Source organism: Flavobacterium sp. H4147 (assembly GCF_029360735.1).
Taxonomy (GTDB): Bacteria; Bacteroidota; Bacteroidia; order Flavobacteriales; family Flavobacteriaceae; genus Flavobacterium; species Flavobacterium endoglycinae.
In genome coordinates this window covers 1,095,755-1,557,127 of sequence record NZ_JARKNB010000002.1, presented here as the reverse complement: position 1 = coordinate 1,557,127, position 461,373 = coordinate 1,095,755, and the positions used below count along the sequence as shown (strand labels likewise).

357 protein-coding genes, 2 tRNA genes and 1 pseudogene (2 of these 360 only partly in view) are annotated in these 461,373 nt (G+C 34.4%); 168 read left to right on the top strand and 192 right to left on the bottom strand.

The window, feature by feature from the left end:
• The 15 genes from P2W75_RS14410 to P2W75_RS14340 form a co-directional block, all read left to right on the top strand.
• Positions 1-210: the 3' end of a PepSY-like domain-containing protein gene (locus tag P2W75_RS14410; protein ID WP_207297458.1), read on the top strand. The gene continues 237 nt to the left of window position 1, outside the view; the window shows 210 of its 447 coding nt (coding positions 238-447); its start codon lies beyond the left edge, outside the window; the stop codon is at positions 208-210.
• 129 nt (positions 211-339) lie between these two features.
• On the top strand, positions 340-1,368 hold the full coding sequence (locus P2W75_RS14405) for a LacI family DNA-binding transcriptional regulator (RefSeq protein WP_207297457.1): 1,029 nt from the start codon (positions 340-342) through the stop codon (positions 1,366-1,368).
• Between the two features lie 60 nt (positions 1,369-1,428).
• Positions 1,429-2,265 carry an AraC family transcriptional regulator gene (locus P2W75_RS14400; RefSeq protein WP_276380992.1) on the top strand — a complete coding sequence of 279 codons (837 nt, stop codon included), beginning with the start codon at positions 1,429-1,431 and terminating at the stop codon, positions 2,263-2,265.
• A gap of 86 nt (positions 2,266-2,351) precedes the next feature.
• Positions 2,352-2,894, top strand: coding sequence for a YbhB/YbcL family Raf kinase inhibitor-like protein (locus P2W75_RS14395; protein ID WP_276380991.1), 543 nt, complete (start codon positions 2,352-2,354; stop codon positions 2,892-2,894).
• A gap of 492 nt (positions 2,895-3,386) precedes the next feature.
• Entirely contained in the window at positions 3,387-5,540 is a 2,154-nt protein-coding gene (locus tag P2W75_RS14390; RefSeq protein WP_276380990.1) for an alpha-glucuronidase family glycosyl hydrolase, read from the top strand.
• Between the two features lie 152 nt (positions 5,541-5,692).
• Complete coding sequence (locus P2W75_RS14385; RefSeq protein WP_276380989.1) at positions 5,693-6,430, top strand: SDR family NAD(P)-dependent oxidoreductase; 738 nt, start codon at positions 5,693-5,695, stop codon at positions 6,428-6,430.
• 164 nt (positions 6,431-6,594) lie between these two features.
• The gene (gene uxuA / locus P2W75_RS14380; RefSeq protein ID WP_276381008.1) at positions 6,595-7,758 is read left to right on the top strand and encodes a mannonate dehydratase; all 1,164 of its coding nucleotides are present in this window, start codon (positions 6,595-6,597) and stop codon (positions 7,756-7,758) included.
• 42 nt (positions 7,759-7,800) lie between these two features.
• Entirely contained in the window at positions 7,801-8,910 is a 1,110-nt protein-coding gene (locus P2W75_RS14375; RefSeq protein WP_276380988.1) for an endo-1,4-beta-xylanase, read from the top strand.
• 258 nt (positions 8,911-9,168) lie between these two features.
• Complete coding sequence (locus P2W75_RS14370; protein WP_276380987.1) at positions 9,169-10,602, top strand: MFS transporter; 1,434 nt, start codon at positions 9,169-9,171, stop codon at positions 10,600-10,602.
• 21 nt (positions 10,603-10,623) lie between these two features.
• Entirely contained in the window at positions 10,624-11,658 is a 1,035-nt protein-coding gene (locus P2W75_RS14365) for a glycoside hydrolase family 43 protein (protein WP_276380986.1), read from the top strand.
• A 695-nt stretch (positions 11,659-12,353) separates the two neighbouring features.
• Entirely contained in the window at positions 12,354-13,361 is a 1,008-nt protein-coding gene (locus P2W75_RS14360) for a GntR family transcriptional regulator (protein ID WP_276380985.1), read from the top strand.
• Between the two features lie 3 nt (positions 13,362-13,364).
• Positions 13,365-14,846, top strand: a complete 1,482-nt coding sequence (locus P2W75_RS14355; RefSeq protein ID WP_276380984.1) for a xylulokinase — start codon at positions 13,365-13,367, stop codon at positions 14,844-14,846.
• Positions 14,847-14,853: 7 nt separating this feature from the next.
• A complete protein-coding gene (xylA, locus tag P2W75_RS14350; RefSeq protein ID WP_276380983.1) occupies positions 14,854-16,179 on the top strand; it encodes a xylose isomerase in 1,326 nt (441 codons plus the stop codon).
• Positions 16,180-16,606: 427 nt separating this feature from the next.
• Positions 16,607-17,263: a fructose-6-phosphate aldolase gene (gene fsa, locus P2W75_RS14345; protein WP_207297446.1), complete on the top strand. Its 657-nt coding sequence runs from the start codon at positions 16,607-16,609 to the stop codon at positions 17,261-17,263.
• Positions 17,264-17,463: 200 nt separating this feature from the next.
• On the top strand, positions 17,464-17,814 hold the full coding sequence (locus P2W75_RS14340) for a gamma-glutamylcyclotransferase family protein (protein WP_276380982.1): 351 nt from the start codon (positions 17,464-17,466) through the stop codon (positions 17,812-17,814).
• Positions 17,815-17,898: 84 nt separating this feature from the next.
• On the opposite strand, the gene P2W75_RS14335 is transcribed toward P2W75_RS14340, so the two are convergent.
• Entirely contained in the window at positions 17,899-18,819 is a 921-nt protein-coding gene (locus P2W75_RS14335) for a helix-turn-helix domain-containing GNAT family N-acetyltransferase (protein ID WP_276380981.1), read from the bottom strand.
• Between the two features lie 147 nt (positions 18,820-18,966).
• Between P2W75_RS14335 and P2W75_RS14330 the strand changes: the two genes are divergently transcribed.
• Both P2W75_RS14330 and P2W75_RS14325 read left to right on the top strand, forming a co-directional pair.
• Entirely contained in the window at positions 18,967-19,581 is a 615-nt protein-coding gene (locus P2W75_RS14330) for a DapH/DapD/GlmU-related protein (protein ID WP_276380980.1), read from the top strand.
• An 18-nt stretch (positions 19,582-19,599) separates the two neighbouring features.
• Positions 19,600-20,178 carry a suppressor of fused domain protein gene (locus tag P2W75_RS14325; RefSeq protein WP_276380979.1) on the top strand — a complete coding sequence of 193 codons (579 nt, stop codon included), beginning with the start codon at positions 19,600-19,602 and terminating at the stop codon, positions 20,176-20,178.
• Positions 20,179-20,183: 5 nt separating this feature from the next.
• Here P2W75_RS14325 and P2W75_RS14320 read toward each other — a convergent pair whose 3' ends face one another.
• Both P2W75_RS14320 and P2W75_RS14315 read right to left on the bottom strand, forming a co-directional pair.
• Positions 20,184-21,788, bottom strand: coding sequence for a class I SAM-dependent methyltransferase (locus tag P2W75_RS14320; protein ID WP_276380978.1), 1,605 nt, complete (start codon positions 21,786-21,788; stop codon positions 20,184-20,186).
• Positions 21,789-22,025: 237 nt separating this feature from the next.
• Positions 22,026-25,973, bottom strand: coding sequence for a hybrid sensor histidine kinase/response regulator transcription factor (locus tag P2W75_RS14315; RefSeq protein ID WP_276380977.1), 3,948 nt, complete (start codon positions 25,971-25,973; stop codon positions 22,026-22,028).
• Positions 25,974-26,360: 387 nt separating this feature from the next.
• Here P2W75_RS14315 and P2W75_RS14310 point away from each other — a divergent pair, with 387 nt between their 5' ends.
• From P2W75_RS14310 to nagB, 11 genes are all read left to right on the top strand, one after another.
• Positions 26,361-29,366 carry a TonB-dependent receptor gene (locus P2W75_RS14310; RefSeq protein ID WP_276380976.1) on the top strand — a complete coding sequence of 1,002 codons (3,006 nt, stop codon included), beginning with the start codon at positions 26,361-26,363 and terminating at the stop codon, positions 29,364-29,366.
• Between the two features lie 17 nt (positions 29,367-29,383).
• Positions 29,384-30,907, top strand: a complete 1,524-nt coding sequence (locus P2W75_RS14305) for a RagB/SusD family nutrient uptake outer membrane protein (protein WP_276380975.1) — start codon at positions 29,384-29,386, stop codon at positions 30,905-30,907.
• An 83-nt stretch (positions 30,908-30,990) separates the two neighbouring features.
• A complete protein-coding gene (locus tag P2W75_RS14300) occupies positions 30,991-32,163 on the top strand; it encodes a cellulase family glycosylhydrolase (RefSeq protein ID WP_276380974.1) in 1,173 nt (390 codons plus the stop codon).
• 275 nt (positions 32,164-32,438) lie between these two features.
• A complete protein-coding gene (locus P2W75_RS14295) occupies positions 32,439-33,479 on the top strand; it encodes a glycoside hydrolase family 43 protein (RefSeq protein ID WP_207297436.1) in 1,041 nt (346 codons plus the stop codon).
• A 253-nt stretch (positions 33,480-33,732) separates the two neighbouring features.
• Positions 33,733-35,544 carry a glycoside hydrolase family 2 protein gene (locus P2W75_RS14290; RefSeq protein WP_276380973.1) on the top strand — a complete coding sequence of 604 codons (1,812 nt, stop codon included), beginning with the start codon at positions 33,733-33,735 and terminating at the stop codon, positions 35,542-35,544.
• A gap of 295 nt (positions 35,545-35,839) precedes the next feature.
• Entirely contained in the window at positions 35,840-36,862 is a 1,023-nt protein-coding gene (locus tag P2W75_RS14285; RefSeq protein ID WP_276380972.1) for a glycoside hydrolase family 43 protein, read from the top strand.
• Between the two features lie 24 nt (positions 36,863-36,886).
• Entirely contained in the window at positions 36,887-38,065 is a 1,179-nt protein-coding gene (locus P2W75_RS14280; RefSeq protein WP_276380971.1) for an aldose epimerase family protein, read from the top strand.
• 243 nt (positions 38,066-38,308) lie between these two features.
• Positions 38,309-39,286 carry a glycoside hydrolase family 43 protein gene (locus P2W75_RS14275; protein ID WP_276380970.1) on the top strand — a complete coding sequence of 326 codons (978 nt, stop codon included), beginning with the start codon at positions 38,309-38,311 and terminating at the stop codon, positions 39,284-39,286.
• Between the two features lie 157 nt (positions 39,287-39,443).
• Positions 39,444-40,475, top strand: a complete 1,032-nt coding sequence (locus P2W75_RS14270) for an RNA ligase family protein (protein ID WP_276380969.1) — start codon at positions 39,444-39,446, stop codon at positions 40,473-40,475.
• 171 nt (positions 40,476-40,646) lie between these two features.
• The gene (locus P2W75_RS14265; RefSeq protein WP_276380968.1) at positions 40,647-42,746 is read left to right on the top strand and encodes an alpha-L-fucosidase; all 2,100 of its coding nucleotides are present in this window, start codon (positions 40,647-40,649) and stop codon (positions 42,744-42,746) included.
• A gap of 140 nt (positions 42,747-42,886) precedes the next feature.
• The gene (gene nagB, locus P2W75_RS14260; protein WP_276380967.1) at positions 42,887-44,800 is read left to right on the top strand and encodes a glucosamine-6-phosphate deaminase; all 1,914 of its coding nucleotides are present in this window, start codon (positions 42,887-42,889) and stop codon (positions 44,798-44,800) included.
• A 290-nt stretch (positions 44,801-45,090) separates the two neighbouring features.
• Here the strand turns inward: nagB and P2W75_RS14255 are convergent, their stop codons facing one another.
• Entirely contained in the window at positions 45,091-45,804 is a 714-nt protein-coding gene (locus P2W75_RS14255) for a LytTR family DNA-binding domain-containing protein (RefSeq protein ID WP_207297428.1), read from the bottom strand.
• Between the two features lie 73 nt (positions 45,805-45,877).
• Positions 45,878-46,936 (bottom strand): sensor histidine kinase, encoded by a 1,059-nt coding sequence (locus tag P2W75_RS14250; protein WP_207297427.1) that lies wholly within the window; start codon positions 46,934-46,936, stop codon positions 45,878-45,880.
• A 121-nt stretch (positions 46,937-47,057) separates the two neighbouring features.
• On the opposite strand from P2W75_RS14250, the gene P2W75_RS14245 reads away from it, so the two are divergent.
• The 15 genes from P2W75_RS14245 (at position 47,058) to P2W75_RS14175 (ending at position 75,458) form a co-directional block, all read left to right on the top strand.
• Complete coding sequence (locus P2W75_RS14245; RefSeq protein WP_276380966.1) at positions 47,058-49,301, top strand: GH92 family glycosyl hydrolase; 2,244 nt, start codon at positions 47,058-47,060, stop codon at positions 49,299-49,301.
• Positions 49,302-49,341: 40 nt separating this feature from the next.
• Positions 49,342-51,219: a sodium:solute symporter family protein gene (locus tag P2W75_RS14240; RefSeq protein ID WP_276380965.1), complete on the top strand. Its 1,878-nt coding sequence runs from the start codon at positions 49,342-49,344 to the stop codon at positions 51,217-51,219.
• Positions 51,220-51,573: 354 nt separating this feature from the next.
• The gene (locus P2W75_RS14235; protein WP_207297424.1) at positions 51,574-52,539 is read left to right on the top strand and encodes a glycoside hydrolase family 130 protein; all 966 of its coding nucleotides are present in this window, start codon (positions 51,574-51,576) and stop codon (positions 52,537-52,539) included.
• A gap of 8 nt (positions 52,540-52,547) precedes the next feature.
• Entirely contained in the window at positions 52,548-53,615 is a 1,068-nt protein-coding gene (locus P2W75_RS14230; RefSeq protein ID WP_276380964.1) for a carbohydrate-binding family 9-like protein, read from the top strand.
• A gap of 7 nt (positions 53,616-53,622) precedes the next feature.
• On the top strand, positions 53,623-54,702 hold the full coding sequence (locus tag P2W75_RS14225) for a putative glycoside hydrolase (RefSeq protein ID WP_207297422.1): 1,080 nt from the start codon (positions 53,623-53,625) through the stop codon (positions 54,700-54,702).
• Between the two features lie 180 nt (positions 54,703-54,882).
• Complete coding sequence (locus P2W75_RS14220; RefSeq protein WP_207297421.1) at positions 54,883-55,905, top strand: isoaspartyl peptidase/L-asparaginase family protein; 1,023 nt, start codon at positions 54,883-54,885, stop codon at positions 55,903-55,905.
• A 215-nt stretch (positions 55,906-56,120) separates the two neighbouring features.
• Entirely contained in the window at positions 56,121-59,261 is a 3,141-nt protein-coding gene (locus P2W75_RS14215; RefSeq protein ID WP_276380963.1) for a glycoside hydrolase family 2 TIM barrel-domain containing protein, read from the top strand.
• Positions 59,262-59,267: 6 nt separating this feature from the next.
• Positions 59,268-61,586, top strand: coding sequence for a family 20 glycosylhydrolase (locus P2W75_RS14210; RefSeq protein ID WP_276380962.1), 2,319 nt, complete (start codon positions 59,268-59,270; stop codon positions 61,584-61,586).
• A gap of 260 nt (positions 61,587-61,846) precedes the next feature.
• Positions 61,847-63,331, top strand: a complete 1,485-nt coding sequence (locus P2W75_RS14205) for an alpha-L-fucosidase (protein WP_276380961.1) — start codon at positions 61,847-61,849, stop codon at positions 63,329-63,331.
• 11 nt (positions 63,332-63,342) lie between these two features.
• A complete protein-coding gene (locus P2W75_RS14200) occupies positions 63,343-65,586 on the top strand; it encodes a GH92 family glycosyl hydrolase (protein WP_276380960.1) in 2,244 nt (747 codons plus the stop codon).
• A 14-nt stretch (positions 65,587-65,600) separates the two neighbouring features.
• Positions 65,601-68,261 (top strand): glycoside hydrolase family 3 N-terminal domain-containing protein, encoded by a 2,661-nt coding sequence (locus P2W75_RS14195; protein WP_276380959.1) that lies wholly within the window; start codon positions 65,601-65,603, stop codon positions 68,259-68,261.
• A gap of 283 nt (positions 68,262-68,544) precedes the next feature.
• Positions 68,545-71,631, top strand: coding sequence for a SusC/RagA family TonB-linked outer membrane protein (locus tag P2W75_RS14190; RefSeq protein ID WP_276380958.1), 3,087 nt, complete (start codon positions 68,545-68,547; stop codon positions 71,629-71,631).
• 19 nt (positions 71,632-71,650) lie between these two features.
• Positions 71,651-73,249 carry a SusD/RagB family nutrient-binding outer membrane lipoprotein gene (locus P2W75_RS14185; RefSeq protein WP_207297414.1) on the top strand — a complete coding sequence of 533 codons (1,599 nt, stop codon included), beginning with the start codon at positions 71,651-71,653 and terminating at the stop codon, positions 73,247-73,249.
• Between the two features lie 84 nt (positions 73,250-73,333).
• Complete coding sequence (locus P2W75_RS14180; RefSeq protein ID WP_276380957.1) at positions 73,334-74,383, top strand: exo-alpha-sialidase; 1,050 nt, start codon at positions 73,334-73,336, stop codon at positions 74,381-74,383.
• Positions 74,384-74,486: 103 nt separating this feature from the next.
• Complete coding sequence (locus P2W75_RS14175) at positions 74,487-75,458, top strand: M28 family metallopeptidase (protein ID WP_276380956.1); 972 nt, start codon at positions 74,487-74,489, stop codon at positions 75,456-75,458.
• Positions 75,459-76,186: 728 nt separating this feature from the next.
• Here P2W75_RS14175 and P2W75_RS14170 read toward each other — a convergent pair.
• The 17 genes from P2W75_RS14170 to P2W75_RS14090 form a co-directional block, all read right to left on the bottom strand.
• Positions 76,187-78,532 carry a mechanosensitive ion channel family protein gene (locus P2W75_RS14170; RefSeq protein WP_276380955.1) on the bottom strand — a complete coding sequence of 782 codons (2,346 nt, stop codon included), beginning with the start codon at positions 78,530-78,532 and terminating at the stop codon, positions 76,187-76,189.
• 126 nt (positions 78,533-78,658) lie between these two features.
• Positions 78,659-79,126, bottom strand: a complete 468-nt coding sequence (locus P2W75_RS14165; protein WP_207297409.1) for a phage holin family protein — start codon at positions 79,124-79,126, stop codon at positions 78,659-78,661.
• Positions 79,127-79,208: 82 nt separating this feature from the next.
• Entirely contained in the window at positions 79,209-81,026 is a 1,818-nt protein-coding gene (locus P2W75_RS14160; RefSeq protein ID WP_276380954.1) for a fibronectin type III domain-containing protein, read from the bottom strand.
• A gap of 42 nt (positions 81,027-81,068) precedes the next feature.
• On the bottom strand, positions 81,069-81,728 hold the full coding sequence (locus P2W75_RS14155) for a hypothetical protein (RefSeq protein WP_276380953.1): 660 nt from the start codon (positions 81,726-81,728) through the stop codon (positions 81,069-81,071).
• Positions 81,729-81,743: 15 nt separating this feature from the next.
• The gene (locus P2W75_RS14150; protein ID WP_276380952.1) at positions 81,744-82,823 is read right to left on the bottom strand and encodes a hypothetical protein; all 1,080 of its coding nucleotides are present in this window, start codon (positions 82,821-82,823) and stop codon (positions 81,744-81,746) included.
• A 180-nt stretch (positions 82,824-83,003) separates the two neighbouring features.
• Complete coding sequence (locus P2W75_RS14145; RefSeq protein WP_207297405.1) at positions 83,004-83,306, bottom strand: hypothetical protein; 303 nt, start codon at positions 83,304-83,306, stop codon at positions 83,004-83,006.
• Entirely contained in the window at positions 83,293-83,580 is a 288-nt protein-coding gene (locus tag P2W75_RS14140) for a hypothetical protein (RefSeq protein WP_207297404.1), read from the bottom strand. Before P2W75_RS14140 ends, P2W75_RS14145 begins: the two co-directional genes overlap by 14 nt.
• A 161-nt stretch (positions 83,581-83,741) precedes the next feature.
• Positions 83,742-84,074 carry a hypothetical protein gene (locus tag P2W75_RS14135; RefSeq protein WP_276380951.1) on the bottom strand — a complete coding sequence of 111 codons (333 nt, stop codon included), beginning with the start codon at positions 84,072-84,074 and terminating at the stop codon, positions 83,742-83,744.
• Positions 84,075-84,076: 2 nt separating this feature from the next.
• Positions 84,077-84,541: a hypothetical protein gene (locus P2W75_RS14130; protein ID WP_276380950.1), complete on the bottom strand. Its 465-nt coding sequence runs from the start codon at positions 84,539-84,541 to the stop codon at positions 84,077-84,079.
• Between the two features lie 4 nt (positions 84,542-84,545).
• Positions 84,546-85,028 (bottom strand): M15 family metallopeptidase, encoded by a 483-nt coding sequence (locus P2W75_RS14125; protein WP_276380949.1) that lies wholly within the window; start codon positions 85,026-85,028, stop codon positions 84,546-84,548.
• Between the two features lie 592 nt (positions 85,029-85,620).
• Complete coding sequence (locus P2W75_RS14120) at positions 85,621-86,139, bottom strand: hypothetical protein (protein WP_276380948.1); 519 nt, start codon at positions 86,137-86,139, stop codon at positions 85,621-85,623.
• The gene (locus P2W75_RS14115) at positions 86,139-88,361 is read right to left on the bottom strand and encodes a nucleic acid/nucleotide deaminase domain-containing protein (protein ID WP_276380947.1); all 2,223 of its coding nucleotides are present in this window, start codon (positions 88,359-88,361) and stop codon (positions 86,139-86,141) included. Before P2W75_RS14115 ends, P2W75_RS14120 begins: the two co-directional genes overlap by 1 nt.
• Before the next feature lie 39 nt (positions 88,362-88,400).
• The gene (locus P2W75_RS14110; RefSeq protein ID WP_276380946.1) at positions 88,401-88,745 is read right to left on the bottom strand and encodes a hypothetical protein; all 345 of its coding nucleotides are present in this window, start codon (positions 88,743-88,745) and stop codon (positions 88,401-88,403) included.
• 240 nt (positions 88,746-88,985) lie between these two features.
• Positions 88,986-89,411 carry a hypothetical protein gene (locus P2W75_RS14105; RefSeq protein WP_008461938.1) on the bottom strand — a complete coding sequence of 142 codons (426 nt, stop codon included), beginning with the start codon at positions 89,409-89,411 and terminating at the stop codon, positions 88,986-88,988.
• Between the two features lie 99 nt (positions 89,412-89,510).
• Positions 89,511-90,836, bottom strand: a complete 1,326-nt coding sequence (locus P2W75_RS14100) for a DUF2586 domain-containing protein (protein ID WP_276380945.1) — start codon at positions 90,834-90,836, stop codon at positions 89,511-89,513.
• A gap of 292 nt (positions 90,837-91,128) precedes the next feature.
• Positions 91,129-91,308, bottom strand: coding sequence for a hypothetical protein (locus P2W75_RS14095; RefSeq protein WP_207297387.1), 180 nt, complete (start codon positions 91,306-91,308; stop codon positions 91,129-91,131).
• 72 nt (positions 91,309-91,380) lie between these two features.
• On the bottom strand, positions 91,381-91,956 hold the full coding sequence (locus P2W75_RS14090; protein WP_276380944.1) for a hypothetical protein: 576 nt from the start codon (positions 91,954-91,956) through the stop codon (positions 91,381-91,383).
• 281 nt (positions 91,957-92,237) lie between these two features.
• On the opposite strand from P2W75_RS14090, the gene P2W75_RS14085 reads away from it, so the two are divergent.
• Positions 92,238-93,041 carry a S24 family peptidase gene (locus P2W75_RS14085; protein ID WP_207297385.1) on the top strand — a complete coding sequence of 268 codons (804 nt, stop codon included), beginning with the start codon at positions 92,238-92,240 and terminating at the stop codon, positions 93,039-93,041.
• An 85-nt stretch (positions 93,042-93,126) separates the two neighbouring features.
• Here the strand turns inward: P2W75_RS14085 and P2W75_RS14080 are convergent, their stop codons facing one another.
• The 9 genes from P2W75_RS14080 to P2W75_RS14040 all read right to left on the bottom strand — a co-directional run bounded on the left by P2W75_RS14080 (position 93,127) and on the right by P2W75_RS14040 (position 104,727).
• Positions 93,127-93,375 carry a hypothetical protein gene (locus tag P2W75_RS14080; RefSeq protein ID WP_276380943.1) on the bottom strand — a complete coding sequence of 83 codons (249 nt, stop codon included), beginning with the start codon at positions 93,373-93,375 and terminating at the stop codon, positions 93,127-93,129.
• 3 nt (positions 93,376-93,378) lie between these two features.
• Positions 93,379-94,224: a hypothetical protein gene (locus P2W75_RS14075; RefSeq protein WP_276380942.1), complete on the bottom strand. Its 846-nt coding sequence runs from the start codon at positions 94,222-94,224 to the stop codon at positions 93,379-93,381.
• 9 nt (positions 94,225-94,233) lie between these two features.
• Positions 94,234-95,535: a hypothetical protein gene (locus tag P2W75_RS14070; RefSeq protein ID WP_276380941.1), complete on the bottom strand. Its 1,302-nt coding sequence runs from the start codon at positions 95,533-95,535 to the stop codon at positions 94,234-94,236.
• Positions 95,528-96,085: a DUF6046 domain-containing protein gene (locus P2W75_RS14065; RefSeq protein ID WP_276380940.1), complete on the bottom strand. Its 558-nt coding sequence runs from the start codon at positions 96,083-96,085 to the stop codon at positions 95,528-95,530. Before P2W75_RS14065 ends, P2W75_RS14070 begins: the two co-directional genes overlap by 8 nt.
• A gap of 20 nt (positions 96,086-96,105) precedes the next feature.
• Entirely contained in the window at positions 96,106-96,576 is a 471-nt protein-coding gene (locus P2W75_RS14060; RefSeq protein WP_276380939.1) for a hypothetical protein, read from the bottom strand.
• A gap of 17 nt (positions 96,577-96,593) precedes the next feature.
• Positions 96,594-96,788: a hypothetical protein gene (locus P2W75_RS14055; RefSeq protein WP_276380938.1), complete on the bottom strand. Its 195-nt coding sequence runs from the start codon at positions 96,786-96,788 to the stop codon at positions 96,594-96,596.
• Between the two features lie 440 nt (positions 96,789-97,228).
• Positions 97,229-100,420: a hypothetical protein gene (locus tag P2W75_RS14050; RefSeq protein ID WP_276380937.1), complete on the bottom strand. Its 3,192-nt coding sequence runs from the start codon at positions 100,418-100,420 to the stop codon at positions 97,229-97,231.
• Positions 100,421-100,925: 505 nt separating this feature from the next.
• Complete coding sequence (locus P2W75_RS14045; protein WP_207297377.1) at positions 100,926-102,677, bottom strand: hypothetical protein; 1,752 nt, start codon at positions 102,675-102,677, stop codon at positions 100,926-100,928.
• 217 nt (positions 102,678-102,894) lie between these two features.
• Complete coding sequence (locus P2W75_RS14040; RefSeq protein ID WP_276380936.1) at positions 102,895-104,727, bottom strand: hypothetical protein; 1,833 nt, start codon at positions 104,725-104,727, stop codon at positions 102,895-102,897.
• A 419-nt stretch (positions 104,728-105,146) separates the two neighbouring features.
• Here P2W75_RS14040 and P2W75_RS14035 point away from each other — a divergent pair, with 419 nt between their 5' ends.
• The 10 genes from P2W75_RS14035 (at position 105,147) to P2W75_RS13990 (ending at position 126,856) form a co-directional block, all read left to right on the top strand.
• Positions 105,147-109,118, top strand: coding sequence for a hypothetical protein (locus P2W75_RS14035; RefSeq protein WP_276380935.1), 3,972 nt, complete (start codon positions 105,147-105,149; stop codon positions 109,116-109,118).
• Between the two features lie 32 nt (positions 109,119-109,150).
• On the top strand, positions 109,151-110,176 hold the full coding sequence (locus tag P2W75_RS14030; protein ID WP_276380934.1) for a hypothetical protein: 1,026 nt from the start codon (positions 109,151-109,153) through the stop codon (positions 110,174-110,176).
• Between the two features lie 121 nt (positions 110,177-110,297).
• Positions 110,298-111,317: a hypothetical protein gene (locus tag P2W75_RS14025; protein WP_276380933.1), complete on the top strand. Its 1,020-nt coding sequence runs from the start codon at positions 110,298-110,300 to the stop codon at positions 111,315-111,317.
• 254 nt (positions 111,318-111,571) lie between these two features.
• A complete protein-coding gene (locus P2W75_RS14020) occupies positions 111,572-115,696 on the top strand; it encodes a two-component regulator propeller domain-containing protein (protein WP_276380932.1) in 4,125 nt (1,374 codons plus the stop codon).
• Between the two features lie 547 nt (positions 115,697-116,243).
• Entirely contained in the window at positions 116,244-119,270 is a 3,027-nt protein-coding gene (locus P2W75_RS14015; protein ID WP_276380931.1) for a TonB-dependent receptor, read from the top strand.
• Between the two features lie 43 nt (positions 119,271-119,313).
• Positions 119,314-120,906, top strand: a complete 1,593-nt coding sequence (locus P2W75_RS14010) for a RagB/SusD family nutrient uptake outer membrane protein (protein ID WP_276380930.1) — start codon at positions 119,314-119,316, stop codon at positions 120,904-120,906.
• A 235-nt stretch (positions 120,907-121,141) separates the two neighbouring features.
• Positions 121,142-122,233: an endo-1,4-beta-xylanase gene (locus P2W75_RS14005; RefSeq protein WP_276380929.1), complete on the top strand. Its 1,092-nt coding sequence runs from the start codon at positions 121,142-121,144 to the stop codon at positions 122,231-122,233.
• A gap of 112 nt (positions 122,234-122,345) precedes the next feature.
• Complete coding sequence (locus tag P2W75_RS14000; RefSeq protein ID WP_276380928.1) at positions 122,346-123,245, top strand: PKD domain-containing protein; 900 nt, start codon at positions 122,346-122,348, stop codon at positions 123,243-123,245.
• A gap of 193 nt (positions 123,246-123,438) precedes the next feature.
• Positions 123,439-124,851: a hypothetical protein gene (locus tag P2W75_RS13995; RefSeq protein WP_276380927.1), complete on the top strand. Its 1,413-nt coding sequence runs from the start codon at positions 123,439-123,441 to the stop codon at positions 124,849-124,851.
• 202 nt (positions 124,852-125,053) lie between these two features.
• Positions 125,054-126,856, top strand: a complete 1,803-nt coding sequence (locus tag P2W75_RS13990; protein ID WP_276380926.1) for a glycoside hydrolase family 2 protein — start codon at positions 125,054-125,056, stop codon at positions 126,854-126,856.
• 83 nt (positions 126,857-126,939) lie between these two features.
• Here the strand turns inward: P2W75_RS13990 and P2W75_RS13985 are convergent, their stop codons facing one another.
• Together P2W75_RS13985 and P2W75_RS13980 are read right to left on the bottom strand one after the other, a co-directional pair.
• A complete protein-coding gene (locus P2W75_RS13985; RefSeq protein WP_276380925.1) occupies positions 126,940-128,106 on the bottom strand; it encodes an MFS transporter in 1,167 nt (388 codons plus the stop codon).
• Positions 128,103-129,023 (bottom strand): alpha/beta hydrolase, encoded by a 921-nt coding sequence (locus P2W75_RS13980; RefSeq protein WP_276380924.1) that lies wholly within the window; start codon positions 129,021-129,023, stop codon positions 128,103-128,105. The genes P2W75_RS13985 and P2W75_RS13980 overlap by 4 nt, the downstream gene beginning before the upstream one ends.
• Positions 129,024-129,118: 95 nt before the next feature.
• Here P2W75_RS13980 and P2W75_RS13975 point away from each other — a divergent pair, with 95 nt between their 5' ends.
• Together P2W75_RS13975 and P2W75_RS13970 are read left to right on the top strand one after the other, a co-directional pair.
• Positions 129,119-129,493 carry a helix-turn-helix domain-containing protein gene (locus tag P2W75_RS13975; protein ID WP_207297363.1) on the top strand — a complete coding sequence of 125 codons (375 nt, stop codon included), beginning with the start codon at positions 129,119-129,121 and terminating at the stop codon, positions 129,491-129,493.
• Between the two features lie 98 nt (positions 129,494-129,591).
• Positions 129,592-130,221 carry an MgtC/SapB family protein gene (locus tag P2W75_RS13970; protein WP_276380923.1) on the top strand — a complete coding sequence of 210 codons (630 nt, stop codon included), beginning with the start codon at positions 129,592-129,594 and terminating at the stop codon, positions 130,219-130,221.
• Here P2W75_RS13970 and P2W75_RS13965 read toward each other — a convergent pair whose 3' ends face one another.
• Positions 130,222-130,578 (bottom strand): helix-turn-helix domain-containing protein, encoded by a 357-nt coding sequence (locus P2W75_RS13965; protein WP_239023244.1) that lies wholly within the window; start codon positions 130,576-130,578, stop codon positions 130,222-130,224. It lies immediately after the preceding gene.
• Between the two features lie 107 nt (positions 130,579-130,685).
• Between P2W75_RS13965 and P2W75_RS13960 the strand changes: the two genes are divergently transcribed.
• A complete protein-coding gene (locus tag P2W75_RS13960; RefSeq protein WP_276380922.1) occupies positions 130,686-131,441 on the top strand; it encodes an SDR family NAD(P)-dependent oxidoreductase in 756 nt (251 codons plus the stop codon).
• A gap of 99 nt (positions 131,442-131,540) precedes the next feature.
• On the opposite strand, the gene P2W75_RS13955 is transcribed toward P2W75_RS13960, so the two are convergent.
• Positions 131,541-134,165 (bottom strand): glycoside hydrolase family 3 C-terminal domain-containing protein, encoded by a 2,625-nt coding sequence (locus P2W75_RS13955; RefSeq protein ID WP_276380921.1) that lies wholly within the window; start codon positions 134,163-134,165, stop codon positions 131,541-131,543.
• Positions 134,166-134,436: 271 nt separating this feature from the next.
• Here P2W75_RS13955 and P2W75_RS13950 point away from each other — a divergent pair, with 271 nt between their 5' ends.
• From P2W75_RS13950 to P2W75_RS13825, 26 genes are all read left to right on the top strand, one after another.
• Positions 134,437-135,468, top strand: a complete 1,032-nt coding sequence (locus P2W75_RS13950; protein ID WP_276380920.1) for a LacI family DNA-binding transcriptional regulator — start codon at positions 134,437-134,439, stop codon at positions 135,466-135,468.
• Positions 135,469-135,812: 344 nt separating this feature from the next.
• The gene (locus P2W75_RS13945) at positions 135,813-136,517 is read left to right on the top strand and encodes an NUDIX hydrolase (protein WP_276380919.1); all 705 of its coding nucleotides are present in this window, start codon (positions 135,813-135,815) and stop codon (positions 136,515-136,517) included.
• 622 nt (positions 136,518-137,139) lie between these two features.
• Positions 137,140-140,229, top strand: coding sequence for a TonB-dependent receptor (locus tag P2W75_RS13940; RefSeq protein ID WP_207297357.1), 3,090 nt, complete (start codon positions 137,140-137,142; stop codon positions 140,227-140,229).
• A gap of 12 nt (positions 140,230-140,241) precedes the next feature.
• Entirely contained in the window at positions 140,242-142,182 is a 1,941-nt protein-coding gene (locus tag P2W75_RS13935) for a RagB/SusD family nutrient uptake outer membrane protein (RefSeq protein WP_276380918.1), read from the top strand.
• 141 nt (positions 142,183-142,323) lie between these two features.
• Positions 142,324-144,051 (top strand): glycoside hydrolase family 43 protein, encoded by a 1,728-nt coding sequence (locus P2W75_RS13930; protein ID WP_276380917.1) that lies wholly within the window; start codon positions 142,324-142,326, stop codon positions 144,049-144,051.
• A gap of 74 nt (positions 144,052-144,125) precedes the next feature.
• Positions 144,126-145,358 (top strand): SGNH/GDSL hydrolase family protein, encoded by a 1,233-nt coding sequence (locus tag P2W75_RS13925; RefSeq protein WP_276380916.1) that lies wholly within the window; start codon positions 144,126-144,128, stop codon positions 145,356-145,358.
• A gap of 237 nt (positions 145,359-145,595) precedes the next feature.
• The gene (locus tag P2W75_RS13920) at positions 145,596-148,313 is read left to right on the top strand and encodes an alpha/beta hydrolase-fold protein (protein WP_276380915.1); all 2,718 of its coding nucleotides are present in this window, start codon (positions 145,596-145,598) and stop codon (positions 148,311-148,313) included.
• A gap of 48 nt (positions 148,314-148,361) precedes the next feature.
• Positions 148,362-150,887 carry a glycosyl hydrolase 115 family protein gene (locus tag P2W75_RS13915; RefSeq protein ID WP_276380914.1) on the top strand — a complete coding sequence of 842 codons (2,526 nt, stop codon included), beginning with the start codon at positions 148,362-148,364 and terminating at the stop codon, positions 150,885-150,887.
• Between the two features lie 69 nt (positions 150,888-150,956).
• A complete protein-coding gene (locus P2W75_RS13910; protein WP_276380913.1) occupies positions 150,957-153,239 on the top strand; it encodes a glycoside hydrolase family 127 protein in 2,283 nt (760 codons plus the stop codon).
• A gap of 232 nt (positions 153,240-153,471) precedes the next feature.
• Positions 153,472-155,049 carry a glycoside hydrolase 43 family protein gene (locus tag P2W75_RS13905; RefSeq protein ID WP_276380912.1) on the top strand — a complete coding sequence of 526 codons (1,578 nt, stop codon included), beginning with the start codon at positions 153,472-153,474 and terminating at the stop codon, positions 155,047-155,049.
• A gap of 43 nt (positions 155,050-155,092) precedes the next feature.
• Positions 155,093-157,687, top strand: coding sequence for a xylan 1,4-beta-xylosidase (xyl3A, locus tag P2W75_RS13900; RefSeq protein WP_276380911.1), 2,595 nt, complete (start codon positions 155,093-155,095; stop codon positions 157,685-157,687).
• A 72-nt stretch (positions 157,688-157,759) separates the two neighbouring features.
• The gene (locus P2W75_RS13895; RefSeq protein WP_276380910.1) at positions 157,760-159,118 is read left to right on the top strand and encodes a glycoside hydrolase family 43 protein; all 1,359 of its coding nucleotides are present in this window, start codon (positions 157,760-157,762) and stop codon (positions 159,116-159,118) included.
• A 62-nt stretch (positions 159,119-159,180) separates the two neighbouring features.
• Entirely contained in the window at positions 159,181-161,124 is a 1,944-nt protein-coding gene (locus P2W75_RS13890) for a glycoside hydrolase family 97 protein (RefSeq protein WP_276380909.1), read from the top strand.
• Positions 161,125-161,814: 690 nt separating this feature from the next.
• Entirely contained in the window at positions 161,815-164,823 is a 3,009-nt protein-coding gene (locus tag P2W75_RS13885) for a TonB-dependent receptor (protein ID WP_207297346.1), read from the top strand.
• A 12-nt stretch (positions 164,824-164,835) separates the two neighbouring features.
• Positions 164,836-166,329, top strand: a complete 1,494-nt coding sequence (locus tag P2W75_RS13880; protein ID WP_276380908.1) for a RagB/SusD family nutrient uptake outer membrane protein — start codon at positions 164,836-164,838, stop codon at positions 166,327-166,329.
• 177 nt (positions 166,330-166,506) lie between these two features.
• Entirely contained in the window at positions 166,507-167,805 is a 1,299-nt protein-coding gene (locus P2W75_RS13875) for a glycosyl hydrolase family 8 (RefSeq protein ID WP_276380907.1), read from the top strand.
• A gap of 17 nt (positions 167,806-167,822) precedes the next feature.
• Complete coding sequence (locus P2W75_RS13870) at positions 167,823-168,935, top strand: alpha/beta hydrolase-fold protein (protein ID WP_276380906.1); 1,113 nt, start codon at positions 167,823-167,825, stop codon at positions 168,933-168,935.
• 41 nt (positions 168,936-168,976) lie between these two features.
• Positions 168,977-170,146 (top strand): alpha/beta hydrolase-fold protein, encoded by a 1,170-nt coding sequence (locus P2W75_RS13865; protein ID WP_276380905.1) that lies wholly within the window; start codon positions 168,977-168,979, stop codon positions 170,144-170,146.
• Between the two features lie 116 nt (positions 170,147-170,262).
• Positions 170,263-170,940: a Crp/Fnr family transcriptional regulator gene (locus tag P2W75_RS13860; RefSeq protein WP_276380904.1), complete on the top strand. Its 678-nt coding sequence runs from the start codon at positions 170,263-170,265 to the stop codon at positions 170,938-170,940.
• Positions 170,941-171,032: 92 nt separating this feature from the next.
• Positions 171,033-171,629 carry a peroxiredoxin-like family protein gene (locus P2W75_RS13855; RefSeq protein ID WP_276380903.1) on the top strand — a complete coding sequence of 199 codons (597 nt, stop codon included), beginning with the start codon at positions 171,033-171,035 and terminating at the stop codon, positions 171,627-171,629.
• A gap of 7 nt (positions 171,630-171,636) precedes the next feature.
• Positions 171,637-172,107, top strand: a complete 471-nt coding sequence (locus P2W75_RS13850; protein ID WP_276380902.1) for a YHS domain-containing (seleno)protein — start codon at positions 171,637-171,639, stop codon at positions 172,105-172,107.
• A complete protein-coding gene (locus tag P2W75_RS13845) occupies positions 172,104-172,484 on the top strand; it encodes a DoxX family protein (protein ID WP_207297338.1) in 381 nt (126 codons plus the stop codon). The genes P2W75_RS13850 and P2W75_RS13845 overlap by 4 nt, the downstream gene beginning before the upstream one ends.
• A gap of 5 nt (positions 172,485-172,489) precedes the next feature.
• Complete coding sequence (locus P2W75_RS13840; protein ID WP_276380901.1) at positions 172,490-172,978, top strand: DinB family protein; 489 nt, start codon at positions 172,490-172,492, stop codon at positions 172,976-172,978.
• A complete protein-coding gene (locus P2W75_RS13835) occupies positions 172,966-173,676 on the top strand; it encodes an NRDE family protein (RefSeq protein WP_276380900.1) in 711 nt (236 codons plus the stop codon). The genes P2W75_RS13840 and P2W75_RS13835 overlap by 13 nt, the downstream gene beginning before the upstream one ends.
• 10 nt (positions 173,677-173,686) lie before the next feature.
• Entirely contained in the window at positions 173,687-174,721 is a 1,035-nt protein-coding gene (locus tag P2W75_RS13830; RefSeq protein WP_276380899.1) for a D-alanine--D-alanine ligase, read from the top strand.
• 1 nt (position 174,722) lies between these two features.
• Positions 174,723-175,361 carry a hypothetical protein gene (locus tag P2W75_RS13825; protein ID WP_276380898.1) on the top strand — a complete coding sequence of 213 codons (639 nt, stop codon included), beginning with the start codon at positions 174,723-174,725 and terminating at the stop codon, positions 175,359-175,361.
• Between the two features lie 63 nt (positions 175,362-175,424).
• Here P2W75_RS13825 and P2W75_RS13820 read toward each other — a convergent pair whose 3' ends face one another.
• On the bottom strand, positions 175,425-176,078 hold the full coding sequence (locus tag P2W75_RS13820) for an RNA polymerase sigma factor (protein ID WP_276380897.1): 654 nt from the start codon (positions 176,076-176,078) through the stop codon (positions 175,425-175,427).
• A gap of 279 nt (positions 176,079-176,357) precedes the next feature.
• Between P2W75_RS13820 and P2W75_RS13815 the strand changes: the two genes are divergently transcribed.
• From P2W75_RS13815 to P2W75_RS13780, 8 genes are all read left to right on the top strand, one after another.
• Positions 176,358-177,509 (top strand): FecR family protein, encoded by a 1,152-nt coding sequence (locus P2W75_RS13815; protein WP_276380896.1) that lies wholly within the window; start codon positions 176,358-176,360, stop codon positions 177,507-177,509.
• Between the two features lie 257 nt (positions 177,510-177,766).
• The gene (locus tag P2W75_RS13810; RefSeq protein ID WP_276380895.1) at positions 177,767-181,354 is read left to right on the top strand and encodes a SusC/RagA family TonB-linked outer membrane protein; all 3,588 of its coding nucleotides are present in this window, start codon (positions 177,767-177,769) and stop codon (positions 181,352-181,354) included.
• A 17-nt stretch (positions 181,355-181,371) separates the two neighbouring features.
• Positions 181,372-182,778, top strand: coding sequence for a RagB/SusD family nutrient uptake outer membrane protein (locus tag P2W75_RS13805; RefSeq protein WP_276380894.1), 1,407 nt, complete (start codon positions 181,372-181,374; stop codon positions 182,776-182,778).
• A gap of 65 nt (positions 182,779-182,843) precedes the next feature.
• Positions 182,844-184,046, top strand: coding sequence for a TlpA disulfide reductase family protein (locus P2W75_RS13800; protein ID WP_276380893.1), 1,203 nt, complete (start codon positions 182,844-182,846; stop codon positions 184,044-184,046).
• A gap of 237 nt (positions 184,047-184,283) precedes the next feature.
• The gene (locus P2W75_RS13795) at positions 184,284-185,417 is read left to right on the top strand and encodes a TlpA disulfide reductase family protein (protein WP_276380892.1); all 1,134 of its coding nucleotides are present in this window, start codon (positions 184,284-184,286) and stop codon (positions 185,415-185,417) included.
• An 84-nt stretch (positions 185,418-185,501) separates the two neighbouring features.
• The gene (locus P2W75_RS13790) at positions 185,502-188,273 is read left to right on the top strand and encodes a pitrilysin family protein (protein ID WP_276380891.1); all 2,772 of its coding nucleotides are present in this window, start codon (positions 185,502-185,504) and stop codon (positions 188,271-188,273) included.
• A 388-nt stretch (positions 188,274-188,661) separates the two neighbouring features.
• Positions 188,662-190,665, top strand: a complete 2,004-nt coding sequence (locus P2W75_RS13785; protein ID WP_276380890.1) for a cytochrome c biogenesis protein CcdA — start codon at positions 188,662-188,664, stop codon at positions 190,663-190,665.
• A gap of 13 nt (positions 190,666-190,678) precedes the next feature.
• A complete protein-coding gene (locus P2W75_RS13780; protein WP_276380889.1) occupies positions 190,679-192,181 on the top strand; it encodes an aminotransferase class V-fold PLP-dependent enzyme in 1,503 nt (500 codons plus the stop codon).
• A gap of 269 nt (positions 192,182-192,450) precedes the next feature.
• Here the strand turns inward: P2W75_RS13780 and P2W75_RS13775 are convergent, their stop codons facing one another.
• Positions 192,451-192,774 carry a nuclear transport factor 2 family protein gene (locus P2W75_RS13775; RefSeq protein ID WP_276380888.1) on the bottom strand — a complete coding sequence of 108 codons (324 nt, stop codon included), beginning with the start codon at positions 192,772-192,774 and terminating at the stop codon, positions 192,451-192,453.
• 20 nt (positions 192,775-192,794) lie between these two features.
• Positions 192,795-193,577: an SDR family oxidoreductase gene (locus P2W75_RS13770; protein WP_276380887.1), complete on the bottom strand. Its 783-nt coding sequence runs from the start codon at positions 193,575-193,577 to the stop codon at positions 192,795-192,797.
• A 272-nt stretch (positions 193,578-193,849) separates the two neighbouring features.
• On the opposite strand from P2W75_RS13770, the gene P2W75_RS13765 reads away from it, so the two are divergent.
• The gene (locus P2W75_RS13765; protein ID WP_276381007.1) at positions 193,850-194,077 is read left to right on the top strand and encodes a winged helix-turn-helix transcriptional regulator; all 228 of its coding nucleotides are present in this window, start codon (positions 193,850-193,852) and stop codon (positions 194,075-194,077) included.
• Positions 194,078-194,120: 43 nt separating this feature from the next.
• Here the strand turns inward: P2W75_RS13765 and P2W75_RS13760 are convergent, their stop codons facing one another.
• From P2W75_RS13760 to P2W75_RS13745, 4 genes are all read right to left on the bottom strand, one after another.
• Positions 194,121-195,029, bottom strand: coding sequence for an AraC family transcriptional regulator (locus P2W75_RS13760; protein WP_276380886.1), 909 nt, complete (start codon positions 195,027-195,029; stop codon positions 194,121-194,123).
• Positions 195,030-195,042: 13 nt separating this feature from the next.
• Positions 195,043-195,396 carry a hypothetical protein gene (locus P2W75_RS13755; RefSeq protein WP_276380885.1) on the bottom strand — a complete coding sequence of 118 codons (354 nt, stop codon included), beginning with the start codon at positions 195,394-195,396 and terminating at the stop codon, positions 195,043-195,045.
• Between the two features lie 213 nt (positions 195,397-195,609).
• Positions 195,610-196,038: a DUF2147 domain-containing protein gene (locus P2W75_RS13750; protein ID WP_276380884.1), complete on the bottom strand. Its 429-nt coding sequence runs from the start codon at positions 196,036-196,038 to the stop codon at positions 195,610-195,612.
• Between the two features lies 1 nt (position 196,039).
• Entirely contained in the window at positions 196,040-196,831 is a 792-nt protein-coding gene (locus tag P2W75_RS13745; RefSeq protein ID WP_276380883.1) for an SDR family oxidoreductase, read from the bottom strand.
• A gap of 159 nt (positions 196,832-196,990) precedes the next feature.
• Here P2W75_RS13745 and P2W75_RS13740 point away from each other — a divergent pair, with 159 nt between their 5' ends.
• The 3 genes from P2W75_RS13740 (at position 196,991) to P2W75_RS13730 (ending at position 200,943) form a co-directional block, all read left to right on the top strand.
• The gene (locus tag P2W75_RS13740) at positions 196,991-197,962 is read left to right on the top strand and encodes a hypothetical protein (protein ID WP_276380882.1); all 972 of its coding nucleotides are present in this window, start codon (positions 196,991-196,993) and stop codon (positions 197,960-197,962) included.
• A 339-nt stretch (positions 197,963-198,301) separates the two neighbouring features.
• A complete protein-coding gene (locus P2W75_RS13735) occupies positions 198,302-199,078 on the top strand; it encodes an AraC family transcriptional regulator (protein ID WP_276380881.1) in 777 nt (258 codons plus the stop codon).
• A gap of 71 nt (positions 199,079-199,149) precedes the next feature.
• Complete coding sequence (locus P2W75_RS13730) at positions 199,150-200,943, top strand: S41 family peptidase (RefSeq protein ID WP_276380880.1); 1,794 nt, start codon at positions 199,150-199,152, stop codon at positions 200,941-200,943.
• A gap of 114 nt (positions 200,944-201,057) precedes the next feature.
• Here the strand turns inward: P2W75_RS13730 and P2W75_RS13725 are convergent, their stop codons facing one another.
• Complete coding sequence (locus tag P2W75_RS13725; RefSeq protein WP_276380879.1) at positions 201,058-202,590, bottom strand: AraC family transcriptional regulator; 1,533 nt, start codon at positions 202,588-202,590, stop codon at positions 201,058-201,060.
• Between the two features lie 489 nt (positions 202,591-203,079).
• Here P2W75_RS13725 and P2W75_RS13720 point away from each other — a divergent pair, with 489 nt between their 5' ends.
• The 4 genes from P2W75_RS13720 to P2W75_RS13705 all read left to right on the top strand — a co-directional run bounded on the left by P2W75_RS13720 (position 203,080) and on the right by P2W75_RS13705 (position 215,156).
• Entirely contained in the window at positions 203,080-203,772 is a 693-nt protein-coding gene (locus P2W75_RS13720) for a hypothetical protein (protein ID WP_276380878.1), read from the top strand.
• A 13-nt stretch (positions 203,773-203,785) separates the two neighbouring features.
• Positions 203,786-212,218 carry an Ig-like domain-containing protein gene (locus P2W75_RS13715; RefSeq protein ID WP_276380877.1) on the top strand — a complete coding sequence of 2,811 codons (8,433 nt, stop codon included), beginning with the start codon at positions 203,786-203,788 and terminating at the stop codon, positions 212,216-212,218.
• Between the two features lie 62 nt (positions 212,219-212,280).
• Positions 212,281-213,192, top strand: a complete 912-nt coding sequence (locus P2W75_RS13710; RefSeq protein ID WP_276380876.1) for a type IX secretion system membrane protein PorP/SprF — start codon at positions 212,281-212,283, stop codon at positions 213,190-213,192.
• Between the two features lie 2 nt (positions 213,193-213,194).
• Entirely contained in the window at positions 213,195-215,156 is a 1,962-nt protein-coding gene (locus P2W75_RS13705) for an OmpA family protein (protein WP_276380875.1), read from the top strand.
• Positions 215,157-215,358: 202 nt separating this feature from the next.
• Here P2W75_RS13705 and P2W75_RS13700 read toward each other — a convergent pair whose 3' ends face one another.
• Together P2W75_RS13700 and P2W75_RS13695 are read right to left on the bottom strand one after the other, a co-directional pair.
• Positions 215,359-215,649: a hypothetical protein gene (locus P2W75_RS13700; RefSeq protein WP_276380874.1), complete on the bottom strand. Its 291-nt coding sequence runs from the start codon at positions 215,647-215,649 to the stop codon at positions 215,359-215,361.
• A 221-nt stretch (positions 215,650-215,870) separates the two neighbouring features.
• A complete protein-coding gene (locus tag P2W75_RS13695) occupies positions 215,871-216,104 on the bottom strand; it encodes a hypothetical protein (protein ID WP_207297308.1) in 234 nt (77 codons plus the stop codon).
• A gap of 280 nt (positions 216,105-216,384) precedes the next feature.
• On the opposite strand from P2W75_RS13695, the gene egtD reads away from it, so the two are divergent.
• On the top strand, positions 216,385-217,383 hold the full coding sequence (egtD, locus tag P2W75_RS13690; RefSeq protein WP_276380873.1) for an L-histidine N(alpha)-methyltransferase: 999 nt from the start codon (positions 216,385-216,387) through the stop codon (positions 217,381-217,383).
• Positions 217,384-217,399: 16 nt separating this feature from the next.
• The gene (gene egtB, locus P2W75_RS13685; protein ID WP_276380872.1) at positions 217,400-218,593 is read left to right on the top strand and encodes an ergothioneine biosynthesis protein EgtB; all 1,194 of its coding nucleotides are present in this window, start codon (positions 217,400-217,402) and stop codon (positions 218,591-218,593) included.
• Between the two features lie 266 nt (positions 218,594-218,859).
• Here the strand turns inward: egtB and P2W75_RS13680 are convergent.
• A tRNA-Ser gene (locus P2W75_RS13680) sits at positions 218,860-218,944 on the bottom strand.
• 280 nt (positions 218,945-219,224) lie between these two features.
• Positions 219,225-220,085 carry an AraC family transcriptional regulator gene (locus P2W75_RS13675; protein WP_276380871.1) on the bottom strand — a complete coding sequence of 287 codons (861 nt, stop codon included), beginning with the start codon at positions 220,083-220,085 and terminating at the stop codon, positions 219,225-219,227.
• A gap of 137 nt (positions 220,086-220,222) precedes the next feature.
• Here P2W75_RS13675 and P2W75_RS13670 point away from each other — a divergent pair, with 137 nt between their 5' ends.
• On the top strand, positions 220,223-221,308 hold the full coding sequence (locus tag P2W75_RS13670; protein ID WP_276380870.1) for an L-dopachrome tautomerase-related protein: 1,086 nt from the start codon (positions 220,223-220,225) through the stop codon (positions 221,306-221,308).
• 130 nt (positions 221,309-221,438) lie between these two features.
• Here the strand turns inward: P2W75_RS13670 and P2W75_RS13665 are convergent, their stop codons facing one another.
• The 13 genes from P2W75_RS13665 to P2W75_RS13605 form a co-directional block, all read right to left on the bottom strand.
• A complete protein-coding gene (locus P2W75_RS13665) occupies positions 221,439-223,559 on the bottom strand; it encodes a cation:proton antiporter (protein ID WP_276380869.1) in 2,121 nt (706 codons plus the stop codon).
• Between the two features lie 3 nt (positions 223,560-223,562).
• The gene (locus P2W75_RS13660; RefSeq protein ID WP_276380868.1) at positions 223,563-224,147 is read right to left on the bottom strand and encodes a hypothetical protein; all 585 of its coding nucleotides are present in this window, start codon (positions 224,145-224,147) and stop codon (positions 223,563-223,565) included.
• A 337-nt stretch (positions 224,148-224,484) separates the two neighbouring features.
• Positions 224,485-225,702 carry a hypothetical protein gene (locus P2W75_RS13655; RefSeq protein ID WP_276380867.1) on the bottom strand — a complete coding sequence of 406 codons (1,218 nt, stop codon included), beginning with the start codon at positions 225,700-225,702 and terminating at the stop codon, positions 224,485-224,487.
• Positions 225,703-225,723: 21 nt separating this feature from the next.
• Positions 225,724-228,093, bottom strand: coding sequence for a TonB-dependent receptor (locus P2W75_RS13650; RefSeq protein ID WP_276380866.1), 2,370 nt, complete (start codon positions 228,091-228,093; stop codon positions 225,724-225,726).
• Positions 228,094-228,203: 110 nt separating this feature from the next.
• Positions 228,204-229,295, bottom strand: a complete 1,092-nt coding sequence (locus tag P2W75_RS13645; RefSeq protein WP_276380865.1) for a heparan-alpha-glucosaminide N-acetyltransferase domain-containing protein — start codon at positions 229,293-229,295, stop codon at positions 228,204-228,206.
• 266 nt (positions 229,296-229,561) lie between these two features.
• Positions 229,562-230,977, bottom strand: coding sequence for an AMP-binding protein (locus P2W75_RS13640; RefSeq protein ID WP_276380864.1), 1,416 nt, complete (start codon positions 230,975-230,977; stop codon positions 229,562-229,564).
• A gap of 15 nt (positions 230,978-230,992) precedes the next feature.
• Complete coding sequence (locus P2W75_RS13635; protein ID WP_012025162.1) at positions 230,993-231,235, bottom strand: acyl carrier protein; 243 nt, start codon at positions 231,233-231,235, stop codon at positions 230,993-230,995.
• Positions 231,236-231,446: 211 nt separating this feature from the next.
• The gene (locus P2W75_RS13630; RefSeq protein WP_276380863.1) at positions 231,447-232,853 is read right to left on the bottom strand and encodes an MATE family efflux transporter; all 1,407 of its coding nucleotides are present in this window, start codon (positions 232,851-232,853) and stop codon (positions 231,447-231,449) included.
• A complete protein-coding gene (locus P2W75_RS13625; RefSeq protein WP_276380862.1) occupies positions 232,850-234,697 on the bottom strand; it encodes an IucA/IucC family siderophore biosynthesis protein in 1,848 nt (615 codons plus the stop codon). The genes P2W75_RS13630 and P2W75_RS13625 overlap by 4 nt, the downstream gene beginning before the upstream one ends.
• Before the next feature lie 12 nt (positions 234,698-234,709).
• Positions 234,710-236,032 carry a lysine N(6)-hydroxylase/L-ornithine N(5)-oxygenase family protein gene (locus P2W75_RS13620; protein ID WP_276380861.1) on the bottom strand — a complete coding sequence of 441 codons (1,323 nt, stop codon included), beginning with the start codon at positions 236,030-236,032 and terminating at the stop codon, positions 234,710-234,712.
• A gap of 1 nt (position 236,033) precedes the next feature.
• Positions 236,034-238,490, bottom strand: a complete 2,457-nt coding sequence (locus tag P2W75_RS13615) for a GNAT family N-acetyltransferase (protein WP_276380860.1) — start codon at positions 238,488-238,490, stop codon at positions 236,034-236,036.
• On the bottom strand, positions 238,471-239,988 hold the full coding sequence (locus P2W75_RS13610; RefSeq protein ID WP_276380859.1) for an aspartate aminotransferase family protein: 1,518 nt from the start codon (positions 239,986-239,988) through the stop codon (positions 238,471-238,473). The genes P2W75_RS13615 and P2W75_RS13610 overlap by 20 nt, the downstream gene beginning before the upstream one ends.
• Positions 239,989-240,011: 23 nt before the next feature.
• Entirely contained in the window at positions 240,012-240,644 is a 633-nt protein-coding gene (locus P2W75_RS13605) for a nitroreductase (RefSeq protein WP_276380858.1), read from the bottom strand.
• A 273-nt stretch (positions 240,645-240,917) separates the two neighbouring features.
• Between P2W75_RS13605 and P2W75_RS13600 the strand changes: the two genes are divergently transcribed.
• The 3 genes from P2W75_RS13600 to P2W75_RS13590 all read left to right on the top strand — a co-directional run bounded on the left by P2W75_RS13600 (position 240,918) and on the right by P2W75_RS13590 (position 243,936).
• Positions 240,918-242,030, top strand: coding sequence for a taurine catabolism dioxygenase TauD (locus P2W75_RS13600; protein ID WP_276380857.1), 1,113 nt, complete (start codon positions 240,918-240,920; stop codon positions 242,028-242,030).
• A gap of 346 nt (positions 242,031-242,376) precedes the next feature.
• Positions 242,377-242,916, top strand: coding sequence for a helix-turn-helix domain-containing protein (locus P2W75_RS13595; protein ID WP_276380856.1), 540 nt, complete (start codon positions 242,377-242,379; stop codon positions 242,914-242,916).
• An 84-nt stretch (positions 242,917-243,000) separates the two neighbouring features.
• Positions 243,001-243,936: a hypothetical protein gene (locus P2W75_RS13590; RefSeq protein WP_276380855.1), complete on the top strand. Its 936-nt coding sequence runs from the start codon at positions 243,001-243,003 to the stop codon at positions 243,934-243,936.
• Between the two features lie 155 nt (positions 243,937-244,091).
• Here P2W75_RS13590 and P2W75_RS13585 read toward each other — a convergent pair whose 3' ends face one another.
• The 18 genes from P2W75_RS13585 to P2W75_RS13500 form a co-directional block, all read right to left on the bottom strand.
• The gene (locus P2W75_RS13585; RefSeq protein ID WP_276380854.1) at positions 244,092-244,514 is read right to left on the bottom strand and encodes a GNAT family N-acetyltransferase; all 423 of its coding nucleotides are present in this window, start codon (positions 244,512-244,514) and stop codon (positions 244,092-244,094) included.
• Between the two features lie 317 nt (positions 244,515-244,831).
• Positions 244,832-244,916: transfer RNA gene (locus P2W75_RS13580), tRNA-Ser, on the bottom strand.
• A 151-nt stretch (positions 244,917-245,067) separates the two neighbouring features.
• Positions 245,068-245,466, bottom strand: coding sequence for an acyl-CoA thioesterase (locus P2W75_RS13575; protein ID WP_207297286.1), 399 nt, complete (start codon positions 245,464-245,466; stop codon positions 245,068-245,070).
• A gap of 1 nt (position 245,467) precedes the next feature.
• A complete protein-coding gene (ribB, locus tag P2W75_RS13570; RefSeq protein WP_207297285.1) occupies positions 245,468-246,601 on the bottom strand; it encodes a 3,4-dihydroxy-2-butanone-4-phosphate synthase in 1,134 nt (377 codons plus the stop codon).
• Between the two features lie 2 nt (positions 246,602-246,603).
• The gene (locus P2W75_RS13565; protein WP_207297284.1) at positions 246,604-248,064 is read right to left on the bottom strand and encodes an LptF/LptG family permease; all 1,461 of its coding nucleotides are present in this window, start codon (positions 248,062-248,064) and stop codon (positions 246,604-246,606) included.
• Between the two features lie 8 nt (positions 248,065-248,072).
• The gene (locus tag P2W75_RS13560) at positions 248,073-248,765 is read right to left on the bottom strand and encodes an outer membrane lipoprotein carrier protein LolA (protein WP_276380853.1); all 693 of its coding nucleotides are present in this window, start codon (positions 248,763-248,765) and stop codon (positions 248,073-248,075) included.
• 7 nt (positions 248,766-248,772) lie between these two features.
• Entirely contained in the window at positions 248,773-251,232 is a 2,460-nt protein-coding gene (locus P2W75_RS13555) for a DNA translocase FtsK (RefSeq protein ID WP_207297283.1), read from the bottom strand.
• Between the two features lie 14 nt (positions 251,233-251,246).
• The gene (locus P2W75_RS13550) at positions 251,247-251,621 is read right to left on the bottom strand and encodes a diacylglycerol kinase (RefSeq protein ID WP_180859357.1); all 375 of its coding nucleotides are present in this window, start codon (positions 251,619-251,621) and stop codon (positions 251,247-251,249) included.
• A 13-nt stretch (positions 251,622-251,634) separates the two neighbouring features.
• The gene (gene tpx, locus P2W75_RS13545) at positions 251,635-252,132 is read right to left on the bottom strand and encodes a thiol peroxidase (protein ID WP_276380852.1); all 498 of its coding nucleotides are present in this window, start codon (positions 252,130-252,132) and stop codon (positions 251,635-251,637) included.
• A gap of 418 nt (positions 252,133-252,550) precedes the next feature.
• Positions 252,551-252,808, bottom strand: a complete 258-nt coding sequence (locus tag P2W75_RS13540; RefSeq protein ID WP_008462029.1) for a hypothetical protein — start codon at positions 252,806-252,808, stop codon at positions 252,551-252,553.
• 66 nt (positions 252,809-252,874) lie between these two features.
• Positions 252,875-253,183 carry a co-chaperone YbbN gene (locus P2W75_RS13535; protein WP_008462030.1) on the bottom strand — a complete coding sequence of 103 codons (309 nt, stop codon included), beginning with the start codon at positions 253,181-253,183 and terminating at the stop codon, positions 252,875-252,877.
• A gap of 235 nt (positions 253,184-253,418) precedes the next feature.
• The gene (locus P2W75_RS13530; protein ID WP_053471125.1) at positions 253,419-254,057 is read right to left on the bottom strand and encodes a peroxiredoxin; all 639 of its coding nucleotides are present in this window, start codon (positions 254,055-254,057) and stop codon (positions 253,419-253,421) included.
• Between the two features lie 123 nt (positions 254,058-254,180).
• On the bottom strand, positions 254,181-255,794 hold the full coding sequence (locus tag P2W75_RS13525) for a glycoside hydrolase family 3 protein (protein ID WP_276380851.1): 1,614 nt from the start codon (positions 255,792-255,794) through the stop codon (positions 254,181-254,183).
• 2 nt (positions 255,795-255,796) lie between these two features.
• The gene (locus tag P2W75_RS13520; protein ID WP_276380850.1) at positions 255,797-256,243 is read right to left on the bottom strand and encodes a GNAT family N-acetyltransferase; all 447 of its coding nucleotides are present in this window, start codon (positions 256,241-256,243) and stop codon (positions 255,797-255,799) included.
• A 185-nt stretch (positions 256,244-256,428) separates the two neighbouring features.
• Positions 256,429-256,770, bottom strand: a complete 342-nt coding sequence (locus P2W75_RS13515) for a hypothetical protein (protein ID WP_276380849.1) — start codon at positions 256,768-256,770, stop codon at positions 256,429-256,431.
• 22 nt (positions 256,771-256,792) lie between these two features.
• The gene (locus tag P2W75_RS13510; protein WP_276380848.1) at positions 256,793-258,334 is read right to left on the bottom strand and encodes an MFS transporter; all 1,542 of its coding nucleotides are present in this window, start codon (positions 258,332-258,334) and stop codon (positions 256,793-256,795) included.
• On the bottom strand, positions 258,321-259,889 hold the full coding sequence (locus P2W75_RS13505) for a glycoside hydrolase family 10 protein (RefSeq protein WP_276380847.1): 1,569 nt from the start codon (positions 259,887-259,889) through the stop codon (positions 258,321-258,323). Before P2W75_RS13505 ends, P2W75_RS13510 begins: the two co-directional genes overlap by 14 nt.
• A gap of 200 nt (positions 259,890-260,089) precedes the next feature.
• Positions 260,090-261,295, bottom strand: coding sequence for an anhydro-N-acetylmuramic acid kinase (locus P2W75_RS13500; protein ID WP_276380846.1), 1,206 nt, complete (start codon positions 261,293-261,295; stop codon positions 260,090-260,092).
• A 322-nt stretch (positions 261,296-261,617) separates the two neighbouring features.
• On the opposite strand from P2W75_RS13500, the gene P2W75_RS13495 reads away from it, so the two are divergent.
• From P2W75_RS13495 to P2W75_RS13485, 3 genes are read left to right on the top strand one after another with little or no spacing between them, the layout of a single operon-like run.
• Positions 261,618-262,298, top strand: coding sequence for a hypothetical protein (locus P2W75_RS13495; protein ID WP_276380845.1), 681 nt, complete (start codon positions 261,618-261,620; stop codon positions 262,296-262,298).
• 54 nt (positions 262,299-262,352) lie between these two features.
• The gene (locus tag P2W75_RS13490; protein ID WP_276380844.1) at positions 262,353-262,622 is read left to right on the top strand and encodes a hypothetical protein; all 270 of its coding nucleotides are present in this window, start codon (positions 262,353-262,355) and stop codon (positions 262,620-262,622) included.
• A 50-nt stretch (positions 262,623-262,672) separates the two neighbouring features.
• Positions 262,673-263,212, top strand: coding sequence for a hypothetical protein (locus P2W75_RS13485; protein ID WP_276380843.1), 540 nt, complete (start codon positions 262,673-262,675; stop codon positions 263,210-263,212).
• Positions 263,213-263,259: 47 nt separating this feature from the next.
• Here the strand turns inward: P2W75_RS13485 and P2W75_RS13480 are convergent, their stop codons facing one another.
• Both P2W75_RS13480 and P2W75_RS13475 read right to left on the bottom strand, forming a co-directional pair.
• Complete coding sequence (locus tag P2W75_RS13480) at positions 263,260-263,493, bottom strand: hypothetical protein (protein WP_276380842.1); 234 nt, start codon at positions 263,491-263,493, stop codon at positions 263,260-263,262.
• A 529-nt stretch (positions 263,494-264,022) separates the two neighbouring features.
• On the bottom strand, positions 264,023-264,835 hold the full coding sequence (locus tag P2W75_RS13475) for a mechanosensitive ion channel family protein (protein WP_276380841.1): 813 nt from the start codon (positions 264,833-264,835) through the stop codon (positions 264,023-264,025).
• 396 nt (positions 264,836-265,231) lie between these two features.
• On the opposite strand from P2W75_RS13475, the gene P2W75_RS13470 reads away from it, so the two are divergent.
• Positions 265,232-268,141, top strand: coding sequence for an FAD-binding and (Fe-S)-binding domain-containing protein (locus P2W75_RS13470; protein ID WP_276380840.1), 2,910 nt, complete (start codon positions 265,232-265,234; stop codon positions 268,139-268,141).
• A 162-nt stretch (positions 268,142-268,303) separates the two neighbouring features.
• Here P2W75_RS13470 and P2W75_RS13465 read toward each other — a convergent pair whose 3' ends face one another.
• Positions 268,304-269,464 carry a Gfo/Idh/MocA family protein gene (locus P2W75_RS13465; protein ID WP_276380839.1) on the bottom strand — a complete coding sequence of 387 codons (1,161 nt, stop codon included), beginning with the start codon at positions 269,462-269,464 and terminating at the stop codon, positions 268,304-268,306.
• Positions 269,465-269,879: 415 nt separating this feature from the next.
• Here P2W75_RS13465 and P2W75_RS13460 point away from each other — a divergent pair, with 415 nt between their 5' ends.
• On the top strand, positions 269,880-271,814 hold the full coding sequence (locus tag P2W75_RS13460; RefSeq protein ID WP_207297271.1) for an amino acid permease: 1,935 nt from the start codon (positions 269,880-269,882) through the stop codon (positions 271,812-271,814).
• Between the two features lie 304 nt (positions 271,815-272,118).
• Complete coding sequence (locus P2W75_RS13455) at positions 272,119-273,213, top strand: DUF695 domain-containing protein (RefSeq protein WP_276380838.1); 1,095 nt, start codon at positions 272,119-272,121, stop codon at positions 273,211-273,213.
• A gap of 235 nt (positions 273,214-273,448) precedes the next feature.
• Here P2W75_RS13455 and P2W75_RS13450 read toward each other — a convergent pair whose 3' ends face one another.
• Positions 273,449-274,678 carry an aminotransferase class I/II-fold pyridoxal phosphate-dependent enzyme gene (locus tag P2W75_RS13450; protein WP_276380837.1) on the bottom strand — a complete coding sequence of 410 codons (1,230 nt, stop codon included), beginning with the start codon at positions 274,676-274,678 and terminating at the stop codon, positions 273,449-273,451.
• Positions 274,679-275,026: 348 nt separating this feature from the next.
• Between P2W75_RS13450 and P2W75_RS13445 the strand changes: the two genes are divergently transcribed.
• The 3 genes from P2W75_RS13445 to P2W75_RS13435 all read left to right on the top strand — a co-directional run bounded on the left by P2W75_RS13445 (position 275,027) and on the right by P2W75_RS13435 (position 277,993).
• Positions 275,027-275,485, top strand: coding sequence for an Lrp/AsnC family transcriptional regulator (locus tag P2W75_RS13445; protein ID WP_053471104.1), 459 nt, complete (start codon positions 275,027-275,029; stop codon positions 275,483-275,485).
• Between the two features lie 413 nt (positions 275,486-275,898).
• Positions 275,899-277,302 carry a dihydrolipoyl dehydrogenase gene (lpdA, locus tag P2W75_RS13440; RefSeq protein WP_207297268.1) on the top strand — a complete coding sequence of 468 codons (1,404 nt, stop codon included), beginning with the start codon at positions 275,899-275,901 and terminating at the stop codon, positions 277,300-277,302.
• 148 nt (positions 277,303-277,450) lie between these two features.
• Positions 277,451-277,993: a lipocalin family protein gene (locus P2W75_RS13435; protein ID WP_207297267.1), complete on the top strand. Its 543-nt coding sequence runs from the start codon at positions 277,451-277,453 to the stop codon at positions 277,991-277,993.
• A gap of 51 nt (positions 277,994-278,044) precedes the next feature.
• Here P2W75_RS13435 and P2W75_RS13430 read toward each other — a convergent pair whose 3' ends face one another.
• Positions 278,045-278,419 carry a DoxX family membrane protein gene (locus tag P2W75_RS13430; RefSeq protein WP_207297266.1) on the bottom strand — a complete coding sequence of 125 codons (375 nt, stop codon included), beginning with the start codon at positions 278,417-278,419 and terminating at the stop codon, positions 278,045-278,047.
• A 209-nt stretch (positions 278,420-278,628) separates the two neighbouring features.
• The gene (locus P2W75_RS13425) at positions 278,629-279,516 is read right to left on the bottom strand and encodes a DUF4349 domain-containing protein (RefSeq protein WP_207297265.1); all 888 of its coding nucleotides are present in this window, start codon (positions 279,514-279,516) and stop codon (positions 278,629-278,631) included.
• A 177-nt stretch (positions 279,517-279,693) separates the two neighbouring features.
• On the opposite strand from P2W75_RS13425, the gene P2W75_RS13420 reads away from it, so the two are divergent.
• The 3 genes from P2W75_RS13420 (at position 279,694) to P2W75_RS13410 (ending at position 284,572) form a co-directional block, all read left to right on the top strand.
• On the top strand, positions 279,694-280,980 hold the full coding sequence (locus P2W75_RS13420; protein WP_207297264.1) for an anthranilate synthase component I family protein: 1,287 nt from the start codon (positions 279,694-279,696) through the stop codon (positions 280,978-280,980).
• Positions 280,981-281,186: 206 nt separating this feature from the next.
• Positions 281,187-282,497, top strand: coding sequence for a tRNA lysidine(34) synthetase TilS (gene tilS, locus P2W75_RS13415; protein ID WP_207297263.1), 1,311 nt, complete (start codon positions 281,187-281,189; stop codon positions 282,495-282,497).
• On the top strand, positions 282,497-284,572 hold the full coding sequence (locus P2W75_RS13410; RefSeq protein ID WP_207297262.1) for a cytochrome c biogenesis protein CcdA: 2,076 nt from the start codon (positions 282,497-282,499) through the stop codon (positions 284,570-284,572). Before tilS ends, P2W75_RS13410 begins: the two co-directional genes overlap by 1 nt.
• 205 nt (positions 284,573-284,777) lie before the next feature.
• On the opposite strand, the gene P2W75_RS13405 is transcribed toward P2W75_RS13410, so the two are convergent.
• Positions 284,778-286,094, bottom strand: coding sequence for an ammonium transporter (locus P2W75_RS13405; RefSeq protein WP_207297261.1), 1,317 nt, complete (start codon positions 286,092-286,094; stop codon positions 284,778-284,780).
• Between the two features lie 316 nt (positions 286,095-286,410).
• Between P2W75_RS13405 and P2W75_RS13400 the strand changes: the two genes are divergently transcribed.
• Positions 286,411-287,373 (top strand): Gfo/Idh/MocA family protein, encoded by a 963-nt coding sequence (locus P2W75_RS13400; RefSeq protein ID WP_276380836.1) that lies wholly within the window; start codon positions 286,411-286,413, stop codon positions 287,371-287,373.
• 2 nt (positions 287,374-287,375) lie between these two features.
• Here P2W75_RS13400 and P2W75_RS13395 read toward each other — a convergent pair whose 3' ends face one another.
• Positions 287,376-287,912: a hypothetical protein gene (locus P2W75_RS13395; protein WP_276380835.1), complete on the bottom strand. Its 537-nt coding sequence runs from the start codon at positions 287,910-287,912 to the stop codon at positions 287,376-287,378.
• 178 nt (positions 287,913-288,090) lie between these two features.
• Between P2W75_RS13395 and P2W75_RS13390 the strand changes: the two genes are divergently transcribed.
• Positions 288,091-289,626, top strand: coding sequence for a YifB family Mg chelatase-like AAA ATPase (locus tag P2W75_RS13390; protein WP_276380834.1), 1,536 nt, complete (start codon positions 288,091-288,093; stop codon positions 289,624-289,626).
• Between the two features lie 90 nt (positions 289,627-289,716).
• Here P2W75_RS13390 and abc-f read toward each other — a convergent pair whose 3' ends face one another.
• From abc-f to gltB, 17 genes and pseudogenes are all read right to left on the bottom strand, one after another.
• Entirely contained in the window at positions 289,717-291,303 is a 1,587-nt protein-coding gene (gene abc-f / locus P2W75_RS13385) for a ribosomal protection-like ABC-F family protein (RefSeq protein WP_276380833.1), read from the bottom strand.
• Between the two features lie 153 nt (positions 291,304-291,456).
• On the bottom strand, positions 291,457-291,825 hold the full coding sequence (locus tag P2W75_RS13380; RefSeq protein ID WP_276380832.1) for a nuclear transport factor 2 family protein: 369 nt from the start codon (positions 291,823-291,825) through the stop codon (positions 291,457-291,459).
• A gap of 107 nt (positions 291,826-291,932) precedes the next feature.
• Entirely contained in the window at positions 291,933-292,805 is an 873-nt protein-coding gene (locus P2W75_RS13375; protein ID WP_276380831.1) for an alpha/beta hydrolase, read from the bottom strand.
• 91 nt (positions 292,806-292,896) lie between these two features.
• The gene (locus P2W75_RS13370; RefSeq protein ID WP_276380830.1) at positions 292,897-293,400 is read right to left on the bottom strand and encodes an SRPBCC domain-containing protein; all 504 of its coding nucleotides are present in this window, start codon (positions 293,398-293,400) and stop codon (positions 292,897-292,899) included.
• A gap of 56 nt (positions 293,401-293,456) precedes the next feature.
• Positions 293,457-293,957, bottom strand: a complete 501-nt coding sequence (locus tag P2W75_RS13365; RefSeq protein ID WP_207297253.1) for an SRPBCC domain-containing protein — start codon at positions 293,955-293,957, stop codon at positions 293,457-293,459.
• Positions 293,947-294,273, bottom strand: a complete 327-nt coding sequence (locus P2W75_RS13360; RefSeq protein ID WP_207297252.1) for a helix-turn-helix transcriptional regulator — start codon at positions 294,271-294,273, stop codon at positions 293,947-293,949. The genes P2W75_RS13365 and P2W75_RS13360 overlap by 11 nt, the downstream gene beginning before the upstream one ends.
• Positions 294,274-294,423: 150 nt before the next feature.
• On the bottom strand, positions 294,424-295,611 hold the full coding sequence (locus P2W75_RS13355) for a hypothetical protein (RefSeq protein ID WP_276380829.1): 1,188 nt from the start codon (positions 295,609-295,611) through the stop codon (positions 294,424-294,426).
• A 236-nt stretch (positions 295,612-295,847) separates the two neighbouring features.
• Positions 295,848-296,213 carry a hypothetical protein gene (locus tag P2W75_RS13350; protein ID WP_276380828.1) on the bottom strand — a complete coding sequence of 122 codons (366 nt, stop codon included), beginning with the start codon at positions 296,211-296,213 and terminating at the stop codon, positions 295,848-295,850.
• A gap of 116 nt (positions 296,214-296,329) precedes the next feature.
• Positions 296,330-296,535, bottom strand: a pseudogene (locus P2W75_RS13345) (M949_RS01915 family surface polysaccharide biosynthesis protein); the annotation flags it as partial.
• A 76-nt stretch (positions 296,536-296,611) separates the two neighbouring features.
• Positions 296,612-297,169: a hypothetical protein gene (locus tag P2W75_RS13340; RefSeq protein ID WP_276380826.1), complete on the bottom strand. Its 558-nt coding sequence runs from the start codon at positions 297,167-297,169 to the stop codon at positions 296,612-296,614.
• Positions 297,170-297,314: 145 nt separating this feature from the next.
• The gene (locus P2W75_RS13335; protein WP_276380825.1) at positions 297,315-297,677 is read right to left on the bottom strand and encodes a hypothetical protein; all 363 of its coding nucleotides are present in this window, start codon (positions 297,675-297,677) and stop codon (positions 297,315-297,317) included.
• Positions 297,678-297,946: 269 nt separating this feature from the next.
• Entirely contained in the window at positions 297,947-298,399 is a 453-nt protein-coding gene (locus P2W75_RS13330) for a hypothetical protein (RefSeq protein ID WP_276380824.1), read from the bottom strand.
• A gap of 137 nt (positions 298,400-298,536) precedes the next feature.
• A complete protein-coding gene (locus P2W75_RS13325) occupies positions 298,537-299,349 on the bottom strand; it encodes a hypothetical protein (RefSeq protein WP_276380823.1) in 813 nt (270 codons plus the stop codon).
• A gap of 216 nt (positions 299,350-299,565) precedes the next feature.
• Positions 299,566-300,228, bottom strand: coding sequence for a pentapeptide repeat-containing protein (locus tag P2W75_RS13320; RefSeq protein WP_276380822.1), 663 nt, complete (start codon positions 300,226-300,228; stop codon positions 299,566-299,568).
• A gap of 261 nt (positions 300,229-300,489) precedes the next feature.
• Positions 300,490-301,713, bottom strand: a complete 1,224-nt coding sequence (gene lysA / locus P2W75_RS13315) for a diaminopimelate decarboxylase (protein ID WP_177210495.1) — start codon at positions 301,711-301,713, stop codon at positions 300,490-300,492.
• A gap of 482 nt (positions 301,714-302,195) precedes the next feature.
• Positions 302,196-303,650 carry a glutamate synthase subunit beta gene (locus tag P2W75_RS13310; RefSeq protein ID WP_276380821.1) on the bottom strand — a complete coding sequence of 485 codons (1,455 nt, stop codon included), beginning with the start codon at positions 303,648-303,650 and terminating at the stop codon, positions 302,196-302,198.
• Positions 303,651-303,781: 131 nt separating this feature from the next.
• Positions 303,782-308,299, bottom strand: coding sequence for a glutamate synthase large subunit (gene gltB / locus P2W75_RS13305; protein WP_276380820.1), 4,518 nt, complete (start codon positions 308,297-308,299; stop codon positions 303,782-303,784).
• A 415-nt stretch (positions 308,300-308,714) separates the two neighbouring features.
• On the opposite strand from gltB, the gene sucC reads away from it, so the two are divergent.
• A complete protein-coding gene (gene sucC, locus P2W75_RS13300; protein ID WP_066035083.1) occupies positions 308,715-309,908 on the top strand; it encodes an ADP-forming succinate--CoA ligase subunit beta in 1,194 nt (397 codons plus the stop codon).
• 208 nt (positions 309,909-310,116) lie between these two features.
• Here the strand turns inward: sucC and P2W75_RS13295 are convergent, their stop codons facing one another.
• Positions 310,117-310,914, bottom strand: a complete 798-nt coding sequence (locus P2W75_RS13295; RefSeq protein ID WP_276380819.1) for a DUF5694 domain-containing protein — start codon at positions 310,912-310,914, stop codon at positions 310,117-310,119.
• 219 nt (positions 310,915-311,133) lie between these two features.
• Here P2W75_RS13295 and P2W75_RS13290 point away from each other — a divergent pair, with 219 nt between their 5' ends.
• Together P2W75_RS13290 and P2W75_RS13285 are read left to right on the top strand one after the other, a co-directional pair.
• Complete coding sequence (locus tag P2W75_RS13290) at positions 311,134-312,174, top strand: sensor histidine kinase (RefSeq protein ID WP_276380818.1); 1,041 nt, start codon at positions 311,134-311,136, stop codon at positions 312,172-312,174.
• Complete coding sequence (locus P2W75_RS13285; RefSeq protein WP_276380817.1) at positions 312,171-312,878, top strand: LytTR family DNA-binding domain-containing protein; 708 nt, start codon at positions 312,171-312,173, stop codon at positions 312,876-312,878. Before P2W75_RS13290 ends, P2W75_RS13285 begins: the two co-directional genes overlap by 4 nt.
• A 148-nt stretch (positions 312,879-313,026) precedes the next feature.
• On the opposite strand, the gene P2W75_RS13280 is transcribed toward P2W75_RS13285, so the two are convergent.
• The 18 genes from P2W75_RS13280 to trmD all read right to left on the bottom strand — a co-directional run bounded on the left by P2W75_RS13280 (position 313,027) and on the right by trmD (position 330,481).
• Entirely contained in the window at positions 313,027-313,494 is a 468-nt protein-coding gene (locus tag P2W75_RS13280; protein WP_276380816.1) for a DUF1456 family protein, read from the bottom strand.
• Between the two features lie 42 nt (positions 313,495-313,536).
• Positions 313,537-314,547 (bottom strand): dipeptide epimerase, encoded by a 1,011-nt coding sequence (locus tag P2W75_RS13275; protein WP_276380815.1) that lies wholly within the window; start codon positions 314,545-314,547, stop codon positions 313,537-313,539.
• Between the two features lie 3 nt (positions 314,548-314,550).
• Positions 314,551-315,780 carry a hypothetical protein gene (locus tag P2W75_RS13270; protein WP_276380814.1) on the bottom strand — a complete coding sequence of 410 codons (1,230 nt, stop codon included), beginning with the start codon at positions 315,778-315,780 and terminating at the stop codon, positions 314,551-314,553.
• 121 nt (positions 315,781-315,901) lie between these two features.
• Positions 315,902-317,893 (bottom strand): excinuclease ABC subunit UvrB, encoded by a 1,992-nt coding sequence (gene uvrB, locus P2W75_RS13265; protein ID WP_207297233.1) that lies wholly within the window; start codon positions 317,891-317,893, stop codon positions 315,902-315,904.
• A gap of 17 nt (positions 317,894-317,910) precedes the next feature.
• Complete coding sequence (locus P2W75_RS13260; RefSeq protein ID WP_276380813.1) at positions 317,911-318,879, bottom strand: alpha/beta fold hydrolase; 969 nt, start codon at positions 318,877-318,879, stop codon at positions 317,911-317,913.
• 83 nt (positions 318,880-318,962) lie between these two features.
• Positions 318,963-319,202 carry a uroporphyrinogen decarboxylase gene (locus tag P2W75_RS13255; protein ID WP_207297231.1) on the bottom strand — a complete coding sequence of 80 codons (240 nt, stop codon included), beginning with the start codon at positions 319,200-319,202 and terminating at the stop codon, positions 318,963-318,965.
• 90 nt (positions 319,203-319,292) lie between these two features.
• A complete protein-coding gene (locus P2W75_RS13250; RefSeq protein ID WP_276380812.1) occupies positions 319,293-319,547 on the bottom strand; it encodes a hypothetical protein in 255 nt (84 codons plus the stop codon).
• A 57-nt stretch (positions 319,548-319,604) separates the two neighbouring features.
• Entirely contained in the window at positions 319,605-319,910 is a 306-nt protein-coding gene (locus P2W75_RS13245; RefSeq protein ID WP_276380811.1) for a hypothetical protein, read from the bottom strand.
• A 126-nt stretch (positions 319,911-320,036) separates the two neighbouring features.
• Positions 320,037-320,966, bottom strand: coding sequence for a 23S rRNA (adenine(1618)-N(6))-methyltransferase RlmF (gene rlmF / locus P2W75_RS13240; protein ID WP_276380810.1), 930 nt, complete (start codon positions 320,964-320,966; stop codon positions 320,037-320,039).
• A gap of 169 nt (positions 320,967-321,135) precedes the next feature.
• Positions 321,136-321,798, bottom strand: a complete 663-nt coding sequence (locus tag P2W75_RS13235; protein ID WP_276380809.1) for a thiamine diphosphokinase — start codon at positions 321,796-321,798, stop codon at positions 321,136-321,138.
• A gap of 66 nt (positions 321,799-321,864) precedes the next feature.
• Entirely contained in the window at positions 321,865-322,320 is a 456-nt protein-coding gene (locus P2W75_RS13230; protein WP_207297227.1) for a RidA family protein, read from the bottom strand.
• Positions 322,321-322,459: 139 nt separating this feature from the next.
• Positions 322,460-322,906, bottom strand: coding sequence for a DinB family protein (locus P2W75_RS13225; RefSeq protein ID WP_276380808.1), 447 nt, complete (start codon positions 322,904-322,906; stop codon positions 322,460-322,462).
• 2 nt (positions 322,907-322,908) lie between these two features.
• The gene (locus P2W75_RS13220; RefSeq protein WP_276380807.1) at positions 322,909-323,391 is read right to left on the bottom strand and encodes a GyrI-like domain-containing protein; all 483 of its coding nucleotides are present in this window, start codon (positions 323,389-323,391) and stop codon (positions 322,909-322,911) included.
• A gap of 3 nt (positions 323,392-323,394) precedes the next feature.
• A complete protein-coding gene (locus tag P2W75_RS13215) occupies positions 323,395-324,216 on the bottom strand; it encodes a DUF4249 domain-containing protein (protein ID WP_276380806.1) in 822 nt (273 codons plus the stop codon).
• 29 nt (positions 324,217-324,245) lie between these two features.
• On the bottom strand, positions 324,246-326,627 hold the full coding sequence (locus P2W75_RS13210; RefSeq protein WP_276380805.1) for a TonB-dependent receptor: 2,382 nt from the start codon (positions 326,625-326,627) through the stop codon (positions 324,246-324,248).
• A gap of 144 nt (positions 326,628-326,771) precedes the next feature.
• Positions 326,772-328,994, bottom strand: coding sequence for an NADP-dependent isocitrate dehydrogenase (locus tag P2W75_RS13205; RefSeq protein WP_276380804.1), 2,223 nt, complete (start codon positions 328,992-328,994; stop codon positions 326,772-326,774).
• Positions 328,995-329,278: 284 nt separating this feature from the next.
• Positions 329,279-329,629 carry a 50S ribosomal protein L19 gene (gene rplS, locus P2W75_RS13200; protein WP_207297221.1) on the bottom strand — a complete coding sequence of 117 codons (351 nt, stop codon included), beginning with the start codon at positions 329,627-329,629 and terminating at the stop codon, positions 329,279-329,281.
• Positions 329,630-329,806: 177 nt separating this feature from the next.
• Positions 329,807-330,481 carry a tRNA (guanosine(37)-N1)-methyltransferase TrmD gene (gene trmD, locus P2W75_RS13195; RefSeq protein WP_207297220.1) on the bottom strand — a complete coding sequence of 225 codons (675 nt, stop codon included), beginning with the start codon at positions 330,479-330,481 and terminating at the stop codon, positions 329,807-329,809.
• Positions 330,482-331,628: 1,147 nt separating this feature from the next.
• Here trmD and tnpA point away from each other — a divergent pair.
• The 8 genes from tnpA to P2W75_RS13155 all read left to right on the top strand — a co-directional run bounded on the left by tnpA (position 331,629) and on the right by P2W75_RS13155 (position 337,529).
• Positions 331,629-332,090 carry an IS200/IS605 family transposase gene (gene tnpA, locus P2W75_RS13190; RefSeq protein ID WP_276380803.1) on the top strand — a complete coding sequence of 154 codons (462 nt, stop codon included), beginning with the start codon at positions 331,629-331,631 and terminating at the stop codon, positions 332,088-332,090.
• Between the two features lie 18 nt (positions 332,091-332,108).
• Positions 332,109-332,645 carry an NADPH-dependent FMN reductase gene (locus tag P2W75_RS13185; protein WP_276380802.1) on the top strand — a complete coding sequence of 179 codons (537 nt, stop codon included), beginning with the start codon at positions 332,109-332,111 and terminating at the stop codon, positions 332,643-332,645.
• A gap of 32 nt (positions 332,646-332,677) precedes the next feature.
• Positions 332,678-333,550, top strand: coding sequence for a sugar phosphate isomerase/epimerase (locus tag P2W75_RS13180; RefSeq protein WP_276380801.1), 873 nt, complete (start codon positions 332,678-332,680; stop codon positions 333,548-333,550).
• Between the two features lie 12 nt (positions 333,551-333,562).
• Entirely contained in the window at positions 333,563-334,468 is a 906-nt protein-coding gene (locus P2W75_RS13175) for an archaemetzincin family Zn-dependent metalloprotease (protein WP_276380800.1), read from the top strand.
• Positions 334,469-334,810, top strand: coding sequence for a cupin domain-containing protein (locus P2W75_RS13170; RefSeq protein WP_276380799.1), 342 nt, complete (start codon positions 334,469-334,471; stop codon positions 334,808-334,810).
• A gap of 178 nt (positions 334,811-334,988) precedes the next feature.
• On the top strand, positions 334,989-336,143 hold the full coding sequence (locus P2W75_RS13165) for an MFS transporter (RefSeq protein WP_276380798.1): 1,155 nt from the start codon (positions 334,989-334,991) through the stop codon (positions 336,141-336,143).
• Between the two features lie 44 nt (positions 336,144-336,187).
• Positions 336,188-337,120 (top strand): peptidylprolyl isomerase, encoded by a 933-nt coding sequence (locus P2W75_RS13160; protein WP_207297213.1) that lies wholly within the window; start codon positions 336,188-336,190, stop codon positions 337,118-337,120.
• Positions 337,121-337,214: 94 nt separating this feature from the next.
• Positions 337,215-337,529, top strand: coding sequence for a cytochrome c (locus P2W75_RS13155; protein WP_276380797.1), 315 nt, complete (start codon positions 337,215-337,217; stop codon positions 337,527-337,529).
• A gap of 108 nt (positions 337,530-337,637) precedes the next feature.
• On the opposite strand, the gene P2W75_RS13150 is transcribed toward P2W75_RS13155, so the two are convergent.
• The 3 genes from P2W75_RS13150 to P2W75_RS13140 all read right to left on the bottom strand — a co-directional run bounded on the left by P2W75_RS13150 (position 337,638) and on the right by P2W75_RS13140 (position 339,983).
• On the bottom strand, positions 337,638-338,030 hold the full coding sequence (locus P2W75_RS13150) for a GreA/GreB family elongation factor (RefSeq protein ID WP_207297211.1): 393 nt from the start codon (positions 338,028-338,030) through the stop codon (positions 337,638-337,640).
• 395 nt (positions 338,031-338,425) lie between these two features.
• Complete coding sequence (locus P2W75_RS13145) at positions 338,426-338,980, bottom strand: thioredoxin family protein (protein WP_276380796.1); 555 nt, start codon at positions 338,978-338,980, stop codon at positions 338,426-338,428.
• Between the two features lie 109 nt (positions 338,981-339,089).
• The gene (locus tag P2W75_RS13140) at positions 339,090-339,983 is read right to left on the bottom strand and encodes an alpha/beta fold hydrolase (RefSeq protein ID WP_207297209.1); all 894 of its coding nucleotides are present in this window, start codon (positions 339,981-339,983) and stop codon (positions 339,090-339,092) included.
• 128 nt (positions 339,984-340,111) lie between these two features.
• On the opposite strand from P2W75_RS13140, the gene P2W75_RS13135 reads away from it, so the two are divergent.
• Positions 340,112-340,447, top strand: coding sequence for a tRNA-binding protein (locus tag P2W75_RS13135; RefSeq protein ID WP_276380795.1), 336 nt, complete (start codon positions 340,112-340,114; stop codon positions 340,445-340,447).
• 98 nt (positions 340,448-340,545) lie between these two features.
• Here the strand turns inward: P2W75_RS13135 and P2W75_RS13130 are convergent, their stop codons facing one another.
• From P2W75_RS13130 to P2W75_RS13115, 4 genes are all read right to left on the bottom strand, one after another.
• The gene (locus P2W75_RS13130; RefSeq protein WP_276380794.1) at positions 340,546-341,094 is read right to left on the bottom strand and encodes an alpha/beta hydrolase; all 549 of its coding nucleotides are present in this window, start codon (positions 341,092-341,094) and stop codon (positions 340,546-340,548) included.
• A 23-nt stretch (positions 341,095-341,117) separates the two neighbouring features.
• Positions 341,118-341,942, bottom strand: coding sequence for an alpha/beta hydrolase (locus P2W75_RS13125; RefSeq protein WP_276380793.1), 825 nt, complete (start codon positions 341,940-341,942; stop codon positions 341,118-341,120).
• A 129-nt stretch (positions 341,943-342,071) separates the two neighbouring features.
• On the bottom strand, positions 342,072-342,440 hold the full coding sequence (locus tag P2W75_RS13120; RefSeq protein WP_207298651.1) for a PUR family DNA/RNA-binding protein: 369 nt from the start codon (positions 342,438-342,440) through the stop codon (positions 342,072-342,074).
• Between the two features lie 68 nt (positions 342,441-342,508).
• A complete protein-coding gene (locus tag P2W75_RS13115) occupies positions 342,509-344,287 on the bottom strand; it encodes an ABC transporter ATP-binding protein (RefSeq protein ID WP_207297205.1) in 1,779 nt (592 codons plus the stop codon).
• A 204-nt stretch (positions 344,288-344,491) separates the two neighbouring features.
• Between P2W75_RS13115 and P2W75_RS13110 the strand changes: the two genes are divergently transcribed.
• The 3 genes from P2W75_RS13110 to yajC all read left to right on the top strand — a co-directional run bounded on the left by P2W75_RS13110 (position 344,492) and on the right by yajC (position 347,202).
• Positions 344,492-345,598: a Glu/Leu/Phe/Val dehydrogenase gene (locus tag P2W75_RS13110; protein ID WP_276380792.1), complete on the top strand. Its 1,107-nt coding sequence runs from the start codon at positions 344,492-344,494 to the stop codon at positions 345,596-345,598.
• A 340-nt stretch (positions 345,599-345,938) separates the two neighbouring features.
• On the top strand, positions 345,939-346,850 hold the full coding sequence (gene nusB / locus P2W75_RS13105) for a transcription antitermination factor NusB (RefSeq protein WP_207298649.1): 912 nt from the start codon (positions 345,939-345,941) through the stop codon (positions 346,848-346,850).
• 76 nt (positions 346,851-346,926) lie between these two features.
• Positions 346,927-347,202, top strand: coding sequence for a preprotein translocase subunit YajC (gene yajC, locus P2W75_RS13100; protein WP_207297204.1), 276 nt, complete (start codon positions 346,927-346,929; stop codon positions 347,200-347,202).
• A 286-nt stretch (positions 347,203-347,488) separates the two neighbouring features.
• Here the strand turns inward: yajC and P2W75_RS13095 are convergent, their stop codons facing one another.
• From P2W75_RS13095 to P2W75_RS13075, 5 genes are all read right to left on the bottom strand, one after another.
• On the bottom strand, positions 347,489-348,076 hold the full coding sequence (locus tag P2W75_RS13095) for a YdeI family protein (protein ID WP_276380791.1): 588 nt from the start codon (positions 348,074-348,076) through the stop codon (positions 347,489-347,491).
• A gap of 2 nt (positions 348,077-348,078) precedes the next feature.
• Entirely contained in the window at positions 348,079-349,356 is a 1,278-nt protein-coding gene (gene pepT, locus P2W75_RS13090) for a peptidase T (RefSeq protein ID WP_276380790.1), read from the bottom strand.
• Between the two features lie 117 nt (positions 349,357-349,473).
• Complete coding sequence (locus P2W75_RS13085; RefSeq protein WP_207297201.1) at positions 349,474-350,610, bottom strand: formylglycine-generating enzyme family protein; 1,137 nt, start codon at positions 350,608-350,610, stop codon at positions 349,474-349,476.
• 108 nt (positions 350,611-350,718) lie between these two features.
• Positions 350,719-351,687 (bottom strand): DUF6515 family protein, encoded by a 969-nt coding sequence (locus P2W75_RS13080; protein ID WP_276380789.1) that lies wholly within the window; start codon positions 351,685-351,687, stop codon positions 350,719-350,721.
• A gap of 87 nt (positions 351,688-351,774) precedes the next feature.
• Positions 351,775-352,995, bottom strand: a complete 1,221-nt coding sequence (locus P2W75_RS13075) for an OprO/OprP family phosphate-selective porin (RefSeq protein WP_276380788.1) — start codon at positions 352,993-352,995, stop codon at positions 351,775-351,777.
• A gap of 261 nt (positions 352,996-353,256) precedes the next feature.
• Here P2W75_RS13075 and P2W75_RS13070 point away from each other — a divergent pair, with 261 nt between their 5' ends.
• Positions 353,257-354,291 carry a quinone-dependent dihydroorotate dehydrogenase gene (locus P2W75_RS13070; RefSeq protein ID WP_207297198.1) on the top strand — a complete coding sequence of 345 codons (1,035 nt, stop codon included), beginning with the start codon at positions 353,257-353,259 and terminating at the stop codon, positions 354,289-354,291.
• On the opposite strand, the gene P2W75_RS13065 is transcribed toward P2W75_RS13070, so the two are convergent.
• The gene (locus tag P2W75_RS13065; RefSeq protein WP_276380787.1) at positions 354,277-354,993 is read right to left on the bottom strand and encodes a DUF3307 domain-containing protein; all 717 of its coding nucleotides are present in this window, start codon (positions 354,991-354,993) and stop codon (positions 354,277-354,279) included. The genes P2W75_RS13070 and P2W75_RS13065 overlap by 15 nt on opposite strands.
• On the bottom strand, positions 354,990-355,604 hold the full coding sequence (locus P2W75_RS13060; RefSeq protein WP_207297196.1) for a SatD family protein: 615 nt from the start codon (positions 355,602-355,604) through the stop codon (positions 354,990-354,992). Before P2W75_RS13060 ends, P2W75_RS13065 begins: the two co-directional genes overlap by 4 nt.
• A gap of 260 nt (positions 355,605-355,864) precedes the next feature.
• Here P2W75_RS13060 and P2W75_RS13055 point away from each other — a divergent pair, with 260 nt between their 5' ends.
• The 4 genes from P2W75_RS13055 (at position 355,865) to guaB (ending at position 360,516) form a co-directional block, all read left to right on the top strand.
• Entirely contained in the window at positions 355,865-356,731 is an 867-nt protein-coding gene (locus P2W75_RS13055) for a hydroxymethylglutaryl-CoA lyase (protein WP_207297195.1), read from the top strand.
• A 180-nt stretch (positions 356,732-356,911) separates the two neighbouring features.
• A complete protein-coding gene (locus P2W75_RS13050; protein WP_276380786.1) occupies positions 356,912-357,460 on the top strand; it encodes a hypothetical protein in 549 nt (182 codons plus the stop codon).
• Positions 357,457-358,854 carry a DUF5723 family protein gene (locus P2W75_RS13045; protein ID WP_276380785.1) on the top strand — a complete coding sequence of 466 codons (1,398 nt, stop codon included), beginning with the start codon at positions 357,457-357,459 and terminating at the stop codon, positions 358,852-358,854. The genes P2W75_RS13050 and P2W75_RS13045 overlap by 4 nt, the downstream gene beginning before the upstream one ends.
• Positions 358,855-359,043: 189 nt before the next feature.
• Positions 359,044-360,516 carry an IMP dehydrogenase gene (gene guaB / locus P2W75_RS13040; protein ID WP_207297192.1) on the top strand — a complete coding sequence of 491 codons (1,473 nt, stop codon included), beginning with the start codon at positions 359,044-359,046 and terminating at the stop codon, positions 360,514-360,516.
• A gap of 59 nt (positions 360,517-360,575) precedes the next feature.
• Here guaB and P2W75_RS13035 read toward each other — a convergent pair whose 3' ends face one another.
• The 16 genes from P2W75_RS13035 to P2W75_RS12960 all read right to left on the bottom strand — a co-directional run bounded on the left by P2W75_RS13035 (position 360,576) and on the right by P2W75_RS12960 (position 377,971).
• Entirely contained in the window at positions 360,576-361,079 is a 504-nt protein-coding gene (locus tag P2W75_RS13035; protein ID WP_276380784.1) for a hypothetical protein, read from the bottom strand.
• Between the two features lie 138 nt (positions 361,080-361,217).
• Entirely contained in the window at positions 361,218-362,117 is a 900-nt protein-coding gene (locus P2W75_RS13030) for a L,D-transpeptidase (protein ID WP_276380783.1), read from the bottom strand.
• Between the two features lie 86 nt (positions 362,118-362,203).
• Positions 362,204-362,752, bottom strand: a complete 549-nt coding sequence (locus P2W75_RS13025) for a hypothetical protein (RefSeq protein ID WP_276380782.1) — start codon at positions 362,750-362,752, stop codon at positions 362,204-362,206.
• 1 nt (position 362,753) lies between these two features.
• Complete coding sequence (locus P2W75_RS13020) at positions 362,754-364,247, bottom strand: S41 family peptidase (protein ID WP_276380781.1); 1,494 nt, start codon at positions 364,245-364,247, stop codon at positions 362,754-362,756.
• A gap of 39 nt (positions 364,248-364,286) precedes the next feature.
• Positions 364,287-364,871, bottom strand: a complete 585-nt coding sequence (locus P2W75_RS13015; RefSeq protein ID WP_276380780.1) for an NUDIX domain-containing protein — start codon at positions 364,869-364,871, stop codon at positions 364,287-364,289.
• A 49-nt stretch (positions 364,872-364,920) separates the two neighbouring features.
• Positions 364,921-366,192 carry an adenylosuccinate synthase gene (locus P2W75_RS13010; RefSeq protein WP_276380779.1) on the bottom strand — a complete coding sequence of 424 codons (1,272 nt, stop codon included), beginning with the start codon at positions 366,190-366,192 and terminating at the stop codon, positions 364,921-364,923.
• A gap of 96 nt (positions 366,193-366,288) precedes the next feature.
• Positions 366,289-366,753 (bottom strand): Fur family transcriptional regulator, encoded by a 465-nt coding sequence (locus P2W75_RS13005; RefSeq protein WP_207297185.1) that lies wholly within the window; start codon positions 366,751-366,753, stop codon positions 366,289-366,291.
• Positions 366,754-366,841: 88 nt separating this feature from the next.
• Entirely contained in the window at positions 366,842-369,064 is a 2,223-nt protein-coding gene (locus P2W75_RS13000) for a bifunctional (p)ppGpp synthetase/guanosine-3',5'-bis(diphosphate) 3'-pyrophosphohydrolase (RefSeq protein WP_276380778.1), read from the bottom strand.
• A gap of 265 nt (positions 369,065-369,329) precedes the next feature.
• The gene (locus P2W75_RS12995) at positions 369,330-370,118 is read right to left on the bottom strand and encodes an RNA methyltransferase (RefSeq protein ID WP_276380777.1); all 789 of its coding nucleotides are present in this window, start codon (positions 370,116-370,118) and stop codon (positions 369,330-369,332) included.
• 143 nt (positions 370,119-370,261) lie between these two features.
• On the bottom strand, positions 370,262-371,347 hold the full coding sequence (locus P2W75_RS12990; protein ID WP_276380776.1) for a phosphoglyceromutase: 1,086 nt from the start codon (positions 371,345-371,347) through the stop codon (positions 370,262-370,264).
• A gap of 126 nt (positions 371,348-371,473) precedes the next feature.
• Positions 371,474-372,382 (bottom strand): hypothetical protein, encoded by a 909-nt coding sequence (locus P2W75_RS12985; RefSeq protein ID WP_276380775.1) that lies wholly within the window; start codon positions 372,380-372,382, stop codon positions 371,474-371,476.
• 108 nt (positions 372,383-372,490) lie between these two features.
• Entirely contained in the window at positions 372,491-373,822 is a 1,332-nt protein-coding gene (locus P2W75_RS12980) for a DUF58 domain-containing protein (protein WP_276380774.1), read from the bottom strand.
• Between the two features lie 114 nt (positions 373,823-373,936).
• Complete coding sequence (locus P2W75_RS12975) at positions 373,937-374,962, bottom strand: MoxR family ATPase (protein ID WP_207297179.1); 1,026 nt, start codon at positions 374,960-374,962, stop codon at positions 373,937-373,939.
• 37 nt (positions 374,963-374,999) lie between these two features.
• On the bottom strand, positions 375,000-376,208 hold the full coding sequence (locus P2W75_RS12970) for a DUF4350 domain-containing protein (RefSeq protein WP_276380773.1): 1,209 nt from the start codon (positions 376,206-376,208) through the stop codon (positions 375,000-375,002).
• Positions 376,208-376,978, bottom strand: coding sequence for a DUF4129 domain-containing protein (locus tag P2W75_RS12965; protein WP_276380772.1), 771 nt, complete (start codon positions 376,976-376,978; stop codon positions 376,208-376,210). Before P2W75_RS12965 ends, P2W75_RS12970 begins: the two co-directional genes overlap by 1 nt.
• Before the next feature lie 12 nt (positions 376,979-376,990).
• Positions 376,991-377,971, bottom strand: a complete 981-nt coding sequence (locus tag P2W75_RS12960) for a stage II sporulation protein M (RefSeq protein ID WP_207297176.1) — start codon at positions 377,969-377,971, stop codon at positions 376,991-376,993.
• 20 nt (positions 377,972-377,991) lie between these two features.
• On the opposite strand from P2W75_RS12960, the gene P2W75_RS12955 reads away from it, so the two are divergent.
• The 5 genes from P2W75_RS12955 (at position 377,992) to P2W75_RS12935 (ending at position 382,775) form a co-directional block, all read left to right on the top strand.
• Positions 377,992-378,735, top strand: coding sequence for an RDD family protein (locus P2W75_RS12955; RefSeq protein ID WP_207297175.1), 744 nt, complete (start codon positions 377,992-377,994; stop codon positions 378,733-378,735).
• Between the two features lie 67 nt (positions 378,736-378,802).
• Positions 378,803-379,405, top strand: a complete 603-nt coding sequence (locus P2W75_RS12950) for a trimeric intracellular cation channel family protein (RefSeq protein ID WP_276380771.1) — start codon at positions 378,803-378,805, stop codon at positions 379,403-379,405.
• 12 nt (positions 379,406-379,417) lie between these two features.
• Positions 379,418-380,395, top strand: coding sequence for a GNAT family N-acetyltransferase (locus P2W75_RS12945; RefSeq protein ID WP_276380770.1), 978 nt, complete (start codon positions 379,418-379,420; stop codon positions 380,393-380,395).
• Positions 380,396-380,407: 12 nt separating this feature from the next.
• Positions 380,408-381,484, top strand: a complete 1,077-nt coding sequence (locus P2W75_RS12940; RefSeq protein ID WP_276380769.1) for a DegT/DnrJ/EryC1/StrS aminotransferase family protein — start codon at positions 380,408-380,410, stop codon at positions 381,482-381,484.
• 34 nt (positions 381,485-381,518) lie between these two features.
• Positions 381,519-382,775: an O-antigen translocase gene (locus P2W75_RS12935; protein ID WP_276380768.1), complete on the top strand. Its 1,257-nt coding sequence runs from the start codon at positions 381,519-381,521 to the stop codon at positions 382,773-382,775.
• On the opposite strand, the gene P2W75_RS12930 is transcribed toward P2W75_RS12935, so the two are convergent.
• Entirely contained in the window at positions 382,772-383,908 is a 1,137-nt protein-coding gene (locus P2W75_RS12930) for a glycosyltransferase (protein ID WP_276380767.1), read from the bottom strand. The genes P2W75_RS12935 and P2W75_RS12930 overlap by 4 nt on opposite strands.
• A 103-nt stretch (positions 383,909-384,011) precedes the next feature.
• Between P2W75_RS12930 and P2W75_RS12925 the strand changes: the two genes are divergently transcribed.
• Positions 384,012-384,419 carry an FdtA/QdtA family cupin domain-containing protein gene (locus P2W75_RS12925; RefSeq protein WP_276380766.1) on the top strand — a complete coding sequence of 136 codons (408 nt, stop codon included), beginning with the start codon at positions 384,012-384,014 and terminating at the stop codon, positions 384,417-384,419.
• Positions 384,416-385,501 carry a glycosyltransferase gene (locus P2W75_RS12920; protein WP_276380765.1) on the top strand — a complete coding sequence of 362 codons (1,086 nt, stop codon included), beginning with the start codon at positions 384,416-384,418 and terminating at the stop codon, positions 385,499-385,501. Before P2W75_RS12925 ends, P2W75_RS12920 begins: the two co-directional genes overlap by 4 nt.
• Here the strand turns inward: P2W75_RS12920 and P2W75_RS12915 are convergent.
• Together P2W75_RS12915 and P2W75_RS12910 are read right to left on the bottom strand one after the other, a co-directional pair.
• Positions 385,488-386,369 (bottom strand): glycosyltransferase, encoded by an 882-nt coding sequence (locus P2W75_RS12915; protein WP_276380764.1) that lies wholly within the window; start codon positions 386,367-386,369, stop codon positions 385,488-385,490. The two genes, P2W75_RS12920 and P2W75_RS12915, sit on opposite strands and share 14 nt — an antisense overlap.
• Positions 386,369-387,052: a cell division ATP-binding protein FtsE gene (locus P2W75_RS12910; RefSeq protein ID WP_207297166.1), complete on the bottom strand. Its 684-nt coding sequence runs from the start codon at positions 387,050-387,052 to the stop codon at positions 386,369-386,371. The genes P2W75_RS12915 and P2W75_RS12910 overlap by 1 nt, the downstream gene beginning before the upstream one ends.
• Before the next feature lie 241 nt (positions 387,053-387,293).
• Here P2W75_RS12910 and P2W75_RS12905 point away from each other — a divergent pair, with 241 nt between their 5' ends.
• From P2W75_RS12905 to P2W75_RS12850, 12 genes are all read left to right on the top strand, one after another.
• Positions 387,294-390,308 carry a tetratricopeptide repeat protein gene (locus P2W75_RS12905; RefSeq protein ID WP_276380763.1) on the top strand — a complete coding sequence of 1,005 codons (3,015 nt, stop codon included), beginning with the start codon at positions 387,294-387,296 and terminating at the stop codon, positions 390,306-390,308.
• 94 nt (positions 390,309-390,402) lie between these two features.
• Positions 390,403-391,269 carry a PhzF family phenazine biosynthesis protein gene (locus P2W75_RS12900; RefSeq protein WP_276380762.1) on the top strand — a complete coding sequence of 289 codons (867 nt, stop codon included), beginning with the start codon at positions 390,403-390,405 and terminating at the stop codon, positions 391,267-391,269.
• Positions 391,270-391,403: 134 nt separating this feature from the next.
• Positions 391,404-393,158 (top strand): TonB-dependent receptor, encoded by a 1,755-nt coding sequence (locus P2W75_RS12895; protein ID WP_276380761.1) that lies wholly within the window; start codon positions 391,404-391,406, stop codon positions 393,156-393,158.
• A 127-nt stretch (positions 393,159-393,285) separates the two neighbouring features.
• On the top strand, positions 393,286-393,816 hold the full coding sequence (locus P2W75_RS12890) for a GNAT family N-acetyltransferase (RefSeq protein ID WP_207297162.1): 531 nt from the start codon (positions 393,286-393,288) through the stop codon (positions 393,814-393,816).
• A 63-nt stretch (positions 393,817-393,879) separates the two neighbouring features.
• Positions 393,880-394,329, top strand: coding sequence for a hypothetical protein (locus P2W75_RS12885; RefSeq protein WP_276380760.1), 450 nt, complete (start codon positions 393,880-393,882; stop codon positions 394,327-394,329).
• Positions 394,330-394,929: 600 nt separating this feature from the next.
• Complete coding sequence (gene asnB / locus P2W75_RS12880; protein WP_207297160.1) at positions 394,930-396,606, top strand: asparagine synthase B; 1,677 nt, start codon at positions 394,930-394,932, stop codon at positions 396,604-396,606.
• A gap of 303 nt (positions 396,607-396,909) precedes the next feature.
• A complete protein-coding gene (gene asnB / locus P2W75_RS12875; protein WP_207297159.1) occupies positions 396,910-398,526 on the top strand; it encodes an asparagine synthase B in 1,617 nt (538 codons plus the stop codon).
• Positions 398,527-398,784: 258 nt separating this feature from the next.
• Positions 398,785-401,520, top strand: coding sequence for a pitrilysin family protein (locus P2W75_RS12870; RefSeq protein WP_276380759.1), 2,736 nt, complete (start codon positions 398,785-398,787; stop codon positions 401,518-401,520).
• A 327-nt stretch (positions 401,521-401,847) separates the two neighbouring features.
• Complete coding sequence (gene gyrB, locus P2W75_RS12865) at positions 401,848-403,788, top strand: DNA topoisomerase (ATP-hydrolyzing) subunit B (protein WP_207297157.1); 1,941 nt, start codon at positions 401,848-401,850, stop codon at positions 403,786-403,788.
• Positions 403,789-403,900: 112 nt separating this feature from the next.
• Positions 403,901-404,836 (top strand): malate dehydrogenase, encoded by a 936-nt coding sequence (gene mdh / locus P2W75_RS12860; RefSeq protein WP_276380758.1) that lies wholly within the window; start codon positions 403,901-403,903, stop codon positions 404,834-404,836.
• Between the two features lie 227 nt (positions 404,837-405,063).
• A complete protein-coding gene (gene secDF / locus P2W75_RS12855) occupies positions 405,064-408,054 on the top strand; it encodes a protein translocase subunit SecDF (protein ID WP_276380757.1) in 2,991 nt (996 codons plus the stop codon).
• Between the two features lie 83 nt (positions 408,055-408,137).
• On the top strand, positions 408,138-408,749 hold the full coding sequence (locus P2W75_RS12850) for an acyloxyacyl hydrolase (protein WP_276380756.1): 612 nt from the start codon (positions 408,138-408,140) through the stop codon (positions 408,747-408,749).
• Positions 408,750-408,804: 55 nt separating this feature from the next.
• Here the strand turns inward: P2W75_RS12850 and lgt are convergent, their stop codons facing one another.
• The 6 genes from lgt to P2W75_RS12820 form a co-directional block, all read right to left on the bottom strand.
• Positions 408,805-409,737, bottom strand: a complete 933-nt coding sequence (lgt, locus tag P2W75_RS12845; protein ID WP_207297153.1) for a prolipoprotein diacylglyceryl transferase — start codon at positions 409,735-409,737, stop codon at positions 408,805-408,807.
• Between the two features lie 65 nt (positions 409,738-409,802).
• Complete coding sequence (gene yidD / locus P2W75_RS12840) at positions 409,803-410,042, bottom strand: membrane protein insertion efficiency factor YidD (protein ID WP_207297152.1); 240 nt, start codon at positions 410,040-410,042, stop codon at positions 409,803-409,805.
• 27 nt (positions 410,043-410,069) lie between these two features.
• Positions 410,070-411,548 carry a cysteine--tRNA ligase gene (cysS, locus tag P2W75_RS12835; protein WP_207297151.1) on the bottom strand — a complete coding sequence of 493 codons (1,479 nt, stop codon included), beginning with the start codon at positions 411,546-411,548 and terminating at the stop codon, positions 410,070-410,072.
• A gap of 54 nt (positions 411,549-411,602) precedes the next feature.
• Positions 411,603-411,992 (bottom strand): four helix bundle protein, encoded by a 390-nt coding sequence (locus tag P2W75_RS12830; RefSeq protein ID WP_276380755.1) that lies wholly within the window; start codon positions 411,990-411,992, stop codon positions 411,603-411,605.
• 36 nt (positions 411,993-412,028) lie between these two features.
• Positions 412,029-412,700 (bottom strand): GTP cyclohydrolase I FolE, encoded by a 672-nt coding sequence (folE, locus tag P2W75_RS12825; RefSeq protein ID WP_207297149.1) that lies wholly within the window; start codon positions 412,698-412,700, stop codon positions 412,029-412,031.
• A gap of 204 nt (positions 412,701-412,904) precedes the next feature.
• Complete coding sequence (locus tag P2W75_RS12820) at positions 412,905-414,101, bottom strand: pyridoxal phosphate-dependent aminotransferase (protein ID WP_276380754.1); 1,197 nt, start codon at positions 414,099-414,101, stop codon at positions 412,905-412,907.
• Positions 414,102-414,223: 122 nt separating this feature from the next.
• On the opposite strand from P2W75_RS12820, the gene P2W75_RS12815 reads away from it, so the two are divergent.
• The 5 genes from P2W75_RS12815 (at position 414,224) to P2W75_RS12795 (ending at position 421,970) form a co-directional block, all read left to right on the top strand.
• On the top strand, positions 414,224-415,549 hold the full coding sequence (locus P2W75_RS12815) for a PDZ domain-containing protein (RefSeq protein ID WP_276380753.1): 1,326 nt from the start codon (positions 414,224-414,226) through the stop codon (positions 415,547-415,549).
• Positions 415,550-415,751: 202 nt separating this feature from the next.
• Positions 415,752-418,298, top strand: a complete 2,547-nt coding sequence (locus tag P2W75_RS12810) for a gliding motility-associated C-terminal domain-containing protein (RefSeq protein WP_276380752.1) — start codon at positions 415,752-415,754, stop codon at positions 418,296-418,298.
• A 29-nt stretch (positions 418,299-418,327) separates the two neighbouring features.
• Positions 418,328-419,254, top strand: coding sequence for a type IX secretion system membrane protein PorP/SprF (locus P2W75_RS12805; protein WP_207297145.1), 927 nt, complete (start codon positions 418,328-418,330; stop codon positions 419,252-419,254).
• A 10-nt stretch (positions 419,255-419,264) separates the two neighbouring features.
• Entirely contained in the window at positions 419,265-421,394 is a 2,130-nt protein-coding gene (locus P2W75_RS12800) for an OmpA family protein (RefSeq protein WP_276380751.1), read from the top strand.
• A 93-nt stretch (positions 421,395-421,487) separates the two neighbouring features.
• A complete protein-coding gene (locus P2W75_RS12795) occupies positions 421,488-421,970 on the top strand; it encodes a hypothetical protein (RefSeq protein ID WP_276380750.1) in 483 nt (160 codons plus the stop codon).
• 72 nt (positions 421,971-422,042) lie between these two features.
• Here P2W75_RS12795 and P2W75_RS12790 read toward each other — a convergent pair whose 3' ends face one another.
• The gene (locus tag P2W75_RS12790) at positions 422,043-422,423 is read right to left on the bottom strand and encodes a DUF1573 domain-containing protein (protein WP_207297142.1); all 381 of its coding nucleotides are present in this window, start codon (positions 422,421-422,423) and stop codon (positions 422,043-422,045) included.
• A gap of 264 nt (positions 422,424-422,687) precedes the next feature.
• On the opposite strand from P2W75_RS12790, the gene P2W75_RS12785 reads away from it, so the two are divergent.
• Positions 422,688-425,318 (top strand): valine--tRNA ligase, encoded by a 2,631-nt coding sequence (locus P2W75_RS12785; protein ID WP_276380749.1) that lies wholly within the window; start codon positions 422,688-422,690, stop codon positions 425,316-425,318.
• 133 nt (positions 425,319-425,451) lie between these two features.
• Here the strand turns inward: P2W75_RS12785 and P2W75_RS12780 are convergent, their stop codons facing one another.
• The 7 genes from P2W75_RS12780 to P2W75_RS12750 all read right to left on the bottom strand — a co-directional run bounded on the left by P2W75_RS12780 (position 425,452) and on the right by P2W75_RS12750 (position 439,777).
• Positions 425,452-428,367: a S8 family serine peptidase gene (locus P2W75_RS12780; protein ID WP_276380748.1), complete on the bottom strand. Its 2,916-nt coding sequence runs from the start codon at positions 428,365-428,367 to the stop codon at positions 425,452-425,454.
• Positions 428,368-428,762: 395 nt separating this feature from the next.
• The gene (locus P2W75_RS12775) at positions 428,763-430,082 is read right to left on the bottom strand and encodes an APC family permease (protein WP_276380747.1); all 1,320 of its coding nucleotides are present in this window, start codon (positions 430,080-430,082) and stop codon (positions 428,763-428,765) included.
• A gap of 194 nt (positions 430,083-430,276) precedes the next feature.
• On the bottom strand, positions 430,277-432,505 hold the full coding sequence (locus P2W75_RS12770) for a TonB-dependent siderophore receptor (RefSeq protein WP_276380746.1): 2,229 nt from the start codon (positions 432,503-432,505) through the stop codon (positions 430,277-430,279).
• Positions 432,506-432,750: 245 nt separating this feature from the next.
• On the bottom strand, positions 432,751-433,476 hold the full coding sequence (locus P2W75_RS12765) for a DUF4198 domain-containing protein (protein ID WP_276380745.1): 726 nt from the start codon (positions 433,474-433,476) through the stop codon (positions 432,751-432,753).
• A 144-nt stretch (positions 433,477-433,620) separates the two neighbouring features.
• Positions 433,621-436,050, bottom strand: a complete 2,430-nt coding sequence (locus tag P2W75_RS12760) for a TonB-dependent receptor (protein ID WP_276380744.1) — start codon at positions 436,048-436,050, stop codon at positions 433,621-433,623.
• Between the two features lie 153 nt (positions 436,051-436,203).
• On the bottom strand, positions 436,204-437,355 hold the full coding sequence (locus P2W75_RS12755; RefSeq protein WP_276380743.1) for a PepSY domain-containing protein: 1,152 nt from the start codon (positions 437,353-437,355) through the stop codon (positions 436,204-436,206).
• Positions 437,356-437,449: 94 nt separating this feature from the next.
• Positions 437,450-439,777 (bottom strand): TonB-dependent receptor, encoded by a 2,328-nt coding sequence (locus tag P2W75_RS12750; RefSeq protein ID WP_276380742.1) that lies wholly within the window; start codon positions 439,775-439,777, stop codon positions 437,450-437,452.
• A gap of 249 nt (positions 439,778-440,026) precedes the next feature.
• Here P2W75_RS12750 and P2W75_RS12745 point away from each other — a divergent pair, with 249 nt between their 5' ends.
• A complete protein-coding gene (locus P2W75_RS12745) occupies positions 440,027-441,187 on the top strand; it encodes an MFS transporter (RefSeq protein WP_276380741.1) in 1,161 nt (386 codons plus the stop codon).
• Positions 441,188-441,388: 201 nt separating this feature from the next.
• Here P2W75_RS12745 and P2W75_RS12740 read toward each other — a convergent pair whose 3' ends face one another.
• From P2W75_RS12740 to P2W75_RS12690, 11 genes are all read right to left on the bottom strand, one after another.
• Positions 441,389-441,931, bottom strand: a complete 543-nt coding sequence (locus tag P2W75_RS12740; RefSeq protein WP_276380740.1) for a hypothetical protein — start codon at positions 441,929-441,931, stop codon at positions 441,389-441,391.
• A gap of 2 nt (positions 441,932-441,933) precedes the next feature.
• Positions 441,934-442,431: a DUF6265 family protein gene (locus P2W75_RS12735; RefSeq protein WP_276380739.1), complete on the bottom strand. Its 498-nt coding sequence runs from the start codon at positions 442,429-442,431 to the stop codon at positions 441,934-441,936.
• Between the two features lie 37 nt (positions 442,432-442,468).
• Positions 442,469-442,945, bottom strand: a complete 477-nt coding sequence (locus tag P2W75_RS12730; RefSeq protein ID WP_207297130.1) for a DUF6265 family protein — start codon at positions 442,943-442,945, stop codon at positions 442,469-442,471.
• A 177-nt stretch (positions 442,946-443,122) separates the two neighbouring features.
• Positions 443,123-445,432 (bottom strand): type IA DNA topoisomerase, encoded by a 2,310-nt coding sequence (locus P2W75_RS12725; protein ID WP_276380738.1) that lies wholly within the window; start codon positions 445,430-445,432, stop codon positions 443,123-443,125.
• Positions 445,433-445,571: 139 nt separating this feature from the next.
• A complete protein-coding gene (locus tag P2W75_RS12720) occupies positions 445,572-446,558 on the bottom strand; it encodes a toxin-antitoxin system YwqK family antitoxin (RefSeq protein WP_276380737.1) in 987 nt (328 codons plus the stop codon).
• 82 nt (positions 446,559-446,640) lie between these two features.
• Positions 446,641-446,778: a hypothetical protein gene (locus P2W75_RS12715; protein ID WP_276380736.1), complete on the bottom strand. Its 138-nt coding sequence runs from the start codon at positions 446,776-446,778 to the stop codon at positions 446,641-446,643.
• Between the two features lie 33 nt (positions 446,779-446,811).
• Complete coding sequence (locus P2W75_RS12710) at positions 446,812-447,222, bottom strand: DUF6157 family protein (protein ID WP_276380735.1); 411 nt, start codon at positions 447,220-447,222, stop codon at positions 446,812-446,814.
• Positions 447,223-447,387: 165 nt separating this feature from the next.
• Positions 447,388-447,915: a hypothetical protein gene (locus tag P2W75_RS12705; protein ID WP_207297125.1), complete on the bottom strand. Its 528-nt coding sequence runs from the start codon at positions 447,913-447,915 to the stop codon at positions 447,388-447,390.
• Positions 447,916-448,254: 339 nt separating this feature from the next.
• Complete coding sequence (locus P2W75_RS12700) at positions 448,255-448,455, bottom strand: YqaE/Pmp3 family membrane protein (protein ID WP_207297124.1); 201 nt, start codon at positions 448,453-448,455, stop codon at positions 448,255-448,257.
• Between the two features lie 157 nt (positions 448,456-448,612).
• Positions 448,613-448,843 carry a hypothetical protein gene (locus tag P2W75_RS12695; RefSeq protein WP_276380734.1) on the bottom strand — a complete coding sequence of 77 codons (231 nt, stop codon included), beginning with the start codon at positions 448,841-448,843 and terminating at the stop codon, positions 448,613-448,615.
• A 10-nt stretch (positions 448,844-448,853) separates the two neighbouring features.
• Entirely contained in the window at positions 448,854-449,216 is a 363-nt protein-coding gene (locus P2W75_RS12690; protein WP_276380733.1) for a hypothetical protein, read from the bottom strand.
• Positions 449,217-449,375: 159 nt separating this feature from the next.
• Here P2W75_RS12690 and P2W75_RS12685 point away from each other — a divergent pair, with 159 nt between their 5' ends.
• On the top strand, positions 449,376-449,699 hold the full coding sequence (locus P2W75_RS12685; protein ID WP_276380732.1) for a hypothetical protein: 324 nt from the start codon (positions 449,376-449,378) through the stop codon (positions 449,697-449,699).
• A gap of 117 nt (positions 449,700-449,816) precedes the next feature.
• On the opposite strand, the gene P2W75_RS12680 is transcribed toward P2W75_RS12685, so the two are convergent.
• Complete coding sequence (locus P2W75_RS12680) at positions 449,817-450,740, bottom strand: YEATS-associated helix-containing protein (protein WP_306801527.1); 924 nt, start codon at positions 450,738-450,740, stop codon at positions 449,817-449,819.
• Between the two features lie 183 nt (positions 450,741-450,923).
• Positions 450,924-452,120, bottom strand: coding sequence for a DUF4062 domain-containing protein (locus P2W75_RS12675; protein ID WP_276380730.1), 1,197 nt, complete (start codon positions 452,118-452,120; stop codon positions 450,924-450,926).
• A 291-nt stretch (positions 452,121-452,411) separates the two neighbouring features.
• On the opposite strand from P2W75_RS12675, the gene prfA reads away from it, so the two are divergent.
• Positions 452,412-453,488: a peptide chain release factor 1 gene (gene prfA, locus P2W75_RS12670; protein ID WP_207297117.1), complete on the top strand. Its 1,077-nt coding sequence runs from the start codon at positions 452,412-452,414 to the stop codon at positions 453,486-453,488.
• A 377-nt stretch (positions 453,489-453,865) separates the two neighbouring features.
• Positions 453,866-455,197: a DUF5723 family protein gene (locus P2W75_RS12665; protein ID WP_276380729.1), complete on the top strand. Its 1,332-nt coding sequence runs from the start codon at positions 453,866-453,868 to the stop codon at positions 455,195-455,197.
• A gap of 385 nt (positions 455,198-455,582) precedes the next feature.
• On the opposite strand, the gene P2W75_RS12660 is transcribed toward P2W75_RS12665, so the two are convergent.
• The 10 genes from P2W75_RS12660 to P2W75_RS12615 form a co-directional block, all read right to left on the bottom strand.
• Positions 455,583-455,960: a hypothetical protein gene (locus P2W75_RS12660; RefSeq protein WP_207297115.1), complete on the bottom strand. Its 378-nt coding sequence runs from the start codon at positions 455,958-455,960 to the stop codon at positions 455,583-455,585.
• Positions 455,961-455,998: 38 nt separating this feature from the next.
• A complete protein-coding gene (locus P2W75_RS12655; RefSeq protein WP_207297114.1) occupies positions 455,999-456,352 on the bottom strand; it encodes a hypothetical protein in 354 nt (117 codons plus the stop codon).
• A 37-nt stretch (positions 456,353-456,389) separates the two neighbouring features.
• Positions 456,390-456,674 (bottom strand): YtxH domain-containing protein, encoded by a 285-nt coding sequence (locus P2W75_RS12650; RefSeq protein ID WP_207297113.1) that lies wholly within the window; start codon positions 456,672-456,674, stop codon positions 456,390-456,392.
• 50 nt (positions 456,675-456,724) lie between these two features.
• The gene (locus P2W75_RS12645) at positions 456,725-456,877 is read right to left on the bottom strand and encodes a lmo0937 family membrane protein (protein ID WP_143102046.1); all 153 of its coding nucleotides are present in this window, start codon (positions 456,875-456,877) and stop codon (positions 456,725-456,727) included.
• Between the two features lie 30 nt (positions 456,878-456,907).
• Complete coding sequence (locus tag P2W75_RS12640; RefSeq protein ID WP_207297112.1) at positions 456,908-457,555, bottom strand: porin family protein; 648 nt, start codon at positions 457,553-457,555, stop codon at positions 456,908-456,910.
• A gap of 34 nt (positions 457,556-457,589) precedes the next feature.
• Positions 457,590-458,165, bottom strand: a complete 576-nt coding sequence (locus P2W75_RS12635; RefSeq protein ID WP_276380728.1) for a DUF4142 domain-containing protein — start codon at positions 458,163-458,165, stop codon at positions 457,590-457,592.
• Positions 458,166-458,308: 143 nt separating this feature from the next.
• Complete coding sequence (locus P2W75_RS12630; RefSeq protein WP_207297110.1) at positions 458,309-460,090, bottom strand: CHASE3 domain-containing protein; 1,782 nt, start codon at positions 460,088-460,090, stop codon at positions 458,309-458,311.
• Positions 460,091-460,106: 16 nt separating this feature from the next.
• Positions 460,107-460,556, bottom strand: a complete 450-nt coding sequence (locus tag P2W75_RS12625; protein ID WP_207297109.1) for a response regulator — start codon at positions 460,554-460,556, stop codon at positions 460,107-460,109.
• A 21-nt stretch (positions 460,557-460,577) separates the two neighbouring features.
• Positions 460,578-461,129, bottom strand: a complete 552-nt coding sequence (locus tag P2W75_RS12620; RefSeq protein WP_207297108.1) for an AraC family transcriptional regulator — start codon at positions 461,127-461,129, stop codon at positions 460,578-460,580.
• A gap of 161 nt (positions 461,130-461,290) precedes the next feature.
• On the bottom strand, positions 461,291-461,373 hold the end of the coding sequence (locus P2W75_RS12615) for a CsbD family protein (RefSeq protein WP_008462351.1). 103 nt of this gene lie beyond the right edge of the window; only the last 83 of its 186 coding nucleotides appear in the window; its start codon lies off the right edge, out of view — the gene reads right to left on this strand; the stop codon is at positions 461,291-461,293.

Sequence of the window (461,373 nt, the reverse complement as noted above, 5' to 3'; positions counted from 1 at the left end):
GAAGTTGACGGTGGAGACAAACCAATTCCAACCGCGTTTATTCCGGAAAATATCAAAGCCTATGTAGCCAAAAATCATCCCAACGAAAAAATAACGCACATTGACTATGGACACAAAGACCTCGATGTAGATTTGACCAATAAAATTGATTTAGAATTTACCAAAGACGGTAAAATTCTAAAAGATAAAAAGAATGATATCAAGAAATAATGTGTCGGAAAACCATTTTTAAATGTCTCTTGTACTTTTGGTATTAGAGGCATTTTACTTTTATACCGTTGTCGAAAAGACCATCTTGAAAGAAAATAGTTTATATTTACATCTTCTATTAGTTGTTTTATGGAAGAGAATAAACATGTAACGATTTACGATATTGCCGAAAGACTTAATCTGGCAACATCAACCATTTCACGAGCTTTAAAAGATCATCATACCATTAGTGACAAAACGATAAAGAAAGTGAAAAAAACCGCTGAAGAAATGGGATTTGTCCCAAATACTTTAGCTGCAGGTTTGCGTGGCAACAAAACCAGAACCATTGGCGTTTTGATTCCTACCGTTACACAGCCCTTTCTATCGTCATTAATCAGCGGAATCGAAATAACGGCTCAAAAATCTGATTATACGGTAATTATCATGCAGTCACACGACTCGTACGAAGAAGAAGTAAACATGGCGAAATCTTTGTACAGCAACCGTGTAAGCGGTGTAATTTGTTCGCTGGCAATGGAAACTCGTGATACGGCTCATTTTCATCAATTCTCAAACAATAATATTCCATTAGTTTTTGTCGACAGGGTTCCGAAAAATTACAATACTTTTAGAGTAGTAATCGACAATTATTCAGCAGGTTATAAAGCAACCAAACACCTTATTGAACAGGGCTGTATTCGTATTGCGCACATTACGGCAGGATCAGAATTGGGAAATTTATACAGTGAGAGAAAAAGAGGTTATATCGAAGCCTTAAAAGATCATAATGTTGATATAGATGAGAATCTCATTATCAATTTAAATTCAGTTACTTACGAAGATGGTGTAAAAGCCAGCAACGCTTTATTTGATTTAAAACCAATGCCAGATGGATTATTTGCTCCAGGAGATATTCTGGCAGTAAGTGCGGTGCAGACCGCTAAAAAACGAGGTATAAAAGTACCTGAAGAATTTAAAGTGATTGGTTTTAATAATGACCCAATTTCGCAGATTATCGACCCTAATTTGTCGACTATAACGCATCCCGCAGAAAAAATGGGAAAAGCGGCAGCGGAAATTATTATAAAAAACTTGAAATCGGCTAAAAATGATGACGCCAAAGAAATTACCTTTTTAAACACAGAAGTGCTCGCAAGAGAATCTACCCAAAAATAAAATCAAGAACATTCTAAATAATAAGGCTTATCGATTCCTTTGGTAAGCCGATATTTTTTTATGAAAACAATTACACTTCCAGACGAAATGAATTTAGAAAAATCACAGCAGGTACATGTTGTGGGTTACAGCAGTTCTAAAGACGTTTCGAAACAACAGATTATTCTAAATCAAAATATTATCAGTTTTTTGATTGAAGGAACCAAAGAAGTCATTTTTGATAATGAAGAATTGTCTATAACGCCTTCTAAGTTTATTATAATGCGATCTGGAAATTGTTTAATGACAGAAAAAAGAGTTTCTGAGACTTCTCTTTATAAAAGTGTTCTTTTGTTTTTTTCTAATGAAATGCTTCACAATTTCATTAGAAAAATAGAATCTGAAAAATCAGAATCAATTGAGCCAAAATCAGTTTATGCATTCGATTATGACGATTTTTTAAAACGTTTTGTAGATAGTTTAGCAGATATTTCTAATCTTTCAAAAACAGTTCAGCCAAAAATACTAGAAGTTAAGTTTGAAGAAATTATGCTGTATCTCACGGATAAATACAGTACCGATTTTCTTTATGCCTTAATCACAAACAGCGATGATGCTGCCCAAAAATTCATTCGAACCATCGAAAACAGTCATTTGAGTAAATTGACTTTAAAGGAGTTAGCATTTTTATGCAATATGAGTGTTTCGACTTTTAAAAGAGAATTTGAAAAATATTACTCGGAATCACCTATGAAATGGTTTCAAAATAAACGACTCGAACATGCACATTACTTGCTCAGTTTGGAAAAAAGTCCTTCCGAAGTGTATTTTGAAGCAGGTTACGAAAACCTTTCAAGCTTTAGTCAAGCCTATAAAATCAAATATGGTGTAACCCCCAAACATCACAAAACGATTTGAGCTTTTAGCGATAGTTTTTGAGCCTTTGCCTAAAATTATTCAGATCTTTCAAATCTAACTTTGCTTAAAATTTTAAATCAGATAAAATGAAAAAGCTAAGTTTAATTTTGGCGATGTCGGCGATTTTTTCGACATCTATTTTTGCACAAAAAACATTTACCTTAACCAGTAAAGATTTAGGAGGCGAAGCAACTAAGGTTCAAGAATTCAATGGATTTGGATGTTCAGGTGAAAACCAATCTCCGCAATTATCTTGGAAAAATGCTCCAGAAGGAACCAAAAGTTTTGCCGTAACCATGTACGATCCCGATGCACCAACAGGAAGCGGATTTTGGCACTGGGTTGTAGTCGATATTCCAGCAAATGTAAATGAATTGGTAACCAATGCAGGAACCAAAAATCTGGTGCCAAAAGGAGCGATTCAAAGTGTTACCGATTATGGGATTAAAGGATTTGGAGGGCCTTGTCCGCCAGTTGGCCATGGATATCATCAATACATCATTACGGTTTACGCTTTAAAAACGGAAAAATTGGGAACAGACGAGAACACAAATCCAGCGGTAGTAGGATTTAATCTTTGGAACCAAACTTTGGCAAAAGCCAGTATTGTAGCATATTACAAAAGATAATATTAAAACCGGTTGTTTGAAATAGAACAAAGATTAGTTTTAACACATAGAAACATAGATTTCTATTGGCATTGTTTGAGATTATAGAAAAAGCAAGCTTTAGCACATAGCCATCTATGTGCATTGAAATTAGTGAAACGTCTTTTTAAAAGTTTACAAAAGCTATGTTTCTATGTGTTAAAAGTAATTTGACTCAATTGGCAAAAGGCATGCAGAAATTTACGGTTTAATACTCGAATTTTACCGCACTATAGGCAGGATAGTTTTTTAAATTATCCTGCCTTTCTTTGTTAAATAAATTATTTTTTTGAAAAAAGTAGAGCTAAAATTTTTTTCTTAAATAACAATCCTATATTTTTACGCAACCGATTGCAATTGTTGTTTTATTTAGGATAATGTATTTTTTAAATTAAAATTTTATCAAATATATTTTATTGAAGATAAAATGTTGATTCTTTCAGACTTGAGATTGTAAAAATAAATTAATACCAAATGAGTTCATTACGATTTGTTTTCTTTTTTCTTTTGATTTCCCTTTCGGCTTCGGCACAAAAGGATTATAAATTTTGGCTTCAATATAATGCCGTAAAAAATACTGCATTGGCTACCGAATACAAAAACAATCTTAAAGGTGTTGTGGTTTTAGGAAATTCAGAAACGATCAAAATTGCTGAAAAAGAACTTCAAACAGGTTTTCAGGATATGCTGGGCATTATTCCAGAAATCAAATCAGATGTAAAAGGAGAAAATAATCTAATCATTGGTTCGAAGTCTGCTTTAAACAGCGAAATTAAAAATGAACTAAAATCGGATTTTGATAAAATAAACGAAGAAGGTTTTATCATTAAATCAATTTCTCTTAAAAGCAAAAAACAAATAATTATTACCGCAAAAAATGATGTTGCGGTTTTATACGGAATTTTTAATTTCCTGAGAATTTTACAGACCAATAAATCCACCCAAAATTTAAATATTGCCGATTCACCAAAAACCAATATTAGAATTTTAAACCATTGGGATAATTTAGATCGAACAGTTGAAAGAGGCTACGCTGGATTTTCGCTTTGGAACTGGCAGAAACTTCCAGATTTTATAGATCAGCGTTATATTGATTACGCTAGAGCGAATGCTTCAATTGGAATTAACGGAACGGTTTTGACCAATGTAAATGCGAATGCGTTAATTCTGACGCCGCAATATTTAGAAAAAGTAGAAGCTTTAGCCAACGTTTTTAGACCTTACGGAATAAAAGTTTATTTAACGGCTAGATTTTCGGCACCCATCGAAATAGGAAAATTAAAAACGGCTGATCCAAAAGACGGAGAAGTTATCCAATGGTGGAAAAATAAAGCAGCAGAAATTTACAAACGAATCCCTGATTTTGGTGGATTTTTGGTAAAGGCCAATTCAGAAGGTCAGCCAGGTCCGCAAAATTACGGAAGAGATCATGTAGATGGAGCGAATATGCTTGCCGATGCCGTTGCGCCTTTTGGTGGTGTAATTATGTGGAGAGCGTTTGTGTATTCAGAACATGATGCCAATGACCGCGCGAAACAAGCGTATGCAGAGTTTCAGCCTTACGATGGAAAATTTAAAGAAAACGTAATTGTTCAGGTAAAAAACGGAGCGATCGATTTTCAGCCAAGAGAACCTTTCCATCCTTTATTTGGCGCAATGCCGAAAACGCCTTTAATGATAGAATTTCAAATTACGCAGGAATATTTAGGTTTTAGCACGCATTTGGTTTTTCTTCCTAAATTATTTCAGGAAGTTTTAGAATCAGATACGTATCAAAAAGGTAAAGGTTCCACTGTTGCCAAAGTTATTGACGGAACTTTGTATCCAAATAAACTAACGGGAATTGCAGGTGTTGCCAATATCGGAAACGATTTGAATTGGACAGGACATCCCTTTGCACAAGCCAATTGGTATGGTTTCGGAAGACTGGCTTGGAATCCTTATTTAGATTCGGAAACAATTGCTGATGAATGGTTAAGATGCACTTTCTCGAACGATGAAAACTTTATCCAACCTGTAAAAAATATCATGATCCAATCTCGTGAAGCGGTTGTAAATTATATGACACCGCTTGGATTGCATCATATTATGGATACGGGCCACCATTACGGGCCAGGACCTTGGGTTTCTAATTTATCACGACCAGAATGGAATCCCACGTATTATCATAAAGCGGATAAAAACGGAATTGGTTTCGACCGATCTAAAACAGGAACGAATGCAACTGCGCAATATGCGCCTGAAGTTGAGAAACTTTTTGATAATTTAGAAACCTGTCCAGAAAAAGATCTTTTATGGTTTCATCACGTTTCATGGGATTATAAACTGAAAAATGGTGAGACACTTTGGAACGGTATGGCGTTGAAATACCAAGAAGGTGTAAATCAGGTCGCGGCAATGCAGAATGTCTGGAAAAAAACAGAAAAATATATCGACAGTGAACGTTTTCACGAAGTTGAAATGTTATTAGAAATTCAGTACAAAGAAGCAAAATGGTGGCGTGACGCCTGTCTGTTATACTTTCAGCAGTTTTCTAGAAAAGAACTTCCGACGGGAGTAGAAAAGCCAACGCAAACCTTGGATTATTTTAAATCGTTAAAATTCCCATTTGCACCGGGAAATGGATAAATAAATTAAGTAAGAATAGAACAAGGATGAAACTGATTTGCTATTGTGAAGGCAGGGGAAAAGCGGATTTTTTTCTGATTAAAAATTAAGAATTAAAAATTAAAAAAATCCGCTTAAATCAGCGTCCAAAATAAATATATTGAAAAAAAATTATGAGCAAGAAAACAGCAATTGTAACTGGAGGAAATTCGGGATTAGGTTTTGCAACAGCAAAAAAACTTTGCGATAACGGAATCAAAACTTACATCATTGGGAGATCAAAAGAAAAAACAGAAGATGCCTGCAAGGAAATTGGAGAAAATGCCATTCCGGTAATCTTCGATTTAAATGATTTAAAAGGAATTCCTGCGATGATTGAAAACATCACAAAAGACAATCCGATTGATATTTTGGTAAACAACGCTGGAATCAATATGAAAAAAGAGTTTTTGGATGTGACAGATGAAGATTTCTTAACTATAATTCACACCAATCTTTTGAGTGTTTTTGCTGTAAGCAGAGAAGTAGTTAAGAATATGAAAGCGAATGGAAGCGGAAGCATCATCAATATCAGTTCGATGGCATCTCAGTATGGAATTCCGAAAGTAATAGCGTATTCGTCAAGTAAGGGAGCAATTGAAGCCATGACGCGTGCTATGGCGGTCGAATTGGCTCCAGCAGGAATTCGTGTAAATTGTATTGCTCCTGGATTTATAAAAACTAAAATGTCATCGACAGCACTTGATAATGATCCAGAAAGAAAAAATAAAGTATTAGGAAGAACACCAATGGGATTCTTAGGAGAACCTTCAGACATTGCAGATGCCGTATATTATTTCGCTTTAAACGAATCAAAATATACAACCGGTACAGTATTGCCTGTTGATGGCGGAAATAGTATTGGGTTTTAATTTAAAGTTCTTAAGGGGCAGAGGCTCAAAGGCTCAAAGGTTTTTAAAGCCACAGATTAAAGGATTAAAAAGATTAAAATCAGCTCAATCTGCAAAATCTGCGGGAAACAAAAACTTTGCGACTCTGCGTCTTTGCGAGATTAAAAAAAAGAAGTATGATAAAAATGCAGCAAACCATGCGTTGGTTTGGACCTCAAGACGGCGTAAAATTGATCGATATAAAACAGGCCGGAGCAACAGGAATTGTGACGGCTTTGCATCAAATTCCAGTTGGCGAAATCTGGTCTGTTGAGGCTATTCAGGAAAGGCAAAAAATGATTCAAAATGCGGGATTGGAATGGACGGTTGTCGAAAGTCTTCCGGTACATGAAGAAATCAAACGCGCCTCGGGCAACTATCTTCAATACATTGAAAATTATAAAATCAGTTTAAAGAATCTGGCAGCTTGCGGCATCAAAATTATAACTTACAATTTTATGCCGATTCTGGATTGGGTGAGAACCGATCATAATTTTATAAACGATGACGGAAGCAAAGCTTTGCTGTACAATCAGGATGCATTTACTTATTTTGATGTGTTTCTTTTGAAAAGGCCGAATTCAGAAAATGATTATTCAGATGCCGAAAAAGAAAAAGCTCTACAATTTGGAAATCAGTTGTCTGAAGATAAAAAAGCGTTATTGTTTAAAAATGTATTATTAGGATTGCCAGGAAGCAAAATCAATTTTACGGCAGAACAGATTTTATCGCTTTTGGATAATTATGCCAATATCAATAATGAAAAGTTAAGAGAAAACCTGATTTATTTTTTATCAGAAGTAACGCCAATTGCAGAGCAAAACGGACAAAAATTAGCGATTCATCCTGATGATCCACCGTTTTCGGTTTTGGGTCTTCCGAGAATCGTATCGACAGAAGCCGATTTGAAAGCGATTTTTAGCGCCGTTCCGTCAACAGCCAACGGATTGTGTTATTGTACGGGTTCGCTTAGTGCTGATCCGAAAAATAATCTGGAAAAAATAATTGACGATTACGAAAACCGAATTCATTTTTTACATCTAAGAAATACCATCCGCGAAAGCGAAACTGTTTTCAGAGAATCGGAGCATTTAAGCGGTGATGTTAAAATGGAAAGCATTGTAGAAAAATTATTGATTCTAATGAATAAAACCAAAATAAGTTTGCCAATGCGTCCAGATCATGGTTTTCTTCACGAAGTAGACCAAAAAACAGAAACGTATCCGGGTTATTCTTTAACAGGAAGATTAAAAGGTCTTGCGGAGCTAAGAGGTTTGGAAATGGGAATTGCTTATAAACTGAATTTGTAATTTATTTTACAACAAAACTATATAACTATTAAACCAAAACATATGAAGTTCATTAAACCATGCTTATTTGCCGTCACGACTCTGCTGACTATAGGCTGTACATCTCAGAAAGACCCACTTACTTTAAAAGATGCTTTTAAAAAAGATTTTTATATAGGTACTGCGTTAGATCTAAATCAGATTAATGAAAAAAATCAGAAAGAAGATTCGCTGATTCGAAAAGAGTTCAACGCCATTACGGCTGAGAATATTATGAAATCTATGTATGTTCATCCGCAGAAAGACAAATACGATTTTACATTATCGGATAAATTTGTGGCGTATGGAGAAAAGAATAAAATGTTTGTTCACGGACACACTTTAATTTGGCACAGTCAATTGGCGCCTTGGATGGAGAAAATTGCTGATAGTACAGAAATGAAAGCGTTTATGCAGGACCATATCACTACAGTTGTTTCCAAATATAAAGGGAGAATTGGTTCTTGGGATGTGGTAAACGAAGCTTTAAACGAAGATGGGACTTTGAGACAATCGGTTTTTTTGAAAACACTTGGAGAAAAGTATTTGGTTGATGCTTTTAAATTGGCTGCCAAAGCAGATCCTAAAGCAGCATTGTATTATAACGATTATAATATCGAAGAGCCCGCTAAAAGAGCAGGAGCAATTGCTTTAATCAAAAAAATAAAAGCGGAAGGCGGAAAAGTGGACGGAGTTGGGATTCAAGGACATTGGAGATTAGGAAGTCCGTCAATAGAAGAAATTGAAAAAAGTATTTTAGAATATTCGGCTTTAGGAATTAAAGTAGCGTTTACAGAATTAGATATTACCGTATTGCCTAATCCGTGGGACTTAAAAGGAGCAGACGTAAATCAGAAATTTGAAGGAAGCGAAAAAATGAATCCGTATCCAAAAGCATTACCAGACTCTATTCAAAACAAACTTGCAGAGCGTTATGCTTCAATTTTTAAATTATTTTTGAAACACAAAGATAAAATCAGCAGAGTTACTTTTTGGGGCGTTCACGACGGACAATCTTGGTTAAACGATTGGCCGATAAAAGGAAGAACCAATTATCCGCTGCCTTTTGATGCCCATTTAAAACATAAAAAGGCTTACGACAGCATTTTAAAACTGAAAGAAACTAAAGAATAAATACTAAAATAGTTTAAGTTTTGATGAATTTATTTACAATCGATTGTGAAATTAAAAATAAAGCAAATAAAGTAAACTAAATTTGGATAATATGTTTTTTTGTCTAATTTTACACAACCGATTGTTTTAATTTGAATTCATCTCTAAAGGGGTTAAAAAAACCTTTCGGATAAATTGAAGAATAGTTGAAACAAATAGGAAACCTGAAAGGTTTTTTAAAACTTTACAGGATAGAACTAACTAACCACAAAACCACGAATGACTAACATTTCACAAAAACTATCCATCAAAGAAAAAATTGGATACAGCTTAGGAGACTTGGCTGCTAATTTGGTTTTTCAGACTTTGATGACGTATCTGGCGTATTTTTATACCGATATTTACGGCTTATCGCCAACCGATTCTTCAATCATTATGCTGATCGTGGGTCTGATTGCTGCCTTTATTTTTAATCCTATTATTGGGGTTTTGGCAGACAGAACGAGTACTAAATGGGGAAAATTCAGGCCATGGATTTTAATAACTGCGATTCCGCTTGGAGTGGTGGCTTTATTGGCATTTTCTACTCCTGATTTCTCGTATAAAGGAAAAGTAATTTATGCCGTTGTAACCTATACTTTATTATTGCTTTTTTATGCCGGAAACAATCTGCCGTATTCTGCTTTAAGCGGCGTAATTACAGGCGATATGAAAGAACGAAACAGTATGTCATCATACCGCTTTGTGGCCGTTATGTTTGCCCAATTTTTTGTTCAGGTTTTCATGCTCGGAATTATTAAAAGTGCAGGTAATGGCGATAAAGCAGTCGGAATCGAAAAAGTAATGACCGCTTTGGCAATTATTGGAACGATCATGCTTTTGATTACTTTTTTAACCACAAAAGAAAGAATCATTCCGAAACCAGAACAAAAATCAAGCGTTAAAGAAGATTTAAGCGATTTAATCAAAAACAGACCTTGGATCATTATGCTTACGCTCACCACTTTGGTTTTTGTAACATTAGCAATGAAAGGCGGCTCGTATGTGTATTATTTCGAAAATTACGTCAATAAAGAACAGCTGACAACTTTTATTCAGCCTATTCTGGATTTTCTAACTACAATCGGGTTGAATCATTTTGGCAACGATCCTGTTTCTGCAGGTTTTGGTTTATTCAATGCAGGCGGCATTATCTTTATGATTGTCGGGATTACCTTATCTAAAAATTTAGCCGATAAATACGGGAAACGAAATGTTTTTGGACTATTTCTGTTTATTTCAACCCTGTTTATTATTGCTTTTTACTTTTTCCCATCCACATCTATCGGATTGATATTTTTCTCTCAAATTTTACATGGATTTTTCTACGGAATCACCATCCCAATTCTTTGGGCAATGATTGCTGATGTGGCTGATTATTCAGAGTGGCTGAATAACCGTCGTGCAACGGCAATAATTTTCTCTGCAATGATGGTTGGGCTAAAAACAGGATTAAGTATTGGAGGTGCTTTAACAACATTATTTTTAGGCTATTTCCATTATGTTCCAAATACTTCTCAGCAGTCAGAAACAGCTATAAACGGAATCAAATTATTAGTGAGTATTTTCCCTGCAATCCCTTTTTTAATCGGAGCTGGATTGCTGTTTTTCTATAAAATCAATAAAGAAATGGAAGTGCAGATTGAAACAGAACTAAAAGAAAGAAGAACTTAATTTTTTAAACAAAATATCACTATGCCTGAAGACAGCATTGAACACATTAATTTTGAGCAGATTAATGAACTGGCGATTTCAAAGCCTTTAGTATCACATATTTATACAGCCGATCCTTCGGCGCATGTATTCAATGGTAAAATTTATATTTATCCGTCGCACGACATCGATGCTGGGATTCCGTTTAATGACAATGGAGATCATTTCGGGATGGAAGATTATCACGTTTTTTCTATGGACGACATCTCATCAGAAGCAGTTGATAACGGAGTAGCCTTGCATGTAGACGATGTGGCCTGGGCCGAAAAACAAATGTGGGCACCAGATGCAGCCTGTAAAAATGGAAAATATTATTTGTATTTCCCTGCCAAACGCGCCGATGGAATATTCCAGATTGGAGTTGCCATTTCAGATTCGCCTGTCGGGCCTTTTATTCCCGAAAAAGAAGCGATAAAGGGTAGTTATAGTATTGATCCGGCTGTTTTTGAAGATGAAGATGGAAAGCATTACATCTATTTTGGCGGTATCTGGGGCGGACAGCTTCAGAAGTACAGAAATAATAAATACGATCAAAATAATGAAGAACCTTTGGCAGAAGAAAAAGCCTTGGGGCCAATTGTAGCTTTGCTTAGAGATGATATGCTGGAATTTGCAGAAGAGCCGAAAGAAATTAAAATTTTGGATGAAAATGGAAATGAAATCCTTGCGGGTGATAACGATCGCCGTTTTTTTGAAGCTTCATGGGTTCATAAGTATAATGGGAAATACTATTTCTCGTATTCTACAGGAGACACACATTTTATCTGTTACGCGATTGGCGACAATCCGTACGGACCGTTTACCTATCAAGGAAGAATTTTAAATCCGGTTGTGGGCTGGACATCACATCATTCGATCTGCGAAGTAGATGGAGAATGGTATTTATTTTACCACGATTCAAGTTTGTCAAAAGGCGTGACGCATTTGAGAAGCATGAAAGTAACCAAAATCGATTATTTAAAAGACGGTTCAATTATCACAATTGATCCTTACGGGATAAGAAGGTTAATTGATTAAGATTTTTTGTAAAAAAATTTTAAAAAAAATACAATCGGTTGTGTTGTTTGAAATTTTGTTCTTTACGTTGCGTTTGTTATCTCGATTGAAGGAGAGATTTTACGCGGGATTCTACAAAGATCATTGAAATTCTGTACGGAGTTTCTATTGTGTTTTACTTTGTGTGTTCACTATTGCTAGGGTTTCCATTCGATTGAAATGACAAACTAAGAGGTTCAAACATCTATTTGAACATAGCCCAAGGTTTCAACCTTGGGTACGCAATGTATTCCATTTGCTGTGTCTCCAAGATTGAAACCTTGGGCTATGTTTTAATATTGTTAAGAATCTTCGTGGAGTTACTTGCAAAGATTTCTACTTACGTCTAAATGACAAAAACTGTAGCGAAACTCTTTGCGTTCTTAAATAAGCTTTGCAAACTTTACGATTAAATTATATTGCTAAGTTTTTGAAAAAATAATGTTCCGTCATCTCTCATGAAACCGTTTTGCGTGAGGGATAGAAGTGAAAAGCCCACAGTCTCGTCTTTTGACGAGACGAGGACTTGTAACGGATAGCCCGACCCGCTTTTTTCGGCGGGGCACGCCCAAATTATAAAGATTAACACATTTAAAAAATAACAATTTTAAACTTAAAAATAATTTTTTGTAAAAGATTTTTAGTTACTTTAGCATAACAGAACGGAACAGAACGGTATGCTAAAAGAAGAAGAAAAATTTGAGTTTATAATCAATCACGAAAGTGATATCCCGAAGTATCAGCAATTGGTTGACGGGATTACCAATGCCATTGCGGAGAATATTTTACAAAAAGGAGATTTGCTTCCGTCTGTAAATGTGATCTGCAAAACATATCAGCTTTCGAGAGACACGGTTTTTAAGGCGTATTCGATTTTAAAAGATCAAAAAGTAATCGATTCTGTCCCAAACAAAGGCTATTACGTAGCTGGTGAAACTAGAAAAGTGCTTTTGGTTTTAGATACGTTTAAGGCTTACAAAGAGGTTTTGTATCATTCGGTTGTGAATAATCTGCCAGATAATGTGATTATTGATGTGCAGTTTCACCATTATAATATTGATGTTTTTAAAACAATCATTAATAACGGAATCGGGAAGTATTACAAATATGTGGTGATGAATTTTGACCATAAGGATATTACGCCAGCTTTGTCCGCAATTTCAAAGGATAAACTGCTTTTGATTGACTGGAATATCAGGGCTGACAAAGCCAATAATTATGTTTTTCAGGATTTCGGAAAAGCCTTTTATAACGCTTTAAAAGAAGCGGTTGATTTGTTTAAAAAGTATAAAAAAATAGATTTTGTATATCCGGATTTTACGAATCACCCTTGGGAAACGGTAGAATTTTTTAAGAAATTCTGTGCTGATTTTGGTTTTCAATACGACATTATCACAGATCCGAAAAAGTTCAATATTGAGAAAGGAATTGCCTATATCAGTGTAAGCGACAGGATTTTGGGACACTTTTTAGAGCAATGTAAAGAAAAGGATTTTGAACCCGGAAAAGATGTTGGTTTTCTTTCGTACAATGAAACGCCAATGAAGAAATTTATATACAAAGGGATTTCAGTTGTTTCGACTGATTTCAAAGAACTAGGAACCAAAGCAGCGGCATTTATTACGCATGACGAAGAAACGAAATGTTATGTGCCGACAAAATTAATAATAAGAGAATCATTGTAAGTTATGTATTATATCGGTTATGATATTGGAAGCTCTTCTGTCAAGGCAGCCTTGGTAGAAGCAGAAACAGGCAAAAAAATCATTGTTTTGAATGAGCCTCAAAACGAAATGGAAATCCTTTCCATTCACCCAGATTGGGCAGAACAGGATCCAGAAATTTGGTGGCAGCACATTTGTACGGCAACAAAAAGGGCAATTAAAGAATCGAATATCGATGCTTCTAAAATTCAGGGAATTGGTATTTCGTACCAAATGCACGGATTGGTAATTGTGGATCAACAAGGTACTCCGTTGCGAAATTCAATTATCTGGTGCGATAGCCGTGCGGTTGAAATAGGAAATAAGGCTTTTGCAGAAATTGGAGAAGAAAAATGCATGACGCATTTATTGAATTCGCCTGGAAATTTCACCGCTTCAAAACTAAAATGGGTGAAAGAAAACGAACCTCAGCTGTATAGCAAAATTGACAAATACATGCTTCCGGGAGATTATATCGCTTTGAAATTAACTGGCGAAGTAACGACAACCAAAAATGGTTTGTCTGAAGGAATGCTTTGGGATTATAAAGAAAATAAAGTAGCCGATTGGCTTTTGGACTATTATGGAATTGATAGCTCTTTGACGCCAAAAATTGTAGAAAATTTTACCAATCAAGGTGTTGTGACTGAAAAAGCTTCTCAAGAATCTGGTCTTCCTGTTGGAATTCCGATTGTGTATAGAGCAGGAGATCAGCCGAATAATGCTTTGTCTTTGAACGTATTGAATCCAGGAGAGGTTGCGGCGACAGGCGGGACTTCTGGTGTTTTTTATGCCGTTAGCGAAATGTCGTCTGGAAAAAGCACGAGAGTAAACAACTTTGTTCACGTAAACTACGAATTAGAAACGCCAAGAGTTGGTAAACTTTTAAATATTAACGGAGCGGGAATTCAGTACAGATGGCTTCGCAATAATATGGGCAACGAAAGCTACGAGGTAATGAATGAAAAGGCTTCGAATGTGGAGATTGGATCTGAAGGTGTTGTGGTTATTCCGTTTGGGAATGGGGCAGAACGTATGTTTAATAACAAAACGATTGGGACACATTTCTTAAATCTGAATTTGAACATTCATAACAGTGCGCATTTATTTAGAGCTTCTCTTGAAGGAATCGCTTTTTCTTTTGTGTACGGAATGGAATGCCTAAAAGATGATAATGCCACAATTAATGTCATTAGAGCAGGAAATGATAATCTTTTCCGTTCGGAGATTTTCTCCAATACTGTAGCAACTTTAATTGGCCACGAAATCGAAATTTATAATACAACGGGAGCTGTGGGTGCAGCTAGAGCAGTTGGTTTGAAAGACGGTGATTACAGTAAATTTGGAGCAAATGTAAGTGATAATGACCACGTAATGACGTTTTTGCCACTACACAATAAAGAGCCTTATGAAGCGGCTTATAAAAAATGGAAACAAGAATTAGAATTAATATTAACAACTAAATAAAAAACAAATGATAGTTTTAGGAGATAAAGAATACTACAAAGGTATCGGCCAAATTAAGTTTGAAGGAAAAGAATCTGATAATCCTTTGGCATTTAAATATTACAATCCAGACCAAATCGTAGCTGGAAAAACAATGCGTGAGCACTTTAAATTTGCAATTGCTTACTGGCATACATTCTGCGGACAAGGTAGCGATCCGTTCGGGCCTGGAACTCAAAATTTTGCTTGGGATGCATCATCAGATCCGTATCAAGCGGCAAAAGATAAAGCGGATGCTGCTTTTGAATTCATCAGCAAAATGGGATTCGATTATTTCTGTTTCCACGATTACGATTTGATTAATGAAGGGCCAACTTTCGCAGAATCAGAAAAACGTTTGGCTTTTATTACGGATTACTTGAAACAGAAAAAAGCTGAATCTGGAATTAAATTGCTTTGGGGAACTTCTAACTGTTTCTCAAATCCAAGATTTATGAACGGTGCTGCGACAAATCCTGATTTTAATGTTGTGGCAAGAGCCGGAGGACAAGTAAAACTAGCTTTGGATGCTACAATTGCTTTAGGCGGAGAAAACTACGTATTCTGGGGAGGTAGAGAAGGTTATATGTCTTTACTAAACACAGATATGGGAAGAGAATTAGATCACATGGCGCAATTCTTAACAATGTCTAGAGATTATGCAAGAGCGCAAGGTTTTAAAGGAATTTTCTTTATCGAGCCAAAACCAATGGAACCATCTAAGCACCAATACGATTTTGACTCTGCAACTGCAATTGGATTCTTAAAAGAATACGGTTTAGACAAAGACTTCAAAATCAACATTGAGGTAAATCACGCTACTTTGGCACAACATACTTTCCAACACGAATTAGAAGTGGCTGCAAAAGCTGGAATGTTAGGAAGTATAGATGCGAACAGAGGTGATTACCAAAATGGATGGGATACAGACCAGTTCCCAAATAACATCCAGGAAACTACTGAAGCAATGTTGGTTTTCTTAAAAGCTGGCGGATTGCAAGGCGGTGGAGTTAATTTTGATGCTAAAATCAGAAGAAATTCTACAGACTTAGAAGATGTTTTCTTAGCGCACATTGGCGGGGCTGATACGTTTGCAAGAGCATTATTGACTGCTGATAAAATTATTTCTTCTTCTCCATACGAGAAGTTAAGAAAAGAAAGATACAGCTCATTTGATTCTGGAAAAGGTAAAGATTTCGCCGATGGAAAATTAGGTTTAAAAGATCTTTACACCATCGCTCACGAAAATGGAGAATTAAATCTTCAAAGCGGTAAACAAGAATTGTTTGAAAACATCATCAACCAATATATTTAATTGGTTTAGATTTTTTGGATATCAATTGAACCTAAAAGATTTTAAAAAGTTAGGTTTATATAAAATATTAGTGAGATAAAACATCCGAAAAGCTCTAGGTTTTTTAAATAGGATTATAAATTATTAAAAAGCGCTTTTTAGATTAAATTGAGAAATGTGTATTGAGATAATGGCCTAGTTTTCAATTTTGAATGGAGAGAATTGATTTAAGGTTTAGTTGCTTTTTCTTTTATTCAACATAGTAAAATTGAGCCAGTTTGATAAAAAATAATAGTGAGTTAATTTTTTATTGAAGGTTTTTTGAAGAGCAGAATCAATCAAAATACACATTTTTCTCACTAGAACTCCTAAAGAACTTTGTCAAAGTTTTAAAACTTCGACAAAGTTTTTTTTACGCAAAATAGTATTTAACCAAAAACCAAAAAACATGAAATTTTTTATTGATACTGCTAATCTTCAGGATATTGAAGAAGCGCAGGCTTTGGGCGTTTTAGACGGCGTAACCACCAATCCGTCTTTAATGGCAAAAGAAGGAATTACCGGAAAACAAAACATCTTAAATCATTATCTGGCTATCTGCAATATTGTTGACGGTGATGTATCGGCTGAGGTAATCTCAACCGATTTTGAAGGAATGGTAAGAGAAGGAGAAGAATTGGCCGCTTTGCATCCTCAGATTGTGGTAAAATTGCCTATGATTGGCGATGGAGTAAAAGCATGCAAATATTTTTCTTCAAAAGGAATTCGCACCAATGTAACTTTAGTGTTTTCTGCAGGCCAGGCGTTGCTTGCCGCCAAAGCAGGAGCGACTTATGTTTCTCCGTTTTTAGGTCGTTTAGATGATGTTTCGACAGACGGAATGCATTTAATTTCAGAAATTAGAGAAATCTACGATAATTACAATTATCAAACCCAGATACTTTCTGCTTCGGTAAGACACACAATGCATATTATCAATTGCGCTAAAATAGGATCAGATGTTATGACAGGTCCGCTTTCTGCAATAAAAGGATTATTGAAACATCCGTTAACCGATATTGGTCTGAAACAATTTGTTGAAGATGCTAAAAAGATGAATCTTTAAGCTAAAATAAACGATACAATTACTCAAGCCCTTTACGATAAAAGGGCTTTTTGTATGATTAGTAAACCTGTTTATATCGCTTTCTTGTTGAATTTACTGTGATAAAATCCAATAATTCCGTAGCTTTAGTACATATTCAGCTCACGAAGTTTCATTTCTGAATGGATGGGATTAAAGGCTTAAAAAAACAAATAAGTTAGATGAACAATATAAAAACAATTCCAGCTTTAATCATTTATGGATCACTCGCTCCGGGTGAATCCAATCATTCGATTATGGATCCGATTAAAGGCGAATGGAAAAAAGCGACAATAAAAGGCAAATTACTGGAAGGGGGATGGGGCTCTTCTTTAGGGTATCATGGTTTTACTCCTGTAAATTCTGACGAAGCCGAAATTATAAACGCATATGTTTTATTTTCGAAAGATTTGACTGCACGTTGGGATTATCTCGATGAATTTGAAGGTGATGGGTATATTCGAATTCAAACCGAATATCAGCTAGAAAATGGCGAAAAAGGAATTGGTTATATTTATGCTTTAAAACAATAAACAATAAAAAAATTCTAGAGTAAATGAAATGATTCAAAAAAATACAAACCTCCAAATTCAAACTGATTTTGGAGGATTTATATTTTAATTTAATTTCAAATCGTAACGTTCTTCGTTAAACGTTTTTCCCCATTCTTGAACTTCTTCAGATTGAGTAAGTTCAAATCCCATTATTTTATACATTTGAAGTGCTTTGTCTTGTAAATTTGTGGTAAGCAAAAACACGTTTTTAAATTTCTTCTCTTTGCAAAAATCAATAGCATCAGAAAGCAGTTTTTTGCCAATTCCAAGTCCTCTAAAAGCAGGATCGAGAAGAAACCATCTCAATTGAGCTTCTTCATTTGACTGATGTACAATTGCAACACAACCCACAATTTTATTATTGTATTCTGCCATCCAGATACGGTCATTTTCAGGAGAATATTTTCCTAAGAAATCATAAAAAGTCTTGATGACATATTTTTCAAAATCGGTAGAGAAATTATATTCTTTGCGATAAATAGCGCCGTGCAGATAAATAATATAACCAATATCGCCGGGCGTAATTTCATGTCGGTAAGTAATCTCTTCTCGGGCTATTTTACTTTCCGTGAGCAGATTTCTTACGGTATACATCGAACTTACTAAAATCTCTTTTTCAGAGGGATTTAGTTTTTCGATTTTACCTTCGATTTTACTTTCAGATTTCTTATTTAAAATAGAAAGAAGCTCATTTCCTGTTTCAGTCAGTTTAATATTAAAAGCACGTTTATCTTCTGCCGAAGCGACTTTTACAATTAGATTTTCCTTTAAAAAACGTTTTAAAATTCGGCTTAAATATCCTTTATCCAGATTTAAAATTTCAGTGATTTTTTGTGCTGTTATAAGTTTGCTTTCGCTGATTTCATAAAGGATTCGTATCTCGGTTAGCGAATATTCACTATCTAAATAATGCTGGCTTAAAATGTCTAAATGTGCTGTATAGAATCGATTGAAACTTCTAATTTTTGAAGTCGTTGTACTCATGTTTTTTAAATATTGTATTATAAATGCAAATATATAAAATTAGTTGCTTTTGTCAACTAATTTATTTTGAGATAATACAAGATTTCCCATTTTTTAAAGTTTTATTTTTATAAGATAATTTATTAGATATTTTTTAAGCTTAAGACCATGATAAAAACAATAGATTTTATAGAGAATTTTGACTTTTACTTTCCAGATTATGTTTCGAATACAGAACCTTGGGATATTGTTAACGATCTCGATACTATTCTTTTACAGAAAATAAAACAACTCTCATCTGATTATACAATTGAAGGAAATATTGCCATTCATAAAAGCGCTATTATCGAGCAAGGCGTGACTTTGAAAGGAACAATTATTATTTCTGAAAACGTTTACATTGGCGCACATGCTTATTTACGCGGACCAATTCTGTTGGGAAAATCAGTAAAAATTGGTCCAGGTTCCGAAATTAAGCAGTCATTTATTTCAGATAATTCGGCAGTGGCACATTTTAATTATATAGGAAATAGCTTAATTGGACAAAATATTAATTTTGAAGCCGGTTCGATCTGCGCCAATCATTACAACGAACGAAAAATTAAAAACATATCCGTTATTTACAAAGACAAGATCATCAATACGCATTCTGATAAATTTGGTTCGTTATTGGGAGATAATTCGAGAGTAGGAGCGAACGCTGTTTTATCGCCGGGAACTATTTTAGAGAAAAACACTATTGTAAAACGATTACAGTTGATTGAGCAATTAGCTGGAGAATAAATTACTAAGAAATAATAAATGAAGAATCAAGAATCGACAATGTATGTTGAGCAGTTAAAAGATCATTATGAAAATTATTTTGGTATTTCAGGGCAACCATTAATTTTAGAAAAAGGACCAAGAGAAAAATTGCATCCTGACTTTTTTGTTTTGGAGTTTAAACCGAATGACCGTCACGATTTTTGGGTTTATTGCTCAGTTGGAATGTCACTAGAAAGAGAAGATGATAATTTAATAGAACTATTTGTATTTTCACCTCAACAGGATTCTTCTTTGGTTGAGTTAATCACTGTTTGTGCATCATATCACCGAAATTTAAGACCATTAAACATACACCACACCATGAATATTGGGAAACCATGGCTGGGTAATTCTAAGTGTGATCATTGTTTTATTTCACTGCCTTACCTTGATGGTGAGGAAATGGAATTATTGAGCTTCAACGGGCAAATATTTCACTGTTATTGGCTGATTCCTATTACTGAAAAAGAAAGAGATTATAAAATCGAAGAAGGTTGTGAAGCCTTAGAACAACTTTTTGAAGACAAACAACTCGATTATTTAAATCCAGAAAGAGAATGTTTACTAACAGAATAAAAAACTCATTTTCCTTTCAATAAATTTATACTCACTGTAGCCGTATCAGCATCTGGGAATCGCTTAAAAATTGATTGATCTGGAAACAAACCTGCTTCTGCTGCAATTGCATTAAAAACGTCGATTTCAACAATATATTGGTCAGAAAATCCGTGAGTAGCATCATAAGCTGTTGCGGGAGTTCGGCCTAAATTATTGGCAGTCAGTTTTGGATTTATGGTATGAAGTTCAATCAAAAGCAGACCAAATTTATGCACATATGGCGACCATTTTTGTAAATGTTCCAAAAGATTGTCCTCAACCAAATTGTTACTGATTCTCTTTCCTCTGTAAGCAAATGCACCTGTCGAAGTGCTGACTCTGTTTTCATGGATCTGTTTAGGTTCCTGCCAGATTCTGTTATGATCTAGAAAAGTTCTTACGTTCAAAAGGTCTTTTAAATCGATATTATAATTTTCCTTGAGATCATTTGCCAGTAAATCAGGACGGCCAATATCACCCCAGATTACTTTTGCCCAAATATCAGCTTTTATAAGATTGGCTCTCGTTACTTTTAAAGCCGTTTGATTATAATCGGCACCAACTAAAAATAACGGATATTCATCGAGCATTTTTCCTCTCAAAGTCTGCCTGTCGATGACTTCAAAAATATGCTGCAGGAAAGCGCCATTTCCGCAGCCCATATCGAGAATTCCTTTGGGCTGTTCTTCAATAGGAAGATTAAAAAGTTTGATCAGAATTTCGTCAACCACTTTAAAATACGTATCATGAGCACCGCCGCTTCCCCAAACATTCATTTCACGATCGACGTGGATTTCGTTTTCACCTTCAGCAGTTCTTAAAACATCTGGATTGCCAAAAATGAGTTCTTCGATTTTGGCGAATGTGGGCAGATAAGAAACTGTAACGCCGTATGCGCTGGCTCTTTTGGCGAAAAATAAACCTGCTTCTGTAAATTGATAATTACCGTTTTTTTCGAGAAACCAACCCAAATGCACAAAAAAGTCTAATATCTTTTTAAAATTTTCTGGTGATTTATGAAACTCTTCGGGTCTGAAAGACGTTTCCATAAAATATTTATGAAACATTCCGTTCATGGCCAGCCGTACGATTGTGGGACCAATTAAATAACCTTCGATATGTTTTAAAATCTGTTCCTGTATGCTGTTTGTTAAAGGATCGGCAGAAGGTTTAATTCCGTATTTTGTTTTATATTTTTCGAAAATAACATTGAGTTTTTCAAACGGTGTGTCTTCAAACAAACGCGGATGAAAATGAATTGACAATTGAAGCAGCGCCACAACATCTTCATATAAAGGAAAAAGTGAAAAAGCAATTTCCGTTTTTTCATTTACCGAAATCGTAATTTCCTGAGTTTTATTATCAACTTCATATTCCAGAAATCCCTGTGAAGCCAAAATTCTTAAACCAATATTTAGATAGCCTTCATTGGAATTAAAAATCGCTGTAAGTTCAGATAATTTTATCTGTTTCTGCTTTAAAATAAATTTTAAAACAGCTTTGTTTTGGAGTGCTATTGCCACTGGAGCAGTAACTAAACCATCTAGATGTTTGAAAATGGAACTTAAAAGTTGTGATTTATCGGTCATAGTACAAAAATGAAGGTTAGTTTAAAAATAGTGATTTTTTCTTACTTAATACATTTCATTTTGTATCTCAAGCGTAAGACGCACTGCTGTGCGTCTCTACAGATGATCTTGTGTATTATTGTTGTTTTGCCTCATTTTATTTCGTAGAGACGCACAGCAGTGCGTCTAAACAACGAATGTCCATAACAAATATTCCACAATTACACTGAACTCCAAACTGCGACTGCAAACTAAAAACTACCTATTCATAGCAATATAATCCGAAGGCGACATTGTAAAATGCTTCTGGAAATTACGTCCGAAACTGGTTTGCGATTTGTAACCTACCATTTCGGCGATTTCGTACATTTTGTAATTTTCGGTTAAAAGCAGTTCGGCAGCGCGTTTTAAACGCACAATATTGATCAGCTCATTCGGACTTAGATTCGAAATGTCTTTAATTTTTCGGTACAGAGTTGAACGGCTCATATTCATGATTTCGGCTAAAGATTCTACGCTCAAATCGGGATCGGTTATGTTTTTTAGGATTTCTTCATCGAGTTTTTTCAAAAACTTTTCGTCGGTTTTATTGTGCGCAATGCTTTTAATGTGCGAAAGCGGAGAACTTGCATAATAATTCATAATCTGTTTTCGGTTTTCGATCAAATTATGCGCTTGAACTTTTAAATAATCCATTGAGAAAGGTTTGGCGATATAGGCATCGGCACCCACTTCCAAACCATCAATTTGTGATTTCAGTGAGTTTTTCGCAGTAAGCAAAATCACGGGAATATGACTCGTTTCTAGATTCGTTTTGATTTCTTTACACAACGTGATTCCATCCATAACCGGCATCGAAACATCGCTGATAACGAGCTGAATGTTTTCGTTATGAATGATTTTCAATGCATTTTCGCCATTATCAGCTTTGAAAATAGTGTAATGCGAAGAAAGTTCGGTTGTAATAAAATGCAGTAAATCTTCATTGTCTTCTACGACCAGAATTTGCGTTTTTTCGTATTTGTTTTCAACCTCAACAACAGTTTCGGTTTCGATTTCTTCGGTTTCAGGTTCGTTATAAAACATAAATTCTTCTTCCTGACGAAGCGGTACTATGAGTTCAAAAATATTCAGTTGTACATCTGGAACCAATTGCAGGTTTCCGTTGTGCAGTTGTGCCAGAGAATGTGCCAGAGAAAGCCCAATTCCCGTTCCCGAAGAGGTATCTGAATTATCAACTCTGAAAAACGGTTCGAAAATTTTATCTTTTAATTGAAACGGAATCAAATTCCCATCATTTTTTACGGTTAAAGTCAGTTTCTTTTCATCTCTAAAAAGCGTGATCGAAACTTTATCTTTTGAATATTTAATGGCGTTGTTCATCAAATTGCTCAGAATTTTTTTGAACGCTTCTTTATCCACAAAAGCAAAAATATCTTTGTCGCCCAGTTCGAGTTCAAACTCAATGCCGCGCTCTTCAATTAATTGGCTGAAACGCAAATGTAAATTCCGAACCATCGACGAAATATTGGCTTCTACGAAAGTAAGTTTCAAGCCGCCGATTTCGGATTTACGGAAATCCAATAATTCGTTTACCAGTTTTAGCAATCGCGAAGTATTTTTCTTCATGATCGAAAGATTCTGCGGCACTTCAACGGATTGATGTTCCATTACTAGAAGTTTTTCCAAAGGACCTTTTATCAAAGTAAGCGGTGTTCTAATTTCGTGCGCTACATTGGTGAAAAAGTCAATTTTGGCCTGATAGATTTCTTTTTCTTTTTCGTCGTTTAGATGTTTGATTTTACGGTTGTTTTTAATTTCAGTCAGATTATTAGAATAACGAATAACGTAATATAATGAACCGCAAATGAGCAGAAAATAGAAAAAATACGCATAATTACTCGCCCAGAACGGAGGCAGAATTCTGATTTTAAGTTTCACTTCTTTACTCCAAACGCCAAAACTATTCAGCGATTTTACTTTAAAAACATAATCGCCAGGCGCTAATTCGGTAAAAAAGACTTTGTTGTTTCTTTCGAGATAAACCCAGTCGTTGTTTACATTTTCGAGTTGATACCAATATTCGGTTAGTTCTGGAGCAGTGTAATTTAAAGAAGCAAATTCAAGATTAAATGATGCTTGATTGTTATCGAGTTCCAATTCGTCAATATGCGAAATCGAATTTGTAAGCGGAGAATCGGTTTCATTAACATCAATATCTTTATTATTAATCTGAAGATTGGTAATAAAAATCGAAGGCGTGTATTTGTTTTTGGTGAAATTCTTCGGATTGAAACTGATCATTCCGTTCAGATTTCCAAAATACATATCGCCGTTTGTATCTTTAAAAGCCGATGCATAATTAAACTGATCGCTCAATAAACCATTTGCCGTTGTGTAGATTTTTACACCTTTATGATTCAGACTAAACTGTACAAGACCTTTTGAAGTCGTAAGCCATAAATTCTTATTGTTATCTTCTAAAATCGAATAGACCACATTGCTAGGAAGTCCGTTTTTGGTGGTGAATTTTTTAAACGTTCTTGTTTTTTTATCAAATAAATTCAGTCCGTTTTCGGTGGCAAACCAAAGATTTTTCGAACTGTCTTCAAAAATATAATTAATCGAATTGTTGCTGATTCCTTTTGCGTTTTTATAATCATAAATAAAAACTTCTCTTTTTCCTGATTTCGGATTGTAATAAAACAAACCATCGCGATAACTTCCTGCCCAGAGATTTCCGTCGCTGTCTTCTTTATAGGTTGTATAATGAGTGGTTTCTGGGAAAGTTTTCAAAATATCAAACGTATCTTTCTGTTCGTTGTAGCGATACAATCCCATTGTGGTTATGACAATTAATTCGTCTTTTTTAGTTTCATAAAAAGAAAAAATAAAATTGCTGTGCAGTCCGGTTGCTGGATTATTGGCGCTGTAATGTTTAATGACATTTCCTGAATTTCGGTCTAAAACATCCATGCCATGTTCAAAAGTTCCAATCCAGATTTTGTCTTTTCTGGGCATCAAAGCATGAATATTATAGTATGAAACGCTGTTTGGACTTCCGTTTGGGAGATACGAAGTAAAAGTCTGCGTTTTTGGGTTGAATCGGTTTAAACCGGCATCTTCGGTACCAATCCATAAATCGCCATAATCGTCTTTGTGAATTTCTCTTACGGCGCTTCCGCTGATGGAATTCTGGCCTTTCTGCGGAAAATATTTTTTAAACTGTGTATATTGTTTTTGATGGTAATTAATACCGCCAAAATAAGTTCCTACCCAGATTCCGTTTTCTTTATCAATAGTAATGCAATAAGCCGCATTATCTGAAATCGCATACGGATCGTTGTAATTTTTTCTAAGATTTACCGTCGTTTTGGTAATCAGGTTACAAACATAAATTCCAGATTCGCTGGCAATCCAAAGTTCGCAATTGTCTTTCTTTTTGAACTGACGCACATAAACTGGTTTTTTTGATGAAAATTCGAGATTCGAAGTGGTTTTCTTTTGAATGTTATAAATCAAAACGCCATCGTCTTGTGTTCCAATCACGATATTATTTTTGTCCAAAGCATAAATTGTGGTAATTCTAAAATTGGAAGAATTGGCTGGAGGTGTAATCGGAATATTTTCAAACGAAAGACTTTCTTCAGAATAACGGTATATTTTATTTAAAGAAGAAGCCCAGATTTCACCATTAGCATCGCGTGAAATCGAAGTGGCAATAAAATATTTGTTGGGGTTAAAAGTCTTGGTTTCCTTTTTAATGGTCGAATATTTATAAAGAATATTTCCTGATACAAACCAGATATTTCCGTGTCTATCATGATTAATGTCGTTAATACGATCATTTATGGCTTCATTTAAAACCGTAAACTGATCATTTTTTTTATTGTATTGATACAAACCTTTATCGGTTCCCACCCAAATGATGCCTTTATATTCGTGCAGTGACTGAATATAATTACTTCCTAAACTATGAATAGGATCGAGATTGCTTCGGTAGGTTTTAAAACGATAACCGTCGAATCGGTTTAAACCGTCTTTGGTTCCAAACCACATAAAACCATCTTCGTCTTGTAAAGAAGTCAAAACGGTGTTGTTAGAAAGACCTTCTTCCACCTGAAAATGTTTAAAATAATATTCCTGCGCATGAATAAAATTTTGCGAAAAAATGAATAAAACTAATAAAAGAAAGAATTTACGCATAGCTGTGTTTTTTAGGATAAAATCGAGACTTCTGCAAATCGTGTCAATTTTCAACAAAATGTTGCAAGCCGCTATTTATTTGACCTTTTTTGTACAATTTGAATCATTTGAAATAGAAATTGACACAAATGAAGCATTTTATTTTGAATTTAAATCATCTACTTTGACATTTCAAATAAATCATATTGATAATTTTTAAGCTCAAAAAATATTGCATCAATAAAATAAAGTTTGAAAAAGTATATCATTAACAATTTTGAATCAAAATGAACGAAATTATTATTAGCGGGCTTTTTAAAATTCTTATCGGCCCGAATTAGAGATGACTAAAATTTAAACCAATTTCCAACCAACCACAAAATGAAAACTATCTAAAATGAAAAATCAATGAAAACAAAGTTCACTCAAATTTTAAAGAAGAGATATTGCCTCTTGTTTTTCTTTAGTTTATTACTACAACAAACGTACGCACAGCAAATAACCATAACGGGAAAAGTGGCTTCTGCAACAGGAGAACCAATTCCGTTTGCCAATGTACTTGTTAAAGACACTAAAACAGGTGCCGTTACCGATTTTGACGGAAGATATAAAATTACAGCAGGAGCCAATCAAACGCTGGTTTTTAGCTCACAAGGATTTAAGACTACAGAAGTTGCGATTAACAATAAAACAACTGTAGATGCCGTATTGGCCGAAGACGCTATGAAACTAGACGAGATAGTGGTAGTAGGTTACGGTTCTCAACAGAAAAAAGACCTTACAGGTGCGGTTTCTTTAGTAAAAGCCGAAGAAATCCAAAAACGTCAGGTTACAACAGTGGCCGACGGACTTCAGGGTTTGGTTACCGGAGTTAAAGTTCGAGGTGGCGGACGCCCTGGACAAGAAGCGAGTGTTGAAATCCGCGGACTTAAAAATCTTCAAAACACAAATCCATTATATGTTATTGATGGTATTGTAACTAGTGGGAATAGAGATTTTAACCCAAATGATATCGAAAGCATTCAGGTTTTAAAAGATGCCTCTGCAGCGGCAATTTATGGTTCCAGAGCTGCAAATGGTGTCATCATCATTACGACTAAAAAAGGTAAAAAAGGACCGCTTAAGATAGAAGTTTCTGCAAAAAGCAGTTTTACAGTTATGCCTCGTTACGATTTAATGGGAACTGAAGAGTTTGCAAAATACAACAACATGGCGTATGATAATGCAGGACTTCCAAGACAAAATCTAAATATGGCTGTCGATACAGACTGGCAGGATGCGGTTTTTAAAACTGGAATGATGCAGGATTATAATGCGAGTTTTTCTGGAGGAAGTGAAAATTCATCCTTTTTCATGTCTGGAAATTATTTTGGAAATGAAGGAACCGTGGTAGGAACCGATTTCGACAGAATCTCATTTCGTGTAAATTCAAGCGGTACAAAAGGAATTTTCAGCATTGGAGAAAACTTAGCAATTAGTAATGCAAAAACAGATGAAATGTCTGGAGCGCCAATTATTGATGTGTACAGAATGACACCAACCATTCCGCTTTACGATCCGTCTAATCCAGGTGGATATGGTTACGGAAAACAAGGTGTTGCCGATACATTTGGTACCAATCCTCTGGCACTTGCTGATTTTTCAAATACAATCAATCAAAATTTCAGAATTAGAGGAAATATCTGGTCTGAATTAAAATTTGCTCCATGGTTAAAATACCGTTTCAACTTTGGATATGAAACTAGTTTTGATTCGTATAAATACATGAGAAAAGTGGGTAACTGGACATTAAACCAGCCTATAGATCCATCTATTACCAATCAAAACAAAGCAAGATCTGAAACAATGTTATTTGAAAATACATTGACTTTCAAAAAAGAATTTGGAAAACATGATGTTACGGTTTTAGTAGGTCAGACTTTCCAAAAAGATAAATATGACATTATTTACGGAGAAAAGAGAAATCTTCCAATCAATTCAGGAACAGGACAATATTATGAGGTTTTAAACCAAGGAAATTCGCCGGTTGTTGGAGGTTATATTAACGAAGCGGCACTTGCTTCTTATTTAGGAAGAATAGAATACAATTATGATAACCGTTATTTGTTTAATGCTGTTTTAAGACGCGATGGTTCATCAAGATTCAGTGATGCAAACAAATGGGGGAATTTCCCTTCTCTTTCTGCAGGATGGAGAGTAAGCAACGAATCTTTCTTTAAATCTCAGTTTATTAAAGATTTAAAATTAAGAGCTAGTTATGGTGAATTAGGTTCTGGTAATATTGGAAATTACGAATACAAAAGCTTCGTTAACAATTTCGGACAAATTGTGTTAGGTAAAGACCAAACATTATATCCTTCTGCAGCTCAGGTAAAATTATCAAATGAGCAATTGCGTTGGGAGAAATTGAAACAAACCAACTTTGGTTTAGATCTTGGTGTTTTAAATAATGATCTTCGTCTTACAGCCGATTATTTTATCGCTCGTACAGAAGATGTATTATTTGGTTTTCCAATTTTATTAACGACTGGAAACGATGGAGGAAATCCAATTTCGAATGCGGCAACGGTTGAAAATAAAGGTTTTGAAATTGAATTAGCCTACAGCAAAAAAATCAATGATTTCTCATTTAATGCTTCTGTAAACTTTACAAAAATTAACAACAAACTCGTTTCATTAGGTAACGGACAAAATGAAAATATTTCAGGAAATACCATTACTAGAGCAGGAATGCCAGTAGGAATGTGGTATGTGTTGCAAACTGATGGATTGTTCCAAAACCAGCAAGAAATCAACAACTACAAAAATGCAGATGGAAAAGTAATTATGCCAAATGCTGTACCGGGTGATATTCGTTTTAAAGATGTTAACGGTGACGGACAGATTACAAGTGCTGATAAAGATATCGTAGGAAGTCCTTGGCCTGAATTTGAAATGGGATTCAACGCAGGAGCAGAATACAAAGGTTTTGATTTTTCTATGAACTGGATTGCTTCTCATGGAGCTACTGTTTATAACGGATTTAGAAGTGTTGTGGATCGTTTTGATGACAACAGTAACTACAGAAGAGGTATTCAGCCTTGGACACCAGAAAATCCAAATACTGATTTTCCTAGAGTTACAAAAGGTTCTACTTTAAATTCAAGAGGAGACAGCGACCGTTTCTTAGAAAATGGAGATTTCATTAGACTTAAATACATTGGATTTGGATATAACTTACCAGAAACGGTGTTGAAAAACTCAGGTATTTCGAGAGTAAGATTAAGTCTTTCAGCACAAAATATTATTACGATCACGAAATATAAAGGTTTAGATCCTGAATTTACAAACAGTAATATTTTTGAAAGAGGCTTTGATAATGGTGCCTTCCCAAATCTTAAGACGTATTCTTTTGGTGTTGACTTTAGCTTTTAATTTTAAAAAACAGCATAATGAAAAAAATAATAATAATAACCGCAGCTTTTTTAGGTCTTGTTTTTACAGCTTGTGAAAATGAATTAGACCTAAACAGCCCAAATGATATCACAACAGACCAGTATTGGAAAACAGAAAGTGATGCACAATCTGGTGTTAATTCAATTTACGCCATGTTTTACAAAGATGGTTTGTGGGCAAGATGGATGTATTTTCGTTTAGACCTAACTTCTGATGAAGGATATAGCGTAAGTCCGTGGACAGAATTAGCAGACTGGACAAGATTCAATTACATCAATTATAATTTCTGGGAAGGAAACGCAGTAACGTGGAGAGATACTTACAAAGCGATTTTTAGATGTAATCAGGTTTTAGCAAATGTGCCAAATATCACTTTTCAAAATGAAGATGATAAAAAGAAAATCATTGCTCAAGCAAAGTTTTTCAGAGCCTTACATTACTATTATGCAGCAGTAATCTGGGAAGATATTCCACTGGTTTTAGATCCGTCTACTCCAGCAGATTTACCTCAGCAGAAAAAAGTAACTGAAATCTGGGCTCAAATCGAGAAAGACTTAAATGAATCGTATGAAGATTTACCAGGCAGCTGGTCAGCTGACCAATTAGGAAGACCTGATAAAGGTGCCGCAAAAGCTTTTCTGGCAAAAGTATATATGCAGCAGCACAAATGGACAGAAGCAAAAGGCGCTCTGGAGTATTTAATTACAGGAGCAGGAGCAAAATATAGTTTAGTGTCTAATTACAGAGACAATTTTACAGATGTAAATGAAAACAACAGCGAATCAGTTTTTGAAATCCAATTTGGAGATCAAAGAAAAGGAGGAACTGGAGAAGATCAAAATGCAGCAGTTTCCAGTAACCGTTGTCAGTTTTTTGCACCAAGAGGAATTGGATGGTCAGACGGACAAGCTCGTTTTTGGTTAGTAAATGCTTTCAAAGAAGAGAAAAACAAAGATGGTAACCTAGATACTCGTTTAAGATGGACTTTGTACTATCCTGATTTATTGGCTGATTTTGGCGATAAAACATACGATAGAAACTGGGAATGGAATAACAACGAAGCATGGTTTAGAAAAGGAAGCCGTGATTATTACAGAAATAATGAAGATTACTACAGCCAGGTAAACTACAGATTAGTTCGTTATGCTGATATTTTATTGCGTTACGCCGAAGTTTTAAACGAATTAGGAAAAACATCAGATGCTTACCAATATGTTGATATGGTAAGAGCTCGTGTGAATATGAACACATTAGCAACTGCTCATCCAGAAATTGGAACCGATCACGATAAATTCTTAGAACGTTTAAAAATGGAAAGAGTTTTAGAATTATGTGGCGAAAGTGTTCGTTGGGAAGATTTAAAACGTTGGGGAGATTTAAACTCTCAAGCTTCTGTTGATAAAATTGCACTTCGTGATCCTGACTTTAAAAACTTTACAGTAGGGAAAAATCACAGAATGCCAATTCCACAAGTTGACGTAGACAATAATCCAAATCTGGATCAAAACTCTGGATATTAAAATTAATTTTTTAGGGAATCAGACGATCAATCTGATTCCCTTATCATAAAGAACAATTGTTCGTAATATAAACAACATTTATAATGAGAAAGGTAAAATTGTGTCTGACATTTATGTTAGCAGGGCTGGTATTGCTTAGCTGCAACAACAAAAAAAGTAATCCCGAAGACAAGAAAAGTGAAACCGCTTCAGTAGAAAAAAGAGAAATCTGGACAAAAGATCAGGCCAATAAATGGTATGCAGCACAACCTTGGTTAGTAGGCGCGAATTATTCTCCTAGCACAGCTATAAATCAATTAGAGATGTGGCAGGAAGATACTTTTGACCCAAAAAGAATCGATCAGGAATTGGGCTGGGCAGAAGGTCTTGGGATGAATGTTATGCGTGTGTATTTGCACGATTTATTGCACCAGCAAGATGCAGAGGGACTTTACAAACGCATGGATACTTTTTTAGGAATTGCTGATAAACACCACATTAAAATACTTTTTGTTTTATTTGATTCTTGCTGGGATCCGTTTCCTGCTTTAGGAAAACAACGCGCTCCCAAACCGCATACACACAATTCAGGATGGGTTCAAAGCCCAGGGCAAAAAGTGCTTCAGGATAAAACACAATATCCTCGTTTAGAAAAATATGTAAAAGAAACCGTAGCAAAATTCAAAGACGATAACCGTATTTTAGGATGGGATGTTTGGAACGAACCAGACAACATGACGGGGCCATCTTACGAAAAAGTAGAAATTAAAAACAAAGTTGATTTGGTTTTACCTCTTTTAAAAGATGCTTTTGGATGGGCAAGAGAAAGCAATCCATCGCAGCCATTAACTTCTGGAGTTTGGGTTGGCGATTGGAGCGACGAAGCTAAAATGGCACCAATGCACAAAATGCAGATCGAACAATCAGATATTGTTTCCTTCCACAATTACAACACACCAGCTGATTTCGAAAAAGTAATCAAACAATTACAGCGTTACGGAAAACCATTGTTGTGTACAGAATACATGGCAAGACCAAACGGAAGTACTTTCGAAGGATTTTTACCAATTGCCAGAAAATACAATGTAGGTATGATCAATTGGGGATTTGTAGACGGAAAAACACAAACCAAATATGCTTGGGACAGCTGGACTAAAACCTATACAGCAGAACCAAAAGTATGGTTCCACGAAGTACTTCATACAGACGGAACGCCATACATCAAAGCTGAAACTGATTTCATTAAAAAAATGACAGCTGAGGCAAATAAAAGTTAATTAGAGAATGTGTCAATTTGATAATTAGAAAATTATTTTGCCACATTCGATAGCTATCGGGATTCATAGATTAAAATGATTTTTTTCAAACATAGCCCAAGGTTTCAACCTTGGGAAAACGGCGTGCGGAAATTCATTGCGTACCCAAGGTTAAAACCTTGGGCTATGTTTTATGTTGCAGCAGAAAAAAAAACTTTTTAATCCTTTAATCTGTGGCAAATAAAAAAGTAGTGAAAATTAGTGGAATTAGTGGCAACATTTTAATACCAAGCAACATGAAAAAAAACACCATAAAAAAACTCCTTTTAATAACAGCAATCGTGATCGGATTTTCTGCGAAAGCACAACAACCAGATCCGCCGGGACAAGTAAAAGGAAATGGAAAACCAAAAAATGAAGCCTATCTTTTTGCGCACATGACGCACAATGATTACGGCCGATTGTATTATTCGGTTAGTTTAGATGGTCTTCATTGGGAAAACCTCAACAGCGGAAAACGCGTTTTTGAAGAATACAAAGGACATCCGGATATCTGCAAAGGACCAGACGGAAAATATTACATCGCAGGAAATACAAGCGATGATGCAAAAAGTATCAATATCTGGGTTTCAGACGATTTAATTACTTGGAAAAAACATTCCGATTATACACCCGATTTAAAAAGTACACCCGATTATTCAAACGCTTTACAGCGAATTGGAGCACCAAAATTATATTATGATGAACCTTCTCAAAAGTTTATCATGACGTGGCATACACCACATTTAGAAGGAACAAAAGAAGACGGAGAACGTTATTGGGCAAGTCAGCGAACGTTATATGTTTTATCTAAAGATTTAAAAACATTTGAAGGACCACCAAACCGTTTATTCGATTGGGATATGGGAACGATTGATGTATTTATCCGTAAAGTCGGCGATTCTTACTACGCTGTAATTAAAGACGAAACGTATCCAACTTTGTATTGGACAACTGGAAAAACCATCCGAATTGCCAAATCAAAATCCCTTTTAGGACCTTATTCTTTGCCCCAGCAATCTATCAGTCCAAACTTTAGAGAAGCGCCAATGTTGATTCCTTCTCCAGATGATAAAATATGGTACATGTATTACGAACAATATCCAGGAGTTTCATACGGATTATCGATTGCAGATAATCTAAACGGACCTTGGTTTCAAGCCTCAGGCTACACCTTTTTCTCCGATTGGGACAAATACAGTTTTCCAGAAAAAGTACGCCACGGCTGTATGATTACAATTTCTAAAAAAGAATACGATAATCTGGTAAAGAAATTCGGTATTACAAAAAAGTTATAAAGTATGAGGTATGAGTTATGAGTTGAGGTCGTACGTTTTTTGAGTTAATAAAACAAAGATTATTTAATCGGAAATAAAATAATTAATAACCCAGCTCATAACTTCTAATTCATAACTCATAACTAAAAATATGGTTAGTTAATGTTAGTGTTTGAAAATTACCAGGCACTGTGGATATTGCCTGGTAATTTGTTTTATGAGTAACAAAAAGAAATGGCAGTGAGATTAAAATTACTGCACAAAAACAATAAAGATGATTAAAAAAACTACAGTTTTAGCGGCACTTTTTTTAAGCTGTATGGTTCATGCACAATGGAAACCGCAGGGAGATAAAATCAAAACAAAATGGGCAGAACAGGTCGATGCGAAGAAACCGTTACCTGAATATCCCCGTCCGATTATGGAGCGAAGCCAATGGAAAAACCTAAATGGATTGTGGAATTATGCCATTCAAGAGTTTGGAAAAACAGCACCTTCCAAATACGATGGGCAGATTCTGGTTCCGTTTGCAGCAGAAGCCAGTTTGTCTGGTGTTATGAAAGAAGTAGGTTCTAAAAACGAACTTTGGTACGAAACCAATTTCTCAATAGAATCTGGCTGGAACGGTAAAAATATCCTCTTACATTTTGGTGCAGTTGACTGGAAAACAGAAGTTTTTATTAACGATATAAAAGTTGGTTCACATACTGGCGGTTATACACCATTTTCATTTGATATTACACCTTTTATCAAAAAAGGAAGTAATCAGAAACTGGTTGTAAAAGTTTGGGATCCTTCAAACGACGGGCCTCAGCCAAGAGGAAAACAAGTTAAAAATCCAGAAGGAATCTGGTACACACCAGTTACCGGAATCTGGCAGACGGTTTGGATTGAACCGGTTAATGCTAAAAGTATTGCTTCATTATACACCACACCCAATATCGACCAAAATACGATCAGCATAAAAGCAGATGTGCCTGGAGCAGAAAAAGGAGATGTAGTAGAAATTTCAGTTTTTGATAATGGAAATGAAATTGCCAAAGAAAAAGCAGTTGTTGGCGAAAGCAATGATATTGTTTTAAATACACCAAAATTATGGAGCCCCGAAAATCCATTTTTGTACCAGACAAAAGTTCGATTAATCAGTAAAAATAAAATAGTTGATGAGGTGAAAAGTTATTTCGCCATGCGTAAAATCTCATCCAAAAGAGACGAAAACGGCATCATGAGAATGCAGTTGAATAACAAAGACTATTTCCAATTCGGGCCTTTAGATCAAGGCTGGTGGCCAGACGGATTATATACGGCACCAACTGACGAAGCTTTAAAATACGATATCATCAAAACAAAAGAATTAGGGTTTAATATGATTCGTAAACACGTAAAAGTAGAACCGGAACGCTGGTACACGCATTGCGACCAGTTAGGGATTTTGGTTTGGCAGGACATGCCAAGTGGAGACGATCAGCCGATCTGGCAGAACAAAAAATACTTCGATGGAACAGAATTACAACGTTCGCCAAAATCAGAAGAAATCTATAGAAAAGAATGGAGAGAAATCATGGATCATTTGTATTCCTATCCAAGTATTGTGGTTTGGGTTCCGTTTAATGAAGCTTGGGGACAATTCAAAACCGTAGAAATTACAGAATGGACCAAAAATCACGATCCAAGCAGACTAACGAATTCTTCAAGCGGAGGGAATCATTTCCAAACTGGAGATATTTTAGATTTACATAATTATCCAGGACCAGAAATGTATTTGTATGATGCCAGAAGAGTTACCGTTTTAGGCGAATACGGCGGAATCGGTCTTCCTTTAGAAGGGCATTTATGGAGAGCAAATGACAATTGGGGTTATGTCAAATTTAAAAATCAGGCAGAAGTTACTGCAGAATATACTAAATATGCTCAAATCCTTAAGAACTACGTCAAAACAGGTTTCTCAGCAGCAGTTTACACCCAAACAACCGATGTTGAAGGCGAAGTAAACGGTTTCATGACCTACGATAGAAAAGTAGACAAAATGGATTTCAAAGCTGTAAACAAAATTAATACTGAGGTTATTAATGCACTAAATAAATAATTTTTAAACACATAGAAACATAGGTTTTTTCTAAGTGATGAAAAAAGTTTTAAGAAGAACTAGTTTCCACACATAGCGGGATGTTAAAAAAAACGCATGCTAAGCTTTGTTAAAGTTTCAAAATTTGACAAAGCTTAGCAAAGATGTTTGTACACAAACAAAGCAAACATAGCCCAAAGTTTCAACTTTGGGTTCACAAAGATTTACACGAAGCTATGTGAGTTAAAACAAGTGAAACAGACAAAGAAAAACTATGCTTCTATGTGTTAAAAAAAATTAAGCCAAAAACAATAAAATGAAAAAATACCTAATCCTTTTGCTGCTTACCACAATAAGTTTTGCACAGCAGAAAACCTTCACCAATCCCATCCTGTCGTCAGGAGCAGATCCTTATAGTACCTATTATAAAGGCTATTACTATTACACCAATACACTGGGGAATAAATTGACTTTATGGAAAACAAAAGACCTTTCGGACATTAAAAATGCAGAAAGTAAAGTTATTTGGACACCGCCAAAAGGAACGGATTATTCAGCAGAAATCTGGGCGCCGGAATTTCATCTCATCAATGGAAAATGGTATTGCTATTTTGCAGCTGATAACGGCGATAACAACAATCACCGAATGTATGTTTTAGAAAATAAATCATCAGATCCGTTTAAGGGCAATTTTGAATTCAAAGGAAAAATCGCTGCCAAAACCGATAAATGGGCAATTGACGGAAATGTATTTGAACACAAAAAACAATTGTACATGATTTGGGCCGGCTGGGAAGGCGACACTAACGGACAGCAGAATATCTACATCGCCAAAATGAAAAATCCGCTGGAAATTGAAGGAGATCGTGTTATGATTTCTTCACCCACAAACGATTGGGAAACACACGGTGCCTTGCATGATGATGTAAATCCACCACAGGTAAATGTAAATGAAGGGCCTCAGTTTTTAGAAAAAAACGGAAAAGTTTTCATCGTGTTTTCGGCAAGCGGATGCTGGACAGATTTCTATTCTTTAGGATTGTTGACATTTAACGGCGGAGATAATTTATTAGAAGCTTCGGCTTGGAAAAAATCTTCAAAACCCATTTTTAAACAATCTGATAAAAATAAAGTCTATGCTCCAGGACACAATTCATTTTTTAAATCTCCTGATGGAAAAGAAGACTGGATCTTGTACCATGCCAATTCTAATCCGGGAGAAGGATGCGGTAACAAAAGATCACCAAGAATGCAGAAAATAGAATGGGATGCCAACGGATTTCCAGTTTTAGGTGAACCGGTAAGTGAAGGAATTAAATTGGCAATTCCGTCGAAATAATAGCAACTTTTAATATTCGTAAAAATGAAAAATATTCAAATCGCTGCGGTTGTAATGCTGGCTCTTTTTCAGTTCAATTGCAAAGACGCTAAAAAAGAAGATACCGTTTCAAAAGAAAGCACTGAAAAGGTTTCAGATTCGGTAAAAACAGTTTTAGAAACTAAAAATTTTGATACTATAATCGATGGTAAAAAAGTGAGTTTGTACTGGATTGAAAACAAAGACATAAAAGCCGCTTTTACCAATTACGGAGGAAGATTAATCGGACTTTGGGTTGCGGATAAAAACGGAAAACAAACCGATGTGGTAGTAGGAATGAACAGCGCAAAAGGCTTTAAAACTTCTACTGAACCGTATTTTGGAGCTACAATTGGAAGAGTTGGAAACCGAATTGGAAAAGGGGAATTTACTTTAGAAGGAAAACAATATCAGGTTCCGCTGAATAATGGAAAAAATGCTTTGCATGGCGGCATAAAAGGTTTTCAGGATGTAGTTTGGAATGCTGAAAAAACCGATGAAAAAACATTGGTATTCACGTATGTTTCACCAGACGGCGAACAAGGTTTTCCGGGGAATTTATCGGTAAAAGTAACGTATACGCTTACTGATGATAATTCGGTTAAAATGGAATACGAAGCGACTACTGATAAAACTACGATTGTCAATTTAACCAATCACGCCTTTTTTAACTTAAACGGAGAAGGAAGCGGGACAATCTTAAACCACGAATTACAAATTTATGCCAATGAATTTACGCCAGTTGACGAAGGTTTAATTCCGAGCGGTGAATTAAAACCGGTAAAAAATACCGTATTTGATTTTACTTCAAAACATACTATTGGTGAAAGAATTGAAACCAAAGACGAACAGTTAACATTCGGAAAAGGTTACGATCACAATTACGCCCTAAACGGAACCAAGAAAAATGGACTAAATCATGCGGCAACAATTTCAGGAGATAAATCGGGAATCACATTGGATATTTATACTCAAGAACCGGGATTACAGTTTTACAGCGGTAATTTCATGCAGTCTAAAAACACCTTTAAATCAGGAGCAAAAGACGATTTTAGAACAGCATTTGCTTTAGAAACACAGCATTTTCCAGATGCCATAAACCAGCCTAAATTCGCTCCGATTGTTTTAAAACCGGGAGAGAAATACCATACGGTTTCTTATTATCAGTTTTCTGTGAAAAAATAATTTAACCGCAAAGAACGCAAGTAATTACGCAAAGGTCGCTAAGTTTTTATTACTTTTTGTCATCCTGAGCGAAGTCGAAGAAACGCAAAGTTTAGCAAACTACGAGTTCCTCTAAATGACAAAAAAATGAAGAATAGCTTTGTGCCCTTCGACTTCGCTCAGGGAGACAAAAAGACTTTGCGCCCTTTGCGAAACCATTGCGCTCTTTGCGGTTAAAAAATGCACCATCAAAATCAATAAAAAATGAAAAAAGCACTATCTATAATAACGTTGCTTTGTGTTTTCGCAGCCTGTTCACAGGAAAAAAACACAGATAAACCCAAAGAATCAAAAGCCAATACAATTTTGTTAGCAGATCCAACCATCTTCTACAACAACGGAATATATTATTTATACGGAACGACAAGCGGCGATTTTCCAAACGGCGAAGGATTTCAAGTCTATACCTCATCAGATTTAAAAGATTGGAAAGGCCCTGTGGGAGCACAAAGCGGACTGGCTTTTAAAAAAGGAGATGCTTACGGCGACAAAGGTTTCTGGGCACCGCAGATTCTTCAGTATCAAAATAAATTTTACATGATTTATACCGCAAATGAAAACATTGCATTTGCCACCAGCAATAGTCCGTTAGGGCCATTTAAAAACGAATCCAAAGAACCGATTATCAAAACCGGAAACCAGATTGATCCTTTTATTTTTATTGACGAAGACGGAAAAAAATACCTGTATCATGTCCGCTTAACAAACGGAAACCGAATTTTTGTGGCTGAAATTAACGATGATTTTCAAAGTATAAAACCAGAAACGTTAAGCGAATGTATTTCTGGAGTTCTGCCTTGGGAAAACACACAAAATGTAAGCTGGCCAGTTACAGAAGGACCAACGGTTATAAAACACAATGGTTTGTATTACATGATTTATTCGGCTAATGATTTCAGGAATATAGATTATGCTGTTGGTTATGCCACCAGTAAAAGTCCGCTTGGACCTTGGGAAAAAGCAACCGACAGTCCAATCATCAGCAGAAAAAATACCAATCAAAACGGAATCGGACACGGTGATGTTTTTTGGGACAAAAACAGCAAAATGCATTATGTGCTGCATACCCATTACAGCGCAAGCGGTGTTTCTCCAAGAAAAGCAGGAATGATTTCAATAGAATTCAAAGACGGTAAAATTGTGGCAGATCCAGCCAGTTTTCAGTTTTTAAATGTGAAATAATCACTTTGTAAGTATAAACTTTCAGATAAAAAAAATAATGGCTAAGTTTGCCAAAGATTAATTTTAATCTGAATACTTATTTAGTTAAAATAAATGATCTCTAAATTCTGTATCGTAAGAGTTTAGAGATCATTCGTTTAAAATACATATAAAAGCAATGAATCATTTTTCTGAATATGAAAAAATGCCTGAAAACTTTAATCAGTATGGGCACAATGAAAAGCTGATTAAAGACATGAACAGGTTAAAATGGGTGGTGACAGAAAAAATACACGGAGCCAATTTTAGTTTCGTTTATCAAAATAGGAATTTACAATTTGCAAAAAGGAAAGATCTTTTAAAATGGAGTGATGATTTCTTTGGCTTCCAAACTGTTGTAAATGAAATAGAAACTCGCATTATATCTCTTTTTGAACAATTTAGTATTGATTTTAAAGCCGATAAATATATCATCTATGGAGAACTTTTCGGTGGACATTATCCGCATCCAGATGTAGTTCCTAATCCAAATGTGCAAGCTATTCAAACAGGAGTGTATTATTCGCCGGAAGTTCGGTTTTGTGCTTTTGATATGGCTTTTGAAAAAGACGGTAAAAAAGAATATCTCGATTATGAACTTGCCGTGTCATACTTCGAGAAATTTGCTGTTTTTCACGCTCAAATCCTCTTTGCAGGAAAATTGAATGAAGCTATGGAATTTAATAAAAGAATAAATTCAACAATTCCTGCTTTGCTCAATCTGCCTGCCGTAGAACAAAACCTAATTGAAGGAATTGTATTAAAACCCTTAAAACATAACGGGCTTATTCATGATGAAGAAAGGCCTATAATAAAACTAAAGAACACTGAGTTTAAAGAGCAAAAATTCCATCAGGCACAAAATTGGTCGTATATTCCTAAGGTTTCTTCGTACTCAGAAGAACTGGCTTTTTTAATTGACGATCTCAGAAATTATATAACAGAGAACAGATTAAACAGTGTATTGTCAAAAATTGGAGCCATTGATTTTAAAAACCCTGAAAGAATGCAAAACATTTATGATGAATTTATTGAAGATGTATTGTTAGATTTTAATCTCCAAAATGATAAGATTCTAGATGAAATTTCGGTTCAGCAGAAAGAATGGATTATTGACAGAATCCGTCCCGAAATTATAATTTTAGTTGAAAACCGTTCTTCGGTATCATAAAAAATGTTTCTTGTTGATACAGAAATTAACTTAAAAAGCTTCTTTTTACTCTAACGATTTACTAAAAACATTCTAAATCCGTTGTTGGTCGAAATAATGATTATTAAAATAGTAATTTACATTAATATTGTGTTGTTCCTATTTTAATAATGTGTTATTAATCACCGCACGATGAAAAATGTTTTTCTCTTTTTGTGTTTGTTCTGCATCACATCTTCAATTAATAGTCAAAAAATTGTAAAAGCTCCAGAGCCGTTTGGACCGCTTCCAACACAGAAACAACTGGATTGGCAGGAAATGGAATTTTATGCTTTTGTGCATTTTTCGTTAAACACTTTTACCAATAAAGAATGGGGTTACGGCGATGAATCTCCAGCCTTATTTAACCCGACGAATTTAGATGTTCGTCAGTGGGCACGTATTGTAAAAGCAGCCGGAATGAAAGGAATAATTCTCGTTGCCAAACATCATGACGGATTCTGTTTATGGCCGTCGGCTTATACAGAACGTTCGGTGAAAAATTCACCGTGGAAAAATGGAAAAGGCGATTTGGTAAAAGAACTCGCCGCGGCCTGTAAAGAATATGATTTAAAATTAGGATTGTACCTTTCTCCTTGGGACAGAAACCATGCTGAATACGGAAAACCTGAATATATCACCTATTTCAGAAACCAGCTGAAAGAATTATTAACGAATTACGGAGATGTTTTTGAAATGTGGTTTGACGGTGCGAATGGAGGAGATGGTTATTACGGAGGAGCAAACGAAACCAGAAAAATCAATACATTAGAATATTACAATTGGGACGAAACGTATAAACTAATTTACAGTATTGCCCCAAAAACGTTGGTTTGGGGAATTGGCCCATCAGAAGCCAGATGGATTGGAAATGAAGAAGGACGTGCCGGAAAAACAAATTGGTCACTTTTACGCCAGAAAGATGAATTAGCCGGAAAAGTACATTATACCGAATTTATGTCGGGACATGAAAATGGCGAGAAATGGGTTCCAGGCGAAGCCGATGTTTCAATACGACCAGGATGGTTTTATCATGCGACAGAAGACGATAAAGTACGTCCGCTGGATGAAATGGTCGATATTTATTACGAATCAATTGGAAGAAATGCGACTTTGTTATTGAATCTTCCGGTTGACAGAAGAGGTTTGGTTCATGAAAATGACGAAGCTCGATTAAAAGAATTAGTATCTACCATAAAAGCCGATTTTAAAACCGAACTATTAGTCGGAAGTAAAATTTCTGCCGATAATGTGAGAGTAAACAGTACAGAATTTGCAGCAAAAAATGTCGCAGATGGAAATAAAAAAACGTACTGGGCAACAGACGATACTATCAAAACAGCTTCTATTACTTTTGAATTTGATAAACCAACTGCCGTAGATCGTATTCTTTTGCAAGAAGACATTGCTCTTGGACAAAGAGTAAAATCGTTTAATGTTGAGGTTAAAGTAGATGGAAAATGGAAAACTGTGGCAACAGAAACTACTATTGGTTACAAAAGAATTTTAAGAATCGAAAGAGTGGAAGCATCAGCTATCAGAATCAATATTACGGATTCGAAAGCGAGTATCGTAATCTCGACTATTCAGGCTTATAATGCGCCTACTTTTGTGCGTATGCCTGAAATCAGCCGTGACCGAAACGGTGATGTTACCTTAAAATCAGAAGAAGGAAATCCTATTTATTATACGGTTGATGGAACCAATCCAACCGAAAAAAGTACCTTATATAAAGGTGTATTCCGATACAATAAAGCGGTTCAGATAAAAGCCATTTCTTTTAATGATACAGAAAAAATAAGAAGTGCTGTGAGAACCGTAAAATATGGTGCTTCAAAAGAAAACTGGAAAATCAGTAAAGTATCAAGCGGTGATTTAAAATCAGCAGACCGAATTATCGATGGAAATCCAAATACAGAATGGGCTTTTGGTAGTGAAGAAAACAAATTGCCGCAGGAAATTACAATCGATATGGGAACCGTTTTAACTATAAATGGTTTTACGTATTTGCCACAGCAGGTTGGCCACAATTTGAATTTGATTTCCAATTACGAATTTTACACCAGCACTGATAATGTAACATGGAAACTACAGTCGCAGGGAGAATTTTCGAATATCAAACACAATCCAATCGAGCAGGTTAAAACTTTTAAGAAAACCAAAGCAAGATATATTCGTTTCGTGGCGACATCAGGAGTGGCAAAGACATCAACGGTTTCTATCGCTGAAATAAATGTAATCGAAACGCCGTAATCCAGTTTTGGATTGGAATGATTTTGCTTAAAGTTATAAATTTTGTCCTATAGCGAAGCTTACAGGTTATTAGTCGAATTTTTGATTATTTACATTATGTAATATTTAATTTTATACTAAATAATTACAACAACAGGCAAATGATTAAAGAAAGTATAAATTTCAAAGAAGCAGGAAAGTTCGAAGAAACGCGTTTTGAAAAGATACATAATGTAATTTTCGAATCGTCTAAAGAAGCTTCGATTTTAGTAGCTCAAGAAATAGCCAATATCATTCAGAGAAAAGAAGAATTGAACGAGCCTTGCGTTTTAGGCTTGGCAACAGGATCTTCTCCTATAAAAGTATACGAAGAATTAGTTCGTCTTCATAAAGAAGAAGGATTGAGTTTTGCAAATGTAGTTACCTTCAACTTAGATGAGTATTATCCAATGGATAAAAATGATATTCAAAGTTACTGGTATTTCATGCATGAGCACCTTTTTAATCATGTTGACATTCAGCCTCAAAATATTAATATTCCTGACGGAAGCATCAGCAATGAAGACCTTCAGCAATATTGCATCGATTATGAAATGAAAATCAAAGCATACGGCGGATTGGATTTTCAGCTTCTTGGAATTGGAAGAACAGGACATATTGGGTTCAACGAACCGGGATCTCACGTTAATTCTGGAACCAGAAGCATTACATTGGATCATTTAACGCGTGTTGATGCGGCATCCTCTTTCTTAGGAATTGATAATGTGCCTAGAAAAGCGATTACAATGGGAATTGGTACAGTAAAAAATGCCAAAAGAATTGTACTTCTTGGATGGGGAATCAGCAAAGCATCTATTATAAAGAAAACAATCGAAGGTGAAATTTCATCTCGAGTTCCGGCTACGTATTTACAGCAGCACAACAACACAACTTTTGTATTAGACACGGAAGCTTCATCGGAACTAACGAGAGTAAAAACGCCTTGGTTGGTAAAATCAGTAATCTGGACAGACGAATTAAAGCTGAAAGCTGTGGTTTGGTTAAGCGAATTGACTAAAAAGCCTTTCCTTAAACTTACTGATAAAGATTACAACGATAACGGAATGTCAAGCGTACTGACTGAAGAAGGAACTGCATACGATTTGAATATTAAAATGTTCAACAAAATGCAGCAAACGATTACAGGATGGCCGGGCGGAAAACCAAATGCTGATGATACGTACAGACCGGAACGTGCAACTCCGGAGAAAAAGAGAATTATCATTTTTAGTCCACACCCTGATGATGATGTTATTTCGATGGGAGGAACTTTTGACAGATTGGTAGAGCAGGGGCACGATGTGCATATTGCGTACCAGACTTCGGGAAATATTGCGGTTTCAAATGAAGAAGCTTTAAAATTTGCTGAAATTACAAAAGCATTAAATCCTGAATCTGCAGAAGCGGATACGATTATCAACTTCCTAAAAAACAAAAAAAGCAACGATGTTGATTTGCTGGAAGTAAGAAAACTGAAAGGTTTAATTAGAAGAAGCGAATCTTTAGGAGCAACACGATATTTAAGTGTGCCAGATTCTAATGTAAATTTCCTTGACCTGCCATTTTACGAAACAGGAACGGTTAAGAAAAATAATCTTGGCGAAGCCGATATCCAGATTATGTGTGACATTATCGAAAGAATCAAACCGCACCAGATTTATGCTGCCGGAGATTTAGCAGATCCGCACGGAACACACAAAGTTTGTCTGGACAGTTTGTTTGAAGCTTTAAAGAGATTAAAACACAAATCGTTTATGGATGACTGCTGGGTTTGGTTGTACAGAGGTGCTTGGCACGAATGGGAATCATACCAAATTGAAATGGCAGTTCCTATGAGTCCGGATCAGGTTCTTAAAAAACGTCACGCCATTTTCTTCCACCAGTCACAAAAAGATGGTGTAATGTTCCAAGGTGATGACAGCCGAGAATTCTGGATTAGAGCAGAAGACAGAAACAGATTAACTGCAGAAAAATATCACGCTTTAGGTTTAGCTGACTATTCAGCAATCGAAGCTTTCAAGAGATATTTCTTCTAAGAAAATCTTTAAAATATAATAAACTATTTCATGTGGTTTATTTGGTTAGTTACCAAGTTTTGAATGCAGCCGTGGTTGGCTGCATTTTTTTTTGTGTTTTTATAAAAGTTAAATGTAAAAAAGTTAGATGTTAGAAGTTTGTTCTTTGTTTGTCACCCTGAGCGAAGTCGAAGGGCGCAAAGCTTTCCTCATTTAGCGGCATAAAAAAACCTTTGTCAAAATATCAAATTCTGACAAAGGTCTCATAAAATTAGACGTTTAACATCTAACTTCTTACTTATAACTTTTCCCTATATAGAAGAATTCAAAATTCTTTGTTTTACATGATCGATATACGATCTTCCAATTACGTAGCGAAGTCCTTCGATCTCAATGCTGTTTCCTTCAACAGCGTCGATTTTATCAATGGCAATTGTGTACGATCTATGGATTCTTAAAAAGTTTTTTTCGGGCAGTAAATCGGTAAAATCGGATAAAGTGCTGTGAATAATATATTTACCAGTTGTGGTGTTGATTTTTAAATAATCTTTTAAGCTTTCGATCACCAAAATTTCGTTGAAGAAAATCTTTTTCATTCTCTTTTTATCAATCTTCACGAAAATAAACGGACTGTCGCCACTGCTTTCCTGAACAGAATTTCCTTTGTTTTCAAGTCTTTTGCTGACTTTGTTCAGTGTTTTCATTAACCTTGGAAACTCAATTGGTTTTACCAGATAATCCAAAACATCCAATTCGTAAGTTTCAATAGCAAATTGGCTATAGGCACTTGTAATTACTAATAAAGGTGGATTGTCGAGACTTTTGATAAAATTAATTCCATCCAGAACAGGCATGTTAATATCCAGAAAAATTACATCAACCGTATTGTTTTTCAGGAAATTCAATCCCTCGATTGGGTTACTGAAAGTATTTATTACCTCAAAATTTTCAAGCGGTTCTAAGTAATTTTTAATAACGTTGATTGCCAATGGCTCATCATCTATAATCAAACATTTTATTTTCATTTCTTTAATCTTAGTTATTTTTGAGCGAAAAAATAATTTAGCAGATAAACTTATATACGAGGAAAAGCTGTTTTTAGGTTACTTTAATCACAAGTTTCACGACAAAAATATTCTTTTTATTTTTAAAAGAAAGCTTATAGTCATCTTTATTATAACCTAATTCAAGTCTTTTTTTAACATTTTCAATTCCTATACCACTTGACTTGTTAAAATTGTCTTTATGCTGCGTAATTTCTGGTGTCGGGTTCGAAATGGTAAAATGTAGAAAGTCACCTTTCACTTTAAAATCAATATCAATACGTACTTTTCCCGTGTTTTTGTTTACACCGTGCTTAAAAGCATTTTCGATAAATGTCAGCAGAATTACTGGAGAAATTTCCTTGTCGTGAATATCTCCCGATACTTCCATATTTACTTCGAGCCTTTCGTCATTTCTAATTCGCTCAAGATCAAGGTAATTTTGAATGCATAAAATCTCGTTTTCTAAACTCTGTTTTTTACCGCTTGTATCATAAAGCATATAACGCATTAACTCAGAAAGCTTCAGAACAATTTTTGGCGTTTTATTCGATTTTTCTACAGAAAGCGAATAAATATTATTTAAGGTATTAAAGAAAAAGTGCGGAGAAATCTGTGACTTCAAAAAAAGCAGTTCAGTTTCTAATTGTGATTTTTCAAGATCGGTTACACGTTTTTGTTCTTTCAAGAAATCCAATGTGATTTTAATTGCCGTAACAAAAGTCATTACATACAATTCTCCCATCATCATATCAATCGTATAATTTAAAGTCAGTTTGTCGATAGTCTGCGGTCCTTCCGGCCAGACATCATGTGTGATTAATAAATAGGTAAGATTGAATTTTAGAACGACCATTAAAAAAATAGCCGAAAAAACAGCAAGAACATACAATACATATTTCTTTCGGTACACCAAATACGGCATAAAGATTAGAATATTCAAATAACACAGCGTCATGTGAATTGGAAATCCCAGCAGATTCGTCTTAAAAGAATAGACATAATCATTAAAATAACTTCCCCACCTAAAAGTATTAAATAAGAAATAAGTCAGCCAAAAGATGATATGATAATGCAAAGGGATGCGATATAATTTGCTAGAATTGAAATTCATAATCTGAGGGTGTTTTGTGACTTTTTTTGATGTTTATCTAAGTTTATATGTTATCCGTCTAAATAAGTTTTAATAAAAAGCCAGTTTATATAAATTTAAAGTTAAATTAAGGTTGTTTTATATGAAGAATTTTATTCTGCCGCTTTTATTTGTAATTCTGGTTACAAGTTGTAAAATAAAAGTAAACAAAAATACGAATCACAAAAATAATTTTGTGAGCCATGTAGATCCTTTTATTGGGACAGGCGGACATGGGCATACTTATCCAGGAGCAACTGTTCCTTTTGGGATGCTTCAAGTGAGTCCAGATAACGGAATCTCAAGCTGGGATTGGTGTTCAGGATATCATTATTCAGATTCTATTGTATCTGGTTTCAGTCATTTACACTTAAGTGGAACTGGAATTGGAGATCTGGCCGATATTTTATTCATGCCAACCAATAAAAAAGTCGATTTAACAATCAAAACAACTTCACGCGATCAATTACCTTATAAATCATTATACCATCATGTTAACGAAAAAGCAACACCGGGTTCTTACCAGGTTTTTCTTGAGGATCCTAAGATCAATGTAGAATTAACTTCTTCACAAAGAACAGCTTATCACAAATACACATTTGCTAAAAATGACAAACAATCTGTTGTGGTCGATTTAGGATTTGCTATTAATTGGGATAAAGCCTTAAAAACAGGAATTACAATTGAAGACGAATACACCATTAGTGGTTACCGTTATAGTAAAGGCTGGGCGCAAAATCAAAAAGTATTTTTTGTAGCGAAATTTTCAAAACCTATTTTAGAATCAGTTTTAACTGCTGATAAACAAATTGTTACTGCTAAAAAAGCTGACGGAGAAAATACTTCGGCACAATTATTTTTTGATTCGAAAAACTCAAATGAATTGTTTGTAAAAGTCGCACTTTCATCAGTAAGTATAGCCAACGCAAAAGACAATTTAGACGATCCAAAAATCAATTTCGATGAAACAAAAACAAAAGCTTCTTCGATTTGGAATAACGCATTAAGTAAAATTAAAGTTGAAACACCAGTAGATTCGTTAAAAACGATTTTCTATACTGCGCTGTATCACGCACAAGTTGCCCCTGTAACCTATAGTGATAAAAACGGTCAATTTAGACAAGAGGATGATCAAATTGTTAGAGCAAAAGATTATACCGCTTATTCGACCTTATCACTATGGGATACTTTTAGAGCCGAAAATCCTTTATTGACTTTACTGGCTCCAGACAAAACTTCAGACATTGTAAACTCAATGCTGACGTATTACGACGTTAAAAAAATACTTCCGGTTTGGACATTATATGCCAATGAAACCAATACCATGACAGGTTATCACTCCATTCCTGTAATCGTCGATGCGTATTTAAAAGGTATCAAAGGTTTTGATGCCGAAAAAGCATATCAGGCCATGAAAACGACTATGATGCAGGACGAAAGAGGATTGAATTTCTACAAAAAATACGGTTATATTCCTTATAATGTATTAGATGAGTCAGTTACCATCACGTTAGAATATGCTTATGATGACTGGTGTGTGGCGCAGATGGCAAAAGCATTAGGAAAAACCGAAGATTACCAGTTTTTCTTAAAACGTTCTCAGGCGTATCAATATTTATTTGATTCAAAAACAGGATTCATGAGAGGAAAATCTGAAGATGGAAAATCTTGGAACGAACCTTTTGATCCTAAACATTCTAACCACAGAGAACACACCGATTATACCGAAGGAAATGCATGGCAGCACAGCTGGTTTGTACCTCATAATGTCGATAATTTAATTTCGATTCATGGTGGAAATGAAATCTTTACAAAACGTTTAGAACAACTATTTACAGAAAGTTCAGAAATTACAGGAAACAATGTTTCGGCAGATATTTCGGGATTAATCGGGCAGTATGCACACGGAAACGAACCAAGCCACCACATTGCATATATGTTCAATCACGCGGGCCAGCCTTGGAGAACACAATATTGGGTTCGTCACATTTTAGACACACAATACAATACAACACCAAACGGATTAAGCGGCAACGAAGACTGCGGACAAATGTCGGCATGGTACGTTTTCAGTTCAATGGGATTATACCCAATGAATCCGGCGTCTGGCGAATACGAAATTGGAAGTCCGATTTTCGAAAAAGCAACCCTTAATCTTGAAGACGGAAAAACATTTGTAATCGAAGCAGAAAATGTTTCAGACAAAAATTATTACATCCAGTCGGCAACATTAAACGGCCAGGCATTCAATCAAACAGCAATCACACATCAGCAGATTTTAGCGGGAGGAACATTACATTTTGTAATGGGGCCGCAGCCGAATAAAAACTGGGGAATTAAAAAATAAACAAAACAAAAACAAAACTAACCTAACAACAAAAAAATAAATGGATATTATTGACGTATCGATAATCGTAGCATACATTCTGCTCTCGGTAAGTATAGGAATCTGGATTTCAAGAAAAGCAAAAAAAGGACTTGATGACTATTTCCTAGGAGGAAAAACAATCAAATGGTACTTTTTAGGTCTTAGTAACGGATCTGGAATGTTCGATGTTTCGGGAACTTCCTGGATGATTGGCGTTTTATTTCTATACGGAGTAAAAAGTTTCATGTTTATGTGGCTGTGGCCGATATGGAACCAGATTTTCGTCATGATGTTTCTTGCTGTTTGGATTAGAAGATCAAAAGTAATGACCGGCTCTGAATGGATTTTAACACGTTTTGGAAGTGACAAAGCCGGAAAAGCATCTCATATTATTGTAGCGATTTTTGCGATTATCTCGACAATTGGTTTCATCGCGTATTTCTTTGAAGGAATCGGAAAATTTGTAACCATTATTCTTCCTTGGGATTTAACATTGCATTATGGCGATATGATTTTATTGACATCTGAGCGTTCTTATGCCTTGTTAATCATTTTTTTAACGACCATTTATACAGTAAAAGGCGGAATGTTCTCTGTAGTAGCAACAGAAGTGGTACAGTATTTAATTATGATTGTAGCCGGAGTTTTAATTGCAGGTTACGCTTTTATCAATTATACTGATATTCAGATTAATTCAATTATAACACCAGAATGGAAAAATGTTTTCTTTGGCTGGCAGTTTGAAACCCAGTGGAGTGATAAATTCCAAACTTTCAATACTTTAATTGACACAGAAGGTTACAAAATGTTTGGTGCTTTCATCGGAATGACGTTATTCAAAGGATTCTTCGCGAGTGTGGCAGGGCCAACACCAAGTTACGATTTACAAAGAGTTCTTTCTACAAAATCGGTAAAAGAAGCTGCTTACATGAGTGGTTTTACGAACCTGATTTTATTTATTCCAAGATATTTATTAATTACCGGAATCGTGGTAATTGCCTTAGTAAACCTAGCGCCTGAGTTAAATGCAAATGTTGGATTAACAGGAGCTGATTTAGAATTATTAATGCCAAAAGTGGTCAATTTATACATTCCGGTTGGAATTAAAGGAATTCTTTTAGCTGGTTTATTAGCCGCTTTTATGTCGGGATTCTCAGCATTTGTAAACGCTGGTCCAGCTTACATTGTAAATGATATTTATAAAAAATATTTCAAACCAGTAGCTTCAAACGCACATTATATTAAAGTAAGCCAGATTTCGTCTTTTCTTGTAGTAGGTTTAGGAGTTTTCATGGGATTCTTTGCAGATTCTATTAACTCTTTAACGTTGTGGATTACAAGTGCTTTGTACGGAGGTTACGTAGCGGCGAATTTCCTAAAATGGATTTGGTGGCGTTTTAACGGCTGGGGGTACTTCTGGGGAATGTTTGCTGGATTAATCATTGCTTCACTGCAGTTTATTTTAGGGATGAACAAAGCCAATTTAACCGAAGGTTCTTTCTTATACGATTTATCACAAGTTCAGGCCATTTACCTGTTCCCGTTAATATTCGGATTCTCAATTTTAGGTTGTCTTTTAGGAACATACTTGAGCCAGCCGACAGAAATGGAAGTTTTAAAATCGTTTTATTCCAACGTAAGACCTTGGGGATTCTGGAATCCGGTTTATAAACAATTAAAAGCTGAAGATCAGTCTTTCGAAAAAAATAATGATTTCTGGCTGGATATGATGAACTGTGCAATTGGAATTGTGTGGCAATCGAGTATGATTCTGCTTCCAATATTTTTTATCATCAGAGATTATCCAAAAGCAATAGCAGCCTTAATCGTGTTTTTAGTAACTACAGCGATATTAAAATTCACGTGGTTAGATAAAGTTAGGAAGATTCAAGAATAGAAAGAGTATAGATGCAAGAAGAGAGATTATAGAAGCAAGAAGCAAGAAGAAAGAGTATAGAAGAAAGAGTATAGAAGCAAGAGGAAAGATTGTAGAGCAGAAAATTGCTTTGTCAGTCTGAGCGAAGTCGAAGACCACACAGGTAATTCTATGCTTCTATATGTTAAGAATAATAAATTAAATAAAAATAAACACTTAGAAACATCAGTTTTTATGTTTAAAAAAGCAGTAACCAAAAGAAGTATTCCACACATAACTAAACTTTTACATACTGACGCCCCTTTTTTGAAATTTTAAAAACTATGTTTCCTATGTGTTTCAATAAAATAAAACAATAAACAAAAAATAAAAAAAATGAGCAGTATTCCTTGGCAAGACAGACCCGAAAACAGTAAAGATGTAATGTGGAGATATTCTGAAAATCCAATTATCAACAGATATGCGATTCCATCTTCAAATAGTATTTTTAACAGTGCAGTTGTGCCTTTCGGCGACGGATATGCAGGTGTTTTCAGATGTGATAATAAAGCGGTTCAAATGAATATTTTTGCCGGCTTTAGTAAAAACGGAATCGATTGGGAAATCAACCACGAACCAATCGTAATGCAGTCAGGTAATACCGATATGATCGAATCTGCTTATAAATATGATCCTCGTGTAGTCTGGATCGAAGACCGTTACTGGATTACGTGGTGCAACGGGTACAACGGGCCAACAATTGGAATTGGGTATACATTTGATTTTAAAGAGTTTTTCCAATGCGAAAATGCCTTTTTACCATTCAACAGAAACGGAGTTTTATTCCCTCAGAAAATAAACGGTAAATACGCCATGTTAAGCCGTCCAAGTGATAACGGACACACCCCTTTTGGAGATATCTGGATTAGCTACAGCCCAGACATGAAATACTGGGGCGAACACAGATTAGTAATGAAACCAAGTCCGTTTGAGCAAAGCGCATGGCAGTGTACAAAAGTAGGAGCAGGGCCAATTCCTATTTTAACAAACGAGGGCTGGTTAATGATTTACCACGGAGTTATCAATACCTGCAACGGTTTCCGTTACGCAATGGGATCAGCACTTTTAGATATAGATTCTCCAGATAAAGTAAAATACAGAACACAGCCTTATTTATTAGGACCTGCAGAGATTTATGAAATGGTGGGAGATGTTCCAAACGTAGTTTTCCCATGTGCTGCTTTGCATGATACAGAAGAAGATAAGCTGGCAGTTTATTATGGTGCGGCAGATACAGCAGTTGCGATTGCTTTCGGAAAATTAAGCGAAGTAATTCAGTTTACAAAAGATAACAGTTTATAAAAAAATCCATGTTTCTAAAATTTAAGTGGTTAACAATTGTTTTAGTTTTTTCTTCGGCACTCGTTTTTTCGCAGCCGAAGAAAAAAACAATTGTGCCTAAAACGTACACAGCCTCAAAAATCACAAGTCCCATTGTTATTGACGGAGACGAATCTGATCCATCATGGAGCAAAGCAGAATGGACAGATCTTTTTGAAGATATCGAAAATGATGTAAAACCAAAGTACGCTACAAAAGTTAAAATGCTCTGGGATGAAACCAATTTTTATATTTTAGCAAAGATTGATGAGCCGCATGTTTGGGCCAATTTAAAGCAGCGTGATACCATTATTTTTTACAACAACGATTTTGAAGTTTTTATAGATCCCGACAGCGACACTTTTAACTATTACGAATTAGAAATAAACGCCTTAAACACTGCTTGGGATCTATTTTTATCAAAACCATACCGCGAAGATCTTGTGGTTTTAAACGACTGGAATATTCCCGGTTTAAAATCGGCAGTTAAAATTCACGGAACCCTTAATAATCCTAATGATACAGATCAGGGCTGGGTGCTTGAAATGGCGCTTCCGTGGTCTGCTTACAAAACTTCCTATTACGATCAAAACGTTCCAGCCGATAAATTCTGGCGTGTAAACTTCTCAAGAGTAAACTGGGATCATTCTATTGTTGATGGTAAATACGAACGCAAGAAAGGTGCCGACGGAAAATTTCTGCCAGAGTACAACTGGGTTTGGTCGCCAATGGGCGTTATAAATATGCATGAACCTGAAAAATGGGGTTATGTTTATTTTTCTACAAAAGAAGGAAAAGATATCTTTACGATTCCGCAGGACGAAAAAGTACGATGGGAACTTTACAATTTGTACAGAGCCCAAAAAGAATACAGCCAAAAACACAAAGTCTGGGCGAAATCATTGACAGATCTAACAAAAGAAACGATCAAAGTCGATGGCAAAATTTTAAAACCAGTATTAGAAAATCATGCCTCTGGATATAATATTTCAGTAAAAAGTCCTTTTTCAAACGAAACATTCATTATAAGGCAGGACGGCAAAATAATTTCAAAATAAACTAACTATGAAACTACCAAAACTATTACTTTTTTTATTGGCATTCAGCATTTTTTCGTGTGCCAAAAAAGAAGAAACAACCACCTTTAAATTTGGAGTATGGACAACCGCTGATGCTAAAAAATCAGATGCTGATTATACTGCAGAATTCAAAAAATACAAAAGCGGCGGTATCGACGAAGTATTAATCAATACCACAACAGATCCAAAACTTTTAAAAAGATTAGTGCCTCTTGCCACAAAAGAAGGCCTTAAAGTGCACGCTTGGATTATGGCTATGAACAGACCGGGAGATTCTGTTGCTTTAAAACACCCAGAATGGTATCAGGTAAGCAAAGAAGGGAAATCATGTTTTGATAACCGCCCGTATGTAGATTACTACCAATGGTTATGCCCAACCAGAAAAGAATCAAGAGAACACGTTTTAGCTTTAGTGGAAGAACTGGCAAAAGTAGAAGGAATCGAAAGTGTGCATTTAGATTACATTCGTTTCCCAGACATCTTTTTACCAATCAGTCTTCTGCCTAAATACAATCTGGTTCAGGATGTAGAATTACCGCAGTTTGACTTTTGCTACTGCGATGAATGTGTAAAAGCATTTGAAAAAATCCACCATAAAAATCCAAAAGAAAGCCACAATACTTCTATCGATATGGAGTGGAAAAACTTCCGTTTAAATGCGATAAAAGCAGTGGTTAACGATGCATACGCAATTGCACACAAATACAACAAACAATTAACGGCAGCTGTATTCCCTTATCCTGAAATGGCAGACCACATGGTGCGCCAACGCTGGGATAAATGGAACATCGATGAAGTATATCCAATGATTTACCACAGTTTTTACAACGAAGAAATTGACTGGGTTGGCTATGCAACAAAGCAGGGAGTTGATGATTTAGAAGATAAAAAGACAAAAATCAATACAGGAATTTATATTCCAGGATTGAAAAATGATAAAGAATTAAAAGAAGCAATTTTACTGGCAAAACAAAACGGAGCTGTTGGTGTTTCTTTCTTCGACGGAAATGCTTTATCAGAAAGCAATTTAAAAACGATAAAAGAGACTAAAGAAAGTTTAAAATAGTATTTTTAAACACGTAGAAACATAGGTTTAAATTTGTGTCAAAAAGAATGCAAAAGAAACAAGTTTTCACACATTGCTATGTTTAGTAATGTGAGTGAAACGCCTTTAAGATTTCGAAATCTATGTCTCTGTGTGCTAAACAAAAAATATTTAACGGTTCCATTTTAAAAAGTAAACAGCATGTCAAATAGAAGAGATTTTATCAAAAAAACAGCTTTAGGCGCGGCAGCGTTAAGTTCAGTTGGCTTTAGCGGATTTGCAAAAGAGAAAGATGAAAAAGAAGAAGTTTTAGAATTTTCTTCAAAAAAAGTAAAAAAGCCAATTGTTATTTCGACATGGAATCACGGATTGCCGGCCAATCAGGAAACATGGAAACAGCTTAAAGCCGGAAAATCACCTTTAGAAGCGATTGAAGCTGGAATGAAAATTCCTGAAGCAGATCCGAATGTCCGCAGTGTTGGTTATGGAGGATATCCGGATCGCGAAGGAAAAGTAACCCTTGATGCCTGTATTATGGATCACAACAGCAACTGCGGTTCTGTTTGTTTTCTGCAGGGAATCAAGCACCCAATTTCGGTTGCCAAAAGAGTTCTGGAAAACACACCTCACGTTATGTTAGCTGGGCAGGGAGCTTTGCAATTTGCTTTATCAGAAGGATTTAAAGAAGAAAATCTTTTAACTCCTGAATCAGAAAAAGACTGGAAAAAATGGCTGGAAGATTCAAAATACAAACCGGTTATTAACATAGAAAACCACGATACCATAAGCATGCTAATGTTGGATCAAGACGGAAACCTTTCGGGAGGGTGTACCACCAGTGGTGCTGCCTGGAAGATGCACGGCCGCGTCGGTGACTCCCCAATAATCGGCGCGGGTCTTTTCCTGGACAACGAAGTAGGAGCCGCAGCAGCAACAGGTTTAGGCGAAGCCGTAATCAGAACTGCCGGAAGCGCTATGGTAGTCGAATTAATGCGTCAGGGAAAATCACCTTATGATGCCTGTAAAGAAATCACAGAACGTATTTACAACAAACATAAAAACCACAAAGACATGGAATATCTTCAGGTTGGTTTTATTGCTTTGAATAAAAACGGCGAACATGCCGGTTACAGTTTACGATCAGGTTTCAACTTTGCCGTTTCTGATGATGAAAAAGGACACAGAATGGAAGATGCCAAATTTAAAATGTCTTGGGATAAATAGATTACGCAATATTTGTCATTTCGACGTAAGGAGAAATCGCACACGTAATTCGACAAAGATTGACGAATTGCTTTGAGGAATTTCTAGTGCGATTTCTCCCTTTGGTCGAAATGACAAACAGGAATAAAAATTTTAAAACACATAGAAATATAGATTTTTCTCTCACAATCTATCCCGATGTTCATCGGGGCTATGTGTTCAAACAAAAACAAAGAATGAAAAAAATAGTATTCATAACAACCTTACTAATTTCCTCAGTTTTATCCGTTAATGCGCAGGAAAAAATTCCGTTCTGGCAGAATGAAAAAATCAATGAAGATAATAGAGAGCCCATGCACGTTGCTTATTATGTTTTTGAAAATGAAACAGCCGCTGCCAAAAACAACTGGAGAGAATCTAAAAATTATTTAGATATAAACGGCGCTTGGAAATTCAAATACGTTAACAAGCCAGCCGATCTTCCAAAGGAATTTGAAAAAAGCAGCTTTAACGATTCATCATGGGATAATTTTAAAATCCCGGCAAGCTGGGATGTAAACGGTTATGGATATCCGGTGTATGTAAACACCACTTACGATTTTGATTATTTAATGGCACCAAATCCACCGTTTGTGCCAACCAATTATAACCCGACAGGAGTTTACAGAAGAGAAGTTACTATCGATAAATCATGGGAAGGAAAAGACATTTTTCTTCACATTGGTACAGCAAAATCAAACTTAACAGTTTGGGTAAACGGAGTGTATGTAGGGTATGGTGAAGACGGAAAATTACCTTCTGAATTCAACCTCAACAAATACGTAAAAACAGGTAAAAACCTCATCGTTTTACAAGTAATGAAATGGAATGACGGTTCGTACTTAGAATGTCAGGACATGTGGAGAATGAGCGGAATTACTAGAGATTCGTATTTAGTTGCGAGAAATAAAGCGCATTTAAATGACTTTGAAATCATTCCGGATTTAGATGCAAATTACGTAAACGGAAGTTTGAAAATTTCAACTCAATTTTCAAATGTAAATGCAAAAGACAATTATAGTTTAGAAGTACAATTAAAAGACGGAGAAAAGGTTGTGACTTCAAAAGTTATTTCCGCTTTAAGCGAAAAACAAACTTTCGATTTTGTAGTAAATAATCCGAAGAAATGGAGTGCCGAAATTACGAATTTATACCGAGTTTCTTTCCTTTTAAAAGATAAAAAAGGAAACGTTGTGGAAGTAATTAATCAAAACGTTGGTTTCAGAAAAGTTGAAATTAAAGGCGGACAGCTTTTAGTAAACGGAAAAGCGATTTACATTAAAGGAGTAAACCGCCACGAAGTGGATCCAATTACAGGTCAGACGATTTCCAGAGAAAGAATGGAGCAGGATATTAAACTGATGAAAGAGTATAATATCAATGCGGTGAGAATGTCGCATTATCCAAACGACGAATATTTCTACGAATTATGCGATAAATACGGAATTTATGTAGTCGATGAAGCCAATATCGAATCTCACGGAATGGGTTACGATATTACCAAAACGCTTGGTAATAAACCAGACTGGGAATTGGCGCACCTTCAGCGTATGCAGCGTATGATCGAAAGAGATAAAAACCATAGTTCAATCATCATCTGGAGTATGGGGAACGAAGCTGGAAACGGTTACAACTTCTACAGAGGTTATTTATGGATTAAAAACCGTGATAAATCAAGACCAATTCAGTACGAAAGAGCAACAGCGGGCGCTTGGGACGGAAAAGATTTAAAATTCGAATGGGATTCGGATATTATTGATCCAATGTACAGTTCTCCAAACAAAATGGAAGAATATATTTTGGCAAATCCAAACCCAACAAGACCTTACATTCAGTGCGAATATGCGCATGCAATGGGGAATTCTATGGGGAATTTTAAAGATTATTGGGATGTGATTCGTAAATATCCAAACTTTCAGGGCGGATTTATTTGGGACATGATCGATCAATCGGTTTATAAAAAATTAGACAACGGAACTACGATTTTAGCGTACGGAGGAGATTTTGGTCCAAAAGACGTAAAAAGCGATAACAACTTTGTAAACAACGGCGTTTTTACAGTCGATAGAAAACCAAATCCACATGCTTTTGAAGTAAAAAATGTAATGCAGAACATTTTGACTTCTTGGGAAAATCAACAAACGGCAACTATAAAAGTGTACAATGAATTTTCGTTTAAAGACTTGAGCAATGTAGTTTTAAACTGGAAATTGGTTTTAGATGGAGTTGTTCAAAGTTCAGGTAAAATCGATTATTTAGCAATTGATCCAAATCAGTCAAAAACCTATGAATTACCAATTAAATTAGGAGATAAACAATTTCAAGAAGCTTTTATCAATATCTCTTATACTTTAAAACAAGAAGAGCCATTCCTGCCAAAAGGTTTTGAAATTGCCAGAGAACAATTGGCTTACAAAGGCGAATGGAAAAATGATATCACTTTAAAAGGAGAAGGAAAAATTACAGTTGAGAAAAAAGCAAATGCGACCGTTTTTAAAAGTGATAAAGCCGAAATTACTTTTGATAAAAAAACAGGATTTATTAACGGATATTCATTCAATAACCAGCTAATTATAAAAGAAGGATATCAATTACGCCCAAATTTCTGGAGAGCGCCAAACGACAATGATTTTGGAGCAAACTTCCAGAAAAACTTAGTCGCTTGGAAAGAAGCAACAGAAAATCCAACGCTGGTAAACTGGACTTTCGTTCCAACAAAAGACAATAAAATTGCAGTAAAAGCAACGTATAGTTTGCCTCAGGTAAATTCAACAGTTGAATTGAATTACGAATTGAACAGCAACGGAGAATTAGTGGTGAAAGAAGTTTTAAATATGGATAAAACGAAAGAACAGCCAATACTGCCAAGATTTGGAATGGAAGTCATTGTTCCGAAAGAATTCAGCAATTTAACCTATTACGGAAGAGGACCGCACGAGAATTATATCGACAGAAATTACAGTTCAGAAGTTGGACTTTATAACCAAACGGTTTCTGAGCAGTATTATCCGTATATCCGTCCGCAGGAAACCGGAAATAAAACCGATGTCCGCTTTTTAGAATTAGTAAGCGATAAATTGAAATTAACCGTAACATCAGATAATTTATTAGCGATTACTGCTTTACATTTCTTAAACGAAGATTTAGATGATGGTTTAGAAAAAGATCAGAGACACGCTGCCGAATTGAAAGAAAGAGATTTAACAAGTTTAAAAATCGACTACAAACAAATGGGAGTAGGAGGAATTGACAGCTGGCAGGCATGGCCAATGGAAAAATATTTGCTGAAAGACAAAACATATCAATACCAATTTAAAATAACACCTTCATTAAAATAACAGATTATGAGAATTATAAAATCTTATTTGATAATCGGTTTTCTTGCTCTTGTGACTTCTTCGTATGCGCAGAAAGTTTTCACAGAAAAAGACATTCGCATCATCCCGAAACCGACTCAGACTTTTATAAAAACAGGTGTTTTTGAATTTACAAAAGATACAAAGTTTGTTGTAAACAGCGATTTTCAAAAAGAAGCTGCAAATACTCTGGCTTCTAAATTTGCCATTGCAGCGGGATGGAAACCAGAATCTGTGGCAAAAGCGCCAACAAGCAATTTTGTTCAGTTTAAAGTTGATCCAAACTTAAAAAACGAAGCCTATATTTTAGATGTAAACCCAAACAGCATCGTTATTTCGGCGAAAGGAAATGCAGGTTTTATGTACGCTTTAGAAAGTATTAGACAATTACTTCCTGAAGCCATCGAAAGCCAATATGCGATTACATCTGCAAAATGGCAGATTCCAAGTGTAACGATTAATGATGAACCACGATTTAAATGGAGAGGTTTAATGCTCGATTTATCGCGTCATTTCTTCGATAAAAATTATATTCTGGCAACAATCGATCGTTTGGCAATGCACAAAATGAACGTTTTACATTTACATTTAGTTGACGATCAAGGCTGGAGAATTGAGATTAAAAAATACCCAAAACTAACAGAAGTTGGTGCGTGGAGAGTTGATCAGGAAAACTTATCATGGAACGCCAGACTTGCTGTAAGCCCAGATCAAAAAGGAACTTACGGAGGCTTTTTTACTCAGGAAGAATTAAAAGAAATTGTAAAATATGCGGCATCAAAAAATATCGAAGTAATTCCAGAAATCGAAATGCCGGCTCACGTAAGCAGTGCGATTGCATCGTATCCAGAATTGGCTTGTTTTGATCAGAAAATTGGAGTGCCATCAGGAGGATTATGGCCTATTACCGATATTTATTGTGCTGGAAAGGAAACTACTTTTGAATTTCTGCAGAATGTATTAGATGAAGTCATGGAAATTTTTCCTTCAAAATACATTCATATTGGCGGCGACGAAGCAACTAAAACAAATTGGGCAAAATGTCCGTACTGCCAGAAAAGAATCAAAGACAACAACCTTAAAAGTGTAGAAGAATTACAAAGTTATTTTGTAAAACGAATCGAAAAATACATCAACTCAAAAGGCAAAAGAGTAATTGGCTGGGATGAAATTTTAGAAGGTGGTTTAGCTCCTGAAGCAACGGTAATGAGCTGGAGAGGAATGAAAGGCGGAATCGAAGCTGCAGATCAAGGTCACGACGTGATTATGACACCGGAATCTCCTTGCTATTTCAACTTTTACCAAGGTCCGCAAAACGAAGAACCTTTAGCTTTTGACGCTTACAACCCATTAAGCGAAGTGTACAAATTTGATCCTGTAGTTTCGACCATGACACCTCAGGAAGCATCACACGTATTAGGCGGACAAGCTAATTTATGGGCAGAACATCTAGCATTGCCAAAAGATTCTGAATACATGATTTTCCCAAGATTAGCCGCTTTATCAGAAACATTATGGAGCCCGAAAGAAAAAAGAAACTGGGATGATTTTACAACAAGATTGTTTTCATTATTAAAACGTTACGATTATTTAGGAATCAATTATGCGAAAAGTGCTTATTTGGTTACCGCTTCTTCTACAGCCGATTTAGCAAATAAACAAATCAAAGTAGAACTGAAAAATGAATTTCCAAATCCAGACATTCGTTATGTTTTGGGTGATAAAAGTATCGAGCATCATGCTGTAAAATATACAACGCCAATTGAGATTACAGGAACGACAGTTTTAAAAGCTTCTTTATTTCAAAATGATAAGCCAGTAGGAAAAACATATACAGATACCATTATTTTTCATAAAGGATTTGCTCAGAAAGTAAAATACTTAACGCCTTACAATCAGAACTATAAAGGTGATGCCAATACCATGGTAAACACAATTAGAGGAAGCAAAAATTTCCATGACGGACAATGGCAGGCTTGGTTAGTAAATGATATGGAATTGGTAATTGATTTCCAAAAACAGGAAAGCGTAGAAGAGGTATCAGTAGGAACTTTAGAAAGTCAGGGAGCAGGAGTTAATTTTCCTGTTGAAGTAAAAGTATTGGTTTCTAACGACGGAATTAAATACAAACAGGTTGGGAAAATAACGCGTCCGTATGCTGTAAATCCGCTTCCGGAATTGAAAGATTTTAAAATCAGTTTTCAAAAACAAAATGCACGCTTTGTAAAAGTAATTGCAGGCAACTTAAAGAAAAGTCCAAAAGGAGAAAGCTCTTGGATATTTGTGGATGAGATTGTAGTGAATTAATTTTTTTAAACACATAGAAACATAGATTTTTTATGTGTAGAAAGAAAAAAGAAACTAGTTTCTAACCCATAGCATTGAACATAGCCCAAAGTTTCAACTTTGGGTTCACATAGCAATTAAGTCTAGTATGCCCTTCGCGAATGTGATTTTTCCTCTGTCGAAATGACAAAAATTAGGAGAATTGGGTTAAAAAATATCTCAATCGTTAAATGTGATTTTTACAATTAAAATAAAAAACAAAAACTATAAATAGAATAAAGATGAAAAAAGGAATATTCATAATCGCGATGTTATTTTCGGTTCAGATGTTTTCGCAGGCCATTTATGAAGATGAGCGCTATGTACCAGAAACAGACCCATTAGTATTGAAAAATTTAGAAGAATGGCAGGGGAAAAAATTTGGTTTACTAATGCACTGGGGAACTTACAGCCAATGGGGAATTGTAGAATCATGGTCGATCTGCCCAGAAGATTACGGATGGTGTGAACGTAAAAAAGGAAGCAATCCTGCAAATTACAATCAATACATTGCCGATTATGAAGGATTAAGAAAAACGTTTAATCCAGTAAAATTTGATCCTGCAAAATGGGCAAAAGCAGCTAAATATGCGGGAATGAAATACATGGTTTTCACTACAAAACACCATGACGGATTTAACATGTACGATACTAAATATTCTGATTATAAAATTACGAGCAAAGATGTTCCTTTTCATACCAATCCAAAAGCAGATGTTTTAAAAGAGATTTTCAACTCTTTTAGAGGAGAAGGTATTTCAACTGGAGCTTATTTTTCGAAACCAGACTGGCATAGTGAATATTACTGGGATCCATATTTTCCACCATTCGACAGAAACGTAAACTACGATCCGTCCTTATATCCAGACAAATGGCAGAAATACGTTGATTTCACTCACAATCAAATCTTAGAAATCTTAACGAACTACGGGAAAGTAGACATTTTATGGTTAGATGGAGGATGGGTTAGAAAAAGAGACCAAGTCAACATCAAAGAAAACTACGACGAGAAGTTTACAGAAAACGAATCTAAAAACGGTTTCATCAAACACAGAGTCGTAGATCAAGATCCTAAAATGGATGAATTGGTGATTAAAGCACGCCAAAAACAGCCAGGTTTAATCGTAGTTGACAGAGCGGTTCACGGTAAAAACCAAAACTACTTAACTCCAGAAGGACGTGTTCCTGCTAAAACATTGCCTTACCCATGGGAATCTTGTATTCCAGCTGGTGGCGGATGGTCTTATACTCCAGATGCGACCTATATGACAGGAAGACAAGGTATTCACATGTTAGTCGATATCGTGGCAAAAGGCGGAAACTTGTTATTAAACGTGGCTCCAAGCCCGGAAGGAGAATGGGATAAAGGCGCTTACGATTTGCTACAAGCATACGGAGACTGGATGAAAGTAAACAGCGTAGCGATTTACAACACAAAACCAATCGAACCTTATAAAGAAGAAAACATCTGTTTTACACAAAATAAAGCAGGAAATGTATTTGCATTTTATTTAGCTAAAGAAGGAGAAGATAAAATTCCCGCAGAAGTTACAGTGAAATCTATCAGCCCTAAAAAAGGAACAAAAATTACCATGTTAGGTTCTAAAACTTCTTTAAAATGGACAAAAGAAGGAAACGGATTTAAAGTAATTATTCCAGAAAGTTTAAGAAACAATCTTCCTGCAAAAGAAGCGTGGACTTTAAAAATCGAAGCGATCAACAGATAAGAATGAAACCTATGGTTTTACATACCACCAATAAATTTAAAACAGCATGTATTTTGTACATGCTGTTTTTTAGCATCACAATTTTTGCGCAGCAACCGGCTGATTATGTCAATCCGTTTATTGGAACATCAAATTACGGGGCGGCGTTTCCAGGACCAATTGCACCAAGGGGAATGGCTAGTATAAGTCCGTTTAATGTTGCTGGAGTAAAAAACACGCCAATGGAAAAAGACAGCCAGTGGCTTTCGAATCCGTATGTGAATGAAAACACGTTTTTAACCGGATTTACTCAGGTTAATATGAGCGGTGTAGGCTGCCCGGATCTAGGCGTTATTTTAGTAATGCCAACAACAGGAGAAGTTGAAATCGATCATTTAAAATACGGTTCAACTTATTCTGATGAAGTAGCAAAAGCTGGATATTACAGTGTAAACCTCAACAAATACAAAATTAAAAGCGAATTTACCGCTTCAAAACGAGTGGGAGTCAGCAGATTCACTTTCCCGAAAGGGCAATCTAATGTTTTATTAAATCTTGGTTTAGGATTAACCAATGAAGAAGGAGCAATGGTAAGAGTAGTTTCTTCGACAGAGATAGAAGGAATGCGTTCTGTTGGTTCATTTTGTTACAATAGTCCCGAAGATGCTTATCCGGTTTATTTTGTGGCTAAATTTTCGAAGCCTGCCGATAAATTCGGTGTTTGGAAAAAGCCTGCGAAATACAACGGCGTTGAAGCACAATGGATGGGGTATAACGGAAAAGCGAGAATGATGGATAATACGATCAAAACCGTAGTTGGAGATAGTATTGGAACGTATTTCACGTATAAATTCGACAAAGAAGAAACCGTTGAGGTTAAAATTGGGATTTCGTATGTAAGCATTGAAAATGCCCGCGAAAACTTAGCAAAAGAAGTAGGAAACAAATCGTTTGATGCTGTTTACAAAGAAACGTACAATGAATGGAACGAAGAGCTTTCTAAAATTTCAGTTGAAGGCGGTTCTCAAGACGATAATACGATTTTCTACACGGCATTGTATCATACTTTAATTCATCCAAATACTTTAAATGATTTTAACGGAGAATATCCAGAAATCAAAAGAAAGAAAATTGGTAAAACCAAAGATACTCGTTATACCGTATTTTCATTGTGGGATACGTACAGAAATGTCCATCAATTAATGTCATTGGTTTATCCAAAACAGCAATCTGATATGGTAAAAAGCATGCTTGACATGTTCGATGAAAACGGCTGGTTACCTAAATGGGAATTAAACTCAACCGAAACTTTTACTATGGTTGGCGATCCGGCAAGTATTGTAATTACAGATACTTACTTAAAAGGGATTCATGATTTTGATGTTCAGAAAGCGTATTACGCGATGTTGAAAGGTGCCGATCAGATTGAAAATAATCCGCTTCGTCCGGGATTGAAAGATTATATCAAAAAAGGATATTTAACAACAGATAACAAAGGTCCTGTATCGACCACTCAGGAATACAACATTTCAGATTATGCTATTTCGCTTATGGCTAACGAATTTGGAGACAAAGAAAATGTAAAACGTTTTAAAAACCGTTCGTTATCCTACAGAAAATTATTTGATAAGAATCTGAATTTACTTCGCCCAAGAACAGCAAACGGAGATTGGTATGAGCCTTTTGATCCAACTTCTGGAGCTAATTTTGAAGAAAATGTTGGTTTTATCGAAGGAAATGCCTGGCAGTATAATTTTATGGTTCCTCACGACATTAAGGGATTAATGAAATTAATGGGAGGTGAAAAACCTTTTTCAGCGCAATTGCAGAAAATTTTCGACAGCAAACAATTTGATATGGCAAATGAGCCAGACATTGCAAATCCGTATTTGTTTAATTACGTGAAAGGTGAAGAATATAAAGCACAAGAACACGTGAAACGATTGGTTAGAGAACATTTTAAAAATGAACCAAAAGGATTGCCAGGAAATGATGATACAGGAACAATGTCAGCTTGGTTAGTGTATTCGATGATGGGAATTTATCCAATTTCTCCGGGAGATCCAATTTACACGATTACAACGCCAATGTTTCATAGAGTGACGATCAAATTAGATCCAAGATATTATAAAAAAGAAAACATCGTAATTGAAAGACAAGAAAATAATGGAGGAAAAATCAATTCGATTGAGCTAAACGGAAAAAAACTTAACAGCTTTTTTATTTCGCATGATGATTTTGTGAATGGAACAAAGCTTAAAGTGATTCAAAATTAAACACACACACAACTATGTTACAATTAAGAATGAGGAAAACGGCCATTATTTTTGTAATGGCTGTTGGTTTTTTAAACCAGACCCACGCCCAGAAAAAGTATCTGTATCAAGATGCGAAAGCGCCTGTTGAAGACAGAGTAAAAGACTTGTTAAGCCATATGACACTTGAAGAAAAAGTACGTCAGATGGATATGTACAGAGGAGATTTCTTTAAAGAAAAAGAAGATTTTGCCAAAGGCAAATCGGCTGAAAAAATTGGGAAATTAGGAATTGGAGCGATTCATGATTTGTATCCGCGTTCAGCGAAAATGATCAACGATTTGCAAACCAATGTAATCAAAGGAAATCGCTGGGGGATTCCAGCGTTGATTATGTGTGAAATGCTCCACGGATATTTAGACGAAGGAAGTACCGCTTTTCCAATGAATATTGGTCTTGGCGCAACTTGGGACACTTCTGTTTTAGACAAAGTGGGAAAAGTAATTGGTATGGAAGCCAGAGCGCACGGAGTTCATTTTGGTTTTGGACCCAACTTAGATTTAGGGCGTGAGCCAAGATGGGGAAGAGTTGCTGAAACTTTTGGTGAAGATGCTTACTTAAACAGTGAAATTGGTTTGGCATTCATTAAAGGATTGCAGGGAGATGATTTAAAATCAGATCGTTCTATTATTGCAGAACCCAAACACTTTGCAGTTCACGGTATTCCGCAGGCGGGAGGAAATTCTTCGCCAATTTTAGTGGGAGAACGTTCTGCCCGTGAAGATCATTTGCCTTCATTCGAAAAAACCTTCAGAAAAGGCGGTGCTTTAGGAACCATGTGTGCGTATTCTGAGTTAGACGGAATTCCTTGTGCGGCAAACCATTGGTTATTAACAGATGTGTTACGAAACGAATGGGGTTTTAAAGGACTTGTGGTTTCAGATTTAGGAGCTATTAAATACATTCAAACAACACACAAAGTTTCTGATTCTCCAAAAGAAAGTATTAGAGAAGCGGTTTCTGCAGGAGTGGATATGCAGTTTTATGATTTTTCAAACGAATTCTGGCAAAGCACCCTCATTGAACTGGTAAACGAAAAGAAATTGACAATGGAAAACATCGATCGTGCAGCGGGAGACGTTTTGCGTTTGAAATTCTTATTAGGATTATTTGAAAATCCATATACCGATAAAAACTTAATTAAAGAACGTTTTCATACCAAAGAAAATCAAGCGGTTGCATTAGAAGCAGCTCAGAAATCAATGGTTTTGTTGAAGAACGACAACAATATTTTACCATTAAGTAAAAGCATTAAAAACATTGCGGTTATCGGACCAAATGCAAATGCTTCAAGAATGGGAGGTTATGCTCCTAAAAATAGTGTTGGAGTGACCGTTTTTGAAGGCGTTCAGCAATTAGTGGGAAAAACAGCGAATGTGGTTTATGAAGAAGGTGTGCCGCTGATTGTAAAAGGACAGGCTATTCCATCTAAATATTTATTTACTTCAGATGGATCTCAAAACGGATTAAAAGGAGAATATTTCAATAACAGAAATTTAGAAGGAACTCCGGCTTTAACGCGTATAGACAGCCAATTAGAATTTGACTGGCCTTGGGCGCCTGGTGACGGTGTTAATGTGGATGATTTCTCTATTCGCTGGACAGGCTATATCCAATCAGACAAATCATTTGACGGCTGGTTAGGTTTAAGTTCTGATGACGGAATCAGAATGTGGGTTGATGATCAATTGGTTATCGACAACTGGACAAAAGGAGCTACAAGTATTGTGACCACTCCAAAAAATATCGAAGCAGGAAAAAAATACAAAGTCCGCATTGAAATGTGGGAAGGGGGCTGGGGAGCCAGAGCTCACTTACGCTGGAACTTAGAAAAAGTAAACATGCAGCCAGCAATCGACGCCGCTAAAAAAGCCGATGTTGCGATTGTGGTTTTAGGAGAATCAAACGAATTGGTGGAAGAAAACCGAGATGTTGCCGATTTGAATTTACACGGAATGCAGCAGGAATTGATTGAAGCGATTCAAAAAACAGGAACTCCGGTAGTTTGTGTGTTATTAAATGGTCGTCCGCTTTCTACAAACTGGATTGCTGAAAACATTCCGGCAGTAGTGGAAGGCTGGTTCCCGGGAGAATTTGGAGGAAGAGCTGTAGCTGATGTTTTATTTGGAGATTACAACCCAGGAGGAAGACTTCCAATTACAGTTCCGAAATCAGTTGGACAGTTACCTATATATTATAATCAAAAACCATCTGCAATTCACAGATATGTAGCAGAGAGCGAGCATCCGTTATACACATTTGGTTACGGATTGAGTTATACGAAGTTTGAATATTCAAACCTTAAAATCAGCTCTTCGTCGATAAAATTAGACGGAGAACTAAAAGTTTCGGTTGATGTTAAAAACACAGGAGACCGAGACGGTGACGAAGTGGTACAATTATATATTAATGATGTATATAGTTCTGTAACGACACCTGAAAAAACATTAAAAGGATTCAAAAGACTTAACATCAAAAAAGGAGAAACTAAAACTGTTGAATTTACACTTACACCAGACGAATTATCTCTTTGGAACAGAGAAATGAAACGAGTTGTAGAACCTGGAGATTTTGAAGTGATGGTTGGAGGAAATTCTACAGATTTGTTAAAAAATACTTTTAAAGTAGTAAAGTAAAATTCAATTAATTTGAGTTAAATCGGCATAACGATCGATTATTTTAGGCGTTTCGAATCTTTAATAATGAATGCTTTTGAAAAAGCTATAAATCATTTAGATTAATTCGAAACGCCTTTGTTATTTAAGGAAGATTAAGATTACAAGATAAAACGTTTTCGTATCCAAAAAAGATAAATGTACTCCCAACACCTTTTCAAAATTGTCATTTGTCGAAATTATATTCTGTTAACAAAATGTATTCTTAAGTTTAACATGTTATTAACTCAAAAAACAACTAAATATGATCAAGGACGTACTAAAATTACTGTTTGTTGTGTGCTTATTTGGCTTTCAAAGTCTAGAAGCGCAAACTACAGTAAAAGGAACGATAACAGATGCTCAAAGCGGAATTCCGATCCCTGGAGCAAACGTTGTTGTTAAAGGAACAAAAACAAGTACATCATCAGATTTTGATGGTAAATACTCAATTACAGTTCCAAATCAATCAGCAGTTTTGGTTTTCTCTTATGTTGGTTCAGCTTCAAAAGAGGTTACAGTAGGAACTCAAACTACTATCAACGCTGCTTTAGGTGCTGCTACTCAACAATTAGGCGAGGTAGTGGTTACTGCTCTTGGTATTAAGAGAGAGAAAAAAGCAATTACTTACTCAGCTCAGAACGTTTCTGTAGACGAGTTATCAGAAGCAAGATCTTTAAACGTTGCCAACTCACTTTCAGGTAAAGTTGCAGGTCTTAACTTTTCTACTACTTCAAATGGTGTTGGTTCTGCGTCAAGAATTACATTAAGAGGTAACCGATCTCTTAACGGAAACAACCAGCCATTATATGTAGTAGATGGTGTGCCAATCAGTAACGGAACAACTACAACAAATCCTGACATCGATACAGGAGGTACAACTCAGCCAGATGGTATTTCGAATATCAACCCTGAGGATATTGCTTCGATGACAGTTTTGAAAGGACCTTCTGCTGCAGCTCTTTACGGATCAAGAGCGAGTAATGGTGTTATCGTAATTACAACAAAATCTGGTAAAGCAGGAAAAACATCAGTTTCGGTATCGTCTAACTTCATGGCTTCATCAGCGTACAACTTGATGAACCTTCAAAATGAATATGGTCAAGGTACAAATGGAAATTATGTTTCGAATTCAAGCTCAAGCTGGGGTGCACCTTTAGACGGTCGTCAGGTATCTGCATGGCAATTAGTTCGTAATCCAAATTATACCGGACCGGCTACACAAAGCTATTCTCCACAACCAAATAACGTTATTGATTTCTATAAAACAGGATATAACTTAGCAAACACTTTAACGGTTACTGCTGGTAACGAAAAAGCGCAAGGATATTTCTCTTATACGAATACACGTGCTGAAGGTATTGTTGGAGGTAACCAATTAGACAGACACAATCTTAACTTAAGATTGACAAGCAAAATTTCTGATAAATTATCTTTAGATGTTAAAACAAACTACATTGTTCAAGATATCGATAACTTATTAAGAACAGGAGAAGAATCAATCGGAACCTCAGCTTATTTATTGCCTCGTAGTATCGCGTATAACGATTACAAAAACTTTGAATATTTTGATGCTGCAGGACAAAGACAATTAAATTATTTTATTGACGAAACGGGATCTCCAGGAGGAAACCCATTCTGGTCTGCTTTAAGAGATGATGCTCGTTCAGATAAAAGAAACAGATTTATTGGTTTAGCATCTCTTAAATATGAGTTTAATAAACACTTAAGCTTACAAGGTAGAGCAGGTTTAGACCAAATGACCAACAAAAACGTAAGAAACAGATATGCAACTGCAGCTTTTAACAGCAACTTAGGTTCATACAGCGAATCTTATGAAACAGTAAGCGAATTAAACATTGATGCTTTACTTGCTTACAACCAAAAATTTGGTGATTTCTCTATCGGACTTAATGCTGGTGCGAGTTCATTACAGCAAAATAGTTCAGCTTTAAACTCAGGAGGTGTATTAAGTAAAAGAAACTTCTTCGCATTGGCTAACGTACAAACAGTTCAATCGACTTCTACAGCTTCAGAAAAAAGAATCAATTCTGTTTACGGATTTGGTCAAATTGGTTTCAGAAACTATTTATTCTTAGATCTTACCGCTAGAAATGACTGGTCTTCTACTTTACCAACCGATTATTTCTATCCTTCATTTGGTCTTTCTGCGGTTATTTCAGATATGGTAACATTACCTGAAGTAATCAGTTTTGCAAAACTAAGAGCTTCTTATGCACAAGTGGGTAACGATACAGATCCTTATCAAACACAACAAAGATTCTCATATATTGGAGGAAACGGCGGTATGTTATACGGACAAAGCACAAAAGCAAATCCAAACTTAAAACCAGAGATTTCTTCTTCTACAGAGTTTGGTGCTGATGTGAGATTCTTCAACAACCGTTTAGGTTTAGATTTCACGTATTTCAATACGTTAACTGACAATCAGATTTTCTACATCAACACTCCAGAATCTTCTTCTTATTCAAGAGCGATTGTAAACGGTGGTGATATTGAAAACAAAGGTATCGAGCTTACACTTACTGCAACTCCTATTCAAACTGAAAACTTCAGCTGGGATATTACAGCAAACTATGCATCTTATAAATCTAAAGTAAAATCTATTTATGATGGAAGAGATGAATTAGTACTTGGTGAAGGACGTTTAGTAAGAAGTAAAGTTGTTCAAGGTGGTGAATACGGAGACTTATATATTAAAGGTTTCCAAAGAGATCCAAACGGAAATATTATTGTAAACAGCGCGGGTATTCCATTAGCGACAAACGGTTTCGACGTTCGTGCAGGAAACTTCAACCCAGACTGGACAGGTGGTTTTAGAAACAGCTTCAAATACAAAGATTTCTCATTAAGTTTCTTAGTTGATTTCAGAATTGGTGGTGAAGTTATTTCATACACTCAAGCTAGACAAGCTGGTTTAGGGGTTAGTGATATTACATTAGCAGGAAGACAAGGCGGAATTGTAGTAGATGGTGTTGTTTCTAACGGAAACGGAACGTATTCTCCAAACACAACAAGCATTACAGCTGAACAATACTGGACAGCAATTGGACAAAGAACTCCTATCGCAGAACCTTTTATTTATGATGCTACAAACATCAGATTAAGAGAGCTTGTATTTGGTTATTCATTACCAAAACGATTATTAGGTAATTCAGGATTTACAAATATTGATTTCTCATTAGTAGGAAGAAATTTATTCTTCTTCGTGAACAAAGCTAAATATTTTGATCCAGAAGCAGGAGCAGGAACAGGAAACCTGCAAGGTATAGAATCTTTCAACATTCCTTCAACGAGAGATTATGGAGTTAATGTTAAATTTGGATTTTAATTAAATAAAGAGAGACATCATGAAATATAGTTTTAAAATAAAAACGTTAGGAGTTGCATTAATGGCAGTTTCTATTTTATCAAGCTGTACCGGCGATTTTGATGAAATAAACAAAGATCCTAATTCATTGACTGAAGATCAATTAGATGCTACTTTAGCAGGACCTTCATTCGCATCTGCACTTTATGCAGGTATTCACAATGGTTCTTATTCATCTCCTGGAGTTGATGATCAAGGAACATGGGGTATCGCGACAGGTATTTTGTCTTCAACCTTCATTCACTACTTAAATTGTGGATATGGTACTGAAAGAAATGCATTTGTAAATGGATATGAAGGACGTGGATGGACAAGATTCTACACAGTTGCTGTTCCAGCTTTAAACAATGCGATTAAAGCATCTGAAGGAAATGCTGAAGCTTTAGCAATCCTTAAAATCTGGAAAGTTTTCATGTACAACCAAATGGTTGATGCATACGGACCAATTCCTTACACTGAAGCAGGAAACGGAAAAGAAAAAGTTGCTTATGACAGCGTTGAATTTATTTATGAAGATTTCTTTAAATTATTAGATGAAGCAAATGCTACTTTAAAAAGTTCTTCACTTACAACTGTAGCAGCATTTCAGCCAAACGATCGTTTGTATTCTGGAAACGTAGCAAACTGGAGAGTGTTTGGAAACAGTATGAGACTTCGTTTAGCTTTAAGAATTTCTGATAAAGAACCAGCAAAAGCAAAAACTCAAGCAGAAGCTGCTGTAGCAGCTGGAGTTATGGAAACTAATGCTCAAAGTGCATTCTTCAAAGTAAGTAATATTACTCCAAACAATTTAAACATGATTGTGAACAGCTGGGGTTATACTATGACAGCTTCTATGGAAAGTATCTTGGTTGGATACAATGACCCTCGTTTAGAAAAATGGTTTGCACCTCTTGATGCAGCAGCTCAAACAAAAGTCTATAGAGGACAACCAGTTGGAGGTTTAGAAGATCAATTTGGAACAACTAAATTTTCTGCTTTCAATAACGACATTATGGGTAATGGTGCAGCAAATACACTTAGTGAAAGTAAAAATATCGAAGTTTTCATGGCTTCTGAAAATTACTTAAGCAGAGCAGAAGGAGCCTTAAACGGATGGAACATGGGTGGAAGCGCTCAGTCTCTTTATGAAACAGGTATTAGATTGTCTTTACAACAATGGGGAATTACTGATACGGCTGCAATCAATGCTTATATTTCAGGATCGACTTTACCAACTTTACCAAACGTGTTAACGGTTTATCCAAACTTAGATTTATTAGATATTCCAGTTAAATTACCTGTTGCATGGTCTGGAACAGAAGCTAATCAACGTACGCAGATCGCAGTTCAAAAATACTTAGCAATTTTCCCTGAATCTTGGGAAGCTTGGGCTGATTTAAGAAGAAGCGATGCAAAAGTGATTTATCCGCCATTAAATACAGATAATAACGATGCAGGAGTTGGAAAAAGTTTGATGAAAAGAATTATCTACACAACAAACGAATATTCTTCAAACAAAGACGCTGTTACAGATGGTATTTCAAAACTTGGAGGACCTGATTCAGGAGGAACAAGACTTTGGTGGGATACTAAATAATACAAGTAAAGAAAACGAGATTCGTTACTTATAATAAGCAAAAGGAGAGGTAACTCTCCTTTTCTTTTATATAAAAATCAGATTATGAATGTAAAAAAATATGTATCGGCTTTTATTTTGACTGCTGTTTTGTTTTCCTGTAAATCAGTAAAAAAAGAAGTGCAGGCCGTTAATATCACACAAAATTACATAGCCGAAAAACCCGTTACGGCAGCAAGCCACGCCTCAACATTAGTCGAATTGGAACCCAATAATATCATGGCAGCCTGGTTTGGCGGTAAATACGAAGGCGCAAAAGATGTTGGGATTTATGTTTCTTCGTATAAAGACAAAAAATGGTCGGCACCAAAAGAACTTATCAAACCTTTAGTAAAAGACGGCGATACACTGCCATGCTGGAATCCGGTTTTGTTTAAAAGTAAAGCACAAAATTTATATTTGTTTTATAAAGTTGGAAAAAATCCAAGAGAATGGTTTGGTGCGATGATCGTTTCTAAAGACAACGGAAACACTTGGAGCCAATCAAAATATCTGCCAAAAGGAATTTTAGGACCCATCCGAAACAAGCCAATCGAAACTTCTCCTGGAATTATTTTATGCGGAAGCAGTACCGAAAGTATCGACGATAACAAATGGAGAGTTTTTATTGAAACGTATAATGAAACCAGCGACAGCTGGACGACTACCGATATCAACGACAAGAAAAATTTCGACATTATCCAGCCCACCTTTTTAGTTCATTCTGATAAAGAAATCCAGATTTTATCCCGAAGCCGACATAACAAATTGATTTCGTCATGGTCTGAAGATAATGGAAAAACATGGCAGAAAACGGATAGCATTAATGTTGTAAATTCAAATTCAGGAGTCGATGCGGTAACTTTATCGAATAAATCATTTTTATTGGTAAATAATCCATTAAAAATGGGAAAAGATTGGTTTAACGGAAGAAATGTTCTCGATGTAGAATATTCTAACGACGGTGTAAACTGGAAAAAATTATTTGATCTTGAAAATCAAAAAGAAGGAGAGTTCAGTTATCCGGCAATTATTCAAACTTCCGATAAAAAAATACATGTTTTGTACACCTATGATCGAAAGTTTATCAAGCACACCACATTCGATTTAAAATAAAAATAGATTATGCAAAAACATTGTCTCACAAATTTTAAGTATTCGTTTTATTTGCAAAAAGCGAATTAGTTCGATCCGTGTCTAATCCTTTAGATAAAGAATTATGAAATTTTTAAAGAAGAGCAGTATTGTTTTATGTCTGTTTTTTTTGAGTACAGTTTTAAATGCTCAAAAAAATACACTAGCACAGACTTTTTACAAACACGATAAATACCTTTCGTCGGATAAGTTAGAAGGGCGCTTTGTAGGAACAAAAGGGAATAACAAGGCAGCAGCTTATATCAAAAAGCATTTTAAAAAATACCGTTTACAGCAATTTGGCGATAGCTATTATCAGCCTTTTAAAGTGTTTGTAAAAGAAGGAATTAACAAAATGAAATCCGATAGTGTTGCGACCCAAAATGTTTTCGGATTTATAGAAGGTTCTGATGAAAAACTCAAAAATGAATTCATTGTAATTGGCGCACATTATGACCATTGGGGCTGGGGCGGAATAGGATCGGGGAGCAAGAAAAAAGATACTGTGGCGATTCATAACGGAGCCGACGATAATGCTTCTGGTGTTTCGGCATTGTTGTGTATTCTTGAAGAAGTCTCTAAACTGAAAGTGAAGCCCAAACGCAGTATTATTTTTGTTTCTTTTAGTGGGGAAGAAGAAGGTTTATTAGGATCTAAATATTTTGTAAACCATCTTCCAGTAAAAAAAGAAAGCATAAAAGTAATGCTCAACATGGATATGGTGGGAAGATTAAATGCCGAAAAACAAATCTATATGGGCGGAGCTGGAACTTTCCCAAACGGAGTAGAACTCATGCAAAACCTAGGACAAAACAGCGGACTAAATCCAGTGGTATTCGCAGGTGATGTTGGCGGTTCAGATCATGTTACTTTTTATAAAGCAGGAATTTCTGCAATTGGTTTCCACACAGGCGGACATCCGCAATATCACACACCAGAAGATGATATTGATTTAATTAATTTTGAAGGCGGCGCTTTGGTTTCGAAATATATTTATAATGCTTTAGTGAGGATTGCGAATTATAATGAGGAATTGGTTTTTATAAAGCAGGATTAGAAAAAATTGGTTATTTGGAAAAACAGCTTAATGGGAAATAGTTTTCTAAGGCAGAACAAAAAAAGGAGACCTTTGGTCTCTTTTTTTTGAGATAAAAGATTTTTTACAAATCATGTACAAAATTTAATAGATCTGTATTTTCTTCTAATAATTGATTATTAATTAAAATATTAAATCTGCCAGCGCATAAGGCATCTACTGTTTTGTCTTTGTAATAAATGACAATTTTTCTTCTTACATCTACAGACTTATTTTTTTTAATTTTTTGGGTCTCTTTTAAGAGATTTTCAAACTCTGTTAAATAGCTTTGTCTTCTATTGATTTATCTTTAACATGATTGGCAAAAGTTAAATTGAAATCTTGACAACTAACATCAGAACCTTTATCAATATCTAGATTTACTGAATATATCATTATTTTATGAATGCTTGTTTCTTTTGTTTCTTTCGTTTTGTTACAGGCGAAAGCGCTGAAAGCTAATAGGACTAATGTAAATAACTTATTCATTTCTTTTCCTTAATTTTTTAAGTTATAGCTGGCGTGAGAGTTTCGTTCATATTTGAAAAGCTGTGAATAATTTGAATTTGTTTGTTGGAGAAGTTATTGGATAAAAAATAATTTTTAGAAAATAATAAAAAAGGTTTGAACCTAAGAATTTACATTCAAACCTTTTTTATTAGGTATATGTTAAACACAAATATTAAAAGAATAAAATGCAATAACAGATTTTAAGTCGAAAAAATAAATCCTTTAGCTTTAAAATTGCTGAACAAAACTTGTTTGGCTGTGCTGATTGTTTCTTCGGTTCTGTAAATACTGCACCAGAATTTGATTTGCAGTTTAAACTTATTGTCGGAAATTGAGTTGTAATAAATCTGTGGTGTTCTGGTATTATTTACCAAAGGCAGACTTTCAAGAGCGGTTAGTATGGTTGCGTTTATATCTTCTGGAGTTGCATCGCCGCTAATTTCTATAGAAATATCTACTAATTTGAAATTATCCGTATACGTCCAGTTGGTGATATTTTGAGATAATAAATTACCATTTGGTATAATGATTTCGGCTCCGTTTGGAGCGTTGATTTTTGTGGTACGTAATCCCATCGATTTTACTCGTCCAGATTCTGAACTTATATCGATAACGTCTCCAATTTGAATAGGTTTATCAAAAATTAAAATAATACCCGAAACGAAATTATTAACGACATTCTGAAGTCCAAGTCCAACACCGACACCTAAAGCTCCTAAAAGAATACTTAATTTGTCTAAAGGCATTCCAGAAGCGGCAACGGCTAAAAGATATCCAACGATTAAAACAATAAGTCTTGTTATGAGTAATTTAGAATGTTGTCTTTTGTTGATATTCTCTTCATTTTCGTCTTCGATTTCTCCAAAAAAGTAAGCGACATATTTTTGTAATAGATGCGCAATCCATACAATAATAAAAAACAGAACAATATTTCCTAAAGTAAAAGTGATGCTTCCAATTGTGTTTGGGCGACTTAATAAAGAAGCCAGCGAATCTCGTAATGATTCCCAAATATTTAAATTTGATGCAATTACAACCAGCCACATATAACTAATTACGATGATAAAAGGTCTTTTTAAGGTATCTGATAAACTCTCGTAATCGAATATTTTTTCAATTCCTCGTTTTATTCTCGTGGTGTAAATCTGTAAAAGGATTATTTCTAAAATGATTTTCAAAAGAACGCTTAACGCCACAATTTGTGTAAGAGAAATAAAAGCAGTTAGTGTCAGCATATTGGAAAGAGAAACTCTTCCGAAAAGATTGTACAAAATCGATAAACCATTTAATCCGATAAAAATGATGCTGGCCCATTTAAAGAACGCTTTGATATACAATTGATCTTTTAGACTTTTAATCTGAACTAATCCATATCGTATTCCAAGGATATTGATGATAATGAATGAACAACGCTGTAATAATCCAACACCAATAAATAAATCCAGGAAACAAAGGGCAAAAAATAAACCTGAAAGCAAAAGCCAGTTTCGCATTGAAACGCCTGACCAATCTTTTTTAAATAAAACTATCAAAACAGCTAATAAAGCCAATTGTAACAATTCTAAAAATAGGGCAGGAGCGTATAAATTGCTTACTGTAGCAATATTTAAACCTATTGTAACGACAGGTAAAATAACCCCTCGGTTTAAATATTTAAAATTAAAAAGAGAAAGATTTTCTGCGTAGCCGTTTGTTTTTAAGTATTTTAAGTTTCGAGAAATGTACCAAGCCAAAAGTCCCAAAAAGAAACAAAGCGTAATTAATGCTCCGGATTTGTAGCTTAAATAATAAGCGGCAACATTTTCCTCAATAATAATTTTTGATTTGATAGTTTGTGTTGCTTCTTTTTTTGCAGTAGAATCGGTGCTCCATAAAGAAGGATATTCCTTTTTAAGAATACTGATTCCTGATTTTTCGAGTTTGGTTTCTACGGTCGAAAGTGCATTTGAAACCGCAATTTTATGCTCGACAGTTAATCGTTTTTTATCATTTAGGATTCCCTGATTTTTGGTCATCAGACTGTCCGTTCTTAAATACGTTTTTTTAAGATTTGCTAATTCAGTTTTAAACTGTTTTTTGCGAATAGTATCTTTAATCAGCGTGAATAAAGTTTTGTCTTTTTGCAGGTCTATTATTCTGTTTTTGATTTTTTCAAGATTCTGATTTCGGGAATTGATGGCATCGTTTTGCTCATTTAATTCTTGTTCGATTTCCTTTAAAACAATGCGGTACATTTGCTGGTTACGCACGTTTGGATTGGCACCTTTTAAACTTGCCAGAATCAGATCAAGTTTGCTTTCGGTTCTTTTAATTTCTCCAAAAAGATGAAAAGTACTTCCTTCAAAATCGATATCATGTCCGGCTGATTCAAGAACTTCTCCGGCTTTTTCAATAGCGATCAGATAATCACTGTCGGTTGTAGTTTCTTCAAATAGTTTGCCTCGGTTTTCCGTTTTAGCAGTTGAAGTTTGTGAATATGAAATTGATACAAAAAATAGCATCAAAAATAGGGCGGGTAAGTAGAACGAATTTCTTTTTGAATTCATAATTAAATTGGTGATTTAAGGTCTCCAAATTTAATTGTTTTTTGGTTAGGATTGGTTTGAGAATGTTAATGTTTGTGTATTCATTTTAATTTTAAATTGAGTTTCAAAGTGATATAATTCTATGAATTATTTTTCTACATGAAATTTAGGATCAATTGTAATAAGGAGTTTTTTAAAAATTTGAATAAGACGATTTCGAATTGATTTAAGTATCAATGTCATGGCATCAAAGTTTTCAACTTCTTTTCTTGTTTTTATAGCAATAATGTTGCTTATTATTGAAATTCCGTCACTAACAATAAGTAAATCCATTACAACAGTTACAAACCAGTTGAAGTTGTAATTTAAACCTTTGCTCATAAGGGCTAAAGCAGTTGGAATTAGCAATACAGCTAATTTAGATACAAATCCTACAGCTAATTTTTTAAAAGTGAAATGATTGTTTAGGACAATGGTTTTGGTAACACCTAAAAAGGTATCCATTATCATTAAATAAAATAGTACTTTAACTATTCCTGTATCCATTTCTAAATACATAAAAATTACATACAGCAGTAATTTTAATTGGTCTGTATATTCTGAAATTTTTTGCATGATTTTTTGTTTTTGAAAATTTGTTTGAAGGGGGTAAATAATCCTTTGGGACTTTATGTCCCAAAAGATCATTAACTAGTTTTTATGAAGATGTACCTGTTACTGTGACAGTATTACTATATGGAGATATATATCCATTTGAATTAATTCTTATTTGGTATGAATATGTTACCCCATTTGATAAATTATCATAGTAAAAAGTATCTGTTGATGTTTTTAGAAGCATAGAACCTCCACCATTTATACTACGATATAATTCGTAAGTTATTGGACCTTCATCAATATAATTTGGCCATTGGAGTATCATGTTTTCTCCCCCATAATAAGCATGTTGTAATGTTGGCACCGTTAGATTGGCAGGAGATGCATTTGTGGTCGCATTTGTTGTTGCGGGAGTAGATAGATTTCCTCTAGCATCTTTTGCTTTTACTTGGAAGCTATAAGTTGTATTACTTGCTAAGCCAGTAACATTATACGTTAGAATATCTTTTCCCAATTCAATTAAGGGAATATTACTATTGTCTTTATAAACTAGATAATTAGTAACACCAACATTATCAGTTGCTGCTGTCCAATTTAAAGTTAACGAAGTTGTGCCAATGTTTGAAACAGTTAAATTATTTGGGCTTGTAGGCGGTGTTGTGTCAGTTTGATTTCCTGTATACTCTATAAAATGAACAACTCTGTAGGGATTTAGGATAGAGAAAGACTGACCTAAACCAGTACTTTCTGTATCTCGCTCAGCAATTCCTGTCTGATAACTCTCATTACCTCCAAAACGCATACCACTTGCATGCTCGTAGTTATCAGAGCTGAATTTATGGGAATGCGGAGGCATTTCGTTAACTGTCAATGTTTTATTTTTATCACCTCCATAATTTAATAACGTATTAAATACTGAATCGCCTGAATCTAAACCTACAGGCATTCTTCCTCGTAGCGGGATATATTCTTCCCAACCTTCAGGAAATGGTGCTGGTTTACCCCAAAGAGCAATCATTCCAATAGGAACCGTTGAGGCGGGTCTGTTTTCTAAATCGGTAATACGATTAATTAATGAATTGATTAAGGTATTGTTTTTATTAATCTGATTTTGATTGTCTAAAACTAGCAGAGTACCATTAGAAGAAGTTGTATTTAAATTATTTAAATATACTTTACCTCCAATGTAAGTATTGTCCCAATCGGCATTGTAATTTAGGCTAAGATTTGTTTCTGAAGAAGTACTGTTGTCAACTAAAGCTCTTCCAAGATAATCACCAGAATGACGTAATCCTCTTTTGTTTACAGATCCTAATTTAAATTCTGCAGATCGTACATTTGCAATACTATTCTCTTTTGTATCTAATTTAGATAACTGATAAATTCCCAAATTCAAATCTCCCTGCATAGCTTTTGATCCATTTAATGGAAGATAAGACTGATTGATTAAATCTATATTGGCTTCAATAGATTTAATATCTTTTATAGTTTTAAAGCTTTGTAAGTTGTAATAGTTAACCGTTAAAGCATCATTATTTTGAGAATTGGTTGGGCGATTTGAATAATCAGATGAGCTTATGTATTTCGCTTCATAATCAAAATAAGCAGTTTGAGATACACCTGTTCCATATACTAAATTGGTTCCTATTCTAGTGGTTTTTAAATAGCCTGTATTTAAACCTTCGGCAATTGGATATAAAATTCCTGGAAGCTGTAAATTATTTTCATCTCTATTAATAATTACCCATCCTTTTGTTCCAGCTGTGGCATGAGTTATAATATAATTTTTATCTAGTTCAATACTGAAATGAGCTTTTATGGCTTCGTACAATTCAGATCTGTAAGCGGTTTGAAGCCTTTCTAAAGTTTCCTGTTCGAGAGGAAAACCTCCTGAATGACTAAAATTTACTTGTTTCATTTTATGTTGATTTAAAGGTCTGTTGTTTTAATTTTTATGAGTTTATTCTTCTGTAGAATAGCAATAACTTTCATAGCTTTTTCCTGCTAATTTGTAGAAGTTAAGAAGGTTGTGATACTCAGTCGAAATAATGTTAACTGCTTCTGTTGGCTGTGTAGAAGAATTTCCATTTTTTTCAGCAGGTATAGTTTGGTCTAAGATTAAATTTTTAGGAATAAATACTCTGAAATTTGCATATGATACTTTAGTATAATCTTGACGATGAGCTAAATAAATAGGTTGGTTTCTCTTATTTTTATACTCGTTATTTTTGAAAATCTTAAATAATGGAATTCTTAAATCTCCCTGTTTTTTGGTTCCATCTGACAATATTTTATCCGGATCATAATATTCTTTATGAAGATATAAGTATTGTAATGAAGGTTTAATGGATTCATCAATATAGATTAAGCCTTCCTGACGTTTTTGTTCGAGACTAAAATTTGGATTATATTCCCTAGCGATGTTAAAAGCTTCATTTAGTACTTTTTCCAAATATATTACCTGTCCAGTATGCTGCATTTTGTAAAGAATGTCTTCATAAAGAGAATGAAGTGGGGTAAGCAAAACATCTAGCCAGTCAACATGAGTTTTTTTCCTGAGAATAGGGGGAATAAGCCATAACAAAAGCTTTTCCCATTTTAAAATGGTGTATTTGTTCATTGTAAATGTATTAGACTATTGTTTATCTCTGTAGAATGTATAAGGAATATAGTTTACTTCAATTTGAAGAACATCCATATCAAAATATCCGGCTTTAGGAATAAAATACTCTATTGATGTAACGTCAAACAATTCAGGGTTTTCATTGTCATTTGGATTTTTTGCCATTGAAGTTTGGACTTTATTCAATATTGGAATCTTAATACCTTCTGCCTTTTGAATAGCATCAATTAAATACGTTTTAACAAAGGCACCGTTGAACTCAATGTTTCTTAAATGATCTTTTATTGAATCCAGAACAGGAAATACGCTTCTATTTAAAATTAAAGCACCGTTTTCAGGATCTAGCGGATTAGTTTCCAAAGCAGATTGATATTGCTGTAATTTTTCCTGTTCATCTGGAGTTAATTGCCTGTTTAAACTCTTTAATTTGTAATATTCAATGTCTTTTGGATTGACATAAATACTTAAAGGATCTACATACACATTAAGATTTAATTTTAAAATATCACCATCATCTGAAGTGATATAAACTTGATTTCCAGCATCTTTTATTTTTGATATGTATTCCTTGAAAGCAAAAAGTTCATTTGGAACATCAATCCTAGAAATAACATCCCCTTTTTGGGTTGCTACTTTAATAAAAACAACGCCGACTTTATTGTGGAAATAATCAGAAAAAATTTCTTCCACATTCTTTTCTGGATTAAGAACTGTTTCAAGATCAATTTCACTTACGGCACAATGTTTTATAATTTTTGATTCTTCGATTTGTGTTTCAGAAAGGTTTGAAGTATCAAATTGATACGAACCATCTTTCCATACCAATGACATTCCGTTACTTGAGTCTGGAGTTAAAGGCGAACCATAATGAAAATTTAAAGCCTGTTCGCGATACCAGTTTAAGGTATGAGGTCTTGATATTAAGGCATTTTTTTCGACTATTTTTTCATGAACCCAGATAGCAGTAGCCACGATATTTACCCACAATCTCCATATGCTTGTTAGCGAGGTGTTTGTTAGGTTGTTGAGAGAACTCTGCCTCCCTTTTTCAGTCAGAATTTCGTTCTGAATTTCAGCAATTGTACGTGCCATATTTTATTTTTTGATATAGATTAGCCTGTAAGACATGTTTAATATGCTTATAGATAATTGTTTATGTTTTTTGGTAAATACTACAGAAACGTAGTTTTTTTAGAGATTTCTAAAAAGAGCAGATTTGAAAGTGGTGTAATTGTAAATGAATTTAAACTCGAAGTTTACATTTAAAGATTTTTAGTAAATGATAAAATCGTCCTCGATAATCATATAATCAATTCCTGAGAAATTATCCATTAAAAATTTCTCTTCTTCAGTAAGGGCTGTTGCAGGCTTTAAGTTTCTGGAATTATAATATTCAACAATATCTTTTTTAAAAGCTTCTCTTCCAGTTTTTAGTTCTTTATAGACAGAAAGATCTTCTGTAACGTCAAATTGGTCATTGTCTTCTAACAAGTCGAATACTTTTTCAATACTTCCGTATTCTTGCAGTGATAAATCAAAAATATTTTGATTTTCTTGTGGTTTAGTAGTTTCCATCGATTTTAATGTTTTGTAAATCGTTGACATCTAGTGTTTTTACATGAAATTTGTCATACGATAATTGTTTGTCTATTTCGTTTTCTAATCGTAGTCTGGAAGTTGCATCCGGACTGTTAATGTATTTTTTAATTCCTACTCCAAGAATTGGGAATTCTTTGTAGCTTCCTTTCTGACTCAGGAGTAGAAGTTCAATATTTTGTTGATCTGCATCTTTAATAGCGAAGTCATCGCCTTCAATTAAGAGATCTTCATCAATGATAAAATCTTTCATATATCGTTGCTGTTGTTAAATGATGTAATAAAAATGGGTGTGATTTTTCTTCGGATCTGCGCGCGATATCCTTAGATTTATACTGTAAAATTACGCTTCGATTTTACCTTTACCAAGATTTTAAGGCTTTTGAATCTGTAGTTTCAGTTTAATTTCAAGAACTAATTACGTTTGATAATCAGACTCAAAATGATTTCCAAAATTAATTTTACTATATTGTTTTTCAGTGTATTGAATTTAATTTTTGATATTCCTGCAGATTGTAAACTTTGAAGCGAAAGCAAATCCAGCTGACTTTTTAATAGCCATTCTAATTCCTGGTCACTGATGTTTTTATGAGTATAAAGAATTGCCCAGCGCTCAAGTTTTTCAGCAGAAGTTTCTAAAAAACTTTTTAACTCTTTTTCTAATTGAGGTTTTAAATCTTTATAACTTTCAGCAATTAGATTCTTTACTTTTTCTTTTATTTCTTGTGTTAGATTATCGTTATTCATTTTCAAGATTTAAGATTAATTAGTTCCAAAAGTTGCTGTTTCGATTCCTTGTCTTTATTGATTTCATACTGAATAAGTAAATCGAAAGCATTTAAAATCTGTTTTTTAGATTCATCAATAAAATAAGGAGACAAAACTTCTTTATTTTCCCAATGTTTAAAGAAACCAGCTAAAAGATTTTTTTCTTTATTATTAAGTACTTGCCACATGGCAAAGGTGATTTCGTTATCGGGTTTGTTTTTTTCATATTCCTGCAGTTTCTCAATTTCCAAAAGCAGTGTTTCAACTTCTTGTTTCTGATTTGAGTAAGGGGTAATTGCTTTATCCATAATTTTAGTTGCTTCTACTTTTATTTCTGTTGTTTTTTGATACGAATAAGGATCGAATAAAGTAGTTTTGGTTGAATCGCAAGAGGTTGTGATAAAAGAAAAAGCAATTAAAAAAATAATTATTTTAAAATATTTCATAGCATTATTTGTATAAGATTACATAGTTTTTCTTGTCACGTTTTAATCTGCTGAGCAATTTCCAATCGTCATATCCTTTTTTGTCAAAGTGCGGAAGATCTTTAAACGTTTTCCAGTCTCCGCCCCAGTTCCAGCCATGTTTTTTGAAAATGTCTACACATTCCTGCCAATCCGAAACTTGGTCGTCGTCCCAATCTTTTGCTGTATCCCAAGAAGCTGTTTTTCCGTCGATGATTAAACAGATATCTACTGCAAATCCGTAATTGTGAATAGATTGTCCTCCTTTGGCATTGGTTACTTTTTTTCCTGGTTTGGTTCTGCCAAAAGCGTAAAGATCTTCCTGTTCCTGAAAAGTTCTAAGTCCTTGTGTAATACGAACTTTAGCCCTTCCAGTCAATGCCAAATCGCATTCTTCGATAATTTTGGTAACTTCTTCCCTGACGGAAGGATGAAGCAAATCAATGTGTTTTTTTGTCGTTTGATCCATATTATATGTATTAATGATTTAAGAATAAAAAGCCTTTCCCAATTGTTTGAAAAACAATCACGGCAGTAAAACGATGATAAGATTTTGTGCGGTTTTGAGTTTTTATAAAGAAAAAACTCTTTTTTATGATCTCATTTTGAGATTAAAATGGGTTTTGTTTAGACTGTAAAAATACGCCTAAATGCAATGTTTTTAAAATATTATGGCTTTGTAAAACAGTAGTTTCAGTAGATGAAAAAATGACTTCGTTGAAAGTTTTTTTGTGATTTGAAATCGGGAAGTAATTATAAAAAAACGCCCATTTTTCAATTATAGAAAAACGGGCGTTGAATATAATGATCAATACATAAAGCTTCATTGGTCTATGTTTACGACAGTAATCTAAAGATTCAACAATTTCCAAAATACTACTCTTTTGTAAAAACATCAATCCAATAAACAGTAGCAAAACTTATAAAGTAGCTCCGGTTTTCTCTCCAAAATTGTATTTTCTGCTCATTTGTTTTTTTTTAGAAAATATAAGAATACTTAATGTTATCGAGCGGGACGCTCGCATTAGCGGGAAATAAATCTGCACAATCGGTTTGACTGCCTAACCTCCCATCTCCATTTCGTTAATTGAACTGTACCAGAAATCGGTATAAATATCATCTTTGTCTACAGTGATTAATCTATTTTTTAGCTCCTGTGCATATTTTTCAGCATTTTGATAATACTCTCCTAATATTTGAGGGAGTATGACTTCATCTCTAAAACGTATGTCTATGTAAATATACTCGAGATAGGTTTTTAAATCTTTATTGATGGTATATGTTCTTATTCCTTCAGTACGATAATGTGTCCTCCCAATTATTGCTTGAGTTTCAATGTCAATGCATAATCCGAATGGTTCATTAATGAAAGTATTTTTAGTGCCGATTTTTAAATATTTCTCATCTAATAGTTCTACATTTCCAAAAAACTCGTAGTCTCCACCAAATGTATTATGATTTGGTAATCCAATTTTATATAGAATATTTGCTGTTTCTTTTGATAGGTTATTGATTAAAACGTTATTTTCAAATTTTACCAAATTATTTGAAAAAAAATTTTGAATTTCTGTTAAGTCCATTAGTCTTTAATTAATTTATTTAAATCTTCTTTTCGTTTTGTTCTAGAATATAATCTGGAAGCAACTATTTCCGGAGTATCTTCTGCACCACCAGTGCCAGGGTATTTGTAGGTATATTCAACTTCTATAGTTGGAAAAGCTTCCTTGATAACTTTTTTACACTTCGATTGGCCTAAACTACAAGGTTCTAATTCTGAATATATTTTTTTTACATTTGCATATGGAATTTTATTGTCATTTAACCATTTCATCCCTAATATTTCTGCATGCGTACGAATGATAGGATCTGTAGAAATAGCTTTATATTGTTTTACTCCATCATTATCGATAAACTCAAAAACTGCAATATTTCCATCATGCTTTGGAACTGATAACGATTTACGATGTTCAATCGCTAATTTACTCATTTTTGATTCTCCTAAAGGAATTTCTGTAAATTTAGGTTCTAATATTCCTTTCTTAATTGAAATATTTTCAGGAGTATCAATAAATTCTGCGTACTGTTCGGGATCACCCTTTTGGTTCTCTTTTAAAAATTTTTCAAATTCTTGTTTAGTCATTTTAGAAACATCCTTCCCTGTTTCTGCTTTTACAATTTCATTTGCTTCGTCAGTAATCTTTTTTATTTCTTTTGCATCTTTTGTGGTTTCAGCAAATTCAGCAGCGGTGTTTCCTTCTTTTGCTATTTTAGATAAACTAGGTAAACCTAAAGAAGCAAGATCTACTGTTACGCTGAAAGCAATCCAAAGATTAGCCAGCCATCCATAACCGTTTTCATGCCATTTTTCTAAAGTTCCGTTACTTAATATTGCATAATGTGTTGCATCTTTTGCTAAAGCAAGTCCAGCCAAACCTCTAAAAGCTATTGGCGCTCCTTTTGCCAATACAACACGTAAAGCTCCAACCGCAGATATTAAACTCAATAAATCTGTAGCAATATTAAACAGATCCCAATTTGATTGTTTAGTTGCCATATCGTGCACTTTTAAAGCAATAACAAAAGTATTTTCATCTCCTGTTTGTTCGCCTAATTCGCCCAGTTTTGTTCCGAAATTTAGTTTTGCTAATGGGTTAAAAGGTTTCCAGTCAATGTAATGATCAAAAATAGGTACTTCGTAGACTCCGGGAGGGGTTATTCTATCAAGTTCTTTTGAGCTTATTGAGGGTCTTGCTTTTCCATTTTTTTCAGTCTTATCTGTCTTTCTGCAATTATCAATTAGAATGTTCTCTCCCGACCAGAATGTTTTTATATGAGTATCTCTAAATAAATAATAACTATTGTCAAAATATACAGTATCTGTTGGTTTTATATTGTCAAATTCTTCAACCAAACGCGTTAAGAAACGCAGTAAATCCTGTACTTCTTCGCCATGAAGCTCAGAATAGATTTCATATAATAAATTAGTATCTCGAAGTTTTATATATAAACGCTGTCTATTTTTTATTGCATACAGAATTTGTAAAATAGCTTTGTCTTCATTTGTATCAAAGTCTGTAGGTGTTATAATTCCTTCAATTAGAGAATTGCTTTTTAAAATAAGATTAAGATGATCGTATAACTCATCATCACTATCCATTTGTCCAAATAAAATCTTTGGCAGCGATTCATAAATTACATCTAATTTATTTGGATTATTTTCGGCTTCTTTTATCTTTTTACGATACAAATTAATAATGATTTGATCGCTACTTGTAATTTCAACTCCTAATGAGTTTAATAAGGTAAGGAAGAGGTCAAAATCGAAAACTGTAAATTTAAAAGCAATTTTTTCAAGATTATGATCAAAAATTGCTAAAGTAAATTCAGTATGATATTTTCCAATTTTTATGTTGGGTTTAAAAGTTTTTGCAATTAGATTTAGTCCTGTAAAATAATTCCATTCTAAATCTATTGCTCCTGTTTTTTTTGCTCCCTGACTGTCATTATAATTCATAATTCCAGTTTTTTCAGGAGTGCTGTTTGGAAGTCCTATAAAATCACTGAAAAGCATTTTTGTATAGACTTGTCCTATTTTCTTTTTAATGCAGTCAATAACATCTGTAATAAAAATAGAATATACAGTAGTATTAATTAGTGAACTTTTTAAAGCATCATGCATTTCTTTAGCATTCCTGTCATCCTCAATCTGCTGTCGCCAAATGTTGAGCATAATTTGTCTAAACCGTGCCATTTCAGAAGCGCTGGTGTCATTTAGTTCGATGTTATGGTTTTTAATAATCATGATTTTGGGTTTTACAGAAAGGGATAAAAGGATGCTTTTTTAAAGAATTTCTACTTTTACAGGTTTTGGCTGAATATGATCTGAAAATGCTGTAGTGATGTTAAGGCGTAAATCGTCTTCTTGTTCGATTTTACCGTCACCGCCTAGATAACAATTTTTGAAAAGAACTTCAAGTGCTTTAAATTCGTCCATTTTTGAAGCTTGCAATACAGCAGAACGAATGCTGATGTCTGGTTTTTTGAAATAGGCAAAAAGAGTAGTGTTATCGTCATCTTTGATAGTGAGTTTGACTACTTTTTTATGTTTGTATTTCCACTGGTTGAATTGTGCTTGGGTTATATTTCCGTCAAGAACTTCGGTTTTCTCTGATGTTATTTTTTTCATGTTGAAAAGGATTTTTATTAGAAAAAAGCTGCCTGAGCTGTATTTCAGGACGAAATGCTCAAGGCAGCCTTCTGAAGAAAGTAAATAGTTTTAAACGGACTGCCAGAAGAGCATGTAAAATAGTTGCTTGCAAAAATCATGTTGAGTTGAACTTCTTTTTTGCGTAACGCGATAAGATTGGTTTTCTCTTTGGAGTCGGTTTTAAACTGTTTTATGGTTTAAGGAAGTATTTTTAGTAGACTAGTTCCACTCAATGTGAGAACAGATTAAATCGAAAGAAACAGCAATTTTAGTATCTCCCTGGCTGATTCCTCTACTGTTTGAGTTGAATTCGCAATTTCTCACTGTATGCGTAATTACTTCATTACTATCATCTAAATAACTTACAATGATACTGAAAGGGTTGATGTCTTGTAATCTCTGTCCTTTTGGTAAAGCGGCTAAAATAGCTTCAACCTCATAATTGTATAAAGTGATCGAAGCTTTTGCCTCGTATTTTCCTCTACCTCTATGAACAGGCATGTCGCCGGCTCCGTAATGGTTTTCTTTAGAAACTGAATCACTGTAGTTTACGGCTGTAATACCAGTAACAATATTACCTGCAATACTTACTTCGATAGATGACCAGCTGTGTTGTTGTCCGTTAATTAATGGCAATTTATTCATAGTGTGCTTTTATTTGTTTTAATGTTTGATATAACGCTCAGCAGCTATCATATCATAATATTGTTTAATGTTAAAAAGTAGAAAATGTAATTTTTGAAATTACGCCTGATTAATTCCAAAAGGGTTTTTGAATCCTAAATCAACCATAATTTTACGAGCTGTTCCAACTGGAGTAATTTCAGCTTTTACTTTTAATTCAGAAGTTGCCAAAATATTTTGTTTAGGATCTACATAAACATCAAATGAAGACACTTCCTGATTAGCAACCATTCCCTCTAAAGCATTTCTGCATAAATCTTCGAAGCTTTTAGAAACAGATTGAGGTAATTTGCCATCAATATCAACCAGAACAGGAGAAGCTAATTTTGGTAATAAAGCAGTGCGTAATAAGCGGGTTGCTTTGTTTACAGTGCGGTTGTTTTCGATGTAAGCGAAGTCTGAAGTTCCTGCTGTACAAGTATGGCTGTCATTAAAATAAACTCCAGCTAAACCAGTGTGAGTTTGTGTAAAAATGTATCTTTTCTCGTTTAGAGTTCTTAAATCTCCAAGTGATTTAATTTCTTTTCCGCCCACAAAACCTGGCTTTGCAAAACCGTTACCAGTAAGGTTAAATTTTTCGATCCAAGCTATGTTTTCAGAAACTTTTGCTTTAGATAAAGCGCCTAGAGCTAATCCAACTGCCGCAGTGTTTTTGTATGAGTCTTTGAATACAAATTCAAGAACAATTGAGCCATTCTTTTTTAGACCGCCAGCATTTTTTACATTGTAAACACCTGTAGAACTTTGTGAAGTTACGAGTTCCTCGTCTGGTGCTAAAGTGTATGCTTTATTAGTGTCTTTTTGAATTAATTTTTGCTCAAACGCTTTTTCAGCATCTATAGCAACTACGACAGATACGTTTGAACTTGTCCCTACTAATGATGGCGAAGTAGCTTCTGTTGCGGTATCAAAACCTTTTCCTTCTAAAATGATTTCAAATGGCATGTAATCAACGTATGCAAGATCTGCTTGTTCTTGTGCAGCATTTACTGCCGCTTTTGTTTGAGCAAATGTGGTGGCTTTTGAGCAAATAATTGCCATTTGACGAATATTTCCATTCGCTTTTTCCTGCATATCCATTGCTTTTTGTACAGTTTCAGCGTAAGTTGCCGCGTCTACAAGCATAACATACAAATCTCCAGAAGGATTCATTCTAAAAAACTGCTGAATTTGGTAATAAGCAGATTGTCCGTTAATATCATAGTTTTCTGTAATGCCCAGAGTTTCGGCATCTTCTAATGAAGCTAAACGTTCGATTTTGTTAAATTTTAAGTCTGAAGTTTCTTCTCCAGTAAAAAGCAATCCTGAAACCATATCCTGTTCAGGATTTCTTCTTCCTAATCCGCCTGATAACTTGTTAATTACTACATCGTTTAATGTACTCATAATATAAATTGTTTTAAATGTTTAAAAAATATGTTTTGGTTTTGCTGAAAATGAGCAAAAAAGTGACTTGAACAAGTAGTAAAACGTGTTCGCGTATGTAGCTAAAAAATAAGATGTGATTCTTAATCCAAAACCCTGGATTGTTAGTTTTGAATCTTTTAGAATATGCGGTTCTTTAGTTCAATTTTACCTTCGGCCGAGCGGTAATTATATTTTGTTACGGGAACAAATTTAAGATTCGATGTTTCTTTTTCCAATTTTTTGAAGTGACAAAGCCAGTAGTTTCAATACTTTAGGCTTTAGCTTCTGTGTTGAGTCCTTCGTTTATTATTGTATAAATAGTGCGTTCTGTAAGGAACAAAGTGTCTGAAAGTTCTGCAACTACAACTTTCATTTGTTTGGCTTGATTACTGTTAATATAGTTCATAACGTAATCTCTCCTTTTGTCTAATAATGTTCTGCTTCTTTTCATGATTTCAAGTTTTGAATATATGCTTTTTTTTATTTTAATGGTGTTGTAAAGTTGTGCTGCAGTTCTTTCAGATCAGGGATTGGTGCTTAAATCAACATTTCCCTCAACTTGATTTGGATTTATTCCAATTATTCCTGAAGTCAAATTGTATCCAAGTTCTTCTAATTCTTCATTACTTAATCCGTTATTGAAAAGGATGTATTTCTTCTTTAAAGTGTTTTCAATCAAAGTTGTTTTGTAAGTAATCTCCCAAATGAAATAATCGTTTTTATTCCAATAATCATACTCATTATTATATTGTTTTTCTTTAACTTTAAAAGTAGAATTAGTGTCAATAAATGCATTGCTGCTGTTCGCTAATAAGATAGATTTGTCGATACGTTGAGCAATATCAAATACTTCTTCGTAATTTGATGAAAGCATAGTTCCAATTGGCATTACAACATAAATACAAAAAGAAACATCGGCTTTATAATTTTTTTCTGAAGAGGTTTCCCAAGATATGTTGTCATACTTAAACATAATTATCGGGTTTTCTATAATTGTTTTAAAAATACTATCACTGTATAAATGAACTGTTAATGCTTCAGAATTAAATTCTGTTTGAATAGTATTTTTCTTTTCGGTATAAAATTGTTTTAAAATCATATGTTGGATTATTTTTAAGCAAATTTAAAACATATGTTTTAATTTGGCAAACATATTACAGTTAAATGTGCAATAGTTTCAGTAATATGATTTAACATGCTGATTTGTAATATGTAGTAAAAAACACATTTTTCTAGTTAAAAAATCATTGATTATCAATTAATTGTAAAATTATTATGAAAAAGTGTGGTTATATCGCACATATTATGTAGTTTTGCAACATATACTTGAAGTTTAGCTTTAAGTAAAACATATTACACAATGTAAAAACGAGTTGCAAAATGGAAATACATGATAAAATAAGACGTATTATAGAGGAAATGAAGTTAAATAATAATTCATTTGCAAAGTTAATTGGAGTTACAAGCACAACCATAGATAGTATCACGATTGGAAGATTACAAGCCGATGGAGAAAGAAAGAGAACCAAACCAGGTTTTGATCTTCTTCAAAGTATTATTACACATTGTCATGTAAACCCAGAATATTTTTTTGGAAACAGTGAAGATATTTTTGCAAGTAATAAGTCTAGTAATGCTGTTAGCCTGCATATACCAAAAGTTATAACCGTAAATGAAGAAGGAGATGAAAACATTAATTTTGTGGGAGTAAAAGCCCGAGCAGGATATTTAGATGGCTACGCTGATCCAGAGTATATGGAAAGTCTTCCTTCGTTCAGTATGCCTATGCTTAAGAATGGTACTTACAGATGTTTTGAAATTAAAGGAAATTCGATGTCAACTACAATCCATGACGGCGATTATCTTTTCGGGAAATATGTTGATAATTTTGATGATATACTCGACGGAAGAATTTATGTAATTGTCAGCAAAAATGATGGAGTAGTGGTAAAGAGGGTTTTAAACAGAATCAGAGAAAGTGGAAAACTCATTCTAAAATCAGATAACCGAGACGGAAATTACCCAATGTACTCTATTTATGCCGAAGATATTCTGGAAGTTTGGTACGCTAGTATGTATGCTTCGAGACAAATGCCAGATCCAATAAATGTTTATGAAAAACTTCATGCTCTTGAAAGTAAATATTTTGAATTGGAAGAGGCCCTAAAAAAGAAGTTGAATTAATATTTCTAATTTATAAAAATTTTAAAATAAAAATACCTCTTGAAGTTCAATATCAAGAGGTATTTTTACGATTTTTAGAAACGAATTATGAAATGTTTCCTGTTCCTGTTCCTGTTTGAGCTGATGCACTTCCGGTTGTTGTTACAATAGTAGTTACAGTACCAGATTTTACAAATTCTTCAATAGCTTTTGCTAGTGCTTTTGCCGTGTCTTTTCTCGCTTTTTTTGATTTAGTTGAATTGTCTGAGCTGCTATCTGTATCAACTGTTATTTTTGAGCTCTCTTCAAATGCAGCTAAAATTGCATCTTCTAATAAAGGTGTTGCTAATGCCATTCTTTAAGTTTTTAATAAATTTTTTAAATTGGATTTGATTGTAATTAGATTTCCTACATTAGGTCCAACCCCCTGAACCACTACAATATTTGAAATTTCTGTTATAAGATTTTCTAATTCAGTTAATAAGTTTTTACCTCCAGCATTAATTTTAAATTTATCATCTATTTCAAAATTTAAATCGTCTTTTTTAAAGGAAATTTTAGCATCAGAAATAAAAGCTTCAAAACCATCTTTTATAGTAACTTTTGTTTCTTTATCTTTTAAACTGAAAATTGTGCTATCTTGATTAATACTAATTTTTTGTTCATTAATATTGAAAGTATTTTTTGAAATTTCTTTTCCGTTTTCATCATAGAAAGAAGCGCTAATATTTTGATTTTTTCCAGAGAATTCTATTTGAGCAAGGTTTTTATAAGAAGGTTTTTCAATTGTTGTTTCAGTTTCTACCCCCTCTTTTTCTTTAAATAACATTTGAAATCTATTAGAATCAATATCAATTTCGAAATATTGATTGTTATCGTTTTTGAAACGAACAAATGTGCGTTCAATTTCCGAAAACTGCGAAATAAACGCTCTTGTTTCAACTCCATCAATAATTGAAGCCAAAACCCAGCTGTCTTTTTTTGGAATGGTAATAATTCCTTGTTCCAAATCCTGAATAGAAGCTTTTAGACGCACATTTTTAATGATGGCGCCGTCAGCTCGCATAATGTTTACAGTGTAAGCATCTTGGGGATTATGAAGAGATTCTTCTTCTTTATTTATTTCGATGACTTTTGCCGCAAATGTTTCAATATTCTGATTGCTGCTGGCGACATTTTTTATTAAATCTTTTATATTTCCCATTTTCTTTTTCTAAACTGATTCGACTCTTCTTCCTAAATAAATTTTTTGTCTATAACCGTTTTCGCCATAACTGCGTTCTACTTTTTCGACTTGAAAAGTTCCGTTTTTTTCTTTGTCTTTTGCATTCTCAAGAATTACTTTATCTGTCGGACGCACAAAAGGTTCTCCAAAAGTCAAAATATATCCTTCAAATCCGTTTGGCTTTGATTGCATTGCCCTTAAGGCTCCATACTGATACAATTCTGAGGCGATTTCTGTTGTTGTTTTTTCAAATAATGCAGGATCTTTGGGTAAATTTTCAGTATCGTTGTGTAAAACGTGTGTTTTTAAAAGTTGCCCGTTAGGATCTCCTAATTCGATAAAAACGGGAGTATTTGAATTTTTAAAATATTTTTCAACTCTAACTCGGATATTTTTGCTTGATTCGTTGACCACTACTAATTTATCTTCTATAATGTTATGACGGAATCTGAAATTAACTTTTCCAGAAAAACCTCCAGAAATAGACTGAACAACTTTATTTAATTGTGAGCCAAGAAGATTAAGGGCTTCATTAATAAGTTTTTTGACCAATGTTCCAGCGAGTGGGCTTTTGATAAAATTGCGATCAATAAAACTTGATAATTCGTTAGGAGTGTGCTGTTGCGGATTATTGGTAATGGTAAGAACTGGGCCGGTTATTTCCATCTTAAAGTAAGTGTAAATTCCTTTATCTTTCAGCATTTCGAATACTTGAGCTAAACTATGATTTCTACTCACAACAATATTTCCTAAGTTTTCGTTGAGAGCATTTATTTTAAAAGGCAGTTTTAGTTCTTTGATTCTTTTTTCAAAGAAAGTTTTAGGATTAAAACTATCCACATTTGTTGCGGGATTAACAGCCACAATATTAAGATTATCCTTTTTATCCTGAACATTATTATCTTTTACAGCTTTTACTTTTTTAAAAGCATACATAGCATCTTCGCAAGTTATTACTGCATTAGTGTCTGATTGAACTCCTGTAATATAACCTCTAAAAGCGGGTTTGTAATCGCCATCATAGCCTAAAAAAATCTCGATATAATTTTCAAGTTTAAAGAAATCATGAATTGTTTTTTCTTCTCCGCTGGCATTCACAAACAGACTTTGATCAAATCCTTTTGTGTCTGTATATACTTTTTGCGGCATTATGATAGTGGCAGTATCGGTAAGTAATTTGTATGAACTGTTTATGTTTACATTTTTTACATAATTGAATTCATAAAATTTAGGAGTTGGTATAAGGCGTACAGTCTCATAAACTTTAATTTTGGCATTGAGTTTAAACATTGTTTCTGATAATTAGTTCGACGGTTTCATCTGATGTGGCACTGGCTGTAAATTTTTGAATATTTTTTGTTCCAGAAATAGACGGAATAGAATAAGAATCAATGACTAATTCGTAAATACCAAATCGGTTTAAAATAGCATGTGTTACTCTTAGAGAATAAGGGGCATTGAGAAATTGTTTCAATAAAAAAAGCTTTTCTTTTGGATATTCATCTCCGGTTTCATTAGCAATAAGTCCTTCGATAGAAATGCTAAAATCGCCATTTGTAATATGTTCTTTGATGGTTGAATCTCTTCCTTCAACACCTTCTTTTTTAATAATTTTAGAACGGCTCAGATTTACTGTAACTGCGTCAACTCTTAGACTAGGTAAATTAAGATCGTTTTTTACAAGAGGTTCGAAAACTAAAGGCGCAAAAACCCGAAGGTTAAATTCGCCTCCAGTTTTATCAATGATAAAATCTTTAGATTCTGATTCGTTATAATTAATACCACTGTATTGAATGTCTTTAGATTCTAAAATTTCGTTTACATTAAAATTGAATTTCATAATGATTTTATTTTTTATTTTTAGTTTGAAAATGTTTTAGCAAAGGCAGTAATCATAATGTTTTCCATTCTGGTATCATTGTGTTTTTGCAGCCAGAGTGCTTCCTCAAGAAGCTTGTAAAATTCATCCATAGGAAGTTTGTATGGATCTACCTGAAAAGCATATCGAATAAGGGCCGCTGATTTTTTGAATTCGTCTTTTTGCGGAGTTGCATTAATTGTAAATTCACTGTCTTTTTTGATTACTTCGATGATTGAGTTTCCTGCAGCAAGCATGAACTCATCATTATAATTTTCTTTCTCAAGTAAACATTCTTTAAATAAAAATAGAATCGCTTCATGTGGATTGTCTTTATATAAATTTTGATAATTTAGATAGATGTTAAAAGTTGGTTTTTTACAATAAACGGTGATTAACTGATCATCAGAAGTAAGTTTTAAAATTTCACCGTATTTTTCTTTTAGATTTTGGATGGATTTTTCGTCTGTCATTTTTTGTTTTTAATAGATTAAATACAGCTGTCTTTACTTTCTTTTTTTATGATTTCGGATAGACTTTCATTTTTATCAGCTGTTGTTGATGTTGTGATATTAAAGCTTTCAATAAAAATGCTTCCTCCAGATTGTGATTCTAGTGGATTTTTAAAGTTGCTCATGTCAGGTATTTTAGGGATTTCTCCTAAATCTTTTGATGTATAATCCATGATTGATAATTGTTTAGTTATTAAGTGATTGTTGAAGATGTTTTTATACAGCTGAAGCTCTGACTTTCAAAAAATATTTTAAAAGTGAATTGCGTTTCATATGTTTTTTGAGAATTCTAATAGATCAATTAGAGTATGTAAAAGTAGGGTATAGCAAGCTGAAAAAAGAATAATTAAAGCTTGGTTTTCAGTAGTTTCAGTAGAAATTAAATATGTTTAGTTTATTCGTGAAGCCAGATAAAATGTAAACAAAATGATATTAGAAAGCATTAATTTCTATACTCAAAAAGAAAAGCCAATACATTTTATTTTGTATTGACTTTTCAATTTTATTTAATCTTTATTTAAATTGTTGATAGATTTATTACTATCAATTCTGGTGATTCTTTTTGATACTAAAATAATTTAAGAACTATTGCGATTCTAATATTCAAAAGAGATTATATTACCGCCGTAACTGACTGAGAAACCCATCCTGAAGTAGTTTTTGTATATATTTTTCCACCAGAGGCAATATTCAAACAATGAACCGAATCTCCTTTTTTTGCTTGTGTATAATTGGTGTTTAAATCGGCTGCACTTAAATCAGTTGTTGTAGGATTATCAAAAACTTCTAAAAGATCATCTAATGTTGCTAATGTATAATTACCATTTGGTTTATCTGATGGAAAATTAAATGAACCAACAGATGTCCTAAAAAATATAACATTAGCATTTACATGAAATTCTTCAGCTACAAATAAATCAAAATTTCCTGATGCATTAGAAATATAATTTATTCCAAAATTTAAACCCTGGCCTCCAGAAAAGTTGCCAATATTAATAGAAGGTGTATTTATTTGACTTGTTGCGATTAATTCAGTAGCCTTCAAAGTGCCATAAGCTTTTAAATTACCTTTTACTAATAAATAATCATCTGTATCTTGTAAAAGATTAACGTTGTAAGAGGCTTCGCTATTTCTAAAAGAAATTCCTTTATCTCTTACTTCATTTCCATTATCTATAACTGATTGTAAATTTTGAGTGTCTCCAGTGCTAGAAATAGTAATATTTCCGTTAGGATCAGCAAATTGACCATTTATTGAAATCGGATAAATTCTTGTATTATTAGCCTCAACTCTTTCAATTTTATCATTATGAATAGTAATGTTAGAAGTACCATAACCGCCAACTTTTAATTTTTCAGTAATGGCGTATATTTCAGATTTAGCATTAAGCTTCATATTAAAGTCGTAACCTTCAGGTTTTTCTGTATTCTCAGGTTTGTCCATAATAATTTGTACTCCATTTTCACAAGCAGTAATGTATGTTTCTAATGAAGAACGAATTTCCATTATATTATCAGAAAATATGTTCATTGGATTATTTATTTCACCTGTTCTTCTGTTTTTGATAATATCAACATATACATCGTTGTAAAAATCAGAATAACCGTTTACGACATTTAACCCCCCGTTTTGAATTACCGTTTTACCAGTAGAACCGCCACCAGCTAAAACAATTTCGCTACTGCCTCCATTTAATCTAAATTGAGAATCAGTGATATCAATACTGCTTCCATTTCCACCTCTTAAAGTTATCCCTTTACTATATGATGATATTTGTAACGGACTGTTGCTATAGTTGTTCCAATAATGACCATTTTGTGAGATTCTAAAGCCTCCAGAACCTCCTGCGCCTACATCAAATGTACCGCTAGGATTAGCGTTAATATATAAACCGTTATTAATATTAATAGTCACATCAGATTGATTGCCTAAGCTAATAGGTTTATTTACAAATCCAATCGAACCAGCCTCTAAGACTTCTTGTAAATTAGATTTTTGACTATCTTTAATAATTTGTAACACTTCTTGTACACTTGGATGAGAAGTATCTTTTATAATATTTCCTAACTCATCAACTGTAAGAACGGGCTGACTTTTTAAAGTTAAGCTTCCAGCTTTTGTTCCAAAAGGCATTGCAAAATAGTATGAGCCATTTGTCTGATTGATATCAAAATTATATGGTGTCTTTTCGAAACCTTCGCCAATAAAAATTCGATTATCAATAAAATCTCCTGAATATGTTTCTTTAACTAAATAATGTTTCTCATCAGTCCAATCTTGAAATAAATATTCTAGATGACCGTCAATGTCTTTTACATCAGTAATTATTCCCATTTCATATTCATTGACACTGTATACGTATACTCCATCGAATTCATATATTGCAGTAGTAATTATCGCATTTTGTCTGTCGGTCCCTCCAATAATAGCAATTTTACCATCAGATCTAAGAATCATTTTTGCAACACCTAAACCAACATTTCCATCTGTTCTGGTAATTTCTTCTGTACCAGCTGTAATTTTTAGAAGTGATGAATTTAAGTCACTTGTTGCTAATATAAGATTATCCTCGCTATCGCAAACACCTCTATAAACACCTTTATCAGGATAATTAACAGTATCACTAATTATTGTAACTAATCCGTCAATTGTAACTTTTACAACTTTGGCGCCCAATTCGCCTGTGATAAAATACATGTTTCCTTGTGTATCGACCGTTATATCTTTGTATAATTGACCATCATAAGATGCAATTTGTTCTTGTCCCGATTCTGGAGACCACTTATAGATCCTTGTTTCCCTAACATTGTCAGTATAATAAGTTTTTGCTGATATTAATTTATCTGGAATCATAGGATTAATAAATACAAGATTTCCCTCAATATTCAATAAGGTAACCTTTCCATATTGATTAATTTCAATGACGTTTCCGTTGTCATATTGCTGGCCGGTATACATACTTTTGGTTAAAGGAAAATAAACCATTCCTTGCAAATATTGTGATCCTATTGAATACTCTGTTGTTATATATTCAACGGATTCATTTCTAAGTTGTTGAAGCCTCAATCCTGAAGTATCGGCTAATCCTGTATCAATGTTTAAAATTCCATCAACGCGACTCATAATACTAATTTCTACATTGTCACCAGAATCATTAAACACTGGAACAAAATTTGGTGTTCCAGAAACTGAACCCCCAGAAACTTCAATATTTCCTGCTAAATCTGCAAACTGCCCATTTACTGATAATGGTAGATAAGTTGGCAAACTTCGGCCTAACCTAGGAAAGTTTATACGTACCCCGCCGTTATCTGTTGAGAATCCGATGGCATCATCTTGATAAGTTACCATAGTTTTATTTCCAATACCTCCGCTAGTGTTTTCGATTTTCATTGCATTTGCATAAAGAGTATTTTTAACCTTTACGGTTTTGTTTTCAATAATATTGAAGTATGGATTTACGGTATGTATTACACTTGCTGATTCAATGTTTTCTCCTCCTGCATAAAATTGAACACTTTGTGGAGATGCATTTCCTTCAGTAAGAACCTGGTCTAAATTCTGTAATTCACCTTCTTTAATAATAATATTTCCAGAACCTATAATAGATTCTCCATTAATGGTTTTAAAATCAGATTCTTCTGTTTTAGAATCCAGTAATTCTTGGATTCCTTCAATATCATTAACTGGGATTTTTTCATATTTATGTCTAAAAGAATCCCAAGTATCCCAAAATTGTTGCTGTGTTGGTTTTAAGCTGGTTTTAAACCAATTTTTTATTGTATTTAATGTTTGTATAGCCATGATTTATTATCTAATTGAATTATTGTTTTTAGAATTCGTTTTTACATTTTGATGTAAACTAAATAGACTTTTCAAATGGCTTTTGTCGGGGATTTTAGGCATTCTATTTATGCCTCTTGATGTTGAATAACTCATAGTGGTATTAGTTATAATTGAATTAATAATATGTTACTTTTGGAAATGGTTAAGAATAGCAAGAGTAGAGATTTTCATTGCACAAAAATGTTGCTATTTAAATTCGAGGGTGTAAAAGTAATTTAGAAGGAAAGAAAAAATAGAAAAAAAGAATCACAGTTTTCCGTAGTTTCAGTTAATTATTCCAATAACAATATGGTGACTTAAACAAAAAGAGCCGTTAGTAAATCTTTTGATTACTAACGGCTCATTGTATTTATCAAGCAATAAGATTTAATGCATTATAAATATTTTTATGTTAATTATATATTTTTCATTTTATATAATTGTTTAAAAATCAGAGGTTCTATTAGTTGTGAATATATTCATTTTATTGAAATGCTCCCCAGTTTACTTTAATCGTTTGTCCATTTGAAGGAATATCTTGAGTGAAAGAAACTACAATATTTGATCCTGATATATAGGAGTCAAACACTATTTTTTCGATATTGTAATTTGTTGTTACAAAATGCATCTTAACAGTGCCCATTAATCCATGTGGTATATTAAATTGGTATGTAACATCATCACCTGTAATCGTAAATACTCCACCATTACTGTAACTTTTTAAGTCTTCTTTTAGAAGTAAAGTATATTCTCCAGATGTTTTAGCTGGTACTTTTATTATTGATGGACTTCCTATGGCTATAGGGGTTTCAAAAACAAAAATAGTTTGTGCTCCTGAATTTATTACTTCATCTAATTGTATACCACCAGAAACAACACTTATATTTCCTGTCTTGTCGGTGTCTCTGTTGTAATTACTTAATGTAGCTTTTTTATTTCTAAAATCTAAGATACTTCCAGAATCTGGGTTGTAAGATCTAAAATAAATACCTCTATCATATTCATTCCCATATAAAATTCCTATACTACTTGAACCTCCATCTACTGAAGCAATGTTTCCAGAATTATCTAACATCTGTTGTAAAGTCGTTGGGGTTGTATCGTCTGTCGTTGCTAGTGTTTTAGGTTCACCAGTGATATCTTTAGGAAGGTAGAAATAAGTGCCATTTATCATACTTTCTGGATTTTCTTTCAAAAACGAAGATATACCATTTTCATTAGTCAAAGATAATTGTCCTGATAATTTGTTATCTTGCCCCACACTTAATCCGACACTTGCTAAATTTTGATAATCTCCATAACCTGTAGCATCTTTAAAAAGCATAAATTCACCATCTTTAATACTGGTTCCGAGAACTTGACCTCCAGATGCTCTGTTTTTCAATGTAAGTGCCGAAGGTTCTATTTGTGTTTCAGATATTATATTAGATTGACTTTTTTCACTAACAGTAATTTTTCCAGAATTAATTTCAGAATTAATTGTCAATCCATTTTGCGAATTTGGAAATCTCAAACCATTCTCAAAATTCCAATCTCCTGTAATAGTTTTTCTTGTCATTGCTAGCCAATTCCACCAGTTTAAAAGATTTGAACGACTAATCACTTTATTATCTTCTTCAATGGTATTAGAAATTTGTGTTTCTGCATCAGTTGCAATTGTTGCAGTAAGTTTGATCTCATTGAGTTTTTTACCCATTTCAGCAGATAAAGCATATCCCATTCCTCCAGAGGTTAAATCATTTATTACAATATAGTTTAGCCACGTCTGTATATTTTCTACCATTCGAGCAATTTCGTCAAATTTATCAGGATTTACATTATTTGATTGAAGCAAAGTATTAATTATGTTTATCTGATTTTGCAAAATTTTCCCCTGTTCCGCACTTAAAAGTGAATTTGAGCCTCCAGAAACTAAGTCATTTATAATATCAAGATATTGAGCAGCTAATTTTGTAAAACCGTTTAATGGTGCATATCCGTTTGCGATTCCTTTATTCGCGATATTTTCTTTAGTGTTAAATAATTCGCTATGGGCACTGACGTTGGTTTTGTGAGCATCAAGTTCTGATTTTTCAGCTTTTGAATTTAATGTCATTTCAAGATTTTCAATATCTTGAAGTGGTAGTTTTTCATTTTTATGTCTGAAGGAATCCCAAGTATCCCAAAATTGTTGCTGTGTTGGTTTTAAGCTGGTTTTAAACCAATTTTTTATAGTATTTAATGTTTGTATAGCCATGATTTATTATCTAATTGAATTAATAATATGTTACTTTTGGAAATGGTTAAGAATAGCAGAGTAGATTTTCATTCCACAAAAATGTTGCTATTTAAATTCGAGGTTGTAAAAGTAATTTAGAAGGAAAGAAAAAATAGAAAAAAAGAATCGCGGTTTTCCGTAGTTTTTATTTAAAAATAAGACCAGTAATTTATTCTAATTTTTTATTAATATCGTGTTACTGTAATTTTAAAACCATTGTTGAAAGATTGTTAAATTTTATAACCTTTGTTACGTTTTGTTCCTTTGAATTTTTTTGGTCTTGATATTCTATTGATATTCTATATTCAAAAGAGATATCTGCTTCAGATAGTTTCATATCCCCATATGTCCCTGAATAAGTTAAAGATTGAATAAAATATTGATTAAATTCTTCTGAAATTATATTTAACAAAGGATCATAACCTGTGTCGGAGAAAATTAAGGAAGAACAAACTTTAGGGCTTTCAAATAATGATGTTTGCAAGTTTATTTCATAGTTACGAATTTTTCTAGTTAATGCTTCACAATCATTTATCAACGAAAAATACAGCCTTATTGAATCATTTCCAGAAAATTTACAATTTTTACCTTTCAAGTAAACCTCAAAGAGAAAATTTTCAGGTTCGTATAATCCATCTTCTCTATATGATTCTATTTCATAATGATCAACTGTCTTTATTGTATAACTTCCAAAATCAGTAGCCCCAAAAGTTGTTGCTGGTATATTGACTATTTTGGAAACGATATTACTTTTATTAGTGTTAATTAATAAATAAGCAGGTATTTTAGATTTCCATGTAGTCATTAAAATATTATCATATTCCCTTGTATCAAGTAACCTGTAACGTATATTTGAAATAGTTTGATATAAATTTCCAAATGCATCTCTTTCTATTGCTCCACTTTGTGGAACAGTTGTTAATTCTCCATTTGGAATAATTAAGGGAGCAATCTCTTTTGTTCCTGGAGCTGTTTCTACAGAATCTTTGATAATAGCCAATTTCCCTGATTTATTCGGTAATAATAAATTGTTATATTGAGTTGCTTTTTCTTCTTTTAAAAAAGTACAACCATTATTATTTTCATTTATGAAAAATTGTATTCCATCTGTTGAAGTCATTCCTATGCCAGAAAAACCATGTGATGCAGAAAAACCTCTTGAAGACATAAAACCTCTATATTCAAGATCTCCTTCATCAAGATAAATAGATTTGTTATTTGCGACCATCCCTGCACCTAAAACGTCATCTAAAGTTGGTTTAGATTTATTTAGTTGACTTAGAATAACTACCTCATTAGGTTGTGTTGCAGGATTTGCTGATATAGTATTGTTCCATTTTAAAGGAGAATATTTAACCCATTGCCACCAATTATATAATTTAGAACGACTAATAACTTTATTGTCCTCTGCAACTGCAGATAAGATTTGAGTTTCAGTATCAGTTGCAATTGTTGCTGTTAACTTAATTTCATTAAGTTTTTTACCCATCTCAGCTGATAAAGCTTTTGTAGTTCCTCCAGAGATAAGATCATTTACTAAAATAGTATCTAATGAAAGTTGAATTTGTTCAACAGTATCTACTATTTTTTGAAGGCTATTTAAGTTTACATTATCAGATGATAATAAAGTTTTAATTTGATTTATCTGATTTTGCAAAATTTTCCCCTGTTCCGCACTTAAAAGTGAATTTGAGCCTCCAGAAACTAAATCATTTATAATATCAAGATATTGAGCAGCTAATTTTGTAAAACCGTTTAATGGCGCATATCCGTTTGCGATTCCTTTATTCGCTTTATTTTCTTTAGTGTTAAATAATTCGCTATGGGCACTGACGTTGGTCTTGTGAGCATCAAGTTCTGATTTTTCAGCTTTTGAATTTAATGTTATTTCAAGATTTTCAATATCTTGAAGTGGTAGTTTTTCATTTTTATGTCTGAAAGAATCCCAAGTATCCCAAAATTGTTCTTGTGAAGGTTTTAGCCCGGTTTTAAACCAGTTTTTTATTGTATTTAATGTCTGAATTGCCATGTTTTTTTGTTTAAGTAAAGTTTTAAAAGCCCTTTTTTAGATAGAATATCTGTAAGCTCAAATGAAGTTAAAAGACAAGAATTATACTTGTCGGGAATTTTAGGCATTTTCTTGATGCCTATTGAAAATAAAAAATCCATAACGGCTATTTTAAATGATTAATAATAAAAAGACGAGTGGTATTTTTTACGAAATCTTAGGAAGACACAATTGCATGAGATAAAAAATGCAATGCGATTATTTGTTTTTTGGAAGAAACAAAAGTAGGAAAAGGAGTGTGTTTTTAATTCAAAAAAAGCAAGTGTTTTCAGTAGTTTCAGTAGAAAAGAAACCTGCTGAAACTACTGAATACAAGCCACTTGAAATTTTAAATTCATACGATATGAAACTATTTTTACACCCAGAAAAATAGCTTCATTATGAATAAAAATACAATTCACAATTTTAATCTTTCGATAAAAAACAATACTTCTTCACAAAGTCCTGAAGACTTAACAAAAGCCTTTATAAAAGAATTAGCTGAGGTTTCGAAAGAAATGAGCCAGCAGAAAGATATTACGCAAATTTGGCAAGAGCAAAACTCTGCAAGTACTGTAATAAACAATATTGTAAACTCGACCGAAGAAGGCGTTTTCGATATCAATGCTGTAAATAAAACGGCACCATCGTTTAACACTACTTCTTCGGTGCCAGAGGCTTATTTACTTCAATCACCAATATTGAATGCTTCAATCGGAAGAGGCGTTACTGACACAACTGAAAGCACAATTATGAGTTCTTTCGCTTCAGCAAACAATACTCTTCCGGTTTCGAAAGCAGACAACGATATTCTGAGCAGTTCTTTAAGTCAGATTTATGAGAATCTTGATACAAAGCAAATGTTGTCTGTGCCGCAAATGCTTCAAAATAAAGAAAATGAGCCTTCTGTTGATCTTGTAAAAGCCGAAATCAAAAAGAAACTAGATCAGGCAAAAAGAGCAAATAATGACGAGGCCATTCAATATTGGACTCGTATTAGTAAAGCTTTTGAAGCAGGAATGACAGCGATTGATTTTGATGGAAAACCTAATGAAATGCTATTTACAGAAATGTATAAAGCTTTGAAACAATCGAGATTATCATCAATTGAAATTCAGAACTTTAATTGGGAAATCGTTCGCGAAAAAATGATTAAAGCAATTGATGCCAATATATTGAATGGAGCTATTTCTAAAGAAAATAAAATTCGTTGGGAAACAATCAAAAAACAGCTTAAAGATGATAAAACGAATATTGCAAATCTTTTTGAGCAATACGACGAATTGTTTTTATTGCTTAAAGAGGTCGAAGGTCTAGATGCTTTGCCCAATACTTTAACCATAACGACCAAAACCAAAATATATCCTAATCTAAGTGCAGACAAACTTTATGCTGCTATTGGAAAAGAAGATGTGTATGTTTTCCTTAAACAAGTTAGTGAAACAAAACTTGATGGAAGCGCAGTAAATAAAGGCGCTGTAAGAATTAAAAATGCCGACGCATCTTCATTTATTGTTGGCGAGAGTCTAGAGTTTTTTGTTGATGAAGCTTTTATCAATCAGAAGGTGCATCAAAAAGAAAACATTAATTGGATTGTTTACAATACTAAAAACAGCAAAGAAAATATCTTTAGAAATGAAGGAGCTTCATTTGGTTATAATTTCGATACACCAGGAACTTATAGAATTGATGCTTATGGACATGACCATACAGTAAAACAGAAAAAAGGAGCAAAAACAGCTACTTTTATCGAACTTAAAATCGTAGCTCAGGAAATTGTAATTACGCCACCAGCGGCGATTAAAGGAGAATTTAGCAGATCTTTTACGCAAGAAAAAACATTTAAAGTCTCTTTAAAAAATACAATACTAAAACCATTAAATCCGATAAAACTTTATTATCAAATTGAGACTGCAATTGCAGGAAAAACAGCTATAATCTCTGAAGAAAAAGAATTAGATACAACAGGAATTATCAAACTTACTATGCCAGATTTGGGAACTTATAAAATTAAAGTTTCAAGTAAAGATCAATATGGATTGGTTAAAGAGTTTAAAACTTCTGTAATTAAAAATGAGGTTGCAAGTATTGGTGTTGAAGGAAAAAGTTCAGAAAGCAATATATTCTTGTTAGGAATTGCAAACAGTCAGTTGACTTTGGAAGCCAAAACGTTCAAAATAAATCCACCAACAGCTGATGAAAAAGAAGATGTAAGATGGATAATTTACGATTCTAATAATAAACCTTATCTAGTTTCTGAATTTAAGTTATTTGCAAATAAAAACGATCCTCAAAAATCCTATATGCATAAATGGAATTCTTTTACCACATCTATTCCTCAAAAAGCTGGAAATTATGTTGTAGAAGCATTCAGTCATCGTCAAAAAGGGGCTAAATCTCCATGTACTTATAAGTTTGAGGTAAAAGAACCACAAATTGCAGAAGCGTATTGGTCATGGAGCGGAGGAACTAAAAAAACAATCTCAGGTCTTTCAGAAGATAATTACATTAATGCCAGCATTCCTTATTATAATAATCAAAAGGTTAGAATTTATTTTTATCTAAATAGCAGAAAAACAAACCATTTTATTGATGTAAAAACCAATGAAAGAGGAGAGCTTTTCGAAAAGATAAATTTTGATTCAAATTTTCAAAAACTCATCGGATTCCAAAGTCAAAAAAACACCAAAATCGGATTTAAACTATTAGGAATTCAGAATGGAAAACCATACCAATTTAAATCGCCAGCTAATTATGATACTAATACCGTAATTTCTGTTACAACAGAGAAGAAAGTATTAGATGTATATTTTACATACGATGGTAAGAGAGTAACACCAGAAAATGAGGTTCCGTTTGGCAAAAAAGGCGCAATTGTTACACTGGTAGCCAAAACCCAAAATATGATTGGAGAAGAGATTGAGCTAAAAGCTCATAAAATAAGCGAAAAACCATCTTTTACAGGTAAAGCAAAAGTAAACTTAGAAGGAATTGCAACAACAAGTTTCCTCTTGAAGAATCTGGATAAAAAACTTAAAATAGGAACTCAAATAAAGTATTATGCAGGTGTTGATGGTTATTCTACAAAACATTTGGATAATAAGGTTTTGGTTATGATTGTAGGAGAAGAGAAAATAAGTGACAAAATTGGCGAGAATGAGCTTGAATTAATTTGGGGAGGAAAAGTAAGTGTTGCATTTAGACAAAAAGTTATTTCCATTTGTAAAGATATGTGGGGAGAAGATAAAAAACATGAAATGGCAAATGCTTTAATGATTGCAATGTCTGTTGAAACTGGAGAAACTTTTAGTAGTTCTTTAATAAGATCAACAAAATTAGGATATATTGGTGTTTCTAAAGAAGAACATAAAAATAGTCCAGATTTAGTTAAAGGAAAACCTATTGGCTTGGCTCAATTTACAGAAGATGCAGTTAAATCTCTAATTTTAAAAGAAAAAGGAATTTTAGAGACTAAAGAAACAGCAAAAGCAATACCCTTAAAGGAAGTAAATGAGTACAAACAAAAACTTGCCTTGTTATCCCCTGAAGATCAGTTAGATTATGTTAAAACATATTTAATGCTTTTTAATAATCATAAAAAAGTTAAAAGACCAGAAGATGTTTACATGATAATTTTTGCTCCAAGAGCCACAGGTAAAGGTGATAATGTAGACATTTATAAAAAATATTTAACAAAAGAGGATCAAGAAAAAGAAAAAGTAAATCCAAAATATAGCAAAAATGCTACAATGGATACAAAAAATGATGGATTTAATAAAGGAAATAATGATGGGATAATTCAATCTGGAGAATTATTGGCTAGATATAGAGAAATGAAGGCAAAAGGAGCTAGGTATGCAATAGATATTAATGAAGCGAGAAAACTTAATCAGGTTTTAGCCGAAAAAATTCTCAAAAGTGGAAGGGTAACTTTTGCAAATTCGCATGTTTCTGGAGTAATTGATAAGGCTATGGCTCAGGATAATATAAATGATACTGCACTTGGTAAAAATGCAAAAAGAAGTGATTATAAGAGAGCACCGGGCGGAGAGATTGCACTTTTGTCTGAATTACTTTATATTATGTATCAATTAAGTAAAGATTATACATTTAACGTATCTGAAATTAGCGGGGCAGATCATTCTATAAATAGTAAACATTATTTTGGTAAAGCATTTGATATAAACGAAATAAATGGTAAGGATATTGGAAATGGTATTGGAGCAAAAGCAGTTTGTTTTATTCCAGATGACTTAATTATTGAAGTTGAGAAAAAGGCATTGAGCTATGGAGCAAACAGAGTTTTAAATAGTTTAAATGATCTGAAAAAAAGGGAGCATCATAATCATTTTCATATAGAAATAACTCCATAAAAAAAATGCTACTTTTACCAAAAAATAAAATCATGTTTAAAAAAGGATTACTTATATTTATTATATCAATAATTATATTTTCATGTAATAAACAAACAGAAAATAATATTTTTCTAGGCATTGTCACAAATTTGAAAGGTGTAGATTTGTTTTCTAGTGAAGATCTATCTACGGAGAAATTGTATCATTTGAATTATGCATCTAAAATTGAAATTATTTCTTTTGATACAATTAAAAATGTTTCGAAGGTTTTATATCAAAATCAAGAATTGTATACCTCTCTTTATGATGTCGAATTACTTTCTAAATTAGAAAATGGAAAAAGTTATTTTACAAAAGATTGCTATTGTTTATTGGGCTTGAAAGAAACAAAAACAATTAATTTTCCCACTAGATATGATACTATACGTTATTTTATAAAAGGCAATAAGATAAGATCAATAAAGGAAATATCTTGTTTTCGACCAAGTTATGAAATCTACAAACAACACGATGTAGATATCGATAAAGAAGATTATGAATCTGATAGTCCAAACTTGTACTCTTATTTTATGATCGATAGCAATGATTTTTTAATTGGTAATTTCTTTAAAGATGGCAATAAGTCATATTTAGAATGTTATAATGAAAAATCAACCTTTGAAATTTCAGGAAATTCTGGTAAATTGTCAAAATACCGTGTGCCTGAAGATTTTAACTATACAATAAACTTATTTAATGCAGATCTTCTATTGGCAAAGATCGATAATGGTAATTTTGTAAAACCTTTATCAAGCATCGATTATACTCAAGAAGCAATTTATATCGAACAAGGTGATTTATATTTAGAGAAACCTATTAATGTAAAATTGTACAGTTTAAATGGTTTTAAATCTGTTGAATATAGCAGTAATAGTATTTTATTTAGATATCTAAGAGAAATTAAAATCGTTGAAAAAGGAGGAAAGAAAAAATACTTTGCAAAAATTAACATAGTTCAAAATGAAAAATCAGGTTTATCAGGTGAATATTATCTAGATTTAAAAGAAGTGGCAATGTTTGCCTCTATTCCAGATTAAATGAAAATTTTAATATTAAAAAGCGCAAAAGTTGTTTAGACTTTTGCGCTTTTTTTAATTAGGTATAATTGTCTTTAAAATTTTATAGATGTATTTTCGTACTTGAAGTACAGATTAGAAAATGATAAAATTACATTTAGACGTTATGAGTGGTATTATTTATAGATTAACAATTTTTAGTTTATTTATTTTTGTAGGTTGTAAAAATGATGTGAAAGTAAAAGAGATTGATAGCTCTTTTGGTGTTGAAAATATCAAATTGATTTCTGTTAATGATACTTTGTTTCTTAAAGATGATAATGATCAGTTTGGAGAAGAATGGAGAGATTATATTAAGCATAATGAAATATTAACAAAAAGTAAGAAATTTGATAAAGAGACAACTGAACGATTTAAAATATTCAATTTCTTGAATAAAGAATCAATACAATATTTGATTATTAAACGAAGAATTAATTTGAATGCCAATTTCAATACATTAATTGTTACTACACCAGAAACATTTATATTACTAAACTACAATTCAAAAGATGAGCTAATAGATTTTTTAGATTTATCAAAATTCAATCAGCAAATTTGTCAATGTACATCTCGTGTTTATATTGATAAAAATGGTGTAATTCATTGTCAAATAGAATCAGGAAAACCTTTTTATCCTTATGTTAATTACAAGCTCAATGATAAAGGGAAATTTGAAATTATTGAGCAATTTATTCCGCCTATGGAGGAAAAAATGCCATCTACAGAAAGGCTTGAATATATTATAAAAAAAACAGTTTCAATAAGTGGTGATACTAATGTAAAGTCCTATTTAGAATCAGATCAATTTACTGCATCAAACACTACATCTATCGAAGAAAAGGATGTAAAGAAAATTTTGTTTTCAAAAACCTATTCTACAAAAGTGTATAAATTATTGTTGGACTCGATTGACCAATATACTAATGAAGAAAAAAGTCTGAATGTTTTAGGAAAAGTTTCAGATCAAAACAACTTACTGTTGGTTTGCAATCTCAATAGAGCAGACCAATTTGGTTTGATACTTATATTAAATAAAAATCACGAAGTTATAGATTCGAAATTTATTAATATAGGTGATCCTATGACTGATGAGAACATATTAGACTTCGTGAAAGAGTAAGCTTTATTTAAATAGGCAAAACGATTAATAAAAAGCGCAAAAGTCTTTTGATTTTTGCGCTTTTTGTTGAAACAGATAAGCCTTCATCAAAAAAAACACAAACCCACCCCTTAAAAAGAAAAAATAACTCCCTCTATTTTTTGCAATAGATTTATTTTGCGGTCTGTTCAATCGATTTTTTTCATAGGTTTATTGACTTTGAAAAGACAAATCTTTTTTGCAGACAATTTCCAGAGCGTTTATAATTTCTGTTTATGAAAAACATTAAAAATTACATTTTAAGCTGTATCGTATTTATTGCTGTTTCCTTTAAAGTTTCGGCGCAGGGATCGGATTTGTATTTTGATCATATCGATTATGATGTGAGTTTTTCGCAGAGTATGATTTCTAGTATTCATCAAACCCAAAAAGGATTTATCTGGATTGGAACTGCAAACGGTTTGATTAGTTACGATGGTTATGATTTCTTGAGATACGTTTACAACAAAGACATTCTCAACAGCATCAGTAACAATCATGTAAATGTGATTTTAGAAGACAGCGAAAGACAGCTATGGATTGGAACGAATAATGGACTGAATTTTTACAACAAAAACGAAAGAACCTTTTTAAGAGTTGATGTCCAAAAAATAAAAGGCGGACGAAACTATATTTCCTCTATAATTCAAGACGGTCAAAACCGAATCTGGGTTGGGACTTTTGGCGGAATCAAACGACTTAATCGGCAGAAATATTTGTTGGAAGAAATCTCGAACGACCACAATTCGCCATTTAGAAAAAGCAGGGTTTTGTCCTTGTTTTACGATCGCAATTACGGAGTTTTGGTTGGAACTTCAAAAGGTTTGGAATGCTTTGATCCTAAAAACGGCTCCAAAAAAGCAATTCCCAAAGTTCTGGCAGATAACGAAGCATTAATCAAATCGAAAATCTGGAAAATTATTAAAGAAAAAAACGGCGATTTATGGTTTGCTACAGAAGCCAACGGCGTCTTTCATTTTAATATCAAAAAGAATTCAGTAACCAATTTTCTGCTCAATACCAGCAACAGAAAAAGTCTGTCTTCAAACTGGGTTAACGATATTGTTTCTGTTGATGATAACACCATTTGGTTTGCGACAAAAAATGGTTTGTGTGTTTATAAAAAAGACAAAAATGAGTTTACGAAATACGGACATAATCCGCTGGAAAGTTACAGTCTTTCAGACGATGATGTAAAATGTTTTTTAAAAGACCGTCATAACGATATCTGGATTGGAACAAATGGAGGAGGTGTCAACTTTTTTCAGAAAACCAATACCAATTTTACTAATATTAGAGAAGTCATAAAGCCCAATTTTGGACTTAATACTGCTTTTGTAAATGCAGTTGCCAGAGAAAATGACGGTTCAGTTTGGGTAGGAACAAGTGGTGGAGGCTTGAATTATCTCGATTTCAGAAATAACAAAAATACCACGTATCAAATTGAAGGTTACGATTTTGATAAAAGTGTTAATATGATAACGGCTTTGGCCAATCAAAACGAGCAGAATCTATTTTGTGGGACTTTCAACGGATTATTCAAATTCAATAAAAGCACTAAATCGTTTCAATTTATTTCACTGTCGCGAAAAGATTCTAAAGAAAGAGAACGCCCAATTACTTCTTTAATACTGGATAACGGCGATTTGTGGGTGGGAACAAACGGAAACGGATTAAAGAAAGTAATGCCAGACGGAACAGTTGAAATTTATATGGCTGATGGTACGCCTAATTCGCTCAGCGATAATTTTATAACCGATCTGGCCAATAGAAAAGACGGTCTTTGGATTGCTACACAATACGGTCTAAACTATTTCGATAAAAAACTAAAACACGTTACAAAAGTTTTTAAAGCCGGACCCAAAAGCGGACTTTCAAATAATAGTCTTACCGTCATGTTTACCGATTCTAAAGGTCGTTTTTGGGTTGGTGCCGAAAGCGGAGGCGTGAATATTTTTGACGAAAAGAAAGGGCGTTTCTTCGAAATCAACCGCTCAATGGGATTTACTGATGAAACCATCAAAAGTATTTCTGAAGATGCAGAAGGAAATATCTGGATCAGCGACAATAATTTGTTGTATAAAATCAAAACCAAAAATGTAAAACCAGTTTTAAATATTAAAGATTTTGAAATCACTTCTTTTTCTTCTAAAGACGGTTTAAAAGTCAAACAGTTCTCCAATAATTGCAGTGTTAAACTCAATGCAAAAGAACTAGTTTTTGGCTCTTCGAATGGTTTAATTGTTTTCAACCCATCTAAATTGATTAAAACGAAAGACCAATCACCAATTGTCCTCACAAAACTTATTGTAAATAACGAAGAAATCAGGCCTGGAAATAAAGAGGTTTCGATGGAAAAACGCATCAGTGAAACATCTGAAATTACTTTAAAACACGATCAGGGTTATATTGGGTTGGAATTTAGTGCGATGAATTTCATTTCGCCAGAAAAAAATGAATACGCTTATAAACTCGAAAGTTCCTTTAATAAAGACGAATGGCACATTATAGGTTCGCAGCATTATATCAATTTAACCAATTTAAATTCGGGAACTTATGTGCTGAAAATTAAAACTTCAAACGGAGGAGGAGAATGGAATCCAAACATTAAAACCTTAAAAATCATTATGCTGCCGCCGTGGTGGAAAACATGGTGGGCGTATTTATTTTACATTGCTTTACTAGCTGGGGCTTCGGTTTTATCATTCCGCTTTTTTAGAAATCGAGAATTATTAAAACAAGCGTATTATCTGGAGCAGGTAGAAAAAGAAAGACAGGAAGAATTATACAAAATGAAACTGGATTTCTTTACCAATGTTTCGCATGAAATCAGAACACCGCTCACTTTAATCAGCGGACCTGTTGAAGAACTTTTAAGCAGTGCCGAAAAGAATTCAAATCTCGAACACAAACTAAAAACCATAAAAAGTAATTCTGACCGATTATTAAAACTGGTTAACGAATTAATGGATTTTAGAAAAGCCGAAAAAGGAAGCATGAAAATCTATTGCGAACAGCAGGATATTGTTTCATTTTGTTTTGATATTTATGAATCGTTTCGAGGAATTGCGGTCGAGAAAAAAATCGATTATAAATTTGTTCTAAATATCAACACAGCACAGCTTTATTTTGATAAAAACCAGATGGAGAAAGTGATTTATAATCTGCTTTCGAATGCTTTTAAATTCACAAGCAAAGGCGGAAAAATTACATTAGCTGTCGAACAAAAAGAAGATTCGGATTTTATAGAAATTAAGGTAAAAGACAACGGAATTGGGATTCCAGACAATAGAAAAAAGAAAATTTTCAAGAACTTCTTCCAATTAGACGATCGTGGCAGCGCTAATTTAGGGAGCGGAATAGGCTTGGCTTTAAGCAAAAGTATTGTAGAACTGCATCATGGAGAAATTAAAGTCCAGACAGAAGAAGATCCAAACTTCAATACCATTTTTACTATCAAATTAAAGAAAGGAAAAGACCATTTCAAGAAATCACAAATTGTAGAAAATGCGATTTCGATAAACGAAAATGCCAATCCAATTTCGGATGTAAAAACAGAAATTGATCTTTACGAAAGAGAATATTTAGAAGAAGAAAACAGCGCTAAGAAAACCGTTCTTGTTATCGATGATAATGAAGAAGTATTGTCGTTTATCTACGATATTTTGTATACAGATTACAGAATATTGAAGTTTACAAGCGGCGCATTGGCTTTGGAATTTATGGAAAAAGAAATCCCAGATCTTATTGTAACCGATGTTATGATGCCAGAAATGGATGGTTTCGAATTGTGCCATATTTTAAAAACCAACTTAAATACCAATCATATTCCGGTAATTATGCTTACCGCAAAATCGTCTACCTTAAATAGAATCGAAGGACTTTCTACAGGAGCCGATGCGTATATTTCGAAACCTTTCAGCATTGAAGAATTAAAATTGACAATTGCCAATCTTTTATCTGCCAAAGAAATAATGCGTCAAAAATACGGCGAAGGTTTTATAGCCGCTGTCGAAGAAGAAAACCTAAACACACCAGAAGGAATCTTTTTGAAAAAGCTGACGCAGATAATCGAATCGAATATTGATAATCCCGATTTTGATGTAAACGATTTGGTAAATGAAATAGGAATGAGCCGAACCGTTCTCTACAAAAAAGTCCAAACCTTAACTGATCATTCGGTTGCTGGTTTTATAAAAAATATGCGATTGAAAAAAGCCGCTCATTTAATAGCCAATACTAGTTATTCAATCTCTGAAGTAACCTATATGGTTGGGTTTAATGACAGAAAGCATTTCAGTAAAGAATTTAAAAAGTTTTACAATCTTTCACCAACAGAATATAAAGCTTCGCATAATTAAATTTCTAACCGCAACCCCTATAGTTAACGAGAGCTGAGATTTACGCAAAGTCCGCAAAGTTTAATAAAAGCTTTGCGGACTTTTCATTTTTTGGCCACAGATTAACTGATTCTAATTTTTCTCCCGCAGATTTGGCAGATCTAGCGGATTTTCTACTTTATAAAAAATCTGAGAAGATGTTTTATAAATAAAGCTAAAAAATCTGTTTAATCTGCCAAATCTGCGGGAGAAAACTAATATCTAATAAATATATTTCACATAAATAAAAAAAATCTTTTCAAAATCTGCGTGAAATAAAAATCATTTCATCCTAATAATCAGTGGCAAAAAAACTCTGCGGACTTTGCGGTTAAATTCCAAAATAACTACATCGTAATTTTTTAGGTTTTTATTACGAATACTGTTTTTAAAGGGTTGAAATATTGAAAGAAACACATCGACACCCCTAAAAACGAATATTCACCTCCCTTGGTAACCTCATTTATTAGTCATTTTTGCAACCAATAATCACATGACTTTATAAATTAACTAACCAAAAAAATTAACAATGAAAAACAACAAACCCGAAAAGATTCTTTTTCTTGGTGGAAATTATCTACGATTAATTTTAATGTTTTTTCTGTTTATTCTCGCTTCAAATGTGAATGCACAGGAAAGTACCATTTCCGGAAAAGTAGTTGACAATGCAGGTCTCCCATTACCAGGAGTAAACGTGCATGTAAAAGGAAGTACAAAAGGAACCCAGACTGATTTCGACGGGAATTTCAGCATTAGCACTGCGCCAAAAAGTACGCTTGTTTTTTCCTTCATCGGGATGGATGAAGTTGCTGTTGACACAGAAAACAAGAAAAACCTAAAAGTCGTACTAAAAGCCAGTTCTCAGGCATTAGACGAAATCATCGTTGTAGGCTACGGAACCAAAAAGAAAAGCGACGTAATTAGTTCTGTAGTTTCGGTTAAACCAGGCGACATGACAAAAGTGGCGACTTCAGATGTTGGAGAAATGCTTAGAGGAAAAGCTGCCGGAGTTCAAGTTTCATTAGCCGATGGAGGCCCGGGAAGTTCATCTTCAATCCAGATTAGAGGGAAAAAATCGATTAACGGAAGCAACGAACCAATCGTAATTGCAGATGGTGTGGTAATTGGAAATATCAATGACATCAATGCCAACGATATTGCTTCTTTAGAAATTCTAAAAGATGCCGCTGCACAATCTATTTATGGAGCAAGAGCTTCAAACGGAGTGATTTTAATTACCACAAAAAGAGGAAAAACGGGAAAAGCAAAAATCGCTTACAACGGTTTCTCTGGTGTACAGACCATCAATAGAAATTTTGACATTTACAGCGGAGAAGAATTTGCACAATTAAAAAGAGAAGCCTACAGAACCAGTAACGGTGGAGTTTACAGACCAGACGAACAGGTTTTTTCACCGCTTGAACTTGAATCGGTTAAATCAGGAAAATACATTGACTGGGAAAAATATGTTTTAAGAACAGGAGTAACCAATAATCATAGTGTTAGTATTTCATCTGGTACCGAAAAAACAAGTATTTTTTCAAGTATCAACTACATTAATACGCAAGGAGTAATTCCAAATTCTGATTTCGAAAAAGTAGCCATGAGAGTAAATGTTGATCAGCGAATTACTGATTGGCTGAAAGTAGGTATGAATGTTTCGCTTCAGTATTCAGAATCAGACAGACCAAACGTTGGGAACATCTTAAACAATGCCATCAACACATCGCCGCTTGGAAAAATCTACAACGATGATGGTACGTTTCGTCATTTGCCAGGAGGTATTCAGGAAACACCAAATCCACTGATCGATATTTATGAAACCAATACCAATGAGTTAAACCGAAATGATATCATGAATGTATTTCTAGATATTAATTTATTAAAAGGTTTTACCTATAAATTAAATGCCAGCCGCAGATCTTGGAATTACAAAGCAATGTCTTTCAATTCTTCAAAATCACTTGCCGGAATTGCCAATTCTGGACAAGGAAGCGGACGTATTACTTTTAAAGACAATGTAGAATATCAATTGAGTAATATTTTGAATTACAACTTTAAGCTGGCAGACAAAAATCATTTTAACGCTACTGGAGTTTACGAAATTACATCATCAGAATACAATGAATTTGAAAACTCAGCAAGCAGAATCCCAAGCGATATATTAGGAATTTACGGCCTAGAAAGTGCCTTCTTAAATACACCATTAATTGGAGGAAATGAAAGATCACTTATTTCTTTCGCAGGAAAATTAGAATATGATTTTGACAGCAAATATTATTTCACCGTTTCAGGAAGAGCCGATGGATCTTCAGTATTTGGAAAAAATAATAAATGGGGATTCTTTCCTGCGGTAAATGCGGCTTGGAATGTTTCTAATGAAGAATTCATAAAAGAACATCTTCCAGTTATCAGCAATTTCAAATTAAGAGCCAGTTATGGTAAAGTAGGAAACCAGCCGAAAGATCCGTATCAAAGTATGGCAACAGCAGTACAGAGAGATTACATTATAAACGGAGTAAAAGTTTCTGGATATGTGCCGGGATCACAATTATCAAATCCAGATTTACGCTGGGAAACTTCAACGCAATTAAACCTTGCTGCTGATTTTGGTCTTTTCAAAAACAGATTAACAGGAACAGTTGAGGTTTATAATACCGACACTTCAGATTTATTGATTTACGAAACCTTAAATGCCAACACTGGCTATACCACGAAATTGTCCAATATTGGTAAAGTAAACAATAAAGGTTTGGAAATTACCTTAAATAGTGATTTGATCAAAAAGAAAGATTTCAGATTAAATGTAGGAGCCACTTTCACTAAAAACAAAAACAGCATTGTAAGCATTTATGGTAAAGATGCAAACGGAGATGGAAGAGAAGATGATGCCGTTGGAAACCTCTGGTTTATAGGAAAACCAATCGATGTGTATTACCGCTACAAAGCAGTCGGAATTTATCAAGAAGGAGAAACAATTCCAATTGTTACAGGAACTACTTTATATCCAGGAGATATCAAATTATATGATGCCGATCCGTCAAATGGAGCTAATCCAAATCCAGATCAGGATAGAATTATCACTTCAAAAATGCCTGATTGGTTCGGAACCTTTTCATTGGCTTTAGAATACAAACAATTTGATTTCTCGGCAGATATTTATACTGTTCAAGGCGTTACCAGAGATAACTTGTTCTTGTACGATTATGTTCACGGAGGTTCATTAAGAGGAGTAAAAAATGGTATTAAACAAGACTATTGGACACCTGAAAATCCGGGTGGAAACTGGCCGAGACCAAGAGACGGAAACGATCCGCCATATATCAATACGTTAGGATTACAAGACGCCTCATACATTCGTTTGCAAAACGTTTCTGTTGGATTCAAATTTCCTGAAAACACGCTTAAATCATTAGGATTGAGTAATATGAGGTTGTATGTAACCGGAAGCAACTTAGTCACTTTAACGGATTACCAATCGTACAGCCCAGAAAAAGAAATAGGCGATTATCCAGAACCAGTCACTTGTGTTATAGGCTTACAAGTAGGTTTCTAATAACACAGTTTAAGACATTCAATAAAATAAAAATAACAAGATCATGAAAAATATAAATTTTCTATTTGTTTTGATATTCGGACTTTCTTTAGGACTTACTTCATGCGAAGATTTTCTGGAAGAAAACGTAAAAGATCAGGTTTCTGTAGACTATATCTACAATTCTCCTGCAGGATTAGAAGTAGGAGTAAATGCACTTTACAACCAAATGCGTTATTACAACCTGCCTTCAGGCGATAACAGCGATTTGTGGGCCAATGTGTTCTTTATGGTTGCCACCGATTTAGGACTGCACAGAACATGGAATACACCTTACGGAACCGGACATAATCCGCAGTCATTTACAGGTTCAAAATGGATTCAAGGTTATAAAATCATCGACAGATGTTCGGCTATTATTACATCGGCTAGGAATATCAAAATGGATGAAAATGCCAAAAAAAGATTAGTAGCACAGGCAAGAGTGATAAGAGGTGAATTATATCTGGACCTAAAACAAATGTATGGCGGAATCCTTATCGATACTATTCCGACAACTCCTGAAAATATCAACGATCCGGTTGAATACAAAGTAGCCAGCGACGCAGATGTATACCGATTAATCGATACCGATTTAGATTACGCTATTGCCAATCTTCCTTTTAAAGTAGATCCGGGACGTTATGGTCAGGGCGTTGCGAGACACATTCGCGGAAAAAGCGCTTTATGGCAGGAAGACTGGGCAGAAGCTGCTGCTCAATTTGATGCCATTATTAACGACGGAACACACGGTTTAGTAGCACTTGCTGATGTTTGGGGACAAAATGGAAATCATAAAGAATCTCTTTTTACCTATCAAAAAGACTTTTTATTAGGGCCAAGTGATGATTTAGCCGGCGGCGGCGGCTCTTGGTTAAGCAGTGTTTTTACACACAGAACTTATGAATTAAATGCCAATGAATTGGTTCAAGATGTAGCTTACGGTGGTCAGGCTTTAGGATGGTTTTATCCAAACAATTACCTGAAATCACTTTACGACCAAACCAATGATTTACGATTTAAAACCTATTATTATTCAGATAATTATCAGGATTATAAAATCAATGTTCCAAGTAATCCAAGATTCGGACAGCCTATTACCAATCCGGCAATTGCAGCACCAAACGGAAATTACAGAGCTTGGCACTGGAGTTTGAAAAAATACCATGATACTGAAAAACTGCCAATGACTTCCAACAGTTACAAAGATTATATGTATTACAGATTGGCAGAAACGTATTTACTGGCATCAGAAGCACATCATAATTTAGGAAATGATACCAAAGCGCTGGCCTATTTAAATAAAGTAAGAAGAAGAGGTTATACAGGAAACCCAGAAAGTACTGTAACCACTTTTGATTTAACATCGTGGACTTTAAACAATTATTTAGACGAATCAGCAAGAGAATTGGCTTTTGAAAACAACAGATGGTTTCTGCTGAAAAGATTAGGACTTTTGGTTGAAAGACAAAATTTATATTTCCGTTCAAGTCCATCTGGAACTATTTCGGGTGAAGTACCTTTAAGAATGACTCCAGCAATGGTAAACATGCCAATTCCACAATCACAAATTGATTTGATGGGAAAACCAGCTGGATTTAATGTTGGTTACAACTAAATTTTCTAACACATAGAAACATAGATTTTTTCTAATTAAAAGATTTCTAAAGAGAAACAAATTTCTTCAACATAGTTTTTGCTATGTGAATTAATGAAAGTAAAACGCCTTTATAAAGTTTTCAAAATCTATGTTCTTATGTGTTTAAAAAGAGACAAAAAGTTAAGGTTAAAGTTAGTAATAACCCATCCGGAAGTTGGAATCCTGATCTGACTTCCGGATTTAAAAAGATAACATGATGAAACAATATATTTTAGGAGCACTCACCGCTTTAATGTTTGCTTCTTGCAGCAACGACGAAAAAGTAGTTTTAAAATACGCAGATGAAGGCGATTCTGGAAATCCAAACCCAATTACGCAGACTTTAAAAGAAAAATCCAAATTTAAAATTGGAGCTGCGGTTAAAATGAAAGATTTGCAAAACGAAGCCAATTATAAAAATGCAGTTTTAAAACATTACAATCAAATAACGGCTGAATTCGAAATGAAAATGGCCAGCATCTGGTCTTCATCGACAACATACAATTACACTGCGGCAGATTATTTAGTAGGTTTTGCAAAAGACAATAATATGGAAGTTCACGGACATACTTTGGTTTGGTACGATTCGTTTCCAGAATGGTTTAAAAAAGCCCAATACGATTCGATTGCTTTTGAAGCCAAAGTCAAAGTTTATATTACTGATGTTGTGGGGCGTTACAAAGGAAAAGTAAAAAGCTGGGACGTCGTAAATGAAATTTTTGCCGATGGTGGCGCTATGCGAAATGAAACCGTAATCAATTCCCTGTTTAAAGACCCAATCGGATTTTATGGAAGATGTTTCCGCTACGCAAAAGCAGCAGATCCTGATGCAAAATTATTCTACAATGATTACAGTGTAGTTCTGGATGCTGGAAAAAGAACAGCAATTAAAAAAATGGTAACCAGATTCAAAGCAAACGGAGTACCTATTGACGGTTTAGGAGATCAGTTTCACTACGCTACAGATACCAACAGACAAACCATGAAAACCGGATTTACCGATTTGGCTTCAACGGGATTGCTGATTCATATTTCAGAATTGGATATCAAAGTCAACACTGGTAAATCAGATTCGTATGTCTTTAATGATGCGGAAAATCAAAAACAAGCCGAAACCTACAAATACATTGTATCGATGTACGAAGACTTGCCCCAAACTCAAAAATTCGCGATTTCAACATGGGGAGTAACCGACAAATACACGTGGCTGACAAGCTTCTGGCACTCCAAAGAATATCCGCTGCTGTTAGATGCTGATTATAACAAAAAACCTGCTTATCAAGGATTTTTAGATGGATTGAAGTAGAGAGATTTTGTAGAGGAAAGAAGCAAGAAGCAAGATTTTTTAGAAAGTCTTTTCTCTTTTTTCTTTACTCTTTCCTCTCTTCCAAAAAAATTAACCAAAAAAAAACAAAATCATGACCATAAAACTAAATCATATCGCTAGATTAAAATATTTGTTTTTCGTACTTTTTGCTGTTTTGTTTTCCTGTGAAGATGACGTGCGCGAAGTCTATCTTTATAAAAAAGGAGAACTAAATGCCACTTCAACAAATACTTCCATTAAAGGAGGGGAAACCGTAACCTATACCGATGCATCAACAAAAGTACGCGCTATAAAATGGACCTTTCAAGGTGGTTCTCCGGGAGCTTCTATCGAGCCGACTGTTGAAGTAAAATATACCAAAGCAGGAACATTTACCACAACTTTAGAGATAATACATACTGATAATACCATCCAAAAGAAAACTTTTACCGTTGAGGTTGAAGCGCCGCCAACGCCGCCAATTGTTGTTCCAGCGGATGCTCTAAAAATCTATTCTGAAAATCCTGATTTTACCAAAACAGCTCCTGTTTTAAACTGGGTTTCGAGCAATCAGTTTGTTATAAAAGAAGTGGCGGCTGATGGTTATGAAGGCGCTTATAGAAACTTCTCTCTTCCAGCAACACCGCCAGCAGCAGAAGCAAAATGGGCAATGGCAATTCTGCAGTTTGTAAACTTTACCGATATTTCATCTTACACCTATATCAATATGGCAGTAAGAACAACCAGTACAGGAAAAATCAGATTTAGAATGAAAGATGCCTCTAATACAGGTTATGTTGAATTTAACTCCACAGGCAATTTGTACGGATTAAAAAGAGACGGAGCTTGGAATATGGTTAAAATTCCAATTGCAGATTATAAAAAACAAAATCCGCTTTTAGATTTAACCAAAATCAAAGACATTTTAGTATTAAGAAGTGTTGATCCAGAAGACGTAAGATCTTTAAACAATTACACTTTCGATATCGATCATATCTATTTATCTAAATAAAATTTTCTAACACATAGAAACATAGATTAATAATCTGTAAAAAAGAGATTTAAGAGAAACACATTTCTCATGGATAGAACTTATGTGTATTCATGTAAGTGAAACGCCTTTTAAGCACAAGGAAAATCTATGTTTCTATGTGTTAAAATTAAACACAAAGATTTCCTCAAAAAATAATTAAAAAACGAATTTAATGAAACATTCCATTTATGTATTGTTCTGTTTTATAAGCCTGATTTCATTACATGCACAGAATAAAATTACGTATCAAAAAGTCGAAGCCAGACAAAATGCATTAGATCCAAAATGGGTAGCTTACGATGCCAAAACCATTGACAAACTGCCTGGATTTAAAACGAAAAAATCAGAACCAACTTCGATTTACGGAGGTTTTAAAGTTTGGAAAAAAGAAGCGACAGGATTTTTTAGAACTGAAAAAGTAGACAATAGATGGTGGATTATTGATCCAGAAGGATATCCGTTTATTTACAAAGGGATTGCAGTTTTCAATGCGGGACATTCTGTAAATCAGCAGAAAGCATTTGATAAAAAATACGGAAGCAATGAAAATTGGGTAAAGCAAGAATCAAAATTACTTCGCGATAACGGATTCAACGGTGTAGGAGCGTGGTCGAATGTGAACTTGATCCGTAATGCCGAAAATCCACTGGTTTATACCGTGATTATTTCGCCAATGGCAATGTATCATTCGGATCATATTAAAAAATACGGAGGAAAATACAAAGAAGCCAGCTGGCAGAATTACCGTTTTGATTTGGTTATGGTTTTTGATAAAGAATTCGATTCTTATGTTCAAAAAGCAGTAAAAGAAGTTTCGCAATACAAAAATGATAAGTATTTGATGGGTTATTTTACAGATAATGAGCTTCCGTGGTACAACGACGCATTAGATAAACATTTAACTTTATTGGCCAAAGATGAGCAGGGATATTTAGCGGCAAAAGAATGGTTCGATCAGCGAAAAGGATTTAATGCTTCAGTTTCGGATATTACGCAGGAAGACCGAATGGCATTTACAGCTTTTTATTTTGAAACCTACATGAAAAAAGTAACGGAAGCCCTTAAAAAAGAAGATCCCAATCACATGTATTTAGGATGCCGTTTCAATCAGGATAAAGAACAAGAATTGACCAATCCTGAGATTTTTAAAGTAGCTGGAAAATATATGGATATTATTTCCATCAATCATTACAGAAAATGGGAACCCAATCAGGAATTGATGAACAATTGGGGAGAATGGTCGGGAAAACCCTTTTTAATTACAGAATGGTATACCAAAGGAGAAGATTCAGGATTGCCGAATAATACAGGTGCAGGATGGCTGGTTCGAACACAAAAAGAAAGAGGACTTTTTTACCAAAATTTCACTTTGGATTTGCTGAAAAATAAAAACAGCGTAGGCTGGCATTGGTTCAAATATATGGATAACGATCCGCAGGATTTAAGCACCGATTATTCGAACAGAGATTCGAACAAAGGAATTGTAAACAGTAATTTCGAACCATATCAGCCTTTACTAAAAGAGATGAAAGTGATTAACGACAATGCCTACGAGCTAACACGTTATTTTGATAAAAAGAATTAAAAATTAGAAATTAAAAATTAAAAATTAAAAATCTGTTGATATGTTAAATCTGAATGCGAATAATTTTTCTAGCAGATTTAGCAGATCAGCAGATAAAATTTAGCTATGTTGATTTAAGAAAGTGAAACGCCTTTATACACAAGAAAATCCTATGTCTCTTTGTGTTAAAATTTAATTACAGATAATTAAAAATAAAACGAATATGAAAAAAATTGTAATGCTGTGTTGTACTTTTCTGCTGATGGGGAAAACAATAGCACAGGAAATTCCATTAGTGGCTAATATTTCAGCTAGAAACAACATTACGTTAAATGGAAAATGGAGTTATATCGTAGATCCGCTGGAAAATGGATATTACGATTACCGTTTAATGCCTTTTAAAAACAACGGATTTTTCGAAAATAAAAAATGGAACACCACAGATTTAACCGAATACAATTTCGCGACTTCTGCCACAATGGATATTCCGTCTGATTGGAATTCTAAAGACGAAAGACTGTTCTTTTACGAAGGAACAGTTTGGTTTCAGAAAGACTTTAATTATAAAAAAGATGCTAAAACCAAAGGGATTCTGCATTTCGGAGCAGTCAATTATGATGCGAAAGTCTATGTAAACGGAAAAATGGCAGGAACTCACGTGGGCGGTTATACACCTTTCAATTTTGATGTAACCGATTTATTAGTCGACGGAAACAACTTTGTAGTCGTAAAAGTCGACAATAAACGTCATAAAGACAATGTGCCAACGGTAAACATGGATTGGTGGAATTACGGCGGCATCACCAGAGATGTGACTCTAGCGCAAATTCCAAATACGTATATCGAAGATTATTTGGTTCAATTGGATAAAAAAGAAAAAGGTAAAATTTCTGGTTGGATAAAATTGAATAGTGAAAGTGGAAATCAATCGGTTTCAGTATCAATACCAGAATTAAAAATCAAGAAGAACATTACTACTGATGAAAAAGGAATGGCGTATTTCGAAATCAAAGCCAATCCAGTTTTGTGGACGCCTGAAAATCCAAAATTATACGATATAACCATCAGTAAAGCAGATGAAAATATTACCGATAAAATTGGTTTTAGAACCATTGAAACCAAAGGAAAAGAAATTCTGTTAAACGGAAAAAAAGTCTTTTTGCGCGGTATCAGTATTCACGAAGAAGCACCTTTCAGATCAGGAAGAGCATGGTCTGAGCAAGATGCAATTACTTTACTGACTTGGGCAAAAGAATTGGGCTGTAATTATGTTCGTTTGGCGCATTACCCGCACAACGAAAATATGGTGAGAGAAGCCGAAAAAATGGGATTAATGATTTGGTCAGAAGTTCCCGTTTATTGGACGATTTCTTGGACAAATCCAGATACATATGCCAATGCAGAACACCAATTGCACGATATGATTTACAGAGATAAAAACCGCTGCGGTATCGTGATTTGGTCAATTGCCAATGAAACTCCACATGGCGATGATCGAGATGTTTTCCTAAGCAAATTAGCAAAATACGCGCGCACTCAGGATAATTCTCGTTTAATCAGTATGGCGATGGAAGTTACCAAAAGTCCAAATAATATCAATACACTTCATGACAATATGAATGAATATGTAGACATTGTGAGTTTTAACCAATATTTAGGTTGGTACAGAGGAACAAACGAATCTTGTAAAGACATGCAATGGGTAATTCCGTATAATAAACCTGTTATCATCAGCGAGTTTGGCGGTGAAGCATTACAAGGTCTTCATGGCGATAAAAAAGAACGCTGGAACGAAGAATATCAGGAAGAACTTTACATTCAAAACACACAGATGTTCAACCGCATTGAAGGTCTTGCCGGAGTTTCACCTTGGATTTTAGTCGATTTTAGATCCCCAAGAAGACAATTGCCAAACATTCAGGATTTCTTTAATCGTAAAGGATTAATTTCAGATCAGGGAATAAAAAAGAAAGCTTTTTATGTCATGAAAGATTGGTATGCCCAGAAAGAAAAAGAATATAAATAAGAGTTTTAGATACAATAAAAAAAACCTTCAGAATCAAATTTTGATTTTGGAGGTTTTTTGTTTTATTCAGTAATCAAATAGATTTAGACAATCTTATTTTGAAGGGATGTACTTCTTTTCTCCAAATATCTTCGAATGATTATCATTGAAAATGCCAATATGCCAAAAACAAGAGTAAGCCAAGGCGTGTATTGAACACCTTTTGTAGCTATAATCCATCCTCCAATTGTTGTTCCTAATGTAATTCCCATATTTCCGAATGAAGTAGCAAGACTATTGGCAAATTCTAAAGAATTGGGAGCTGATGAAATCATATAGGTGGAAGCATTTAAAAAACTTGGCGAATATAAAAATCCCCATAATGCAATAACGAACATTACAGCTATGGTATTGGTTCCTGAAAAATGCAAAAATATCGGAATGAGAATAGTGCCAGACAAAAACAATGCGGTTGTATTGGTGATGTTTTTGTTCAACATTTTTCCCGAAACCCGATTGGCGATAATTCCGACAATGCCAAATAAAAGCAGCATATAACTAACCATTGTGTTATCCATACCTTTGGCTTTGTTAAGATATTCGGCAAAATAACTGTAAGTTGAAAACCATGCTGAGATCATAAAAAAATTCATAGCGGTACTAATAATAAATGTGGGCTGTTTCAATATTTTTAACTGACTGCCATAAGATTTTTTCTCTCTTACAGGGATATTCTGAAGGAAAAAATAAACAATAAATAAAGCAATAAGACTAACAATAGATTGAATAACAAATGAATATTCCCAAGACAATTTACTAGCGAGCCAAGTTGCAAATGGAACGGTTGAAACCATTGCAATTGCTACCCCGCTGAAAACAATACTCATTAGTTCGTTTTCATTCTTTTTATCTCCTTTTGAAACGGCTACAGATAAAGCCGTGGCAATATAAACAGGCTGTAAAAATGCAGGCAATATCCGTACTAGCATTAATAGCCAAAAAGGAGGTGAAAATGATGATATAATTCCGGTAAGAAGAAAAATGGAGATTGCCGTTATCATTATTTTTTTGCGATCAAAACCCGAAACGAATAAAGTCATAAATGGCCCCGTCAATGCAATGACCAAAGCAAATGCACTAAGGAGCATTCCGGCTCTGTCAATAGAAATATGGTAGTGTTCTGCAATTTGAGGTAAAATGCCAATAACACCAAACTCGGTAGTGATAACGGCTATAAATCCTAAACATCCTATGTAAGCGTATTTTTTCATTTTGTAGAATTGTATGTTTTAAAAAAATCAACCATGTCCTGCATTACAACTTTCGCCTCTGCAATAAATCCGCCCATTTGAAAAAATCCATGTGTGGTTCCTTCGTATAAATTAAGCTTGACAGTTACTTCATTTGCTTTCAGTTTTTCAGCATATTGAACTGCTTCATCTCTCAAAGGATCATATTCGGCAACGGCTATAAATGTTGGAGGCAATGTCTCTAAATCATCTGCCAGTACAGGAATAGCATCAGGATTATTCTGGTTTTCCATTGCTGGCAGATACCAGTTCCAGGCTTGAATACCGCCCTCTAAATTTAATAAAGGACCATTTTGAAATTCATTCCAAGAAGCTGTTTCTAAAGAATTATCTGTAACCGGATAAATAAGTAATTGCGTTTTTATTTTTTTACGGAATTTTCTAGTAATTGTAGCCGCTAAAGCACCGCCTGCACTATCTCCAGCAATAGAAATGTTATCTGGATCGATATGAAGAGAAGAAGCATTCTCGATAATCCATTGTACAGCAAATTCGCAATCGTTTAGTCCAGAAGGGAAAGGATGTTCGGGGGCAAGTCTATAATCGACTGAAATAATAGTGGCCTGTATAGCATTGGTTAATTGACGTAATGGTGTATCATGAGAATCAAGACTTCCGGCATTGAACCAGCCTCCGTGAAAATAAATAATGGCAGGAAGATTTTCTGTGTCATTCGGACGATAAATTCGTAGTCGAATAGAATTATCATCTTGTAATATCGTTTTTTCTTCGATTTGGAAAACCGTTTCTTTTTCTCCTGCCAATGGAATAAAATTTTCGTAAAAAATCCTTCCCGTTTCCCATGCAGTAAGATTTCTTGGAACTTCAATGTCTTCAATAAAAGCTAATGTCTTATGTACTTGTTCTGATAAATTCATGTTATTTGTTTTAAAATAGGCAGCAAACTTATAGTGTAATCATTAATTTTGCGTAGTACACATCTAAATGTGTGGTACTAACAATTTTGTAAGTAATGGGAAAAAGAAAAGAAAATTCAACTAATATGTTGAATGAAAGTTATATTATGGAAAGCTGCAATCTAACTTATGCGGTATGTAAAATTGGAGGCAGATGGAAACTGCTTATTCTCTGTAAACTTGAAAATGGGAAATTGAGATTTGGTGAATTGAGAGATCAAATAAATGGTATTACAGAACGTATGCTCACGCTCCAGCTTCGTGAGTTGGAAAAAGAAGCATTAGTAAAAAGAACTGTACACCCCGAAGTTCCTCCAAGAGTAGATTATGAGTTGACCGATATTGCAAAAGAGTTAGTACCAATCTGGAGTCAGTTAAGTCAATGGGGCGCCAAACATAGAGAAATAGTTCTTGATAAATTGATTAAGTAGAATCCTAGACATAGTAAAACCTTCAAAGTCACTTTGATTTTGAAGGTTTTTTTGTGTTTTTTTATGTAATTTTATTTGAAAAAATACCAGAATTTTAAATGGAATTAGAAATTATTATCAGACTTGTTTTAGCGGCATTCTGGGGAGCTCTTATTGGAGCTGAAAGAGAATATAGAGGAAAAGCAGCAGGACTTAGAACTACGATTATGATTTCTGTGGGCGCCTGTTTTTTTACATTAATGTCAGAATGGATAGGAGGACCCGGAAACCCAGACCGAATAGCGTCTAATATCGTAACTGGATTAGGATTCCTTTGTGCGGGAGTAATTTTTAGATCAGATAGTCATGTAAGCGGTATTACTACAGCAGCTGCAATATGGTCTGTGGCGGCAGTAAGTATGGGAGTAGGAGCGGGTTATTATTTTGCTTCGGCTTGTGCCGCATTAATGATTTTGTTGATTCTTACGTTGTTAACTGTTCTTCAGGATAAAATTGATTTAATTAGTGAGCATAAAACACTTCGAATTACTTTTAAGCGAACAGATGATGGCTACAACAGATGCAAAGAATTGTTTAAGGTTCATTCTGTAAAATCAAAGCTTTTAGGACAGCGTCGTACTTTAGACCATCTTACCTTAGAATGGCAGGTGCATGCTTCTAAACATTCAATGGATTCACTTTATACAGCACTTTTACAAGATCCTATTTTTGAAGAATTAGTTTTGTAATTATTGTTGTTCTGTAATTTTTTTACGGTGTGCAATTCCCCAATCTGTTAAATTCTTTATTAATGTTTTAAGCGTTAAGCCATGTTCAGTAAGTTCATATTGTACGGTTATAGGCTGTGTGTTTAAAACAGTACGTATTATGAGTTTGTTTGTTTCCAATTCTTTTAATTCCTTACTTAGCATTTTATTCGAAATGCCTTCTACATCTGTAAGTATATCAGAAAAACGTCTTTTGTTATAATAGCATATAGAGGATAAAATAGAGATTTTCCATTTCCCATTTAAAACATCCATTGAGTCTTGAACAGCCATCATTTCTTTTTTGTGCTGTTGTTTTATGAGCATACTACATTCCATACAATGTTACTTTGTTACTTCGTGGTTACTATTACTTTTGGTAACAAAGTTACTAAAATAAATCAAATGTCTATAGCTTTGCATTTCACATTTAAATCACATATAAAATGAGCAGATTAAAAAATAAAACAGCAATAGTTACAGGTGCATCAAAAGGAATAGGAGCGTCAATTGCAAAATATTTTGCAGCAGAGGGGGCAAAAGTTGTGGTAAATTATGCTTCAAGTAAAGAAGGAGCAGAGAAAGTTGTTAAAGAAATAACAGATAAGGGAGGAATTGCAATTGCCGTACAAGGAGATGTTTCTAATGAAGCCGATGTAAAAAGAGTTTTTGAAGAAACAAAAAATGCTTTTGGCACTTTGGATGTTTTGGTAAACAATGCAGGTGTTTATATTTATGAGCCAATCGAACAAGTATCGGCAGAAACATTTCACAAGTCTTTTAATATAAATGTTTTAGGGACTATTTTTGCCATTCAGGAATCATTAAAACTTTTTGGTGATAAAGGAGGTAACATTATTAATATTAGTTCAGGAGCTAGTAATTCACCACTTCCTACAGGTTCTGTATATTCGGCTACTAAAACAGCGTTAGATGCTCTAACGGTTGCATTATCAAAAGAATTTTCAGGAAGAAATATTCGTATCAATTCGCTTCTTCCAGGCATTGTAGAAACTGAAGGGGCACATAGTGCTGGATTTATTGGCAGCGAAGCAGAAGCTGGTTTTGTTTCCAAAACACCACTTGGACGTACAGGACAGCCAGATGATATTTCAAAAGTTGCAGTATTTCTTGCCTCAGATGAATCTGGATGGATTACAGGTGAGAAAATCACTGTTTCAGGTGGAGTTTATGGATTTTAAACTTCTGAATAAAAATATATAAAAATAGGCGGTAAAAATAACCGCCTATTTTATTTTTAGAAATTGATAAAAAGAGAATTTAATGATACCGTCTTAACCTTAATCTTCAATTTCTATTTGGGTTGTTATAATGTTTTTTACTCCGTTTTTTTCATCGGGCTGGCTGCCTCCAATTGCAATTTGAACTTTTCCTGCATATTGTTTTAAACTTCCGTCCTCTGTTACAAAAGAGAGGTCTTCGGGAGAAAGATTAAAGTTAACAATAGTATTTTCGCCAGGTTTCAAGTTAAATCTTTCAAATCCTTTCAGTGCTTTTAATGGTGTTTTTACTCCCGAATTTTGATTAATTACATACAATTGTGCTACCTCTTCTCCTTCTTTTTTTCCTGTATTGGTTACTTTGACTGATATAGTGATTGGCTTCCCTTTTTTTATTTTAAGCGGAGTTTTTAGCCCGCTGTATTTAAATTCGGTATAACTAAGTCCATAGCCAAATCCATAAAGTGGAGTGCCTTTAAAGTAGCGATACGTTTTATTATCCATTTTATAATCAGTAAACGAAGGTAAATCAGAATCGTTTTTATAGAATGTAACAGGAAGTCTGCCGGCCGGATTGTAATCTCCAAAAATAACATCTGCAGAGGCTGTTCCCGCAGATTGTCCTCCGTACCAAGTATTAAGTATTGCTGGAATATTTTCGGCTTCCCAAGGTATGGCTATCGCGCTCCCTGTCATCATTAGAAAAACTACTGGTTTCCCTGAAGATTTGAGTGCTTTTAAAAGGTTGGTCTGAACTTCTGGCAGCAAAATAGAGGTACGATCTCCGCCATTAAAGCCAGGCGCATTCACTGGCATTTCTTCACCTTCCAGCTGAGGTGAAATACCTCCTGCAAAAATAAAGGCATCTGCGTTTTTATGGTGCTCGATTAAAGCATTGAAGTCGGTTTTTACAAAATTTCCTGTTTGTAAAGATACTTCGGCTTTTCCTTCTCCCTGCCAGTATTCCAGCACAATTTTATAGACTGCGTCTTTTTTGGTTTGCAGTTTATAGGTTTTTTCTCCCCAGCGGTTTTTGTCCCATGCATTTATAACTTCTTTTCCATCAATTATAAATCGATAACCGTCATCTGCAAGAATTTCAAAAGTTATAAAACCATTTTCATCAGCCTTAAAATTTGTAGTGTAACGTGCCGAAAAATGATTGGCTTTAATATTTTCGGCAACTACTGCACCTTCCTGCCAGAAATTATGAATTTCAGATTCTGTTCTGGTCATTTCAGGCTTGCCAGATAATGTGGTGTTATTAAAATATTCTGCCTTAAAGCCTTGTTTTCCTTCATAAAAATAGTGATTCTTAAGATCTTTATAAACCAGTAACGTATCATTAGTAAAATTGACCGCTTTTTCATAAACTACTTCAGTTTCTGGGCTTACTTTTTCTTTGATTCCCTCTAAAACGGTGGTTAATTTTGATGGAGTTCCGTTGTAATTTCCAAGAATAGAAATTGAATTGTCAGCGTTTGGACCTAGTACTACGATCTTTTTCAGTTTTTTGCTCAATGGCAGCGTATTTTTCTCATTTTTAAGCAGTACAATAGACTGTCTCGCCATTTTTAAAGCATGATCTTTATGAGCATCGCATTCTAGAACGGAAGAAGGAGTCTGCGCATATTTAACCATTGAAACAGGGTCAAACATTCCCAGTCTGAAGCGGATCATAAAAAGACGTTTTACAGAAATATCAATCTGTTCTTCGGTAATTTTTCTATTTTTAACAGCCGCGACAAGAGATTTGTAGGCATCAGTTCCGCAATCTACATCCGTTCCGTGATACACAGCATCTGCTGAAGCTGATTCTGCATCTGGATGTGTTTTGTGGTTTTTGAAAAAATCGTCTATCGCCCAGCAGTCAGATGTGACATATCCGGTAAATTTCCATTGTTTTCTCAAAATATCAGTCATTAAAATGTCGCTGGCACAGCAAGGCTGCGTTCTAAACGCATTGTACGCGCACATAACTCCAGCCACATTAGAGCTGGTTACTAATTTTTGAAAAGCAGGCAGGTAGGTATCCCACAGTTCGTATGGTGTAACATCAACATCAAAAGTGTGGCGTAAAGATTCTGGTCCGCTGTGAATAGCGTAGTGTTTTGCACAAGCCGCAGCTTTTAAATATTTAGGATCATCACCTTGAAGCCCTCTTACGAACGCATCGCCTAAAGTGGCCGTAAGATACGGATCTTCGCCATAAGTTTCTTGTCCGCGTCCCCATCTTGGATCTCGAAAAATATTAATATTTGGAGTCCAATACGTCAATCCAAGATAACGCTCATTCGTCCTATTAAGTTCGACGGCCTTATTGTAAATTGCCCTGCCTTCTAAAGCAGAATAATCAGCCATTTTATAAAGTGAATTTTTATCAAAAGTTGCAGCCATTGCGATAGCCTGCGGAAAAACGGTTGTTTTAAAAGGAGTTCTGGCTACACCATGCAACGTTTCATTCCACCAGTCATAAGCAGGAATTCCAAGTCGAGGAATTGCGGGGGCAGCATTTAACATTTGTGCTACTTTTTCTTCTAGTGTTAATTGGCTGACTAAATTTTCTACTCGTTCTTCAAAAGTAAGATCAGTATTCTGAAATGGATATTGTACTGCTTTATTTTGTGCCGAACACCAAAATGAGATAAGTATCAAAATCCGGTATTTTATATTTTTTGTTTTCATATGAATGATTTTTTATTTTGAAGTTTACAATTTTTTAGCAGCGGCAAAAGAATACAACCGATTGCGTAAAGAAAAGAAAAAATATGTATAACTTGAAAATTTTAATCAAAAAAATAATTTTCATTTTATTTTATCTGTTATTTTTTAGGGTAAAAATTATGTATTACATTTTTTATTAATAAGTTTTATGCATATAGTTTTAAAAATAATGCTTATTGTTGCATTTACTCATTTTAAAATTATAGTATATTTACCATTAATTCAGAGAGTAATGGAAGAACATAGACATATAACTATTTATGATATTGCGGAGAGACTTAATCTAGCTACATCTACAATTTCACGAGCGTTGAAAGACCATCCTAGTATTAGTGATAAGACGATTAAAAAAGTGAAAAAAACAGCTGAAGAAATGGGTTTTGTTCCAAATACTTTGGCTGCGGGATTAAGAGGAAACAAATCTAAAACGATTGGTGTATTAATTCCTACTATTACACAGCCCTTCTTGTCATCATTAATTAGCGGAATTGAAGTGGCGGCCAGAAAATCAAATTATTCAGTCATTATTATGCAGTCGCATGATTCGTATGCAGATGAAGTTAACATGGCTAAATCGCTTTACAGCAGTAGAGTAAGCGGTGTTATTTGTTCGCTGGCAATGGAAACAAAAGATACTTCGCACTTTGAGCAGTTTTTAAACAACAACATTCCTCTTGTATTTGTTGATCGTGTTCCTAAAGGTTTTAATGCATTTAGAGTTGTAATTGATAATTACACAGCAGGATATAAAGCAACCAAACACCTTATAGATCAAGGATGTAAAAGAATTGCGCACATGACAGCTGGTGCAGAATTCGGCAATCTTTACAATGAAAGAAAAAGAGGTTATATGGATGCCTTAGCTGAACACAATATACCATTAAAAGAAGAATTGATAATACATTTAAAATCCATGACTTATGATGCCGGCGTTAAAGCTTGTAATAAGTTATTTGGTTTAAAAATGCCGCCTGACGGACTTTTTGCGCCAGGTGATCTTCTTGCCGTTAGTGCCGTACAGACCGCCAAAAAGAAAGGTATTAAAGTGCCTCATGATTTCGCTGTAATTGGTTTTAATAATGATCCTATTTCGGAGATAATCGAGCCTAACATTTCGACGATTACGCATCCTGCTGAGAAAATGGGAAAAGCAGCAGCGAATATTGTGATTGATAATATTGAATCTTTAAAAGAAGAAGAAGTCAAAGAAATAACTTTTCTTAATACGGAAGTACTTGTTCGAGAATCCTCAAAAAAAATCTAAAATTAAAACTCAAACCTAGACTTTACTCATAATTCTACACGGCTTTTATTCAATTGCAAGATGAAATTTTTGCAAGGTATAAATATAGTAAACCAATATCTTTTTGAGTCAAAGTACAATCGGTTGTGATTTAAAAATCCTTAATATAAAGTCTAATTAAATTTGGATAGAATATTTTTTTATTTAATTTTACACAACCGATTGTTTTTTTTAGCCAAGAATAATTCTTCTGTACATAGACTTATCTGCAGAATAAGAAATATATATAGCCACCGGATGCAGGTATAAAAATGGGTGCGCTCTAAAAAGAGTAGTGGATTAAAGGTGTTTTAATTTTATTTTCTATGAAAAAAGAAGAGTCAGAAGAGGGAATGTGCCGCAATTCATATCGTGAAAATAAGATAGAAATAAACTGTGTAATATTTTGTTTTGAAGACAAAAAGCTAAAAGTTTTACTAATCAAAAATGAAAGCGATTTTGATAATCACAAATGGAAATTACCGAGTGCTGGATTAAATGAAATGCCAATGCTTCAAACAGCACAAGAGATATTGAGAAGATATATTTCTTCAGATGATTTCTTTTTAGATCAATTAAAAGCATTTGGTCATCATTCTTCATTAGTACAAGAAAATATTTCTATTGTATATTATGCAATGGTAAGGAAAGAAAAAGCTCAAGAGGAGCAGGAGCTGCATTCGAACCTAATTTGGATTGAAGCTAACACTGTAACTCAATTAGATGCGAACGATAGAATGATGTTGGATTTTAGTCTTAAAGAACTAAAAAAGAATATTTGCTGCAGTGCAATAGGTTTTAATCTTTTAGCAGAAAAATTTACTTTACTTCAGGTTGTTAATTTGTATGAAGAGATTTTAGGCATTCAGATTAATAAGGTCAATTTTAGAAGGAAGATCCTGCAGAGAAGATTGGTGCAAAGTTTGGATGAAAAAGAAGAAGGCGTATCCTATCGAGCTGCTAAATTTTACAGTTTAAATGTGCCAAAAAATGAAGTAACTTGGAATGTCAAGTTCAATTTTATATTTTAAAGAATTAGTTTCTGCAATAAAATTTTAGATTACTCAATCTGATAGTTAAAGAACGTTACTTATATATCATTTAAATACTTCTTTCAAAATTACATAGAGGTGACAGAATAATCTCCATTCAAATTTCACCTTATATATTTCTATTCAAGATTTCTTTTTCATTTATTTCAATGAAACTTTCTGAGCAATCGATTGTTTGCCTCTCATATGTCTTATAAACATAAGTCATCTTTAAAATTGTAATATTTAACTGTAAAATTATATACAATCATTGCTTACAATGATTACAAACTTTCAAATTGTACAGAAAAAGTACTTACATCTTCAATTTTATAGTTTCTTTAAGAATATTGAATAATCCTTTTGTTATTCCTAAATATTACTACAACGTTTTAGTGGAATTTGATATATTTTCAATATTTTATGTTTAATTATACGATTAACATCTTTTTTTTATCCTTTTTTTTCTTATTCAATAAAAAATAATTTACACAACCGATTGTGTGTGATAAATAAATTTTTATATTTGTAATAAATACACTTATAAAGGTGGTTTTATTTTATCTCCTTATATAAGGTAAAAACTTACTAACAAAACCAATTAATAATTAAATCAATTTTTATGACTAACCATTTTACTGCAAGTAAACAGAGACATTTAAAATGTTTGTGTTTTTTTATGCTGATGTTTGCGTTTTCATTTCAATCTAAAGCACAGACGACAGTTACTGGAACGGTAACTGATGATAGCGGACCGATTCCCGGAGCTAATGTTAATTTAAAAGGATCTAAAAACGGAGTAAGTACTAGTTTTGATGGTACTTATTCTATAAATGTACCATCCAACGGAGTACTTATTTTTAGTTTCATAGGATTAAAAAGTGTAGAAGTACCCGTAAACGGGCAGAAAAATATAAATGTAAAGCTTGAAGAAGATGCCAATAACTTAAAAGAAGTAGTAGTAATTGGATACGGTACACAAATTAAAGAAGCTGTTACAGGATCTGTTGCTTCTCTTGGCGGGAAAGAATTAAATGAAGTTCCTGCGGCCAACATTACTCAAGCACTTCAAGGGCGACTTCCTGGAGTTGAAATGACACAGACTTCTTCTAAACCTGGAGCCGCAATGCAGATCAGAATACGAGGGACCAGATCATTAACAGGAAGTAACGATCCGTTGGTAGTATTAGATGGAGTACCTTTTGCAGGATCAATTGGAGACATAAATCCTTCCGATATTAAATCTGTAGACATTCTAAAAGATGCTTCGGCAACTGCAATTTATGGTTCAAGAGGTGCAAATGGTGTGATTCTCGTAACCACTTTAAAAGGACGTAAAAACCAGAAAGCCACATTTAATTACAACGGATTCAGCGGTATCAAACAAGCATGGTCTAAATATCCTATGATGGATGGACAAAAATTTGCAGCACTGCGTGATTACACAGGTCTTTATGTAGATGGTGTAAATGAATCCCGCAGCACAAATACTGACTGGCAGAATCTTCTTTATGGTTCAGGAGAAATGATCAGTCACGATGTTAGCGTTTCTGGAGGAACCGAAGCAGGAGCGTATAATGCAGGATTAGGATATTATAAAGAAGAATCTGTTCTTCCGGGTCAAAGCTATGAGCGTTTTAGTCTGAGAGCAGGTTTAGATCAGCAGCTTAACAGATCAATACGTATAGGATTCAATACCAATAGTAATTACAGTATTACAAATGGCGATAATATTGGTACAGGTACTATTTTAGCAACTTCGCCTCTTGCAAATCCATATAATGCAGATGGTTCTTTAAGAAGAACTGTGAGTATGGCAGCCGATGATCAGTGGGTTTATACCAGACAGTCTATAAAAAATCTAGGAGATGCGTACGTGAACCTAAACCGTGCTTTCAGCTCGTATAATAATATTTTTGCAGAAGTAAAAATTCCGGGTATTGACGGTTTAAAATACAGACTTAATACAGGTTTGAATTTCCGTACATCCAATTCAGGATATTATGAAGGACAAGGAGTTTTTGATGTAAATCCCGCAACACTTTCGAATGCGGCCATTACTAACGGATGGTCTACACAATGGCTTTTGGAAAACTTGCTAACGTACGATAAAACCTTTGCCCAGAAACATACTATAAATTTTGTCGGATTGTATTCAAATGAACAATATACAGGACAAAGTTCAAGAGTAACTAGAAACGGTATTACATCTGATGCCTTCCAGTTTTATAATTTAGGACAGAGTGAAGAAGAAGCGGTTATCAACCCAGCCGATCAGGATTATACACAATGGGGATTAACTTCTTACATGGCAAGGTTAATGTATTCGTATGATAATCGTTATTTCATATCAGGAACAGTTCGTTCTGACGGATCTTCAAGACTTTCTCCAGGGAACAAATGGGTGACTTATCCAGCAGTTTCAGCAGGTTGGACGCTTTCAAATGAGTCTTTCCTTAAAAATGTTAAAAATATTAGTTTACTGAAATTGAGAGCTGGATATGGAGAAACATCCAATCAAGCGGTATCTCCGTATGCCACTTTAGGAGCTTTAAGTACAAGACCTTACAATTTTGGCAGCACTAATTCAACGGGTGTATATGTTACAGAGCTGCCAAATCCTAACTTAGGATGGGAGTTTTCAACGACATGGAACTACGGTTTAGATTTCGGATTCTTCAACAACCGCTTATCGGGTACAGTTGAATATTATAAAACCAATACCAAAAATTTACTTCAGCGTGTGGGACTTCCAGCAACTTCTGGTGTGAGCAGCTATGTGGCAAATGTTGGAGAAACAGAAAATAAAGGATATGAAATTTCACTAAACGGAGTTATTTTAGATAATCCTAATGGTGTGACATGGACAGTAGGGGTTAACTTCTATAAAAATGAAAACAAACTGGTGGCTCTAGCTTCTGGAGCCAGCCGTGATGAAGCCAACAACTGGTTCGTAGGATATAATATCAACTCTATTTATGATTACCAAAAAGTGGGAATCTGGCAGGAAGGCGATCCCTATATGTCAATTTATGAGCCAGGACCTACGGGTATTAACCAGCAGGGAACCGTTGTAGGATCTATTAAAGTGAAATATACAGGAGAATATAATCCAGATGGTTCGCCAACACGCGCTATAAATGCAAGCGACCGCCAGATTATTGAAACAGATCCAGATTTTCAGGGCGGTTTTAACACGAATGTAACGTATAAAGGGTTTGATTTTAATGCAGTAGGAGCCTTTAAAAGCGGTGGTGTATTAATTAGTACACTTTATGGAGGAGCAAGTTATATGAACTTATTAAACGGACGAAGAAGCAATGTCGATGTAGATTATTGGACTCCTGATAATAGAGATGCAGAATTCCCGAACCCAAGAGGAATTAGAAGTGGTGATAATCCGAAGTACATGTCAACTATGGGCTACTTTGACGCCTCGTATGTAAAAATTAGAGCGCTTACTTTAGGCTACACTATCGACCAGAATTTTACAAGAAACTTAGGAATAGACAAATTAAGATTATACTTCACAGCACAGAACCCGTTTGTTTTATTCTCTCCTTATCATGATAAATCGGGAATGGATCCTGAAACAAATTCATTTGGAGATGAAAATCAGGCTGTTGCATCTTATCAAAGAAGATTTTCGGTTATCGGTACCAATACACCTACAACCAGAAATTATTTACTTGGGCTTAATTTAACATTTTAATCAGACGCAGACATGAAACGATATATTTTTAAAAATTTAATTATAGGGTCAGCGGTTTTATTCTCCTTAGCTGGCTGTTCAGATATATTAGAAGAAAAACCTCATGATTTTTATGAACCAGGTTACTTTAAAACAGAACAAGGAGTTAAACAAGGATTAACTTCTCATTACGCACATTTACGCTGGATTTACGGACAAGCTTATTTTTATAATGCCTGCCAGACAGGAACAGATGAAGCAACTTACGCGCAGAGTGCAGACGGTAATTTTAAAGATCACGATTTATCTGGAGTAGGGATTATTAATCCAACTTCAAGCCGTTCAGATGTTTTATGGAATAACTCTTATTATGATATCAATACCGCCAGTGGTATTATTGAGAATGGAGCAGCAGTAGGAGTTGCCAGCAGTTTAATTGCAGAATCTAAATTCTTTAGAGGATTTGATTATTTTCTGCTTGTTCAGACTTTTGGCGGTGTACCATTGGATTTAGGAGCTGGTGAATTAAAATTTAATAGTAAACCATCACGATATTCTAAACGTAATACTGTTCCTGAAGTATATACAAAAGCCATTTTCCCAGACTTATTAACAGCAGTTAATGATCTTCCTGATGCACCAAGATTGACCGGTACAGTAACCAAAACGGTAGCACGTTTATTTTTAGCTAAAGCGTACCTAACGTATGCTTGGTGGTTGCAAAATCCTAACAATATACCAACCTATCCAGATGCTCCAAGAACAGATCCTGATGGACATAATGCGCAATGGTACTTTCAAAAAGCCTACGATGTGGCTGTTGAAGGAATAAATAATCCAGGTTCTTATGGATTGCTTGACTCATATTATGATGTTAATGCGGGTGCAAATGACAGAAACAAAGAAGTAATGCTTTTTGCAGATCATACGCAGGAAAGCGAATATTATAATGGAGCCAGTCTTACGTATGGTAGCGGTGGTGCCCCAGATAACTTTTCAGGCTGGATGGTGACTTGGAATTATACCGCTATTAGAAGTAAAAACGGAACTGCTGCAGTATCTTCTGTTCAAAGAGAAGCAAACCAATTTCTAGGACGTCCGTGGACAAGAATGGCACCGCCAATCGAAGTTTTCACCAACACTTTTGCTGATAAAACCAATGATTCTAGATACGATGGAACATTCGCAACTGTTTACAGAGGCAATTGGAATCTTCAGGGAACAGGTCTTACAGGCGTTGCTACTTTAACGAATGCTAATGGTTTGACAATTAAACCTGGAGATGCAGTTTTAACGTTCCTTAATGACGAGCCTGCAACGGCTATAACGTATCCTTCTGGACAAGGAGACAGCGGAATTGGAGCCGGAGTACTGCCAGGAAGAGCAGATTATGTAATTTCTCCAAAAGGTATCAGCAGAATTGTATACCCAGGTTTCTGGAAACTTGGACCATACAGAACAGATAATGCGGGCGGACTTGGACAACCTAATGCAGGAAGCACAAGACCATTTCCAGTAGCAAAATTCTCTGAATTATATCTTGTAGCTGCCGAAGCAGCAGTTAAAGGCGCAACAGGATCTTTAACGGCAAGATCACTTGTAAACGTATTAAGAGCCAGAGCAGGAAAATGGAAATGGGACAATAACGGAAATACAGCTAAAATACAAGATAATAGTGCTGCCATGACAAGTGCCACTCCTGCTGTAATCGATATAAATTATATTCTTGCAGAACGTTCACGTGAATTTTTTGGAGAAGGTTACCGCTGGTATGATTTAGTGAGAACACAAAAATGGAATGAAATTGCTGGTAAGTATTCTATCGGAGGATCTAATTATGGACAGCATACACCTGAAGTTGTAACCAGAACTATTGATGTGCATCATTATCTAAGACCTATTCCACAAGGACAGCTGGACGGAATGGAAATGTCTGCAGCAGAAAAAACAGCTTATCAAAATCCAGGATATTAATTTCATTTATTAAACTAGCATTCATAATAGTGTTAATCTTACAAGTAACTTCTATTACGATCTAAGTTAGTTTGGTTGGGGCCGAGAGTCATGCTCTCGGCTTTTTACTATTTTTCAAAATATTTATTAATAATAATGAACATGAACAATAAAAGAGCCTTTTTTTTACCTGCAGTTATACTGCTGTGTTCACTGCTTATGCAGGCGCAGAATAATACAAAAAAAATAAAAAATGGAAAATCACCCATTTTTTCAAATGTTGTATACAAAGGAGATGACCAGATTTATAAAAACAATCCATTAAAAGAAGATGAGTTTTATTCTCCAATTCTTCAAGGATGTTATCCTGATCCTGCCATTACTAGAAAAGGAGACGATTTTTATATGGTATGCTCTTCATTTGCCATGTTTCCGGGAGTGCCCATTTTTCATTCTAAAGATTTAGTAAACTGGACTGATTTAGGAGGCGTATTAAATAACGTTTCAGAATTTAATCCTCACGATACAGGAATCAGTGCAGGTGTTTACGCACCGGGAATTACTTATAATCCTCACAATGACACCTTCTATATGATTGTTACTGCATTTACAGGCGGTTTAGGTAATATCATTGTGAAAACTAAAGATCCCAAAAAAGGATGGGGAAGCCCAATTAAATTAGCATTTAACGGAATTGATCCGTCTATTTTCTTCGATGATAACGGAAAAGGGTATGTGGTGCATAACGATGCTCCTGATAAAGGAAAAGAATTGTACGTTGGGCATCGTGTAATTAAAGTTTGGGAATATGATTTGGAAAAAGATCAGGTAATTCCGGGTACCGATAAAATTATAGTAGATGGCGGAGTCGATCTTTCTAAAAAACCAATTTGGATTGAAGCGCCTCATTTGTATAAAAAAGACAATCATTATTATTTGATGTGTGCCGAAGGCGGTACAGGAGGAAACCATAGCGAAGTTGTTTTTATCAGCGATAGTCCAAAAGGACCTTTCAAGCCAGCATCTAATAACCCAATTTTAACCCAAAGATATTTTCCTCAAAATAGACCAAACAAAGTAGATTGGGCAGGACATGCCGATTTGGTACTTGGGCCCGATAACAAATATTATGGCGTATTTTTAGGAATTCGTCCAAATGAAAAAGATAGAGTAAATGCAGGACGCGAAACCTTTATGCTGCCAGTAGACTGGTCTGGCACTTTTCCTGTTTTTGAAAATGGATTAGTTCCAATGGGGCCAAAATTAAAAATGCCAAACGGTGTGGTAAATAAAACGGGTAAAGAAGGATTTTTCCCTAATGGCAATTTTACATTTACAGAAAATTTTACTTCAGAAAAATTAGATTACAGATGGATCGGGTTAAGAGGACCAAGAGAAAAATTTATTTCTGTGGTTAAAAAAGGATTGCAGATTAATCCGTTTCCAGTAAACATCAAAGAATTAAAGCCAACTTCTACTTTATTTTACAGACAGCAGCACAATACTTTTACTTTTTCAACAGGATTAGAGTATAAACCAGAATCTGAAAATGATCTGGCAGGAATCGTGTGTCTGCAAAACGAACACTACAACTATGTTTTTGGTGTAACAAAAAAAGGAAAAGATACTTATGTACTTTTAGAAAGAACTGAAAATGGACAGTCAGAAATTATTTCAAGCGCAAAAATAGAAATCAAAGGAACTTTACGTTTGCAAGTAAAAGCCGAAGGAGACAATTACCAGTTTAGCTATGCTTTAAACGGAGTTGATTTTCAAAACCTTGGAACCCCAGTTTCAGGAGACATTCTTTCGACAAATGTTGCGGGCGGATTCACAGGAGCTTTGATAGGACTATATGCTACTGCATCTAATAATTCAAATGTAAAATAGTAATAGCCAGCAAAGAAGTGCTTTATTAATGTACTTTTAGATAGAATAGAATCTTTTAAACTTTAAAAGTAAATATGAAAAGATATTTAAAATATATATTGTTTTTACCGCTTTTTGTTTTCATAACAGCATGTAAAACCAATCACACATTAGTAGATTCTTCTCGAAAGTCGGCTTCAGTAAACTGGGTAGGATCGTGGGCTTGTGCACAAATGCTTGTAGAACCGCACAATATGCCTCCAGCTCCAGGTTTGGCCGAAAATACATTGCGCCAAATTATAAAAGTTTCGATTGGAGGAGAATGTATTCGACTGCGCTTCTCTAATTTATTTAGTGATCAGCCAACGGTTTTAAAAAAGGTAAGCATAGCCAATGTGCTTGAAGCTCCAGCAATAGATAAATACACGCAAAAGATTCTCAGCTTTAATGGAAATCCAGAAATAATAGTACAGCCGGGAGCTGAGGTATTTTCAGATGACTTGAATTTTCAGTTAAAATCAGGTCAGCTTCTTGCCATCACTATTTATTATGGAGTTTCATCAGAAAAAACATCCGGGCATCCTGGCTCGAGAACAACCTCTTATATTTTGCCAGGCGATCATATTAGCGATGACATTTTTTCGGGTGCAGTAAAAACAGATCATTGGTATTCTATCATGGGACTCGATGTAGTGGCCTCAAAAAATACTTCTAATATTATTTGTCTAGGAAACTCCATTACAGACGGACGCGGATCTGGAACCAACAAACAAAACCGCTGGACCGATATTTTGGCAGCTCGACTTGCGGCAAATAAAGCGACTAAAAATATCGGAGTCTTAAATTTAGGAATAGGAGGAAATTGTGTTGTAAAAGGCGGACTTGGACCAACGGCTCTAGAACGTTTTGATCGCGATGTGCTCTCGCAAGCAGGTGCGAAATGGCTTGTAATTTTGGAAGGAATAAATGATATAGGCGGAATTAAAAGAGCTGAAGATGCTCCTGCAAAAGCACAGGAAATTATAGACGCTTATAAAATTATGATACAAAAAGCGCATGCCAAAGGCTTAAAAGTCTACGGATGCACGATTCTGCCTTTTCAAAAATCATTTTACGACGCGCCTTTTAAACAAGAGGCGAGAGATATTGTAAATGCATGGATTCGAAATAACAATTTTGATGCGGTAATAGATTTCGATAAAGAAATGGCTTCAAAAGAAGATGCTAAAACCATTTTAGGTAATATGCATGATGGCGATTTTTTGCATCCCAATGAGTTAGGATATCAGAGAATGGGTGAAGTAATAGATTTAAATTTATTTAAATAAAACAGATTTAATTTTTAAGACATAGAAACATAGATTTTTATTGCTTTTGTTTAAGATTATCGAAAAAGCAAGCTTTAACACATAGCTAGGTGAATTGAAATTGTGAAACGCCTTTTTTAATGATGCTTTGGGACTATGATTCTATGGGTTAAAAGTAATTTCACGCAACGGGTTAACCATTAGTAAAAAGATATATCGGCCAGTTGTTCTGGCAGTACAATAATTTAACAAGATATCATGAAATCAATAATTAGATTTTTCGCAGTTGCTGTTCTTTTATTTATGGGGCAGAAGGGATATTCTCAAGATCCAAATTTTCATGTTTATTTAAGTTTTGGACAGTCCAATATGGAAGGCGCGGCTCCAATAGAAGCTGAAGACAAACTAAATGTAGATCCTCGTTTTCAGGTTCTGGAAGCAGTAAACTGCCCAGATTTGAATCGCGAAATGGGAAAATGGTACACCGCAATACCGCCATTATGCCGATGTAAAACAGGATTGACGCTAACAGACAATTTTGGACGAACTATGGTTGCCAATCTTCCCAAAAATATAAAAGTGGGAGTGGTAAATGTTGCAGTAGGAGGATGCAAAATAGAACTTTTTGATAAAGATAATTTTGATAATTATATGAAAACAGCGCCAGATTGGATGCTGGGTATGATTAAAGAATATAACGGCAGTCCGTATGCAAGACTTGTTGAAATGGCAAAAATTGCACAAAAAAAAGGAGTTATAAAAGGAATTTTACTGCATCAGGGAGAATCTAATACAGGTGATACATTATGGCCAAAAAAGGTCAAAATAGTGTACGACAATCTGATGAAAGACCTGAACTTAGATCCTAAAAAAGTGCCTCTGCTTTCTGGAGAAGTAGTTCATGAAGAACAAAACGGGAAATGTGCCAGCATGAACAAAATCATTGCAACTTTGCCTCAGACTATTCCAACATCGTATGTAATTTCTTCAAAAGGCTGTGCGGTTGCTCCAGATTTCCTGCACTTTAATCCGGCAGGCTATAGAGAATTAGGAAGACGTTATGCCGAAAAAATGCTTTCGCTTTTAGGATATAAATCCAATAATCCAAATGATCCTTTTATAGTTCAGGCGCCAATTGGATTTGACCAGCTAAATCCAGCAGTTCCAGCAGGAAAAGTAGAAACAGTGAGCTATGAGTCAAAGACAGTTGGAACGGTCAGAAAAGCAACGGTTTATACGCCGCCTGGATATGCTAAAAACAAAAAATATTCGGTTTTATACCTTTTGCACGGAATTGGAGGAGATGAAAAAGAATGGTTAAACGGAGGAAATCCGCAGATTATATTGGACAATCTGTATGCAGAAGGAAAATTAGAACCCATGATTGTGGTTATGCCAAACGGAAGAGCCATGAAAGATGACAGCGCCACAGGAAATATAATGGCGCCAGACAAAGTGCAGGCATTTTCAGATTTTGAAAAAGATTTGTTGAAGGATTTAATTCCTTTTATCGAAAAAAAATACAGTGTTTTCAAAGATAGAGAGCATCGTGCCATTGCAGGACTTTCTATGGGAGGCGGACAGTCTTTGAATTTCGGTTTAACAAGCTTAGATAAATTTGCTTGGATTGGAGGCTTTTCATCAGCTCCAAACACTAAGAAAACAGAAGAATTAGTGCCGAATCCTGAAGAAACAAAAAAGAAACTGAAACTGCTTTGGATTTCTTGCGGAGATAACGACTGGCTTCTTGAAAACAGCAAACGCACACACGATTATCTATATAAAAATAATGTGCCTCACATTTATTATCTAGAACCAGGTGTTCATGATTTTAAAGTTTGGAAAAACGGTTTATACATGTTTTCGCAATTATTGTTCAAACCTGTTGACGAATCAAGTTTTGCAAAATATACGGTTTTAGGGACTGTAGCCCAAACCAATATTCGCAATGCCAAATATCCTCAAATATTTCCAGATAACAGAGTGATTTTTAAAGTCAATGCGCCAGAAGCCTCAAAAGTGCAGATCGATTTGGGACGAAAATACGATATGCAGAAAGATGGACAAGGCGTGTGGAATGTTACAACCGATGTAATAAATGGAGGGTTTAATTACTATTCGCTTTTAATTGACGGCGTGGCAGTAGCAGATCCGTCAAGCGAGACTTTTTATGGCATGAGCCGTATGGCAAGCGGAATTGAAATTCCGAAAAGAGATGGAGATTTTTACGAATTAAAAGCAGTTCCGCATGGCGAGGTAAGGATAATGAAATACTTTTCAAAAGGAACCAATTCATGGCGTGAGATGTATGTGTATACCCCGCCAGGATACGAAACTTCATCTGAAAAATTCCCTGTATTATACCTTTTGCATGGAGGTGGCGAAGATCAAAGAGGATGGAGCACTCAAGGAAAAGCAAATTTGATTTTGGATAATTTGATTGCAGAAAATAAAGCAAAGAAAATGCTTATTGTAATGCTTGACGGAAATATGGGAAATACAGGCGGTATTGCAGGTTTTGGCGAAGAGACATTAAAAGCATTTGAAAACGAGCTGAAAAACGGAGCAATACCTTTTGTAGAAAGCAATTTTAAAGTGGCTGCAGACAGTAAAAATAGAGCTTTAGCCGGTTTATCAATGGACGGGCTGCAAACGCTTTATGCCGGAATTCAAAATTCGGCTATGTTTTCAAGTTTAGGAGTATTCAGTTCAGGCTGGTGGGCAAACAACCCAAAATTATCAGATCCTCAATATGAGTTTATGAAAAACAATGCACAGACTATTAATGCTAATCTAAAGAATTTCTGGATTTCGATGGGAGGAAAAGAAGATATAGCCTACGAGAACTGTAAAATTATGACGAAGAAATTCGATCAATTTGGCATTAAATACAGCTACAGTGAATATCCTGGCGGACACACTTGGCCAGTATGGAGACATGATTTATTTCTGTACTCACAGTTACTTTTCAAATAAAAAAAGCAGATTTAAAAATTTGATATACAAATTGATAAAAAGCATTTCATGAAAACCTACCTTAAATTTATAAGCACAGTTATTATTGTTTTAGTAAGTACGATGTCTAAAGCTCAACCCTTTATAACAGAAGATAAAAGCCAGAATGTTCTCGTGCTGAAAGAAAAATCGCTTTCACTTTCTTTTTTTGTAAATTCAAATTTAGATGCGGGAGTTTTGCGTGCTGTAAATAATCTTCAGTTAGATTTTGAAAAAGTTACAGGGCAGCGTCCCATTATTTTAAATCAAAATCCCAATGTTTCGTCACCGCTCATTATTATTGGAATGATCGGATCTAATTCGGTTATTGATGATTTAGTTAAACAAAAAAAAATTGACGGAAAAGAACTCAAAGGCAAGAATGAAAAATTCATCATACAAGAGGTTAAAAATCCTTTGAAAGGAGTAGCCGAAGCGCTTGTAATTGCAGGAAGCGATAAACGCGGAACCATTTATGGAGTGTATGAATTGTCTAAACAAATTGGCGTTTCGCCTTGGTATTATTGGGCTGATGTGCCTGTAAAACACAAAGAAAATATTTACTTCATTAAAGGAACGTACACAGAAGGAGAACCTGCCGTAAAGTACAGAGGCATTTTTCTTAATGACGAAGCGCCAGCCTTAAGCGGTTGGGCAAAAGCTACTTTTGGCGGTTTCAACAGCAAATTTTACGAAAAAGTTTTTGAATTAATCCTGAGACTGAAAGGCAATTACATTTGGCCAGCCATGTGGGGCAATGCATTTTATGATGATGATGCAGCCAGCGGGCCTCTAGCAAATGAAATGGGAATCGTAATGGGAACTTCTCATCATGAACCAATGGCTTTGGCACAAACCGATTGGAGACGTTACATCAAAAAAAATAATTTGCCGAATATTTGGGATTATTCTAAAAACAAAACGGTTTTAGACGAATTCTGGAAAACAGGTATTCAGCGAAGCAAAAACTGGGAAAAACTCGTAACCATTGCCATGCGTGGCGATGGAGACGAAGCAATGAGTGAAGGCACCAATATAAGTCTGCTAGAAAATATTGTAAAAGAACAACGCAAAATTATTGAGAAAGAAACGGGTGAAAGTGCCAATAAAACACCGCAAGTCTGGGCTTTATACAAAGAAGTTCAAGATTATTACGATCAGGGAATGCGCGTTCCTGATGATGTAATTCTTTTGTTTTGTGATGATAACTGGGGAAATGTCCGCAAACTTCCAGATCTGTCTAAACCTTTGCACAAAGGCGGATACGGAATGTATTATCATTTTGATTATGTTGGTGCACCAAGAAATTCAAAATGGATTAACATAAGTCCAATACAAAGAGTTTGGGAACAGATGAACCTAAGCTACGAAAATGGAGTAGATAAAGTATGGATCGTTAATGTTGGCGATTTAAAACCAATGGAATTTCCAATCAGCTTCTTTTTAGATATGGCTTGGAGTCCTAAAAAATTCAACTCTCAGAATCTTTTCCAATACACGGAAAACTGGACAGCAGAGCAGTTTGGAAGCAAATATTCTAAAGAAATTGCCAGATTATTAAATACCTATCCAAAATTCAATCGCCGTGTGACTCCAGAAATGCTGGACAGCAAAACTTACTCATTAGAAAACTACAATGAGTTTGAAACTGTTGTAAACGATTATAAAAACTTGGCATTGGATGCTTATAGAATTTACAACGAACTTCCTAACGAATATAAATACGCTTATTTTCAGCTGGTTTTATATCCAATAGATGCCTGCTGCAATCTTTATGAAATGTATTTCGCGCAAGCAAAAAACAAGAAACTGGCAGAACAAAAAAATAGTCTTGCCAATTATTATGCAGATGAGGTTAAAATTAAGTTTGAACGCGATTCGATTCTTCAAAACAAATACAATAATGAGATTTCAGGAGGCAAATGGCCTCACATGATGGATCAGATGCGCATAGGATACAAAGCTTGGCATGATGGTCCTAAAAATATTCTTCCAGATGTAAAATACCTGTCGGATAGCGAAATAGTATCTCCGAAAGTTTTTGTAGAAAAAGACGGTTACGTTTCTATTTATGCCGAACATTTTTCTAAAATGAATAATTCTAAAAAAATACATTGGGAAGTAATTCCAGATTTTGGAAAAACACAGAGCGGCATTACAACCTTTCCGCAAAGTGGTTATCCTACGGCAGAAGATAATATATTTGTAGAATACGAGATTGATTTTGCTTCATCGGGAGAATGCAATGTCGAACTTTTACTAGCTCCAACCCTTAATTTTAATAGCAACAAAGGACTTCGATATGAAATATCTTTTGATGGCGAAAAACCGCAGCTAGTCAATTTTAACGGGCATTATAAAGGAGAATTAGGGAAATGGCAGGCAGAGCACATGATTCATTCCACAACAAAACATAGGATTCTGAAATCCGGAAAACATACGCTTCGTTTCAGAGTTTTAGATCCGGGAATTGTGCTCCAAAAAATACTAATCGATACAGGAGGTTTAAAACCTTCGTATTTAGGAGCCCCAGAAAGTGAACGAGTATCTCAATAAATTTTGCATATATGACGAAAAAGAGAAAATCTTATCTTGTATCTTCTATAACTTTAAACCAAATCTATAATGAAAAACAAAATTTTGTTTTGCCTATTCGCCTTATTCATCGGAACCAAAATATCAGCTCAAATGCAGTTATTTGATTTAAGCGAAGTAAGACTAAAAGAGGGGCCATTTAAAAATGCACAAGATGTAGATCTTAAATACATTTTAGCATTAGATCCAGATAAACTTTTAGCGCCCTATTTATTAGAATCAGGGCTTCCGCCGAAAGCAGATCGTTACGGAAATTGGGAAAGCATAGGATTGGACGGCCATATTGGCGGCCATTATCTTTCGGCCTTATCCATGATGTATGCCTCGACAGGAAATGCAGAACTTAAAAATAGGTTAGATTATATGCTTTCAGAACTGGCGCGCTGTCAGGATAAAAATGGCAATGGTTACGTTGGAGGCATTCCGCAAGGTAAAGTTTTTTGGGATCGAATCCATAAAGGAGATATCGACGGAAGCAGTTTCGGATTGAACAATACTTGGGTGCCAATCTATAACATTCACAAACTTTTTGCTGGGCTTATTGATGCCTACCATTATACAGGAAGCGAGAAAGCCAAAGCGATCGTAATCAAATTAGGAGATTGGTTTATAGAATTAATCCGTCCGCTTTCAGATGAACAAATCCAGAAAGTTTTAGCAACAGAACATGGCGGCATCAATGAATCTTTTGCCGATTTGTATATCATTACCAAAAACAAAAAATACCTCGAAACGGCTGAGAAATTATCGCATAAAGCATTTTTAAATCCGTTGTTGCAAAAAGAAGATAAACTGACGGGCTTGCATGCCAATACGCAAATACCAAAAGTAGTTGGCTTTGAGAAAATTGCGGTTCTTTCGGATAATAAAGAATGGTCGGATGCAGTACAATATTTTTGGGATAATGTGACCCAAAAAAGAACCGTTGCATTTGGCGGAAATAGCGTTTCGGAACATTTTAATCCGATAAACGATTTCAGCGGAATGGTGAAGTCAAACGAAGGACCAGAAACCTGCAATTCGTACAATATGGAACGTCTTGCCAAAGCTTTATTTCTGGATAAAAACGATGTGCGTTATCTGGATTTTTACGAGCGAACGCTTTACAATCATATCCTTTCGAGCCAGCATCCCGAAAAAGGAGGTTTTGTTTATTTTACACCTATTCGTCCCAATCATTATCGCGTGTATTCGCAGTCTCAAACCAGCATGTGGTGCTGTGTAGGAACTGGACTTGAAAATCATACCAAATATGGAGAATTGATTTACAGCCATTCGCAAAATGATCTTTTTGTAAATCTTTTTATTCCGTCGGTTTTAAAATGGGAAGAAAAAGGCATAGAACTCGAACAAACCACAAAATTCCCTTATGAAAATCAGACAGAATTAGTTGTAAAACTTAAAAAAGCAAAAACCTTCGCCTTGAATATCCGTTACCCAAGATGGGCCGAAAGTTTTGAAATATTCATTAACGGAAAAGAACAAAAAATAACCTCTAAATCTTCTGAATATGTTGCGATTTCAAGAAAATGGAAATCGGGAGATAAAATAGCAGTGCAATTTCAAACAACGCTGCATTTAGAAAATCTGCCAGACGGATCGAATTGGAGCGCCTTTGTAAAAGGGCCAATTGTACTGGCAGCCAAAACTTCAACACAAGGATTAGATGGTCTGTATGCAGATGATAGCCGAATGGGACATGTGGCGAAAGGAAAATTTATGCCGCTTGATGAAGCTTATGCATTGGTTGGAGAAAAAGCAGATTATATTTCGAAACTTAAAGAAACGGGAAACTTAAGATATAGTCTAGACTCATTAGAACTGGAACCTTTTTTTGAAGTGCACGATGCCCGTTATCAAATGTATTTTCAAACCTACTCCAAAGAAGAATATAAGGAAAAGCAGGAATTATTGAAGCAACAGGAAAAAGAAGCTATGGCTTTAGAAGTCAAAACAATAGATAAAATAAATTGTGGAGAGCAGCAGCCAGAAGTAGACCATTTGTATAAAGGAGAAAAAAGCAATTCGGGTTACGAGGATGGAAAGTTTTGGCGCAATACCCGTTCCTATATTTCGTATCAAATGCTGAATAAAAACAAAAAAGGCCAGTTTTTGCAGATCAATGTTTTGGATGAATTCAACAGCGATAATAGTACGATTTTGATTAATGAAAAGCCAGCAGTACTAATCGCTTCTGATAAAAAAACAATCAAAATAAGAATAGACAATAGCGAAGTGCTGAACATTAAAATTTTAGTAAAAGAAGGGAAAGTAAGTCCAAAGTTTGCCCAGCTTAGAATTGTAACAGATTAATATATCTGTTGTAAGAATAAAATTTAACACATAGAAACATAGATTTTTTATTGCTTTTATTTGAGATTATAGAAAAAAGCAAGCTTTAACACATAGCTATGTGAATTGAAATTAGTGAAACGACTTTTTTAAAGTTTACAAAATCTATGTTTCTATGTGTTAAAAAAACAATTATGCTATTAGATAAATATAATAATCCCGTCTGATATTTTTTAGAAAACGAAATACAACTATGAAAACAAAAGATTTTATATATACGGTTCTGGCGATTGCCTTGACTATCTTGACAAGTCAGGCTCAAAAAGACAAAGCTCAGAATCCTATTATTTTTGCAGATGTGCCTGATTTATCGATAATCAGAGTGAAGGACACTTACTATATGAGCAGTACAACCATGCACATGAATCCCGGAGTTCCGATTATGAAATCTAGCGATTTAGTCAATTGGCATTTGGTTAATTATGCATACCAAACCTTAGAAGACAATGATGACCGATTGAATCTGGATCAGGGCAAAAATGATTACGGAAGAGGTTCTTGGGCGAGCAGTCTGCGCTATCATAACGGAATGTATTATGTGAGCACTTTTTCGGGAACAACATGCAAAACCTATATTTTTTCTACAAAAGATATTGAAAAAGGCCCTTGGAAAAGGACTGTCTTAAACAATTCTTATCACGATCACTCTCTCTTTTTTGATGATAATGGCAAAGTCTATCTGGTTTGGGGAGGCGGAAAACTTCAAATAGTCGAATTAAAAGAGGATTTGTCAGCAGTAAAAGAAGAAACCAAGAAAGTTTTAATAGAAAATGCCAATGCGCCTGCACAAAGCGAGATTATGCTTCCGGCAGAAGGATCGCAGCTTTTTAAAGTTAAGGGAAAATATTATCTGTTTAATATCTGCTGGCCCAAAAATGGCATGCGTACCGTAATTATACACAGAGCAGATGCTATTGAAGGACCTTGGGAAGGAAAGATCGGAATGCAGGATTTGGGCGTTGCGCAAGGCGGACTTATCGATACTCCAGATGGCAAATGGTTTTCGTATTTGTTTAGAGATGCTGGAGGCGTAGGGCGTATTCCGTATCTGGTTCCTGTAAAATGGGAAAACGGCTGGCCAATCTTGGGAGAAAACGGAAAAGTGCCTCAATATCTAGACCTACCCGCCAATAAAAGCCTAATGCCAGGAATTGTAAATTCTGATGAATTTACACGTAAAAATGGAGAAAATGATCTGCCGTTGGTTTGGCAATGGAATCATAACCCAGATAATGCATCTTGGTCGGTTAAAGAAAGAAAAGGCTATTTGAGACTAAAAACATCTAGAATTGACAGCAGTTTTACGCAGGTAAAAAACATTTTGACTCAGAGAACTTTTGGGCCAGTATGTTCTGGAACTACCATGCTGGAGCTTTCTAATCTGAAAGAAGGAGATTTTGCCGGACTTTCGCTGCTGCAAAAAGATTTTGGTTTGGTTGGAGTAAGAATGGACCAAGGGGCAAAAAAAATAATCATGATAGATGCCGAAAAAGGAAATCCGAAAGAAATAGAAAGTGTGCTGTTAAATCAGAACAAAATATATTTTAAAGCGGATTGCAATTTTAAAAACCAAGCCGATCAAGGACGATTTTATTACAGTTTAGACGGAAAAAAATGGATTGTTATAGGAAAACCAATCAAGATGCCATACACCATTCCGCATTTTATGGGCTACCGATTTGGCTTGTTTAATTACGCTACCAAAACGGCAGGAGGTTTTGCCGATTTTGATTATTTCCGTCTGGAGGATAAAATTTTAGAAGTGAATTAATCTTGATAGAAAAGCTTTCAAAACCATCTAAAAGTATAAAACGATGAAAATAAGATATTGGTTTGTTATAAGTCTGTTTTCGGCAGTTAGTGCAAATGCACAGCTGCTGCCGTATAAGAATCCTTCGCTAAGTTCTTCTGATCGCGCAAAAGATTTAATTTCAAGATTAACGCTCGAAGAAAAAGTAGCGCTAATGTGCGATCAATCTGATGCTGTTCCCAGACTTGGCATTAAAAAATTTAATTGGTGGAGCGAAGCCTTACACGGTTATGCAAACAATGATAATGTGACTGTTTTTCCTGAACCTATCGGAATGGCGGCCTCATTTGACGACCAATTGTTATATCGCATTTTTGATGCGGTTTCTGACGAAGCAAGAGCCAAATACAACCAATGGATTAAAGATGGAAACGAAAACAAACGTTTTTTAAGCCTATCGGTATGGACGCCAAATGTCAATATTTTTAGAGATCCAAGATGGGGACGCGGACAGGAAACCTATGGTGAAGATCCTTATTTAACCTCCAGAATGGGAGTGTCGGTTGTAAAAGGATTGCAAGGTCCTGCAGATGCCAAATACCGCAAACTTTTGGCTTGTGCGAAACATTTTGCCGTGCATTCTGGCCCTGAATGGAGCAGACACGAATTGAATTTGAATAATGTAAATCCGCGTGAATTGTACGAAACCTATCTTCCTGCGTTCAAAGCATTGGTGCAGGAAGCCGACGTGCGCGAAGTAATGTGTGCCTATCAGCGTCTGGACGATGAGCCTTGCTGCAGCAATACCCGATTATTGCAGCGCATTCTTAGAGAGGAATGGGGATATAAATATATGGTCGTTTCAGACTGTGGTGCCGTTACCGATTTTTATACCACACATAAAGTTTCGTCAGATGCGGTGCATGCCGCTTCTAAAGCCGTTTTGGCAGGAACAGATGTAGAATGTGTTTGGGAAAATTATCCTTTTAAAAATCTTCCCGAAGCTGTTGAAAAAGATTTGATTAAAGAAGCAGACATCAACAAAAGTTTGCAGCGCGTCTTAGAAGGCCGTTTTGAATTGGGAGAAATGGATGACGATGCCATAGTGCCATGGGCTCAGATTCCGCCCTCAGTGCTTAATAGTAAAGAGCATCAGCAGCTGGCTTTAGAAATGGCGCAGAAATCAATGACATTGTTGCAAAACAAAAACAATATTCTTCCATTGTCCAAAACATCAAAAAAAATCGCAGTTATTGGACCCAATGCTGCCAACGAACCGATGTTATGGGGAAATTATAACGGAACGCCAGTAAAAACAATTACAATCAAAGAAGGAATAGAATCCAAAACAGGACAGGATAAAATCTTTTATGATAAAGCCTGCGATCTGGTAGAAGATAAAGTCAACCAAAGCTATTTTGATCAGATTTCTTTTGAAGGCAAAAAAGGAATGAAAGCCACGTATTGGAACAATCCAAATAGAGAAGGAAACAGCGTTATTTCAACTCAGATTACCAATCCGATAAAAATGACAACAGCCGGACAGCATGAATTTGCTTCTGGAGTTAAATTAGAAGGCTTTTCTGCAAAATACGAAACGGAGTTTACCGCAAAAACGACAGATACACTTGTTTTTAAAACCGGTGCAACAGGATTTTTTGAATTATGGGTTAATGGAAAATCTATTGCAAAATATACAAATTGGAGAACGGTTCCAGGAAATATTCCATTTCCAGTTGAAGCTGGAAAAACCTATAAAATTGAAATTGATTTTGCACAGTCAAACAACTGGCAAGCGAATCTGGAGTTTGATTTTGGAAAAGAATTTGACATCAACTTTGCTTCTTTAATTGAAAAATTAAAAGGCATTGATACTGTGGTGTTTGTTGGAGGACTTTCTACTTTGCTTGAAGGAGAAGAAATGCCGGTTTCTTATCCTGGTTTTAAAGGAGGAGACAGAACCAATATAGAATTGCCAGCCGTACAGAGAAAATGTTTAAATGCATTAAAAGAAGCAGGAAAAAAAGTAGTTTTTGTAAACTGTTCGGGTTCTGCAATTGCTTTAACGCCAGAAACATCAAGCTGCGATGCTATTTTACAAGCATGGTATCCGGGAGAATCTGGCGGTCAAGCTGTTGCTGATGTGCTTTTTGGAGATTATAATCCTGCTGGAAAATTGCCTGTTTCCTTCTACAAAAATTCAGAAATATTGGGCGATTTTGAAAACTATTCGATGAAAGGACGCACCTACAGATATACTACCGATGTATTATTTCCTTTTGGTTTCGGATTAAGCTATTCTAAATTTATCGTGGGTACAGGAAAATTGAGTAAAAGCAAAATAAAATCAGATGAAAGCATTCAATTGCATATTCCGCTGCAAAATGCTAGTAAACGCGACGGAACCGAAATTATTCAGGTATATGTTAAAAAAGCAAATGATACCGATGGACCTTTAAAAACATTAAAAGCTTTTCAGCGTGTTGCTGTAGAAGCAGGAAATAAGGAAAATGTGGTTATAGACTTGCCTGCTTCTTCATTTGAATTTTATGATGCAGCAACGATGGGACTGAAAGTAACTTCTGGCGAATATGAAGTGTATTATGGCACTAGTTCGGCAGCAAAAGACCTTAAAACGCTTAAAGTTGTCGTGCAGTAAAAAGTGTAAATCAAAGAGGTTTGAATCAGGTTGGTTACTGTTTTTTAACCTAAATTAAATAACAATCAGATAATGTATTTCATAAAAAAAAGATTTTTAGCAGTATTGATAATTCCTATATTTGGTTTTGCTCAAAACCCTATTGTACAGACCAGTTATACTGCAGATCCAGCTCCAATGGTGTACCATAACAAACTGTATTTATATACATCGCACGACGAAGAAAACTCTACATGGTTTACCATGAACGATTGGAAATTGTATACCACAGAAGATATGGTCAACTGGACCGATCACGGTGCCATATTATCCTATAAAGATTTTAGCTGGGCTAAAATGAATGCTTGGGCAATCCAATGCATCGAAAGAAAAGGCAAGTTTTATTTGTACGCACCAATTACCGATAATCAAGGTAAAAACGGCATTGGCGTAGCAGTGTCCGATAGTCCTTACGGGCCATTTATAGATCCGTTAGGAAAACCATTAGTGCAAAACAGCAGCGCCGATATTGACCCAACAGTTTTTATTGATGACGATAACCAAGCCTATTTATTATGGGGTAATCCAGTTTGCCATTATGTGAAATTAAATGAAGACATGATTTCGTATAATGATGAAATTCAGATATTTCCCAACACAGTAGAAGCATTTGGAAAACGCGTAGGAAAAGAAGATCCACGCAGACCCACTACTTACGAAGAAGGGCCATGGCTCTATAAAAGGAATAAATGGTATTACCTGTTTTTTGCGGCAGGTCCTATTTCGGAACATATTGGCTATTCGACAAGCAAAAGTCCGCTTGGGCCATGGAAATATCAGGGCGTTGTAATGCCAACTCAAGGAGAGAGTTTTACGAATCATCCTGGTGTAGTAGATTTTAAAGGGAAAACCTATTTCTTTTACCATAATGGCGCATTGCCCGGCGGAAGTGGTTTTACAAGATCTGTAGCTGTAGAAGAACTCCAGTTTAATTCGGATGGCAAAGTCAAGGAAATGAATATGACTGAGGGAATCAAAAAAGGAATCGCTGCTTTTAATCCGTATGTGAAGTCAGAAGCAGAAACTATAGCTTGGTCAAAAGACGTAAAGTCAATGCAGAATAAAGAAGTTGGTGTATTCATTACTGCCATGAAAAATAATGCCTATACAAAAGTACGAGATGTTGATTTTCGCGAATCGGGTGCTTCAAAATTTACTGCCCGTGTAGGTACTACACATAACGGGAATGTATCTATGGAAATACGATTGGACAGCCTTGATGGTGAATTAATTGGAACTGTAGAAGTTCCTATGACAGGAGGAAACGACAGATGGGCTCTGGTTACAACCAATGTCAAAAAAACTTCAGGAGTGCATGATCTCTTTTTTATATACAAAGGAAAAGCTGCTGAAAATATTATGTATTTTGATTATTGGATGTTTTCGAAATAATGATTTAAAAAAAGTATTTTTTCCAAAAAAAAAGTTCTAGCCATTAACCAAAAATAAATTTTATGAATTTTAAAAGTTTAATTTTTTTATGTTTAGTCAGTTTCTTTCAGCTAAACGCCCAATCCGTAGTAAAAAGCCCCGACGGGAAACTTGCCGTATCGGTTTCAGTAAATAACGGAAAGGCTGAATATACTGTCATTTATAATCAAAAAACCTTCATCGAGAAATCTCCTCTTGGTTTAAAAACAAGCGCAGGAGATTTTAGTTCTGGATTGACGTTAGAAAAAAATGTCGGCCAGAATACAATCAACGAATCCTATCAGCTGCGCAACATAAAAAAAAGTAACGTTCAGTATACCGCAAATGAAGCCATTTTTTCGTTTACCAAAGATGGCAAATCTGCTTTTGATGTCATATTTAGAGTAAGCAATAATAATCTGGGATTTAAATATAAAGTATATCCGCAGAAAGAAACCCTTTCTTGTGTGGTTCAGGAAGAAGTTTCAGGTTTTTTGATGCCTAAAGGAACCACTACATTTTTGTGTCCGCAGAGTAATCCAATGACAGGATATGCCCGAACAGCTCCTAGTTACGAAACCTCATACACTCTTGATGATGCAGTTGGAAAAAACGGATGGGGAAATGGCTATACATTTCCATGTTTGTTTAAAGTAAATAACAGCGGATGGGTTTTAATTTCTGAAACAGGCGTAGACAGCGGGTATTGTGCCAGCCGATTAATAGGCCATGAAAACGGATTGTATACCATTGGATTTCCAATGGCGGGAGAAAACAACGGAAACGGAACAACTTCACCTGGAATTCCGCTTCCAGGAGAAACTCCATGGAGGACAATTACCGTTGGAGAAACATTAGCGCCAATAGTGGAAACTACTATTCCATTTGATTTAGTTAAGCCAAAATACCAAGCTTCAAAAGAATATCAATACACAAAAGGTACTTGGAGCTGGATTATGAAAATGGATAGCAATACCACTTTCCCAGTACAAAAGCAGTATATTGATTTTAGTGCTTTAATGGGATATGAAACCATTTTAATTGATGCACTTTGGGATACGCAGATAGGTCGTGATAAAATAGCCGAATTAGCCGCATATGGTACGCAGAAAGGTGTTGGACTTTATTTATGGTACAATTCAAATGGATATTGGAATGACGCTCCGCAGGGACCAAAAGGATTAATGGATAATGCAGGCATGCGACGCAAAGAAATGGCATGGATGAAAAGCATTGGAATAAAAGGTATTAAAGTTGATTTTTTTGGTGGAGACAAGCAGGTTACCATGAAATTGTATGAAGATATTTTAACCGATGCCAATGATTTCGGAATAATGGTTATTTTTCACGGCTGCACGCTGCCTCGTGGCTGGGAACGTATGTATCCAAACTTTGCATCTAGTGAAGCAGTTCTAGCAAGCGAAAATTTACATTTTGGACAGCAAAGCTGTGATAACGAAGCGGTAAATGCGGCAACTCACACTTTTATTAGAAACACGGTAGGAAGCATGGATTTTGGAGGAAGTGCTTTAAATAAATTCTACAACAGCGATAATATTCCAAATAAAGGTTCAAAAAGAATGACTTCTGATGTATTCGCAATAGCGGCTTCAGTTCTTTTTCAAAGCGGCGTACAGCATTTTGCCTTAGCACCAAACAATCTATCGGATGCTCCTGATTGGGCTGTAAAATTTATGAAAGAGGTACCAACAATATGGGATGAGGTTCGATTTTTAGAAGGCTATCCGGGCAAATATGTAATACTAGCGAGAAGAAAAGGTTCCAAATGGTACATTGCGGGAATTAATGCTGAAAATAAAGTATTGAAAACAAAATTAAAATTAGGAATGCTGGATTCTAATACAGCAGTAAATTGTTATACAGACGACGATCAGCTAAACGGGAGAGTAACCACTTTTAAAATAAATAAAAACAAAGAAGTGGAAATCAATATACCTCATAATGGAGGAATATTGATAACAAATTAAACCATTTTTATATCCCTTAAAAAGCCAGCTTATTGTAAGCTGGCTTTTTTGTTTGAGAATCTTTCTTCTTACAAGAATACTTCAAAATTTTAAATTTTATATTATCACTTGTAAAGATAAATATCAACAGGATTAATTTAAATTCTGTTCACTAAGTAATTCTTTATAACAGCATTATACTAAAAACATTTTTTTTGGCAACCGATTGCTTTTTTTGTGCTTTTTCGACCTTTTTTTTCGCTTCAATGTTTAGCAAAATTTTAAATTTAGATAAATATATTTCTATTTAATAAGATTAAACTTTCGAAATAGACCTGTTTTTAAGAATTTTAGGTCACTTTTTAATATTGCATTTTTTGTGGGAAATTTAGCAATTGGCTGTAGAATTGCTATTTTTTATTTTAAAATTATTTTCAGAATGAATTATTTTTAAAATATTGAATATAAAAATATTTTAAATGTTTTTATTTTGCGTATTTTTTGAGGTTCTTTTAAATAAAATGTAAAACAACCGATTGTTTTATAAGTTCTTTTTTTATATTTGTCACCTATAGCATCGATCTGATTTACATTGAAATATCTATTTAAGAATGATAGATTTTCAACTAGTAACGAATAAAATACCACTTATGAATATTAAAAATTAGAAAACAAAACCACATTAACTATTTAAACCAAACAAAAACCATTATGAAGTTAAAACTTAAAATTGCACTAATTGGACTGCTGCTGATAAGCAGTCATAGTATAATGGCTCAATCAAAGACCATTCATGGCGTAATTACTGATCCTTCAGGATTCCCTCTGCCTGGTGCCAGTGTTATTGTAGAAGGTACAAAAAACAGCGCATCAACAGATTTTGACGGTAAATATTCTTTAAACGGTGTAAATCCTACCGATAAAATTACTTATTCTTATGTTGGCTTAATTTCACAGACGATTACTGTAGGTGAAAGAAATTCAATTAATGTTACTCTTGTTCAATCCACACAAAATTTAAATGAAGTTGTAGTAGCCTATGGTACTCAAAAGAGAACTAAAGTTACAGGAGCAGTTTCGACGGTAAGCTCAAAAGATATTGCCGCAGTACCCATTACCAATGCAGAATCTGCTTTACAAGGACGTGCAGCTGGGGTTACAGTTGTAAATGGTGCCCCAGGATCTAATCCTACGGTTAGTATTCGAGGTCTGGCTACTATGGGAAATAGTGCTCCCTTATATGTAATTGATGGTGTTTTAACTGGAAATCTTTCAGGTTTAAGCCCTAATGACATAGAGAGCATTTCTGTTTTAAAAGATGCTTCGACCACTGCTTTATATGGTTCTAAAGCCTTTAACGGGGTTATTGTAGTTACTACTAAAAAAGGGAAAAAAGGTCCAGGACAATTAACCTTCAGTACGTATGTTGGCGGACAGGAGGTAACAAAACGATACAGTGTTTTAAATACGCAGCAATACCTTCAATACGCTAAAGATTTAGGAAGCGATTTAACAGCTAGAGCCGCAGAGTTTGGAAACATTAATACCAACTGGCAGGATCAGATTTTTCAGACTGGAGTAATGCAGGATTACAATTTGAGTTTCTCAAATGGTACTGAAACTTCGACAGGGCGTTATTCTGCAGAATACTTAAAACAAGATGGCGCAATTATTAATACAGGTTTTGAGCGTTATTCTTTTAGAGCAAACAATACACAGGATATTGGCAGACTAAAAGTAGGAAGTAATATTGGTGTTTCTTTCAGTACGATCAATCCAGAGCGTAGTTCAGGCGGAAGAACATTATTAGAACATGCTATTAAAATGGCACCTTATTTTCCAATTTACAATGAAAACAGTATAGGAGGATATCAAGGACCAAGCGCTATCGACGGAAATGATGCTGAAAATCCAGTACGTGTGGCCAATTTAGGATATCAAAAAATTAATAATTTATCGATCATTGGAAACATTTTCGCAGAATTAGAAATTTACAAAGGATTGAAATTCAGATCACAAGTTTCTTTAGATTATTATACAAGTAAAGACCATACATTTATTCCAAGTTTTCAAGATGGCTCTTACCATAAACAGGCATTTTCTTCAACAAACGAAACCAATTCTCAAGGCCAGACAATTGTTTTTGATAACAGTTTAACCTATAAAACTACAATCGCAAACAAACACAATCTTGAAGTTTTGGGAGTTATTACTAAAATTGATGGAAAATCTCAAAGTCTAGCTGCTGGAAGCCGTTATTATATTTCAAACGAAATCGATCAGCTTCGTTACAATGAAGGAAGTTTAGGATCTGCTAATTATGAGGAAAAAAACATTGGATACATTGCCCGTATCAACTATGATTATGAGGATAAATATATTCTAGCTGTTTCAGGACGTAGAGATGCATCTTCTCGTTTTGGAGCGAATCATCGATGGGGTAATTTCTATTCTGTTGCTGTAGGTTGGAATATAGCGAAAGAAAATTTTATGCAGAATTCTATTTTCAGCACATTAAAACTTAGAGCCAGTACAGGAACAACAGGAAACGACAGAATCGACAATTATCAATACAGTGCTACTTTGCTGGCTAATTATAATTATCCAATTGGAGGAGCAAATGCACCAGGTGTTTCTTTAGGTGTTGCTGCTAATCCAGATTTGAAATGGGAATCAAAACTAGATAGAAATATAGGTTTGGATTTTGGCTTATTTGATGATCAATTTACAGGTTCATTTGAATATTTCAACAATAAGAGCAGTGATATTCTTTTTGCGGTTCCTCTTGCAGCTTCTGTTGGGTCTGCGGGTGGTGGAACACAGATCCAAAATATTGCCGATGTAAAAGTAAGTGGTTTTGAAATTTCACTTGGGTACAACGATAGAAAAGGAGATTTTACATGGTCTGCCGTAGCAAATTTAGGCACAAGTAAAAATGAAGTAGTGAGTTTAGCACCTGGAGTAACCAGTGTTTTAGGCGGTCCATCAGCAAGAGCAGGTCTGGAAAACTTCTCTAGATTAGAAGTAGGACAGCCGTTATTCTATTTTTATGGATATCAAACCAACGGAATTTACCAAAATCAAGCAGAAGTAGATGCCGTATTTGGACCAGGCCAGACTACTATAAAACCAGGTGATATTAAAATTGTGGATCGTGACGGCAATAAAGTGATCAATTCAGATGATAAAACAAACATAGGAAATCCATATCCTGATTTTACTTACGGTTTAAACCTAAATGCCGCATACAAGAATTTTGATTTTAACTGTTTTATAACCGGAGTTGCAGGTAACGATATTTATAACGCAAACACTTTCGATCTAAAAGGGATGAACCGCTTGTTTAACGCCAGCACAGACGTTTTAGACAGAGCAAATGTTGTAAATGGTGTCGTAACAAATCCTTCAGCTACTTTACCAAGAGCACAAGGAGCAGATATCAACTGGTCTTCTGCAAACCAGCGCTATATTGAAGACGGTTCTTTTACAAGATTAAAAAACATCGCTTTGGGATATACATTAACTGGAGATGCGTTTAAAAGTTATTTCTCAAAAGCAAGATTCTACATAAGCGGACAGAACCTGATCACAATTACAAAATACTCTGGTTTAGATCCTGAAATTGCGCGTGCAGATGCTAATGCAAATTCAGCAGGTATTGATTTAGGAAGATACCCACAGCCAAAATCAGTAATTTTTGGAATTGATGTTACATTTTAATATTTAAAGACGATGAAAAAAATTAAATATATACTTATAGTACTGTCTGGAGTTTTAACCATGACTTCATGTGACACTGGCGAATTAGAATTGACAAATCCTAATACCTTATCGCCTGAAACTTTCTTTAAAACCGAAGCACAGGTGCAGTCTGCCGTAAATGCTTCGTATGCAAATCTTCAAACAAGAGGACTCTACGGCCGAAATCTTTTCTTCGCAATGGATCTTATGGGGCACGATGCTTTAGGAAACCCACAGTTAGAAGGTAATAAGAAACCTTTTCAAGACTTTTCTTTTAATGGAGGAAACGATATTATTCAATACTATTGGGAATCTTGTTATATAGGAATATCCAGAGCCAATTTTGTGCTGGATAACGAATCCAAAATAAATGCTCTTCCTAATTCTGTTTTATCTCAGGAAAAAAAGAATAAATATTTAGGCGAAGCTCATTTTTTAAGAGCATACTATTATTTTCTATTAGTGAGACGTTTTGGAGATATACCAATTTATAAATCAGGAACTATTGTTGGAAATCCAAGAAGCCCTAAAGCCGAGGTGTACGCTTTAATTGAAGAAGACCTTGTATTTGCATCACAAAATCTTTTATCAAAAGCTTCAGAATCGGCAGGAAGAGCCAATAAAGAGGCCGCGTATGCACAATTGGGTAAAGTGTTGTTATATCAAAAGAAATACAATGAAGCTTTGGCTGCTTTAAATAACGTAACAAGTTACAGCCTTGAAGACAAAGGTAATTTTTACAACAACTTTATGGAAGAAACAGAACACGGTAAAGAGTCGATTTTTGAAATCGAGTTTGACGAAAAAAACGGAACCGGGGATCAATGGGGAGCTGTTGGTGATAGCGGCGGAACTGGTTTTGATGAGTCAACACTTAGAGGTCAGGAATACGGAAATCTTAGCTGGTACAATGTTTACCCATCAGATGATCTTTTAGATTCGTATGAGGCTGGTGATAACCGTTTCGGAGACACTTTTTATGTGCCGGGTTCTTCATATTTAAAAGGAACCAAAGTAATGGTCGCAAGTAATTTTACTACCTCTGCAGGAATTAGAAGAGCAGGCTGGAAAAAATATCAAAACTATTACACAAGAGAAGATGAAGCAACGCGATCAAGTATTAACTTTAAAGTAATGCGTTATGCAGATGTCCTGCTTATGAAAGCAGAGTGCGAAAACCAAAGAGATGGCGGATCGCAGACAGCAGCAATAGCATACATTAAACAAGTTCGCGATAGAGCAAACCTTACCACTAATATCACGGCAACAAAAGAAGCAGTTTTTGTTGCAATTGTACACGAGCGTCAAGTAGAATTTGCAGGAGAACAATCTCGTTTTGACGATATAATACGATGGGGTATAGCAAGCACCGTATTGCAGGGAACAGGTTTTACTCCTGGTAAAAGTGAGCTATGGCCAATACCTAATAGAGAAACATCATCTAATCCTAAAATAAAACCAAGCGATAATAATCCTGGGTATTAAAAACATTAAAATTTGGTTAGTTTAAGTTAAGTTAGTTTTTTATAAACAGCGCAGGAATGCGCTGTTTATTATTTGCATTAATGCGATTAAACACTTTATGCATTACAGTAGACTTAAATCCAAAACAAAAACTCATTTATTTTTTCTGATGAATAATTAATATTTAAACAGATAAATATGACTCTACATAAAAAAAAATCAAACCGATATTTGATTATAATTTCTGCTTTGACCATAATTTTCACACTCGCTGCACCAATTTCGGTTATGGGACAGAAGCAAAAGAAAACGGCAAAAACAGAAGCCGAAAGACCCCAATACCGAAATCTTTTTAAAGAAGCAGGCTACAGCCAAGATGAAATAGACAAAAAAGTGGCCAAAGCCTATTATGATATTTTTGAAGGGCCAAACAAAGTATATTTTGAAGAAGGAGATGCTCTCGGCTATGTTTCAGATGTTAAAAATAAAGATGCCCGTACCGAAGGAATGTCGTACGGAATGATGGTTGGCGTTCAACTTAATAAAAAAGAAGTTTTCGATCGTCTTTGGCGATGGTCTGTAAAATACATGCAGCATCAAGATGGACCAAGAGAAGGGTATTTTGCTTGGAGTGTGAATCCGTTAACTAAAAAGCAAAACTCTCCAGGATCTGCTTCAGATGGCGAATTGTACTATGTAACCAGCCTTCTTTTTGCTTCCAACAAATGGGGAAACGCGACAGGAATAGACTACTACAAAGAAGCCAGAAAAATACTGGATGCGATGTGGAAAAAAGACGGAACTGGAAATGTGCATAATATTATAAATACCGAACACAAACAGATTTCATTTGTGCCAGAAGGCGGAGGCTATAATTGGACAGATCCTTCTTATCATGTTCCTGCATTCTATGAAATATGGGCATTGTATGCTAAAGATGGCCACGAACAATTTTATAAAGAATGCGCAGAAGTTTCGCGTAATTTTTTGCATAAAGCCTGCCATCCTGTAACAGGTCTCAATTCAGATTATACCGAATTTACAGGTGAACCGCATCCAACACCTTGGATGCCTGCCGGATTTCGTTACGATTCGTGGCGCGTTCCTATGAATGTGGCCATGGATTACACTTGGTACGGAAAAGATAAAAAATGGCAGGAAGAATATGCAAAACGATTTCAAAATTTTCTCCGATCTAAAGGATTGGACCAATTTGAAGATCAGTTTAATCTAGATGGTTCGACGCCAGATTTTATTCTTCAAGCAGGCCCTGTTAAAAAACTCAGACATTCAATTGGATTAGTAGCCACTTCTGCCACTGCATCATTAGTCAATCCCGATAAAGAAAGCATAGATTTTGTTCACGCCGTTTGGAATGCAAAACTCGAGCCTTATGAAGACGGTTACTTTGATCCCTATTACGATGGACTGATGTATCTTTTTAGTCTAATGCATCTTAGCGGAAAATACCAAATTATTGTTCCAGAAGTAAAATAACTTTTAAACAGAAAATCATGAAACAGTATAGCATTATTATCGTATTAATTTTATCAGGAATCATGGGTTTTGCTCAAAACACGACTTCGATTGCTGAAGATTTTAAACCTTCAGTGCTTAATCAGCCTGGGCAGGAATATCCAAAAGTTAATTCTCAAGGATATGCACGATTTCAAATTGCAGCTCCCGAAGCAAAATCTGTTGTAGTAAGTCTGGGATTGGGCGGAGCCAAAGGCGGAACCGTTCTTACAAAAGATCAGGACGGCTATTGGAAAGGCACGACAGAAGGTGCGATGGATGAAGGTTTTCATTATTATCACGTAACTATTGACGGCGGAGTTTTTAACGATCCGGGTGCGCTTAACTTTTACGGATCGACACGCTGGGAAAGTGGGATCGAAATTCCGGCACACGATCAAGATTTCTATACTTTGAAGAATGTTCCGCACGGAAATGTGCAGCAGATTCTTTTTCCTTCAAAAAGCACTAATACCTCACGCAGAGCTTTTGTATATACTCCGCCTTCTTATCATAAAGATAAAGACAAAAAGTATCCGGTTTTGTATTTGCAGCACGGCTGGGGAGAAGATGAAACGGCTTGGAGCAATCAAGGGCGTGTTAACTTAATTATGGATAATTTAATTGCAGAAGGCAAAATAAAGCCATTCATTATTGTGATGACGTACGGAATGACTAACGAAATTAAATACGGCGGATTGGCAAGTTTTAAAATAGAACCATTTCAAACGGTTCTCGTAGACGAATTAATTCCTTACATCGATTCAAATTTCCGTACCATTTCCAATCAGGCAAATCGCGCTATGGCGGGTTTATCAATGGGCGGAATGGAAACACATTCTATTACGCTAAACAAACCAGATGTTTTCTCGCATTATGCACTCTTAAGCGGCGGCACCTATAAACCTGAAGAAATTAAAGATAAGTCAAAAGTAAAACTGATTTTTATAAGCTGCGGCAGCCGCGAAAGACCAGAATCAGTGAAGTCCGCAGTAAAAACGCTTAAGGATGCTGGATTTAATGCCTTTTCTTATGTTTCTGAAAATACAGCCCATGAATTTTTGACTTGGCGCAGAAGCTTCAAAGAATTGGCTCCGCTTTTATTTCAATAAATATTGATTTTACATACAGATGATTAACTAAAAAGGAAAATATGAAACTATCGATTACCGCCGTTATTGCAATTGTCAATTTGTGTTTTCAGTCAGCAAATGCCCAGTCAGAATCAATTATTATGGAAGATTTTACGCCTTCGTCTGTAAATCAGCCCGAAAAAATATTTCCTCAGGTCAATTCGCAAAGACGCGTTCGCACCAGCATTTCTGCACCCAATGCAAGCAAAGTACAGCTGGATATTGGCGGTGTGAAATACGATATGAAAAAAGATGAAAAAGGCGTTTGGACAGGAGAATCGAATCCGCAGGATGAAGGATTTCATTATTATCAGTTAAATATCGATGGCGCTTCCGTTCCAGATCCGGGAAGTCTTTATTTTTATGGTGCAGGAAGATGGGGAAGCGGTATAGAAATTCCTTCGGCCGATCAGGATTTTTTCGCTTTAAAAAATGTTCCTCATGGTCTCGTAAGCGAAAATATCTATTTCTCAAAACTAACCAATTCTTTTAGACGTTGTTTGGTATATACTCCAGACGGTTATAATGAAAATACAAAAACACGTTATCCCGTTCTTTATTTGCAGCACGGAAGTTTTGAAGACGAAACAGGCTGGTCATCGCAAGGAAAAGCAAACCTTATTTTAGATAATCTGATAGCTTCAAAAAAAGCAGTTCCCATGATTATTGTAATGGACAATGGGTATGCTTATAAAGATCAAAAAAATACGCCATCGGATAAAAATAAGCCGAGGGAATCCATTTTTGAAGAAGTCCTTATTAAAGAAGTAATTCCTATGATTGATGCTAAATTCCGTACCATTCCAAAACGAGAAAATAGAGCTATTGCAGGTCTTTCAATGGGAGCCAATCAAACCATGAGAATTATGATGAATCATTTGGATACTTTTTCATATTATGGCGGATTCAGCGGTACGGCAAATTATCCAAATTCAGATGCCATAGATGTTTCTTCATTTTTAGATGGAAAATATAAAGATGGAAATGCCTTAAATAAACAGATTAAACTTTTCTGGTTCGGATTAGGAACCAAAGAACCTGCTCCTTTTCCTAAATCGGTTGGTGCATTTCGAAATATGCTCGAGCAGCAGGGCATCAAATATGAATATTATGAGTCTCCAGAAACAGCTCATGAATGGCTTACCTGGAGAAGATGCTTAAATGAGTTTGCTGGAAAGTTATTTAAATAGAAAATTAATTTTTTCACACTTTACAAACTTCCAGATTTATACTGCCTAACACACAAAGATTTTAGGCATACGATCGTATGATAAATGCTTATATTTACGCAGAGAAAATATACATTATGTACGAAGATTTAAAATATTGGTACTTGCGGGATCATAAATTGTTTAGAACACTGAGCTATTCCCAAATCAAGCAATTATGTATTATAACTGGTTTTAAAAAAGCATCAAAAGGAGAAATTATTTATTTTTCTTCTTCAGATGTGCCTCGTATTTTTTTACTGAAAAAAGGAAATATAAAAATTGTTGCTATTGATGATGATGGTAACGAAACCATAAAGGATATTATTCAAAAAGGAGATTTATTTGGCGAACTAACATTGGAAACAGATAGTAAAGTCGAAGAATATGCCAAAGTACTTTCTGACGATGTGGTAATCTGCAGTTTTTTAATGTCGGATTTTGAAGACTTATTGCTGCGCAATCCAATGCTTGCCATTTCATATACCAAATTTGTTGGCTTAAAAATGAAGCGTATAAAAAATAGTTATGCCAATTTAATTTCTAAAGATGCCAAAACCAGACTCTATCAATTTCTTAAAGACTGGGCAGAAAAAGAAGGCGTTAGAAATGGAAATCTAGTAGCAATTGAAAACTATTTGACGCAGAATGATATTGCTCAAATTATCTGCACTTCAAGACAAACTGCTGTCCAGTTACTCAATGAAATGGAAGCCAGCCAGCTCTTAAGGTACAACAGAAAAGAAATTATCATTTCTGATATCACTAAATTATAATTATTTCAGGCTAAATGTAAATTAGCCGACATTTTGCTTTTTCATAGTGCAATAATTTTACATCATTAAAAAGATGCAAAAACAAATTCATTATGAAAAAATTACTTTTAATTTTCCTTACAGTCCTTAATTCGGCTGTTTATGCACAAATCGCAGTTCCTAAATCTGCGAATGATATTGCTCCTTTACTTATAGGAGAAAAAATTCCAAATGTTATTTTAAAAACATCTGAAAATAAAGATGCTGACATTTCGGAACTGCTTAAAAAGAAAAATACAGTTCTTGTTTTTTATCGTGGCGGCTGGTGTCCTTATTGTAATATGCATTTACAGGCATTGGCTGAAGCCGAAAAGCAAATTATCGATTTGGGATATCAAATTATTGCTGTAAGTCCAGATTCTCCTGAAAATCTAAAAGTAACAAAAGAAAAAGACAAAGTAAAATATACTTTAATTTCCGATGCAGGAGGAACTTTAATAAATGCAGTGGGAATTTCTTATCAAGCACCCGAAAACTATAAAGAAATAATCCGTAAACATTCAAACGGAATCAATAACAGCTTACTGCCTGTTCCTTCAGTTTTTGTTGTAAATACAGAAGGCGATATACTTTTTGAATATATCTCACCCAATATTAAACAACGTATATCTACAGAATTATTAATCGCAGTATTAAAAAACTTAAAATAAATTGAACATGAAAAAGCTAATAGTATTCGTATTGATTTTAGTTTCAGGTAGTTCATTTGCCCAAAATGAAGCAAAGAGAATTAATCTGTATAATTTAGAAAATAAATTAGGTATTCAGGGATATGATCCTGTGGGATATTTTAATCTGGGAAAAGCGGTTAAAGGCAAAAAAGAAATTTCAGTTTCGTATCAGGGAGTGGTTTATAATTTTTCATCAGTAGAAAATAAAAATACATTTTTAAAAAATCCAGTCAAATACGAACCTCAATACGGCGGCTGGTGTGCGTATGCCATGGGAGATTCTGGAGAAAAAGTCGAAATAAATCCGGAAACATTTAAAATTATAGATGGTAAATTGTATTTATTCTACAATGCTTATTTTAATAATACACTCAAAAGCTGGAATAAAGACGAGAGTAATTTAAAAACCAAAGCTGATAATAACTGGAAAAAAATATATAATAATCAGAAGCCATGAAAAGAGAAGTTATAATGTGGATTCTAAGAATAACAGCCTCAGTAATATTACTTCAGACCTTGTTTTTTAAATTCAGCGGTGCCGAAGAAAGCGTATATATATTTTCCTGCTTGGGAATAGAACCGTATGGAAGAATTGGCTCTGGAATAGCAGAACTCATCGCAGCCATTTTAATTGTAATACCCAGAGCAACATGGATTGGTGCTTTTGCTGCAGCCGGAATTATGTTTGGAGCTATTTTATCACACTTATTTGTCTTAGGCATCGAGATTCAAAATGACGGAGGATTACTTTTTGCATTGGCCGTTATTACTTTATTCTGCAGTTTAGGATTACTTTATTTAAATAAAAAACAATTGTTCAATCTTCTAAATTAAAAGTTATGTTATTAAAATCAATATGCCGAAGTTTAGATGAGTTAACAGTTTTATTAAATCAATTATCGGATACTGAGTATTCAAAATCCTGTAATGCGTTAAGCAATGCCACAATTGGAGAACATACCAGACATATTTTGGAAATGTTTCAGTGCCTTCAAAGCGATTATGATTCAGGAGTTTTGAATTATGATAAACGTCAGAGAAATAACAGAATACAAACAGAAACTGAATTTGCGAAACAATGCATTATCGACATAAAAGCAGGATTGCAGAGTGAAAATAAAATCATGTTTCTGGAACAATATATTGATGGTCTTACGACGAGAATCCAAAGTAATTATTACAGAGAACTGCTTTACAATCTTGAACATTGCGTACACCATCAGGCGTTAATTAAAGTAGCCTTATTGCAGTTTGAAAATATTTCAGTCGATGAAAATTTTGGTGTGGCTCAATCAACTATCGAATATAGAAAACAATGTGTACAGTAAGTTTTGTAAACAGTAATGGAGTTGCAATTATTACCTCAAACCGCGACGAAAAAACAATTCGTCCCGTTGCCGCAGCTCCCCGACATTATAATCATAACGGAAAAAAAATCATGTATCCAAAAGATTCGAAAGCTGGTGGAACCTGGTTTGCAATGGATGAAAATGGAACTGTTTTAGTATTATTAAATGGTGGAATTATAAAACACAATCCTGCATCTGAATACCGAAAAAGCCGTGGATTAATTGTACTGGATATCATTGAAAAAGATTCGCCAAAAGATTTTTGGAAACAGATTAATCTCGACAACATAGAACCCTTTACGCTAGTTTTATATCAGGAAAAAAGTTTATTTGAATTGATCTGGGATGGCTGCCATAAAAGAACAGTACAGTTGGATGAAAACCAAAATCATATCTGGTCATCAGTCACCTTGTATCCAGAAGAGATAAGGAAAGAAAGATCAAAATGGTTTTTTGATTTTTTGAAAAATAAAAATGAAATCGCAGCTCTTGATATGCTTGATTTTCATAAAAACACCCATAGCGGCGATACTCAAAATGGTTTAATTATTAATAGAGAAAACATAATGAAAACATTAAGTGTTACGCAGGTTGTTACTGAGCAAAACAAAGGTGCAATGAAATATTATGATTTAGTTAAAATAGAAGATTTTTCAGCTTCTTTTATCCGAATTTAAAAACAGAAAGATGAAGTTATTTTTTCACAAACTTACCAATTGGGAATATTGGCCTTTTCAAGTTTTGTATTTCCCCATTTATTTTCTCTGGATTTATTATGCTCTAAAAGCAAGATCTATTTTTTTCTTTAACGCCTCTAATCCCAAAATTAAAAATGGTGGTTTTATTATGGAGAGTAAAAAACAAATTTATGATTTGCTGCCGCAAAAAAAATATCCGAAAACAATTTTAATTCGCGAAAATTCAGATGTAAAAGATATAGTGTCTCTTTTAACCGAAAAACAAATTCATTTTCCGTTAGTTGCAAAACCTGATATTGGACTGCGTGGTTCGGGAGTAAAAAAAATTAAAACACTTTCAGAACTAGTGGATTATGCTGGAAAAGCAAATTTTGATTTTTTATTGCAGGATTTTATTCCGTTCGAAAAAGAAGTTGGTGTTTTTTATGTTCGACATCCACTGCAAAAAAAGGGAAAAATTACAGGAATTGTATCTAAAGAATTTTTGATTGTAAAAGGAGATGGTCAATCCACTATTGAAGATTTAATAAAAAAGAATCCTAGATTCGAACTTCAGCTTCATGCTTTAAAAGCAGAATATGGTTCAAAACTCCAGCACATTTTGCAGGCTGACGAAACATTAAATTTAGTCCCTTACGGAAATCACGCCCGAGGTGCAAAATTTCTTGACGGCAGCGATTGGATCACTCCAAAGTTAACAAAGACAATCAATGACATCGCAGCCGAAATTCCAGAGTTTTATTTTGGACGCTTTGATATTATGTACAATACTTTTGAAGAATTAGAACGAGGAGAAAATTTTCAAATTGTAGAACTTAACGGTGCGGCAAGCGAGCCAACACATATTTACGACCCTAAGCATTCTGTATGGTTTGCATGGAAAGAACTCGCGCGGCACATTACCTATATGTATGAAATAAGTGCTGAGAATCATAAAATGGGAGTTCCTTATTTAAATTACAAACAAGGCCTGCGTGAATACAAATTACATTTGGCACAAAACAATAAAATCATGAATTTTTAAAATGAAAAGCTTAAAAAATATCGGTGTTGGATTTATAGTAAGTTTTCTAGGATCGATTCCATTAGGGTATTTAAACCTTTTTGGATTGGAAATTTACACCAAATCAGGTCTTCAGGATTTAGTCTTCTTTTTATTCGGAGTTATTTTTGTAGAAATTTTTGTCATTTTTTTTACCCTTATTTTTGCAGGAGAGCTTTTAAATAACAAAAAAATAATGAAGCTGATTGATTTTTTTGGAGCTGGATTTATGTTTGTTCTCGCTTTTACTTTTCATTTCAATTTCAATGCAAAAACAGGTTCAGATACCTTTCATGACTATTTGATGTATCCGCCTTTTATAATTGGTATCGTTTTAAACTGTTTTAATTTTTTGCAGCTCCCTTTCTGGGCAGGATGGAATTTATATTTGCTTAATGGAAAGTACATTACCATAGAAAGAAAGTTGAAATATTATTATATTCTTGGAACCTTTACAGGTGTTTTTTCGGGAATGTTTACTTTGATTGTTCTTTTAAAAGCAGTATTTCATACTACAGATTTATTTTCAAAGCCTGTAACTTCGGGTTTTATTTCACTTGTTTTTATGGGTTTAGGAGTCTTCCAAATGTACAAAATACATAAAAAATATTTTACCTATTAGAGGCTTGTATAATTCATGAGATATTTAATTCATGGATTATTTGCAGTAGAAAAGGTGTATAGCTCAATGACAAAAATGCTGTTTCACTTTTTCTCTGCTTTTTGTTTGTAAATTCATATCGGTGAAATTAAACTTCTTATTTGAAAATAAAAGAAATAAAACACTTCTTATCTTTTCTTCCAAAGTCGTACGCAAAATAGAAAAAGCTTTTGTAATCTGTGCTTCAACTGTTTTTATCGAAACATCCAAATGTTCTGCGATTTCGATATTGGTTAAACCTTCTTTTTTGCTTAAAATAAAAACCTCTTTGCATTTTGGGGGCAGGTTTTGAATTTCTTTATTCACGGCATTCAAAACTCTTTGAAATGCTTCAGAATCTTCTTCCTGAACAATTCCGTTTAAAGCATCGTAATACGATTTTTCAAGAGAAAACAAAGACTGATTTTTACGATACAAATCAATAAATTCGTTGTAAACGAGTTTGTAAAGAAAACTTTTTAAAGAATGATTTTCTTTTAATCTGGTGCGATGTTCCCAAACTTTGATAAAAACATTCTGCACAATATCTTCGGCGCTGTAAACATTCTTAACCAAGCTGTTAGCATACACACAAAGTTTATGATGATAAGTGTCGATAAGATACGTGTAAGCGGTTTCATCTCCATTTCGTAGAGACTCAATTAGAATAATATTATCGCTGTAATCATCCATTTTCATAAAAACAAATATATAAATTAATAGTTTTTGAGGTCGAAAACTGAACCGAATTTGCCCAAAACGAACCTCTTTTTGGTATTTCTATTTGAAAATTATTACAAATAAAAAATGAGAAAATGCAAATATAAATCTTTTGATTTATAATTTCTACTAAACTAGTCGAGTTTTATTGAAAGAAAAGACTTGTGAAAAATAAAAAAATCACTAAAATGAAAAAAACTTTATCAAATTGTTAGGGTTTTGTTTTTTGGCTTCGTAATAATATTAAAAATAACTAAAATGACAGTAAAAAAGTCAGAGCGACTAATTGTTAAATTTATCACAAATCAAGCTTCTCAAGAAGAAATTGAGCAGTTAACGATGTGGTTAAAAGAAGAAGAAAATCAAATTGTATTTAATGATTTTGTAAAAACCAATTATGCAATTGATACAGCTTTGAACACTTTTGATTCAACTGAAGTTAGAAAACAGCTTTCTGAGAGAATTGCAAAGGAAAATAATGTTTTTTATAAAAGAAGATTTTCATCTTATTATAAATATGCAGCGATTTTGATTGTGGCTTTGGGCGGATTTTATTTCTATAAAAATGCTTCATCAGATCAGGTAAAGAAAAATGTTATTGTTCCAAGAGTTGATGAAATTGTTTTACAATTAGGCAACGGTACATCTGAAACGATTGATATTTCTGAAGAAAAAAATATTACAGATAAAGATGGGAATATCATTGGCAAACAGGAAAAAAACAGGCTGGTTTATAATACGGCTTTTGCCAAAGGAGAATTGGTATACAACACCTTAAAAATTCCGTATGGTAAAAGATTTGAAGTACAATTATCAGATGGAACAGTGGTGCATTTAAATGCTGGAACCTCATTGCGATATCCCGTTCAATTTGTCAAAAACAAAAACAGAGAAGTATATCTTACAGGCGAGGCGTATTTTAATGTCAGCAAAGACAAAGCTCATCCATTTACTGTAAACACGCAGGAAATGAATGTTGAGGTTTTAGGAACTAAATTCAATGTAGATTCCTATAGCAATAATAGCAGTACAGATGTGGTGCTGGTGGAAGGTAAAGTTTCGCTTTATAAAGGGCAAAAAATAAATCAAAATCAGATTTATTTAACACCAGGTTTGAAAGGTTCGACCCAGAAAGGCGAGAGCGAAATTAAAACCGAACAGGTCAATACGGATTACTATACTGATTGGGTTAAAGGAAGTTTAGTGTTCAAAAATGCATCGTTTGACGATATCATTAAAAAACTCGAACGCCGCTATAATGTAACTTTCATCAATAAAAATAAAACACTTGGAAGAGAGATTTTCAATGCCCGTTTTGACAACGAACCTATCGAAGTAGTCTTAAAATATTTCAGCGACAGTTATGCTATTGATTACAATATTGACCGAGATAAAATCACTATTAAGTAGATGGTGAATTGACACGATGAATAATTAAAAATTAAAAATTAAGAATTGAGAATTAAAAATATCGGCTGATGTCGAGTGTACCAAATCTAAAATCTAAAATCAGAAATCTAAAATCAAAAAATACCTCCGCCTATGTAGCAAAAATCCAAAAATGAAAAGGATCGTTATAAAAAAACCGGAAAATGCGCCAACATTTCCCGGTAGAGTATATGCGGTCAGTTAATTAACCAACCAACATTAAAAAACATTTTAAAAGTATGAAAAAACTCTTGAACAGAATCAGGTTTGATAAGCCTTTTTTGAAATTTGATTTGAAAATGAAATTGACTACATTATTTCTGTTAACTGCATTGACTGTAATGCATGCTGGAACCACTTATTCTCAAAAAAATAAGATTTCTTTTAATGCCAGCAATATGACCGTTGGCAAAGCGATTGAAAGACTTGAATATACTACAGACTACCGATTTGTCTACAACGTAAGATCTGTTGATTTGAACCGAATAATCGACGTAAATGCATACGAAACTTCAATCGAAGTTATTTTGAGCAAAATTTTTAATGATACCAGTACTGATTTTAAAGTATCTGGAAACCATATTATTCTGACGCCAAGAAAAATCTCTGCAGAAAAACCCGAAGAGAAAAAACCTGTGGCAGATTTTATCGTAAAAGGTAGAGTAACAGATGAAAAAGGAATGCCTTTGGTAGGAGCAGCAGTTGCTGACAACGGTTCTGGAAGAGGTGTAAATACCGATTTTAACGGTGAATATCAGATTATTGCAGTAAGCAGCGAAACTACTTTAGCTTTTTCTTATTTAGGATACGTAAGACAAGAAATAAAGGTGGAAGGAAGAAGCGTTATTAATGTTGTTTTAAAAGAAGACGTGCAGGAATTGGAAGGCTTAGTCTTAAAAACAGGTTATCAGGATATTACAGAAGAAAAAGCAACAGGATCTTTTTCTAGTTTAAAAGCAAAAGATTTTCAAGAACAGCGTTTAAATAGTTTAGATAAAATTTTAGAAGGACGTATTGTTGGATATCAAGATGGAAGAATTCGTGGAACCACCTCTATGAATGGTGTAACAGCACCTTTATATGTTATTGATGGTTTTCCTGTTGAAAATACAAGATTAACTCCGTACAATACTATCGAAGAAAGTCTTCCTAATCTTAACTTAGAAGATATTGAAACAATTACGGTTTTAAAAGATGCCGCGGCTTCGTCTATTTATGGTGCCCGCGCCGCAAATGGAGTGGTAGTCATTACAACCAAAAAAGCAAAAGCAGGAAAAACAAATATTTCTTTTTCAAGCAATTTAACGATAACGCCGTATCGAAATTACACCGGAAATCTTACGGATTCGGCTGATATCATTGGTTTAGAAAGAGGATGGGCAGAAGGAAATCCGAATTTGAAAACGGCTAATGCCTCAACTTATGCACAATCTTTACTAAATAATGCAGTATATACAAGTTTAGGAATGCAGACTATTTTAAATGGTTATGCAGGAAAAACTTCAATGGCAGAAATGAACAGTCGTTTAGATCAACTTGGTTCGCAAGGGTATAAGTATTTTGATGATATTGCTAAATACGCAAAACGCGACCAGTATTTTATGCAGCACAATCTTAGTTTAGGTAAAGCAACTGGAACTAATGCTTTTAATGCATCGATTACTTACAAAGACAATCAGCTTGAAGACAGATATTCTGAAAATCAGTCGGTAGGAATTAATTTGAAAAACTCAACACAAATTAACAGCTGGCTGTCTCTGGATTTAGGAACTTATACCAATTTTGGAAAAGGAGATACACAGAGCTACTTTGCTTCAAATCCTACTTTTACGACAGGACCAGGCTATAAATATCAACCATACAATCAGCTGGTAAATAACGACGGAACCAACTTTGTTTCTACAGCAGCATCTCGCTACAATAATTTCACGCTTAATTCTATGCAGACTTATGGTCTTTATAACATGGATATCACGCCAATGGATGAATTTAAAAGAAATCTTATTGAAAGCAAGAACTTCCTAAATAGAACCTTCGCCAAGTTTAATGTTAAATTTAGTAACGCCTTTACTTATAATGCCATGTTTCAGTACGAATTTGGTTCAGATCGTGCTAGTCAATTATTTGATAGAGACTCGTATTATGTAAGAAGCAAAGTAAATGGTATGGTCACAATTGCTAATAATAAAGCTGTTTACAATTTGCCTTATGGAGATATCATTAAAGAAACAAATCAGTATTCTAACGCTTATAATTTCCGTCAGCAGTTAAATTTCAATCAGACTTTTGCAGAGAAACATGACTTTTCTGCAATTGCAGGTATGGAAATTCGTCATTCTAAACAAGAATATAACGATAACACCCGCTATGGTTATGATGCACAGACTTTAGGTTTTGCTCCAATAAATCAAGCCGATTTACTAAAAGTATATGGAACAATTTTTAGCGGCTACATGTCACAAAACGAATTTTCATTAGAAAAAGAATTGCAAAACCGTTATGTTTCAGTTTATGGTACCGGAGGTTATACTTATGACAGAAGATATTCTCTTTCTGGAAGTGTTCGCTGGGATCGTTCAAACCTTTGGGGAACCGACAGCAAATACCAAAATAAACCAACTTGGTCTGCAGGAGCAGGATGGAACATCGATAAAGAATCATTTTTTGATGTTGCTTGGGTAGATGGTATTAAACTTCGTGCTTCTTATGGTATTGGCGGAAATATAGCCAAAGATTCTGCGCCGTATTTAACAGCGTATTACAATTCTAATTCAAATGTAGGAGGTAATCAAGGAACGGTAAGTAAAAGACCAAATCCAGAATTATCTTGGGAAAAAACAACTACTACAGACATTGGTTTAGATTTTTCATTCTTCAAAAGCAGATTAAGCGGAACTGTCGATTTGTATAATAAAAAAGGAGAGGATTTATTAGCAAACACACAAGGAATTCCAACAGAAGGCTGGGGATATTCTACTTACACCATAAACAATGGTGAAATGACCAACAAAGGTGTCGAAGTGAGTTTAAGAGGAACTATTGTCAAAACACCTTCATTCTCTTGGGATGCCTCGGTTTTGTATGCTTACAACAAAAACGAAGTAGATTATGTAAATGTAGAAGCACCTGTTTATTACCTGCAGCTGGATTATTCGCAAGCGTTTCCTAGAATAGGAAAAAGTTATAACACCATTTATGGTTACAAATGGGCAGGACTAAGTAATACAGGAGTTCCTCAAGTTTATGATGCATCAGGAACAGCAGTAAAATACAATCCAGGACAAATAAATGCTATTAAAGATTTTGGTTCTACAGTTCCAATGCATAGCGGTTCTTTCCATACTTCTGCCAATTATAAAAACTTTTCGCTTTCAGCACTTTTCATTTACGAGTTAGGACATAAAGTTAGAAATACCTTTCTGCCTATGTTAAATAATAATTACAACGGTGCAATGGGAGGTTATGTTACAGATATTACAGTAGTAAACAATCATATTGCCGATAGATGGATGAAACCTGGAGACGAAGCCTTTACAAATGTGCCAAGAGCGGTTTATGAATATGAACCAGAATTTAATTCAGATTCCCGTACCATTTATTCGTATGCCGATGTTAATATTTTGGATGCTTCAAATGTGAGATTAAGTAACATTTCGCTAGCGTATCAAATGCCAAGTTCAATTATTAAGAAAGTAAAATTAGACGGAGTACGTTTCAATCTCAACGCCGAAAATGTCTACACATTTGCAAAAAGTAGAGATGCCAAATACATGCTGGGCGGTTTTATATCTCCAAGCTTTGTTTTTGGTGTAAATGTTAATTTCTAATTTATAATAACTAGACGATGAAAAATATATATAAAAAAATAGCGTGTTTATTAGCTTTAGGATTAACTTTTGCTTCTTGCGAAAATTATTTAGACGATGTCCCTAAAGGATTTAAATCACCTACGACATTAGCAGATTATGAAGCGTTTTTGCGTGACGAATACACCAATCATAGAGTTGACATTACAGGAGCTTCGCAACTATTAAACGACCAATATGTAACTATTGCCACTTTATCAAGTAATAGATTATATAATGCACTTTATTTGTGGGATGAAAATGCAGACCGAATTGCATTGAAAGTCTCAGATGAAACAACGTACTATTCAGGTTACGCCGGGATTTCGACTTTTAATTTAATTATAGAAAATGCATTAAATACCACTAAAGCGACTGAAGCAGAAAAAAGAGTAGTTTGGGCAGAAGCAAAAATATTGCGCGCCATGAACTATTTTAATCTCGTTAATTTTTATGCCGATACGTATGTGGCTTCAACAGCTTCAACAAAACTATCAGTTCCTTTAATTACAAGTGCCAATATTAATGCACCAAGTAAGCAGGTCACAATTCAGGAAATGTATGATTTTATACTAAATGATGTTAAAGAAGCTTTACCTTATTTGTTGAAAGTTTCACAAACTCCTTTACACCCAAATTTAGGTGCAGGTTACGCATTTTATTCAAGAGTTTATCTTCAAATGAATAACTACACAGAAGCTTTAAAATATGCCGATTTAGCCTTGGCAGAAAACAATAAATTGTACGACTGGATTGGATATTACAATACCAATAAAGCCATAATTGATGTACCAAATTCGTATACGACCACAACATCGCCAATGGGCTACAATTATGTAGAAAACTATACGTATCGTCATGGTACTTTTAATAGTTTAACAACAGAAAACAGTATTCCGATAGAGCGTGCACAACGTTTTGAAGCTGGAGATGCCCGTTTTATTTCTCGTTGGAAAATATATACTGTTGGAGCAGAAACCTATTACAGAAGAACCCTATCGGGAGCTTTCAACTTTGGTGGAATCACAACTGTTGAGGTTTATCTAATTAAAGCCGAATGTCTGGCTCGAGCAGGACAAATTAGCGAGGCATTAGCTGTTTTAAATACAGTTCGCAAAACTCGTATTCTTCCTTCATATTATCAAGACATTGCAACTACTGATAAAACAACTGCTTTAAACGCTATTTACAGAACAAAAAGGAATGAACTTATTAACACGCTGATTCCTTTTGCAGATGCACGTCGTTTAAATGCAGAAGGCATTTATAAAGTAAGTTTTACCAAAACGGTAAACGGAACTGCTTACACATTAAAATCAGATTCTCATTTATGGACGATGCCATTTCCACAAGGGGCAATAAAGAACCCAGGAAACGGAACAATCACACAAAATGTAGCTAAATAATAACTAAAAAGCTTCCTGATTAGAAACACCGAAAGGGAAGCTTTTCTAAAAATATCAATCAAAAAATGAACGTCATTCAAAATAAAATAGTAGGATTTTGCCTTTGTTTGTTTATGGTTTCTATAAACGTTCAGGCACAAAAGAAACAAAGCGCTTCAACAGCGGCTTCTTCATATACAATTGAAGGAAACATCACTGGTTTAGCCGACGGAACAACTGTAAAACTAATTCCAGGAGCAACACATTCTTCTGAACTGCCAGTTGCTGAAACGACATTAAAAGAGGGTAAATTTTCTTTCTCGGGAAAATTAAATGAACCTCGTTTTTTTTATGTTGTCTTTGGTAAAAGCAAAGGAAATATTTCTGTAATGGTCGAAAATTCAAAAATAAAAATAACAGCGGCTGGTACAGTTTCAGATCAGGAAAGTGAACGAATAACATTTAAAGACGTAACAATTACAGGTTCAAAATCACATGATTATTATAAAAAAGAAACTGCTTTTAAAGAAGATCTAGACAAAGATTACAAAGACTATCATGTTGGAATAGATGAATTGAGCAGCAAAGTAGGCAAAGCCAGAAAAGAAGGAAATAAAAAAAACTTAGACTCAATTTACAATACAGAACAATGGAAAGTATTTGAAGCAAAAGAAAAAGCATTTTTTACTAAAGTAGAAAAAACAACATTGGCTCTTATTGCAAAACATAAAGAAACATGGTGGGGACCATTTTTTATGATGACCAACTTCACCTATTTTACCCCGGATCAAAAACCATTGTACGATCAGTTTTCTGAAACGGCAAAGAAAAGTTACTACGGACAAATTTTAGATAAAGATTTGAATCCGAAATCCCTAATCGGAACAAGCATTGCCAATTTTACTTTAAAAGACAAAGACGGAAAATCATATGCCGCAAAAGACATTACAGCTGGGAAAAAATATATTTTGGTTGATTTCTGGGCTTCTTGGTGCGGTCCATGCCGAAAAGAAATTCCAAATCTTAAAACAGCATACTCAGCTTATTCAGAAAAAGGATTTGAAATTTTAAGTATTTCAATTGATAAAGACGAAAAAGCGTGGCAGAAAGCATTAGGCCAAGAAAACATGCAGTGGCATAACCTTTTAGATGATGATAAAGTAAGTAAAGCGTTTAACGTAAAAGCAATTCCAGCAACCTATTTAGTTGATAATAATGGTGTAATTATCAGCGATAATTTAAGAGGTGCAGAATTGGAAGCGAAACTGAAAGAACTTATGAAATCTTAGATTTTTAGTGTTCAGTGACAATATTAAACCAAACCTGACTTTAAAATTTTAAACACATAGAAACATACTTTTTTTATGTGGTGGAAATAAAAAAGAGCTAAAGAGAGAAATTTATTTCTCACACATAGAAAAGCTATGTTTTTTAAAATAAGTGAAACGCCTTTTTTAAAGCTTGCATAATCTATGATTCTATGTGTTAAAAAAAACATCGCAATCTAACAACAAAAAAAATATAACATGAAAAGTACCATTTTAAAATCCAGCCTATTCGCATTAACAATTGCAGCGGCATTTACTTCGTGTGAAAAGAAAGAAGGATATACTATCAACGGGAAAATTGCAGGATTAGATAAAGGAATCGTTTATCTAGAATATGCAGACGAAAAAGGCGATAAAAAAATTATTGATTCAGCCGAGGTAAAAGAAGGAACCTTTACTCTTAACGGAAAAACGGGCGAACCTTTATTCCATACGCTAAAAATTAAGGGGCAGGAATATGGAGCATATTTCCTTTTAGACAATGAAGACATTACAATCGAAGCAAAAAAAGATTCTGTTTTTAAAGCGAAAGTAACTGGAGCTACTCAAAACGGATTCTACAAATCATATTACGATAACGAATTCAAAAAAATACAAGCCATCGCGGGTCCGATTTACAAATTATCTGATTCGCTGACACAATCTGGAAAAGTAAAATTAACTCCAGAACAGCAAACCATGATGGATAAAAAATGGAAAGATCTTGGCGCTTTCGCGGATGATCTAACAGATAAATTCATCAGAAAAAACAAAGACAATTTAGGAGGAGCATTAGTAATTGAAGACCGAATTGTATCTTACGGAACTCCAGAAAAAGTAAAAGAATATTACGGAATTTTATCTCCAGAAATTCAGAAATCATTTTACGGAAAAAAATTAAAAGCCTCAATCGATCTGAACGAAAAAACAGCAATTGGCGTTGCAGCGCCTGAATTTTCTCAGACTGACATAAACGGAAAAGTAGTAAAACTATCCGATTATAAAGGGAAATATGTTTTAGTGGATTTCTGGGCAAGCTGGTGCGGTCCATGCCGAAAAGAAAATCCAAACGTAGTCGTGGCTTATAAAACGTATCATGACAAAGGATTTGATGTTTTAGGAGTTTCTCTAGACGACAAAAAGAAACTTTGGGAAAAAGCAATCGAAAAAGATGGTTTAACCTGGACACATGTTTCTGATTTAAAAGGATGGCAGAATGAAGCAGCTCTTTTATACTGTGTAAAAATGGTTCCAACCAACTACTTAATTGGACCTGATGGAAAAATCGTAGCTAAAAACCTTAGAGAAGCGGAATTGCAATCTAAATTAAAAGAAATTTTCAGCAAATCATAAATTTAGTATTCAGTTACAGTCACAGTTTCCAGTTAAACTGAGACTGAAAACTGCGACTGCGACTAAAAAAAAATCTTTCAAAAAATGAAAAAATACATCTTTCTGGGCTATTGCTCATTAGCTTTCTGCGCCTTAATGTCAGCGCAAGAAAAACCAGTTAACTTTAAGAAAATAAAGGAATTAGGCGGAATCGAGGAATATTTGTATCAGCCAAACGGCATGAATGTTTTGCTGCTGCAGGACAACGCTTCGCCGGTTGCAACGGTGCAGATTGTTTATAGAGTAGGTTCTAAACATGAAGTATTAGGAAACACAGGATCAACACACCTTTTGGAACATTTAATGTTTAAAGGAACTCCCACTTTCAATAAGAAAAATGGAAACACCATTACTGATGTTTTACAAAATACAGGAGCGCAGTTAAATGCCACAACTTGGTACGATCGTACAAATTATTTTGAAACACTGCCAAGTGATAAAATCGAACTGGCACTTCAAATCGAAGCCGATAGAATGCGTAATTCTTTATTATTAAAAGAAGATAAAGAGGCAGAAATGACGGTTGTAAGAAATGAGTTTGAAAGAGGCGAAAACAATCCGAACAGTTTATTAGATAAAGAAATCTGGGCTTCGGCTTATATTGCGCATCCGTATCATCATTCTACAATAGGCTGGAAATCGGATATTGAAAACGCGCCGATTGAAGTTTTAAAGAATTTTTACAATACTTATTACTGGCCAGACAATGCGACTTTAACCATAATTGGCGATTTCAAAAAAGACAATGTTTTTGAATTAATAGAAAAGTATTTCGGGAAGATTACAAAAGCGCCAAACGTTATGCCTCAGCCTTATACAGAAGAGCCTCAGCAATATGGCGCACGTAAAATTATCGTGAAAAAACCAGGAGAACTGGGTGTTGTAAGCAAAGCCTATAAAATTCCAGGTGCTTTACATGAAGACCTTCCAGCATTGAACATTTTGGCTCAGATTATTGGTGTTGGCCCTTCAGCAATTTTAAATAAAACTTTCGTAGACACCCGTTTAGGAATTTATTCGTATGCCAGTGCAACAAACTTTAAAGAAGTTGGGCTTTTTACAATTGGCGTTGGTTTTCCAGCATCTTCCAAACACGAAGACATAGATGCTAAAATCAGCGAAGTTGTAGCTAAAATTCAGAAAGAAGGCGTAACACAGGACGAAGTAAATAGAGTTGTGGCCAAAATTAGTGCGCAGACTATTTTAGCACGTGATGGTTCTGGCGTAATTGCATCGGCATTAAATGAATCGATTGCGGCTGGCGACTGGACAGATTACATTACAGGAGTTGACCGATTGAAAAAAGTTACTCCAGCAGATGTTTTGCGCGTAGCAAATAAATATCTGGTTGAAGACCAGAGCACAACAGGATATTTTATTCCGAAACAAACTGGTTCTCAAAATAATGATTCAGCGAAAGCGAATAATTACAGACCAGAAAATGGTCCGTTTTATTACAGACATTCAGAAGAAGCACATATTCACGAAGAAGCACCATCTGCTTCATCTTTAGTAAAAAACGCAGCAACAGCAGTAATTTCTCCAGAAACTTTAAGCGGTAAATCGGCTTCGGCTTTTAAAAGAGAAAAAGTAGTAGGAATTGATGTGGTTTCGGTAAAAACTTCTGCAAAAGATTTCGTAACCGTTGCAGCAAGCATTTCGCTGGGAAATTATGCAAGCGAAACTAAAAATGACATTATTCCGGCGTTAACGGCAGCAATGCTGTCAAAAGGAACAACATTAAATGATAAATTCAAATTTTCAGAAAAACTGCAAAAATTAGGTGTAAACATAAACGTAAATGCCTCAACCTTTAAAATCAATATCGGATTTAAATGTTTGAAAAAAGACTTAGATCAGGTAATTACTTTATTGGCAGAAGAATTGAGAAATCCGTTGTTTGATGCCAAAGAATTTGAAAACTTAAAACAACAGTTTATTGGAAATACACAGCAGGATTTGAACGATCCGGGCGAAAGAGGAAGCATTGCATTATCTCAGGCGATTTATCCGAAAGGAAACCCAAGTTACAGTTTGAGCGTAGAAGACAATATTGCGAATATCAAAAATGCAGCTTTAGAGGAAGTAAAAGCTTTCCACAAAAAATATTTTGGAACAGCATCTATGCGTTTGGTAATTGTGGGCGACACTGATGGAGCTGATTTAAATGCTTCTCTAAAAAAATCATTCAAAAATTGGAATGGCGGTGTTACAGAAAAATTAAAATTTGAAGAAGCCTCAAAAGCAGCAGCAAAAACAGAAGTAATAACGATTCCAGAAAAACCAAGCGCAGAATTGTACATTGGGCAGTTTACCGGCTTAAAAAGAGCTGACGCCGATTACATTCCGTTTTATATTGGAAATTACACTTTAGGAGCAGGTTTCGCAGGACGTTTAATGCAGACTGTCCGCGATAATGATGGTTTAACCTATAGTATTTCTTCTGGTTTAGGAGGAAATATCGAAACCGGAGGCTATTGGTTTGTAAATGCTTCTTTCAACCCAAATTTATTCCAAAAAGGTCTGGATGCCACAATGTTTCAGGTGGATAAATGGGTAAAAAACGGAATCACAGCTGAGGAATTAGAAAACAAGAAAACCAACTTAATCGGAAGTTTTAAAGTAGGAATGTCAACCACAAACGGAATGGCAAGAACGATTTTAAGTTTTATCGAAAGAGGTTTAGAGCCAAGTTATATCGACCAGTACCCGAAAGATATCGAAAAAGCAACTTTACAGCAGGTAAACGATGCGATTAAGAAATACATTCAATTGGATAAAATGATCATCATTAAAGCAGGTTCGCTTGATAAATAGTTTGCAGTCGCAGTCGCAGTTTTCAGATTTGAAAATTCAACTTTAATTCAAAAATTAAACACATAGAAACATAGGTTTTAATTTCCAAAAAATAATAAAAAGATCGAAAAGAGAAATTCATTTCTCACACATAGCCAGCTATGTTATTTAAACAAATGAAATGCCTTTTTATAGATAAAGAAAACTATGATTCTATGTGTTAAAAAATTCAGCGTATAGACTGCAAACAGTGACTGTGACTGAAAACTGTAGCTGAAAACTTAATTTTAATAGTCGTCTTTCATTATTTCATTTTAGAATCTGAATTAGTAAGCCCATTTTCTGTGAAAGACCAAAAGAGCTGTTTTTGCCGACAGCTCTTTTTTTCCAAAAATCTAATCAAAAAACAATGAGAAATACCATAATTGCATTCCTGTTATTGATCTCAGTTTCCATGTTCGGACAAATGTATAATCCGGTAAAATGGTCAACCACTGTAGAGAAAATTTCAGAAAGAGAATATATTTTAAAAGCTCAGGCGAAAATACAATCGGGCTGGCATTTATACGGACAATATATTGAAGAAGGCGGACCTTCGCCAACAGCTTTTTCGTTCAATAATCAGCCGAAAAAATTCGAATTAATTGGAAAAACAACCGAAGACAAAGGACACGAAACAGTCGATAAAATCTTCGATATGAAAATCAAATATTTTGAAGATAAAGCACTTTTTACCCAAAAAATCAAATTTACTTCAAACGAGATTGCAAACATTTCTGCAGCTGTAGATTTTATGGTTTGCGACGACAGCAATTGTTTGCCGCCATCTACAGAAGAATTGATTTTTAAAATTCCGAATGAGAAAAAAGCCGCTCCTGCGGAAGAAACTCCAATTGTAAAAACAGATTCTGTAACACCAGAAAAAACGGTTATTCAACCTGGTGAGAAAACTTCAGAAACAGCGTCTCATTTACCAAAGAAAACCGAATCGAGAGGATTACTGACGATTTTTATTGTAGCATTTTTATCTGGATTTGCAGCATTGTTAACGCCTTGCGTTTTTCCAATGATTCCGATGACGGTAAGTTATTTTACAAAACAGAGTAAAACCAAAGCGGCAGGAATTAGAAACGCCATGATTTACGGAATTTCTATCGTAATTATTTATGTTTTGTTGGGCTCAATTGTAACGGCAGTTTTTGGTGCAGACTCGCTCAATGCACTCTCAACCAACGTTTGGTTCAACTTGATTTTCTTTGTTTTATTGGTTGTTTTTGCCTGTTCGTTTTTAGGAGCTTTCGAAATTGTATTGCCAAGTTCGTTAGCCAACAAAGTCGATTCGCAAGCAGATAGAGGAGGATTGATTGGAATTTTCTTTATGGCTTTGGCTTTAGCCATTGTATCATTTTCTTGTACAGGACCAATCGTAGGAACTTTATTGGTGGAAGCGGCTTCAAAGGGCGGAATAGCTCCAATTGTTGGAATGTTAGGATTTTCGATTGCTATTGCATTACCATTTTCATTATTTGCGGCTTTTCCAGGCTGGTTAAATGCGTTGCCAAAATCAGGCGGATGGCTGAATACCGTAAAAGTAGTTTTAGGGTTTTTAGAATTGGCTCTCGCTTTCAAATTTTTATCAAATGCCGATTTAGTTCTGCAATTGCATTGGCTGGAAAGAGAAATTTTCCTTGCTATTTGGATTGCCGTTTTCGGAATGCTGGCTTTTTATTTATTCGGGAAAATTACGCTTCCGCATGATTCGCCTTTAAACCATATTTCAGTAGGAAGATTAAGTTTCGGACTGATCGTTTTAACTTTTACTATTTATTTAATTCCAGGTCTTTGGGGCGCACCTCTTAAATTAATCAGCGGATTTCCTCCGCCCATGCACTACAGCGAATCTCCAAACGGACTTGGAGTTTCGGGTAATTCTGAATTAAAAATTACAGGTTCGCTGCCAGAAGGTGCAGAACACGGTCCGCAGAACATTATCACTTTCCATGATTATGATAAAGGAATAGAATATGCGAAAAAAGTTGGAAAACCAGTCCTATTAGATTTCACAGGATATGCCTGCGTAAACTGCCGAAAAATGGAAGAATTAGTTTGGTCAGATCCAAAAGTTCTAGGCGTTTTGAATAATGATGTCGTTTTAATTTCATTGTATGTTGATGATAAAAAAGAACTGCCTGAAAGCGAACAATATGTTTCTGAAACGACTGGCAAAAAAATCAAAACCATTGGAAACAAATGGAGTGATTTACAAATTAAAACGTATAAAGCTAATGCACAGCCATTTTATGTAATTGTAGATCATAAAAGTAATTCTTTAACAGAAACTTCAGCCTATAATCCTGATATAGAAGAATATTACAATTGGCTGCAGGGTGGAATTAAAAATTTTAAAAAGTAAAATGCTTTAGCAAATGAATGAAATGGATACTATTTTGAAAACAATACCCAGCGAACTCGAAAATTACTTTTCTGAATTCAGAGAAAATACAATTGGATTCAATCATAGTTTCGAATCGATTTACGGACCACAAAAAGTTCTATATGCAGATTGGATTGCCAGCGGAAGATTATATGTTCCTATCGAGGATATTATGCTTCGAAAAATAGGTCCTATGATTGCCAATACGCATTCGTTTTCCAGCCAGACTGGAAAAGCTTCAACGTATGCATATCAATATGCTAGAGAATTGATTAAGAAACATATAAATGCATCCGAAGCAGACTGTCTTGTTGCAGCCGGAACTGGAATGACAGCTGCCTTAAACAAATTACAGCGTATTATGGGACTACGTTCCAAAGACAACATTTACAATGTAAAATTGAATTTTGATGATGAAAGACCAGTAGTTTTTATTACACACATGGAACATCATTCTAATCAGGTTCCTTGGTACGAAACTATTGCTGATGTGGTCGTTTTACCTTGCGGAAAAGACAATCTAGTCGATCCAGAAATATTGGCACAAGAAATTAAAAAATACGAGAACAGAACGCTTAAAATAGGTTCCTTTACAGCTTGTTCGAACGTTACAGGAATTATTACACCGTATTATGAATTGGCTAAAATAATGCATCAAAATGGCGGTTATTGTTTTGTCGATTTTGCAGCTTCGGCACCATATGTTTCAATCGATATGCATCCAGAAAATCCCGAAGAACAATTGGATGCGATTTTCTTTTCGCCTCATAAATTTCTGGGCGGACCTGGAACATGCGGGATTTTAGTTTTCAATGAAAAACTATACAAGTCTCATTTTCCGGATAATCCAGGCGGAGGAAATGTAAAATGTACCAATCCGTGGGGCGGCTATCATTACAGTGATGCGATTGAGGTTAAAGAAGACGGTGGAACTCCGGGATTTCTGCAGGTTATGCGTACTGCTTTGTGTCTGGAACTAAAAAATAAAATGAATGTTCAAAAAATGAAAAACAGAGAAAAAGAACTGTTGGATCTTTGTTTTGCTGAACTGCAAAAAATAAAAGGATTGACAATTCTGGGTGATTTAAAAACAGAAAGAATTGGCTGTGTTTCGTTTACCGTAGAGAATATTCACTATAATTTGATCGTAAGATTATTAAATGACCGTTTCGGAATTCAGGTGCGAGGCGGTTGGTCGTGTGCAAGTACATATGCTCATTATCTGTTGAATATTGATGAAGAAAAATCAAAAGAAATCACCAGTGGAATCCTTGAGAAAAATTTAACCGATAAACCCGGCTGGGTAAGAGTTTCACTTCATCCAACAATGAAAAATGAAGAACTTTTATTTATCTGTAAAGCTGTTGAACAAATCATTGTAAACATTGAAGAGTGGCAGGAAGACTATCAATACAACCCTGTAACAAATGAATTTAATCATCTTACATTAAGAGAAACTATTGAAGATGATGTAAAAGGTTGGTTTTCAATATAAAAAAAACTATACCGTGTTCAGGTTAAAAACTGCAAATAAAAGTCTTTATAATTTCTCTGTGTAAGCGAATGCGTTTCTTGGATTGCGATCGCTTGCGCAGAGATTATGTGTTTTGAAAATCGACGCGAGTTTAATTTTTACTAGATTTTAATTATCAATATTTTGTTTCTTCAAACGTAAATATTTTTATGACTGTGCAGTAATATTATACTGTAGGCTTAAAAAAAAACAAAGAGAGTGTCTGATTTTCAGTCGCTCTCTTTGTTTTTTTATTCAGTAACTTTTAGATGCTGAATTTGGTCATCAACAATATCAAAATGAAATTTTAATATAATTGGGCTTCCGGGAAAGGTGCCAGAACACTCTGCAGATAATACACTCGTTGTGCCATTTTCAGTATATTCAAGAGGTTTCATCACTGACCTGTATTTTTGGTTGGATTCTTCAATCCAATTTTGGATATCTGATCTTCCGTTATGTGTTTTTCCTTCATCAAAAACTACAGCGGTTTCAGAAAAACAATTGGAGTAGGCAATGCTGTCAAAACTATTCTGTGCATTAACTAAATCTGTTATTACTTTTGGTAAGTTCATGGTATTATTTTTTAAGATTATTAAATGGTTGGTACTGTTCCGCCATCGATTACAAATTCAGTACCTGTTAAATAACTGGCTCTTGGTGAAACAAGAAATCCAACTAATTCAGCTACTTCTTCAGGTTCGGCAGGTCTGCCGTAAGGTATTCCTCCCAATGCATTCATAACACTTTGTTGGGCTTCTTCTATAGTACTGTTTGCATTTCTTGCAATCTCTCCCAGCCAGTCTTTGGATGCGGTTGTATTTATCCATCCCGGTGAAACTGTCAGCACGCGAACACCTTTTGGAGTAACTTCATTTGATAAACTTTTACTGTAATTGATTAGTCCTGCTTTTGCGGCAGCATAAGGCAATGTAGAATCATACAGGGGCAGTTTTCCCTGAATTGAAGCTATGTGGATAATAACACCACTTTTTTTATCGATCATTTGTGGTAAGAATCCTCTGTCTAGTCGAACAGGAGCGAGCAAATTAGCCTGTAGAGTTGATTCCCAGTCTTCATCAGTCAATGCGCTGAAGCCGCCGGCAGGCGTTGCCGAAGAGCCAAGATTGTTTACCAGAATATCGAGCCTTCCATACGACGAAAGCACTTCGCTGATTACTTTTTCTGCTCCTTCTTTTGTACTTAAATCGGAAGGAATAAAATGTAATTTGCTGTTTTCTTTTTCGGATGCATTTCTAGCAGTAATAATTACTGTTGCACCTGCTTGCAGCAGTCTTTCTGCAATTGCTTTTCCAGTTCCTTTTGTACCACCTGTTACTAAGGCAATTCTGCCTGATAATTCATTTTGATAGTCCATCTTATATCGTATTTTAAATTTCTTTGTACAAATCTCGGAAGTACGTTACTTCCTCACAAGTACGGAGTTACGATTCATATAGGGATAAATTATTCCCCTATTGCACAAATTGGGATATATATTAATTTTGCAATATGTATGAAAGAAAAACAATTCCAAACTTAAACTGCGGTCTAGATTTAATTGGTGAAGTATTGTACGGTAAATGGAAGATCCGTTTGCTTTGGTTTATTAATCAGGGACATAAAAGACCAAGTGAACTGTAGCGTAAAATACCAGATGCTTCCCGCAGGGTTTTAAATATTCAGCTGAAGGAATTAGAGGAACATGAACTTGTTTCAAAGGTTATTTACCCTGTTGTGCCTCCTAAAGTCGAATACAGCTTGACAGATTTTGGCAAAACACTAATTCCTGTAATTTCAGCCATAGGAAATTGGGGTGATGAGCATGAAGAACGTTTACGATCACTGATTTTAAAACGTTTAGATTCAAATCCATGATCATTAAATTTGAAAGGTTGTAGGTTGTAATAGCACTACAGCTTTAATTGAATGATCTTCTAAATTCTAAAGGAGAGAGGTTTGTTTTACTTTTAAAAAACTTGCTAAACGACTGCGAATGCTCAAATCCGAGATCAAAAGCTATCTCACCCACTGTAAGTCCAGATGTAGAAAGCTTTTCTTTAGCTTGCTCAAGTACCTTGATTTGTATGTGCTGCTGGGCAGTAAGTCCAGTAAGCTGCTTGAGCATACTGCTGAGGTATTTGGGAGAAATATTAAGTTTTTGGGCAAGAAAATCAACAGATGGAATCCCGTTTAATACCTGTTGATTGCTAAGAAAGTAATTTTCCAGTAAATCCTCAACTCTTTCCAGTAATTTATGATTTGTGACTTTTCTCGTAATGAACTGCCTTTCGTAAAAACGTTCTGAATAATTCAACAGAGTTTCAAGGTTTGAAATAATAATATCCTGACTGAATTTGTCGATGTTAGAATGATATTCTTCTTTTATATTTTTTACAATGTCATTTATAACCGTTTCTTCTTTATCAGAAAGAAATAATGCTTCGCTGGTCGAATAACCAAAGTATTCATATTTTTTTATTTTTTTGGCTAGAGAGGTATTCCATAAAAAATCGGGATGTACAAAAAGCATCCATCCTTCAAGATTAGGAGGAACACCGCTTTCTTCACCACGCAAAACCTGTCCCGGAGATAAAAAAGCCATAAGCCCCTCGTCAAAGTCATATTTCTGCTGTCCATAATGTAGTCCGTCGCAGCCTCTTTTCATTGAAATTACATACATGTCGAAAATAACGGCATCAATACCAGTATCATTACGGAGACCTTTTAGATCTACAATGCTAATTAGCGGATGATGGGGTTTTGGAAGCCCCATCAGCTGGTGTATCTCAGATATTGAGTTTATTCTATAAGGTTTGAAATTTGCCATAATGCAAGTTAAGTTATTTTTTGAAAGGATAATTAAGCCAAATCATAATTAATGGCATTACCAGAAACGGTATTTCGATCAATGCCATTTTATAATTGCCAGACTTTAAAGCCAAGGCCATAATGAGAACAATTGCAAAGGCATTGAATAAGTTGCCAATGAAAAATGTACGCGGAATCAATAACAATGCTGTAATTAGTAGCATTAGGATTCCAAGGAAGGGTATAGCGGATTCACTAATTCCCAGGTTGGTCATTGCCTTCACAGACTCAGGATTGCTTTTATAATTGAATGTGTCCCAAGAATGTTTTGCATTCAATACTACAGATACGATCAGCAGTAGCAACGAAATTATATTTTTAGCCATAGTTGTATTATTTTAGAATATAAGTGTTTATTATGTAACCCATTAGTATTGCAATCGGAACTCCGATTAAGCCGCTTGTTAATGCTCTGCGTGCTTTGTTTGGGTATTGGCTCCGGTGTCTAAAAAACAGAAAAAAGCCTATTGGAGGAACAGCGTTTGAAACGATGAACCAAAACTTCGATAAGGTGTCGTTACTGTTTGTATTCATTATATTTATTTTACACGTTTCCATTTAAAAGTTTTTCCAAGCATTGGTACACCTTTATAGCCTCTGGTTTCCAATTCTTCAGCGGATTTAAGCTTGCCTTTCAGGCTGTAGGTATTACCATCTTGTATGCTATAAAGCTTTCCATTGACATATTCTCCGTCATCAAACGCTAATTGGGTAATATGGATAATTCCCTGCACTGAACGCGTTTTCAATTTTGCATCAGGATTTTTACTGTCTCTCTTAGGCGTTCTTCCATCGGCTTCAAACATGTCTTTTGACCATAAAAGCTTTGCCGAATAGGTGTTTCCTGATTTAAACACTTCTATTTTATAATCTTCGCATTGCCAAATACCTATAATTTTATCGGCAGGCAATTGGGCAGAGGATGTTACCGACACCAGTACTAGTATTGCTAAAACATATTTTTTCATTTTATGATTTTTTTTGTTGATAATTAAGTTGTTTGAATCTTTCAAATTCTCTGTGTCCGAAATTCATCAGTGCTTTAGGAATGATACGACCTAATAATTTGATGACCTTTACCAGCATCGGCATTATTTCAGGAGTATTTTTTTGCAGACCTTTAATTGCGGTCTGCACTACTTTGTCTGCATCCATCATCTGGCGTGGATTGGGCTGCAAAACCCAGTCATTTTGCAGATTAGTATTTACTCCCGGTGGAATAAATTCGAGCACTTTTACACTCGTTTTCTTTAATTGCATGCGTAATGCCATTGTAAAAGCGTGGAGACCAGCTTTCGATGCGCTGTAAACAGGTGCTGAAGAGTAAGCCATAAAGGCAATAGCAGAAGAAACATTAACAATCGCAGCGGATTGCTTTTTTATAAGATGTGGCAAGAACTGATATGTCATCTGGATACTACCCGAGAGGTTGATGTCGATTTCGCGGGTAAGGTTTTCGAGACCTTTTGAAGTGTCCTGCATATCAATCAATCGCATTTCGCCGGCATTATTGATTATAATATTCAGATCAGGAAATTGCTGGGTAACAGATTTGTATAACTGTCTTATAGCTTCCGGACTGCTGACATCACTCTGAAAAACGTGTATTTTTGGAAAACGCCTTTTAGTGTCATTTAAAGCTTCTTGTTTGCGGCCTGTAACGATTATTGTCGACCCTTGTTCGGTAAGTTGTTTTACAAATTCCAAACCTATGCCGCTGGTTCCTCCTGTAATCAGGATGGTGCTGTTTTTTAAATCCATAGTACTAATATTTTGATATTACAAAGTTCACTGGTTACGTATAGATAGATGTAGCCCAAACGGATAATATTGTAGTCGTAGTTCGCCTGTTAAATGATTTTATATAGGGATAAGTTATTCTCCTATTGCACAGATTTGGATATGTATTAATTTTGCAATATGCAGGCAACAAAACGAAATTGTGGTCTTGATGTAACACTTAAATTCAAATTAATGACGTACAATAAACTCATCATTATTTTTTTTAATATCATTCTTATTAGTAAACTTTCTGCTCAGACAAATACTAATGCAGATTATTCTTTCTATCGCGATCGGATAGCTGTAGCACCGGAAAGTATTTTTGCCAAGTTTATTGAAGCTGGAATGTCACCTGCCAATCATGTTTTGACAGAAACAGAACAGCGAAAAGTGGCAAACGCTTTTTCATTACTGCCTCCATTGCATCTGAAGATTCTTAAAGAGCATTTACAAAGCATTAGTTTTATGGACAATATGCCCAATACAGCTCTTACTTCGCCAGTTGAACAAGAAGCAGCGGCTAATAAAAAATTCAATATTACTTTTCGAGCCGGGATTTTGAATGAAACCATTTCAGAATGGGCTACCGTAAAAGAAAAATCTCTATATGATACTTCAGCCAGACCATCGCTTGAGCTACAAATCGATGCAGGAAATTTTGATGCTTTTGTGTACGTATTGTTGCATGAAGCTACTCATGTTGTAGATGCAGTACTAAAATTGACTCCGCATGCTGAAGAAACAGACTCTGTCGTTAATCATACTGCCTATACTAGAAATATATGGCGTCTATATAATGTTCCTGAAGCGAGATATACAAAACCGCAATTGGAAAAAACACGTTTCAGAGGTGGGGAAGTTCAGCCAATTGCATCAGCAAAGAATATCTACGATTCACTTAAGAAAACACCATTTGTATCGTTGTATGGAATGGCATCATGGCATGAGGATATAGCAGAATTAGTGACTATTTATCACCTTACCCATACATTAAACCAGCCTTTCGTGGTTTACATTAAAGAGAATGGTGAAATTCAGTCTAAGTTTGAACCCATGAAAAGCAGATTGGTAAAAAGAAGAATAAAATTATGTGCTCTTTTTTACGCTTAATTCAATGAGTAAGTTATTATAAATTAAAAATCAGATGTGATTCTGTTTTATTATCATATTCTTGTTCTGATTTAATCAATTAATATTCTTTGTTTATAGTCATCCACAGAATTCACAAAAGATATTTTTGATTTTTTTCTTTAATAATCATAACCACATCTGCAATTGATTCATTTGGGTTAGTCAGATTATTTAATGCTGCTTAGATTTTGTTTTTGATTTTGGTCTTTGAAAGTGCAGTAAAGATTTGGTTTGTAGGATATTGATGTGCCGCGCTTTATATTTTTGATTATTTTAGCGAATCAGCATATCAATTGTAAACAAATAATCTGTGCAGCGGTGAAAAATAGCAATACCTATCATAAACTTCCTATTTTGGATGGTCTTGAACTGCTCAATGCGCAAAACAATACCGTTAGTTTTCCTTATCATACGCATGATACTTTTAATATTGCCTTAATCTTAAAGCATACTTTTGATACCAAACTGACAGATAAACACCTTCATGCACCGGCTGGAACCTTGTCTATTACTAATCCTTTTGAGGTACATGCAACACCATGCGACGGAAAAACCGGCAACTCATTTTTTACATTTTACGTTTCGCCGGACGTCCTGAAAATGATAAACCATAATCATGAGGTTTTCTTCGAGGAAAAAATTGTGTACAACCAAGAGCTTTTTCATGATTTTTACTTCCTTTCCCAAAATTTCAGCAGCATTGGGATTAATGCCGAAAAAGCCTTGCTGGCTCTGTTGGAAAAACTGATCCGGCTTTATGGCAAGAACCATCACTTTAAAAATTCAGAAATTAGTCTTTTTTCGCGATTCTTGGAAGATCGGGTAACGGAGAAATTTTCACTGGAAGAGACCGCAAAAAGCTTTGGACTTGATAAATATAAGTTTCTCAGGCTGTTCAAACACGAAACTGGTCTTACTCCCAATAATTATTTAATTTTAAAACGAATTGAAAAATCTAAAATCCTACTTACAGAAGGACTTGAGTTAGCAGATACTGCGATTGAAAGCGGATTTTACGACACAGCTCATTTCTGTAGAAAATTCAAGGAATTTACAGGTGTAACCCCGCTTCATTATAAATTTCATAAGCATTAGAATGCTGCAATATCGTACAATAGAGTTTCACTTCAACATTGTATTTTTGGATATCCTAATTCTGAATTGAAATGAAAAAAAGATTTTTTCTAATATTTTTGGCACTATGCATGTGTACGTCTCTTACTGCCCAGAAGAAAAATGAGACTATTAAATTAAATAATCTTATTGATAATCTTGATATTGAAAGAAGCCAAGAACAGTCCTTTAAAATCAAACTTAAAGCCGACAGGTATTATACAATAAATGTACAGCAGCAGGGAATAGATCTTGTAGTTTCGATTAGTAACAGAGAAGGAAAGTTAATGGCAGAAGTAGATTCGCCAAATGGGAAGAACGGGCCTGAGAAAATTTTGTTTTGTCCCGACAAAACTGATGAATTTGAAATTAAGATTAGACCGCTTGATGAACAATCAAATTCTCAATCTGGAAAATATAGCATTAAGGTGAAAGAAGTTCCCAATATGCTGGAAAAAATTCCAGTTAAAAACCTTCTTTCCGATTTTAATTTACTGCAGAATGCCTATTATGAAACCAGAGTCGGACTTTGGTACAATTCAAGGACACAATTTGACAGTATCTGCGATCTTCAGAAAAATAAAATAAAACGACCTATGGACGCTTTGGAATTTTACAGAATTCTGGCACCGGTCGTTTCTTTTACCAAAGAAGGTCATTGTAACATCAAAGTTTCAGATGAAACTACCGCTTTTTTAAAACAAAATGGAACCTATCTTCCATTTGGAATTAAAGTTTTAGATAAAAAGGTATTTGTTATTAAGGATTATAAAAATTTCAAATTAAAAGGACTGCTTCTTTACAAAATAAATGATGAAACTATAGAAAGCATCATGAAAAAAATGCTTGACATAGAACCGGCTGACGGATTCAACATGACCAGTAAATACCGCTGGGTAGAAGGAGCATTTTCTAAATATTATGCAAGATATTTCCCTGCTTCAAAATTTGTTAAACTGGAACTTTTAAATCCAGATACCAACGAAAAAGTGGTTTATGAAAATGTACCTTCCTGCAGTTTTAAGGAGTTTACAGAACTGTATGAGGAAATTAAAAAACAGATTCCCAATTATACATTCAATAAGCCATCTGATTTCTCAATTGATCCAACAACATCAACGGCTGTTATAACCGTCAATACGTTTAGTTTAGGAAGCTATAGCCTTAAACGACAAGGGTTTCAGACATTTCTTAAAAAAGCATTTGACAGTATTTCTTCTTATAAAATTAAACACCTGATTATTGATATCAGAAAAAATGAAGGAGGCGAGCAGGGAATGGAAGACCATTTTTTATCTTACCTAACCAATGAAGAGTATAAAAAATATAAATATGTTGAAATTCCGGGATTTACCTATTCTTTTTTACAACACACAAATTACGCAGATCAAAAAGAAATTTTGAAAGAAGAATTAAAAGCAGATTTTTATTTGGCAACAGATGGCAGATATTTAAACAAAGAAGGGCATTATGTGGGTGAAAAACCGAATATAAAAAATTTTAAAGGAGATATCTATATCTTGATTTCAGGTCTCACTTTTTCTGGAGGATCAGAATTTGCAGCACTTGCAAAAAATTATACCAATGCAAAATTTATTGGTGAAGAGACTGGGGGAGGCTATTATGGAAATTCAAGCGGAAGTTTTCTAAATTTTACGCTTCCTAATTCAGCTATAACAGGCCGCATTCCCTTATGCAAATTTGTAATAGAACCTAAAGCAGATACAATTCCTTTCGGCCGAGGAGTACTGCCAGATTACGAAATACAGCCTTCCATCAGCGAATACCTGTCGGGTTATGACAAGGAAATGGAGTTTGCAAAAGAATTAATTTCCGCGAGGAAGTGAATCCCGCAGCTAATTGCATCTGATTAGCTGCGATTCTGCCACAATTTTCTTTAATGTTTATTAGTTTTATTACTAGTAATGAGCCGGCTTTTTAAGATGTTTGTAATCTAATACTCAGGCATTATGTTTCTGTTCGAGATCTTTAATAAAATCTACAGGAGACGTCCCTGTTATTTTTTTAAACGTTGTTGTAAATCTACTGTGGGAGGAGAACCCGCATAGATCAGCCAAGTAACTTATTTTATATTTTAGAAAGCTTGGATCGTTGCGCAGTCTCTCTACGATATAATTGATTCTAAGTTCACTAATGTAACCAGCAAAATCTTTCTCGGTATTTTTGTTGATGACATAAGAAAGATATCTGTGATTGATGCCAAGTTCTGCCGCCAGAGTCGTTAAAGATACTTCGCTGTTTAGGTAAAATTGCGCTTTTTCGGATTCTCTCAAGCTGTTTAGAATACTATTCTCCGTAGCCTCTGACATATACTCTTTTGAGTATTCCCTTTTTAACGCCGCATCTTTTTTTGCATTGGCCTTGCTCATGATAAGGCTTTTGAAGTTTTTATGATCTTGTCTTCTTCTATATGTGAAAAAAGCAATGGTCAGCACCACTATAGCAACAAAAACCGACGCCATAATAATAGCACTCTTTTTATACTGCGACCGCGTTTTGATATGATCTTTTCGTAGGGTTTTAATAAGGTCATCGGCAATGATTTTCCTGCTCTTTTCCTCGTCCTTGTGCAGTTTGAGATTCATCTCATTATAGGTGATGTATTTCCTGTTGTCAGTTTCTTTATAAAAGTCCATCAGGGCGCTGTACACTTCCTGTTTAAGGGTGAAAAAATTCGACTGGTCAGCAATTTTTTCCGCTTGTATGTAATACGACAACGCTTGATTGCGATCTCCTTTTTTAAAGTAAACATTCCCCAGTCCATTTAAGATGAATCCTTTCAGAGGGCTTTCCGCAGATTGGGATGCCGCGAGACTTTTGCGTCCTCTTTCATAATAGAACAACGCAGAATCGGCACTTTTTAAGGCTAGAAAATTTTTTCCGATCAGCTCATCATTTACCGCTGTCTGGAAGTTTACATCAATAGCGGCACCTGCTTTTTTAAACAGCAGGTTTCCATCTTTAAGCTGTGCTATGGCTTTGGAATAACTAAATTTTTCCATTTCATAATAGGCAATCTCCTGGGACAGGTTGCCCTGAAATTTATACCGCTCACCTGCATCCTTTATTTTCTTGCTGGCCTGTACAGCTTTGTTGAGATAAATCTTTCCTATGCTGAAGATTTCATTTTCTCTGTGCAGGGTTGACAGAAAACCATTGATTCTCGCCTGTTGGAAATAATTACGATCGGCTGCTGCAAGACTATCCGCTTTTTTGAGAACCAATACAGCTTCATTACGCAGTCCATATTGTCGCAGAAGGGTGGCTTTAAGCATACTGGCTTTCATCCGTTCAGTGTTATTCAGTGAGATTTTATATAAATAATCTGTATTGCTGAGTGCTTTTTTAGGATTAGAGCTTAACAGAACCTGTGCAGTTTCAGCAAAAAGCTTATCATATTTAGAGTTTTGTGCGTAGTTGTACCGGCAGAATATAAATAGGAGGACAGATAAAAGAATAGATCTTAGGTGCATATAGATAAATTAATGGTAATGGATTAGGATAACTGCGAATAGAGATAAAGCTTGTTGAAGCTTTCAGGCGCAATATTACAAAATAAAATGGCGGGCTAAAATAATTAAAATTCTTGAAAAGTGCTGCGATGTTGCATTTCGTAACAAGATTAAGTGCCTGCGTTATAAATAATGTAGGAATATTGCGAATGTTTTGAGAATCTTTTTTAGGAAGTAATACTGAAAAAACAGATTAGATTTTACCTGAATGCCTTTGCAGGTTGGTGTAAATTCATTTAAAAGCAGTTTTAAAATATGTCGTATTTCTGGTAAGCTTTTTCTACGTCTTCTTTTAAAGTGTTGTTTTTCATTCTCTTATGTCTTTTGTGAGAAAAAAAAGCTTTCATTTTTGCGCTATAGTGAAAGTATAAACGTTTCTGACGCGCTATGTATGGGGTATTTTCGCTGTCGATTAGCAAACAGCTCAATTAATTAATTTTTTTAACGACCATGATTAAATATCCAACATCTTTTAGAAAAGAACAACTGTTATTTTACCTGCTTCTATACAGTTTACTGCATTCTTACCGATCGGTAGCTCAGAGTAACAGTCCTGATTTACTGCGGCAATTTTACAAGACAATTTCTTTTGGAGAAAAAATTGATTTTGGAAACATTGATGAATCCGTAACCTGGACAGTAAGCAATTCCCAAAATAATATTTATGCAACATTACGCGGAAAAGAGATTAATAATTACACTTTTGAAAAGACAGGAGACTATGATATTAACTTTCAAGAAAATAAAAAACATGATGAAAGCTGTCATCATCCGTCTTTTCAAGAAAGATTTAAAGTAAAGGTTACGCCTGTTAAAATGTCTTTTAATTTCTCAAAAATAAATTTTTCAGAAAAGATTTTGCGTGGCAGAAATTATTCTGATCTAATCATTTCAGTTCCTGTAAAGATAAGCTCTAAAGACAATTCTATAAAACTGATACCGTCTCCTGAACTAACAATCGCTGGATTAGGAGTTTCGCTCACTGCCGAGCCTTTAGATCAGCAGATAGTTATGGGCAGTGAAATTCAGATATTGAAATACAGAGTATCGGGAGTTGTCAATCAGGAAACCTACCTGATGTTTGATTTTTATGATTTTAATAATCAAGTGCAGACCTACAATCTTCCTCAGTTAATTAAATAACCAAGCAACAAGTATGATAAAAAACTACTTTAATTTATACAGCGGATCAAATTTACAAAAAGCAATTGCTTTGTTTTTTGTGTTTTTTGCATGCAGCCAGTTCTTAAATGCGCAGTGCGCAATTCCCATAACAGGCTGTTCGGGTACCAATTTATCTAATTTTGGAGCCGATTCAAATAATGATGCCTCATCTATTGAATACGATAATTTTGTATCGAGTTTTCACAGTACCATTGTAAGAACTTCAGACGGCTCTCTTCAAGTATGGGGGGAGAGAATGGCAAATAATGGAACTTCTAATGTATTGTCACCACGTGTCATAAACAGAACCAATTATCCGGCTTTAAGTGCAAGTGCTACGCCTTTGAAAGCGGCCTTGGGGAGCAGTTCTGCGAATAATACTCAGGGAATACTGCTGGCGACAGATGGATTATATGCATGGTCAACAGAAGGAGCAGTTCTTCATGCGGACATCACTTCAAGTACCTCCTTTCAAAAGATAACCATAGGAGGTAATACCAATGGTCTTCCAAGCGGGGTTGTTCCTGGTGATGTTAAGATGATGTTTGCAACTTATGGAACACTGGCAATTACTACCTGCAGCGGTGATGTATGGGTGATTTCCCAGACTGCAAGTGTTAGAGGTAATGGTAGTGCCGGTGATGCTTTGAACTGGTACAAAGTGACAACTGCCGATACAGGAAATCCTGATCTGACAGGTGTTGTTGCCTGCAGGGGTAATTACAACGGTCTTATGGCTTTAAAGTCAGATGGTACCGTATATGTTTGGGGAAATAATGTACTTCTGGGAAATAATACAGCAATTATAGCTAGTCAGAACAGAGCGGTACAAATGACCTTGCCTGCATCTATAACCCCTAAAATGATTGGGTCTACAGGTAACCTAACCGAGAGATCTTACTATGTTCTGGCAACTGATGGAAATTTGTATGCTTTGGGAGAGAACAGTGGGAGACAGCTAGGAAATTGGGCAACAGCCGACAGACTGTCTTGGGTACAGCCTAAATATACATCTGCCAATGGCACAGAGATGAATAATATAAAATGGATCAGTGTGCAAGAGCATGATACTGAGTATGGCGCTGTAAATGTGATTAACAGTAATTACAATTTATATGCTTTTGGACAAAATGATTATAATTTACTTGGAACCAGTGCTAATCCTGCGAACCCTATTATGCCGAGTGGTATTTCTGCTTCAGACCGTATTTTAGCTGTTGAAACAGGAGGGCATACCTCTATGATAGTGAAAAGCTGTGAGACCAAATTTGGTTATGCAGGGCATCGAATCAGAGGAAGTATGGGAGATGGAACAAATGATACGACCCAAGAAGCAACGTATACTTTCGCTACTGCTGATGTACAGATCTGCGGTGCAGAGTCCAATCCGGTGATCCAGCCAATTTCAACAGGGGGAGGTCCCGATTCAAAATATTGTATAGATGATCCAGTCCTTTTAAATCCAACACCTGCAGGAGGTACGTTAACCCTTGTGAGCGGTCCTGGAACCTTATCAGGCAATACGCTTACTTTTACGGGAGCAGGAATTGTTTCAGTACAGTATTCAGTAACCACTTCATGCGGCGGAACAATTGTAACCACCAGAAATTTTGAAGGTGCCGTATGCCCCGCGGATCTAGAAGTTACAAAAACAGTAAATAATGCTACGCCAAGTATAGGAAACGATGTTTTATTTACAGTGACAGCTAAAAATAACGGCCCTTATAAGGCGACTGGTATTACAGTAACGGATGTACTTCCTTCAGGATATACTCTTGTTAGCGCAGTACCTTCATCAGGCACATGGTCTGAGCCTGATTGGACAGTTGGTTCTCTTGCTAACGGAGCAAGCAGTACATTGGCAGTGACAGCAACAGTTAATCCTACAGGTTCATATGCTAATACTGCGACTATTTCAGGAAATAATCCTGATAATACAACAGCTAACAATTCGGCTACCGCGACACCTTTAATTCAAACTAATCTTTCGGTAACTAAAAATATTAGTAATACTACTCCAAATGTTGGAAGTATGGTTACTTTTACCATTACAGCTTCAAATGCTGGACCAAGCGCCGCCACAGGAGTTAAAGTAACCGATGTGCTTCCTTCAGGTTATACTTTTGTAAGCGCAACGCCTTCAACAGGAACATGGGCTGGAACAGAATGGACCATTGGCAATTTGGCTATCGGAGCCAGCACAACTCTTACAATGGAAGCCATAATAAATGCGACAGGGTCTTATGTAAATACGGCATCGATTTCCGGAGAGCAAGACGACCCAACTCAAGGAAACAACTCAGGTACAGTAACACCAGTTATTAATCAGCCGCCTTCAGCAAATTCGGCAGTAAATGCCCCTATCGCTTCATCAGCAGGAGTTTCAGCAGTAAATGCACTTACAGCTTCTGATACGGACGGCACTATTGCTTCGTTTACAATTGTTTCTTTACCGTTGCATGGAACTTTAGCTTTAAACGGAACACCGGTTTCTGCGGGGCAGGTATTGTCGCCTTTGGAGGCATCGCAGCTTACGTATGATCCTGCGGGTGATTTTACAGGAGATGATACTTTCACCTTTACGGCTCTTGATAATTTAAACGCGGTATCCAATACGGCGGTTATAACAATCCCTGTGGGGAATAATGCTCCTTCAGCGGATTCGGCAGTAAATGCCCCTATCGCTTCAGCGGCAGGAGCTTCAGCAGTAAATGCTCTTACGGCTTCTGATACGGACGGCACGATTGTTTCTTATACGGTGGTTTCTCTTCCTCTGCACGGAATTCTGGCACTGAACGGAACACCGGTTTCTGCGGGTCAGTTGCTGTCAACTTTAGAGGCGTCGCAGCTTACGTATGATCCTGCGGGTGATTTCACAGGAGATGATACTTTCACCTTTACGGCTCTTGATAATTTAAACGCGGTATCCAATACGGCGGTTATAACAATCCCTGTGGGGAATAATGCTCCTTCAGCGGATTCGGCAGTAAATGCCCCTATCGCTTCAGCAGCAGGAGCTTCAGCAGTAAATGCCCTTACGGCTTCTGATACGGATGGCACGATTGTTTCCTTTACAATTGTTTCTTTACCATTACATGGAACATTAGCTTTAAACGGAACACCGGTTTCTGCAGGTCAGGTGCTTTCGCCTTTGGAGGCATCGCAGCTTACGTATGATCCTGCGGGTCATTTTACGGGAGATGACACTTTCACCTTCACGGCACTTGATAATTTAAATGCGGTATCCAATACGGCGGTTATAACAATCCCTGTGGGGAACAATGCTCCTTCAGCGGATTCGGCAGTGAATGCTCCCATCGCTTCATCAGCAGGAGCTTCAGCAGTAAATGCCCTTACGGCTTCTGATACAGACGGCACGATTGCTTCCTTTACAATTGTTTCTTTACCATTACATGGAACATTAGCTTTAAACGGAACACCGGTTTCTGCAGGTCAGGTGCTTTCGCCTTTGGAGGCATCGCAGCTTACGTATGATCCTGCGGGTGATTTTACGGGAGATGATACATTTACCTTTACGGCTCTTGATAATTTAAATGCGGTATCCAATACGGCAGTTATAACAATCCCTGTGGGGAACAATGCGCCTTCAGCGGATTCGGCAGTAAATGCCCCTATCGCTTCATCAGCTGGAGCTTCCTCAGTAAATGCCCTTACGGCTTCTGATACGGACGGGACAATTGCTTCGTTTACAATTACTGCTTTGCCGTTACATGGAACATTAGCTTTAAACGGAACACCGGTTTCTGCGGGTCAGGTGCTTTCGCCTTTGGAGGCATCGCAGCTTACGTATGACCCTGCCGGTGATTTTACGGGAGATGATACTTTTACCTTTACGGCTCTTGACAATTTAAATGCGGTATCCAATACGGCAGTTGTAACAATTCCTGTGGGGAACAATGCGCCTTCAGCGGATTCGGCAGTGAATGCCCCTATCGCTTCATCAGCAGGAGCTTCATCAGTAAATGCCCTTACGGCTTCTGATACAGACGGCACGATTGTTTCCTTTACAATTACTGCCCTGCCGTTACATGGAACTTTAGCTTTAAACGGAACACCCGTTTCTGCGGGTCAGGTATTGTCGCCTTTGGAGGCGTCGCAGCTTACGTATGATCCTGCGGGTGATTTTACAGGTGATGATACTTTTACTTTTACTGCACTTGACAATTTAAATGCAGTATCCAATACGGCGGTTATAACAATCCCTGTGGGGAATAATGCGCCTTCAGCGGATTCGGCAGTAAATGCCCCTATCGCTTCATCAGCAGGAGCTTCAGCAGTAAATGCCCTTACGGCTTCTGATACGGACGGAACTATTGCTTCGTTTACAATTGTTTCATTACCATTACATGGAACTTTAGCTTTAAACGGAACACCGGTTTCTGCAGGGCAGGTATTGTCGCCTTTGGAGGCATCGCAGCTTACGTATGATCCTGCGGGTGATTTTACAGGTGATGATACTTTTACTTTTACTGCACTTGACAATTTAAATGCAGTATCCAATACGGCGGTTATAACAATCCCTGTGGGGAATAATGCGCCTTCAGCGGATTCGGCAGTAAATGCCCCTATCGCTTCATCAGCAGGAGCTTCAGCAGTAAATGCCCTTACGGCTTCTGATACGGACGGAACTATTGCTTCGTTTACAATTGTTTCATTACCATTACATGGAACTTTAGCTTTAAACGGAACACCGGTTTCTGCAGGGCAGGTATTGTCGCCTTTGGAGGCATCGCAGCTTACGTATGATCCTGCGGGTGATTTTACGGGAGATGATACATTTACCTTTACGGCTCTTGATAATTTGAATGCGGTATCCAATACAGCGGTTATAACAATCCCTGTGGGGAACAATGCTCCTTCAGCGGATTCGGCAGTGAATGCCCCTATCGCTTCATCAGCAGGAGCTTCAGCAGTAAATGCCCTTACGGCTTCTGATACGGACGGAACTATTGTTTCCTTTACAATTGTTTCTTTACCATTACATGGAATTCTGGCTTTAAACGGAACACCGGTATCTGCAGGTCAGGTATTGTCGCCTTTGGAGGCGTCGCAGCTTACGTATGATCCTGCGGGTGATTTCACGGGTGATGATACTTTCACCTTCACGGCTCTTGATAATTTAAATGCAGTATCCAATACGGCGGTTATAACAATCCCTGTGGGGAACAATGCGCCTGTGGCTAATAATGATACAAACTCGCCAGTTCTGGCAAGCGCTGGTGCGACGGCTGTTAACGCTTTAACAGCTACCGATACAGATGGAACTATTGTTTCCTTTACAATTACTGCTTTGCCTGTACATGGAACTTTGGCATTAAACGGAATAGCAGTTATTGCAGGTCAGGTATTGTCGACTTTGGAGGCGTCGCAGCTTACGTATGATCCTGCGGGTGATTTTACGGGTGATGACAGTTTCACCTTCACGGCTCTTGATAATTTAAACGCGGTATCCAATACGGCGGTTATAACAATCCCTGTGGGGAACAATGCGCCTTCAGCGGATTCAGCAGTGAATGCCCCTATTGCTTCATCAGCAGGAGTTTCATCAGTAAATGCCCTTACGGCTTCTGATACGGACGGAACTATTGTTTCTTATACGGTGGTTTCTCTTCCTCTGCATGGAATTCTGGCACTGAACGGAACACCGGTTTCTGCGGGGCAGGTATTGTCGCCTTTGGAGGCATCGCAGCTTACGTATGATCCTGCGGGTGATTTTACGGGTGATGACAGTTTTACCTTCACGGCTCTTGATAATTTAAATGCGGTATCTAATACGGCAGTTGTAACAATTCCTGTGGGGAACAATGCACCTTCAGCGGATTCGGCAGTGAATGCTCCCATCGCTTCATCAGCAGGAGCTTCAGCAGTAAATACTCTTACGGCTTCTGATACGGACGGTACGATTGTTTCTTATACGGTGGTTTCTCTTCCTCTGCACGGAATTCTGGCACTGAACGGAACACCGGTTTCTGCGGGGCAGGTATTGTCGCCTTTGGAGGCATCGCAGCTTACGTATGATCCTGCCGGTGATTTTACGGGTGATGACACTTTCACTTTTACGGCTCTTGATAATTTAAATGCGGTATCCAATACGGCTGTTATAACAATCCCTGTGGGGAACAATGCTCCTTCAGCGGATTCGGCAGTGAATGCTCCTATCGCTTCATCAGCAGGAGCTTCAGCACTAAATGCCCTTACGGCTTCTGACACAGACGGCACGATTGCTTCCTTTACAATTACTGCCCTGCCGGTACATGGAACATTAGCTTTAAACGGAACACCGGTTTCTGCGGGGCAGGTGCTTTCGCCTTTGGAGGCATCGCAGCTTACGTATGATCCTGCCGGTGATTTTACGGGTGATGACAGTTTCACCTTTACGGCTCTTGATAATTTAAATGCGGTATCCAATACGGCTGTTATAACAATCCCTGTGGGGAACAATGCGCCTGTGGCTAATAATGATACAAACTCGCCAGTTCTGGCAAGCGCAGGTCCGACGGCTGTTAACGCTTTAACAGCTACCGATACAGATGGAACTATTGTTTCCTTTACAATTGTTACTTTGCCTGTACATGGAACTTTGGCATTAAACGGAATAGCAGTTATTGCAGGTCAGGTATTGTCGCCTTTGGAGGCAGGACAGCTTACGTATGACCCTAATGGCACTTTTTCAGGAAATGATTCCTTTACATTTACGGCAACAGATAATAACGGTGCTGTAGATACAACACCGGCAGTAGTCATAATTCCAATTGAAAAGAGAAACCTTACAGCTGTAAGGGACGAGATTGGAACAGTCGTAGGTATTAATGAACAGTTGGAACTGATTAATGTTTTTGACAATGATACTGTGGACAACAATCCATTAACTCCGAATGAGGTGAATCTTACTATAATTACTCCTGATCCATCCAATGTGCTGACATTACAGCCTGACGGAACAGCGGTATTAATTCCGAATGCTCCAGCGGGAACGTATACATTGACTTATGAGATCTGCGAAAAAACGAATGCTGCAAACTGTGCCACAGCTACAGTTACCGTTACAGTTGTTGCTCCGGTAATGAGTATAGAAGCAGAGAGTTATTGTTCAGATAATACTCCATATGTGAGATACAGCGTGAAAGCGGAGAATTTTGCTCCTTCAGGACTGTTGACCATCAGATGGATTGACAGCGCGAATCGTGTTGTAGCCACACAGACTGACATGCCTTTAAACGGAACGGTTTTATGGCCTGGTGCTGTAGTGGATGCAGGGAATAAACCAACAGACTGGCCTGGATGGATATTCCAGAATGGACAATGGCAGCAGGGCAATGACGGATTTGAATTGACCAGACCATCTGTTACCATGCAGTTTACTCTTAATCCGACTCAGTCAGTTACTGTAAATTATCCTTTGGCTTCAGCAGGTTGTAATGCTTCACCTGTCTTTGGAATAGAGGCGGTTAATGAAGACGATACGGTTGCTGCTGACGGAATCAACGGCTCTTTGGAAGTAATCAATGTTTTAGACAACGATACCTTAAACGGTTTTCCAGTAAATGGCCAAGATGTGATTCTAACAGCTCAGAATTTCCCGCAGGGTATAACACTTAATCCTGACGGAACAATTGACGTAGCTCCAGGAACTGCCGGAGGGGATCACAATCTAACCTACCAAATTTGTGAAAAAGCAAATCCTAATAACTGCAGCAGTGCAACGGTTCACTTGTTTGTTGAAGTACCAGCTGTGGCGCTTATTATGGAAGTAAAAGTAAATGACGAGAACGGAAATGGCAATGTGGAGGCAGGTGAAACGCTAACTTACACCTTTGTCGTTAAAAATACTGGAAATGTGCCGTTGAGCAATATCCAGATTTCAGATCTGCTGCCTGGAGTTATAATTACAGGCGGACCGATAACACTGGCTGTAGGACAGAGCGATACGTCAACTTTTACAGGAACCTATACGCTTACACAGGCAGATATTAATGCTGGTTCAGTAACCAATCAAGCTTCCGTTTCAGGACTCAGCCCACTTGGTGTCACTACATCAGATACATCGGATTCGAAAGAACTAAACGGAAATAATCCAACTGTGATAGAACTGGATGGATGCAGTATTAAAATTTATAATGCGGTTTCGTTAAACGGAGACGGTATGAATGAGAGATTTTATATCAGAGGTATTGAGTGTTATCCTGACAATACAGTTCAGATTTTCAATCGCTGGGGAGTTTTGGTATTTGAAAGAGAACATTACAACAACAATGATATTGTTTTTAAAGGATACTCAGAAGGAAGAACAACAGTGAAAGGATCAGAAGGACTGCCTGAAGGAACTTACTATTATATCCTGAGATATAAGAGTGATACTGCCAAGACTAAACAGGAAGCAGGCTATTTATATCTGACCAAATAATATTTCCATAAAAATAAAAATGGCTTAGCCATATCCGTTAAGCCATTATTAAAAATAGATAAATGAAAAAATTAGCTTTACTATTATTGTTTTGTTCCGCAGCAGGTTTTGCGCAGCAGGATGCGCAGTATACGCAATACATGCATAATACCATCAATATAAATCCGGCTTATGCGGGTTCAAGAGGAGTGATGAGTATTTTTGGACTGTACCGTACTCAGTGGGTAGGTCTGGATGGCGCACCTGAAACAAGCACTTTATCCCTTAACACGCCTATCAGTGGCAGCAGCTTGGGACTTGGATTCTCTCTTGTAAATGATAAAATCGGGCCCACTTCAGAGAATAATTTCTCAGCGGATATTTCGTATTCCATCCAGACTTCAGCTGAGGCCAAACTTTCTTTTGGTATTAAGGGATCGGCCAATATGTTTAATCTGGACCCTAATAAGCTGACTATGGAGCATCAGGGAGATCCAAAGTTTTCGAATTTTAAAAATAAGTTTACGCCCAATGTAGGTGCCGGAGTGTATTATCATTCTGATAAAGGTTATGTCGGGCTCTCTGTTCCAAATTTTATCCAAACTAACCGTTACGATGATAATGATTATGCGATTTACAAGGAAAAAATCAATTATTATCTTATTGCAGGTTATGTGTTTAATCTAGACAGATATGAGATGATTAAGTTCAAACCTGCGGCCCTTGCCAAGATGGTGGAGGGTTCGCCGCTTCAAGTAGATGTTTCAGCCAATTTCCTTTTCAATGATAAGTTTGCTGCAGGAGTATCGTACCGATGGAGTGCTGCGCTGAGTGCGATGGCAGGATTTCAGATCAGTAAGAGCATGTACATCGGGTATGCTTATGACCGTGAAACCACCAAGCTGAATAATTACAACTCGGGTTCGCATGAGATTTTCCTGCGATTTGAGTTTATGAAAGGCTATAACCGAATTACATCACCTAGATTTTTCTAATTATGGACTTTAAGAAAATACTATATACTATCGGGCTGTCCCTGATGATTTTCAACGCATCGGCGCAGCAGGCTCTACTGGATCAAGCAGAGAAGGAATATAATAACTATGCTTACGCAGATGCTATTGCTATTTACGAAAAGCTGGCTGCCAAAGGATTTGAGGATCAGAAGATGTTCCAGAGGCTCGGAAATGCATATTATTTTAATGCAGATCTGGCAAAGGCTTCAATTTGGTACGATCGACTTTTTGCTATTTCTGCACAGCAGGAGCCCGAATACTTATACCGTTACGCTCAGTCGTTGAAAGCTGCAGGTGATTATGTGAAGGCAGATAAAATGCTTGAAGAATTCAACAAAAAGAGCAGTGCGGACACCCGTGGGATTCTCTTTGCTGGCAACAGGAATTATCTTGAGCAGATTAAAGGTAATTCAGGGCGATTTGCTATTTATCCTGCAGGTGTGAATTCAAAGAGCTCGGATTTTGGAAGCGCATTTTTAGGAAACAGTCTCGTATTCAGCTCTGCAAGACAGATAGAAAACAAGGAAGGCAAAACCTTTAAATGGACCAACAAAAGTTTTACCAATCTATACATTGCCCCAATCAATGCTGACGGTAGTACAGGAAGTCCGCTTCTGTTAAACAAGGAAATTAATTCCAAGTTTAACGAGTCGACTCCTGTATTTACCAAAGACGGGAAAACAATGTATTTCACCAGAAATAATTATTTGGATGGAAAACGCGGTAAGGACGGGCAAAATATCACATTACTGAAATTATATAAAGCAAGTTTTATTGACGGGAATTGGACTAATATAAGAGAGCTTCCTTTTAACAGCGATGAATACAGTACAGCCCATCCAGCTCTAAGTGTGGATGAAAAGAAACTGTATTTCGCGTCAGATATGCCGGGAACATTCGGCCAGTCAGATCTATTCAGCGTACTGATCAACCCTGATGGATCATATGGCAGGCCGGAGAACCTCGGTGCTCAGATCAATACCGAAGGAAGAGAGACTTTTCCATTTATCTCTGCGGATAATCAACTTTATTTTGCAACTGACGGACGCCCAGGACTTGGAGGCCTTGATATTGTAGTTGCTGAAATGATGCAGGACGGCACTTATGGTCAAGTACAAAATGTAGGCGAACCTGTAAACACCAGATCGGATGATTTTGCCTTTATTATAAACAGCGTGACCCGAAAAGGCTATTTCTCTTCTAACCGTAAAGGAGGAGCGGGCAGCGATGATATTTATGGGTTTACAGAAACCAGACAACTGGTATGCGAGAGAACTTTAACGGGCACAGTTACGGATAATAAGACAGGTGCTGTGATTGCGGGAGCAGTGCTTACACTTGTAGACGAAGATAAGCAAGAAGTCGCAAAAGTACAGACAGCCGATGATGGATCTTATAGTTTTACATGTAACTGTAATAAAAAATATGCCGTGCGTGCAGAGAAAAAGCTGTATTCACCAAAAGAAAATTCAGTTGTTATAGCCATAGCGGCAGAAAATAAGCTGGATCTAAAGTTGGAGAAACCAGTTATTGCATTACTAGAAAATCCAGAAATCAAAGGCGTTAAGGTAGGAACTGATTTGGCTAAAACCCTGAACATTTCCATGATTTATTTTGATCTTGGCAAATGGAATATTACAGATAAGGCCGCAGCAGAACTAAATAAAATCTTAGCGGTAATGCAGGAATATCCAAGCATGAAAATTGATATCCGTTCCCATACTGACAGCCGTTCTTCTGCACAGTCTAATATGATTCTATCGGATAAAAGAGCGAAATCCATCGTTTCCTGGCTTACTTCTAAAGGTATTGATGCGGATCGTTTGAAAGGAAAGGGATATGGAGAAAGCAAGCTTCTTAACCGATGCAAAGACGGTGTAAAATGTTCAGAAGAAGAACATTTAAAAAACAGACGAAGTGAGTTTGTAATTTCTTCAATGTAAAAGGCTTGATGTTTTGTAAAACTCTTTCAATAAGTTGAGTTAAACAACATTCATATCTAAATCTTGAAAACAAGCAAAAATTTAAAAGCAGGAACATAGTTTCTGCTTTTTATTTTCTATAAGATACCATAAAGTAGAGTATAATGGGCTGTACAAATTGCAAAGCTGTTTTGTATTATCTTAATTGTATTGGTGAGTCAAATTAATAATAAGTGGACTCTAGATACGGATCATAGATTTCGGGATCCCATTCATAGTCATTATAATCATCCATCTGTTCTTGCTCAGAATCAAGATCTATTGAATTTTCGGTTTGCTCATGAGTGATGCCTTTTAAAAATTCACAGTCAAAATCTGGTTCATCCTCATGTTTACGGTATAGATCTAATATTTGTGATGTGTTCTGTTTTTCAAAATGAAATTCTGCATCTGTGAAATTTGTATTCGCTATGCTGAAAGATTTAAAAGAGTAGGAAGCTGTATGTGATTTCATTATTAAGAAGGTTTTGTAATTATTATCCCAAAAATAGAAAGCACTACAGGTTTTTAAATTATAGAATTATGGAGCAGAGTTATATTATTTCATGACTCGGCATTTATACATCCAATATTTGACAGATCGCATTTACCGATCTTTTTAGCATATCAATACCAGGAATGGTTTGATGATGATGACAATTATGCCGAAATCTTAGCACTTTTTAATTAGATGTATTAATTGTCTCTTATTTTCTTATCAATGAAATCGTTTAAAATATTCTGAATAGATTTTTCTACATCGCCTGCAATCAGATCAGGGGTATTCAGCAGATAGTCATCTACAAAGTCAAATGCTGCTCTCTCGGTTTCATTGAATCTCTCTGCGGTATTCTGCTGCAGGGATAAATTATAGCGGAATTCAAGAAAGGCTTTCAGTTCTGATTCAAATTGTTCAATTAGATCATTCATGGCAGTAACTTTTTAAATTTTATTATTATTCATTTTTATTTATGCAATTTAACTCTAATTCATCTATTAAAAATTACAGTCTTCATAACGTTGATTTACATGATTTTAATACTTATCTCTAATAGGATGGAATTGTTTTTAAGGAATGCAATTGCAAAGTTGCACGAATTCTAATTTTTTTGAGTTAATATTCTATTTTATCAGAATCCTTTCTATTGTAATTGAAATGTATCTTAGAGAAAGAAAGCGCGTCTTTCTGAAACTATTAAAATACACTGCAATGAAATTAACAGCTACAACTTCAACCATAGAAGAAAATATAGAAATATCTAAACAAAATACAGAGCATTTTAAGGAAGATGTGCATGCAGGACTACGGCAGAGTCCCAAATATTTAAACTCCAAATATTTTTATGACCAGTATGGAGATAGTCTTTTTCAGAAGATCATGGCCATGCCCGAATATTATCTAACCCGCTGTGAGATGGATATTTTTAAGAATCAAACTGCTGAGATAGCCTCTGCCATAAGGGCAGAACAAACGCCGTTTGATCTAATAGAGCTTGGAGCGGGAGATGCTTCTAAATCCATTCATCTGTTAGAGTATCTAAAGAAGCAAGATGCCGATTTCAGGTACATGCCTATCGATATCTCGGGAAACATCTTATCCGTTCTTGAAAAGAAGCTCAGCAAACATCTTCCTGATCTTGATATCGAATGTCTGCAGGGTGAATACTTTGATATGCTTTACAAAGCTTCTCAACTATCTACACGCCGTAAAGTTATTTTGTTTCTAGGCAGCAACATTGGGAATATGGAGATGGAAGATGCCTATCGTTTCTGTTTTGAACTCCGCAAGAATCTGAACAAAGGAGATGTGGTGATGATTGGATTTGATTTGAAGAAAGAGCCTAATACTATTTTAAATGCTTATAACGATTCTAATGGTGTTACAGCTGCTTTTAATCTAAATCTTCTCCATCGTATCAACAGAGAGCTTGATGCTGATTTTATTGTAGATCAATTTGAACATTATGAAACCTATGATCCAGTCAGCGGTGCCTGTCGCAGTTATTTGATCAGCCTGCAGGAACAACAGGTCAATGTTGGAGGTCAGACATTTCATTTCTTGGAAAATGAACCCGTTTACATGGAAGTATCCCAGAAATTCTCTCTTGAGGACACACGCAAGATAGCCTGCCAGTCTGGATTTGAGCCACATTACAATATTATGGACAGCAGAGAATGGTTTGTTGATGCGTTTTGGACAGCAGTTTAAAAGAAGATATTATAGTATGGAAACATCAGTAAAAAATAAGGCACAGCTTCTGCTTGAGCAGTATAAAAAAATACGAAAACATTCGGAATCAATCTGCGGTCCACTGCAGACAGAAGATTATGTGGTTCAGCCAATTGAAGATGTCAGTCCTCCTAAATGGCATATGGGGCATACCACTTGGTTTTTTGAAACCTTCATTCTGATTCCTTATTTTGAAGGCTATCTGGAATTTAACCCGCAGTATAATTTTGTTTTTAACAGCTATTATGAAACTGTAGGAGCAAGGGTAGTGCGCACAGACCGAGGTAATTTAAGCCGACCTTCGGTGTCGGATATTTATGCCTACCGATCTTATGTAGATGAACAGATGGAAAAATATCTGACTAAAGCTGTGATGTCTGATGAGATTTATGCTGTTTTAGAACTGGGATTAAACCATGAACAGCAGCATCAGGAGCTGTTGTTGACAGATATCAAATACATATTGGGTCACAATCCGCTCTTTCCCTTATATAGAGCAGACGATATTGGAGTTCAATCGAATCTTGCATCAGATCTGCAAGACAATTTAGATTTCATTGAAATGTCTGAAGGAATTTATGAGATAGGTTTCAGCGGTGCAGGTTTCAGCTTCGACAATGAATCAGGTCGCCATAAAAAGTATCTCGAGGCTTATCAGATCGCTGCATCACCCGTCACTAATGCTGAGTATTTTGAATTTATGCAGGACGGAGGATATGAAGATTTTAGGCACTGGCATTCTGAAGGATGGGATTGGGTAAAGCAACACCAGGCCAGATCGCCACTTTACTGGCATTTTACAGATGGAGATTGGGGGTATTATAAGCTGTCTGGATTTCAGAGTATTAACTGGTCTGAAGCAGTCTGCCATGTGAATTTTTATGAAGCATCTGCTTTTGCTTCATGGAAAGGAATGCGCCTGCCCCTTGAAGAGGAATGGGAGGCTGCAAGCAGTCTTTTTGGCTGGGGTGAAAGATGGGAATGGACTAATAGCGCTTATCTTCCTTATCCGAGATACAACAAAGCCTCTGGCGCGATCGGGGAATACAACGGAAAGTTTATGGTGAATCAAATGGTTTTAAGAGGCAGTTCCATTGCTACGCCGAAAGGCCATAGTCGTTCAAGCTATCGCAATTTTTTCCATCCCAGACATCAGTGGCAATTCTCTGGAATTCGTCTGGTAAAATAAAGGCACAGTTGTAATCATGTGATAACTAATAAATATTTCATCGTTATTTTTTAGACCTTTTTGATCTATTTGATTTTGGAGGCATGAATAACCAGAATCTTTGAAATAAAAAAATATCGCTTACGTACATAATTTTTCTATTCAAAACTTTAAATATTGAAATTCATACAAAGACAAAACCCTGCAAATCGTATGATCTGCAGGGTTTTTTTGTTAATTTTTAGCCTTTTGTAAACTTTGAAAAGTTGTCCTTTAAGCTCTCTAAGCGGAGGAAGAGGGATTCGAACCCCCGGACCTGTTACAGTCAACAGTTTTCAAGACTGCCGCATTCGACCGCTCTGCCATTCCTCCAAAAATGTCGCTATCATTGTCTGATTGCGGGTGCAAATATAGAACGTTTTTTCGATTGTAGAAATTTTTTTTGCATTATTTATAAAGAAAATGACATCTGCTTCATAAGTAAAATAAAACCCAGTAAATTGCGTGTTAAAATAAAGTACTTAGAGAGCTGTAGGTGGGGCTTTCTTAATACTCCACGAAACTTGCAATGTCAAATTATTTGTAAATTCACCTCAAATTTTTGCGGCAGAAATAATATTAAGTCTATCATTTTTGTATCCTTTTACCTCAATTAATTAGAACTACGCTGATCTTTCTGGAAATCGATTCTATATTTTCGAGGACTTATTCCCCTTTTTAGCTTAAAGAATTTATTTAAATGGCTTTCATCCGTAAAACCAAGCTCGTCGGCAATTTCATTCATGCGGAGGTCACTGTATTTTAAACGGTGTTCTATAAGGGTAGCTTTGTAATTGTTGATGTAGGATTGCAGGGTTTCTCCATTATGCTGTTTAAAATATTTGCCCAGATAATTTTCAGAAATTCCAAATTCTTTGCAGATCCTCTCAGTGCGTATTGTGGCAGGCTGATAAATGTTACGCTGGATATAGTGCAGTATTTCCATAATCCGCTCCTCCGTTGTGCTTTCTATTTTATGAGGAAGATATTTGGCAATATTCCGAGCTACAATTACAATAAGAGTATTGATCAGCTGCATCGTTATTTCTTGCTGATGTAAATCATTGTTCACTGTTTCTCTCAGTAGAGCTTCCACTACAGGACGAATCAATGCTTTATCGCTTTGGTTTTTTAAGATGCAACCTGGTTTATGGTTTGCATTGTGAAGGATATATTCGAGACGACGTATAATATCCCCTGAAAATCCGTTTCTGCTGAGGTAAATGTTGCTGAAACGTAAAAAAAAGAATATAGAAGTTTCTTTAATAGAGAATTTACTGCAGTCCTGAGGTGTAATTAAAAACATGTGGTTTTCTTTATAGCTGAAACTATGCTGGTTAATGCAGTGTTCGCCGTTGCCAGACAAGACAAAGATCAGCTCAAAAAAGTTCTTTTTTCCTCTTGTATCGGGAAAAACATCCAATGTTTCAAAATGAATGGTGTAGGGTTCGTAAAGAAGATTTTCTAATGTCATAATTTAAGGGTCTTGTGGCAAATTTATACACTATAAAAGCAAATTTATACTACATAAACGGCTTTCTTTGGTATAATTTTGTCACTCAAGTTCCAGTTTGAGGAAATAATGTATTTAAATTTTAACCCATGAATATTATGAAAACATTTAAAAGCTTAATTGTATCTACAACAGCCAGTCTGTTTTTTTTCGGCAGTTATGCACAAGGTACTTCCACCGTTTTGAAAAGTGAGCCAAGATTAGCCAATAATTCTCTGGAAGTGGTAGCCAGATTCGATAAAACACGTCCCGGAAATGTGGCGGTGAGTGCTGATGGAAGGGTATTTGCAACGATTCATCCGCTTGGAGCTCCTAATGAACAGCTGGTCGAAATTATAAAAGGCAGAGCTGTCCCTTATCCTTCAGCTGACCTGCAGAAAAATGGAAAGGCAGCGAGTGCTGAAACTTTCGACACTCCGCTTGGAATAGTTGTCGACAAGAAAAACAATCTGTGGATGATTGATATGGGATTAGAGCTGGGCAGAACAAGGCTTTTCAGTTTTGATCTGAAGAAAAATCAAATTACAAACACAATTGAGTTTGACCAGATAATTGCGCCCAAAGGAAGCTTTATCCAGGATCTGGCCATCGATGAGTCAAGAGGATGGGTTTATTTGGCGGATATCTCAAATCCCGGAATAATTGCTTTTGATCTTTCTACCAAAACAGCAAGGCGTTTCAGCGGTGATAAGGCCCTGCAGTCAGAAGATGTGGATATGCTTATCGATGGAAAAGTGATCAACTTTGGCGGAAAACGAGCTAGGGTAGGGATTAATCCCATTACATTATCCGATGACAGAGAAACTATTTTCTTTGGCGCCATGAATGGCACTAAATGGTATCAGGTTCCAGCAAAATTATTCAGAGAAGGTGCAGATGATGAAACTATTGGTAAGTCGATTGTAAAATTTGGAGACAAGCCTATCAGCGATGGAGTGGTTACAGATCAGCACGGCAATCACTATATTACAAATCTTGGAGGTTTTGGTATAAGTAAATTGGATGCCTCGGGTCACTTGAAGGACTATATAACCGACCGTAAATTAAACTGGCCGGATAATCTTGCGCTTTCAAAAGATGGCTATTTGTATATTTCGGTTAACCAGCTCTATACTACCCCTGCGTTTACAGGCAGCTCAGACGCCGGCAAACCTCCCTATTTTATCTACCGAATTAAATTGTAATAGACAGGATTTTTTAATGATTATCCCGTCAATAAAAGCCCCGATTACAGATTGGGGCTTTTGAATATCCATGAAACATTCCGATTTTTGATTTTCGAAATTGATGCTCAAATTTATTTTTAGTATAAATTTATTTAAAAACTCTAGAAATCATTTTTCCAATTTCAGCAAAGTCATCATGATTAGCTACAGATCGTTTTTCAAGTGCAGTTTCATTTAATGTTCTATATGGATAGATTAATAGGTAATTATTACTATTCAAATTTATATTAAGAAATTCAGGAACTTCTCTCATCTTTTCAAAGTACGATCTCATGCCTCTGTCAGCCATAAAAATGATAAGGCCTTCATTTTCATTTATTGCTGCAGCGGCTGTTTGTGCCTGCTGCCATGAAGTAACAATATTGAATGTGGCTTCAATATTGTCTTTCTCACAGATTCGTTTTAAAATTCTGGCTGTGTTTTCATTAGTATAAAATATCATCTGCGCTCCAGAATTTTTGCAGATGTTCCAGACTCTGAGAAGTGAATGAAAAAATCCGGGTTCCTGCTCAGCATTTGCGGGTATAAGGACTGTATAACTTTTAATAGTTCCTATAGGCTGGGCTGCATGATACACAAGAATATTGCTTTGTTTATTCTGAAGATAACCTTTGTACAAGTTATAAATAAAGGAGGATGAAAAACCTTTATCATTTTCAATGCCTATTACAAGATCGGAAATATGCTGTTCTTTAATGACATTATTAATTCCGGAGACCGCATCAGAATCATGTCTGCTGATAGGGATAATTTTTGTATCAGCCGCAGCACCCATTTTGACGGCTGCATCTAAGAGAATTTCGGCATTTTTAGCAGAAGATTCGTTTTTGTCTTCACTGATGACATTTAGCGCATACATACTATTATGATGGGATTTGGTCTTGATTAGCAGCCCAAGGTTCACCATTTTTTCCACCGTACTTTCATGGTGGAGTGCCAGCAGAATTTTATCTTTTTCCTCGGTTTCACCTGAAACGGTATTTTCTTTTTCTTTTTCGGCAATACGCTGGGCAGATGCCATTGATACAAATGAAGATATGGTGCAGGAAATCAGGATCAGAAGTATGCTTCCGTTCAGCACGTGTTCGTTTAATAATCGTACAGGTTCACCCGCTTCATTTTCTGAAAGTATAATATTATAACCCACCATAACAGACGCAAGTGTAGCGGCCGCAGAGGCAGCACTGAGACCGAATATTAATTTACCTTCGTCATCTGTAAAACGGAAAGTTTTCTGCGTTGCAACAGCGGCAAGATATTTTCCTCCAATTGATGCGCCAAGCATCACTGCAGCTACGCCGAGTGTTTCCCAGCTTTTAAAGAAGGCGTTAAAGTCTATCAGCATTCCCACGCTGATAAGAAAGAAGGGAATGAATATAGCATTGCCGACAAATTCCACACGGTTCATCAAAGAAGAGGTATGAGGTATAAGCCTGTTGAGTGCCAGTCCTGCAAAAAAGGCACCGATAATAGCTTCAATGCCTGCCAGTTCAGCCATCAGCGCGGCCATATAAATCATAACAAGCACGAATATATACTGTGATATTTTATCCTGCACATTTTTAAAAAACCAGCGGGCTATTACAGGAAACAGCATCAGTACAATAACACCAAAAAGAATCATAGAGATGGAAAGTTTGATCCAGAAAGATGATCCTACGTCTCCCTGTGACATGCCGACTACCACGGCCAGAACTACTAAAGAAAGCACATCGGTTATCATCGTTCCTCCAACGGTAATATTTACAGCTAGATTTCGGGTGATGCCCAATGAACTTACCATTGGATATACAATGAGTGTGTGGGAAGAGAATAAACTGGCAAAAAGAACGCAGGTAAGCATGTTAAAGCCTAATATGTAATATCCTCCTGCGAGCCCCAGTAGAAAGGGTACAGCAAAAGTATAGATGGAAAAAGTGATGCTCTTCCATTTATTCTTTTTAAAATCTCCCATGTTAATCTCTAATCCAGCCAAAAACATAATATATAAAAGCCCTGTTGTGCCTGTTACTACAACACTGCTGTCTCTCGAGAGAATATGAAAACCATTTGGGCCCACTACAGCACCGGCAATTAACAGTCCTAAAAGATGCGGTACTTTAATTTTATTGAGCAGGAGCGGTATGCAGAGAATAATGATAAGTTCCAGAAGAAATTTTAAAAGCGGATCTTCAATAGGAAAGGTAATATGCTGTATACTTAAAAACATAGATTATTTTTTTGGAGAAGGAGAAAGCTCAACGGAGAATTTTACAAGACAATCGTCCTGTCCTGAAAGTGACTGAGTGCCTTTAATTACTTTTTTGCTGAAATTATCCAATAGGGCAGTTGTCTTATTATTTCTTGCGGCAGTGCTGTCTGCTAAATATATATATAGCCTGGCTTTTCCATCCTTGTATTCAGCCCTGAATGTGCGTTTAAGTTTATTATTGTCCATAACATTGACAATCGGGCCTATACTGTCATTGGAAAAAATCCATTTTTCAGTGCGCTGATCGCCTATGACATAGGTTCCGCATGCAGATTCGCGACAGACCAGTTTACTATTCCAGCTTCCTGTGAGACTGTCCGGCCAGAATCTCTTAATAGAATCCGTACTTTCTTTTTTCGTCAAAAGAGCCAGCTCCAGGCTGTCGCGGAGCCTTAAAAGGTTTTTATAGTCTTCTTCCTTTGCCGAAAACTCTTTTTCCAAAAGTATTAGTTTTTGTTCCCTGGCTTCAAGATCGTTCTCTTTTGTGCCATTGCACGAAGCAAAAAGAACTATTATAAATACAGTTGCAGCGTTTAATATTTTCATAGTTTGATATTTACCTTTCAAGTTATGAAATTATCCTGATATTAAAATAAGGATGGCTGCGTTAATGTTATATTTTAACATGTTTTTGCATTTTTTACATGTTTAGTTGCTAAGTTTATTAAAGCATATTTTCGTTATAGAATTCAGTAAAAAAAGGATTTTAAATTTGTAAAAAATACTTGAGAAATTTAAATTCTACAAGGACCTGATTAAGTATACCCAGAAAAATATAAAAAGAGAAAAGACCCTATCTTTTAATGGGGTCTTTTCTCTCTGCATGATAATTTAATTTCTCTTAAGAATTAAAGTGAAATCTAAAATAAAGTGAATGTGGATATTAGCGTAATCTTCCAACAAATATTAAACTACCGCCAAGAGCTTCAGAAACAGCTTCAAACTCAGCGGCTCCTTTTTGTTTTAAAAGGCTGAATTTACCATCAGGAGCTGTGATATTTCCATAATATTCCACTCCGTCAATTGTACCAACAGTATATACGGTACCATATTTTTCAAAAGAAGTAAATGGCTCAACTTTTAATGTTTTTAAATCTACAAGAGCAAATTTTGTTGGAGCATTGTACCAATCAGCTGGTTTTGCAGGCGGCGTAAATGTATTATCCAGATACTGCGCAAGAGCTTTACCTCCGTTAACGTAAGCTACTACGTTTACCGAATGCGCATTTAAAGGAGTTTTTAAGTCTACAAAGAAGTTTGGATCAAATGTCCCGTCAGGATTAACTTTTAATAATGCTCCTGCTGGCGGAGCTCCAGTAACTGTGCTGTAATCTAATGAAAGTGATGTAGCACGTGAAGGTCTGTAGTACAGAGTTCCATCATCACCTTTAGCAAATGTATCATATCCCATTGACATACGAGTATCTTTAACATAAGTAACTACTTTTGAGGCAATATCAAAAACGGCGATCTGAGCATATTGTGGAAACTTGTTATAATCGGTAGGAGTTGCAGCAACCGGTAGAATAATTTTTTTAGCAGAAGTAACATAACTCATATAAGTTGATGTTTTAACAGCTGGATCATTACTTAACGGCAGCGGAGTTACTGTGATAGTTTCTGTAATACTCATAGTCGTTGGATTGAACTTGATAATTTTTCCATCATTTAAAGCGAAAAAATAAGCTTCTGTTTCAGACACAAAAGCAGGAGGTCCAAAAGTACCGCTTACACCAGTTCCTGCAAGACTTAAAGCATCTGAAGCCGAAATTTTCATTTCGTTGCTTACATTATATCTTGTTAATGTTGAAGCTGTACCATTCCAAACATACGGATGTTCGCCATAAGAATAGATTGTAGCTCCGGGACCAATCTCTGTCATTGTTTTATAGTCAAGAGTTGAAGGGAATTTATCATATGCTCCTAAATAAAAAACTCTTCCTGATGGAGTATTTACACGAACAGATGCAATAACGGCAGGATTATTACCCTGACCTTCGTCATCTGTCTTATTATCATCTGAACTGCATGATGTTAATGCGAATAGTGAACACATTAGAGCTAATGCCGCATTTTTTATAAAAAATCGATTTGTTTTCATATTTACTGGTTATATAATTAATTAAAATTGCGTTACTAATTTGATATTAAACGATCTTCCCGGTTTTTGAACACCAAAGAAGTCATAATTTTTTTCATTGCTTAAATTTTGAATTTCTGCGGTTAAAGCATATTTAATCCCATTTATATTGCTGTGATAGGTCGTTCCAAAATCAAAAGTCTGCTGGCTCGGAATAACAAATGGATTTACAGAAGCACTTTCCCAGCTTCTAAAAAACTCATATACATATCTTGCGTCAAGGAAAAGGGATAATTTATCTGACTTGCCGATTAGGTTGAAGAATGAGTAATTAACGCCTCCGTTAGCAAAAAAATAGGGCTGATTAGGAACTCTGTCGCCTTTATAAGCGGCAAATATTCCTTCGTTCGAATCGTTATAAAAATGCTGATACGTACTGTTTGCGTGAAATGAAAGTCGGTCATTTTTAGAAGTCCAATTTCCAGCCAATTCAATTCCTTTAGAAGTAGCAGCAAATACATTTTGATAGATATTATTTCGGTCCAGAGCTGGAACAAATAAGATTTGATTGTCTATTTTTCTTAAAAAGACATTCGTCTGAACCTGCCAGGCGCTCTTTTCATAATTTTCTTTAGACTTGAAGAAAAGTTCAAAATTAACGTTGTGGCTGCGTTCCGGTTTTAAGTTTAGGTTGCCTTGTATAAATTGTCCGTCTCCAAATAACTCGTCTGTTTGTGGTAAACGTGTAGCGTATTCATATGTTAATCTCGTGGCAAATTGTTCATTAAATTTAAAGCGAAATCCGTCTCCAAAACCAAAATAGTTTACGCTTCGGTCTTCTTTTATTACCGAATTATTGGAAGGTATTTTTTCTTCGGAATTGATTTTCTGTAGATAATTTTTAACAAAGAAAAGATTCTCTAATTTTTCATTAAATGCATTTATTTTAAAATCTGCACCATTAACCCATGTAAATAAATCTCTTACAGCGCTCGCCGGATCATAACCAGTAATAAGTCTGTCATCTCCAGTTTGGTTGGAGTAGGTAGGTGCCGAAGTAAAACTTACAGCGTATTGATCACTGATTTTCCATGAAGCTTTTAGACGAGCGAAAACATCATTATTCCACGTATACGTATCACTTGGACCAGTAGATTCCGAAATCTCCCCGCTGACATTTCCAGCAGAATCTTCAATACGTTGACCGTACCAATTGTAAACGTAATCAGATACATCTTTAAATTGGCGTTCTCTGTAATTATATACTGAAGTAAAATCTAAATTAAAATTTTCACCAAAATCATTGCGATAGGTAAGGACAGTTCCAGCTGCTTTTCGGTAGGTCATAACTTCTCCATAAGGAACTCCAACCATTAATTGATTGTGCTGAATTTCTTTTGTGTAATCGGTATAAAAACCTTCGATGCTTAATTCTTTTGCCCAGATTCTGTCTTTAACACCTGTTATTAACTGCAATCCGTAGCCTTTGTAGGCATCATGAAATCGGCGTACCGTTACTTTTTTGATCTTTCCGGCATCATCCGGAACATCAACATCTACTTTATAGTTGTTTTGAGAGGTGTCGTAAAATCCGTTTCCTTTTATAAAAAATCCAGTCTTTTCATTGTAATTGCTAAGTATCAATGATGTTCTATAGGTTCCAAAAGATCCTGCCTGAGCCGAAAAAGAACCGCTAAAACCAGATTTTATTTTTGGAGTAATTAAATTGACAGCTCCGCCAAGTGCATCTGCTCCAAATTCGATAGGAACAACACCTTTATAAACTTCAACACGATCAATTAAATTTACGGGAACTGTTGAAATCCCGAAAGTATAACCGTGATATTCCAAAGGAATTCCCTCAAGGAAAAATCGGATTTGATTTCCTGTCAGTCCATTCATCGAAAAATTTGTTCTTGAGCCTAAACCTCCTGTACGTCTAACATTAATACCCTGAGTTTGGGCAAGCACTTCACCTAAATCAGCAGTTTTAAACTTAGCTTCTTTCATTTCTATTACAGAAACGGCTTGCGCTGTTTCTTCTTTTTTTCTTTTTTCAGATACACCTTTTACCACTACGTCATTTAATTTTTCTGCTTCTTTTGATGTATTATGAACTTTTTCTAAAGTTGTAGTAACCGAATTATTCTGAGAATTTTCTAAAACAATTGTCTGCTTCCTTGAAATAAATCCCTCTAAACTCACTTCTATAGTATAGCTTCCTTTTGCGAGATTCTCTATTTGATAAAATCCGTCAGCATTTGTTGCTGCATTTATCGGTGTACCTAATAGCTGAATGTTAACATCGCTTAACGGGTTGCCGTATTCATCATTTACTTTACCAGTGATTGTGTTTTGCGCGATTAAAAATGTCGACGAGAGAATAAAAAGCAATACTAATTTGAACCTCATGGAATGTACTTAAAATTAAGAAATTATTCTTATTTAGAATAAATAAAAATTCAAAAGTATGAAATTATCTATTAATAATATCCCAATCGGAAAACAAAAAATGTAAATTTTTAATTTAAAACTTCTACAGCCTTTGATTTCTGGCTTTTTTTTCTCAATAAATCTAAAAGGATCTGCACTGAAAAAGTCAATATGATATACATTCCTATAAGCGCCAGTACAGTTGTTATTCCATTTTCTCTAAAACCGAAAATACCTTTTCCCCAAGAAATCAATATCCATTGTGTCATATACATAGAAGTCAGGTTCTTGCTGCAATATTTTAAAAGTTTCATGAACTTATTTTCTTTGATATTTACAGATATTTTAAAAATAACCCATAGAAAAATTAAAGTCCATCCTGCGAAATAAAGTACTCCGCCCGGACCCATGTGGTAAAAACCATTGTAATTGTAATCTCCGTAAATAAAAACAAGTGGTGCGCCTATTGCAGCGAAGGGAATGCCGATATACAGCATATTTTTGAACAACTGCGGTCTGTTATAATTAAGTTCCTGATACCATTTTCCAAAAAACATTCCGATGATAATAAAAGACATCCAGGGAAAAACAGGAAAATAAACATAAGCCGGAAAATCATTATTGAAAAGAAGATCAAAAACATAATTAACAACAGGAATATCAATATTGATACCGCTGACTTCTCTGGAAACTAAAGCGACTAATAAGCCAATAGCTAAGATTCCGTATTTATTGGTAACGTATTTTCTAATAAAACCAACGAACAGCAAAGACATTCCTGCCAATTGAAGAATATCGCCCAATAACATTAAATACAAATACTGCTGTTCGATTGGTGCGTGCCAGCCGTATCGCTGTATAAAATTATGGGGCGCAAAACCAAAGATTACCGGAAAAATAAATTTTAAGAAATTCATAAAAAGGGCTGCTCCCAAAAGCATTCCGCCTCGAGTTATAGAACTTTTAAGGCTTTGATGACGTGAGGTCATAAATGTTATTCCCATGCAGATTAGGAAAATAGAGGTTCCTCTGCCCAGAAAAACAATAAAAAGGCCAATAGCACTTTCTGACTGTGATTTGACATCTGCAAATGTAAGCAGTGTATGTATAATGATCATTCCTATAACACTCATTCCTTTTATTAAATCCAGTGCTGGGATTCTTTTACTTTGCTGTTCCATGGTTTTGTTTTTATTTTAGGTTTATATAACCTAATTGTTAGTTAGATACTTTTAAGTGAAATTATTTTTTAACACATAGAAACATAGTTTTTTAACTTAAAAAAGGTGTTTCACTAGTTTAAATTCACATAGTTTTATCTCTATGTGGAAAAATGTTTCTTCGATACTCTTTTTCGATGTAAGCCCTATAGCTATTGGACTATGTCTCTATGTGCTAAAATATTTGTGTGTTTTAATTTCACCAATGGATTATTAAATATTAAAAATTACCCGACAACTGTTTTGGCGGCTGCAAATGAATTTTCGTTTTCGTTGATGTATCTGTTTATAGCCGGATAATCGACTTTACCATTAACAGTGAGGGGTACTTCATCGAAGTAATAGTTTTTTATAGAACTGGCATGTAATCCCAGTTTTTCTTTTATTACCTGTGTTATGGTTTCACGCTGTAAAGAAGGATCCTGATGTATCACACCAATATATTTGTCCTGAACGCTTATACAGATAAAGGTTTGTCCGCCCAATTGATTTTTAAGTAAAACCTCTACTTCATCAAGGTTTAAGCGGACACCAAATAATTTCATGATACGTTTAATACGTCCTTTAATGTGATAGTAACCCAATTCATCTTTTTCCGCCAGATCGCCGGTATACAATTTGTCAGTATGATCGTAATGCTGTAGATCGAAAATGTTGTTGGCATAACCTCCGGAAACATTAGGGCCGTAATAAATAAGTTCTCCTGTGTTTTCATCAATTTCAAATCTTCCATTTTTCACCGGAAATCCAATTGATGTTCCTTTGGTCTTAAAATCGTTTGGCGGTAAAAAAGCCATTCTGCCGCTGGCTTCCGTTTGTCCATATTGAGCAAAAAACTGTTTGTTGTAAATGTGGGTATAATTTGAAATGACGTTTGCCAGTTCCTGATTCAGCATTCCTCCCGTATGGGTGAAATAACGAACAGAAGGCGTGTCTTTTTTGAAGAAACCAAAACGCTGCAGTAACTCGTAAAAATAAGGAACACCACTTAAGGTCGAATAGCCGTATTCAGTAAGATCTGACCAGAATTCTTTTTGAAGCACATCTCTTTCAGTGCAGACAATTGTTTTTGCTTTTATGCAGTTTGTTGTAAAAATCGAAAAACCATACACAAAATTAATGGGCACATTTAACGGAACAATATCGTGTTCCGTTATTGGCATGTACTCCATGATAGATAAAGCATTCTGTACCAGATTATCATCTGAGATCTTAACAAATTTAGGCGACCCGGTGGTTCCTGATGTACTCATTAAAAGTTTAACGTCACCATGAATAGGGTAAAGGCGAATTTCGTTTCTTTTAAAAACGGAAATGTCTTTAGAAACCTGCTTTACATCATATTCTTCAACAACCGTTCTAGACGGATCGAAGATATAAGCTGGTTTGTATTCCTTTTCCAGGTTTTGTTTAAACTCAGGATGCAGCCCCGAATTAAGCAGCGCCACAGTGTACTTTTTTTGATAAAAATTCAAAAACGCTTCAATTGCCGGCAGCTGATTGTCATTGTAAATGAAAACCACGGCACGCAGATCTTCAATATCTAAAGATTCGTGTATATCGTTAAACGTTTTAACAACCTTGGTGTCTGCATCTATAAAATTTAATTTTTTATTTTTTTGAATTAAATCATAAAGTCCCATACTTTTTCTTTTGAATTATTGGATTTCTACTCCGTTTTTCTTCAATATTGCTTTTATTTTATCGATGTTTCCCATTTCCAAAATATCTTCCATAGAAATTGAAACATTATAAAAACGTTCTAGTTCCTCAACTAAAAGCAAATGGCTCATAGAATCCCATTCTACAATACCCTGATATTCTAAATCCGGTGTAATTGATTCTACAGGGATTTCGAATGCAGTGGCAAAAACTTGATGTAATTCTTGTGTTGTACTCATAATGATTTTATTTTTTAATTTGTTTATGTTATTTGTTTTAACGTGTTGGTTTTAATTGTTTTAAATACATAGAAACATAGATTTTTATTTTATAAAAGGATAATTGAAAGAAACCAGTTTCTAGCACATATCTATGTGAATTAAGTAAAGTGAAACGCCTTTTCTCAAGTCAAAAAAACTATGTTTCTATGTGTTAAAAATTTATCTATTTTTAAACCTTAGTTAACTTCCATTTTCCTGTTCTGAATATTGTAATACAGCCAAAAGCCAATACAAGCTCTGAAAGTAATATCGCGGCAAAAATGCCTTTTGGACCAAATCCTAATGCTACTCCAAAGACATAGGAAAGCGGTATTTGTATCACGTAAAACATGAGGATGTAAAGCAGGGTAACAATCATAACTTTTCCAGAGGCATTAAGCGCTCTGGAAATAACCATTGTGTATCCCAGCAATACGTAAGCCATGGAAATAATGTGAATGTAGGTTGTGCTGTTATCGACTACTTCTGGCACGTCAGAAAAGATTCTCACCACAGGATCGGCCATAAAAATCCATCCAATTGCCACTGTAATCAAAAAACACATATTAATCATTCCGGCTCTCCAGACTGATTTTTCGGCTCTTTCGGGCTGTTGGGCACCCAGATTTTGTCCGGTTAAAATTCCGGCAGCATTTCCAATTCCCCAAGCCGGAGTAGTCACTATTGAAGCAACACGCTGTGCTATAATGTAACCTGCCAGAGCATTGCCTCCAAAATGAGAAACAATTTTGATCATAAACAGCCAGCTCGATGCAGGAATCAAATATTGCAGCATGCCTCCAAAAGTAAGTTTCATTACTTTTTGGAAAGTCTCACGGTGAATTGCCAACTGTTCTTTTCCAATTTGAATAATGGTTGTTCCTTTAATCAAATGAAAAGCTTGATAACAGACTCCGATAAAACGGGCCACAGCAGTAGCGATACCAACTCCCAATAGTCCGTAGGCAGGTATTGGTCCCCATCCAAAAATAAGGAGCGGGCACAAGAGTATGTTTAAAGCATTCGAAAGCCATAGCGTTCGCATTGCCATAGAAGCATAACCGGCACCGCGAAGAATACCGTTTAATGCAATGCGGATAATAATAAAGCCGCAGCTGGCAAACATTACCTTGGCATACAAACTGCCTTGTTCTATAACTGCCGGAGAAAGTCCTACTAATCCCAGGATTTCATTACTCCATATAAAACATATCAGGCTTATTAAAATACCGCTGATAACACTTATGTTTATTACCTGTCCGGCTGTGATGCTTGCGTCCTTAAAATTCTGCTCACCAACGCGTCTGGCAATTAAAGTCGAAGCCGCAATGCTTAAACCAATTGAAACCGAATACGAAAAGCTGATAACAGATTCTGTAGAACCGACAATAGAAACTGCTGCTGCACCAAGTTTGCTCACAAAAAACAAACTGGCACAAACAAAAACAGATTCCATTACGAGTTCTAAAACCATAGGAACGGCAAGCAATACAATGGCACGATTAATACTGCCCGAAGTGAATTTTTTCTCTCGTCCTAATACTGCGGTAAGAAACAAATCAGTATAGGATTGAAGCCTTAATACAACTACTTTCATGATTGGTGCTGTATTGTTTCGCTGATCTCTGTAAACTCGTTCATTTCATACTGTCTGATTACATAAAGCGGATTAGGAAGTTTGCTTCCTTTTTTCGGCACTGCAAAACCAGTTTGTTCAGCATATCCATTATTTAGCAGTTTCAGACTGTTGATATAGAATCGTTTAAACTCCGGTTCAAAAAGATTGTACTTTTCAAAACGGTCTGTCAGATGCGGATTGGCCTGCTGATATTCTTCAATTGAGCTTATAACCGTTTTCCAAAACAGATGTTCATCATAATCCATGTGCGTATGCAGAATGTCAGACAGATATCTAAAAAAGGCATCAAAAACACCAATCAAAATAAATAAAGGCGTATTTTCTTTATTAGAGGATTGAATAAGTCCGTCCTTAAGATCATCCGGTAATTTTGATTTGGCTTCTTCTGTCAAAACAATATCATCAACAAAATCTTTTATGATAATACGCTGTGGTACTCCATTTTTCATGACCAAAATAATATTTTCGCCATGAGGAGTTACACACAAGGAATGCTGATAATAAATATGAAGCAAAGGTTTTAAATAAGCTTCTAAATATTGCTCCAGCCAGTTTTGGATGCTTAGTCCAGAGACATTTATCAATTCCTGCAGAAAAGGACGATCGCTGTCATCAGTATATAAAAGAGAAGCCATCGTCATTAGGTTTTCTTCAGGTTTACGATATTTCTCTGCACTTTCTCTCCATAAGGCACCTAACATTTCGCGATAATGATATGGACTGTCAGCTATTGCATTGTACTGCGGATGACGATACGAAACCGTTGCCACTTCGCCCAAAAGCACCACTTCTTTTTCCTCAAAATAAGGATCTTTATCAAGCATCTCTTTTACCCATTTTGTCACTCTGGGCGCAATATCCATTTGTTTTGGAGAGAGTCCGCGGATATTTCCTGTACTCAAAATAGAGATGGCCGTTTTTACATAATGTTTGGAAGGATGGCTTAAATTAAAGAAAGTTCTAATGCTTTGCTGAGGCGAATATACATCGTCGTTTTTGCCCAAAATCACTAAATATTGGTGCGCCAGATCCTGATGAAACTGCAATAAGATTTTATTATTTAACTGCCACGGATGCACAGGAATAAAAACGTAATCTTCAACTACAAGATTTAAATTACGCAGCTTTTCCTGAAATCTGTTGTAAACTTCACGACCTAATTCTTCGGCATAAAAATCATTAAAATTGATCGTTTCCAAAGCGTTAAATGAAGCTCTTTTTTTTTGTGCAGCAAGCCAGTATAAATCGGTATTCTTATTGGCTTCGGGAGCATAATTATGATACTCGCTGTTGTTGAAACCAACACGTCCTTTATTAGCAATAACCCACGGATGACCTTCCATCTGGTGTTCGATAGTCTGATAATCCGCTTTTGTTAAATCAGCAGCACTTAACTTTTCGCGGGTATACAAATGTGCATCTGCATATAATGTATTGAGAAGTTCTTCGGTATATTTCGCCAGTGTAAAAGAATCGATGCCAAAGGTTTTTTGCAATTCCATAAAAAAACAAAGAACATCTTTTGCGGGCGCCGCTATTCCGTTTTCCCATCGCTGGATACTTTCTTTTTCAACATGATAATACTCCAAAAGTCTTGGATAAGCAGAAAAAGTGTAGTAAACCTCCGGAAGATCAGTTGTGAGTTTAAAATGTTTAACACCATCTTTACCGCCTGTAATTGTAGGTTTGGCAACATCTTCATGCATTAATTCGGCTAAACTCTTAGCCAGCAGATTAAGGTTTACCTTTTCCCAAACGTGAGCAGTAAAAACTTCTATGTGTGGTATTGTTTCTATATTCATTTTACATGTGTGTTAAAGACTAATTTCTTCTGCTTTTTCTGTTGCAATATGTGAAAGGTCAAAGTCCTGAAAAGCAATTCTCTTTTCTAGTTTATATACTTCACGTTTAGCCACTTCGTTAATGATATAGGAATTACGATATGCACCCATACCCAAATCAGAAGAAATGTAGCTGTGTGTATGGATTTCTGCGTTTTGAACAAAAATTTCACTGCCATTATTATCTATGGTATAGTTTCTTTTTACATCGTAACTGCCAGTCGAAGTTCTGCTGATGCGGTGCTGTATGTCTTTAAGAAATTGAGGTTCCTGATAATGATATCCGGTTCCTAAAATCACATAGTCGGCGTGGTCTGTAAACTTTTTGCGTTGTTCAACCTGTTCCAGATGCAATTCGTAATTATTGTGAATCCCTGCCGTTATATCATCCAATTGAATGTTCGGTCTTATTTTTACGCCAATGTCTTCATTGTCTACGCTGAGTGCATACATATAATCATAAATCTCATTTAGTAAATCAAAGTTGACTCCTTTAAATTGTGATTTCTGACGGTCCAGCATGACTTTTCGATCTGAAGATGACATTTGATGGAAATAATCGATATAATCCGGCGATGTATGTTCTAAAACAAGCTTAGAATATTCCATAGCAAAAAAGCGGTCAGGACGCGAATACCAATTCAGCTTTAAGGTTTTTGGTCTGTTTTGAAGCAGATCAAAGAATACTTCGGCAGCACTTTGCCCGGAACCAATTACAGTAACCGTGTCCTGTTCTAATATTTCTTCTTTTCTAAAAAGATAGCTTGACGTATGACAAACCTTTTCCATCTCATTTAAATCAACAAAATCAGGAAGTATAGGCACAGTACCGGTTCCTAATACTAATTTTTCGCTATAGTAGATTTTAGTCTGATCCTGATCTTTATGAAAAACATGTATTTCATAAAGACCGTCTTTATAATAAATTTCTCTTACGCTGGATGAAAAACGGCAGTTTTGCAGCTGTTTAATGACCCATTGGCAGTATAAATTGTACTCTTTGCGCAGTACGAAGAAATTTTCGCGGATAAAGAATTTATATAAACGATCTGTCTTTTTAAGGAAATTTAAAAAACTAAACTTGCTTGTAGGATCAGCCATGGAGACACAATCACATAAAAATGGAGTCTGCAGCGTAACATGGTCAAATAGCAGACCCGGATGCCAGTTGAATTGCTCTCTTTGGTCAAAAAAAAGTGATGAAACGTCATCAACCGGTTCTAACAAAGCGGCTAAACCTAAATTAAAAGGTCCAATACCGATGCCTATTAATGAATATACTTTACGATCTTCCATATTATTGGTTTATAAGATTATGTTCTGCTTCTGAGTTTATGTTAATGTCTTTATTCTGAGGGAATTTTTCCCAATACCATTCACGGTAGCAGAAATTAAGATTTGAGGTTTTATGCGGCATTTCGATCACTTTATCGATTTTAAAGCCATGAAAAGCTTTGTTCATCATCGAAGCTCTGGAATCAACAGAACCTTCACCAACCATTCTGCCCGTTTCAGATTGAGCGAATACATAATCGATCATACATTGTGTTGATGGAGAAACATATTTTTGCTTCGGATCTGTCGGTGCAATAAATTGATGCGTTCCATAATCCGTAGGCAGCACATCATAATAATCACCCAATACATCGCGGGTAGGCCAATAGACTTCAATATTAAAAGTCGGTTCTCCGTTAGCCATTCCTATGTAGCTGTACAAGCCGTCACCCGGAAGCAGCGTTCTGTAATATGTTTCCAGTTCACGTAAAGGCCAGTCCATTTTCCAGTTGGCTTTGGCATGGTCACGATGAAACCATTCATGCAGCATTTCTAAGTCATTTTCTAAATCAAGAGGACGCAGACTAATCGTTACATCTTCTTTAGGGAAATAACGGTTGTAGACCAATTCTTTTCCTTTTGGATTTATCAATTGCTCTGAAAAGAAGCGTTTGTGTAAAACATTAGGGAAGTTGATACGCGTAACACCGGCAGGATTACCGCCGCAGTCAATATCATTTAGTGCAGTCAGTAAATTGCCTTTAACTTTCCAATATCTGCTTTCGAGAATAAACGTAACCAGACCGCTTTTGTCTTGTTTTTGTAAATCTTCTAAAGTGTCATATAGAATATTCAAGAGATTTTTTTCATCTGCAAGCTCGCTGGTGCCGAAAGTATTTACAACGGCCAGTATATTGCCAACCCAGAAATAATGAAGCAATAAATTGTATAAACGATCGTCTGGGATAAACATTTTTCCATTTTCTGCTAAACCGGGTACGATTTCATTTAGCTGTTCTTCAAAAGGTTTTCTGAATAAAAAACTTTGATTATCACGGAAAAATAGTTTTTCAGGCATGAATGCTGAATCCAATTGTACAAGCGTATTTTGCTGATGCCATTCGCAGAACATTCCCTGCTCATTGAACATTTTTACTACACCGCCAACTATAATGTCTATATATTTTTTGAACCAAAGTTCACTGGTTTTTTCCAGAGATAATCCAGTTTGCTCTGAAGCTTTTTCAATGACGTTGTACATTCTCGAAGGATCTCCCAATACGCTGTCCTGACATAAAGAAGCCAATAAACAGACATTGTTTTCCTTTTGGCCTGCAGCAATTTTAAACGGATTGTAACGCACACTGGTAGAAAAACTGTCGAGTACATTTCCATTATAAGATACGGATATAAAGCCCGGATCGCAGATCAATTCAATCTCTGGATACGATTTCCTTACATTGTCTCCCCAGGCTGTCTGCATTAAGCGCGATACTTCATAACCTCTGTAAAGTTCATGATAATGATTAATGCGTTCTGCTCCAGTAATTTTTACATGAAGAGAAAACTTATACATATAATCGCTTTCTTCATTATATACTGTTCTTACCGATGAGGTTGCTGTAAATTCTTTTCCAAATTCACCTAAATCGATAAGAAGATTTTCTTTTACCAGCGTATCAAATACAGTTTGAGATTTAAAAAAAGAAGCTTCCCACGGATGAACCGGAATTACTTTCCAATCAGGATATTGCTCCAGTAAATCGTATAGTTTTTTATCGTTGCTGTTTGCTTCTAATACCGTTTTTTTCGCAAAATCAGAAGGAAGGATAGTATCTACAGATTTTTCGATAACCAGATCAGGATGTATTAAAAAATAATACAACTGGAAATGACCGCCAGTTTCAGGAGCATATTTTAAAACTTCTGATTCTGTAAATCCTTCACGACCTTTGGTAAGCGGATGAAGTAAATGGCCTGCCGGAAATAATTGTTCCGCTTCGATAAACGTCATTTCCGGTTTATTAAACTGCTGTTGCGAAGTTTGAAAATGTTCTAAGAACTGCGCTATTTTCTCTGTACTCAGCTGCATTCTCTTTTTTACATTTTTAGAATCTGCCAACGGATACTGCTGTCTTACATGAGTTGTAATTAATTCTAATAAACGGTCAGCATCTATTTCTTTTATGGTTTCATTGGTAAGATCACGTTCCATTACCGGAAAGTCATACAAATGTCTGAAGGTTTCAGATCTGTAACGTATTGGTGCATAGACTTCAACCTGATCAACCGGAAAATCCAGTTTTAGATGAAGTTTATGATTGTACTTTGACATATACGATTTTAATACAGGATCGTATTTAGGCACTCCTTCATAAAAACTGCTGTTGCCCAGCTCACGCACACAACAGTTAAGTAAAATGGTTAACGTAATATCGACTGCTTCCTGAGCAATCTCTTTAGGAGAAGATGTATTCATTTCCGTGTTTTTTTATAATTGAAAGCATGTTATTGATATGTGCGATAGTGGTTAACGGGTTCAAAATGGTGAATTTCAGGTAAAAAATGCCATTTACTTTTGTGCTTGCCACTAAAACTTCACCATTAAAGAACATTTTCTTTTTAATGTGTAAGTTCATTTTACAAGTATCTCCAGGCCAGCCGTCTAGTTTAAACCTAAAAACCAAAACACTTAAATCTGAATCGGTTAATAGTTCAAATTCGTTGTCGTTTTCCAGTATTTCAGCCGTTTGTTTGGTCGTTTCAATAATGGTATTTGTATAATCTCCTAATTTAGTTCTGCCCATATAACGCAGTGTACACCAAAGTTTTAAAGCATCGAAACGGCGTGTGCTCTGCACCAAAGATTTGTTAATTTGTGCCGGCAGTTCATCATAATCCTGCTCTTTTGGATTTAAATAATCAGCATGATGTTTTATGATATGAAGATGCTGTTTGTTTTTTACCATAAAAGCACTGCTGCAAATAGGCTGAAAGAAAGATTTATGATAATCAATTGTAACAGAATCAGCTTGTTCGATGCCTTTTAACAGATGTTTGTACTTATCTGTCAGCAATAATCCGCAGCCGTAAGCTGCATCAACATGCATCCATAATTCATGTTCTCTTGCCAGAACTGAAATTTCAGATAATGGATCTATATTACCGAAATCTGTTGTACCCGCTGTGGCCACAATAGCAATCGGAATGTTGCCTTTTTCTTTTTCTTCAATAATAGCCTGTTTTAATTTTTCGGCATCCATTCTGTAACGGCTGTCTGTAACTACTTGAACAATAGATTGTTCGCCAAGACCCAGAATTGAAGCATTTTTTTGGTTGCTGAAATGAGATTTCTCTGAAACAAAAATTCTGAACTTACTTGAATCGGGAGGACAGCCATTTAATTTGATATTCCAGTTCAGATATTTTAAAGCAAAATAATCCCTTGCCAAAAGAAGTCCCATAAGATTGCTCTGAGATCCTCCTCCTGTAAAAATACCATCACAATCTGTGCTGTATCCAATTTGTTCACCCGTCCAGGCAATCAGTTTTCTTTCTATAAATGTTCCTCCTGCGCTTTGGTCATATGTATCCTGAGATGAGTTAATAGCGCTTATCAATACATCAGCTGCTAAAGCGGGAATCACAACAGGACAGTTTAAATGGGCTATATATTCTGGTAAATGGTAAGCAGTTGCGTGATTGACATAAATTTCATCTATCTCATCCCAAAGGCTTTCATAATCCTGAACCGGCTGATCTAAGTTTACAGCTTCGACTTTATTTCTGATTTCATCAGGTTTAATACCGCTGAACGGAGTTTTTGTGTTTTCAAGAAAACCAGCTACACGTTTTTGTACTAACTCTATTGCATTGGCATATTCTGCTCCTGAATTTTCATGAAAAATATCCTGATAAAAATCGTCAGTGGAGTTTTTAACAAAGACATCCGGGGCATTGTCTAATAGGTTTTGCATAATGATAAATTTTAGAATTGAGATTATTGGTAATACGTTACTTTGTTAGAAATCGGAGTTCTCTTTTTTTTGGAAGGTTCAAGATCCTCAGGATAATAGCCTACATAAATTAAACCGAGAGACTGCTCGTTTTCAGCCAGATCAAATTGCTTTAAGTAATCAACTGCACCTGCTGAGGTACTCCAGTAACTCCCAATATCATGGGCAGTGCAGGAGAGGGCTATGTTTTGAACAGCAGATGAAACAGCGGCGACTTCTTCCCATTCGGGCAGGTTAATTTTGGTATTACGAACCATTACAACACCAATCACGCAAGCCGAATTAAGCGGATATTCCTTCAGCAGATTATATTTTTCAAAAGCTTCTTCGGCAGCAAACTTTTCAAAATAAAAGTCTTTGTAATAATCCGCCAGAAAAGAGCCAAGCTGTTTTAAGTAACCATCTTTAAAAACTATAAACCGCCATGGCTCGGTCATTTTATGCGTAGGTGCATAAGTCGCGTCTGTCAAGATTTCATTTAATAATTCGTCGGGTATGTTTTGCTTTATGAATTCATCAGCATAAACACTTCGCCTCGTTCGAATGATTTTTGAAATATTGTGTCTGTCTGTAAAATCGGACACCTTGATTTTACTAGGTTTAGTGCTAATATTCATATTTTTTTAATAAATTTTTTAAGAAAATTCTTTTTTTATTTGTGAAAATAAATACATTTGTAAGTAGATTTTATTTAGAATGAATAAAAACAGTAGGAGCAAATGTAGAAATTAATCTTTATAAAAAAAATAAAACAGAAAAAAAAATTATACGAAATTCTCTACATTATCTTAATGTTATGGAATGATGTTTTATTTGTATATAGGTTATTCTTAGTAGTTTGTGTTTTTTATTTGTCCCAATTATTGTTAACTATTAAATAAACTAAAAAAATGAAATCACAATCATTAATTGAAGATGAAATACTGGTAAAAGAGAACTATGGTTATAAAATTCCTACAAGCCCGCTGATAGTGGAGGTTACGCCTCAGGAAAGAAACATTTTATCTAATGTAGGAACCCTTCTGGAGAAGGCATTTAAAAGCTATGAAAATCCAGATTATATTGAGGCACTTCATCTTTATTCTTTCCAGCTTCTTCCAGAAAGAATCGCCAGAATCCTAAGCCGTTTTGGAACAGATTTCTCAGCAGACCAGTACGGAGCCATTATATTTAGAGGTCTTCTGGAAGTTGATCAGGACCATCTAGGGCCGACACCTGCTAACTGGCAGAGCGCAGATTATTCAAAACTGAATAAATACGGCTTTATTTGTTCATTACTGCATGGCGCGGTTCCTTCTAAACCTGTTCAGTATTATGCGCAGCGAAAAGGAGGAGGAATACTTCACGCTGTTATCCCTGATGAAAAAATGGCGGGTACACAGACAGGTTCGGGTTCAAAAACAAATTTATATGTTCATACTGAAGATGCATTTTTACTGCACCAGGCTGATTTTTTAAGCTTTCTTTATCTGCGAAATGAAGAAAGAGTTCCTTCTACACTTTACTCTGTACGATCACACGGAAAGGTAAATAAAATAATGGAAAAACTTTTCGATCCTATTTATCAGTGCCCTAAAGATGCTAACTATCAGGATGAAATTAATGATGGTCCGCTGGCTTCTGTTTTATATGGAAATAAAGACCTGCCTTTTATTAGATTTGATGCTGCAGAGCAGATATTTAATGAAAAAGCAGGGCAGACTCCGGAAGCTCTTTACAATTTAACCGAGTTCTGGAATGAAGCCAAAGAGTTGATTAACAGTGATTACATTCCGGATTCAGGAGACGTTATATTTGTCAATAATCACTTGTGTGCCCATGGCAGAAGTGCTTTTACAGCAGGTCAGAGAGAAGAAAATGGAATAATTGTTCCGTGTGAAAGAAGACAAATGCTTAGAATGATGAGTAAAACAAGTTTAATTCATATAAGATCGATGACTCACACCGATGATCCGTATTTTGTTATGGAAGAACATCTGGGAAAAGTTTTTGGTCAAGATTAGTTCATGAGGCTGATTTTAAGAGATGTAAAATCATTTATTATAGTGTCATCACATAAAAATTAAAACAGCCGTAAGGCTGTTTTTCGTTTCTATCGTACTTGGAATAACCTTTATTTTAAGAGTTTTTAGGTAATCGAAAAATGAATAAGAGTCATAGCCATCTAGAGTCTATTATCCTATAAGCAGCACATTTCAAACGAAAGTTGCTTTATGCAACTTAAGCTTCAGAGAAATCTCGAGCTTTTTTTGTTTAGACTATTCTTTAATAACTGTGTGTTTACGAGCAGTAAAACAATCAAAATCAAAGTTTTTTCATAATTTCGCCTTAGTACTAAATCCAAAAACCATGAAGAATAAAGTCAAAATTTTGAGAGAAGAAAAAAATATGACTCAAAATGAGCTTGCCGAAAAATCAGGCCTTTCGCTGCGTACTATTCAGCGCGTTGAAGCTGGACATATTCTTAAAGGTTTTACGTTAAAAAAAGTAGCACAAACTTTAGAAACCAAACCTGATAACCTGTTTATTAAAAAAGAAAACAGCACAATCGAAAGAGCAAAACTTATTAATCTTTCTGTTTTATCCGGACTCATTATCCCGTTCGGAAGTGTTATTTTTCCTTTGGTTTTAACTCATAAAACTAAGGATTTACTAAATAAAGAATTTGGAAAACAAATTGTAGGTTTTCAAATGCTCTTAAGTCTTATTCTTTCCGTTTCAATGATTATAAGTCCGTTTGTTCAAAGTCTATTTTCTCTGAAGTTTCCGTTTTTTCTTATTCCTTTAATTATAATTTTAGGTTTAAAATTATTGATTGTTATTATAAACGGAATCAGTTTAAACCAGAAAAAACAATTGTCTATAAAGCTAAAAACCAATTTTTTATAACTAATGTCATAAAACTGACGTAAAGGTGTCGTATTGTTTTTACTCGAAAATCGGAAATAAAAACCGAATCTTGCAGAAAAAAACATGAAATTATTTAAGAAAATCGCCGCCATAGTTTTAGCCGTTATTATTTTATTCCTTTTAGGAGGGTATCTTTATTTTCAAAATAAATTTTCTCCGCCGGAAAACTATTTAAACGTTTACGGAGTTGCAGAAAATATTCCTATGAGATGGATTTCAAGCGAAGGAAATTCACATTCTGCCCTGCTTTTGCCTGTAAAAATCAACGGAATTGCTCAGACTTTTTATATGCAGTTTGACTCAGGTTCGCCTGTTACCGTTTTTTACAGAAATTCTTTAAAATCGATTTCAGAAAAATTCCATAATTCTCTTAGAATAAATGACCGAAATCAGATTCCGTCAGCTTTTACAATCGGAAATCTCAAAGTTGTTTCTAAAACATTTGAAGTTTTAGATTATGGCAGAAAGATTGATTTTAACAATCCAAAAGCAGATAATATCATCGGAACGATCGGAACAGATTTATTAGAAAAAAGAATTGTGGTTTTAGACTTTAAAAACAGCCTGTGTCATTTTGTTGAAACATGGAAAGAAAATGATTTCTCCGATTTTGAATTTGAAAAACGTAAAATTCTTATTTCGGCAGCTGTTGAAAATGAAAAGCTAAAATTACTTTACGATTCTGGAACCAGTGGTTATGAGTTGATTACGACAAAAGAGAACTGGCAGAACTACCGAATAAAAAATAGTGCCGTAAAAAAGGAAAAGGGAAATTCATGGGGAACTACGTTAGCTATTTATTCTGCTTCCGCGAAAAAGAAAATACAATTTAATAATAAAACATTAAATCTCTCTGAAGTCACATACATTGAAGGAATATCTGATCTGCAGCAATTTTTAATGAAACGTTCTGGAATGCAGGGAATGATAGGAAATAAACTTTTCCTAAATCATAAACTAATTTTAGATTGTAAAAATGAAAAATTTAAGATGGAATAAAGGTAAAATCCGACCATAAAAACAATTAAGAATTATACTGTTACCTTATTAATACAAAAAAGCTTCAGAGAAAATCTGAAGCTTTTGTCTTATTATAGATGACTCTAATCAAGTATTTTTATGTTTTTAAACTTAAGATTTTGCTTAAAAGCGGATTATAATTCCATATGCAGTATAGGATATTCTTTTCCTTTTTCATCTAGCGCTGATCTTTTTACAATTTTAAAGCCTAGATGTTTGTAGAAGTTAAGTGCTTGCGTATTCTGCTCATTCACATCAACTTTGCTTACTTTTAAGTTGGTTATTGCGAATGCAGTCAATTTTTTTCCTATTCCAGTTCCTCGAAAATCATTATCAATAAACAGCATTTCAAGATTTTCTTTTGAAGTTCCTATAAAACCTACTAATACTCCATCTTTCTCAAATCCAGATAAGGCAACATGTTTAAAGTAGACAGGAAGCATTTCCTTATAATATAAAAAATCTTCCTCTTTAAGAAAATCATGCGTATTGATTACCGCACTCTGCCAGATTTCCATTAATCTGGCATAATCCATCTCTGTAATTTCTCTAATCATAATTGTAAATTTTAAAGTACAAACTTCCGAACAAACAAATATAAAACAATGAACCCAGGTTTAAAAATGCGCCTGCGTATCCTACTTAATGCTTGCTGGGGAATGCCCAGATAGGAAGCAATATCTTTTAGGGGAATATGATTTAAAGCGGTGCCATATTCAGCAATAATCTGTAGATAATACTGCTCGGGAGAATTTTTAATTAAGTCGATATTTCTTTTTAATATATAAAAGAAAAAACCCTGCTTGATTGCAGGGTTTTCCGTGGATTTTAGCCTTTTTTGTAAACTTTGAAAAGTCTCATTTTAAGCTCTCAGCGGAGAAAGAGGGATTCGAACCCCCGGACCTGTTACAGTCAACAGTTTTCAAGACTGCCGCATTCGACCGCTCTGCCATTTCTCCAGTATGTCGCTCTCATTGTCTGATTGCGGGTGCAAATATAAGACGGTTTTTCGGTTATAAAAACTTTTTTTGGACTTTTTTTTGAAGTTTTTTAAGATAATTTTCAAGTGTCTAATTATCAGTATTTCCGAAAATAGATTTGTTTTGAAAATTATTCTAAATCGTCTAAAATTGGCGTTGGTTTTTTGTTCTCATCAACAGCGACAAATGAAAAAGTCCCAGAAACTACTGTTTCGCGAAGTTCAGAATACATCTGTTCCATGAAAATATCAACATGAATTTTGCAGCTTGTTCTTCCCACACTGATTACTTTTGCAACTAATTCGATTAAAGTTCCTGCTGGAATTGCTTTTTTAAAGTCAATTTGGCCAGTTGAAATTGTAACTACTTTTTTACGGCTGAAACGTGTTGCACATATAAAAGCAACTTCATCCATAAGGTGTAGTGCTGTTCCTCCAAATAGAGTATCGTAATGATTTGTTGTGCTTGGAAAAACCGCTTTAAAAATACGAGTTTCTGATTTGTGAATTCTTTCTTCTACTGTTCCCATATTAATAATTAACGTATTCTGTAATTTCAAGACCATAACCAATCATACCTACACGTTTGGTTTGCTCTGTATTTGAAACCAATCTGATTTTAGAAATATCAATATCGTGCAGGATTTGAGCTCCAATTCCGTAATCTTTACTATCAATAATTACTTTAGGTGCTTTTAAAGTTCCTTGTGATTGCAGTGCTTTAAGTTCAGAAATTCTGTTTAAAAGATTAACTGCCGTCATATCTTGATTAATGAAAATAACAGCGCCTTTTCCGTTTTCGTTAATGACTTTAAACATATCGTCTAACTGCTGTTCAGCATTATTCGTCAATGTGCCTAATAAATCATTATTAACTTGAGAAGAGTGAATTCGTGTTAAGATTGGTTCGCCAAGATTCCAAGTTCCTTTTGTTAGAGCGATATGAATTTGCTTATTTGTAGTCTGCTCGTAAGCTCTTAATCTGAAAGTTCCAAAACGAGTTTCAATGTCAAAATCTTCTTTTTTAACAATCAAACTATCGTGCTGCATTCTGTAAGCAACTAAATCTTCGATAGAAACCAATTTTAAATCAAATTTCTTAGCAACTTTAATCAATTCTGGTAAACGAGACATTGTTCCGTCTTCATTCAGAATTTCGCAGATTACACCTGCTGGTTTAAATCCAGCCAAACGGGCAAAATCGATAGCAGCCTCAGTATGTCCGGTTCTTCTTAAAACACCTCCTTGTTTTGCAATTAAAGGGAAAATATGTCCTGGACGAGCTAAATCGTGTGGTTTTGTATTTGGGTCAACTAGTGACTGAACGGTTTTGGATCTGTCAGCGGCTGAAATACCAGTAGTAACACCTTGTCCTTTTAAATCTACAGAAACTGTAAAGGCAGTTTCCATATGATCTGTGTTGTTGGTTACCATAGCACGTAAATCAAGTTCCTTGCATCGACTTTCTGTAAGCGGAGTACAGATTAATCCACGTCCGTGAGTCGCCATGAAGTTGATCATTTCTGGAGTTACTTTTTCGGCAGCAGCCAAAAAATCGCCTTCATTTTCACGATCTTCATCATCGACTACAATGATTACTTTACCTTGACGAATATCCTCTATAGCTTCCTCAATAGTATTCAGTTGTATTTTTGTTGTTGACATAATTATTCTTTGTTTTGAGCAGGGAAGAACCGCTCAGAAATTTTTTGAAATAGTTGTGATATTGGGGTTGTTATCGCATCAAAATTGATTAACCCATTATCGTTTGTGGCACGATAGGTTAATAATATGGCTAATGGAGATAATATAAAAGATGACATCCATGATCCCATAAATGGTGTCATTCCTCCTTCCTGTGATAATCTTTTACCAAATGTATTGATGAAATGGAATGTAATGAAAATCAAGACAGCAAAAACGATAGGTAAGCCAAGTCCTCCTTTTCGTATAATTGCTCCTAAAGGTGCGCCAATAAAGAACATTAAGAAGCAGGCAAATGCAATCACAAACTTTTCATATAATGCGGTTAAGTGTTTGTTGATTTCTCGTTGTTTGTCTTTTAAATCTTTTTGAGTAGATTCGACTGAGTAGATGTTATTGGTAACGTTACTGCTTGCCATTTTTATGACATCAGATTTTTGTTTATTGGTATATAAAGACAAAAGATCATTTGGAAGTGATTTTTTCTTTACTTTCTCGTTTGCATTTGGTCTGAACGTAGGTTTTCTAATTCCCACACGCTGATTTATATTTTCTGAAAAAGAAACAATTTCATTTTCAAGATTTTTATTTAAAGAATCCAGCGTATAACGCAATTCATTAACGTTAAGCATGGCGTTTGTTCCTGCAATACTTTCTTTACTGTCATCAACTTTATTTAATTCTGATAAATCGATGTTGATAATGTGCTTTTTGAAAGCAGCTTTTATGAAAGGCATTTTCGCTCTGTCTTCGTATTTTTTTGGAGTAACATCCTGATAATAATAACCGTCATTTAATACCAGTTTTAAAATACTAGATTTCTCGTTACTGATTAATTCTCCGTCTTTTGCTTTAATTACGGTTTTGTTTTCGCCTATGTTATTGGCTTTTTCGTGAATTGTAACTCCAGTTAAAATATTACCGTTTTCACCTGATTTTTTGTTGACTTTAATGTTGTAAGTTCCAACATCATTAAATTGTCCTTCGGCAATAGCCATAGCAGGTTTTGCCTGAGCGATGTTTTTTCTGAAGTTTACGAATTTAAATTCGGCATACGGAATAACATTGTTGGCAAACCAAAATGCCACAATACTTAAAAGGAAAATAAAAATGATTAAAACCCGCATAGCACGCTGTAGCGAAATTCCAGATGATTTCATAGCAGCGAATTCGTAGTTCTCGGCTAAGTTTCCGAAAGTCATGATTGAAGCCAAAAGAACCGAAAGTGGTAACACCAGCGGTATAATACGGGGCATAGAAAAAAGCAGGAATTTCACGACCAATATTAGGTCGAGATCTTTACCTGCTAGTTCTGATATAAATAGCCATACTGTTTGAAGTATGAATATGAAAAATAAGATTACAAATACCGTAGTAAATGTAAATAAGAATGTTTTTAATAAGTATCTGTCTAGAATTTTCAACCTTCTAATTAATCTAATTTATTAATGTAGTATTTTGGGTATTTACTCGCTACAAAGGTAAATTGATTTTTTGATAATGGCTGATTGGTTTTAAAAGAATTAACGGTTAAAGTTGTTTTTGTTCCGTTTTTTCCAGTTTCAATCAAATTGTAGATGTGTTTTGTCTGAACGTCAATACCTAACAAAATTTCTTTTCTTTGGTCTTTTCCAGTTGTAGGTACTAATTTGATATATTGAATCTTTCTTCCTTTAACGTTTTGCACAATATCCATAGTGTATTTGTATCCTGAATTAAAGAAGGTAAGCATTTTAGAAGGTGTAATGGCGTTATCGTCTTTTTCGTTTACTTTAGAAACAGTAACTTCTTCATCTTCCGGTACAATAGTATAAGTTTTTTGTCCGTCGAAAATTTTAGTAACACCCATGAAATTCAATACATATTGATTTCCTTTCATTGTTACATTTCCTTTACTGTCTTGATTGATATTCTCTTTTGCATTGTTTAGAGAATACTTAAAATCGATAACAATATTATCGTAGCTCTTTATTTTTGCAGTTACTTCGTTCAATAAATCCTTCGCTTTTTTATCCTGAGCGTGAATAGAAGTGAAGCTCAAAAGGAATAAAAGAGCTGTTTGAAAACACTTTTTAGTCATGTTAGTGATAGAATTGTTTTTGATTTCCTGAATTTTTGTTCTCATGATGGGGTTAATTTTGTTCATTATTAAAAAATTGATCAAGAGCACTTAAATCTGAAATATTCACGCTTCTGGCTTTACTGCCTTCGAATGGACCAACAATTCCTGCTGCTTCCAGCTGATCGATCAAACGACCGGCTCTGTTGTATCCTAATTTTAATTTTCTCTGCAGTAATGAAGCAGAACCTTGCTGTGCGTTGACAATAATTTCAGCCGCTTCTCTAAATAAGGCATCTCTTTCGGAAATATCCACATCAAGATTGATGCCATTTTCTTCTCCAACGAACTCTGGAAGCAAATAAGCTGTGGCATATGCCTTTTGTGAACCAATAAAATCTGTAATTTTTTCAACCTCAGGTGTGTCAATAAAAGCACACTGCACACGAATAACGTCGTTTCCGTTTGTATATAATAAATCTCCTCGTCCAATTAACTGATCGGCTCCTTGTGTGTCCAAAATGGTTCTTGAGTCAATTTTAGAAGTTACTCTAAAAGCAATTCTGGCAGGGAAATTCGCTTTAATTAAACCTGTAATAACGTTTACAGAAGGTCTTTGTGTGGCAATAATTAAGTGAATACCAATTGCACGGGCTAACTGCGCAAGACGCGCAATAGGAACTTCGACTTCTTTTCCAGCAGTCATAATCAAATCAGCAAACTCGTCGACAACCAGAACAATGTATGGTAAAAATCGGTGGCCGGCTTCTGGATTTAATTTTCTGGATTTGAATTTTTCGTTGTATTCTTTAATATTACGAACCATCGCATCTTTTAATAAAGAATAACGATTGTCCATTTCGGTACAAAGCGAATTTAACGTATTAACTACTTTTGCATTATCAGTAATAATAGCATCTTCTGTATCAGGAAGTTTGGCTAAATAATGTCTTTCTATTTTATTGAAAAGCGTAAGTTCTACTTTTTTCGGGTCGACTAAAACGAATTTTACTTCTGCAGGATGTTTTTTGTATAAAAGCGAAGTTAAAACCGCATTTAATCCAACCGATTTACCTTGTCCAGTAGCACCCGCCATTAATAAGTGAGGCATTTTGGCTAAATCGACCACAAAAGTTTCATTAGAAATAGTTTTTCCTAAAGCAATTGGAAGTTCCATTTCAGCTTCTTGGAATTTAGCTGCTCCAATAACGCTTTTCATGGAAACCATAGTTGGGTTTTTGTTCGGAACCTCAATACCGATAGTACCTTTTCCTGGAATTGGCGCAATAATACGAATTCCTAATGCTGATAATGATAACGCAATATCATCTTCTAAACTCTTAATTTTGGAAATTCTGATTCCAGCTTCTGGAACAATTTCATACAAAGTTACCGATGGACCAACGGTTGCTTTAATCTGTGCAATTTCAATTTTGTAGTTACGAAGTGTGTCTACAATTCTGTTTTTATTTTCTTCTAATTCTTCCTGATTGATCGTAATTCCTCCGGTCGAATATTCTTTTAACAAATCGATGGTTGGGAATTTATAATTCGATAAATCCAAAGTTGGATCAAATAATCCGAAATCAGCAACTAGACGAGAAGCCAGGTTTTCTTCAATAATATCTTCTTCTTCTGCCTTTTCAATGACAAAAGCCTCGTCTGGGGTGGCTGTAATTTGCGTTGGCGGCGGCTGAATTGGTTTTAAAATCGGATTTAATTCAATTTCAGATGAATGAGAAATTGTTGGTTTTAAAGCTTCTTTATTGAGTTCGAATTGTGTGTCAACTGTTTTTAGATGGATGTTGTCTAACTCAGGATCTTCTTCAATCGCAAATTCTTCCAGATTATAAGCACTTTCAGGTTCTTCTTGTGATTGTTGTGCTGGCTGAACAGTTTTAATAGAATTTAATTCTGATTTGAATTCTTTTTTAGTAGAATCAAAATAAGACTGAATTTTTTCTGGAGAAACTTTTATCTTAAAGATTAAATAAACGATTAATCCGAAAAGCAGTGTTAGTAAAGTTCCTGTTTTTCCGATGTAATCTTGAAGAAAAAGATTTAATTCATAACCAATAGTTCCGCCTAATTCTGGAGCTGAAGTGGCAAAAAAACCAAATAGGATTGAAACAATAATAATAGCAAAAATGTCCCAAAACCAAGTGTTTTTTAGTTTTTTGGTTGAAAGTTCCAATGCCAGAAATAATCCGGTAAGGAAAAATAAACGGACAAATATAAAAGAAGCAAGACCGAAACCTCTATAAACAATCAAATCAGCAAGGTAAGCTCCGAATTTTCCGAGCCAGTTTTCCACTTCTTCTGTACGATCGCCAAGACTATTAACCGAACTTTGGTCTGTCTGCCATTGTCCGTTAACATAAAATGAAATAAATGCGACTAACAATGCAATAGAAAAGAGTACCAAAAGGCATCCCAAAACAAATCTTTGAGGTTTGTTTAGTTTCCAGGATCTAATGCCTGCAGTTTTTGATTCGGTTTTTTTGTCTACAGTTTCTTTTTTACTTTTTGCCATTCTTATGTTCCTGCCTATATAAATTTTGGAATATAAATAATTAAACCTATTGCAATTGCTGTCATTGCGGCAAAAAATACCGCTCCTGCAGCAATATCTTTAATAAATCCGATTCGTCTGCTGTAATCAGGATGAATAAAATCAGCAATTTTTTCAACTGCTGTATTTAATCCTTCAATGCTTAAAACCAAACCGATGGCTAATGTTTGGCACAGCCATTCGGTTTGTGAAATGTGAAAATAGAACCCAGCAATAGTCATGATAATTCCCAATGAGAATTGAACCATAACGCTGTGTTCTGTTTTTATTAATTTTACAGCTCCTTTAAAAGCATATGTAACGCTTTTTAAGCGACCTGTAACAAAAGTATTGTCTTTTTGAAACTCCATTAGAGCGAGTATATTATAGTGCAGCTAAAGCGGCTTCGTAATTTGGTTCGTTAGCAATTTCAGCAACTTGTTCTGTATGAAGAACTTTTCCATCAGCATCAACAACAATAATAACTCTTGAGTGTAATCCTGCTAAAGGTCCGTCAACGATTTCTAGTCCGTTTGCTTTACCAAAAGCACCAGTTTGAAAATCTGATAAGTTTACAACATTCTCTAAGCCTTCAGCGCCGCAAAAACGTTTTTGTGCGAAAGGTAAATCTCTAGAAATACATAAAACAGTAGTGTTTTCTAATCCGCTTGCACTTTCGTTGAATTTTCTAACAGATGCTGCACAAGTTCCTGTATCAACACTTGGGAAAATATTTAAAACTAATTTTTTACCAGCGAAAGTACTTAAAGAAGCAACTGATAAATCATTTTGAACTAATTTGAAGTCAGCTAATTGCGATCCAACTGCTGGTAATTCGCCTGATGTATGAACTGGATTTCCTCCTAATGTGATTGATGCCATGATTTTTGTTTAAAATTAATGAGGTTCAAAAGTAAGGATTAATATTTGAATCTAAAAGTATTTGTTATGGGTTTAAGGATAGATTTAGGATGGTTTTTGAATAGCCCCGAATTCACGAATTTGCGGTTTATTATCGCAGATTATTCTAGTGATAACTTTAATTTTAAGTGAATATTGTTCTTTTAGTTTTGATACTTTTTTATGTTCAACTTTGTCAAAGTTTGATTTTGAATGTGGAGTTACTTATGTGGGCTTCGACTTCGCTCAGCCTGACAAAGATTGCGTCAAGACTGCGACTGAAAACTGCGACTGAACACTAAAAAAACTGACGACTGTAAACAAAAAAAAGCGTCCTAAAATATAGAAACGCTTTCTCAGTCATGTTTTTTTGTTTTTTTTCTTGAAAAAAGAGGCTCGATTATTTATCGATAGATCCTAAAACACGTTTCATAAATGTATTTAAAGCTTCTTTTTTGTCTGTTCCCTGAGCTACCAATTTTTGTACTTCAAGGGCGCCGTACATATTTGAAATCAATTCGCCGATTACGTCCAATTCTTCGTCTTTAAGAGAAGGAATTTCAGTCATGGCTTCTAGAACTTCGATCGTTTCGATGATGTAATCCTGATCGTTTTCTTCAATGAATTGTGTTAAATGTTTGATTACTGGTAATTTCATAATTTTTTGTTTAAACGTTAAATCGTTTTTTTGTTTAATCGATTAAACGAATAAACAAATAACCAATTAAACAATAGCGTTCACTAGATCAATTAAAACTTCTTGTTTGTTGGTTTGAGTTTCGCCAACTAATTGTCCGTTTACGAAAGTAGCGAAGGTAGGCAAGTTGCTTACGTTAGCTAATTTTCTTGATTCTGGAGAATTTTCTGCATCAACCAAAACAAAAGTGATAGCTTCATTTTCTGTTGCTAATTTTTTGAATTTTGGTTTCATAATACGGCAATTTCCACACCATGAAGCTGAATATTGTACTACTACTTTTTCGTTTTTAGCAACTAAATCTGCTAACGTATCTTCGTTTAAGTCGATTAACATTTGTTTATTTTTTAAGGTTTAAAGTGGCAAAGGTTCAAAGGGACAAAGTTTTGAAAACTCTGTCTATGAGGTAGTATGCAAATAAGATTTTTGCATTTTGACCTTTGCATTTATTTAATTTAGAAAGGAATTTAAGGTAACAAAAGTTCAGGGGCAAAGTATTTGACTTTGTTTATACGTAGCAAAAAAAACTTTGCCACTTTGTACCTCTGAACCTTTGTACCTTTATAAAAAATTAGTTTGCGCTTAAGTATTCAGCAGTACTAACTCTGTCAGCAGACATTGCTTCTTTACCAGCTTCCCAGTTAGCAGGACAAACTTCACCTTTAGTTTGGATGTGTGTGTAAGCATCAACCATTCTTAAGTATTCGTTTACGTTACGTCCTAATGGCATATCGTTTACGCTTTCGTGGAAAATTTTTCCAGTTTCGTCGATTAGGTAAGTAGCTCTGTAAGTTACGTTTGAACCTTCGATGATAACTGAATCAGTATCTTCGCTGTAGCTTGTAGATTCGATATCAAGAATACCTAAAATGTTAGCTAAGTTACGGTTTGTATCAGCCAAGATTGGGTAAGTAACACCTTCGATTCCACCATTGTTTTTTGGAGTATTTAACCAAGCAAAGTGAACTTCGTTTGTATCACAAGAAGCACCAATTACGATAGTATTTCTTTTTTCGAATTCTGGTAATGCAGCTTGAAAGGCGTGTAATTCAGTTGGACATACAAAAGTAAAATCTTTTGGGTACCAAAATAAAAGTACTTTTTTATTGTTGTTTACTGCTTCTTCAAAAATGTTGATTTTTAAATTGTCACCCATTTCAGAGATAGCATCTACTGCAATACTTGGGAATTTTTTTCCTACTAAAGACATAATATTCGTTTTACGTTAAAAATTTATTTGGTGCAAAAGTAGGGCATAAGTACAGGTACTTACAATAAGATGTGATTATAAAAATTTATAAGTTGATAAATTTTGATTATCCTTTACTGTAATCTATTGAATATCAATATTTACAGGTAAGATACCATTGGAACTATTTTTTTCTAAAAATTGAATTCCTGCTGTCTTTTGAAATTCTTCAAAATCTTGATAAGACTGAATTAATCCTGAAGCCTTTTTAAGATTTGGAATAAGTGGTAAAATGTACGGATTTCCGAAAACGTAAATAATGCATTTTTTGGTTTGTAAAAGATTAGAAAGCAGTTCAAAAACTTCATTATTTACTTCAAAATTATTCAAAGGTTTTGCCTTTGGAACAAATAATGAAACAATGATCGTTTCGAAATTTTCTAATTCATTTTTAATAGACGAAATATCCGAAGTTTCTAAACTTTCGAAAGCAAATTCTGGTGAAGGTAATTTTGAATTTAAAGTTTTGAAGAATGTATTTTCAGTATTTTTATATAAACTCAGTTTCGCTAATTTATTGTTTTTCTGTGCTTCAAGAGCTAAATCTGAAATTCCGTTATCAATAATTTTCGTAATTGCATTTTGAGCAATTTCAAGATTCAGTTGAGATGTTTTTTCGAAATTTAATTCGCCTGAAACGGAAGTATTTCCAGAAAGGATTCCTGCTTTTTCTTTCGCTTTCATGATTCTGTTATAACTTTCAAAAATACGATCTGGCGAAGCATTTTTATAAATAGCTTCAATTCCTTCGGGAACATTTTCAGCAAAACATAAAACATCATTTCCAGCATTGAAAGCTTCCCATTCTAACTGTCCTTTTGTCTCGTACAATTTCGAAACACTGTGCATGTTTAAAGCATCAGAAATTACTAAACCGTCGTAACCTAATTTGTCACGCAGAAGATCCTGAATTATCCCTTTTGATAATGTTGCAGAAGTATCCTTCCCTTCATTTAAACTCGGAACAGCCAAATGTCCAATCATAATAGAGTCGACATTGTTTTCGATTCCTTTGATGAAAGGATATAATTCGTTTTCTAATAATTCCTCTAAAGTTTCTTTTAAAACCGGTAATCCTAAATGCGAATCTACATTGGTATTTCCGTGTCCGGGAAAATGTTTCAGACAGCCCAAAACGCCAACTTCCGACATTCCTTTTAGATATTCAACAGCAAAATTGGCAACTTTTTCTTTGTTTTCACCAAAAGAACGATAGCCAATAACCGGATTGTTCGGATTAATATTTATGTCAGCCAAAGGCGACAAATTATACTGAATTCCAGCAGCTTTTAAATCTAAACCAATTTGTTTTCCCACTTCGTAAACCAAATTGGATTTATTCTCCGGCAAAGCGCCAAGCGTAATCGCATACGGATATTGCGGTGTTTTCTCGATGCGCATTGCCAAACCCCATTCAGCATCAATACTAATTAAAAGTGGAGTGGAAGCAACTTTTTGATAACGAACAATTAGCGCTTTGATTTTTTCGTAACTGTCATCGTTAAAAACGATTTTTTGCTTGCTTTCGTAATTTGTGGCAGCGCTCGCACGACTATGGAAAAAGGTAAGTCCTCCAATATTATATTCTTTAATAAGGCGTTCGGTTTCTTGAATATTTTCTTCGGTATCGTTGATAAATACGGCAGGAAAGAAAAACTGTCCTATTCTTTGTCGTAGAGCTTCAGCTGTCATTTTCATTATTATAAAGTCTTTTGCATGCAGACACTATTATCCATTTTCTCGTAAGGAGGATAATTCGGTATTATGGTATAATTTAATTTTTGATATAAGTTGATGGCTTCGGGCTGGTTTTTTCCTGTTTCAAGAATCGTATAAGTATAACCGACTTCTTTAGCCCAGATTTCGAGTTCTTTTAAAATTGCAGAAGCGATTCCTTTTTTGCGATGATCAGGATGAACATACATTCTTTTGATTTCGGTTTTTCCTGTCTCTTTTTCACGAAATGCTCCACAGCCTACTGGAATATCATTCTCGTAATAAACAATAGTGTGTTTTATTTTATCGGTTTTATTGAACTGATTGTAAAACGCATGATCTTCACCATCTCTAATCGCTAAATCTTGATCTAATAAAACAACCAGATTTATAAAATCAATGTCGTCTGAATTAGTTCGTTTTATGTTCATGATTTAAAATGGTTTAATTAGAATCGTTTGAAATTTAAACACATAGAAACATAGTATTTAATTCTTGGAAAAGGTGTTTCACTTTGTTTAAATACACATAGCTATGTGTTGAGAAAAGAGTTTCTCTTTTTAAATTCTTTTTGCAAAGGAAAAAATCTATCTTTCTATCTGTTTAAAAGAATATTTTATTTCAACTTTGCTTTCTTTTGCTTAGCCAATTGTTTTTTGGTTTCAATTGCTTTTTCTAAACGGTTTTTGAAACGAAAAAGTTTTGGTAAACCTTCTAATCGGTCTTCAATTGTAATTTCTTCATACACTACAATTGCTTTTTCTAAAACGCGGATTTCATTATCCAAATCGTTTTGGTTTTTGTATATTGTAGCTAATCGATCATAAGGATGATTTCCTTTAAATCCCTCAGTTACATTTTCTTCATACAAAGCAATAGCTTTTTCAAGATCTCCTGTTTTTTCGAACTCAGCTCCTTTTAGATTGCGTTCGGCCTGCAAATTTTCATTGATTTCCATATTGTAAGAGTTTGATTTGGGGTTAAACTTCTTCAGATTTTTTCCCAAAATCTTTCGGGAAAATTAAAAAACGAGATAAAATTAGACCTGGAATTGTGGCAATAAAAACCCAGATAAAGAAGTTTTGATAGCCTAAATATTTTTGTATAAAACCGCTTAACATTCCTGGAAGCATCATTCCTAATGCCATAAATCCAGTTGCTAGTGCATAATGTGCTGTTTTTGATTCTCCTTCGGCAACATGAATTAAATACATCATAAAGCCCGTAAAGCCAAAACCATAGCCAAATTGTTCTAAAATTACAACGGCATAAATGTAATAAATGGATGAAGGATGAAAGAATGCCAATAAAATAAAACCTAAAATTGGAAGGTGCATAGCCAGAAACATTGGAAACATCCATTTAGTAAGTCCTTGTTTTGAGATTGCGATTCCGCCCATAATTCCTCCAATCGTTAAAGCAATTAATCCCAAAGTTCCATATATCAAACCAACGTCTTCAGTGTCAAGACCCATTCCGCCTACTTGAACGGTTTTTTGTTTTCCATTTTTAGAAATCAATCCATCAATAAAACTAACTCTTGCTTCATTTACTTTTTTATATTCTTCATTCGCTTTAGGTTTAGTTTCTGCTACAGGTTTTTTACCTTTTCTAGTTTCAACCACTACTGGTAGTTTTGAATATAATAGTTCTAATTCTGAATTTTCAAGTTTTATACCTGCCTTTACTTTAGTATTATATAATTCTAAAGCTTTATTTTCATCTAGATCTGAGCTTTTTTCTACTAATTCATATTTAATAGGATCAATCAAAAATGGTGTCAGCATTTTTAATAACTGTGATTCTCCTAATCTGAAAACCAAAATAAAAATTAAAACAACAGCAATTTGTTTTTTCTTAAAAAAGCTAATGAAAATAGTTCCAAAGTTTTGATGATGGTGTTCGTTATTTTCAGCTGGATTAATTTCGTTTTTAGGTGTGAAGATGAAATTGTAAATCGTAATAAAAGTCATTAGCAAGCCCACACAAATCATGGTGTATGACCATGCTTTTGTATTGTCACTGTATTTATGTTCTAGATATCCAGCAAAAAGGACGATTAATCCGTTTCCTGCCAGCATGGATAATCTGTAAAAAGTACTTCTGATTCCGAGGAAAAAAGACTGCTGTTCTTTTGGTAAAACCAATAAATAGAAACCATCACTCGCAATATCGTTAGATGCCGAAGCAAAAGCGGCAACCCAGAAAATTGCCAAAGTCATCATGAAAAATCCGTTTGTTGGAATCGTAAAACCAACTAGAAGAAATGCAATTGAAATTAACAGCTGCATCGATAAAAACCATTTTCTTTTGGTTCCTGTGAGTTCAATAAACGGACTCCAAAGCGGTTTAATAACCCAAGGCAGATATAATAAACTTGTATAAAGACCAATGTCTTCGTTGCTGATTCCGAGATTTTTGTACATCAATACCGAAACCGAAATTATTACGGCATATGGTAATCCTGAGGCAAAATTAAGAAGCGGAATCCAAAACCACGGTTTAGTATTATCTGTTTTCATTTGGCTGAGCAGGTGAATAGATTTTAAAATTCTTTTTTATGTCGGCTGAAGCAGGTGTGCTTTCGTTTGCAAAATAATCAATAAATGTCACAGCGCAAGCTTTATACTGACGGATTTTTTCAGCAGGAATTGAAAAGCTTATCTCGCCATCTTTTTCAACGGCTCTTACTTTATCAATTATTTTAGTCGCATCATTTGTATTCACTTTCGACATATGTTCACCACCATAAATTACAATGTAACGCACTTTTGTATTCAGCGGACTTTTCAGCGAAAATGTATATTTTAAACTATCTTTTGTAAATTCAGTAAAAACAGGATTATCAATGATAATCCGTTTTAAATTCGGAACAGCTGCAGGAAGTGCAGGATATTTATATTGGTTTTCTGCTAAAAGACGTGTAATGTCGAAGTTTTTATCCATGAACCATTTAGCACTGAAATATGCACTTCCGGAAACATTTTTAAAACTTCTTGCAAAATCAACCTGATTTGGAATTTCGGTAGCAAAATTCCAGCTTTTATCAGCATCTCCTCTAATTTTATAAGAGGCGTGACCAATGTAAACAGCTGTATTGTTTGAATTTTCAGACCACCATTTTACCAATTTTGAATAATTGGCTCTTGGGTTGTTCATACTCCAATATAATTGAGGCAGGATATAATCGATCCATTTTTGTTCCATCCATAAAACAGGATCAGCATATAAATCGTCGTAATTAGAGGTTGATTGTGTTTCTGAACCTCTAGGATCCTGCGATTTATTTCGCCAAACCCCAAACGGACTAATTCCAAATTGAACCCAAGGTTTACTCGTCTTTATGGTAGTTGAAATTGTATGAACGAAGTTGCTCACATTAGCTCGACGCCAGTCGGCAAGGCTTAAACCTGCACCGTATTTTTTATAAGATGCGGTATCGTTAAAAACTTTTCCAGGAACGGCATATGGATAGAAATAATCATCAAAATGAATAGCATCGATATCGTATTTGTCAACCACTTCTTTAACTACTTTTGTCAAATGTGTCTGCACTTCAGGTAAAGCAGGATCGTAATAGTATTTTCCGCCGTATTCGATCATCCATTCCGGATGTTTGAAAATATCGTGATTTGGACTCAAAAGATTTTTGTTTAAATCGAAAGTTGCACGATACGGATTCAGCCAAGCATGAAATTCAAAACCTCTGTTGTGGGCTTCTTCGATCATCCAAGCCAAAGCATCATAATACGGATTTGGAGCCTGACCTTCTTTACCTGTTAAAAAACGTGACCAAGGGGCCATTTCTGACGGATAAAAGGCATCGCCAACGCTTCTAATTTGGACAATGACAGCGTTGTAATTTAACTTTTTATACGTTTCCAGAATCTCAAGATAATCAGCTTTTTCTTTTTCTACGTTGTCTATTGCCGTTTTAGGCCAGTCGATATTTACAACCGTTGCAATCCAGACACCTCTGAATTCATTTTTAGGATGCAGGTTTTCCTGCGCATTCATAAACGAAGTGAAGAAAAATAGAGATAAAAGTGAAAATATTAAGTGCTGTTTTTTATGCATTTTATTGTTTTTTAACAGGAATCAAAAATAGGTTTAATTTTTTTTCTGCCACGATTTTTTTTTAATCAAAGTTTTTCCGCCACGAATTCACGAATTTCGTTATCACCTATTCGAAAAAACGTTACTAATTAAAAACGAATTATGCCGATTGGATTATATTCAATCATTAAAAATAATTCGTCAACTCATGGATATCTTTTTTAATCAGGAAACGAAATTTTCCCCATTGTCACAGATGGGATTTTGCTGTTTCCGAAATTGTAATCGCCTCCAGCCACTGTTTCATTTGCTAAAAGCGCAAATAAAACGGCTTCTTTTGCATCGCTTAAAATGCCCAGATCGTCGCTTGTATGAAATTTGTAAGGCAATAATTCCTTTAACCATTTTACCAATAACGGATTATTAGTCCCGCCTCCAGACATATAAATATGAAACTCTTCTGCCAGAATTGAAGTGTTTTGTATGGTGAAATAAATCGCTTCCGCAATCGTTTCTGCACTTAAACGTGTTAAAGTCGCCAGCAAATCTGGTGCCGAAATGTTTTCTAAACCACATTTTACCAAAGCCGACTGTACAAAACCGAAATTAAAAAGCTCTTGTCCAATCGATTTTGGGAAACTTTTCTGGAAGAAATCATCTTTTTTAAGTTCCTCTAAAAGTTCTTGATTTACAGTTCCTTGCTTGGCGATTTCAGCATCTTTATCGTAACTTTTTTTAGGGAAATAATGTTTAGTGAAAATGTCTATTAGCGTATTTGCTGTTCCAGTATCGGTTACAAAAACTTCTTCGGCGTTTAGAGAGGCTGGGAGATAGGTATAATTTGCAATTCCGCCCATGTTGAGCATGATTCTGTTTTCGCCTTTTTTTCCAAATAATAAATAATCACCGTAAACCGCCAAAGGTGCGCCTTCGCCACCAGCCGCAACGTGTTTTTGTCTGAAATCGGATAGGGTGATAATTCCCGTTTCCACCGCAATATGATCACCGTCGCCAATTTGTAAAGTCGCATTTGGAAATTTCTCCTGCTGATGCAAAAACTTCGGAGCGTGCAAAACCGTTTGCCCGTGCGAAGCAATTAAATCTACTTCGTTTGGCGAAATATTCCACTTTTTCAAACAATCGTTAATCATGTCGCTGTGCAATATTCCGATCCACTCATTTAATAAAGCCAAATGCTGAAAATCGATTGTTCTTTGGGCAAATACTTTTCTGATTTCATTTTTAATATCTTCAGAATAAGAAATCGTTTCAAATTCAAGGATTTTTACATCTGTGCTTTCGCCAGAACCAGAAACAGCACACAAAGCTATATCAAGTCCGTCGAGAGAAGTTCCAGACATTAAACCCAATATTTTTCGGGTTTCTTTTTGAGCTATATTGTAAAGAGCACTTATATTTTTATTCATTTAAAATGAGGTTTTATAGAAGTCAGTTTATTGATAACGCTAAAATGGGATTAATTTGGATATAAATTAAAGAAATCATGAGATTTTTATTTTTGATATTCTTATTTATGTTTTTTAAGTTGTTTTATGTTTTTGATATTTACTTGATTTTACTTTTTATAATCAGGTTATAAATACTTGTTTCTTTTTATTCCATTTATATTTAAAATTGTAACAAAAGACTTTAGGATTATACGGTTTTCCGTAAAAGTGATATTTCTAGAGTATTGATATTTGCTTCGACTTAAAGTATTTAGTAATCAATGAAATATTATTTTGAACTATGGAAAAAATAACTGTAAAAAAACTAATCGAATTTCGTGGAAAAAATGATCGTACAAAAATTACTTTTTTCAAAAATCTTAATAAAGAGAAAGTAAAATCTGAAGATGGTTCAGGTGGTGATTATTGGATTAGTTGTTTAAGTGCAATTAGAAACACTTTTAAGACTGATAACCCCGATTTGTTAGAAGAAAAATGTGATTTATTGGAAGACAAAATAGAAATTGAAGAAGATAAAAGAAATAAAGATCAATTTCAAAGAAATCTTGATATCGTTAGTAGTTTCAAAGATTATGATTTTAAACATCTAAAGCCTAACATAGAACTGAAATTTCTAACTCAACCAAAAGAGCGTTCCATAATCAATATTAAAGGATTCCCAATCGAATCGAAGCCTTGTCATATTTATACATTTTCAAGTAATGGTAGCGAAGAAATTGCCGGCATTTGGTTTGTAGCTCAAATAGGTGGTTTTAAAAAAAGTGAATTGGGAATGTTTGCTGATATGATTTATAGATATTTGGATAAACATTATTCAAAAGATTTTTATGTCAATCCTGATTATTGCATTGCAGTTGATTTATTTAATGGTCATGAGGTAAATTATTCTGAAATAAAAAATGGAAAAATACCTGTTTTAATTGATTTAACCTTGGATGATTTAAAGGAATATGATAATTAATTGCTTACAACTAATATCTCTATTATTATCGAATAAATATAAAAACTAATGAGAATGGTAAAAAAGTCAATTACGAATAAATTAATTTGTTTATTCGTGATGTTTTCTCTTTTGCAAAGTAATGTTTTATTTGCCGGAAGATGTTCAGGCTCTTCAAACTGTGGAGCTTGTTCAAGTTGTAATTATTGCGGATATTGTAATAGTGGAGGTAGTTGTGGGGTTTGTGGAGGCGATAGCTCTTCAGGTTTTGGTAAATTTTTATTTATTGGTTTTCTAATTTTTATAGGAATTGGAATTTTTAGTGATAACAATAAGAAGAAATAAATGAATTCAAAAGTGATTAAATAATTTATAAATTTTAATATGCAAAATTGATGATCAAAACTATAGATGTCGAAATAACAAAGCAACTTGATTTAATTAAAGTATTTGCAAATGAACTTCATTTTAAAGAAATATGTCAATTTGAATTGAATGAAAAATTAGAAAATATCCCATGGGATATTTTAATGCACCCAGGACTTTATTTGATTGAGGTTAGAAATAACGAGAATTTTGAAGTATATGAAGAATGGGTTAATGATTTTAAATTAAGATGGGAAGACAAAAACTATTTAAAAAAATTCACTCCAAATTTTAAATTGAAAAGAATAAAAGCTCATAATGAGTTAAAAGAATGGATTCCATTATATATTGGAAAATCTAAGAATATTAAATCGAGATTGCATGGTCATATATATAAGGAGTTAGCTAAAACAACTTTTGCCATGAAACTTTTAGCAAGAGAAAATATGAAACAAGAAATTTTTAGAATCAGTGTAATAAATCTTGAATTGACAAATTATGATGCTATAATTCCAGTTATAGAAAATCAATTGAGGAATAGGATAAATCCGCTAATAGGCAAACAATAATAAAAACCCTCGGCTTAAAAAGCCGAGGGTTTTCATTTTTAAGCTTTTTACTCTATCTCCAAATAAGGATTTAAAGTTTCTGCTAATTCATTAAGCCAGTATAAACCGTCTCTTAATTTTGCGATTTCATTTTGAAGTGTTTCGTGCTCGCTCATAATGCCTAAAGCTAATGTGAAATTAATCTGCCTTAGTGTTTTTGCCATTTCTTCGGGCAGGATTCTGTCGCTGAAAAAATTCAAAAGTCGAATTTCAGTTTCTCGTGAAATTGTGTTAATACTCATAATCTTTGTGTTTAGGAAAAGAAACCCGTACAGCTAAGGTGTCCTACGCCACAAAGTGCGTTGCAGTTGTTTCCAATACCGCCACCATACCATACGGGCAAAAGTTTTTTTGATATCATTTTCTTTGTGTTTAGGATTGTAAAGATATCAAAAAAATATTTTAAGTAAGAAAAATATTATATTTTAAAAATAATTTTCTTGTAGTAAATCATCTCTGCACGGTAAATATAAAACGTTATTTTGAGAAAAGATAAATGGAAGTAAATTTCCAGCTAGTTTGTCATTTCGAGGAACGAGAAATCACACGCGGGATTCTGCAAAGAGAAACCGATAGCGCGGATTTGTAATCCGTGCACGCATAGATTGGATCGGACAGATTATAAGTGAAAAAAATATACTTTGCGTTTACGGATTGCAAATCCGCGCTATCGGTAATAGTTAGTAAATTTTAGATTTCATAAGCCTTCGACTACGCTCAGGGTGACAATCGTGTTTAAAGAAAACTTAGCATCTCAGTACCTCAGAACCTTTATTTAAGCACAAATCCATTTTCCTTCAATTTATTCAAAACAGCAGCAATAATTTTAGAACGGCATTCTGAATTTTCGGTTGTTGAAGCGGTTTTCACCCAATAGCGAATATTAAGCTGAATAATACCTCCGGCAATAACATCGGTAATTACGGCGGCGTTTTCGTGGTCTTTTTCAGTTACATTTTCGTCGTTTCCTAGAATCTCTTTAACAAGTTCAATGGCTCTGGTATAATCAGAACCATATTCAAGTCCGACGGTAAAAGTCTGAAGCAGAAAACCTTCACTGTTGTAGTTAATGAGCGTGTTTTTTATAAGAAGTGCGTTGGGAATATAAATGATTTTTGAATCGCTTTTGACTTCGGTATCGCGAAGGTTTAGGTTGATAACTTCGCCTTTTACGCCGTTACTTTCGATAATATCGCCAATAGAAAATGGTCTTTTGAAAGCCAGCAGAATTCCGGCAAGGAAATTTTCGCCAATATCTTTAAGTGCAAAACCAATCACAAAAGCCGAGATTCCCGCGCCCGCAAGCATACTTTGCGCAACGCCTTCGAGACCAATAATTCGGAACATAAACAAGATTCCGATAATAATCAAAACCGATTTGATTAAACGGGCAATAAAAATGGCAAGCAAACGATCGTGCATTTTAGCTTTGAGTCGGTTTCCTGCAAAAATACCCACACGGCTCGCAATAAACCATGACACGAGAATGACCAAAATTGCTAAAATAAATTTTGGCGTAAGATCGACAATGCTATTGTAGTAACCTTCGAGGTGATTAATGACGTCCTGAAAGAAATTTTCCATAATAATTAAGGCGTAAAATGTTTAAACTCGCTGAGTTGTTTTTTTAACACATAGAAACATAGTTTTTGTTTGCACTTAAAGGCATTTCATTTGTTTCAATTCACATAGCTTAACGTAAAGTGCTATGTGTTAAAATCTAGATTTTTTCAACTATTCTCAGAATTTAAAGAAATAAATCTATGTTTCTATGTGTTTAAAATTATTTCGTCCAACAAACGAAAATTCTAAAATTACTTTTTTAGTAAATAAAACACTTACAGGATTCTCTTCGAATTTTATAAAATATTGACGGAGTTGTTAGATAAATTCACAAAATAGAATCGTTTTACCTTGTGATATTTTTATCTTTGTCGTCTGAGTTTTTTCAGGAAATATTTTTATAAAAAGCACATTTACATGTTGACCCAATCTCATTTAGAGCAATTATCCGCGAGTCTCGAAGGCACCCTTTTATTCGATGAACTTCATAAAACGCTTTATTCCACAGATGCTTCGGTGTACCGAATTAAGCCGAATGCGGTGGCAATTCCTAAAACAACCGAAGATATTGCCAAGCTGATTAAGTTCGCGGCAGAACATAAGCTGTCGATTACGCCAAGAACTGCAGGAACTTCACTGGCAGGACAAGCAGTAGGAGACGGATTGGTGGTTGATGTGTCGAAACATTTTACAAAAATCATTTCATACAATGCCGAAAAGAAAACGGTAACGGTTCAGCCTGGCGTAATTCGTGATGAGCTGAATTTGTTCTTAAAACCTCACGGCGTATTTTTTGCTCCAATTACATCAACCTCAAACCGCGCGATGATTGGCGGAATGGTGGGAAATAATTCTTCTGGAACAACTTCGATTCGATATGGTGTTACACGAGATAAAATCGCAGAAGTAAAAGCACTTTTAAGCGATGGTTCTGAAGTCGTTTTTAAAGACCTGACTTCAGCTGAATTTATCGAAAAAACCAAAGGCGATTCTTTAGAAAATAAAATATACAAAACAATTTACGACGAGCTTTCGATAAAAGAAGCGCAGGAAGAAATTGTAAAAGAATTTCCGAAACCAGAAATTCACAGAAGAAATACAGGTTATGCTGTTGATATTCTTTTGAAATCGGAATTATTTGGCGGAACCGAACCAACCATAAATCTAGGAAAACTGCTTTGCGGAAGCGAAGGAACTTTGGCTTTCACAACAGAAGTTACCTTGAAAGTTGACGATCTGCCGCCGCCTCACAGTATTATGGTCGTTGGGCATTATCATACGATTCAGGAATCTTTAGAATCGGTTGTGGTAGCGATGAAACATCATTTGTACACCTGCGAAATGATCGACGATACGATTTTGGATTGTACGAAAACAAATCGTGAACACATTAAAAACCGTTTCTTTTTGGTTGGAGAACCAAAAGCGATTATGTTGTTTGAAGTGGCGTCGCACACTTTAGAAGATGCCGAAAAACAAGCCGACGCTTTGATTGCCGATTTAGAGAACAACAATTTTGGTTACGCTCGAGTAAAAATCTACGGAAATGATATTGACAAAGCCAACGAACTGAGAAAAGCTGGTCTTGGACTTTTAGGAAGTATTGTTGGCGACGATAAAGCAGCCGACTCGATTGAAGATACTGCAGTTGAATTGAGCGATTTGCCGAATTATATTGCAGAGTTTTCGGCGATGATGTTAAGCCACGGACAAGAAGCGATTTATTACGCGCATGCTGGTGCAGGAGAGTTGCACCTTCGTCCGGTTTTGAATTTGAAGAAAACATCCGATTTAAAATTATTCAGAACCATTGCGACCGAAGTAGCGCATTTGGTGAAAAAATATAGAGGTTCGTTAAGCGGTGAACACGGCGATGGAATTGTGCGCGGTGAGTTTATTCCGTTTATGATTGGCGACAAGAATTACGAATTGCTGAAAAGAATCAAACTGGCATTTGATCCCAATTCGGTTTTGAATATCGGGAAGATTGTAAACGCCTTGAAAATGGACGAAAGTCATCGTTTCGTTTCGGGAAGAGTTGAACCAGACATTAAAACGTTTCAGGATTTCTCAGACAGTTTAGGAATTTTACGTGCTGCCGAAAAATGCAACGGTTCCGGCGACTGCCGAAAGTTGCCGTCGGGCGGAGGAGCGATGTGTCCGAGTTATCGTGCAACGAGAAACGAGAAAGAAACTACACGTGCGAGAGCCAATGCACTGAGAGAATATTTAACGTATTCTGAAAAAGAAAATAAATTCGACCAGAAAGAATTATACGAAGTTTTTGAATTGTGTGTAAGCTGTAAAGCCTGTGCGAGCGAATGTCCGAGTAATGTAGACGTGGCAACTTTAAAAGCCGAATTTTTATACCAATATCAAAAAGCAAACGGATTCTCAACCCGAAATAAGATTTTTGCCAACAATGCCAAATTGAATAAAATGGGAAGCAAATTCCCAGCGATTACGAATTTTATTTCAAATCAGTCTTTGGTCAAAAAAACTATGGGAATTGCACCCGAAAGACAAGTTCCGTTATTGGCGAAAAAGACTTTTAGAAAATGGTTTGCCAATAATAAACCGTCACAAACAGATTTTCCAAACGGAAGATTGTATTTGTTTGTAGACGAATTCACGAATTATTATGATGTAAATATCGGAATCGATGCTTTTGAATTATTGACGAAATTAGGTTATCAAGTTTTAGTTGTTGATCATGAAGAAAGTGGCAGAACGTATCTTTCAAAAGGATTTCTAGAAGAAGCGAAAAAAATAGCCAATCATAATGTAAGTGTTTTTAAAGATTTGGTTTTGGCAAATGCACCTTTAATCGGAATTGAACCTTCAGCGATTTTGACTTTTAGAGATGAATATCTTCGTTTAGCTGATGATAAAGAAGCTGCGGAAAAGTTATCAAGAAATGCTTTTACAATCGAAGAATTCTTCAAAAAAGAAATCATAGACGGAAAAATTACAGCCGATTCTTTTTCAGAAGAAACTAAAGAAATCAAAATCCACGGACATTGCCATCAGAAATCGTTGAGTTCTGTTGAAGCGACTTTCGCCATGCTGAATCTTCCTAAAAATAATACGGTTACGATTTACAATTCAGGCTGTTGCGGAATGGCAGGTTCTTTTGGTTATGAAAAAGAACATTACCAAGTGAGTATGCAAATGGGCGAGGATACGTTATTTCCGAAAGTGAGAAACACTGCAGAAGACGTAAAAATCGCCGCAGCAGGAACCAGTTGTCGTCATCAAATTTATGATGGAACAAGTCGTGAGGCACAGCATCCGGTAAGTATTTTGAGAAGCTGTTTGAAAAGCTAGCCACAAATTACACGAATTACACAAATTATACTTTGCGCTGATTTCACAAATTAAAAATTTGAGTAATTCGTTAGTTCATCATTCGAAAAATATTTTGCGCCAAAAAAATAATTCGTGAATTGCTTCGCCTGTTCGCTATCGCTCGGGTCGTGGCAGAAAAAACTATTTTAGGCTAACTTTTTTCCCTGTTTCAGCGGCTTTATAAATAGCATTGATAATTCTAACATCTTTAATGCCTTCTTCACCTGTAATGTGATTTGGGAGTTTTTGGTTAGCTAAAATCACTTTACAAATCTCATCCATTTGAGTTTGCTGCTGATTTATGACTGGAAAATTAAATGGTTTTCCATCCGATCTTTTACCTACAAAAGGCCCATAGCTCACAGCAGGACTCATTTCGAAGAAACCTTCATCTGCAGCAGCGTGAAATCTATCAATGCCAAAACCATAAGAACTGCAGCAATTAGCAACAGCACCACTCGGAAATTCCATTTGCCAAGTAATATTTTCTTCAACCTGAGCAAATCGGTTTTTATTGTTTACGGCTCCGAATTGTGCCGTAACCGCAATTGGCTCTTCACCCAAAACATAACGCGAAACCTGAATGCAATAAACTCCTAAATTGATCAACGGACCACCGCCTGCAAACTTTTTAGTCAATCTCCATTCGTTACGGGCATTTAAATCAACAGGTTTATTTACGTCATGAATGTCATAAGTGCTGTAACCTAGGGAAGCTTCTATATATCGAACTTGCCCTAAAACTTTTTCTTGTCCCAATCGTTTTACTTCTAAATGATTCGGTTCGTAATGCAAACGATAACCCATTGCCAGTTGTACATTATTATCGTTGCAGGCTTTTATCATTTCTTTACAATCTTCAACTGTAATGGCCATTGGTTTTTCAACAATAACATGTTTCCCTGCTTTTGCAGCGCGAACAGTAAATTCTTTATGAAGTGAGTTTGGAGTTACAACATACACCAAATCAATATCTTTGTTTTTTACGATTGAATCGAAGTTTTCGTAGTTGTAAATGTTTTTCTCGGGAATGTTATACTTCTTTTTCCAGGCTTCCGCTTTAGAAGGCGTTCCTGTAACGATTCCGGCAAGCTGGCAATATTCAGAAACCTGAAGCCCTTCGGCTAATAACGAAGCGTAGTTTCCTAAACCGCAAAGTGCAATATTTAATTTTTTTCCAGAATAGGGTTTGTGAACCTTTTCTGTTTCGGTGATAAAAGAAGGAAGTGAAGTCATGACAACAGAAGCGCCAACGCCAAGTCCAAATTTATTTACAAAAGAACGTCTCGTGATTTTTTCCATAAAAATGATTCTTTAAATTAAATACTACTTGTATTAGTAAGCTCATTTTGAGAAATGTTACATTTGTGTTTTCGATTTAACCGCAAAGAGCGCAAAGAATTACGCAAAGTTCACAAAGATTTTATTTCTCTCGTAGGTTTGGCAGATAATGCAGATTTTTGTTGTGATGAAAATATTTATGCAGATTTTAAAATCAAATCTGCTCAATCTGCGAGAGAAAATTTAAAGACAAAGATTTGAAAAAATAATTCGTGAATTGCTTCGCCTGTTCGCTATCGCTCGGGTCGTGGCATGAAAAAAAAATCACAAAAAAACAAAATCGTTTTATATATTTGAAATCAGGATAATTTTTGCATTATTTGCAAAATAAAACCAGAACGACTGAATTAAATCAATTTATAATAGCGAAAAATATATGGCATTTTCAAGTTTATTCCGAAAAAAAACAGTGCAGGATATTCTGAAACAGGTTGCAAAGAATGAAGCAGATGGGCATGAAGCATTAGGAAAGCATCTTACAACCAAAGATTTAACTGCTTTCGGAATTGCTGCAATTGTGGGAGCGGGAATTTTCAGCACCATCGGAAAAGCGAGTGCCGACGGAGGACCAGCCGTAATATTTTTGTTTCTTTTTACTGCTCTTGCCTGTAGTTTTGCGGCCTTTGCTTATGCCGAGTTTGCATCAATGGTTCCCGTTTCTGGAAGTGCTTACACGTATTCGTATGTAGCTTTTGGAGAAATCATTGCCTGGATTATCGGTTGGGCTTTAATCATGGAATATGCTGTAGGAAATATAACGGTTGCCATATCGTGGAGTGATTATTTTACAGGACTTCTCCAGAGTGGCGGAATACATTTACCGCAATGGATTCAAATGGATTACTTAACCGCTTCAAACGGTTTTAAAGATGCTGAAGCTTTAATGCGAGGCGGAAAATCATTCGAAAATTTAAGCACAGCTTTACAACAAGCGCATACAGCTTGGCAAACAGCACCAACAATAGGATCATTTCACTTTGTGACTGATTTACCAGCTTTATTCATCATTATTTTGATTACCGCTTTGGTTTACAGAGGAATGAAAGAATCTCGTAATGCAAGTAATTTAATGGTGGTTGTAAAACTTTGTGTGGTGCTGCTGGTAATTGCAGTTGGAGTGTTTTATGTAGATACTGCCAATTGGGATCCGTTTGCGCCAAATGGAGTTAGCGGGGTTTTAAAAGGTGTATCGGCAGTTTTCTTTGCTTATATTGGTTTTGATGCTATTTCTACAACAGCAGAAGAATGTAAAAATCCGCAAAGAGATTTACCACGCGGAATGATGTGGGCGATTATCATTTGTACCCTTTTATACATTGCTATTGCTTTGGTTTTAACTGGAATGGTAAAATATCACGAATTAAATGTTGGAGATCCTCTAGCATTTGTTTTCGATAAATTAGACTTAAAATGGATGTCAGGAATTATTGCGGTGAGTGCGGTAGTAGCAATGGCAAGCGTTTTATTGGTTTTTCAAATGGGACAGCCTCGTATCTGGATGAGTATGAGCCGTGACGGATTATTGCCAAAGAAATTTTCAACTGTTCACCCAAGATTCAAAACACCTTCTTTTGCCACTATTGTTACAGGATTTGTAGTAGCGATTCCAGCATTATTCTTAAACTTGACAATGGTTACTGATTTATGCAGTATCGGAACTTTATTTGCCTTTGTATTGGTTTGTGCGGGAGTTTTAGTATTGCAGAACAAACCTGAAATCCCAAGAGGAAAATTCAAAACTCCTTACATCAATTCAAAATACATTTTACCAGTTTTAATTATAGCTGGTTTATATTATGCTTTTGCGTTCAATAATAAAGCAACAATGGCATTTATTAATAATGAGGCACAAACTTTTGATGCAACATCTATTGTAACGTCTTTAGACAAAGAAGATTCTGAAAAAGTGTTTAATTATTTAAAAAGTATAGATGCCACCAACAAAACTTCTGAAACTTCAGATTTAGAGCATTTGTTAAGCCAATATCAGGATGATGAAGTTAAATATGCTGAGGTTGTAAAAGGACTTCCAATTAAAGATTCATTAAAATACGAAACGGGATTTCAGTTATTCAAACATAAAATTCCAATGTGGATTTTCTTATTTGTGTTAGTTGGATTGGCAGTTTGGGCTTTCAGAAAAAATCTTTCTCTGATTCCGCTTTTAGGATTAATCTGCTGTTTGTATATGATGGCCGAATTAAGCGTTTGGAACTGGATTTATTTTACCGTTTGGTTAATAATTGGACTGCTGATTTACTTTGGCTACAGCCGAAAAAATAGTAAATTGAACTTCGTGGAGAAGTTATAAGTTAAGAGTTATAAATTATAAGTGAGCCGTTCTGAATAATTTCAGAACGGCTTTTTTTATGGGATAATTATTTGCGCGCAGATTTTAAATGATTGTAGCAGATCTAGTTTTGGATTTTTATATAAAAAATAGGTTTAAATCTGCCTTAATCTCTTTAAATCTGGGTAAAATGATTTTTATGAACTAACTCATTCTGGCTGAGAGTGTTTTAAAATGTTCTAATTTTTATACAAATAATCCTATGTTTTAAAAGGCTTTTCCTTAAGTTTGTTTTCAGTAAATTTTAAAATATAATTTGTAATAAATGAGTTTTCTTGATAAAATATTGGGCAAAAATGATGCTCCAATACAATCTAATAAGGACTTCTGGAATTGGTTTCTAAAAAAGGAAAAAGAGTTTTTTAAAATCGTTAAAAACAGAGGAAATATCCACCAAGGTTTTTTTGAAAAATTAGCTCCGAAACTAGATGAAGTTCACTACGGAATTTATTTTTTAACTGGCATGTTTGATGACAATACAGTTGAATTAATCTTAACGCCAGATGGAGCAATCAGAAATATTTATGCTATAGAAGAGCTGGTAAATGCGGCTCCAAAAATGGTAGGATGGAAAATTACTGCTCTTAAACCAGCTTCAGATATTAAGGATGTTGGTATTGAGTATGAAAATTTCAAATTTGATAAAGAGAATTTAAAATTTTACCCTAATATTCACGAAGGTTATCCAGACGAAATAGATTTGACAATAGTATACAATGGATTTGTTGAAGAAGAAAAAGGAAAAGTAACAAACGGGGTTTATATTTTTCTAGATAATTATTTAGGAGAACTAAATTCTTTGACATTGATAGATAACATGAATGTTGTTGGACCTAATGAAATTTCAGAAGAATTAATTCCAATCGAAAAATTAAAAGATTATTTAATCTGGAGAGAGAAGGAATTTGTTGAGAAATATGAAGGCACGAGACATAATACAGAAAATGATAATTATTCAAGTCTTGAGGGTACTGCAAAAGATGGTGGGGCTATTATCGCCATTATAAATAGTGATATTTTACAATGGGATAAAAAAGCATCTCATCCGTGGGTATTTATTATTACAATTCCATTTGATGGAAGCAACAATAGCGGAATGCCGGATAAAGAAACATATCAATTATTAAATGAAATTGAGGATGATGTAGTATTGGAACTTAAAGATTTGGATGGTTATTTGAATATAGGAAGAGAAACACGCACCAATAAAAGAGAAATCTTTTTTGCGTGTAAAGATTTCAGAAAACCAACTAAAATAGCCGATGAATTAATTAAAAAATTCAATGGTACTTTTGAGATAAGCTACGAAATTTATAAAGACAAATATTGGCGAACATTTAGAGGTTACGAGCCTAGATAATTATAAAGCCGTTCTGAATATTCAGAACGGCTTTTTTACTCAAACTTCAAAATAAAAAATCCGCTTAGAGAAAATCTCCAGCGGATTTGAAACAATCTAAAAAAATGATGCAAATTTATTTATAAAGTAATGTTTCCTATTTATTGTGGGTAATTTTTTCTCTCGCCGATTAAACAGATTATTTGCTAAGAAAAAGATCAGCAAGATCAGCAAGAGGATTAAAAAACTTAGAACCTTAGCAGCTCAGAACCTTAGAATCTTTTTGTAAAACCCCAAGTTCAATCATACAAGCTTTCATCATTTCGTAAGTACGCTGAATATCATTCTCTAAACCAATAGAAAAACGAATCAAACCATCAGTCAATCCCATTTCTTTTTGTTCTTCTAACGGAATTTCACTTGAAGTTGAAGTTCCCGGTGCACTGAATAACGTTTTATAAAAACCTAAACTTACTGCTAAATAACCCAGATTTCTATCCTGCATTAATTCCATTAATTCATTAGCTTTTTCCAAAGATCCAACATCAATGGTCAGCATACCACCAAAACCATATTCGGGATTAATCATCGTTTTATACAATTCATGACTCGGATGACTTTTCAATCCCGGATAAACCGTTTTTAAACCGTCTTTTTCAAATTGATCTGCTAGAAAATGCGCATTATGACTGTGCTGTTTAATTCTAATATGAAGTGTTCTCAGGTTTTTCATCACACTTGCAGAACGCAAACTGTCCATTGTTGGTCCTAAAAGCATGCTTGCGCCAGTGTTGACATTTTTCAGCGAATTAATAAATTCTTTCGAAGCACACGTTACACCACCAACGGTATCACTGCTTCCGTTAATGTATTTCGTCAAACTGTGAATTACAATATCAGCCCCCAATTTTGCAGGAGAAACTGATAATGGAGAAAACGTGTTGTCTACAACTAATTTCAAATGGTGCTTTTTGGCAATTGCAGCCAAACCACGAATATCTGCTACTTCCAATAACGGATTACTTACGGTTTCGCAGTACAAAACTTTAGTTTTAGAAGTAATTGCAGCTTCTACAACATCCAGTTTAGTAATGTCAACAAAAGTGGTTTCGATACCAAAACGAGGCGTAAAATTCTTCAAAAAAGCATAGGTACCGCCATAAATCGTTCGGCTTGAAACGATATGATCTCCCGCACCGCATAATTGCAATAGAGTAGGTGTAATAGCGCCCATACCAGAAGCTGAAACATTTGCCGTTTCTGTTCCCTCCATTGCGGCCAAAGCCTGATCCAAGTACAAATTACTTGGTGAAGAATGGCGCGAATACAAATAACAGCCTTCCATATTGCCTTCAAAAGTATCGAACATCGTTTTTGCCGATAAAAAAGTATAAGTAGAAGAATCAGAAATTGATGGATTCACACCGCCAAATTCCCCAAAGTATTGCAAATCCTGAATTTTATCTGCTGGATTAAAGTCTTTCATTATAGTTAGTTTTTTGTTAGTTTCAAGTTGCCATTGTCATCCTGAGCAAAGTCGAAGGATAAGGAGCTGCTTCCTGCTATCCGTTTCAATCTTTTACTTTTTAAAGAAAAAAGCAAAAGGATTTCCACTTCTATCAGGGCTAGGACATTTGTTTTTCAAAAGAAATTCCAGTCAAAGAAAGAGTGTTTTAGATAATTAATCAATTGTTTCGTTTTTATTTAGATTTTAAAACTATTAAATTAAATTAATAATGATTTTTAATCTAAATTTGTTCTAAAAAATACATGTCAATAGATTTTCTTTCACTTAAGTAATCCATCAACAATCAAGTAAAAACAATCAACCAAAATGACTCTTGACGAAATAGATAAAAAACTCCTCGTTTTGCTTCAAACCGACAGCAAAAAGACCAATAAAGAATTGTCTTTAAAATTGAATCTTTCTGTAACAGCAGTTTATGAACGAATTAAAAAGCTGGAGCGCGAAGGCATTATAAAAAACTATGCGGCTTTAGTCGATAAATCTAAAATCGAAAAAGGATTTGTAGTTTTCTGTCATTTAAAATTGATTCAGCATACCAAAGAATTCTTAACCAAATTCGAAAGTGAAGTCATCAAACTAAATGAAGTTTTAGAATGCCACCACGTAAGCGGCGATTACGATTATATTTTAAAAGTTCTAGTAAAAGATATGGAAGCCTATCGAGAATTTTTAGTAACCAAACTAACTTCTTTACAGCATATCGGGAGCACACAAAGTATGTTTATGATTAGCGAAGTGAAGAACTCTACGGTGATTTCTTTTTAAGGTTTAAGGTTCTGAGATGCTAAGTTTTTTAATCTCGCAAAGACGCTAAGTCGCGAAGTTCTTTTGTGAATTTTGTATAGCTGAATTGCGTCCAGCTTTAGCTAGATGTAAAGTATAGTTATAAGCAAGAGGCTTTAGTCAAAATTCTCAAAGTTTGGCTAAAGCCTGATATGTTTTCAATTTGAAACCTCCAGCTAAAGCAGGAAGGCAATTCAAAAAAAATTTTGCGACTTAGCGTCTTTGCGAGCAAAATTTTGTCACGATAAAATAAAACTTAGCGAACCTTGCGTAAATCTTAGCGCTCTTTGCGGTTAATAAAAACCCCAAATTTCACGCAAAAAACATTGAAATTTAAACTTTAAACAAAACTTTATTCCTTAAATTTGTGACGCTTAAAATAAAATAGATAAACTATGAGTTCATTTGACGTAGTCATTATAGGTTCAGGTCCTGGCGGATATGTATCAGCAATTCGTTGCGCACAATTAGGTTTCAAAACTGCTATTGTAGAAAAATATACTTCATTAGGCGGAACTTGCCTTAACGTAGGTTGTATTCCTTCAAAAGCATTATTATCATCTTCTCACCACTATTCAGAAATTGCTCATTTTGCAGATCACGGAATCGAAGTTTCTGGTGATGTAAAAATCAATTTAGAGAAAATGATCGCGCGCAAACAAGCTGTTGTAGATCAAACCGTAGGTGGAATCAACTACTTAATGGATAAAAATAAAATCACTGTTTTCAATGGTATAGGTTCTTTCGTAGACGCAACTCACATTGCTGTTGCAAAAGCTGACGGAACTTCAGAAACTATTGAAGCAAAATATACTGTAATTGCTACAGGATCAAAACCATCTTCTTTGCCATTCATCAAAATTGATAAAGAAAGAATCATCACTTCGACTGAAGCTTTAGCTTTAAAAGAAGTTCCAAAACACTTAGTTATTATTGGTGGAGGAGTTATCGGAATCGAGCTTGGACAAGTGTATCTTCGTTTAGGAGCTCAGGTTTCTGTAGTAGAATTCATGGACAGAATTATTCCAGGAATGGACGGGGCGCTTTCTAAAGAATTAACTAAAGTATTGAAAAAACAAGGAATGAAATTCTATGTTTCTCACAAAGTAAAATCAGTTGAAAGAAACGGTGATGCTGTTGTAGTTCAAGCTGAAAACGCAAAAGGAGAAACTATTACTCTTGAAGGAGATTATTCATTAGTTTCTGTTGGTCGTCGTCCTTACACAGACGGATTAAACGCTGATAAAGCTGGAGTTAAAATTTCAGATAGAGGACAAGTTGAAGTAAATGATCATTTACAAACCAGTACTCCAAATATCTACGCAATTGGTGATGTTGTTCGCGGAGCGATGTTGGCACACAAAGCGGAAGAAGAAGGAGTGATGGTTGCTGAAATCTTAGCGGGCCAAAAACCACATATCGATTATAACTTAATTCCTGGTGTAGTTTACACTTGGCCAGAAGTTGCTGCAGTTGGACAAACTGAAGAGCAATTGAAAGCGGCTGGAGTTAAATACAAATCAGGAAGTTTCCCATTCAAAGCTTTAGGACGTGCGAGAGCAAGTGCTGACTTAGACGGATTCGTAAAAATCTTGGCTGATGAGAAAACAGATGAGGTTTTAGGAGTTCACATGATTGGTGCTCGTACAGCAGATTTAATTGCTGAAGCAGTTACTGCAATGGAATTCAAAGCTTCTGCTGAAGACATTTCAAGAATGAGCCATGCGCACCCAACTTTCGCGGAAGCGGTAAAAGAGGCAGCATTGGCAGCTACAGAAAATAGAGCTTTACACGTATAATTTTTACTTTAAATCATATTTATAAACCGTCTCATTAAAAAACGAGACGGTTTTTTTATGCTTCACAAAATATAATATTCAAAAATAATTTTGTAAATTAGATGTGTATTTCGGGTGCTATCTTTATGGTATTTAAAAAGATAGCGTTATGAAAAGCAAATATATAGTTCCAGTTTTAATTGGAGCAGGAATCGGAATCGCGCTGAGTTCTTGTGGAGGAGGAATTCCGGATAAAGCAAAACCTGTAACTAATTTTGACAAAGCCAGATATTTAGGTAAATGGTATGAAATTGCCAGATTAGATTACAAATGGGAAAGAGATTTAAACAATGTTACAGCCGAATATTCTTTGAATGATAACGGCACCATAAAAGTCGATAATAAGGGCTATGATGTCAAAAAAGACAAGTGGGAAGAAAGCATCGGGAAAGCCAAATTTGTCAAAAAAGACAATATTGGTATGCTTAAGGTCTCATTTTTTGGTCCTTTTTATTCAGGATACAATGTTATTGCCATAGATACAGAGTATAAATATGCTCTTGTAGCAGGCGAAAGTTTAAAATATATGTGGATACTTTCAAGAGAAAAAACAATTCCAGAAAGTGTCAAAGCAGAATTTCTGATCAAAGCTCAAGATATTGGATATAACGTAACCGATTTAGTTTGGGTAAAACACGATAAAACAAATTAAAAAGAAACCCGGTCGTAAAGAACCGGGTTTTTTATTTTTAGTTTTGAAAAATCAAGGAGTGAAAACCGTTTTGTAATTATCCCAATATCTATAAATCAAAAATAAATTACCGATGAACAGAAGTACGGCAACTGGAAGCCCATCTGGAGCTAAAAAGTAATTGATAAACAAAATATTAATTGTAATTGGAAGAATTAAAATGTTTGCTAACGTAACAAAACGTCCTGTTACAAACGAAATTCCACACAGTAATTCAACAGTTTTTGCCAGTGGCAGTAAATAAGTCGAAGCAACTAAACCCATATTAAAGGCCTTAAAATTCCCCGTTGTTTCCGGTTCTGGAGCTAATTTTAGAAAAAACGAAATGGAAGCAAAGAGTAGTAAAAGACCAATCAAAACGCGGACAATAATAGTAGCAATTTTCATAATACTTAAAATTTGAATAGGTTAATAGATATAATTAGTGTGCTGAAAATGCAAAATCTATATTCTCAAATAAAAAGAAAATCTATTTTTAGAATCACTTTACTGAGAATTCAATAATCAATAATATTCTATTTTGGGATTAGTTTAAATGCTATATCAAATATAATGATTTTTTTGCTTACTAAATTGCTGAATTTTAACAGTTTTGATTATTTTTTGAAATATTTTTTATAGGCTAAATAACATCCAATTGCAATTAATATAAAAGGCCATAAATTAAGGAAAAAGACAAAAACTGCCTGAATGATATACAAACCATTTTTTAAAGCATCGACAATTTGAATTCCTAAATTAGGCTCATAGCTGCTGCCGTCTTTTTCACTTGCCGTTACTTCTTGTTTTACGGTTTGATTTTGATAAAGCTGTAAAGTAACAGTGCTGAAATTAATCTGATCTTTTAAAGAAAGATTGTTTAAAACAGCATTATCATTAGCTTCCTTTTGATTTGCTAGTGTATTTTCGGCATCAACAATATCATTTACTTTTTTGCCTTTGTTGTCAATTGCTTTTGTAATTCGGTCAGCACTTTCACTATTTCTTTTTTGAGAAAGCTGATTGCCTAATAATTTCAACGAAACATCATCGGCTTTAATCACTCTAAAATCCAAAAAGTCAATTTGTCTTGCAATGGTTTTAATTACAGTATCTAATTGCGTATTAGGAACTCTAATAGTAATGTTATTTTCAACCGTAAATTTGGTTGTTTCCAGCGTGCTGTCCTGACTTATTTTAGTTTTAATCTGGTCCTGAATAGTACTTTGCAGATTTGTATAGGTTACAAAACCTCCAAATTTCTGAACCGCATTTTCGATTGCATAAGTTGATTTGACCACATTCTTAACCTTGAACTTTAAATCGGCGGTTCGGATAAATTTCTGATTACTGTCTTTTTTTTCAACAGCAGCCGATGAAGAAATTGCGGTACTGTCTACCGCATAATCAGCAGTTTCAGATGTAGCATAATCTGCTTTTTTACACGAAAAAAGCAATGTAGTGATTACCAAAGTGGTTAATCCTAGTTTTGTAATTGTTTTCATAAAAGGTTAAAAATTTGATTAAATAAACTTTTGTTGGTTAAAAGGTTTCTGATTGTGTAAAATATTTTATGAATCGATTCAAAATCGATAGACTAAAAAGCGTGCCAATAATTTTAGATATTCTTTTATCGAAGGATTTTTTTTGTTGTAATTTTGAAGTTTAAAAAAATATCATTTTTGAGAGTTTCTATTCATAAACATATTTCAAATCCTTCCGATTTTAAACAACAGCTTTTAACGTGGTCACAGCAGTTTCGGGAGGTTGTTTTTTTGGAAGGCAATGGCTATCCAGAAGAATATTCGAGTTTCGATTGCATTCTGGCAGTTGATGCTTTTACATCAATTAAAACTGATTTTCACAATGCATTTGATGATTTAAAACAATACAAGCAAACGACTAAAGACTGGCTTTTTGGTTATTTGTCGTATGACTTAAAAAATGATATTGAGGATTTAAAATCCAATAATTTTGACGGATTAGAATTTCCCGATTTATTTTTCTTTCAGCCTAAAAAAGTTTTTTTATTGAAAGAGAATCAGCTTGAAATGCAATATCTGCGTTTTTGTGATGATGAATTTGAAGATGATTTTACTGAAATTATACAAACCTATTCTGAATCTTTTGCCTCATTAAATAAAATTGAAATTAAACAGCGAATTTCAAAAGATGTATATGTAGAAAAAGTAAATCAAATGCTGCATCACATTCATATTGGTGATATGTATGAAGCAAATTTCTGTATGGAATTTTATGCCGAAAATGCCATTATAAATCCGTTAGAAAAATTCAGAAAACTAAATGAAATTTCACAAGCGCCGTTTTCAGTTTTCTTTAAAAATCACAAACATTTTCTGCTTTCAGCATCGCCGGAAAGGTATTTGAAAAAAGTTGGAGAAACCATTATTTCTCAGCCAATCAAAGGAACCTCTAGAAGATTTGCTGATCCAATTGAAGATGAAAAATCAAAAAATAGTTTAGCTTCAGACGAAAAAGAGCGTGCTGAAAATATCATGATAACAGATTTGGTACGTAACGATCTTTCGCACACAGCGCAAAAAGGTTCGGTTGAGGTAAAAGAACTCTGCGGAATTTATTCGTTTCTGCAGGTACACCAAATGATTTCAACGGTTATTTCAAAATTAGATCAGCAATATTCGGCTGTTGATGTTTTAAAATCCACTTTTCCAATGGGAAGTATGACCGGAGCTCCCAAGATTTCTGTAATGAAGATTATTGAAAACCTCGAAGAAACCAAACGCGGACTGTACAGCGGTGCGGTTGGTTATTTTTCGCCAGAAGGTGATTTTGATTTTAATGTCGTAATCAGAAGTATTTTATACAATCAAGAAAAACAATACGTTTCATTTTCAGTAGGAAGTGCCATAACATCGCAGTCTGTCCCTGAAAAAGAATACGAAGAATGTTTACTGAAAGCAAAAGCAATGCACGAAGTTTTACAATAATTTTTTTTCGCCACGAATTACTTCGTCTATTCGCTATCGCTCGGGTTACGAATTATTAATAATCGCAACGTAAAAATAATTTGCGCTAATTTGTGGTAAAAATTGCGCCATCTGCATAAAAAAAATAATTCGTGAATTCGTGGCAGAAAACAATGCTTAACATTTCATTTAAAAATAGATCGAATTTAATTTTTTACTTTTATAGAATGTTTTCAAAATTCAAAAATCATATCGTTTCCCGTTTTCCTTTTTTGGCAGAGAAAAAGCTTTTTCTCGCTGTAAGCGGCGGATTAGACAGTATGGTTTTATTGCATTTATTTAAACAATTAAACTACGAAATAGCAGTTCTGCATTGCAATTTTCAGCTTCGCGGACTAGAAAGTTTTGGAGATCAAGAATTTATTCAAAACTATTGCGATCAAAACAATATCAAAATTTTTACGACCCAATTTGATACCGAAGCTTTTGCCAATGATTACAAAGTTTCGATACAAGTTGCAGCAAGAGAACTTCGCTACAGCTGGTTTTATGAACTTTTAGAAGAAAAAAACTTTGATTTTCTATTAACTGCTCATCACGCCGATGATAATCTGGAAACTTTTATTATCAACTTAACGCGAGGAACTGGATTAGAAGGATTAACTGGAATTCCAGAACAAAACGATAAAATAATCCGTCCGCTGCTTCCATTTTCTAGAGATGAAATCTTGAAATACGCTGAAGAGCACAAAATAGAATGGAGAGAAGACAGCAGTAATGCTTCGACTAAATATCTTCGAAATAAAATTCGTCATGATTTAGTTCCCATTTTAAAAGAAATCAATCCTAATTTTTTGGATGCTTTTCAGAAAACACAATCTTTTCTGCAGGAATCAAATGAAATGGTGGAAGATGCTTCAATTATGGTATATCAGCAAGTTGCTAAAGAAGCTGGAGATGATATTCATTTCGATTTGAATCAGCTTAAAAAACTTCCGAATTATAAATCATATTTGTACCAATGGCTGAAAGAATTTGGATTTTCGGCTTGGAACGATATCTATGATTTAGTGGAAGGACAGTCTGGAAAACAAATTTTTGCAGAAGAATTCAGATTGTTGAAAAACAGAGAAATGTTGATTTTAACGCCCTTTTCGGGAACATCAGAAAAAGAAGAATTTGAAATTTCTGAAAACGATACAGAAGTTAATTTTCCCTTAAAAATGACACTTTGTAACGTAGGTCACACAACATTCGGTTCAAATAGAACTATATTTGTCGACGCTGAAAAAATCCATTTTCCACTTATATTACGTAAATGGAATGAGGGTGATATTTTCCAGCCTTTTGGAATGAATGGTAAGTCAAAAAAAGTCAGCAAACTTTTTAAAGACGAGAAATTATCCCTGATTGAAAAAGAAAAAACATGGATTTTATGGTCGGGAGATAAAATTGTATGGGTAATCGGAATCAGACAGGACGAACGTTTTAAAATTGAAAATACCACAAATAAAATACTTAAAATAGAAATGCAATAATGAACTTTAATCAAAACCTAAACACGATAACTTCAAGAAGTATCTGGAACAGAATCACAGTTTTTTTACTGTTTTTCTTTTTTGCTTTAAATAGTAATGCCCAAATACTCGAACCTGTAAAATGGACGTCAAAAATTGAGAAAAAAGGAAACAATGCCTTATTGATTTTTGATGCCGTAATCGAAAAAGACTGGCATATGTATTCGCAGTTTACACCAGATGGCGGACCTCTAGCTTTGGAAATTACGTTTAAAAACCAGAAAGGAAATTATGAGTTAGTTGGAAAAGCCAAAGAAGGTAAAACCAGAACGGCTTTTAATGATGTTTTCGGTGTAGACGAGACTTTCTTTGAAGGAAAAGCACACATCGAACAAGAAATAAAAATCATCAATCCAAACTTAAAAACGGTTGATGTTGATTTTGATTTTCAGGTTTGTAAAGAAGTTTGTATCAATTCAAGCAAGAAATTTTCAATTTCAGTACCTTCTACTTTCAAAATGGATGAAGTTCCTGCTTTAACAGAAGCTAAATTGGATGAAACAAAAGTGACAGGTCTGGCGATTGATACTATTAAAAAAGAAGCAGCAGCACAGCCAAAAACTGAAACAGCACAAACAGCAAAAGAAGAAATCCCTGCCTCTGCACCAGCAAGAAGTTTGTGGTCAATCTTTTTTATAGCTTTTATATCAGGATTCGCGGCATTATTAACGCCATGCGTTTTCCCAATGATTCCTATGACGGTGAGCTTCTTCACTAAACAAAGTAAAAGCCGAGCAAAAGGAATTAGAAATGCTATTTTCTACGGACTTTCAATTATTGCTATTTATGTGATTTTAGGTCTTATCGTGACTAAAATATTTGGTGCCGATGCTTTAAACGCTTTGTCTACAGATGTTTGGTTTAACCTGATTTTCTTTGTGATTTTAGTGGTTTTTGCTACATCATTTTTGGGGGCTTTCGAAATTATGCTTCCAAATTCATGGGCAAACAAAGCAGATCAACAAGCAGATAAAGGCGGTATAGTTGGAATCTTATTTATGGCATTGGCGCTTGCAATTGTATCATTTTCTTGCACAGGACCAATTGTAGGAACGTTATTAGTGGATGCGGCTTCAAACGGAGGAATTGCTCCAATTGTGGGAATGTTAGGATTCTCATCTGCACTGGCACTTCCGTTTATGTTATTTGCTATGTTCCCGGGCTGGTTAAATTCATTACCAAAATCTGGCGGATGGCTGAATACAGTAAAAGTGGTTCTAGGGTTTTTAGAATTGGCTTTCGCATTCAAATTTTTATCAAACGCTGATTTAGTTTTACAATTGCATTTCTTAGAAAGAGAAGTTTTTATTGCGATTTGGATTGCTATTTTCGGTGCGCTTACTTTATATTTATTCGGAAAAATTACATTGCCTCATGATAGTCCTACGCATCATATTTCGGTTGGAAGACTGTATTTAGGATTGTTGACTTTAGTGTTCACGATGTATTTAATTCCAGGACTTTGGGGTGCACCTTTGAAATTAATAAGTGCATTTCCGCCGCCTCCAACCTACAGTGAAAGCCCGTTTGGAGTAGGAGGTTCTGTTAATGGAGTTTCTTCTGAAGCTGGAAAAGGAATGCCGGAAGGTGCCGAATTAGGTCCGCACGGAATTATGGTTTTTCACGATTATGAGGATGGATTAGCTTACGCAAAAGCAATTAATAAACCAATTATGCTTGATTTTACTGGGTATGCTTGCGTAAACTGTAGAAAAATGGAGAATAATGTTTGGTCTGAACCAACGATTCTTCCCATTCTGAAAAATGATGTGGTTTTGATTTCGCTTTATGTAGATGACAAACGTGAATTGCCAAAAGAAGAGCAGTTTACAACTGAAGCTGGAGATAAAATCATTACGGCAGGAGATAAATGGACAGATTTTATGATTTCAAAATATAAAACTAACACACAGCCTTTATATGTAATTACAGATTTGGAAGCAAACAATTTAAACGCTTCTAAACCAACAATCAGTTACGTAAGTGCTGATGAATATTTGAAATGGCTGAAAGAAGGGATTTCGAATTTTAAGTAGTAGTTGTTTGTTGTTTGTTGTTTGTTGTTTGTTGTTTGGGTTTAAACACTATCTTATAATCTGCAGCTATATTAGAAAATTTAAAATCCACAATCTAAAATCAGCAATCATCAATCTACAATCTAAAATATTTTATAATCAAAAAGCACTCTAAGTCAAATTTAGAGTGCTTTTTTTATCAAGTAACGAAAGTGAAAATTAAATCTTATAAGAATTCTCCGTGTTGAGAAATATCTAATCCTAGTTCTTCTTTTTCTTCAGTAACTCTTAGCGGTGTAATTTTGTTTACAATGAAAAACAATACATAAGAAGCTACAAATGCGAAGATTGAAACGACAACTAAAGCAATTAGCTGATTGATGAATAATGTTGGAGTTCCGAAGATTAAACCTTGATTATCTCCAACAGCAGGATTGATTGCTTTTGAAGCGAAAACACCAGTTAAAAGCATACCTACCATACCACCAACACCGTGACAAGCAAATACATCAAGGGCATCATCAATTTTACCTTTAGGGAATTTGCTTACTACAATGTTACTTACAATTGCAGAGAATAAACCGATGAAGATTGCGTGAGGGATACTTACGAAACCAGCAGCAGGTGTGATAGCCACAAGACCTACAACAGCTCCAATACAAGCTCCAAGAGCAGATAATTTGTGACCTAAAATTTTATCAAGGAAAACCCAAGCCATTGCAGCGGCAGCGGCAGCAACCGTAGTGGTTCCTAAAGCTTGAGCAGCAAGACCATTTGCTCCTAATGCAGATCCAGCGTTAAAACCAAACCATCCAAACCAAAGTAAACCTGTTCCTAATAATACATATGTAATTCTCGCAGGATTCACTTTTTGAACTTTTCTTTTTCCTAAGAAGATAGCTCCCGCTAATGCAGCCCATCCAGCACTCATGTGAACTACTGTTCCACCAGCGAAGTCTAATACTCCCATTTTAAAGAAAACTCCATCAGGATGCCAAGTCATGTGAGCAAGCGGCGCATATATCAATAATATAAATAAAACCATGAATAATAAATAAGCCCAGAAACGTACACGCTCTGCAAATGCACCTGTAATTAATGCAGGAGTAATGATAGCGAATTTTGCCTGGAATAATGCGAATAAAATAAATGGAATCGTTGGTGCAAGGCTCCATGCAGTATTAGTTCCAACTCCTGCAAAGAACAAATTCTCAGAAGGGTTTCCGATAATTCCTCCAATTGTTGGTCCAAAAGCCAAACCAAAAGCAACAACAGTCCATAAAATTGTAACAATTACCATTGCCATAAAACTTTGCAGCATAGTACTAATTACGTTTTTCTTACCAACCATACCTCCATAGAAAAATCCTAAACCAGGAGTCATTAACAATACAAATGCAGTTGCAACGATCATCCAGGCAGTATCTCCTGTATCAAACTTTACAGCTTCTGCTGGAATGGGGTTGTCAGCAATAATAAAGTTTGATATAAAGGTTAGTACCAAAATAGTGATAAGAATCACACTTAAAATAATTTTTCGCATAGTTATTTAGTTTTAAAATTTTTGATAAAAGTATAAAATGATTTGATACCCCCTAAAAAAATAGGGTTTAATGTTTGATTTTTGTTAATTTTAAAATTTGACCCCTTAAAATTTGCATGAATTTCTTAAAACAAACTTAAAATTTACATTTTAGCAGCGATTTTTTTTCTATTGTTTTTAAATCGGTTATTTTTCTTAATTTTTTGATACGTTTTTTTGAGTTAAAGTTGAAGTTTAATGCTTAAAAACATCTAATAGTTAAGTTTGATGAAGTATATTTGATGTTTTTAACAAATTTTGTAATTAAAATTTAAGAATGAAAAATCATAAGATTAAATGGGGAATTGTCGGCCTCGGAAATATTGCACATCAATTCGCAGCAGACCTATTATTAATTGAAGATGCACAATTAATTGCTGTGGCCTCGAGAGACCTTTCTAAAGCCAAAGAATTTGCAGAAAAATACAAAGCCCCTAAAGCTTACGAATCTTATGATTTACTTTTTAATGATCCTGAAGTTGATATTGTGTACATTGCAACGCCTCATAATTCACATGCCGAATTATCGATAAAGGCACTGGAAAATAATAAGCATGTTTTATGTGAAAAACCAATGGCATTATCTTATAAAGATGCTGAACGCACGATAGAAGTTTCTAAAAAACACAATAGCTTTTTTATGGAAGCATTCTGGACACGTTTTATTCCATCTGTTCAAGATGTTTTACAGAAAATAAATGATGGTAATATTGGAAAGGTAAATTACATTAAAGCCGATTTTGCCTTCTACGGAAGTGAAACCGAACACAAACGTCTTTTCGATAAGGAATTAGGAGGAGGAGCGCTGTTTGATATTGGAGTCTACCCGTTGTTTTTGTCTTATTTATTACTTGGAAAACCCAATGAGGTTCTAGCAAAAGCAATAAAACATGCCAACGATATTGATTTACAGACTTCGATGATACTTCAATACGAATCGGCGCAGGCGATTTTGCATGCGTCTATTGTTTCTGATTCTGATATGAAAGCTATAATCTCAGGAACATTGGGAAGAATAGAATTAAATGCTCCGTGGTTTGTAGCTGATGGTTATTCTTTATTTAAAAACGAAGAAAAAGAAGCTGTTTTTACTTTGCCAACTTTAGGAAAAGGATATTCACATGAAATTATTGAATGCCATACCTGTATTCGAAACAATCAAATTGAAAGTAAACTTTGGTCGCATCAAAATAGTTTGGATTTAAGCAGAATAGTTGAGGAAGTTAGAATTAGATCATAAAGTTATTTTCTCAAACTTAATCTGAGCGCCTTCGCAATTCTTGGACGATTATATCTTTGAAGGAAAATTGGATAAAGATTAAGAAGTAGATTTAATACTAATAATGATAACGATTTGACAAATCCAAATTCTATTACCACGAAAACATTAAATCCTAATACTATAATTAAAATTATAAGATGATCCAGTTCTGATTTTTTGGTTTGATAATATAGTTTCTGTAAAGATTTTGTGTTTTTTTCGATTGGAAAAGTTTTTCGGATTACTTTTTCCCAGCCTACTAAAACTAATAGTTTTCTGAAAAGATTTACTCCCAGATTCTCGTAAACCTTTCCTCTTTTTTCCCAAGTTTTTTCATCGTAATATGGAGAAGCAAGCGGACTTTTTAATGCATCCGTAAAGTAAGTTACAAAAAGCATCAGCAAAAAGTTTAAAGCCCAGGCAAATGAAAACTTATCTATTTTAATATAATATACTAAAGCAAACGTAGATCCAATGGTGGCTGTGGCGATAAGAATTAGAAGTAAAGTTTTTTTCATTAATTGTGTTTTTGGTTGTTGTTAGAATTATTTTATAAACATAAATAAAATAATGAAATCGTTTGTAGAAATTTAAGATTAGAATTTTATTCAATTATAAAAAGTAATAAAATATTTACAAATATTTTTTCTCATTCTTATTTAATTAGATATTTTTACCTTTTATAAGAATTTATTTATGTTAGTAAAAATTTACGGAAGTGCCGTTTTTGGAGTTGAAGCCACAACTATTACAATCGAAGTGCACATGGATAAAGGGATTGGTTATCATTTAGTTGGACTTCCGGATAATGCCATAAAAGAAAGCAGTTATCGAATCGCAGCCGCTTTAAAAAACAACGGATTAAGTTTTCCGGGAAAAAAAATCACGATAAATATGGCTCCTGCTGATCTAAGAAAAGAAGGTTCTGCTTATGATTTGCCACTTGCTATGGGGATTTTGGTTGGTTCAGATCAAATTAAAGCGCCTGAAATCGAACAATATATAATTATGGGAGAACTTTCGCTTGACGGAAGTTTACAGCCTATTCGAGGTGCTTTGCCTATTGCCATAAAAGCAAAAGAAGAAGGATATAAAGGTTTTTTTCTGCCTGTTCAAAATGTAAAAGAAGCCGCAATTGTATCAGATTTAGATGTATATGGCGTTTCTAATCTTCAGGAAATAATTGATTTCTTCAATGGAAAGGGCACTCTTGAACCTACCGTTATCGATACTCGCGCCGAATTTTACAAAACATTAGATTTTCCAGAATTTGACTTTTCAGATGTCCGCGGACAAGAAAGCATCAAACGTTGTATGGAAATTGCAGCAGCAGGTGGACATAACATCATTTTAATAGGTCCGCCGGGAGCAGGAAAAACCATGCTTGCAAAACGTGTCCCGAGTATTTTACCGCCTATGACCTTGCGTGAAGCACTCGAAACAACAAAAATTCATAGTGTGGCAGGAAAGCTGAAAGAAGTAGGTTTGATGAATCAGCGTCCGTTTAGAAGTCCGCATCATACTATTTCGAATGTTGCGCTTGTGGGTGGCGGAAGTTATCCACAGCCAGGTGAAATTTCAATGGCACATAATGGTGTTTTGTTTTTAGATGAATTGCCTGAGTTTAAAAGAGATGTTCTTGAAGTAATGCGTCAGCCGTTGGAAGATCGTGAAGTTACGATTTCAAGAGCGAAATTTACAGTTACGTATCCATCGTCATTTATGTTGGTGGCTAGTATGAATCCAAGTCCGAGTGGTTTTTTTAACGATCCGAGTATGCCGAATACTTCCTCTCCGCATGAAATGCAGCGTTACATGAGTAAGATTTCAGGTCCGCTTTTAGATCGAATCGATATTCATATTGAAGTAACACCAGTTCCTTTCGAAAAGTTAGCTGATGACCGCAAAGCCGAAAGTAGTGTTGAAATCCGAAAACGTGTAACGGCCGCCAGAGAAATTCAAACCAAACGTTTTGAAGGAATCGAAAACATACATTATAACGCACAAATGAGCAGTAAACTAATTCGTGAGTTTTGTGTTTTGGATGAACAATCAAAAGAACTTCTGAAAAATGCCATGGAACGCTTGAATCTTTCTGCGAGAGCTTATGACAGAATATTGAAAGTGGCACGCACAATCGCTGATTTAGATCATTCTGAAAATGTGGTTTCGTATCATATTTCTGAAGCTATTCAATACAGAAGTCTGGATCGAGAAGGATGGCTGGGATAAGGTTTTGTTTAAGATTTTGTTTTAGGTTTCAAGTTTCAAGTTAATTAAGCTTATAACTCAAAAAAATAACGTGAAACTTGAAACTTAAAACTAAACCTGTATAAACTCCTCGATTCCTATTTCTTCTAAAAACAAATCATCATGCGAAACTACAATTAAAGTTCCCTGATATTCGTTGATTGCGGCTGTTAGGATTTCGATATTCTGAATATCAAGATTGTTTGTTGGTTCGTCTAAAATAATGATATCCGGCGCTTTTGTATTAATGGTTAAGCAGCAAAGCAATAAACGCATTTTTTCGCCTCCACTTAAAGCAATGCATGGTTTGTCCCAATCATTTTGAGAGAATAGAAATTTATTCAGTTTCATTTTTAAGGTATGTTCTTCTAAACCTGAATCGTTAAATTTTTGAACCTGCTCGTAAACCTTCAATTCGTTTTCGATTAAGGAATAATCTTGATCGATATAAATTATTTTGGCTTCTGATTTAGAAATTGTTCCCATTTTGGGTTCAATTTCTCCAGTTATCATTTTGATTAAAGTTGTTTTTCCGGAACCATTTAACCCTTTTATCGCAATTCTTTCACCGCTTGTAATTTGAATATCAAGTGGTTTTTTCCATAATAATTGATCTTTAAAATTATGGTTGATATTTTTGGCCGTGAAAAGGATTTTACCTTTGTGAAGATCCGTTTTTTCGAAACCAAATTTCATTTTGTCAATTTCTGGCAAAGCCGAACGAAGATCTTGTAAATCTTTAGCAATACCACCTATTTTTTCTGCATGAACCCCTTTTGTTTTTGCGGTACTGTTTTCGGCATTATTTCGCAGCGTATTCATCATAATGCGCGAAACTCCTGCTTTCTTTTGTTTTTTCTCGCCTCGTGAATCTAGTTTGTTCTGGCGTTCAAGCGTTTCACGCTCTTTTTCTTTGGCTTTACGAAGTGCTTTTTCTTTACTTTGAATATCGTGGCTTAAAGCATTATTTTCGATTTGCTTTTGTTCTGTATAAAAATCATAATTTCCGCCATAAACATTGATTCCGTGTTTCGTAAGCTCAAAAACGGAAGGTAATAAATTCAGCAATTTTCGATCATGACTCACTATTAGTAAGGTACTTGAAGTGCTTTTAATAAAATCATATAATAGTTTTCGGCCTGCAGTATCTAAATGATTACTCGGTTCATCTAATAAAACAAGTTCAGGTTGATGAATCGAAATTCCGGCCAGAAAAACTTTTGTTTTTTGTCCGCCGCTAAGCGTTTCCAGTTTTTGATCGAGTTGTAAATTATCAAGCTGCCAATAGTGTAAAGCTTCATTACAGCGATCTTCGATTGTCCAGTCGTCGTTTAGCAGGTTGAGGTTTTCTTCGGAAACATTTCCAATTAGAATTTCCTGAAAGGCATTTAGTTTTTCTTCGGCATTTAATGCCTGAGCAATTGTTAAATGATTAAACTGTCCGAAAATCTGCGGAATGTAATAAGGCACGGCATCGGTTTTTATAAGACCCTCTGAAGTCTGTAATTCTCCAGCGATAATTTTTAATAAAGTTGATTTTCCAACACCGTTATTGCCAATTAAGGCAATTTTATCCTGATTGTTGATTGTAAAAGTGATTGCATCAAACAAAAGTTCTTTGTTCGCATGCGCGTATGAGATATTCTGTAAAATAACCATAATTTCTTTCTTAAAGGAATAAACAAATATGCAAGCCGATTTTCAGCTTACCTTAAAATTGTCCGAAAGAAATTTTTATTCACATAGAGATTGTGCGGTTTATTTAATGATGCAAAGATATAAAAATATTTTTTGATGAATCAGAAATGTCGATTATTCAAATTTTAAATTAGCATTTTTCGACATTAAATAGGAGGTAAGTTTTTTAATTTTTCCGTTTTCCATTTCAAAAACATCGCAGAAAACAGCATCAAGTTTGCCTCCGTTTGTCATATTTCCCTGAACAGCTCCTTCAGCAATTACGGTATTGTTTTCTTCAATCAATTTAAAAATCTGAATGGTTGGACTTCCCACAAAGTTTTCATTTTCAATTTCTTTATCAAATTCTTCTTTGCCTACATGCTGATAAATTCCAGGCATTTCCCAAATAATATCATCGGTCAAACAATCTAAAATTCTTTTATGGTCGCTTACTCTAAAAGCTTCCATATATTCGTTTACGATTTGTTTATTTGGTGTCATATTTTAAAATATTTTAGATTCCTAAGAATAGTTATTGAATCTTTTTTATATAAAATTTGAAGTAAAAGGAAATAATAAATTTACATTTTTTTGAAAATATGAAAAAATTATTTATTCTCTGGTTGCGGATAAAAGAATTTAAAAGAATTTGAAACGGCTTGATGCAAAGCTGATCCATGGTTTTCATTCGGAAAATAGTCGAAATAAACTTTGATATTTTTGCTTTTAGACGCTTGTACTTTTTCAGCTAATAAATTTGCATCAACTTCCATTACTCTAGGAATTTCGGTTGGCGTTAAACCTTCTTTGCCAACTGCGATATATACTTCTGTAGGCTGTTTAAAATTTTCCTGCAGAATTGCTGCATCTAAGTTGAGTATAGAACCATTATCCCACCAAATACTTGGACTTACAATCACATATTTATTAAAAAGAGAAGGCTTTTTAAGTAAAATTTCTGAACCCAACAATCCACCAAGAGACTGTCCGATAAGCATTTTAGATTCGGTTGTTTTGTATTTTTTCTCAATGAAAGGCTGTAATTCTTTTTCGATAAAGGAGATAAATCTATCAGAATGTCCGGTGGTTGGAAAACGGGTTTTGTCCTTTTCAAGCGTAGTAGGGAAGGTAAAGTCTCTTTTTCTGTCGACAGTTGCTATTCCTACCACAATTGATTTTGGAACTTGATTGATCCATTCGAAACTATTAAACTGAACCAATCCAGCAATATGAATAAAATCTTCATCGGCAGAACCGTCTAGTAAATAAATAACAGGATATTTTACAGCATCTGCTGGATTATAACCTTCAGGAAGATAAATGTTTAGGATTCTGTTTTCGCCCAATTCTTTGGACTGAATTTCATCGATTATACCTAAAACAAAAGGTTTTGTGGTTTCGGTTGTTTTAGATTTTTTGTTTTGACTGAAAGCTGTAATCGAAATTAAAAATAAGAAAGCCAGGGCAAAAAGACGATTCATTTTAATAGAATAAAAGTGATTATTAAACGAAAATACGAATTTAATACTAGTTCACTTTGCTTTTTTGCCTTGGCTTTTATCTGGTACTGCACTATTTTGTTTGTTTGGCAAAAATAGCGTCCAAACCTTCCATTGCAATTGTGAAACCTTCTTTGAATCCCATTTGAATAATCATTTCAAGATCAGAAAGTTTTTCATGTTTGATAACTATATCAACAAAAGTTGAATCGTCTTTTTCTGAGAAAGTAATATCCCAGTCAGAACGCGGAAATTCTTCGTTTAAATTTCCGTCGCTGTCGGAAAAAGCATCCAGCCATTTGATATTTGTTTTTGGGTTTATCGAAGTATAATCGGCAATTGCCCAATGTTCTTCACCTTCAGGTCCAACCATAGCGTAGAGCCTTCTTCCGCCTTCTTTAAATTCTATGCTTTTAGTTTTTGATTTCCACGGAGCAGGTGCCCACCATTGATCGAGAATTTCTGCTTCTGTCCATGCCGACCAAACATTGGATAATGACGCGTTGAATTCGCGTTTCACATTTACGGTCTTATTTTCCTTATCAACAGTAAAATTCATTAACAAATTTGATTTCATTTTCGTTCGGTTTTATAGTCGTTAATAATTTATTTAATTATATGATAATGTGTGTTTTACTTTCTTGTTTCAAAGATTTTATCCAAACTTTCCATAGCAGCTGTAAATCCTTGTTTGAAGCCCATTTCGACTATTTTTTCTAATTCTTCCAAACTGTCTCTTGTAATCACAATATCGACAAAAGTTGAATCTCCTTGCTCAGAGAATGTGATATCCCAATAAGAACTTCCAAATTCTGAATTTGGATTTCCATCAGCGTCACAAAAAGTAGCAGCGTACTTGAAATTTGTTTTAGGTGAAATCGAAGAATAATCAAAAGTACTCCAGCGTTCAATGCCGTCAGGAGCAATCATGGCGTAAAGTCTTCTGCCGCCTTCCTTAAATTCCATACTTTTAGTTTTGGATTTCATAGGGGCCGGCGCCCACCATTGATCTAGGATTTCAGCTTCTGTCCAAGCCGACCATACATTAGACAATGACGCGTTGAATTCGCGTTTTACATTTACAGTTTTATTTTCCTTATCTATGGAAAAATTCATTAATAGGTTAGATTTCATTTTCTTTAGATTTTAAATTCAATAATACTTGGTCTAATTGACTAAATCGGCTTTCCCATATTTTCTTGAATTGTTCCAGCCAATGATCTATTTCTTTCATTTTATCGATTTTTAGTTGATAATAAATTTCTCTTCCTACTTTTTTTTCTTGTAGTAAATCACATTCACTTAGTATTTTAATGTGTTTAGAAACCGCTTGTCTGGTGGTTTGAAATTGTTCTGCAATTGCATTTGGAGTTAATGCACTTGAAGAAATCAATACCAGAATTGCTCTGCGGGTCGGATCGGCAATAGCCTGAAAAATATCTCGTTTCATTTTAATAAAATAAATAAGCAACTAATCAGTTGCAAATATATGCAACTTTTTGGTTGCGCAAAATGTTTTTTCGATTTTTTTTATAATTTTGAGTGTTAAAAAAAAAGACGCATCTTTTGAATGCGTCTTTTTAAATGATTGTTTATGTGGTTACTGCCTTATTTTATTGCGAACAATAATGTCTTTCAGCTTGGCTTTTAGATCTTCACCAGTGTCGAAAACCATTTGCTCGTTATTCGGGAAAGGAACTGCTCGTTTGTTGAAATATCCAAGATAATTATCCTCACAGGCGTTTTTATCGCCTTTATACGTCGAATAAATGTTTTCAAAAACAAATTCGCTGCTTACCGGAAATGTCTGTACTAATTGATTTGTTCTTAAATCAATGTAATCAATTTTAGCAGTAACCTGACAAGATTTAAATTGTCTAAACTCGTACACATTCGCACGAAGTGTTCTATAATTATCAACTTTAATTTCTTTACCCAAACTGTCTTTTACAGGTCTGCCGCGGCTGTCAAGAAGTGTTTTAACACCATCTTTTATCTGCCTTTCTTTAATGAATTCCTTTTCTTTAATCTGTTCAGGAGATATTAAAATTTGTCTGAAATTGATAATCAAACTATAATCGTATGTAACGTTTTTTTGTCTGGCGTTGTGGTAAACCGTCCATTTATCATTTAATCCATACGTTTTAAAATCTAGTAAATCCTCCTGAAGCAGTTTTGGAATCACCATTTCAGTTTCATTTTTAGCATAAACATCTACAAAGTCAGTTCCTTTAAACTGCGCATCGTCCATTAATTTTTTGGTGTTTTTATACCCCGGATTTATACTTTCCAAATAGAAAAAATCGTCATATGCTTTTCTAAAATCCATTTTGTTTTTTGATTTTAAAAGGGCAGAGGCGTTTTCGTATAAATATTTCGAAAGTTCGTTTTTGCTGCTTACAATTTGATCCGAATAATTATCAAACGGGAAATAAGCATTTTTTCCTTGTTTTAATAACGGAAGCGGTAATAGAGGTCTAATTTTTTCCTGACGGCTATTTAGTTGTAAATAGGTATTATAAATACGTTCAGAATTGGCTGGATTACCTTCTTTAGCCATCATTTCAAGATTACGCAGATCGCGGTCTTTGGCTTTGGCAAATGCCTCTTCCAGTAAATATACATAATCTTGTTTTCCTTTAGAGTCTTTTTTGGTACGCAAAGCTTCAACTGCACGATTTATAGCACCATCATAATCACCATCGCTTAAAAGTGACTGCGTTGTTTTGACCCCGCATGACGAAAGGACCAAAAAGAATATAGAAAATAGTAAAGTAGTTTTTTGCATAGTAGTCACATTTGAAGGTGTAAATATATCTTTTTTAACTTTCAACAACTATGCCTTTTTTAAAATTATTTTTAGGAGCAGATGGTCTCATTTTTACAAGAACTGACTGTCCCGCTGTACGCTAAATCTTTTGTGGCTTCCAACTGTTCCGGAGATTGCCACAAAAGGATATCGCTTCCATCGGGGCTAGATAAGATCTTGTTATTTTCATAAGAAACTTATATTATGCAAAAGAATTATTCTGCAATCTTTTTATATTCCAGAGTTCCAAGTCCTGGTGTGCTTATAATTCGTTTTTGAGGATCGAAATATTCTATTTTGAATTTAATAGGCAATAAAACAGAAATAATAGTAAGTTCTGAATTATCTGGCGATAGTTTCCAAGATGCTTTATGTGATTCAGTACCAATAACACTTTCGAAATCACCATTTTGTTTAAAAACCTGAAAAACCTGATCTGTTTTAAAACGTTCTTGAATGCTTTTGTCTTTTCCGTTTTTGGTCCATTTTATAAGCTGCCATTTTCCAATCAACTCTTTAGAGGTCTGACCTGATACTGATAAACCAATTAAGAATACAAAACCTAAGATTAATTTTCTCATTTTTAGAAGTTTAGAATTTTAAATAAATATACTAAATTCTCCTAATTTGCGAGAAAAGTTTTAATTATGTTTTTTGATGAAAATACGAAATATAATTTTTATTTGTAGATGTCTAATTAATCCCAATTTTCCATCAAATATAGTTCCATAATTTCTGAGCAAATTCTTGAAAAGCTTTTGGGCTTTTTTTGAAATTTTCATCCATTTTATATTCGCCGCCTATGTATTGTTTTTTGCCATTATCATCAATTCCCACAGCTACTTTGCTTTCTCCGCGTATAGCGTACTTTTTATTTCCTTCGTACATAATTATTTTCATGTTGTACTTTCATGAAAAAAATTATAATCTTAAATATTATTATTTAAGTATTAGCTTTTTTATCGATACCGTTTAAGGTCTATTCTTGCTGAATCCACTCGTATTTTCCGTTCTTCAGGTAAATAATTCCGCCGCCGCAACTTTCATCGGCGTGAATAAAAATTCCGTCATTTGGCAGTTTTATTTTGTCTTCCTCTTTTACATCTTCTTCACCAATAATTTCGCCTTCATCGTTTACATTGTTGTAATATATTTCGTTTTTTGGTGCTTTTTCAAATATTCCAACCCAATCGATTTCATCAAAACCTTGTTTTAGAACGTCATTTCCCAAACCCAAATAATCAGTCTTTTTTCCGTTTCCATACGTAATTCGAAGGCCACTTTTACCGCTTAAAGTGCTTCGTACAATTTCGACGGTTTCATTTAATTTATCGCCATCGAGATCGCAGACTATTTTGTTGATTTTGTGTTTGGCTGATATTACAACAGTATCGTTTTTTTGAGCTTCTGGTTCGGATTTTTCGGAAACTTCAATAGTATCTTTTGAAACGATTTGAGGTTTTTCGGTTTCAAGATTGGTTTCTTTTTTACAGGAAACGGCTAATAAAGAGAGAAGAAGTACAATTCTAATTTTCATATTATATTCTATTTTGGCTTAGAAAAATTCAGCGCAAATATAAAAAAATACGTACGAAAATATATGATTTTCTAACGTAATGAGCAGCGTTCTATCAATCGCTTAATAAAAATTGCCTCCAGTTAAAGCTGAAGGCAATTCAAAATTATTTTTTTCTAATTTTAATCTGATACACAATTTCCCAAAAAATAATAGAGAAAATTGCATTGGCAAATATTACCGTTTTAACCTGATACGGATCGTAATCGATAACCAAATGTAAGTTGGTAAATTTTAAAGCCAGAAACAATGCCAAAGCTGCGATTCCAATAGCAAAAAGTATATTTAAAAGAGGTTTCCATTTTAGGCCTAAAAAAGCATAAATAAGATTTAAAACGGCAAAACCACAACCTAAAGTGATGTAAGGATCTGTTTTTAATTTTCCACCTAATGATAAAATAAACTGCGTTAGGGTTAGATATAGAAAGAATAAAATGGAGTAAAACAGAATTCGTATTTGTAGTTTCATTTTTGTGTTTTTTACTTTTAAAATGATAAAGCTTTTTCGTTTATTTGTACTTTACCAAATAAGATATTTAAAAGATAAAATTATGGAAAATTTAATTAATGATTTTGAGTTCGGACTATTTATTTGGCAGATTGTAATTCTGGGCTTTGGTTTGTTTTTACTGTATCTATTATATTTATTAGTCAAGTTTTTACGAAAAAATGCATAATCATTATTAAAGAATACTACGAATAATAAAAATTCCCGCTTCAATAAAGAAACGGGATTTTTTATTCTAGAATCGCTTCAATTTTAGTTTCTGATTTTTCTCTTAACGGACTATCGGGCTGTAAACTCCAAATAACCAGAAATTTTCCTTTTGCGATATATTCTTCTGGATGTTCTGCTGTTGGCTGACCGTCTTTTCCCCATAATAATCCTTGCAGAAAACGTTCGCCTTTAAAAACGTGATCAAATTCAAAATACATAATAGAACCGCGATCTGCTTTGCTTTTAAAACTTTGAATCGCTTTACTTTTTACAGTTCCTACAATGTTGTTGTAGGTTTCGATATCATTATAAAAAGTGCAGGCTTGCGGCGTAATGCAAATATTTCCGTCGCTTACCATATAACCGCCTTTTGGAATTTCTTTTGGTTTTAGTTTTAAATCAGCAATGGTTTGGCTGAATAAATTGGTTGTAAATAGTAGGAGTAGGGTTGATAGGGTAATTGTAATTTTCATGGATTTGAGATTTGGGTTTGTGTAGCTAAAGTAGTTTTTTTTATTTGAGTTTTTTAGAACCAAAATAGAATTACAAAAAAAGCACAATATCAAGTGAAATTGTGCTTGTGTATTATATTAATGAAAAATGTTTTTGCTTAAATTATTATCTGACCTTTTGTGTCATAACTAAAAGTCCAAGTGCTTGTATTTCTGGAACTCAATTCGTCATTCATATATTGCAATACAGTGACTTTTCTAAAGTTGTTTTTTGAAATTGAGCGATAGAAAAAATCATCTAATAATTGTAATTTTTTAAAAGGATTCTCGGAGTTGTCATAATCTTCAAAAGTTCGTATGATTTTTTCACCTTTATTTACGCCATTATGCTGTTCAAAATATTCAGATTTTGTCAAATTACCGTTGGAGTCGTAATCAAAATTTTCTTCATACGTCAAAATGTAATCATTAGGATCAGCAGCATTGTATGGAATATTTGGGAAAGTTGTAATGATCTTTACAATTCTGTTTTGACTGTAGGTGTAAATCAGTTTTTTTAGTTTGTAAGTACTCACTAAACTAGGAACCTCTTTTGTTTGAATTTGATTTGAAGAGTTTAAAGTCACTATTTTTGTTTCTTTTGGAACAGTAAAAGTAGGCGAAGTAGAAAAGTTCTCAATAACTACCGTATTGTTTTGATAAGTGAGCGAAGTATAAACTTCATTGGTATAAAATCCGCTGTAACCAGTTGAAGCTGACATATAAATATATCCGCCTGTTTTTTTTGTAAGCCTTTGTTTAGAGTCATATTCAAAGGTTGTTTTTAATCCATTGGAAACGCTAGAATTATATGTATTGGCATTTATTTCTTTTATTAATATACTGGTTTCAGTATTGTTTTCTGATAATGAATCGTCATTAGAACAAGAAATTAGTAAAAGGGCAATAAATAGAAATTTAGCGAGTTTCATTGATTTATTTTTTATAAAGCGAAAGTAAGTTTTTTATTTGAGTTTTTTGAATGAAACAAAAATACGGTTTTTCTTATGTAAATAAATACGAAGTTCAACTTTCTTAGAATGTTAGCGCGGATTTGTAATCCGTGCCCATAAAGAGAATCAATGAAGAAGAATGTGCTCATCTATGCGGGCACGGATTACAAATCCGCGCTATCGGGTTATCGGAATTTATTCATTTTCCATATTATTGATTTCAATTAATCCAGTTACATCCAAACAATTTTCAAAAATGGAATTTATCTCTTCCGTTAACCTACTCACTTTAAAGCCTCTAATTAATGAATTTGAAATTACGAAACCATTAAAGTCACAGTCAATAAATTTACAAGCAAATAGGTAGGTATTTTTCCATTGTGCAGAATTAAATTTACAATTTATGAATTTACACCTCCTAAATCCGTATTCATTATGCCCTCCACTAAACTTAGAGTTACTAAAATCACAATTTTCAAAAGTTGTATCTGTTGCACTTAATATAAACTTTGAATTTAAAAACAACGAATTTTTTATTATTGATTTACTGATATGGCTAGATCTATCGAACTTAAAATCGTTGCAAATCAAATTGATTATTTCACTATCACTAATAGATATAGAGCCATTTCCAAATGAAAGGTCAATGTTTTTCAAATTTGCAGAAATAATATTCGGAAATTTCCAAAAGGGTTCTCCACACCCAAGTTTATCAATTCCTCTTAAGTCAATATCGTTTAAAAGATTAATATCCATTTTCCAATCTATTAAAACAGGAAAAGAATTAATAAAATCATGAGACTTCCATCTATCTTTTAAATACTTTTTTGTTTCATTCTTCACTTTATGCAATTTCATACTAACGTTTGTATTTTTATTAGAAAGATTTTTTAGTCTTTTTCAACTTTTTAAAAATTGAGTTATAATTTGATTCTAACTTTTTTAATTATTGTTTTTTTGATTATGTGTGAATGCAAAAATAATAAATTGTAGTATTAATCTGTATTTTTTTGTTGATGAAAAATAATTCAATTTTGAATTGAATTTAAAAACGGCAACAAAAAAATCCCGCCTCAATTAAGAAACGGGACTTCGGTGATATTCTCTTTTTTTCTATTGTTAAACCGTAGCAGCAATTTCTTGTGGCAACGGAATTTGATTTTTAAGTAAATCTTCAAATGTTTCAGCTTGGCGAATCAAGATTCCTTGTCCGTTCATCCAAAGCACTTCTGCTGGTTTGTATCTTGAGTTGTAGTTTGAAGACATTGAGAAACAATATGCTCCAGCGTTTCTGAACTCTAGAATATCTCCTTCTGTGATTTCCGCGATTCTACGGTTGTTTGCAAAAGTATCGGTTTCGCAAATGTATCCTACAACAGAGTAAAAACGCTCTTTTCCTTTTGGATTCGAAATGTTTTCGATATGGTGTGAAGATCCGTAAAACATTGGACGGATTAAGTGGTTGAAACCACTATCGATTCCTGCAAATACGGTAGAAGTGGTTTGTTTTACTACGTTTACTTTTACTAAGAAATGACCTGCTTCGCTCACCAAGAATTTTCCAGGTTCGAAAATCAATGTCAAATCTCTTCCATATTCAGAACAGAAAGCGTTGAATCTTTTAGATAATTTTTTACCTAATTCTTCAATATCGGTTTCGATATCGTCTTTTTTGTAAGGTACTTTGAATCCGCTTCCGAAATCTAAAAATTGTAAATCTTTGAAATGTTTCGCTGTATCAAACAAGATTTCAGCTGCATACAAGAACACTTCGATATCTAAAATATCAGATCCTGTGTGCATGTGAATACCCACAATGCTCATTTTTGTGTTCTCCACAATTCGCAAAATATGCGGAATTTGGTGAACAGAGATTCCGAATTTACTATCGATATGTCCAACAGAAATATTTGCATTTCCACCCGCCATTACGTGCGGATTGATACGAATACATACCGGAATATGTGGATGTTTTGTTCCGAATTGCTCCAGAATAGATAAATTGTCGATATTGATTTGTACACCCATTGCAGCAACTTCTTCGATTTCTTCTAAAGAAACTCCGTTTGGTGTAAAGAAAATTCTTTCGGGTTCATAGCCAGCATGAAGTCCTAATAAAACTTCCTGGATAGATACAGTGTCTAATCCAGACCCCATGTTCTTTAATAACTGTAGAATCGCAACGTTAGACAATGCCTTCATGGCGTAATTAACTCTTAAGTTTTCTACCTTAGAGAAAGCTTTAGTTAATCTGTTGTACTGAGATTGGATTTTTTCAGCATCGTAAACATACAATGGACTTCCAAATTGGTCTGCTAACTGCAGTAAATCTTTTGCTTGCATTTTTAAACTTATTTTGAGCAAAGTTATTACTCTTTTGTGTATCAGCAAATAATTTACAGAAAAATAACAAATTATAACAAATTGTTTTATTTTAAACAAAAAGTTGTTGTATTTGGAGTTTTGTAACCTTTTTTAAGATGCTAAGGTTCTAAGGTGCTAAGATACTAAGTTTTTTTCGCCACGAATTCACGAATTTTTCTAATTCCTACGTTACGCTGAAAATTATCCTTTGCTTTAATCTCACGAATTATACTTAAAATATAGCCAATGGCTTTGGCTATTGTTGCGCAAAGTAGAAAAAAGAAAAATTCGTGAATTCGTGGCGGAAAAAAAAACAAAAAAACAAAACCCCTGAAAGGAAATTCAGGGGTTTGTCAAATAGTATGTGTTGTTGTTTTTATAGTTTTAATTTTTAGTTCTATAGATTAGGCATACAAGAAACCTTAGTCCCTTAGAATCTTAGCATCTCAGAACCTTAAAAATTACAAGCTTGGAAGATCTCCTTTTCCTTTAGTAGGCAAGTTTGTAGATCCCATTAGGAATAAATCTACTTCTCTTGCAGCTTCGCGACCTTCTGAAATAGCCCATACAATTAATGATTGTCCTCTTCTCATATCACCTGCTGTGAAAATGTGAGGAACGTTTGTCTGATAGTTGTGTGCTTTATAGTTGCTTCTCACATCAGTTTCGATACCTAACTGCTCGCTTAATGTTTTCTCTGGACCTGTAAATCCAAGAGCCAATAAAGCCAAGTCGCAAGGCCAGATTTTCTCAGAACCTTCTTTTTCAATTAGTTCTGGTCTTTGACCTGGAGTCATTTTCCATTGTACTTCAACCGTTTTCAATCCAGTTAATTCCCCTTTTTCGTTAGAGATGAATTCTTTCGTATTGATTAACCAGTTTCTATCGCAACCTTCTTCGTGAGAAGAAGATGTTTTTAACTGTAACGGCCAGAAAGGCCATGGAGTTGTTTCGCTTCTTCCAACTGGAGGTTTTGGTAAAATCTCAAAGTTAGTTACCGATTTAGCTCCGTGTCTGTTAGAAGTTCCAATACAGTCAGAACCTGTATCTCCACCACCAATAACGATTACATCTTTTCCAGTTGCTTTAACTTGGTCTGGAATTGATTCTCCGTATAAAACTTTAGTTTGCTGTGTCAAGAAATCCATTGCTTGAACAACGCCTTTGCTTTCGATTCCTTTAGTTGGCAAGCTTCTTCTTTCAGTTGCTCCTCCACATAAAACGATAGAATCAAATGCGTTTAATTCTTCAACGCTGAAGTTTACACCAACATTTACATTTGTTTTGAAAGTGATTCCTTCTGCCTCAAGAATAGCTACACGACGGTCGATAATTCCTTTTTCTAATTTGAAGTTTGGAATTCCGTAACGTAATAAACCTCCAATTGCGTTGTCTCTTTCAAAAACAGTAACCGTGTGGCCCGCTCTGTTTAATTGCTGAGCAGCTGCTAGACCCGCAGGTCCCGAACCAATAACGGCAACTGTTTTTCCAGTTCTAGATTTTGGTGGCTGTGGTTTAATCCATCCTTCAGCAAAACCTCTTTCTACGATGCTTTTTTCGATGTTTTCGATAGAAACTGGATCTTTGATGATTCCTAATACACATGATTTCTCACATGGAGCAGGGCATAAACGACCTGTAAATTCTGGAAAATTGTTTGTAGACTGCAAAATCTCTAATGCGCTCTGCCATTCTTCCTGATGCACCATGTCGTTGAAGTCAGGAATTAAATTTCCTAACGGACATCCACTGTGGCAAAAAGGAATACCACAGTCCATACATCTTGATCCTTGTTCTTTTAATTTATCTTTTGGTACCGGAATAGTAAATTCGTTGTAGTTGGAAACACGTTCTGCAACTGCTAAATTACTTTCGTCGGCTCTATTGTATTCTTTAAATCCGCCTATTTTACCCATGACTTTCTTAAATTAAATTCCAATTTCTTTAAATTTCCAAATTCTAACCCTTCGACTCCGCTCAGGAAGACATTTTCATTGACATTGATATTGCCATTGGAATTTGGAATTCTATTTTTTGAAATTGATTTTTATCCCGCTATTAATTCTTCTATTTGTTTTTCTTCCGCAATTCGTTTTAATGCTTTTTTGTAATCTGTCGGCATTACTTTTACGAAGTGCTTTTGTTGATTTTCCCAGTCTGCTAAAATTCTTTTTGCTAATGGACTGCTGGTGTACAATGAATGATTTTTGATCAGTTTTCTTAGTTTAGTAAGATCTTCTTCTTCCATTGGATCGAATGCAACCATTTCCATGTTACATACTGTCGAATCGAATTTTTTGTTTGGATCGTAAATGTAAGCTACACCACCGCTCATACCAGCAGCGAAGTTTCTTCCAGTTTTTCCTAAAACTACTACTGTACCACCTGTCATGTACTCGCATCCGTGATCTCCAATTCCTTCTACAACTGCTGTTGCTCCAGAGTTTCTCACACAGAAACGTTCTCCTGCGATACCATTAATATAAGCCTCTCCGGTAATAGCTCCGTAAAGGGCAACGTTTCCAATAATGATGTTGTCTTCAGGATTGAAAGTCGCAGTAGGAGGTACTTTTACAATTAGTTTTCCTCCAGAAAGACCTTTTCCTAAGTAATCATTACAGTTTCCGTGAATTTTAAATGACAATCCGTTTGTTGCAAATGCACCAAAACTTTGTCCGGCAGAACCTTCAAAATCAACTAAAATAGTGTCAGCAGGTAATCCTTGTGCGCCATAAATTTTTGAGATTTCGTTACTCAAAATCGCACCTACAGAACGGTCTGTATTTTTAATTTTGAAGGTAACTCTCGTTTTCTCTTTTCTATAGATAGATGGAATAGCTTCTTTGATGATGTCGAAATCCAATACGTTTTCAAGAGCGTGGTCTTGAGTTGTTGTATTATGATTTGGAACTGTTTTCGCTTTTTCCGGTTTGTATAAAATAGTCGATAAGTCTAAACCATTCGCTTTATAATGTTTGATGGCTTTGTCTACGTTTAATTTTTGAGACTGACCTACCATTTCTTTTAAAGTTCTGAAACCTAATTGAGCCATGATCTCTCTTAACTCTTCCGCAATGAAATACATGAAGTTGATTACGTGCTCTGGAGTTCCCTTGAAATTTTTTCTCAATTCAGGATCCTGAGTTGCAATACCAACTGGACAAGTATTTAAGTGGCAAGCTCTCATCATGATACATCCAGAAGCTACAAGCGGAGCAGTCGCGAAACCGAATTCTTCAGCACCTAATAAAGCGGCAATCGCAACGTCACGTCCTGTTTTCAATTGTCCGTCACATTCTAAAACTACACGGCTTCTTAAGTCATTCAAGATAAGTGTTTGCTGTGCTTCAGCTAAACCAAGTTCCCATGGAATACCTGTGTGTTGTAATGAAGTTAATGGTGCAGCACCTGTTCCTCCATCATAACCAGAGATCAAGATCACGTCAGCTTTTGCTTTGGCAACACCGGCAGCGATTGTTCCAACTCCAACTTCAGAAACTAGTTTTACGTTGATACGAGCTTCACGGTTTGCATTTTTCAAATCATAAATCAACTGGGATAAATCCTCAATAGAGTAAATGTCGTGGTGAGGCGGAGGCGAAATCAAACCTACGTAAGGAGTAGAGTTTCTAGTTTCGGCAATCCAAGGCACTACTTTTTCTCCAGGCAGCTGTCCACCTTCTCCAGGTTTTGCTCCTTGAGCCATTTTGATTTGGATTTCTCTAGCGTTTGTCAAATAGTTGATCGAAACACCAAAACGTCCTGAAGCTACTTGTTTGATGGCAGAGTTTCTAGAATCTCCGTTAATTTCTTTCTGGAAACGTTTTGGATCTTCTCCACCTTCTCCAGAGTTACTTTTTCCGCCAATTCTGTTCATTGCAATGGCTAAGTTCTCGTGAGCTTCCTGGCTGATAGAACCATAAGACATTGCTCCAGTTTTGAATTTCTTAACGATTTCTGTCCAAGGTTCTACTTCATCAATAGAAATTGGATCTAAATTGTTGAATTCAAATAAACCTCTAATAGTCATCAAATTTGAGCTTTGCTCGTTTACCGCATTAGCATATTCTTTATAGCTTTCTGGGCTGTTTAAACGAACTGCTTGCTGTAGTTTAGAAATCGTAGTTGGGTTAAACATGTGTTTTTCACCACCACGTCTCCATCTGTAAATACCTCCAATTTCAAGAGAAAGCAAGTTTGCAATTTTTGAATTTGGGAAAGCTTTTTGGAAACGTTTTTTCACTTCTTTTTCCACTTCCATTAAACCAATTCCTTCGATTCTAGAAGGTGTGTAAGGGAAATATTTAGAGGTAAATGTTTTGTTTAATCCTAAAATCTCGAAAATTTGAGCAGCTCTATACGAATGTAATGTAGAGATACCAATTTTGTTCATGATTTTTACGATTCCTTTTGCGATTGCTTTGTTGTAATTTACAACTGCGTAATCTGCTTTTACTTTTGTAATGAAACCTTTTTCGACTTGATCGTGAATGATTTCGTTTACCATGTAAGGATTGATCGCACTTGCGCCATATCCAAACAATAAAGCAAAATGGTGAGGTTCGCGTGGTTCAGCAGATTCGATGATGATTCCGAATTTAGAACGAACTTGTAAAATGTTTAATGAGTGGTGAATGTAAGAGCAAGCCAATAGCATTGGAATTGGAGCCAGTTCTTCGCTAACACCTCTATCCGATAAGATAATGATGTTGCATCCTTCATTAACCGCTTTAAAAGTCGCCTGAACACATTTTTCAAGAGCACGCTCTAAACCGTTAACTCCTTTTTCTATTTTATATAAAGTAGAAATGGTAGCCGATTTGAAATCTGCGTGATCGATATTTCTGATTTTATCCAAATCCTCATTAGAAATAACCGGATTTTGGATTTTTAATTTTTTACATTGTTTCGATTCAATTTCGAAAATATTGAAATCTCCTCCAATTGCTAAACTGATATCGGTAATGATTTCTTCACGAATACCATCCAATGGCGGGTTTGTAACCTGTGCAAACAATTGTTTGAAATAGTTGTATAACAATTGTGGCTGATCTGACAATACAGCTAACGGCGTGTCGTTACCCATGGAACTGATGGCTTCAGCTCCGTCGCTACCCATTGGGTTGATGATTGTTTTTAAATCTTCAATCGTATATCCAAACAAACGTTGTCTTGTTAAGAAATCTAATTTTTCAACAGGAGTAGGGTTGTTTGTGTAAGGAACTTTGGCTAATGGCAATAAGTTAGCATCAACCCATTCTTTATAAGGACGTTTTGTAACTATCGCTTTTTTAACTTCATCATCTTCAATGATACGGCCTTCGTTCATATCCACCAAGAACATTTTTCCTGGCTCTAAACGACCGTGCTGGATTACATCTTCTGGATCGATGTCTAATACACCAATTTCAGAAGACATAATTACGAATCCGCTTTTGGTTAAAGTATAACGAGAAGGACGAAGACCATTTCTGTCTAATAAAGCTCCAATTACGTTACCATCTGTAAACGGAATGGAAGCAGGACCATCCCAAGGCTCCATGATACAAGCGTTGTACTCATAGAAAGCTCTTTTCTCTTCAGACATGGTTTGGTGTTTTTCCCAAGCTTCAGGAACTACCATCATCATTGCTTCAGGAAGAGAACGGCCTGTCATTAATAAAAGTTCAATTACCATATCCATAGAAGCAGAATCTGATTTTCCTTCTAAGATAATTGGGAATAGTTTTTTGATATCATCGCCGAAAACTTTGCTCTGCATAAGCTCTTCACGAGCACGCATACGGCTTACGTTTCCACGAAGGGTATTGATCTCACCATTATGACACATGTATCTAAACGGCTGAGCTAAGTCCCAAGATGGGAATGTATTGGTAGAGAAACGTTGGTGTACAAGTGCAAGACGAGTTACCAAGTCTGGATCTTTCAAATCTACATAATAACGGCTGATGTCTTCCGGCATCAATAGACCTTTATATATTATAGTAGTGGTCGATAAGCTAGAGAAGTAAAACATGTGGCTTTCAGAAGTTTTAGATCCTCTTACGGCATGTTCAGCAATTTTTCTAGCTGCAAAAAGTTTTGCATTAAATTCTTGTTCAGTTAAATCTTGACCGTTTTTAGAAACGAAAACCTGTTTAACTGTTGGTTCTTTTTCTGCGGCGATTTCACCTAAATTTTCAACTTCAACTGGCACATCTCTCCAACCTAAAACTTTTAAGTTCTGGTCTTTAATAGTTGCTTCAAATGCATTGATGCAAAAAGAAACCTGGTTTTTGCTTTTTGGTAAAAAAACCATTCCTACTGCATACTCACGTGCTTCAGGGATTTCAAAGTCACAAACTTTCTTAAAAAAATCATGAGGAATGTCGAATAAAATTCCGGCTCCGTCTCCAGTTCTTCCATCAGAACTTACGGCACCACGATGTTCTAATTTAATTAAGATGTCTAATGCTTTGTGAATAATATCATTTGACTTAATACCATTCAAATTACAAATAAATCCTGCACCACAATTGTCGTGTTCAAATTCAGGCAGATAAAGCCCTTGTTCTTTAACTCTCATTCTTGATATTTTTTTTACAAAAATAAAGATTTCGTTAAACATAATGTATTGAATTTATGATTTTGCTTTCATTTTTGTTGTAATATTAGAAAAAGGGTTCTTATTTAGTAATATTGTTATATAAACCATTGCGAATTGATAAAATGATAATTCCCTTTAAAATATATTAAGAAAAATCGTCTGTTAGCTATTGATATCGTTGAAGTTTTTGTTAAATCTCAAACGTTTTAGCGGTTTTGTGTTAACTTTTTAGATACAATTGTTTAATGATAATTTTTCTTTCGATTTATTGAGATGTATAATGTGTAAAGGAGCCATTATTAATTTAAAAAAGATTTTACTATTAAGTTGAATTTTGCTACTTTTGTCGCACTTTTATTCTGAAATAAATTCAGAACCAGACAAATTCTATATTATGAACATACACGAATATCAAGGAAAAGAAATTTTAGCGAGTTACGGAGTACGCGTACAACGCGGAATCGTGGCTAATAATGCAGTTGAAGCTGTGGCCGCTGCAAAACAATTAACTGCCGAAACGGGAACAGGATGGCATGTAATTAAAGCACAAATTCACGCAGGTGGTCGTGGAAAAGGTGGTGGAGTGAAGCTGGCAAAAAACTTACAACAAGTTGAAGAGTTAGCAGAACAAATCATCGGAATGCAGTTAATTACACCTCAGACTCCGCCTGAAGGTAAAAAAGTTAACAAAGTATTAGTAGCTGAAGATGTTTACTATCCTGGAGAAAGCGAAACTTCTGAATTTTATGTTTCTGTTTTATTGAATAGAGGTACAGGACGCAACATGATTATGTATTCTACTGAAGGGGGTATGGATATCGAAGAAGTTGCTGAGCACACTCCACACTTAATCTTTACTGAAGAAATCGACCCTTCTGTTGGATTGCAAGGTTTCCAAGCTAGAAGAATTGCTTTTAACTTAGGACTTTCTGGAAATGCTTTCAAAGAAATGGTGAAATTCATCGATGCACTTTACAATGCTTACATTGGTTCTGATGCTTCTATGTTTGAAATCAACCCTGTATTAAAAACTTCTGACAACAAAATCTTAGCAGTTGATGCTAAAGTAAATATCGACGATAACGCTTTATACAGACAACCTAAATATGCTGAAATGAGAGATATCCGTGAGGAGAATCCAATCGAAGTTGAAGCTAAAGAAGTTGGTCTTAACTATGTTGACCTTGACGGTACTGTAGGATGTATGGTAAACGGAGCTGGTCTTGCAATGGCAACTATGGACTTAATTAAATACGCTGGTTTTGAGCCTGCTAACTTCCTTGACGTAGGAGGAACTGCTGATGCTAAGCGTGTTGAAACAGCTTTCAGAATTATCTTGAAAGATCCAAACGTAAAAGCTATCTTAATTAACATTTTTGGAGGTATCGTTCGTTGTGACCGTGTTGCTCAAGGTGTTGTTGATGCTTACAAAAACATGGGAGACGCTATTAAAGTGCCAATTATCGTTCGTCTGCAAGGAACAAATGCTGAAATTGCAAAAGAATTAATTGACAACTCTGGTATGCCAATCTTATCTGCAGTTCAATTCCAAGAAGCTGCTGACCAAGTTAAAGCTGCTCTTTCTTAATTAAAATAAGAAATCAATTTATATAGAAAATCCATTCCGTTTTGCGGAGTGGATTTTTTTTTAACCGCAAAGCACGCTAAGATTTTTTCAAGTATTGTGAATACAAACGCAAAGTTCGCAAAGCTATATGGATAAAGCTTTGCGAACTTTGCGTTTATGTAGATTATTATGTATAAAAAACCTTGCGTGCTTTACGGTTAAAAAACAATTATTTCAAGACAGTTGACAATTCTACAATTTCGAATGTTGGATCGTGTATTATAAATTCTCTAATGATGGAAGCATGACCAGCGCCAACTAAAATCATTATTTTATTATCTGTACTTTCCGTTAATTTCTGAATTAAAGAATACATGTATAAATTTCTTTTGTACCAATTTGCAACTAAGGATGGTCCTGTAAAATCGTCTGGATTTCCGGCTCTGTTTGCTATTTCCAAATACCATTGAAGATTTTCATTCTCGGCTTGTTTTGTATTGTAGTACAACATCATTTCTTGTAATGAGCTTTTGTTAATTTTCTCATTGTGATTTTTTTCGAAACTTTCGGTTGTCAGCTTATTTTTCGCTATTAAATCCTTCTGGTCTGCTTTTTCCATTGCTATCATTAAACTATCATATCGAAAAGGAGTGTAAAGATTCATTCCGTATAATTTTTTATGATTCAGTTTTTTAGCAGTACGTAGAGCTAGTTGTGCTATTTCGCTTTTGTTGGCTTTAAAAAGACTATCTGTGTTTTTGTTGTAAAACTTATCTAAATCAGCTTGTTTGCTAAATTCCCATTCTACAAATATTTTATCTGGACCAAATTTTTTGATTTTGTCACTCATTATTTCGAGTTCTTTTTGGCTCTTCTCAGACATGATATTAAAATTATTTAGTTTCGCAACGTCAAGACCTGGATTGGCATAATGAAAAGTTCCAACCAATAAAATTTGCTTTTTCTTAGTTTGAGAAGAAGCAACGTTAAATGTAATAAGAGCTAGTAATAAAATGATTTTTTGCATGATTTTCGTTTTTAAATTCATGGCAAATGTATACTGTCTTTTGATCTCCTTTTTTTGTATTTGATGAACCATGGATTTTGTTTTACAAACTGGTGAAATTTATATCCTAATAATTTCGTATAACGTTTTTGATAGTTTGTCCATAAAAAAGCACCTTTCAAATAAATATAATTTTCTATTTCAGGCTTAATTGTATTTTTGAGTTAATTATCAAAAATTATGAAATCAAAAATCCCCTTTTACTATCATATTGTCTTTTTCTTTTTATTATTTATAACTTATATTTTATGGGATATTGGACTTAATGACAGGAAAATAGAAATCATAATGAAAGGAATTTATTATGGTGTTACATTAACTTACATGCTGTCCCTATTTTGTATTTACATTCTTAATTTTTATTTCTTTTGTGAATGGTTTTTAAACAAAAAGAAATTACTTTTTTATATTCTGACCATTCCAGTTTCGTTATTACTTTTTACGGCTGTTCGGTATTTTGTGGAAGAAGTTGTTGTGTATAATATTACCGGAGTTCACAACTATTATGAAGAAGCGAGAGAAATTACCTATTACATAAAAGATAATTTTTTTTACGGATTGCCAGCTGTGATTTTAAGTGCATTGACTTTTTTGTTTTGGCAATTTCAGACTGCACAACATCAAAATCAGGAATTGCTTTTAGAGAATAAAAAAGCTGAATTTCAAATGTTGAAAGCGCAGGTTAGTCCGCATTTTTTGTTTAACACCTTGAATTCTTTTTATAGTCAATTGATTCTGAAAGATGATAAAATGGCTGATGATGTTTTGGTGCTTTCAGATTTGCTGCGTTATGTTATTACCGAAACAGATAAAGATGAAGCGGTGCTTTCGAAAGAAATTCAGTTTATTCAAAATTATATTCATTTACAGAAGAAACGTTTTGAAGATCAGCTGTTTTTGGATTTTAAAGTTGAAGGAAATTATGCAAACGAAAAGATTATTTCATCGGCTTTAATTCATTTTGTTGAAAATGTTTTTAAGCATGGAAAATTGAACGATGAAACCAAAAAAGCAATGATTTCCATCGAAATAAAAAATGATTTTCTAGAGATTTCAACCTTCAATTATTGTTTGGATGGCGAGAATTATTCTTCAACTGGAATTGGTTTTGACAACCTCACCAAAAGATTAGAATACACGTATAAAAATGAATTTATTCTGAAAAAAACAGAAGAAAATAATACCTTTAAAACATACCTAAAAATACCACTGAGAAAATGATTTTTAAATGCATTATAGTCGATGACGAACCGCCGGCAACTAGAATATTAGAAAACTATATCGGGAAGGTAAATTTTCTGGAAAAAGTGGGCATTTTTAATGATGCATTGAAAGCTTTGGAATTTCTGAATACACAGCAAGTCGATGTGATTTTCTTAGATATTCAAATGCCTCAATTAACTGGATTGCAGATTTCCCGAATCATTTCAAAAGATATAAAAGTGATTTTTACAACTGCTTATCCCGATTTTGCTTTGGAAGGATTTGAGTTAAATGCGGTAGATTATTTGTTGAAACCTATTTCGTTTGAACGTTTTTATCAGGCAGTTTCCAAATTAAATTCTGAGCCAAAAGTTGAAGTTTCAAACAATAATAATGCGCCGGATTTTTTATTTATAAAAACCGATGGAAAGAATAAATTTCAGAAGGTATTTTTGAATGATATTTTATACGTAGAAAGTCTGCAGAATTATGTTTGTATTCATACTGTAAAACAGCAGATTATTACGCATTCGTCCTTAAAGAATGTAATAGAATCACTGCCTTCAACTGATTTTATTCAAATACATAAATCCTATGTGATTTCGTTGCAGCATATTGAATCAACGGATAATTTTTCTGTTTTTATAAATGGAAAAGAATTGCCAATTGGAGCAACTTTTAAAGATGCTTTTTTTGATGAAATTGATCAAAATAAGATTTAACCGCAAAGCACGCAAGGTTGTTTACCTTTGATGTCTTATAAAAACGCAAAGTTCGCAAAGCTTTATCCATATAGCTTTGCGAACTTTGCGTTTATATTCAAAATCCTTGGCAAAAAAACCTTGCGTGCTTTGCGGTTAATTCTCCCAGTTAAGATTTTTTCTTATTACCGTTTTTGTAAACCACTTTTTCTACTACAACTGGTTTTCCATTTCCTTTTGGGAATGATTTCTTTTTAGGTTTTGCAGATGCTGAACCCGACTTTGATGGGCTTTTGTCTCCTCTGTATTTTTCAGAATCTTTTGGAGTTGGCTTAAATTCAGGTCTTTCTTTAGAATTTTCTTTCTTTGGAATTTCTGATTTATGTTTTGCTAAAACCTCATTTGGGTTTTTAGGGTTTTCTTTAGTTCCCCTTAAGTGAATTACCAATCCATTTAGGAAGTTTCTCAAAACCTGATCGCCACATTCCATATAATTCGGATGATCTTCGGCTCTAAAAAAAGCACCAAGTTCAGATTTTGAAATTCTAAAATCTACTAATTCTAAAATTTCAACTATTTGATCGTCACGCAACATCAGAGCCACGCGAAGTTTCTTTAATATATCGTTGTTCGTCATTTTTTTATTTTTTACAAAGGTACATTATTTTCAAGGTAAATCTCAGAATAAAATAACACCGTTTCCAGTTCTGTCTGGATAAAATGTTTTTCCGTTTATAATTTTAACGCCGTTTGCTATATCTTCGGCTAATAATAAAGCACCATCCATGTCAACATAATCCAGTTCAGGAAGTAGATGTGCGATGGCAGAAATCCCAACAGAAGATTCCGTCATACAGCCAACCATGGTTTTTAAACCCAGTTTTTTAGCTTCGGCAATCATTCTTCGGCCGGGAGTTGTGCCTCCGCATTTCATCAATTTGATATTTACGCCATGAAAATGATTATGACATTTAGCGACATCTTCTTCTCTAATACAGCTTTCGTCTGCGATTATGGGCAGAACAGTATTTTTAAAAACTTCGCGCTGACCTTCCCAATCTTCTGCTTTTAAAGGCTGTTCGATAAATTCGACATTTAATTTTTTGAATTCTTTTGCGTTTAAAAGTGTTTCTTCAACTGTCCAAGCGCAATTGGCGTCAACCCTGAAAACGGAATCAGTGTGTTTTCTAAGTTCTTTCACAATCGAAATATCATCTGGAGTTCCGAGTTTGATTTTATAAATCGGCCAAGGAAGTTCTTCCATTTTTAAAACCATATTTTCAATAGTGTCAATCCCAATAGTGTAATTTGTGAGTGGATTATGATGTATATTGTAATGCCATAGTTCGTATAGTTTCTGCCCTTTTTTGCGTGCATATAAATCGTTATACGCATTATCGAGCGCACATAATGCAAAAGGATTGTCTTTTAGAAACGGACTTATTTTAGACCAGAATTCTTCGGGAGTTTCGTTGGAAGTTTCTGCTACTAAATTTCTGATTTTCTCAATATCGTTTTGAAGAATATCAATAGTAATATTGTAATACGGATTTGAGGTAGCTTCGCCATATCCCGAAAATCCATTGTCGTGTAATTCAACAATTAAAGAGGGTTGAAAATCAATTGTTTTTCGAGAAATTCTAAAAGTATGTTTTAGTTTAAGATTGTATTCTCTTAAAATCAGTTCCATATATTAACTTCTTTTGATGGACATTTTTAAGCCAATTCCTGTTTGAAAATCTGGGGCATTGTCAAGGTTCAAATCTTCTCTGAAATATACAAAATAAGAGAATCGCTTGGTCGAATAGGTGCACATAAAACTCCATCCTTCGAGATCTTCATATAAATGATATATACTCTTCTGCCAGTGTGTGTTGATTCTTTCTCCGGTAAAAACCAGATAGTCTAAATCCTTTTTCTTGTTGTACGAAGTCTGAAAATTATAATTGATGCCGTACGAAATGCGATTGTTGTTTCTCAGTTTGACTTTGTAGTCGAAAAGGGCTTCAAAGCTGTACAGGAAATCTTGATTACTAATATTTACTCTATCGCCATATTCTATAAAATGCTGACGTAATGCTCCGGCACTTAAACCAAAACTTAGGATGTTTTTATCTTTTACAATCATTTTTTTCAAAATAGAAGAAGAAACGCCAATATCTGCCGATGGATTATAACTAGAAGTATTTATTCCAAGCTGCGCACCAAAATTTAAATAAATGCGGTGTTTTTTATTCATTTCCAATTCGGGATAATAATTGTAATTGATATCGATTCCCGGAATTCTGAAATCATTATTGTTCATTGTGAGAACTTTATTGTTTTCATCTTTATACGATATTCCGGCTTGATTGATGCCGTAATGATATCGTGAAAATGGATCTTTTCCGCCTGCGATGTTACGATGAAACCATTCGATTGTTTCATCTGAAGTAAAAACAGAAAAAGGGTATTTTCCTCGGTCAAGAGAATTGGCACGAAGACTGAAATTTAGTTCGTGATGAATGGTAAGAGGTAATGAAAAAGTGAATCTATACGAACGGATAACGCCGTCAGCAGTAAAATTTTTGGTTTTAGATGGAACTTTATTTAAATCAAATGAAAATTCACGGGTATGCCAAGGTATATTTTTGGATATTTCACGATCATTTGGATCTGTTAACTCGTATGATTTTACATAAGGCAATACCACATTTCCGCTTGAAACTTCAAATGAAAACGAGTATTTTTCAGGAGAACGAACATTAAAATTATGGTAGAGTCTGGAAATGTAAATTCCTAAGGGATGCGTGGAAAGCACGTATGGTTTTATAATATCTGAAGAGTTTTCTATTTCTTCATTCCAAGAATTGCTTTTGTCAGATTGTGCTTTTAAAAGCGGATTAAAAATTAAAAAAAGAAAAAAGAGAAAGTAATATTTCATTTCAGAATTTAAAAATTTTGCTAAAACTAATAAATTTTAACAACTATAATTGAAAATTCAATTCATTACTTTGAAAAATAAATTCCTCTTTTTTCTTTTCAATATTTTATAACAACGCTAATTAAGGAAGCTGTTCCTGAAGTTTCTTAATTTCATCGCGAAGTTTTGCGGCTTGCATAAAATCTAATTCTTTAGCTGCTTTTTCCATTGATTTACGCTTTTCACGAATTGTTTTTTCTAAATCAGCTTTAGACATATAAGCCGTTTCTGGTTCTGCGGCAATAGCTGTAGTGTGTCCTAATTCGTATTCGACCAAAGGATTTTTGGTAAAGGCACTTTCGATTTTTTTATTTAATGCCTGTGGTGTTATATTGTTTTCAACGTTAAAGTTGATTTGTTTGGTTCTTCTGTAATTGGTTTCGTCAATAGTTCTCTGCATACTGGCTGTAATTTTATCAGCATACATGATTGCTTTTCCATTTAAATTTCGGGCAGCACGACCAATTGTTTGGGTCAGCGAACGGTGATTTCTTAAGAAACCTTCTTTATCGGCATCTAAAATCGCAACCAGAGAAACTTCAGGTAAATCCAAACCTTCACGAAGCAAGTTTACACCAATTAAAACATCAAAAAGTCCTTTTCGTAAGTCCTGCATGATTTCGATACGTTCTAAAGTATCAATATCAGAGTGGATATAACGACAACGAATACTTACTTTGGTCAAGTATTTCGCTAATTCCTCGGCCATTCTTTTAGTTAAAGTCGTTACGAGAACTCTTTCATCTAATTCGCAGCGAACCTGGATTTCTTCAATTAAATCATCAATCTGGTTTAAACTCGGACGTACTTCAATAATTGGATCTAATAATCCGGTTGGACGGATAATTTGTTCTACATAAATACCATCTGATTTTTGTAATTCATAATCGGCTGGTGTTGCAGAAACGTATATTACCTGATTCTGCATGGCTTCGAATTCTTCAAATTTTAATGGTCTGTTATCCATTGCTGCAGGTAAGCGGAAACCGTATTCTACAAGATTTTCTTTTCGGCTTCGGTCACCTCCGTACATGGCGTGAACCTGTGAAACCGTAACATGGCTTTCATCAATAACCATTAAATAATCGCTTGGAAAATAATCCAATAAACAGAAAGGTCGTGTTCCAGCTTCACGTCCGTCAAGGTATCTTGAATAATTCTCGATTCCAGAACAATATCCTAATTCGCGAATCATTTCTAAGTCAAAATTGGTTCTTTCTTCCAAACGTTTGGCTTCGAGATGTTTTCCTATTTCTTTAAAATAATCAACTTGTTTTACTAAATCCTGCTGAATCTGCCAGATAGCACCTTGTAAAACTTCGGGAGAAGTCACAAACATATTCGCTGGATAAATGGTTAGTCTTTTAAATTTTTCGATTACCTGAGACGTTTTAGCATCAAAAGCTTCAATTTCTTCGATTTCATCTCCAAAAAAGTGAATTCGGTAAGCATCATCCGCGTAGCTTGGATACACTTCAACTGTATCTCCTTTAATTCTAAAAGTTCCCGGATTAAAATCGGCTTCGGTTCTAGCATATAAACTTTGTACCAGACCGTGTAATAATTTGGTTCTAGAAATAACCTGATCCCTAAATACTTCAATTACATTCTTTTTGAATTCTGTTGGATTTCCAATACCATACAGACAAGAAACTGATGCGACAACCAAAACATCTCGTCGTCCAGAAAGCAGGGCAGAGGTAGTGCTCAAACGCATTTTTTCGAGTTCTTCATTGATAGATAAATCCTTTTCAATAAAAACTCCTGTAACTGGCATAAAAGCTTCGGGCTGATAATAATCGTAATAGGAAACAAAATATTCAACGGCATTGTTTGGAAAGAACTGCTTGAACTCTGAATACAATTGCGCAGCCAATGTTTTATTATGGGCTAAAACCAAAGTCGGTCGCTGGATTTCCTGAATTACATTGGCAACAGTAAAGGTTTTTCCAGATCCTGTAACTCCCAATAAAGTTTGATATTTATCTCCATCAATTACGCCTTGCGCCAGTTTTTGTATGGCTTGCGGCTGATCTCCTTTTGGACTGTATTCTGAAGCTACTTGAAATTTCATTTGTGCGGGCTGAAAATTTAGTTTTGTAAAGATACGAAGTTTGCATTCGAATCTAAAAAATTAATGATGGCATCATTGGTAATTTTAGACTGATCGATTGTTAAAAAATGTCCAGCATCTTTTATAATTTTTGTTTTGCTTCTTGGTAAGTATTTCTGAGCTCGTTCTAAACTTTCTTTTGAATTAATAACATCTTGATCGCCAATTAAAACCAAAACTGGATTTTCGATAGATTGTAGTTCCTTATCTGAAAATGGATGCATTTTAAGCATGCTCGAATTTGATTTGGCGTATTTATTGGCTAAATAGAATTGTCTTTTATAAACTGGACTTATGTTTTCAGGATGTGTTGAAAAGGTTGATAAAGTTTTGCTGAATTTCTTCTCGCTTGGAAAAAGTTTTAACATTAAAGCCGAAGTGGTTTTGCCGACTTTATCTATGAATTTAAAAGTCTGTGCGGGACTTAATAAAACTATTTTATCGATTGAATTCTTTTTTTGAGAGGCTAATAATGTAGCAATCCAGCCTCCTCTTGAAGCGCCCACAATATCAAATTTCTTTAATTTGTAATGATCGAAAACTTCGTTATACCAAATCACAATTTCTTCTGATGAAAGTGGTTTTGATGTTAAATTAGATTTATTAGGTTCCATTATAAAATCAATGGCATAAATACGGTGGTTTTTGGCTAAAGCTTTAATATTTGGATACCACATTGTAGAACTGGCGTCCATTCCGTGTAATAAAACTAAATCTTTTCCATTTTTCGGTCCAGCGATAATTACATGTGCAGTTCCGAAACTAGTATTGACATCTTCTTCGGTGTAAGGAACGTTCCAAAGTTTTAAGGACTTGTTGTATGCGGTTTGGTATTTTTGTTCTTCGTTTTTGGTTTTAAAAACGTAATCTTCAAATTTGGCTTTTTTTGAAGCGCAACCTGCAACCAAAAAAAGGACAACTGCTAAGCGAGTATATAGTTTTGACATGGTGATAAAATTCGATTTTCAGCTTAAAGTTACGATTATCACAAGCGGAAGCTGTATCAGAATTTTATTTTAAAATATCATAATTATAAGGTTGTGTTGCTTTTGGAAGTTAAATAATATACTTGAACCAAAGCCAGAATCGCATTAGGAATAATTACGGGTAAAAGCCATTGATTTAAATCTCTGTAATCGTTTAAGAAAATTCCATAGATTACAAAGCAGATACAGCCGAACATATTAATAAAGCGAATTGTTCTGAGATTTTTAAGCATAAAACCTCCAACAATAAATACAGATGCGAGATAACCAATATATTCTGCCATGATATTGATATTTAATACTTTATGTTAAATGTAATAAAAGTAAATTACAAAATTGACTTCTGTATAGAAATTGAAGAACTATTTATTTTACTAGTATTTACCTAATACCAATAAATTAGACTCCATATTGGTATCTTTAGGTACAATAACAGAAACGCCATATTTATTTTGTACCCATTTTAAATTCCTCATATCTAAAAAAGGTTGTACACTTTTTATACTATTTTCTTCAGAATTTCTTCCACACAATATTCCAAAAAAATCAACTTCAGTTTCAATCTTTAATGGTAAACGATTTGAGAAAGCTTCATTTAGATAGAGATCGCACAAAGCATCAATAATCACAACTATTTTGTCATTAACATTTTTGAATTCAATTTTTGAATTGTATACTTGTGTGTGTTAATGTAGATATAAAAGAGCGTGAGGTTCTTCTTCATCTTCAGGATAATCATTCCATTCAACTATTTTACCTGAAATATCAGTCCAGTTTTGAATTTCTCCAGATTTGATTTTTAATATTATTTCGGCATTAAAAAATAATTCATCTTCTGGATAGAATGAATTTGATGTATCTACATTTTCATAATCATCTGTACTTATCGCTTTTATTTGTAAGCCAAAAATTAATTGATTGTTTTGCTCTTTTATAAATGCATCTAAATATGCATACTTTATTTCAAAAAAGTTATCTTTTATCTTAAACATTATTCAATATTTTAAAATATATACTGACTTGTAAAATGCTTCTTTAAAAGAAGAAGCATGAATTACATAGAATGCAAAGATACATTTTACAAATAGCAAGAAATATTTATTTGTAGTATTTTTCTTTTATTTGCTATTTATAAAACTCCACGCTACAATACGGCTATTTTTCTGTCCCTGTGCCATATCAATTGTTTTAACTGAAACGGCATTTACCTTTTTCAAAGTTTTATAAATCGATGAAAGATTTTCTTTTTTAGAAACTAAAGTTGTAAACCATAAACATTGAGAACCATATTTGGCACTTTCGTAAATCATTTGGGTTATAAAAGCGATTTCGCCGCCTTTGTACCATAATTCAGCATTTTGTCCTCCAAAGTTTAAAACTGGATTTGCATTTCTTTTTTCTTTCGGATTTAAATTAGAAACCTTTCTGGAAGCACTTTTATTCGCTTCTTCTGCAGATGCGTGAAAAGGAGGATTGCACATCGTAAATGTGAAACGATCTTCGGGCATTATTATATTTTTGAAAATAAATCGCGGTTCTGTCTGCTGTTGCAAACTAATTGCTTCGATTAACTGCGGATTCGCTTGGATTATTTTACTGCAGTTTTCGATTGCTTTCTGGTCAATATCTGTGGCAACAAAAGCCCAGTTGTAAATAGAATTTCCTAATATCGGATAGATTAAATTGGCACCCGTTCCGATATCTAATCCTAAAACAGAATTTCCATCAGGAAGCTGATTGTTATTGGTTTCAGTTAATAAGTCGGCAATGTAATGTATATAATCTGCACGGCCTGGAATTGGAGGGCATAGGTAGTTTTTAGGAATATCCCAATTTTGAATGTCGTAATACGTTTGTAAAAGCGCTTTGTTTAAAGTTTTTACAACAAGTGGATTACTGAAATCAATAGTTTCAATTCCGAATTTGTTGGTAGAAACGAAAGTTTTTAATTCAGGGCAATTTGAAATGAGTTTTTCAAAATCGTAACGATCACGATGAAGGTTTCTTGGGTGTAAATTGCTTTTTTCGGAATTTTTTTCTGCTTTCATTTTTATTGATTTCGATGCAAAGGTATGGATTCTGTTTTTTAATTCAATTTAGTGCAACCGATTCATGTTAGAATATATTAGTCGAACCTACGGCTCTTTTATGCGGTGCATATATTTCTAACGGAATTAAAATCAGGCCTTACAATATTAATCGAGCTTATATTTATTTTTAATCAAAACATTCCATCAAAAGTAAATCACCTTGAGAATGGGTAATAGTTACCATTCCATCTTTTTCAACAGAATTACTGCTTCCGGTTCTGTAGCCCATCGTAAGTGTATCGTTGTTTAATTCGTATTTTAAATTGGTAGAAGAAATTCCGTCTACAACACCAATTGGAATAAGGGAAATTGGCGTATTTGCCGTATACCATTTCTCGAATTTTGTTGGCAGCAGAAATATCTTCGAATGATCGTCAAGAATTACAATTTTTAGTAAATCTCTATAGCGAACAATTTGTGTAAGGTTTGTAATCGTGTGATCAGCGCGTCTTCCAGTTGCCCAAACGACATTTACGGCAGGAATTTTTCTTTGGATTAAATAATCAAATGCTTTTTCTAGATCGGTTTTATCTTGATCGGGTGTGTGAACAATTTCTAATGGATATTGAGAAGTTTTGTAAAACTCGGGATCAAAACCACGATCAAAATCACCTAGCAGCACATCGACTTTTATGCCTAATTCTATTACTCTTTCTATCGCCGAATCTAAAACCACTACGAGCGGAGACCATTCGAGTAATTGTCCTAATAATTCAGGGTTGCAGGCAGCGCCATTGGCAATTATCAACGCAGGTTCCTGATCGTCGCGGACAATATGATGTGATGACATTTAGAGTTCATTTAAATTATGCCGCAAATGTACGAAAGTTATGGGGCTTTGACGGGATGAATTTATTTAATTGGCTTTAAAAGCAACAGCATCAACTTCTATCTGCATTTTATCAAGCGCAAGTCTTGGAACCGGAATTAAAGTACTGGCCGGAAATGGTTTGTTTTGCCACGTTTTGCTCATTTCTTCTTCCCATATTTTGAGCTTTTCTGAGGAGTGGTCAACTATTAAAATCGTAATTTTCATGACATTTTCAGGTTTCAGATTATAGCTGTTTAAAATAGTTGTCAGATTTTTTAAAGCGGTTTGAACTTGTTCTCTAAAATCGGGACTTAAAAGGTGTTCTTTTCCTAGTCCGCCGCTCTGACCCGAAATATAGACTAGTTCTCCCGATGTTTTTACAGAGGAGGCATGGCTGAAACCATACGGAGTGGGATTGAATAAAGAATCAGGATTTTTGAAAGTTTGTGCTTTTGTCTGGAATGTAAAAAGGCACACTGCAAATGCAATTAAATAGTTCATGTTTTAAAAATTAAAATTAAGAATACAAAGGTTTCGCAATTCTAATTTTTAAAACATTTACATATGTTGAGGAGGGAGATTTTTAGATTTCTGATTTTAGATTTTAGATTTTTTGAAATGAGCAATCTACAATCTACAATCAGAAATCTAAAAGCCTTCTATGGTAATTAATCTGTCCTAAGTGATATGACAAATGTGTTGAAAGATGAATCAGAAAGAAACCTGTTGTCATTTCTTTTTCAAAAACAATTTCGGGATAAATGGTTTCTAAATCAGTTTCAGTTAAAGAATCGAAAACTTCATTAACCATTAAAATTGTATTTTCAATTTTGCTGATCAATTCTGCGCTTGGAATATCTTTCAGCGAAAATTCAAGCGGGCGATTGCGAATATAACCTGTGTTACCAAGACGTGCGCCAATATAAGTATTGATATTTCCCATTAAATGAAGACATAAATTTCCTGCTGAATTCGAGATGTTTTTGTCAATTACCCAAATTGCATTTTCGTTTTCGTACGATTCAATTTCGATTTTAAGCTTATTTAAATCTCTATTAAAAAGCGTTTTTAAAGATTCGATTACCATAATTAGTTTCTATTTTTTATTGGAATCCATATTTCTTCTTCAGAATCTGGATCATCTTTTTTGTATTTATGATCCATTACAGCAAAATGCGGTCTGTCATCAACTGTATATTTAGAGTTTGGCAGCCATTCTGTAAAAATGGAATGATAAGTCGTATGCCCATTTGATGCAGGACCATAATGAACAAAAACGGCATATAATCCATCTGGAACAATTAAAGTTTCCATGCCGACCGCAATATCATTATAATCTGAAACTTCTACAGCGGCCCATTTCTGAAAGGTTTTACTGGGATCAAAATTATCAAAATGACCGGTCGAAAAAACTTCTAATGAATATAAATTATCACTTATGATATTTTTAATTTCTTTTTTCTTCGGCATAAAACCACTCCATAATTCAAAGGTTTTATTTTCAATAAAAGACATATCGATGTGTCTGCCTAGTAGTTTTTTTTCAGATAAAGTTTCAATTCTGGCTTCCATAAATTATTGGATTTTGTATTTTTTGGTTTCACTTTCGTTAAGCGAAAAATACCCTAATGGATAATTCGCTTTGTCAGTTGTATTGATAATATTTCCTCTTACAGTGGCTGGCGGCGATTGAAATGGACCTCCCACGTTACTGCTGGCAATACTTACTAGAATACTCATATAATTATAGTATTGTTTTGAAATTCCGTAATGCGTTATTTCCAGTTCGTCTCCAGGTTTTAATTCATCATCTTCAGATACGCTGAAGAATTCATTTCCTTGATAAAATTTATCCTCATCCACATAAAAATTAGAAGTTACTTTATTGGAATACACATATTTATACAAGTAAAAATTATCTTCATCTGGCGGGTCGTTATAGTACGCTCTTACTTCAATGTCTTTTCCTGTAAAACCGCCTTCGTTATTTTGTTCAATCCGAGTAATCGGAGCGACTGATTTTAAGGTTTCGGTTGCTGTGTACGTATTTCCGCCACTTATAACAGTTAGCGTGTAGGTTTCGTTGATTTTTGGAATAAAATTAGTGCAGATATAACGTCCTGTTTTTTGAATTTCATTAAAATTAAACTGCACATTCTGGCTGTTTTTGATATAGATTACAGCATTAGAAACCGTAGGAATTACTTCTTGAAAATATCCTGTTGTTGTGGTTAATTTAATTACTTGTTGTTTTCCTGTGGTGCCTTTCTGCCAATTTATTGCCGCTTCGATTACTAATTTTGGCGGAGCTGTATCTAAATTTACATCAACGACTTCTTCACAACTGGTAAAGAAAAAAGAGATACAGAGTGCGAGTAATACAATTGCTTTTTTCATGATGTTTTATTTTCTCTGAGAAATAAATTCTAGAATTTAAAATTATAACTAACCGCTGGAACAATTCCAAAAATTGATAATCGGACTGCTTCATTTAAACCAGTATCAGAATTTTGTCTGAAATTAATCGATGCCGCATTGCTGCGATTGTATAGGTTGTAAATGCTGAAAACCCATTCAGCTTTCCATTTCCGATCTTTGTTTTTTCTAGGGGTTAACGTGGCCGAAATATCCAAATGATGATAGGCAGGTAAACGATTTTCGTTTCTTAAGCCATAACTTGGAACTGTAATTCCTAAATATTCGTATTGTCCGTTTGGATACGTTACCGGCTGTCCTGATTGTAAAACAAAGTTAGCCCCAAATGACCATTTTTCGTTTAAATTATAAGCCGATGTGACGGCAAGATTGTGGGTTTTATCATAAGCTGAACTGTACCATTGTCCATTGTTGATACCTGTTTCTTCGGGAGTTCTGCCAGGTGTCTGCTGTTCGGATTTTGATAAGGTGTAAGAAATCCAGCCGTTGAATTTTCCAGTGTTTTTCTTCAGCATAATTTCAAGACCATAAGCTCGCATTTTTCCGTTTAGAATTACTTGTTCGATGGCATTATTGGCAATTAAATTGGCTCCGTCAATATAATCGAGACGATTTTGAATTGCTTTATAAAATGTTTCCGCTTCAAGCGAATAAGCTCCTTCTCTAATATTTCTGAAATATCCTAAAGCTACTTGATCTGCAATTTGAGGTTTGATATAAGTATCACTCGGCATCCATACATCAAGCGGAGTAGGAGATGAGGTGTTTGAAATCAATTGAAGATATTGCGCCATACGATTGTAGCTCGCTTTCACAGACTGATCGTCGTTTAGTTGATATGAAACTGAAAATCTAGGTTCAAAATTGTTATAGTCTTTTATTATTTTATTTTTTCCGAAATATTGAGTTGAGGTTGGAGTTCCTTTTTCATAAATCTGCATATCGGAATCAAAAATTACGGGATTGTTGTTGTCGTAATAATTTACGGTTGAAGCTCCTAAACGATAAAATAAACTGTAACGTAATCCGTAAGCCAATGTGATTTTTTTGGAAATCTGGTTTTCGGCATCGAGATATATTGAAGGCTCAAAAGCATATTTTCGATCCAATTGATCAGGATTTATTCCTGAATCGGTTCCAGTTGGTTTTATAGTTCCGGGATTAAAATCATAGTAAATTCCATTAAGTCCGTAGTTTAATTTGAATTTATCTGAAAAGTAATGTTTGAAATCATATTTTAAATTGTAGTTTTTGATTCCAGAATCCCATTTAAAACCAACATAATCCAGATCTAAACCATAATAGTAATCGCTGTAAATTAGTGATAAATTTGAAAAAAGTTTGTCTGAATACAAATGATTCCATCTTAAATTCAAAGTTGAATTTCCATAAATATTAGTGAAACTTTTGTTGAGATTGAAAACATCTCTTCCAAAATAACCTGATAAATACAAACTGTTGCTGTCGTTTAATTTATAACTGAGTTTGGTGTTTAAATCGTAAAAGTAAGCGGAATTGTCTTTGTTTTCTTCGGAAAATTTCAGGAACAAATGTGCATAAGAAGCACGTCCTCCAATTAAAAAAGAACCTTTGTCTTTAACAATCGGACCTTCTAAAAGCAGTCGGCTTGAGATTAAACCAATTCCGCCGTTTACATGAAAATCTTTACTGTTTCCATCTTTCTGATAAATATCTAAAACAGATGAAGCTCTTCCGCCAAAACGGGCAGGAATTCCGCCTTTGTATAATTTTAAATCCTTTATAGCATCGGGATTAAAAACAGAGAAAAATCCAAATACATGCGATGAGTTAAAAATCGTTGCTTCGTCTAATAAAATCAAATTCTGATCTGCACCGCCGCCTCGCACATTAAATCCTGAAGCACCTTCGCCCGCATTGGTTACTCCGGGAAGCAGTAATATGGATTTTAAAACATCAACTTCACCCAAAACAACAGGCATTTTTTTAATAGTTGAAATCGAGAGTTTATTAACGCTCATTTCGGGAGATTTGATGTTTATTTTGCCTTTATTATCTGTAATAATAACTTCTTGAAGTTCCTGTCCGCTTTCGCTGATGGAAAAGTTACTTTTTGTATTTTGATTTAAAATGATGGTTTGCTGAAGGGTTTGATAACCCACATAACTGATTTCGATTTGATGTTCACCACGCGGAACGGTTAAAGAATAAAATCCGTATTCGTTTGTTGTAGTTCCTATTTTTAAAGCCGGAATATATATATTGACACCAATTAAAGTTTCATTATTCTTTGAGTCTTTTATGGTACCGCTTAAAGTGAATTTTTCTTGTGAAAAAGAGGTAAAAGCCGTGAGGATGATAATTAGAAAAAGACCTATTTTTTTTGTAATCATTGCACTGGTTTTGATATACATAGATAGCGATTCTTACTAAATATCTAGGCAGAACTTTTGTTAAACATTAGTTAAGAATAAAAAAAAGACAGCCTTTTGAGCTGTCCTTTTGTATTATATAAGATGCACAAGTTGTGCGCCAAATTATTTGATTTTAGAAATAATAGCATTGAATGTTTCACTTGGACGCATTGCTTTGCTTACTAATTCTGGAGTTGGCTGATAATATCCACCAATGTTTTGTGGTTTGCCTTGAGCACCAATTAATTCAGCATCGATTTTAGCTTCGTTAGCTTCAAGTTCCGCTGCAATTGGAGTGAAGATCGCTTTTAATTCAGCATCTTTAGTTTGAGCAGCCAAAGCTTGAGCCCAGTAGAATGCTAAATAGAAGTGAGAACCACGGTTGTCAATCTGGCCTACTTTACGAGCAGGAGATTTATCGTTTGCTAAGAATTTATCGTTAGCTTGATCTAAAGTTTCAGATAAAACAATAGCTTTAGAATTGTCTAAAGTTTGTCCTAGGTGTTCTAAAGAAGCGCCAAGAGCCAAAAACTCTCCTAATGAATCCCAACGTAAGTATCCTTCTTCTGTAAATTGCTCAACATGTTTAGGAGCAGAACCTCCAGCACCAGTTTCGAACAATCCACCGCCGTTCATTAAAGGAACAATAGAAAGCATTTTTGCAGAAGTTCCTAACTCTAAGATTGGGAATAAATCGGTTAAGTAGTCACGTAAAACGTTTCCAGTTACAGAGATAGTATCTAAACCTTTGATGATTCTGTCTAAAGTAAATTCTGTAGCAGCAATTGGGTTTAAAATACGGATATCTAAGTTGGTAGTATCGTAGTCTTTAAGGTATTTTTGAACTTTTACGATTAATTCTCTATCGTGTGCTCTGTTTTCGTCTAACCAGAAAACAGCAGGAGTACTAGATAAACGAGCTCTGTTTACTGCTAATTTAACCCAGTCCTGAATAGGAGCATCTTTTGCCTGACACATTCTGAAAATATCGTTTGTTTCAACGTTTTGCTCCATTAAAACATTTCCATTTTGGTCAACCACACGAACAACACCATCAGATTTTATTTGGAAAGTTTTGTCGTGAGATCCGTATTCTTCTGCTTTTTGAGCCATTAACCCAACGTTTGGAACACTTCCCATTGTTTTAGGATCAAAAGCACCGTGTTTTTTACAGAAGTCGATGGTTGCTGTATATACTCCAGCGTAAGAACGATCTGGAATAACAGCAAATGTATCTTGTGCTTTTCCTTCTTTGTTCCACATTTTTCCAGAAGTACGAATCATTGCAGGCATAGAAGCATCAACGATTACATCAGATGGAACGTGTAGGTTTGTAATTCCTTTATCAGAATTAACCATTGCTAAAGCAGGTCCGTTTGCAATTGCTTGATCGATAGCAGCTTCAACTTCAGCCTGCTCAGGTCTTCCAGCAATTTTAGCGTAAATATCGCCTAAACCGTTTCTAGTGTCAACGTTTAATTCAGCGAATAATGATTCGTATTTTTTGAAAACATCTGCAAAATATACTTCAACGATAGCGCCAAAGATAATCGGATCAGAAACTTTCATCATTGTAGCTTTTAAGTGTACAGAAAGTAAAACTCCTGCAGCTTTAGCTTCAGCGATTACATCAGCAGCGAATGCTTTTAATTTGTTTACGCTTAAAACAGAGCTATCGATAATTTCTCCTGCTTTTAGCGGAGTACTTGCTTTTAAAACAGTTGTTGTTCCGTCTTTAGCAACGAATTCAATTTTTACATCATTTGCTTCGTTTACAGTTAATGATTTTTCACTTCCGTAAAAATCACCTCCCGACATAGAAGCTACCTTAGTTTTTGAGTCAGCAGACCATGCACCCATTGAGTGTGGATTTGCTTTTGCAAAGTTTTTAACTGCTCTTGGAGCTCTACGGTCAGAGTTTCCTTCACGTAAAACTGGGTTTACGGCAGAACCTAATACTTTTGCATATTTTGCTTTAATTTCTTTTTCAGCATCGTTTTGAGGATCTTCAGGATAATTTGGTACGTTGTATCCGTGAGATTGTAATTCAGCAATAGCTGCTTTTAATTGCGGTACAGAAGCAGAGATGTTTGGTAATTTAATAATGTTAGCTTCTGGCTTAGTTGCTAATTGACCAAGTTCTGCTAAGGCATCGCCTGTTTTTTGAGCATCTGTTAAAGATTCAGGAAAGTTAGATAAAATTCTTCCTGCTAAAGAGATGTCTCTGGTTTCGATAGCAATACCAGCTGTAGAAGTAAAAGCTTGAACAATAGGTAATAAAGAGTAAGTCGCTAATAATGGCGCCTCATCAGTTAAGGTGTAAAAGATTTTTGAATTCTGTGTCATTTTTTTTTCTTTTTTTATAATCGTATCGTCATAAGAATGCCGATTTGAAAAGTATAGTCGGCTCAAAACGAGCGGAGCAAATATAATAAAAACCGTCCGAAAACGGTGTAGTTTTATTTTGAAATAAAGGATTTATCAGATTGTTATTTCGTGCTCTTTAAATTGTCAAATTGGTGATTTTGATATTAAAAAATTACAGTATTGTTATTGACTCTAAAAGAGGCATAAAAAAAACTCGTTTCAAATGGTATGAAACGAGTTTTTTATAACAATTAGATAATTGATTATCTTCTTTTATCTTTAATCTTAGCTTTTTTACCAGTAAGTTCTCTGAAGTAGAAAATTCTAGCTCTACGAACTGCACCTTTTTTGTTCACTTCGATTTTTTGTAAAGCTGGTAAGTTAACTGGGAAGATACGCTCAACTCCAATAGCTCCAGACATTTTACGAATCGTGAAAGTTTCTGTTGTTCCAGAACCTCTTCTTTGAATAACAACTCCTTTAAAGAACTGAGTTCTTGTTTTTTCACCCTCTTTAATTTCGTAGAAAACAGTGATTGTGTCTCCAGCTCCGAAATCTGGGAAATCTTTTTTAGCAACGAATTCGTTTTGAACGAACTTTAATAAATCTGCCATGATAATTTTTATGATTATAGTTTATTTAGAGCAACGTTCACGAGTTTCGCCAGAGGTTGGTCTAATTCGGGTGCAAATGTAGATAAAAAATAATAAATTCCAAATAAAAATAAATTCCAAATTCCAATTTCTTAACTAATTGATTAATTGGTTTTTGGAGTTTTCAAAAATTGGGATTTATTCGAGTAAATCCGGGCGTCTATTTTTGGTATGTTCGTAAGCCATGTCTTCACGCCATTTATCGATTTTAGCTGCGTGTCCGCTGGTTAAAACTTCAGGAACTTTCCATCCTTTATAATCTGCAGGTCTTGTGTATATTGGTCCCGAAAGTAAATTGTCTTGAAAACTATCCGTTAAAGCTGAGGTTTCGTCGCTTAAAACACCTGGAATTAATCGGATTAAAGCATCAGATAAAACTATTGCGCCCAATTCTCCTCCAGATAAAACATAATCACCAATAGAAATTTCTTTCGTAATAAAATGATCTCTAACTCTTTGATCAACACCTTTGTAATGTCCGCATAAAATGATAATGTTTTGGTACATTGACATTTTATTTGCCATTTTCTGGTTCAAAGTTTCACCGTCAGGAGACATATAAATAATCTCATCATATTCTCTTTGACTCTTTAAATGCGTAATGCAATCATCGATAGGCTGAATTGTCATCACCATTCCGGCTCCACCGCCAAATTGATAATCGTCTACACTTTTTTGTTTGTTAGTACTGTAGTCACGAAGATTATGAAAATGTACTTCAACCAAACCTTTGTCAATGGCACGTTTCATAATTGAAGCCTCAAACGGACTTCTTAACAATTCAGGTAAAACGGTAATAATATCAATTCGCATTTTTCGTCAAAATTTTTGCAAAGATACAAGTTAAAATTAGAGAGTTTAAATAAATATGAAACCAATGGATTTCTATGTTGGGAAATTAATGATTATAAAATATTCCGTAGGAATATAATTTCGGTAGAAAGAAAGATAATGCGGTATAGAGATAATGCCTAGTAGGGATTATATTAAATGTTTTGTAATAAAAATATAGTCCCTAACGGGACAAAACAAAACGTCGCCTATAATTTTTATGCTACCGATATTTTGTTCCTGGCGGAACAAGAAATGGGAAAATTTACAATAAAGATGATTAAGACAATAATTAGAATATTCCGTAAGGAATATAATTTCGGTAGAAATAATACGGTATAGAGATAATGTCCCATAGGGATTTTAATAAATGTTTTGTAATAAAAAATATAGTCTCTAATGGGACAAAACAAAAGACCGTGTATAATTTTATGCTACCGATATTTTGTTCCTAGCGGAATAAGAAATGGGAAAATTTACAATAAAGATGATTAAAGACAATAGTAGAATATTCCGTAAGGAATATAATTTCGGTAGAAATAATGCGGTATAGAGATAATGTCCCATAGGGATTTTAATACATGTTTTGTAATAAAAAATATAGTCCCTAACGGGACAAAACAAAAGATCATCTATAATTTTTATGCTACCGATATTTTGTTCCTAGCGGAACAAGAAATGGGAAAATTTACAATAAAGATGATTAAAGACAATAGTAGAATATTCCGTAGGAATATAATTTTGGTAGAAAAAAGAGGAGAAGAGAGGGAAATTGTCCCGTCAGGGACTATATAAATATTTAGATTTTGTAATAAAAAATATAGTCCCTGATGGGACAAAACAAAAGGTCGTTTATCTATTTTTATGCTACCGATATTTTGTTCCTAGCGGAACAAGAAATGAGAAAAATTTACAACCAAGGTGATTAAGGACAATAATTGGGTATTCTGTTAGGAATATAATTTCGGTAGAAATAATGCAGTATAGAGATAATGTCCTGTAGGGATTATATAAATGTGTGACTGTCATATTTTAAAGTATAAATTGAAAGGTAATTCTTTCTTTTTTATATTTGTGCAAATTAAAAAAATCTACTGGAAAATTAATTTCGGTAGAACTAAAATATGTTATGGCAAACACCTACACACAGATACATATCCACTTTGTTTTTGCAGTGAAATATAGAAAAGCAATTATACATAAAAATTGGAGAAATGAATTATACAGATATATTTCTGGAATTATTAAAAATTGCAATCACAAGCTTTTAGCAATAAACGGAACTGCAGATCATATACATATTTTAATCGGAATACGACCTGTGCAATCTATATCTGAATTAATGAAAACTATAAAGCAAAACTCTTCAAAATGGATCAATCAAAATAAATTTACAAATACACATTTTGAATGGCAGGAAGGATATGGTGCTTTTTCGTATAGCAAATCTCAATTGAAGGCTGTCATACGTTATATTGAAAACCAAGAATCACATCACAAAAAGCAATCTTTCAGAGAAGAGTTTGTCGATTTTCTCGAAAAATCCGAAGTTGATTATGATGAAAAATTTATTTTTAAGGAATTAATTTAAATATATAAAAACCAAATAATGTCACTCAAAACAATAAAAATACTTGCCATTACAGGAAGTACAAGAACGAATTCTAGTAATTATAAAATCCTCAAATATATTTCGGAACATTTTAAATCTTATTTTGAAGTAGAAATTTTTGAAGGTCTGACTGACATCCCGCACTTTAATCCCGATCTTGATACAGAGAATCCTCCAAAAGAAGTAGAATCTTTCAGAAAGAAAATCCAAAATGCAGATGGTGTTCTTATCTGCACACCTGAATATGTTTTTAGTTTACCCGGAAGTTTGAAAAATGCTTTGGAATGGTGCGTTTCAACAACTATATTTTCGAATAAAAAAACAGGATTAATTACGGCTTCTGCTTCTGGTGAAATGGGACATGAACAATTATTACTGATTATGAAAACCCTTGAAGCGAAATTCGATGATAACACACAACTTTTAATTCAGGGAATCCGTGGTAAAATCGATGCTGATGGAAAAATCATCAATCAGGAAACAGAAAAAGTACTTCAAAATTTTATAAATTACTTTGCGAATCAATTTTTATAGTAGATTTACTTAATTGAAATTCCGCTTAAAAAATGATCACCAGAAGAAACTTTATCATCAATACAAGTCTGGCTGCTACAGCAGTTTTGGCTTCTCCATCATTTGCATTTACTATGAAAAAAAAGGAAATAGGTTTACAGTTATATACGCTTCGCGAAGAACTTCCTAAAGATGTAAAAGGAGTTTTGGAAAAAGTAGCAAAAGCAGGTTTTACAACCGTCGAAACATACGGATATTCGATTAAAGACCAGTTTTGGGGACTAACTCCAAAGGAATTAAAAAAGATTCTCGATGATAATGGATTAAAAGCGGTAAGCGGACATTATAATTTAGGAAGTTATTTGTATGACGGAAATACAACAGAGCTGATTGCAGCAATAGAAGCCGCAAAAGTTTTAAAAAGCGAATTCCTGACAGTTCCGTGGGTTGATGAACCTTTTAGGAAAAATATTGATGATTATAAGAAGATTGCTTTCCGAATAAATGAAGCGGCAAAATTGTGTAAAGAGGCGGGTTTAAAACTAGCTTATCACAATCATGATTTTGAATTTCAAAAGCACGACGGAGTTACCGGTTATGAAATTTTATTAAAAGAAACCGATAAAGATTTGGTTTATTTTGAATTAGATTTATACTGGGTTGTCTATTCAGGAAATGATCCTTTGCGATTATTTGCCGAAAATCCAGGACGTTTTAAGATGTGGCATGTTAAGGATGCAGACAAAACGAATCAAAAGTTAAATACAGAAGTAGGTTCAGGAACAATAGATTTTAAACCCTTTTTTAAAGAAGCCAAGCAATCTGGTATGGTTCATTTTTTTGTAGAACAGGAAAATAATTATGCTTCGAATTCTATCGAATCTATAAAAACGAGTTGTGATTTTATTGCTAAAAATCTAATCTAATAGTGTTGATTTATGAAGAAAATTCTTTTTCTGGTTTTTGTAATGCTTTGTTCGTGTCAATCCAATAAAAAGGAAAATCCCAATCCAATTCTTAATTCACCTCCTGATCCTTATTTTATAGATATCAAAACAAATGATGTGAAATTGGGTAAACCTGCTTTTGGCGATTGGCTGTATTCTCATCCAGAAAAAGGACAGAGTTTTGAACAGTTTATCAATACCAAACATATTGTTCCAACCCAAAAAGAAAACATCATTTATTTACAGCCAATAGGTAAATTCGATTCTCTACAAGTCAAACAAATTGAATTGGTTCGTCAATATTTACAAGTGTTTTTTCAATTGGAAACAAAGGTTTTAAAAAATGTTCCAAATGATATTATTCCAAAACATGCCAGACGAATTGGAGATGTTGGTCAAGAACAGTTTTTGGCAGGATATATTTTAGACAGCATTTTAAAAAAGCAAAAACCTCAAAAAAGAATTGCCTTAATGGCAATAACTGAAAAAGATTTGTATCCAAAACCGGAATGGAATTATGTTTTCGGATTGGCCTCTTACAGAGATAAAATTGCTGTAAGTTCAATTCACAGATTACACGATAGTACTTTGGAAGGAGCAGATTTTAGTTTGTGTTTGGAACGACTGCTGAAAATATGTTCGCATGAAATAGGTCATATGTTTGGTCTGCGTCATTGTATTGAAGCCAATTGCGTAATGAACGGAACCAATAGTATAACAGAGACTGATGCACATTCAGTTAGATTATGTTCGCTTTGCCAAAGAAAATTAAATTCCGGATTTAAATATGATAATGTAAAAAGGCTGCAAGAACTGGAAAAATATTTTAAAGAAAATAATCTGGAAGAAGGATTAACGTTAATGCAAAAAGACCTAGAAAAAGTAAAAAGTAAATAAATGGCAACTAGTAAAGAATTTATAAAAGGAGACGAAATAGAGTGGGAAGTAGTTGGAGAAGGAATCAAACGTAAAATCTTGGCGTTTGACGATCGTGTAATGTTAGTAAATGTACATTTTGAAAAAGGGGGAATTGGTGTGCTTCACGATCATTATCATTCTCAGCTTACCTATATAGCAAGCGGAAAATTTGATGTAACGATTAGTGGTGTAACCCAAACTTTACAGCAAGGCGACAGTTTTTATATTCCGCCTCATGCTGTTCACGGAGTTGTTTGTCTTGAAGAAGGAATGCTTACAGATGTTTTCAGCCCTGCAAGAGAAGACTTTTTGAACTATTAAAAGTAAAAAAAACAAAAATATAAGTTGTATAAGTAATTGAGGTGTTTAGTTTAAATGAACTTATATGACTTATATGGTTTAAAAAAAAAGCTTAAAAATTATACATTTTTTAAAGTTTTGCTAAAAATTAGATTGGTATTTTTGCAGCATGAATTTATCAAAAACTAATGTACTGTTTATGGCAGTTTGCACGGGACTTATCGTTGCAAATCTGTATTACTGCCAGCCTTTGATTGTCTTAATCGCTAACGAATTTAAAATTCCCGAAGCCAGTGCCGGAACAATAACGTATCTTACCCAAGCAGGTTATGCCATTGGATTGTTCTTCATGGTACCGCTTGGCGATAAAATAGAACGTAAAAGGCAGATTTTAATGACCACTTTTGCATCTGTAATTGCATTGTTAATTGCTGCTACAGCCAAAAGCTTTCTGGTGTTACAAATCGCTTCTTTATTAATTGGAATTACTTCTATTGTTCCACAGCTAATTCTGCCTCTGGCGGCTTCTTTAAGCGCGCCCGAACAACGTGGAAAAGTAGTTGGAACGATCATGAGCGGGCTTTTGGTCGGGATTTTACTTTCCAGAACCTTAAGCGGATTTATTGGCGAAGTTCTAGGCTGGAGATCCATGTTTTATATCGCAGCAGGAATTTGTCTCTTGATCTTTTTTGTTATCCAAAGCAAATTTCCAGTAAACAAACCGCAGTTTCAAGGAACCTACGGCCAGCTAATTCAATCTTTATTTACATTAATAAAAACGCAGCCGGTTTTGCGTGAAGCAACTGCAATCAATGTTTTCAGTTTTGCCCAATTTGGCGCTTTCTGGACGACAATGGTTTTATTGCTTTCAGGAGAGCCATTTCACTTCAATAGTGCGACAATTGGTTTATTCGGAATCGTTGGTGCATCTGGAGCTTTGGCTGCACCTTTAGTCGGGAAAATCGGTGATAAAGGAAATTCTAGAATTGCGGTTGGATATGGCTGTTTATTAATTCTAATAAGCTTTTTAATTTTCTACTTTTCAATAGAAAGTGTCATAGGAGTAGCGATTGGAATTGTTTTTATTGACATTGGAATTCAGGGAGTTCATATCTCAAACCAAACGCGAGTATATTCACTTTTGCCAGAAGCTAGAAACCGACTTAATACAGTGTTTATGTCTTTCAGTTTCTTAGGAACAGCTGCAGGATCTGCTTACGGATTATTATTATGGAAACTGGGCGGATGGCATGCCGTAACAATTGGCTGTATGCTATTGTCACTACTGTCATTAACAGTTTACGCACTGACTTATAAATCAAAATCTAAAAAAGAGAAAGCGCAAATTGATTAAAAAATTAATTTGTAAATTTGCGTTCAAATAAAAAAAATACAACAATGGAAAACGGAATATACGCTAAATTCAATACTAGTAAAGGTTCGATTTTAGTAAAACTTACACATGATTTGACACCTGGAACTGTAGGGAATTTTGTAGCTCTTGCAGAAGGAAACATGGAGAATAGAGTAAAACCTCAAGGGCAAAAATTCTACGATGGATTAAACTTCCACAGAGTAATTGCTGATTTCATGATTCAAGGTGGTTGTCCAAAAGGAACTGGAACTGGAGATCCAGGTTATAAATTTGACGACGAATTTGTACCAAGTTTAAAACACGATCGTCCGGGAGTTTTATCTATGGCAAACTCAGGTCCTGGAACAAACGGTTCTCAATTCTTTATTACTCACGTTCCAACTCCTTGGTTAGACGGAAAACATACTGTTTTCGGACATGTGGTTGAAGGACAAGATGTAGTAGATGCAGTTGCTCAAGGTGATGCTTTAGAGTCTGTAGAAATTATCAGAGTTGGTGAAGAAGCTCAAAAATGGAATGCTATCGAAGCTTTCATTTCTTTAAAAGGTGCTCGTATGAAAAGAGAAGCAGCTTTAAAAGCAGAATCTGAAGCAAAAATGGAACAATTAGCTGCTGGTTTTGATAAAACTGAAAGTGGTCTACGTTACAAAATGATCCAAAAAGGTGAAGGTAAAAAAGCTGAAGCTGGGAAAACAGTTTCTGTTCACTACGAAGGATCTTTAGAAAACGGAAAAGTTTTTGATTCATCTTACCCACGTAAAAAACCAATCGAATTCAAATTAGGAATTGGACAAGTTATCGAAGGATGGGACGAAGGTATCGCGTTATTACAAGTTGGTGACAAAGCTCGTTTTGTAATTCCATCTGATTTAGCTTACGGACCATCAGGTGCAGGAGGTGTTATCCCGCCACACGCAACTTTGATTTTTGACGTTGAGTTAATGGACGTTAAATAAGAATTCTAAGCAATTTAATTTTGTTTTAAATAATAATCCCATTCCTCGCCGAATGGGATTTTTTTTATATTTACTCAAAAAACAGAGCTAAATAATGAAATCAAAAATCTTAACTTTAATGACTGCGGTGCTTCTTATAGCGTGTGGTACACAAAAATCAGCAGTTGCTTCTGCACCTCAAACAATTGATCCTTCCAAAGAAACCAAACCGCCTGTTACTTTATCTTTGGAACAAGCAGAAGGCAAAAAACTATATGAAAACAATTGTGTAAAATGCCACAAACTGTATGAACCAGAAAAATTCTCTCAAGAAGAATGGCAGCCAATTTTAGTTAGAATGCAGAAAAAAGCAAAACTAGACGATGCAAATATGGCTTTAATAACAAGTTATATCCATTCACAGTTATAAGCTTTATTTATTTAAAGAATAAAAAAACCGATTCAATACTTTTGAATCGGTTTTTGTTTTTCAAATAGATATAAAAAAACACCGTCACAAAAGGAGGTGTTTTTGAAATTAAGAATGAAGTACTGCCGAATTATCTACAGCAACAATCTTTAATGTTTTAATACCTGCAGGCATTTCCCAATCAACTTGATCATTTTCTTTAAAACCAATAATGGCCACACTTAAAGGTGCTAGAATCGATATTTTAGATTGTTTTACATCGGCTGCCGAAGGTAAAACGATTTGAATTTTCATTTGTTTATTGGCTTTTACATCTTCAATAGTAACAAAGGAATTGATGCGTATAACCAAATCTAAATCACTTTCTTTGCCTATTACAGCGCGGTCAAGTTCCTGTGAAAGCTGATTGGCTTCTTTTGTATTTGTTGCATTTTTACTTTTTAAAATCAATTCTCTTAGAAATTGATAATCTGCTTTGCAGAAAGTAGGTGTTGGTTTCATATCTATTTGAATTTATTATTATACTTTAATTTTTATTTGAATGATTTTTCTTCTTTTTACATTTAAAGAGACAGTTGTTTTACAGGCCTTTTTTCAAGACAGATTTCTACGAAACTTTAAATATGGAAAAACAAAAAATATTTGACTAATTTGATTTTTGTCAAATAAATAAAGGTTTAAAACTGATGTAAATCCTCCGCCTGAAAGAAGAAAAGTGAAATAGACGGAGGCCTAATTAATAAAGGCCTTACTCTGTGAAATAAGTACAGCCGAAAGCGGTCTTCTTGAAAAAGAAAACAGCAACGCAGCAATTGTAAATATTGTTATGGTGCTCACAATGAGTAAATTTTGTTATGATGGCAAAGATAAGAAACTTTTTTTAATAGGTAAAAGCTTTATTTCCATTTGATATTACAGCCAATACTCGGCTTTTGGATTTCGCTTAAAGTTCTATTGTATATCAAAGCATCAATAGCATTTCGTAAATCAGTACCGCTCAGCGGAATTCCATTTCCAGGTCTTGAATCGTCTAATTGTCCTCTGTAAAATAAACGGTTTTGATTGTCGAACAAATAGAAATCTGGAGTACAGGCCGCATCGTATGCTTTGGCTGTTTCCTGAGTTTCATCATATAAATAAGGAAAATCAATTTTATGCTGTAAGGCAAATTCAGCCATCATTTCTGGTGAATCTTGAGGATATTTTTCAACATCATTACTTGAAATGGCAATAATTCCCAATCCCTGAACTCTATAATCGTTTGCAATCATGACAATCTCATTAATTACATGAAGCACAAATGGGCAATGATTACACATAAAAATGACAAGAGTTCCTTTTGAGCCTTTTAAATCATTAAAAGAATATGTATTATTCGAATTAGTGTCTTTTAAAAAGAATTCAGGAGCAATTGTTCCAAGCGGAACCATATTTGATGGAGTTCGAGCCATTTTTTACAAATAATTAGTTTTCAAAAATAACTTTAATTATCTGTAAAAAAAAGATCACAATAGTAAATATTGCGATCTTTCTATTTATACTAAAATATGTTCTTACGGCTTATGAATTTAAAAATTCAAGTAAATCTTCATTCAATCTATCTCGTTCTGTATAAAACAAACCGTGAGGTGCGCCTTCATAAACAATATAATTATTGCGTGCTATTTTTTCTGCAGCTTTTTTAGAAGTTAAATCGATAGGAACAATTTTGTCGTCATTTCCGTGAATAATAAGTGTTGGTACATTTACGGTTTGAAGTTCATCTCTAAAATCAGTAAATGAAAATGATTCAGCACATTTTAAGGTTGCGCGAGGAGAAGCAAATGAACAAAGCATTCTGTAATATTCTAATAAAGCGGTGCTTAAAGGTTTGTTGATAATATTAACACCAAAAAAGGTTTTTCCAAAATTATCTACAAAACCAATTCGGTCTTCTTTTATCGATGCGGCTGTTGAATCGCTTTTCTCTCTTGGATGACCTTCAGGATTATCTTCCGTTTTTAATAAAAAAGGAATAATAGAAGATATCAAAGCCGCTTTTTCAACTCCTTTCCCTTGGTGACGGCTGAAGTAACGAACTACTTCGCCACCGCCCATTGAAAACCCTACAAGTGTAACGTTTTCTAATTGCAGCTGATCGATAATTTCGCTCAAATCATCTGTTAGAGTATCGTAATCGTAACCATTCCAAGGTTGAGATGATTTTCCAAAACCACGTCGGTCATAAGCGATTACTCTAAAATTATTTTGTACCAAAAATTCTATTTGGTATTCCCACATTTCATTAGAAAGCGGCCAGCCATGAATTAAAATTACGGGTTTTCCCTTTCCATAATCCCTCACATAAAGTTTTACATTTTTGGCAGTTTCGATGTATTTGTCTGTATTTTGCTGATGAACATTAAAGTCTAAATCTCTAATAGAGGTACCAGGATTAATTACACTATTTTCCATTGTATATTTTTTTACGATTAATTCAAGAAATTGATTAGTAAAATTAAACGGAGTATCAAAAAAAGAGGTTATAGAATTAGTCCTATTCGTTATAAAATTAATAGGTTTGTAATAAAACCTTAATATTTATGGATTTAACTTGGAATGAATTTGAAAGAACCGATATGCGTGTAGGAACCATTTTGGAAGTAAATGATTTTCCCGAAGCCAGAAAACCTGCCTATCAGTTAACGATCGATTTTGGATTAGAAATCGGCATTCGAAAATCATCGGCACAAATTACTAAACGTTATAAAAAAGAAGATTTAATCAACCGACAAATTGTTGCTGTTGTCAATTTTCCAAGAAAACAAATTGGCAAATTTATGAGTGAGTGCCTGGTGCTCGGCGCCGTAGGCAAGGAGGGAGACGTAATTTTATTAGCTCCCGATTTTAAAATACCAAATGGATTGAGGATTGGGTGATTTTTTTAGTTTTCAGTCGCAGTATTCAGTCACAGTTTTTGTTCTTAGACAGTTTTACACTGAAAACTGCGACTGCGACTGCGACTGAAAACTGAAAACTAAGAATTAATCTTCTTAATAAGTTGTTGTAAAATTAACTGTCCTTCTTCCCAGTATTTTAAATCAGAGTCAGAGTTGATGTGTCCTTGCTGGCCAACGTTTACAAAATCACTTCCCCATTTTTCGGCAAAATATTGTTTTCTTTCAAATAAGGCGTACGGATCATTTTCGCTTGCCACTACAATAGAAGGAAAAGGAAGTGTATAAAGCGGCATTGGCGAAAAATTTCGGATAACATCTGGCGTATGTACTGGTGAATCAACATCGGCAGGAGCTACCAATAAAGCACCAATTATATTTTTGCTGCTGTTTTTTTCTGCCCAATGTAAAACCAAAGAAACGGCTAAACTGTGGGCCACTAAAATTGTGGGCTGCGTTAGTTTCGAAATTTCTTCATTTAAACGTGCGAGCCAGTCTTCGCGAAGCGGTTCATCCCAATTGTCTTGAACTAAGCGTATTGAATTTTTAAATTTTTCATGCCAAAAGGTCTGCCAGTGTTTTTCTCCGGAATCCCCGAGTCCTGGCAGTATTAAGAGTTGTGTTTCCATTGCCGTGGATGTGATTTAGTGATTTATTTTTTGCGTTCTTTTAAAATTCGAGTTACTTCGTTTACTAAAAGCGGGAAAGCAGGTTCCGTCATCCCGTGTCCGTAACCGTCTAATTCGTATAATTTGGTTTGAGTGTGTCCAACGAGTTTCATCATTCTTGCCATATAAGCGTTTTCTTCATAACGTCCTAACATTTCTAATTCGCGGTCACCTGTAATTAATAATAGGGGAGGAGCATCGGCGCGAACGTAATATAAAGGAGCAAATTGGTCAATTGTAGGTTGTTTTTCGGGAATTCCATTTTCTCTTCTAATTTCAAAATGAGTGATACATTGTCCGCTAAACGGAATTAATCCAGCGATTCTATTGGCATCGATTCCTTCTTTCTGAAGCCATTTTTTATCGAGACCAATCATGCTGGCCAAATAACCTCCGGCTGAATGTCCTGAAACAAATATTTCCGAAGCATCACCGCCATAACTGGTAATATTGTTAAAAGCCCAGCTCACTGCCGCTGCTGCATCTTCAATCGCTTTTTCGGCTTTTGCTTTTGGAGACAATCTATAGTTAATACCAATAATGGCAAAACCTTTATTTTTTAAAGCCTCAGGAATTTCTTTGTTTCCACCAGTTAATCCTCCGCCATGAAACCAGACAATGGTAGCAAAACCTTTACTGTTTTTTGGATAATAGATATCCAGCACACATCTTTCGTTAATGTAACTGTCGGATTTGTTGATGGCCGCACTGTAATATTGAATGTTGGATTTGGTTTCATACTCTAATTTTTGTGCAGTTGAGTTTATACTAATCAAGATAGAGCTTAGTAAAAGAAGTAAATTTTTCATTGTATTATAGTTTGTAGTTTGATTTTAAGATTAAAACTTAAAATCGATTGAATTAATAGAACTTAAATATATAAAAAAAGTCCAAAATGCTAAACAAATTGGACTTATACTTTTAAAAAGTTATATAGATTAAATATCGTCGAAATCAATATCGGTAAAGCTTGATCGTGTAGTTTCAGCTTTGTCAGAACTGTATTCTTTTTTGAAATCTTTTTGATGTCTTTCAGAGATTACTTCTTCGCCTTTGTGGTTTAAAACGTATGAAGTCATTTCTTCTAATATTTCTGCGAAAGCACTAAAATCTTCTTTATATAAGTAAATTTTGTGTTTTTTAAAGTGAAATGAACCATCTTCTTCAGTAAACTTTTTGCTTTCGGTAATTGTAATGTAATAATCGTCAGCTTTAGTAGCTCTCACATCAAAGAAATAAGTTCTTCTTCCTGCTCGTAATACTTTAGAAAAAATTTCTTCTTTTTCTAACATGTCATTTTCTCTCATAATACGTTCTATCATTTTTGGAATTAATAGTAATCAAAAATCATAAAAAATTATCTATTACGCAACAATTAAAGTAATTCTTTTTCCGAAAGTTGTTTTAAATATAACGCTGCATAATAGCCTTCTTGATTTATCAATTGATTATGAGAGCCTTGTTGGATTATTTCACCATCTTCTAAAATGATGATTTTGTCGGCATTTTTAGCCGAAGAAACTCGATGACTGACAATAATTGTAGTTTTATTTTTACAAAACTCAAATAAGTTATTTAAGATGATTTCTTCAGTTTCTGTATCGACAGCAGACAAACAATCGTCAAAAAGTAAAATTGCAGGGTTTTTTATAAGCGCTCTTGCAATCGAAACACGCTGTTTTTGTCCGCCCGAAAGTGTGATTCCTCTTTCTCCTAAAATCGTATCATACTGTTTGTTAAATGCAATAATATTGTCATGAACAACAGCGCTTTTGGCTGCTGCGATAACTTCTTCATCAGTTGCATTTTGATTTCCAAATTTGATATTGTTTTTAATTGTATCCGAAAATAAAAACGCATCTTGAGGAACAATACCCACACTGTTTCGAAGATCATTTAAATTTAAAGTACTGATTTCTTTGTTGTCAATTGTGATTTCTCCCTCGCTAACATCATATAAACGGGAAAGCAATGATAATATTGTAGACTTTCCAGAACCTGTTTTTCCAAGAATTGCAAGTGTTTCGCCTTTTTTGACAGTAAAACTGACATTCTTTAAAGCTTCTATATTAGTATCTTCATATGTAAAACTCACATTTCGAAAAGCAATTTCGCCATTAATTTCTGATGAGTTATGATTGTTGTTTTTGATTTCAGGTTCGATTTTCAAAAATTCATTTAAACGTTTTTGAGAAGCTTCGGCTTCTTGTACCATCGATGAAACCCATCCAAGAGAAGCAACCGGCCAAGTAAGCATATTAACGTATAAAATAAACTCAGCAATGGTTCCAATGTTTGGAATTGTTCCATTTATGTACATTACGCCTCCAAAGTAAATCACAACCAAATTACTGATTCCGATAAGCGCAATCATTAAAGGACCAAAAAGCGATTGTACTTTGGCAAGATCAAGACTTTTTCGTTTGCTTTCTTCGGCAAGATCCACCATATTGTTTTGATGCTGGTTTTCTAAGGAATAGGCTTTAATAACGCGAATCCCTGAAAATATTTCCTGAGTAAAACTAGAAACTTTAGACAAATATTGCTGAAAAGTCGTGCTTCGTTTATTGATTTCAGAACTCAGCTTAAAAATACAATACGATAATATAGGTAAAGGAAGAATGGTGTAAAGCGTCAGCAAAGGCGAAACATTATACATATATAATAGTACAATCGCAAAACGAATAAAAGTATTAATGGTATACATTACAGCTGGTCCCACATACATTCTCACTTTTGAAACGTCTTCGCTAATACGATTCATTAAATCTCCCGTACGGTTTTGCTTGTAGAAATTCTGCGAAAGATTTTCATATTGTTTGAAAACCTCATTTTTTAAATCAAATTCGACGTGGCGAGACATGACAATTAAAGTCTGACGCATTAAAAAGGTTAAAAATCCTCCTACGATCGCACTTCCTATGATTAAGAAGATGTTATGAATTAAATCTTCCTTGTAAAAATTAGCTATAATCGATGAGTGACGATCTGATTCTGATAATTTTAAAAATTTTTCAATGACATCAAATGAGTGGCTGACCAGCTTTGGAGTAAACAAAAAGAAAATTTGTGCGATTATGGTGATTAAAATACCAAGAGAAAAACTGTATTTATATTTGATGAAATATTTATTTAAATAGCTTAATTCTTTCATTTTTTTAAGAAATTCAATATTGATTTGATTTAAATTTATGAATTATTGTTAATTAAAATTATAATAAAATGCAATTTAATCAAAACAATTATATTGTAAAATTGTTATTTTAAGGATAAAAAATTAGCACATGTGTATTTTTTGTTTATGTTTGAGAAGTCTTTTTGACGATTTCGTAATTTTAAACAAATAAATTCTAACACTATGAATGCAGCTTTCGCAACTGGAAAGGAACTTCAAAAAATGGATCCTGTTTTTGGTCAGTTATCTTTTGATGATCACGAACAAATTGTATTTTGCAATGACAAAGATACAGGTTTAAAAGCAATTATTGGTATTCATAATTCGGTTATGGGACCAGCTTTAGGAGGTACAAGAATGTGGAATTACAATACTGAATGGGAAGCGCTAAACGATGTACTGCGCCTTTCAAGAGGTATGACTTATAAATCAGCAATTACCGGTCTAAATATTGGCGGTGGAAAAGCAGTTATTATTGGAGATGCAAAAACACAAAAAACGCCTGAATTAATGCGTAAGTTTGGTGAATTTGTTCACTCTTTAAGCGGAAGATATATTACAGCTGAAGATGTTGGAATGGAAACTAAAGACATGGATACTGTAAGAGATGTAACGCCTTACGTTACGGGAATTTCTGAGGAAAGAGGAGGTTCTGGAAATCCTTCGCCAGTTACTGCTTACGGAGTTTATTTAGGAATGAAAGCAGCTGCTAAAAGTCAGTTTGGATCTGATGTTTTAGATGGTAAAAAAGTTTTGGTTCAAGGAATTGGACACGTGGGTGAAACTTTGGTTGAATATTTAACTAAAGAAGGCGCACAGGTTACCATTACCGATATTAATGAAGAGAAATTATATCAGGTTGCTTCAAAATACAACGCTTCTATTTATACAGGAGAAGATTTATATACTGCTGATGTTGATATTTATGCACCATGTGCAATGGGAGCAACTATTAACGATGCTACAATAGAAAAAATTAAAGCTAAAGTTATTGCTGGTGCAGCAAACAATCAGTTGGCAGATGAAAACGTTCACGGTCAGAGATTGAAAGATAGAGGTATTTTATATGCTCCTGATTTCTTAATCAACGCTGGTGGAATCATCAATGTTTATGCTGAATTAGAGCACTATGGTAAAGCTGAAATCATGGCGAAAACAGAAAATATCTATAACACCACTTTAGAAATTATCGATTACGCTGCGAAAAACGGAATTACAACGCACAAAGCGGCACTTACAATTGCTCAAAACCGTATCGATCAAAGAAAAATCGAGAACGCTAAGAAGTAATTCTTTTTAGTTTACAGTCTCAGTCTCAGTTTTCAGTTCTGCTGGAAACTGGGATTTTTTTTAGTATTCAGTCTCGGTTTTCAGTATTCAGTTTTCAGTATTCAGTATTCAGTATTCAGTCACAGGGTTCAGTTTAGTGATATAATTATTTTTTTGACGCAGCAAATTGAGACTGCGACTGAAAACTGTGACTGAAAACTGTGACTGAATACTATAAACCGCGACTAAACACTTTTTTACGATTTAATTTTAAAATACGCCTTAAAAGTTTTACTTTTGCGGACTAATTTTTAAATGTTCTTACGAGGTGGTAAATAGAAGACACATACGCATTAAAGTAATGCAGTCCATTTATGCAATGCATCAAAGCGGTTCTGATAATATGGAAAAAGAAGAAAAATTTCTTTTCTACAGTATTGATAATATTCAGGATTTATATTTGATTATGCTTTCTTCATTGATTGAAATATGTAAAAAAGAATCTGTTTTTTTACATCTGTCAAGTAAAAAACATCTTGCAACTCCAGCAGAACGTAATCCAAACGAAAAATTTATCAAAAACAAAATCTTTCAGCTTCTTGCCGAAAGTAACTCTTTAAGCATTGCTTTAGAAAATCGTAAAATCAACAATTGGGCTTTAAACGATGATTATATCATTTTGCTTTTAAATGATATTAAAGAAAGCGATGTGTACAAAAAATACATGTCGAATAATGTAAATACATTTGAAGAAGACAAACAATTTATTGCTGATTTGTTTTCGGACGTAATTGTTCCGAATGAAAAATTATACGAGTATTTAGAAGATGATAAATTAACATGGGTTGATGATATTCCAGTTGTTAATACGCATATCATTAAACAATTAAAAGCGATTAAAACTGAAAATCCAGACGAATTTAGAGTTCCTAAATTGTATAAGGATGTGGAGGATAAAGATTTTGCAAAAGATTTGTTTAGAAGAACTGTTTTAAATGAAGCTGCTTTTGCAAAAGAATACGATGATAAAACACCAAATTGGGACAGCGAAAGGATTGCAGAAATCGATACGATTATTTTGAAAATGGCAATCTGCGAATTTTTAAAATTCCCTTCAATTCCTGTAAAAGTAACTCTTAACGAATATTTAGAAATCGCAAAAGAGTATTCTACACCAAAAAGTAGTATTTTTATCAACGGAATTCTAGACAATCTGGTAAAAGAACTTGAAGCCAATAAAAAGATGGTTAAAGTTGGAAGAGGGTTAATGTAATTAAAAGCTAAAATTCCAATTAGTAAATTCGAAATTCCAAAAAGAAATTAATATAAATCAAAAACAGAATTTAATTATGGGACAATTATCTCAATTTGCACCTTTTCTTTTAATGTTCGTGGTAATCTACTTTTTCATGATCAGACCACAGCAAAAAAGAGCAAAAAACGAAAAAGAATTTGAAAACAGCCTAAAAGTAGGTGACAAAATAGTTACAAAAAGTGGATTTCACGGTAAAATCGCTGAATTAGCAGAAACAACTGTTGTAATCGAAACAATGTCAGGAAAATTAAAATTAGAGCGTTCAGCTATCTCTTTAGAATTGAGTGCCGCTTTGAATAAAAAAGCATAAGTTTTTTAAATTTCCAATAATATAAAATCCCAAATTCCAAAAAGGAGTTTGGGATTTTTTTATGGGTGATTTTATACACAATATTTTCTCATTTCGGCATAAGGATAAATCGCAAAAGAAACTCTGCAAAGAAAAACTTTTGTCAAAGTTTTAAACTTTGCCAAAGGTTTCATATAGTTTTGAATTTTGAATTTTGAATTTTGAATTTGGAGTTTTGAATTTGGAGTTTTGAATTTGGAGTTTGGAGTTTGGGATTTGGAATTTAGAACTTGGAATTTCAGAAAAATTATCTGTATTTATCATTCAGTCCAACACTTGCTAAAATCATCGGAACTACTTTTTCAATTCTTGAGATTTTTGTTTTTTCTTGTTTGGCACTTTCGATGTATTCTAAAAACTCATATTGTTTATAAGGTGAGAATTTTTGAAAAGCCTCTTTCAAAGCCGGATTCTGATTCATTTCTTTTTCTAAAAGTTCAGAAACGATGGTTTCTTTTTTAGAAGGTTTAATGATTTTGCCTTGTTTTTCGTTTTCTATGGCTTCGGCAATGTATTCCAAAATTTCTTTTTCATTTACTTCTTCTTTAGAAGTAAAACGCCATTGTCTCAACGATTTTGTTACTTCTTCCTGAGCATTTATGAGTTTCTTTTTGTCATCTTTCAGAAATACACCATTGAAAAACCAAATGGCAAAATAATCTTTGAATCCACCGAGACCTACAACATTCTTTTTGTTGTAAACATATACTGGACCGCCCCATTTTGTGGTTTCTGTCAGCTCTGTTTTGTCAACTATGGTTTTGAGTAGGAGTAATTCTTCGGCCCACTTTTCACCATATTTCCAAATGCCTGTATTTTCAGATTTTGATTCCAATTTTATCTTTTTCGTTTATGTTTTTCTGAAGCATCGAAGATTCCTGGAACAGCAGTTAATTCAGCAATTTTTACAATTACATCAGTTGCTTTCTGAATGCTTTCTGCTGGAACATATTCGTATTTTCCATGGAAGTTGTGGCCGCCCGCAAATATATTTGGACAAGGTAATCCCATGAATGATAATTGAGAACCGTCTGTACCGCCTCGAATTGGCTTTATGATTGGTTTGATGTTTAACTCACGCATTGCTTTTTCGGCAATATCTACGATGTGTTTTACAGGAAGTACTTTTTCTTTCATATTGTAATACTGGTCTCTTATTTCAGTAATGACAATATCTTCACCAAATTTCTTTGCAAATTTTCTATTGAATTTCTTCGCAATTTTGATGATTAGTTCTTTTCTCTTTTCGAATTTCTTTTTGTTATGATCGCGGATAATCAGTTCCAAAACAGTTTCTTCGATATTTCCTTTAATATGATGAACGTGGAAGAAACCTTCGTAACCTCTAGTTTCCTGCGGAGTTTCACCTTTTGGAAGTTCGTTGATAAACTCATTTGCTAAAAGCATCGAATTGATCATTTTTCCTTTGGCATAACCAGGATGAACGCTTTTTCCTTTAAAAGTAATTTTGGCTCCAGCAGCATTAAAGTTTTCATATTCTAATTCGCCAATCTGGCTTCCGTCCATGGTGTAAGCCCATTGGGCACCAAATTTCTCTACATCAAAATGATGCGCACCGCTTCCGATTTCTTCATCTGGTGTAAAACCAATCCTGATTTTTCCGTGTTTAATTTCCGGATGCTGAATTAGGTATTCCATTGCAGAAACGATTTCAGTGATTCCAGCTTTATCATCGGCACCTAATAGAGTTGTTCCATCAGTGGTAATAATGGTCTGTCCTTTATATAATAATAGATCTTTAAAATAATCAGGAGATAAAATGATGTTTTTCTCTGCGTTTAAAACAATATCTTTTCCGTCGTAATTCTCTACAATTTGAGGTTTTACATTGGCTCCGCTAAAATCTGGAGAAGTATCAAAGTGAGAAATAAAGCCAATTACAGGAACTTCGTGGTCAACATTGCTTGGAAGCGTTGCCATGATATACGCTTTGTCGTCTATAGTGACCTCTTCTAAACCAATAGTTTTTAATTCTTCGACTAATTTATGGGCAAGATTCCATTGTTTTTCTGTACTTGGAGTTGTTGTTGAATTCGGATCTGATTCAGTATCAATTGTTATATAACTGATAAAACGATCAATAATGTGCTGCATTTCTTTTTTATTTTTAGCAAATATAGACAATTTTTTGAGCCTATAGATTTTGCAGTTTTCAAACAAAAGCAATAAAAAAAGGATTCTGTTTTGAAGAATCCTTTGGCAAAATATATTTTAAATACTTTTTACACATCTAAAACCAAGATGATTGGCAGCCGATCTGATTTCGCCTTTCCCTCTTGTTCCTACCATGTATCGAGTGCAATATTGATCGGTGCATAAAAAAGAACCGCCGCGATGTACACGTTTTATTTGGGTTGGATCATTTGGATCGTTATACGCATTTGGCCCTTGCGGATTTTTGGTAACTTTTCCGCTTTCCGCTAATGATTTGTAATAATCTACGCTGTACCAATCATGCACCCATTCCCAAACATTTCCAGCAATATCATATAAACCGTACGCATTTGGAGCGAATTGTTTTGTTGGTGCTATTCCTTTAAAACCATCTTCGCCAGTATCGCCATCTTGAATAGGGAAGTGGCCTTGATAAATATTGGCTTGAAATTTTCCTTTAGGTTTTAAATCGTTTCCCCAAGCGTATAGATTTCCTGTTTTACCGCCTCGTGCCGCAAACTCCCATTCGGCTTCCGTTGGAAGTCGTTTTCCAGCCCATTTCGCATACGCTTCGGCATCTTCATATACTACATGCACAACAGGATATTTTTCTTTTCCTTTTATAGAGCTTTGAGGACCTTCTGGATGTCTCCAGTCAGCGCCCGGTTCGTAACGCCACCATTGCAGAAAATTGTTTAGATTTACCGCAGATGGTGTAGGAGTAAATACTACAGAACCTGTTATTAAATCTTCTTCATTTGCAGTTGGGAATTCCTCTTTAGTTGGTTTTTGTTCGGCAACAGTTACATAACCCGTCGCTTTTACAAATTTTTCGAATTCTTCATTGGTTACTTCGGTCTCATCCATATAATAGCCGTCAACATATACTCTATGTATTGGAGCAGCATCTTTGGTAACCCCTTTTATGCTGCATAAACTTTCGTCTTCAACATTTGATCCCATCGAAAATTCACCGCCGGGAATCCACACCATTCCTTTTGGAGCTTTTCCAGTTGGTTTATTCTTGTTTTCGATGGTAGGCTGAAACGCCGATGCTTCACCGGTATTGGGAACGTCATGACATTCTGCAACTTTCGTTTCTGTTTTTGGTGCTGCAAATTTAGTATAACTGTACGCTATCGAAATAATCGATAAAGTCAGTAAACCGAAAATCCAAAAGGTTTTATTTTTCATGGTTTTATTTTGATTTGGTATGGATGTCAAATAGATGGAAGTAAAATTATAAAAAATAACTTTTATAATATAGTAATTTTATAGGATTAATAAAATTTAAATATTTTGTTATTTATCTTCTTCAACCAATACAACTTCGTATTTGTCTTTTCCGTCAACATGAACAGGCTGATAGTATGTTTCGCCGAACTTAATATATTTTACATCTCCAATAGTAACTTCGGTTCCGCCTTCCGGTAGGTTGTCAACTAAAGTTCCTGCTGTTGGCGGTACTACTTTATAGTTACTTCCGTCTTTTTCATAAAATGTTCCTCCGTAATAATAATTATTTACAGTTCCTGTATTAACTGTCTGCGCACCGCTTGGAATATTATTGACGGTTCCGCCCACTGGAGCAGGAACTACCTGATAACCGCCATTACTTGGAGCATACCAATTTCCTTGATCATAATGATATTGCGTGCTTTCTACACTAACAACAATCGCTGTAACAGCCAAAGTTGTAACAAAAAATCCCCAAGGATGCCAAACAGGTCCCCAATAGTAAGGTCGGTATGGATGATAATAATAAGGATGGTAGCCGTAATAGCGATATCCGCCATATCTATACGGAGGACGTGCATAAACGACTGTACTACGACGTACAACTGTATTACGATTGTAGACATTGATATCTCTACTGCGGTCTACATTAACGTTTACGGTATTGCCACTGATATTAGTGTTTCTATTTCCAGTTCTGTTGTTATTGTTTCTGTTACTGTTATTTCCGTTGTTTCGATTTGCAATATTTTGTTCTCTAGTGTTTTGATTAGCAGGACGTGTTGCCTTATTATTTGAATTGGCTGGTCTTGTGGCTCTGTTTGCGGAATTATTAGGTCTTTGCACACCTGAGCCTCCAGCTCCTGGTCTCGTGGTTGCAGGTCTTGTTGCTGCTGGTCTCGTATGCGTGGCTCCGCCTCTCGATCCGGCATTACCGCGGCGCTGCGCAAAACTATCAATTGAAATAAGGAAAAATGTTCCAATCAGGCAGAATAACAGTGCTGATTTTTTTACTGTGTTGGATATGTTTTTCATATTCAGTGATTTAAGTGTAATAAAGTTATGACAAAAAAAAAGATATGACTGTTAATATGATAAAAAGTTTAAAAAGCTTTGTAAATATTATAAGGAAATATCCCATTGAATTCTAAAACGCCAGCCTTGCTCTAAGGGAAGTGTTTTATCTTGAAAACTAAAATAACTGACTTCTGTAGTGAGTTTGTTTTTGTGTCCTTTGAAAAACCAGTTAAAAGCCAGCGTAGATTCTTCCTGCCTATTTTGTCTTATACAATTATCCGGTCGGTATGCGGCGTGTCGGCCTGCCATTTCCAAATGTTTAGGCCACCAATCAAAAATATTGTGAAAAAAATAGCCTGCCTGTACATAATATCCTTTTAGTACAGTGGTCTGGTCATTGTCTAGTTTGTCGATAATTTCTTTGGTATGCCACTCGCTCTGCCATGAAAAGCCACGATACATAAAAGCGCTTTCAAAATTCCATTGATTTACACGGTATTGACCGGGAGCGCCATTTTCGAAACCATCTAAAGAACCACCTCCAGCTTGCGAAAATCTCGTGTAAGGACTTCGGTTAGTTATGGCAGAAAAAGCAATAATGGGAGTCAGTTTTTCATGGAATTCTAAATCACTGCCTTCAAAATCGAGAAATCTTCCTAAAAAATTCCATTGTGTTCTTCCAAAGTACATTAAATTACCATCATCGTTTTCAGTACTGCCACGCCCAGTTCCAGTTAAAGCGGCAAACCAATAATTAAAATCAGCAATACCATTTCCTTTTAAATGGCCGTAAACTTCAACTCCAAGCTGTCTGTCAACTGTAAAAGGACGATTGATCAAAGATCGTTCAACCATTTGCTGTTCGCCGCTGCTAATGTAGCGTTCTCTGGTAAATTCCGTTTTCCATTGTCCAGCTTTAAAACTCAGCCACTCCCATTTCTCAATCATGATTCTAAAATCCAGCAAGTTGGATTGGCTTAGTTCATATTCCCAATAATAGTTCAGCCAAGGTTCAAAAGCGTGACCGCCAATTTTGAGCCTGGCGCGGTTAATTTTAAAAGTGGTTTGTGCATCTTGACTATAATCGTCGTAAGTAAGAGGATCTGCATCGTAAGGAGTTGAAAAACGAAATTGTAAACGGCTTTGTAGCTGAAAAAGAAATTTATTGTCTTTTGTACGAAGCTCGATTCCCTTGTTTCCGTAACGAACAGTCATCAGCTTGGTTGTGTCTTTTTCCTGCTGTGCAGATGCTGTTAAACAAATAGTCAGCCATAGTACTAATAGAAGTTTTTTTGAAACAAGAATCGTTTTATCTGCCTTACACATATTTTTTAGGTTGATATGAAATGGATTTGCTGCGGAATGAAAAATGAAACAGAATACTTCAAAATTAGGCTATATGTGTTCTAAAGAGGTGTTTAAGAAGGTTTGAATTGGTTTCATATTATAATTTGAAACCTAAAAAGCATATTTATTAGTTATGAAAATGTATTGTTTTAGAATTGAACAAAATTGAAATTATTTGTGCCGACATTTTCAAGTTTAATATCTAAATTTGCATCCGAAAAAAAACAACACAACAACATTATGTATAAATTGATAATCCGTCCGATACTTTTTTGGTTTGATCCTGAAGAAGTGCATTACTTTACTTTTTCATTTGTAAAATTCATTTCAAAAATCCCTGGAGTTTCGGCGATTATAAGATCAATTTATGAGTTAAAAGACACTCGTTTAGAGAGAGAAGTTTTCGGAATTAAATTTAAAAATCCGGTTGGACTTGCTGCTGGTTTCGATAAAGATGCTAAGCTTTACAAGGAATTAGGCGATTTTGGTTTTGGTTTTATCGAAATTGGAACGGTTACTCCTGTTGGTCAAGAAGGAAATCCAAAGAAACGTTTGTTCAGATTAAAAGAAGATCAGGCAATTATTAACCGAATGGGATTTAATAATGGCGGAGTTCAGGAAGCTGTAGAACGTTTGAAAAAGAATTCAAATGTTTTAATTGGAGGAAATATTGGAAAAAATAAAGTAACACCAAATGAAAGTGCGGTAGACGATTATATCATTTGTTTTGATGCTTTGTTTGACCATGTTGACTATTTTGTGGTAAATGTGAGTTCTCCAAATACACCGAATTTAAGAGCTTTACAAGATAAAGAACCTTTGACAGCTTTGCTTCAGACTTTGCAAAACAGAAATGTTGAGAAACAAAAAACAAGTACTCAAAAAGTAAAACCTATTCTTTTAAAAATTGCTCCAGACTTAACAGATGAGCAATTATTAGATATTATCGATATTGTAAAAACCACTCAGATTGCAGGTGTTATTGCCACAAACACCACTATTTCAAGAGACGGATTACAATCTGCAAACCAAACAGAAATGGGTGGATTATCTGGAAAGCCATTAACAAAACGTTCTACAGAAGTAATTCGTTTTCTTTCAGAAAAAAGCAATAAAGCATTTCCAATTATTGGAGTAGGAGGAATTCACTCTGCAGACGATGCTATCGAAAAATTAAATGCAGGAGCAAGTTTAGTGCAATTGTATACCGGATTTATTTATGAAGGTCCTGCTTTGATAAAAGCCATCAATAAGAAAGTTTTAAAACAGTTGTAAAAGAAGCGCTTGAAGAATTAAGCCCGTAATTATCGCAATTCCAAAACTAATCAGAGTACCAATCATAACGTATTCGGTTAGTTTTCGGTCTTTGGCTTCTTTTAAATCTCCAAACCTGAAAATGGATTTTGCGGCCAGTAAAAATCCAATGGCTTCAAAATGTCCCGTTAGAATAAAACAGACTGTAAGTAAACGTTCTAAAATGCCAATATAATTTCCAGCACTGGCAAGAGAATTATCCTGATGACTGTTTTGACTTTCTGGACTCCAGATTGAAATTATGGTTTTGATGAAAATAGAAGCCGGTTTGGTTACTAATAAAATTCCCGTTAGTAAAATCCAGAACCGATTGTCAAACCAAAGAAAGTCTATATTTTCATTTTCGTATAAAAGCGTAATTCCAATTAAAATTAATAAATGTGCAATTTGATCAACCACAAACCATGTTCGTTTATTTTTGCTTTTTTGAAAATGAAGTTTGGTTAAGTCAATTATGCCGTGTGTAATTGCAATTAAAACAGCATACGGTATAAAGGAAATTTCACCCGCTAAAACGGCAGCCAAAATCCCATGAAGAAGGATATGAAGGTATAAATAAATACTTTTATGTTTATGAGCTTCTTTATGAGCTACCCATGAATTGGGCTGCCAGATAAAATCACCTAACAAATGCGCCAGAAGCAGTTTTATAAATAAAATCATAAGGCTGTAAGTTGTTTTATTTGTGTTCTAAAATAACGGTCTAAATTCATAATCAGATCAAAGTGGGAACGTTTTAGTCTTCGACTTACCGCTGCTTGATTAATTCCCAATTTTTGCCCGAGTTCTTCCTGAGACAAATTTGGATATTCTATTGCCAAAGCCACAAACTCTGCCGACTGTGCCAGCCAGTTGTCCATAAAAGTCAACGCCAGCTGTATCATAAGATTTATTCTTTCGTTCAAATCAGCATCTTCAGTTCGCATCGCTAAAGTGACTTTCTGCTTTTTCAGCGTTTCAAAAAGTTCTCCCGAGTTAATAAATGCAGATCCGTTGCTTTCTGAAATTTTTTCGGCATTATGAGTTTTATTTCCAAAACCAATACTCATTCGTGCATCAGATTTTAAGGCTCTTAAACGGGCTTTTATTAAAACCGCAGTCCATAAAGCATCTTCAGGATTTGTAATTTCTATTTGAAATTCATCGCCTCGATAGACTTCCCATTGACTTGGGGTTTTACCAAGCGGATGCAAGATTTTCTTCAAATCTTCTACCCAATGTTCTGATTCTTGTTGTCTTGAACCAATTATATCGCCTGTAATTACACTAGTCATAATCAAATATAATTAAAAAAATATAAATTTTCTATTACAAATATAAGTAATAAATTTAATTATTACATTTTTTGGTAATATTTTAATTTATTACGTTTTTAGGTAATAGTTATAAATATTACGTATTTCGATACTATTTGATATTATTACAGAATTAAGGAATGCATTTTTAATTAAGCTTAAAAAATCAACCTCGAAAATGACTATAATTTTTATTTCTTTAAAAAAGAAGCTAACTTAGCTTTACAAAAGCAAAAGTTTTGAATAAAGAAATCAAGATTATCGAATGTCCACGAGATGCCATGCAAGGTATCAAAACGTTTATTCCAACAAAAAACAAGGTTACTTATATTCAAGCGCTTCTTCGCGTAGGGTTTGATACCATTGATTTTGGAAGTTTTGTATCGCCAAAAGCCATTCCGCAGATGCAAGACACGGCTGAGGTTCTGGCACAGCTTGATCTTTCTCAAACGACCAGCAAACTACTTTCTATAATTGCCAATACTCAAGGCGCTTCAGTTGCATCTGAATACGAAGCCATTCAGTATTTAGGATTTCCATTCTCCATATCAGAAAACTTTCAGATGCGAAATACTCATAAAACGATTGCAGAATCTCTGATTACTTTGGAAGAAATTCTGGAAATTGCTGATAAAAAAAATAAAGAAGTTGTAACCTATCTTTCAATGGGATTTGGAAATCCATATGGAGATCCGTGGAATGTTGAAATTGTGGGCGAATGGACGGAAAAACTTGCAGGAATGGGCGTAAAAATCCTTTCGCTTTCTGATACCGTTGGAAGTTCAACACCAGAAGTTATTACTTATTTGTTTTCTAATTTAATTCCGAAATATCCAGAAATTGAGTTTGGTGCGCACCTGCATACAACACCAGACACTTGGTTTGAAAAAATTGATGCTGCAGCAAAAGCTGGCTGTACTCGTTTTGATGGTGCAATTCAAGGATTTGGAGGCTGTCCAATGGCAACCGATAAATTGACTGGAAATATGCCAACAGAAAAATTAGTTTCTTATTTTACGGCCAATAAAAAAGCAACTGGACTTAATTCTTTAAGTTTTGAAAGTGCTTACAACGAAGCTTCAAAAGTATTCGGAAAATTTCATTAAAAAGATTGAAAAGTTAAATTGAAGGCATTCACCATTGGTTAGAATTGAATACTTAAACTAATGTAATTTTGCATAACTCAAAATTTGTTAGGAAAATTCGTTAAAAAATAGTTATATTTACTGATGTTAGACAATAACTAGTAATAAAACGAGTTATAAACTATTTCAATCTAAATTAGCATGAAAGCTTACTTCTTTCGAATTTTAAATATCCTGGTTTTACCTCTATTATTCTTTTCCTGTTCAAGTGATTTAGACTTTGATCAGGTCAAGGATTTGAAATTAGAACCAGTGATCGTGGCCAATTTAGCCTATTTTGATATTCAGGCGAATAAGGTTATAGATAATGGAACAACAAATGTTATTTATGACGTTCGTGATTTTGATATTTTTAAAGATAAGTTTTTTAATAATCGCTTAAAACGTGCCGACTTTGATGTCGAAATAGAAAATACTATTCAAAGAGCTTTTTCGGTAAATATGTTATTGATGAATGCTAATAATGATGTTCTGGAAACCATCTCTTTTACTGTACCTGAATATGCAGGGAGTCCAAATGTTATAAAATATCCAACAGAAGTTTTTGAAAATCAAAGATTAGATCTCCTCAAGCAGACTGTAAAAATAGGTTTTTCTATCGTAATTGCGCCCGGTCATCCTTTAAATCAAAATAGTACAGGAAGTCTTAAATTACGATCAGGTGCAACAGCTTATTTAGTGATCGAATGAAAAAGTCCTATTTAATTGTATGGCTGTTTGCCGCATTTTCTTGTTTTGCACAGAATAAAGAAGTGTTGTATAATTTTACTTCAATTCCGCAGGCTTCTATGGTAAATCCGGGAGCCGATGTTTCGTATAAATTTTATTTTGGAGTTCCGGTATTATCTGGAATTTCTGCCAATTTAGGATCGAGCAGTTTTTCAGCTTATGATTTATTTGCTGATAATGGTGTCGATTTCAATGATAAAGTTAGAAACGTTGTCAATAAATCTTCACGTAATGACAAAGTTATAACAAATCAGCAATTGGAATTGTTTTCAGGCGGATTCAGGATAGGAGGTAAAGAAAGTCGTTCGTATATTTCGTTTGGTGCTTATCAGGAATTTGATTTTTTTATGTTTATGCCTAAAGATCTGGCTTTGATGGGATTAGATGGAAACCGGGATTACATAGGGAAATCTTTTAATCTGGGAGATTTAAGTCTGAAAGCTGAGGTATTATCCGTTTTTCATGTCGGTTTTCATAAAAAAGTAAGCGATAAACTGGTGTTGGGCGGACGTGCTAAAATCTACTCAAGTGGCGCCAATGCTGTTTCAACTAAAAACTCTGGATACATTTACACTGGTCAAACCGCTGGAACACCCAATATTTATACTCAAACTATTTCATCTAATTTAGAATTGAAAACTTCTGGAATTGCCACTTTTACAAAAGATGAATACGAAGGAAATATTGTTTCAGATATTGCTCATAACACTTTTTTTAATGGTAGTTTAGGATTGGGAGTTGACGCCGGTCTTACCTATTATTTTAAAGACAATCTGCAGTTTACAGCCAGTATTATTGATTTTGGTTTTATAAAACAATCTAAAGATATTGAAACAGTAAGGTATAAAGGAACCTATCATTATGAAGGTGCAAACCCAGATTTTATGGGGAATAATGATCCGGAAAATATTTTTGATGAATTTGATAAAGCCATTCCACGAGAAACGCTGCATAATAAATACACGACCTGGCGACCTACTAAAATGTATACCTCACTTCAGTATTCTTTTGGAGAATATCGATCTGATGAAGATTGTAATTGTAGAGGACAAATTAAGAAAAGATATAAAAATGCAGTTGGCGGACAGCTCTTCTTTATGTCAGCTCCAAGAACTCCCATAGCAGCTTTTACTGCTTTTTATCAAAGAAATATTTTCGAAAAATTAGATGTTAAAGCAACTTACACATTCGATACTTTTTCAAACAAAAATATTGGTTTGGGACTTTCAGGAACCATCGGCAGTTTCAATATTTACGCTTTAGTCAATAATGTATTAGAATATAAAGATATATCGAAGGCAAATAGTGCTGCATTTCAAATCGGACTCAATTTTGTCTTTCAGGATAAGGATTAGAATTTCAACAATGAAATTCCAAATTCCAATTTTAGCATTGTTTCTTAGAATTAATTGGAATTTGTGATTTTTTATTTCGGAATTTAAATTGTGCGTTATTTCCTGTAAAGTTAAATTTATGAATAAGTTAGTATTCAAGTTAGCAATTTATTCACTATATTTGCACGCAATTCAACTAGAAATTGCACCATGATAGCACACAACTCCAAGATTATCGGCGAAGGTTTAACTTACGACGATGTATTATTAGTACCTAACTACTCGAATGTGCTTCCTCGCGAAGTGAGTATCAAATCAAAATTTTCAAGAAACATAACATTAAACGTTCCGATCGTATCTGCTGCTATGGATACTGTGACTGAAAGTGCAATGGCAATCGCTATGGCGCAAGAAGGAGGAATAGGTGTTTTACATAAAAATATGACTATCGAACAACAAGCAGGAAAAGTTCGAAAAGTAAAACGTGCTGAAGCAGGAATGATTATTGATCCGGTAACTTTACCAATGACTTCTACTATTGCAGACGCAAAAAACGCAATGAAAGAATTCGGAATCGGCGGTATTCCAATCGTTGACGAAAATAAAATCCTAAAAGGAATCGTAACAAACCGTGATTTACGTTTCGAAAAAAACGGATCGAGACCAATCGCTGAGGTTATGACAAGTTCAAACCTTGTTACAGTTGCAGAAGGAACTTCACTAGAACAAGCTGAAGTAGTTTTACAAGGCCACAAAATCGAAAAATTACCAGTTGTAAATGCTAAAAACGAATTAGTTGGTCTAATTACGTTTAGAGATATTACAAAATTGACTCAAAAACCAATCGCTAACAAAGATTCATTTGGTCGTTTGAGAGTTGCTGCTGCAATTGGAGTTACTGGAGATGCAGTTCAAAGAGCTGAAGCCTTAGTAAATGCGGGTGTAGACGCTATCATTATTGATACGGCTCACGGACATACAGAAGGTGTTGTAAATACTTTAAAAGAAGTAAAATCAAAATTTCCTCAAATAGACGTAATTGTTGGAAACATTGCTACTCCTGAAGCGGCTAAATATTTAGTAGAAAATGGCGCTGACGGTGTAAAAGTAGGTATTGGACCAGGTTCTATCTGTACAACACGTATTGTTGCAGGTGTTGGTTTTCCTCAATTTTCTGCTGTTCTTGAAGTGGCTGCTGCCATTAAAGGAAGTGGTGTTCCTGTAATTGCAGATGGAGGTATTCGTTATACAGGAGATATTCCAAAAGCAATTGCTGCTGGTGCCGACTGTGTAATGTTAGGTTCATTATTAGCAGGAACAAAAGAATCTCCGGGAGAAACTATTATTTTTGAAGGAAGAAAATTCAAATCATACCGCGGGATGGGTTCTGTGGAAGCTATGCAGACAGGTTCTAAAGATCGTTATTTCCAAGATGTTGAAGATGATGTTAAGAAATTAGTTCCAGAAGGAATTGTAGGACGTGTTCCTTATAAAGGTGAATTGAATGAAAGTATGCTTCAGTTTATTGGAGGTCTTCGTGCCGGAATGGGATATTGTGGTTCAAAAGATATTCCTACTTTACAAGAAACTGGACGTTTTGTTAGAATTACTTCAAGTGGAATCACTGAAAGTCATCCGCATAACGTAACGATTACAAAAGAAGCTCCAAATTATTCAAGATAATTTTTAGTTTTATAAATATTAAAAAAGGCGTAAAAGTAAATTTTTTACGCCTTTTTTATTTAATTAATAATTGAAATGCCGTTATCCAATTCATTAATAGTATTTTGATTTTGTTCTATCGATTCGGCTTGGCCGCCATATTGCAATTGTATCGAACCGCCTTTTCCGTTGTAAATATACCCCTGATATTTATATAAAAAATCATTATAATCTAACTCACAGGTAAAGTAATTTACTTCAATATTATTTAGTTTTTTCTTGAATATTTTTAGATTTTTAATTTTTCCATATTCTTTATACTGCTCTTCTATAGTGCTTTTGAGTTTTTTCTCAGGTATAAAATAATCATATTCAATAAAATAAGCATTGACTAAATTGTACTTATCATGAAATTCAGCATCCCAATTTTCTGATTGAGGATTTTGGATCCAATGTTCAGGATTGTACTTTATTTCATAAATCCCTTTTCGGCTGGTATAGGTTTCTGATTTTGAATTGTTTTTGGTTTGTCCTATTGCGAAAAAACCTGATAATAAAAACAATAATATTAATTTTTTAGACATTTTGTATTGTAAGTTTATTTTTATAATCAAAAATAATAAATTCATTTCAATAGAATGATAAAAAAATGTTTCGTTTAAATAAAAAAACAGCCAAAACTTAAAATAGTTTCGGCTGTTTTATTTAGATATTTTTCGTGTTTAAAGAGAAGTAGTTTTTTGTTCTGTGTCTCTTACAGTCTGATTTTCTAAAATTTCCTGTAGAAACGGTTTTACTTCTTTTTCGACATCAGATTCCGAAATTTTTAATGCTTTTGGATCAGATGCTAACTGAAGCCATGGTTTTGGACCGTCAAAATTATAACTTCCAAAAACAACTACCGGAGTTCCTTTGACTTTTACATTTTCTTTGTCCTTTAAAACCCATTCGTCTGCAAATTTGTATAAATATTTAGCGTCTTTTTCTAATAATCTTAAACAGGAATGTGATGCTGGATAACCAGGTAAATCATATTCATGAAAACCAACTCCTTTTTTATTTTCAATATTGAAATTCCATTTTAATTCCCATTCGTCATTAAAAGTACTGGTTGTTTTTTCTGCTTTCCAATTGGTGAAAAATAATCCAGTTGGAGTAGGATCTTTTTTTCTTCCCATATTAGTTGGACCAGTTCGGACTAATTCACCGTTTTCATAAGCGGCAAAAGTCTGGGTTGGATATGAGAAAATAATAATTTTTGAAACTTCTTCTAATGCTGAAACATGCAACGGAAATGGCAGATAATATACCAAATCTCCACTAAAATCAGATGGAATTACCACCGAATCCAGTTTTTTAAGATTCGTTTTGTCGGCTCTGTTTATAGCCGAAACGATATCCATTTTAGTGCTGTCAGCTTCATTGGCTTTCAGCCAGTCTTTCACTTTTGTAAATTGATAAGAAACGGAAGATTCCGGTTTTTTATATTCAATAGTTTTCTTAGGTTTTTCCTTTTCAGCGGTATTGTCTGTTAAGTTAATAGTATCACTTTTTTTACATGAAACGACTAAAACTAACATTAATATAAGTAGGGCATTTGCTGTATAATATAACTTTTTCATAGGTCGTATTTTTATAATGATAAAATTATATATATGATAGCTCAAAAGGGTTACATAATTTTTTAAATTGGTTTCGTGATTTTCATTTATATGCTTTTCATTTCCAACATTGCATCTATGGTTAGTTTAAAAAGCTGTAGTAATTGATTCAATGTGTTAAGGTCAAGAATTTCTCCATCTATAAAATAAGACAATTCAAATTCATTTTCAGGAAGTTTTTGTTCCCAGATTCCTTTTTGATCTGATATTTGAATATTTACATCTTTTTGAGATGAAATTAAATCTCTGATTTCTTTGTTGCGCAATAATGTTTTGATTTTAAATTCATTATTACTTTTAATTGTAAACATTTTGTCAAAATCATCATAACCAATTTCTATATCTTGTGCTCCAAATATTTTTTCAATTTTTCGAATAAAACCTTCTTTGTAAATTTCAAATTTGAAATTATCTTTTAAAGTTATTGGAGCAACAATCCTAGTCATTTCTGCACTGTATTTTCCAGACCAAAGTCTATAATTATCAAATACGATTTTCCAGTTTTTATATTCAATTTCCACAGAATCTGAGTGTGAAGAGTGACCTTCTTTAAAAGTACCAGTTGTATGTTCAGCAAATTTTTTCCAGATAGTCATATTATTTTTTATCAATTAATTTCAAAGTATATTCAAACTGAGTATCTTTATTTTGCATAAAATCTTCAAAGGTCTGTGAGATTGCATGATCTGGAATTATTCCTCTTCCAAAGACTTGATTGGCTTTTTTGGGAACATCCTGCTCTAAATTTACAATCGAAAATTGGGTTTTGATTTTGGTGTTTGGCAATTCATATTCGATAGGAGTGTGGCCATTGTGCCCAAAATAACCTCCCATCGTTTCTTCGCCAATAACAATTGCATTTGTATTTCCAGCTACAAGAGCAGCAAACAACGATCCAGCAGAAGCGATTCTCGGACTAATAAGCAAATAAATCTGGCCTTTAAAAGTGTTTTTATCCGGTTGTAAAACTGGATTAAATTTTTTATCCTGAGGATATTTTTTGTTAGTGAGTTTTGGGAATTCTTCAAGTAATTCATCTTCAAAATCTTTTCGCTCTTCCTGTTGCTTTTTTGCATCCGTTTCTTCATAAACTAAGTAATTAGCAAATGGTATTTTTTGAAAATTGACATACGCCGAAGCATTTTCACGATATGGTTTTTGTGTCAAATAAGAGAAGGTAAGAATATCATTTGGATCAGTTCCGCCGCCATTGTTTCTAATGTCTACAATTAAGTTTTGGATTTCAGAATGCTCAGACATGTATTGAAAACAACTGTCTAAGTACTTTTTGTAGGCAATATGTATTTTGTCTTTCGCATTTCTTCCAATTACAAAGGTATGCACAGAAAGCAGCGCTGCGTTTGGAGAAATTAATTTAAAAGAATATTTATCTTTTGCTCGAGCGTATTGCAAACTATCCATTGGAAGTGAAAATCGCTTTTTGAAGTTTTCTTTTCTGATTTCATTAGAAACAGAAGCAATCGTTTTGGTCAGCTTTTGCGTTTGATTAGGAAGCGAATATTCGACTAAAAAACTTTTTTGAGGGCCATATTCCATTTCGAAATATTTAGCAAACGAACCTCCAATTCCAATTGATTTTCCTGTAATGTTGTAACCGTCAGTCGTGTAGTATTTGTAGAGAGATGACAGTAATTTTTGAGTTTCTATTCCGTTAATATTGTGAATTTGAGAACCCAGCGGAATTTCTGAATTTTCAAAATTAATAATGAGCTTCTTACTGATAAGTTTTACAGGATATGGAAAGAAAATATTTCCTGATGAACGTTTCTTTTCAAAATCATCAGGAAGAGTTGTGTCATTGTGCAGACTTCCTTCAAAATCGGTAATTTGAAGAATTATTTTATAGAATTCTATAAGTTCTTTTGGTTCTTCGAGCTGCGAGAATGCCCAAGAATAAATACTGTCAATCTGTTGTTTTGTTCTGTATTTATACAATCCAGAATTGGCTTTTTCTCTTATTTCTTTAAAGATATTTAAATCTTGTTTGAGTTTTTCTGAAGGCCATTTTTCATTTTGCGAGAAAATAAACAATGGTAAAAGAAAAATTAGTATTGTTTTAGATTTGAGCATTTTAGATTGTTTTATGAATCTAAAATACTCAAAAAAAATCTAAATCAGATTTTTTATTTTGGCGTGCTGTAATAGCATAATTGTTTTGGCATCAGTTATTTCCCCAGATTCAATCATGGCGTAAGCTTCTTCAAATGTATATTCTAAAACTTCAATATTTTCCTGTTCTGCATCCAGTCCTCCGCCTTCGCTTACTTTCATACTTTTGTCGTATTCGCCAACAAAAAGATATAAAATCTCAGTTACAGATCCAGGAGACATATAAGTTTCGATAACTTTCTGGACTTTGCTTAAACGATAACCAGTTTCTTCTTCCGTTTCACGGATAATAGCTTGCTCTGCATTTTCTTTGTCTAAAAGCCCAGCACAAACTTCAATCATCATTCCCGTTTTATTTCCATTTAGAAAGGTTGGCAGACGAAATTGTCTCGTTAAAATAACTGTTTTTTTAGCAGTATTGTATAATAATATACCTGCTCCATTTCCTCGATCGTACACTTCACGAATATGAGATTCTACAGGCTGATTTTCTTTTTTATAATTAAAAGTTACTTTGTGTAACAAGTACCAGTTGTTAGATAATAATTTATTTTCTGTTATTTCTATTTCAGGATTCTTTCTCATAATGTAAAATCAAAAAAAACGCCCTGATAATCAGAGCGTTTAAAATGTATTATTTTGTTATTGTTTGTTTTCTGTCTGGTCCAACCGATACAATTTTGATTGGTACTTCGATTTCTTTCTCAATAAACTCAATATATTCTTTCAGCTCGATTGGCAATGCATCGTAAGTTGTCAATCCTGTTAAATCAGCTTTCCATCCTTTAAATTCTTTGTAAACCGGAGTAACATTTTCTGGTTCAATGTTATAAGGGAAGTGAGAAATGTTTTGTCCTTTGTAATTATATTCAGTACAAACTTTCAAAGTTTCAAAACCAGAAAGGACATCACCTTTCATCATCATTAACTGAGTAACTCCATTTACTTGTACAGCATATTTTAAAGCTACTAAGTCCAGCCATCCGCAACGTCTTTGTCTTCCTGTTACAGAACCAAATTCGTTACCTACTCTTGCCATTGTAGCACCAACTTCGTCAAAAAGTTCTGTTGGGAAAGGTCCGCTACCAACACGAGTAACATAAGCTTTGAAAATTCCGTACACTTCTTTGATTTTGTTAGGAGCAATTCCTAAACCAGTACAAGCTCCAGCAGCAGTAGTGTTTGATGAAGTTACGAAAGGATATGTTCCGAAATCAACATCTAATAAAGATCCTTGAGCTCCTTCACAAAGAATAGATTTACCTGCTTTTTGAGCTTGGTGCATGTATTCTTCACTGTCAATGAAATCTAATTTTTTAAGTTCTTCGATAGCTTCAAAGAATTCTTTTTCTAATTCAGCTAAGTTATATTGAATATTAACATCGTAAAAAGCAATCATAGCTTCGTGCTTATCCGCTAAAGCTCTGTAACGCTCTTTAAAATCTTCTAGTTCGATGTCTCCCACACGTAAACCATTTCTACCCGTTTTGTCCATGTAAGTTGGTCCAATACCTTTAAGAGTAGAACCAATTTTTGCTTTTCCTTTTGAAGCTTCAGAAGCCGCATCTAGTAAACGGTGAGTAGGTAAAATTAAGTGTGCTTTTCTGGAAATAATTAATTTGCTTTTGATATCAAGGTTGAATTTTTGTAAACCTTCGATTTCTTTTTGGAAAACTACTGGGTCAATTACAACTCCATTTCCGATGATATTTACTGAATTTTTATGAAAAATTCCAGAAGGAATGGTTCTAAGTACGTGCTTAATTCCGTCAAATTCTAATGTATGTCCTGCATTTGGTCCTCCTTGGAAACGTGCAATAATATCATAATTTGAGGTAAGAACGTCAACAATTTTTCCTTTACCTTCATCTCCCCATTGTAATCCTAGTAATAAATCTACGGTCATTCTGTTTTAATTTGCGTTGGGACAATCTAAGTTGTCCTACTGATTATGTAGTTAATTTTCTTTTTTTAATTTTTTGAAAAAGTCTAAATGTTCAGACTATGAATTTGAACTCTGCTTTTTGTTTCCGTAGAAATAAAGTGAGTGATTTGTAATTTCGATATCAAAGATTTCTTCGATAGTCTTTTTGATGGTTTGAATTCTTGGGTCACAAAATTCAATTACCTCACCAGAATCTGTCATAATGATGTGATCATGCTGTTTATCAAAATATGATTTTTCGTAGTAAGCCTGATTTTGCCCAAATTGATGTTTTCTAACCAAAGCGCAGTCCAACAATAATTCAATCGTGTTGTAAAGTGTTGCTCTACTCACACGATAGTTTTTGTTTTTCATTTTGATGTAAAGGTTTTCTATATCAAAATGCTCCTCGCTATCGTAAATTTCCTGAAGTATAGCATAACGCTCAGGAGTTTTGCGATGCCCTTTTTGTTCAAGATACATTGTAAAAACATTTTTTACAATTTCTTGATTCTTAGTGTTGTCAGTTGAGATAAGTGTCATATCCGGCAAAGATAATTTTTTATTTTTAATGAATAAAAGTTTCGGGTTTAAAGTTTCGTTACAAAATTCTTATAGTTTCCCTAAAAAGTTAGGTTCTGTACTCTCTTGTAACCTTATCAACACCGTCAATTTTCTTAATTGCATTGATCATTTTCTTTAAAATCGTGTTGTTCTGAACGATTACAGCAATCTGTCCGTGAAAAATTCCAGCATCAGTGCTCAAAGAAATACTCTGGATATTAACACTCATATTATTTGAAATCACACGAGTCAATTGATTGGTAAGTCCTAAAACGTCCATTCCGGTAATATTGATGATGGCTTTAAATTCTTCTTGGGAAGAATCGATCCATTTGGCACTCATAATTCTATAGGCATAATTTGACTGCATCCCGATAGCGTTCGGACAGTCTTTTTTATGCACTTTTATTCCTTCGTTAATGGTTACGAAACCAAAAACATCGTCACCTGGAATTGGGTTACAGCATTGCGAAAGTTTATAATCCAGTTTGTCGTGTTCAGTTCCGAAAACCAGCATGTCGTAATTACTGCTGATAACGGGTTTGTGAATATCTTCAGAAATGGCAGTGTCTTTATTTCTTTTGATTTTATTTTTAAAGAAATTAATAAACGTATTTCCTTTCTGTGCTGCGTAATCTTTAAGCTGTTGATTTTCTATAGCACCAATTCCAACGCGGTAAAATAAATCTAAACTGGTTTTTAATTTAAAAAAGTTAACTAACTCGTTTGTAACTTGTTCGTTAAGCGTGATTTTTAAATGTTTTAATTTTCGGGTCAGTAATTCTTTTCCTTCTTCACCAATTTTTTTCGTGTTCTCGTTAAGAACGTTTTTGATTTTATTTTTGGCTCTCGAAGTCGTAACATATTCCAGCCAGTTTACGGTTGGTTTTTGATTTGCTGAAGTAATAACTTCTACCTGATCACCACTTTTTAATTCATGGTTTAATGGAACCAAACGTCCGTTAACACGTGTACCTCTGGTTTTTATTCCAATCTCTGAGTGAATACTAAAAGCAAAATCCAGAGAGGTGGCTCCTTTTGGCAGCGATTTTATTTCTCCTTTTGGCGTAAATATGAAGATTTCTTTAGAATACAAATTCATTTTGAAATCTTCTACGAAATCTACTGCGTTGGTTTCAGGATTTTCTAATGCTTCACGAAGTAAATTTAACCAAACATCCAAACCACTTTCTTCAGTTGCGCCGTTTTTATATTTGTAATGTGCAGCGTATCCTTTTTCGGCGATTTCATCCATACGTTCGCTTCGCACCTGCACTTCAACCCAGCGGCCTTTTGGTCCCATTACAGTAATGTGAAGGGCTTCGTATCCAGTTGATTTAGGAGATGAAATCCAGTCACGTAAACGGCTAGGGCTTGGTCTGTAATGATCGGTTACGATGGAATAAATTTTCCAGGCAATAAATTTTTCGTCATGCGGATCTGATTTATAAACGATTCTAAGTGCGAATTTGTCATACACTTCGTCGAAACTTACGTTTTGTGCACGCATTTTTCTGCGGATCGAATAAATAGATTTTGGACGGCCTTTTATGATATAATCGATATTCTCTGCATCAAGTGATTTTTTGATGACTTCAGAAATGTCTTTTATGTACGCATCCTGCTGTTCTTTTGTCTCCCTGATTTTACTTACGATATCATCGTAAACGGCAGGTTCTGTATATTTTAAACCTAAATCTTCAAGTTTGGTTTTGATATTATAAAGTCCCAAACGGTGGGCAAGGGGAGCGTAAATATAAAGTGTTTCCGATGCAATTTTGGTTTGTTTGTATTCTGCCATCGAATCCATCGTTTGCATATTGTGAAGGCGATCGGCGAGTTTAATTAAAATTACACGTACATCATCATTCAGCGTCAGGATCATTTTACGGAAATTTTCCGCCTGCATCGATGCATTTAAATCTTTTTGAACTAAGGAAATCTTCGTTAAACCTTCAACAAGCTGCGCTACTTTTGGGTTGAATAGACGTTCGATATCTTCAACAGTTATAGGAGTATCTTCGACAACATCGTGCAGTAAAGCTGCGGCAATAGAAGTCGCACCCAGACCAATTTCTGAGGCAACAATTTTTGCAACTGCAATAGGATGAAAGATATACGCTTCGCCTGATTTACGACGTTGTTCTTTGTGAGCATCAACGGCAACATCAAAAGCTTTTCGAATTAATTTCTTGTCAGCAGGGGTTAAAGTTTGGTAGCTGATTCGAAGTAATTCTTTGTATTCGTGCGCAATAGCTTTGTTTTCTTTTTCAATATCAATTTCTGTCATAACGGCATAGTTCAAGTACTAAAAATAAGAATTTGTTTGAACATACGCAAGGGGGGACGATTGTTGATTTTAGATTGTTGATTTTTGATTTTTTCCTGTAGGATTGGGCTTCGACTTCGCTCAGCCTGACATTAAAAATTGAGAAATCCAAATTTTAAATTGCTTCACTTGTTCGTTATCGCTCGAGTCTAAATTCCAAAAAAGAGCAAAGCGATTTTTAAAATCTAAAATCTAAAATCTAAAATCTAAAATCTAAAATCTGCAATCAAAACCCTCTTTGTCGTTTCGCTTCAAAAATTAAAATCGCAGCGGCAACCGATACGTTCATGCTGTCGATTTCGCCCTGCATTGGGATAATGATATTTTGAGTGGCTTCATCACGCCATTCCTGGGTTAATCCTGTTGCTTCTGTACCTACAACCAACGCTGTTGGAGTAGTGAAGTTTTGAGTGTGATAAGAAGTTGAATTTTGTAAAGTAGCGCTGTAGAAATTGATTTTTTTTTCTTTTAAAAAAGAAATGATTTCTGAAGTGGTTCCCGTTGCAATTTGATTGGTAAACAGACAACCAACGCTGGAACGAACAATATTCGGGTTGTACAAATCGCTTTTTGGATTGGCAATTAAAACGGCATCCAGATTTGCAGCATCTGCTGTGCGTAAAACAGCACCAATATTTCCTGGTTTTTCTAAAGATTCTACAACCAAAATCAATGGATTATCAGATAATTTTAAATCAGATAATTTTAAGGATTTGCTTTTGGCAACCGCTAAAATTCCTTCGGTAGTATCGCGATAGGCTAGTTTTTGATAGACTTCCTTGTTGATTTCGATTATTTGAAATGGCGAACGAATTAGTTTGTTGATTTCGGTTTCGGAAACTAATTCTGGTAAAAATAAAACCGTTTCGATTTCATAACCTCCTTTTATGGCTAATGAAATTTCACGTAATCCTTCAATTAAAAATGTTCCGGTTTGTTTTCTGGCTTTGGATTTTTCTTGAAGTAAAACCAAAGATTTGATAAACGGATTTTGAATTGAAGTGATTTGTTTCATTTTTAAGGCTCAAAGTTGCAAAGGGGCAAAGGTACAGAGTTTTTTTAAAAGCTGTACAGGTTTTTTCGCCACGAATTCAGGAATTTATTTAATCTTAAACTTAAACAAATTCGTGAATTCGTGGCGGGGAAAAATACTAAAAACTATTTTTCAAAAACTTCTTTTATTTCTTCGGCAACGGGATGATCTGTTGCGAAAGTATAGCCTAAAATTTTTGCAATGGTTTGAGCGAATTGTTTTTGATAGAATTGAGATTCTATTTTGATTTCACCTTTAGGAGCGATTTCGGGCCCCATTGCAGCAAACCAAATTTCTGATGCACCTGCAACATCGGCGCCGTGATCTGTCCATTGTGTTTTGGTTTTATCGCCGCGTCCGTGATCGACGGTTATAAAAAGGCTTGTTTTGTTTTTGTACTGTGGATCATTTTGTACAAAATCCCAAATTTCTTTTATCCATTTATCGACTTGATTGGCGGCATCAAGATACGATCTGTAATCACCGTGATGTGCCCATTCATCGGTTTCGCCGTATGCGATATAAAGCACTTTCGGCTTTTTATTTTTCAGTTCATCCATTGCCTGATAATGTGTAAAAACATCCAGACATTCATCTTCATGAAAAGGTTTAAATGAATTGTCACGCATTTCATTTAATAAGTTTTGTGCTGGAGTTGGTTTATTGCCGCCCACTTTATCAAAAGCAGAAATTACAGGAAAACCGCTTCGCTCTTCATTTAAAATTCGGTCGAAAGCGTCCCAAGCGCCAAAAGCGGCTATTTTTCCTTTTAGTTTTAATTGTTTGTTCAGGAATTCGAGAACGTTGCTATTTGGATTGGGTTTGTAACCATTTGAGTTTACCTGAAGGTCAACATTTCCAGTCATAATTTCGCTGTATCCGGGATAGCTAAACCAATACGGATTAGAAACATCAACTTTACTGCCCAATTCACGATTGCCGTAAACTTGCCCTTTTGTGGCAATTTCAGACCAGAAAAAAGGCATTAATTTTTGACGTGATGCCACAGGATTTGAACCTGCGTATTTTTTGTAAATATAAGTGCTGTCTCCCTGATTGAATTTTTTATCATTGGCAATTGCCGGATCAACACCTTTGAAAACTTCCTGCCATCTAAAGCCGTCGGTTGTAATGATAATGATGTTTTCCGTTTTTTGAGCCTGAGACGATATGCTTATTAAAATGAATAGAATTAGGATTATTTTTTTCATTTTTACCTGCTTTTAAATTGTTAGAATCAGATTGTTATTTTCTTTCAAAATTAATTTAATAATAGCCGATAGCTGCAAAGTAAATCTATAAAATAACCATAAGTTAACAGATTACAAAAAACTCATTTATTCTAATTCATTAAAAGAATTAACTTTAAAGAGGAGTTGTAATTTAATTGGATCTTTTTTTGAGTTTGGATAATTTTCTGCATTGACTCTTTGTTCAAATACCTTCATGATATCTAAATCCAAATTATCTTTTACGGCATATTCTATTTCATTTTTGTTTTCTTTTAAAACAAATTGAACCCTTATTTTTCCAGCTTTTTCGGAGTTTTTAAATAGTTCCTCAAATATTACATTTGTTTTTTCAATGATTAATTTAAGATCTTCAAATGAACTATTTTCTACTAATTCTGCATCAGAATTTAAAAAAATCACTTTTTCAAGTTTAGTTTCTTTTTCTCCATTTTGATAAGCTACAGTTGCATTAATTTTGTTTGATTTCGGAGCTTCGTCCAACCACATTAATTTCAAATTTTTCTTTAAAAGATTCAAAATGTAGTTGTGTTCTTTTGTTTCGATAATTAATAACGGTTCATCAATATCAAAGGAAATTACTGACCAATAATATATTAGTTCTTGAGGAGTAGCTTTTCGTATTATAAAATCGTTTGCAATTTCGATTTTAAACTCATCCCATATAATTTTTGATTCATTAAGATCCTGACTCAACTTTCCTTCTAAGACTTCATTATCAACATGAAATTGTACTTTCCTTCCTTCGATACTTTGTATTTTCTCATTATCTTTAAATCTTTTCCATAGTACAGGACCAATAACAAGATTGTCTTGTAATAACTTATAATCAGAATTGTTAGACAGATTGTCAGCAATTAGTTTTTTTGCTTTTTCAATGGTCTTATTGTCAGCATAATTGTAAACAATGCCTTTCGGTATTGTAATAATTTCACTTTTTTGAGCTTGGGTTTTAGAAATAAATAAAAGAAATAGGATAAGGACTATTTTTCGCATTTTTAAGCAATTTAAAATTACTAATCGTTTTGATTTCTTCAAACTAATTAATTTAATTTATCCAATTTTACGCAATAACGTCATAACTATAAATTGATAAAAATAAATTTATAGAATTCCTCTAGACTTAATCTCAAGATATTTATTGATAGCATCTAAAGTCAGATTTTCAGGCTGTGTTAAGACCGAATGTATTCCGTATTTCTTTAATTCGTTGGCGATAAGGCGTTTTTCGAACATAAATTTTTCGGCAATTACTTTATCATACACTTCCTGGATGGTATCGGTTTTTTTATTGATGATTGAATTTAATTCCGTGTTTTGGAAGAAAACGACCACTAATAAATGGCTTTTCGCAATTCCTTTTAAATATGGTAACTGACGATTTAAACCGTCCATTGTTTCAAAATTGGTATACAGAATAATCAAACTTCTTTGGTTGATATTTTTTTTAATATCAACATACAAACGGCTGTAATCGCTTTCGAAGAAATCAGTTTTAATGTTGTATAAAGTTTCAAGGATTTTCTGCATCTGCGAACCTCTTCTTTCGGCAAAAACTCTATTTTCTACCTTTTTTGAAAATGCAAAAAGTCCGGCTTTATCCTGTTTTTTCAGAATTACATTAGATAAAACTAAAGTCGAATTAATGGCATAATCCAGCAGACTTAAGCCATCAAAAGGCATTTGCATCACACGACCTTTGTCAATTGCCATGTAAACCGATTGCGATTTTTCATCCTGAAACTGATTGACCATCAAAGCATTTTTCTTTGCAGTAGCTTTCCAGTTTAAAGTGCGGAGATCATCTCCTTGAACATATTCTTTAATCTGCTCGAATTCCATTGTATGTCCAATTCGGCGGATTTTCTTAATTCCGTATTGATACAGATTATTTGAAAAAGCCAATAAATCGTATTTTCTTAACTGAATATAAGAAGGATAGGTAGGAACCATTTGGTCTTTGCCGAAGACAAATCTTCTAGAAATTAAACGCAATGGCGATGAAACGTAAATATTTAAGAATCCAAAATGATATTCGCCTCTTTCTGTTGGACGCAGTTCGTATCCAAATTCTTTATGTTCTGAAGCTTTTACGGTTTTAACGATTTTAAAATCACGAACCTGAAACTGAAACGGAATTTCATCAATTATCTTAATCAAAATTGGAAAAGTATAGTGATTTTTTACCTGAATATTGATTGGGTTTAAATCTCCGTTTGAAAGTTTTTCTGGTGTTATTCTTTCAGCTTCGATTCCGGTTTTTGTCAGATATAAAATTAAAAGATCAAGTCCCAGAAAAGAAAATAATACCAGCACCACAAACCAAACTGCATTGTATAAATTTGGAAAAATAAAGGCGCAGACAAATAATACTATAATGCCCAAAAGCAGATAGAAGAAGAAATTATTGAGATATAAACTTTTTATGAATTTCAATTTTTCTTAGTTTAATTTTTTTAATGTGTTTTTTAGTCTCAGTTTTCAGTTTTCAGTCTCGGTTTCAGTTTTCAGTCACTGTGCATTGCGACTGCAAACTGAAAACAAAAAAAACTATCTCGGTATTTCAACTGTTTCGATGATTTGTTTGATAATTTCAGAGCTTGTGATGCCTTCCATTTCACGTTCTGGAGTTACTATAACACGGTGTTGCAGAACTGGAATTGCAGCTTCTTTAATATCTTCAGGAGTTACGAAATCACGTCCGCGAATTGCTGCAAAACCTTTAGAGGCATTTAAAATTGCAATTGAAGCACGCGGTGAAGCTCCCAAATATAAAAAGGCATTTTCTCGTGTATTTACCACAATTCGAGCAATGTATTCTAATAAGTTTTGCTCTACTCTGATTTGTTTTACTAAACCTTGATATTCATTTATTTCAGATGAAGAAAGAATGGTTTTAATCGCTTCTAATTTTCCGTGATCCTGTAATTGGTGTTCTTTTTGGATAATCAGAATTTCTTCATTTAATTTTGGATAATCAATGGTGATTTTGAATAGAAAACGGTCTAATTGGGCTTCTGGAAGACGGTAAGTTCCTTCTTGTTCAATTGGGTTTTGTGTAGCAATTACCAAAAAAGGAGCTTCAAGTTTAAAACCTGAACCGTCAATTGTAATCTGGCGCTCTTCCATAACTTCAAAAAGAGCGGCCTGTGTTTTTGCAGGAGCACGGTTGATCTCGTCAATTAAAACCAAATTAGAGAAAATAGGCCCTTTTTTGAACTCAAATTCAGAATTTTTTAAGTTGAAAATAGAAGTTCCTAGAATGTCTGAAGGCATTAAATCCGGTGTAAACTGAATTCGGCTGAAATCAATATTTAAGGTTTTGGCAAGCAGTTTTGCGGTAATAGTTTTGGCAACTCCGGGAACACCTTCTAATAAAACATGTCCGTTCGATAAAATAGCGACCAAAAGCTGGTCAACCATTTTATGCTGTCCTACAATTACGGTTTCGATTTCTTTTTTAATCGCATTTACATGTTCTAATAAAGGTGCCAGATTTATTCTGGTTTCGAAATTTACGTTTTCGTTTACATTCTCGTTTACGATTCCTGTTTCTGGTGTATTGATATCGTCCATGATGGCTATGTTTTTCTGATTGGTTTTTTATGTAATATTAGTGTAAAATCTTTTCAATTGCATTATTAATTCGGATTAAATCCGCTTCAATGCTGTCGTGATAACTGTTTCGATGTTCGTTAATTAAAAACACAAGTTCTTGTATATCGGCTTCGTTTTTACCAGTTTTAAGATGCAGCTTTTTGATAAAATCATCATCGAGTTTTGTGGTATCGATCAAATATTCGGTTCTTATTTTTTCTAAGAAATAGATAATTTTTTTGTCTATAATATTGGTATGATCGCCTTCTTGATAGTATAGATTTCCAATTGTTTTGGTGAAATCAACGGTCAGGTTTGGCAGCGGCTGTAAAATAGGAACAATACGCTGTTTACGTTTGGCATTGAAAATCATAAAAATCAACATTCCGATCAAAAACATATACCACGCCCATTTTAAAGCGGGCTGACTTAAAATGTAACGCATTGGCGAGGAAGAAATACCTTCTTCACTCTGCACTTTTGTGTACCATAAAATGTTTCCTTTCGGGATATACGACAATGCTTTTTCGGTATATTGATAGCGGTCTTTCTTCAGCAGACTATAATTAGTAAAAGCAATTGGATACGTATGCAGAAAGAAATAACCGTTTTTGTACGGAACTTTTATAAAGTTAATGTTCTTTTTACTTCCCGGTTCTCCCTGATAACCTAAAACAGTAGTGTTCAGTGTATCTATTTTTGAGAAATAATCCCCAATATCAGCAATTGCTTTGTATTTTTTGGTGCTCAATTTTTTATTAGCAAACCATACAGAATTGTTTTTGGTCTTTAAAAAATTAGAAGCGTAAGCTATTTTTAAAGTATCTAGTAATGGTTTTGGAAAATCGACCATGCTTAAAAAAGCATTGTTTCCGTGCGATACGAAATACATGATTTCTTTCATAGACTGATCATCAATATTATTATTTGGTGAAATATTGATGAAAGTTCCTTTTACAGAATAAGTCCCGTTAGTCAGCGTATCGTCAACATATTTTGAATCTAAAAATTCATAAGGAGTGACATCTGCAATTCTCTGGATTTTTTCATTTTTGAAAATACCGCCAATTTCCTTATCAAAAACATATAATCCAAAAGGGATTTTGTCATTGACCGAAAAAGTTGGTCGCCAGTCAATTGGTTTCTGTTTATTATTATCTGAAATTAAGATTAATATGAAAATTAAAACCAGAATACCAATGTATAGTTTAATATTTTTATTCATTAGTTAAAGGTTTTTAAAGCATTCTTAAATCGGTTTTGAGCTTTCGCGAAAGTATTTTCGTCAATCTCAAATTCTCCATACCAGATATAATTGTAGAGATAAGATAAATAGGTGAATTCTTCTCTGTGCGCCGGTTTTTGAAGTTCGTATAAATAATCTGAATTGGTTTTTTCAATATCCCATTCGATATAATTGTTTTGTGCCATTATTTTTAACAGCCAAAGATAATAGTATCGTATAACAGTTCGTTTTTCGCCTGCTTGAAGACTTTCTTGTATTAGTTTTTCAAAATCTAAAAGATGGATATTCTTTTCAATATCAGAATATTGAATCGTTCGTTTTTTAGAATTTTTTCCAAAAATCCATTGTCCTTCTTTATTGATGATCGCTTTTACAATGAAATAAATCACAGTAATGATCACAATGGCTGCAATAACCCTGATCAGAATGGCAACAAAATTTAAAGAAGCTTCAGTTGTACTAAAAGAGAATAGATTTCGGAAAATACTAGCCAGCCAATCTTTAAAACGTTCCCAAAGACCTTTTTCGGGTGCTTTTGGTTCGTAAACAAAGTCGGAGTCAGTATATTTTTTCTGATAATCTTTTGAAAAAGTTTTGGCTTCAACAGCATCTGAATCTGTTTGGATGTCTTTTTCGGTATATTTTATGGAAGAAATTTTGGGTGGATCTTCTGTATACAAACTATCTTCCTGTGCATTTGATGAAATACATAAAAAGATAAAAAATAAAATAAAGAAAATTCTATTCATTACTGGTTTTGGTTAATTCGATTGGGCTGATAATTTGTGTACTTTTTTATGAACGATGAAAGGATAAACCAGATAATAAAATGAAATTATTCCTAACGTAGATAATATGATAAGACTGCTCAGCCAGTTAGGCATATCTATGGAATATCTGGTAATAAAGCCTTCAAGAAATCCGGCACTTATTGTAAATGGAAACGTGCTCAAGAATATTTTAAAGCTGTTTTTAAAACCAATTTTGAAAGAATTCATTCGGGAGAATGTTTTTGGAAACAAAATCGAAGCTCCTAAGATAAATCCGGCAGCAGACTCGATTACAATGGCAAAAATTTCCATTGAACCGTGAATCCAGATTCCGCGAACGCTTTTCCAGAATACATTCTGCTCATAGAAAAAATATTGAAAAGCGCCCAGCATTAATGAGTTTTGAAGAAAAACATAAAAAGTTCCCACTCCGCCAATAATTCCGTATAAATAACATCTTGCGCCTACATACAAGTTGTTCATGGTAATACCAATAAAACTTCCCCAGTTAGAACCTGAACCGTAAACAGCCATTGGATTTCCTTTTTTGATATTGTCTAAAGTCATATTTACATAATCATCGCCTAATATCAAACGAACAAAATTCTGGTCGTAACGGGCAGAAACAACTCCCATTGCTACAGTCGCAAAAAACAGAACAAAAGCATATAATAGGTATCTTTTGTATTGATAAAGCAAAAGCGGAACTTCTGTAGCGAAAAATTCGACAATTTTGTTTTTCTCTGTTCGCTTCGTTTTGTATATTTTTTGGTAAATCTGCGAAGCAAGATGGTTTAAATAGATAACCGTCTTACTTTTAGGATAGTAAGTTTGTGCATACGACAAGTCATTCATTAATTGAATGTACAAATTAGCTAATTCGTCAGGATTTTTCTTAGCTTTACCGAAAATAGCTAGCTCAAATTCCAGCCATTTTTCTTTATTTTGTTTTATAAATGCAATTTCTCTCATTGGAGGCTAAAATATAAAATATGTCAGAATTATCTATTAATACGACACAAAATGTTAAAATAAATTTTATTGCCGCTACAGCAGGCGAAAGATTGGGTGCCTATTTTATCGATTTGTTCATAAAAGGCTGTTATATCGCTTTTATAAGCTGGTTTTTCTTTTATGTGCTAAACTTCGAAAAAGTATTGAGAGGTGTCGATTCATGGTCGTATGGTGCTGTGCTGCTAATGCTGTATTTTCCGGTCATAATTTATTCCATAACTTTAGAAAGTATTTTTGAAGGACAGTCTTTTGGAAAAAAACTGGTAAAAATAAAAGTAGTAAAAATAGATGGATACCAGGCAGGTTTTGGAGATTATTTGATGCGCTGGTTTTTCAGAATTATAGATTTTACTAGTTTTTACGGTCTCGTAGGTTTAATTGCAATTGTTTCCAGCAAAAAATCACAAAGATTAGGTGATATGGTGGCAGGAACAGCTGTTATAACCTTAAAAAATAAAATCAATATTAGTCATACGATTCTGGAAGAAATTGGAGATTCGTATGTGCCGACTTATCCTTTAGTAATCAAACTTTCGGATAACGATATGCGAATTATTAAAGAAACCTATCAGAGGGCAATTGCAAAAAACGATCAGGAGATTATTTACAAACTGGTAGAAAAAATTGAAAGTGTAAGCGGTATCAAAAACCAGTCGGGTAATAACAATGATTTTATCAGAGTGATATTGAAAGATTATAATTTCTATACACAGCATATGTAATTTAAAATGTTACTAAAAACCTTGCTTCTTTAATCCTATTATCACCTTTGAACCTTAAGAAAAAGAAATGTTCCATTTATTAGATATTATTGGTACGATGGCATTTGCAATGTCTGGAGCTTTAACGGCGATGCATAAAAAGCTGGATCCGTTTGGGGTTTTTATAATTGCATTTGTAACAGCAGTTGGAGGAGGAACACTTCGAGATGTTTTAATTGGCAGAACGCCAGTAGGATGGATGCGTGATATGCAATATGTATACGTAATTATTCTTGGGTATTTTTTAGCTATTATTTTCAGAAAAAGTTTTGATAAACTTAGAACTTCTCTTTTTTTATTTGACACAATCGGACTTGGGGTTTTTACTTTAATAGGTCTTGAAAGAGGGATATTAACAGGACTTCATCCAGCAATTTGTATTGCACTGGGAACTATGACGGCTTGTTTTGGAGGCGTAATCAGAGATATTTTGTGCAATGAAATTCCGAATGTTTTTAGAGAAGAAATATATGCAACGATTTGTATTTTAGGAGGAATTGTATTTTTTGGTCTCAGAAAATTAAATTTAGACGATGATATTTTATATCTCGTTACTTCTTTGGTTATCATTATAATCAGGTTGCTGGCAGTTAAATACAAATGGAATTTAAAAGCTTTTGACCACAAATAAACAGTCGTAAAAGTGAGTCAGTACACCATAAAAAAATACGAGGAAAGTGATTATGCGTTATGGAACGATTTTGTAAATCAGGCCAAAAATGCCACATTTTTATTTCATCGTGATTTTATGGAATACCATAAAGATCGTTTTGAAGATTTTTCGCTTTTAATTTTTGAAGAAGAAAAACTCAAAGCCATTCTTCCTGCCAATAAACAAGGAAATTCTATTCATTCTCATCAAGGACTTACTTACGGCGGACTTGTTTATAGAGAACAGACAAAACTAAAATCAGTGATTTCTATTTTTAGAAATCTTTTGTTTTTTTTGGATGAAAATAATTTCGATAAACTATTTCTTAAAACACTTCCTTCCATTTACCATTTAAAACCTGCCGAAGAAATTTTATACGCTTTGTTTTTGGCAGAAGCAAAACTCATTAGACGTGATTCACTTTCTGTGATTGATTTGCAGCAGGAGAAAACAATTTCTAAAATTAGAAAAAGAGGCATAAAAAAAGCTATTTCAAACGAATTGATTATTAAAGAAGAAAATCAATTTGAATTATTTTGGAACAAAATTCTTATTCCTAATTTAGAAAAAACACACCACGCAAAACCAGTTCACTCAATTGAGGAAATACATATCTTAAAATCTTTTTTTCCTGAAAACATCCATCAGTTTAATATTTATAAAGATGATGAAATTGTAGGCGGAACAACGGTTTTTGAAACACAAAATGTAGCGCATTGCCAGTATATTTCAAAAGATCCTGATAAAGAAGATTTGGGAAGTCTGGATTATCTTTTTCAATACTTGATTGAGGAACGATTTTCTCAAAAACGTTTTTTTGATTTTGGAATTTCAAATGAAAATCAAGGAAAAAATCTAAACGAAGGATTAACGTATTGGAAAGAAAGTTTTGGCGCTAGTACGATTGTGCACGATTTTTATGAAGTTGATACTGCCAATTATACTAAATTAGAAGATATTCTTATTTAAAACACAACGACAATGATATCTTTTCTTGACCTTAAAAAAATAAACGAACCATATGAAACCGTTTTTCAGCAAAAACTGAAATCGGTTTTAGAGAACGGCTGGTATATTTTAGGAAAAGAAGTAGAAACATTCGAAAAGGCTTTCGCTGAATATTGCGGAGCAAAATATTGCATTGGTGTTGGGAATGGCTTTGATGCGCTAGTACTTATTTTTAAAGGATATATTGAACTTGGAAAACTTCAAAAAGGTGATGAAGTTATAGTTCCTGCCAATACGTATATTGCCAGTATCTTGGCGATTTTGCAAGCCGATTTAGTTCCTGTTTTGGTTGAGCCCAAACTCGAAACCTACAATATTAATCCCGATTTAATTCAAGAAAAAATTACTTCAAAAACAAAAGCTATTTTGGTCGTTCATTTATACGGACAATTAGCTGAAATGGAGAAAATAAATGAAGTAGCAGGAAAAAATAATCTATTGATTATTCAGGATTCTGCTCAATCTCACGGGGTAGAAAATCAAAAATCAACAGTAGCTTACAGTTTTTATCCCGGAAAAAATTTGGGATGTTTAGGCGATGGCGGAGCGATTACCACAAACGATTCTGCATTAGCAAAAGTACTTTTTACGCTTCGGAATTATGGTTCTGAGAAAAAGTATTATAACGAATATATTGGTGTAAATTCAAGATTAGATGAATTACAGGCAGGATTTTTAAATTTAAAATTACCAAATTTAGACGCTGACAACGAAAAACGAAGAGCGATTGCAAGACGATATTTGTCTGAAATTAAAAATGAAAAAATCATACTTCCGTTTTGGGATTTTTCAAATAATCATGTTTTTCATTTGTTTGTAGTTCGAACAGAAAATAGAGATTATTTGCAGCACTATTTAAGCGAAAATAATATCCAAACTGTTATTCATTATCCAGTTCCTCCTCACAAACAAAAGGCATTTCAGGAATGGAATCATTTGTCTTTTCCTATAACCGAAAAGATTCACAATGAAGTTTTAAGTCTGCCGATCAGCCCGGTTTTCACCGAAACGGAAATTGATTTTATTATAGAAATCTTAAATCAATATTAATTTGAATTTTTATAGAAAAATAATTCAAACCAGTTTGTTTAAGATTACTTCTTTAAACAGTTTTAGTGTTGCTTTAAAAATCGGAATCGGACTCATCACATCAAAAATATTAGCCATTTTCGTAGGCCCAAACGGAATGGCGCTTGTTGGAAATCTCCGTAATTTTTTAACGTCTCTTGAAACGATTTCTACGTTAGGGTTTCAAAACGGAATCGTAAAATACACCGCTGAAAATGAGCAAAGTAAAACCGAACTCCATAAGATAATCACAACCGTTTTTATAACGATGCTTTGTATTGCAGTCCTTTTAAGCACTATTTTATTTCTAACTGCGGATTATTGGAACTATAAAATTTTTGGAAGTAACACAGGATATCTTCTTGTTTTCAAGGCTTTAGCATTGGTTTTGCCAGGTTACGGACTTTCTATTTTTTTTATAGCGGTAATTAATGGTTTAGGGAAATTCAAAAAAGTAATCTGGATCAACATCATCGGAAACATCATTGGTTTGTTGACCTCTATTTTCCTGATTTTACAATTTAAAACTATTGGAGCTTTAATGTCAATTGTAATTGCGCCTGCGTTGTTGTTTCTTATTACCTTTTATCTGGTTCAAAAAGAAATTCAATTTCTTCAGATTATAAAATTACATTTATTTGATTTCAAGATTTTAAAAAATCTGTCATCTTATTCTTTAATGGCAGTGGTTTCATCTGTTTTTGGACCTTTTGTATTTCTGGCAATCCGAAATCATATTATTCAGAATTTAGGAATTGACCAAGCTGGATATTGGGAAACCATGACGAGAATTTCTACTTATTATTTAATGTTTGTCAGCACCATTCTAAGTGTTTATTTTCTGCCGAAATTAGCGAAAGCAGAAAATAATTTAGAAACGAAAAAAGTCTTTTTACAATATTATAAATTCATTCTTCCTGTGTTTGTCTTGGCTGTGACAATCCTATATTTTTTGAGGCATTTTATTATCCAATTACTTTTTACAAAAGATTTTCTGCCTGTGACTGATTTGTTTTTCTGGCAGCTTTTGGGAGATGTTTTTAAAGTCTGTTCCCTTATTTTAGGATATCAGTTTTTTGCGAAAAAAAAGACTTATGCATTTATTCTAACCGAACTATTTTCGCTGGCAATTCTGTATTTTTTCAGTCTGTATTTCATTAAAATGTATGGAATCGAAGGAGTTTTAATGGGATACGCGCTGGATAATTTTATTTATTTTATTTTGTTGCTTTTTTATTTTCGATCTGTTTTTTTAAGAAAAATTAGATTTTAACTTTTCCAAACATCAAGATATTGCTGTGCAATTTTAATATAATTATGCTCTTTCTCAATAAAAGCTCTCGCACGTTTTCCTATTGCAGTAATTTCAGTAGGATTTTCTATAAGAAAAGATAATTCTTGAACAAGGTAGTCAACATCAGGGAGCGCATTAATGCATACTTTTTCGGTTATCTTGTAATATTCTACAAATTCAGATTCAGCACCTGTAAACACTACTTTCCCTTTTGCCATTGCTTCAAGCGCATTGTATCCTTGATCACAGGAATAAGCCTGATCCAATAAAATATGTGCCTTATTATACAATTCGATATAAACGGGATAAGGAATTGTATTTGTAGTTATTACTTCAACTCTGTCAGGATATTTTTCTTTGATTATATCCAAAGCTTTTTCAAAAAATGCAATCCCTTTTTGATGATAGCTCCATTTACTTATGCCCAAAAAAATAATGATTTTTCCATTTGTAACAAGTTCCTTGAAACCGAGTTTTTGGGTATTAACAGGACAAGGAATAAAACCTGAATATTTTGGATTTTTGCTATTTGCCTCTACATAATCAAAATCAGTCGCAATGATGCCATTGAATCTTTCTTTAATAAAGTTGTGAATTTTAAGATGACCTTTGCTGATGTAAGAATAGAAAGCTTTGAATTCTTTGTCTTCTTTAGGATTCTTAAAATAAGGTTGAAGAATTGATTTTTTAGATTGATTATCAATATAAAATGTCAGTGTAGAATAATCAATTCCAGTAGAAAGCATGAAAGATTTTTTGTTTGTTGCACAAAGCTTTTTCATAAGATAAAGTTCAAAATTTGAAGTCGTTTTTACAGAAGCTTCATTAATAAACTGAACTACATCAGAGTTTTGTAATTTGGAAAGAAAAAGATAAAAACGAAATCCCGCTTCTAATCCTGCAAAATCAAATTTAAATAAACGATAAATTATTTTTCGAGGAATATTAAATATTTTAAGATTAAGATATTTGGGTTCAAAATTATAATCTAGAGGATACTGTCTAAAACCGTCTTTATTGCCAATTAAAATAACTTCATGACCAAGCTCAATTAGTCCCTCTTTTAAAGAATTATGTAAAAGACTATATTCGCCAACAAGTAAAATCCTCATTAATGTTATATTTGATACGAAATTAAGAAATCAATACTTAATATTTGTGATCTAAAGCATATATCATCAATAAGCATTTCTAGAAATGTTCTAAAATAGTAATATGAAAACGACAATTCATGATATTCAATATATAAAATTTCCTGTAGTAGAAGACGTTCGTGGTAATTTGGCTTTTATACAAAATGATATTCTGCCTTTTGAATTCAAACGAATTTACTATCTTTTTGATATTCCAAGTAATGCTTTTAGAGGAGGACATTCGCATATTCAGCAACATGAAATTTTAGTGGCGCTTAGCGGTAGCTTTTATGTCACTTTGGATGATGGTTTTCAAAAAACTAAAATTTTATTAAATAAGCCAGATACTGGTCTGCATTTAGTAAATGGACTATGGCGAGAACTTGAAGATTTTTCATCAGGAGCAGTATGTCTTGTTTTATCGTCAGATGTTTTTTATGAGAACGATTACATAAGAGATTATGACAAATTTTTGATGTCTAAAAAATGAAACTATTATACATCACTCAAAGGATTAATGAAGAAGGAGGAATTCAAAGAGTACTTTCTGTAAAAACCAATTATTTAATAGAAAAATGGAATTACCAAATTTCTATAATTACACAGAATGATGGAGATTCAGATGTATTTTTCGAATTTAATAGAGCTATAAGATTTTATGATATTTCATTAAAAAAAGGGAAACTTTTAAATTTGTTTGAATATAAAAAGCAACTTCAAAAGCATATTAGTTTTTTGAAGCCCGATTGTATAATAGTTTGTGATTTTGCCTTAAAATCGTTTTCAATTCCATTATTTTTAAAAACAGATGTTCCTGTTATATTTGAAGCTCACGGTTCAAGATTTAATGAATATAGAAAAACTTTTTTTGGAAGATTTACAGGTAAGTTAAAATATGAATACCGGAATTACTGTGCTTCTAAATTTTTGTTTTTTGTTGCATTATCTAAGGAAAGTTTAAAAGAATGGTCCATTAAAAATGGAAGAATAATTTCTAATCCGTTGTGGTTCAAGGTTTCTCAAACTGCTAAACTGGAAGAAAAGAAGATCATAATGGTTGCCAGACATTCCTATGAAAAAGGAATTGACAGAATATTGAAAATATGGCCACTTATAACACAAAAACATCCAGAATGGACATTGGAAATTTTTGGAAAGCCTAACAAAGCACTTCAGTTTGAAAAACAACAGATTAATAATGTCACTTTCTCTAATCCAGTACATAATATTCAGGAAGTGTATCAAGCTGCCTCGATATTAGTAATGACTTCGAGAAATGAAGCGCTGCCAATGGTATTGATAGAAGCAATGTCTGTTGGTCTTCCTTGCATAGCTTATGATTGTCCTGTTGGACCAAAAGCGATTATTAGGAATAACGAGAATGGATTTCTTATTGAAGAAGAGAATGAAAAATCTTTTGTTGAAAAAGTAAGTTTATTAATGGAAGACGAAATTTTACGCAAAAAAATGGGACAGAAAGCCCAAGAAAGCGTTCAGAAATATGATATTGACCTTATTATGGATCAATGGAAAAATTTCTTTGAAGAAATTGTAAAAGCTAATTTAAGGTAGAATAATATCCGAGACGATACATATCAAAAAGTAAAAGAGAAGGTTTTTTACTTAAAAGCTGCTTGACTAATAGAGGTTTAAAGATTTTAAAACTAAAAGAAATAATAGAACTTAGATGATAATTTTTTATCATTTGAAAATAATGCGAAAGTTTTACATAATCTTTAGAAATAAGGCTTGAATCTACTAAGTTTTTTAAGCCTAAAACAGCTTCTTCAGATTTTTTTAAAAATATTGTACTACTTTCTATTCCTAAATGAAAAACTGGATTTTCGATATGGATAACCTTAATTTGTTCTTGTTTTAATTCAAATGAAAATAAAGTATCTTCATGTCTGAGATTTGGAATATTTTCGTTGAATCGAACTTTAGAAAAAATACTTTTTTTAATTAAAAAATTCAAAGTTAAAAAAGAAAGATATGGATTTTGGATACGATCAGAAACTTGTAACGCTTCTCTTTTTCTTCCATAAATCCATCTTAAAACTTTTCCTTTTTCAGGTTTAATGTTCTCGTATAAAATACCTCCGTAAACTATCTTTTCTTCCTGACTTATTTCTTGTATATAATTTGAAATAAAATTTTCTTGAACAGGAATTGTATCAGCATCCAGAAATAATAAGTTTTCATAATGGGCTTTTTCGGCTAATAAATTCCGAATCGCACTTCGGCCTATATTTTTGGGTAAAACAATAAAAGAACAATTTATAAATTGATTAATTTTTTGATTTTCTTCTTCATATAGATTAGAAGCATCGTCCAGACAAAGAACTTCAAAGTTAATTCCACAAGAATTACACTGCTTTACGAGTTCGCTGACAAGCGGTAAAACATTATAATTATAAACCGGAATTAAAATGGAAAGCATTATACACTTCTTTGCACCACTTCAAAAATTCTTTCATCTTCACATTTTAATGTTTTAGATGGGAATTTCATTAATAAAGCATAATCGTGAGTAGCCATGATAACCGTTTTTCCTGCAGCGTTAATTGCTTTTAGAACTTCCAATACTTCAGAACTTGTTTGTGGATCAAGGTTTCCGGTTGGTTCATCGGCTAGGATAAATTCAGGATCATTCAAAAGTGCTCTTGCAATGGCTACACGCTGCTGTTCTCCGCCAGAAAGCTGATGAGGCATTTTGTTTAAGAAATCTTTCATTCCAACTTTGTCCAAAACTTCATCAATTTTGTGCTGCATAGCTTCTTTTTCAGTCCATCCTGTAGCTTTAAGAACAAAAAGCATATTGTCTTTTATAGAACGATCTGGAAGTAATTTAAAATCTTGGAAAACAATACCAATTTTACGTCTCAAATACGGAATGTCTTTTTCTTTTAAGGAAGCCAAATCAAATTCAACGATATGACCTTCACCTTCAAGTAACGGAAGATCAGCATATAAAGTTTTTAAGAAAGTACTTTTTCCTGAACCTGTTTTTCCGATGATGTAGATAAACTCGCCGTGTTCAACATCTAAGTTAATATGAGAGATAATTTTTCTTCCTTCCTGATATATAGTGACTTCTTTAAGAGATAGTACGGTTTGTGACATAATAAAAATTGATTTGATTGGTAAAAGTACTAAGTTAACGATTGTATTCAAAATAAATTTCAATCATTTCTGAATAAAACAGCCAAAAGAATAAAAGTTTTTGAAAGTTTGAGAACCAATTGCTTGACGATTTATATGCCGTATTATAACAATCATTAAAACATTTGTTCATAATAAAATTAGGAAACGTTTCGTTATAAACGGTATAAAATGATAAATTTGAATACTAAATATAACTAAAATGCGTAAACTTTCCTGGTTCTTTTTATTCCAAATTATCCTTATTTCGTCTTCAGTTTCAGCACAAAAATCAGCTATATATACTTACGATTTAAAGGATTTTGACAAAGCACTGGCTTTATATAACGACAAACAATATGCTTCGGCACAACATATTTTCGAAAACGTAAAAAATACGGCAGTTACCGAAGAAGTAAAGTCGGACTGTGCGTACTACATTGCCAATTGTGCTATTAGAACCAATAAGCCAAATGCAGATGCTTTGATGGAAAAATTTGTTGAAGATTATCCAACAAGTACGAAACAAAATCAAGCATATGTCGAAGTGGCGCAGTATTTCTTCGAGCAGGGCAATTATCCAAAAGCGCTGCAATGGTTTGATAAAGTTGACGAAAGTTACATGAGCAAATCAGAATCGGATAAATTCAATTTCCAGAAAGGGTACAGCTATTTCAATGCTAAAAAGAAAAAAGAAGCCACAACTTATTTTAATAAAGTGGTGAATTCTCCTGAGTTCGGTTCGCAAGCCAAATACTATTTAGGTTTTATGGCGTATGAAGGCGACGATTATAAAGAAGCAACCAAATACTTTGATGAGGTTTCTGGCGAAGAAAAATACAAAGAAAAACTTTCGTATTATCAGGCCGATATGAATTTCAAATTAGGAAATTTCCAAAAAGCCATTGATTTAGGACAAAAAGCAATGGATAAGTCCAATGAAATGGAAAAATCCGAATTGAATAAAATTATTGGAGAAAGTTATTTTAACCTAAAACAATATGATAAAGCAATTCCGTATTTAGAAAAATACGCTGGTAAAAAAGGAAAATGGAACAATACCGATTTCTATCAGTTAGGATATGCGTATTATGAACAGAAAGAGTATGAAAAGGCTATTTCTCAATTCAATAAAATTATAGAGGGAAAAGACTTCGTAGCGCAAAATGCGTACTACCACTTAGGTTTAAGTTATTTGAATACAGGCAAAAAACAGGAAGCGCTTAATGCTTTTAAAAATGCTTCGGAAATGGATTTTAATGCACAGATTCAAGAAGATGCAGCCTTGAATTACGCTAAATTAAGTTATGATATTGGAAATGCATATCAGACTGTTCCGGGAATTTTATTGGATTTCTTGAAAAAATACCCAAACAATTCAAGCAGAGCTGAAGTAGAAAAACTTTTAGTTGATTCGTATATTTCTACCAAAAACTACAAAGAAGCTTTGGCTTTATTAGAAAAAAACAGAACTCCTGAAAATAAAGCAGCATATCAAAAAGTACTTTTTTATAGAGGACTTGAATTGTACAACGAATCCAATTATTCTGAAGCTGGAAAAATGTTCAAAAGCGCTATCGCAGAACAAAAAACACCTGAATTTACAGCACGTGCTACTTTTTGGAAAGCCGAAACAGAATATCTTAACGACGATATGCAGAATGCATTGTTAACCTACAAACAGTTTGCGGGACTTCCATCGTCTAAAAGTACAGACGAATACAAAAACATCAATTACAATATTGGCTACACGTATTTTAAATTAAAAGAATACGATCAAGCAGCTAATTCATTTCAAGCTCAGATTGATACTAATAAAGAAGATAAAACACGTTTAAATGATTCTTATCTGCGTTTAGGAGATTCAAGATTTGTGACTTCAAAATATTCTCAGGCAATGGAAGCGTACGGAAAAGCAATGGATGCCAAAAGTGTCGATGCTGATTATGCGCAGTTTCAAAAAGCACTTTCGTATGGTTTTATGTCAAGAAACGATCAGAAAATCAACGAACTGAACAATTTCTTAAAAATGTATAAAAAATCAGAATATCGTGATGATGTTTTGTTTGAATTAGGAAATACATATGTTGCTGATAAGAAAAATGATTTAGCAATTAAAACCTACGATCAGTTAATTTCAGAATATAAAAACGGTTCATTTACGTCAAAATCTATCTTAAAACAAGGTTTAATTTATTACAATTCAGATCGTGACGAATTAGCTTTATCTAAATTCAAAAAAGTCGCTGCTGAGTTCCCAAAAACGCCTGAAGCTCTAGAAGCAGTTTCCACAGCAAGATTAATTTATGTTGATTCTGGAAGAGTAGACGAATATGCTTCATGGGTTAAAACATTGGATTTCGTTTCGGTTACAGATGCTGAATTGGATAACGATACTTACGATGCCGCTTTCAAACAATACAGCCAAAACAACAGCAAAAATGCCATTACAGGTTTTGCAGGTTATATCACTAATTTTCCTTCGGGATTACATGCTTTAGAAGCCAATTTCTATTTAGCACAATTGTATTATGCCGAAGGTTCTGAAACCAAATCAATTTCGAATTACCAATATGTAATACAACAGCCAAGAAGCGAATTTTCAGAGCAAGCATTAAACAGATTGGCTCAGATTTATTTAAAAGCAAAAGACTGCGATAAAGCAATTCCAGTTTTAGCACGTTTAGAAAATGAAGCCGATTATCCTCAAAATAAAAACTTCGCACAAGCTAACTTGATGAAATGTTATTATGATAAAAAAGATTATGACAAATCAGTTGTTTCTGCAGAAAAAGTATTAGAAAATCCAAAAGCCGATGCTGGTGTAAAAGCCGATGCACAAATCATCGTAGCCCGTGCCGCAATGCAGACAGGGAACGAAGACAAAGCAAAAACAGCTTATGCTAAACTTTTGGCAACTTCAAAAGGTGAATTAGCGGCAGAAGCTTTGTATTACGATGCGTACTTTAAAACGAAAGAAGGAAAATTCGAAGCTTCGAATACTGCGGTTCAAAAACTGGCTAAAAATTATTCGGCTTACAAATATTACGGAGCAAAAGGCTTGGTTTTAATGGCGAAAAACTTCTACGGATTAAAAGACAGTTATCAAGCAACTTATATCTTAGACAACGTAATCAATAATTTTACAGATTATCCAGATGTAGTTGAAGAAGCGAAAAGAGAATTGGGAGCTATTAAAGTAGAAGAATCAAAAACGAATTCGTCAATTAACCGATAAAGACAAAGTAGATGAAAGAATCAAGAGGCAAGATTTCTTAGAAATTCTTTTCTCTTGCTTCTTGCCTCTATTTCCTCAAAAAAAGAAAAAAGAAATGAGTTTACCTTTTTATATAGTTGATGTTTTTGCTGATAGAAAATATGCCGGAAATCAGTTGGCGGTTTTTTTAGATGCACAAAATTTAAGTTCAGAAGAAATGCAGCAGATGGCACGCGAAATCAATTTTGCAGAAAGCACATTTATAACCAAGCTGGACAGAGAAAACAACAAAGCCGAAATCAGAATATTTACACCTTCACAGGAAATGCAGTTTGCGGGTCATCCAATAATTGGAACTTCTTGGGTTATAATCAATAAAATTTTTGATAATCCACCTGCAGAAATAAAACTGGAAGTGCCAATTGGACCAATTGCAATTCATCAGTCCCAAGGTTTGATTTGGTTAAAAGCGGCTCAGCCAAAATTTTGGGATATCTTTTCAAAACAAGATATTACCACATTTAGTAATCTAACGGTCAGTGATTTTGAAAATCAATTTCCGGTTCAAGAAGTTACTACGGGAAGTGCGTTTGTAATGGTTGGATTAAGCAGTAAAAGAGCGCTTGAAAATTTGGTTTTAGACAAAGATAAAACGGATGATTGGTTGAAAAAGAATTGTAAAACAAGCCACAGAGGATTGTATTTCTATTATTTAGAAGGTTCAAAAATCTTTAGCCGAATGCTTTGTGTCGAACACAACCAATTAGTTGAAGATGCAGCAACCGGAAGTGCCAGTACGTGTTTACAAGCCTTTTTATTAAAATATCATAAACCAGAAATAGAACTAACAAATTATCAGGGAGATTATATCAATCGTCCGTCTGAGATTTATTTCAAAGGAAAATTAACCAACGACCAATTTGATATACAAATAGGAGGAAAAGCCCAGTTTGTAGCCAAAGGAGATTGGGAAGCATACTAATTAGAGAATATAATCACGAAAAGAATTTAGATAGAATATAGAGAATAGAACAAAGAGTTTTGAGGAGAAGAAATTAAGGTATTGTAAATATCTTTTCTTTTTTTCTTTCCTCTATCCTCTAAAAATAAAGAAATATGAAATTAAACTGCCGAAATAAAATCATCATTTTACTTGTGTTATTTGTTGTTCAGCTTTCGTTTGCCCAAAAGAAAAATGAAAACATCGGAACAGAAACAGTAAACGTAGTAAAACCTTATTCGCCAACTATATCTGATGCGTTTAAAGTGAAAGAGATTCCTTCGCTTGACGATTCTGGAAATCAGCCGAAAGAAACGATCAAATATAGCATTTTATCCGTTCCTGTAGCCTCTACTTTTACGCCATCAAAAGGGAATGCACAAGCTGTCGATAAATCTAAAAAAGAAAGATTGTTCAATAATTATGCAACATTAGGAGTAGGTAATTACGGAACTTTAAACGGTGAATTATTCGTAACTCAAGATTTAGGAAACAACGATTATTTAGCTGGAATGTTTCGTCATCATTCTTCGCAAGGTGGTATCAAAGATGCAAAACTGAACGATGAATTTTATGATACAGCTTTAAACGTAGGTTACGGAGTTAACAATCGTGATGTGTCTTGGGGAATCGATTTAGGATATCAAAATCAGGTTTATAATTGGTATGGTTTACCAGCTGATTTTGGAGCAACTTTGCCCCCTGCAGATCAAGTAGCTTTAGTTACAGGAATTAATCCGAATCATTCGTACAATACCATTTCATTAGGAGGAAATTTTGAATTTAATGAAAGTATTTTCAGCAAAGTTTCAACCCGATTTACACATTTTTCAGATAGTTTTTCTTCTTCAGAAAATCGTTTTTATTTGAAACCGACTTTCAAAGTGGATGTAATGGATCAAGCGATTAATACCAATGTTATTATTGATCACGTAAGCGGTTCTTTCGAAAATAATTATGCAAGAGATAATGTTGAACCTTTAAAATACAGTTTAACCAATTTTGGTATTGAGCCAAGTTTTGTGGTTACTGAAAACGATTGGACATTAGAACTAGGAGCAGGATTGTTTTATGCTTTGGATTCTGAAAACAGCGGGAACAAATTTTACATCTATCCAAAAGTAAATGCATCCTATAAATTAGTAGGTGATTTAATGATTTTCTATACAGGAGTAAACGGTAGTTTAAACCAAAACTCATACGCTGATTTTGTAACCGAAAATCCGTTTTTATCTCCAACCCTAAACATGAGACCTAGCAGTACACAATACAATGTATTTGCGGGATTAAAAGGAAAATTAGCCAATAATGTAAGCTATAATTTGACAGGTTCTTATTTAAATGAAAAAGACAAAGCATTGTTTAAAAGCAATGATTATACAGAAGATTTATCGAACCAGAATTATGCTTTTGGAAACTCATTTGGAGTAGTGTATGAAGATATTAGAACGCTTCGTTTTTATGCAGAATTAAAAGCTGATTTTTCAGAAAATGTTTCTTTTGGAATCAACGGAACTTTTAACAGTTACAATACAGACGGCGCAGTTGAAGCATGGAATTTACCTTCAATGAGATTAGGTTCTAGTCTGGATGTGAACATTACAAAACAATGGTATGCAGGTTTAAAAGTTTTCTACGTAGGAGAACGTAAAGACATGCAGTCTAATTTAAATGCTGGTGTAGATCCAGTTTTGGTAACTTTAAAAAGCTATTTCGATGCCAATGCACATTTGGGATATAAATTCAATGATCGTTTGACTTTCTTCCTTAAATTAAACAATATTGGAAATCAGGCTTATGAAAGATGGCTGAACTATCCGGTTCAAGGATTCCAGGTTTTAGTAGGCGGAAACTACAAATTCGATTTTTAAATACTAAACTTTATAGGTATTAGGGCACGAAGTTTCTAAAACAGGAAGTGTCTTATTTAGCCATGGGTTCATGAATTTTTGGAGTAGATTCGTGAATTTGTGGCTATTTTTTGATGATTATATGATTATGGAAGTTCTAATTAGACAGGAAAATAAAAACGATTACGAAAGTGTATTTCGGTTAATAGAAAAAGCTTTTAAAGATCTAGAATACAGCGATCACAACGAACAGTTTTTGGTCGAAAGATTAAGAAAATCAGAAGGTTTTATTCCGCAGTTGTCTATTGTGGCAGAGGTTGGTGGACAGATCGTGGGACATATTTTATTTACAAAACTGCAAATTGTAAACGAACTCAATGTTTTTGAATCGTTAGCATTGGCACCAGTTTCAGTTTTACCAGAATTTCAAGGAAAAGAAATTGGCTCAAAACTTATTTTATACGGTCATGAACAAGCAGAAAGATTAGGATATGAATCTGTTGTTTTGCTTGGACATGAAGGTTATTATCCAAGATTTGGATATGAGCGTTGTGAAAAGTATAATATTAAAATGCCGTTTGATGTTCCAGCAGAAAATTGTATGGTGATTCCGCTTGTAAAAGATGGATTAAAAAAAGTATACGGTAAGGTTGTTTATCCTGATGTTTTCTTCCAATAAACCTTAGACAAACAAAAAAACTTTGCACCTTTGTACTTTAGAAACTCAGTACCTTCAAAAAAAATGACCTTTAAAGAAAAAATATATTCGCATTATACCCAAATGGTTCAAGATAGAATTGATGTTTTTAGAGACATGATTTCTAATTTAACCGAAGATTCTAAAAACGATGCCAAAGGTTCTGCCGGAGACAAACACGAAACAGCTTTGTCGATGATGCATATCGAACAGGAAAAACTCACTAATAAACTCAAAGAATCTATTGCTCAAATAGCAATCTTGGAAAAAATAGATCCGACAAAAATAACAGAAAATATAGTTTTAGGAAGTCTGGTAAAAGCAAACGGAATTTATTTATATGTAAGCGTAGCACTTCCTAAAATTACAATTGACGGAATTAACGTTATTGCACTTTCTCCGCAATCCCCTTTAGGAAATCATTTAATGGGGAATAAAGTTGGTTTTAAGTTTGAAATCAATAAAACGCATTATACAATTGAAAGTGTAGAGTAGTTTTTTCTTCTTTGTCAACTTTGTCAAAGTTTTGTACGTAAGCACCTGTGCACAATCTCGTCATTCTGAGGGACGAGGAATCGCATTAATAATTCCGCTAGGAATGACCCAATATCGTAGCAACGGATTTTAATCCGTTGAATGAAGGACGTAGCATAAAGACCGCACAATATGTTTCGATCCTACGGATCTTTTTTACGGGGCGTTTTTCACAACCGGATTAAAATCCGGCCTTACAATGTTAGGTCGAGCCGATGGCTCTTGTTGTTATGAGTAAGTCTTTTGTCATTGTATAAACTGCAATTTCAGAACAGCTTTCTTTCCTGTCTTTACGAATTTTTCATCTATATCCAAATAACTCAAAATTTATTTCAAAAGAATAGATTAAACTTTAAATTTTAAAGCAGTTCTGCCTCAGAAATTAAAATTTTCAAGTTTAGAGCATATTTTTATATCAAAATTTTACATTTAATATGTAAATTGAATGTTTTGATTTCTAATTGTAATTGATATTGCTGAATGTGTTTTTCAATTGTAACTAATATTTCATCTTTGCCCTATCAAATTAAAATTTAAACTTAAAAATTAAAATATAGAATTATGTGTGGAATTGTATGTGCCTTTGACTTAAAACAAAAAGCAGAGACTTTAAGACCTCAAGTATTAGAAATGTCTAAAATCATTCGTCACCGTGGACCAGACTGGAGCGGAATTTACAGCAATGATAAAGCAATTCTTTCTCACGAGCGTTTGGCAATTGTAGATCCTGCTTCAGGAAAACAGCCTTTATTTACAGAAGATAAAAAACTGGTTTTGGCTGCAAACGGTGAAATTTACAACCACAGAGATTTGCGTAAACAATTTGAAGGAAAATATAACTTTCAAACTGAAAGTGACTGCGAAGTTATTTTGGCTTTATATAAAGAAAAAGGAGTAAACTTTGTTGATGAATTAAACGGAATCTTCGGTTTTGCAATTTATGATGTTGATAAAGACGAATATTTTGTTGCTCGTGACCATATGGGAATTATTCCATTGTATATTGGATGGGATCAAAACGGAACTTTCTATGTAGCTTCTGAATTAAAAGCTCTTGAAGGATATTGTACAAAAATCGAGTTATTTCCTCCAGGACACTATTTATCAAGCAAAGACGGAGAATTTGTACAATGGTATAAAAGAGACTGGACGGAGTATGATGCTGTAAAAGATAACGAAACTAGCATTCCAGAAATCAGAAAAGCGCTTGAAGCAGCAGTTCACAGACAATTAATGAGTGATGTTCCTTACGGAGTTTTACTTTCAGGAGGTTTAGATTCTTCTATTACTTCAGCTGTAGCTAAAAAATTCGCTCAAAAAAGAATTGAATCTGATGATACTACAGATGCTTGGTATCCGCAATTGCACTCTTTCTCAGTTGGTTTAGAAGGTTCTCCAGATTTAGCTGCCGCAAGAAAAGTAGCAGACCATATTGGAACAATCCACCACGAAATCAAATTTACAATCCAAGAAGGTTTAGATGCCGTTCGTGATGTAATTTACAACCTTGAAACGTATGACGTAACTACGGTTAGAGCTTCAACTCCAATGTGGTTAATGGCTAGAGTTATCAAATCTATGGGAATCAAAATGGTTCTTTCAGGAGAAGGAGCAGATGAGTTGTTTGGAGGATATTTATACTTCCACAAAGCGCCAAACGCAAAAGAATTCCACGAAGAAAACGTTCGTAAATTAGGAAAACTTCACATGTACGACTGTTTACGTGCTAATAAAAGTTTAGCGGCTTGGGGAATTGAAGGTCGTGTACCATTTTTAGATAAAGAATTTATGGATGTTGCCATGCGCATCAATCCGCAGGATAAAATGATCAATAAAGAACACCCAATGGAAAAATGGGTGGTTCGTAAAGCTTTCGAAGATATGCTTCCAGAAAGTGTTGCTTGGAGACAAAAAGAGCAATTCTCTGATGGAGTAGGATACAGCTGGATTGATACTTTGAAGGAAGTAGTGGCGAGAGAAGTTTCAGACGAGCAGTTAGCAAACGCGAAATATAAATTCCCTTTACAAACACCAACTTCTAAAGAAGAATATTACTATCGTTCTATCTTCTCAGAGCATTTTCCAAGTGATGCAGCAGCGTTATGCGTACCACAGGAAGCAAGTGTAGCTTGTAGTACAAAAATTGCTTTAGAGTGGGATGAAGCTTTTAAAAACTTAAACGATCCTTCTGGAAGAGCAGTAGCAAGTGTTCACGACGATGCTTACGTAAAAGCATAAACAAAGTTAATTTTTAGAATTAGTATATATTTTCGCGGAAAACGTTCTCAGAATTGAGGACGTTTTTCTTGTCTTAAAATGTTAAATTCTAAAAATCAGCAGGTTGTGAATAAGTTTTCGGCAATTATTTAACTTTCTTTTGATATATTTACATTTATCGATTTACAGTTAAATCGCTGATATTTTAACATTAAAATGTAGGAAAGCAAAAAATAATATTTAGTTTTGCTTTTAGTTGAATTTTTTAATGATTTTTTAATGTTAGACTTGTTTCAATTCATTAAAAAGTAAAAATAAAATAGTATGTCTGGATTATTGGCCGTTATTGGTAAAGGAAAAGATCCGCAGCTTGTAAAAGAGCTTTCGGAAAGAATGTCACATCGAGGTCCCGATGAAAGTGATTTGCATATTATGGAAAATGGCAGTGTTTTATGCCATGAGAGTTTGTCTATTATCGATTTACAATCGGGCAAACAACCTATTCAAGGAACAAATAAAGCTTGGATGGTGCACGACGGAGAAATCTATAATTATCAAGAATTAAAAAATACAATTTTAAAAGAACACACATTCAGAACCAATTCTGATTCAGAAGTAATTGTACATCTGTATGAAGAATTTGGATATGATTTTTGTAATAAACTCGATGGTGATTTTGCTTTCGTAATTATCGATGGCGACAATTACATTGCCGGAAGAGATCCGATAGGAGTTAAACCTTTGTATTATGGTTTAGATGAAAGAGGAAGAATTTATTTTTCTTCAGAAATGAAATCTATAGCAGATCAATGCAAATCGTTTTCAACTTTTCCACCAGGTCATTACTACACAGGAAAAAGCGGTTTTGTAAAATATTACCATCCTGAATACGAAGATCATTTAAAAGCAGATCAGCCATTAGATTTTGAATTAATCCGCCAAAGTTTGATCGAAGCGACACGTAAACGCTTAATGAGTGAAGTTCCTGTAGGGGTAGTATTGTCAGGAGGTTTGGATACCTCATTAATTACATCTGTAGCTTCTAGAATTTTAAAAGAAAGTGGTAAAAAACTGCCTTCTTTTTCAATAGGTTTAGATGCCGATGCGCCTGATAATATTTTCGCGAGAAAAGCAGCCGAATTTTTAGGCACAGATCATCATGAAATACATTTTACTGTAAAAGAAGGAGTAGAAGCCTTAGAAAAAGTTATTTCTGCTATAGAAACCTACGATATCATTTCTGTTCGTTCAGGAGTACCAATGTACTTATTGTCTAAAGCAATCAGCGAAAAAGGAGTAAAAGTAATTCTGTCAGGAGAAGGCGCCGATGAGATTTTTGGGGGGCATTTATATTTTAGAAATGCACCTTCAGCAGAAGAATTTCAGGATGAAACAATCGAAAGAGTCCAAAAACTGTTTACGGCAGATTTACTTCGTGTAGACAAAACGACAATGGCTCACGGAATCGAAGCTAGAACTCCGTTTTTGGATAAAGATTTTCTAGACGTTACCATTCGAATTAAAACTGAAGAAAAACAACCTAAAACATACGATGGAGTAGAAAAGTATATTTTAAGAAAAGCTTTTGATGTTCCTGAAAATCCATATTTACCTGCTGAGGTTTTGTGGAGACAAAAAGAACAATTTTCAGATGGAGTAGGATACAATTGGGTTGATGAATTAATTGAATACTGTTCTTCTCAGGTTACTGATGAGCAGTTAGCAGGAGCTAGTGCAGAATTTCCGTATAACACACCTACAACAAAAGAGGCATATTTGTACCGTTCGATTTTTCATAAATATTATCCTCAAGTCAGTGCAGCACAAACGGTGCGTAAATGGATTCCGAAATGGCAGGAAAATCTTGACCCGAGCGGAAGAGCAAATGCGGCTCACTTGAATGGGAACTTTGAAACTGTAAAATCAGGAATCGCAGTCTAATAAAATACTTTCCAGTTTTAAATTGGAATCAAAACTAAATCCGAAACAATCATTTTTTAATGTAGTTTCGGATTTTCTTTTTTGTAATTATTTTATAGAATTCGCTATATTGTTGAGATAATTGTGGGTTTCTGTGAAAAACATTAAACTTATGTTTGTTTTAAGTATTAAAAGTTAGTTAATAAAAATTAAACGTGTTTAGGAAAAATACTATATTTGATTACCCATGAACAATTACTAAATAATTAAACAAAATCTATGAAAAAGCTTTTATTAAGTGGAGTTTTATGCTGCTCATTACTTTCATTGAGCTCAGTTTATGCCCAAAAAAAATCCGAAACACCAAAGTATATCACAAATGTTGAAGGTGTTAAAGAATATTCTTTAAATAATGGATTAAAAATTCTCTTGATTCCAGATGCTTCACAAAGTAATATGGTTGTCAATATTGTTTACAATGTAGGTTCTCGAAACGAAGGTTATGGAGAAAAAGGAATGGCTCATTTATTAGAACATATGCTTTTTAAAAGTACCAAAAATCTGGGAGATATTAAAAAGATGCTTTCTGATAAAGGAGGAAATGCAAATGGGACCACTTGGTTAGATAGAACAAATTATTATGAAGTTTTTCCTTCAAATGATGAAAATTTAAAATGGAGTATCGAAATGGAAGCAGATAGGATGATTAATGCCACTATTCTGCAAACAGATCTTGATAAAGAATTTTCTGTGGTAAGAAATGAATTTGAAATAGGAGAAAATGACCCTGATAGAATTTTACAGGAAAGGATTGTTTCGGCAGCTTATCTTTGGCATAATTACGGGCGAAGTACTATTGGAAGTAAGGAAGATATTGAAAGAGTAAAGGCGAATACACTTAGGACTTTTTACGAAAAATATTATCAGCCGGATAATGCTACTTTAATAATTGCGGGTAAGTTTGATGAGCAAAAAGCATTGCAGTATGCGGGGCAATATTTTGGAGCAATTCCAAAACCTAAAAGACTCTTAGATAAAACCTATACAATTGAGCCGGCTCAGGACGGAGAGAAATTCGTAGAACTTAAACGAGCAGGTGACAGTAAAAATATTGGAGCTCTCTATCATACCGTTTCTTATGCCGATAAAGATTATGCTGCTGTCGATGCATTAGGCGAAATTTTAACGGCAGATCCATCAGGATATTTGTATAAGTCAATGATAGAAACGCAAAAAGCTTCTAATATCTATTTCTGGCAGCCAACCACAAGAGATGCAAGTTATATTTATTTTGGAGTATCCGTTCCAAATGATAAAGATGTTAAAGCAGTTAATGAAACTTTTAGAGCCGAGCTAGATAAAATAGCAACCACCCAATATACCGATCAGGATGTAAGCCGTGCAAAAGCAAAACTTATAAAATCTATCGATGCCGAAAAAAATAATACCATTTCGTTTGCTATCAACTTAACAGAAATTATTGGCTCCGGTGATTACAGACTTGGTTTTTTATACAGAGACGCAGTTGAAAAATTAACTAAAGAAGATATTCAAAGAGTTGCTGAGAAATATTTCAGATCCAATAACAGAACTGTTGGTATATTCATTCCATCAAAAGATGAAGTGAGAGTAAAGCCTGCTGAATTTACTGATGAACAAATTGTAAGTTTAACTAAAGAATATAAAGGTAAAGCGGTTGAAAAAGAAGCAGCGCCATTTGAAGCATCAATAAAAAATCTAAAACAAAATCTTGTTGAAGGAAAACTAACAAACGGGGCGAAATACGGCTTAATTAAAAAAGAAATTAAAGGCGGTAAAGTTCAAGCAAGTTTTAAATTCCCAGTTAGTAATGAAAAAGAATTAGCTGGTAAAACAGATACAGGAGGTATTCTGGCTCAGTTATTAAAAACAGGAACTAAAACCAGAACCAAAGAACAAATTCAGGATCGATTGGATGAATTAAAATCAAGTATCAATTTTAATTTTTCAAGACAAACTTTGTCAATCAATATTAGTACTTACAAAGAAAGTTTTAAAGAAGTTATGGGTATTTTGGGAGATTTATTAACGAATTCAACTTTCCCTCAAAATGAATTGACTAAAACAATCAACGAGTACAATACGTATTTAGAATCAAGTCTTAATGATCCGCAAGCTGTGGCATTTACAGAAATTGTAAGACAGACAACAAAATATCCAAAAGAAAGCTTTTTTTACACACAGACTATACCAGAACAGATAGATGCTTTTAAAAAGGTAAAACAATCTGAAATTGTTGATTTCTATCAAAATATTTTAGGTGGAAATAATGGAGTAGGAAGTGTTGTTGGAGATTTAGATCCTAAATCTACAGCAGAAATTTTAGAAAATACATTTGGTAAATGGAACTCTAAGGCCAAATATGAAATTGCATTTCCAACGTATTTTGAAACTACAAAATTAGACAAAGAAATTATTACTCCAGACAAAGAAAATGCAGTTGCTGTAGGAAGAATTAGTTTTAAAATGGACAGAAAAAATCCGGATTATCCAGCATTTGTTATGGCCAATGAAATGTTGGGAAGCGGAGGTTTCTTAAGCGCTAGAATTCCTATGAGATTAAGAGAAAAAGAAGGAATCAGTTATGGAGCAGGTTCTTTTACAGATGTGCCAATTAACAATGATACAGCTTCATGGAGTTACTATGCATTTTTAAATCCAACGAAAAAGAATGCTGTTGAAGCCGCAGCAAAAGAAGAAATTGCAAAAGCAATAAAAGACGGATTTACAGCAGAAGAATTAAAAACCAATTTAAAAAGCTGGCAGAATGAAAGAAAAACCAGATTAGGTATAGACAATACTTTAATGGATTTAGTCAATACGAATCTGCAATACGGAGTGCCTTTGGAAGATTATGATGCTTTAGAAGAAAAAGTAAAAGCTTTAAAAGTGGAAGAAGTAAACGCTGTCCTGAAAAAATACCTTTCATTAGATAAAATGAGTTCAATTTATGCAGGCGATTTCAATAAAAAATAAGAAAGTAAAAGTCTAATTTTAAATTCTAAATTCGACTCTAAATAAAGGTTTGAATGTTTTAAAAAAACCGAAATGCATTTTTAAAATGTTATTTCGGTTTTTTTATTGATCTCAGAATTTGAAATTTTCAATCCGAGTTTTTGAAGTTTAGTTTTAGATTTTCTAAAAAATGGAATTTAAAAAATTAGATTTTGAAATTATTTTTTGGTTTTTCAGACAATTGTGTTAATAACTTAAGCGCTTTAAGTCGGAATTTTATGGGTATATAGCCCGCGTTTTTATATATTTGCGTGTTAGACAATAATTATATTTTTTAGAACAGATTATATGAGCGAAGAAATCAAGAAGAACAATTATTCAGCAGATAGTATTCAGGCATTAGAAGGAATGGAGCACGTAAGAATGCGTCCATCGATGTATATTGGAGATGTAGGTGTTCGAGGGCTACACCATTTGGTTTACGAGGTTGTTGATAACTCTATTGATGAGGCAATGGGAGGACATTGTGATGCCATCAGCGTTACAATAAATAAAGACGGTTCTGTTACAGTTGAAGATAACGGACGTGGTATCCCAGTTGATTTACATAAAAAAGAAGGCGTTTCTGCACTTGAAGTTGTAATGACTAAAATTGGTGCCGGAGGTAAATTCGATAAAGATTCATATAAAGTATCGGGAGGTCTTCACGGTGTTGGGGTTTCGGTTGTAAATGCACTTTCTGTACACATGAAATCTACCGTTTTCAGAGAAGGAAAGATTTACGAGCAGGAATACGAAAGAGGAAAATCATTATACCCAGTTAAACAAATTGGAGAAACTGATAAAAGAGGTACACGCCAGACTTTCTTTCCAGATGACACGATTTTCCAGCAAACTATAGAATTCTCTTATGATACTTTGTCAGCTCGTATGCGTGAGCTTTCATTCTTGAATAAAGGAATCACTATTACATTTACAGACCAGAGAGAAGTAGATGAAAAAGGCGAATTCAGAAGTGAAGTATTCCATTCTGATGAAGGTCTTAAAGAATATATCCGTTACTTAGACGGAAACCGTGAGCCAATTATTGGGCATGTTATCAGTATGGATCACGAAAAAGGAGAAATTCCGGTTGAAGTTGCCTTAATTTATAACACAAGTTATACCGAAAATATCTTCTCGTATGTAAACAATATTAATACACACGAAGGAGGAACACATTTGCAGGGTTTTAGAAGTGGTTTAACAAGAACCCTTAAAAAATATGCCGATGCTTCTGGAATGCTTGATAAATTAAAATTCGAAATTTCCGGAGATGATTTCCGTGAAGGATTAACAGCTATTATTTCTGTAAAAGTTGCTGAACCTCAATTCGAAGGACAAACAAAAACCAAACTAGGAAATAGAGAGGTAGTTTCTCCAGTTTCTCAAGCAGTTGGAGAAATGCTTGAAAACTATTTGGAAGAAAATCCAAATGATGCCAGAACAATTATCCAAAAAGTAATTTTAGCAGCTCAAGCACGTCACGCAGCGAAAAAAGCACGTGAAATGGTACAGCGTAAAACTGTTATGGGCGGTGGCGGATTACCTGGAAAATTATCAGACTGCTCTGAGCAAGATCCAGCAAGATGTGAGGTTTACCTTGTCGAAGGGGACTCTGCAGGTGGAACTGCAAAACAAGGACGTGATCGTAACTTCCAAGCCATTCTTCCATTACGTGGTAAGATTTTGAATGTTGAAAAAGCGATGCATCATAAAGTATTCGAAAACGAAGAAATACGTAATATCTTTACTGCTTTAGGAGTAACTGTAGGGACAGCAGAAGACAGTAAAGCGCTTAATATTGAAAAACTAAGATATCATAAGGTAATAATCATGTGTGATGCCGATGTCGATGGTAGTCACATCTCTACCTTAATATTAACATTCTTCTTCCGTTTCATGAAAGAACTTATCGAAGAAGGCCACGTTTATATCGCTGCACCTCCTTTGTACTTAGTTAAAAAAGGAAACAAAAAAGAATATGCATGGAACGATCTTCAGCGTGATCAGGCAAACGAAAGAATGGGAGGAAGCGCCAACATTCAGCGTTATAAAGGTCTTGGAGAGATGAACGCAGAGCAGTTATGGGAAACTACAATGGATCCAAATTTCAGAACGCTTCGTCAGGTAACAATCGAAAGTCTTGCAGAAGCAGATCGTGTTTTCTCTATGTTAATGGGTGACGAAGTACCGCCTCGTAGAGAGTTTATCGAGAAAAATGCAGTTTATGCAAATATTGACGCATAAAATAAAAAATTAATAATTTCAATTCGTTTAATTGTTTAAATTTACTAGACAATTAAACGAATTGTCTTTTTAAAGAATAGACAAATAATTAATAACCGATAAAGTAAAAAATATGAAAGTTACCATTGTAGGAGCAGGAAATGTTGGAGCTACATGTGCCGATGTTATTTCTTATAGAGGAATTGCAAGCGAAGTAGTATTGTTGGATATTAAAGAAGGTTTTGCCGAGGGGAAAGCATTGGATATTATGCAGTGTGCCACAAACACAGGTTTTAATACTAAAGTTTCCGGAGTTACCAACGATTATTCTAAAACTGCCGGAAGTGATGTGGTGGTTATTACATCAGGAATTCCAAGAAAACCAGGAATGACCAGAGAAGAATTAATAGGTATAAATGCAGGAATTGTAAAAACAGTTGCCGAAAATGTCCTAAAATATTCTCCTGATACTATAATTGTAGTAGTTTCCAACCCTATGGATACTATGACGTATTTAGCTTTAAAAGCAACTGGACTTCCAAAAAACAGAATTATAGGTATGGGAGGTGCATTAGACAGCTCTCGTTTTAGAACGTATCTTTCTCTTGCTTTAGATAAACCAGCAAATGATATTTCGGCAATGGTAATTGGAGGGCATGGCGATACAACGATGATTCCGTTAACTCGTCTGGCTTCTTATAACGGTATACCTGTAACCCAGTTTCTATCTGAAGAAGCGCTTCAAAAAGTCGCTGCCGATACCATGGTAGGAGGTGCAACCCTTACAGGTTTATTAGGAACATCAGCTTGGTATGCTCCTGGAGCATCTGTAGCGTACTTGGTAGACAGTATTTTAAACGATCAGAAGAAAATGATTGCCTGCTCTGTTTTTGTAGAAGGAGAGTACGGACAAAATGATATCTGTATTGGAGTACCTTGTATAATAGGTAAAAACGGAGTTGAAGAAATTATTGATATTAAATTAAACGATCAGGAAAAGGCATTATTTGCTAAAAGTGCAGATGCAGTTCGTAGTATGAATGACGCTCTAAAATCGATTTTAGTATAATAAAAACCGAAAAAAAAGAAAAAGGCTGCACTTTTGCAGTCTTTTTTTTGAGATTAATTAATAAATTAATTGGTTAATATTTTCGTTAATTATATATTTGCTCGGTTTAAAAAAAAAATGGTAATTCGTGATCTCGTTTTTTTGTTTTAAAAAATCATGTCAGGGCTTATTTTATCAGGAACTTAAAACAAAAACAAATAATAAAACTTAATTAATTTTTAGTAATAATGCAGAATAAAGGACTTATTAAATTTTTCGCAATTCTATTTGCATTGGTAAGTATTTACCAACTTTCGTTCACTTTTGTGGCAAATGGCGTCAAAAGTGAAGCTAAAGCTTTTGCAGGAGACAATCCTGATAAAGAGCTAAAATATTTAGATTCTATTGGTAAAGAAAAAGTATTAAACCTAGGTTTTACAGACTTCACTTATGATGAAGTTAAAAACAAACAACTTAATAAAGGTCTTGACTTAGAAGGAGGAATCAACGTAATTCTTCAAATTTCTATTAAAGATGTATTAAAAGGTTTAGCTAACAATTCTAAAAATCCAGTATTTAATAAATCGTTAGCAGATGCAAGTGCAAACTTAGAAGGAAATAAGACCTATTTAAATAAATTTTTCGAAGCTTTTGATGCAAACTCAAAAGGAAATGTGAAATTGGCTTCACCTGATATTTTTGCAAACAGAAGTTTACAAGGAGATGGTGGTATCGATTTTCAAATGACTGATGCTCAAGCTCAAAAAGTTATCAAAAGAAAAGTTGACGAGTCTGTTGAAAGTGCTTTTAAAGTATTAAGAGAGCGTATCGATAAATTTGGTGTTACTCAGCCAAACATTCAGAAATTAGGAGAAACAGGAAGAATCTTAGTAGAGCTTCCAGGTGCTAAGGATGTAGATAGAATTAAAAAATTATTGGGAGGTAAAGCTCAATTAGAGTTTTGGGAAACTTTCAAAATTGAAGAAATTGGTAATTTCTTAGTGTCAGCTAACGAAGCTTTAAAGAAAACAGAAGTTAAAAAGACTGAAACTAAAACTGTTGCTAAAGATTCATTAAACGCATTATTAACAGATGCTAAAGATTCTGTTGATACTAAAAAAGGAAACAATCCATTATTTGATAAAATGATCGTTCAAGGTGGCGGACCAGTTTTAGGTTATTTCGCTCCTAAAGATACAGCTGCTGTTAACGATTACTTTAAAAGACCAGAAATTAGAGTTTTATTAGGTGCTGACCAACACTATGCAAAATTTGTATGGAGTAAACCAACAACTATTAAAGATCCTAAATCAAAAGATCCAAAAAGCGCGAAAGATATCGAAGCTGTTGAATTATATGCTTTAAAAGGAAACAGAGATAACAGTCCTGCAATGAGCGGTGGTGTTGTTACTGATGCAAAAGATACTTTTGACCAAATGGGTAAACCTGCAGTTTCTATGCAGATGAACAGCCAAGGAGCTAAAATTTGGGAAGAATTAACAGGAAGAGCATTTGCTCAAAAAAGTTATATTGCTATTGTTTTAGATGATATCGTATATTCTGCTCCAGGTGTAACAAGCGGTCCTATTGCTGGAGGAAGATCTGAAATCACGGGTTCTTTTGATGTTGCTGAAACTAAAGATTTAGCTAACGTATTAAACGCAGGTAAATTACCAGCTTCTGCAGATATTATTCAGTCCACTGTTGTTGGTCCATCTTTAGGGCAGGCAGCTATTGATGCAGGTACAATTTCTTCTGTATTAGGTTTCTTATTAGTTTGCGTTTGGATGGTATTCTATTATGGTAAAGCGGGTTGGTATGCAAACCTTGCTTTATTATTAAACTTACTATTCTTATTCGGAATTATGGCAAGTTTTGGTTTCGTATTAACATTACCTGGTATTGCTGGTATCGTGTTAACGTTAGGTACTGCGGTAGATGCGAACATTATTATATACGAAAGAGCGAAAGAGGAATTACGTGAAGGTAAATCATTGTCTGAAGCAGTTCAAGCTTCTTACGGATGGCACGGTGCAATGCGTTCTATCATCGATGCAAACGTTACTCACGTTTTAACTGGAGCAATCTTATTCATCTTTGGAACAGGACCTATTAAAGGTTTCGCATTAACATTATTAATTGGTATCGTAACTTCATTGTTTACATCAATCTTTATTGCGAGAATCTTTATTGATAGAAATATTGCAGGAAAAGCAGATTTGACTTTCTCTACAAACATTACTAAAAACTGGTTTACAAACTTCCACTTTGATTTCATTAAAATCAAAAAATTCACTTATATCTTCTCTTCTATTGTAACAGTAGTAAGTTTAGTTTCTATCTTCTTCGTTAATGGTTTAGATGAAGGTGTTGATTTTGTTGGAGGAAGAACTTTCCAAGTTAAATTCGAAAAACCAGTTGATGCTACTGCAGTTTCAGATGAGTTATCTACTGCTTTCGGTACTCCGGTTGAAGCTAAAATTTTAGGTGATGACGATCAATTGAAAATCACAACTAAATATAAAATTAAAGAAGACGGTGTAGCTATAGATGAAGAAGTAAATCAAAAATTATACGCTGGATTACAGAAATATTTTCCAAATACTACTTACGATAAATTCATCAACTCGTTTGATGGTAAAAAAGTTGGAGTTTTACAGGCTTCTAAAGTTGGAGCTTCTATTTCTGAAGATATCAAAACTAACTCTTACTGGGCGGTTCTTGGTGCAATGGCGGTTATTTTCTTATACTTAATGGTATCTTTCCGTAAATGGCAGTATTCATTAGGTGCGATTGCAGCAGTTGCTCACGACGTAATCTTCGTATTAGGTATTTACTCATTATGTTACAAATTCATGCCTTTCCACATGGAAATGGATCAGCACTTTATTGCTGCGATTCTTACAGTAATTGGTTACTCTATGAACGATACGGTAATTGTATTTGACAGGGTAAGAGAGTTTATCATCGGAAACCGTAAAGGTAGCTTCGAAGATATCGTAAACGCGTCTATTAATACTACATTATCTAGAACCTTGAATACTTCATTAATGATGATTATCGTATTATTAACGATGTTTATCTTTGGTGGTGAGTCAATTAGAGGATTTATCTTCGCTATGTTAATTGGTATTATTGTAGGTACTTATTCTTCATTATTTATTGCAACTCCAGTATTGGTTGATACAATCTCTGCTGATGAGAAACATACAATCGAAGACAAACACAATAAAGCATAATTAACTGCTTACATTATAGTAAAAGATCCGATGAAAATCGGATCTTTTTTTTTTTGCCTATATTTAAATACTGAAAAACAAATATGGTTAGAAAATTACTTTTGGTTTTCCTGTTGCTGTGTTGTGTTAAAAATATAGCTCAGGATCGAAAATCCCGTTTTGAGTTGGGTTTTAATTATGGTTTCGGAAGTGAATTCAGTAATACAGATTATACTTTTACGAATCATTTTTATAAAGTGCAATTATATTATACAATAAACGAAACCAGAAATTTTAAATATGAAATTCTTGTACAGCCCGAGATTAATTTCGGAAAACATCAATTGCTGAACTTTTACTTTGTAAAGCCGGAAACGCCCAATTTTGAAGAAAAAAGAACTGAATATACTAAATTGAAAGATGTTCGCGAATATGTTTTGAATCTGGGATTTTTAATTCGAAAACCGATATCGAAAACTTGCTCTTTTTATGTTTTGGGAAGCGTGGGTCCAATGATCACCGATACAGAAACAGAAAGAATGTCCGAAGGATTTGCTTTTTCAGATGTATTTGCGATTGGTTTTTCTTTTAAAGTAAATAAAATAGCTTTTGATATCCGTCCAGAAGTACGACATGTTTCAAACGCAGGTTTAGGAAGTAAAAATGCAGGATACAATACCAAAAATATTGAATTTGGTGTTTCATATCCTTTCTAATAAAAAAGTCCGGTATTTCGATAATACCGGACTTTTTATATTTTGATAATTTTAATTATGATTCAGCTAAAGGATTTCTCTGTGCTCTAATGATAAAGAAAAGACCAATAATTATAAATGGAATACTTAGCCATTGTCCAGTAGAGAAATAGCCTAAAGAACTTTCTATTCCGCCTTGGCTTTCTTTTACAAATTCGACTATAAAACGAACTACAAATAAAAGCACTAAAAACAGTCCGAACAAAAATCCTGTTTTAAGTCTTGCATTGGTTTTCCAATATAAAAAGAACAAAATGGCAAACACAAAAATATAGCAGAATGCTTCATATAATTGCGTTGGATGTTTTGCTGGAACTTGTGCTAATAAATCAGCAAATTTAGGATCAGTTGCGATTGCGTTGTACGCATCTTTGGGATTAGCGATTTGCGTTGCGTTTACAGCCTCACTTTTACTAAATTGATCGTGCAGAAAACGAATTCCAAAAGCTGAAGTAGTATCATTTCCAATAATTTCTGAGTTCATAAAATTACCTATACGAACAAATATAGCACCGCTTGCAACTGGAATCACAACTCGGTCTAAAATCCATAACATAGAACGTTTTAGGATTTTTTTGCTGTAAAAATACATAGCCAGTATAATGGCAACCGCTGCACCATGACTTGCTAACCCTTGGAAGCCTGTGAATTGGAATTCAGGTTCAAATCTGAATGGAAGAAAAATTTCCATTAAATGATTTCTGAAATACTCCCAGTCATAAAAGAATACGTGTCCTAAACGAGCTCCAATTAACGTAGCTAAAACAGTCCAGACAAATAAAGAATCTAATTTTTCAAGAGATTCATGTTCGCGTTCGAAAATCTTCTTCATCAAGAACCAGCCTAAACCAAAGGCAACTACGAACATTAAACTGTAGTAACGAATCATGAAAAATCCTAAATCGATTCCTTCAGATGGATTCCAAACAATATTTAAGGGTTGTGTCATATAAGTTTTTATGTTTTTTGGTGTATAAAAATAGCTATTTAAATTCGAGATAACTTTATAATAAGTTAATGTTTATGTGAACATTTTTTTTCAGGAACAGGATCATATCCGGTTCTTCCCCAAGGGTGACAGCTTAAGATTCTTTTTATTCCCAGATATCCGCCATAAAACAATCCATGAATCTGCAAAGCCTGAATCATGTAAGTTGAACACGTAGGTTCAAACCGGCATGAAGCAGGAGTAAAGGGTGAAATTGCACTTTGATAAAAACGTACTAATAAAACAAATGGTGTTATCAGTTTCATGATTTATTAGATTTGTTGTAACTGTTTTTATATGGAGAAACTAGTTCCTTCTTTACCGTCTTTTAGCTGAATTCCTAAAGCAATAAGCTGGTCACGAATTTGATCAGATAATGCGAAGTTTTTATCAGCCCTTGCCTGATTTCTCATAGCAATAAGCATATTTATAACGCCTTCTAATTTATCATTGTTTCCATCAGCAGCTTTTTCATCGCTTAGGCCTAAAACATCAAATACAAAGGCATTAATTGCCGTTGAGAATGTTTTTAAATCTTCGGCAGAAATTGTTTCTTTTCCTTCTTTTAATAAATTGATATAACGAACCCCTTCAAATAATTGTGCAATTAAAATAGGCGTGTTAAAATCGTCATTCATGGCATCATAACAAGATTGTTTCCATGCATTAAAATCAACAGAACTTGAATTTCCTGCTGTAATGGTTGGAAGAGCATCAATAGCTTCCATTAATCTTTTATAGCCTTTTTCTGCAGCTGTAATGGCATCATCAGAAAAATCTAATATACTTCTATAATGTGCCTGTAACATGAAAAATCTTGTTACAGAAGCAGAAAATGGTTTGCTTAAAACAGTATTGTCTCCGCTTAAAATTTCTCCCGGTAAGATATTGTTTCCGGTTGATTTTGCCATTTTCTTACCATTTAAAGTAAGCATATTCGCATGCATCCAATAATTTACTGGAGATTGTCCTGTGCAAGCTTCATTTTGTGCAATTTCACATTCGTGGTGCGGGAATTTTAAATCCATTCCGCCTCCGTGAATATCAAAATGATTTCCTAAGTATTTTGTACTCATGGCAGTACATTCTAAGTGCCATCCAGGGAAACCATCGCTCCAAGGAGAAGGCCATCTCATGATATGTTCTGGTTCTGCTCTTTTCCAAAGTGCAAAATCTTGAGGATTTCTTTTATCAGACTGTCCGTCTAAATCACGTGTATTAGCCAGCATATCTTCGATATTTCGACCGCTTAATATTCCGTAATTATTAGTTTCGTTATATTTTACAACATCAAAATAAACCGATCCATTGGCAACGTATCCAATTCCTTTGTCGATAATTTTTTTGATGATTTCGATTTGTTCAATAATATGTCCAGTTGCTGTTGGCTCAATACTTGGCGGTAAAAAGTTGAAAGCTTTTAAAATATCATGAAAATCTACAGTGTATCGCTGTACAACTTCCATTGGTTCTAATTGCTCCAAACGCGCTTTTTTGGCAATTTTATCTTCACCTTCATCAACATCATCTACAATGTGTCCAACATCAGTAATATTTCGAACATATCGAACTTTATAATCCAAATGAAGAAAATACCGGAAGATTACGTCAAAAGACATAAAGGTTCTCACATTTCCTAAGTGAACATTACTATATACGGTAGGTCCACAAACATACATTCCAACATTTCCTTCATGGATTGGTTTGAAATCTTCTTTTTCGCCAGAAAGCGAATTGTATATTTTTAAGGGCTGACTTGTATATAAAGGCATATTTGCTAATTGTTTATTGTTTGTAGTTTGTTGTTTATTGTTTTGGTTGAAGATTTATTTAAATTTTAGTCCCTTGATTTCACATTTATTTAAATAGTTCATCATTGCTCCAATTTTGTTTTTTACCAATTCAACCTTTTCGTTTAGTTTTAAATGTTGTTCTTCATTGATTAATTTTTTATCAAAAGCTCTGTAAGATTGTGATTTTACTTCTCCAGCTGAACCTTTTGCAATGCTGAGAAAGTTAATAAATTCTCTATTACCGTTGCGTTCAAAACCTTCTGCAATATTGTCCATAATTGAGCCTGAACTTCTGTCAATTTGGTCTCTTAAGGGATAATTTGTTTTTAGATTGGTGCTTTGGATTAAGTTTTCAATCTGCTGGCAGATTTCTCGAGCTAATCTCCAAATTTCCAAATCTTCAAATTTTTCTATTTTCGCCATTAGAACAACAAACTATTAACTAAAAACAATAAACTTTTAGAACTGTGTATCTAACTTAATATAATCAAGAAATTCTCTTTTAGTTTGAGGTTCTTTAAATTTTCCACCAAATTCAGAAGTTACAGTGCTGCTTTCGATGTCTTTGATTCCTCTTGAGTTTACACAAAGGTGTTTAGCATCGATAACGCAGGCAACATCTTCTGTTCCTAAAGCTTTTTGAAGTTCCTGAACAATTTGCATAGTCAAACGCTCTTGAACCTGAGGTCTTTTTGCGTAATACTCTACAATTCGGTTCATTTTTGATAATCCGATTACTCTTCCGCTTGAAATATAAGCAACATGAGCACGTCCTATGATAGGTAATAAGTGGTGTTCGCAGGTAGAATAAACGGTAATATTTTTTTCTACCAGCATTTCGCCGTATTTGTAGTTATTATCAAAAGTAGAAGCCTTTGGCTGTTTTGCAGGATTTAAACCGCCAAAAATTTCTTTAACAAACATTTTTGCAACTCGGTTTGGAGTTCCTTTTATGCTGTCGTCTGTTAAATCCATTCCTAAAGTCTGAAGAATGTTTTCAACATCTTTTTTTATTTTTTCTATTTTTTCTTCGTCGCTTAACTCAAAAGCATCCTCTCTAAGAGGGTTTTTTGCATTGCTGCTGAAATGACTGTCACCTATTTCGTCTAAAAAATCGTCGTTATTTATCATTAAAAACTACTATTATAATGTGGTATATCTTTTTAAGGCGGTAAAGATAATTAATAAATGGGAAACCTTTTCTATCGTTTTTATTATTTAATTGATCCTTTTTGGATATAATTTAAATTTAATCCAATAACAGACTTTTATAAAAAGCAAAAGACAATAACTAAGCTAGTTATTGTCTTTTAAAGGTTAAGTTTAAGTTTGTTGTTATCTATTTTTGTATGCCGAAAGTCCCTCTTTTAGAACATTTACAGCACTCACTAGATCTTTTTTGTTCAAAACATATGCAATTCGAACCTGATTAAGTCCCATTCCTGGTGTAGAATAGAATCCTTTGGCAGGAGCAATCATTACAGTTTCTTTGTTTAAATTGTAGCTTTCCAGAAGCCATTGTGCAAAATCATCAGCATTGTCAATTGGCAGCTGGGCGATGCAGTAAAATGCCCCTTTTGGCTTGGTAACTACAACGCCTTCAATTTTATTTAATTCAGCGATTAAAGTGTTGCGTCGTTCCTTGTATTCTGCAATAACTTCATCAAAATAACTTTGCGGAGTGTCGATCGCAGCTTCGCAGGCAATCTGCTCAATAGTTGGCGGACTCAAACGCGCTTGTGCAAATTTCATTACCGTTGCTAAAATCTCTTTGTTTTTAGTAATCAAACAGCCAATTCTTGCACCGCACATACTGTAACGTTTTGAAACAGAATCAACCATGATTACATTTTGTTGCACATCTTCAAGATTCATTACAGAAAAATGCACATCATCTCCATCATATAAAAACTCACGATATACTTCGTCAGCAATCAGATATAAATCATATTTTTTAATTAAACCGGCTAACTGTTTAATTTCGGCTTCAGAATATAAATATCCAGTTGGATTACCAGGATTGCAAATTAAAATTGCTTTGGTTCTTGGTGTAATCAGTTTTTCAACTTCTTCAATACTTGGCAATGCAAATGCAGTTTCAATTGTAGAAACTAGAGGCACTACAGTAGCACTTGTAGAAGAAGCAAACGCATGGTAATTAGCATAAAAAGGTTCAGGAATAATAATTTCATCTCCCGGATCCGTGATTGTGGCCAGTGCAAACAATAAGGCTTCAGAACCACCAGTTGTAACAATGATGTCTTCTGAGTTAACGTTTACGTTTTGGCGCTGGTAAAATTGAGCTAATTTTTTTCTGTAACTTTCATATCCGGCTGACGGACTGTATTCGATAATACTTAAATCAATATTTTTTACCGCCTCGATGGCCACTTCGGGTGTCTTGATATCCGGTTGACCAATGTTTAAATGATACACTTTGTGTCCTTTCTGCTTTGCTAAATCAGCATAGGGAGCAAGCTTGCGTATCGGAGATTCGGGCATGTTTCTGCCTTTGTTAGAAATTGTTGGCATCTTATTTTTTATTGAAGTGCAAATTTGCATTTTTTTTTCGAATTTAACGTAAACAATGCACGGTCTTATAAAAATGTAACAATAATAAATATATTTGCTAATTTTATAATAAAATATTGTCAATGAAAAAATATATCGTCCTGTTTTTTGGGTTATTGCTGCCTTTTTTTATAAAAGCTCAAGATAATTTTATTATACAAAACAACAATAAAAAGGCGATTATCCCTTTTAAATTGATCAATAACCTTATTTTTATTCCGATTAAAGTAAACGGAGTCGAACTCAATTTTCTATTAGATTCTGGTGTTGAAGAGACTATTTTGTTCAGCATGGATGAAATGCAGGAAGTGAAGTTTAATAATGTTGAAAAAATCAAACTTAGAGGACTTGGTTCTGAAAATGAAATTGAAGGATTAAAATCGACCAAAAATACTCTTGAAACACACGGACTAAAATCAGATAATCATATGCTGTATGTGATTTTAGATCAAAGTTTTAATTTATCATCGCATATTGGAATTCCCGTAAACGGAATTATTGGTCATAAATTCTTTAAGAACAATCTGGTTGAAGTAAATTACGAGAAAAAGAAAATCACGGTACATGTGAATAATGACGCTTTTAAAAAGAAACTTGAAAAAAAGTTTAAAGCCATTCCTATCACCATCGAAAAGTCTAAACCGTATATTTATACTACTGCAATTGTCGATAGTGTTGGAATACCTGCCAAGCTCCTGATTGACATAGGAAATAGTGATGCCTTTTGGATTTTTGAAAACAACAAAATAAAACTTCCTAAAAAGAATTTTCCTGATTTTTTAGGTAAAGGTTTCAGCGGCGATATCGAAGGACATCGTGCCCGGATTAAGACATTTACTATCGATGAATTTGATTTTAAAAGACCAATCGTAGCTTTTCCTGATTCAAGTTCTATTCGTAATGTTAAGATGGTTCCAGACCGTATTGGTTCTGTAGGGGGAGAAGTTTTAAAACGTTTTACAGTAGTATTAGATTATGCTGACCAAAAAATTTTTCTAAAAAAGAACAGCAAGTTTAAAGAGCCTTTTACGTATAACAAAAGTGGAATTACAATTCAGCATAATGGTTTGCAGTGGGTACAGGAAACGGTGCACTTAGAAACTGTTAAAGTTTCTACATCAATGAATGAAGCAGAATCGAATCTTAATAACGGAAACAATTTTAGATACAAATTTTCGCTAAAACCCATCTATGAAATTGTCAATATTCGTAAAAATTCTGCTGCGGAAAAATGTGGACTACAGAAAGGGGATATTATAGTCAGTATTAATAAAGAACGGCCTTATAAATATACTCTGCAGCAAATTAATCAGCTTTTAAAATCAGAAGATGATGTTTGGATTACATTAGAAGTTGAAAGAAACAGCCTTATTTTAAAATTCCACTTTAAACTTGAAGATGAATTGTAAATCATTTTATTTTCTGAAGGATTGTTTGGTTGATTTGTTGATTTAAAAAATGTTTTAAGAATTAATAAGAAAAGTAAGTTTTTTTGTCATTTGCTATTATTTCACTATGTTTAACTTAAAATAATAGCGTATGACCAAAAAATACATCAATTTCTTACAATTTGTATTGTTTTTTGTTTTTTTGTCTTTTTTTTCAGAAAAAATGAATGCACAATGTGCAGGCAATGATGGCAATCAGATAATTTGTAACATTTCCGATCCAGTTAACCAATCAGTATCTTTATTTGCCTTACTGGGAGGAAGTCCTGTGCCCGGCGGAACATGGACAGATGATAATGGTTCAAGAGGATTAAACACTTCAACAGGAATTTTAAATGCCCAGCTTATTCGAAGCGGGGGAAGTTATCAATATACCTATACTGCACCGTCTACAGCAGGCTGTACAGATAATAAAGCTACTGTAACTATTACAATTGGTCCGTTTTCAGGAGATCCTGCACCGTATGCCACAAAATGCAGCGATGAACAAACGTTTAATCTGTTTTCGGCATTTAATAGTACAGTCATGAGTCCGCATAATAATGGAGTTTGGACAAACAGCGCTGGACAGGCAGTATCGTCAACCATTTCAATTACTGAAATGCAGGGAACGTATCAGTTTACTTATACTGTGCCGCCCGTTTTAGCTTGTTCACCTTCGCCAGTGTCATCAACAGTAGTTTTAACCGTTTTTAGAGCACCAGAACCTGGTACTCCGGGAGAATTGGCTTTATGCGGTACTACTGATCTCGATGGATATACCTCCTTTGATGTTAGTACACTACTCACCGGACAAGATCCTGGTGGAAGATGGAGCGGACATGGCATAACAGGGCCAACAAATCCAGTTGTTGATTTAAAACAAGTGTATGCTACTTATGGACCCGGTGTATACAACTATTTTTATACTGTTTTGTCTAACGATGCAACTTGTCCAGACAAATCTGCCAATATTGTAATTACACTCGAAGAAAGATTGGATTTTACAGGTGCCACATTAGTTATTGCCGAAGATATTTGTGAAGATGAAATTGCAACAGCAGGTTATTCAGGAGTAATTACAGAAGGAACAACTTCAATTCCGAATGGGCAGTATAGAATTATTTTTAATGTATCGGGACCAAACGGAGGAACAGATTCTACAACTTCTAGTTTTGTAAACGGAAGATTAATTTTTCCAATTAACTCGCAGTTTTTTAGACAAGCAGGAACTTTTACGGTAACCATAACCGATATTTTTTCAACCGATGGAAAAGGAGCTTGTAATAATATTATCAATAATTTATCAGACGATTTACATATTTACAAACTGCCAAATTTAGACAATGCGATACTGACTCCAGATCCAGCCTGTCAGAATAAAAGTTCTGTAGTACAGCTTACAAATGCCGCTAGCCTTGACGATGGGAATTATGACATTGTTTATAATTTAACTGGAGACAATTTTGCTTTAAATCAAACTGCTAACATGACGGTTACTGGCGGAGTAGGAACATTTACCATTCCAGGTAATTTAAATGCAAATAGCGGAGCGTCTGTCATCACTATAACCAAAATTACCAATACTGTAACCACTTGTACCAATAATGCTAATGCAAGAGGTAATATGATAATTAATGCATTGCCAAATGCTTCTGCAGGAGTTATTGTAAATGATGTTTGTCTTAACGATCCTGTCAATGTACGAGTTTGGGGACTGGGAAGTTTAACCGATATTACGCTTTCATACGTATTACTGGGCAGTAATCCTGCACCTGAACAAACTTTGACATTAACCGCATCAGGCGGAAATGCTGATTTTGTAATTCCTTCTGCTTTGCTTTTAAATTCAGGATCAACAGTAGTTTCATTAACAAACCTGAAAAATAATATTACAGGCTGCGATGTTAATTTAACCAATGTTCTAGACAGTTTTATAATAAATCCAATTCCGGCGGCACCAGTTGTAAATCCGCAGACATTTTGTAAAGTCGATGGCGCAACAATTGCTGATTTAATTCCAAATGGAAATCAATTTAAATGGTATGATTCCGCCACTTCAACGACACCTCTTGCAGACACAGTTATTTTACAGTCGGGTAATTATTATGTGAAAGAAACCTCTCCAGCAGATTGTACTTCTGATGCTGCAACAGTATTAATAACCATAAATGATACTCCTGCTCCGGTGCTCAATACAGACGGACAAAATTTCTGCGGATTAAACAATCCAACAATAGCAGATTTGTCCAATAATACCAATGTGCCTTCAACTGTAGTTTGGTATGATTCTCCAAACAACGGAAATTTATTAACGGCTTCAACTCCTTTAACCGAACAAGGAAAATATTACGGATTCGATTTATCGAATACAACAGGCTGTTTTTCGTACGATCATATCGAAGTTACCGTGACCCTTACAGATTGTGATAATGTACCAAATGACTTTTTTATACCAGATGGATTTTCTCCTAATGGAGATGGTGTAAACGATTCATTTGTAATCAAAGATATCGAGTTTTTGTATCCTGATTATACGCTTGAGATTTTCAATAGATATGGAAACGGAATGTATAAAGGCGACAAAAATAAACCGGCTTGGGATGGAATAAATTATGAAAAGAGCGGAATTGGAAGCGGGGTAGCTCCAAACGGAGTGTATTTCTATATTCTCTATTTCAATAAAGACAATAAACCGCCAAAACAGGGGCGTCTTTATTTAAATCGATAATTCCGTTTATGTTATTTAACAGCAGTCAAATGAAAAAAATACTACTTTTTATAAGTTTTCTCTATATAACAGCAGTTTCCGCGCAGCAGGATCCTGAATACACGCACTATATGTATAATATGAGTGTCGTGAATCCTGCGTATGCAACAGGAGTTCCAGCCATGATGAATTTTGGAGGATTATACAGAACACAATGGGTTGGAGCAGTTGGAGCGCCAAAAACATTTACTTTTTTTGCGCATAGTGCTGTCAGCGATAAAGTCGAAGCCGGCTTCTCATTTATATCAGATGATATTGGTGACGGCGCAAAAAAAGAAAATAACTTCTATGCCGATTTCGCGTATGTTTTAAATTTAGGAGGAAGAAATAAACTTTCCCTTGGGCTTAAAGCAGGTTTTTCTTCTATGCAGACCAATTTTAACGGATTCCGTTTTACCGATCCCGAAACAGATTTCGCTTTCGCAGAAAATATAAATGTAACCAAACCGAATATTGGAGTAGGAGCGTATTATTTTAGAGATAATTTATATGTGGGAATTTCGGCACCTAATTTATTGAAGTCAAAATACATTCAAGAAAAATCTGGCTTGAATGCTTTTGGATCTGAAGAAATTCATGCTTTTTTAACCGCAGGATATGTTTTTCAGGTTACTGATATGTGGAAAATAAAACCAGCCTTTATGTCAAAATTTGTAAAAGGTTCTCCTATTTCTGTAGATCTTACGGCAAATGTTTTGTACAACGAAAAATTCGAATTAGGAGCAGCCTATAGAATTGGAGATTCTGTAAGCGGTTTGTTTAATGTTAATGTTACACCTACGCTTAGAGTGGGTTATGCATACGATCATACACTGACAAACTTAGGTCAGTTTAATTCAGGAACGCACGAAATCATGCTGCTTTTCGATTTGGACTTATTAGGAAAAGGATTTGATAAATCACCTAGATTCTTTTAAAATGAAAAATATGAAAAAACTACTCGTTATTATATTCGTATTTTCAATACAGTTTATAAGTGCACAAGATCAAGAATCAGCAAGAGCCAAACGCTTTTTCGACAAAACGTATTATAGCGAATCTATCATTTTATATCAAAAACTAGCTGACGAAAAACCATCGCAGGAAATTATAGCCAATCTAGCCGATTCATATTTTTATACAAATGACCTTGTAAAAGCACAGCGTTATTACCGTCTTCTCATTAAAAACTATAATAATAATTTAGATAGAGAATATTATTTTAGATACGCACAAACATTAAAAGCAACTGGAAGTTATGATGATGCAAATGCTGTTTTAAAAGAATATTACAGCAAATCAACAGATTCTGCAGACATTAAGAATTTTGAAAAAGACCTAAAAACACTTGAAAATGTTACTGCAATAGGAAAACGTTTTGATATTAAAAATCTGGCGATAAATACACCAAACTCTGAATTTGGGGCTTTGAAATACAAAGAAAATTTGGTTTTTACAGGAGTAGACCTAAAGCCGGGATTGTTTGATAAAAAGTTCAAATGGGACAATGCTGCTTATTTAAATTTGGTAACCATTCCGCTCAATAAAATTAATGCTGAAAAACCAATCGTACGTTATTTTGCCCAAGAATTAAAAACTGGAATGCACGAATCAAACGCTATTTTTACCAAGGATGGCAAGACAATGTATTTTACGAGAAACAATTCTAAAAACGGAAAGAAAAAGAAAAACGATAAAAAAATCTCAAACCTTCAGATTTTTAAAGCTGAATTAGTAAATGGAAAATGGAGAAACATTACTTCGCTTCCCTTCAACAGTCCTAATTATTCTGTAGAACATCCAGCTTTAAGTCCTGATGAAAAAGTATTATACTTTGCTTCGGATATGCCGGGTTCTGTGGGATCTTTTGATATTTATTCCGTAAATGTAAATAAAGGCGCTTTTGATACGCCAAAGAATTTAGGGCCAGAAATTAATACTGCAAAAAGAGAACAGTTTCCTTTTGCTTCTGCAGATAATAAACTGTATTTTTCTTCTGACGGACACTTAGGTTATGGTTCGCTGGATGTTTTTGTTTCAGAAATTAATGGAAATGAATATTCAAAACCAGTGAATATCGGACTTCCTTTAAATTCAAACCTCGATGATTTTGCTTTCAATATTGATTCAGATACCAAAGAAGGATTTTTTGCATCCAATAGAGAAGGAGGAAAGGGAAGCGACGACATCTATCAATTTAAAGAAATAAAAGACTTAATTGTAGAAGACTGTAAACAGTTTATTGCCGGAATTATAACGGATGTTGATACTAAATTGGCCTTAGAAAATGCAACCGTAATTCTTCAGGATTCAGAAAATAAAACATTAAATACCATCACGACTTTGGCTGACGGAAAATTTAGTTTTACAGTTCCGTGTGAAGCATCATATAAAATTTCGGCATTTAAAGAAAAATATACAAATGAATCCAGAACATTGACTTTAGATAAAACTAGAGACAAAATAAATGATGGTTCACTAGCTCTTAAATCTGTTGAAGCCATCAAGCAAGAAGAAAAAGAACAGGCAGAAAAGAGACGAAAACAAGAGATTATTATAGAAGAAGAAAACAAGAAAAAAGAAATCTTGGCGGCTCTTGAATTAAAAGAAAAAGAGAAAAAAGACAAAGAAGCGGCCATTGTTGCTGCTGAAGTAAAAAAGAATGAAAAAGTAAAAGAAATTCTGGCAAAGGAAAAAGATGTTGTAAAAGACAAAGACCGTTTGATTATCAAAACTGATCCTATTTACTTTGATTATAATATGTGGTATATCCGTAAAGAATCAAAAGTAGTTTTAGGAAGAGTGGTCGAATTGATGAAAAAATATCCTGGAATGGTAATCGAAATTGGTTCGCATACAGATTCCCGCGGAAATGCTAAATTCAACGAAAACTTATCTCAAAAAAGAGCCAGCTCAACCAGAGATTTTATCATACAATCGGGTATCGATCCTAAAAGAGTGACTGCCAAAGGATACGGAGAATCAGTGCCTATTGTAAAATGTAAAACAGATGATGCGTGCTCTGAAGAAGAACATGAGCTGAATCGAAGATCAGAGTTTGTAATTAAAAACTTGTAGATTTCTGCATAATAAATTTGACTAAGAAGCCTTTTATTTGGCTTCTTTTTTAGTAATTTTATGGTATAACCATGAAAATTTAAATCATCAATTATGAGAAATCTAGTTTTATCCTGCCTGCTTTTACCTTTAGTAGCATTGCAAAGCTGTAAAAACGAAGAAAAACAGAAAGCAGCAGAAGCCGCAAAAGCCGAAGGCGAAAAAGTGGTAAGTACAGAATGTTACCAAGCTCTTTATGAAAAAGATACCATTCAGTTAAAACTGAATACTTTAAAAAATGGGAAACTGACTGGAAATATGATTATGAAAGTCGCTCCTTCAACTGTAAGAACAGGTGAAATTACTGGAGAATTTCATGGAGATACTTTGTTTGCCGATTATACTTTTAAAGACTTAGCCACAAAAGATAAAACGTTTAAAAATCCAATGGCATTTTTAAAACGCGATAAACAATTGATTTTAGGAAACGGAACCATGCAGACCACAATGGGAGTTACGTATTTGGTAAAAGACAAACCAATTGATTTTGAACGTGTAAAATACAAATTCGATAGCGCAGAATGTGCTGATAAATAATCAAAAAGATAATTTATAACCACAAAAAAGCCGTTTCAATTGAAACGGCTTTTACTTTTTTTATAGGGTTTATTATAAAACTTCTCCTTTAATTTTCAAGGCAACACGCCCATCAGGATAATTTACGGCATTGGTTTCAACTGTAATTGTTTTACGAATTGGCCCAGTAGCCATATTGTATTTCACATCAATTTTCCCTTTTTTACCAGGCATGATGGCAGCAGCTGGTTTGGTAACAACTATAGAACTAACAGTCGATTCGGCACCCGTAATTAAAAGCGGAGCATCGCCGGTGTTAGTGAACTCAAAGGAACGAACCCCATTATCTGTTTTAGAAATTTTTCCATAATCAATGGTATTGTCAGGGGCTGCAAATTCAATTTTAGGGCCATTTTGTGCATAACCTATTATACTAAATAATACGACAGCAATAAAAGAGGCAACATTTTTCATTTTGAAATTGTTTTTAAGTTGTAAGTAAATATACATTGTTTTAATTAACACACAAATTATTATTTCGTTTTTTATAATCTACTTAATTATTTACTTTTGCTGTTAGTTATAATTACAAAAATTGAACCAAAGTTTCGTTTATTTGTTTAACGGTTTAATCGTTTAATTGATCTGCCTGAATGCATTTCAAAAAAATAAAACGATTAAACGACGTAACGATTAAACGAATAAACAAAAAAATAAACGATTAAACAACCTAAGTAAATGACAATTCCAGCACAATTTGACGCTAAAGCGATTGAGAATAAATGGTATGATTACTGGATGAAAAACAACTATTTTCATTCAGAACCAGATCATAGAACACCTTACACTATTGTAATTCCGCCGCCAAACGTCACTGGAGTCCTTCATATGGGACACATGCTGAACAATACCATTCAGGATGTATTAATTCGTAGAGCTCGTTTGAAAGGATTTAACGCTTGCTGGGTTCCAGGAACAGATCACGCTTCTATTGCTACTGAGGCAAAAGTTGTGGCGAAATTAAAATCAGAAGGAATCAATAAAAATGATTTATCTCGTGAAGAATTCCTTGAACACGCTTGGGACTGGACGCATAAATATGGCGGTACAATCTTAGAACAGCTTAAAAAACTTGGGGCTTCATGCGACTGGGAGCGCACTAAGTTTACTATGGATCCTGATATGTCCGCAGCTGTAATTCATTCTTTTGTTGATTTATATAACAAAGGATTAATTTACAGAGGATACCGTATGGTAAACTGGGATCCTGAAGCAAAAACGACTTTATCTGATGAAGAAGTTATTTATGAAGAACAACAAGGAAAATTATTTTTCTTAAAGTATAAAATTGAAGGAACTGAGGAATTTTTAACAATTGCCACAACACGTCCTGAAACTATCTTTGGAGATACTGCAATCTGTATCAATCCAAACGATGAGCGTTTTACTCATTTAAAAGGTAAAAAAGCAATCGTACCAATCTGCGGAAGAGTAATTCCGATTATTGAAGATGAATATGTAGATGTAGAATTCGGAACTGGATGTTTGAAAGTTACTCCGGCTCACGACGTAAACGATAAAACATTAGGAGAAAAACACGATCTTGAAATCATTGATATTTTTAATGAAGATGCTTCTTTAAACAGCTTCGGATTACATTATCAAGGAAAAGATCGTTTTGTGGTTCGTACTGAAATTGCAAAAGAATTAGAAAAAATTGGAGCTTTGGCTAAAACCGAAATCCACTTAAATAAAGTAGGAACATCTGAAAGAACCAAAGCCGTAATCGAACCTAGATTATCTGACCAATGGTTTTTGAAAATGGACGAATTGGTGAAACCAGCAATCAAAGCAGTTTTAGAATCTGATGAAATTAAATTACATCCAAAACGTTTCGAAAACACCTATGCACACTGGTTAAACAACATTCGTGATTGGAATATCTCTCGTCAGTTATGGTGGGGACACAGAATTCCAGCTTACTATTATGGAGATGGAAAAGAAGATTTTGTGGTGGCAGAAAGTATTGAAGATGCCTTAAAGTTTGCACAAGAAAAAACCAATAACCCACAATTAACAATCGACAATCTTAAACAAGATGTTGACGCGTTAGATACATGGTTTTCGGCTTGGCTTTGGCCAATGTCGGTTTTTGACGGAATTAAAAATCCTGATAATGCTGATTTTAAATATTACTATCCAACAAATGATTTGGTAACCGGACCAGATATTTTATTCTTCTGGGTTGCGAGAATGATCATTGCAGGATATGAATATACAGATGAAAAACCTTTTAAAAATGTATATTTAACAGGTTTAGTACGTGATAAACAAGGCCGTAAAATGTCTAAATCATTAGGAAACTCTCCTGATCCTTTAGATTTAATTGATAAGTTTAGTGCCGATGGTGTTCGTGTTGGATTGCTTTTAAGTGCTTCAGCAGGAAATGATATCATGTTTGATGAAGAATTATGTGTTCAAGGAAAAGCATTTTCAACTAAAATCTGGAACGCTTTAAAATTGATAAAAGGTTGGGAAACTGCAGAAATTGCACAGCCAGAATCTTCGAAAAAAGCAATCGAATGGTACGAGGCTAAATTCCAGCAGACTTTAGCTGACATCGAAGATAATTTTGAAAAATACAGAATTTCAGATTCGTTAATGGCTATTTACAAATTAGTTTGGGACGATTTCTGTAACTGGTTCCTTGAAATGATCAAACCAGCCTACCAACAGCCAATTGACAGCGTTACTTTAGCGAAAGCGGTTGAAATGTTAGAAAATAACTTGAAATTATTGCATCCGTTTATGCCATTCCTTACAGAAGAAATCTGGCATTTAATAACAGAAAGAACTGCTGATGAAGCTTTAATTGTTTCAACTTGGCCAGAAGTAAAACCGTTTGATGCAAAATTAATTACTGATTTTGAAAATTCAATTGAAGTTATTTCTGGAATCAGAACGATTCGTAAAGAGAAAAATATTGCCAATAAAGACAGTATCGAATTAAAAGCGATTAACAATGAAAACGTTTCGACTTATTTTGATTCTGTTATCACGAAATTAGGAAACATTACCGCTTTTGAATACGTTTCTGAAAAAGTGGACGGCGCTTTATCTTTCCGTGTCAAATCAAATGAATACTTCATTCCAATTACTGGAAATATTGATGTAGAAGCCGAAATTAAAAAGCTGACAGATGAATTGGATTACATCAAAGGATTCTTGAAATCTGTTGAAGCAAAACTTTCAAACGAGAAATTCGTAAACGGAGCTCCGGAAAAAGTTTTAAATATGGAAAAACAAAAACAAGCCGATGCTTTGGCAAAAATTGCTACAATCGAGCAGAGTTTAGCAGGTTTAAAATAAGAACTTGTTTTCTAAATATAGAAAATCCCAATACTTATTTTAGTATTGGGATTTTCTTTTCAATAACCATTTGAATGCAGGGCAAAAAAGATATTTTCTACAGATTCAAATGAAAGAATGGTAACACTAGAAATTAGTTTTTAATTATTTTTCTAGCCGTTACAGTTCCATTTTCAGAGAAGAATTGTACAATGTAAATACCTGCCGGATGTTTGGCAATATTGACATTAAATTCTTTCTGTTTGTTGGTTTTTTCTTCAAAAACAGTTCCGTTATAGATACTCGATATTTTTAAAGTTCCTTTTTCCTCATTATTGATGTTTATTTTGAAAACGCCATTTGTAGGGTTAGGATAAATCGTAAATACTCTTGATTGTTCTGCTTCTTTCAGTGTGATATCTCCAGTGCTGCGTTGAGGTTTTCCAGCTTTTACAAGAGCAAAACGCTCACCGCCTTCTAATTCGCCTTTCAGGTCTTCTTGAACTACATCTAAAATAATTTGTTCTTCGGCAGGGAAATCTTTAGCTACCCTGAAATCAAAAGTGATTCCAAAAGTTTCGCCGTTGTCGATAGGTAAATTAGTAAGTGCAGCTTCTCTCGAAGTAATAAGGATTTTGTTTTTATCGATAATTTTTACGCTTCTTAAACTTCCATTTGCTTGCGCTCTTTCAAATAATTTTTCATCAAGAGTTGCCTCAATTGTTCCTCCTAATTCAAAGAAATTATTTTTAAGTTCTTCATTGTAGCCTCTATCTAAGAATTTAATATTGACTGCTTTTGATCGTATTCCTCTTATGAAAACCGCAGTTGGTAAAACAACATCAGTCGTATTTAAGTTGTAAACGCTGAGGTTCTTCCACGCAATATTATTATTGTTTTTTGCATTGGCACCAATTCCGATATTGTTTACTTCATTGAACATAGGATCGCCTAAAGCTTCAATTCTGGCAGTTAAACAAAAATGATGCTGATCATATGTAAAATCTGCTGGGTTTGGCGGATACCACGGAATCATTACAATGGCGCTGTTTCCTGCGGGAATTGCCGGAATGTAAGCTTCTCCAATATAATCACCATGCAATACAGATCCTACGCTGAAGTTTACGAAGTTTGTTGGCCAAGTTAATCCAGTAGATGCTTTCGCAAAATATAGTTTAACTTTTGCGGCTGAATTTGGAGCAGTTCCTTTATTGTAAACGCGTATGTAAACGGCATTTGGAGAACTTACTTTGTATTCAGGATTTTCGTGAGTAAGTCCGGCATCTGGATTTTGTCTTACCCAGATATCATCGCTAATCCACATAGGTCCTGAATCTGGATTTGGTTCGATTCCAGTATCAAAAGGACGGTCTTTTATGTAAAGATCGGTTAGAGGAGCTGTAATTCCGGTAACAATTACAGAATATTTTTGCAGGTTGTTAACCAAAGTTCCTTTGTGGGAAATATTTATAGTATAATTTCCTGAAGCCCCGTTGATGATGATTTTTTCATATGGATCTTTTGTATTGTCGCCTGTATTATTGGTAGTGGCAGTGACTAATCTATATGGGAAAACGGTTCCTGACGAATTTGTAACACGTATATCAAGATCATTTACAAGTTTGGCAGTTGCAATATTTGGAGTGCTTCCAGAATATGCTACGCCAGCAGGATCTGTCCATGAAATAGAAGCAATCAACGGATTTACACCATCAGAAGTGACACTGAAACTGTATGAACTTCCGTTGTTTAAAGTGTTTTCGTCAATAATGGCTAATGTTCCTTTTTTGGTAATCGTTTCGGCTGCGAATTTAGCATTCAGCAGTCCCCATCCAAATATAGCGTCAGGGCCAGGAGTACCGGCGTCGTCTGCGGTATGCAGTGCTAATCCTTTTAAAGTGGCAGCGCGCATAAATCCTCCCGTTTTGTTTTTATAATGCTGCTGCAATAAAAGCAATGTTCCTGTTACGTTTGGAGAAGCCATTGAAGTTCCTGTTGCGTTTCCGTAACTATTATTCGCTAAAGGCGTTATTGGATTTGTAAGTGTAGCGCTAGAATAAAGAGAAGTTCCGTTTCCGGTAAGATCAGGTTTTATTCTTAAATCGTCAGTTGGTCCCTGACTGCTCGAACTATTGATTGTTACACTGGTTAACGCTCCAGAACTGTTTATTACAGCATCGTTTGCATTGGCAATCACCAGATTATTTTTACTGGTAGCCACTCCTGTAAGTTTATCATAACTCGCAAGACCACCTATTGGACTTGTATTGGCAGTATTATCATTGCCATCATTTCCTGCCGCTTTAACCATTAAGTAATAAGGGGCATTAAACATTAAATTGTCCCAGTCTCTGGCAATAGTTTGATATGCCCCAAACTGCCAAGGAGAAATCAATACAGGTCCTCCTGGAGAACTTCTTGTTGCCCAGCCGTATGAATGATTAGAAATCAACATCCCGTTGGCAGCTGCAGATGAAGCTTCAGATAAATCACTATTCCAATCGTTGGTTTTGGCCGTTGCCTGATAAGCCATTCCTTTGGCCTGTGCTATTACACCTGCGGCAACGATAGTACCGGTCACATGATTAGCGTGCTGGCTGTTGTTATTACTTGGGCTAATAGTGGTAACACCATCTAAAATAGAAACTCTCCCAGTAAACTCGTTATGTGTTGGCAGCGTCGCACCCCCATCCCAAACATAAGCCGTCATGTTTTGTCCGTTGAGGTTTAGCCCCAGACCACCGCCGGAATTTAAATAATTGGTACGAGTAGATTTTGCAGCGTCTGCATTTTCAGGTGTAAAATACACAGGTGATTTTTCGTCTGGCGTTACATCCACTAATTCGCTTAATGTACCGTCTTTGTTGATAATGGTAATGCTCCAGCCGTTGGTTCTGGCGAGACTTATGGCTCTTTCTTTTTTTCGGTCAAATTCAGCTTTGTATTGCTTACTTAATGACTGTAGTTCTGATACAGCTGTTTCAGATTTAATAATCTCAATGTCATTTTGAGTTTGGGCGTAGGTAATCCCATAACCGCAAAATAGAATAATTAGGTATAATTTTTTCATATGATTTAAGATTTAAATGGGTATTTTTTTAAGGTTTCTTTCATGATATAAAGGTGGGCTTCTGTCCTTTATAATTCTTTTTATTGTTTCCATAATTGTATTTATTTATAAGAAATATCTTTTAAAATATAATTAAACTTACTTTCTTACATAAATATCTTATTTTGTATGAAATTACTTTAATTAAAACAAATCTCCTTAAAATTGTCGAAGTGGAATAGCGTATAAATACCTGATTTTAAGTATTTTAAATTTTAAAAATTATACTTTTGTAAGACTAGAAAAATCATGAAATGTGTAGAATTAGGACAAAAACAAAAAAACGCCTCAAGTATTGAGGCGTTTTGGATAATCTATTCGATGTAGATTTTATTTTTTCAGAAGATTTATCAGTCTTACACTTTTTTATTTTTGCTTAAAACCAAAAATAGAGGATAAGAAATAATCGTAATTCCAACAATAATTATAAAGCTTTTAGGGTCACTGTAAATAAATCCTGCTAGTAATCCAATTGATGCAATAATGGCAATTATAGTCGTCCACGGATACCAAAAAGAGCGATAAGGTCTTGGTAGATCTGGTTCTTGTGCTCTTAGTTTTAAAAGTGAAAAATAAGCCAGCCCCCAAACAATAATCGAGATAAATGCAGCGAATGAAAACAATACCTCAAAAGAACCAATGCAGATTAAAAACAGACTGAAAAATGAAGAAACCAAAAGCGCGGTGATTGGTGTTCCACCTTTATTAACCTGAGTACCGCTTTTTATGAAGAATCCGTCACGGCTTAATCCATAAAGAATTCTTGGCGGAATCATCATAAAAGCATTGAGAATACTAATTAACGAAAAGATTGAAATTACTGTCACAATTTTGGCTCCACTGTCTCCGAAAAGAATCTTGGCAACATCGGCCGCTGCAAGATTTGATTTTGCAATAGTTTCAATAGGAAGTACATGAAAAAATGCTGCGTTTACTAAAACGTAAATAGCAACGACAAGCAGTACTCCGCTGAATAAAGATTTCGGAATGTTTTTGCTTGGATTTTCATTTTCTTCAGCAAAAAAACAAACTGCATTCCAGCCATTATACGTTCCAATGATGAGTTGTAATGATTTAAAAAATCCAAATATAAGCCCAATTTGGAATAGAGTAGTGTCAGTTTCAATTTTAGGAACTTGAACACCGGAATACATGAAACAAGCTACAACCAAAGCCACAAAACAAATTACTTTTAAAAAACTCGTAATCTGCTGGATGACACTTCCGTTTTTAACACCGCTTAAATGTAACAACACAAACGCCGCCAATAAAGAAATCGCCATTACCGTTGAATAATTGGCAAGAGCAGGAAATAAAATAATAATGTATTCGCTGATTACGATACAGTAAAATGCAGGCGGAATCGCATTGGTAATATAATCATACCAGCCTGAAAGAAATCCGGCATATTCTCCCAAAGCTCTTTTAATGTAATTGTAAGATCCGCCAGCTTTTGGCAGCATAGTAGCTAATTCTGAATATGAATTGGCGCCTAGTAAAATGTACAAACCTCCAAAAAGCCATGAAGCAATAATAAACCAGTAATTTTGAAGCATTTCGGCAATGGTTCCTGGAGTTCTTAAAATTCCAACTCCAATTGTTCCTCCAATTAAAACGGCAATATTAAAACTCAGGCCTAAACTTTTCTTCAGTCGGTTCTTCTTGGAATCGGTCATTTTGGATTGGTGTATTTGGAATTAATTTTCAGCAAAAATAGTATTAATTGCAGTATTTTTTTAGAAAATAAAAAGTCTCATTTAAAAACTAAATGAGACTCAAATATTGTGTGTTTTAATAAAATCCCACGGATTTCTATTTTCAAATGAAGAAAGAAAACCGCGGGATTAAAATCAAAATCTAATTCAAATTTTTAGAATTTATATTTCAGGCTTGTCATAACCTGACGTGGTGCAATTGGGTTTACACTATAATTTTCGTGAACGGTGTAATTAAGTTCATTCGTAATGTTTGATAATTTACATAAGATAGAGAACTTTCTCCAAGTATAACCAGCCGAAGCATCGATTGTTGCGTATCCTTTTATTGGAATTTCTCTGTGGTAGATACCGTCAGGATATTTCGTAAGATCTGTGCTGTATTGGTCATTCCAGCCACCTAAACGATCACCAATGTAATTTCCAATTGCCCCAACAGATAATCCTTTTAAGAAACCTTCTTGTACTGTGTAAAAGAAGCTTAAGTTTGCTGTATTAGCAGGAGTTCTAACAAGACGGTCACCTTCAATAAAACTTCCGTTTAAACCAGATGTTTTAGTATAACGCATATCGTTGTAGCTGTAACCAGCAATAATACTAAGCCCTTCGATTGGTCTCGCAGTAACGTCAACTTCAATACCTTTACTTTTTGTTTCACCGCTTAAAACTTTTACGTTTGTGTCTGTGTTTAAACTTCCGTCAGCTTTAAATTCAGCTGTCTGGGCAAGATTACTGTTTACGATTTGATAAACGGTAACATTTGTGCTTAATAATCCTTGTAAGAAGTCAGTTTTAATACCAGCTTCATATTGATCAATGATTGAAGGTGCAATTGGTTTTAAATCTGCAGTTGTTCCTGTGTTTGGCGTAAATGAAGTAGAATAACTACCAAAAATAGAAACGTCTTGTCTTGGCTGGTAGATTAATCCAAATTTTGGAGAAAATGCATTGTCTAATTTTTTTGCCCCAACTACAGGTACTGCATTTTCAGGTTTAACGGTTTGTCCAGAAGCTGTAGTGTAAGTTTCTTTATAAGTGGTAACTTCGGCTTCCTGCCATGACCAACGTATTCCTGCTAAAACTTTGAATTTCTCTGTAATGGAAATTAAATCTTGGAAATAAACACCAAAACGGTTAGTATCTGTTTTTGCAATTTGAGTTGTTCTGGCATCAGGAATAGTATTTTTTTGCGTTGACGGATCAAAATTGAAAAGATTAATCGTATCATAATTTGCTGGAGTGAAAGCAAAAGTATACGCTGTTGCAAATGAATTTTCCCAATCAGAACCTGTAAAAATCTGGTGTTTTACAGATCCTGTATTAAAGTTTCCTTGAAGGCTTAATTGATCTCCTAAAATTTGTTCTAGGTTTTCGTTTTGAACTAATGGTCTGGTCCAGTCTCCATTATCTTTTACAGTAGATAATTGCGCTGTAGATTTTGAAGTTCTATTATAAGTTTGGTAAGAACTATTGAAATTTAGTTTCCAGTTTTTGTTGAAATCATGATTTACTAATAGGGATGCGCTGGCAGATTTTGTATTACCATTAGACCAAAGTGATCCGTAAAAAGCATTTCGAGGTAAATCAAGGATTTTTGTTCCAATAATTCCCGTTCCAAAATCTGGAGTCCAGTCAGCAGATAAATAATCTCCTTGTACTGTAATTTGTGTTTTTTGACTTACCACAAAAAGTAACGATGGATTTACATAAACACGTTCGTTTTTGACAACATCTCTAAAGCTTTCAGAGTTTTCGTAAGAACCATTGATTCTAAAGGCAATTGATTTGCTTAAACCGCCATAAAAGTCAAAAGCAGGTTTGTAGTAAGAATAACTTCCCATTTGCATTGAGATTTCTCCTCCGCTTTTAAATTGAGGTGTTTTAGTGACCAAGTTTAAAATTCCGCCTGGCGCTACGTTTCCAAATAATAGGGCAGAACCTCCTTTTAGGAATTCTACTTTATCTAAACCAGAAACATCTGGAATAGAACCTGCATTATAACGAAACCCGTTTTTAAACATATTGTTGGCAGACATGTCATAACCTCTTGAAAAGAAAGATTCTTGAGCGCCTCCACGGGCAGAACCAACATACACACCATTGGCATTTTTAAGTACTTCACTTAACCTAATAGCCTGCTGCTGTTCAATAATTTCAGAACCAATAACTTGTACTGATTGTGGGTTGTCCATTGGTTTTAAACCTGAACGAACAGCGGTTACAGGTTTTGGTTCTTTGGTTTTGGTAACGATTACCTCGTTTAAAGTTTCGCCTTTTTTGTTTTTAACAGTATCATTTACAGAACCACCTTCTGTGCTTGTATAATTCTGACTGTAAGATGCAAAACTTAATAAAGATAAAAGTAATAGTAAATTATATTTCATGTTATTTATTTAGATTTAATAAAAATAAATTTCTGCAAATATATATACACGCAATACTTAGAACAGAATTTTTAGAACGATTTCTTACTTAAAACTTTATTATTTCTTTCTTAAGATTTGCTTAAGAATTAGATTTTTAAAATGAAAATATTTATAACTAGATTAAATAAAAAAACCTTGCTCAAAAGAACAAGGTTTAATTGTAAATAAACTCCTAAGTATGATCCAAAAAAATAGCTTGAAAACTATTTCACAACAATTTGGTACGTAGCCATTTTCCAGATTTCATCGTATTTTTTACCATGGTGTTCTCCAGCAGATTTTTCTGTGTAAGCAAACTCAACCATATAATTTCCTGACCAGATTGGGGTAAAAGAGATTTCTCCTTTATCATTTGTCCATAATTCTTTCTCCCAGCCGTTTGGTGCAATTACTTTTATTTTTTGAGATTTTGCAATATCACCATTGTATAATGCAGAAACTGTAATCGCAGTGTTCTTTTTGGCTGTATCGGCATTTTCAGAAAAAACACTAATTACGTTATTATTCGCTGCAGCAACATTTCCTGCGGTTTTATTTCCAACAACGACTGTAGCGCTTGAATTATAATCTAATTTCATTGTTCCGTAAACATCTTTTACTGTATGGTGCATTACAATAGTGTAAACACCATCTTCATCTGGCGTAAAGAAAGCTTGGTATTTATTGTCTAAAGCTTTTGAAGTAAGTTTGGTTTCCTTTTTAGAAGGCGAAATTACCACCAAAGTAAAATCTTTTAAATCAGAAAACCATTTATCGGCTTTTGTAATATCGTTATCAGAGAATTCTCCAAAATAAACTGAAATTTCCTGAGCTTTTCCTTTTGTTCCAGTGGTTTTGGTTTCAATCCAAAGAGCATGAGCAAAAAGCTGAGGTGCAGCAAAAAGAGCTAAAAATAAAAAGGTGATTGTTTTTAAAGTATTTGATTTCATAAGATCAAGTTTTAAAAAATTGTTTAAAATGATATTTTATACAAACATAGTTTTTTATTTAGAATAATTAAAAATAAAACAATAAAAAACCCCGAAATCATTCGTAAATAATGAAATCAGGGTTTTATGTATGTTGTGTTTTTATTAGAATTTATACGCGAAACTTGCCACAAAGTTTCTTGGTTTTTGCGGATTTACGGTTGACCAGCCTCCGTTAAAATACTCTTTGTTGGTAATATTGTTGACATTTAAGCTTACGCGAAATTTATTTGAATTGTAAAATACCGACCCATTGATTACCGTATAGGCTGGTAAAATGAATTTTCCTGTTACTTCGCTGTCTAAGATTGCATTGTCGCTCGCATAGTTTCCTCCAAATCCAAGACCGAAATTATTTAAGAATCCTTCATAAAATTTATAGCTCGCCCAAAGGTTTACTAAGTTTTTTGGCCCAGCCCAGAAAGGTCTTTTTCCTTGATCTAACCAAACATTATTTTCGTCTCCTTTTGTGATTTTGCTGTCGTTATAACTATATCCTGCAATAATGCTTAAGCCTTTTAGTGGAGCGGCGTTTAAATCAAATTCAAAGCCTTTGCTTCTGGCTTTACCACCTTGTGCACTGTACAGTGGATTGCTTGTAACAAGATTGGCAACATTAATATCGTAGTAACTCACTGTAGTGGTTAATTTATCTGAAAACAGATTTCCTTTTACGCCCAATTCTAACTGGTTGGCATGTTCTGGCTTAAAGGTTTGAGATCTTAAAAAATTCCCGTCATTGTCATAAATGGCAGTTGGAGCAATGTTTTTAAAACCATTCATGTAATTTCCAAAAATGGCCAGTTTATCTTCAATAGGCTGGTATAATAACCCAAATTTTGGTGACAAAGCAGTCTGATTGTAATTATCATTGTCAGTTTTGACACTTCCTTCAGTATCAAAATAATCAACTCTTAAACTTGCCATTGCAAGCAAAGTTGGCGTAATGTTTAATACATCTGAAACATAGGCACTGTAAGTCGCATCTTTTGAATGATAATCAGGTCCTGCTTCTGTTGAAAGAAGCTTATTAATAGATGCTTTAGTCAGGTAATTTGGGTTCTGATCGTCGAATTGTCTGATTTCTCCTTGTGGTGTAATATTATAAACGGGAGCATATCCTGTGCCTTCAAAAACCACATCTCTTTTGAAATAATCGGCACCAATTACAATACGGTTACGTAAACTGCCAATTTTGAAATCACCAGTAAAATTCTGCTGAATATCAGTAGTCGCTGTTTGTGAATTTTCGTTGGTAATCCATAATGCAAAATCTCCATTTCCGTTTTCGTTATCATAAATATACGAGTAGTATCCTCTTGATTTAGAAGTTCCTCTTGAGAATACAGTCTGCGAATTCCATTTGGATGAAATTTTATAATTTGCCTGAGCCTGCAAACTAAATCTAGGATTTTTTATAGGTAAATTATTGCTGTAAAAAGATAAATCGGTGTTGTAATTAAGCTCCTTTAAATTGGCAAACTGAACTTGGGAATCTCTTCCTAAAAACAGCATCGATGGCGTTGTTTTTTCTTCCTCCATAAATTCTGTATTCACAAGAAAATAAAGTTTCTCATTTACTTTATACGATAGAGAAGGAGCTATAAAATAAGCCGTACGAAAACCGGCATCTTGAAATGTATTTTCGGTTTGAAATGAAGAGTTGATTCTGAATAAAACAGCTTTATTATCGTCTAGCGGAGTATTTACATCTACAGTGGCTCTGTTTAATCCGAAGCTTCCGGTAAGGTATGAGATTTCGCCTCCAAAACCTTCATAAGGTTTTTTAGTAACGGTATTGATTAATCCTCCATAACTCACTAAACTACTTCCAAATAAAGTTCCCGATGGTCCTTTGATTACTTCGATTCTTTCAATGTTTGATGGATCAAGCGTTCCGTTTGTCAAACCTGGAAGTCCGTTTATGATATTAGCCTGAACTTCAAAACCTCTTAAAGAATAATAAGAACCTCCGTCGCCGCCACGTCCTGTAGATTCCCATAATTTCTGGATTCCGGGAACATTTTTTAAGGCATCTTCATAATTGGTAATAGCTTGCTCTTTCATGATTTCAGAAGAAACAACATTGTACACCTGAGGATTTTCGATATTTTTCAGCGGTAATCTCGATACGTACGTGCTTTGTTTAGGAAATGCTTTTCCCTTGTTACTGGTAATAACAACTTCTTTTAATTGTTTATTGGAAACTTTTAATTGTAAATCTAATGATGCGGTTGTATTGGCATCAACTTTAACTTGATGTTCAAGGGTTTCGTAACCGGTTAAAGAGATTTGTACGATATAAGTACCTGTTTTTACTTTGTTGAATTCAAAAGCTCCATCTTCATTGGAAACTGTTCCGTACTTAGAATTTTTAAGAATGATATTAACTCCAACAGCTGGTTCACTGTCAGATGTGGTGATGGTTCCTTTAATTTTTCCATGATTTTGCTGGGCAATTAACATGGTGGTAAAAAATAGGAAGAGGCAGAAAGTATAAAGAACGCTTTTTGTGCCTGTTTTTGAATAATTCATTTTGTCTTTTTTAGTTAGTTACCAGTTTGTTATTTAGAACGAATACAAACAAAACAAATGTAGAAAATTATACTATCCTTAACAAGAATTATTTGGAAACTTCGTCGGTTTTTTGTGATTTTAAAAGAAGGAATTTACTTGATTTTATTTGGCTTAAGAAGCTTTTTTCTTCTTTTTATTATTTCGTCCCCACCAAATTAAGAAACCTGTTATGGGTAAACTCGCTGATACGAGACTCGCAAAAAATGCCAGCACTTTTCCGGGAAATCCTAAAATGCTGCCCACATGCAGGTCGTAATTTATAAATCGGAATTTTTCACCATTATTTCTGTCGTTGTAGGTTGTGATTTTTAGATTCTTTCCTGTATATCGGTCAAATTCCATTGAGACATCATCAAAACGGTTTTTATAGCGTACAAAGGTTTGAAATGTTGCGAGAGAATCATCTGCATTCGGAACAAATAAATAATAGCTTTTTGCATTCGGATTTAAGTTTTTGGTCGTTGTGTATATTTTGTCAGTGGCTGTGTTTTCAGTGTAATGAGTAGTATCAGAAACCAGCTTTTCTTTTTCGTACGTTTTTCCGCCATTAAAAAGCCATTGTACGCCTTTATCATAACATTTAAAAGCCCAGACTAATCCTGTGAGTGCAATAATTAAAGCAAAAACCATCATATAATATCCAAGAATATTATGTAAATCGTAATTTTTACGTTTCCATTTCGTGTTGTTTTTCCATTGAAACCAAAAACGCTGTTTCGCCGCACTTTTGTTTTTCGGCCACCAAAGTATTAATCCCGTAATTAATGAAATGATAAAGAGAATAGTAGCCGTTCCTACTATTGGATCGCCAATTTTGCTGTTAAAGCAAAGCGTTTGATGCAGCATCCGCACAAAAACGAAAAACTCAAAATTATATTCTTCGAGCTTTTTTATGCTTCCCGTATACGGATCGATATAAACGTAGGTATTTTGATAATTATTCCAGTACCAGAAAGCGTCTTCATCTAATTCTTGAAAAAACCAGATGATAACCGTACGTTTATCATCATTAATAATTCTGCATCCTGAAAGTGTTTGTTGAGGATTTATTTTGTGGTTGGCTTTCTGAGCAATTTCAATTAATTTACTAATAGGAAGTTTTTTATTTTTTATCTGATCTACATGGTAATAGTCATGTACGATAGGGCGAAGTTCTTCTTCAAAAACATATAAACAGCCTGTAATGCCTAATATAACGACAATAATCCCCGAAGCTAATCCCAGCCATAAGTGTATTTTTTTTATAAAATTTTTAAATCCCATGATTTGTAATTCTATAGCTTGATTGTTAAGCTGTTATTGTTAGTAAAAAAAGCACCCCATAATTTTATAGAGGTGCTTTTTGTAGGTTTAGTTTTTAAAACTTAATCGTTAAGTTAGCCAGAATATTAGCCGGAGCCTGCGAAGTTCCCCAGAAATCCCAGTATTTTTTGTTGGTTAAATTGTTGAATTTTAAACCAATTCTCCACGAAGATTTATCATAATAAACCGTTGCATTGTAAACCGTATACGATGGCATGTAAAAAGTGTTATCGGCAGTAAAGAAATTTTTGTCTACGTAATTGGCTCCGGCACCAAATCCTAAACCTTTTAATGTATCTTGAAAAGTATATGTTGCCCAGAAGTTTGCTACATTTTCCGGAGCTCCCGTTGCTTTATTTCCTTCAATATTTGAGTTTGTAGTGGCTTTTACAATTCGGTTGTCATTGTAAGCATATCCAGCAACAATATTTAATCCGTTAACGGGAGTCGATATTACTTCAAATTCAACACCTTTACTTACTTGTTTACCATCTTGAATCGTATATCCGTTGCCATCAAGTCTGGTAGCATTATCAATAGTAATGTTATAATAACTTACAGATCCGGTAAGTTTTTTATTGAAAGCTTCGGCTTTTATTCCCCCTTCATATTGTACAGCATAAATTGGGTCTAAGACTAATTGGCTGGCATCAGGCTGCGTAACCGGCTGCATGTTTTGAAAACCATTCATGTAATTTCCAAATAACGAAACCTGATCTTTAACTACTTCATATACTAATCCTAATTTAGGAGAAAGAGCGGTTTGATGATATCCTTCAACAGTTCCTACTTTTGCTCGTTCAAAATTATCCAAACGCAAACTCAACATTGCCGAAAGTCTGTCGGTAAAATTAACCACATCGCAGGCATATACACTCAACGTTTTCTGGTCGGCAATAGGAGAAGATGTTAAAACAAGTCCGGCATCAACTGCTTTTCTTCTAATAGGAGCGAAGTTGGTTGTTACATCTATATTATCAAGTGTAAATGTTGTTCCTCCCGAAAAATTTGAACTGTATAATCTGTAATTAGCACCGGCAAGGAATTTATGTTTGATGCTTCCAGTAGAGAAAGTTCCGTTGATATTTTCCTGTATGTTAGTATAGTTATTATAGATTGGTCCCCAAAGTCCAACTCTTCTTGCAGCTTGTGTAGGTGAACTCCACACGGCATAACTCTGGTAACTGCGTTCTACATCTTCGCCAACAAATGAGAATACAGTAGTTGATTTCCAGTTTTCTGATATTTCATATTCTGCTTGAGCGAAAACTTTTGTTGCCGATGTTTTAGCATCGTTATCATCATGAAACATCGATTTTTTGTAGTTGATTTGTAATTGAGTAGGGTTTGTAATTCCCGATGTTGCTGCGTAGGTGTTGTAAGTACGTCGGGTGTTGTTTACGTTGTAAAGTTCTGCATCGAAATTAAGCGTAAGTTTGTCAGATGCTTTATATGTAAGACTTGGCGCCACCAGAATGGTATTGTTGAATCCGTAATCAAGGAAACTTTTTTCTCTGTTCACTCCAAGATTTATTCTGAATAAAACCGTTTTATCGGCATTTAAGGGCGTGTTTACATCTGCAGTAAGTCGGTTTAAATTGAAACTTCCAGCAGTATAGGATATTTCATTAGCAGGAGTTTCATGTGGTTTTTTGGTAACTAGATTGACAACACCTCCAAATGATGATACAGTAGAACCAAATAAAGTTCCAGAAGGACCTTTCATGATTTCAATTCTTTCGACATTGCCAAGATCAACAGAAGAACGGCCAGAAACAGTTTCCATTCCGTTTCGAGCATTTACACCTACCGAAAATCCTCTGAAAATCATTCCAACACCTCCAGAAGGATAACTAATTGCAACTACTCCAGGTGAATTTTGAACGGCACTTTTAATATCGACTGCAACTTGTTCCAGTAAAAGTTCTTTGTGAATTACACTGTAAACTTGAGGATTTTCAAGATTTTTAAGCGGCATTCTGGCTACATAATCCGTTTTTTTAGAAGTAATGCTTTTTTTACTGTTTACGACTACTTCTTGTAATTCTTTGTTTGAAACTTTTAACTGCAGGTTCAATTCGCTTGTTTCGTTATCGGCTACAATGACTTCTCTTTCGATAGTTTCATAACCTGCTAATGAAACCTGAAGAATATAGGTATTACTTTTTATTCTGTTAAAATCAAAAGTTCCATTGTCATTGGTAATGGTCCAATATTTTGAATTTTTTAAAACAACGTTTACACCAGCGGCGGCTTCACCGTCAGAAGTTGTAATTGTTCCTTTGATTTTTCCATTGTTTTGCTGTGAAAACATGGTTAAGAATGAAAATAAAAAACTGATTGTAAATAGAAAACGGTGTGTTTTCAGGCTAAAATATTTCATTGGCTTTTAAATTGGTTAAATGTTTTTATTTAGAATAAATAAAAACAATGCAAATGTAAAAATATTATTTTGGATGCCAAATATTCTGAGCTTTCATTTAAAGAAGATATGTTTTTGAGAAAAAATAGAGGAATTCCCTTCTTACTGGATTTATTAAAAAAGCGAAAAATCATACTTATTTAATAAAGCGTAAAAAAGACAGTTATTCATTTTAAAAGGTTTAATTTTGCACTTTGAAAAAAAGAAAGTATGATTTTCCCCTTCTTAAAAAAACTACAGTACACGCCTAAAGGATATCGTATAGCGAATACTGTCTTTTTTTTCCTTTCTGGATTTGGGTATTCGTCATGGGTATCGCGAATTCCGCATATACAAGCACAATTACATTTGTCAGAAGCTCAATTTGGAGCTGTTTTATTTGCATTTCCAATTGGTTTGATGCTTACAATGCCTTTTACCGGAAAACTGTTAAATAAATACAGCAGTCGTTATATTATGCTTTTAGGAGCGGTTATGTTTAATGTTGCCTTGTCATTGCCTGGTTTGGCAGCATTTGTCTGGCAGTTGGTTGTTATACTTTTATTTTTTGGTGCTTCTCGAAATATTTTCAATTTATCGATTAACGCGCAGTCACTTGAGGTTCAGAAATTGTATCCAAAATCGATTATAACGCGTTTTCACGCTGTTTGGAGTATTGCGGTTTTTTCGGGAGCAGGTTTAGGTTATGTAATGGTTACACAAAAAATAGCACCATCGCATCATTTATTAGGCGTGAGTATTTTTATGCTGGCACTAACGGCTTGTTTTTATCCGATGAGCATTCACAATGAGCCAGTTCCGGTTAAAAAGAAGTTCTTCTCAATGCCAGAGAAAAACTTAATAAAATTTGCTTTGATTTGTTTCGTTTCTATGGCTTGTGAAAATACGATGTACGACTGGAGCGGAATTTACTTTGAAAATATATTAAAAGCTTCTCCAAAATTAACAAGTGCAGCGTTTGTATTTTTTGCTTCGGCAGTTACGTTAGGTCGTATTTTTGGCGATTATGGCGTGATGAAATTTGGAACCAAAAAAATCCTCTTGTACAGCGGAATATTGATAACTGCAGGTTTCGGTCTTTGTTTTATTCTGCCGTATGCTTACCCCACTATATTCGGTTACGTTTTAATAGGATTTGGGGTTTCTTGTGTGGTTCCGTTAGTGTTTAGTATTGCTGGAAGATCATCAAAATTAAGCAGCGGTTCTGCTTTGACTTCAATATCTACAATTGGTTATCTTGGATTTTTATTGGTGCCGCCAATGGTTGGTTTTATCTCTGAATATCTAAGTATGAAATGGGCGTTTTTAGTAATGGCGCTTCTAGGTATTTTGATGATTTTTATGGTGAATAAAATCGGGGAGAATGAGTAGGTTTTTTAGGTTCTAAGGGACTGAGATGTTGAGATTTTAAGGTTTCTTGTTTGGACTGTTTTTTACCGCGAAGGCGCAGAGGCTTTCGCAAAGTACACTGTTTTTTCTACTTCGCTATCCTAAAAAAAGAACTCAAAGTTTTGAGAATTTCCTAGGAATGAAATATATTTTTAAAATGAATTTTCTGGAATATTTTGAAAATTAATACGGATAATCTCCACCATTTTTAATCCAATTTTCTATTTTCTTCTTTTTATTCATTGTCTCTTCATTATCAATTCCATATTGAATCTCAAAATATTTAAAATTTTTACTGAATTTTATTTTTCTAACGATCAAAAAAATTGGAAATTTTATTTTATAGAAATTATATGATCTCGCAGCTTCATTGTAAGCTTTCAATGTAGAGTTTAATGAATTATTTAAATCTGAGATCAATGAATTGGGAACAATAAACTTGTTTATTTTGTATTCATTATATTCAAACTCTTTTGAATTCTCTTTTGAACTTATTGATTTACTTTTTTCAAGGTAATACTTTAAACTGTCGTTATTGGAATTTTGTTTGAATAAAATAGAATTTCTTTCATTTAAAATAGAAACATAATTATTCCATTTTTGATTTACATCTATTTTTTGAGATTCTAACTTATTGATGATATTATTTCTAAGAAAATAAACACCAGTCAAACAAAGTAAAATGAATATAATTAAAGATAAAAGACAGCCTTTAAGCAATTTCATAATTATCTTTTAGCCATTAAAAATTTCTCAGAAGCCATTTTTCCCTTTTTCGTTCCGAAAATTTCTGCAACTAAAGAATCATTGCCTACTTTATTATAGATAATTTTATTTGGATAATCGTGTTTTGGATTTTCAAAAATAATTTGATTTTCGGAAGATGAAGTCATTTCAAAAGTGACTGGGAGTTCGTCATTTTGTCCGGGAACGGTTACTATAAAAGATAGTTTCCCATTTTTATCTTCAAGATTTACATGCTCTCCAAAAACGGTATCTTTTTCATTCACTACAAAATACGATTCGCCAAAATATACGGAGTCATTGACCTTTTTCCAGCGTTCTGTAAGTTCACCTTCTTTAGATTTATTTCCCCATTCGCCAATAAACCATGCTGCTTTATCAATGTTTTTATCTGTAACAGCATCTTCTGTTTTATTTTCTTTTTTACAAGATGTTAAAACTATTAAACCTAAAATAACTAATGGAATGTTTTTTACTTTCATGATTAATTGGTTTTGTACGTTATGGTAAATCTTAAATTTATTTCTTCGTCATTACAAATTTTTCAGAGCTTGGTTTCCCATTCAAGCTTCCAGAAATTTCAGCGGTTAAAGTATTGTTTGCAGTTTTTGTGTATTTGATTTTTTGAGGGTAATCGTGTTTCGGATTTTCAAAAACTAGTTGTTTTTCTGTTTCAGAAGTAGAAGGGAAGAAGACTGGTTTATCGTCGTTTTGTCCTTTTACGGTTGTTTTGTAGGTCAGCGTTTCTCCTAATTGTGCTAAAACAATGGTTTCAAAATGCAGAGTGTCTTTTCCTTTAATAAAATATGAAGATGCACTAAAAGTACTATCGTTTAGTTTTTGCCAATTTTCAGATAAAATGCCTTCAGGAGATGTGTTTTCCCAATTTCCAATTAACCAATCGGCTAGTTTGATTTTATCTTTTTCTACGGTTTCTTTTTTCTGGCAGGAAACAAAAGCTATTATTAGGGCAACAAGAGTAATTTTCTGAAACATATTATATGAGTTTTGGGTTTGTAATAGAGCTACTAAAGTATGAATTTTTTTTCCGCCACGAATTCACGAATTTTATTTTCTTCCATCTTTGAGTAAAAAAATAGGAATCCATTCGAAAAAAATAATTCGTGAATTACTTCATCTATTCGCTATCGCTCGAGTCGTGGTTATAAAAAACTAAACACTTTCACTTAAAATTGAATAAACCAATTCTTTAGTTGGTTTTTGATCTTTTAGTTTTGCACGAACGTCATCAAAAGTGACTTTAAAATCACAACCTGATTTATATTCGGCGCAGCCATAAGCGGTTTTGCCTTTTAAAATGGTTCCTTTTTTACATTTCGGACAAACTAATGCATCTGAACTTTCCTTAGTTTCGGCTTTTTTCTCTGTTTTCTTTGGCTCTAATTTCAGTTTATAATTTTCTTCAAAACGAATTAAACCTTCTACAGTTCCAGAATCAGTTTTAAAGCCTTTTATATTTACGGTTGAACCTTTCTGAACCAATCGTAAATATTGACTTTCTGTAATTTTTTTATCATGAAAAACAAAAGGCAGCACAAAATCACAACCTGATTTATATTCGCTGCATCCAAAAGCGGTTTTTCCTTTAATCAGATTTCCCTTTTGGCATTTCGGACACGTTTCTGCCGAAATTCCAGAACTTTTCTTTTTCTCTTTTTCTGCTTTTACGACAGGTTTTTGAATCGATGCCGCATGCGAAATATTGGCATGTTTGGTTTCGCTTCGTACTTCATACACCAATGCTTCCACCATGCTTTTCATGTTTCGGATAAACGCCGCCGCAGTGAAAGTTCCTTTTTCGATATCTTTCAATTGTTTTTCCCAAGTTCCAGTAAGTTCAGCCGATTTTACCAATTCGTTCTGAATCGTATCAATCAATTGAATTCCGGTTAAAGTTGGTAAAACTTGTTTTTTATTTCGAACAATATATTGGCGTTTGAAAAGCGTTTCGATAATATTCGCACGCGTCGACGGACGCCCGATCCCGTTTTCTTTCATTAATTCACGCAAATCTTCGTCGTCAACTTGTTTTCCTGCGGTTTCCATCGCACGAAGTAAAGTTGCTTCGGTAAACTGATTGGGAGGTTTGGTTTCTTTTTGAAGGAAAGAAGGTTCATGCGGACCTTTTTCGCCCACCACAAAACTTGGCAGTAAATCGGGTTCTTTTTCTTTTGCATTTGGATCTTCAAAAACAACTCGAAAGCCTTTTTTCAGGATTTCTTTTCCGGTTGCTTTAAAAGTCACATCGGCAGCTTTTCCAATTACTGTAGTGTTGGCAACCAAACAATCATCGTAAAAAACGGCAATAAAACGTCTTGTAATAATATCGTAAACTTGCTGCTGATTGTGTGGCAGATTATTTTGAATTCCAGTTGGAATAATTGCGTGGTGATCGGTTACTTTTTTATCGTTGAAAACCTTTGGCGATTTCTTGACTTTTTTCTCTAAAATTGGCTGAGTCAATTCGGCATAATTGGTTAATTTCTGCAGAATTCCAGGCACTTTCGGATAAATATCGTTTGGTAAAAAAGTCGTATCAACTCTGGGATACGTGATAACTTTTTGTTCGTATAATGTCTGTGCAATTTTCAAAGTTTCTTCTGCCGAAAAGCCAAATTTTTGGTTGCAATATACTTGTAAACCTGTTAAATCAAAAAGCTTTGGGGCATATTCGTTTCCGTTTTTCTTATCAACTGAAACGATTTCAAAATCACTTTCTTTTACTTTTTCGGCCAGAATTTCTCCGTCTTCTTTGTTAAGAAAACGTCCTTCTTCATAGCTGAAAAGTGTTTCTCTATATAAAGTCTGTAATTCCCAATACGGCTGTGGTTTGAAGTTTTCGATTTCTCTGAAGCGTTCTACAACCATCGCCAAAGTTGGTGTCTGCACACGTCCGATTGACAAAACTTGTTTGTAGCCGCCGTGTTTTACGGTATACAAACGGGTTGCATTCATGCCTAAAAGCCAATCTCCAATGGCTCTAGAAAATCCGGCGTAATATAAATTATCGTAATTAGAAGAAGGTTTAAGATTTTCAAAACCTTCTTTGATAGCTTCTGTAGTAAGGGAAGAAATCCATAATCGCTGAATTTCGCCTTTGTAATGCGCTTCGTTCATCACCCAGCGCTGGATTAATTCTCCTTCTTGTCCGGCATCCCCGCAGTTTATAACGACTTCGGCTTTTTCAAAAAGACTTTTAATGATTTTAAACTGTTTTTGGATTCCTGAATTCTGAACCACTTTAGTTTCAAATTTTTCAGGAAGCATGGGCAGATTGTTTAAATCCCAGCTTTTCCAGTGCGGTTTGTAATCGTTGGGTTCTTTTAAGGTGCATAAATGCCCGAAAGTGTACGTCACTGCATAACCATTGCCTTCGTAATAACCATCGTGCTTGGTATTGGCACCTAAAACAGATGCGATTTCTCGTGCTACACTTGGTTTCTCGGCAATACAGACCTTCATTTTCTCCTTTTCTTATTTAAAGCGAAATTAGGGATTTTTCTTGGAAGGGGCAAAGAGGCAAAGGTGCTTAGATGATATGATTTAAGTTTTTAATTATGAAAATAAACCATCACTTTATTTATTCATAATTATGTAAGTGTTATAAATTATTTTGAATTTCAATTAATTTTCCATTGACATAAATATCTTTTTGGATAAATTTCCCATTTTCATCATACCATTTCCAAACTCCATCTTGCTCATCGTTTTTATAATTTCCTTCAACTTGAAGATTTCCGTTTTCATGATATTTAAGAGCTTTTCCATTCTTTTTTCCAGAAATATAATTTAGATCTACTTGTAATTTACCGTTGGGATGCCATTGTTTACCATTTCCATCAATGAGTCCTCCCTTAAAAAACTGAATGTTCTTTTTTTGACCGTTATTATACCAGCGTTCACTCAGACCTTCTGGTTCATCATTTTTCCAATTCGTTCGTTGTTCAAGTTTTCCATTTTCAAAGTAACATTCAAATAAACCAGTTTGCATTCCGTTAGTCCAGTATGAGATTTCTTTCACTTGACCATTTTCAAACCAATGTTTATTTTGCCCACTAAGTTTGTTTTTAATATATGCAGTCTTTGCAGATATTTGTCCATCTTCAAAATACCATGTTTTTAGACCGGTACCGTCTTTAAAATCGATACTCCATTCTATATTTCCATTATTAAAATATCTTTTCCATTGATCTTTTATTTTATGATTTTTTACGATGCCTTTTTCAAAAACTTTTCCATCTTGGAAATATGAAATATAAGGTCCATCATTTACATAATACTGGATAAATTTCCCAGATTTAACCAAAGCATAGTGTATGAGTTTTTCATTTTGATCGTACCAGTAAATTGTATCAATATTTTTTCCGTTTTTTAATTTCCCTTTTTCATAAATGGTTCCTTTAAAATAAAATGAAATATATTTTCCGTCTTTTACTGTTGTTTGGTCGCTTACTGGAATCCAAGATGATTTACCAGTTTTTGAATCTAACCAGTATACCCAATTTTCGTTTCTTTTATCCCTATCATTTATATCAGCGTTGCAACCATAAATCAGTATTAAAAGAAGTAGTGCTAGTTTTTTAGTCATTTTGTTTTATTAATCAATGCTTTAGGCGAATGTCTGAACAATTTTCTAAATGCAAATGAAAAATGAGAGAAATTTTCAAAGTCTAGATGAAGATTGAAGAAACTTTTTCAAGAAACCATCTTTGTAATTCATCGGCTTTTGTCCAAGCATTGTAAATGTCCTGAATGTTAGCTTTTACAGCTATTTTTTTGGTGAAAGAAGTCCAGTCAAAGTTTTCCATAACATTTGAGTATATTGTTTGTATTCTAATAATTTATCTGATTGATTTCATCGCTTTTACTTTTTTTACTTTTGGGTCCTTGATAAACTTTTGATATTCATCTGTTTCCATTCCGAAAAGCGCAATTTTTCCATTATGATTGTTATGAATACCAAATCCGTATGTTTTGGTAAGAGGTGAAGCGCGAAAGCAAGCTTGTCCTTTTGAGAAAAATTGTTCTCGAGCTTTTTCGTATTCATTTTTCGTTAAATCGTTTCGATCAGCAAAAACCTGAAAAAGAATATCATCAGAAGTAAATTGATAGGGATTTTTAGCAATGAGCTCGTATTGCATTTCTGCAATGGTTTTCTTGTCTTTACTGGGTGGTATAATTCCGTGATCTACTTTTGTATCTTCTGCTACTTCAATAAAAGTGTCAAAATAATTTGTAGTATGTACTTTCATATCGCTATAAATTATCACATAAAGATAAGTTGTTTTTCTTTATATGGAAAAGCATCAGGATATTAATGCAAAATCAGGAAAGTGGTCTTCAATCTAAAAACATATATTAACTAACGTTTAAAAAATAGAAAAGCGCAAAATCTAGAGAATTTGCGCTTTTTTTTGTTAAAGGGAATTTTCTAATTTATATTTTCCTTTTTTCATGATTTGGTAAATACTGTAACTTTGATAAAGGTTTCCGCTGGTATCACGTATCGTAAGATAGATTTTAAAGTTTGAAGTTTGAAGTCCGGGATCAGAATAATAAGTATCTGGTACAGACATAAAATAACCAGTTGCGCCCCAGCCAATAGCGTAAGGAGCTTCTCCATTGTTATTTACTTTTGAATACCACCAGATAATGCTGTTTAAATCAGGATTAGGGATACTTCCTGTATACTGCCATTCAAATAAGGTTGTTCCGCCCTGAATGTAAGTAGGACCAGATGCTGTTACCTGAGATGATATTATTGTGTTTGTAAGAGCAGTTTTTGACGTTTTACCATCTTTAGAAACTGATTCTTTTTTTAGCGCATTTTCAATACTGGCTGAATCAGAAGTTTCGTCAGAGCAGTTTTGGAATAAGAACAATGCTGAAAATGCAAACGCAAAAAGCAGCGATTTACCGTAATACTTGTTTGTGGATTTTTTCATAATCTATTAATTTAGTTAAAGATACTATTGGGGAGTTTCCAAATTTGAATTATAAATAACAAAGTTGTTTCTCAAAAATACCTTGTTTAAAACTAATTCGATTACGGATAAACCATAAATTTTTTCTTTCAAAATCACCAGATAATTACTTCAAAAAAATATTATGGAATAATTAAAAATTTATCCACATATGCAAAGGAGGAACTATTGCTTAACAATAGCCAACATGTAAATAACAGAAGAATAAAAATGTGGAATGTGTGATAGTTGCTTGATTTTTTTAAGTTTTAGAAAACGTGATTTATTGTCATCAAGACAAAAATAAAACCTAATTTATAGTTACGATTTAGATTTGATCGCTTTTATTAGTTGCTTATTGCGTTTATCAGCTCTTGAATTCTGTAAAGAAATAACAGCCCAAATTGCAGCGGGAATCCAACCAATTAAGGTTACTTGCAAAATTAGACAAAGAATCGACGTTAATATTTTTCCTCTCAAAAAGAAAGAAACACACGGAAAGAAAATTGCAATTAGGGTCATAGTTTTTTGGTTTGTTTTGTGTAAATATAGAAAAGCTGCACGATTTGCTAATTTAATTTTAATGAACGTAATGATATTTACCTTCAGAAAACACATTTCCAGTTACTGCATCAATTTGTATCATTGGACAATGATTACATTCTTTTGATACATTCCATTAATATAATTTTCTTTTTCCATTTTTATATCCTAAACTCGTTTTGGAGTAAGTATAAGTATTAAAATAAATGAGCACTTTATCTCCTGAAATACCATATCGTTTAGCAATTTTTAAAGCCTGGCTTTCTGTAATCTTAATTTCGTTTTTGTTTTTTTCTGTACAGGAATTGAATAAGAAACATATTCCAAAAAGAAGAATCATTATTACTAATAAGAGACTTTTTTTCATAGTTAAATTTTTAGATCTTAGTTAAGTTTTCCGAGCCATAGCCACAACTTGGGCAATAAATAGCATTTGGACTTCTAAAAGGTTTTTCGCAATTAGGACAATCTTTCCCGAATTGACTTCTCTGATGATGCAAAATAGCTAAAGGGTTAGATTCATACTCGCCCGTTATTAGTTTATACATTTCGAGGAAATAGCGATATTTTTCAAACGTTTCAATTTTGTCCAGCCAAACATAATTTTGAATGTTTCTTTTTTCTAATTCTTTTTCGACTACATTTTTTCCATTTAGCAATGCTTCCTGACATAATTCAAATTCTGGATCATCAAGCATTATGACCTTCATATTGCAACGCCAGCAAAATTTTTCTTCCATAAAAGGTTATTAGTACAAGTAATTGGTGAAAACAAATATAGAATATTTCGTGTAGGTTTTAGATTTTTAAAAATCGGTTGCAAATACTCGATTGTTTACGATCACATAAAAATAGTTTATTGTTTCTAATTTCGTTTCGAAGAAAAACAATTAGAAATCATGGGAATACAAAATAAAGAAAGACTAGCCGAATTACTGGAATTAATAAATAAAGGAAGATATTTTACTAAACTAAAACCAGAGCCTAAAGAAAACAATTCGTTTACGATACCGCTAAAAGTTTCTTCTTATAACGAATTAAATATGATGGTTTCAGATTTGCTTAAAGCGAGTATTGTTCTAATGAATAAAGAAGCTCGTAGTTTAGCCGTTTTTCATAAAGACACCGATATTAATGTATTGACTTTACTTGAAATTGCTTTGCAGTTATTGCCAGATGAAGAAATGGAGTTGTTGGATGAGGTTTATAAGATTGTGTTTTGAGTTTTTTGGGTATAAAAAAAGCTACATGATTTATGTAGCTTTTGTATTTGATAATTTGTTTTGTGTCTTGCTATTGTGGGCACGGATTGCAAATCCGCGCTATCGGGGCTATCGGGATTAATTTAAATTTGGATTTGCTATCTTTAAAATATTTGTAGTATCCTTAATTTTAGATAACAAAGCCTTATCTGCATTCTTTTGAAATCCATTTATAATATTTAATATATACATTATTTGATCTTCTTTTATAAAATTTCTTCTTGCTAATGTATCATATGCATTTAGTATTGAATATCGTGTATAAAGTTGAGTAGCCAATTTTGAAATTTCTTCAAGTATTTCATCATCACCCTTGTTAGGTTTTAATTGAACTGAATATGCTAAAGCTAAAAAAAGCCCTTCGGTTTTATTTTCTAATAATAAAGCTTGTTTTGATAAATTATTTCTAACAATTATTTCACCCATTTTTCTACCCAGTTCTGCCTTTAATTTTAATCTTTCAGAATAATCAGAAATGCTTGTTTTTGAAACGAATGAATTTGCTAATTCTAATAAAACATCTTTTTGATTATTATTTTGAATGTACGGCTCGTCTTGTGTATTATTAAGATCTACGACTAGTCTTACATCTTCAATTTTTTCTTTTGCGGATGTTAATTCTTTTTGAGTAGATTCTGCTTTTTCTTTGCTTTCTTGAGCTGTCTTTTCAGCTTTTTTCACAGCTTCTAAAATTCTTTCGCCAATTGTATTTATAAATCTTCTAGAAAAAATGGCTGCAATTAAGCAAAAACCTGCAAAAATTAAATAATCAATATTATTTTTTTTGTTTTCAATTAAGCCACTTGATATCATTTTTAAAAATGCAGGAACTAATATGGCTGCTCCAATACCCAGCAATATATATTTCTTTTTTGCTTGATTGTCTACTGAATCATTTTCTGCAGTATCAAAGTTGTGGAGATAATTTAAATAGCCTCCAAAGCATCCGGCTGTAATCATTATAATAATTATTATATAAATATGAATATCAATTTCACACATAATTGTTTTTTTGTTTATTAATGTTTTGTCATTCAGTAAGATTGGAAGTTTAAAAATTTAAATAAAAAGTCTTTACTACTAGTGTGAGCATCTCGCTCGTCACAAAATGATTTAAAAATAGATTTTGATTGCGATCACTAGCAACATGCTTGCAACAATTTTGGAATATAAATTTTTGAAAGATTACTTTTTTTGAGGTCTGTGAGAAGCCATAGGTTTATTTTTTTCATCTTTGATTTCTTCAACAATTTCGTATTTTGGTTTATCTTTATAATTTTCGAATTTGTCATTTATATAACGTACAGTTTTAAAATCACTAGTGTCAAATGTGAAAGTATCCTTAATGGCTGCTAATATGGCTTCTTTTCTATTTTGTGGAAGAACATGAAATGCTTCCCAGTCTAATTTAATATTCTCGAGAATATCAATTCTATATCGACAGATAAAAAATGTACCATCAGCTTTTAGGAAGGCAATTTGAGATCTTGATAAGCGTGATAGTCTTGAATCAGTAATTTGTTCAATATCAATAATTCCCATATCGACAAGAATATTGTCCCAATTTTTGTTGCTTAAAATTATTTTTTCAATTTCTGGAATTTCAAAATTTAATAAAAAATCTATTATGCCTCGAAAATGTATTGCCCCTTTTGCAGTTTCTTTGAGTTCATCACTAGGAATTGTTGTTAATATAGCAGTTTTGATATCTTCGATCTGTTTTGTTAAAAAATCAAATTTTCTTTCTTCATTTAGTTTAGAACGTTGTTCAAATAATAAGCGTTGCAGAAGTCCTGACCATTGTTTTCTTAAATGACTATCTATGTCTTCAATTCGACTGAACGGCTGAATTGAATTATTTTCAGTTAGATGTCGCAAAAAATTAATAAATTCGAAAATGTAAATTGCAGTTTCTTTCTTTTCAATAGAAGGGAAATCAATCTCACTCAGAATTGGTTTTGATTTATTTTTTTCATAAACATTGTGGTCATGAAGTACTTTTGAATCAATAAAAGTAAAAATTGGAATTCTGTCTTCAATTGCTTTTATAACTTCTAATTGAGTTATAGAAAGTTTCTCTGGATCTTCTAGAAGTTTAGTGCTCAGACTTGATGTTTTTGCTTTTGAAATATCAATTGTAGTCAAAGCTTTTGGGATTATTGTTCCTCCAAATCTAGGGCCGATAATTACTATTAAGCAATCACAATTGCTTACTTCATGAATGCAGCTAGTATGAGTATGTTGAGATGGATTATATAGGACGTCGGAGTATTCGCTCATTACAGGGTCATATCCAAAATTAGAAATAAAACTACGTAAATGAGATCTTAATAAACCTAAATCATAACTAGTTGAAGAAACGAAAATTTTAAGATTTGCCACTTATTAAACTTTTAATTAAAGTTGATGAATTGTCTAATTTAAGAAAACTAACTTTAAAGTCATTGTGTTTAAGACTTCTTCCTTAAACTTAAAACAAACATCGTTTTTAATTTTAACAAACAAGCAGGTAAAAACACCTGTTTTTTAAATTTTGAATAGAAATGTTAAATAAATTAAAATCGATTAATAAAATAATTTATTCAAAATCAGCTTCAAAAAGCACAAAAAATCAACACTAGAATTTTCCACAAAAATTTTGTAATTTTGCAGTCCAAATAAAGGAAAAAGAAAATGTTAGATAGACTTCAATACGTAAAGCAGCGATTTGATGAGATTTCGGATTTGATTATTCAGCCGGATGTTATTTCTGATCAAAAGCGTTATAAGCAGCTCAACCAAGAATATAAAAGTATTAAGGCTTTGGTTGAAAAGAGAGAAGAATACATTATAGTTTTGGCAAATATCGATGAGGCTAACGAAATCATTGCTGATGGCAGCGATGCTGAAATGGTGGAAATGGCCAAAATGCAGTTGGACGAAGCTAAAGATCGCTTGCCAGAATTGGAGGAGGAAATCAAATTTATGTTGATTCCTAAAGATCCTGAAGATGCTAAAAACGTAATGGTGGAGATTCGTGCCGGAACGGGTGGAGATGAAGCAAGTATCTTTGCTGGTGACTTATTTAGAATGTACACTAAATATTGCGAAAGCATGGGGTGGAGAACCTCTGTTGTAGATATGAACGAAGGTACTTCGGGTGGTTTCAAAGAGGTTATTTTTGAAGTTACTGGAGAAGATGTATACGGAACGTTGAAGTTTGAAGCAGGTGTTCACCGTGTGCAGCGTGTTCCTCAAACTGAAACGCAAGGTCGTGTGCATACATCGGCAGCTACGGTTATGGTTTTGCCAGAAGCGGAGGAGTTTGATGTTCAGGTAGATATGAACGATGTTCGTGTGGATTTCTTCTGTTCGTCAGGACCTGGAGGGCAGTCGGTAAATACAACGAAATCGGCTGTACGTTTAACGCACATTCCAACCGGATTAGTGGCGCAATGTCAGGATGAGAAATCACAGCATAAGAATAAAGATAAAGCTTTAATGGTATTACGTTCTCGTTTATACGAAATGGAATTGGCTAAAAAGCAAGAGGAAGATGCTAAAAAACGTAGTTCTCAGGTAAGTTCTGGAGACCGTTCGGCTAAAATCCGTACGTATAACTATGCTCAAGGTCGTGTAACCGATCACCGTGTTGGTTTAACGCTTTATGATTTGGGTAACATCATGAACGGTGATATTCAGAAAATTGTTTCTGAGCTTCAGTTGGTAAACAACATGGAGAAATTAAAAGAGGCTTCGGAAGTATATTAATTTCTAGAGGCAGAGCTCTACAAAGGTTCAGAGTCGCAATGGTTTTGTCGCTTTGGAAAAACACTCTTAAGTTTTTTCTTAGATTTAGTTTTAAGTTGATGTAAATTCTATATTTTTTAATAGAATATCAAAAATAATCAAGCCGAACATTTGTTCGGCTTTTTTTGTGTTATCTAAGAGCAATACTACATGATCTTTTAGGGGAGTAAGATTTATAATATTTTTTGAAAAGAATTTTCGTATATCTCTGAAGCTTTGCCACTTTGCTGCTTTGAACTGGCAAAAAGCATAAGTTTTTTTAAAACATTTTTTGTTTCATATTTGTTTGTCTTTTACCAAAAAGAGAAATGTACTAATCAACCAACAAATGTTAATTTATGAAGAGAACTTTACTTTTATGCAGCTTTTTTGGAAGCTTTTTTTATTGTCAGGGACAGTCGTATTTTGGATTTAGGGACGATAATTATGCGGGAATTCAGGGAGTTTTGTTTAATCCGTCAGCGATTGTTGATTCTAAATTCAGATCTGATATTACCATTTCGTCTGTCAGCGCAACGGGACAAAACGATTTATATGGTGTTAATATTGCCGATGTTTTTGATGGAGGTTACAGCCTAGAAACCGATGCGTCAAAGAATTTTAAAACAAATAACAGAGGAAACTTGAACATCGATATTCTTGGGCCATCGTTTATGATGAATATTACGCCAGAGCACAGTATTGGAGTTTTTACTCGTGTACGAAGTGTTACCAATCTTACAGGCATTAACGGACAGCTTATTGATGAGGTTAATAAAGATGTAGATGCTTCAAACAGTTTTTTATTTACAGGCGGTAACCCAAATGGAGTTACCAATTCCTGGGTTGAGATTGGAGCAAGTTACGGAACAATATTAGTAGACGAAGATGTACATTTTATAAAAGCTGGTCTTACCATAAAATACCTAATGGCGGGAGTTAACAATTATATCAACGGAAATAATCTGAGTGTTGCTTATGAAAAGGACAATGTGATTCCGTCGCAAAGTGAATATCTTTCAACAGGAACTTTAAAAACAGCTGCTAGTTATGATTACAATGCAGGAAAAGACCCAAAATTTGATATATCATCAGCAGGTGTGGGAATCGATTTGGGTTTTACGTACGAATACCGCACCAACTGCCATACTTGTATTGGAAATCGATACAAATTAAAAGCGGCAGCTTCGATAACAGATTTTGGGAAGTTGAATTATAAAAATGTTATCGAGAATACATATAACCTCGCAGGAAGAGTGACACAAGATGATATTGATAATGCGAGTGATATTTTTCAGTTTTTTAATGATCATTATACCAAAGTTTCATCGCAGAAAGGAGTAAAAGCAAATCTTCCAACCGCTCTTCATGCCAACTTTGACTGGAATATCGATAATAAGTTTTACCTGAATTTAAGTGGTGATTTCGGATTGGTCGACGCCAAAAAAATTAACGGAACTGCGATTGCTAATTCGGTTACTTTTACACCTAGATATGAAACTCGCCAGTTTAGTTTTTACATTCCGCTTACGTACATGGAATACAGCGGAACACAAATAGGAACTGGTTTTAGAGCCGGACCATTATTCATAGGATCAGGTTCGCTGATTTCGAATTTGTTTTCAAACAATTCAAAAGCCAGCAATGTATATGTGGGATTGAAGATTCCTATTTATCAGAGTTATAATTGATTTTTGAGGTTCAAAGGTTCAGAGGCTCAAAGTGGCAAAGGTTTATACTCTCTGTAACTCTGTAACTTTGAGCCTTTGTCCCTAAAAACAGAAAAGAGACTTTCTTACTAGTGTAAAAAAGTCTCTTTTTTGGTTTGAGATAAGTTGTAAACTTTTAATCTTAGCTTCTTAGAAGCTTAGAATCTCATAACCTTAAAAATATAGTGATGTATTAACTGTTTAATCGTTTTGTTGCCTTGTGAAACGTATAAGCGAGTTAGATACCGAGAAATACTCTTGTAAATTCAAAACATTTATATAAGTTAGAGTAGAGGGTCACACCATTCTTTATGATTATTTCGTTTAGCTTTTCCATAATAGTCAGTATTTAATTCGACAATTACTCTTATGATGGTTCGTATTGTGATGATTCTTCTTCTTCAGAAGTTTCATTTGAAGATTCGCTAGGTTTCGAAACCAGATTGGTTACGATAAGCTGGACAATTGAGCCTAAAATTCCTTTAAACATAGTATCACCTTTTCCAACAATAAATCGTTTGGCTAAATATCCAATCGCAATGCTGATGGCTGATTGTGCCATATGACTTTTAAAGCCAACCGTTTCGTTGATTTCTTCAACCGTATTTCGAATAAGGTTTAAAGGCTTTAAATTTTCTTTAATATCATCGATATGGTCTTTAATAGCACACCATTCGGCATCCTGACGATCTTCTAATAATTTTATTCTCTGATTTAACTCATCAATAGTGTAAATAGGCTCCATAATAGTCTTTTTTAAGTATTAATATTTTAAATCAGTTTTTATTTTTCTTTTAAGATGCTCGAAATAATCGAATTTCCAATAGGAGTTTTGATTAGTTTATGATGAGATTTATGTATTACAACAGCTACTATTAAATAGAAAAGTGCCATTATAAAAAATCCGAAATAATATTCTCCAAGTTCTTTTCCAATCCATAAACTTAAACCAATATTCAAGAACAGGGTAAAAAATGCAACAACAACGCCGACTGCTATCTTTGATGCCAATGATGAAACACCATCAGCCACTGAACATACTGTTTTAAGTTTTAATAATTCTAAACTTGTTTTTGCATAAGTTTCAGCTTTTTCATAAAGATTTAAATTCTCGTTTGTTGTTGCATTTGGTTCCATGATATAGTATTTTATGGTTTGAAAAAATCACTTTTTATTAGTAGTTCGATTTCACTGTTTTAGCTTCGTCTTTAACTGTATTGAAATCATCTTTTACTTGGTTGAATTTTGCTTTTCCTTCATCGATGATGTCTTTGCCGTTTGAAGTGATTGTGTTTACAATACCATCAAATTTTGTTTTTAAATTATCGCTGTAATCTTTCGATTTATCTTTGATTTTTTTTCTAGTGTTTGAACCTTTGTCTGGAGCAAATAAAACTCCTAATAATGCTCCTGCTGCAGCTGCAGCTGCTACTCCTAAAATTGTGCTAGATGCTTTCATAATATTTGATTTTTAATAGATTAATATAATTATTTAATGTTGATTCGTTTTTAAATTTCCCGTCCTTTGATAAGTCTCAATAATATTGCGATAATGGCAATTACAAGCAGTATGTGAATAATACTTCCAAAACTGTAAACAAAGAAACCAAGAGCCCATAGTATTACAAGAATAACCGCTATGGTGTATAATAAATTTGACATGGTTTTCTTATTTTAGGGTTACTAAATGAATTAGTTCAATTTATACGATAAGTATAAAGTTAAGTTGCTGTTTTTAGCATCAGGAAAAGTATAAGTTGTTCCTAAAGCTGTTCTTTCTTTCCCCACAGTTGTTAAACCATAGTTGTAACGTACTCCAATACTAACTGGATTAAAATCTACTCCAATACCAGCTGAAATACCAGCATCAAATTTGTTTAAATCGTCTGTATCAATAGTTTGTTCAAACTCAGCGTCTCCGCTTCCTGTTACTTTAGAACTTACTAGGTAAGAAGCGTAACCACCGGCATGTACGTTAAAGTTTTTAGTAATATTTACTCTTACCAATAATGGAAGTTCGATATAATTCAATTTGAATTTAGCGTCTCCATTAAAAAGAGCGCTGTTGTATTCTAATTTGGCACCTTTTGTTGTAAATAAAAGCTCAGGCTGAATAGCAACAAAATCAGAGATTGGTAAAGTTGCATAAACACCGGCATTGAAACCGTATAGAATATTGTTGTCATCAACATCATCGCCATTGTTGTATAGATTAGACATGTTGAATCCACCTTTTACACCAAACTCCGTTTCTACATTAGTATTTTGAGCGTGCAGCATTCCAAATGAAGCTGAGATAAAAAGGGCTAAGGCGCATAAAAAATTGTTTTGCATTTTCATAGTTAAATAATTTAGTTAATGATTTGTTAGGCTTTTAATTAATTCCTTTCTTAATTGTTTGTTCAACCTCTCGTAAGAGATCAAATTGTTCAGGCAGATATTTCAATACTAACTTTAAAATTGCTTTATCGTTGGTTTCCTTCGAAACGGTCTCTAATAATTGAATTTGTTCTTCCAGACATTTTTTCATTGCTCTTAAATAGACTCTGTTAAATTCGGAAGAATTTTTTGCGGTAACCAGATCGTAAGTATCGCGGCGGTGTGTTGCATTTATTTCAGAAATAATAATAAGTTTTTTATTTGCTAATTCTGTTACTTCCTGCAGCAGTCTACTTTGATTTCTTTCGATTTTTTTACCTAAAATCATTATTGAACTCTCTGAACTTTTTTGTTGTGCAATTTGACTTTTAGAAATAATAGTTTTTCCAACATTTGCCGTTGCAATAAAAAAGAAAGCCTCAACTTCTTCTTTATCATTTTTACTAAAAGCTTCATTTTTTTTAAGATTAGATTCTATTGAATTGGATTTTCGGCACGATGTTACAAAGATCACGATCAATAAAAAAAGCACTTTAAAAATGATGGCTTTCAATACGGGTTTTGCTTTCATTATTACTTCCTAAAGTATTACAATACAAAGATGCTAACGAATACGATGATTTGCCTTACAGCATAAAAAAGAAACGTTATATAATTCCCATAAAGAATTTATATAACGTTTTAATATCTAGTGTTTAAAGGAGCTGACGAGGTTTAATCTGGTAGAAAAATAGTAAAAACCGAACCTTTATTCGGCTCACTATCAGCTGTAATATGACCTCTATGATTGTCTACGATTTTCTTACAAATCGCTAGACCAATTCCAGTTCCTGGATAGTCAGTTTTAGAGTGCAGTCTTTGAAACAAAATAAAGATTGTTTCTTTAAACTGAGGATCAAAACCCATTCCGTTATCTGTAAAAGTAATTCGGTGGTATTTTTTAATGTTTTGATCTAATTCTGGATAATCAGCTGCATTTACTTTTTCACAATCAATTGAAATTTCAGGCGGAACATCCGGTCTGCTGTATTTTAATGAATTTCCAATCAAGTTGATGAAAAGCTGTTCGATTTGATAAGGAATCACCGAAAGTTTAGGAAGTTTGCAGGTATTTATAACTGCATTTTTTTCTTCTATAACTTCTGTTAATTCCGATTCGGCATTTTCAAGCAATTCATTTAAATTCGACTTAATGAATTCTTTTTTGGTTGTATTGGTTCTCGAAAACAATAATAAATCATCGATAAGAATACGCATTCTTTTTGCCGAAACTTCAATTTTGGCAATATAATCACGTGCACTTTGTGACATAACTGCTTTATCAGCATCAGAAACTCGAGAGATAAAAGTCTGGATTTTTCGAAGCGGCTCCTGTAAATCATGACTCGCGACGTGATTGAAAGAAGCTAATTCTTTATTGCTTTTTTCGAGTTCTTTATTACGTTCCTGAAGTTCGATATTAAGCAGATGCTCATCGGTAATGTCAAAATTAATGCCCAGTAAAATTTTGCTTCCCTGTTGGTCTGTCAGTAACTTTCCGGTCGATTTAAAATAACGGACTTCGTGACTTGGAAGTAGTATTTTATAATATACAAAAGGCTGTTGTTTGTTCTGAAGGATTCCGTCAATAGCAGTTGCAACATTATCCTTGTCATCAGGATGTACGGATTTTAAAAGCGTTTCTCTTCTTGGAATAAAATCGCCAGGTTCATAACCCAGTAAACGAAATTGATTGTCTGAATAATCGATTTTATCAGCATCTAGATCCCATTGCCAGGTACTAAATTTACCAATTGCTTCAGATTCAGAAATTAAACCGCTCGAAATTAAAAGCTTTTTATTGTAAAGTTTTAGTCTTTGGAAATCTTTACTGATTTGTCGATAAGCCAGTAAGATAAAAAATAGCGCTGTTAAGAATAGCGAGATAGAAAATATAGGACTTAACGAAATTTCGGCATCGTAGATTTTCAGCCTGTTTTTAAGATAGGTTTTCTCAATGTCATTCATTTCGTCAACTTTAAAACGAATATTTTCCATTAAGATTCGTCCCCCAAACATATGATTATCGAGTTTTCGTTTATCATATGTTTTGGGATCGCTATATTTTAAACAATTTTCGAAAGACACAAAACGCTGTATAATAAGCTTAAAGAGCTTTCGAAGATTTTCCTGCTGTTGTGGATTATCAGCAGTTAATTTTTTTAAAGTAATAAATGAAGTATTTACCTTGTCGCGTGAATAAATATACGGAGTTAAAAAACGGGCATTTCGGGTAATGATATAACCTCTTTGTCCGGTTTCGGCATCTTTTATAGCCGACATCAATCGTTCTAATTGAATGTTTATCTCGTATGTATGCATGACCAGTTTGCTTGATTCATTCAAGTCCTGATTATGCTTATAAGCTACCGATGAAATAAATAACAGAATGAAAACTGCGATTACAAAAATAACTCTCAAAGAGTTTGAAGAATTAAAATTTGGTATCCATTTCATTGGTGTACTATTATTTTTATTTTAGTCGCAGCAAGAAATTATCACGGTTTAACCCAGAGGTATGATAGTGCCAGTTTACGGTCACGACTTCATTAATTATTTTTTTAAGCGTATTAAAATCGCTTGGCTTTTTGATATAAATATTGGCACCCTGAATAAAAGTATCTTCAATATCTTCTTCAGATGAAGAAGTAGAATAGATGGCAATAATAATGTTTTTTAGATGATCTGTTTTTTTAATTTCAATCAAACACTCTTTACCAGTTTTCTTTGGCATATTTAAATCCAGAAACAAAATATCCGGAAGTTTATTATCTGGATTTAATAAATAATCCATTAACTGCATTCCGTCATGCACAAACTCTACGTTTGTTTGTATTTTAATTTCTTCAAAAGCGTCTTTAAAAAAAAGGCGGTCATCTTCATCATCATCTGCCAGTAAAATGTTTAATGCGTTTTTTTGCATTTTAGTGTGGTATTTGGGTTTTTATTTTAAATTTTCTCTTCGTTTTTTAATTATTCGCTGAAATGCCGACGGCGTAATACCAGTCGTATTCTTAAACTGCGTGCTTAAATGCGCTACACTTGAGTAGTTTAGCAAGAAAGCAATTTCGGTTAAGCTCATTTCATTGATAATAATTAATTGTTTTGCTCTTTCAATTTTCTGTAAGATAATAAAGTTTTCAATAGAAGAATACGTTACTTCAGAAAAAACATTAGATAAATAGCCATAACTATGGTTGAGTTTTTCGGCTAGAAAAACAGAACTTTTATAATTGTTGCTGTCTTCCATAAAAACCAATTCGATTATAGCATCTTTTATTTTTTGAACTAAAACGCTTTTCTGATTTTCAACTACTTCAAATCCGCACGGACTTAAATTATTTTTTAAAGCTTCGAGTGCATCTGCATCCAGATTGTCGTCAATCTCAATCTCCCCAAAACCCAGACTGGTAAAATTAATGCCTTGCTGATCGAGGTTTTGTTTGAGATAAAGCGAACAAATGGTATTTATGTCGAACTTTATAAATAGCTTCATTTTTTAGAAAATTTTGGTTAAAGATAATTAAATTATTCGTGGTTATAGTGTTTAATGTGTTTTAGAATGTAGAAATTGATGCAAAAAGAAGTAAAATCTTCAAAAAAATACCGTCTAATATTGCTTTACTAGACGGTATTTCCTGATTGAGTCTTAAAGACTTACAATTCTGACAGGATTTGATGAAATTCCTCTTTTGTTTTTCCCAGTTTCTGCTGAAGTCTTCCGTACATTTCGTCTTCTT

Coding starts and splice junctions, on each gene's coding strand:
- P2W75_RS14405 (WP_207297457.1), top strand. CDS start 340: ATGGAAGAGAATAAACATGTAACGATTTACGATATTGCCGAAAGACTT.
- P2W75_RS14400 (WP_276380992.1), top strand. CDS start 1,429: ATGAAAACAATTACACTTCCAGACGAAATGAATTTAGAAAAATCACAG.
- P2W75_RS14395 (WP_276380991.1), top strand. CDS start 2,352: ATGAAAAAGCTAAGTTTAATTTTGGCGATGTCGGCGATTTTTTCGACA.
- P2W75_RS14390 (WP_276380990.1), top strand. CDS start 3,387: ATGAGTTCATTACGATTTGTTTTCTTTTTTCTTTTGATTTCCCTTTCG.
- P2W75_RS14385 (WP_276380989.1), top strand. CDS start 5,693: ATGAGCAAGAAAACAGCAATTGTAACTGGAGGAAATTCGGGATTAGGT.
- uxuA (WP_276381008.1), top strand. CDS start 6,595: ATGCAGCAAACCATGCGTTGGTTTGGACCTCAAGACGGCGTAAAATTG.
- P2W75_RS14375 (WP_276380988.1), top strand. CDS start 7,801: ATGAAGTTCATTAAACCATGCTTATTTGCCGTCACGACTCTGCTGACT.
- P2W75_RS14370 (WP_276380987.1), top strand. CDS start 9,169: ATGACTAACATTTCACAAAAACTATCCATCAAAGAAAAAATTGGATAC.
- P2W75_RS14365 (WP_276380986.1), top strand. CDS start 10,624: ATGCCTGAAGACAGCATTGAACACATTAATTTTGAGCAGATTAATGAA.
- P2W75_RS14360 (WP_276380985.1), top strand. CDS start 12,354: ATGCTAAAAGAAGAAGAAAAATTTGAGTTTATAATCAATCACGAAAGT.
- P2W75_RS14355 (WP_276380984.1), top strand. CDS start 13,365: ATGTATTATATCGGTTATGATATTGGAAGCTCTTCTGTCAAGGCAGCC.
- xylA (WP_276380983.1), top strand. CDS start 14,854: ATGATAGTTTTAGGAGATAAAGAATACTACAAAGGTATCGGCCAAATT.
- fsa (WP_207297446.1), top strand. CDS start 16,607: ATGAAATTTTTTATTGATACTGCTAATCTTCAGGATATTGAAGAAGCG.
- P2W75_RS14340 (WP_276380982.1), top strand. CDS start 17,464: ATGAACAATATAAAAACAATTCCAGCTTTAATCATTTATGGATCACTC.
- P2W75_RS14335 (WP_276380981.1), bottom strand. CDS start 18,819: ATGAGTACAACGACTTCAAAAATTAGAAGTTTCAATCGATTCTATACA.
- P2W75_RS14330 (WP_276380980.1), top strand. CDS start 18,967: ATGATAAAAACAATAGATTTTATAGAGAATTTTGACTTTTACTTTCCA.
- P2W75_RS14325 (WP_276380979.1), top strand. CDS start 19,600: ATGAAGAATCAAGAATCGACAATGTATGTTGAGCAGTTAAAAGATCAT.
- P2W75_RS14320 (WP_276380978.1), bottom strand. CDS start 21,788: ATGACCGATAAATCACAACTTTTAAGTTCCATTTTCAAACATCTAGAT.
- P2W75_RS14315 (WP_276380977.1), bottom strand. CDS start 25,973: ATGCGTAAATTCTTTCTTTTATTAGTTTTATTCATTTTTTCGCAAAAT.
- P2W75_RS14310 (WP_276380976.1), top strand. CDS start 26,361: ATGAAAACAAAGTTCACTCAAATTTTAAAGAAGAGATATTGCCTCTTG.
- P2W75_RS14305 (WP_276380975.1), top strand. CDS start 29,384: ATGAAAAAAATAATAATAATAACCGCAGCTTTTTTAGGTCTTGTTTTT.
- P2W75_RS14300 (WP_276380974.1), top strand. CDS start 30,991: ATGAGAAAGGTAAAATTGTGTCTGACATTTATGTTAGCAGGGCTGGTA.
- P2W75_RS14295 (WP_207297436.1), top strand. CDS start 32,439: ATGAAAAAAAACACCATAAAAAAACTCCTTTTAATAACAGCAATCGTG.
- P2W75_RS14290 (WP_276380973.1), top strand. CDS start 33,733: ATGATTAAAAAAACTACAGTTTTAGCGGCACTTTTTTTAAGCTGTATG.
- P2W75_RS14285 (WP_276380972.1), top strand. CDS start 35,840: ATGAAAAAATACCTAATCCTTTTGCTGCTTACCACAATAAGTTTTGCA.
- P2W75_RS14280 (WP_276380971.1), top strand. CDS start 36,887: ATGAAAAATATTCAAATCGCTGCGGTTGTAATGCTGGCTCTTTTTCAG.
- P2W75_RS14275 (WP_276380970.1), top strand. CDS start 38,309: ATGAAAAAAGCACTATCTATAATAACGTTGCTTTGTGTTTTCGCAGCC.
- P2W75_RS14270 (WP_276380969.1), top strand. CDS start 39,444: ATGAATCATTTTTCTGAATATGAAAAAATGCCTGAAAACTTTAATCAG.
- P2W75_RS14265 (WP_276380968.1), top strand. CDS start 40,647: ATGAAAAATGTTTTTCTCTTTTTGTGTTTGTTCTGCATCACATCTTCA.
- nagB (WP_276380967.1), top strand. CDS start 42,887: ATGATTAAAGAAAGTATAAATTTCAAAGAAGCAGGAAAGTTCGAAGAA.
- P2W75_RS14255 (WP_207297428.1), bottom strand. CDS start 45,804: ATGAAAATAAAATGTTTGATTATAGATGATGAGCCATTGGCAATCAAC.
- P2W75_RS14250 (WP_207297427.1), bottom strand. CDS start 46,936: ATGAATTTCAATTCTAGCAAATTATATCGCATCCCTTTGCATTATCAT.
- P2W75_RS14245 (WP_276380966.1), top strand. CDS start 47,058: ATGAAGAATTTTATTCTGCCGCTTTTATTTGTAATTCTGGTTACAAGT.
- P2W75_RS14240 (WP_276380965.1), top strand. CDS start 49,342: ATGGATATTATTGACGTATCGATAATCGTAGCATACATTCTGCTCTCG.
- P2W75_RS14235 (WP_207297424.1), top strand. CDS start 51,574: ATGAGCAGTATTCCTTGGCAAGACAGACCCGAAAACAGTAAAGATGTA.
- P2W75_RS14230 (WP_276380964.1), top strand. CDS start 52,548: ATGTTTCTAAAATTTAAGTGGTTAACAATTGTTTTAGTTTTTTCTTCG.
- P2W75_RS14225 (WP_207297422.1), top strand. CDS start 53,623: ATGAAACTACCAAAACTATTACTTTTTTTATTGGCATTCAGCATTTTT.
- P2W75_RS14220 (WP_207297421.1), top strand. CDS start 54,883: ATGTCAAATAGAAGAGATTTTATCAAAAAAACAGCTTTAGGCGCGGCA.
- P2W75_RS14215 (WP_276380963.1), top strand. CDS start 56,121: ATGAAAAAAATAGTATTCATAACAACCTTACTAATTTCCTCAGTTTTA.
- P2W75_RS14210 (WP_276380962.1), top strand. CDS start 59,268: ATGAGAATTATAAAATCTTATTTGATAATCGGTTTTCTTGCTCTTGTG.
- P2W75_RS14205 (WP_276380961.1), top strand. CDS start 61,847: ATGAAAAAAGGAATATTCATAATCGCGATGTTATTTTCGGTTCAGATG.
- P2W75_RS14200 (WP_276380960.1), top strand. CDS start 63,343: ATGGTTTTACATACCACCAATAAATTTAAAACAGCATGTATTTTGTAC.
- P2W75_RS14195 (WP_276380959.1), top strand. CDS start 65,601: ATGTTACAATTAAGAATGAGGAAAACGGCCATTATTTTTGTAATGGCT.
- P2W75_RS14190 (WP_276380958.1), top strand. CDS start 68,545: ATGATCAAGGACGTACTAAAATTACTGTTTGTTGTGTGCTTATTTGGC.
- P2W75_RS14185 (WP_207297414.1), top strand. CDS start 71,651: ATGAAATATAGTTTTAAAATAAAAACGTTAGGAGTTGCATTAATGGCA.
- P2W75_RS14180 (WP_276380957.1), top strand. CDS start 73,334: ATGAATGTAAAAAAATATGTATCGGCTTTTATTTTGACTGCTGTTTTG.
- P2W75_RS14175 (WP_276380956.1), top strand. CDS start 74,487: ATGAAATTTTTAAAGAAGAGCAGTATTGTTTTATGTCTGTTTTTTTTG.
- P2W75_RS14170 (WP_276380955.1), bottom strand. CDS start 78,532: ATGAATTCAAAAAGAAATTCGTTCTACTTACCCGCCCTATTTTTGATG.
- P2W75_RS14165 (WP_207297409.1), bottom strand. CDS start 79,126: ATGCAAAAAATTTCAGAATATACAGACCAATTAAAATTACTGCTGTAT.
- P2W75_RS14160 (WP_276380954.1), bottom strand. CDS start 81,026: ATGAAACAAGTAAATTTTAGTCATTCAGGAGGTTTTCCTCTCGAACAG.
- P2W75_RS14155 (WP_276380953.1), bottom strand. CDS start 81,728: ATGAACAAATACACCATTTTAAAATGGGAAAAGCTTTTGTTATGGCTT.
- P2W75_RS14150 (WP_276380952.1), bottom strand. CDS start 82,823: ATGGCACGTACAATTGCTGAAATTCAGAACGAAATTCTGACTGAAAAA.
- P2W75_RS14145 (WP_207297405.1), bottom strand. CDS start 83,306: ATGGAAACTACTAAACCACAAGAAAATCAAAATATTTTTGATTTATCA.
- P2W75_RS14140 (WP_207297404.1), bottom strand. CDS start 83,580: ATGAAAGATTTTATCATTGATGAAGATCTCTTAATTGAAGGCGATGAC.
- P2W75_RS14135 (WP_276380951.1), bottom strand. CDS start 84,074: ATGAATAACGATAATCTAACACAAGAAATAAAAGAAAAAGTAAAGAAT.
- P2W75_RS14130 (WP_276380950.1), bottom strand. CDS start 84,541: ATGAAATATTTTAAAATAATTATTTTTTTAATTGCTTTTTCTTTTATC.
- P2W75_RS14125 (WP_276380949.1), bottom strand. CDS start 85,028: ATGGATCAAACGACAAAAAAACACATTGATTTGCTTCATCCTTCCGTC.
- P2W75_RS14120 (WP_276380948.1), bottom strand. CDS start 86,139: ATGGACTTAACAGAAATTCAAAATTTTTTTTCAAATAATTTGGTAAAA.
- P2W75_RS14115 (WP_276380947.1), bottom strand. CDS start 88,361: ATGATTATTAAAAACCATAACATCGAACTAAATGACACCAGCGCTTCT.
- P2W75_RS14110 (WP_276380946.1), bottom strand. CDS start 88,745: ATGAAAAAAATAACATCAGAGAAAACCGAAGTTCTTGACGGAAATATA.
- P2W75_RS14105 (WP_008461938.1), bottom strand. CDS start 89,411: ATGAATAAATTGCCATTAATTAACGGACAACAACACAGCTGGTCATCT.
- P2W75_RS14100 (WP_276380945.1), bottom strand. CDS start 90,836: ATGAGTACATTAAACGATGTAGTAATTAACAAGTTATCAGGCGGATTA.
- P2W75_RS14095 (WP_207297387.1), bottom strand. CDS start 91,308: ATGAAAAGAAGCAGAACATTATTAGACAAAAGGAGAGATTACGTTATG.
- P2W75_RS14090 (WP_276380944.1), bottom strand. CDS start 91,956: ATGATTTTAAAACAATTTTATACCGAAAAGAAAAATACTATTCAAACA.
- P2W75_RS14085 (WP_207297385.1), top strand. CDS start 92,238: ATGGAAATACATGATAAAATAAGACGTATTATAGAGGAAATGAAGTTA.
- P2W75_RS14080 (WP_276380943.1), bottom strand. CDS start 93,375: ATGGCATTAGCAACACCTTTATTAGAAGATGCAATTTTAGCTGCATTT.
- P2W75_RS14075 (WP_276380942.1), bottom strand. CDS start 94,224: ATGGGAAATATAAAAGATTTAATAAAAAATGTCGCCAGCAGCAATCAG.
- P2W75_RS14070 (WP_276380941.1), bottom strand. CDS start 95,535: ATGTTTAAACTCAATGCCAAAATTAAAGTTTATGAGACTGTACGCCTT.
- P2W75_RS14065 (WP_276380940.1), bottom strand. CDS start 96,085: ATGAAATTCAATTTTAATGTAAACGAAATTTTAGAATCTAAAGACATT.
- P2W75_RS14060 (WP_276380939.1), bottom strand. CDS start 96,576: ATGACAGACGAAAAATCCATCCAAAATCTAAAAGAAAAATACGGTGAA.
- P2W75_RS14055 (WP_276380938.1), bottom strand. CDS start 96,788: ATGGATTATACATCAAAAGATTTAGGAGAAATCCCTAAAATACCTGAC.
- P2W75_RS14050 (WP_276380937.1), bottom strand. CDS start 100,420: ATGGCTATACAAACATTAAATACAATAAAAAATTGGTTTAAAACCAGC.
- P2W75_RS14045 (WP_207297377.1), bottom strand. CDS start 102,677: ATGGCTATACAAACATTAAATACTATAAAAAATTGGTTTAAAACCAGC.
- P2W75_RS14040 (WP_276380936.1), bottom strand. CDS start 104,727: ATGGCAATTCAGACATTAAATACAATAAAAAACTGGTTTAAAACCGGG.
- P2W75_RS14035 (WP_276380935.1), top strand. CDS start 105,147: ATGAATAAAAATACAATTCACAATTTTAATCTTTCGATAAAAAACAAT.
- P2W75_RS14030 (WP_276380934.1), top strand. CDS start 109,151: ATGTTTAAAAAAGGATTACTTATATTTATTATATCAATAATTATATTT.
- P2W75_RS14025 (WP_276380933.1), top strand. CDS start 110,298: ATGATAAAATTACATTTAGACGTTATGAGTGGTATTATTTATAGATTA.
- P2W75_RS14020 (WP_276380932.1), top strand. CDS start 111,572: ATGAAAAACATTAAAAATTACATTTTAAGCTGTATCGTATTTATTGCT.
- P2W75_RS14015 (WP_276380931.1), top strand. CDS start 116,244: ATGAAAAACAACAAACCCGAAAAGATTCTTTTTCTTGGTGGAAATTAT.
- P2W75_RS14010 (WP_276380930.1), top strand. CDS start 119,314: ATGAAAAATATAAATTTTCTATTTGTTTTGATATTCGGACTTTCTTTA.
- P2W75_RS14005 (WP_276380929.1), top strand. CDS start 121,142: ATGATGAAACAATATATTTTAGGAGCACTCACCGCTTTAATGTTTGCT.
- P2W75_RS14000 (WP_276380928.1), top strand. CDS start 122,346: ATGACCATAAAACTAAATCATATCGCTAGATTAAAATATTTGTTTTTC.
- P2W75_RS13995 (WP_276380927.1), top strand. CDS start 123,439: ATGAAACATTCCATTTATGTATTGTTCTGTTTTATAAGCCTGATTTCA.
- P2W75_RS13990 (WP_276380926.1), top strand. CDS start 125,054: ATGAAAAAAATTGTAATGCTGTGTTGTACTTTTCTGCTGATGGGGAAA.
- P2W75_RS13985 (WP_276380925.1), bottom strand. CDS start 128,106: ATGAAAAAATACGCTTACATAGGATGTTTAGGATTTATAGCCGTTATC.
- P2W75_RS13980 (WP_276380924.1), bottom strand. CDS start 129,023: ATGAATTTATCAGAACAAGTACATAAGACATTAGCTTTTATTGAAGAC.
- P2W75_RS13975 (WP_207297363.1), top strand. CDS start 129,119: ATGGGAAAAAGAAAAGAAAATTCAACTAATATGTTGAATGAAAGTTAT.
- P2W75_RS13970 (WP_276380923.1), top strand. CDS start 129,592: ATGGAATTAGAAATTATTATCAGACTTGTTTTAGCGGCATTCTGGGGA.
- P2W75_RS13965 (WP_239023244.1), bottom strand. CDS start 130,578: ATGGAATGTAGTATGCTCATAAAACAACAGCACAAAAAAGAAATGATG.
- P2W75_RS13960 (WP_276380922.1), top strand. CDS start 130,686: ATGAGCAGATTAAAAAATAAAACAGCAATAGTTACAGGTGCATCAAAA.
- P2W75_RS13955 (WP_276380921.1), bottom strand. CDS start 134,165: ATGAAAACAAAAAATATAAAATACCGGATTTTGATACTTATCTCATTT.
- P2W75_RS13950 (WP_276380920.1), top strand. CDS start 134,437: ATGGAAGAACATAGACATATAACTATTTATGATATTGCGGAGAGACTT.
- P2W75_RS13945 (WP_276380919.1), top strand. CDS start 135,813: ATGAAAAAAGAAGAGTCAGAAGAGGGAATGTGCCGCAATTCATATCGT.
- P2W75_RS13940 (WP_207297357.1), top strand. CDS start 137,140: ATGACTAACCATTTTACTGCAAGTAAACAGAGACATTTAAAATGTTTG.
- P2W75_RS13935 (WP_276380918.1), top strand. CDS start 140,242: ATGAAACGATATATTTTTAAAAATTTAATTATAGGGTCAGCGGTTTTA.
- P2W75_RS13930 (WP_276380917.1), top strand. CDS start 142,324: ATGAACAATAAAAGAGCCTTTTTTTTACCTGCAGTTATACTGCTGTGT.
- P2W75_RS13925 (WP_276380916.1), top strand. CDS start 144,126: ATGAAAAGATATTTAAAATATATATTGTTTTTACCGCTTTTTGTTTTC.
- P2W75_RS13920 (WP_276380915.1), top strand. CDS start 145,596: ATGAAATCAATAATTAGATTTTTCGCAGTTGCTGTTCTTTTATTTATG.
- P2W75_RS13915 (WP_276380914.1), top strand. CDS start 148,362: ATGAAAACCTACCTTAAATTTATAAGCACAGTTATTATTGTTTTAGTA.
- P2W75_RS13910 (WP_276380913.1), top strand. CDS start 150,957: ATGAAAAACAAAATTTTGTTTTGCCTATTCGCCTTATTCATCGGAACC.
- P2W75_RS13905 (WP_276380912.1), top strand. CDS start 153,472: ATGAAAACAAAAGATTTTATATATACGGTTCTGGCGATTGCCTTGACT.
- xyl3A (WP_276380911.1), top strand. CDS start 155,093: ATGAAAATAAGATATTGGTTTGTTATAAGTCTGTTTTCGGCAGTTAGT.
- P2W75_RS13895 (WP_276380910.1), top strand. CDS start 157,760: ATGTATTTCATAAAAAAAAGATTTTTAGCAGTATTGATAATTCCTATA.
- P2W75_RS13890 (WP_276380909.1), top strand. CDS start 159,181: ATGAATTTTAAAAGTTTAATTTTTTTATGTTTAGTCAGTTTCTTTCAG.
- P2W75_RS13885 (WP_207297346.1), top strand. CDS start 161,815: ATGAAGTTAAAACTTAAAATTGCACTAATTGGACTGCTGCTGATAAGC.
- P2W75_RS13880 (WP_276380908.1), top strand. CDS start 164,836: ATGAAAAAAATTAAATATATACTTATAGTACTGTCTGGAGTTTTAACC.
- P2W75_RS13875 (WP_276380907.1), top strand. CDS start 166,507: ATGACTCTACATAAAAAAAAATCAAACCGATATTTGATTATAATTTCT.
- P2W75_RS13870 (WP_276380906.1), top strand. CDS start 167,823: ATGAAACAGTATAGCATTATTATCGTATTAATTTTATCAGGAATCATG.
- P2W75_RS13865 (WP_276380905.1), top strand. CDS start 168,977: ATGAAACTATCGATTACCGCCGTTATTGCAATTGTCAATTTGTGTTTT.
- P2W75_RS13860 (WP_276380904.1), top strand. CDS start 170,263: ATGTACGAAGATTTAAAATATTGGTACTTGCGGGATCATAAATTGTTT.
- P2W75_RS13855 (WP_276380903.1), top strand. CDS start 171,033: ATGAAAAAATTACTTTTAATTTTCCTTACAGTCCTTAATTCGGCTGTT.
- P2W75_RS13850 (WP_276380902.1), top strand. CDS start 171,637: ATGAAAAAGCTAATAGTATTCGTATTGATTTTAGTTTCAGGTAGTTCA.
- P2W75_RS13845 (WP_207297338.1), top strand. CDS start 172,104: ATGAAAAGAGAAGTTATAATGTGGATTCTAAGAATAACAGCCTCAGTA.
- P2W75_RS13840 (WP_276380901.1), top strand. CDS start 172,490: ATGTTATTAAAATCAATATGCCGAAGTTTAGATGAGTTAACAGTTTTA.
- P2W75_RS13835 (WP_276380900.1), top strand. CDS start 172,966: ATGTGTACAGTAAGTTTTGTAAACAGTAATGGAGTTGCAATTATTACC.
- P2W75_RS13830 (WP_276380899.1), top strand. CDS start 173,687: ATGAAGTTATTTTTTCACAAACTTACCAATTGGGAATATTGGCCTTTT.
- P2W75_RS13825 (WP_276380898.1), top strand. CDS start 174,723: ATGAAAAGCTTAAAAAATATCGGTGTTGGATTTATAGTAAGTTTTCTA.
- P2W75_RS13820 (WP_276380897.1), bottom strand. CDS start 176,078: ATGAAAATGGATGATTACAGCGATAATATTATTCTAATTGAGTCTCTA.
- P2W75_RS13815 (WP_276380896.1), top strand. CDS start 176,358: ATGACAGTAAAAAAGTCAGAGCGACTAATTGTTAAATTTATCACAAAT.
- P2W75_RS13810 (WP_276380895.1), top strand. CDS start 177,767: ATGAAAAAACTCTTGAACAGAATCAGGTTTGATAAGCCTTTTTTGAAA.
- P2W75_RS13805 (WP_276380894.1), top strand. CDS start 181,372: ATGAAAAATATATATAAAAAAATAGCGTGTTTATTAGCTTTAGGATTA.
- P2W75_RS13800 (WP_276380893.1), top strand. CDS start 182,844: ATGAACGTCATTCAAAATAAAATAGTAGGATTTTGCCTTTGTTTGTTT.
- P2W75_RS13795 (WP_276380892.1), top strand. CDS start 184,284: ATGAAAAGTACCATTTTAAAATCCAGCCTATTCGCATTAACAATTGCA.
- P2W75_RS13790 (WP_276380891.1), top strand. CDS start 185,502: ATGAAAAAATACATCTTTCTGGGCTATTGCTCATTAGCTTTCTGCGCC.
- P2W75_RS13785 (WP_276380890.1), top strand. CDS start 188,662: ATGAGAAATACCATAATTGCATTCCTGTTATTGATCTCAGTTTCCATG.
- P2W75_RS13780 (WP_276380889.1), top strand. CDS start 190,679: ATGAATGAAATGGATACTATTTTGAAAACAATACCCAGCGAACTCGAA.
- P2W75_RS13775 (WP_276380888.1), bottom strand. CDS start 192,774: ATGAACTTACCAAAAGTAATAACAGATTTAGTTAATGCACAGAATAGT.
- P2W75_RS13770 (WP_276380887.1), bottom strand. CDS start 193,577: ATGGACTATCAAAATGAATTATCAGGCAGAATTGCCTTAGTAACAGGT.
- P2W75_RS13760 (WP_276380886.1), bottom strand. CDS start 195,029: ATGGCAAATTTCAAACCTTATAGAATAAACTCAATATCTGAGATACAC.
- P2W75_RS13755 (WP_276380885.1), bottom strand. CDS start 195,396: ATGGCTAAAAATATAATTTCGTTGCTACTGCTGATCGTATCTGTAGTA.
- P2W75_RS13750 (WP_276380884.1), bottom strand. CDS start 196,038: ATGAAAAAATATGTTTTAGCAATACTAGTACTGGTGTCGGTAACATCC.
- P2W75_RS13745 (WP_276380883.1), bottom strand. CDS start 196,831: ATGGATTTAAAAAACAGCACCATCCTGATTACAGGAGGAACCAGCGGC.
- P2W75_RS13740 (WP_276380882.1), top strand. CDS start 196,991: ATGCAGGCAACAAAACGAAATTGTGGTCTTGATGTAACACTTAAATTC.
- P2W75_RS13730 (WP_276380880.1), top strand. CDS start 199,150: ATGAAAAAAAGATTTTTTCTAATATTTTTGGCACTATGCATGTGTACG.
- P2W75_RS13725 (WP_276380879.1), bottom strand. CDS start 202,590: ATGCACCTAAGATCTATTCTTTTATCTGTCCTCCTATTTATATTCTGC.
- P2W75_RS13720 (WP_276380878.1), top strand. CDS start 203,080: ATGATTAAATATCCAACATCTTTTAGAAAAGAACAACTGTTATTTTAC.
- P2W75_RS13715 (WP_276380877.1), top strand. CDS start 203,786: ATGATAAAAAACTACTTTAATTTATACAGCGGATCAAATTTACAAAAA.
- P2W75_RS13710 (WP_276380876.1), top strand. CDS start 212,281: ATGAAAAAATTAGCTTTACTATTATTGTTTTGTTCCGCAGCAGGTTTT.
- P2W75_RS13705 (WP_276380875.1), top strand. CDS start 213,195: ATGGACTTTAAGAAAATACTATATACTATCGGGCTGTCCCTGATGATT.
- P2W75_RS13700 (WP_276380874.1), bottom strand. CDS start 215,649: ATGAAATCACATACAGCTTCCTACTCTTTTAAATCTTTCAGCATAGCG.
- P2W75_RS13695 (WP_207297308.1), bottom strand. CDS start 216,104: ATGAATGATCTAATTGAACAATTTGAATCAGAACTGAAAGCCTTTCTT.
- egtD (WP_276380873.1), top strand. CDS start 216,385: ATGAAATTAACAGCTACAACTTCAACCATAGAAGAAAATATAGAAATA.
- egtB (WP_276380872.1), top strand. CDS start 217,400: ATGGAAACATCAGTAAAAAATAAGGCACAGCTTCTGCTTGAGCAGTAT.
- P2W75_RS13675 (WP_276380871.1), bottom strand. CDS start 220,085: ATGACATTAGAAAATCTTCTTTACGAACCCTACACCATTCATTTTGAA.
- P2W75_RS13670 (WP_276380870.1), top strand. CDS start 220,223: ATGAAAACATTTAAAAGCTTAATTGTATCTACAACAGCCAGTCTGTTT.
- P2W75_RS13665 (WP_276380869.1), bottom strand. CDS start 223,559: ATGTTTTTAAGTATACAGCATATTACCTTTCCTATTGAAGATCCGCTT.
- P2W75_RS13660 (WP_276380868.1), bottom strand. CDS start 224,147: ATGAAAATATTAAACGCTGCAACTGTATTTATAATAGTTCTTTTTGCT.
- P2W75_RS13655 (WP_276380867.1), bottom strand. CDS start 225,702: ATGAAAACAAATCGATTTTTTATAAAAAATGCGGCATTAGCTCTAATG.
- P2W75_RS13650 (WP_276380866.1), bottom strand. CDS start 228,093: ATGAGGTTCAAATTAGTATTGCTTTTTATTCTCTCGTCGACATTTTTA.
- P2W75_RS13645 (WP_276380865.1), bottom strand. CDS start 229,295: ATGGAACAGCAAAGTAAAAGAATCCCAGCACTGGATTTAATAAAAGGA.
- P2W75_RS13640 (WP_276380864.1), bottom strand. CDS start 230,977: ATGGGACTTTATGATTTAATTCAAAAAAATAAAAAATTAAATTTTATA.
- P2W75_RS13635 (WP_012025162.1), bottom strand. CDS start 231,235: ATGAGTACAACACAAGAATTACATCAAGTTTTTGCCACTGCATTCGAA.
- P2W75_RS13630 (WP_276380863.1), bottom strand. CDS start 232,853: ATGAAAGTAGTTGTATTAAGGCTTCAATCCTATACTGATTTGTTTCTT.
- P2W75_RS13625 (WP_276380862.1), bottom strand. CDS start 234,697: ATGAATATAGAAACAATACCACACATAGAAGTTTTTACTGCTCACGTT.
- P2W75_RS13620 (WP_276380861.1), bottom strand. CDS start 236,032: ATGGAAGATCGTAAAGTATATTCATTAATAGGCATCGGTATTGGACCT.
- P2W75_RS13615 (WP_276380860.1), bottom strand. CDS start 238,490: ATGAATACATCTTCTCCTAAAGAGATTGCTCAGGAAGCAGTCGATATT.
- P2W75_RS13610 (WP_276380859.1), bottom strand. CDS start 239,988: ATGCAAAACCTATTAGACAATGCCCCGGATGTCTTTGTTAAAAACTCC.
- P2W75_RS13605 (WP_276380858.1), bottom strand. CDS start 240,644: ATGAATATTAGCACTAAACCTAGTAAAATCAAGGTGTCCGATTTTACA.
- P2W75_RS13600 (WP_276380857.1), top strand. CDS start 240,918: ATGAAATCACAATCATTAATTGAAGATGAAATACTGGTAAAAGAGAAC.
- P2W75_RS13595 (WP_276380856.1), top strand. CDS start 242,377: ATGAAGAATAAAGTCAAAATTTTGAGAGAAGAAAAAAATATGACTCAA.
- P2W75_RS13590 (WP_276380855.1), top strand. CDS start 243,001: ATGAAATTATTTAAGAAAATCGCCGCCATAGTTTTAGCCGTTATTATT.
- P2W75_RS13585 (WP_276380854.1), bottom strand. CDS start 244,514: ATGATTAGAGAAATTACAGAGATGGATTATGCCAGATTAATGGAAATC.
- P2W75_RS13575 (WP_207297286.1), bottom strand. CDS start 245,466: ATGGGAACAGTAGAAGAAAGAATTCACAAATCAGAAACTCGTATTTTT.
- ribB (WP_207297285.1), bottom strand. CDS start 246,601: ATGTCAACAACAAAAATACAACTGAATACTATTGAGGAAGCTATAGAG.
- P2W75_RS13560 (WP_276380853.1), bottom strand. CDS start 248,765: ATGAGAACAAAAATTCAGGAAATCAAAAACAATTCTATCACTAACATG.
- P2W75_RS13555 (WP_207297283.1), bottom strand. CDS start 251,232: ATGGCAAAAAGTAAAAAAGAAACTGTAGACAAAAAAACCGAATCAAAA.
- P2W75_RS13550 (WP_180859357.1), bottom strand. CDS start 251,621: ATGGAGTTTCAAAAAGACAATACTTTTGTTACAGGTCGCTTAAAAAGC.
- tpx (WP_276380852.1), bottom strand. CDS start 252,132: ATGGCATCAATCACATTAGGAGGAAATCCAGTTCATACATCAGGCGAA.
- P2W75_RS13540 (WP_008462029.1), bottom strand. CDS start 252,808: ATGAAATTACCAGTAATCAAACATTTAACACAATTCATTGAAGAAAAC.
- P2W75_RS13535 (WP_008462030.1), bottom strand. CDS start 253,183: ATGTTAATCGACTTAAACGAAGATACGTTAGCAGATTTAGTTGCTAAA.
- P2W75_RS13530 (WP_053471125.1), bottom strand. CDS start 254,057: ATGTCTTTAGTAGGAAAAAAATTCCCAAGTATTGCAGTAGATGCTATC.
- P2W75_RS13525 (WP_276380851.1), bottom strand. CDS start 255,794: ATGAAAATGACAGCTGAAGCTCTACGACAAAGAATAGGACAGTTTTTC.
- P2W75_RS13520 (WP_276380850.1), bottom strand. CDS start 256,243: ATGAACATAAAACGAACTAATTCAGACGACATTGATTTTATAAATCTG.
- P2W75_RS13515 (WP_276380849.1), bottom strand. CDS start 256,770: ATGGAAATCAATGAAAATTTGCAGGCCGAACGCAATCTAAAAGGAGCT.
- P2W75_RS13510 (WP_276380848.1), bottom strand. CDS start 258,334: ATGAAAACAGATAATACTAAACCGTGGTTTTGGATTCCGCTTCTTAAT.
- P2W75_RS13505 (WP_276380847.1), bottom strand. CDS start 259,889: ATGCATAAAAAACAGCACTTAATATTTTCACTTTTATCTCTATTTTTC.
- P2W75_RS13500 (WP_276380846.1), bottom strand. CDS start 261,295: ATGAATAAAAATATAAGTGCTCTTTACAATATAGCTCAAAAAGAAACC.
- P2W75_RS13495 (WP_276380845.1), top strand. CDS start 261,618: ATGGAAAAAATAACTGTAAAAAAACTAATCGAATTTCGTGGAAAAAAT.
- P2W75_RS13490 (WP_276380844.1), top strand. CDS start 262,353: ATGGTAAAAAAGTCAATTACGAATAAATTAATTTGTTTATTCGTGATG.
- P2W75_RS13485 (WP_276380843.1), top strand. CDS start 262,673: ATGATCAAAACTATAGATGTCGAAATAACAAAGCAACTTGATTTAATT.
- P2W75_RS13480 (WP_276380842.1), bottom strand. CDS start 263,493: ATGAGTATTAACACAATTTCACGAGAAACTGAAATTCGACTTTTGAAT.
- P2W75_RS13475 (WP_276380841.1), bottom strand. CDS start 264,835: ATGGAAAATTTCTTTCAGGACGTCATTAATCACCTCGAAGGTTACTAC.
- P2W75_RS13470 (WP_276380840.1), top strand. CDS start 265,232: ATGTTGACCCAATCTCATTTAGAGCAATTATCCGCGAGTCTCGAAGGC.
- P2W75_RS13465 (WP_276380839.1), bottom strand. CDS start 269,464: ATGGAAAAAATCACGAGACGTTCTTTTGTAAATAAATTTGGACTTGGC.
- P2W75_RS13460 (WP_207297271.1), top strand. CDS start 269,880: ATGGCATTTTCAAGTTTATTCCGAAAAAAAACAGTGCAGGATATTCTG.
- P2W75_RS13455 (WP_276380838.1), top strand. CDS start 272,119: ATGAGTTTTCTTGATAAAATATTGGGCAAAAATGATGCTCCAATACAA.
- P2W75_RS13450 (WP_276380837.1), bottom strand. CDS start 274,678: ATGAAAGACTTTAATCCAGCAGATAAAATTCAGGATTTGCAATACTTT.
- P2W75_RS13445 (WP_053471104.1), top strand. CDS start 275,027: ATGACTCTTGACGAAATAGATAAAAAACTCCTCGTTTTGCTTCAAACC.
- lpdA (WP_207297268.1), top strand. CDS start 275,899: ATGAGTTCATTTGACGTAGTCATTATAGGTTCAGGTCCTGGCGGATAT.
- P2W75_RS13435 (WP_207297267.1), top strand. CDS start 277,451: ATGAAAAGCAAATATATAGTTCCAGTTTTAATTGGAGCAGGAATCGGA.
- P2W75_RS13430 (WP_207297266.1), bottom strand. CDS start 278,419: ATGAAAATTGCTACTATTATTGTCCGCGTTTTGATTGGTCTTTTACTA.
- P2W75_RS13425 (WP_207297265.1), bottom strand. CDS start 279,516: ATGAAAACAATTACAAAACTAGGATTAACCACTTTGGTAATCACTACA.
- tilS (WP_207297263.1), top strand. CDS start 281,187: ATGTTTTCAAAATTCAAAAATCATATCGTTTCCCGTTTTCCTTTTTTG.
- P2W75_RS13410 (WP_207297262.1), top strand. CDS start 282,497: ATGAACTTTAATCAAAACCTAAACACGATAACTTCAAGAAGTATCTGG.
- P2W75_RS13405 (WP_207297261.1), bottom strand. CDS start 286,094: ATGCGAAAAATTATTTTAAGTGTGATTCTTATCACTATTTTGGTACTA.
- P2W75_RS13400 (WP_276380836.1), top strand. CDS start 286,411: ATGAAAAATCATAAGATTAAATGGGGAATTGTCGGCCTCGGAAATATT.
- P2W75_RS13395 (WP_276380835.1), bottom strand. CDS start 287,912: ATGAAAAAAACTTTACTTCTAATTCTTATCGCCACAGCCACCATTGGA.
- P2W75_RS13390 (WP_276380834.1), top strand. CDS start 288,091: ATGTTAGTAAAAATTTACGGAAGTGCCGTTTTTGGAGTTGAAGCCACA.
- abc-f (WP_276380833.1), bottom strand. CDS start 291,303: ATGGTTATTTTACAGAATATCTCATACGCGCATGCGAACAAAGAACTT.
- P2W75_RS13380 (WP_276380832.1), bottom strand. CDS start 291,825: ATGACACCAAATAAACAAATCGTAAACGAATATATGGAAGCTTTTAGA.
- P2W75_RS13375 (WP_276380831.1), bottom strand. CDS start 292,805: ATGAATCGTCTTTTTGCCCTGGCTTTCTTATTTTTAATTTCGATTACA.
- P2W75_RS13370 (WP_276380830.1), bottom strand. CDS start 293,400: ATGAAATCAAATTTGTTAATGAATTTTACTGTTGATAAGGAAAATAAG.
- P2W75_RS13365 (WP_207297253.1), bottom strand. CDS start 293,957: ATGAAATCTAACCTATTAATGAATTTTTCCATAGATAAGGAAAATAAA.
- P2W75_RS13360 (WP_207297252.1), bottom strand. CDS start 294,273: ATGAAACGAGATATTTTTCAGGCTATTGCCGATCCGACCCGCAGAGCA.
- P2W75_RS13355 (WP_276380829.1), bottom strand. CDS start 295,611: ATGCAAAAAACTACTTTACTATTTTCTATATTCTTTTTGGTCCTTTCG.
- P2W75_RS13350 (WP_276380828.1), bottom strand. CDS start 296,213: ATGAGAAAATTAATCTTAGGTTTTGTATTCTTAATTGGTTTATCAGTA.
- P2W75_RS13340 (WP_276380826.1), bottom strand. CDS start 297,169: ATGAAAATTAGAATTGTACTTCTTCTCTCTTTATTAGCCGTTTCCTGT.
- P2W75_RS13335 (WP_276380825.1), bottom strand. CDS start 297,677: ATGAAACTACAAATACGAATTCTGTTTTACTCCATTTTATTCTTTCTA.
- P2W75_RS13330 (WP_276380824.1), bottom strand. CDS start 298,399: ATGAAAATTACAATTACCCTATCAACCCTACTCCTACTATTTACAACC.
- P2W75_RS13325 (WP_276380823.1), bottom strand. CDS start 299,349: ATGAAACTCGCTAAATTTCTATTTATTGCCCTTTTACTAATTTCTTGT.
- P2W75_RS13320 (WP_276380822.1), bottom strand. CDS start 300,228: ATGAAATTGCATAAAGTGAAGAATGAAACAAAAAAGTATTTAAAAGAT.
- lysA (WP_177210495.1), bottom strand. CDS start 301,713: ATGCAAGCAAAAGATTTACTGCAGTTAGCAGACCAATTTGGAAGTCCA.
- P2W75_RS13310 (WP_276380821.1), bottom strand. CDS start 303,650: ATGGGTAAAATAGGCGGATTTAAAGAATACAATAGAGCCGACGAAAGT.
- gltB (WP_276380820.1), bottom strand. CDS start 308,299: ATGAGAGTTAAAGAACAAGGGCTTTATCTGCCTGAATTTGAACACGAC.
- sucC (WP_066035083.1), top strand. CDS start 308,715: ATGAACATACACGAATATCAAGGAAAAGAAATTTTAGCGAGTTACGGA.
- P2W75_RS13295 (WP_276380819.1), bottom strand. CDS start 310,914: ATGCAAAAAATCATTTTATTACTAGCTCTTATTACATTTAACGTTGCT.
- P2W75_RS13290 (WP_276380818.1), top strand. CDS start 311,134: ATGAAATCAAAAATCCCCTTTTACTATCATATTGTCTTTTTCTTTTTA.
- P2W75_RS13285 (WP_276380817.1), top strand. CDS start 312,171: ATGATTTTTAAATGCATTATAGTCGATGACGAACCGCCGGCAACTAGA.
- P2W75_RS13280 (WP_276380816.1), bottom strand. CDS start 313,494: ATGACGAACAACGATATATTAAAGAAACTTCGCGTGGCTCTGATGTTG.
- P2W75_RS13275 (WP_276380815.1), bottom strand. CDS start 314,547: ATGGAACTGATTTTAAGAGAATACAATCTTAAACTAAAACATACTTTT.
- P2W75_RS13270 (WP_276380814.1), bottom strand. CDS start 315,780: ATGAAATATTACTTTCTCTTTTTTCTTTTTTTAATTTTTAATCCGCTT.
- uvrB (WP_207297233.1), bottom strand. CDS start 317,893: ATGAAATTTCAAGTAGCTTCAGAATACAGTCCAAAAGGAGATCAGCCG.
- P2W75_RS13260 (WP_276380813.1), bottom strand. CDS start 318,879: ATGTCAAAACTATATACTCGCTTAGCAGTTGTCCTTTTTTTGGTTGCA.
- P2W75_RS13255 (WP_207297231.1), bottom strand. CDS start 319,202: ATGGCAGAATATATTGGTTATCTCGCATCTGTATTTATTGTTGGAGGT.
- P2W75_RS13245 (WP_276380811.1), bottom strand. CDS start 319,910: ATGTTTAAGATAAAAGATAACTTTTTTGAAATAAAGTATGCATATTTA.
- rlmF (WP_276380810.1), bottom strand. CDS start 320,966: ATGAAAGCAGAAAAAAATTCCGAAAAAAGCAATTTACACCCAAGAAAC.
- P2W75_RS13235 (WP_276380809.1), bottom strand. CDS start 321,798: ATGTCATCACATCATATTGTCCGCGACGATCAGGAACCTGCGTTGATA.
- P2W75_RS13230 (WP_207297227.1), bottom strand. CDS start 322,320: ATGAACTATTTAATTGCATTTGCAGTGTGCCTTTTTACATTCCAGACA.
- P2W75_RS13225 (WP_276380808.1), bottom strand. CDS start 322,906: ATGGTAATCGAATCTTTAAAAACGCTTTTTAATAGAGATTTAAATAAG.
- P2W75_RS13220 (WP_276380807.1), bottom strand. CDS start 323,391: ATGGAAGCCAGAATTGAAACTTTATCTGAAAAAAAACTACTAGGCAGA.
- P2W75_RS13215 (WP_276380806.1), bottom strand. CDS start 324,216: ATGAAAAAAGCAATTGTATTACTCGCACTCTGTATCTCTTTTTTCTTT.
- P2W75_RS13210 (WP_276380805.1), bottom strand. CDS start 326,627: ATGATTACAAAAAAAATAGGTCTTTTTCTAATTATCATCCTCACGGCT.
- P2W75_RS13205 (WP_276380804.1), bottom strand. CDS start 328,994: ATGACACAGAATTCAAAAATCTTTTACACCTTAACTGATGAGGCGCCA.
- rplS (WP_207297221.1), bottom strand. CDS start 329,629: ATGGCAGATTTATTAAAGTTCGTTCAAAACGAATTCGTTGCTAAAAAA.
- trmD (WP_207297220.1), bottom strand. CDS start 330,481: ATGCGAATTGATATTATTACCGTTTTACCTGAATTGTTAAGAAGTCCG.
- tnpA (WP_276380803.1), top strand. CDS start 331,629: ATGGCAAACACCTACACACAGATACATATCCACTTTGTTTTTGCAGTG.
- P2W75_RS13185 (WP_276380802.1), top strand. CDS start 332,109: ATGTCACTCAAAACAATAAAAATACTTGCCATTACAGGAAGTACAAGA.
- P2W75_RS13180 (WP_276380801.1), top strand. CDS start 332,678: ATGATCACCAGAAGAAACTTTATCATCAATACAAGTCTGGCTGCTACA.
- P2W75_RS13175 (WP_276380800.1), top strand. CDS start 333,563: ATGAAGAAAATTCTTTTTCTGGTTTTTGTAATGCTTTGTTCGTGTCAA.
- P2W75_RS13170 (WP_276380799.1), top strand. CDS start 334,469: ATGGCAACTAGTAAAGAATTTATAAAAGGAGACGAAATAGAGTGGGAA.
- P2W75_RS13165 (WP_276380798.1), top strand. CDS start 334,989: ATGGCAGTTTGCACGGGACTTATCGTTGCAAATCTGTATTACTGCCAG.
- P2W75_RS13160 (WP_207297213.1), top strand. CDS start 336,188: ATGGAAAACGGAATATACGCTAAATTCAATACTAGTAAAGGTTCGATT.
- P2W75_RS13155 (WP_276380797.1), top strand. CDS start 337,215: ATGAAATCAAAAATCTTAACTTTAATGACTGCGGTGCTTCTTATAGCG.
- P2W75_RS13150 (WP_207297211.1), bottom strand. CDS start 338,030: ATGAAACCAACACCTACTTTCTGCAAAGCAGATTATCAATTTCTAAGA.
- P2W75_RS13145 (WP_276380796.1), bottom strand. CDS start 338,980: ATGGCTCGAACTCCATCAAATATGGTTCCGCTTGGAACAATTGCTCCT.
- P2W75_RS13140 (WP_207297209.1), bottom strand. CDS start 339,983: ATGGAAAATAGTGTAATTAATCCTGGTACCTCTATTAGAGATTTAGAC.
- P2W75_RS13135 (WP_276380795.1), top strand. CDS start 340,112: ATGGATTTAACTTGGAATGAATTTGAAAGAACCGATATGCGTGTAGGA.
- P2W75_RS13130 (WP_276380794.1), bottom strand. CDS start 341,094: ATGGAAACACAACTCTTAATACTGCCAGGACTCGGGGATTCCGGAGAA.
- P2W75_RS13125 (WP_276380793.1), bottom strand. CDS start 341,942: ATGAAAAATTTACTTCTTTTACTAAGCTCTATCTTGATTAGTATAAAC.
- P2W75_RS13120 (WP_207298651.1), bottom strand. CDS start 342,440: ATGAGAGAAAATGACATGTTAGAAAAAGAAGAAATTTTTTCTAAAGTA.
- P2W75_RS13115 (WP_207297205.1), bottom strand. CDS start 344,287: ATGAAAGAATTAAGCTATTTAAATAAATATTTCATCAAATATAAATAC.
- P2W75_RS13110 (WP_276380792.1), top strand. CDS start 344,492: ATGAATGCAGCTTTCGCAACTGGAAAGGAACTTCAAAAAATGGATCCT.
- nusB (WP_207298649.1), top strand. CDS start 345,939: ATGCAGTCCATTTATGCAATGCATCAAAGCGGTTCTGATAATATGGAA.
- yajC (WP_207297204.1), top strand. CDS start 346,927: ATGGGACAATTATCTCAATTTGCACCTTTTCTTTTAATGTTCGTGGTA.
- pepT (WP_276380790.1), bottom strand. CDS start 349,356: ATGCAGCACATTATTGATCGTTTTATCAGTTATATAACAATTGATACT.
- P2W75_RS13085 (WP_207297201.1), bottom strand. CDS start 350,610: ATGAAAAATAAAACCTTTTGGATTTTCGGTTTACTGACTTTATCGATT.
- P2W75_RS13080 (WP_276380789.1), bottom strand. CDS start 351,687: ATGAAAAACATATCCAACACAGTAAAAAAATCAGCACTGTTATTCTGC.
- P2W75_RS13075 (WP_276380788.1), bottom strand. CDS start 352,995: ATGTGTAAGGCAGATAAAACGATTCTTGTTTCAAAAAAACTTCTATTA.
- P2W75_RS13070 (WP_207297198.1), top strand. CDS start 353,257: ATGTATAAATTGATAATCCGTCCGATACTTTTTTGGTTTGATCCTGAA.
- P2W75_RS13065 (WP_276380787.1), bottom strand. CDS start 354,993: ATGATTTTATTTATAAAACTGCTTCTGGCGCATTTGTTAGGTGATTTT.
- P2W75_RS13060 (WP_207297196.1), bottom strand. CDS start 355,604: ATGACTAGTGTAATTACAGGCGATATAATTGGTTCAAGACAACAAGAA.
- P2W75_RS13050 (WP_276380786.1), top strand. CDS start 356,912: ATGAAAGCTTACTTCTTTCGAATTTTAAATATCCTGGTTTTACCTCTA.
- P2W75_RS13045 (WP_276380785.1), top strand. CDS start 357,457: ATGAAAAAGTCCTATTTAATTGTATGGCTGTTTGCCGCATTTTCTTGT.
- guaB (WP_207297192.1), top strand. CDS start 359,044: ATGATAGCACACAACTCCAAGATTATCGGCGAAGGTTTAACTTACGAC.
- P2W75_RS13035 (WP_276380784.1), bottom strand. CDS start 361,079: ATGTCTAAAAAATTAATATTATTGTTTTTATTATCAGGTTTTTTCGCA.
- P2W75_RS13030 (WP_276380783.1), bottom strand. CDS start 362,117: ATGAAAAAGTTATATTATACAGCAAATGCCCTACTTATATTAATGTTA.
- P2W75_RS13025 (WP_276380782.1), bottom strand. CDS start 362,752: ATGACTATCTGGAAAAAATTTGCTGAACATACAACTGGTACTTTTAAA.
- P2W75_RS13020 (WP_276380781.1), bottom strand. CDS start 364,247: ATGCTCAAATCTAAAACAATACTAATTTTTCTTTTACCATTGTTTATT.
- P2W75_RS13015 (WP_276380780.1), bottom strand. CDS start 364,871: ATGAGAAAGAATCCTGAAATAGAAATAACAGAAAATAAATTATTATCT.
- P2W75_RS13010 (WP_276380779.1), bottom strand. CDS start 366,192: ATGACCGTAGATTTATTACTAGGATTACAATGGGGAGATGAAGGTAAA.
- P2W75_RS13005 (WP_207297185.1), bottom strand. CDS start 366,753: ATGACACTTATCTCAACTGACAACACTAAGAATCAAGAAATTGTAAAA.
- P2W75_RS13000 (WP_276380778.1), bottom strand. CDS start 369,064: ATGACAGAAATTGATATTGAAAAAGAAAACAAAGCTATTGCGCACGAA.
- P2W75_RS12995 (WP_276380777.1), bottom strand. CDS start 370,118: ATGAAACAAATCACTTCAATTCAAAATCCGTTTATCAAATCTTTGGTT.
- P2W75_RS12990 (WP_276380776.1), bottom strand. CDS start 371,347: ATGAAAAAAATAATCCTAATTCTATTCATTTTAATAAGCATATCGTCT.
- P2W75_RS12985 (WP_276380775.1), bottom strand. CDS start 372,382: ATGCGAAAAATAGTCCTTATCCTATTTCTTTTATTTATTTCTAAAACC.
- P2W75_RS12975 (WP_207297179.1), bottom strand. CDS start 374,962: ATGGACGATATCAATACACCAGAAACAGGAATCGTAAACGAGAATGTA.
- P2W75_RS12970 (WP_276380773.1), bottom strand. CDS start 376,208: ATGAATAAAAATATTAAACTATACATTGGTATTCTGGTTTTAATTTTC.
- P2W75_RS12965 (WP_276380772.1), bottom strand. CDS start 376,978: ATGAATAGAATTTTCTTTATTTTATTTTTTATCTTTTTATGTATTTCA.
- P2W75_RS12960 (WP_207297176.1), bottom strand. CDS start 377,971: ATGAGAGAAATTGCATTTATAAAACAAAATAAAGAAAAATGGCTGGAA.
- P2W75_RS12955 (WP_207297175.1), top strand. CDS start 377,992: ATGTCAGAATTATCTATTAATACGACACAAAATGTTAAAATAAATTTT.
- P2W75_RS12950 (WP_276380771.1), top strand. CDS start 378,803: ATGTTCCATTTATTAGATATTATTGGTACGATGGCATTTGCAATGTCT.
- P2W75_RS12940 (WP_276380769.1), top strand. CDS start 380,408: ATGATATCTTTTCTTGACCTTAAAAAAATAAACGAACCATATGAAACC.
- P2W75_RS12930 (WP_276380767.1), bottom strand. CDS start 383,908: ATGAGGATTTTACTTGTTGGCGAATATAGTCTTTTACATAATTCTTTA.
- P2W75_RS12925 (WP_276380766.1), top strand. CDS start 384,012: ATGAAAACGACAATTCATGATATTCAATATATAAAATTTCCTGTAGTA.
- P2W75_RS12920 (WP_276380765.1), top strand. CDS start 384,416: ATGAAACTATTATACATCACTCAAAGGATTAATGAAGAAGGAGGAATT.
- P2W75_RS12915 (WP_276380764.1), bottom strand. CDS start 386,369: ATGCTTTCCATTTTAATTCCGGTTTATAATTATAATGTTTTACCGCTT.
- P2W75_RS12910 (WP_207297166.1), bottom strand. CDS start 387,052: ATGTCACAAACCGTACTATCTCTTAAAGAAGTCACTATATATCAGGAA.
- P2W75_RS12905 (WP_276380763.1), top strand. CDS start 387,294: ATGCGTAAACTTTCCTGGTTCTTTTTATTCCAAATTATCCTTATTTCG.
- P2W75_RS12900 (WP_276380762.1), top strand. CDS start 390,403: ATGAGTTTACCTTTTTATATAGTTGATGTTTTTGCTGATAGAAAATAT.
- P2W75_RS12895 (WP_276380761.1), top strand. CDS start 391,404: ATGAAATTAAACTGCCGAAATAAAATCATCATTTTACTTGTGTTATTT.
- P2W75_RS12890 (WP_207297162.1), top strand. CDS start 393,286: ATGGAAGTTCTAATTAGACAGGAAAATAAAAACGATTACGAAAGTGTA.
- P2W75_RS12885 (WP_276380760.1), top strand. CDS start 393,880: ATGACCTTTAAAGAAAAAATATATTCGCATTATACCCAAATGGTTCAA.
- asnB (WP_207297160.1), top strand. CDS start 394,930: ATGTGTGGAATTGTATGTGCCTTTGACTTAAAACAAAAAGCAGAGACT.
- asnB (WP_207297159.1), top strand. CDS start 396,910: ATGTCTGGATTATTGGCCGTTATTGGTAAAGGAAAAGATCCGCAGCTT.
- P2W75_RS12870 (WP_276380759.1), top strand. CDS start 398,785: ATGAAAAAGCTTTTATTAAGTGGAGTTTTATGCTGCTCATTACTTTCA.
- gyrB (WP_207297157.1), top strand. CDS start 401,848: ATGAGCGAAGAAATCAAGAAGAACAATTATTCAGCAGATAGTATTCAG.
- mdh (WP_276380758.1), top strand. CDS start 403,901: ATGAAAGTTACCATTGTAGGAGCAGGAAATGTTGGAGCTACATGTGCC.
- secDF (WP_276380757.1), top strand. CDS start 405,064: ATGCAGAATAAAGGACTTATTAAATTTTTCGCAATTCTATTTGCATTG.
- P2W75_RS12850 (WP_276380756.1), top strand. CDS start 408,138: ATGGTTAGAAAATTACTTTTGGTTTTCCTGTTGCTGTGTTGTGTTAAA.
- lgt (WP_207297153.1), bottom strand. CDS start 409,737: ATGACACAACCCTTAAATATTGTTTGGAATCCATCTGAAGGAATCGAT.
- yidD (WP_207297152.1), bottom strand. CDS start 410,042: ATGAAACTGATAACACCATTTGTTTTATTAGTACGTTTTTATCAAAGT.
- cysS (WP_207297151.1), bottom strand. CDS start 411,548: ATGCCTTTATATACAAGTCAGCCCTTAAAAATATACAATTCGCTTTCT.
- P2W75_RS12830 (WP_276380755.1), bottom strand. CDS start 411,992: ATGGCGAAAATAGAAAAATTTGAAGATTTGGAAATTTGGAGATTAGCT.
- folE (WP_207297149.1), bottom strand. CDS start 412,700: ATGATAAATAACGACGATTTTTTAGACGAAATAGGTGACAGTCATTTC.
- P2W75_RS12820 (WP_276380754.1), bottom strand. CDS start 414,101: ATGCCAACAATTTCTAACAAAGGCAGAAACATGCCCGAATCTCCGATA.
- P2W75_RS12815 (WP_276380753.1), top strand. CDS start 414,224: ATGAAAAAATATATCGTCCTGTTTTTTGGGTTATTGCTGCCTTTTTTT.
- P2W75_RS12810 (WP_276380752.1), top strand. CDS start 415,752: ATGAATGCACAATGTGCAGGCAATGATGGCAATCAGATAATTTGTAAC.
- P2W75_RS12805 (WP_207297145.1), top strand. CDS start 418,328: ATGAAAAAAATACTACTTTTTATAAGTTTTCTCTATATAACAGCAGTT.
- P2W75_RS12800 (WP_276380751.1), top strand. CDS start 419,265: ATGAAAAAACTACTCGTTATTATATTCGTATTTTCAATACAGTTTATA.
- P2W75_RS12795 (WP_276380750.1), top strand. CDS start 421,488: ATGAGAAATCTAGTTTTATCCTGCCTGCTTTTACCTTTAGTAGCATTG.
- P2W75_RS12790 (WP_207297142.1), bottom strand. CDS start 422,423: ATGAAAAATGTTGCCTCTTTTATTGCTGTCGTATTATTTAGTATAATA.
- P2W75_RS12785 (WP_276380749.1), top strand. CDS start 422,688: ATGACAATTCCAGCACAATTTGACGCTAAAGCGATTGAGAATAAATGG.
- P2W75_RS12780 (WP_276380748.1), bottom strand. CDS start 428,367: ATGAAAAAATTATACCTAATTATTCTATTTTGCGGTTATGGGATTACC.
- P2W75_RS12775 (WP_276380747.1), bottom strand. CDS start 430,082: ATGACCGATTCCAAGAAGAACCGACTGAAGAAAAGTTTAGGCCTGAGT.
- P2W75_RS12770 (WP_276380746.1), bottom strand. CDS start 432,505: ATGAAATATAATTTACTATTACTTTTATCTTTATTAAGTTTTGCATCT.
- P2W75_RS12765 (WP_276380745.1), bottom strand. CDS start 433,476: ATGAAATCAAATACTTTAAAAACAATCACCTTTTTATTTTTAGCTCTT.
- P2W75_RS12760 (WP_276380744.1), bottom strand. CDS start 436,050: ATGAATTATTCAAAAACAGGCACAAAAAGCGTTCTTTATACTTTCTGC.
- P2W75_RS12755 (WP_276380743.1), bottom strand. CDS start 437,355: ATGGGATTTAAAAATTTTATAAAAAAAATACACTTATGGCTGGGATTA.
- P2W75_RS12750 (WP_276380742.1), bottom strand. CDS start 439,777: ATGAAATATTTTAGCCTGAAAACACACCGTTTTCTATTTACAATCAGT.
- P2W75_RS12745 (WP_276380741.1), top strand. CDS start 440,027: ATGATTTTCCCCTTCTTAAAAAAACTACAGTACACGCCTAAAGGATAT.
- P2W75_RS12740 (WP_276380740.1), bottom strand. CDS start 441,931: ATGAAATTGCTTAAAGGCTGTCTTTTATCTTTAATTATATTCATTTTA.
- P2W75_RS12735 (WP_276380739.1), bottom strand. CDS start 442,431: ATGAAAGTAAAAAACATTCCATTAGTTATTTTAGGTTTAATAGTTTTA.
- P2W75_RS12730 (WP_207297130.1), bottom strand. CDS start 442,945: ATGTTTCAGAAAATTACTCTTGTTGCCCTAATAATAGCTTTTGTTTCC.
- P2W75_RS12725 (WP_276380738.1), bottom strand. CDS start 445,432: ATGAAGGTCTGTATTGCCGAGAAACCAAGTGTAGCACGAGAAATCGCA.
- P2W75_RS12720 (WP_276380737.1), bottom strand. CDS start 446,558: ATGACTAAAAAACTAGCACTACTTCTTTTAATACTGATTTATGGTTGC.
- P2W75_RS12715 (WP_276380736.1), bottom strand. CDS start 446,778: ATGGAAAACTTTGACTGGACTTCTTTCACCAAAAAAATAGCTGTAAAA.
- P2W75_RS12710 (WP_276380735.1), bottom strand. CDS start 447,222: ATGAAAGTACATACTACAAATTATTTTGACACTTTTATTGAAGTAGCA.
- P2W75_RS12705 (WP_207297125.1), bottom strand. CDS start 447,915: ATGAAAAAATCCACAAACAAGTATTACGGTAAATCGCTGCTTTTTGCG.
- P2W75_RS12700 (WP_207297124.1), bottom strand. CDS start 448,455: ATGACCCTAATTGCAATTTTCTTTCCGTGTGTTTCTTTCTTTTTGAGA.
- P2W75_RS12695 (WP_276380734.1), bottom strand. CDS start 448,843: ATGAAAAAAAGTCTCTTATTAGTAATAATGATTCTTCTTTTTGGAATA.
- P2W75_RS12690 (WP_276380733.1), bottom strand. CDS start 449,216: ATGGAAGAAAAATTTTGCTGGCGTTGCAATATGAAGGTCATAATGCTT.
- P2W75_RS12685 (WP_276380732.1), top strand. CDS start 449,376: ATGGGAATACAAAATAAAGAAAGACTAGCCGAATTACTGGAATTAATA.
- P2W75_RS12680 (WP_306801527.1), bottom strand. CDS start 450,740: ATGTGTGAAATTGATATTCATATTTATATAATAATTATTATAATGATT.
- prfA (WP_207297117.1), top strand. CDS start 452,412: ATGTTAGATAGACTTCAATACGTAAAGCAGCGATTTGATGAGATTTCG.
- P2W75_RS12665 (WP_276380729.1), top strand. CDS start 453,866: ATGAAGAGAACTTTACTTTTATGCAGCTTTTTTGGAAGCTTTTTTTAT.
- P2W75_RS12660 (WP_207297115.1), bottom strand. CDS start 455,960: ATGGAGCCTATTTACACTATTGATGAGTTAAATCAGAGAATAAAATTA.
- P2W75_RS12655 (WP_207297114.1), bottom strand. CDS start 456,352: ATGGAACCAAATGCAACAACAAACGAGAATTTAAATCTTTATGAAAAA.
- P2W75_RS12650 (WP_207297113.1), bottom strand. CDS start 456,674: ATGAAAGCATCTAGCACAATTTTAGGAGTAGCAGCTGCAGCTGCAGCA.
- P2W75_RS12645 (WP_143102046.1), bottom strand. CDS start 456,877: ATGTCAAATTTATTATACACCATAGCGGTTATTCTTGTAATACTATGG.
- P2W75_RS12640 (WP_207297112.1), bottom strand. CDS start 457,555: ATGAAAATGCAAAACAATTTTTTATGCGCCTTAGCCCTTTTTATCTCA.
- P2W75_RS12635 (WP_276380728.1), bottom strand. CDS start 458,165: ATGAAAGCAAAACCCGTATTGAAAGCCATCATTTTTAAAGTGCTTTTT.
- P2W75_RS12630 (WP_207297110.1), bottom strand. CDS start 460,090: ATGAAATGGATACCAAATTTTAATTCTTCAAACTCTTTGAGAGTTATT.
- P2W75_RS12625 (WP_207297109.1), bottom strand. CDS start 460,556: ATGCAAAAAAACGCATTAAACATTTTACTGGCAGATGATGATGAAGAT.
- P2W75_RS12620 (WP_207297108.1), bottom strand. CDS start 461,129: ATGAAGCTATTTATAAAGTTCGACATAAATACCATTTGTTCGCTTTAT.